General features: G+C 72.4%; 313 protein-coding genes, 1 other RNA gene and 5 pseudogenes. 146 read left to right on the top strand and 173 right to left on the bottom strand.

All coding sequences use genetic code 11. From position 1 onward, the window contains the following. The first annotated feature begins 65 nt into the window (after positions 1-65). Positions 66-1,331 (top strand): DUF3500 domain-containing protein, encoded by a 1,266-nt coding sequence (locus FYW95_RS06465; RefSeq protein WP_160050156.1) that lies wholly within the window; start codon positions 66-68, stop codon positions 1,329-1,331. Between the two features lie 365 nt (positions 1,332-1,696). Here FYW95_RS06465 and FYW95_RS06470 read toward each other — a convergent pair whose 3' ends face one another. The 5 genes from FYW95_RS06470 to FYW95_RS06490 all read right to left on the bottom strand — a co-directional run bounded on the left by FYW95_RS06470 (position 1,697) and on the right by FYW95_RS06490 (position 9,686). After that, positions 1,697-3,835: a vWA domain-containing protein gene (locus tag FYW95_RS06470; protein ID WP_159942119.1), complete on the bottom strand. Its 2,139-nt coding sequence runs from the start codon at positions 3,833-3,835 to the stop codon at positions 1,697-1,699. After that, the gene (locus FYW95_RS27590; protein ID WP_201294735.1) at positions 3,832-4,443 is read right to left on the bottom strand and encodes a KH domain-containing protein; all 612 of its coding nucleotides are present in this window, start codon (positions 4,441-4,443) and stop codon (positions 3,832-3,834) included. The genes FYW95_RS06470 and FYW95_RS27590 overlap by 4 nt, the downstream gene beginning before the upstream one ends. Positions 4,444-5,156: 713 nt before the next feature. Beyond that, entirely contained in the window at positions 5,157-6,998 is a 1,842-nt protein-coding gene (locus FYW95_RS06480) for a glutamate--cysteine ligase family protein (RefSeq protein WP_160050157.1), read from the bottom strand. A gap of 361 nt (positions 6,999-7,359) precedes the next feature. Further along, complete coding sequence (locus FYW95_RS06485) at positions 7,360-8,586, bottom strand: hypothetical protein (protein ID WP_159942116.1); 1,227 nt, start codon at positions 8,584-8,586, stop codon at positions 7,360-7,362. Positions 8,587-8,828: 242 nt separating this feature from the next. Beyond that, positions 8,829-9,686, bottom strand: coding sequence for a hypothetical protein (locus tag FYW95_RS06490; protein WP_201294736.1), 858 nt, complete (start codon positions 9,684-9,686; stop codon positions 8,829-8,831). Positions 9,687-9,817: 131 nt separating this feature from the next. Here FYW95_RS06490 and FYW95_RS28840 point away from each other — a divergent pair. Together FYW95_RS28840 and FYW95_RS27600 are read left to right on the top strand one after the other, a co-directional pair. Beyond that, positions 9,818-9,964, top strand: a pseudogene (locus FYW95_RS28840) (LacI family DNA-binding transcriptional regulator); the annotation flags it as partial. Positions 9,965-10,281: 317 nt separating this feature from the next. Beyond that, on the top strand, positions 10,282-10,800 hold the full coding sequence (locus FYW95_RS27600; RefSeq protein WP_201294737.1) for a substrate-binding domain-containing protein: 519 nt from the start codon (positions 10,282-10,284) through the stop codon (positions 10,798-10,800). A gap of 268 nt (positions 10,801-11,068) precedes the next feature. Here FYW95_RS27600 and FYW95_RS06500 read toward each other — a convergent pair whose 3' ends face one another. Beyond that, positions 11,069-11,875: a hypothetical protein gene (locus FYW95_RS06500; protein WP_159942115.1), complete on the bottom strand. Its 807-nt coding sequence runs from the start codon at positions 11,873-11,875 to the stop codon at positions 11,069-11,071. A gap of 392 nt (positions 11,876-12,267) precedes the next feature. Between FYW95_RS06500 and FYW95_RS06505 the strand changes: the two genes are divergently transcribed. Next, positions 12,268-13,263, top strand: coding sequence for an L-threonylcarbamoyladenylate synthase (locus tag FYW95_RS06505; protein ID WP_159942114.1), 996 nt, complete (start codon positions 12,268-12,270; stop codon positions 13,261-13,263). Between the two features lie 98 nt (positions 13,264-13,361). Here FYW95_RS06505 and FYW95_RS06510 read toward each other — a convergent pair whose 3' ends face one another. Further along, entirely contained in the window at positions 13,362-13,937 is a 576-nt protein-coding gene (locus tag FYW95_RS06510; protein WP_159942113.1) for a snapalysin family zinc-dependent metalloprotease, read from the bottom strand. Between the two features lie 256 nt (positions 13,938-14,193). Between FYW95_RS06510 and FYW95_RS06515 the strand changes: the two genes are divergently transcribed. Beyond that, positions 14,194-14,550 (top strand): DUF4232 domain-containing protein, encoded by a 357-nt coding sequence (locus FYW95_RS06515; protein ID WP_159942132.1) that lies wholly within the window; start codon positions 14,194-14,196, stop codon positions 14,548-14,550. Positions 14,551-14,628: 78 nt separating this feature from the next. Here the strand turns inward: FYW95_RS06515 and FYW95_RS06520 are convergent, their stop codons facing one another. Then, the gene (locus tag FYW95_RS06520; protein WP_159942112.1) at positions 14,629-15,477 is read right to left on the bottom strand and encodes a poly(ethylene terephthalate) hydrolase family protein; all 849 of its coding nucleotides are present in this window, start codon (positions 15,475-15,477) and stop codon (positions 14,629-14,631) included. 486 nt (positions 15,478-15,963) lie between these two features. On the opposite strand from FYW95_RS06520, the gene FYW95_RS06525 reads away from it, so the two are divergent. Then, on the top strand, positions 15,964-16,353 hold the full coding sequence (locus FYW95_RS06525; protein ID WP_160050158.1) for a hypothetical protein: 390 nt from the start codon (positions 15,964-15,966) through the stop codon (positions 16,351-16,353). Between the two features lie 44 nt (positions 16,354-16,397). Here the strand turns inward: FYW95_RS06525 and FYW95_RS06530 are convergent, their stop codons facing one another. Further along, entirely contained in the window at positions 16,398-17,444 is a 1,047-nt protein-coding gene (locus tag FYW95_RS06530) for a glucose 1-dehydrogenase (RefSeq protein WP_159942110.1), read from the bottom strand. A 185-nt stretch (positions 17,445-17,629) separates the two neighbouring features. On the opposite strand from FYW95_RS06530, the pseudogene FYW95_RS06535 reads away from it, so the two are divergent. Further along, a pseudogene (locus FYW95_RS06535) lies at positions 17,630-19,023 on the top strand (acyl-CoA synthetase). Positions 19,024-19,030: 7 nt separating this feature from the next. On the opposite strand, the gene FYW95_RS06540 reads toward FYW95_RS06535, so the two are convergent. The 3 genes from FYW95_RS06540 to FYW95_RS06550 all read right to left on the bottom strand — a co-directional run bounded on the left by FYW95_RS06540 (position 19,031) and on the right by FYW95_RS06550 (position 21,939). Continuing rightward, positions 19,031-19,423 (bottom strand): SdpI family protein, encoded by a 393-nt coding sequence (locus tag FYW95_RS06540; protein ID WP_159942108.1) that lies wholly within the window; start codon positions 19,421-19,423, stop codon positions 19,031-19,033. A 165-nt stretch (positions 19,424-19,588) separates the two neighbouring features. Then, on the bottom strand, positions 19,589-21,562 hold the full coding sequence (locus FYW95_RS06545) for a caspase, EACC1-associated type (RefSeq protein WP_159942107.1): 1,974 nt from the start codon (positions 21,560-21,562) through the stop codon (positions 19,589-19,591). Next, positions 21,559-21,939 carry an effector-associated constant component EACC1 gene (locus FYW95_RS06550; RefSeq protein ID WP_159942106.1) on the bottom strand — a complete coding sequence of 127 codons (381 nt, stop codon included), beginning with the start codon at positions 21,937-21,939 and terminating at the stop codon, positions 21,559-21,561. The genes FYW95_RS06545 and FYW95_RS06550 overlap by 4 nt, the downstream gene beginning before the upstream one ends. Positions 21,940-22,671: 732 nt before the next feature. Here FYW95_RS06550 and FYW95_RS06555 point away from each other — a divergent pair. Then, positions 22,672-23,208, top strand: coding sequence for a DUF421 domain-containing protein (locus FYW95_RS06555; RefSeq protein ID WP_159942105.1), 537 nt, complete (start codon positions 22,672-22,674; stop codon positions 23,206-23,208). Positions 23,209-23,290: 82 nt separating this feature from the next. On the opposite strand, the gene FYW95_RS06560 is transcribed toward FYW95_RS06555, so the two are convergent. Then, positions 23,291-23,632 (bottom strand): DUF4333 domain-containing protein, encoded by a 342-nt coding sequence (locus FYW95_RS06560; protein WP_159942104.1) that lies wholly within the window; start codon positions 23,630-23,632, stop codon positions 23,291-23,293. Between the two features lie 149 nt (positions 23,633-23,781). On the opposite strand from FYW95_RS06560, the gene FYW95_RS06565 reads away from it, so the two are divergent. Beyond that, positions 23,782-24,378 (top strand): HD domain-containing protein, encoded by a 597-nt coding sequence (locus tag FYW95_RS06565; protein WP_159942103.1) that lies wholly within the window; start codon positions 23,782-23,784, stop codon positions 24,376-24,378. 33 nt (positions 24,379-24,411) lie between these two features. Here the strand turns inward: FYW95_RS06565 and FYW95_RS06570 are convergent, their stop codons facing one another. Together FYW95_RS06570 and FYW95_RS06575 are read right to left on the bottom strand one after the other, a co-directional pair. After that, positions 24,412-27,057, bottom strand: a complete 2,646-nt coding sequence (locus FYW95_RS06570) for a family 78 glycoside hydrolase catalytic domain (RefSeq protein WP_159942102.1) — start codon at positions 27,055-27,057, stop codon at positions 24,412-24,414. After that, on the bottom strand, positions 27,041-27,721 hold the full coding sequence (locus FYW95_RS06575) for a TetR/AcrR family transcriptional regulator (RefSeq protein WP_159942101.1): 681 nt from the start codon (positions 27,719-27,721) through the stop codon (positions 27,041-27,043). Before FYW95_RS06575 ends, FYW95_RS06570 begins: the two co-directional genes overlap by 17 nt. Positions 27,722-27,939: 218 nt before the next feature. Between FYW95_RS06575 and FYW95_RS06580 the strand changes: the two genes are divergently transcribed. The 5 genes from FYW95_RS06580 to FYW95_RS06600 all read left to right on the top strand — a co-directional run bounded on the left by FYW95_RS06580 (position 27,940) and on the right by FYW95_RS06600 (position 34,360). Next, positions 27,940-29,460: an ABC transporter substrate-binding protein gene (locus tag FYW95_RS06580; RefSeq protein WP_159942100.1), complete on the top strand. Its 1,521-nt coding sequence runs from the start codon at positions 27,940-27,942 to the stop codon at positions 29,458-29,460. A 28-nt stretch (positions 29,461-29,488) separates the two neighbouring features. Then, a complete protein-coding gene (locus tag FYW95_RS06585; protein WP_159942099.1) occupies positions 29,489-30,430 on the top strand; it encodes an ABC transporter permease in 942 nt (313 codons plus the stop codon). After that, the gene (locus FYW95_RS06590; RefSeq protein WP_159942098.1) at positions 30,427-32,169 is read left to right on the top strand and encodes a dipeptide/oligopeptide/nickel ABC transporter permease/ATP-binding protein; all 1,743 of its coding nucleotides are present in this window, start codon (positions 30,427-30,429) and stop codon (positions 32,167-32,169) included. The genes FYW95_RS06585 and FYW95_RS06590 overlap by 4 nt, the downstream gene beginning before the upstream one ends. Next, positions 32,166-33,008, top strand: a complete 843-nt coding sequence (locus tag FYW95_RS06595; RefSeq protein ID WP_159942097.1) for an ATP-binding cassette domain-containing protein — start codon at positions 32,166-32,168, stop codon at positions 33,006-33,008. Before FYW95_RS06590 ends, FYW95_RS06595 begins: the two co-directional genes overlap by 4 nt. A 74-nt stretch (positions 33,009-33,082) precedes the next feature. Then, positions 33,083-34,360, top strand: coding sequence for a family 1 glycosylhydrolase (locus FYW95_RS06600; protein ID WP_159942096.1), 1,278 nt, complete (start codon positions 33,083-33,085; stop codon positions 34,358-34,360). 59 nt (positions 34,361-34,419) lie between these two features. On the opposite strand, the gene FYW95_RS06605 is transcribed toward FYW95_RS06600, so the two are convergent. Next, positions 34,420-34,779: an MmcQ/YjbR family DNA-binding protein gene (locus tag FYW95_RS06605; RefSeq protein ID WP_159942095.1), complete on the bottom strand. Its 360-nt coding sequence runs from the start codon at positions 34,777-34,779 to the stop codon at positions 34,420-34,422. A gap of 140 nt (positions 34,780-34,919) precedes the next feature. On the opposite strand from FYW95_RS06605, the gene FYW95_RS06610 reads away from it, so the two are divergent. The 5 genes from FYW95_RS06610 (at position 34,920) to FYW95_RS06630 (ending at position 38,670) form a co-directional block, all read left to right on the top strand. Continuing rightward, positions 34,920-35,450 (top strand): hypothetical protein, encoded by a 531-nt coding sequence (locus FYW95_RS06610; RefSeq protein ID WP_159942094.1) that lies wholly within the window; start codon positions 34,920-34,922, stop codon positions 35,448-35,450. 65 nt (positions 35,451-35,515) lie between these two features. Continuing rightward, complete coding sequence (locus tag FYW95_RS06615) at positions 35,516-36,046, top strand: hypothetical protein (RefSeq protein ID WP_160050159.1); 531 nt, start codon at positions 35,516-35,518, stop codon at positions 36,044-36,046. Between the two features lie 83 nt (positions 36,047-36,129). Beyond that, positions 36,130-36,603 carry a hypothetical protein gene (locus tag FYW95_RS06620; RefSeq protein WP_159942092.1) on the top strand — a complete coding sequence of 158 codons (474 nt, stop codon included), beginning with the start codon at positions 36,130-36,132 and terminating at the stop codon, positions 36,601-36,603. A gap of 231 nt (positions 36,604-36,834) precedes the next feature. After that, the gene (locus FYW95_RS06625) at positions 36,835-37,509 is read left to right on the top strand and encodes a hypothetical protein (RefSeq protein WP_159942091.1); all 675 of its coding nucleotides are present in this window, start codon (positions 36,835-36,837) and stop codon (positions 37,507-37,509) included. A gap of 63 nt (positions 37,510-37,572) precedes the next feature. Continuing rightward, positions 37,573-38,670, top strand: coding sequence for a helix-turn-helix domain-containing protein (locus tag FYW95_RS06630; RefSeq protein WP_159942090.1), 1,098 nt, complete (start codon positions 37,573-37,575; stop codon positions 38,668-38,670). Positions 38,671-38,698: 28 nt separating this feature from the next. Here FYW95_RS06630 and FYW95_RS06635 read toward each other — a convergent pair whose 3' ends face one another. Then, positions 38,699-39,256 carry a CG0192-related protein gene (locus tag FYW95_RS06635; RefSeq protein ID WP_159942089.1) on the bottom strand — a complete coding sequence of 186 codons (558 nt, stop codon included), beginning with the start codon at positions 39,254-39,256 and terminating at the stop codon, positions 38,699-38,701. 236 nt (positions 39,257-39,492) lie between these two features. Here FYW95_RS06635 and FYW95_RS06640 point away from each other — a divergent pair, with 236 nt between their 5' ends. From FYW95_RS06640 to FYW95_RS06685, 11 genes and pseudogenes are all read left to right on the top strand, one after another. Further along, positions 39,493-39,924 (top strand): hypothetical protein, encoded by a 432-nt coding sequence (locus tag FYW95_RS06640; protein ID WP_159942088.1) that lies wholly within the window; start codon positions 39,493-39,495, stop codon positions 39,922-39,924. 777 nt (positions 39,925-40,701) lie between these two features. Beyond that, a complete protein-coding gene (locus tag FYW95_RS06645) occupies positions 40,702-44,094 on the top strand; it encodes a type ISP restriction/modification enzyme (RefSeq protein WP_236572116.1) in 3,393 nt (1,130 codons plus the stop codon). A gap of 312 nt (positions 44,095-44,406) precedes the next feature. Further along, positions 44,407-44,775 (top strand): hypothetical protein, encoded by a 369-nt coding sequence (locus FYW95_RS06650; protein WP_236572117.1) that lies wholly within the window; start codon positions 44,407-44,409, stop codon positions 44,773-44,775. Positions 44,776-44,786: 11 nt separating this feature from the next. Then, positions 44,787-46,361 carry an alpha/beta hydrolase gene (locus FYW95_RS06655; protein ID WP_160050161.1) on the top strand — a complete coding sequence of 525 codons (1,575 nt, stop codon included), beginning with the start codon at positions 44,787-44,789 and terminating at the stop codon, positions 46,359-46,361. Positions 46,362-46,364: 3 nt separating this feature from the next. Next, on the top strand, positions 46,365-47,081 hold the full coding sequence (locus FYW95_RS06660) for a DUF6518 family protein (RefSeq protein WP_160050162.1): 717 nt from the start codon (positions 46,365-46,367) through the stop codon (positions 47,079-47,081). Between the two features lie 72 nt (positions 47,082-47,153). After that, positions 47,154-47,582 carry a hypothetical protein gene (locus FYW95_RS06665; protein WP_160050163.1) on the top strand — a complete coding sequence of 143 codons (429 nt, stop codon included), beginning with the start codon at positions 47,154-47,156 and terminating at the stop codon, positions 47,580-47,582. 433 nt (positions 47,583-48,015) lie between these two features. Next, positions 48,016-48,268, top strand: a pseudogene (locus FYW95_RS06670) (hypothetical protein); the annotation flags it as partial. After that, positions 48,265-48,846: pseudogene (locus FYW95_RS28045) on the top strand (DUF5753 domain-containing protein); the annotation flags it as partial. The pseudogenes FYW95_RS06670 and FYW95_RS28045, both read left to right, overlap by 4 nt. Then, positions 48,783-49,214 (top strand): DUF397 domain-containing protein, encoded by a 432-nt coding sequence (locus tag FYW95_RS28845; RefSeq protein ID WP_159942082.1) that lies wholly within the window; start codon positions 48,783-48,785, stop codon positions 49,212-49,214. The pseudogene FYW95_RS28045 and the gene FYW95_RS28845, both read left to right, overlap by 64 nt. A 92-nt stretch (positions 49,215-49,306) precedes the next feature. After that, on the top strand, positions 49,307-50,554 hold the full coding sequence (gene styA / locus FYW95_RS06680; protein ID WP_160050164.1) for a styrene monooxygenase subunit StyA: 1,248 nt from the start codon (positions 49,307-49,309) through the stop codon (positions 50,552-50,554). A 294-nt stretch (positions 50,555-50,848) separates the two neighbouring features. Then, positions 50,849-52,066 (top strand): M14 family zinc carboxypeptidase, encoded by a 1,218-nt coding sequence (locus tag FYW95_RS06685; RefSeq protein ID WP_236572118.1) that lies wholly within the window; start codon positions 50,849-50,851, stop codon positions 52,064-52,066. A gap of 446 nt (positions 52,067-52,512) precedes the next feature. On the opposite strand, the gene FYW95_RS06690 is transcribed toward FYW95_RS06685, so the two are convergent. The 5 genes from FYW95_RS06690 to FYW95_RS06710 all read right to left on the bottom strand — a co-directional run bounded on the left by FYW95_RS06690 (position 52,513) and on the right by FYW95_RS06710 (position 56,242). Further along, on the bottom strand, positions 52,513-53,595 hold the full coding sequence (locus FYW95_RS06690) for a type I restriction endonuclease (RefSeq protein ID WP_159942079.1): 1,083 nt from the start codon (positions 53,593-53,595) through the stop codon (positions 52,513-52,515). A 585-nt stretch (positions 53,596-54,180) separates the two neighbouring features. Then, positions 54,181-54,648, bottom strand: coding sequence for an NUDIX hydrolase (locus tag FYW95_RS06695; RefSeq protein WP_159942078.1), 468 nt, complete (start codon positions 54,646-54,648; stop codon positions 54,181-54,183). A gap of 4 nt (positions 54,649-54,652) precedes the next feature. Continuing rightward, positions 54,653-55,516 carry a helix-turn-helix domain-containing protein gene (locus FYW95_RS06700; RefSeq protein ID WP_159942077.1) on the bottom strand — a complete coding sequence of 288 codons (864 nt, stop codon included), beginning with the start codon at positions 55,514-55,516 and terminating at the stop codon, positions 54,653-54,655. Continuing rightward, positions 55,513-56,040 carry a DUF6879 family protein gene (locus FYW95_RS06705; protein ID WP_159942076.1) on the bottom strand — a complete coding sequence of 176 codons (528 nt, stop codon included), beginning with the start codon at positions 56,038-56,040 and terminating at the stop codon, positions 55,513-55,515. The genes FYW95_RS06700 and FYW95_RS06705 overlap by 4 nt, the downstream gene beginning before the upstream one ends. A gap of 1 nt (position 56,041) precedes the next feature. Continuing rightward, complete coding sequence (locus FYW95_RS06710) at positions 56,042-56,242, bottom strand: hypothetical protein (protein ID WP_061080143.1); 201 nt, start codon at positions 56,240-56,242, stop codon at positions 56,042-56,044. A 171-nt stretch (positions 56,243-56,413) separates the two neighbouring features. Between FYW95_RS06710 and FYW95_RS06715 the strand changes: the two genes are divergently transcribed. The 3 genes from FYW95_RS06715 to FYW95_RS06725 all read left to right on the top strand — a co-directional run bounded on the left by FYW95_RS06715 (position 56,414) and on the right by FYW95_RS06725 (position 58,821). Next, positions 56,414-57,511, top strand: coding sequence for a TOMM precursor leader peptide-binding protein (locus FYW95_RS06715; protein ID WP_160050166.1), 1,098 nt, complete (start codon positions 56,414-56,416; stop codon positions 57,509-57,511). Next, positions 57,508-57,993, top strand: a complete 486-nt coding sequence (locus tag FYW95_RS06720) for an HIT family protein (protein WP_160050167.1) — start codon at positions 57,508-57,510, stop codon at positions 57,991-57,993. The genes FYW95_RS06715 and FYW95_RS06720 overlap by 4 nt, the downstream gene beginning before the upstream one ends. Positions 57,994-58,239: 246 nt before the next feature. Beyond that, positions 58,240-58,821, top strand: a complete 582-nt coding sequence (locus tag FYW95_RS06725; protein WP_159942073.1) for a GNAT family N-acetyltransferase — start codon at positions 58,240-58,242, stop codon at positions 58,819-58,821. A gap of 82 nt (positions 58,822-58,903) precedes the next feature. Here the strand turns inward: FYW95_RS06725 and FYW95_RS06730 are convergent, their stop codons facing one another. Both FYW95_RS06730 and FYW95_RS06735 read right to left on the bottom strand, forming a co-directional pair. After that, the gene (locus tag FYW95_RS06730) at positions 58,904-59,410 is read right to left on the bottom strand and encodes a hypothetical protein (RefSeq protein ID WP_159942072.1); all 507 of its coding nucleotides are present in this window, start codon (positions 59,408-59,410) and stop codon (positions 58,904-58,906) included. After that, on the bottom strand, positions 59,407-59,949 hold the full coding sequence (locus FYW95_RS06735) for an ATP-binding protein (RefSeq protein WP_159942071.1): 543 nt from the start codon (positions 59,947-59,949) through the stop codon (positions 59,407-59,409). The genes FYW95_RS06730 and FYW95_RS06735 overlap by 4 nt, the downstream gene beginning before the upstream one ends. Before the next feature lie 271 nt (positions 59,950-60,220). Here FYW95_RS06735 and FYW95_RS06740 point away from each other — a divergent pair, with 271 nt between their 5' ends. Next, positions 60,221-61,090 carry a helix-turn-helix domain-containing protein gene (locus FYW95_RS06740; protein ID WP_236567722.1) on the top strand — a complete coding sequence of 290 codons (870 nt, stop codon included), beginning with the start codon at positions 60,221-60,223 and terminating at the stop codon, positions 61,088-61,090. A 9-nt stretch (positions 61,091-61,099) separates the two neighbouring features. After that, positions 61,100-61,291: a DUF397 domain-containing protein gene (locus tag FYW95_RS06745; RefSeq protein WP_160050168.1), complete on the top strand. Its 192-nt coding sequence runs from the start codon at positions 61,100-61,102 to the stop codon at positions 61,289-61,291. Positions 61,292-61,417: 126 nt separating this feature from the next. On the opposite strand, the gene FYW95_RS06750 is transcribed toward FYW95_RS06745, so the two are convergent. After that, entirely contained in the window at positions 61,418-62,161 is a 744-nt protein-coding gene (locus FYW95_RS06750) for a hypothetical protein (RefSeq protein WP_160050169.1), read from the bottom strand. Positions 62,162-62,637: 476 nt separating this feature from the next. Between FYW95_RS06750 and drmD the strand changes: the two genes are divergently transcribed. Genes drmD through FYW95_RS06785 form a run of 7 tightly spaced genes read left to right on the top strand, consistent with a single transcriptional unit; the run spans position 62,638 to position 79,976 of the window. After that, positions 62,638-65,817 (top strand): DISARM system SNF2-like helicase DrmD, encoded by a 3,180-nt coding sequence (gene drmD / locus FYW95_RS06755; protein ID WP_160050170.1) that lies wholly within the window; start codon positions 62,638-62,640, stop codon positions 65,815-65,817. Then, positions 65,814-69,908 (top strand): Eco57I restriction-modification methylase domain-containing protein, encoded by a 4,095-nt coding sequence (locus FYW95_RS06760; RefSeq protein WP_160050171.1) that lies wholly within the window; start codon positions 65,814-65,816, stop codon positions 69,906-69,908. Before drmD ends, FYW95_RS06760 begins: the two co-directional genes overlap by 4 nt. Continuing rightward, positions 69,901-73,842, top strand: a complete 3,942-nt coding sequence (gene drmA / locus FYW95_RS06765) for a DISARM system helicase DrmA (protein WP_160050172.1) — start codon at positions 69,901-69,903, stop codon at positions 73,840-73,842. The genes FYW95_RS06760 and drmA overlap by 8 nt, the downstream gene beginning before the upstream one ends. After that, positions 73,842-75,752 carry a DUF1998 domain-containing protein gene (drmB, locus tag FYW95_RS06770; RefSeq protein ID WP_160050173.1) on the top strand — a complete coding sequence of 637 codons (1,911 nt, stop codon included), beginning with the start codon at positions 73,842-73,844 and terminating at the stop codon, positions 75,750-75,752. Before drmA ends, drmB begins: the two co-directional genes overlap by 1 nt. Continuing rightward, complete coding sequence (gene drmC / locus FYW95_RS06775; protein ID WP_160050174.1) at positions 75,749-76,525, top strand: DISARM system phospholipase D-like protein DrmC; 777 nt, start codon at positions 75,749-75,751, stop codon at positions 76,523-76,525. The genes drmB and drmC overlap by 4 nt, the downstream gene beginning before the upstream one ends. Further along, entirely contained in the window at positions 76,525-78,432 is a 1,908-nt protein-coding gene (locus tag FYW95_RS06780; protein WP_160050175.1) for an HsdM family class I SAM-dependent methyltransferase, read from the top strand. Before drmC ends, FYW95_RS06780 begins: the two co-directional genes overlap by 1 nt. Next, positions 78,429-79,976 carry a serine/threonine-protein kinase gene (locus tag FYW95_RS06785; protein WP_236572119.1) on the top strand — a complete coding sequence of 516 codons (1,548 nt, stop codon included), beginning with the start codon at positions 78,429-78,431 and terminating at the stop codon, positions 79,974-79,976. The genes FYW95_RS06780 and FYW95_RS06785 overlap by 4 nt, the downstream gene beginning before the upstream one ends. 42 nt (positions 79,977-80,018) lie before the next feature. On the opposite strand, the gene FYW95_RS06790 is transcribed toward FYW95_RS06785, so the two are convergent. The 4 genes from FYW95_RS06790 to FYW95_RS06805 all read right to left on the bottom strand — a co-directional run bounded on the left by FYW95_RS06790 (position 80,019) and on the right by FYW95_RS06805 (position 89,413). Next, positions 80,019-85,973, bottom strand: a complete 5,955-nt coding sequence (locus FYW95_RS06790) for a hypothetical protein (protein ID WP_160050176.1) — start codon at positions 85,971-85,973, stop codon at positions 80,019-80,021. Positions 85,974-86,049: 76 nt separating this feature from the next. Continuing rightward, positions 86,050-87,396, bottom strand: a complete 1,347-nt coding sequence (locus tag FYW95_RS06795) for a hypothetical protein (protein ID WP_160050177.1) — start codon at positions 87,394-87,396, stop codon at positions 86,050-86,052. Between the two features lie 256 nt (positions 87,397-87,652). Continuing rightward, on the bottom strand, positions 87,653-88,204 hold the full coding sequence (locus FYW95_RS06800) for a hypothetical protein (RefSeq protein ID WP_236572122.1): 552 nt from the start codon (positions 88,202-88,204) through the stop codon (positions 87,653-87,655). A 99-nt stretch (positions 88,205-88,303) separates the two neighbouring features. Then, complete coding sequence (locus tag FYW95_RS06805; protein WP_160050178.1) at positions 88,304-89,413, bottom strand: CBS domain-containing protein; 1,110 nt, start codon at positions 89,411-89,413, stop codon at positions 88,304-88,306. Between the two features lie 580 nt (positions 89,414-89,993). Here FYW95_RS06805 and FYW95_RS06810 point away from each other — a divergent pair. Both FYW95_RS06810 and FYW95_RS06815 read left to right on the top strand, forming a co-directional pair. After that, a complete protein-coding gene (locus FYW95_RS06810) occupies positions 89,994-92,102 on the top strand; it encodes a UvrD-helicase domain-containing protein (RefSeq protein WP_159942058.1) in 2,109 nt (702 codons plus the stop codon). A 49-nt stretch (positions 92,103-92,151) separates the two neighbouring features. Then, positions 92,152-94,419, top strand: a complete 2,268-nt coding sequence (locus FYW95_RS06815; RefSeq protein WP_159942057.1) for a GmrSD restriction endonuclease domain-containing protein — start codon at positions 92,152-92,154, stop codon at positions 94,417-94,419. Between the two features lie 16 nt (positions 94,420-94,435). Here the strand turns inward: FYW95_RS06815 and FYW95_RS28700 are convergent, their stop codons facing one another. The 10 genes from FYW95_RS28700 to FYW95_RS06865 form a co-directional block, all read right to left on the bottom strand. Next, on the bottom strand, positions 94,436-95,386 hold the full coding sequence (locus FYW95_RS28700; RefSeq protein ID WP_159942056.1) for a hypothetical protein: 951 nt from the start codon (positions 95,384-95,386) through the stop codon (positions 94,436-94,438). After that, positions 95,383-96,102, bottom strand: a complete 720-nt coding sequence (locus tag FYW95_RS06825; protein WP_159942055.1) for a hypothetical protein — start codon at positions 96,100-96,102, stop codon at positions 95,383-95,385. The genes FYW95_RS28700 and FYW95_RS06825 overlap by 4 nt, the downstream gene beginning before the upstream one ends. 7 nt (positions 96,103-96,109) lie before the next feature. Then, positions 96,110-96,811 (bottom strand): vWA domain-containing protein, encoded by a 702-nt coding sequence (locus FYW95_RS06830; protein WP_159942054.1) that lies wholly within the window; start codon positions 96,809-96,811, stop codon positions 96,110-96,112. A gap of 63 nt (positions 96,812-96,874) precedes the next feature. Further along, positions 96,875-97,930: a protein kinase domain-containing protein gene (locus FYW95_RS06835; protein ID WP_159942053.1), complete on the bottom strand. Its 1,056-nt coding sequence runs from the start codon at positions 97,928-97,930 to the stop codon at positions 96,875-96,877. Continuing rightward, entirely contained in the window at positions 97,927-98,970 is a 1,044-nt protein-coding gene (locus FYW95_RS06840; protein ID WP_160050179.1) for a protein phosphatase 2C domain-containing protein, read from the bottom strand. Before FYW95_RS06840 ends, FYW95_RS06835 begins: the two co-directional genes overlap by 4 nt. After that, positions 98,967-100,121, bottom strand: a complete 1,155-nt coding sequence (locus tag FYW95_RS06845; protein WP_159942051.1) for a hypothetical protein — start codon at positions 100,119-100,121, stop codon at positions 98,967-98,969. Before FYW95_RS06845 ends, FYW95_RS06840 begins: the two co-directional genes overlap by 4 nt. 44 nt (positions 100,122-100,165) lie before the next feature. Next, positions 100,166-102,391: a hypothetical protein gene (locus FYW95_RS06850; protein ID WP_159942050.1), complete on the bottom strand. Its 2,226-nt coding sequence runs from the start codon at positions 102,389-102,391 to the stop codon at positions 100,166-100,168. Between the two features lie 195 nt (positions 102,392-102,586). Next, positions 102,587-103,042, bottom strand: a complete 456-nt coding sequence (locus tag FYW95_RS06855; protein ID WP_160050180.1) for a hypothetical protein — start codon at positions 103,040-103,042, stop codon at positions 102,587-102,589. Between the two features lie 1,163 nt (positions 103,043-104,205). Then, positions 104,206-104,454, bottom strand: a complete 249-nt coding sequence (locus tag FYW95_RS06860) for a hypothetical protein (protein ID WP_159942048.1) — start codon at positions 104,452-104,454, stop codon at positions 104,206-104,208. Positions 104,455-104,594: 140 nt separating this feature from the next. Beyond that, the gene (locus FYW95_RS06865; RefSeq protein ID WP_159942047.1) at positions 104,595-105,563 is read right to left on the bottom strand and encodes a bile acid:sodium symporter family protein; all 969 of its coding nucleotides are present in this window, start codon (positions 105,561-105,563) and stop codon (positions 104,595-104,597) included. A gap of 422 nt (positions 105,564-105,985) precedes the next feature. Here FYW95_RS06865 and FYW95_RS06870 point away from each other — a divergent pair, with 422 nt between their 5' ends. Continuing rightward, positions 105,986-106,612, top strand: coding sequence for a restriction endonuclease (locus tag FYW95_RS06870; protein ID WP_159942046.1), 627 nt, complete (start codon positions 105,986-105,988; stop codon positions 106,610-106,612). 20 nt (positions 106,613-106,632) lie between these two features. Here FYW95_RS06870 and FYW95_RS06875 read toward each other — a convergent pair whose 3' ends face one another. From FYW95_RS06875 to FYW95_RS06920, 10 genes are all read right to left on the bottom strand, one after another. After that, a complete protein-coding gene (locus tag FYW95_RS06875; RefSeq protein ID WP_159942045.1) occupies positions 106,633-107,595 on the bottom strand; it encodes a TIGR03557 family F420-dependent LLM class oxidoreductase in 963 nt (320 codons plus the stop codon). A 514-nt stretch (positions 107,596-108,109) separates the two neighbouring features. Beyond that, positions 108,110-109,015 carry a hypothetical protein gene (locus FYW95_RS06880; protein WP_159942044.1) on the bottom strand — a complete coding sequence of 302 codons (906 nt, stop codon included), beginning with the start codon at positions 109,013-109,015 and terminating at the stop codon, positions 108,110-108,112. A gap of 57 nt (positions 109,016-109,072) precedes the next feature. Next, positions 109,073-109,762 (bottom strand): hypothetical protein, encoded by a 690-nt coding sequence (locus FYW95_RS06885; protein WP_160050181.1) that lies wholly within the window; start codon positions 109,760-109,762, stop codon positions 109,073-109,075. 146 nt (positions 109,763-109,908) lie between these two features. Then, positions 109,909-110,073, bottom strand: a complete 165-nt coding sequence (locus FYW95_RS06890; protein WP_159942041.1) for a hypothetical protein — start codon at positions 110,071-110,073, stop codon at positions 109,909-109,911. A gap of 123 nt (positions 110,074-110,196) precedes the next feature. Continuing rightward, positions 110,197-111,441, bottom strand: coding sequence for a cytochrome P450 family protein (locus FYW95_RS06895; RefSeq protein WP_160050182.1), 1,245 nt, complete (start codon positions 111,439-111,441; stop codon positions 110,197-110,199). Beyond that, positions 111,438-112,685 carry a cytochrome P450 gene (locus tag FYW95_RS06900; protein ID WP_370462369.1) on the bottom strand — a complete coding sequence of 416 codons (1,248 nt, stop codon included), beginning with the start codon at positions 112,683-112,685 and terminating at the stop codon, positions 111,438-111,440. Before FYW95_RS06900 ends, FYW95_RS06895 begins: the two co-directional genes overlap by 4 nt. Then, complete coding sequence (locus tag FYW95_RS06905) at positions 112,682-113,287, bottom strand: GTP-binding protein (protein WP_159942039.1); 606 nt, start codon at positions 113,285-113,287, stop codon at positions 112,682-112,684. Before FYW95_RS06905 ends, FYW95_RS06900 begins: the two co-directional genes overlap by 4 nt. After that, entirely contained in the window at positions 113,268-113,627 is a 360-nt protein-coding gene (locus FYW95_RS06910) for a DUF742 domain-containing protein (RefSeq protein ID WP_159942038.1), read from the bottom strand. Before FYW95_RS06910 ends, FYW95_RS06905 begins: the two co-directional genes overlap by 20 nt. Next, a complete protein-coding gene (locus tag FYW95_RS06915) occupies positions 113,624-114,028 on the bottom strand; it encodes a roadblock/LC7 domain-containing protein (RefSeq protein ID WP_159942037.1) in 405 nt (134 codons plus the stop codon). Before FYW95_RS06915 ends, FYW95_RS06910 begins: the two co-directional genes overlap by 4 nt. Positions 114,029-114,038: 10 nt before the next feature. Next, entirely contained in the window at positions 114,039-115,439 is a 1,401-nt protein-coding gene (locus tag FYW95_RS06920; protein ID WP_201294738.1) for an ATP-binding protein, read from the bottom strand. 943 nt (positions 115,440-116,382) lie between these two features. Here FYW95_RS06920 and FYW95_RS06925 point away from each other — a divergent pair. Continuing rightward, positions 116,383-116,766, top strand: coding sequence for an RNA polymerase-binding protein RbpA (locus tag FYW95_RS06925; RefSeq protein ID WP_159942036.1), 384 nt, complete (start codon positions 116,383-116,385; stop codon positions 116,764-116,766). An 88-nt stretch (positions 116,767-116,854) separates the two neighbouring features. Here the strand turns inward: FYW95_RS06925 and FYW95_RS06930 are convergent, their stop codons facing one another. The 3 genes from FYW95_RS06930 to FYW95_RS06940 form a co-directional block, all read right to left on the bottom strand. Beyond that, positions 116,855-117,655, bottom strand: a complete 801-nt coding sequence (locus FYW95_RS06930) for an HAD-IIA family hydrolase (protein ID WP_159942127.1) — start codon at positions 117,653-117,655, stop codon at positions 116,855-116,857. 70 nt (positions 117,656-117,725) lie between these two features. After that, positions 117,726-118,529: an SCO1664 family protein gene (locus FYW95_RS06935; RefSeq protein WP_159942035.1), complete on the bottom strand. Its 804-nt coding sequence runs from the start codon at positions 118,527-118,529 to the stop codon at positions 117,726-117,728. A 5-nt stretch (positions 118,530-118,534) separates the two neighbouring features. Beyond that, on the bottom strand, positions 118,535-119,116 hold the full coding sequence (locus FYW95_RS06940; protein ID WP_159942034.1) for a DUF3090 domain-containing protein: 582 nt from the start codon (positions 119,114-119,116) through the stop codon (positions 118,535-118,537). A gap of 170 nt (positions 119,117-119,286) precedes the next feature. Between FYW95_RS06940 and FYW95_RS06945 the strand changes: the two genes are divergently transcribed. Next, entirely contained in the window at positions 119,287-119,676 is a 390-nt protein-coding gene (locus FYW95_RS06945; RefSeq protein ID WP_159942033.1) for an SgcJ/EcaC family oxidoreductase, read from the top strand. A gap of 20 nt (positions 119,677-119,696) precedes the next feature. Here the strand turns inward: FYW95_RS06945 and FYW95_RS06950 are convergent, their stop codons facing one another. Continuing rightward, the gene (locus tag FYW95_RS06950) at positions 119,697-120,488 is read right to left on the bottom strand and encodes an MSMEG_4193 family putative phosphomutase (RefSeq protein ID WP_159942032.1); all 792 of its coding nucleotides are present in this window, start codon (positions 120,486-120,488) and stop codon (positions 119,697-119,699) included. A 183-nt stretch (positions 120,489-120,671) separates the two neighbouring features. Between FYW95_RS06950 and FYW95_RS06955 the strand changes: the two genes are divergently transcribed. Further along, positions 120,672-121,625 (top strand): aldo/keto reductase, encoded by a 954-nt coding sequence (locus FYW95_RS06955; RefSeq protein ID WP_201294739.1) that lies wholly within the window; start codon positions 120,672-120,674, stop codon positions 121,623-121,625. Between the two features lie 4 nt (positions 121,626-121,629). On the opposite strand, the gene FYW95_RS06960 is transcribed toward FYW95_RS06955, so the two are convergent. Then, positions 121,630-123,906 carry an LLM class flavin-dependent oxidoreductase gene (locus FYW95_RS06960; RefSeq protein WP_159942031.1) on the bottom strand — a complete coding sequence of 759 codons (2,277 nt, stop codon included), beginning with the start codon at positions 123,904-123,906 and terminating at the stop codon, positions 121,630-121,632. 94 nt (positions 123,907-124,000) lie between these two features. Between FYW95_RS06960 and FYW95_RS06965 the strand changes: the two genes are divergently transcribed. From FYW95_RS06965 to FYW95_RS06975, 3 genes are all read left to right on the top strand, one after another. Continuing rightward, on the top strand, positions 124,001-124,504 hold the full coding sequence (locus FYW95_RS06965) for a MarR family winged helix-turn-helix transcriptional regulator (protein WP_159942030.1): 504 nt from the start codon (positions 124,001-124,003) through the stop codon (positions 124,502-124,504). Positions 124,505-124,570: 66 nt separating this feature from the next. After that, positions 124,571-126,313, top strand: a complete 1,743-nt coding sequence (locus tag FYW95_RS06970; protein WP_160050183.1) for a helix-hairpin-helix domain-containing protein — start codon at positions 124,571-124,573, stop codon at positions 126,311-126,313. A gap of 402 nt (positions 126,314-126,715) precedes the next feature. Then, positions 126,716-127,357 carry a formylglycine-generating enzyme family protein gene (locus FYW95_RS06975; protein ID WP_160050184.1) on the top strand — a complete coding sequence of 214 codons (642 nt, stop codon included), beginning with the start codon at positions 126,716-126,718 and terminating at the stop codon, positions 127,355-127,357. A 51-nt stretch (positions 127,358-127,408) separates the two neighbouring features. Here FYW95_RS06975 and FYW95_RS06980 read toward each other — a convergent pair whose 3' ends face one another. From FYW95_RS06980 to FYW95_RS06990, 3 genes are all read right to left on the bottom strand, one after another. Further along, on the bottom strand, positions 127,409-128,167 hold the full coding sequence (locus FYW95_RS06980) for an SDR family NAD(P)-dependent oxidoreductase (RefSeq protein ID WP_159942027.1): 759 nt from the start codon (positions 128,165-128,167) through the stop codon (positions 127,409-127,411). A gap of 141 nt (positions 128,168-128,308) precedes the next feature. Beyond that, positions 128,309-129,073, bottom strand: coding sequence for an enoyl-ACP reductase FabI (gene fabI, locus FYW95_RS06985; RefSeq protein ID WP_160050185.1), 765 nt, complete (start codon positions 129,071-129,073; stop codon positions 128,309-128,311). Positions 129,074-129,143: 70 nt separating this feature from the next. Further along, the gene (locus FYW95_RS06990) at positions 129,144-129,848 is read right to left on the bottom strand and encodes a beta-ketoacyl-ACP reductase (RefSeq protein ID WP_159942025.1); all 705 of its coding nucleotides are present in this window, start codon (positions 129,846-129,848) and stop codon (positions 129,144-129,146) included. Positions 129,849-130,187: 339 nt separating this feature from the next. Here FYW95_RS06990 and FYW95_RS06995 point away from each other — a divergent pair, with 339 nt between their 5' ends. Both FYW95_RS06995 and FYW95_RS07000 read left to right on the top strand, forming a co-directional pair. Beyond that, positions 130,188-130,517, top strand: coding sequence for an antibiotic biosynthesis monooxygenase (locus FYW95_RS06995; RefSeq protein ID WP_159942024.1), 330 nt, complete (start codon positions 130,188-130,190; stop codon positions 130,515-130,517). Beyond that, positions 130,514-131,371 carry a helix-turn-helix transcriptional regulator gene (locus FYW95_RS07000; RefSeq protein WP_160050186.1) on the top strand — a complete coding sequence of 286 codons (858 nt, stop codon included), beginning with the start codon at positions 130,514-130,516 and terminating at the stop codon, positions 131,369-131,371. Before FYW95_RS06995 ends, FYW95_RS07000 begins: the two co-directional genes overlap by 4 nt. Before the next feature lie 27 nt (positions 131,372-131,398). On the opposite strand, the gene FYW95_RS07005 is transcribed toward FYW95_RS07000, so the two are convergent. Beyond that, a complete protein-coding gene (locus FYW95_RS07005; RefSeq protein ID WP_159942022.1) occupies positions 131,399-132,058 on the bottom strand; it encodes a response regulator in 660 nt (219 codons plus the stop codon). Further along, a complete protein-coding gene (locus FYW95_RS07010; RefSeq protein ID WP_159942021.1) occupies positions 132,033-133,319 on the bottom strand; it encodes a sensor histidine kinase in 1,287 nt (428 codons plus the stop codon). Before FYW95_RS07010 ends, FYW95_RS07005 begins: the two co-directional genes overlap by 26 nt. Before the next feature lie 338 nt (positions 133,320-133,657). On the opposite strand from FYW95_RS07010, the gene FYW95_RS07015 reads away from it, so the two are divergent. The 3 genes from FYW95_RS07015 to FYW95_RS07025 all read left to right on the top strand — a co-directional run bounded on the left by FYW95_RS07015 (position 133,658) and on the right by FYW95_RS07025 (position 138,821). After that, entirely contained in the window at positions 133,658-134,425 is a 768-nt protein-coding gene (locus FYW95_RS07015) for an ABC transporter ATP-binding protein (RefSeq protein ID WP_236567719.1), read from the top strand. 4 nt (positions 134,426-134,429) lie between these two features. After that, on the top strand, positions 134,430-137,135 hold the full coding sequence (locus tag FYW95_RS07020; protein WP_159942019.1) for an ABC transporter permease: 2,706 nt from the start codon (positions 134,430-134,432) through the stop codon (positions 137,133-137,135). A gap of 129 nt (positions 137,136-137,264) precedes the next feature. Continuing rightward, positions 137,265-138,821 (top strand): MFS transporter, encoded by a 1,557-nt coding sequence (locus FYW95_RS07025; protein ID WP_159942018.1) that lies wholly within the window; start codon positions 137,265-137,267, stop codon positions 138,819-138,821. A gap of 80 nt (positions 138,822-138,901) precedes the next feature. On the opposite strand, the gene FYW95_RS07030 is transcribed toward FYW95_RS07025, so the two are convergent. The 4 genes from FYW95_RS07030 to FYW95_RS27605 form a co-directional block, all read right to left on the bottom strand. Continuing rightward, positions 138,902-139,330, bottom strand: coding sequence for a hypothetical protein (locus tag FYW95_RS07030; RefSeq protein WP_159942017.1), 429 nt, complete (start codon positions 139,328-139,330; stop codon positions 138,902-138,904). A gap of 109 nt (positions 139,331-139,439) precedes the next feature. Continuing rightward, positions 139,440-140,261, bottom strand: coding sequence for a polyprenol monophosphomannose synthase (locus tag FYW95_RS07035; RefSeq protein WP_159942016.1), 822 nt, complete (start codon positions 140,259-140,261; stop codon positions 139,440-139,442). Positions 140,262-140,370: 109 nt separating this feature from the next. Continuing rightward, positions 140,371-141,177 carry a DeoR/GlpR family DNA-binding transcription regulator gene (locus FYW95_RS07040; RefSeq protein WP_159942015.1) on the bottom strand — a complete coding sequence of 269 codons (807 nt, stop codon included), beginning with the start codon at positions 141,175-141,177 and terminating at the stop codon, positions 140,371-140,373. Between the two features lie 56 nt (positions 141,178-141,233). Beyond that, positions 141,234-141,404 (bottom strand): hypothetical protein, encoded by a 171-nt coding sequence (locus FYW95_RS27605; RefSeq protein WP_201294740.1) that lies wholly within the window; start codon positions 141,402-141,404, stop codon positions 141,234-141,236. Between the two features lie 176 nt (positions 141,405-141,580). On the opposite strand from FYW95_RS27605, the gene FYW95_RS07045 reads away from it, so the two are divergent. Beyond that, complete coding sequence (locus FYW95_RS07045) at positions 141,581-142,399, top strand: 4'-phosphopantetheinyl transferase family protein (RefSeq protein ID WP_159942014.1); 819 nt, start codon at positions 141,581-141,583, stop codon at positions 142,397-142,399. Here FYW95_RS07045 and FYW95_RS07050 read toward each other — a convergent pair. Beyond that, positions 142,368-143,525: an acyl-CoA dehydrogenase family protein gene (locus FYW95_RS07050; RefSeq protein WP_159942125.1), complete on the bottom strand. Its 1,158-nt coding sequence runs from the start codon at positions 143,523-143,525 to the stop codon at positions 142,368-142,370. The genes FYW95_RS07045 and FYW95_RS07050 overlap by 32 nt on opposite strands. Before the next feature lie 220 nt (positions 143,526-143,745). Here FYW95_RS07050 and FYW95_RS07055 point away from each other — a divergent pair, with 220 nt between their 5' ends. Beyond that, positions 143,746-144,744 carry a LysR family transcriptional regulator gene (locus FYW95_RS07055; protein ID WP_159942013.1) on the top strand — a complete coding sequence of 333 codons (999 nt, stop codon included), beginning with the start codon at positions 143,746-143,748 and terminating at the stop codon, positions 144,742-144,744. Here FYW95_RS07055 and FYW95_RS07060 read toward each other — a convergent pair. Genes FYW95_RS07060 through FYW95_RS07075 form a run of 4 tightly spaced genes read right to left on the bottom strand, consistent with a single transcriptional unit; the run spans position 144,717 to position 148,658 of the window. Then, positions 144,717-145,187, bottom strand: coding sequence for a hypothetical protein (locus FYW95_RS07060; RefSeq protein ID WP_159942012.1), 471 nt, complete (start codon positions 145,185-145,187; stop codon positions 144,717-144,719). The two genes, FYW95_RS07055 and FYW95_RS07060, sit on opposite strands and share 28 nt — an antisense overlap. Continuing rightward, a complete protein-coding gene (locus FYW95_RS07065) occupies positions 145,184-145,747 on the bottom strand; it encodes a hypothetical protein (RefSeq protein ID WP_236567718.1) in 564 nt (187 codons plus the stop codon). Before FYW95_RS07065 ends, FYW95_RS07060 begins: the two co-directional genes overlap by 4 nt. 14 nt (positions 145,748-145,761) lie before the next feature. Continuing rightward, complete coding sequence (locus FYW95_RS07070; protein WP_159942010.1) at positions 145,762-146,757, bottom strand: RnfABCDGE type electron transport complex subunit D; 996 nt, start codon at positions 146,755-146,757, stop codon at positions 145,762-145,764. Continuing rightward, entirely contained in the window at positions 146,754-148,658 is a 1,905-nt protein-coding gene (locus tag FYW95_RS07075) for an FG-GAP repeat domain-containing protein (protein WP_159942009.1), read from the bottom strand. Before FYW95_RS07075 ends, FYW95_RS07070 begins: the two co-directional genes overlap by 4 nt. Positions 148,659-148,990: 332 nt before the next feature. On the opposite strand from FYW95_RS07075, the gene FYW95_RS07080 reads away from it, so the two are divergent. The 3 genes from FYW95_RS07080 to rfbA all read left to right on the top strand — a co-directional run bounded on the left by FYW95_RS07080 (position 148,991) and on the right by rfbA (position 152,086). After that, on the top strand, positions 148,991-150,223 hold the full coding sequence (locus FYW95_RS07080) for a cytochrome P450 (protein WP_159942008.1): 1,233 nt from the start codon (positions 148,991-148,993) through the stop codon (positions 150,221-150,223). An 85-nt stretch (positions 150,224-150,308) separates the two neighbouring features. After that, positions 150,309-151,082, top strand: a complete 774-nt coding sequence (locus tag FYW95_RS07085; protein WP_159942007.1) for a class I SAM-dependent methyltransferase — start codon at positions 150,309-150,311, stop codon at positions 151,080-151,082. Positions 151,083-151,189: 107 nt separating this feature from the next. Continuing rightward, positions 151,190-152,086: a glucose-1-phosphate thymidylyltransferase RfbA gene (gene rfbA, locus FYW95_RS07090; protein ID WP_159942006.1), complete on the top strand. Its 897-nt coding sequence runs from the start codon at positions 151,190-151,192 to the stop codon at positions 152,084-152,086. A gap of 44 nt (positions 152,087-152,130) precedes the next feature. Here rfbA and FYW95_RS07095 read toward each other — a convergent pair whose 3' ends face one another. The 5 genes from FYW95_RS07095 to FYW95_RS07115 all read right to left on the bottom strand — a co-directional run bounded on the left by FYW95_RS07095 (position 152,131) and on the right by FYW95_RS07115 (position 157,748). Beyond that, on the bottom strand, positions 152,131-153,000 hold the full coding sequence (locus tag FYW95_RS07095; RefSeq protein WP_160050187.1) for a class I SAM-dependent methyltransferase: 870 nt from the start codon (positions 152,998-153,000) through the stop codon (positions 152,131-152,133). 77 nt (positions 153,001-153,077) lie between these two features. Further along, on the bottom strand, positions 153,078-154,061 hold the full coding sequence (gene rfbB / locus FYW95_RS07100; protein WP_159942004.1) for a dTDP-glucose 4,6-dehydratase: 984 nt from the start codon (positions 154,059-154,061) through the stop codon (positions 153,078-153,080). A 145-nt stretch (positions 154,062-154,206) separates the two neighbouring features. Next, positions 154,207-155,334: a trans-sulfuration enzyme family protein gene (locus FYW95_RS07105; protein ID WP_159942003.1), complete on the bottom strand. Its 1,128-nt coding sequence runs from the start codon at positions 155,332-155,334 to the stop codon at positions 154,207-154,209. Between the two features lies 1 nt (position 155,335). Continuing rightward, positions 155,336-156,619, bottom strand: coding sequence for a cysteine desulfurase (locus tag FYW95_RS07110; RefSeq protein WP_160050188.1), 1,284 nt, complete (start codon positions 156,617-156,619; stop codon positions 155,336-155,338). A gap of 433 nt (positions 156,620-157,052) precedes the next feature. Then, positions 157,053-157,748: a winged helix-turn-helix transcriptional regulator gene (locus FYW95_RS07115; protein ID WP_159942001.1), complete on the bottom strand. Its 696-nt coding sequence runs from the start codon at positions 157,746-157,748 to the stop codon at positions 157,053-157,055. 243 nt (positions 157,749-157,991) lie between these two features. On the opposite strand from FYW95_RS07115, the gene FYW95_RS07120 reads away from it, so the two are divergent. Then, positions 157,992-159,482 carry a TldD/PmbA family protein gene (locus tag FYW95_RS07120; RefSeq protein WP_159942000.1) on the top strand — a complete coding sequence of 497 codons (1,491 nt, stop codon included), beginning with the start codon at positions 157,992-157,994 and terminating at the stop codon, positions 159,480-159,482. A 38-nt stretch (positions 159,483-159,520) separates the two neighbouring features. Beyond that, a complete protein-coding gene (locus tag FYW95_RS07125; protein WP_159941999.1) occupies positions 159,521-160,930 on the top strand; it encodes a metallopeptidase TldD-related protein in 1,410 nt (469 codons plus the stop codon). 29 nt (positions 160,931-160,959) lie between these two features. Here the strand turns inward: FYW95_RS07125 and FYW95_RS07130 are convergent, their stop codons facing one another. Further along, a complete protein-coding gene (locus tag FYW95_RS07130) occupies positions 160,960-161,769 on the bottom strand; it encodes a crotonobetainyl-CoA--carnitine CoA-transferase (RefSeq protein WP_201294741.1) in 810 nt (269 codons plus the stop codon). 98 nt (positions 161,770-161,867) lie between these two features. Here FYW95_RS07130 and add point away from each other — a divergent pair, with 98 nt between their 5' ends. After that, the gene (gene add / locus FYW95_RS07135; RefSeq protein WP_159941998.1) at positions 161,868-162,965 is read left to right on the top strand and encodes an adenosine deaminase; all 1,098 of its coding nucleotides are present in this window, start codon (positions 161,868-161,870) and stop codon (positions 162,963-162,965) included. Here add and FYW95_RS07140 read toward each other — a convergent pair. From FYW95_RS07140 to FYW95_RS07165, 6 genes are all read right to left on the bottom strand, one after another. Beyond that, entirely contained in the window at positions 162,934-163,200 is a 267-nt protein-coding gene (locus FYW95_RS07140; RefSeq protein ID WP_159941997.1) for a MoaD/ThiS family protein, read from the bottom strand. The genes add and FYW95_RS07140 overlap by 32 nt on opposite strands. A 91-nt stretch (positions 163,201-163,291) precedes the next feature. Continuing rightward, positions 163,292-164,161: a formylglycine-generating enzyme family protein gene (locus FYW95_RS07145; RefSeq protein WP_159941996.1), complete on the bottom strand. Its 870-nt coding sequence runs from the start codon at positions 164,159-164,161 to the stop codon at positions 163,292-163,294. A gap of 121 nt (positions 164,162-164,282) precedes the next feature. Next, positions 164,283-164,879: an SRPBCC family protein gene (locus FYW95_RS07150; protein ID WP_159941995.1), complete on the bottom strand. Its 597-nt coding sequence runs from the start codon at positions 164,877-164,879 to the stop codon at positions 164,283-164,285. 106 nt (positions 164,880-164,985) lie between these two features. Then, positions 164,986-165,738 (bottom strand): class I SAM-dependent methyltransferase, encoded by a 753-nt coding sequence (locus FYW95_RS07155; protein ID WP_159941994.1) that lies wholly within the window; start codon positions 165,736-165,738, stop codon positions 164,986-164,988. Positions 165,739-165,851: 113 nt separating this feature from the next. Further along, positions 165,852-166,694, bottom strand: a complete 843-nt coding sequence (locus tag FYW95_RS07160) for an ABC transporter permease (RefSeq protein ID WP_159941993.1) — start codon at positions 166,692-166,694, stop codon at positions 165,852-165,854. After that, positions 166,691-167,674 (bottom strand): ATP-binding cassette domain-containing protein, encoded by a 984-nt coding sequence (locus FYW95_RS07165; protein ID WP_159941992.1) that lies wholly within the window; start codon positions 167,672-167,674, stop codon positions 166,691-166,693. Before FYW95_RS07165 ends, FYW95_RS07160 begins: the two co-directional genes overlap by 4 nt. A 304-nt stretch (positions 167,675-167,978) precedes the next feature. Between FYW95_RS07165 and FYW95_RS07170 the strand changes: the two genes are divergently transcribed. Both FYW95_RS07170 and FYW95_RS07175 read left to right on the top strand, forming a co-directional pair. Then, positions 167,979-169,256 carry a macrolide family glycosyltransferase gene (locus tag FYW95_RS07170; RefSeq protein ID WP_159941991.1) on the top strand — a complete coding sequence of 426 codons (1,278 nt, stop codon included), beginning with the start codon at positions 167,979-167,981 and terminating at the stop codon, positions 169,254-169,256. Positions 169,257-169,286: 30 nt separating this feature from the next. Then, entirely contained in the window at positions 169,287-169,697 is a 411-nt protein-coding gene (locus FYW95_RS07175) for an ArsR/SmtB family transcription factor (RefSeq protein ID WP_159941990.1), read from the top strand. Between the two features lie 57 nt (positions 169,698-169,754). On the opposite strand, the gene FYW95_RS07180 is transcribed toward FYW95_RS07175, so the two are convergent. Further along, complete coding sequence (locus FYW95_RS07180) at positions 169,755-170,453, bottom strand: DUF899 family protein (RefSeq protein ID WP_201294742.1); 699 nt, start codon at positions 170,451-170,453, stop codon at positions 169,755-169,757. 286 nt (positions 170,454-170,739) lie between these two features. On the opposite strand from FYW95_RS07180, the gene FYW95_RS07185 reads away from it, so the two are divergent. Further along, complete coding sequence (locus tag FYW95_RS07185; protein ID WP_159941988.1) at positions 170,740-171,669, top strand: homocysteine S-methyltransferase family protein; 930 nt, start codon at positions 170,740-170,742, stop codon at positions 171,667-171,669. A gap of 36 nt (positions 171,670-171,705) precedes the next feature. Here FYW95_RS07185 and FYW95_RS07190 read toward each other — a convergent pair whose 3' ends face one another. The 6 genes from FYW95_RS07190 to FYW95_RS07215 all read right to left on the bottom strand — a co-directional run bounded on the left by FYW95_RS07190 (position 171,706) and on the right by FYW95_RS07215 (position 177,933). Beyond that, complete coding sequence (locus FYW95_RS07190) at positions 171,706-172,980, bottom strand: ABC1 kinase family protein (protein WP_201294743.1); 1,275 nt, start codon at positions 172,978-172,980, stop codon at positions 171,706-171,708. A 9-nt stretch (positions 172,981-172,989) separates the two neighbouring features. After that, entirely contained in the window at positions 172,990-173,649 is a 660-nt protein-coding gene (locus FYW95_RS07195) for an NHL repeat-containing protein (RefSeq protein WP_159941987.1), read from the bottom strand. Then, positions 173,646-174,539, bottom strand: a complete 894-nt coding sequence (locus FYW95_RS07200; RefSeq protein WP_159941986.1) for a 50S ribosomal protein L11 methyltransferase — start codon at positions 174,537-174,539, stop codon at positions 173,646-173,648. The genes FYW95_RS07195 and FYW95_RS07200 overlap by 4 nt, the downstream gene beginning before the upstream one ends. A gap of 64 nt (positions 174,540-174,603) precedes the next feature. Beyond that, positions 174,604-175,800: a DUF6004 family protein gene (locus FYW95_RS07205; RefSeq protein ID WP_159941985.1), complete on the bottom strand. Its 1,197-nt coding sequence runs from the start codon at positions 175,798-175,800 to the stop codon at positions 174,604-174,606. Between the two features lie 205 nt (positions 175,801-176,005). Then, positions 176,006-177,277, bottom strand: coding sequence for an ATP-grasp domain-containing protein (locus FYW95_RS07210; RefSeq protein ID WP_159941984.1), 1,272 nt, complete (start codon positions 177,275-177,277; stop codon positions 176,006-176,008). Next, on the bottom strand, positions 177,274-177,933 hold the full coding sequence (locus tag FYW95_RS07215; protein ID WP_159941983.1) for an NHL repeat-containing protein: 660 nt from the start codon (positions 177,931-177,933) through the stop codon (positions 177,274-177,276). Before FYW95_RS07215 ends, FYW95_RS07210 begins: the two co-directional genes overlap by 4 nt. A 202-nt stretch (positions 177,934-178,135) precedes the next feature. Here FYW95_RS07215 and FYW95_RS07220 point away from each other — a divergent pair, with 202 nt between their 5' ends. The 4 genes from FYW95_RS07220 to FYW95_RS07235 all read left to right on the top strand — a co-directional run bounded on the left by FYW95_RS07220 (position 178,136) and on the right by FYW95_RS07235 (position 183,855). Beyond that, the gene (locus FYW95_RS07220; protein ID WP_159941982.1) at positions 178,136-179,140 is read left to right on the top strand and encodes a methyltransferase; all 1,005 of its coding nucleotides are present in this window, start codon (positions 178,136-178,138) and stop codon (positions 179,138-179,140) included. A 127-nt stretch (positions 179,141-179,267) separates the two neighbouring features. Beyond that, positions 179,268-180,683: an NDP-hexose 2,3-dehydratase family protein gene (locus tag FYW95_RS07225; protein WP_159941981.1), complete on the top strand. Its 1,416-nt coding sequence runs from the start codon at positions 179,268-179,270 to the stop codon at positions 180,681-180,683. Positions 180,684-180,795: 112 nt separating this feature from the next. After that, positions 180,796-182,121, top strand: a complete 1,326-nt coding sequence (locus FYW95_RS07230; protein WP_201294744.1) for an aminotransferase class V-fold PLP-dependent enzyme — start codon at positions 180,796-180,798, stop codon at positions 182,119-182,121. An 18-nt stretch (positions 182,122-182,139) separates the two neighbouring features. Continuing rightward, a complete protein-coding gene (locus FYW95_RS07235; protein ID WP_160050189.1) occupies positions 182,140-183,855 on the top strand; it encodes an ABC transporter substrate-binding protein in 1,716 nt (571 codons plus the stop codon). Here FYW95_RS07235 and FYW95_RS28065 read toward each other — a convergent pair. The 5 genes from FYW95_RS28065 to FYW95_RS07260 all read right to left on the bottom strand — a co-directional run bounded on the left by FYW95_RS28065 (position 183,804) and on the right by FYW95_RS07260 (position 190,344). Beyond that, positions 183,804-185,570, bottom strand: a complete 1,767-nt coding sequence (locus FYW95_RS28065; RefSeq protein ID WP_159941978.1) for an ABC transporter substrate-binding protein — start codon at positions 185,568-185,570, stop codon at positions 183,804-183,806. The two genes, FYW95_RS07235 and FYW95_RS28065, sit on opposite strands and share 52 nt — an antisense overlap. Then, a complete protein-coding gene (locus tag FYW95_RS07245; RefSeq protein WP_159941977.1) occupies positions 185,560-186,609 on the bottom strand; it encodes an NAD-dependent epimerase/dehydratase family protein in 1,050 nt (349 codons plus the stop codon). The genes FYW95_RS28065 and FYW95_RS07245 overlap by 11 nt, the downstream gene beginning before the upstream one ends. Beyond that, on the bottom strand, positions 186,606-187,916 hold the full coding sequence (locus tag FYW95_RS07250) for a nucleotide sugar dehydrogenase (RefSeq protein ID WP_236567717.1): 1,311 nt from the start codon (positions 187,914-187,916) through the stop codon (positions 186,606-186,608). Before FYW95_RS07250 ends, FYW95_RS07245 begins: the two co-directional genes overlap by 4 nt. A gap of 88 nt (positions 187,917-188,004) precedes the next feature. Next, positions 188,005-189,138, bottom strand: a complete 1,134-nt coding sequence (locus tag FYW95_RS07255; protein WP_159941975.1) for a nucleotide disphospho-sugar-binding domain-containing protein — start codon at positions 189,136-189,138, stop codon at positions 188,005-188,007. A 78-nt stretch (positions 189,139-189,216) separates the two neighbouring features. Further along, the gene (locus tag FYW95_RS07260) at positions 189,217-190,344 is read right to left on the bottom strand and encodes a DegT/DnrJ/EryC1/StrS family aminotransferase (RefSeq protein ID WP_159941974.1); all 1,128 of its coding nucleotides are present in this window, start codon (positions 190,342-190,344) and stop codon (positions 189,217-189,219) included. 204 nt (positions 190,345-190,548) lie between these two features. Between FYW95_RS07260 and FYW95_RS07265 the strand changes: the two genes are divergently transcribed. Then, positions 190,549-191,550 carry an aldo/keto reductase gene (locus tag FYW95_RS07265; protein WP_159941973.1) on the top strand — a complete coding sequence of 334 codons (1,002 nt, stop codon included), beginning with the start codon at positions 190,549-190,551 and terminating at the stop codon, positions 191,548-191,550. Between the two features lie 44 nt (positions 191,551-191,594). Continuing rightward, positions 191,595-192,809 carry a macrolide family glycosyltransferase gene (locus tag FYW95_RS07270; protein ID WP_159941972.1) on the top strand — a complete coding sequence of 405 codons (1,215 nt, stop codon included), beginning with the start codon at positions 191,595-191,597 and terminating at the stop codon, positions 192,807-192,809. A 5-nt stretch (positions 192,810-192,814) separates the two neighbouring features. On the opposite strand, the gene FYW95_RS07275 is transcribed toward FYW95_RS07270, so the two are convergent. After that, complete coding sequence (locus FYW95_RS07275; protein ID WP_159941971.1) at positions 192,815-193,630, bottom strand: methyltransferase domain-containing protein; 816 nt, start codon at positions 193,628-193,630, stop codon at positions 192,815-192,817. Between the two features lie 726 nt (positions 193,631-194,356). Here FYW95_RS07275 and FYW95_RS07280 point away from each other — a divergent pair. Together FYW95_RS07280 and FYW95_RS07285 are read left to right on the top strand one after the other, a co-directional pair. After that, a complete protein-coding gene (locus FYW95_RS07280) occupies positions 194,357-195,184 on the top strand; it encodes a helix-turn-helix transcriptional regulator (RefSeq protein ID WP_236574572.1) in 828 nt (275 codons plus the stop codon). A gap of 27 nt (positions 195,185-195,211) precedes the next feature. Beyond that, complete coding sequence (locus tag FYW95_RS07285; RefSeq protein ID WP_255459335.1) at positions 195,212-196,171, top strand: DUF1702 family protein; 960 nt, start codon at positions 195,212-195,214, stop codon at positions 196,169-196,171. Positions 196,172-196,188: 17 nt separating this feature from the next. Here the strand turns inward: FYW95_RS07285 and FYW95_RS07290 are convergent, their stop codons facing one another. From FYW95_RS07290 to FYW95_RS07300, 3 genes are read right to left on the bottom strand one after another with little or no spacing between them, the layout of a single operon-like run. Then, positions 196,189-196,728 (bottom strand): flavin reductase family protein, encoded by a 540-nt coding sequence (locus tag FYW95_RS07290; protein WP_159941970.1) that lies wholly within the window; start codon positions 196,726-196,728, stop codon positions 196,189-196,191. After that, complete coding sequence (locus FYW95_RS07295; protein ID WP_236567714.1) at positions 196,728-197,186, bottom strand: acyl-CoA thioesterase; 459 nt, start codon at positions 197,184-197,186, stop codon at positions 196,728-196,730. The genes FYW95_RS07290 and FYW95_RS07295 overlap by 1 nt, the downstream gene beginning before the upstream one ends. A gap of 14 nt (positions 197,187-197,200) precedes the next feature. Beyond that, positions 197,201-203,020 (bottom strand): type I polyketide synthase, encoded by a 5,820-nt coding sequence (locus FYW95_RS07300; protein ID WP_159941968.1) that lies wholly within the window; start codon positions 203,018-203,020, stop codon positions 197,201-197,203. A gap of 390 nt (positions 203,021-203,410) precedes the next feature. Here FYW95_RS07300 and FYW95_RS07305 point away from each other — a divergent pair, with 390 nt between their 5' ends. Continuing rightward, positions 203,411-204,727, top strand: coding sequence for an ABC transporter substrate-binding protein (locus FYW95_RS07305; RefSeq protein WP_160050190.1), 1,317 nt, complete (start codon positions 203,411-203,413; stop codon positions 204,725-204,727). Positions 204,728-204,747: 20 nt separating this feature from the next. Here FYW95_RS07305 and FYW95_RS07310 read toward each other — a convergent pair whose 3' ends face one another. The 6 genes from FYW95_RS07310 to FYW95_RS07335 form a co-directional block, all read right to left on the bottom strand. After that, entirely contained in the window at positions 204,748-205,389 is a 642-nt protein-coding gene (locus FYW95_RS07310) for a TVP38/TMEM64 family protein (RefSeq protein ID WP_159941966.1), read from the bottom strand. Between the two features lie 9 nt (positions 205,390-205,398). After that, a complete protein-coding gene (locus FYW95_RS07315; protein ID WP_236572124.1) occupies positions 205,399-206,838 on the bottom strand; it encodes a sensor histidine kinase in 1,440 nt (479 codons plus the stop codon). Between the two features lie 183 nt (positions 206,839-207,021). Continuing rightward, on the bottom strand, positions 207,022-207,819 hold the full coding sequence (locus FYW95_RS07320) for a TIGR03943 family putative permease subunit (protein WP_159941964.1): 798 nt from the start codon (positions 207,817-207,819) through the stop codon (positions 207,022-207,024). Further along, positions 207,816-208,895, bottom strand: coding sequence for a permease (locus tag FYW95_RS07325; RefSeq protein WP_159941963.1), 1,080 nt, complete (start codon positions 208,893-208,895; stop codon positions 207,816-207,818). The genes FYW95_RS07320 and FYW95_RS07325 overlap by 4 nt, the downstream gene beginning before the upstream one ends. Before the next feature lie 116 nt (positions 208,896-209,011). Beyond that, positions 209,012-209,746 carry a DUF6518 family protein gene (locus FYW95_RS07330; protein ID WP_159941962.1) on the bottom strand — a complete coding sequence of 245 codons (735 nt, stop codon included), beginning with the start codon at positions 209,744-209,746 and terminating at the stop codon, positions 209,012-209,014. 87 nt (positions 209,747-209,833) lie between these two features. Beyond that, positions 209,834-211,408 carry an alanine/glycine:cation symporter family protein gene (locus FYW95_RS07335; RefSeq protein ID WP_159941961.1) on the bottom strand — a complete coding sequence of 525 codons (1,575 nt, stop codon included), beginning with the start codon at positions 211,406-211,408 and terminating at the stop codon, positions 209,834-209,836. A 211-nt stretch (positions 211,409-211,619) separates the two neighbouring features. Between FYW95_RS07335 and FYW95_RS07340 the strand changes: the two genes are divergently transcribed. After that, entirely contained in the window at positions 211,620-212,981 is a 1,362-nt protein-coding gene (locus FYW95_RS07340) for an MFS transporter (protein WP_159941960.1), read from the top strand. 119 nt (positions 212,982-213,100) lie between these two features. On the opposite strand, the gene FYW95_RS07345 is transcribed toward FYW95_RS07340, so the two are convergent. The 6 genes from FYW95_RS07345 to FYW95_RS07370 form a co-directional block, all read right to left on the bottom strand. Beyond that, positions 213,101-214,672 carry a DEAD/DEAH box helicase gene (locus FYW95_RS07345; RefSeq protein WP_201294745.1) on the bottom strand — a complete coding sequence of 524 codons (1,572 nt, stop codon included), beginning with the start codon at positions 214,670-214,672 and terminating at the stop codon, positions 213,101-213,103. Between the two features lie 453 nt (positions 214,673-215,125). Continuing rightward, the gene (locus FYW95_RS07350; protein WP_159941958.1) at positions 215,126-215,956 is read right to left on the bottom strand and encodes an enoyl-CoA hydratase/isomerase family protein; all 831 of its coding nucleotides are present in this window, start codon (positions 215,954-215,956) and stop codon (positions 215,126-215,128) included. Positions 215,957-216,056: 100 nt separating this feature from the next. Continuing rightward, positions 216,057-216,263: a helix-turn-helix domain-containing protein gene (locus FYW95_RS07355; RefSeq protein ID WP_159941957.1), complete on the bottom strand. Its 207-nt coding sequence runs from the start codon at positions 216,261-216,263 to the stop codon at positions 216,057-216,059. A 238-nt stretch (positions 216,264-216,501) separates the two neighbouring features. Beyond that, positions 216,502-218,100: an ABC-F family ATP-binding cassette domain-containing protein gene (locus tag FYW95_RS07360; protein WP_159941956.1), complete on the bottom strand. Its 1,599-nt coding sequence runs from the start codon at positions 218,098-218,100 to the stop codon at positions 216,502-216,504. Between the two features lie 258 nt (positions 218,101-218,358). After that, complete coding sequence (locus FYW95_RS07365) at positions 218,359-219,666, bottom strand: AI-2E family transporter (protein ID WP_201294758.1); 1,308 nt, start codon at positions 219,664-219,666, stop codon at positions 218,359-218,361. A gap of 98 nt (positions 219,667-219,764) precedes the next feature. Continuing rightward, entirely contained in the window at positions 219,765-220,172 is a 408-nt protein-coding gene (locus tag FYW95_RS07370) for a YccF domain-containing protein (protein WP_160050192.1), read from the bottom strand. A 754-nt stretch (positions 220,173-220,926) separates the two neighbouring features. Between FYW95_RS07370 and FYW95_RS07375 the strand changes: the two genes are divergently transcribed. Then, positions 220,927-221,226 carry a WhiB family transcriptional regulator gene (locus tag FYW95_RS07375; protein ID WP_255459334.1) on the top strand — a complete coding sequence of 100 codons (300 nt, stop codon included), beginning with the start codon at positions 220,927-220,929 and terminating at the stop codon, positions 221,224-221,226. A 147-nt stretch (positions 221,227-221,373) separates the two neighbouring features. Here FYW95_RS07375 and FYW95_RS07380 read toward each other — a convergent pair whose 3' ends face one another. After that, on the bottom strand, positions 221,374-222,681 hold the full coding sequence (locus FYW95_RS07380; RefSeq protein ID WP_159941953.1) for a phosphoribosyltransferase family protein: 1,308 nt from the start codon (positions 222,679-222,681) through the stop codon (positions 221,374-221,376). Positions 222,682-222,807: 126 nt separating this feature from the next. Beyond that, positions 222,808-223,368: a GNAT family N-acetyltransferase gene (locus FYW95_RS07385; RefSeq protein ID WP_159941952.1), complete on the bottom strand. Its 561-nt coding sequence runs from the start codon at positions 223,366-223,368 to the stop codon at positions 222,808-222,810. A gap of 340 nt (positions 223,369-223,708) precedes the next feature. On the opposite strand from FYW95_RS07385, the gene FYW95_RS07390 reads away from it, so the two are divergent. Continuing rightward, the gene (locus tag FYW95_RS07390; protein ID WP_159941951.1) at positions 223,709-224,902 is read left to right on the top strand and encodes an MFS transporter; all 1,194 of its coding nucleotides are present in this window, start codon (positions 223,709-223,711) and stop codon (positions 224,900-224,902) included. A 211-nt stretch (positions 224,903-225,113) separates the two neighbouring features. Here FYW95_RS07390 and FYW95_RS07395 read toward each other — a convergent pair whose 3' ends face one another. The 4 genes from FYW95_RS07395 to FYW95_RS07410 form a co-directional block, all read right to left on the bottom strand. Continuing rightward, positions 225,114-225,869 (bottom strand): hypothetical protein, encoded by a 756-nt coding sequence (locus tag FYW95_RS07395; RefSeq protein ID WP_160050193.1) that lies wholly within the window; start codon positions 225,867-225,869, stop codon positions 225,114-225,116. A 29-nt stretch (positions 225,870-225,898) separates the two neighbouring features. Next, a complete protein-coding gene (locus tag FYW95_RS07400) occupies positions 225,899-227,332 on the bottom strand; it encodes a hypothetical protein (RefSeq protein WP_160050194.1) in 1,434 nt (477 codons plus the stop codon). A gap of 385 nt (positions 227,333-227,717) precedes the next feature. After that, complete coding sequence (locus FYW95_RS07405) at positions 227,718-228,062, bottom strand: hypothetical protein (protein WP_159943839.1); 345 nt, start codon at positions 228,060-228,062, stop codon at positions 227,718-227,720. Positions 228,063-228,288: 226 nt separating this feature from the next. After that, entirely contained in the window at positions 228,289-229,299 is a 1,011-nt protein-coding gene (locus tag FYW95_RS07410; protein WP_159943838.1) for a YihY/virulence factor BrkB family protein, read from the bottom strand. A gap of 395 nt (positions 229,300-229,694) precedes the next feature. On the opposite strand from FYW95_RS07410, the gene FYW95_RS07415 reads away from it, so the two are divergent. From FYW95_RS07415 to FYW95_RS07455, 9 genes are all read left to right on the top strand, one after another. Continuing rightward, the gene (locus tag FYW95_RS07415; protein ID WP_159943837.1) at positions 229,695-231,392 is read left to right on the top strand and encodes a nitrite/sulfite reductase; all 1,698 of its coding nucleotides are present in this window, start codon (positions 229,695-229,697) and stop codon (positions 231,390-231,392) included. Positions 231,393-231,520: 128 nt separating this feature from the next. Next, positions 231,521-231,727: a hypothetical protein gene (locus FYW95_RS07420; RefSeq protein WP_159943836.1), complete on the top strand. Its 207-nt coding sequence runs from the start codon at positions 231,521-231,523 to the stop codon at positions 231,725-231,727. Then, entirely contained in the window at positions 231,724-232,428 is a 705-nt protein-coding gene (locus tag FYW95_RS07425; RefSeq protein ID WP_159943835.1) for a phosphoadenylyl-sulfate reductase, read from the top strand. The genes FYW95_RS07420 and FYW95_RS07425 overlap by 4 nt, the downstream gene beginning before the upstream one ends. A 109-nt stretch (positions 232,429-232,537) precedes the next feature. Further along, on the top strand, positions 232,538-233,329 hold the full coding sequence (locus FYW95_RS07430; protein ID WP_159943834.1) for a sirohydrochlorin chelatase: 792 nt from the start codon (positions 232,538-232,540) through the stop codon (positions 233,327-233,329). A gap of 140 nt (positions 233,330-233,469) precedes the next feature. Further along, positions 233,470-234,159 carry a pyridoxine/pyridoxamine 5'-phosphate oxidase gene (locus FYW95_RS07435; protein WP_159943833.1) on the top strand — a complete coding sequence of 230 codons (690 nt, stop codon included), beginning with the start codon at positions 233,470-233,472 and terminating at the stop codon, positions 234,157-234,159. 132 nt (positions 234,160-234,291) lie between these two features. Further along, a complete protein-coding gene (locus FYW95_RS07440; protein ID WP_159943832.1) occupies positions 234,292-235,923 on the top strand; it encodes an acyl-CoA dehydrogenase family protein in 1,632 nt (543 codons plus the stop codon). A gap of 344 nt (positions 235,924-236,267) precedes the next feature. After that, a complete protein-coding gene (gene glgX, locus FYW95_RS07445) occupies positions 236,268-238,427 on the top strand; it encodes a glycogen debranching protein GlgX (RefSeq protein ID WP_160050195.1) in 2,160 nt (719 codons plus the stop codon). Positions 238,428-238,506: 79 nt separating this feature from the next. After that, the gene (locus FYW95_RS07450) at positions 238,507-239,304 is read left to right on the top strand and encodes a dihydrofolate reductase family protein (protein WP_159943830.1); all 798 of its coding nucleotides are present in this window, start codon (positions 238,507-238,509) and stop codon (positions 239,302-239,304) included. Positions 239,305-239,478: 174 nt separating this feature from the next. Further along, complete coding sequence (locus tag FYW95_RS07455; RefSeq protein ID WP_159943829.1) at positions 239,479-240,267, top strand: GntR family transcriptional regulator; 789 nt, start codon at positions 239,479-239,481, stop codon at positions 240,265-240,267. 62 nt (positions 240,268-240,329) lie between these two features. On the opposite strand, the gene FYW95_RS07460 is transcribed toward FYW95_RS07455, so the two are convergent. Then, a complete protein-coding gene (locus FYW95_RS07460) occupies positions 240,330-240,710 on the bottom strand; it encodes a hypothetical protein (protein ID WP_159943828.1) in 381 nt (126 codons plus the stop codon). Between the two features lie 254 nt (positions 240,711-240,964). Here FYW95_RS07460 and msrB point away from each other — a divergent pair, with 254 nt between their 5' ends. The 3 genes from msrB to FYW95_RS07475 all read left to right on the top strand — a co-directional run bounded on the left by msrB (position 240,965) and on the right by FYW95_RS07475 (position 243,114). After that, the gene (msrB, locus tag FYW95_RS07465) at positions 240,965-241,408 is read left to right on the top strand and encodes a peptide-methionine (R)-S-oxide reductase MsrB (RefSeq protein WP_159943827.1); all 444 of its coding nucleotides are present in this window, start codon (positions 240,965-240,967) and stop codon (positions 241,406-241,408) included. 247 nt (positions 241,409-241,655) lie between these two features. Continuing rightward, positions 241,656-242,324 carry a phosphatidylserine decarboxylase gene (locus tag FYW95_RS07470; RefSeq protein WP_159943826.1) on the top strand — a complete coding sequence of 223 codons (669 nt, stop codon included), beginning with the start codon at positions 241,656-241,658 and terminating at the stop codon, positions 242,322-242,324. Continuing rightward, a complete protein-coding gene (locus FYW95_RS07475; protein ID WP_201294746.1) occupies positions 242,311-243,114 on the top strand; it encodes a CDP-alcohol phosphatidyltransferase family protein in 804 nt (267 codons plus the stop codon). Before FYW95_RS07470 ends, FYW95_RS07475 begins: the two co-directional genes overlap by 14 nt. A 135-nt stretch (positions 243,115-243,249) precedes the next feature. On the opposite strand, the gene hemQ is transcribed toward FYW95_RS07475, so the two are convergent. Together hemQ and hemG are read right to left on the bottom strand one after the other, a co-directional pair. Further along, on the bottom strand, positions 243,250-243,960 hold the full coding sequence (gene hemQ / locus FYW95_RS07480; RefSeq protein WP_159943825.1) for a hydrogen peroxide-dependent heme synthase: 711 nt from the start codon (positions 243,958-243,960) through the stop codon (positions 243,250-243,252). Then, positions 243,957-245,426, bottom strand: coding sequence for a protoporphyrinogen oxidase (gene hemG, locus FYW95_RS07485; protein WP_160050196.1), 1,470 nt, complete (start codon positions 245,424-245,426; stop codon positions 243,957-243,959). Before hemG ends, hemQ begins: the two co-directional genes overlap by 4 nt. 200 nt (positions 245,427-245,626) lie before the next feature. Between hemG and FYW95_RS07490 the strand changes: the two genes are divergently transcribed. Then, on the top strand, positions 245,627-246,784 hold the full coding sequence (locus FYW95_RS07490; protein ID WP_160050197.1) for a DUF4349 domain-containing protein: 1,158 nt from the start codon (positions 245,627-245,629) through the stop codon (positions 246,782-246,784). 68 nt (positions 246,785-246,852) lie between these two features. Here FYW95_RS07490 and hemE read toward each other — a convergent pair whose 3' ends face one another. After that, positions 246,853-247,878, bottom strand: coding sequence for a uroporphyrinogen decarboxylase (gene hemE, locus FYW95_RS07495; RefSeq protein ID WP_159943851.1), 1,026 nt, complete (start codon positions 247,876-247,878; stop codon positions 246,853-246,855). 301 nt (positions 247,879-248,179) lie between these two features. On the opposite strand from hemE, the gene FYW95_RS07500 reads away from it, so the two are divergent. The 3 genes from FYW95_RS07500 (at position 248,180) to FYW95_RS07510 (ending at position 251,326) form a co-directional block, all read left to right on the top strand. Continuing rightward, positions 248,180-248,755: a DUF3000 domain-containing protein gene (locus FYW95_RS07500; protein ID WP_159943822.1), complete on the top strand. Its 576-nt coding sequence runs from the start codon at positions 248,180-248,182 to the stop codon at positions 248,753-248,755. Positions 248,756-248,826: 71 nt separating this feature from the next. Beyond that, positions 248,827-250,089: a ribonuclease D gene (locus tag FYW95_RS07505; RefSeq protein ID WP_236567908.1), complete on the top strand. Its 1,263-nt coding sequence runs from the start codon at positions 248,827-248,829 to the stop codon at positions 250,087-250,089. A 196-nt stretch (positions 250,090-250,285) separates the two neighbouring features. After that, complete coding sequence (locus FYW95_RS07510; RefSeq protein WP_160050229.1) at positions 250,286-251,326, top strand: tetratricopeptide repeat protein; 1,041 nt, start codon at positions 250,286-250,288, stop codon at positions 251,324-251,326. A 51-nt stretch (positions 251,327-251,377) separates the two neighbouring features. Here FYW95_RS07510 and FYW95_RS07515 read toward each other — a convergent pair whose 3' ends face one another. Next, positions 251,378-253,063, bottom strand: coding sequence for an ABC transporter ATP-binding protein (locus FYW95_RS07515; RefSeq protein WP_370463241.1), 1,686 nt, complete (start codon positions 253,061-253,063; stop codon positions 251,378-251,380). 423 nt (positions 253,064-253,486) lie between these two features. Here FYW95_RS07515 and FYW95_RS07520 point away from each other — a divergent pair, with 423 nt between their 5' ends. Both FYW95_RS07520 and FYW95_RS07525 read left to right on the top strand, forming a co-directional pair. Continuing rightward, positions 253,487-254,686, top strand: coding sequence for a thiolase family protein (locus FYW95_RS07520; protein WP_159943820.1), 1,200 nt, complete (start codon positions 253,487-253,489; stop codon positions 254,684-254,686). Continuing rightward, positions 254,683-256,776, top strand: a complete 2,094-nt coding sequence (locus FYW95_RS07525; protein WP_160050199.1) for a 3-hydroxyacyl-CoA dehydrogenase NAD-binding domain-containing protein — start codon at positions 254,683-254,685, stop codon at positions 256,774-256,776. The genes FYW95_RS07520 and FYW95_RS07525 overlap by 4 nt, the downstream gene beginning before the upstream one ends. Positions 256,777-256,830: 54 nt before the next feature. Here the strand turns inward: FYW95_RS07525 and FYW95_RS07530 are convergent, their stop codons facing one another. Then, positions 256,831-257,922 carry an NAD-dependent epimerase/dehydratase family protein gene (locus FYW95_RS07530; protein WP_160050200.1) on the bottom strand — a complete coding sequence of 364 codons (1,092 nt, stop codon included), beginning with the start codon at positions 257,920-257,922 and terminating at the stop codon, positions 256,831-256,833. 70 nt (positions 257,923-257,992) lie between these two features. Here FYW95_RS07530 and FYW95_RS07535 point away from each other — a divergent pair, with 70 nt between their 5' ends. Next, positions 257,993-258,454: a MarR family winged helix-turn-helix transcriptional regulator gene (locus FYW95_RS07535; RefSeq protein ID WP_159943848.1), complete on the top strand. Its 462-nt coding sequence runs from the start codon at positions 257,993-257,995 to the stop codon at positions 258,452-258,454. Positions 258,455-258,494: 40 nt separating this feature from the next. On the opposite strand, the gene FYW95_RS07540 is transcribed toward FYW95_RS07535, so the two are convergent. The 7 genes from FYW95_RS07540 to FYW95_RS07570 form a co-directional block, all read right to left on the bottom strand. Next, positions 258,495-260,717 (bottom strand): MMPL family transporter, encoded by a 2,223-nt coding sequence (locus FYW95_RS07540; RefSeq protein WP_159943817.1) that lies wholly within the window; start codon positions 260,715-260,717, stop codon positions 258,495-258,497. Positions 260,718-260,737: 20 nt separating this feature from the next. Continuing rightward, the gene (locus FYW95_RS07545; protein ID WP_160050201.1) at positions 260,738-261,874 is read right to left on the bottom strand and encodes an alpha/beta fold hydrolase; all 1,137 of its coding nucleotides are present in this window, start codon (positions 261,872-261,874) and stop codon (positions 260,738-260,740) included. 23 nt (positions 261,875-261,897) lie between these two features. Continuing rightward, positions 261,898-263,064, bottom strand: coding sequence for an alpha/beta fold hydrolase (locus tag FYW95_RS07550; protein ID WP_160050202.1), 1,167 nt, complete (start codon positions 263,062-263,064; stop codon positions 261,898-261,900). Beyond that, a complete protein-coding gene (locus FYW95_RS07555; protein ID WP_159943814.1) occupies positions 263,051-265,366 on the bottom strand; it encodes an MMPL family transporter in 2,316 nt (771 codons plus the stop codon). Before FYW95_RS07555 ends, FYW95_RS07550 begins: the two co-directional genes overlap by 14 nt. Positions 265,367-265,510: 144 nt before the next feature. Next, on the bottom strand, positions 265,511-267,133 hold the full coding sequence (locus FYW95_RS07560; protein ID WP_159943813.1) for an FAD-dependent monooxygenase: 1,623 nt from the start codon (positions 267,131-267,133) through the stop codon (positions 265,511-265,513). Next, complete coding sequence (locus tag FYW95_RS07565; RefSeq protein WP_160050203.1) at positions 267,130-267,807, bottom strand: HAD family hydrolase; 678 nt, start codon at positions 267,805-267,807, stop codon at positions 267,130-267,132. The genes FYW95_RS07560 and FYW95_RS07565 overlap by 4 nt, the downstream gene beginning before the upstream one ends. Then, positions 267,798-268,850 carry a ScbA/BarX family gamma-butyrolactone biosynthesis protein gene (locus FYW95_RS07570; protein WP_160050204.1) on the bottom strand — a complete coding sequence of 351 codons (1,053 nt, stop codon included), beginning with the start codon at positions 268,848-268,850 and terminating at the stop codon, positions 267,798-267,800. Before FYW95_RS07570 ends, FYW95_RS07565 begins: the two co-directional genes overlap by 10 nt. A 517-nt stretch (positions 268,851-269,367) precedes the next feature. Between FYW95_RS07570 and FYW95_RS28070 the strand changes: the two are divergent. Next, positions 269,368-270,114, top strand: a pseudogene (locus FYW95_RS28070) (BTAD domain-containing putative transcriptional regulator); the annotation flags it as partial. 193 nt (positions 270,115-270,307) lie between these two features. Here FYW95_RS28070 and FYW95_RS28075 read toward each other — a convergent pair. After that, the gene (locus FYW95_RS28075; protein WP_159943809.1) at positions 270,308-272,527 is read right to left on the bottom strand and encodes an MMPL family transporter; all 2,220 of its coding nucleotides are present in this window, start codon (positions 272,525-272,527) and stop codon (positions 270,308-270,310) included. Positions 272,528-272,676: 149 nt separating this feature from the next. Between FYW95_RS28075 and FYW95_RS07585 the strand changes: the two genes are divergently transcribed. Next, positions 272,677-273,459 carry a TetR/AcrR family transcriptional regulator gene (locus FYW95_RS07585; protein ID WP_159943808.1) on the top strand — a complete coding sequence of 261 codons (783 nt, stop codon included), beginning with the start codon at positions 272,677-272,679 and terminating at the stop codon, positions 273,457-273,459. Positions 273,460-273,553: 94 nt separating this feature from the next. After that, positions 273,554-274,855 carry a neutral zinc metallopeptidase gene (locus FYW95_RS28850; protein ID WP_159943807.1) on the top strand — a complete coding sequence of 434 codons (1,302 nt, stop codon included), beginning with the start codon at positions 273,554-273,556 and terminating at the stop codon, positions 274,853-274,855. Between the two features lie 69 nt (positions 274,856-274,924). Here FYW95_RS28850 and FYW95_RS07595 read toward each other — a convergent pair whose 3' ends face one another. From FYW95_RS07595 to FYW95_RS07625, 7 genes are all read right to left on the bottom strand, one after another. Further along, positions 274,925-276,313, bottom strand: coding sequence for an FAD-dependent oxidoreductase (locus FYW95_RS07595; protein ID WP_159943806.1), 1,389 nt, complete (start codon positions 276,311-276,313; stop codon positions 274,925-274,927). Between the two features lie 71 nt (positions 276,314-276,384). Further along, complete coding sequence (dxs, locus tag FYW95_RS07600) at positions 276,385-278,307, bottom strand: 1-deoxy-D-xylulose-5-phosphate synthase (protein WP_159943805.1); 1,923 nt, start codon at positions 278,305-278,307, stop codon at positions 276,385-276,387. Between the two features lie 231 nt (positions 278,308-278,538). Beyond that, complete coding sequence (locus FYW95_RS07605; RefSeq protein ID WP_370462408.1) at positions 278,539-279,354, bottom strand: sulfite exporter TauE/SafE family protein; 816 nt, start codon at positions 279,352-279,354, stop codon at positions 278,539-278,541. A 166-nt stretch (positions 279,355-279,520) separates the two neighbouring features. Then, complete coding sequence (locus FYW95_RS07610) at positions 279,521-280,801, bottom strand: sugar ABC transporter permease (protein WP_159943804.1); 1,281 nt, start codon at positions 280,799-280,801, stop codon at positions 279,521-279,523. Then, on the bottom strand, positions 280,801-281,598 hold the full coding sequence (locus tag FYW95_RS07615; protein ID WP_159943803.1) for an ATP-binding cassette domain-containing protein: 798 nt from the start codon (positions 281,596-281,598) through the stop codon (positions 280,801-280,803). Before FYW95_RS07615 ends, FYW95_RS07610 begins: the two co-directional genes overlap by 1 nt. Positions 281,599-281,683: 85 nt before the next feature. Next, positions 281,684-282,829 (bottom strand): ABC transporter substrate-binding protein, encoded by a 1,146-nt coding sequence (locus FYW95_RS07620; RefSeq protein WP_159943802.1) that lies wholly within the window; start codon positions 282,827-282,829, stop codon positions 281,684-281,686. A gap of 412 nt (positions 282,830-283,241) precedes the next feature. After that, positions 283,242-284,417, bottom strand: coding sequence for an ROK family transcriptional regulator (locus FYW95_RS07625; protein ID WP_159943801.1), 1,176 nt, complete (start codon positions 284,415-284,417; stop codon positions 283,242-283,244). 111 nt (positions 284,418-284,528) lie between these two features. Here FYW95_RS07625 and FYW95_RS07630 point away from each other — a divergent pair, with 111 nt between their 5' ends. Continuing rightward, positions 284,529-285,125, top strand: a complete 597-nt coding sequence (locus tag FYW95_RS07630) for a uridine kinase family protein (protein WP_159943800.1) — start codon at positions 284,529-284,531, stop codon at positions 285,123-285,125. A gap of 24 nt (positions 285,126-285,149) precedes the next feature. Here the strand turns inward: FYW95_RS07630 and FYW95_RS07635 are convergent, their stop codons facing one another. Next, positions 285,150-286,019, bottom strand: coding sequence for an alpha/beta hydrolase (locus FYW95_RS07635; RefSeq protein WP_159943799.1), 870 nt, complete (start codon positions 286,017-286,019; stop codon positions 285,150-285,152). A 155-nt stretch (positions 286,020-286,174) separates the two neighbouring features. Between FYW95_RS07635 and FYW95_RS07640 the strand changes: the two genes are divergently transcribed. Beyond that, positions 286,175-286,825, top strand: a complete 651-nt coding sequence (locus FYW95_RS07640; RefSeq protein WP_159943798.1) for a TetR/AcrR family transcriptional regulator — start codon at positions 286,175-286,177, stop codon at positions 286,823-286,825. A gap of 54 nt (positions 286,826-286,879) precedes the next feature. Here the strand turns inward: FYW95_RS07640 and FYW95_RS07645 are convergent, their stop codons facing one another. Then, the gene (locus tag FYW95_RS07645) at positions 286,880-289,093 is read right to left on the bottom strand and encodes a serine/threonine protein kinase (RefSeq protein WP_159943797.1); all 2,214 of its coding nucleotides are present in this window, start codon (positions 289,091-289,093) and stop codon (positions 286,880-286,882) included. 990 nt (positions 289,094-290,083) lie between these two features. Between FYW95_RS07645 and FYW95_RS07650 the strand changes: the two genes are divergently transcribed. Beyond that, positions 290,084-290,335: a hypothetical protein gene (locus tag FYW95_RS07650; RefSeq protein WP_159943796.1), complete on the top strand. Its 252-nt coding sequence runs from the start codon at positions 290,084-290,086 to the stop codon at positions 290,333-290,335. Positions 290,336-290,435: 100 nt separating this feature from the next. On the opposite strand, the gene FYW95_RS07655 is transcribed toward FYW95_RS07650, so the two are convergent. The 3 genes from FYW95_RS07655 to FYW95_RS07665 form a co-directional block, all read right to left on the bottom strand. Further along, complete coding sequence (locus FYW95_RS07655) at positions 290,436-290,867, bottom strand: SRPBCC family protein (protein WP_159943795.1); 432 nt, start codon at positions 290,865-290,867, stop codon at positions 290,436-290,438. A gap of 200 nt (positions 290,868-291,067) precedes the next feature. Then, positions 291,068-293,791, bottom strand: coding sequence for an aconitate hydratase AcnA (acnA, locus tag FYW95_RS07660; protein ID WP_159943794.1), 2,724 nt, complete (start codon positions 293,789-293,791; stop codon positions 291,068-291,070). A gap of 401 nt (positions 293,792-294,192) precedes the next feature. Continuing rightward, on the bottom strand, positions 294,193-295,128 hold the full coding sequence (locus FYW95_RS07665) for an LLM class F420-dependent oxidoreductase (RefSeq protein ID WP_159943793.1): 936 nt from the start codon (positions 295,126-295,128) through the stop codon (positions 294,193-294,195). A 125-nt stretch (positions 295,129-295,253) separates the two neighbouring features. On the opposite strand from FYW95_RS07665, the gene FYW95_RS07670 reads away from it, so the two are divergent. The 5 genes from FYW95_RS07670 (at position 295,254) to FYW95_RS07690 (ending at position 300,193) form a co-directional block, all read left to right on the top strand. Further along, on the top strand, positions 295,254-295,838 hold the full coding sequence (locus tag FYW95_RS07670; RefSeq protein WP_159943792.1) for an RNA polymerase sigma factor: 585 nt from the start codon (positions 295,254-295,256) through the stop codon (positions 295,836-295,838). Then, positions 295,835-296,635: a zf-HC2 domain-containing protein gene (locus FYW95_RS07675; RefSeq protein ID WP_159943791.1), complete on the top strand. Its 801-nt coding sequence runs from the start codon at positions 295,835-295,837 to the stop codon at positions 296,633-296,635. Before FYW95_RS07670 ends, FYW95_RS07675 begins: the two co-directional genes overlap by 4 nt. Next, on the top strand, positions 296,632-297,495 hold the full coding sequence (locus FYW95_RS07680) for an ATP-binding cassette domain-containing protein (RefSeq protein WP_236567906.1): 864 nt from the start codon (positions 296,632-296,634) through the stop codon (positions 297,493-297,495). The genes FYW95_RS07675 and FYW95_RS07680 overlap by 4 nt, the downstream gene beginning before the upstream one ends. After that, positions 297,492-299,033 (top strand): hypothetical protein, encoded by a 1,542-nt coding sequence (locus tag FYW95_RS07685; protein WP_236567905.1) that lies wholly within the window; start codon positions 297,492-297,494, stop codon positions 299,031-299,033. Before FYW95_RS07680 ends, FYW95_RS07685 begins: the two co-directional genes overlap by 4 nt. A 239-nt stretch (positions 299,034-299,272) precedes the next feature. Continuing rightward, complete coding sequence (locus FYW95_RS07690) at positions 299,273-300,193, top strand: EamA family transporter (protein ID WP_159943790.1); 921 nt, start codon at positions 299,273-299,275, stop codon at positions 300,191-300,193. A gap of 36 nt (positions 300,194-300,229) precedes the next feature. On the opposite strand, the gene FYW95_RS07695 is transcribed toward FYW95_RS07690, so the two are convergent. Next, positions 300,230-301,513 (bottom strand): class I SAM-dependent RNA methyltransferase, encoded by a 1,284-nt coding sequence (locus FYW95_RS07695; protein WP_159943789.1) that lies wholly within the window; start codon positions 301,511-301,513, stop codon positions 300,230-300,232. A gap of 211 nt (positions 301,514-301,724) precedes the next feature. Here FYW95_RS07695 and FYW95_RS07700 point away from each other — a divergent pair, with 211 nt between their 5' ends. From FYW95_RS07700 to FYW95_RS07715, 4 genes are all read left to right on the top strand, one after another. Further along, entirely contained in the window at positions 301,725-302,396 is a 672-nt protein-coding gene (locus tag FYW95_RS07700) for a potassium channel family protein (protein WP_159943844.1), read from the top strand. Then, the gene (locus FYW95_RS07705) at positions 302,389-303,081 is read left to right on the top strand and encodes a potassium channel family protein (RefSeq protein ID WP_159943788.1); all 693 of its coding nucleotides are present in this window, start codon (positions 302,389-302,391) and stop codon (positions 303,079-303,081) included. Before FYW95_RS07700 ends, FYW95_RS07705 begins: the two co-directional genes overlap by 8 nt. 441 nt (positions 303,082-303,522) lie before the next feature. After that, the gene (locus tag FYW95_RS07710; protein WP_159943787.1) at positions 303,523-303,720 is read left to right on the top strand and encodes a hypothetical protein; all 198 of its coding nucleotides are present in this window, start codon (positions 303,523-303,525) and stop codon (positions 303,718-303,720) included. Between the two features lie 9 nt (positions 303,721-303,729). Next, positions 303,730-304,494: a hypothetical protein gene (locus FYW95_RS07715; protein WP_159943786.1), complete on the top strand. Its 765-nt coding sequence runs from the start codon at positions 303,730-303,732 to the stop codon at positions 304,492-304,494. 53 nt (positions 304,495-304,547) lie between these two features. On the opposite strand, the gene FYW95_RS07720 is transcribed toward FYW95_RS07715, so the two are convergent. Beyond that, positions 304,548-305,312 carry a DUF3159 domain-containing protein gene (locus FYW95_RS07720; protein WP_159943785.1) on the bottom strand — a complete coding sequence of 255 codons (765 nt, stop codon included), beginning with the start codon at positions 305,310-305,312 and terminating at the stop codon, positions 304,548-304,550. A gap of 239 nt (positions 305,313-305,551) precedes the next feature. Here FYW95_RS07720 and FYW95_RS07725 point away from each other — a divergent pair, with 239 nt between their 5' ends. Continuing rightward, positions 305,552-306,649 carry a serpin family protein gene (locus tag FYW95_RS07725; protein WP_160050206.1) on the top strand — a complete coding sequence of 366 codons (1,098 nt, stop codon included), beginning with the start codon at positions 305,552-305,554 and terminating at the stop codon, positions 306,647-306,649. Positions 306,650-306,656: 7 nt separating this feature from the next. On the opposite strand, the gene FYW95_RS07730 is transcribed toward FYW95_RS07725, so the two are convergent. The 4 genes from FYW95_RS07730 to valS form a co-directional block, all read right to left on the bottom strand. Further along, the gene (locus FYW95_RS07730; RefSeq protein ID WP_159943783.1) at positions 306,657-307,397 is read right to left on the bottom strand and encodes a PIG-L deacetylase family protein; all 741 of its coding nucleotides are present in this window, start codon (positions 307,395-307,397) and stop codon (positions 306,657-306,659) included. A gap of 57 nt (positions 307,398-307,454) precedes the next feature. Then, the gene (locus FYW95_RS07735; protein WP_159943782.1) at positions 307,455-308,276 is read right to left on the bottom strand and encodes a DUF3710 domain-containing protein; all 822 of its coding nucleotides are present in this window, start codon (positions 308,274-308,276) and stop codon (positions 307,455-307,457) included. A gap of 58 nt (positions 308,277-308,334) precedes the next feature. Beyond that, the gene (gene dut / locus FYW95_RS07740) at positions 308,335-308,811 is read right to left on the bottom strand and encodes a dUTP diphosphatase (RefSeq protein WP_159943781.1); all 477 of its coding nucleotides are present in this window, start codon (positions 308,809-308,811) and stop codon (positions 308,335-308,337) included. A gap of 113 nt (positions 308,812-308,924) precedes the next feature. Beyond that, the gene (gene valS / locus FYW95_RS07745) at positions 308,925-311,501 is read right to left on the bottom strand and encodes a valine--tRNA ligase (RefSeq protein WP_160050207.1); all 2,577 of its coding nucleotides are present in this window, start codon (positions 311,499-311,501) and stop codon (positions 308,925-308,927) included. A gap of 208 nt (positions 311,502-311,709) precedes the next feature. Between valS and FYW95_RS07750 the strand changes: the two genes are divergently transcribed. Further along, positions 311,710-311,988, top strand: coding sequence for a DUF4235 domain-containing protein (locus FYW95_RS07750; protein WP_159943779.1), 279 nt, complete (start codon positions 311,710-311,712; stop codon positions 311,986-311,988). Between the two features lie 209 nt (positions 311,989-312,197). On the opposite strand, the gene FYW95_RS07755 is transcribed toward FYW95_RS07750, so the two are convergent. The 3 genes from FYW95_RS07755 to FYW95_RS07765 form a co-directional block, all read right to left on the bottom strand. After that, positions 312,198-312,494 (bottom strand): DUF4193 domain-containing protein, encoded by a 297-nt coding sequence (locus FYW95_RS07755; protein WP_013153901.1) that lies wholly within the window; start codon positions 312,492-312,494, stop codon positions 312,198-312,200. A 521-nt stretch (positions 312,495-313,015) separates the two neighbouring features. Beyond that, a complete protein-coding gene (locus FYW95_RS07760) occupies positions 313,016-314,260 on the bottom strand; it encodes a sensor histidine kinase (protein WP_159943778.1) in 1,245 nt (414 codons plus the stop codon). Then, entirely contained in the window at positions 314,257-314,910 is a 654-nt protein-coding gene (locus FYW95_RS07765) for a response regulator transcription factor (RefSeq protein ID WP_159943777.1), read from the bottom strand. Before FYW95_RS07765 ends, FYW95_RS07760 begins: the two co-directional genes overlap by 4 nt. A 609-nt stretch (positions 314,911-315,519) precedes the next feature. Here FYW95_RS07765 and FYW95_RS27615 point away from each other — a divergent pair. Further along, positions 315,520-315,684, top strand: coding sequence for a hypothetical protein (locus FYW95_RS27615; protein WP_201294748.1), 165 nt, complete (start codon positions 315,520-315,522; stop codon positions 315,682-315,684). Between the two features lie 157 nt (positions 315,685-315,841). On the opposite strand, the gene FYW95_RS07770 is transcribed toward FYW95_RS27615, so the two are convergent. The 3 genes from FYW95_RS07770 to FYW95_RS07780 form a co-directional block, all read right to left on the bottom strand. Beyond that, positions 315,842-316,654 carry an inositol monophosphatase family protein gene (locus tag FYW95_RS07770; protein ID WP_159943776.1) on the bottom strand — a complete coding sequence of 271 codons (813 nt, stop codon included), beginning with the start codon at positions 316,652-316,654 and terminating at the stop codon, positions 315,842-315,844. A gap of 87 nt (positions 316,655-316,741) precedes the next feature. Continuing rightward, positions 316,742-318,778, bottom strand: a complete 2,037-nt coding sequence (locus tag FYW95_RS07775; protein WP_159943775.1) for a S9 family peptidase — start codon at positions 318,776-318,778, stop codon at positions 316,742-316,744. Between the two features lie 243 nt (positions 318,779-319,021). Further along, positions 319,022-320,041 carry a ferrochelatase gene (locus FYW95_RS07780; protein WP_201294749.1) on the bottom strand — a complete coding sequence of 340 codons (1,020 nt, stop codon included), beginning with the start codon at positions 320,039-320,041 and terminating at the stop codon, positions 319,022-319,024. 133 nt (positions 320,042-320,174) lie between these two features. Here FYW95_RS07780 and FYW95_RS07785 point away from each other — a divergent pair, with 133 nt between their 5' ends. After that, on the top strand, positions 320,175-321,473 hold the full coding sequence (locus FYW95_RS07785) for a D-arabinono-1,4-lactone oxidase (RefSeq protein WP_159943774.1): 1,299 nt from the start codon (positions 320,175-320,177) through the stop codon (positions 321,471-321,473). Between the two features lie 21 nt (positions 321,474-321,494). Here the strand turns inward: FYW95_RS07785 and FYW95_RS07790 are convergent, their stop codons facing one another. Then, the gene (locus FYW95_RS07790) at positions 321,495-322,439 is read right to left on the bottom strand and encodes a hypothetical protein (protein ID WP_159943773.1); all 945 of its coding nucleotides are present in this window, start codon (positions 322,437-322,439) and stop codon (positions 321,495-321,497) included. A gap of 571 nt (positions 322,440-323,010) precedes the next feature. Between FYW95_RS07790 and sepH the strand changes: the two genes are divergently transcribed. Continuing rightward, positions 323,011-324,267: a septation protein SepH gene (gene sepH / locus FYW95_RS07795; protein WP_159943772.1), complete on the top strand. Its 1,257-nt coding sequence runs from the start codon at positions 323,011-323,013 to the stop codon at positions 324,265-324,267. A gap of 55 nt (positions 324,268-324,322) precedes the next feature. Here sepH and FYW95_RS07800 read toward each other — a convergent pair whose 3' ends face one another. Both FYW95_RS07800 and FYW95_RS07805 read right to left on the bottom strand, forming a co-directional pair. Further along, entirely contained in the window at positions 324,323-326,191 is a 1,869-nt protein-coding gene (locus tag FYW95_RS07800; protein ID WP_201294750.1) for a PH domain-containing protein, read from the bottom strand. After that, a complete protein-coding gene (locus tag FYW95_RS07805; RefSeq protein ID WP_236572136.1) occupies positions 326,191-326,775 on the bottom strand; it encodes a PH domain-containing protein in 585 nt (194 codons plus the stop codon). Before FYW95_RS07805 ends, FYW95_RS07800 begins: the two co-directional genes overlap by 1 nt. Before the next feature lie 140 nt (positions 326,776-326,915). Between FYW95_RS07805 and FYW95_RS07810 the strand changes: the two genes are divergently transcribed. Next, positions 326,916-327,890 carry an ATP-binding cassette domain-containing protein gene (locus FYW95_RS07810; RefSeq protein WP_159943770.1) on the top strand — a complete coding sequence of 325 codons (975 nt, stop codon included), beginning with the start codon at positions 326,916-326,918 and terminating at the stop codon, positions 327,888-327,890. Further along, positions 327,887-328,720 (top strand): ABC transporter permease, encoded by an 834-nt coding sequence (locus FYW95_RS07815; RefSeq protein WP_159943769.1) that lies wholly within the window; start codon positions 327,887-327,889, stop codon positions 328,718-328,720. The genes FYW95_RS07810 and FYW95_RS07815 overlap by 4 nt, the downstream gene beginning before the upstream one ends. Before the next feature lie 94 nt (positions 328,721-328,814). On the opposite strand, the gene FYW95_RS07820 is transcribed toward FYW95_RS07815, so the two are convergent. After that, entirely contained in the window at positions 328,815-332,138 is a 3,324-nt protein-coding gene (locus FYW95_RS07820; protein WP_160050209.1) for an AfsR/SARP family transcriptional regulator, read from the bottom strand. 298 nt (positions 332,139-332,436) lie between these two features. Between FYW95_RS07820 and FYW95_RS07825 the strand changes: the two genes are divergently transcribed. The 3 genes from FYW95_RS07825 to FYW95_RS07835 all read left to right on the top strand — a co-directional run bounded on the left by FYW95_RS07825 (position 332,437) and on the right by FYW95_RS07835 (position 338,317). Then, positions 332,437-333,084: a YbhB/YbcL family Raf kinase inhibitor-like protein gene (locus FYW95_RS07825; RefSeq protein ID WP_159943767.1), complete on the top strand. Its 648-nt coding sequence runs from the start codon at positions 332,437-332,439 to the stop codon at positions 333,082-333,084. Between the two features lie 348 nt (positions 333,085-333,432). Next, on the top strand, positions 333,433-335,634 hold the full coding sequence (locus FYW95_RS07830; protein ID WP_159943766.1) for a hypothetical protein: 2,202 nt from the start codon (positions 333,433-333,435) through the stop codon (positions 335,632-335,634). 337 nt (positions 335,635-335,971) lie between these two features. Beyond that, positions 335,972-338,317, top strand: a complete 2,346-nt coding sequence (locus FYW95_RS07835; protein WP_159943765.1) for a SulP family inorganic anion transporter — start codon at positions 335,972-335,974, stop codon at positions 338,315-338,317. Here FYW95_RS07835 and FYW95_RS27620 read toward each other — a convergent pair. Further along, a complete protein-coding gene (locus FYW95_RS27620; RefSeq protein ID WP_201294751.1) occupies positions 338,266-338,415 on the bottom strand; it encodes a hypothetical protein in 150 nt (49 codons plus the stop codon). The two genes, FYW95_RS07835 and FYW95_RS27620, sit on opposite strands and share 52 nt — an antisense overlap. A 413-nt stretch (positions 338,416-338,828) precedes the next feature. Between FYW95_RS27620 and FYW95_RS27625 the strand changes: the two genes are divergently transcribed. Then, positions 338,829-340,325, top strand: coding sequence for an HNH endonuclease (locus FYW95_RS27625; RefSeq protein ID WP_201294752.1), 1,497 nt, complete (start codon positions 338,829-338,831; stop codon positions 340,323-340,325). Positions 340,326-341,458: 1,133 nt separating this feature from the next. On the opposite strand, the gene FYW95_RS07845 is transcribed toward FYW95_RS27625, so the two are convergent. Together FYW95_RS07845 and FYW95_RS07850 are read right to left on the bottom strand one after the other, a co-directional pair. Further along, on the bottom strand, positions 341,459-341,884 hold the full coding sequence (locus FYW95_RS07845) for an NUDIX hydrolase (RefSeq protein WP_160050210.1): 426 nt from the start codon (positions 341,882-341,884) through the stop codon (positions 341,459-341,461). Then, on the bottom strand, positions 341,877-342,641 hold the full coding sequence (locus tag FYW95_RS07850; protein ID WP_160050211.1) for a GntR family transcriptional regulator: 765 nt from the start codon (positions 342,639-342,641) through the stop codon (positions 341,877-341,879). The genes FYW95_RS07845 and FYW95_RS07850 overlap by 8 nt, the downstream gene beginning before the upstream one ends. Positions 342,642-342,783: 142 nt before the next feature. On the opposite strand from FYW95_RS07850, the gene FYW95_RS07855 reads away from it, so the two are divergent. From FYW95_RS07855 to FYW95_RS07905, 12 genes are all read left to right on the top strand, one after another. After that, entirely contained in the window at positions 342,784-343,116 is a 333-nt protein-coding gene (locus FYW95_RS07855) for an SCO3933 family regulatory protein (protein WP_160050212.1), read from the top strand. 117 nt (positions 343,117-343,233) lie between these two features. Beyond that, positions 343,234-344,571, top strand: coding sequence for an FtsK/SpoIIIE domain-containing protein (locus FYW95_RS07860; RefSeq protein ID WP_160050213.1), 1,338 nt, complete (start codon positions 343,234-343,236; stop codon positions 344,569-344,571). Then, positions 344,571-344,711, top strand: coding sequence for a hypothetical protein (locus tag FYW95_RS07865; protein WP_160050214.1), 141 nt, complete (start codon positions 344,571-344,573; stop codon positions 344,709-344,711). Before FYW95_RS07860 ends, FYW95_RS07865 begins: the two co-directional genes overlap by 1 nt. A 117-nt stretch (positions 344,712-344,828) precedes the next feature. Then, positions 344,829-344,951: a hypothetical protein gene (locus FYW95_RS28605; protein ID WP_255495271.1), complete on the top strand. Its 123-nt coding sequence runs from the start codon at positions 344,829-344,831 to the stop codon at positions 344,949-344,951. Next, a complete protein-coding gene (locus FYW95_RS07870) occupies positions 344,948-345,655 on the top strand; it encodes a DUF2637 domain-containing protein (protein WP_160050215.1) in 708 nt (235 codons plus the stop codon). Before FYW95_RS28605 ends, FYW95_RS07870 begins: the two co-directional genes overlap by 4 nt. 114 nt (positions 345,656-345,769) lie before the next feature. Further along, a complete protein-coding gene (locus FYW95_RS07875; protein ID WP_160050216.1) occupies positions 345,770-345,901 on the top strand; it encodes a molecular chaperone DnaJ in 132 nt (43 codons plus the stop codon). Next, a complete protein-coding gene (locus FYW95_RS07880) occupies positions 345,898-346,035 on the top strand; it encodes a hypothetical protein (RefSeq protein ID WP_160050217.1) in 138 nt (45 codons plus the stop codon). The genes FYW95_RS07875 and FYW95_RS07880 overlap by 4 nt, the downstream gene beginning before the upstream one ends. 20 nt (positions 346,036-346,055) lie before the next feature. Beyond that, positions 346,056-346,199 (top strand): molecular chaperone DnaJ, encoded by a 144-nt coding sequence (locus FYW95_RS07885; protein ID WP_160050218.1) that lies wholly within the window; start codon positions 346,056-346,058, stop codon positions 346,197-346,199. A gap of 503 nt (positions 346,200-346,702) precedes the next feature. Next, a complete protein-coding gene (locus FYW95_RS07890) occupies positions 346,703-347,110 on the top strand; it encodes a DUF3307 domain-containing protein (protein WP_160050219.1) in 408 nt (135 codons plus the stop codon). Between the two features lie 195 nt (positions 347,111-347,305). Beyond that, positions 347,306-348,712 (top strand): replication initiator, encoded by a 1,407-nt coding sequence (locus FYW95_RS07895; RefSeq protein ID WP_160050220.1) that lies wholly within the window; start codon positions 347,306-347,308, stop codon positions 348,710-348,712. After that, a complete protein-coding gene (locus FYW95_RS07900; RefSeq protein ID WP_160050221.1) occupies positions 348,709-348,885 on the top strand; it encodes a helix-turn-helix transcriptional regulator in 177 nt (58 codons plus the stop codon). The genes FYW95_RS07895 and FYW95_RS07900 overlap by 4 nt, the downstream gene beginning before the upstream one ends. A gap of 9 nt (positions 348,886-348,894) precedes the next feature. Further along, on the top strand, positions 348,895-350,001 hold the full coding sequence (locus FYW95_RS07905; RefSeq protein WP_160050222.1) for a tyrosine-type recombinase/integrase: 1,107 nt from the start codon (positions 348,895-348,897) through the stop codon (positions 349,999-350,001). Between the two features lie 71 nt (positions 350,002-350,072). Here FYW95_RS07905 and rnpB read toward each other — a convergent pair. The 5 genes from rnpB to FYW95_RS07930 all read right to left on the bottom strand — a co-directional run bounded on the left by rnpB (position 350,073) and on the right by FYW95_RS07930 (position 353,880). Then, an RNA gene (rnpB, locus tag FYW95_RS07910) (RNase P RNA component class A) lies at positions 350,073-350,458 on the bottom strand. 57 nt (positions 350,459-350,515) lie between these two features. After that, on the bottom strand, positions 350,516-351,154 hold the full coding sequence (locus FYW95_RS07915) for a histidine phosphatase family protein (RefSeq protein ID WP_159945496.1): 639 nt from the start codon (positions 351,152-351,154) through the stop codon (positions 350,516-350,518). Further along, complete coding sequence (locus tag FYW95_RS07920; protein WP_159945495.1) at positions 351,151-351,912, bottom strand: zinc ribbon domain-containing protein; 762 nt, start codon at positions 351,910-351,912, stop codon at positions 351,151-351,153. Before FYW95_RS07920 ends, FYW95_RS07915 begins: the two co-directional genes overlap by 4 nt. Before the next feature lie 99 nt (positions 351,913-352,011). After that, entirely contained in the window at positions 352,012-352,875 is an 864-nt protein-coding gene (locus FYW95_RS07925; protein WP_159945494.1) for a Nif3-like dinuclear metal center hexameric protein, read from the bottom strand. 9 nt (positions 352,876-352,884) lie between these two features. Next, positions 352,885-353,880 (bottom strand): helix-turn-helix transcriptional regulator, encoded by a 996-nt coding sequence (locus tag FYW95_RS07930; RefSeq protein WP_236568123.1) that lies wholly within the window; start codon positions 353,878-353,880, stop codon positions 352,885-352,887. A gap of 62 nt (positions 353,881-353,942) precedes the next feature. Here FYW95_RS07930 and FYW95_RS07935 point away from each other — a divergent pair, with 62 nt between their 5' ends. Both FYW95_RS07935 and FYW95_RS07940 read left to right on the top strand, forming a co-directional pair. Then, entirely contained in the window at positions 353,943-355,313 is a 1,371-nt protein-coding gene (locus FYW95_RS07935) for an FAD-binding oxidoreductase (RefSeq protein WP_159945493.1), read from the top strand. Positions 355,314-355,394: 81 nt separating this feature from the next. Beyond that, complete coding sequence (locus tag FYW95_RS07940; protein ID WP_159945492.1) at positions 355,395-356,258, top strand: deoxyribonuclease IV; 864 nt, start codon at positions 355,395-355,397, stop codon at positions 356,256-356,258. A 1-nt stretch (position 356,259) separates the two neighbouring features. On the opposite strand, the gene FYW95_RS07945 is transcribed toward FYW95_RS07940, so the two are convergent. Together FYW95_RS07945 and FYW95_RS07950 are read right to left on the bottom strand one after the other, a co-directional pair. After that, the gene (locus tag FYW95_RS07945) at positions 356,260-356,910 is read right to left on the bottom strand and encodes a winged helix-turn-helix domain-containing protein (protein ID WP_160050223.1); all 651 of its coding nucleotides are present in this window, start codon (positions 356,908-356,910) and stop codon (positions 356,260-356,262) included. Positions 356,911-356,997: 87 nt separating this feature from the next. Continuing rightward, positions 356,998-358,281, bottom strand: a complete 1,284-nt coding sequence (locus tag FYW95_RS07950) for an MFS transporter (RefSeq protein WP_159945490.1) — start codon at positions 358,279-358,281, stop codon at positions 356,998-357,000. 225 nt (positions 358,282-358,506) lie between these two features. On the opposite strand from FYW95_RS07950, the gene FYW95_RS07955 reads away from it, so the two are divergent. Continuing rightward, positions 358,507-358,857 (top strand): hypothetical protein, encoded by a 351-nt coding sequence (locus FYW95_RS07955; protein WP_160050224.1) that lies wholly within the window; start codon positions 358,507-358,509, stop codon positions 358,855-358,857. Positions 358,858-359,090: 233 nt separating this feature from the next. Further along, the gene (locus FYW95_RS07960; RefSeq protein WP_201294753.1) at positions 359,091-361,475 is read left to right on the top strand and encodes a Tex family protein; all 2,385 of its coding nucleotides are present in this window, start codon (positions 359,091-359,093) and stop codon (positions 361,473-361,475) included. Between the two features lie 200 nt (positions 361,476-361,675). On the opposite strand, the gene FYW95_RS07965 is transcribed toward FYW95_RS07960, so the two are convergent. From FYW95_RS07965 to FYW95_RS07980, 3 genes are all read right to left on the bottom strand, one after another. After that, on the bottom strand, positions 361,676-363,712 hold the full coding sequence (locus tag FYW95_RS07965) for a CocE/NonD family hydrolase (RefSeq protein WP_159945487.1): 2,037 nt from the start codon (positions 363,710-363,712) through the stop codon (positions 361,676-361,678). Between the two features lie 21 nt (positions 363,713-363,733). Further along, complete coding sequence (locus FYW95_RS07970; protein WP_159945486.1) at positions 363,734-365,017, bottom strand: ATP-grasp domain-containing protein; 1,284 nt, start codon at positions 365,015-365,017, stop codon at positions 363,734-363,736. A gap of 395 nt (positions 365,018-365,412) precedes the next feature. Beyond that, on the bottom strand, positions 365,413-366,915 hold the full coding sequence (locus FYW95_RS07980; protein ID WP_159945485.1) for a carboxylesterase/lipase family protein: 1,503 nt from the start codon (positions 366,913-366,915) through the stop codon (positions 365,413-365,415). 177 nt (positions 366,916-367,092) lie between these two features. Between FYW95_RS07980 and FYW95_RS07985 the strand changes: the two genes are divergently transcribed. Both FYW95_RS07985 and FYW95_RS07990 read left to right on the top strand, forming a co-directional pair. After that, complete coding sequence (locus FYW95_RS07985) at positions 367,093-368,049, top strand: quinone oxidoreductase family protein (protein ID WP_159945484.1); 957 nt, start codon at positions 367,093-367,095, stop codon at positions 368,047-368,049. 165 nt (positions 368,050-368,214) lie between these two features. Further along, positions 368,215-368,382, top strand: coding sequence for a hypothetical protein (locus FYW95_RS07990; protein ID WP_159945483.1), 168 nt, complete (start codon positions 368,215-368,217; stop codon positions 368,380-368,382). 70 nt (positions 368,383-368,452) lie between these two features. Here the strand turns inward: FYW95_RS07990 and FYW95_RS07995 are convergent, their stop codons facing one another. Next, the gene (locus FYW95_RS07995) at positions 368,453-368,746 is read right to left on the bottom strand and encodes a GNAT family N-acetyltransferase (protein WP_159945482.1); all 294 of its coding nucleotides are present in this window, start codon (positions 368,744-368,746) and stop codon (positions 368,453-368,455) included. A 136-nt stretch (positions 368,747-368,882) separates the two neighbouring features. Here FYW95_RS07995 and FYW95_RS08000 point away from each other — a divergent pair, with 136 nt between their 5' ends. The 4 genes from FYW95_RS08000 to FYW95_RS08015 are packed head-to-tail and all read left to right on the top strand — an operon-like array spanning position 368,883 to position 372,653. Further along, positions 368,883-369,638, top strand: coding sequence for an SDR family oxidoreductase (locus FYW95_RS08000; protein WP_159945481.1), 756 nt, complete (start codon positions 368,883-368,885; stop codon positions 369,636-369,638). A 1-nt stretch (position 369,639) separates the two neighbouring features. Further along, positions 369,640-370,416, top strand: a complete 777-nt coding sequence (locus FYW95_RS08005) for an SDR family oxidoreductase (RefSeq protein WP_159945480.1) — start codon at positions 369,640-369,642, stop codon at positions 370,414-370,416. Continuing rightward, positions 370,413-371,441 carry a phosphotransferase family protein gene (locus FYW95_RS08010; protein WP_159945479.1) on the top strand — a complete coding sequence of 343 codons (1,029 nt, stop codon included), beginning with the start codon at positions 370,413-370,415 and terminating at the stop codon, positions 371,439-371,441. Before FYW95_RS08005 ends, FYW95_RS08010 begins: the two co-directional genes overlap by 4 nt. Next, positions 371,442-372,653, top strand: coding sequence for an acyl-CoA dehydrogenase family protein (locus FYW95_RS08015; RefSeq protein ID WP_159945478.1), 1,212 nt, complete (start codon positions 371,442-371,444; stop codon positions 372,651-372,653). A 55-nt stretch (positions 372,654-372,708) separates the two neighbouring features. On the opposite strand, the gene FYW95_RS08020 is transcribed toward FYW95_RS08015, so the two are convergent. From FYW95_RS08020 to FYW95_RS08030, 3 genes are all read right to left on the bottom strand, one after another. Next, positions 372,709-373,323, bottom strand: coding sequence for a TetR/AcrR family transcriptional regulator (locus tag FYW95_RS08020; RefSeq protein ID WP_159945477.1), 615 nt, complete (start codon positions 373,321-373,323; stop codon positions 372,709-372,711). Positions 373,324-373,424: 101 nt separating this feature from the next. After that, on the bottom strand, positions 373,425-374,177 hold the full coding sequence (locus FYW95_RS28855; protein ID WP_370462447.1) for an HD domain-containing protein: 753 nt from the start codon (positions 374,175-374,177) through the stop codon (positions 373,425-373,427). A gap of 385 nt (positions 374,178-374,562) precedes the next feature. Beyond that, complete coding sequence (locus FYW95_RS08030; RefSeq protein WP_160050231.1) at positions 374,563-375,363, bottom strand: ABC transporter ATP-binding protein; 801 nt, start codon at positions 375,361-375,363, stop codon at positions 374,563-374,565. Positions 375,364-375,450: the final 87 nt, after the last annotated feature.

Below are 375,450 nucleotides of genomic sequence, written 5' to 3' on the forward strand. Positions count from 1 at the left end.
GTTCCTACCGTGCTCTAACGCGGTCCACAGGAAACGGAAAGGTCCACCTCCTACCGTCGTGACCCATGACGAACAGCACCGAAGAGAGAACCCCGGAGTCCGGGCGGCGCCCGAAACACGGGACCGCGCTGGGATTCGCGGCGGCCCTGCTCGCGGCGGGCATCGCGCTCAGCGGGTGCGCCACCGCGGGCACCACCGCGTCGGAGCCGACCTCCTCCGCCCCCTCGACGGCGGAGACGGCCACCTCCCAAAACGCGTCGTCCACCACGACCGAGGAGACCATCACGGACGCCTCCGCCGCGGCGGAGGCGTTCACGGAGACGCTGTCGGACGAACAGCGCGAACAGCTGCTGTACGCCTACGACGACGAGACCAAGACCACGTCCTGGTCGAACTTCCCGGTCACCTTCGTCGACCGCGCCGGACTGAACCTGGCCGACCTGGACGAGGAGCAGAGGACCGCGGCCATGAAGGTCCTCCAAGCGCTGCTGAGCGAGGAGGGGTACGCGACCGTCACCGGCATCATGGGCGGCGACGAGTTCCTCCTGGAGAACAGCTCCAGCACCGAGGGCTCCCTGGGCCAGTACTACATCGCCTTCTTCGGCGACCCGTCCGACTCGGGTGCCTGGCAGGTGCAGTTCGGCGGGCACCACCTCGGCCTGAACGCCACCCTGGACGGCGCCGACGGTTCGATCACGTTCGCGCCCACGCACCTGGGAGCACAACCCGCCGTCTACACCGACGAGGAGGGCGACGAGGTCCAGCCCCTCTCCGGCACGTACGAGACGGCCTTCGCCTTCTACCACAGCCTGACCGAGGAGCAGCGGGCCGACCTGTACCAGGGCGCGCAGGTCAGCAACCTCACCTGCGCACCCGGCGGCACCTGCTCCTACCCGACCGGGACCGGCATCGCCGGTGCGGACCTGACCGAGGAGCAGAGGCGGCTCCTGCTCGACGTGATCGCCAACTGGGTGGGGCTCTCCGACGAGGAGACCACGGCCGAGGCGCTGGCGGAGATCGAGGCGACCCTCGACGAGACCTACGTGAACTGGTCCGGGGCGACCGAGTACGACACGACCCGGGGCGACGGAATCCACTTCCAGGTCTCCGGCCCGGACGTCTACGTCGAGTTCTCCAACCAGCAGGGGTCGGCGGGCGCCGACGTGGACGGGTACACCACGGCGGGGTGGGGGCACGTCCACACCGTCTACCGCGACCCGGCCAACGACTACGCGGGCAGCACCACCCAGCAGGAGGCCTCCGGGACGGGCGGCCCCGGCGGCGGTGCTCCGTCCGGCGGGCCGGGAGGCACCCCTCCCGGGAACGGCTGATCCCGCGACGGGGAGCCCCGGGGCCACCGCTTGGCCTTCGTCCGTCCGCGTGGACCGCGACGGCCAGCGGTGGCCGCCGGTGTCTCCGCACCGGACCTGAACAGCGGGGCGCGGTCCACGGCCGGAGCGCCAAGCCATCGGGGTCAGGCGCGCAACCGGCGTGGTCGTCGCCCGTGGTGTGTCCGGGTAGACCCCGTCCGGGCCGGGTTCCCCGGTCGGCGTGCACGTCCCCGCCCGTCACCGCCCCTGATCCTCAGCGAGGACAGCGGGCGGGTTCCCTTCCACCGGCGGTGACGTTGCGTCCGAGGACCGCTTCGGTGCCCCTGTGCGCCAACAGCCCCCGCGAGCCCGTCCTCGACTCGGGATCAGCCGAACCCCTGCGAGACGATACGGGGCACACCGTCAGCGGGTTCTCCGTCGCTGTCGGGGAGTCGGGGCGCCGAGACGAGGATTTCGCGAACGTCCACCAGCACGCCCTGGAGCTCCCGAAGGAGTCCCGCCTGGAGCCTGGCCCAGCCGTCGGCGTCCTGCTCACCTACCAGGTACTGCCCCGTATGCCGATGGATGACCTTGCCGACTTCAGCGTTCAGCTTGACCTGTTTCTCGCTGTCCTTCCACGCCTTCTCCGTTTGATCGAAAGCGTTCTTGACACCCCGGGGCAGGTCCTGCTGTGCCCCTGCTTTCCCGCTGGGATCCTGTTGCCCGTCCGCGTGCTGTTTGTTGCGCTGCTGGACCAGCTCGCCGGCTGCGGCCTTCAGCTTGCTGTGCTCTTCGTCGTCCCGGGTGTGGTGATAGTAGTTTCGCAGGCCCCAGATATCGCCCAGGGGGCCGCGCCACAGCGGCCCGGCGAGCTCAGGAAGGTCCAGGTGGGACGTGTTCTTCCTGGGGTGGCGCAGCGGAGGATGCAGACGCTCGTGGAACACCTGGTAGGCGACAGAAAGCCAGGCGATGAATTCCTGCCGGTTCGAAGCCCGCTCGTGAAGGCGTTTCAGGTCGGCCCACGGAGCCGGCTTGTATATCTGGTAGCCGAGCCGGGTCTGGGAGGCCTCGCAGGTTTCACTGTAGGTCACCATCAGCTGCTCCACCTCCTCCTTCCACCGGCGCTGCTGTTCGGGGGCGACCAGGGGGCGGCGGGCTTCCGATTCGATGCTTTCCGGGGAGATCTGCAGTTTCGGCAACGTGCCGGGGCCCGGGCTGCCCACGGAGCGCACCACACCACTGCCCAGCTCCGCGAAGTACCTGCTCAGTTCGTCCACACCACCGATGCTCTGTCGGTCACCTCCGGCGACGTCGACCAACTGACCGAGGAGTTCGTGGTTGGGCACCATGAAATCAGGAGGCTGCTGCCTCGCCTGACGAGATTTTTTGAGGTAGTTGTTCCACCATTTCCCGAAGAGGTCCTGGTCGCTGATCCCCACCACGTGCAGACGTATGCGAAGACCATCGTGGAGGTCCTCCATGAGCGCCACCGGATCAGCGATACCAGTGACCGACTCACCGCTCTTCTCGTCGCTGATCGGTGACCAGTTGGCACCGTCGCTCACCAGGACGATCAGCCTTTCGTTCCCCGGAACACCGTGGCGGTGAAGAAGTTCACCGGCTTTGTGCAGGGCCTGTCCGATGTCGGTACTTCTCTGGTCGTACCTCAGGAGGGCGACGGCCCCACGCAACTGCTCCAGGGACGAGTTGTTCGGTTCCGCGGCGACCTCCGCCATACCTTCCCGAACGGGAAAGTACGGGTACGTGTCGTGATCGAAGCCGAGGAGGGCGAACCGGGTCCCCACTCCGGTGGCCCGCTCCCGAGCGTTGATCATGGAGTTCAGGGCGCTCTTGAGAGCGTCCATGCGTGTCATGAAGGTGGTGCGTTCACCGAGAAGACCCCATCCGACGCTCTCGCGGGTGCTGGGAATGTCGTCGATGGACATCGAGCCGCTGCAGTCCGCCAGCACCACGATGTCCACTCCGCTGCGCACCCCCGGCGCGAACAGGGTCACGTGCGTGTCAGCACTGACGCTCAGCAGCCCGTGCATGACCTGCCCGGCATGGTCGACCGCTCGCCGCACCCTGAAGAGAGGACCGTCCAGGTCGATCCACGTGTCCTGGACGCCGCCCTGCTCCATGGAGAAGACATGGCCGTTGAGCAAGGGCGAGCCCTGAACGAACGAGGCCGCCCGATCCAGTGTCAGGTCGGCGGGCAGTTCGAGTTCGAGAGAGGCCACCCGAGCGGCCGCCGCGGACCACAGGACCCAGCCGTCGTCATCAGCCAGCCGGTGCTCCTCGACGAGCGGGGACGGCGCGACCACGACCCCGGGCGGTAGACCCCTGACAGGCACGAGCCGCACGGCGATCGTCTCGTTCGCGCCCCGGCCCCCGAGGCGGAGGTGGCCGGCTGTTTCCGCGCCCAGCCGCGTGTCGGACATCGCCAACCGGTTTCCGCCCACCAGCCCGGGCCCCGTCGCGGTGACCAAGCGCGTGTCACTCGGCGTGCATGTGATGGTGCTCATTCCCGCTCCAGCCTGATATCCACGCCCACCTTCCGCTTCAGTTCCTTGACCGTCGCGCCCCCGGTTCCGATGAAGGCTCCACGCAGATGGCGCGGCAACCGGATGTAGAGGATGCCCTGGCGCGGACGGTAGTCCGAGAACCTGACGGCGGAGGCCATCTCCCGTCGTCCCTCATACTGCAGCTGGCCGACCAGCCTCTCGAAGTGCCTGCGCCCCTCGACGTGTTCGGCCTGGAATCGCTCGATGTCCTCCCGGCGTGAGGAAGCATGATCCCGTAGCAGCCGGAGGGCGGCGTTCGAGGAACTGCCCAGATCCAGCTCACCCCGGCCAATACGGCTCTCAAAACCAGCGAATAGAGCGTCGATACTCTCCATGTCGAGCACCGATTTGCGCGTATTGATCAGGATATGTCGGACGATGCTGATACGCGGCAGGAAAGCCTGGCGACGATTCCCCGTCCTTTTCCCCTTCTTGGCCTCGAATCGGGTCACCGTGCCCGCGAGGATGAGTTCGACGAGCTTTTCGTTCGGCGTCTTCTGCAGGCTCCCGTGGTGAAGGGAGCACAGGGCCAGACCGCGGCTGTGGCGACCGTAGATCTGCCAACGCATCACGTGTTCGGCGCACACCCGCCGCCCGCAGGGCTTCGGCGCGCCCAGCTGGCGGTGTTCGCATCGAATGTGCGCAGTGGTCCCACAGCCCCTGTGGTCGCAGACCGGGAAGTAGTCCGCGTAGCAGTCGTGGCAGTAGGTGATGGACGCGTCTCCGGGATGACGCCGTAGGTGTCGTTCGCACCACACCCTCGATGCCCGGCAACGCCGACCGCGGCACCATGCGCTGGCCTGGGCACCGCACTGGCACTCGGGTACGTGGCTCAGACATGAGGCGCGCAGGCTGCCCTCAAGGAAGACCACGTGTTCGTCACAGACCCGCCCGAGGGGCTTGCCCTTGGCTGCCTGGGATCCCTCTCCGGGACCGCAGCCGGGGCAGAGGAAGGGCGCGTAACTCGTCCTTCCCTCGGCGAGACAGGTATCGCAGCGATGCCTGACGCGCGGCGGTTCGAGGATGCCCCGTACCGCGAAAGGAGTGGTTCGGGTCAGGGGAACCGGTGCGGCGGCGGGGTCCAGGAACCAGACGCCGACCTGTCCCGTGGCACCGAGGTCGAGGCGCACTCGTGAGCCGACGCGGGGATCCACCGTGACCAGCGCGGGCTCCAACTGCTCCCACAGAGCCACACAGTCCTCCACACCGCTGATCCCCTTGCGGTACTCCCGAAGGTCGAGCATGACGGGTACGGGTGTCCGCGTCGGCTTCGACGGCCCCATCAGTCCACCTCCTCGGCGAGCGGCGCCACCAGGAGCACCTCCACCGTTCCCCGGTGCTCACCTGCCTTGTCCCTGTATGTGGTGTCGGTCAGCAGCACATATCCGAGACCGCGCGGAGGCACCCCGAGTGATCGCAGCCCGGCGCGCACCCGCGATCTCTCATCTGCTGGCAGGTCCCAGTGCAGGAGCGCCACCCCTTCCCGGACGGCGTCGCGCACGGCCCGACGCGCCTCGGGCCCGTCCCAGGACGGAAGCGGCTCCTTGCAGCGAACACGCTGTCTGGGGTGTGGACGCAACAGTCGACGCACGGCCTTGGCCTCTTCCCGCTGACGACCGGAAAGCGAGCGGTTCAGGTTCAGGGCGTCCCCGGTGCGACAGTACGAACGCAAGGCGTCCCTGGCCTTCTCAGCGGTGACGTCGGTTCCGGAGAGTATCGTGAGCAATTCCTGTTCGGACGGGGACGGACCGGCCTTCCCCCTCTTGCCTCCGTTCTGTCCGCGGCGGCCCTCCGGACTCCGTTCCGCCTGTCCGGTGGAGGTTCCTGAGTTCCCGTCCTGGGACGTGTGTCGCGGAGACAGTTCCCCGGCCAGCCAAACTCCGAACGCCGCAGTGCTTCCCGGGGCCTGGGCATGGTTGGCGGCGTCCAGATGGTCGGCCGTGAGCCAGCCGGGTGAGCCGACGTTTCCCGCCACCTGTTCGAGGCCCAAGGCCTTGACGTCCTGGCGGTACCACCGAGCGAAGAGGTCGTTCTCGTTGCGCACCGGAGAGAACGACGCCGCGCCGCCCGCGAGTTCGACCCCGGCGAAAACCGGGGTCAGCTCCCTGGAAGTCGCGTCGAGCTGGCGAAAGTACGGCAACAGGCGCCGGAGAAGGTCCCGGACGACGGGAACGGCCCCGATTTCCACGTCCTTCACGTCCGTGGCCCCGCCCCGAGGGTCCTTTGCCCGACCCTGCCTCACCTTGAACTCCGCGGCCATCCCATGGGCGACAGCCCTCGAACGGTTGTACTCCACGACCCGCTGCGGAATGACACGGACCCGCTGCCCCGCCCGTTCCATGTCCCGCGCCAGCATCGAAAGCGCCTGGACACACATGGCGTGCGTCATCGCCATGGAGACCGACGCCTGGGCGTCCACCAGCCGCAGGGTCACGTCATGGCCTCGACCGCCACCGGCGTCACCGAAGGGGTTGATGTCCATGGACTCCAGCCCGGCCAGTCTCTCGTCGAGGCGAAGAGTGGCCCGCACATGGTCCATGTGCTGTGGAGCGTAGGAGTCCACGTACCGTGCGGCCACCTGTTCGTTGCTTCTGGCGAGCCGGGCCGAACCGCTGGACACGACTCCCCCGGGACCGTGGAGCTGACGACCGGTCAGGGCGATGAGCCCCGGGGAGTGCTCACGCACGAGGTTGCTCAGCAGCTCTCGCTGGACGTCGCTGACGACCTCCACCGAATGCAGGTCCGCGCACAGTCCCACCGACCGTTCCCCGGCCGTTCCGTCGGCGCCCGGACTCCAACCGCTGGGAACGAGGGCCCCGCCCCGCCGCCAGACCGCCGCTCCCACAGACGCGACGGACTGGGCGAGTGTGTGACCGAGCGCGGAGCGCGCTTCGGGGCTGTGGAGGTTGACCCGGCCTGTGTCGATCCAGAGGGCGACCGGATGGTGGGGGCTCCCCCGAAGCACGAAGGAGGAACCGCCCGGGCCGTCGGCCAACCGCGGTGGATCAGCGAGAACGGCGTTCGCTATCTCGGCGGCCGGAGCGCCGTTCGTCCGCGACACCACCACGTACCCCTTCGCCAGGCGCTGCCCGAGGGGACCTGAACGATAAAGCGCCACCAGCACTGCGATTCAGTCCTCCGCATCATGCAGTTATCCCGTCCCTCGGAGATCACCGGCGGGAACCGGAAGGACGGCGAGGTGGGGTCCGACATCAAGCCACGTCGACCGGCAGGGCTTCCACGGCGAAGAACGCTGAGATCGCCCAGTCCACTTTCCTGCGCCTTTCACCCTGGGGCACTACAAGATACCCGCTTATGACCTCAGATCCCAACCGACAAAACCCCAAAAACGGCCACAACAGCACCACAACGCCAAGAGCTACATAAATCTCTAAAGCATCTTCGTTCTCATAACTGTCACGGAGCCCAATCCTTCATCCGAGCACCCTCCTCCGAAGCACCGCCCGCCCGGGCGGAACGGCCCCTCATCGCTGATGTATACGTCCGCTGAGGTTGCGAAGCGCCCGGACCGCGGTCCGGGCGGGGCGGGTGGCCAGGAGCAGCCCGGTCAGGAACACACAGCCGACCAAGACCGCCGCCAAGACCCATGCGTCCCGGGGGCCGAGCACCTGGAGGAAGGCGAGCGCGATGGCCGCGGGAACCGTCGCGAGGGTGAACAACAGAACGGAGCCGTTGACCGTGGTGGACTCCTTCGCCCGGATCACGTGGTTGTAGTCGCTCACCTCGCTGAGGATCTGCTCGAAGCGCTCCGGAAGCCGGTGCTGGAGGTGGAGCTCCTCAAGGAACTGATTGGGAACCCCGTGAGCGGACAGGTGCTGCCACCAGAGCCGGTGGCGGAACCGAGCGATGTGGTGTTCCAGCACGGACATGCCCATCGGGGATCCCGGGTCATGCACCGCGGAGAGATCATCCTCGAGCTCCCTGATGCCGTGGAGCTGCAACAACCCGATCAGGACGGCGTCGAGGTAGATCGTTCTCGCGTAGAGGGCCGCGTGATTGTAGAAGGGGTCCGAGGCACCGAGGTCGGGCCGTGTTCCGAGGAGGGCCATCCCCTCGCGGAGAATCAGGACGGACCAGTCGGCCGAGATCCAGATGCGCTTCTGTTCCGGCAGCTGAGTGGTCCTGGGGTCGGGCGGCTGATCCACATAGGCGGTACGGGAGGCCAGCGACCACTGCCACTGGTCGAAGGAGGGCCAACGCCGGTAGCGAGGATGGCGGTAGATGCGCGGCAGGCGCCGACCGCGGGAGGTGACGAACGCCAGGGTGAAGGGGGGTCCTGGAAGCAGGTCCACCTGGTCACCGGCGATGCGGGACGCGTCATAGTCCGGCAGCCCCGCGCCCCTGCGTCCAGCGAGCGCGCGGAGGACCTCCACTGGATGCGCCCCTTGGGAGGAGAGGTGGATGATGACCAGCCCGTCGGATCCTGGGCGTTCATCCGGCCGGAGTGCCTCCACCCCGGTGACGGAGACACCTCCGAACCGCTCCTCTCCGGTTCGATGCCAACGGCGTGGTCGCTCGGAAGTGCCGTACAGAAGGCGGGCGGTCCGCGACGGGTAGTAGGTGCTGCGGCCCGCCGTGTCGGCACACATGCCGTCATAGGCGAGGGGAAGCGGACCTTCGGCCCAATCGGGATTTTTAGGAAAGGTCGCGCGATACACGGCGATAATGGCCTGACGGGCCAGACGACTCAAGAGCGGTGCCTCCACATCAGGTCAAAGCAGCTGGGTGACATGAATATCAGTGCCGCACTGGCCTGAACGGCCGGGAAATGAACATGGTTCCGGTTCGGATGGGAACCCGCCCCCGGGGAAAGAGCGGCTCGTCACCGGATCGGCGGCCGTGGCTCTCCCGTGCGCCAGGGCGGGCAGCGTCTGCCCGGGCCTGTTCGGAAACCCGCACGTGGACCACACCCGGACACGGAAGCTTTCCCGGTTCATGAGCTCGCCAGCGACACCGGTACGTGGGTCGACGCCTGCGAGGCGAGTTCGAGCTGGGCGAGGAACGGATTCTGTTCGGCCTGGTACCGGTACCCGGCGCTGTCGCGCACGCATTCGGGACACCAGTGGCCGCCGGTGAGCACGAGGCGGGGCTGGCCGCGAAGACGTGGCCCAGGGCGCACCGCCAGACCAAGGGGGGTCGTGATGTCACCGCGCCGCACGTCCGACGAGAGCAGCTCGCCGCCCCGGAAGGCGGCCGCCTCGCCGTAGTCGAGCGCGTTCCACCGGGAGGAGGGCTTCGACTCGTCGTACCCGTGGTCGAGGTAGGCGGGTGACCGGCTCGGCTCCGGCGGGAAGAAGGTCGGCCAGTCCCCGCGCTCCCACTCCTCACGCGAGCCGAAGTGCGCCGCCACAACCTCCCGGTCCCCGCCGCGGATCGCGTGCATCGTGCCGCGCGGCCTGCGGGTGAGCGGCTTCATCACGAGGTGCTTGACGATCCAGGGCGGCACCCTGCCCCCGGAGCACACGGACGCCGGGGCGGCCTCGACCGCCCTGGCGAGGGTGTCCTCGAACGTGTCGGCGCGGAAGGGCACCAGTTCGTGCAGGCGGTCGCTGTCGGTGTACCACTGCCCGTGGAAGTCGCGGGTGGAGAACCAGTTCCGGTCGTACCAGCGCCTGATGTCGCGTCCGCCACCGATGTCGTAGACGCCGCCCCAGAACTCCTCGGGCACGTCGGGAGAGGCCACACCGACGAGGAGACGGGCGGAGTCCTCGGCCGAGGCCCACTCCAGGACCCCGGCGCTGGTGCCACCATCGGACAGGGGCTGGTGTACGGGTTCGTCGCGGCTCGGCACGCCGCTGGCGCACAGGACTGAGCGGGTACCGCTCCCCGCCCGCCGGGTGGGGCGAGGCCGTGCGCTGGTAACCCTCCGATGCTAGAGCGCGCAAGCAACGTTCCCGTCCACTCTGGAGGAGACCCCATACGATGGCAGGGCGTGGTGTACGACAGAGGGTCACGGCCGCGGACATCGCCAGGGAGGCGGGTGTCTCGCGCGCGACCGTCGGCTTCGTCCTGAACGACACCCCCGGTCAGAGCATCTCCGTTGGCACGCGTGACCGGGTCATGGACGCCGCGCGCCGGATGGCCACAGGCCGCGCAGGCCCTCGCCAGCGGGCACAGCAGGATCGTCCTGTTCGTCATGCCCGACTGGCCCGTGGACTACAGCATGCGCCGCTACCTGGAGGAGGCGTCCCTGCTTCTGGACGAGTCCGGGTACAGCATGGCGACCTACACGCCGCACCCCAGCGGGCGGTCGCGGCCGCTCTGGGAGACGCTGAACCCCGACGTGGTCGTCGGTTTCACCCCTCTTCTCCCCCGAGGAGCTGGACTCCCTACACGCCAGCGGCGTCACCCGGATCATCCCTTCGCCGGTGGCCCCGGAGACCGGCTTGCACGACGCCCCCGCGCTCACCGCGGGCCCGGTCCCGCAGGCCGAGCACCTGCACGAGCGGGGACGTCGCCGGGTGGTGTTCGCGGCCTCCGGCGATCTCCGGTTGGCGCCCCTGGTCCACCAGCGCGGGGCCGCCGCCCACGCGGCCGGTGCGCGGCTCGGCCTGGAGTGGCACGACCAGCACACGGTCGAAGGGGACAACGCCCGGAGCCTGGTCACGAGGTGGCGCGACGAGGGGGTCACCGGCGTGATCGCCTACGACGACGACGTCGCGGCGACGGTGGTCGGCGCGGCCGTACGCGCGGGTGCCCGCGTCCCGGGCGACCTCGCGGTCGTCGGCCACGACGACAGCCCGCTGGCGTCGGTGTTGGTCCCCTCCCTGTCCACTGTGCGGATCGACACCGGCGCGCTCGGTCGGACCCTGGCCCAGCGGGCGCTGGACGAGGTGCTCGACCGCCCGCACGAGCACGGCCACCTCCCGGTGGCGACCGACCTCGTGCGGAGGGAGTCCACCTGAGGAAGGGGGTAACGGTCCACCGCGGAGGACCCGTCCCCCGTCCCACGGCCTCAGGAGACGCGGGGCACGGCGAGGGAGCCGCCGTCGGGTACCGCGCCGATCTTGACCTCCGGCCCGTGCCGGTTCATGGTCCCGACCGGCCCTTCGCCGCCTCGTGGTTCGCTCAAGGAACCCGTCGAACGCGGCAGCGGCAAAATCCGCTACGGGCCAGCCGCCCGTGGAACGGCTCCGACCCGAGCCGAGGAGGACAAGGCCCGGGCCGGAGGGCTCAGGACCCCACGGGGGCCGTCTTGGCGGCCGGGGTGCGGAACACCTGGTGCGGCTGGAACACGCAGACGTTCGTCTCGCCCTGGACGTTGGCGTCGGTGATCTCCACGAAGTAGGCGTAGGAGGTGTCCGGCTCCAGTCCGGCGCCCACCTGCACCTCGCCCCGGTTGCGCCCGGCCTCGGGCATCCCGCGGACGCGCTGGATGAAGATGTTGTCCCACCAGGTCAGGTTCTGGGTGTCGAACTCCCGGGCCGAGGCGCCCCTGGCCAGGCGGTGGATGTAGTAGGCGTCCGGCCCGCCCATCCGGTCCAGGGTCCTCCACGAGCAGTGCAGCTCGCCCACCCCGGGGACGCCCGGCAGCTCCTCCCCGCCCGAGGGGGTGAAGGAGGCCAGCACCTCGCCCCGGTGGGCGGTGTAGCTCTCGACCAGGCGCCGCGAGACCGCGCTGTCCTGGCGGCGCGTGCGGGTCTGCACACTGCCGTCGGTACCGCGCACCTCGATGGTGTACTCGCCGTCGGCCAGGAACCCCGTGGGCAGGTTCACCATGTACCAGTAGTAGTCCAGCGTGCGGTCGTAGATGTGGCCGTCGGTGTTGGCCGCCGTGAAGCGCTGGTTGGTGAACTCCACCTCGTACCCGCCCGGGCCGCGGGCGGTGATGGACTCCACCAGCCCCGGGGTGGGCACGCCGGGCGTGGGATGGAAGGACACCAGGAACTTGTGCTGCTCCTTGGGCAGCGGCGTCCCCTCGAAGTCCCAGTAGACGTCACAGGCCATGATGTCGTAGACGCGCAGTGGGGGGTGGCTCACGGTGGTCCCTTCGCGGTGCGGTCGCTCTGTCACCGGAAGTGTGCGCCCGCCGGACGGGGCCGCGCATCGGTCGAACCTCGGATTCGGCCGGGCGCCCGGCCCGCCCGGCGGCGTCAGGGGTCGCAGCGGGGACACAGGCCGGGGTCGGCGGTGGTGCGTCCGTCGCGGCCACGCGGCGCCTGGCGGGCACTCGCCCCCTCCGACCCCGTACGGCTCCGCCAGCACGGCGGGGCCGGGCACCGGTCCCGCCGCCGTAACCTGGGGTCGGAGCGCGCGGGCCCGCCGTCCGCGCCCGCTCCGGCACGACGCCGCCCGCCCCGCGCGGCGGGCGCACACCGCGGCCGTCCGCCGGGGGACCGGGGCCGGCACAGGACGAGGGAAGGTAGCGAGAGTTGACCACGTGGAGCGCCGCCGACATCGAGAAGGCGGCTCACGTGCTGCGCACGGGCGGACTGGTGGCGCTTCCGACCGAGACCGTCTACGGCCTCGGCGCGAACGCCGAGGACCCGGACGCCGTGGCACGCATCTTCGCGGTGAAGGGCCGCCCGCCCTCCCACCCGCTCATCCTCCACATCGGTGACACCGCACGGCTGCGGGACTGGGTCGAGGACGTCCCGGACACGGCGCGCGTCCTGGCCGGGCGTTTCTGGCCGGGACCGCTCACCCTGGTCCTGCGGCGGGGACGCCGCGTACCCCTGGAGGTGACCGGCGGGCTGGAGACGGTGGCCGTGCGCGTGCCCGCCCACCCGGCCGCGCTCGCCCTCCTGGAGGCCTTCGGCGGCGGTGTCACGGCGCCGTCCGCGAACCGCTTCGGCTCGGTCAGCCCCACGACGGCCCGGCACGTCCGCGAGGAGCTGGGGGCCGACGTCGACCTCGTCCTGGACGGGGGTCCGTGCGGGGTCGGCGTCGAGTCGACCATCGTCGACGCCACGGGGGAGGAACCGAGCATCCTCCGCCCCGGCGGTGTGGCGCGGGAGGACCTCGAGGAGGCGCTGGGAGGTCCGGTGTCGACGCCCGCGACGAGCCCGGTCCGGGTGCCGGGCCAGCACCCGTCGCACTACGCGCCGCACGCGCGGGTCGTCCTCGTCCCGCCCGAGGAGTTGGCGGGTGAGGCCGAGCGCCTGCGGGCGCGGGGCCATCGGGTCGGGGTCCTCCTGCCCCCCGCGTGCGGCGACGCCCCGGCGGGAGCGCACGCCGTCGTCCCGGTCCCCGCATCCACCGCCGAGTACGCGCGCGGGCTCTACGGGTTCCTGCGCGAGTTCGACCGGCGCGGATGCGAGGTCATCGTGGCCTCCCTCCCGGCGGACGAGGGCCTCGGGTTCGCGATCGCCAACCGGCTCCGCCGCGCCGCGGGCCCCCGCCCCGCCGGGAACGGGGAACCGGCGTGAGACGCGTGCGCTGAACCGGGCGGGGCCGTCGGGGCGCCCCCGGCCCGTGTCGGCGGGCCGGGGCCGGGGGCGCCGGAGTCCGGAGCCGGTGCGCCCGGTCAGACGCGGTCGACCAGGAGCTGCCCGTCGGCGGCGCGCTGGCCGGCCAGGCCGCCGCCGTAGTTGGCCTCGACCCGCGAGCGCTCGGAGGCGTTGGGGTAGGGGTTCGTGCAGTTCACGCCGCCGGTGGAACCCGACATCAGTGACGAGCACGGGCCGGGCTTGGCGTCGGGCAGGCCCAGGCTGTGGCCGAGTTCGTGCGCGGCGATGCGCACCGCGTCGTAGCCCGCGGCGGTGCCCTGGCGGCCCATCCAGACGGTGACCTGCCCGCCCGGGCGCACCGGGCCCAGCTGGGCGCGGGGCCAGCCGTTGTCGGCGATGACGCGGATCTCGGCGCGCCGTCCGGCGGAGGCCGGTTCCAGGCGGACGTTGCTGACGCTGGAGTTCCACACGCGCACGGCGGCGGAGACGGCGGAGGTGTACTCCGCGGCCTGGCTGGCGTCGTAGTACAGCACGGTCTGGCGCAGCTGCTGGGAGTGCTCAGCGGGCGCGGCGGTGGCCGGTGCGGTTCCCACCAGCGTCAGCGCCAGCGCGCTCAGGGCGATCAGGAGGGGTGTGAGGAGGCGTCTCAGCATGGGGGTCTCCCTGGGGGTGAGGGTGCTGATGTTCTCGGTGACCCGGTGGGGTCGGGCTGATGCTATGTGTAGTGATGTAGCGCCACAAGATGTGCAGAACGCCTAATTTTCGCGATATCACCCTCGGGGAACGGGGTCCCGCGGCGGACGCCTCCGACGCGCTCCCCGCCCCCGGGCCGGGGGGACACCGCCGCCGGAGGCGGCCCCGGGCGGGCACGGCGTCGACCCCGCCTGGTGCGCTCCGGAGCGGGGGGAGATCCTCGGGGGCAGTCCCGAGGCCGCGGCCGGGCACCGCCTGCTGGCCCTGTGGTTCACGAACCACGGGGAGGGGCCCTGCGTGCTGGGCGGCTACCCCGACGTGGCCTTCGCCGACGGGGACGGCGGAGAGCTCGACGTCGCGGTCGCCCCGGGCGGTTCCCTCACGGCCGAGGACCCGGGGCCGGGCGAGGTCGCCGTGCCCGTCGGCGGCCGGGCCGTGAGCACCCTCAGCTGGGGCGCGGGGGCCCGGTCCGACCGCGGCGCGCGGGTGCTGCACGCCGCCCCTCCCCCGGGGCACCCCGGGCGGCCTCGCCGTTGGAGCTGGACGTCACCGACGGCGGGGAGGTCACCGTGACCGCGTGGAGGCTGGAGGACTGACCGCGGGCGGGGGCCCGGCCGCTGGCCGGACCCCCGCCCCGGGGTGCGCGCGGAGCTAGGTCAGGTTCTTGCTCTGGACGTCCCACTCGGTCGAGCACAGGCCGCAGTCGGGGCCCACGAACTGCTGCCGGGCCTGCTGGTCGCCCTTGAGCTGCCACTTGAGCCAGGCCACGCCCACCCGGCCGTACTCGCCGCCGTTGGGCTGGGCGAAGGTGCCGAAGTGGCCGACGTCGAGGTGGCCCATGAAGGCGGGCAGCCCCCGGGGCAGGCGGCCGTAGTCGTCGACGGCGTTGGCGTAGGCGATGTCGCCGGGGCCGCCGGTGAAGTAGGCGATGGGCGCGTGCAGGCGGGTGAGCAGGTGGTTGTCACGGTCGGTCAGCAGCCCGCTGTTCCACAGCACGGTGGTGTCGATGCGCGGGTCGTCGGCGACCTCGTAGGTCTCCAGCCCGCCGCAGGACTGGCCCATCACGGCGATGCTGCCGGTGTCGAGGCGGCCCCGGTAGGGGCTGAACAGGCGGGTGTTCTCCGCGACGGCCCAGTCGATGGCCTCGGTGAGCATCTCGGCGTCGGTGCTGCCGGTGCCGCCCGGGCGCCCGTTCGCGATGACCAGGAACCCGTGCGAGGCGAACTCGGTGAGGATGTTCTCGAACCACGTGCCGTCGGCGCGGCAGGCGCCGTTGCCCCAGGCCACGATGGGCAGCTGCTCGCCGGCGGGCAGGTTGACGGGGCGGTAGACGGTGTGGTTGCGCAGGCGCAGGGTGGTGACGTACTCGGCGTCGTAGGGGCCCGTGCCCCCCATGGTCTGGACGTCGGCGGACGCTGGCGAAGCGGGGATGACAGCGGCGGCCATGAGCAGGCCGAACAGGGCGGCCGACGCGCGGCGGAACAGGTTGGGTGATCCCATCCGGATTCTCCTCGGGGGTGGAAAAGCACAACGGGGATTTTTCTCAGCGCGCTGGACACCGAATATTCGGCACGCGGAGAGAGGTGTCAACAACCCTTCGCGCAAGACCCGTGGTTGCACCGATGGCCCCGTCCGCATTCACGCGTCCCCTGCCAAGGGCATCCGGAACAACCCCTTCCACCAGGCACGACTCCGGAAACGGCGGCAGGTGGCCGTTCCCCCGGAGCAGGAACGCCCGCACCGCAGACAGGGGAGGAAACGGCCCTCTCCCGGGGAATCCGCGTTCTCCCGCGATCCGGACACCCGGGGAAAACACGCCGCGACCATTCCGTGGATCCCCGGCAACGGACACAACGCGCCGTTTTCCCCGATCCGGGCACGGCGGCCGGAATCCGCCTGTCGCTACCGGCGCGTAGGCGGGTAGGGGTAGTACCCGTCGGGTGGTGCCGCCGCCCGGCGCACCCGTCCCCGCCCGGAGGAGAAGAGATGACGACCGCGTGGACGATCCCCGTTCCGGCCGAGGGCATGGCACTGCGGAGCCTGGTGATCACCGGCTCGGACCGGGACCTGGAGGTGCGCCTGGGCCGTGAGGAGGGGCCGCCGGTGCGGTTCCCGGTCTCCGACGCCCGGGTGACCGCGACGGACGACGTGGCGCTGGACCTGTCCCGGTCCGAGGACGCCTGCCTCTCCCTGGAGTACACGGCCGCGCCCGGCCTGAGCCTCATCGACGCGCGCGTGCTGTGGGACGAGGAGTTCCTCGACACCCCGGAGGTGGAGGAACGCCTGTCCGCCCTCTTCGGGGGCGGCGGGGAGCCCGTCCCGGTGCCGGACTGCTGCCTGCGCGTCGAACTGTCCCTGGCGGGACGGGAGGCGTAGGCGGGCGCGCTCCCGGCCCCGCCCCGGTCCCCGCCCCCGGCGGTTCAGAGGTCGATCACGGTCTTGACGTCGTCGTCACCCGGGGCGAAGGCCTCGCCCGCCCGCTCCAGCGGCAGCCGCCGGGTGATCATCCGCTCCAGCCAGGCGGTGTCGGCCTCGGCCAGGGCCCGGGCCGCCACCTCGTAGTGCCGCAGGTTGGCGTTCACCGATCCGACCAGCACGTCGTTCTCCAGGACGATCTCGCGGCCGACCGCCCCGGCGTCGACGCTGAGCTTGCGCCCGCTCGTGGACAGCCCGGTCAGGCAGACGATCCCGTAGGTGGCGTTGTGGCGCAGTGCGTCGAGGATGAGCGCGGAGGCGCCTGTGGCCTCGATGATCACGTCCGGCTCGCCGTCCTCGGCGATCTCGGCGACGCTGCCCGTGTGGTAGGTGGCGCCCAGGGCGGACACCAGTTCCGGTTTGACCCCCGTCTCCACGCGGTCCAGGACGTGCACGTCCAGTCCGCGCTGGACGCCGAGCAGGGCGGCCAGCAGGCCGATCGGACCGGCGCCGGTGACGAGCAGCCGCCGGGGCTCGAACCAGGCCCGGTTGCCGATCCGTTCGATCTGCTCCCACGCCTTGGCCACCACCGCGGTGGGTTCCAGCAGTACCCCCACGCGCTCCAGCACGGGGTCGAGCCGGACCGCGTAGTCGGCCTCCACCGTCCAGCGCTCCGAGCCGTAGCCGTGCCTGCCCTTGATGCCGCGCTCGGTGAATCCGCCGTTGCGGCACATGTCGAACTCGCCCCGCCCGCACGCCCCGCACGGCACCGGGTCGGGCCGCCGCACCACCCCGGCCACCAGGTCGCCGGGGACGAAACCGCTGTTGTCCGGGGCCTCGCGCACCCGGCCCAGCGACTCGTGGCCCAGGACGAGCCGTTCGGAACCGGGCGGCGCCTCGCCGTACTCGCCCTCGGCGATCTCGCGGTCGGTGCCGCACACCCCCAGCGCGACGCCGTCGACGAGCAGCTCGCCCGGCCCCGGCACGGGTTCGTCCACCTCGTCCACCCGTACCGAGCCGACCTTGGACGGCACCACCGTCAGAGCACGCATACTCTCCCCCTCCCCGGGCCCACGCCCTTCTTCTTCCCGACCGCTACCCGGCGGGCGGGCGCGGCAACCCGTCTGATGCCTCCCCCACCCCTCTGGCGTGCCGCGACGGCGCCGCCGGCGGACGGGCGGGGGCCCTGTGGTGTACTGGCTCGCGACCGGATCGCGCAGGGGAAGGGGCAGGCGCCATGCTGCTGGGCTCGGCCACCACGGAGGGGCCCGCGGTGCGGGTCGGGGACGACGCGCTCGACCGGGAGGGGCTGGAGTCGGCCGCGGCGGCCGTGGCCGCACGGATCCGCGGCGCCGGTGCCGTGGCCGTGCACGGCGAGGCCTCGCTGGGCACGGTCGTGGCCGTGGTCGGCGGTCTGCTGGCGGGGGTCCCGGTCGTGCCGGTCCCGGCCGACTCCGGGCCCGGCGAACGGCGCCACATCGTGCGCGACTCCGGCGCCGAACTGTGGCTGGGCCGCTTCCAGGAGGGCGCCGACCTGCCGACCGTGCCCGTGGACCCGGCCGAGCGCTCCTCCCTGACCCCCCCGAACCGCCGTCCGAGGCCGCCGCGCTGATCATGTACACCTCCGGGACCACCGGGCGCCCCAAGGGCGCGGTGCTCTCGCGCCGGGCCGTGGCCGCCGACCTCGACGCGCTCGCCGACGCCTGGGCCTGGTCCCCCGATGACGTGCTGGTGCACGGACTGCCGCTGTTCCACGTGCACGGGCTGGTCCTGGGCGTGCTGGGGGCGCTGCGCGCGGGCAGCCCTCTGGTGCACACCGTGCGGCCCACGCCCGGAGCCTACGCCGCGGCGGCCGGGGCCGGGGGCACCCTGTTCTTCGGGGTGCCGACCGTGTGGGCGCGCACCGCACGCGATCCGGCCAGCGCCCGCGCCCTGGCCGGGGCCCGGCTGCTGGTGTCGGGCAGCGCACCGCTGCCCGACACCGTGGCGCGCGGCCTGCGGGCGGCGGCCGGGCAGAGCCCGGTGGAGCGGTACGGGATGACCGAGACGCTGATCACCGTGGCCGCGCGGGCCGACGCCGGGCGCCGCACCGGCTGGGTGGGCACGGCGCTGCGGGGTGTGGAGACGCGGCTGCGCGGTGAGCACGGCGAACCCGTTCCCGACGACGGGGAGAGCGTCGGTGAGCTACAGGTGCGCGGGGACACGCTCTTCGACGGCTACCTGGGGCCGCCGGAGGCCACGGCGGCGGCGTGGACCGGGGACGGCTGGATGCGCACCGGAGACGCGGCGGTGCGTGACGCCGACGGCTGGCACCGGATCGTGGGGCGGATGTCGGTGGACCTGATCAAGACCGGCGGGTACCGGGTCGGCGCGGGCGAGGTGGAGGCGGCGCTGCTGGACCATCCGGCCGTGCGCGAGGCCGCCGTGGTGGGCGAGGCCGACGAGGACCTGGGACAGCGGATCGTGGCCTACCTGGTGGGCGAGGGCATCGACCCGGAGGCCGTGGCCGGTTTCGCGGCCGAGCGGTTGTCCCGCCACAAGCGCCCGCGCGAGGTGCGCGTGGTGGAGGCGCTGCCGCGCAACGCGATGGGCAAGGTGCGCAAGGCGCTGCTCGGCGATGGGCGGGGCTGAGGCTCCCCTACCGGGACCCCGCCCGCCGGGCGTCCCCGGCGGCCCGGTGCGCGATGACCGTTCCGGTGATCAGCAACCCCAGCAGCACCGGGTAGGCCACGGCGACGACGGCCCAGGCGAGGGAGAGGAAGAGGGCCGTGGACAGGCCCGCGAGGGCGGACACCGCCGCCGCGGCAGCGGCGAGGTAGCCCAGGCGCACGGTGGCCGTGAGCCAGGGCCCGGCGGCCCGGTGCCCCTCGCGCCAGCCCTCGTCGGAGGCCATGGTCGCGCTCGTGCGCAGGCCGACCAGCGCGTTGCGCTCCAGGGCGCCGCTCGCGGTGGCGTTCCGGAGGTAGTGGGTGCTGCCCGCGACGACGGCGAGCCCGACGACGGCGGCGAGGAGTCCGACCAGTGCGTCCATGGAAGGTGGCCTCTCTGGGGTGGTCCGGTGCGAGGCGGGGAACGCGCTCCCCTCAAGGGTTTGGACGGTGCGCCCGGCGGAGTCGTTCCCCCGGCGCCTCCGCCCGGGAGGTCCGGGGCCCGATCCGGCCACCGGTGTGCGCGGCGCGCCGCGGGCGCGACCGGGTCAGTCGAGAGCCACCGCGAGCGAGTAGAGCCGGGTGGTCTGGGTGTGGCGCCCGTTGTCGTCGGAGACCAGATAGAGGACGCGGCGGCCCTCGTTCCCCGTTCCCCGTAGCTCGGGTCCCAGGGCCATGCCCTCGACGTTGTCCAGGATCTGGTTCGGCTGGGCCTCGTCGGAGACGACGTCGCCCTCGGGGCAGTGGGCCATGTCGAAGAGGAGCTCCTTGCGGGCCAGCAGGTCACCGGCGTTCCTGGGGAGGCCCCGTCCGGTCACGTCCTGGGCGTCGGTGAGGTCCACCTCGTACAGGCGGATGGCGTTGCCGAGCCCGGTGAGGAAGCCGCGTTCGAGCGCGAGCAGCCGGTTCTCGTCGACCGCCGCCAGTTCCACCAGGTAGAGGCCCACCTCCGTCTGGTACCCGTACTGCCGGTCGAGCGCGTAGTCGCCGCCGGGCTCCCCCGTGTAGCGCTGGATGCGCACCTGGTGGCGGCCGTGCACGTCCGCGTCCCCGACAAGGGGTCCCTCCAGCCCCGCGAACAGGTGGGCGCCGTCGGGGGTGGCGGTCAGGGACTCGATGTTGCGCTCGTGCTGGGCCGCACCGCCGGGGGCCGGGAGGAAGGCGTCCGGCAGGGGGAGGGGGTCGCCGATCTGCCTGCCGTCGGAGATCCCGAAACGGCGGATGGCGGGGCCGCTCTCGGCGGCGGCGAGGATGGTCTCACCGCCCTCCTCCACGAGCATCCCCTCCCCGTCGAAGGACTCGAAGGGCTCGCCGTCCGGCCCGTACAACAGCTGGGTTCCGGTGACGGCGGGTTCCAGGGCCTCGGCGGGGCCGAGGTCGAGGGCGAAGACCTGGGCGGGCTCGTTGTCCCGCAGGACCAGGGCCTGGGAGCCGTCGCCGGTGAGCGCGAGGGCGGACAGCCCCTCGACCGGGTTTCCCAGGTACTCGTTCTGGGGCGGCTGGTCGAGCTGGTCGGACACGGAGAGCAGCCGCGCCCGGCCGGCGGCGTCGCAGGGGCCCGGGATCTGGTCGGTCCGCGTGCCCGGGCTGATCCATCCGTGTACCTGGTAGCCGACCGCCGCGCCCAGGAGCAGGCCCAGGAACAGCGCCGCGGCGACCAGGGGGGTGACCGCGCGGCGCGCGGGTGCCGGGGAGGGCTGCACGGAGGGACGCGGCCCCTGCTGGTTGCGGACGAAGAGGAGGTCGCCGACGCCGTTCTTGTCCAGGCGCTGCGGTTCGGGAAGGCCCTTCTCGGCGAGTCTGGTCTTGAGCAGGCGGTAGATCTGGTTGAGGGTGAGCAGTTCCTGCTCGGTGTTGCCGGGGTCGCCGCCGGTCAGGACGGCGATGAGCTCCCCGGTGAAGGCGGTGTGCGCCTCCTCCGGCGGGGCCATGGCCCGTGCGCTCTCCGTGGTGGAGGTCAGCACGTAGGAGCCCTCGATCTCGACCTGCCGCTTCTCCGGCACCCTGGTCGCGGTCCCCGCCATCACGGTCTCCAGGGCCCTGCCGCTGTAGCAGCAGTCCAGGATCACGATCTGCCGTTTGACGCTCCTCCTGGACTCCCTGAGGATGGTGCGCAGCACCCCGTAGGCGAGCGAGGTCTCGCTGCGGTCGCGCACCGAACTGGGGAGCGTCAGGTAGAGCTGGTCGTCGCGGACCTCCAGGAGCCCGTGGCCCGCGTAGTAGACGAGCAGGGTGTCCTCGGCGAGTTTCGCGGCGTCGTAGATGGGTCCGGTCAGCTCGCCGTGCGTGGACGGGTTGGCCACCACCCAGCGACGGCCGTCGGGGACACCCCACAGGTCCGGGTCCGCCAGGGCCTTTTCCAGGTCCCTGAGGTTGCGCGGTACGGAGCGCAGCGGGGGCAGGTGCTGGTAGTCGTCGACCCCGATCAGGACACACGCCGACCGCTCGGGGTCCAGCCGCCCCGGTGCCCCGCCCGCGGCGGGTTCCTCGGCCGACGCCGCGGGGGTGGCCCCCTCGGTCACTCCCCGTCCTCCGGCCCGTCGGCGCCGCCGAGTTCCTCCAGGGCGCGCAGCACCACGGCCACGTCCTCGATCTCGACGTTGGTGAGGGTGATCCTGAGGCCGTCGCGCTCCAGGGTGATGGAGGAACGGGCGGGGTGCGCCTGCCTCCAGGACGCGATCGCCAGGGCGAGCGCACCGTACTGGGCACCCATCTCGAAGAGGAACTGGACGACCTCGAAGGCGCCGCCCATGGTGCCCGGTTCCTCCGGCCTCCCGCCCCCGCGGACCATGGTGATCCCCCCGGAGCGCAGTTCCCTCTCCTCTCCGCGCAGCCACTGGTACAAAGACCTGAATTCGGCGTCACTGTTCGGACCGTGCACAGACAGCAGGACGTTCATCTCACACCTCGTAGCACCGCGTGCGGCGTCAATTGTCCACGCCACCGTTTCGATGTGGACCGAAAATACCAACGTGAAGTTAACGGGGAGTTCACCGGAATCGGCCTGAGGCCAGTACGCCGGATACGGGGGTATTGCGGGGCGGCCTCGGGGCACAAGGATGCCGGATCAGCGCTTCGCAGTCCAGGATTCCCCCATTTTTCGGTCCTCCTGACGCCGGGCCGGAATCGGACACCCGGGACGGAGGCGCACCGGTACCGGACTCTTTTTCCTTCCGTCGCGCGCAAGGCGGCGGATCCGCTCGGATCGTTTCCTTTCCCTCCCGGCCCGCGGTGCCTTTTCCGGGCCGTCGCCGGTGCCGGGTCCACGGACGCCGGCGGGGCCGCGTACCCGCCGCACGCGCCCGGGGAGGGGATCACCGCGCCCGGTGACCCAGGGGCGGCCTCCCGTGCCGCATGACCGTCTTCTCCGGGGGAGGGAGGCACCGGGCGGCACCGGAGGGACCGCCGAGGGGGCGTCCGCCGGTTCCCCGGGAAACCCGGTGAGAACGCCGGCGGCCGGCCCGGGGCCGACGGGCCGGTGTTCGAGCGCGGTGGAACGGTCCGCGGGACCGGCACCGCGGAGACCGTTCCGGTGCCGGGAACGGTCCACGCGGTCCCGGGGGCGCGGGCGGCGCGTGCGGCGCGGGCGGCGCGGGCGGTTTCCGCGGTGGGAAGCGGGTAGGGGCCCGGCATGCTGGAAAGTCTCTTCGGGGTCCCACTCGACAGGCTGCTGCTGGTCCTGCTCTCCACGGCCGGTGTCTTCGCCACCGTCATCACCTACACGCGTATCGCGGGGCTGCGCAGCTTCTCCAAGATGTCCAGCTTCGACTTCGCCATGACGGTCGCCGTCGGGTCGCTCGTGGCGTCTGTCGCGGTGGCGCAGACGACGCTGATCGAGGGCGTGACCGCCCTGGCGGTGCTCTACCTCCTCCAGGTCACCATCGCCCTGCTGCGCCGCTTCTCGCCGTTCAAGCAGGCGGTCGACAACACGCCCCTGCTGCTCGTGGCCGACGGCGTGATGCTCAGGGACAACATGCGGAGGTCGCGGATCACCGAGGACGACCTCCGGTCGAGGCTGCGCGGCGCCAACGTCGGGAGCCTGGACTCGGTGCGCGCGGTCGTGCTGGAGACGACCGGGGACGTCAGCGTGCTGCACGGGCAGGGCACGGTGGACCCCGCCCTGTTCCGGGACGTCCGGGGCGCGCACAGGATCACGGAGGACGGCTGAGCCTCCCGGGGCCGGGCGCAGAACCGCCCCCGCGTGAGCGGGGGCGGAGCCCGCCTCCAGGACGGGGGCCTTCCCGGGGCGGTCAGCCCATGGGCTCTTCGTCGACCTGGACGTCGAAGTTGACGTCGGCCCCGTCGACCGAGGTCGTGGTGACGGTCACGCCGTAGACCTGTCCGCCCGCGGTGAGCTCACAGCGGATGGAGGCGCCGACCTCGGCCGGGAGGCTCTCGTCGCAGGTGAGGTCGTCGAGGGCCTGGCCGACCTCCTCCTCCAGGGCCGCGGCGGCCTGGTCGGCGATCTCGTCCGCGAGGACGCTCTCCACCCCGCCGAGGCTGGCCTCGAACGAGCAGCCCGTGGCGAGGGCCGCCGTCAGCGCTCCCAGGGCCGTTCCGACGACAGCCCTGTTCAGTACCGTACCGCGCATACGCTTCTCCACTCGTTCGGTGATCGGGGGTGCTTCACGAGGTGGGACGCGAAGAACGGCCGAGCAGTTCCGGCAACGGCGGTACCGGCCTCCTCGCACGCACCGCGGACCCGTCCTCGAACCGTTTCCGGACCGGTTACGGTCGGGGGATGCGCATCCCCGGTGACGACGAGATCCGCGCCCTGCACGAGCGCCACGCGCCCACCCCCGAAGCCTTCGACCTCGTGTACACGCACTGCCGCATCGTGTGCGCGATCGCCGAACAGCTGCTCGACCGCTCGGCCCCGGAGCTGGACCGTGCCCTGGTCCGCGCCGGGTGCCTGCTGCACGACATCGGGGTGTACCGGCTCTACGACTCCTCGGGAGGGCTCGACCGCGCGCGCTACGTGAGCCACGGGGTGCTCGGCCACCGGGTGCTCGCCGAGGAGGGGCTGCCCGAGCCGCTGTGCCGGTTCTGCTCGCACCACACCGGCGTGGGCCTGACCCGCGAGGACGTCCGCGCCCAGGGCCTGCCGATCCCGGAGGCGGACTACGTGGCCGGGTCCGGGGAGGAGGAGCTGGTGATGTACGCGGACAAGTTCCACAGTAAGCGCACCCCGCCGGTGTTCGTCTCCGCCGACTCCTACGCCGCCTCCGTCGCCCGGTTCGGTGAGGACAAGGTGACCCGGTTCAAGGAGCTGCGCACGCGCTTCGGCCTCCCCGACCTGGCCGCGCTGGCGGCCGCGTACGGACACGCCCTGGTCTGAACCGGGCCCGGTCGCGCCGGGCCCGGTCCGGGGTCAGGCGAAGGCGGGGGGTCTGGCCGCGACGACCTCCTCGGGCAGGCGGGAGCGGAAGGCGTGCTCCCCCGGGCCCACGTCCAGCGGCTCCTCCCCGCCGGGCAGGTGGACCTCGGCCCGCGTGCCCGCCGGGACGGTGACGGTCACGGTGACCTCGTCCCCCTCGCGCGTCCACCCGGCCTCGGCGCGGCCGTAGGGCGTCTGGTGGGAGGCCCGCGCCCACTCCAGTTCGCGGGTGGGCAGCGGCGCCACGCGCAGCCGCCGGTACCCCGGTGCGGCGGGCGCCAGACCGGCCACGCGGCGGTGCAGGTAGTCCGCGATCGCGCCGAGGGCGTAGTGGTTGAAGGAGGTCATCTCGCCGGGGTTGACGCTGCCGTCCGGCAGCATCGAGTTCCACCGCTCCCAGACGGTGGTGGCGCCCATGGTCACGGCGTAGAGCCAGGAGGGGCACTCGCGCTGGAGGAGCAGTCTCCACGCGGTGGCGGCGTGGCCGGTGTCGGCGAGCGCGTCGCAGACCAGCGGCGTGCCGAGGAAGCCCGTGCCGATCCGGTAGTCGTCCTTGGCCACCTGCTCGGCGAGCAGGTCCCCGGCGTGCTGGCGCTGCTCCGGGAGGAGCAGGTCGAAGACCAGGGCCATCGCGTAGGCGGTCTGGGCGGGGAAGGCGGCGCGACCGGTGGCGGTCACGTACTCGTCGCGGAAGCGCGCGGCGGCCCGTTCGGCGAGGGCGCGGTAGTCCTCAGCCCGCTTGGCGAAGCGCGGGTCGCGGTCGGAGAGCACCTCCCCGGCCCGGGCCAGGATCCTCGCGGAACGGGCCAGGTAGCCGGTGGCCACCAGCTGCCAGGGCACCCGCGCGGCCCAGGGCTGGTCGTCGGGGGCGGCCGAGTCCAGCCAGTCGCCGAAGGAGAACCCGCCGGAGGCGAAGTCCAGCCTCTCGCCCGCGCGGGCGGCGAAGGCGTCCACCCAGGCGGTCATGGAGTCCCACTGGGTGTGGAGGATGCCGGCGTCGCCGCTGCGCTCGTACACGGTCCACGGCACGACCGTGGCCGCGTCCCCCCATCCGGCCTCCGCGCCGAGGGGCGGCAGCTTGTCGTCCAGCTCGGCGAAGGGGACGAAGGGCGGGACCACACCGCCGGAGTCGGACTGGTCGTGGGCCAGGTCGGCGAGCCAGCCCCGGAGCATCCCGGCGGTGTCGTACAGGAACGCCGCGGTGGGCGCGAAGACCTGGAGGTCGCCGGTCCAGCCGAGCCGCTCGTCGCGCTGCGGGCAGTCGGTGGGCAGGTCCACGAAGTTGCCGCGCATGCCCCAGACGACGTTCTCGTGCAGGCGGTCGAGGAGCGGGTCGGAGCACGCGAACTCGCCGAGGCGGCGCATGTCCGTGTGCAGGACGACGGCCTCCAGGTCCTCGGGGCCCAGCTCACCCGGCCACCCGTCCACCCGGACGTAGCGGAACCCGTGGAAGGTGAACTCGGGCTCCCAGGTGCGGGGGTCGGCGTCCGGGCCCGCCAGGACCAGCTCGTCCCACTGGGTGGCAGCGCGCAGCGGCCGGGTGCCCAGCTCGCCGTGTTCGAGCACCTCGGCGTGGCGGAAGGAGAGGCGGGTTCCGGCCGCCGCCCGGGGGACGCGCACGCGCAGGCGGCCGACCAGGTTCTGTCCGAAGTCGACCAGGGTGGCCCCGGAGGGCGAGGTGAGGATCCTCTGGGCCGCGAGGGTCCGGGTGGCGCGCACGGGCGGACCGGTGGGGGCCACGAGCGTGGCCGGGTCGAACCCCCGCTCCGTGACGGGCAGCCAGTCGATCTCGTCGGGCGAAAGGACCCGGCGCACGTCCAGGGTCTGCCCCTTCTGGATGTCGGCGCGGGTGACGGGGCTGGCCGCGCTGTGCCAGGAGCCGTCGGTTCCGGCCACGAGCCGCGAGCCGTCCTCGTAGTCCACCTCCAGCTGCACGAGCGCTGCGGTGTCGGCTCCGTAGACCTCCCGACGCCCGCCGAAGCCCACGAACCCGCGGTACCAGCCGTCGGCGAGGTGGACCAGCAGCGTGTTGGCTCCGCCGCGGACGGCGTCGGTGACGTCCCAGGTGCGGTAGCGCAGCCGGTGGCGGTAGGTGGTCCAGCCCGGGTGCAGGGCCTCGTCGCCGACGGGCTCGCCGTTGAGGCTGAGCGTCATGAGGCCGCGGGCCGTGGCGCGCAGGCGGGCCGCGCTGACGCGGCGGGCCGGGTCCAGGGTGAGGACGCCGCGCAGGTAGGCGGCGGGCGCCCCGTCGGAGGGGTCGGCCGGGTGCGTGAGCTCCGGGGCCGGGCTGATCATGCGGGCCGCCCACTCGGTGCGCGGGTCGCCGATCAGGCCGGTCTCCAGGACGGTGGGCTCGCTCCAGGCGGAGGCGCGACCGTGCTCGTCCCAGACCCGGACCCGGACGGCGCGGCGGGCACGGCTGGGCAGCTCGGGCGCGGGCCAGGGGACGAGCACGGAGTCGGCGGAGTCCACGCGGCCGGTGGTGAGGGTCGTGTCGCCGCCGCTCACGTGCAGCTCGTAGGCCGTCTGCGTGTGGGAGGGGGTCCAGGACAGGCGCGGCCCGGCTTCGCCGATGCCCAGGGGGACGCGGTGGTGTTCGACGCGGACCGGGGAGACGGCGGGGTCAGCGGTCGCTGGCATGGGCGGGGTCCTTGTCGTCGGAGGCGGCGGGGCCGGCCGGGGCGGCGGGAGCGTCCTCGGGGGCGGGGAGCGGGTCGATCCCGGTGGTGAGGAACGTGTTCAGGTGATGGCGGACGCCGTCGGCCACGTCGATGTCGAAGCCGTTGATCCACAGCAGTTCGAGGCCCTCGACCATGGCGATGCAGCTCAGCGCGGCACGCTCGGGGTCCACGCCCTCGCGCAGCTCGCCCTGGTCGCGCAGTTCGGCGAAGGTCTCGGTGAGCCTGTCGCTGATGAGGCGGAAGCGGTCCCGGAAGTAGCGGTGGGCGGGGTGCTCGGGGTCCGTGGCCTCGGCGGAGAGGATGCGGTAGAGCTGCACGATGCCGCGCTGCCCGGCCTGTTGGCGGGAGATCTCCAGCAGTCCGCGGAGGAACCGGCGCCCCTGGCGTCCGGCGAGGATCTCCTGGGCGATCTGGTCCCGGCGTTCCATGACCGCGCGCAGCAGCGCCACCTTGCCGCCGGGGAAGTGGTGGAGGATGCCCGTCTGCGTCATGCCGACGACGCGTGCGATCTCGTTGACCGAACCGGCCGTGTAGCCGGACCTGGCGAAGACCGTGACGGCGGCCTCAAGGATCTGCTCGCGCCGCGCGGCCGTCTTCTTGTAGTTGCCTCGTTGCCGTGCCATGGCGGGATCGTACCAAGAAGTTTGCGAAAACATTGAAGGCATTAAGTTTTCATGTTAGCTTCCTTGCAGCTCAACGTGCGATCCACGTCACGTCCGGCCTGAGGGGGACGGCCAGAGGACCCGTGCCGCGTCGAGCGCCCCACCGCCACACCACCAGACTGTCCGCGCGCCGACGGCGAGGTCCGCGCCGCGACAGCCGGTACGAGAAGAGGCACTCCATGAAGCCCTCACCCCTGCACGCACTGGCCGTGACACTGGCCGCCCTGCTGCCCCTGACCGCCTGCTCCAACGGATCCGGTTCCGACTCGGAGCAGCCGGAGGAACTGGTCGTCGGCATGCCCGTCGACCTGACCACCTGGGCCGCCGCCGACGCCGCCTGGGGCAACGAGGCCCTCTACCACCAGGCCGTCTACGACACGCTCCTGCGCACCGACGCCCAGGGCGGGGTGGAACCGGGCCTGGCCACGGAGTGGTCCTACGACGAGTCGATGACCCGGCTGACCCTGGAGCTGCGCGAGGGCGTCACGTTCAGCGACGGCACCGCCTTCGACGCCGAGGTCGCGGTCCAGAACCTCCTGCGCTTCCGCGACGGCGCGAGCGAGAACGCCGCCAACCTGTCCTCGGTCGTGGAGGCCGAGGCCGTCGACGCCGACACGGTCGAGCTGACCCTGGACGCCCCGGACCCGGCCCTGCTCACCTACCTGAGCCACAACGCCGGCCTCCAGGCCTCACCGGAGACCTTCGACGCCGAGGACGCGCAGGTCCGGCCGGTGGGCTCGGGCCCCTACGTGCTGGACGAGGAGGCCACCGTCGTCAGCTCCCGGTACGTCTTCACCGCCCGCGAGGACTACTGGGACCCGGAGGTGCAGCTGTACCCGAAGATCACCATGCAGTACTACCCGGACGCGACCGCGATGCTGAACGCGGTCAAGGGCGGCCAGGTGAACGTCACCAACCTGCACAGCAGCTCCCAGGCCGCGGACGCCGAGTCGGCCGGGTACGACGTCCACCTGTCCCCCGTGAACTGGAAGGGCCTGATCCTGGCGGACCGCGGGGGCGAGGTGGAGGAGGCCGTCGGCGACGTGCGCGTGCGCCAGGCCATCAACCACGCGCTGGACCGCGAGGCGCTGCTCGACGCCATGGACCACGGGTACGGGGAGCCGACCGCACAGATCTTCGGACCGGACTCGGAGGCCTACGCCGAGGCCCTGGACGACGCCTACCCCTACGACCCGGACCGGGCCCGGGAGCTGCTGGAGGAGGCCGGGTACCCGGACGGCATCACCCTCGTGCAGCCGCAGACCTCCTTCACCCCCGCCTCGGAGTTCGAACTGATCGCGGGCATGCTCGCCGAGTCCGGCATCGACGTCGAGGCCGAGCACGTGGGCTCCACCTTCATCGGCGACCTGCTCGGCGGCGCGTGGCCCACGTTCCGGTTCGCCCTGAACCAGGAGCCGCTGCCGTGGATGACCTACCGGCTGGCGATCGCCCCGGACTCGGCGTGGAACGTGTACGACGTCGAGGACCCGACCGTCGAGAAGCTCGCCGAGCGCATGCGCCTGGGCGGTGAGGACGGCGCCGCCGCCTCGCGGGAGCTGAACGAGTACCTCGTGGAGCAGGCGTGGTTCGCCCCGTTCTATCGCCTCCAGGGGATCGTGGTCACCGACGGGTCCACGGACGCCACCCACAAGGTCGGCTACGCCATGCCGAACCTGTGGGACATCGTCCCGGTCTCCTGACCGGCGCGGACGCGAAGGAAGCCCACCCATGATCACGTACTCCGTCAAACGCCTGCTGTCCGGCGCTGCGCTGCTCGCCGTGCTCAGCGTCATCACGTTCTTCGCCCTGCGGCTGGGAACACAGGGCGTGGCGCAGCAGATCGCCGGACAGTCCGCGGGCCCCGAGGCCGTCGCGCTGATCGAGGAGAGGTACGGCCTCGACCGACCGCTGGCGCAGCAGTTCCTCTCCTGGGCCGCGTCGGCCCTCACCGGGGACCTGGGCCGCTCGTGGTTCACCGGCCAGCCGGTGACCGAGGCCGTCCTCAGCCGCCTGGCGGTGACCGTGAACCTGGCCGTGGGCTCCGTGGCGCTGACCGGCGCACTGGGGGTCCTCCTCGGCGCGCTGGCCGCCACCCGGCGCGGCTGGCCGGACCGGCTGGTGCAGGTCCTGTCCGTGCTGGGCCAGGCCGTCCCGGGCTTCGTCCTGGCGGTCGGGCTGGTGCTGCTCTTCGCGGTCCAGCTCCGGTGGTTCCCGGCCACCGGCTACACCGACCCCTCCGACTCGGTCGGGGGGTGGATCCGCTCCCTCACCCTGCCGGTGCTCGCGCTGGCCGTCGGCTCCGTGGGCGGCGTGGCCCAGCAGGTGCGCGGCTCCATGCTGGACGTGCTCCGCCGCGACCACGTCCGCACCCTGCGCAGCCGCGGCCTGCCCCGCCGTCGCGTGCTGTACCGGTACGTGCTGCGCAACGCCGCCGGACCCGCGCTGAGCGTGCTCGGCCTGCAGTTCGTCATCATCCTCAGCGCCGCCGTCGTCGTGGAGCAGGTCTTCTCCATCCCCGGACTGGGGCCGGTCGCGCTGACCAGCACCGCGCGGGGGGACGCACCGCTCGTCATGGGGGTCGTCCTCGTCACGGGAGCGCTCGTGGTGCTGGTGAACCTGCTCGTCGACCTGTTGCAAGCCTTCCTCAACCCGAAAGTTCGCCTGTCATGAGCACGCCCGCCTCCTCCCCCGGCCTGGTCCCGCGGCTGCTGCGACACCCGCTGGGCTCCCCGGCCCTGGTGTTCGTGGTGCTGGCCGTGGCCGTGGCCGTCGCGGGCCGCTGGCTCGCGCCCCACGACCCCACGGCGACCTCGGTCGCCCTGGTCATGGCACCGCCCTCGGCCGAGCACTGGCTCGGCGGGGACGCGGCCGGCCGCGACGTGCTGTCCCGGCTGGTCGTGGCCACCACCTACAGCCTCGCCGGAGGCATGGTGGTGGCCGCGCTGGCCGCCCTGTCCGGCGTCACCGGCGGCCTGGCCGCCGGGTACTTCGGCGGCTGGGTCGACACCGCCGGGGCCTGGCTGACCGCGCTGGTGATGTCCGCGCCCGCCATGGTGATCCTGCTGGCCGCCCGCACCGCGTTCGGGCCCTCGCTGTGGCTGAGCATGGCGGTGTTCGGCGCCCTGATCTCACCGGTCTACTACCGGGTCGTCTACAACGCCGTGCGCGCGGTGTGCGGGGAACCGTACGTGGACGCGGCGCGCACCAGCGGCCTGTCGACGCCGCGGATCATCGCCCGCCACGTCCTGCTGGCGGTGCGCGCACCGGTCATCCTCGTCTCCTCCGGCGTCGTCGCCGCCGGTATCGGCATGATGGCGGCCCTGGACTTCCTGGGCCTGGGCTCGCCGAGCACGCCCACCTGGGGCCAGATGCTCTCCGAGGGCTTCTACGACATGGCGCGCAACCCCCTCCTGGTGCTGTGGCCGTCGCTGGCCCTGGGCCTGACCATGGTGGCGCTCGTCCTGCTGGGCAACGCGCTGCGCGACGAGCTGGAGGGCACCTCCGCCCCGGCGCCCGACGGAAGACGCGCGCCGTGGCGGCCGCGCTCCGAGGAGCCGCCCCGGGTGATCGAACACGGGGACGCCGACGAGCGCCCCGTGCTGCTCTCGGTGCGCGACCTGGCCGTGGCCTACCCCCGCGGCGGGGGCTGGACCACCGTGGTGCACCGCTCCGACCTGACGGTACGCCGGGGCCAGGTGCACGGCCTGGTCGGCGAGTCCGGCTCCGGCAAGTCGCAGACCGCCTTCGCGGTGCTCGGGCTGCTGGGCCAGGGCGGGCGCGCCGTCGCCGGGTCGATCGTGTTCGGCGGCCAGGAGCTGACCGGGCTGGACGAGGCCCGGATGAACGCGCTGCGCGGCCGGCGCATCGCCTACGTCCCGCAGGAGCCCATGTCCAACCTGGACCCGGCGTTCACGGTCGGCGCCCAGTTCACCGACCCGCTGCGGGTGGTCCTGGGCAGGTCCGCGAAGGAGGCCCGGCGGACCGCGCTGGACCTGCTGGCCCGGGTGGGCATCCCCGACCCCGAGCGCGTCTACCGCTCCTACCCGCACCAGCTCTCCGGCGGCATGGCCCAGCGCGTGCTCATCGCCGCGGCCGTCGCGGCCGGTCCGGACCTGCTCATCGCCGACGAGCCGACCACGGCGCTGGACGTCACGGTCCAGGCCGAGGTGCTGGACCTGCTGCGCGAGCTGATCGACGAACTGGACATGTCCGTCCTGCTCGTCACGCACAGCTTCGGCGTGGTCGCCGACATCTGCGACCACGTGTCCGTGATGTCGGACGGCACGGTGGTCGAGTCCGGGCCGACCCGCTCGGTCCTGGCCGGCCCCCGGCACCCCTACACCCGGGAACTCCTCGCCGCGATCCCCCGGGGGAACCCGCGGCCGCCGCTGGAAGGGGCACGCCCGTGAACGCGCACCAGCAGGACCCGCTCCTGACCGTCGACGGCCTGGTGGTCGAGTACCCGGCCCGCGGCTGGCGCGGCACGCCGTTCCGCGCCGTCAGGGGGGTCGGCTTCGACATCCGCCCCGGCGAGACGGTCGGGCTCATCGGCGAGTCGGGGTCGGGCAAGTCGACCATCGGCCGCGCCCTGCTCGGTCTGGCCCCCGTCACCGAGGGCCGGATCCTGTTCGACGGGGAGGACGTCAGTCACCCCACGCACCGGCGGCGCCGCGAGCTGACCAGCCTGATCCAGGTGGTCTACCAGGACCCCTACTCCTCGCTGAACCCGGCTATGACCATCGGGGACATCCTCACCGAACCCCTGACCGTGCGGCGCGTCCCGCGCCGCGAGGCGCTGGAGCGCGTGCGGGACCTGCTGGAGACCGTGGGCCTGCCCGCCGACGCGGTGCGGCGCCTGCCGCGCGAGTTCTCCGGCGGCCAGCGCCAGCGCGTCGCCATCGCCCGCGCCCTGGTGCTCGACCCGAGGCTCATCGTGTGCGACGAGCCGGTGTCCGCGCTGGACCTGTCCACCCAGCAGCGCGTGCTGGACCTGCTCATCGAGGTCCAGGAGCGCACCGGCGTGGCCTACCTGTTCGTCTCCCACGACCTGACCGTGGTGCGCGAGCTCTCCCACAGGGTCGCGGTCATGTACCGCGGGGAGATCGTCGAGCGGGGCGACGGCGACACCGTCACCTCCCGGCCCAGCCACCCCTACACCCGGCGGCTGCTGCTGTCGTCGCCCGTCTGCGACCCCGACGCCCAGGCGCGGCGCCGGGCGGAGCGGCGGCGGCTGTCGGTCCCCTCCTGACCCGTGCCCTTTTCGGACCTTCCGCTTCGGCCCGGGTCCGGGCACCACCCATCACCACCTTCCCGAGGAGACGTATGTCCATCCCCACCGCCGGACTGCCGGAGGGCTTTCTCTGGGGCGTCGCCACCGCCGGCCACCAGAACGAGGGCGACAACACCGCGAGCGACATCTGGTTCCTGGAGCACACCGAGCCCACCGTCTTCCGCGAGCCGTCCGGCCCGGCCTGCCGGAGCTGGCACCTCTGGGAGAGGGACCTGGACCTGGTGGCGGACATGGGGTTGAACGCGTACCGCTTCTCCGTGGAGTGGGCGCGCGTCGAACCGGCGCCGGGCGGGTTCTCCGAGGAGGCGCTCGACCACTACGCTGCCGTGGCGGAGGGGTGCCGGGAGCGCGGGCTCGCACCCGTGGTCACGTTCAACCACTTCGCGGCCCCGCACTGGTTCGCCGCGCGCGGTTCCTGGCTGGCCGGGGACGCCCCGGAGCTGTTCGCCCGCTACTGCGGGGTCGTGGCGGAGCGGATCGCGGACAGGATCGCCCTGGCCGTCACGCTGAACGAGCCGAACCTGGTCCAGATGCTGGTCTCGGCGAACGTCCTGCCCCCGGAGGCGGAGACCGCCAAGCGCGCCATGCTGGAGGCGGCCTCGCGGGCCGCGGGCACCGAGCGGTACCGCAGCGCGAACGTGTTCCCCGAGGAGGAGCTGGCCGAGTTCCAGGCCGCCTTCACCGCGGCGCACCGCGCGGCGCGCGCCGCGATCAAGGCGCACCGGCCGGACCTGCCCGTGGGGGTCTCGATCGCCGTGACGGACGAGTACGCCCTGCCCGGCGGCGAGGACGGCCGCGACCGCAGGCGCGCGCGGGTCTACGACCACTGGCTGCGCGTGGCCCGGGAGGACGACTTCGTGGGCGTGCAGAACTACGAGCGCGTCGTACACGGCCCCGACGGGCCGGTGCCGCCCGCGCCCGGGGCCGCGGTCAACGACATGGGCACGGCGGTCGAACCGGCCTCCCTGGCCGGGGCCGTGGCCTACGCCCACCGGGTGTCGGGGGTGCCGGTCCTGGTGTCCGAGCACGGGATCGCGACGGACGACGACGCGCTGCGCGCCGCCTTCATCGAGCCCTCGCTCGCGGGGCTGCTCGAGGAGGTCGACCGCGGCGTGCCGGTGCTGGGCTACTGCCACTGGACGCTGATGGACAACTACGAGTGGGTGGCCGGATACGGCACCCGGCTGGGGCTGCACGCGGTGGACCGCGTGACCTTCGAGCGCACCCCCAAACCCAGCGCCGCCGCCTACCGCGACGCCGTGCGGCGGTTCGGCGCGGTGCGCGAGCCCGGCGCCGCGGCCCGCGGGTAGCAGGTCCGCTCGTGCGGGGCGGTCCGGACCCCGTCCGGTCGGCCCCGGCGGCCTCCGGCTCAGGCTCCGGCCAGGGAATCCGGGGTCGGCGGGGCGGCCAGCAGGTCCTCGGGCGCGGTGAGGTACCAGGCCTCCAGGGTGAGCTCGCTGAGCTCGTCCAGGTCGATGCCGTCGAGGTGGACCACCACCCAGCCGAACCCGCCCGCGGTGAACTGCACCTCGAACACCTCGGGCCGCTCGGCCACGAGCGCGGTCTGCTCCAGCAGGGTCTGCTTGAGCCCCACGGTGGCGGTGCGCGGCCACAGGTACCCGAAGGGCTTACCGCGCACCCGGAACGTCGTGTACCGGTCCGAGTCCTGGTGTTCGCACTCGGGCAGCGCGCTCACCAACCGCACGAAACGCTCGATCTCCACAGCCATGGGGAGGAGCCAACCACACGGCACCGACAGGGCGGGAGGCGGGTGCCGGACCGGGAACCGCCCCGCGGCCGGACCTCGGGGCGGCACTCTCACCCTTCCGGTTCGGAGCCCTTCCGGGAACGGGGGATAAAATCGCGGTCATGGACGCCAACCCCCCGAGGCGGATTCCCCCCGGCCAGCCGCAGAAGAAACCCCTCACCTTCGGAGACGTCGTTTTCATCGGGTTGTTCATGTGCCTTCCCGTGGGAATGTTCACCGTTCCGATCGGCATAGCGGAAGAGAACTGGTGGCTGATCATCCTCACTCCCCCGGCGACGATCGCCCTGGTGGGACTGATCACGCTGATCAGCAGGATGATCGGGGGCAACCGGACCATTCTGCGTTCTCTGGGCGCCGTCGCCCTGGTACTGGGCACCGCGGCCGGGGCCTTCCTCATCTGGTTCGGGGTGTCCGCGTTCCTGAACGCGGACGTCTGCGATCCCGGAACCTCCCGCTGCGTGCTGGTCGTCAACGGCGTGGCGAGCGGGGAGAGCACCCAGTCGGTCGGCAGTCAGCTCTTCGGCGCCTTTCTGCTGTCCCTCGGGGCCATCGTTCCCGGCGTCCTCCTCATGGGGGTCTGCGTCCGGACCGCCGTGCGGGCCCGGAGGCGCAAGGATCCGACGGAGGAATGACCACGCTCCAGCCCGTCCGTCCCGCGACGGGCGAAGCCACCACGACCACCCGAGGCCGTACACACATGGACCCGATCGCGGAATACTCCTCCCTGATAACCTCCGAGTACCATCTTTTCCAGGTATACGACCCAGAGGCCGGACTGCCACACGAGGCCCGTGATGCCGACGAAAGTCCGAAGAGGTCCGAAGACGGCGTGATCTCGGTCTATGGAAGAAACATGGTCGAGATCATCCAGGCCGAGGAGACCTTTCGGGCGAAGGTCGAACTCCGCGTGTGGGAAGGCCAGCCGGCGGTTGACTCCGAGGACTCCACCCCCGACCTCCCCTTCCGGATATCTGTTCCGTCGAAGGAGCTGGTCCTGGATTCCGTGGCCGGAGGGGCTCAGGCGGCGTGGACCCTTCCCGCGGGCGGCGAGTACGACGGACGCGTCTCCCACACGGGTCGCGAATCAGCGCGTTCCCTCGCGGCTCGGATATGGGAAGAGCTCGACGACGACTACACCTTCGAGCACAAGAGGCGGCTGACGCGCCCCCTTGACGGAACGGAGAAGTACACGATCGACCTGTGGCCCGCGGTACCGACGCCCCCGTGACGGAACGGGTCCCCTTCCCGGTGGGCCCGGAACCCCGCGGGAAGCGGGCCGCTCCACCACCGCCCCCCATGAACGGACCAGCGATGACCGTCGTCGGAGCCGGAACGAGGATCGCCTCGGGCGGCGCCCTGCACGCCGCACTCATTCTCCTCATGCCCTTCAGGGTGTCCTCCGACGTCTCCCCCGTCCTCGCCTTCACCGCGCTTTCAGGGATGTACGTCGGTTTTCTGGCGGTGACCACGCTGCCCGGAATGCTTGCCTTCTTGCTGGAGAACAGGGGGGAGGCCGGTACGGAGTCCCTCTCCTCGGCGTGGGCCAAACTGACGCCGTCCGCGGTCGCCGGCCTGCTCTACTTCCTCCTCCCGGCCAGCCTCATGCTCACCGAGGAGTTCCTGTTCGCGACCTTCGCCTTCTCCGCGTTCTTCCTCTTCTTCGGTGCCCTGCTGCACAGAGTCTGCCTGGAGGTGTCCTTCTCCCCGGCGGCACGGCCGGTCCTGCGCTCCGTCGCACTCCTGGTCCCCGTCCTGTTGGTCCTGGCGCGCGCCTGGCCGCTGTGAGGCCGCCTGTTGCGCACGGACCCCGGGGCCGGGGACCTTCGGCCTCCTCCGGCCCGGGACCCCGCTTCGGGTGCGACCCGTGGGCTCCCCTCAGAGCGGGCCCCGCCGGAACTGTCACCGCCGCCGCGCACCATGGAAGCGACCCGATCGCCATCCCCGCGCGGGACTTGAAGAAATCCGACCACGATCGCGGTAGCATTTCTTCAAGCGAACGGCTTCGAGAGGTGTTCCTTGCTCATCGCCGCACACGACCCCTCCGACCGCGACCACCGCCTGTCCCGGCTGGGGACCTCCTGGCCCGTCCTGGAGACGGCCATCCGCCGGGGCGAGGCCGGGTGGCGCGGCGCCACCCCGGACCACGGCGGGGACGCCGCCGCCCAGTACGCCTACCGGGAGCGGCTCGCCGCCCTGCGCGCGGGGCAGAAGGTCCACCACGGCTGGGGCAACGCCCGCCTGTTCCAGATCGAACTGACGGTCAACCCCGGACACACCGTCGCCTTCCAGACCCTGAGCGGCGACCACCGCACCGGCAACCCGAACCTCACCCCCCGGACCAAGACGCCGCGGGGCCCCAACGGGCGCCTCCTCCTGTCCGGCGGGGAGGAGGACGACCAGCCGTCCCTGTTCCCCGACCTGCTCCCCCAGCCGGTTCCCGACACCGCGGAGCTGACCGACCCGGCGGGCCTGGCGGTGTGGATCCTCCTCGTCCATCGCGAGGCGGTCGCCCAAGACGGTAGCGTTCTCTGGCACAGTGAGCTCTCCCTCCCCCGTCCTCCCGACGAGCGGGGATACATCACCGGGTGGCTCGACCGCGTCACGCTGCCACCGGTGGTCTTCGACGCCGTGGTCTTCCCGGACGAGGAGGAGGGGCCGGACGGCATCGACATCCCGGTCGGTGCCCGCTGACAACGACCGCGCCCGGCGGTGGCCGCCCGCCGGGCCCCGAGCAACGACAGGGCAGCACACACCATGGTCACGCCGTCACGCATCCGCCTGGCACGGGAGCGCAGGGCGCTCACCCTGGCCCGGTTGGCGCGCATGGCCGGGATATCCCAGCAGAGCCTGTCGAACTACGAGAACGCGCACGCGGTCCCCACCCCGGAGACCCTGGACCGGATCGCCGCGGCCCTGGGCTTCCCGCCCGGGTTCTTCACCTCCGAGGAGCTGGAGGAGGTGCCCTCCGAGGCGGTGGCCTTCCGGGCCCGGACCAAGACCTCGATGCGCAAGCAGAAGGCCGTGCGCTCCCAGGCGGCCCTGGCCGTGGAGCTCAACGACTGGCTCAGCGAGCGCTTCGCCCTGCCCGAACCCTCCGTGCCCACCTACGGCAGGCCCTCACCGGAGGCCGCCGCGGAGATGGTGCGCTCGCTGTGGGCGCTGGGCGAGACCGCCGCCCCGAACATGGTGCACCTGCTGGAGGCCCACGGCGTGCGCGTCTTCTCCCTGGACACCGAGCACCAGGAGGTGGACGCCTTCAGCTTCTGGCGCGACGCGGTGCCCTACGTCTTCCTCAACACCGGCAAGAGCGGCGAGCGCGGGCGCTTCGACGCCGCCCACGAACTCGGCCACCTGGTGATGCACGGCCACGAACGCCCCCTGAGCGGCCCGGAGGCCGAGCGGGAGGCCAACCAGTTCGCCAGCGCCTTCCTCATGCCGCGCGCCGACGTGGTGGCCCGGATGCCCGCGGGTCCCCAGGTGGACCAGCTCCTCAAGGCCAAGGGCATCTGGCGGGTGTCGGCCATGGCCCTGGCGCACCGGCTGCACGACGTGGAGCTGCTCACCGACTGGCAGTACCGGGCCGCCTGCCGGAAGCTCGCCGAGATGGGGTACCGCTCCGCCGAACCCGACGGCATCCGGCGGGAGACCTCCCAGGTCCTGCCCAAGGTCTTCACCCTGCTGCGGCGCCAGGGCCACACCCCGGCCCGGGTGGCCGAGGAGCTGCGCCTGCCGCTCTCGGAGCTCAACACCCTGGTGTTCGGCCTGTCCCTGACCTCCCGCTCCGGCGCGGGCCGTGGTGCACCGGGAGGCCAGGAGCGGCCGGTGTTGCGCGTGGTGCCCGACCCGCGCTGACCGGCGGGCCGGGCACCGGGCCCCCGGCTCAGGCCAGCGCCGCGACCACGGCGTGCTCGTCGCCCCACCGGGCGCGGAGCAACCGCCCGCCCTCGGGCTCGCCGTCCAGGACGTGCCGGATCAGCACCCGCGCCTCCGGGCCCGACCCGCCGTCCCCGTCGCCGGGCTCGCTGGAGACGAGGACCTGCTGCGGCCTCTTCTCCACCACGCGGCCCTCCTCCACGATCTCCAGTTCCGCCTGCTCCTGCTCGCCGGTCAGGGCCCGGCGGAAGCACGCGAGCGCCACCTCGTCCCCCGCCGCGTCGTAGATCCAGCGCGTGCCCAGGACGGAGTGCTCCATGGTGGTGACGAGGTGCTCCTCGCCTCCGGGCAGGGGCGCGCCCCGGTAGGTCAGCGGCACGTGCAGCAGCCGGTCCCCGCGCCGGACCAGGAAGGCCTCGATACCGACCTCCCCCTCCGGGTCGTCGAACCGGTACGCGCCGAGGATCTCGTCACTTCCCCGACCGGCCCACGGCTGGCGGTCCAGCCAGGAGCTGATCAGCGTCGGCTTGTCCGGTTTGATGGTGGCCTTGTAGATGATCGCCATGGGCACCAGTATCCGATACGGCACGCGGGACACCGCGGCCCGGTCCGCGGAGCCGTACCCGGCCAAGGTGTGGGCCGGTCCCCGGCTGCCCGTACGGTCGCGGAACGGAGCCGACGAGGCGGGACGGGTGTCCGCCGCTCTCGTGTTTGTCCCCGCCTGCGCCTCCCCGGAGGTTCACCGGCCGGAGGCGGCCCCCCGCCCCAGAGGCGTCGGGTGAGCGGGTGACGGAGCTCTGGGTGAAGATCGCCGTTGACGCCCATGTCATCCGGGAGATGTTCGCCAGGGGCGAGGACGGGTCCGTCATGGAGAACACCGAGGACTACTACGAGGAGCGGAGGGAGGTCGAGGAGACGAGGGGCCTCGCATCGTTCGACGGCGTGGCGGTGCTTCTGGAATCCGGTGTCCTCGTGCAAGCCGGTGAGGGCTACCGCGTGGTGGCCGACCAGGACGAGTGGAGTGCCGGGGGCGGTTCCGGGCCTGGCGAGAGCGAGATCCGCCAGGCGATGCTGCACGTTCTGGAAGCGAACTCGGTGGACTGGTGCGGTGAACCCATGAAGGGGTACGAGTTCTCGGACCTCTACCTTGACTCCTGCTGGGGGGCTTTCGACACCCGGGAGGAGTACCTCGCGAGCATCGAGGGATACGTTTCCTGCGGTTCGGAGGGATGAGCCTCGTCCTATCGTCGTCCAGGGAGTCGGTGTGGGCGCCGGCACGGGCGTAGGCGGCGCCGCTCTCAGGCCAGCCGCCTTCGGCTCGGTCCACCGCCCGTCCAGGATGACCAGCCCCGCTGGGGCGAGGGCTCGATCCCGGGCCTGGGCGAGCAGACGAACGGTGGTACCGGAGAACCGCTCGACCGCCTCGCGGGAGGGAAGGCCGGGGCGGCCCGTCCACGGCTGGTGGGTGCCCAGGAGCTCGGCGAAGCGCGCGGGCCACCCGCGCCAGACCTCCGCTTCGGCCGCGCGGCGGAGGCGGTCCAGACCGAGCCGCCCCCTGGGGCCGCCGCACAGGACAAACAGCCGAAGAGTGGTGGCCCGGGCGGGAAACCGAGAGGTGTGGCCGGGTCAGAACCGTCCTATCCACGGCTGAGGGCGTGTCCTGCCCCGTACCCGCCGACAGACCGGCCGTCGCGTCGGGAGCGGTTTCCCGGTCGGCGGAAATCGTGCGGTCACGGCGCCATGATCCGATCCGACCGCTCTTCGAGCGCCTACCCCGGGTCGCGCCGCGGGACGACCACCACGGTCTGGCACACGGACTTCCTCCTCACGCCGGGCTTCTTCGGCGGAACTCAAAGCAGCGCCAGGCGACGACGCACTTCCCTCCCAATGCCACACCATTCATTCCACCCAACACACAAAGCCCATGAGAATCACAAGACATATCCACCCGAGATAGATCTTAGTGTGAGCAATTGACTTCTCGGAATAGCGCGTGTCTTCTGGTGGCGGATGGGACTGGCCCAGCCCGGAGGTTCGATGACCGCGTTGCCGCACGATTCCGAACAGAACCCCGATTCCACGAGGAGCCCCCTCCGGGGACACGGTCTCACTGACCGTCTGGTCCAGGCGTTCGTCGACGACGTCGTCCGGCTCCTGGGACGCGGTGGCGAGGACGAGGAGCAGCTCCGGGCACCCCTCAAGGTGCTCGTGGAGAGAATGGGCAAAGCACTGGGGCTGCCGAACAGCGTGTACGGCGAAGTCCCCCTTTCCGCGCTCCAGGCGAGGCCGGACTTCGGGGTCGACCTCACCGGGGCCGGCCAGGGGCCGCACGGCAGGGTCGGCTACATCGAACTCAAACGCCCGGGAAAACCCATTCCCCCCGAGAGGCTGGCCGACAGACGCGATCGCGAGCAGTGGGAGAAATTCCGGAGCCTGCCGAACGTGCTCTACACCAACGGAACCGAGTGGTCCCTCCTCCGCCACGGAACCCCGGTCCTGCGCACGGTCCGCACACCCGACCTGGTGCCCGTGCGGAAGAGGTTCCCCAAGGTCGATCCGGCGTTCACCGATCTGATCCGCGAGTTCCTCATGTGGCAGCCGGAGAGCGAACCCGGGCTGGACCGGCTGATCACCCGTGTGGCGGGCCTGTGCGCCCAACTCCGCGAGGAGATCTCCGAGATCCTCGCCGAGGAGCGGTCGCGCGGCCGGGGCGACCCCTTCACCCGGCTCGCACACGAATGGCGCGACCTCCTCTTTCCGCACCTCAAGCCCGACCGGGAGTTCGCCGACGTCTACGCGCAGACCGTCACCTTCTCCCTGATCCTGGCCCGTGAGGACGGGGTGGACTTCAGCGGCCGTGACCTGAGCGGCATCGGTGAGCTCCTGGGCAAACGGCACGCCTTCCTGGGACAGGCCCTCTCCCTGCTGACCGAGTCCCGCGAGGTCCAGACCGTCACCGTCCTGCCCACACTCATCCGGGTCCTGGAGGCGGTGGACTGGCCCCGGATGACGCGCGAGCGCCCCAGGGCGCACGCCGACCTGTACGAAACCTTCCTGACCAGGTACGACCCGGCGCTGCGGAAGAGCTCCGGCTCCTACTACACGCCCGCTCCCGTGGCGGAATTCCTCACGGGGTTCACCGACTCGGTGCTGCGGGAGCGGATGGGCCTGCCGCTCGGTTTCGCCGACCGTTCGGTGACCACGGTGGATCCGGCGATGGGCAGCGGGACCTTCCTGTCCTCGGCCATGGACCGGGCGCACCGCAACCTGGAGGAGGAGTTCGGCCCCGTACACACGCGCACGTGCCTCAAGGACCTGTACCGCGACCGCCTCATCGGTTTCGAGCGCAGCACGGCGGCCTTCGCGGTGTCCGAACTCAGGCTGCACCAGCAGCTCCGCGAACAGTACGGGGCGGAGGTCCCCGAGGAGCACCGCCGGTTCCTGTGCAACACCCTGGACGACCCGAACCACCACTACCAGTCCTTCGGGCGGCGCTACGACGACCTGGTGTACTTCCGCGAACAGGCCAACCGGGTCAAGAGCTCCACCCCGGTGATGGTGGTCATCGGCAATCCGCCCTACGTCGAGAGCGCGAAGCAGCGGGACCCCGCCTCCTGGCTGGAGCGCCGCCGCGCCCCCGCCGGGGACCCGGTCACCGCGCGCCCGTCCATGGACGAGTTCCGGGAGCCGGGTCGGGGCGGCCTCGACTACAAACTCTCCGCGGTCAGCCTCTACTTCTGGCGCTGGGCGACCTGGAAGGCCTTCGACGCCCACCCCGAACAGCCCAGCGGCGTCGTCGCCTTCGTCAGCACCTCCGCGTACCTGGCCGGGGAGGCCTTCGCCGGTATGCGCCGCTACCTGCGCTCGACCGCCGACGAGGGGTGGATCGTCGACCTCTCCCCCGAGGGGCACCGGCCCCCGGTCAGCACCCGCGTCTTCGGCGGAGTGCAGCAACCGGTCTGTATCGGGATCTTCGCCCGTTACGGACCCGCCCGGCCCGACGTCCCCGCCCGGATCTGGCACACGGACGTGGAGGGGCTGCGAGCAGAGAAGTTCGCGGCGCTCGAACACGATGAGGGGCTGCGGCTCGACGGCGGGAACTGGCGGGAGTGCCTGCGGGGGTGGACCGACCCGTTCCACCCGCAGCAGGACCGGTGGGGCCTTCTCCCCGCTGTCGGCGATCTGATGCCGTGGCACTCCTCTGGTGTGAAGACCAACCGGACGTGGGTCATCACCCCCGACCGCGCCACCTTCAACCGGCGGTGGGAACGGCTCTCCAGTGCACGACCCGAGGAGCAGGACCGGTGGTTCAAGGCCACCGCGGACCGCAGCACCACGCGCCGCCTGCGCGCGATGCCACGGATCACGGACGACCGCGAACCCCCGAGAACCACCTTGTACGCCCATCGCGCCTTCGACCTCCAGCACATCACCGAGGACGTCCGGTACGTCGATCGGCCCCGGCCAGGCCTGTGGGCCGCCAACGGCAACCGCCAGATCCACGTGGTGGAACAGCACTCCAAGACCATCGCGTCCGGTCCCGGCCTCCTGTTCAGCGCACTCATTCCGGACATGGACTACTTCAACGGGCGCGGCGGCCGGGTGCTGCCGCTCTACCGCGACCCCTCGGGCCACTCCCCCAACCTCGCGCCGGGGCTGCTGGCACACCTCACCGAGCGGCTGGGACGCGGTGTCGGTCCCGAGGACGTCGTCGCCTACCTCGCCGCCGTCGCGGCCCATCCTGGGTATACTGCGGCCTTCCGGGAGGAGCTGCGGACCCCCGGAATCCGCATCCCCCTCACCGCCGACCCGGAACTGTGGGACAGGGCCGTGAAGATCGGCCGCGAGGTCGTGTGGCTGCACACCTACGGTGTCCGCATGCGCGACCCCGCGGCCGGGCGTCCCGCGCACATGCCCAGGCTCCCCCGACCGCGTCGGCCCCAGGTGATCGAGGAGATCCCCGACCGTCCCGGCCACCTGCCCGACCGGATCTGGCATGACGGCGGCCAGGGCCCCGGGGGGCCGTGCCTGCACGTGGGCGAGGGTGTCATCGCCCCGGTGGAGACCGCCGCCTGGGAGTACGAGGTGGGCGGCATGCACGTCATCCGGAAGTGGTTCGCCGCACGGGAACGCGACCCCAGGCACGTGCGCAGGGGGTCGCCCCTGGACGACATCAGACCCAATCGCTGGACACCCGAGTTCACCGAACAGCTACTGCACCTGATCACCGTGCTCACCCGCCTGGTGGACCTGGAACCGAGCCAGCGGGACCTGCTCGAACGGATCCGCACGGGACCCCTGATCACGGTGGAGGAGCTCGGGGGGGCACGGGTCCTGCCCGTTCCTTCCGGGGTGCGTAAGGGGCCCCGCGGCGACGGGCAGGGGGAGATCCCGCTGGCCTGACGACTTCCGGGGACCGTGACGGCCGCGAAGCACGGTTGCCGAGGCATGCGGGCTTTCTCTGCCCTTGTATGGGAGATGGCCGGTTCCGGCCACGTCCGGAATAGCGTTCAAGGCCCGGCGCCAACAGGAAACCAACGGAAGCGAGTTCGAAACACCAGGGGTCGTCCGAACAAGAAGACAGCTGGCATGACCTCGCTTTCTCCCGCGCCGCGGTGAACAGGACCTGGACGCGGAGGACCCCGGAATCCGCGGCACACGTGCCGGACAACCCCGCACGACGCCTCACACACGCGGCTTCCCGCCCTCCTGGCCATGGCTAGTATCCAGCAGGAGACGGCTTCTTCCCCCCTGGAGAGACACATGGCCCACGCAGGTGCGAATCCAGACGATGCCATCAATTCAGCTGGCACCGCGGCGGACATGGCCGACACCATGGCCACACTCATCCAGGATTTCGCAAACGCCGTCTCACCCCTCTACTCCGGAGCACCCGAACTCGGAGGGTCCCTGGTGGACTACGACATCGAGGGCAACGACCGCATTCTCCAGTCCGCGAGGAGCAGCAGAAACCTCGCTGAGAAAGGCGGACACGCCGGCGGTGAGGTCTCCGAGACGGACCACCGGTCATCCTCGGACTACGGAGGCGCCATTCCTTCGATTCCACGGGAAGTCAACTTCTGAGAGGACGGCACATGTCACCCGAATACATGGTGCTCGGACTTCCCGACGACGTCGACGCCGACGAGGACGTTATCCGTGACAGCGCTGACGGCCTCCTCACCACCAGGAACACGATGCTCGGCCAGTCGATCGACCTGGAAACCAGTTTCTGGGCGACCGCCAACGAATTCAGCGACACGATCGCCTGGGACATCACCGGGGCGAGCGGACAGCAGATCCAGACCTGGGAGGACACGGCGGAGCTCCTGACCCACGGGGCGGGCACCCTCACCCTCTACGCGGACGCCGTCAAGGAGTATCGGGGGGTACGAGCCGACCTCCACCTTCGTTGGAGCGAGTGCAAGAGCGCGGCCCTGGCCCGCATCGGGGAATTCGGCGCCGACACCCTGACGTTCAGCGGCGTCTCCCAGGAACAGGCCGAGGTGGACTACCTGAACGGGGTCCGCGAAGAACTCCTGGGCGAACATGCCCAAGCCCGCTCGGACCTGGACGACGCGACCGACGACACCAAGGACGCGCTGACCAACGGACCGAGCGCCGCCTCCTGGAAACGCATCGAGGACGCCGGCCTCATGACCGGCAGGGAGATCCACATCTTCGGCGGTGTACCCGACCCCGTGATCGACTTCGGCCCCCAGGAGGACTGGACTCCCCAGGAGGTGGCGCGCTGGTGGGCCGACCTCGCCCCGAACCAGCGGGAACACGCGATGGAGGAGTACCCCGACGACCTTCGCAACCTGGACGGCGTGCCCGTCGTGGTCAGGGACGAACTGAACCGGACCGCGTTCGAGGAGCATCTGGAGCTCATGGAGGACAAGGATCCGGCGCTGGAGGGCGTCTACCTCAAGGAGATACGCGAGGCCCTCGGGGAGGAGGACACCTTCCTGATCCACTTCGATCCCCTGTCCCTCGACGGCCAGGCAGCCCTCTCCCGGGGCAACCCCGACACCGCGGACAACGTCTCCACACTTGTACCAGGTATGTTGAACCACCTGGGCAGTCTCGGAACGTCGTTCGAACGCGCCGACACGATCCTGGCCGAGATGAACGAGAACGCCCCCGGAGCCGACAACGCCTCCGTGGTCTGGTTCGGCTACGATCCGCCCTTCCCCGGGGACATGTCCGCGGACGACGCGGGACGGGACTTCGCCGAGTTCCAGGAGGGACTGCGCGCCACCCACCAGGGGGACGAACCCTCGCACAACACGGTCATAGGCCACAGCTTCGGCGCCCTCGTGGTGGGAGCGGCGGACAACCCGAACATCGGAGGCGGACTGGCCGCGGACAGCATGGTCCTCATCGGCGGCGCCGGTGCCACCGTCGACAACATCAGCGAACTGTCCATGAGCGAAGAGGACGTCCATGTCGTTCTCGGCGACGACGACTGGATCAGCACCGCCAGAGGCCTGGGAATGGACGGCTCGTACGGCGTACCTCTGCACGAGGAGGAGTTCTACCAGGACCCCGACAATCCCGGCCAGGACCTGGGCAACCGGTTGGATCCCTCGGAGGAGACCGGCCATTCGGGTTACTTCGACGACGAGCAGACCCTCGACTACCTCGGCGACGTCACGACGGGAAAGTAACCCATGCAGAGCGCGAACCCCGGACACCTGCTGTCCCTGACGGCGTGGCTGTGGCAGCCGCAGGAAGGGCCGAACACACCCGTCTCCCGTCCCAGGGCCTTCCTCAACGAACACATGGGGCTGTTCTTCCTGCTGGCGGTGGTGGTGGGAGGCGCCGCTGGCCTTCTCTCGGGAACGTTCGTCCTGAAATGGGACGAGTGGAACAGCCCTTCGTTCGGCCCCTTCATCGCTCCCGCCGTCCTGTTGGGCTGGCTGACCGCACGGCCCCGGTGGGCCGCGGTAATCGGTCTGACCACCCTCGTGGCCTCTGTGGCCGGTCACTTCCTCGGGACCCAGCTCGCAGGGCACGAACAGAACGTCCTGGAGTACCGGGCGTGGGCGGTGGTCGGCCTGTGCCTGGGTCCACTGCTGGGCTACCTCGGGCACACACTGCGGTCACGTCGGTTGCTCGCCCGGGCTGCCTGTGCCGGACTGGTCTCGGCGTGGCTCTGCGTCCCCCTCTACCTCGGTTTCGTCACGGGATCCGAGTACTACGTGGAGTACAGCGGCGTTGTGACGAGATCCTTCGACCTGTCCATGGCCGTGCTGGTGCTGGTGTTGTGCCGGGGGTTCTCCGCCAGGCTCATGGCACTGGTGTGCGCGGCGCTGTTCCTGTGGCCCCTGACCGTCGTGTCGGTGCTCAACAGCGTCTTCCTCTGGCGCGCGAGCGGCGGACTCTAAGCGCCCTTTCTGAAATTCTGCGCGCAACCCACCAGAGGGATGAACCCTCACACAACACGGTCAGGGGCCAGCGTGGACAATATCACCGAACTGTCCATGGACCCGGACGACATCCATGTCGTCGAAGGTGATGACGACGGCATCGACATCCGCGACCGCGTCGATTTGACCGACGAACACTTCGGTGAACCGCTCGACAACGACGAGTTCTTCGAGAATCCGGATGACCCGGGCGAGAGACTGGGGCCCTATCTCGACCCCGAGGAGCACACCGGGCATTCCGGTTACTTCGACGACGAACAGACCCTCGGCGACGTCGCGACAGGAAGCAGACGAACCGTGATGCCGTCCAGCGGCGAGAACACACGAGAGCACGCAAGAGGGCCGACCGTGTCCCGAGGTGACGGCACTGCGATCCGACTACTCCGGCGCGTCTGGGAGCCGGACGCACTACGCGGGCGCACGGTGGTCCGCGGCACGGGATCTCTCCAGGAGCGGTGATGGCTGTTCGTCCTCCTCGCCGCGACGGTGGGGTCGGCGATCGGGCTGGCGTCCGATTTCTTCGTCTTCATACGCGACGGGACGGGACCGGCGACCTCCGGCCTGTTCGTCGCCCCGGCGGTGCTGCTGGGGTGGGCACAGCACAGCTGTGCCTTGAAGCCCTGGACATCAAACCAAAAGGAGCACTGGGCTACCGGGATCGGTCCGGAAAGACATACCGCCAGATATTCACCGGCCTCCTGGAGGACGCGGAGAGGTCGTTGGCACGGAAAAAGCGCCTGGAAGCCCAACCACCACAGCCACACAGGGGAAAATGACCGGGCTCAGGGCTGCTTTCCGTGAGGCGCGGCAGCACCGTTCCCAGGTCGCCGACGGCTCCCCCACCAGGTGAACGGCGACGGAACCGCGTACCACTGACCGTGGCCCGCACCGGATCATGGACGAGGGCTACGGGAACGACCACGCCCACGCCAAGCTCTTCCCCATGCACGGCACCGCGGGCAACCAGGGCGAGAACTGGCGCGAGATGGCCTCACCGATCGAGGGCTGCTTCGACCGGTACCAGGGGTGACCTGTCCTCACACGACCACACCCGCGCCGAGGACGTCCGCCTCGTGACCGTGGCCCAACAGCGGCATAGGCGGATCAGAGCGCTTCGGAACCGTCACGTACGGTTCCGTGCGTGAAGGCGAGCCACTCCGCAGAGGCGAGAAGCAGCACGTCCTCTCGTGGGTTCAAGGACGCTGACAACGGGAACTTCCACGGCCTGGAACACGAGGCGGCCAAGATCCAGGAGTACACGGTCGGCCTGGTCCCCGGTCTTCTCCAGCACCGCGACTGCATCAAACCCATGATGGCCCGTCGCTACGTTCCAGATGAGGCCGAACGCGCACGCCGGGTGGAAGCACGCTTGCAACAACACGCCAATGTGCTGGAGCGCGAGAAACCGCCAAGGATCTGGGTGATCCTGGACGAGCCCTGCCTGCGGTGTGTCACCGGAGACACCGGGGTCACGAACACACGGTTGGAGCACCCGCTCCAACTCGCCGCTCGGCCGTCCATCAACCTCCAGGTGCCCCCATCCACAGCGGGCATGTCCCCGACCTACGGCTCCTCCATGCTGACCTTCGACGAGACGGACGGTGCGCTCGTCATCGACTTTCCTCCGGACGGATTGTTCTTCGCGGACCGGGAGGACCTATGGGAACACGAGATAGCGTTGAATCGGCTACAGGCGTCCGCCCTCCCCACAGTGGAGATGCGAACCCTCCTCAAGACTCTGATCACCGAGTACAAAAGGCTGTCACGGCTCCGAGCACGACCACCAACGCCTCCTTCGCTCCCGCTTGCTGGCACAAGGCGAGCTACACCAACGGCAGGGGCGCCTGTGTGGAGGTCTCCGAAGGGGCGGCCACGGGCGTGCGGGACACCGAGAACCGCGAAGCGGGAGCCCTCTTCTTCAGCGGCGAGGCGGGGGAGGCCTTCCTGGGGCACCGCCAGGGACGATCCCGCCTGGAGCACGTCCCCTGTCCGCTGCGTACCGGTGGACAGGGGAACCCCTCTCCCGGGACACCCACGAATTCCCCGCACGCCCCTGGTCGGGCCGTGACATGTTACGTACGATCACCCTGAGTGAGGGAAAGGCGCCCCCACCCACCGAAGGGCCCGGAGGCTCCGTCCACCGCCCCTCGCCTCCGCATCACCCCCCGCTCCCCAGGAGAAACGTGCGTAAGAGGATCGGTATCGTCGGCGCCGGAACCGCGGGCCTGCACCTGGGTCTGCGCCTCCTACAACACGGTGTGGAGGTCGCCCTCTTCACCGACCGCTCACCGGACGAGCAACGGCGGTCGAGGGTACTCAACACCGTCGCCCACCACGCCGTGACCGTGGAACGCGAGCGCGCCCTCGGTGTGGACCACTGGCCGGTGGAGGAGTTCGGCTACCCCGGGCACGAGTACCGGGTGGGCCCCGGACCGGAGCCCACCGCCTTCGCGGGCCGGCTCCCCTCACCCAGCCGGGCCGTGGACTACCGGATCTACCAACCGCGCCTGATGGAGGACTTCACCGAGGGCGGCGGGGAACTGGTTCTCGGCCGGCTCTCGCGCGACGACCTCCCCTCACTGGGCGCACGCTTCGACCTGGTCGTGGTGTGCACCGGGGGCGGCCCCTTCGCGAAGGTGTTCGACCGCGATCCCGCGCATTCGCCCCACACCCGGCCCCGGCGGCTGCTGAGCGCGGGCCTGTTCACCGGCATCGCCCAGCGACCCGTCCCCCAGGTGACCTTCCACGTCTCCCCGCGCGCGGGCGAGATGATCGAGATCCCCACCTGGACCGACGGCGGCCAGGTCATGGCCCTGGTCATCGAGAACCACCCCGGCTCCGACCTGGAGGCGCTGGCCGCCATCCCCTACGAGGACGACCCCGCGGGCTACCGGGACCTGGCCCTGAACCTGTTCCGCGAGCACTACCCGGCGTGCTTCGAGCGGATCGACCCGTCCGAGTTCGGGCCGCTGGACGGACCGCGCGGCATCCTCCAGGGCGCGGTCACCCCGGTGGTGCGCCGCACGCACACCGTGCTGGACGACGGCACCGTGGTGCTCGCCCTGGGCGACGCGCACGTCACCGTGGACCCCCTGCTCGGGCAGGGGGCGAACATGGCCTCCCACGCCGCGTGGGTGCTCGCCGAGGAGATCGTGCGCCAGGACGTCTTCGACCGCCGCTTCGTCGAACACGTCGACATGCGCAGGCAGGACCGGGTCCTGTCGGCGGCGCGCACCACCAACCTGCTCATGGAGAACCTGGAGACCCTGCCCGAGGACTTCCTGGGCTTCCTCGGGGAGCTGAGCCGCAACCGCTCCCTGGCCGACGAGTTCACCGCGTGGTTCAACTACCCCGAGCGCTTCTGGGACGACCTGGCCGACCCCCGGCGCACCCGGGCCTGGATCGCCCGGCACACACCCGCCCCCGGGTGAGGTCCGGTCCGGCGGCCCCGGACCGCCCGCCGACCGGACCACGAGCGCGTCCCGCCGGCCCCGCTTCCGCACGTTTCCCTTTCCTCCGAACACCGGAAGCGGACCCGGCACCATCGCGAGAACACCTCACCGAGGGCCGGGGAAGGCTCAGGTGGACGTACTGAGTACCGACTGGGCACCAAACTCGCAAGCCTCCGTGCGGACGAATAGCGCACAGATCAAATGCTTGACCGTTCACCTACACCTGCGTTAAGCCTGAGGGCACCAAGAACCACCCCACCCCCTGGAGGGCTCTTGACCCCCTACCGTCAGCAACGGACGCGTCACCGCGCACCCCTGGCCGCGCTGCTCGCCGGAGCACTGCTCACGACCCCGGTCGTCACGCTCGCCTCCCCCGCCGCGGCGCAGCCCTCGCAGGCGAACTGCTCGGCCAACACCGGGGACACCGGCGGCCCGTCCTGGACCGACCACGCCGAACTGGAGCGCGCACTGCTCACCCTCGAACGCCAGCGCGGCGACGTGCTGGAGGTCGAGGAGATCGGCCTCTCCAACCGGGGACGTGAGATCTGGTCCGCGCGCGTGGGCACCGGACCGGAGACCCTGCTGGTGACCAGCGAGATCCACGGCAACGAGAAGACCGGCACCGAGGCGCTGCTCGGCCTGCTGCGCACCATGAGCGCCAGCACACCCCGGGCGCGGGAACTGCGCGAGGAGGTCACCCTGGTCGCGGTACCGAAGATGAACCCCGACGCCAGCGAGCTGGACCGGCGCGGCAACGACCGCGGCTGGGACGAGGTCGTGGCCGACTTCCCCCAGCTGGAGGGGGCGGCGCCCGCGTGGAACTACTACGACCGGCCCCTCCAGGGCGACGACTACTCCGAGCGCCCCGGGTTCGACGTCAACCGCGACTTCAACCCGGACCTGTCCTACGTGCCCGACCCCGCCGACTTCCCGGGGCGGTCCAGCGAACCCGGCTGGTACATCCAGCCCGAGTCCCAGGCGGTCCGCGACCTGTACGCGGAACTCACCGAGGAGCGGGGCGGGGTGGACGTCTACGTCGACCTGCACCACCAGGGGCCGTGCTACGAGGAGGAGGACAGCGGGGAGTGGGTCAACCTGTCCGTCTCCGCCGACTTCGTCCCGGACCCGAACACCCCCGAGGGCGCGAAGTACGCCGAGTACGCCGACCGGTTCGACTTCGACCTGTCCCGCCAGGTCAACGTGGCGGTGTACGACGAGCTGAACTCCTACGGCAACTCGGGGTTCGGCAACATCACGCTGTACCCGCAGGACCTCGACCTGCCGGGGACGGCGCTGGGGTCCTTCGCGCTCAACGGCAGCGGCACGATGCTGTTCGAGGTGCGCGGCCAGACGCAGAGCTGGGGCGCCCGCCAGCGCGGCCAGCTCGTCACGACGGTCGAGCGCGGCCTGGAGGCGGTGGTCGAGGGCCTCGCCGACGGCTCGTTGCGCGAGCTGGACCCGGAGCGGTACCACGCCATCCCCGAGCGGTGACCGGCCCCTGAACGGCTGAACCGACGGAGGCCGGACCCGCACGGGTGCCGGCCTCCCCGCCTTCGCAACCCCGGGCTCCGTGTCCCGCACATGGCGCGCCCCCGCCTGCGCCCCGGCAGAACCAACCAGCCCGGGCGACCCCGCTGGCCGGTATCCGCGCCGATCCGCGTGGCCCCTCCGGCACCCTCTCCAGCGGGGTTGCCCGGAGAAACCCGTATGGGCGGAGGCGTCGGCGTACCCGGCGACGACCTGCACATCCGTGACCGCACCTTGGTCGCACGCACACTCCGGCGGATCACCGACGCACTCGACAGGTCCGACCCGGACGAGACCGCGGAGTGGGAGGCCCGGTTCCGGGGTCCGGAAACCACAGGGCTGCGTACCCTCCGGGTACACGGCTTCCCGGTCGTGACCGGCGGGGACTGCCGGAACGCACCGTTCCGGCCTCAGGCCAGGTAGTGGCGCACCGCCTCGCGGATCTTGTCGGCGTGCAGGTAGATCTCGTCGATCGACTCCAACGGGTGGCGGGTCTCGTTCTTGTCGGCGTCGAAGGTGCCGAGGTACTTCTTCGACCTGGCGTTGAAGTGCAGGCGCGCGATCGGCCTGCGGTTGTTGTCGTCCAGCAGGATGGCGAAGTAGCTCTTGGAGTCCCGGTGCGCGATCCGCTGCGGCTTGACCTCGCTGCACGCGATCGCCTTGACGACCTGGTACCCCTCCAGCTCCTCCAGGGTGGTCTCGATCCCCGTGCCGCGTTCCAGGTCCTCCTCGGCGGCTTCCTCGCTGGTGACCGGCTCCGCTTCGGGCTGCGGACGCGTCGACTCCAGGGCCTTCTTCAGCCGGATGTTGACCTGGTCGTCGAGGAAGGCGGCGGTGGCCTCCTCGACGAGCGGCGTGAACTGCTCGCGTGCCCGCCTGGTGAAGGCCTTGTCGTAGACGCGGCTGGCGAAGAACTTCACCCATTCGGCGCCGGGCTCCTGGAACTGCTCCGCCAGCGTGCGTTTGATCGCGCCGATGTATTTGAGCTTCTCGGCGGCGTCGACCACGGAGTTCAGGTTGAAGGAGGCCTTGGTCAGCTTGCGCAGCTCCGGCAGGAGGCTCTCGTCGACGTCGCCGAGGTCGAGCACCATGAACGGCTTGGAGTCCATGCGGTTCGGCGCGTCGAGGTCGGTGTAGAACTGGTATTCGACGCCGTTGGTGAGGACCGCGATGCGCGCGTTGGTCACCGAGAAGTACCGGTAGAGCTGCGACGCGTGCTCTACCTTCAACTCGCCGTTCGCCTTCTTGCACTCGATGAGCATCTGCACTTCGCTGTCGAGCATGATGGCGTAGTCGACCTTTTCGCCCTTCTTCACGCCGACGTCGGCGGTGAACTCGGGGACGACCTCGCGCGGATCGAAGACGTCGTATCCGAGGACCGTCGCGATAAAGGGCATGACGAAGGCGTTCTTCGCCGCCTCCTCGGTCTGGGTCATCTCGCGCTGCTTCTGCACCTTGGAGCTGAGCGCGGAAACCCTCTCTTCGAATTCCATACCGAGCCTCCACGTAAGTCTGGTCCGGAAACCATAGCAAGGCGGAAAGCCCGGCATCCACAGGTCGACCGGTTCGTTATAACGGGAATTCCGATGGAAGCATCGGCTTTATCCGCGCCCGCGGAGAACGGGAACGGGATGGACGGACACTGCTCTGTTGTCTGGTCCGCACCGAGCGGAGGAATGGTGCCAGCGGCTCTCCTGGGGGATTTTCGCGAATTTGGGCCGGGCTCCCGCGCCAGCACCGGGAAGGCTGACAGCGGTCGTCCACGCGAGGGGATTCGGCACCGGAGGCCGCGCAGCAACCGGCCAGAAACGTGACGCGTGGGGCAAAGGACCAGTTCAGGACCAAGGACACGTCTATGAGGCGGCCCGCGAACTGGGTAAACCCGCCCGCCATGGCCACCGTCCTGCTGTACAAAGGTCCTTCACGGCGCCACGGAACCACCTTACGTCTATTTCCTGTGAACCGGGTTAACAATAAGATCTCACCCGGAGGCCGCGCACCGGTCCAGGTCGAAAGCGCCGAGTCCACGAGAGCGCAGGCGGACGGCCTGCGGATGCCGGAAGCGGCAGCGCAGCCGGTCAGCCCGCGTGCGCCCCTCCCCCGCCCAGCGCGTGTTCCACGCGCAGTCGCTGGGTGTGGTGCATCTCCAGTCCCGCCGCCTCCTCGGGACCGAACCAGTCCACCTCGTGCGACTCGTCGCTGACCGCGAGCGCCCCGCCGACGACCCGTGCGCGGAAGCACACGTTGAACTGGCGGCGCACCTCCCCATCCCTATAGGCGATGACGTGGCGGGCGTCGGTGTAGGTGCCCACCAGCCCGGTCACCTCGACCTCATAGCCGGTCTCCTCCCGCACCTCCCGCACCGCCGCCTGGGGCAGGCTCTCGGTCATCTCCATCGTCCCGCCCGGCATCGCCCACAGCCCGTTGTCCACCCGCCGCTGCAACAACAAACGGCCCTGCTCATCGATGACGGCCGCGCTGGCCGCGACCACCAGGCTGTTGGGAACGGGAGCCGCAGGATCGTCGTAGTACTCGGTACGTGCCACGAACTCAGGACCTCTTCTGACGAGAAGCGGCAGCGCCGGTCAGGTCGCCGATGACGCCCTCCACCAAGCGGACGGCAACGGGACCACGCACCGCCGACCTGGACAGCTGGTCGAACACGCGCCGGTAGGGCTCCACAGCGTCGTCGTCGGTCAGACACAGTTCCGCGCCGATGGTCTCCACGATCACCCGGTCATCGTCGAAGATCCAGAAGCCGTGTGAGGGGACCACGTCCATGCTGCACCGCATCGGAATGACGCCGATCTCAGCTCTTCCCAAGGTGAGTTCGGCGATGACGTGTTCAAGCTGGTCGGCCATGACCGTGTCCGGAGCCAGGCGGAACCTCAGGGCTGGTTCCCATATGAGGAGGTGGAACGTCTTGTCCGGTGCTTCGAGTACGCGTTGACGCTCGATCCTGGCGTCCACCGCCCGCTGTCCGTCATCAGGCACACCGTGCAGACGCACACCCCGGCGGAACATGAACCGTGCGTATTCGGCGGTTTGCAGGAAACCCGGGACACAGGCCGACTCGAAGATTCGGAACCTCCGTGTCCGCTCGTCCAGGGGGAAGTAGGAGTGCTGGCGCGCCTCGTGTCCGGCCGCGAGCTGGCGCCGCCAGTTCGCGTAGTGGGTCTCCAGGGAGCGAAGCTGCGTGACCAGACCTCCAGCGGCGTCCTGGCGACCGCACAACAGCGCCCATGAGCGCAGATCGTCCGTGCTCGCGGTTTGCTTGCCGTGCTCCAGACGGGACACCTTGGAGGGGTGCCAACCGGCTCGAAAGGCCAGTTCACGGCCAGACAGCCCGGCCTCCTCGCGGAGTTCGCGTAGGCGAACACCGAGGGAGACCCGGGCTGTCTGGTAGTCGGTCATGCGGCGCGTGACGCCATGTACTCGGTGAAGGTGAGCGCATGGTGCCAGGCCGCGTCCCGTGCCTGGAGGGCGGTCAGTACCTGGTCTGGGTCATCGGTCAGGCTCGCTCCGAGGAAGCGGTCGTCATCGAACTCCAGGCGGGCCACCATGCGGCTGTCGAACACCCAGAAGTCGTGGTCGGGTAGTTCCGCCACGATCGGGTGGGTGCGCGGCAGGTAGCGGATGTCCTCGCCGACGCCGAGGTTGTAGGGAGTGCCCCACAGCTCCCAGCGCAGGTAGTCCGAGGGCGGGTCGTCGATGAGGCGGACCCTCTCCATGCGCTTGCCGGTGGCCAGCTCCTCACGCATCATGCTCAACCACGGCCTGAACCATTCCAGGCTGGGCTCCTTGCCGGAGAGCCATTCCTGGAACGGCAGATCTTCGTTCGCCTTGCCGTAGTGCGTGCGTGTCTCCAGACGCCAGGCGGTGTGTCGGTAACGGCGGAAGAGGTCGGTGAAGTCCTCTCCGCTGACGATCTCCGGCATCTCAGTCCTTGGGAGCGAAGCGGGTGAGCAGGGCACGCGGGACGACGACGAACTCCTCACCCGCGAGCACGTCACTCAACTGCCGCAGGGCTTCGGGATCGGTCAGTTTGTCGCCTTGCACCACAATGTCACCGGTGTCCGTCTCGTACAACGTGGGGCAGCCACCGTCCTGAGACGTGGTGCCGAGCTTGCGGAGTTTCATGGTCCTCCTCGGTTCGGGGGTGCGCTACGAGTATCCCGGGAGAAGAACGGCCGGGCAGGTGTTGGCGTATCTCGCGGACGCAATCTCGCGCAATCCCCGCGCCCCGCGTACCCCTACCTGCCTACGTTCGTGCCGTCCCCGTTCTCCTCGGATGCCAAGGCGGTACCGGCCATGTCTCCTGACGCTGTCCACCACGATCCTCCGCGCGTACTCGCCCCCTATGTACGGGTCGGGGTCCAGGACGAGACGCTATTCCTCGGTTTCGGTTCGATACGCCAACCCGTACACGACCGCGCGCTGTGGGAGCCGCTGCTGCTCCTGGCCGACCACTTCCGTAAACCACGCACCCGTGAGGCAGCCTCGGTCCACCTGCACTCCCGCGGTGTTGACGCCGCCTCGACCGAGGCGGCGATGCTGCTGCTCGAACACGGCAACTGCCTGATCCCCGCACACTCCTACGACCGCGCCGACCGTTACAGCAGGCACACACTGTTCTACGAGCTCTCCGGAGCCGACGCCGAGCGGGTACAGCGCCGTCTGGGTGAGGCCAGCGTCGTGCTGCTCGGATGCGGCGGGATCGGCAGTCTGGTCGCGGTCACCCTGGCCACGGCCGGGGTCGGGGAACTGGTCCTGATGGACGGTGATCACGTGGAGCTGAGCAACCTGACCCGCCAGTTCCTGTTCACCGAGACCGACATCGGCCTGCCCAAGGCGGAGGTACTCGCCCGGGAACTGAGGCGGCGCAACTCCTCGTGCCGAGTACGGCCGGTGGTTCACGGAGTGGCGGACACGACGGACCTGGAACACCTGCCCGCGTGCGACCTCCTCGTGGTCTCGGCGGACTCCCCCGGTCTGACGGGCCTCGTGAACGCCCACTGCGTCACGTCGGGAACAGCGTGGCTGAACGCCTGCTACGTCAACGACATCGCGGTGTGGGGTCCGCTGGTGGTGCCGGGGACGACCGGATGCTGGAACTGCCGACCGCTGACCGCACGCCCTCCCGAGGACGAGGCCGAACTGGCCTCGCTCATCGCACGCGTCAACGGGCGCTACCAGGCGCCTTCCAACGGACCGGTCAACATGCTGGCCTCCTCCCTGGCCGCGCTGGACGTGCTGCGCCACCTGGGCGGATTCGGCACACCGGCCTCACTGAACCGCCGCGTGGGAGTGTGGTCGCACGATCTGACCCTCGACCAGCAGGCCGCTGAGCGCGACCCTACCTGCCCCACCTGTGCCGAGGCCGTCCTGTCCCGTGAAGGAGTCCGATGAACACCGACCATGCCGCAGGCTGCGTCTTCTGCCGGATCGTGTCCGGGGACGCGCCCGCCCACCGGATCTGGGAGGACGCCGACCACCTGGCGTTCTTGTCGATCTTCCCCAACACCGAGGGGTTCTCCGTCGTCATCCCCAGGGCCCACCGCACCAGCTACGTGGTCGAGATGGAACCCTCGGAGTACACGGCCCTGCACCTAGCTGCCCGCGAGGTCGCCCGCCGCCTGGACGCGGCCTTTGACGACGTGGCCCGCACCGGGATCATGTACGAGGGCTACGGGGTCGACCACGCCCATGCCAAGCTCTTCCCCATGCACGGCACCGCGGGCAACCAGGGCGGGAACTGGCGCGAGGTGGCCTCCCCGATCGAGGGCTACTTCGACCGGTACCAGGGGTACCTGTCCTCACACGACCACACCCGCGCCGACGACGCCTGGCTCGTGACCGTGGCCGAACGCATCAGGAACAACGCGCCCTGAACCCCCAGGCAAACGGGGCGGGGCGGCCCAGAGGGAACCGCCCCGCCGTCGTCACATCCGCTGGCCTTTTAGTTGTTACCGTCGTCGTTCACCGTGGCTCCCTCCTCGCTGGGGTGTCTGATCGCGGGGCCGCCGACGTCCCGGGCCGTCGGACTCCCCGCGATGACCATGAAAGCCGGTGCCGTGACGCGGACCAATGCCCTTGCGTGAGATTGCGTCCAGATCCAACACCCTTCGAGGAGTCCGATGAGTGACACGACCGCGCCGGTCCTGTGGGCCGAGGCCGAGGGCATCGCCCTGGGAGCACTGCGCGCGGACCTGGCCCGCGAGTACTGGCGGTGGGAGAGCGACCCCGGCGCGGTGCTCGGCTACGGACGCCAGGTCCCCGAAAGCCCCGAGTCACGGGCCGAAGGCCTGGAGCACCAGTTGCGCGGAGCGCCTGACCAGGCGCGGTTCACCGTCTACGACGTGCGCGGGAGCGAGCCGACCCCGTGCGGGCTGGCGAGCCTGCTCATCGACCACCAGGTGCGCACGGCCGAGTTCATCCTGGTTGTGGCTCCCGAGGCCCGGGGGCAGGGTGTGGGCACCGTCGCGACGCGGTTGACGCTGGACTACGCCTTCCACGTCATCGGCCTGGAGATGGTCTGGCTGAAGGTGTTGGAGCCCAACACCGCCGGTCGCACCGCCTACGCCAAGGCGGGTTTCCGGGAGGCGGGCACCATGCGCAGCGCCGGGGTCTGGAAGGGACGCCGCTGCGGAGAGGTCGTCATGGACGCCGTGCCCGAGGACTTCCCGGGACCGTCGGTGGTCGTGGGTGCGGACGGCTGATGCAGGGGGAAGACGGTGACGGCCGCGCCGGGCCCGGGAGGGTCAGCGCGGCCGTCACGGTTTGTGCGGGCCGGGGTGGTTCTCAGAACAGGCCCGCGGTGAGGTGGTGGGCCAGGGCGCCGACCGTGGCGGCCAGGGTGTAGCCGGCCAGGGGCAGCGCCCAGCGCAGGCGGGGCGGTCTGCGGTGGCTTTGCGGACGCTGGGAGCGGCGGCGCGGCAGCGGCGGGCGCTTGGGCCGTGGCGGGAACGGGCCGTCGTCGGGAGCGGGCCTCGGACGCGGAAGCGCGGGTTCCGGTGGGCGCGGCGGTGCGGGCGAGGGCTTGCGCGGACGGTCCGGGCGGTCGGGCTCTCCCAGCCGCTGGGCGTCGCGTTCGGCCATCCGGGCGGCCTGGACGCGCATCCAGTGCGGCAGCTCACCGTGGGCCTGGCGGTAGGCCACCCGCGGGTTGTCCCGCATCTGGGCCAGGAGCCGCTCCTCCCAGGTGGGCCGGTGTGCGGCGCCGGGGCGGACGAAGCGCTGTCCCCGGGGCGCGTCCAGCACCCGGCGGATGCGGTCGGCGCCCGGTTCGCCGGAGGCGGGGGCGCTCACCGACCGGCCCCGGCGGTGGCTGCGGGAGCGGTGGGGGTGAGGGTGAACTCGGCCCACACCGCCGTACCCAGCCCCGCGCAGAACGGGAAGTCCACCACCGGCCGGGTCCCCCAGGAGGTGGCCAGGTGCTCGATGATCAGCAGGCCCCGGCCGCGTTCGGCCTCCTCCCACTCCTGCTCCGTGCGCTGGTGCGGGATCCGGGGGCGGGTGGGGGTGTCGGTGCGGGCGCCGTCGTCGACGATCGCCAGGTGCAGGGTGGTGGCGGTGGGCATGGACAGGGTGCGAATGACCCGGCCGCCCTCCTCGCCGGAGCGGGAGTGGTCGCACGAGTTGGCGAACATCTCGCTCGCGCACAGCACCACCGTGTCGGACAGGTCTCGGCTCAGGCCCTCCAGGCGGAACAGGTCGGCGCGCAGGTCCTCGCGGACCCAGGCGGCCTGCGCGAGGTCTCCGGGGTAGACGCGCGAGGCCCAGCGGCGCCCGGCGAAGGGCGGGGTGGGCGTGTGGAACGGCGCGCGGGGACGCGGCACAATGGTCATGCTGACAGCTCCTTCTTCTTCACGCGATGGGTGGTTGTCGGCTTGGGCTCTGGGGGCGCGGCAATCGCCCCCAGAGCCGTTTTCATGTCAGCCGCTCTCGGCGAAGCGGCAGTGCCAGGTACAGATACCTGACTCACTTACGCCATCATGACTAAGCAATCCTGAAAATGCAAGGTATGCATTCGCACAGATGCAGGAACCTGGGTAACTTGAGCCCCAAACACCATCGGACCGCAGGTCTACGGAGTTATGCCAAGGCAAGGGAGCAACCATGCCAACGAAGAAGCCCACACGCACGCTTCGGATGCGGCGACTCGCCGCTGAGCTGCGAAGGCTGCGCGAATCTGCTGACCTCAGTCGTGAGGATGTCACCGAAGCGACCAGGATCAACGCTTCGACGCTCTACCGCATCGAAGCGGCCCAGACCCGCCCCCAGGTCCGCACCCTCCACACACTGTGCGACCTCTACCGGGTTGGCAACGACAAGCGGAACGAGCTACTGGCGCTCACCAAGAACTCTGGACAGCAAGGATGGCTGGAGACTTACCCCTCAGAGCTGCCCACGGAGTACACCAACTACATCCTCTTCGAGTCGGAAGCCCGGACCGTCCGCAACTACGAGTCCCTGTTCGTACCCGGCCTTCTCCAGACCGAGGACTACGCCCGTGCCGTCATCAGAGGCACCCTTCCCCTGGCCACCCACGAACAGGTCGAGGACCGTGTCCGTGCCCGTCTCCAGCGCCAGGAGTTGCTGCACAAGCCTGAGCCCCTGCGGTTCCGCGCTGTCGTAGACGAGGCCGTGCTCCGTCGCGTGGTGGGCGGGCAGCGCGTCATGCGTGAGCAACTGCTCCATCTGGTCACCATGGCCAGGTTGCCCCATGTAGAACTCCAGGTCATCAAGTTCGAATCGGGTGCACATCCGGGCATGCCGGGATCCTTCGTCCTGATTGACTTCCCTGACCTGGCTGATCCTGCCGTGGTCTACATCGACAGCATGGCCGGAGATCTCTTCTTGGAGGGCGAGGTCGAGGTCGACCGGTACTCGCTGATCATGGAGCAACTGGTGGGTGTGGCCCTCAGCCCTGAACAGTCGCGACGACTCGTCGGAGATCTCGCGGCGGGCATGATGGAAGGGAACTAGGAGGACAAGATGGGAAAAAGCACCGCAAATCTCGGCAGATGGTTCACGAGTAGCTACAGCAGCGGGAACGGTCAGTGTGTCCAAGTCAAACACCAGCCAGAAAGCACCGGTATTCGTGACTCGGTACATCCAAACGGAGCCGTGTTGGACTTCCCCCAGGAGGAGTGGCGTACCTTCCTCGACACCGCCAAGGGCGCCTGAGCCCCTACAAACCCGCCTCCTCGCCGACGATCTTGTACTTATAGCGAGGTTCGACCGCCGAGAGTAGCTATAAGTACAAGATCACGGGGAAAGAGGCTGCCTTCGCTCTGATCCGGTGGAGGCAGATCAACCCTTGGTTCCGGGAGAGAGAGCTTCGATCTGGAGTGCGAGGTTCTGTGCCTGCACCAAGGAACTGAGTGCCTCGTTCTGCTGGGGATGTGCGGCCTGGGCCTCAGCGGTTCGGTCGGCGATCGCGTCGAACTCGGCGGCCGCACGCCGGTCCTGCTCCTCCATTTCAGCGGCCCGCACCTTGTCGGCGTAGGCCTCCAGCGTCCGGATGCGCGTCTCAATCTCCGCGACGTCCTCCGCCAAGACGGCGCGAGCGCGTTCGGCGGCCAGCCGACTCCGTTCTCCCGGAGTGGGGGTGCTGTCGATCTTGTGCCGGGTACTGGTCTGCTGAACCAGACTCTGGGCCAGGGACCATTCGACGTCGGCCAAGACCACCCGGTTGCGAACCTCGTCCAACAACAACCCCTGTCGGTGCGGCGACGAACCGAGCACGGTGTCCACCGCACCCTGCGCGCGGCCGAGCAGAGCGTTCGAGGTGTGATCCAACATGTCGGCGGCCACGTACCGCCCCTGGAACTCGGCGATGATGTGGGCCGGGTCCTGGGCACGGGCGCGTTCCGCTTCTCGACCGACACGACGTTGGTGGAGGTACCACAGCGCGATGGCGGCGACAGGTAGCACAAGACCGAGGGCGATAAACCCCTCGGGTGAGTTCCCCAGGCTGATGACCAGCGCGAAACCGGCCACAAGAAGAAGGCCTTTCACCGGAGAGCCCCCGCCAAGGAACCTCTCCAGCGTCACGGGGTTTCTCGGCTCGCCCGTCCCCTGGCGCCCTGCCTGCTCGAACGCCTGGCGCAGACGTCGGGCCTGGTCAGCGCTGACCTCGGGATGCAGGGTGACCCTTCGGGAACCGGTCGCATCGGGGGTGCCGTGTCCGCGCAAGCGCTTGCCTTTCTCGTCGCCTCTTCTTCAACGGAGAGTCCAAGCCTCGCAGGTGTGAAAACCCGCGTCTCTTTCGGGACCAAAGCCCTGCCTTGGGGGCAATACTCCCGAGTTCCGTAAAGCCGAAGGTCAACACCGCCGTCTTGGTGTACACAGATTCTGGCGGCACTGTGAGCCCAACCCTATCCCCCTTGCGTGTGAACCGGGTTAACAATAGAGTCTCATCCATCGACGCGGCACCCGGACCGGCATAGGTTGGGGTTCCGCATCCCCGCCGCCGCCCGGTCCGCCGAGGACGGCAGGGTCCCCACCCGGCGCGACGCAGGAAGACCGCCATGCCCAGCAGCACCGCAGAGGGCACGTCCTCTGCCCCCTCCTCGAAACTCTCCCCCGGCGCCCTCGTCGAGGTGCGCGGCCAGAAGTGGGTGGTGAGCGGGGTCGAACCCGGCGACGCCTTCACCCTGGTCACCCTCCAGAGCATCCAGGAGGGCCGCTACGGCGAAACCCTCGACGTGCTCTGGGAGGTCGAGCCCGGGCGCAGACTCCTGCCCAGCGGCTCCCTGCCCGACATCACGGGCATCAGCCCGGACCGCCCCGAACAGCTCGCCGCCTTCCTGGACGCCGTGCGCTGGTCGGCGGTCACCTCCGCCGACGTGCGCAACCTCCAGGCGCCCTTCCGCTCCGGCGTGGCCATCGAGGACTACCAGCTCGAACCGGTCTCGCGCGCGCTCGGCGCACCCCGCGTCAACCTCCTGCTCGCCGATGACGTCGGCCTCGGCAAGACCATCGAGGCCGGGCTGGTCGCCCAGGAACTCCTGCTGCGCAACCGCACCCAGCGCATCATGATCGTGTGCCCGGCGGGTCTGACCCTGAAGTGGAAGGAGGAGATGAAGGAGAAGTTCGGCCTGGACTTCACCATCGTCGACTCCGAGTGCGCCGCCGCCGTGCGCCGCGAGTACGGCAGCGCCGCCAACCCCTTCAACGTCCACCGGCTCACCATCGTCAGCCTGCCCTGGCTGCGCGGCGCCAAGGCCCAGCGCCTGCTGGACGAGGTCCTCCCGGCCGACGGGCCCAGCTACCCGCGCACGTTCGACCTGCTCATCCTGGACGAGGCCCACCACGTGGCCCCGGCCGCGCCCAAGCAGGTGTACGCGGTCGACTCCCAGCAAACCAAGCTCATGCGCAAGCTGGCCCCGCACTTCACCCACCGGCTGTTCCTGTCGGCCACCCCGCACAACGGCTACCAGCAGTCGTTCACCGCGCTGCTGGAGATCCTGGACGACCAGCGCTTCGCCCGGGGCGTGGAGCCGGACGTCTCGGCGGTCTCCGACACGGTGGTGCGCCGCCTCAAGCGCGAGGTGGAGAACGACGACGGCACCCCCCGCTTCCTGGAGCGCATCACCAGGGAACTCCAGGTCACCTATCCCGACAGCGAGCGCGAGATCCACGCCCTGCTGACCCGCTTCGCCGAGCTGCGCCGGACCAAGCTCACCACGAAGAAGGGCAGGCGGGCCACCGACCTGGTCACCCTGCTGCTCAAGAAGCGCCTGTTCTCCAGCCCGGCCGCCTTCGAGCACACCGTCGGCGTCTACGCCGAGACCCTGCGCTCGCGCAGCGGGGACTCCCTCCCCGCGGACGCCGACCTGGACGAGGTGCCAGAGTGGATGGACGACTGGTGGGACGAGACCGCCACCTATGACGACGAGGACCTCGCCGAGGCCGAGGACGACGCCCTGGACCGCGCCCGTCCCCTCCAGCCCGACGCCGACGAGACCGAGGAGTCGCTGCTGGAGCGGATGCACGCCTGGGCGCTGACGCACGAGGCCCAGCCCGACGCCAAGGCGCGCAAGCTCATCGACCACCTCAGGGCCATCTGCAAGCCCGACCAGCACTGGACCAACGAGCGCGTGGTGGTCTTCACCGAGTACCGCGACACCCAGTCCTGGCTGCGCTCGCTGCTGGCCCAGGCAGGACTGGGCGGCGAGCAGGTCAAGGAACTGCACGGCGGAATGGGTACCGACGAGCGCGAGGCCCTGCGGGTCGCCTTCCAGAAGCACCCGAGCGAGCACCCGCTGCGCATCCTCATCGCCACCGACGCCGCCAGCGAGGGCATCGACCTCCAGCGGCACTGCCACCGTCTGGTCAACTACGACATCCCCTTCAACCCCAACAAGCTGGAGCAGCGCATCGGCCGGATCGACCGGTACGGGCAGACCAAGAACCCCGAGGTCTACCACTTCGTCGGCACCGGCTGGGAGAAGGCGGCGGACTCCTACGAGGCCGACCTGGAGTTCCTCTCCCGCGTGGCCACCAAGGTCGCCCGCATGGAGGAGGACCTGGGCTCGGTCAACGCGGTGATCTCCGACGCCGTGCAGCGCCGGATGCTGGGCCAGAGCGCCGACTTGGACACCGAGACCGCCAGGGCCGGCGGCAGGGGCCGGGTGCCCTCGGACTCCAACATCCGCGAGCGGGTGCGCCGCCTGCGCCGCAACCTGGACGAGACCGTGGAGTCGCTGGCCCTCACCCCGCCCCGGATCAAGCGGGTGGTGGACACCGCCCTGGAGCTGGCGCGCCAGCCGCAACTGCGTCCCCACGTCGACCAGAACGAGGAGTACGCGGCCCAGGACCTGTACGAGGTCCCGGCCTTCACCGGGTCGTGGGTCAAGGCGGCCGACGGACTGACGGAGAAGGCCTCCCACGGCACCCCGCAGGGCGCCGAGCTGCGCCAACTGCCGGTGACCTTCGACGCCCAGACCGCCAAGGGCCGCGACGACGTGGTGCTCGCCCACCTCAACCACCCGCTGGTGGCGCGGTCGGTCGGACTGCTGCGCACGGCGGTCTCCAACGACCGGGTGGGCCTGAACCGGGTGACGGCCGTGGTGAGCGAGGACCCGGAGCTGGAGGACGTGCTGGTCGGCGCCTACTCGCGGTTCGTGCTGGTGGGCGCGGACGGGCTGCGCCTGCACGAGGAGGTGCTGCACTCGGGCGGGTGGCTGCCCGAGACGGGCCGGTTCCGCCGCCTGGAGAACCTCACCACCCTGGGCGGCATCCTCAACCGCGCCCTGGCCGACGGCCGACCGCTGTCGGAGGCGGTGTGGAACCGCATGCGCGACCGCTGGGAGCGGGCTGGCGGACGCGCGGGCCTGGAGCGGGCCATCGACTGGCGCGCCGACACCCGGTTGGAGTCGCTGAAGCGTGTGCTGGCCGAACGCGAGGAGAACGAGAGCGCCCGGGTGAGGAGCGTGCTGGACCAGTTCGCCACGACCCTGCGCCAGGCCCTGGCCTCTGACGAGGACGAAAACGCGCTGTTCAGCGAACGCTCCCTAACCCAGACCAAGGAAGAACGTGAGCAGTACCGGAAGGACCGGATGAAGTGGCAGGAGCGGCTCGCCGCCCTGGACGGTGAGCGCGAACGCGAACTGGCGGCCATCGCCCAGCGCTACTCGCGCCAGGACCCGCACACCTTCCCCGTCGCCGTCGTCTTCGTCGTTCCCCGCAAGGAGGCCGTCCGATGAGCAACCCCCGATCCCGTGGCAGGCGCTCCGCCACCGACGACGCCCGCCAGCAGCACCTGAACTGGCTGGGGCTGGTGGAGGTCAGCGGCCCCTTCCTGACCCTGCCGGTACTGCGCGAGACCTGGCCGGTCAGGCTCGACCCGCTGGAGCCGGGACAGATGAGGGAGCTGCGCCGGGCCTCCACGCTCTGGCGCGACCGGACCGGCAGGGGCTCCAAGGACCCCGAGGCCGGGCGGGACGCCTGGGTGCGGTACGTACTCGGCGACCTGCTGGAGTGGCGCGAGACCCTGCGCACCGACGGCTTGGAGCCGCTGGCCATGGAGGTGGCCGAACACGACACCGCCGTGGCGCCGTCGTTCGTGCTCACCGACCCCGACGCCGAGCCGGAGGGCGAGGTCAAGCCCGACACCGTCCGGCTGCTGGGGCTGACCTGCCCCATCGGCCAGTCCCCGGTGCAGCGGATCAAGGGCGAGTCGTGGTCGGCCACCCCTGCCGACCGGTTGGCGCAGCTGTGCCGCCACCACGGGGTGGAGCTGGGGCTGGCCACCGACGGGCGCTGGTGGGTGCTGGTGTGGGCGCCGCGGGGCGGGGTCACCACCACCGCGCTCTTCGACGCCTCGCTGTGGACGGACGCCGCCGAACGCGACGTGCTGCACGCCTTCTACTCGCTGCTCAACCGGCGGCGGTTCTTCTCCGTGCCCGACGAACAGCAGTTGGTCCCGCTGCTGAACAAGAGCATGGGATCGCAGGAGGACGTCACCGAGGCGCTGGGCGTGCAGGTGCGCCAGGCGGTGGAACTGCTGGTCGCCGCGATCGGCCGGGCCGACACCCGGGCACGTGAGCGCGGCGACCGGGACCTGAGCGATGTGTCCGCGCACGACGTGTACCGGGGTTCGGTGTCGGTGATGATGCGGGTGGTGTTCCTGCTCTTCGCCGAGGAACGCGGCCTGCTGCCCAGCGACAACGACCTGTACGCCACCTCCTACTCCGCGGGCGGGTTGCACGCGGAGCTGGAGGCCCTGGCCAGGGAAGGCACCGAGGACGACCTGGAGGGGACCACCACGGCCTGGCACCGGCTGCTGGCGCTGTTCCACGCGGTCTACCACGGTGTCGACCACCCCCGGTTGAAGATGCACGCGCTGGACGGGTCGCTGTTCAACCCCGAGACGTTCCCGTGGATGCCGTTGGACATCGACGACCGGACCGTGCTGCACATGCTCAAGGCGGTGCAGTACGTCAAGGTCGGCCGGGGCAAGTCAGCGGAGCTGAGGAAGTTGTCCTTCCGCGCCCTGGACGTGGAGCAGATCGGTTACGTGTACGAGGGTCTGCTGGCCTTCGACGGGTTCCGCGCCGAGGACCTCGTGGTGGGGCTGGTCGGCAAGGAGGGACTGGAGGAGGAGGTCCAGCTCCGGGACCTGGAGGCCATGGCCGCCTGGCACACGGACGTGGAGGCGCTGGCGGAGGAGCTGGCCACCACGTACAAGGACTCCGGCATCGGCACGAAGAAGAAGCTCGCCAAGGCGCTGTCACCGCTGTCCAAGGAGGAGCGGACCGAGGCCGTCAAGAAGCTGCGCGGTGTGCTGGGCAGGGACGAGGAGTTGGTGGAGCGTCTGCTGCCCTTCTTCCGGATCCTACGCAACGACCTGCGTGGCCTGCCGATGGTGGTGCGGGGCGGGGAGCTGTACGTCACCGAGTCATTGCTGCGTAAGAACACGGGGACGCACTACACGCCCAGGTTCCTGGCCGAGGAGGTCGTGGAGGGCGCGCTGGAGCCGCTGGTGTACGAGCCGGGGCCGCTCCAGACCGCCGACACGAAGGAGTGGAAGCTCAAGAGCAGCGGCGAGATCCTGGCGCTGAAGGTCGCCGACATCGCGATGGGCTCGGCGGCGTTCCTGGTGGCGGCGGCGCGTTATCTGGGTGACCGGCTCATCGAGGCGTGGGTGAAGGAAGGGGATCCGCGCGTCGAGGGCTATACGCCGCCGGAAGACGGTGTCCGAGCCGATGACGACGCGGTGGTGATCGAGGCTCGGCGGCAGGTGATCGAGCATTGCCTGTACGGGGTGGACATTAACCCAATGGCCGTGGAGATGGCGAAGCTGTCACTGTGGCTGGTGTCAATGGACCCGAAGCGGCCATTCACCTTCTTGGACGACCGGTTGGCGGTCGGAGATTCCCTGCTCGGTATTACCTCACTTGAGCAGCTTGAGTACATGCACATGGACCCGAAGCAGGGTCGCAAGCTGCACAAGGATGCGGTCATCGACTACACGGCGGGCGTGCGCGAGCTCGTCGGCCGGGTCGCTGAGTCGCGCCGGAAGCTGGCCGAGATCGACGGCACCACGCTGGAGGGGTTGAACCGCAAGCGCTCCGTGCTCGGTGAGGCCGAGTCGGAGACCGGACGGGCACGGATGCTGGCCGATCTGACCGTGGGCGCGACGCTGGCGAACGCGAGCCGCGGTGAGCGCGGGATGAACGCGGGTTCCCTGGCGGCAGCCGAACTGGCCAGCCGGTTGGACACCGCCGAGGAAGAAGCCCGTATCCAGGCGGAGGAGTGGTTGGACACTGGCCGTCCTCCCAACTCGTTTGGACGCAAGCCGCTGCACTGGCCCCTAGTCTTCCCCGAGGTCTTCGAGAAGGGGGGTTTTGATGCCGTTATCGGAAACCCCCCTTTCCTCGGTGGAACAAAAATAACCGGCAGCATGGGAACAAGTTACCGCGACTACATAACTCAGATCATCGCAAACGGAGAGCGAGCCGGAGGAAGATGCGACCTAGTGGCCTACTTTGCCCTCCAAGCCCATAATACAATAAACCAAAACGGCAAACTTGGCCTTATTGCAACAAACACACTTGCACAAACCGACACGTGCGAAGTTGGCCTTGGCCAGATCACCGACTCAAAATCAGAAATATTCAAAGCAACCAAAAGCGACCCATGGCCCTCCAAGAGCGCAGCCCTAGAGTACTGCACCGTCTGGATAAGCAGGTCAGCAGTACACAAAGAAGCAGAGAGGATTCTGGACGGGAAAAACGTATCCGGCATCTCAGCTTCATTGGACGCAAGATCTCGAGCAAGCGGCACTCCACACCGCCTGGCGAAGCAAGTAATACCAACCAGCCAAGGATCAAAGCTAGACGGGATCGGATTTACACTTCAAGAAGAAGAAGCAAAGGATCTAATCCAGAGAAACCCAAAAAACTCTAAAGTCCTATTTCCGTATCTGAACGGAAAGGACTTGAATTCGAGTCCCAAAATCCGCGCAAGCAGGTGGGTTATCAACTTTTTCGACTGGACAGAGGAGGAGGTTAAAAAATTTCCCGAATGCTACTCCTGGGTCACTCGCAATGTAAAAAGCGAGCGCGCCAATCATAGCGAAAATAATTCGCGAACATACTGGTGGCGCTACCAGCGAAGCAGAGTTGAACTATACCGATCAATCGCGAAGTTTGACAGAGTCATTGCACTCGCCCTGGTTAGCAGAACTGTGATGCCGGTAATGGTTCCAACTGGACAAGTATTTTCACATGCCTTGGGCATATTCGCGATTGATGACACGGCCATGCTGTCGTTGTTGTCAAGCGCACCCCACTACTGGTGGGCCAAGTCTCGCGGCTCCTCTATGAAGACAGATCTTCGCTACACTCCCTCGGACGTGTTCGAGACCTTCGCGATGCCCGAACTCACCCAGGAACTCCGTGACCTCGGTGACCGTCTAGACACCTACCGCCGCGACGTCATGCTCTCCCGCCAAACCGGGCTCACGAAGACCTACAACCTGGTCTTCGACCCCAACTGCAACGACTCCGACATCGTCGAACTCCGCGCCATCCACCGCGCCATCGACGAGGCCACCATCCGCGCCTACGGCTGGGAGGAGCGGATCGAGGCCGTCGGCGGACTCGACCACGGGTTCCACAAGGTCGGCCGCGAGACCCGCTACACCATCGGCCCGGCCGCGCAGCGCGAGGTTCTCGACAGCCTCTTGGAGCTGAACCACGAGCGCTACGCCGAAGAGGTCAAGCAAGGTCTGCACGACAAGAAGGGCAAGCGCAAGTCCGCCGCCCAGGAAGGGACGCTGTTCGATGTCTGAATCCGGTGACGCTCTCTTCCCCAACCCCCACGGCGAGCAGACCGAGCTCGACACCTCCACCACCACGGGCAAGGGCTCCGACTCCCCCGCCGGCAAGAAGCCCACCAAGGCCGAGATCCGCGCCGCCCAGCGCGCCGCCCATGACGCCGAGCTGATCGCCTCGCTCGACCGCCCCCAGGAGTTCGCCGAGGCCACCTCCTTCCAGGTGCGCGGCGAACTCCAGCGCCTCCTGGAGCGCGACCTCCTCGGCCCCTGGGACGGCCCCGCCGAGGAGCTCCCTCCCCGCTACACCAGCCCCCGCGAGCGCTACCTCGTCGGTATGCTCGGCCCGCGCCACCAGCCGCCCGCGTCCTCCCGGGACGCCGCCGACCAGCTCTTGGACGACGACGCCGAGGCGCAGGGCGCCGCCTCCGGCGAGGGCTCCGGCGAGCTGTCGGAGAAGACCACCCCGCAGAACCTGGGCCACATGTGGGCCTCCACCATGGGCCTGTCCTTCTCCGTGCCCGCCGACACCGACGTCGTCCACGTCCGCGCCGCCTGGGGCCAGTACGGCAAGAAGAGCGTGGAGGAGGACGAGGGCAGGAAGCGCAGCGCCTGGGTGCGCGAGCCCAAGGAGTACGAGGTGGACGTCCGCCTCGACGGCAAGCCCGACTTCAAGCTCGGGCTGACCGACCCCGATCCCGACTCCCCCTGCGTGTACCTGGCCGTGGCCGTGCGCGAGGACCGCGACGGGCTCCCCCGCCGCACGGTCGAGCTCACCCTGGTCAACAACCGCGTCCCCGTCCACCCCAACGGCGACACCATGTGGCTGTTCCAGGCCCAGCTGTCGGTCACCGCCCTGGACGGGGCCTCCCCCGTCTTCCTCCCCGTGGACGACCCGCTCGACGGCGGCACGCCCGTCTCCGACGACCCCGAGGAGCTGCACCTGCGGCTGCTCTACCGCGACCTGCTCAAGTACGCCGACGGCCGCAACACCGCCGTGGACGCCGAGGTCGCCGAGGGCGCACGCCGCGCCCACCGGCTGACCACCACCTGGCTGCCCTCCCACGACGTTCCCGCCACCACGGCGGCCGTGGGCGAGGGTTCGGCGCTGGCCTCGGCTGAGCTGTCCATGGACGCCCTGGCCTCCGAGGACACCGGAACCGAGGAGCTGCGCGCGGGTCTGCTGCCGCTGGCCGAGGGCTACTCCGCCTGGCTGGACGAGCGGGAGGCGGCCATCGCCGACCTGCCCGAGGGGCTGCGCGAGACCGCCGAGACGGCCGTGTTCAGGGCCCGCAGGGCCGCCGAGCGCATCCGCGCGGGCATCGACCTGCTCACCGACCCCGGGCGGGCGCGGCACGGTGAGGCTTTGAGGGCGTTCCGGTTCGCCAACCGGGCCATGGCCGACCAGCGCCGACACAGCGAGATCTCCCGGCTGCGCGAGGACCCCGAGGTCTCCTACGCCCAAGCCCGGGAGGCCGTGAACGCGCGCGGCGCCTCCGCCGCGTCCTGGCGCCCCTTCCAGCTGGCGTTCGTACTGCTCAACCTGCCCTCGATCACCGACCCGGACCACGAGGAGCGCTCCGCCTCCCCCGAGGCGACCGTGGACCTTTTGTTCTTCCCCACCGGCGGCGGCAAGACCGAGGCCTACCTGGGGCTGACCGCCTACACCTTCGCCGTCCGGCGCCTCCAGGGCGTGGTGGGCTCGGGCGCCGACGCCCGCGACGGCGGCGACGGGGTGGCGGTGCTGATGCGCTACACGCTGCGCCTGCTCACCGCCCAGCAGTTCCAGCGGGCCGCCGCGCTGGTGTGCGCGGCCGAGGTACAGCGCGCCGAGGACCCCGGCACGTGGGGTGAACGCCCCTTCCGGATCGGCCTGTGGGTGGGCGGCGGCGTCTCGCCCAACTGGTTCGACGAGGCGGAGAAGCAGATCGCCGAGGCCCGCGAGCGGGGCAGGGGCGAGCGCGCCAACGTGCTCCAGACCCTGTCCTGCCCCTGGTGCGGCACCAAGCTCCAGGCCCACCGGGACCTGGAGCCCCGCCACGACAGCCAGCGGGTGCTGTTGTTCTGCGCCAACGGCGAGGGGGCCCACGCCTGCCCGTTCTCCCGGCGCCTGTCCGCCGAGGGCCTGCCGATCCTCACCGTGGACGAGGAGATCTACCGGTACACGCCCAGCCTGCTCATCGCCACCGTGGACAAGCTCGCCCAGCTGCCCTGGCGGGGGTTCGCCGGGATGCTGTTCGGCCGGGTCTCGCAGTACTGCCCCCGGCACGGGTACCGCCACCCCGACCTGGACGCGAAGACGGGCTGCCGGAGCAGCCACAACACCAAGGGGCACCTGCCCAAGACGGAGAGCCTGCCGGTGCGGCGGCTGCGCCCGCCGGACCTGATCATCCAGGACGAGCTGCACCTGATCTCGGGTGCGCTGGGCACGACCGTGGGACTGTTCGAGGCGGCGGTGGACGAGCTGACCTCGTGGACCACCCCGTCCGGCAGGCGCACCGCGCCCAAGATCGTGGCCTCCACCGCCACCACCAAGCGCGCCGCCGAACAGGTGCGCGGGGTGTTCGGGCGGGGCCTGGAGGTGTTCCCGCCGCAGGTGAGCGAGGTGTCCGACACCTTCTTCTCCAACCAGGTGCCGGTGACGCCGGACAACCCCGGCCGCCGCTACATGGGCGTGTGCGCGCACGGGGTGCGGCTCAAGGCGGCCGAGATCCGCCTGGCGGAGATCCTCGCGCTGGCCGGACAGCACCTGTTCGACACCTACGGTCCGCCCGCCGACCCGTACATGACCACGGTCGGCTACTTCAACGCCACCCGTGAGCTGGCCGGGATGCGGCGGCACATGGACGACGACGTGACGGTGCGCGCCCGCAGGCACGGGCGGGACCGGGGGATGGCCAACCGGCTGACCAGGTTCGGGCGGACGTCGATGTTCAACGTCCAGGAGCTGACCTCGCGCATCTCCTCCGCCGACATCAGCGACGTGCTCAGGCGCCTGGAGACGGGGTTCGACCCCGAACTGGACACCAGCGAGCGCAAGCGCGCCGTGACGGCCGCCTTCGTCCAGGCCGCCAGGCGGGCGCGGGAGTCGCGCTCCTCGGCCGCCCGCCAGGCGGAGCCCCACCCGCTGGTGCGGCGCGAGGGCGAGCGGCACAGGGAGAGCCGGGACCCGGTGGACACGGTGCTGGCCACCTCGATGCTCCAGGTGGGCGTGGACGTGTCGCGGTTCGGGCTGATGGTGATGACCGGCCAGCCCAAGAACACCGCCGAGTACATCCAGGCGACCTCGCGCGTGGGACGTGACGCGGCCCGGCCCGGCCTGGTGGTGACCCTGTACAACTGGACGCGCCCGCGCGACCTGGGGCACTACGAGGACTTCGGGTACTACCACGCGACCTTCTACCGGCAGGTGGAGGCGCTCAGCGTCACCCCGTTCACGCGCCGGGCCCTGGACCGGGGCACGGCGGCGATGTTCGTGGCGGCGGTGCGCCACGCGCGGGAGGACTTCTCGTGCAACGGCGCCGCCCACGACGTGGACCTGGACGGGGCCGCGGTGGAGGAGGTCGCCGCGCGGATGCTGGCCCGGGCCGAGTTCGTGGCGGGCGAGCGCGGCCGCGACTACCTGGCCGAGCGGATCAACAGCCTGCGCGACCACTGGAAGCAGGCCCGCGAGGGCTCGACCCGGCTGGGGTACGAGCGCTCCACCCGGGAGCGCCAGCAGCTGCGCGGGCTGCTGACCAAGCCGGGTGAGGGCTCCTGGAGCGAGACCACCGTCGGCATGTCCATGCGCGAGACCGAGAACGAGATCAACCTGCTGGTGTCCGGCAGCGGCGACTTCTTCCGGCCGGTGCTCAACGCGCCGCCGTGGTCGTTCGCGCCGCCGGGCGGCGGCGGGGAGACCGAGGACGAGCAGACCCCGGCCCCGGCCGGTCAGGCGAAGGAGCAGGGCTGATGCACGGCGAGACGCACCGGCGCAGGGTCGGCTCGGTCCGGCCCAGCCACCTGATGTTCACCAGCGGTGTGGGTTCCCTGGTGGACCTGCCCAACTTCGCGGTGCTGGTGCGCGGGCTGGACGACTGGGACCACACCCACGCCTACGGCTGGGAGCCCATCGTCGAGCCGAGGCTGCTGGCGGAGGTGCGCAGGCAGCCGGCCCACCGCAACGTCAAGGAGCTGCGTCCGGCGCCGTGGACGGAGGGGCTGGAGCGCGACCCCGGCGGCCCCGCCTCCCGGGTGGGGGTGCCCACCACACCGTTCCCGTCGTGGTTCCGGTGCACCGCCTGCGACGAGCTGGTCAGGTTGGACTCGGACATGCTCGCGTTCGAGAACGCCAACCCGCGCAGGCCGCACGAGGCCCGGTTCACGCACAACGTCGGCAAGCACAAGAAGGCCAAGCCGCTGGCGGTACCCGCCCGGTTCGTGCTGGCGTGCACCGACGGGCACCTGGACGAGTTCCCCTACGCGCACTTCGTGCACCGGGGCGGGGAGTGCCCCAAGGCGGAGAACCCGCAACTGAAGATGGAGGACAAGGGCGGCAACGTCGGCGCGAACGTGGAGCTGACCTGTCTGGTGTGCGGTGAGAGCCGCAACATGCGCGACGCGGGCGGCGAGCGGGGCAGGGAGAACCTTCCGGTGTGCCGGGGGCGCCACCCCCACCTGGGCACGTTCGAGCCGGACGGGTGCGGCCGGTCCCCCAAGCCCCTGGTGCTGGGCGCGTCCAACCAGTGGTTCTCGGAGCTCCTGTCGACGCTGGCGGTCCCCTCCGAGCAGGGCACGGGCGAGCTGGACTCCCTGGTGGAGAAGTACTGGGAGATGCTGGAGGACACCCCCAAGGAGGGGTACAGGACGCTGCGCCAGTTCGCCCCGCCCATGCGCGACCACTTCGGCAGGTGGGACGACGACGCGGTGCATGAGGCGGTGGAGCGCCACCGAGCGGCCCTGGAGGGGGCGCAGGAGGGCGGCGGTGAGGCGGCGACGGGCCACCAGGCCCTGCGCACCGCCGAGTGGGAGGCGCTGTCCTCGCCCGAGGACCACGTGCCCACCCCCGACTTCGCGCTGCGCCGCCCGGAGGGCGGGGTGCCCGAGGAGCTGCGGGGCGTGTTCGCCGACGTGGTGCAGGCCGAACGGTTGCGGGAGGTGCGGGTGCTGACCGGGTTCACCCGCCTGGACTCCCCCGACCTGGACGACCCCCTCGCGGTGCAGACGGTGCGCCTGTCGCGCGAGGAGCCCACCTGGCTTCCGGCCAGCGAGGTGCGCGGGGAGGGCCTCTTCCTGCGGGTCCCGGAGGAGCTGCTCGCCGGCTGGGAGAAGCGGGTGGGCCACAGCCAGGCCCTGGAGCTGCACCGGGAGGCGTACGGCACCTACCGGGAGAAGCGCTACTCCGACCGGATCAAGTCGGGGTTCGAGCCGATGCGCAACTGGCCGGGGGCCCGTTACGTCGCCCTGCACACCCTGTCCCACCTGCTGGTCCGGGCCATCGCCCTGGACTGCGGGTACAACGCGGCGAGCCTGTCCGAGCGCGTCTACGCCGGGACCGAGGAGGACCCGCGCGGGGGCGTCCTCATCTACACCGCCGTGCCCGACGCCGAGGGGACGCTGGGCGGCCTGGTGTCGCAGGCCGAACCGGAGCGGCTCGTGCACCTGGTGCGCAAGGCCCTGCGCGGGGCGATGCGCTGCTCCTCCGACCCCCTGTGCGCCGAGCGCCTGCCGCGGGCGCAGGCGGACTTCCTGCACGGAGCGGCCTGCCACGTGTGCCTGTTCGTGTCCGAGACCACCTGTGAGCACGGCAACCGGTTCCTGGACCGCAGGTTCGTGGTGCCCATCGGGGACCCGGAGCTGGCCCTCTACCCTGAGGTTCCGTGACGGACTTCGCAGAACACCCCTCATTCGAGGAGGCCGCCGCGGCGGCCTCCTCCGCCCTGGGCGCCTCGGGCCTGCGCGAGGTGGCCGCCCTGCTGGCCGACGGCTGGCCCGACCAGGCGCTGCTGGGTTCGGTGCGCGACCGGGAGGCGGTGGCGCCGCTGCTGGCCTGCCGCGCCCGGGAGGAGGTGCCCGCCGCCGAGGCCGCCGCGTTCCTGCGCGGGCTGGCCGCCGGGCACGCCGCCGCCACGGGCGGGGTGTCGGTGGAGACGGTGTGGACCGGCCCCTCCAGCCACTCGGTGCCCGTGCGCTCCACCGCCCAGGCACTGCTGGAAGTGGTGGACGAGGCCCGCGGGGAACTGGTGCTGATGACCTACTCCGCCCGGCGCCGCGAGGACATCCGCCGGGCGCTGGCGCGGGCCGTGGAGCGGGGGGTGTCGGTGTCGGTGGTGGTGGAGACCCTGGCCGGGGCGGGCGGCGCGATCAGCGGCGAGGAGCCGGGGCAGGCCTTCACCGGGATCGGCGGGGTGCGGCTGTGGCACTGGCCGGCGGACCGGCGCGAGGGCAGGGGCGCCAAGGCGCACGCCAAGCTCGCGGTGGCCGACCGCCGGGTGCTGCTGGTCTCCAGCGCCAACCTCACCCAGTCCGGGGTGGCCACCAACATGGAGGCGGGACTGCTGGTGCGGGGCGGTTCGACGCCGCGCCGGGTGGCCGAGCACGTCGTCGCACTCCGGACCCGGGGCGTGCTCGCGCCGATGAGTGCGGGGAACGCCTGATGGGCGGCGCGGACGCAAGCGGGGCCGTGGCCCCGGCGGTCCTGGTGGGCCCGGCCGACATCGCCCGGCTGTCGGGGGTGCGCCGCCCCGCGGTGAGCAACTGGCGGCGGCGGTTCGACGACTTCCCCGCCCCGGTGGCGGGCACGGCGGCCAACCCGCTGTTCACGCTGGAGGCGGTGCACACGTGGTGCCGTGAACACGGCAAGCCCTTCGAGGCCGACCGGACCGAACTGCTGTGGCAGCGGGTGCGGTCGGTGGTACCGGACGTGCGGCGCCTGGAGTTCATGGCCTACGCGGGCAGGCTGCTCACCGGCCCGCCGCCCGCGGGCGACCGGCCGGAGGGGGTCCCCGGGGAGTGGACGGACCTGGCCGGGGAGATCCTGGCCGGGGACGGACCGGAGCCGGTGTTCGAGGAGCTGTGCGCGCGCCTGGTCCGAGAGCGGGGCAGGGCCGAGACCCCGCCGGAGCTGGCCGCGTGGATGGCCGAGCTGGCCGGGATCGGCGAGGGTGACAGCGTGCTCGACCCGGCGTGCGGCATGGGCGCTCTGCTGACGGCCGCTCTGCGGCGCGGAGCGTCGGCCCTGTACGGGCAGGACAGCGACCCCGACGCGCTGCACGTCGCGACCGCCCTGCTGGCCGTGTCGGCCGGGGTGAGCGCCACGGCCGTGGGCGACTCGCTGCGCTCCCCGGCCTTCGGGGGGACCCGAGTCGACGCCGTACTGTGCGACCCGCCCTTCCGCGACCGCGAGTGGGGGCTGGAGGAGCTGGCCGACGACCCGCGCTGGGTCCACGGGGTGCCGCCCCGGGGCGAGGGCGAGTTGGCGTGGGTGCAGCACGCCCTGTCCCGGGTGCGCCCCGGCGGGCGGGCCGTGGTGCTGGTGCCCGCGTCGGTCTCCTCCCGGCCGGGCGGGCGGCGGTTGCGCGCCGGCCTGGTGCGGTCCGGAGCGCTGCGCGCGGTGCTGGAGGTGCCCGAGGAGGGCGCCTCGGAGGTCCTGCGGCACGTGTGGATCCTGGTGCGGCCGGAGGGGGAGGCCGTACCGGGAGGGCGGGTGCTGCTGGTGGGCGCCGACGCGGGCCGGGAGGGCTCCGCGCGGATCTGGGCGGCCTTCGCCTCCGGTGCGGTGCCGCCGGATCCGGCCGCGGGCACCGCGCCGGTGTGGACGGCCCCCGAGGCCGCGCCGCTGCTGGACGAGGAGGTGGACCTGCGGCCCGCACGGCGCCTGGCCGCCGCCCTGGAGTGCCGGGCGGGGGTGCACTACCCGCCGCTGCTCGCCTCGCTCACCGACGCCCTGGAACAGGCCCGGTCGCTGGCCCGCGAACTGGCGCTGGAGCCCGCGGAGGACGGCACCGGGACGACGACGCTGGGCGCCCTGGCGGACTCCGGGGCCGTCGAGCTGCACCGGGCTCCGCTGGCGATGACGACCGAGGAGGGGACGATCCCGGTCCTGACCGTGCGGGACCTGCGCGGGGGCGGCGCGGCCAGCGGCCTGTGCGCGCGGGTGCCCGGCCTGGTGATGACCCGGCCGGGGGACGTGGTGGTCGCCGAGACCGTGCGCGGGGCGCCCGTCCGGGTGGTGACCGGGAAGGAGGAGGCGGCGGCGCTGGGGCCGCGCCTGCTGTTGGTACGCGCGGTGGAGGGGCGCACGGACCGCGGCTTCCTGGCGGGCCTCTTCTCGTCGCTGCCCGAGACCGCGGCGCGCACCTCCACCGGCCGTCTGGACGTGCGCGCGCTGCGCGTGCCGTCGCTGTCGCTGGAGGAGCAGCGCGCGCACGGCCGGGCCGTGGAGGCCCTGGAGCGCAACGGGGAGTTACTGGAGCGCATCGCCGAAATGGGCGGCCGTCTGGCGCGGTTGGGGCGCCGGGGGCTGGAGGAGGGGAACTTGAGGCCACGGGAGCTGGAGCGATGACCGACACCGCGCGGGGCGACGGCAGGCGGATGCTCGCCGACCGCTACGAGCTCGACCCCGCACCGCTGGCCCGCGGCGGCATGGGGCAGGTGTGGGTGGGGCACGACACCCGCCTCAAGCGCGAGGTGGCGGTCAAGTTCCTGCACTTCCCCGACGGGGTGGAGGACCAGGAGATGGTCCAGCGGTTCGTGCGCGAGTCGCGCATCACCGCCCGGCTCCAGCACCCGGGGGTTCCGGCCGTGTTCGACGCGGGGGCGGAGGACGGGCTGCCCTACCTGGTGATGCAGCGCATCCACGGCGTCGGCGTGCACGACCTCATCGCCGAGCAGGAGCGGTTGTCGGTGGGCTGGTCGGCGTGCGTGGCCGCGCAGGTGTGCTCGGTGCTCAGCGCCGCGCACCGGGCCTCGCTGGTGCACCGCGACCTCAAGCCCTCCAACCTCATCCTGGAGCCGGACGGGACCGTCAAGGTGCTGGACTTCGGCCTGGCGGTGGCGCTGGACCGGGGTGACATGACCCAGATCACCCGCACCGGCCACACCCCGGGCACCCCCGCCTACATGGCGCCCGAGCAGTTGGAGCACGGCACGAGCACCTCGCGCACCGACCTGTACGCGCTGGGGTGCACGCTGCACGAGATGCTCACCGGGCAGCGGGTGTTCACCGCCTCCACATCCTTCGCGCTGGCCTCCAAACAGGTCAACGAAACGCCGAGGGGTGTGCGGGCGCTGCGGCCGGAGGTGCCCGAGGAGCTGGCGGAGGTGGTGGGTGCGCTGTTGGAGAAGAGGCCCGGCGACCGCCCGGGGACCGCGGACGAGGTGTACGCGCGGCTGATCGGGTTCGCCGAGGGGCTGGAGGCCATCCCCGGCGTGCTGCACCCGCCGTCGCTGTCCAGCCCGCACCGGATGTACGGGGCGGCGGTGTCGCGGGGCTTCGGCCCGACCGGTACGGCCGCCCCGGAGACCGGCGGGGAGCCCGAGACCCCCAGGGCGGCGTCGGAGGTCAGGAGCGAGGTGGAGCGCACCCGCAGCCGGGCCGCGCACCTGACGGGCACCGCCCAGTACCGGCAGGCCGCCGAGACCCTGCGCGAGGCGGTCGCGTCGGCGGAGGAGGATTTCGGCGCGACCGACCCGGACACGGTCCGGCTGCGTCTGGACTGGGCCAACGCCCTGTTCGAGGGCGGCAGCTTCCGCAAGGCGGCGCCGGTGTACGCCCGGTTGGTGGAGGACCTGTCCGCCGGGGACGGCGACCAGAGCCTCGTCTTCCGGTGCCGTCTGCAGAACGCCACCTGCCGGGCGCTGACGGGGGAGGCCGGACCGGCTCTGGAGATCCTGTCCGCCCTGCTCGACGACGAGGTGGCCGCCTACGGCGCCGACGACCACCGGCCCCTGGAGCTGCGCCGCCAGATCGGGGTGCTGCAACTGACGGCGGGGCTCCGGGCCGAGGGGGCGGCCACCCTGCGCGGACTACGCGCGGACCTGGTGCGCCTGCACGGCGCCGACCACCCCACCGTCGCCCGGGTGGAGGACCTGCTCAGGGAGGCATGAGCCGGGTCGGGCGGGCCGCGCGGCCCGCCCGACCCGTGCCCCCTACAGCTCCCGGTACCGCCAGCAGAGGGCCAGGAGCGGTTCGACCCGGTAGGTGTCGTCCTCGGTCCGGTCGAACACGTCCAGGGCCTCCAGGCACGCCACCGCCGTGTCGGGGTCGGGGTGGGCCTCCCGGAGGTCGACCGCCTCGACCAGGTCACCGCGGGTGGCCGGGCCGTCGACCAGCTCGACCACGGCGTCGAAGGCGGCGGCCAGGGGGCGGTGCGCGGTCAGTCCGACCTGATCGACCAGGGCGGCCGCCCGCCCGGGCTGGGCCAGTTCCTTGGCCAACCGCTCCAGGGCCCGCTTCTCCTGGTACTGCCGGGCCAGCTCCTGGGCCCGGTCCACCAGGACCGGCCACCCACCGGTGGTCTCCAGCAGACGCTCCTGGCGCTCGGCGGTGGTGAACAGTTCGGTGTCGCGGGACCAGATCTGCAAGGACAGACGGTCGTGGCGACGCAACCGCACCAGCCCCAGCCCGTCACGTTCGGGCGCGGCCAGCAGCATCTCCCAGAAGTCCATCTGGGTCGGGTCCGACACCAGGACCACCGAGCGGGTCACCCCTCGCCTGAGCGGGGTCCGGTCCAGGGCGGCCTCCAGGCTGGCCAGGCAGGTGTCGGTACGGGAGGTGACGCGGGCCAGGTCGGACAGGACGATGCGCCGCTGCCCTCTGTGCCCCTGTCCCAGGGCCTCCTCGTACCGGCGCCGGTCCTGGGGCTCCTGGAGGTCGAAGCGGCCTCCGAAATCGTCGCGGACCGAACGGATCGTCTCGGTGACGTCGGCGATACCCGTAGCAGTCGACCCCAGTACCAGGCGGACCTGGTTGGTGTGGTCTCCGAGCAGGTCGTCGACCTGGGAGGCGGTGAGCGGTGCCCTCCGCCCGTCCTCCAGGGGACGGCGCACGGCCAACGCGATGGACTCCGCCGGTACCGCCTCGGATTCAGCGCCCAACAGTGTGATCGTCACCGAATCGTTGGTGCCCATCATCCGCAGTGCGTTGGCCGAGCGCAGTCGCCAGCCTCGCAGGTCCCGGTTGTCGGCGAGCAGACCGAGTCCCACCATCTCCTTCAGGTAGGTGCGGAAGGCCTCCGAGTCGAGCTTCTCGAAGCCCTGGGGCCAGTAGGTCAGGCACTCCTCGCGCAGGTCCATCTCCCTCAGGCGCACGTCGAGTCCTCGCTCATAGGCATGGTGGGCGAGCACACAGGCGATGATGTTGTAGCGCGCGTCCAGGTGGAGGGTGTCGCGGAAGGTCTCGATGATGTCGTCCCGCAGCTCCGGGTCGGCCTCCACCGCTTCCACATCGCCCAGGGTGACGGTGTAGGGCGGTTCGCTCCCCCCGATACCGGACCTGCGCATGTCGTGCATGTGCCGGACCAGCCGGTCGCAGAACATCTGCAACAAGAAGGGCTGGTAGGAGCAGTGGCCCAGGATGCGGTGGATGAGTTCCTCGCTCCCGAAGCGGAATCCGAGTGCTCCCATGGGCTTGGTGACCAGGTCGTAGGCGTGGCGGGGCCGCAGGTGCCCGATGAGGGTCGGTCGCTGGGACAGGTGCTTGAAGGAGTTGTTGGGGACCTTCGAGTACCGCTGTACCGAGTGCAGACCGGCGAAGACGACCTTGGCCCGCTCCTCGGCACCCGAGAGCAGTCCCAGCCCCTTGAGCCGGTTGGTCTCCGTGAAGGTGGGGGCGTCGGCCTCGAAGAACCCGTCGGACTCGTCGAGCATGACGAGGAGCCTGCGGCGGGAGTCCGCGGTGAGCCAGGAGAGCACACCCGAGCGCACCTGGTCATAGGCCTTGCCGGTGTCCCTGCGTCCTGGCTGGGGCACCACACCCTCTTTGCGGAGCTCGGGCAGCAGCCTGTCCCATACCGCATCCGCCCCCTGGGCGCCCTGGCCGATGGCGACGGTGCTCAGTTCGATGTGCACGGCCACGCGTTCGGGCTCACGTTCGAAGGCGGTCTTGGCCGAGCTCAGCAGCGCCGACTTGCCCAGGCCTCGTCCGCCGAAGACCAACTGGGTACCGCCCAGGTCGATGACGTCCCGACGTTCGCGGTCGCGCCCGTAGAACATCTCCGGCGGTACCGAAGAGCGCTTCTTGGACGCGTAGGGCTGTACCGCGGAGAAGGGCAGCAGGACCGCCAGGGCCGCGTCGACCTGGCGGTTGCCGTGGGCGGCGAGGTAGGCCAGGGCCGCGTCGTCAACGACGACCACCGGGGTGTCGATGTGGACCGCCTCCGCAGCGAACCTACGCCGGACCGCGGCGGACATCGTGCCCATGTAGGCGACCAGCAAGGGATCACCGGAGGTGTCCTTGTCCACCCAGCTGCGCAGCAGTTCGGCGCGGGGCTGGCTCCAGCACACCATCACCCGTAGCCGCCCGTGGAGCTTGCTGCCGAACTGGGGGACCGTGGGCCGCCCGTTCCAGGTCACCCTGGAGAACTCGAAGGAGCCGCGGTCGAGCCCTTTGGCCGCCCTCAGCGGAATGGGGTTGACCGCGGCCGGGATGTCGTAGCCGAGCAGGCGCAGTGCCTGTACCAGGAACGGGCGGAGGCTGCGGGGGCCGAGCTGGTTGCGCTGTCGGGTGTCCCGGGCCTCCCTCCACGCGGCCAGGGCATCGGCGACCAGGTCGCGGGCGTCGGTGGACAGCCCTCCGAAGTCCAGTCCGGAGCCGTCCCTCAGGGTGAGCACGCCCCCGAGCCGGGCCGTCTCCACCAGCTTCGCGGTGATCCCCTCGGGAAGGCCCTCGGGGACGCGGGGGAAGAAGTCGGGCAGTCCGTGTTCGCCGGAGGACTCGGGAACGGGCTCGCCGATCTCGCTGAAGTAGATGCGCTCCTCAGCGGTCAGCAGCTGGCCGTCCTCGATGAGGGAGCGGATGCTCGCCTCGTTGACGTCGGGCCGGTCCGAGCGCTCCACCAGAGCGTCGAGGCGTGCGGTGAGCCGGGACGCCGCATCGCGGCGGTACGCGGGCAGGATCCGCTCGGCCTCCTCGATCCGGGCTCGGACCGGAGCCAGGTCCGGGGACCCCAGTATGGAACCGACTTCGAGGAGCTCGGTGAGCTGGCCGTCCTGCTCCTCGCTGACCTCCTGTTGCAGACTGGCCCGGTTGAGCTCCATGAGCAGCTCGTCCCGCGCCCGGGTGAGCCCGTCGCGGCTGTGCTGTTCGGCGGTGTCGACGCGGGCGCGCGCGTTCTCGGGCAGGGGGCCGCCGCTCGGCGTCAGCCCACCGGTCTCCTCCAGGTCGACCAGGTACCGGGCGGTGGGGTAGCGCTCGGCTCGGACCTGAAGGTCGAACGCCTCGGGCCAGTCGAGGCCGGCGGCTTCGGCGATGTCCGAGGAAGTGGCCCCCTCCGGCGCGCTCACCCGGCCGGTGAACGGGTCGACGGTGGCGTGGGCGACCTTGAGGAGTTCGACGGTAAGGACGTGGTCGGGCAGGAGTTCGCCCTGGCCGGTCGGCACGCCCTCCTCGACGAGGTCGGTGATGTTCTGGAGCACCTCGGCGGCCGCGACGCGGGCGGCCCCCACCAGGGTCGTGCGGGCGGCGCGGGCGGTCAGAGCCGCGTGGGCCTGCGGCACGTGCCGGAGGACGGTCCGGCGCATCTCCACGAGGTCGTCGACGGCCCATGCACGGCTGCGGTCGTCACCGCGTTCCAGGGCGGACACCGAGTCGAGCCAGTCCGAGACCACGGCCAGGGCGGACTCGACGAGCGAGACGAGGTTGTTGCGTGCGGCACCTTGCAGGGCCCGGCTGGAGGAGCCGCGCAGGGTGGCATCGGCCCGGTCGATCTCCTTGTTGAGGTTCTCCCTGCGGGCGAGGACGACCAGGCGTTCGGCGACCTCGGCGCGGCGGGAGCGGTCGTCGTTGGCGGCGGCGCTGAGAAGGGAGCCCACCGGGCCCTGTTCGGAGAACCAGATCTGGGCCAGCTTGGTGGCCCTGCGGAACCTGAGGTTGCGCGGGGCGCGCAGCCGTTCCCCGGCCTCCTGCCGGGCGCGGTCGAGCCGCTTCTCCAACTGTGCGGTGTCGGCGAGGGTGGTGCCCAACGGGTTGTCGGCCAGCAGTCCCTGGAGGGCGCGCTGTCCCACTGCCTGTGCGACGGCGGACAGGTGCGGCTCCAGGTGGGGGGCCGCGTTGTCCAGGAGCGCTCCGGCGGTGGACTCACCGGTGACCAGGGCGGCCCTGACCAGGGCCGGGACAGTGAGGAGCAGGGTGGGGGTGTCACTGGTGAGCTTGTCCGGGTCCACGGCGGTGAGTTCGTCGCGCAGTCGCGCCGCGCAGGGTCCCGTGCCGCTGCGCAGTGCGTCGGCGAGGGCGGCGATGCGCAGGGCGGCCACCTGGTGGACGGGGTGTCCGGAGGTGTCGGCGAGGGTCGCGGCGAGCGCGAAGCGGCGCTCGGCGACGAGTCGCGCGAGGATCGGCTCCGTCTCGCCGCCTTCCGGCCCGGGAGCCTCCGGAGCGGGCGTCTCCGGGGTGGAAGGGATCGCCTCCGGTGCCGCGGGTGCCTCGGGCGTCTCGGCGGGTTCCGCCGCGGGAACCACAGCCGGAACAGCCTCCTCCTCGGCGCGGAGGCCCGGGGAGGCACCGGGACCGTTCGCCGCGGCCGGTTCCGGGGGCGCCGGTTCGACGGCCGCGGGCTTGGCCTCGGCACCGTCATCGGTGTGCTTCGAGGAGTTCTGGTCGGGCCGCCCCTGTGCTCGGTCCCGCGTGGTCGGCCTGAGGATGACCGCCATGGGCAGGCTCGCGAGCTCGGGGGGAAGCCCCGTCAGCACCGTGCTCTGGAGCGTGGACAGTCTGGCCGGGTCCCGCCCCTGCTCGGTGGTGGACAGCTCGACCAGGTCGCTGAGGGCGAGCAGGGCCTGCCGTAGCGACGCCCCCTCCTCCGCACCGGTGCCCTCCCCCACCAGACCGTGCAGAGCGCTGATCTGCTCCGCCGGGATGTTGGGGAGGTCCGTGAGGCCGAGCAGTGCTCGGATGCGGGCGTTGGCGTCCTCCCGTTCCGCCCGCCGCGCCAGAGCGCCGTCGAGGTCCCGGAGCCGGATCCCGTCCGGCTCCGCCGCTACGGCCAGGCGGTCGGCGAGGCGTTCGAAGGCCGTGTCGTAGGCGCTGAGGACGGTGAGCGCGGCTCCGGGCACCCTGCGTCCCTCGGCCAGGGCCTCGCCCAGAGCCGTCAGCGCCTCCTGTGCCTCCCTGTGGAGGCGTTCCAGGTCGGCGCGTTCACCGCGCAGGATGTCCATGGCGTGTTCCGTGTCCCCGGAGGGCTCCTCGGACGCGGGGCCCGGGGGCGCGGGCTCCTCCGTGGGGGTGCTCATGGGCGGGGAGGCCTCCGTTTCGGCGGCACGCGGGCCGGGGGGTTCCTGGGTGGTGGCGGGAGAGCGGTGCACGCGGTGGACGAAGTCGGGGGTGGCGTCGACGACCTCCTGTGCGGCACCGCACAGTTCGTCCAACGCCCCGGCTCCGATATCGGTACCGGGCCACCAGGGCTGGTCGGCGGCCCACAGGAGCACCCGGGCCCCCTCGGCGCTGGCGGCCACCGAACTCCACAGGGCTCTCGCCACCAGGTCCGGTGACCACTGCGGCCCGGGAGCGGGGATGTCCGGATACGCGAGTGCCCAGAGGATGGCGTGTCGCACCGGTGGGGCGAGAACGTCGACGAAGTGGCCCGCGTCGCCGGCCGAAGCGGTGGCGAACCGCTGCCCGACGTCGCGGCACAGCGACCGGGAGACGGCACGCGGGGCCAGTCTCAGCCCGAGGTAGTGGAGGGCGTGCTTGCGCACGTGCGTCGGGGCCGGAGCGAGCAGGTCCGCCACGTCCTGCTCGCTCAGGCTGGCGGGCGCGTCGAACCGGGAGGCGGGGAGGGCGCTGAGGGCACCCGCGAGCCGGAGCAGCGCGGGTTCGGCCTCCTCGGGAGCCGTGTACCCCTGCTCGTGGCGTATCGGGCGGTAGGCGGTGTCCGGTACACAGTGCACGCAGGGGGGATGGTGCTTCTTCGGCAAGGAGTGCTCCGCATCGTGTGAATGCCGTGGGGTTCGGGGGGCGCCACCGTCACGTGGTGCGCCGAGGTCCTCCTCTGCTTCTGGAGTGGCCGCGTACCAGGGTGAATCCGGGCGGGAGGTCTCCGGCCGCCCCGAATCTGGACAGCAGGCGGTGGTACTCGGCGCGGGCCGTGTCACTGGCCCGCTGTCCCTCGGGGAGGCGGCGGAGGAAGGCGGCGACGTCGTACTCCGCGACGTACTCCGCCAGTGGCGGGTCCGGGCGCGGCGGAGGCGTCCGTGCGGGGTCCTCGGACCGGGCGTGCGGCGGGTTCGGGACCCGGGTCGGTCCCGTGCTCCACAGGCCGCCCTCCTGGCCGGGGTCGGCCAGCCGCACGCGCACCCCGCCGGGCAGTACACCGTCGCGGCCGTGGTCACCGAGGTGGTCGTCGACCAACGTGTTGGCGTGGACCACGGCGTCGAGGTAACCGGTACCGGTGAGCGCGTGTCCGGTCCCGGACAGCGAGCGCAGGAAGGGACCGACCTCGGTGTGGCGCTCCCCCACGCGCCCGTCGCGGCCGGGGACGGGTCGGACCACTCTCCGGACCAGGCAGTCCATGTCGGACCGGCCGAGCGGCCCGTCGTCCCCGAGCCTCTCGGAGAGCGATCGCGCGGTGAACGCGTACCCGTGCCACGTCCTCAGGTCGCGGGCGACCTCCAGGGCCCGGGCCACGGTGGTGAGGGCGGCCCGCAGCGCGGCGGCGAACTGCTCCCCTCCCGCGCCGTCGGTGAGCAGCAGGGGCAGGGGGCCGGCCATCATCTGGGGGCGGCCGGGTCCGAGGAGGTACTCGACGAACCGTTCCCGGTCGTCGCCGTCCGTCGCCGCGGCCCGGGTGTACCGGGCCCGGTGGAGCAGGTGGCCGCTGGAGTCGATCCAGCGGCCGTGCGCACGCAGCCGGTTCAGTTGGGTGGCGCTGATGACGGTTCCGGGGCTGAAGGCGTCGAAGTCGCACACCAGGCGTTCGGGGCGCACGAACACGCCCCGCCCGCACGCCTTCCCCGGTCCGCCGGTGCCCTCCCTGTGCACGACCTCGGCGGGCAGCGATGACGATCCCGCCCTCAGAGTGACCATCGCGCCGACGGGAAGAGCGCCTCCCACCTCCTCGAAGGACACCTCCGGAAAGGAGTCGAAGTCGACGGGGCCTCCGACGTAGCCATTGAAGGCGAGGTCGTAACCGAAGTAGACGGCGTTGAAGGCCACTGTGGTGTGCACGGTTCCGCGCTGGGCGACCAGCGCGGACAGGTAACGCACGAGTCGATCGGCATCGGCGTCCTCCATGCTGTGAACACCCGTGAGCATCCCCGGGCCGAACAGGGGCTCGTCCTCGTAGGGGCGCCACAGTGCGTGGGGGCCTGTCACCGCACCGTCCGCCACCACGCCACCTCCACCCAACAAGCACCTTCGTGAGCATAATAGACGCTCAGTCGTGAATAGTATCAACCATGATTTGTGTAGCTATGAGGTGGTTGATCACGTATACACACTCGTGTGAGTTTTCGCCGGGGTGGGCAGGCCGGAAAACCTCCGGGGCGGCTCCTGAGCGCCCTTCGGGCCGACGCGGGTCCGGCGATGGCCCGAGGGCCCGGACGAGGCGGCCGGAGATCGTGCGAGGAGTTCACCCGACCGGCCCGGAGAAGGTCACCGGGCCGTAGGCGATCACGCCGTCCTCGTCATGGAACTCGATCGTGAACTGCAGGTGCCGGTCCTCCTCCGAAGCCCAGCAGTCCTCCTCCCAGGTACCCGTCTGACCGTCCGCGAGCTGTTCGGGAGGGTTGATGCTCTCCCCCAGGCGTGGAGCCTCCGCCTCCCTGATCGGGTCCCCCACCGCGCAGCTCCTCATCGCCCCGGCGGTGTACACGGGGGCTCCGGTGTTGTTGGCCACCTCCACGTTCCACGCCAGGTACGGCAGGGCGCCCTCCTCACCGGTGACGGAGTTGAACCCGTCCTCGGCGACGCGGCGCTCGATATCGGTCAGGCGCACGGTGAAGCCGTCTCCGGCGTCGTAGACCTCGTCGAGGCCGACGGGAGCCGGCAGGCCGGGTTCCCGGGGTTCCTCGGGGTGTTCCCCGTAGGCGGGGTACTCCGGGGCCGGTTCCTCAGGCTCGGCTCCGGTGCCCTCTGCGGCCGAGGGGCGGCAGGACCGAGATAGGCACGGTGGCCGAACCAACCGGCTCCGAATCCGATGGTCAGCGCCACAACCACGGCGACAGCGGTCGCGGCCCGCCCTGCTCTGGTCACGGCTTCCTCCCGGAGACGGGCCGGTCACTCAGATATCGCTGTAGGAGCGCAGGACCTCAACCATGCTCTTGAGCTGGGTGATGCAGTCCTGGGGCAGCGGGTCCGGGTTGAAGTGCATGACGGTGTCGCGGATCCTGATGATCGTGCCGAGCTGCTGGATGAAGAGACTGCGGTCCAGCGCCCAACCCAGGTGCTCCCAGTTCTCGGGTGACTGCAGTACGGCCTTGTAGTCGCCCATGGTGAGGTTGTTGGCGCTCTCCAACCCCTCCCGGCCCTCGTCGGCGCCGCAGAACTTGCGGATCACCTCCATCGAGAAGTTCTCGGCGACGACTCGGCGCAGCAGGGTGTCGATCACGCCGACGAGGAGGAAGGGCGTGGCGGCCTCGCTGTAGCGCTGGACCACGTCGGAGGCGGTGACGATACCGCTGAGGCGCCCGTCCTCACCGTTGACCAGGACGTACCCCTTCTCACGGATCTCGGGGAGGACATCGATGAGCTCCTTGTGGAACTCCACGGGATCGCAGGCTTCCACGGCGTCCCGCAGACCGGCGCCCGGGTTCTGGTTCAGTGCTCGGGCCAGGCTCTTGAGCGTCACCACGCCCCGCAGGACGGAATTCTTCTTGGCGCTCATGACGGGGAGCTGGGAGTAGTCCCGCAGGAGCATGGCGGTGAGCGCACCGTGGAGGGAGGAGTTCTCGCGCACCGTCACCACCTTCGTGCGGGCCGAGGGCGGGGCCCCCACGGCGGGACTCATCTGGTCGTGGCCCTCGACGGTGTGGACGAGCTTGGCGCGGTCCTCCATGCCCTGGTCGCGGATGCTGGGCTTGGCGACCAGACCGTAGTTGGCCAGATCCGAGTGGACGAGTTGGATGAGGTCGTAACTGCGCCGGTCTGTGCCCCACAGCGCGAGCAACTCGCGGACGGTCAGCTTCATGGGGGCGTGCTGGTCCGCGCGGACGCGTGCCTCGCCCAACTTTCCGTGGTGGCGCAGGTTCAGGGAGAGGTGGCCGTCGCCCTCCTCCTGGGCGGCGGACCTGTCCGCGTCCTTCTCCAGCAGGGCGCGGCGCAGGTCGTCGAGGCTCCTGCCGTCCTTGGCCCGCCTCCACAGGGACCACCCGTCCAGGGGCGAGGTCCCCACCACCTCCTGCGCGGGGCCTTGTCGGGATCGGGGAGGGGGCGGGTGTCGGGCAGGATGATCTGGTCGTCGGACGAGACGGTGGCGCGGAACCTCCGGGCGTCGGGGGCCTCCAGTACGAGTTCGTCGCCGTGTTCCAGCAGTCCCTGACAGACGAGGGCGTGCAGGGTGATGGGCCTACCGCCGTTGAGATAGGAGCGCCCGGTGCCCTCAGGGCCATGCGTGGACATTGTTCTCCTCCGCTCGCGCGGCGACGGTCCTGTCTTCAGAGTGGACCCGGCCAAACCTCCCTGTCAGCACCTTCTCCCCTGTCGTGCCCCAGATTTGGGCGGCGGGCACCCGGCCTTTGCCACTGGGCCGGGATCCAAAACGGGTCGAAAACCTTCTTCGGGGAAAAAGCAGCCCATGTGGGCACCTGTTCAGCCCATGCGGGCACCCGTTCGCGGGAGAGCGAAAGAAGCTCTCCGCCACGGACGGACCAAGCGTGCGCGACCCACCACGCACGTGCGGCAGGGACGGGTAGGTTGGCCGTGACCCCTGGTACCCCGCCCCACAGCCCCCCGACAACGGAAAAGCCGGTGCCGTGCCCCAACTCGCCATCCACAAGGACTTCCTGACCGAGTTCGCCAACCTCGACAAGCCCGTACGGGAGCGGACCACCGAGGTCTTCGCCAAGTTCGAACAGGCCACCCACACCGGTCTACACCTGGAGAAGATCACCGGGGCCCGCGACGACCGGTTCCGCACCATCCGCGTCGACCAGTTCTGGCGCGGGGTCGTGCTGGCCCCCAAGAGCGGCGACACCCACGTCCTGCTCAAGGTCCTGCCCCACGACGAGGCCTATCAGTGGGCCCGGCGCCGGAGGCTGTCGGTGAACGCGGCCACAGGCGGCATCGAGATCCGCGACGTGGCGGCGATCGACGAGAGCCTGCCGCACATGCGGCGGCTGGCCGAGAGCGCGCCCACCCGGCTCTTCGCGCACGTGGCCGACGCGGACCTGAGAAGGCTGGGCGTGGACGAGCAGACCCTGGCCTTCGCGCGCACGCTCACCGAGCCCTTCCAGCTGGACGCCGCCCAGAACCTGCTGCCCTCGGTGCAGTGGGAGGTGCTGTACGGCCTGGCCGCCGGGCTGTCCCCCGAGGAGGTCTGGGACGAGCTGGGCGCGGCCATCGTCTCCGGCCCCGTCGACCCCGACGACCTGGACACCGCCGTCGAGCGCAGCGCCGACCGGGTCCTGCTGGTCGAGGGGCCCGACGAGCTCATGGCCGCGCTGGAACACCCCTTCGACCTGTGGCGGATCTACCTGCACCCGGCCCAGCGCGCGGTTGTGGAGGCCTCCTACCGGGGGCCGGCCAGGGTCAGCGGCGGACCGGGCACCGGCAAGACGGTGGTCGCCCTGCACCGGGCGCACCGGCTGGCGGCCGGGGGCACGGGCGGAGTGCTGCTGACCACGTTCACCTCGACCCTGGCCGAGTCGCTGCGGGCCAGCCTGGAACGGCTGGCCGAGTCCCGGGGCGGGGACTCCCGGGCGGTGCTGGAGCGGGTGCGGGTCGAGCACGTGGACCGGTTGGCGCACCGGGTGTTCCGTGAGGAGCACGGCCAGCCCCGGATGCTGGACTCCGACCACGAGCGCCGGCTGTGGCAGGAGGCCGCGGCGGAACTGGGGCTGGACCTGTCCCCCGCGTTCCTGGCCGAGGAGTGGCGCCAGGTCGTGCTGGCCCGTCGGGTGGGCACGGCCGAGGAGTACCTGGCGGCCAAGCGCACCGGGCGGGGCCGAGGGCTCTCCCCCGCCCGCAAGGCCCAGGTGTGGCAGGCGGTGTGGGAGTTCCAGCGGCGGCTGTCCGAGCGCGGCCTGTGGACCCACGAGACCGTGTGCGAGGAGGCCGCACGGCTGTTGGCCGGGCGGCCGGGAGCGCCGTTCCGCCACGTGGTGGTGGACGAGGCCCAGGACCTGCACCCGGGCCAGTGGCGTCTGCTGCGCGCGGCTGCGGCCGAGGGCCCCGACGACCTGTTCGTGGCCGGGGACACCCACCAGCGCATCTACGGCCCCCGGGTGAGCCTGTCCGAGGTCGGCGTCAACGTCCGCGGCCGGTCCTCGACCCTGCGCGTCAACTACCGCACCACCGCCGAGATCCTCGCGTGGAGCCTGGGGCTGGTGCGCGGCGAGGCCGTCGACGACATGGACGGCGGCCTGGACTCGGTCGCCGGGTGCCGGTCGGAGATGCACGGGGAGCGTCCCCTCCTGCGCGGCCTGGCCACCTGGGAGGCGGAGCTCGCCCACCTGCGCGAGGTCGTGCGCTCCTGGGCCGACTCCGGTGTGCTGCCCGGCGAGATCGGGGTGGCCGCCCGCTCCAACCGGGCCGCCGAGCAGGCCGCACTCGCGCTGGAGGAGGCCGGGCTGCCCGTGCGGCCGCTGGCCCGGGGGCCGGTGGACGGGGCGGTCGCGGTCGGCACCATGCACCGGATGAAAGGCCTGGAGTTCCGCTGCCTGGCGGTGGTGGGGGCCGGCGGCGGCCAGCTGCCCGCTCCGCGCAGCATCACCCCCGAGGACGAGGACCCCGGCGCGCACGCCCGCGACCTGCTGCGCGAGCGAGGCCTGCTGTTCGTGGCGTGCACGCGCGCCCGCGAGCGGCTGAGCGTGAGCTGGCACCGCGAGCCCAGTCCGTTCATCGCGGAGGTCCTGGACACCTGAGGTTCCGCGTGCGGGCCCCTCCCCCTCCCCTACAAGAAAGGCGCCCTCCATGGCGAAACTGTCCATGATCCTCGACCAGATCGACGCCGGAACCGTGCTGCTACCGGAGTTCCAGCGCGGCTACGTGTGGAACCAGGACCAGGTGCGCGGGTTGATGCGCTCGGTCTACCTGGGACATCCGGTGGGCGGTCTGCTGCTGTGGGAGACCTCCACCGAGAACATGGCCGTGCGCGGAGGCGGCCCCACGGGCAGCGGCACCCACCTGCTGCTGCTGGACGGCCAGCAGCGGGTGACGTCGCTGTACGGCGTGATCCGCGGCAGGGCCCCGGCGTTCTTCGAGGGCAACGAACGGGCCTTCACCGGCCTGTACTTCAACGTGGACAGCCAGAGGTTCCAGTTCCACCAGCCCAACATCATGAACGGCGACCCGCACTGGGTGTCGGTCACCGAGCTGTTCGCCCAGGGCCCGGTCGCCTACCTCTCCCGGTTCGCCGAAGACCCGGCCGCGGCCAAGCTGTACCTGGAGCGGCTCAACCGGCTCAGCCAGATCACCGAGAAGGACTTCCCCCAGGAGAAGATCACCGGGGCCGACCGGACGGTGGAGGAGGTCGTGGACATCTTCAACCGGGTCAACAGCGGCGGCACCCACCTGACCAAGGGCGACCTGGCCCTGGCCAAGCTGTGCGCGCAGTGGCCCGAGGCCCGGTCGGCGATGCGGGACATCCTGGAGCGCTGGGAGGAGGCGGGCTTCTCCTTCAAACTGGACTGGCTGCTGCGCAACGCCACCGCCGTCGCCTCGGGACGCTCCTCCTTCGACTCGTTGGAGAACGTGTCCACCGACGAGTTCAAGGAGGCCCTGGAGAGCTCCGTCCACCACGTGGGCACCTTCCTGGACGCGGTGTCGGGGCGACTGGGCCTGGACCACGACCGGGTGCTGATGGGCCGGGGCGCGGTCCCGGTCGTCTCCCGGCTGCTGGCCCTGAACAACGGCCGCTTCGACGACGCGTCGCACCGGGACCGGGTGCTGTACTGGTACGTGCACACGGCCCTGTGGGGACGCTACACCGGTCCCACCGAGACCACGTGGCAGCAGGACTACGCCACCGTGGCCGCGTCGGGGGTCGACGGGCTGATCTCGGCCCTGGAACGCTGGCGCGGCGGCAGCCTGGACATCTACGAGCACGACTTCGACGTAGCCACCCGGGGCGCGCGCTTCTACCCGCTCCTGTACATGCTCTCCCGGGTGCACGGCGCCCGCGACTTCGGCAGCGGACTGGAGCTGAAGGCCGAACTGCTGGGCCGGCTCTCCTCCCTGCAGGTGCACCACGTCTTCCCCAAGCGGGTCCTGCGCGAGCAGGGGTACGAGAGCCGTCAGGTCAACGCGATCGCCAACTTCTGCTTCCTGACGCAGGACACCAACCTGGGCATCTCCTACCGCAAGCCCGAGGAGTACTTCCCGGAGGTGGAGGAGCGCCACCCCGGTGTGCTGGCCTCGCAGTGGATCCCCCTGGAGCCGGACCTGTGGAAGGTGGAGAACTACCCGGAATTCCTCGCAGCCCGGCGCGAACTGCTCGCCCGGGCCGCGCAGGACTTCCTGTCCGAACTGAGGTCGGGCGCGGGCGGGGCGGCCGAGGCGCCGCTGCGGCCGGTGACCGTGGTCGCCTCCGAGGAGGCCGACGACGCGCGCCAAGTGCAGATCCGGGAGATGGTGGAGGAGGTCGCGCGGCTGGGGTACGCCGGGCCGGAACTGGACGCCGAGATCAGCGACCCGGAGTCGGGCCGGGTCATCGCGGTGGCGGAGGCGTTCTGGCCGGAGGGCCTGCAGGCGGGTCGGGGCAAGCCGACGGTCCTGGAACTGGATCCGGAGCAAGCCGACCTGTCCCGGTTGCAGGAGTTGGGCTATGAGGTGTTCACGTCGGTGGACTCCCTCCTGGGGTTCGTCGACCGTCGTAGCCGCGAGGCGGCCGGTGAGGCTGCGGAGGAGTCGGAGGGGGCGCCCGAGAGCGGCCCCCGGACCGCGGACCTGGGCCGGGAGATGCTGCGGATCTACGAGCGCGCCAGGGACGAGGCGGACTACACCGCCGCGTCCTTCCTGGGGATGATCACCGACCTGGGCCCGCTGGGCACCGCCCGCAAACTGCTCAACGCCCCGGCGGTCTCGGACGGGTTCGCCAACCTGTGGGAGCGCGGCCGTCTGGACCTGACGGTGGAGGCGCTGGTGCTGCGCCCGGACTTCTCCCCGCTGCTCACCGACCAGGAGCTGGCCCGGGCCAGGGCCCGCCTGGAGCAGTTCGGGTACCGCTTCCCCGGCGAGTGACGCGGGCGCGGCGGGATCAGGCGGGGTCCTCCCACGGGCGGAGGGTGTACCTGGCGATCTCGCCGCCGCCGTTGGAGACGACGACGGTGTCGCCGGTGATCTCGTAGGTGTAGGCGCCGTTGCGCGCGAGGTAGCCGTCCGCCGTCCTCTCCGCGGGGATCAGGAGCGGTTCCTCCGCCGCGTCGGGGATCTCGCCGTGGTAGTAGAGCTGGCCGTCGGCGTCCGCGCACAGGATGATGCGGTGCCGCTCGGTCTCGAAGGCCTCCACCAGGGTCGCGGGCCCCGCGTCGGGGAGGCGGTCCGCCACGCGCGCCGGGCACCCCTCCTCCCGCGGCGCGGAGTCCTCGCGTGTGCCGTCGCCGTACCCGTCGAGCGACGACAGCAGGGACACACAGCCCGCGGCTATGAAGAGGAGCGCCACGAGGATCACCGCGACCGCCGCGGCCCAGCCGCAGCCCTGGGCGCCGCCTCCGCTGGTGGGGGCGGCGTAACCGGGGCTGCTCCACCCGCCGGGCGGCGCGAGGGGAGGCGGGGGCGGCGGGGCCGGGGGCATGGTGACCGTCGGTGGCGCGGAGAACTCGGGAAAGAAGATCTCCTCCGGGGGGTCCGCCGGGGGCGCGGGCTCCGGCCCCGGCCTGCGCCCCGCCGGGGCCGGGTGCGACGGTGCGCTCCCCCGTGTACTCCTCGCGGTGCGCGGAGGGCTCCTGCGCGGGGAGGACCTCGGCTCCGGTCCCTCCGGTGCGGGCCGGGGCAGGTTCACCGTAGCGTCGCGGGCGGTGTCGCACAGCTCGCAGGAGGAGGCCGCGTCCCGGTTGAAGGTGTCGCACGCGTGGCAGCGCCAGGTGGGACCCGGCGCGGAGGCGGCCGGGGCCTCCGCTCGCCGGGGCTCCTCGCACACCTGGCACCGCTTGCGGCTGTGCTCGTTGAACGTGTCGCAGGCGTGGCAGCGCCATGTCGCGGCCGTCACCGCCGCCCGGCCTCCCCCCGCCGCAGGCGCAGGTCCTCGTACAGTTCCCTGGTACGCGGGTTGGGGAGGAAGCCCACCCACTCGGGCTCCTCCGCCCGCTCGGCCGCGGCGGGGCCGAGCGGGAGCTCGGCGGCCTCCCGGGGTCGGCGTTCCGTGAGGGGCCCGGGATCGCCTCCGTACGGCTCCCGGTCCGGCGGACCGTCCGGAGCGCCGTGCCCGGTTCCGGGCACGGGCCCTCCGGACCCGGAACCGAGAGGTCCGCTCGCACGGCCGCGCGGATACCGGTCCTCCTCCTCGGGATCCGCGGGCGCGCCGGGGAACCCGCTGTGCCAAGGGGGGTGAACGGCCAGGGGGACCAGCCCTTTCAGGAGGCGGTGCAGTTCTTCGGCTGCCGCCAGGTCGTCCCCGTCGTGGAGGCCCAGCCGGAGCAGGAACATGCCTTTACCGGCCCCGCCCCCGCCGGGGCGGAAGCGCAGGGTCAGCTGTGCGGCGCGGCCGGGAGGGCGTCCCAGTGAGAGCTGGTCGCACAGGGACATGTTCAGCCTCATGGCCATACCGTCGCCGTGGTCGACGAGGAGGGTGGTGCCGATCAGGCAGACCCTGGCCTCGCGGAAGCTCTCGTCGAAGCAGGGCCGCGGGTCGGGGGCCGCGTGGGAGCGGGCGCCCCGACCGCGCTCGGCTCCCTGCCAGAAGGGCTTGGAGAACCAGTGGCTCACGCGGGCCTCACAGGCTGTTGGCGATGGTGTTGATGATCTCGTCCATCTCGAACTCCTCCAGGCCGTCGCCGGCGCGGGAGGGGAAGTGCATCGTCAGGTTCCACTCCTCGGCGATCTCCGACCAGGGCTCCTCGTCGGGGGCGAAGAGCACCAGGCGCTTGGCGGAGTTGTCCATGAGCGAGGCCTGGCCGCGCGAGTAGCCCCACTCCTCGAACAGGTCGTCCAGGGAGCGGGGGATGTCGGCGGGGTAGCCCGGCGCGGAGACGGAGCCGGGGGCGCCGAGCGGGTGGGCGGGAGCGTCGGTGAAGAGCACGATGACGTGCCGACGCCGGTCGAGCCCCGTCTCCCAGGGGGACCGGATCGCCAGGGCCAGCGCCTCCAGGCCGGACTCGGGGACGTCCCCGCCGCCGAGGGGTTCGAGGCCGCGGACGAACTTCTCGTACTCGCCCTCCTGTTCGGGCAAGGTGAGGAAGTCGGTGGCCTCGATCGCGTCGTCGGGGTCGTCGGCGAAGTCCCGGAAGGCGATCACGCGCAGGCGCAGCTGGCTGACCGCCTTGCTCTTCTGGGCCATGACGACACTGAGCCGGGAGTGGAAGCCCAACGCGCTCTTCTTCACCTGTTCCAGGACCGGGCCCATGCTGGCGGTGACGTCGACGCACAGCACGATGTCGACCGCGTAGGCGAGGTTTCCCCTGTTCTGGGCGTTCATGGATGCTCCGTGGTTCGTTGTGCGGAAGGACCGGCGCGGCGGGGGCGCCGCGGGGCGTACGGATCAGGACCAGTTGATGCGGACCCGGGAGCGGCGCTCCGCGCCGGGCTTGGCCCGCTTGTCCCCGCCGGCGCCGCCGGCGGGGGCCGCTCCCGTGAGGTTGGTGCGCAGTCGGCTGCCGGACGACGAGGCCTCGGGCGCCGGACCGGCCGGGGTTTCCGACACGGCCGTCGGCTCCAGCGCGCACGCGTCGGGGGTCAGGGCGCTGACGAAGGCCCCCGCTCCCGGCCGCTGGTCGGGCATGGCGGCGCACATCCGGGAGACGAGTGCCCGGGTGCCCGGGGCCAGGCGCGGGTCGAACTCCAGGGCGGCACCGGCGTTGACCGCCTCGGCCGGGCTGCCGTAGCCGTCGGGGTAGGCGGGCAGCGCTCCGGTGAGGTAGAGGTGGGTCAGCAGGCCGAGGGCGAAGATGTCGGACGCGGTGGTCAGGGTCTGGGGGCCGCAGCCCTCCTCCCCCCGGACGTAGCGCTGCCACTCGGGGGAGCCGTACAGGGCGTCTCCGGCGATCTCCTCGTGCCCGGGCGGGTTGCCGCTGATGTAGGCGTCGTCGAAGTCGATGAGCTTCGCCGTGTGGAACACGGTCTGGCGCTGGACCAGCACGTTGTCCGGTTTGAGGTCCCCGTGGACCACGTCGATGTCATGGAGCTGCCTCAGGCTCTGCCCGAGCGTCTTGAGCAAGACCGACTTCTCCCTGGCCCCCAGCGTGTGGGGGCTCTCCATGTTGGAGGTGTCGATGCGCTCGGTGACCTTGTAGTAGGTACTGCCCTCGCAGAAGAAGTCCTGGGCCAGTACCAGGTTGCCGCCGCCGGCCTGGTCGGGTCGCAGGGCCTCCATGATGCGCAGGTGGCGTTCTTCGAACTCCTCGCACGCCTGGAGCCGTACGCGGACGCTGCGGCTCGGCGGCTCCGGGGAGGGCCTGGGACGCTTGGGGTCCAGGAAGCGCTTGACGAAGTACTCCCGGCCGTCGCGCTCGGCGAAGGCCCACATGCACTTGCCCCCGCCGGCGTTGGTCGGCTCCGTGACGATGCGGTAGCCGTTGATCACATCACCGAGTTTCACGGCGTCTCCTCCTTCTGCGGCGGCATCAGCGTCTCGTAGGCGGTCCGGTAGCGCCGCCACGACTCCTCCTGCCATCTGCGGTGGTCCTCGGCGTCCTGGACTGGGGGCACGGGGCCGTACTCATCCACCAGCGTGTGCAGCCGCCCGAGGTAGGCGGTGCGCACGTCCTCGAAGGAGTCGAAACCGAGGGCGACCGCCGCCAGGGTGGCGTCGTCGGCGGTGTAGCCGCGTACGCGCTCCTCCAGAAGAGCGCCGAGGGACTCCGCGTCCGCCGCCGCCTCCAGGGCCCGCAGGAGGTGGAGTTCGAAGAGGTGGGGGGTGACGACGTGGCCGAAGAAGCCGTCCGTGGCGCACACCAGCACGACCGGGGCGGACAGCGCCGTCCGGGAGGTTTGCACCCGGAAGCGTCCGGAGGCGGTGAGCATGTTGGTCATGGGCGGATCCTGGCGGATCTGTTCCAGGGCGTCCTGCTCGTCGGTGTGGTCACGGGTCAGGGCCATGAGGCCGTGCCCGGGGTCGAGTGCGTAGACCCGGGAGTCCCCCGCCCACAGGGCGCGCGCCTCCACGCGGTCCCCCCGGAGGCAGTAGGTGACCGCCGCCATGGTGGTGGGCATCGGACGAACCATCCTGCCGTTGAGGCGGCTGCGCTCCCCGGGGCGCATCAGGCTCAGTGCGTCCCCGAGCTCCCGCTCCAACTGCCCGACCTCGTCCTCCTCGTCGAGCGCCGGCTGCGAGACGGTGGTGCGGAACCACTCCCCGGTGACCAGGGCGGCCACCCGGGAGGCGACCCAGGCGCTGCTGGCCCTGCGCCCGGAGCTGTCGGTGCGGGCGACGGAGCTGCCGGCACCGCCCGCACCGTCGAAGACGCCGACGACCCCGCGGCCCGAGGCGACGTGGTGCTCCAGGAGGGGTTCGGCGTCCTCCCCGTGTTCGGGGACCTTCTCCGCCCACACACCCCAGGCCAGAACACCCGGTACCTCGACGTGCCACCGCGTGTCGGTACGCGCGGGGGCGGTCTCCTGCCGCCAGGGGCCGTTCACAGGTCGCCCCCGTCCGGGTCACGGCGTACGCCCCGTACCCGGCTCACCCCGGAGGAGCGCGCACCGCCGCCGGAAGGCCGGGGGCGCCGCTCACGGCCGCGGGGCGCAGCGGGCCGTGGGTCCGTGTCCGGTTCCGCGGTGCCTCTCCCGACCGCCCCGGTCCGCGGCAGGGGTTCGTCCTCCGGAGGCCCCGGCGGAGGGGTATCGGTGAACTCGGCCCGCACGGTACGCCCGCGTGCCCCGGACCCGCGGGGCGCCTCCTCCAGCTCCCGGGGCCGGGACCGGTCCGCGTCCCCCGTGGAGACACCCCGCACGCGCCCGATACCGCCGGTGGTCCGGGAGCCGCCCTCGACCAGCCTGTCAACGATAGACCGCTCTATCTCGGCCGTGTCGAAGGGCTCGCGCTCGCCCTCGTTGCGGCTCATGACCACGTCCAGGGCGCGCATGAGCTCGGCGCGCTCGGAGGCCTCCTCCGAGCGGATCCACTCCAGGACCGCCCGGTCGCCCTCCCTCTCCAGCATGCCGGCGATCAGCGCCTCGGTGCCCTCCTCACGGAGCAGCCTGAGGTGGTACGCGCGCCCCATCGAGTCCAGTCTCTGCTCGCGCAGCCTGTCCCGGTAGGCGCGTCCGCCGGTGGTGATCTCCTCCTCGTCGACCTGCAACTCGACGGCCAGGCGGCGCAGCCGGATGGCCGAGTCACCGTGGAAGGAGGCGACGGCCTCGTTGAGGGCCTGTTCGGTCTCGTGGAACTGGGAGATGTCGTAGCGTCGGGAGACGCCGCGCAGCATCGCGCGCAGCGGTCCCCTCAGGGTGGGGGCCATGTCCCGGATACCGCGCTCGACCACGGCCACGGGGTCGGTGACGCGGCACGAGAGGGTCACCCACGCGCGGAACCCGAATCCCGGGTCGCGGCTGATGAGGGTCACGGCGAGAGCCAACCGGTGCTCGGCGGTGTCGACCAGGGACATGCGCTGGTAGGCGCCGAACCTGGCTTCCGGTACCGCCTCCCCGGGGCGGACCAGGACCGGCTCGCCGCGGTGGGGTTCCAGGACCAGCGCGGTCCCGTGCTCGGGTGGTCGCAGGGGTGTGAACAGGCGGAAGGTCGCGATCTCCTCCTGGGTGATCACCGGGTCGTAGCTGAACTGTTCCATGTCGCTCCCTAGGCACCGGGCCCGGTGACGGGCTCCGGACGTGGTCACAGGGCCCGGCGCAGGTCGGCCGCCGCGGCCGCCGTCTCCCCCCTGGCCGCGGCCCACTGGCCGAGCCAGTACACGAGCCGCTCGCGGTGCCGCCGCCCCTGGGCGGCCACGCCCTCCAGCACCCGCTGTACTGACTGGCGCCCGCGCGGGGTGGCCGCGGCGTGCCCGATCCATGTGCGCAGGACGTCGAGGGCGACCTCCTGGACGGGTTTGCGGGCCAGCGCCCGCTTCCACAGCTCGACCAGTGGCGCCAGGTGCTGGTCCGCCTGTTCCAGGAGCAGGGGCGGAGGCGCCGGACGGCTTCCGCGGCGGGCGCCGAGGGGGCGCCCGCCGGTGTCCGGCCGCGTGGCCGCGCCCGCCACGTAGCAGAAGGCCAGCAGGGACTTGAGCACCAGCGGGGACAGGTCCTCGGGCCGCGACCATTCGAGGAGGGCCTCCAGGACGTGGGGGGTGCGCCCGTGGTCCACGAGCGAGGCCAGGGCCTCGGCGACGTGGCCGAGCGCGTCCCAGGACTCCTCCTCGCCCAAGGCGGCGAGAAGCACTCCCAGTGCGGCGTCGGGGTCCCTGCGGCCCGGGGGGCCGCCCGCGACGAGGGCCGACGTGGCGGCCATGCGCCGTTCGACGGCGCTTTCCGGCCGGTCCGCCCAGGTGTGGAGCAGGTCCCACACCTGGTCGGTCAGCTCCGGGTCCTCGCTCACCACGCCCAGGACGGTGGCCGCGGCTCGCCGCGGGTGCGGTGAGGGGTCGCCCGCCCAACCGTCGAGGAAGCGGTACAGGGCGTGCTCCAGGTCGTGCGCCGCCATCACCGCGGTCGCCACACGCGCTCTGGCCTGCACCTCGACGTCGCGGTGGATGACCAGCCGCCGCAGCCAGCGCACCAGGCTGGTGCGCTGGCCGTCGAGGTGGTTCCAGGCGTAGGCGAGTACGGCCTGCTGCATACGGGGCTCGCGGAACCTGACCCGTGGCTGGCCGCGTCGGATGTCCCCGGATTCGTCCAGGACGATCCAGGGGTGCGCGGTGTGGAGGGTCTCGTGGAAGCTCAGCGGCGCGGGGGCGGTGCGTTCCTCCGCGAGCAGGCGGTGGAGATCGACCGCTGCGTCGGAGACGCAGAGGTAACGGGCGTCGTGCAGGACCGCGGCGGCGAGGGCGAAGCTCACCTCGTCCGGTGAACGGTGGTGTGCGAACCACTCGTGTACGCGCGCGGAGGGGTCGCTGAGCCGGCGCACGAGCGCCTTCAGGTCCTGACCGTCGCGTATCGCGGCGGCCACGCTGACGGCGGTGCGCGGTTGGGGCGCCAGGGCGAGCAGCTCCAGGGCTCCGCCCTCGCGGAGCCGGTCGTCCAGCTGGCGTTCCCGGTCGGGGCCGGGGGCCTCCCCCAGGACCCACCGGTGCACGATGGCGACCGGATCGACCGCGGCCTTGAGGGGCGAGACCACCTCCGAGTGGGCGGCGGTGTTCAGTAGGACCCCTTGGGGAGGGCTGGTGACCACCACCATGTAGGAGTTCGCGGACTCCAGTGCGCGGCCCACCTCCTCCACCCATGCGAGGTCGATGTATCCGGTCTGGTCGGGATCGGGCGGTGTGGGGAGCAGGAGGCCGCACCCCTTGCCCGGAGGGCTCCAGGGGGTTCCGCGGGGCCTGTCCCGCTCGCCGAGCCGGATGATCCTGCCGTCGCCTCCCCCGAGCAGGGCCACCGCCTCGGCGAGGAGGTTGACGGCCACCGCCTCCCGACCCGTGCCGTCCGGACGGGCCAGGACGACCAGACGGTGTTTGAGCAGGATCCGCAGGAGGTGGTCGAAGTCTGCGGGACGGACGAAGTTGTCGACGTGCGCGCCGACGTGTTCGGGGAGCAGGTCGGCGGAGCGGCTGTCGGCGTCGTGTCGCGGGGTCCCGTCGGAGCCCCCCGCGGCGTGGAACCCCCCTCCGAAGCGCACACTGTCGTTGAACAGCGCCAGAGTGCCGATCCTGAGCCCGCCGGACTCGCTCTGGAGGCGTTCCAGCAGGTGGTCGGTCAGAGCCGACATCCGGGCACTCTCGGCGTGGCCCCGGGAGGAGGACGCCTCGCGCCGGAGGGCGTGCAGGGCGTCCTCCTGGGACAGGGGTGCGTCCTCCTCGGCGACCGGGGAGGCGCCGGCCCCCGCCGAGGAGGGAGCGGGTTCCGCGACGGAGGTGTCTGTCTCCTCCGGATCCGTGGGGCGATGGGGGGCGTCGGTCCGCGGCATGGGGGATCTCCGGGGTCAGGGGCGCGACGGGGCAACGGAATGTTCGTACGGGGGGCCGGCTCCCTCCGCACGCGGTCTTCCGGCCGTGGGGCACCGCACGGGCGGGAGGGGGCTGGAAGCGCGTGGGAAAAGGCGGCGGAGGGCTATGCGGGAACCCGGCGCCGACGGGGTCGGAACCGTTGTTCCGGAGTCCTCTCAGCTGTTCCAGTCACCGGAGATCTCGACCTTGCCGTTGAACACGTTGGCGTTCTTGATCACCGACGCCTGAATGGCCGGACCGCGGGAGTCCGAGATGTCGGCCTGCTCGACCAGGGCCAGCACGTCGTCCCGAAAGGCCTCGTCGCGCATCATGTAGGCGGCCAGCATACGCCGCAGCGTTTCCTGGGCTTGCCCTTCCTCGGGCTGTGCCTCGATCTCCAGCAGGGCGTTCTCCGCCTCCTGGTCTCCGCGGAAGCGGGACCGTATCCGTTCGACGACGGACTGGGCGGCGTCCCACGAGGCTGTTCCCGATTTTTCACCGATGGTCTGGGCCGCGGTCTGCACCACGAGTGCGACGGCGGCGGAAGCAGCAGCGAAAACCAGTTCCATGGTGTCCTCGGAAAAGAGATGGGCCGATGATTCGCCGATAGGCGTGACGGGGAAGGCCAGCATAGGGGAACCGGCACCAGCGTGTGACGCCGTCAGGACGACGGCCATGGACGCGGAGCCCGGGCGGCGTTTGTCCGCGACGGACGGGAACAGGCGCACAACGTTCTGAACTGCGTGTTCGCCTCGTCCCTGACTCCGGAGAACCTGATGGCCGATAGTGGCCAGCCCATCACACAGCCGGACCGCGGCCGACGGCACGGTGACGCCCCGTGCCCGCCCGCGGCTGGAGGGCGCACGCCGCCGCTCCGGTTCCGGCCGCACCGATCACGCGGCGGAGCCGACGGATACGCGGTCTCCTGCCGGAGCCGCGGCACCCGCGCCGGTGCGGTCCGCCGGGCCGGGGCCACCGCCACGCGTGCGCGGAGGCCGGCGGCGCCCCCGCACGGGAGCCTTTCCTGACGCACGGGCAAAGAAACGCACGCACCCCGGAAGCGACCGAGGGGCGAACGAAGGCCCATTCAGGCCCACACGTGCACGGACACCCAAAAAAGGAGGACCCCGCCCTGGCAGGCACACCCCGGCATGTTTTTTATCAGCACCCCCTTCTCACTCCCGACTTTGCCATTGCCTACTCTCCTGGACTCCAGGCATCCTGGAAATAAATACACTGGGACCCAAAACCCCCATGCAGCACAACTGGGCACGACAGAGGAGAAAAACCTCCTCCCGAGCGTCCGTTACATCACACTCCGCACTGCATTTCCCCTCCCCTGCACAGCGGAGACAAAATCGATCCCCCTTTTTCGCAGACCCCTGACCGCTTCGCGGAAAACTCACCAGTAAGCCAATCTCCCGACAGACGAAAATCGATTTTCCCGGAGTGTCCGCCACCGGACACTCCGGGAATTTCACGGCCCGCAAAAGCTAGGCTCGCGCCGAGCGCAGAACGTGCTCACGACGAACTCCACCTGCCTGTGGAAGGACCTTCCATGTTCCGAGGAATCGGGCGCACCCTCGCCCGTGCCACCGCGGCCATGTCCCTGACAGTCGCGGCCCCGTCCGCCCTCTGCACCCGCCGTGGGCCGCATCCGCCATCGGGGAACCATCCGGGACATCAGTGGAACCGCGGCCACGAGCGGTTCGCCGGCCTGGGGCGCCTGCGGCTGGCGTGGGCCCCTCCCCGACGGGGGCGGCGGGGCAGGGACGATCGGTCCGGGCCACGTTCGTCAGTCCCAGTGGCAGCGCGGCCGCGGAACCACGCCCCACCGGCGCCTGGCCGACCGCGCGCAGCGGTCGCGGGGCGCCCTGGGCCGCGGCGCCGCCCTCTCCGCCGCCGCCGTCTCGGCGGCGGGGGCGGGGCGGACTGCGGGGGCTCGGACGGCGAGCGGGCCGTGGGGATCGCCCAGGGCCAGGACGAGGCTGAGCGTGAGGAGTACGGCGCGGGGGCGGGCGAACGGGCGGTGACGCTCTGGCATGACCCCAGCCTGGCACTCATCACCCTGTGTCCCCATCCGATCACCACAGGAAGGGTGTCCGGTGCGGGCCAGGGCGGTCAGGCATGAATCCGCTCTCGCCGGGGTAACCGTCTCGGTCCCGGGCCCGCCCGCGCCTCCGCTCAGGACCGGGGCGTGTCCTCCGCCGGTGCGGTCGGGGCGTCCTGCGGCGCGCGGCGCGCCCAGTAGGTGGCGACGAGGGCCCCGGAGAGGTTGTGCCAGACGGAGAACAGGGCACCGGGCAGGGCCGCGAGCGGGGCGAAGTGCGCGGTGGCCAGGGCCGCGGCCAGGCCGGAGTTCTGCATGCCCACCTCGACGCTGGCCGCGCGGCGCGCGCTCTCGGGCAGCCTGACGGCCGCGCCGACCAGGTAGCCCAGGCCCAGCCCCAGGCAGTTGTGCAGCACCACGGCCAGCGCCACCAGGGGGCCGGTGGAGAGCACGGTGTCGGCGTTGGCGCCCACCACGCCGGCGACCACCACGACGATACCGGTGGCGGAGACCAGCGGCAGGGCGGGCAGGGCCCGTTCCACGGCCCGGCGGGCGGCCATGCGCAGCAGCAGGCCCGCGGCCACGGGGAGCAGGACGATCTGCAGGATCGAGACGAACAGGTCGCCCGCGGGCACGGGCAGGGTCGACCCGGCCAGGCCCAGCACCAGCAGCGGGGTGAGGACGGGGGCGAGCAGGGTGGAGACCGAGGTCATCGCCACCGACAGGGCCACGTCGCCGCGGGCGAGGTAGACGATGACGTTGGAGGCGGTGCCGCCGGGCGAGGACCCGACCAGGACCATGCCCGCCACCAGCAGCGGCGGCAGGCCCAGGGCGTGCGCGATCGCCCAGCCCAGCAGGGGCATGACCGTGTACTGGGCCAGGACGCCGAGGACGACGGCCCGGGGGTGGCGGGCGACCACGGCGAAGTCCACCGGGCGCATGGTCAGGCCCATGCCGAACATGATGACCCCCAGCAGCAGGGGGATGTGCGGTGCCACGAGGGCGGTCTGCGCGGGGGCCAGGAGGCCCGCGACACCGCCGAGCAGGACCAGGGGGGCGAACCACCGGCCGACGGCGTCGGCGGTCTTCTTGATGAGGGTCATGGCTGTGACTTCCCGTGTCTGCCCCGGGGCGGAGGGACGCCGGTCCCCGGGCGGTCGCCGCCGCGTGGGGTCGGTCGCCGCGCGGCCATGGTAGTTGCGCGGGGCCGCGCGGCCTCCGCCCGGGGTGGGGCGGGGCCGCGGGCGCTCAGGGACGGGTCGCGCCCCCGGTCGCAGTACCCGTGCGCCGAAGCGGCTCTCCCGATCAGCCGCCACGGCGGTGTCGCCGTCGTGGCCGAGCGGACCCGTCCGCCCGCTCGCGGTCACGGCCTCCCCCGCCGGGGAGGCCCGCACCGCTCCTCATGGCCGCACGCCGGGGACCGTCCCCGGCCGGAGTCCCGCCGGGCGGCAAACGTCCTTCCCGTCGTGGGGATCACCACAGGAGCGGTGGTGAGGATCGGGACAGGTTGGGCAGATGACTTCCCATGACCCACACATCCTCCGACAGCCCAGCCAACACCGGTCCCCGCGAGTGGCGGTTCGTGTGGCGCCACCGCCACGCCCTGGTCCTGGCGCTCGTCGTGGCGCTGATGGTCGGCGCGTGGGTGGTCCAGAGCGCCGGCCTGCCCGTGCTGTGGGGCGCGGGCGCGCTGGCGGCCGCCGCCCTGGCCCTGTGGGCGCGCAGGCGGGTGCGCCTGGCCCGGGAGCGGCGGGCGCTGGAGCGGGTGGACCTGTCCGAGGTGGACCGGATGTCGGGCCCGGAGTTCGAGGAGCACGTCGCCGGTCTGATGCGGGTGCACGGCTACACCGCGGTGACCGTGGTGGGCGGGGCCGAGGACGGCGGGGTGGACGTGCTCGGCCGTGCCCCCGACGGTCAGGCGGTGGCGGTGCAGTGCAAGCGGTGGACCAATCCGGTGCCGCCCAACGAGGTGCGCGCGCTCATCGGCGTGCTCCACAGCGGCTACACGGGCTACCGGGGGATCTTCGTGGCCTCCAACGGCTTCACCGAGGCCGCGGCGAGCGAGGGCGAGGGGCACATGGTGCTGGTGGACCGCGAGGGGCTGGCCCGGTGGATGGCGGGCGTGGAGGTGCCGGAGCCGCCGCGGGCGTGAGCGCGGCGGCTCCCGGGCTTTCAGGCCAGGCCGCGGATCGGCCCGTCCAGCTCCCGCTGGTAGAAGTCGATGAACCCGTCCGGGTCGGGGCCGGCGTTCTGCATGACCAGGTGGTCGAAGCCCGCGTCGACGTAGCCGCGGGCGGCCTCGACGTAGCGCTCGGGGTCGGGGCCGCAGGCGAAGTGGCCCAGGATGTCCTCCTCGCGCACCGTGGTGGTAGCTGCAGCGAAGTTGACCGGGTTGGGAAGCTCGCTCATGACCTTCCAGCCGGTCAGCGCCCACCGGGAGGTCTCCAGCGCAGCTTGCGCGGCGGTGTGCTCGTCCTCGGCCCAGGCCATGGGCACCTCGGCGTAGCCGGGCCCGCGGCCCCCGGCGTCGCGGTAGTCTCCGACGGTCTCGGCCCTGGGCTCGGTGGCGAAGAGCCCGTCGCCGTACTCGGCGGCCAGCCGGCACGAGCGCGCCCCGCTCGCGGCCACCGCGATCAGCGGGGGCTCCTCGGGCAGGTCGAACACCCGGGCGTCCTCCAGGCGCAGGTACTCGCCCTCATAGGAGTGGTAGCCACCGCTCCAGAGCAGGCGGATGATCTCCAGCGCCTCGCGCAGCATGTGGTGGCGCACGTCGACCGAGTCGGGGAACTCCTGGCCGACGACGTGCTCGTTGAGCCGCTCCCCCGATCCGACGCCCAGGACGAAGCGCCCGCCCGAGACCAGGGCCAGCGTCGCGGCGGCCTGGGCGATGACGGCGGGGTGGTAGCGCACGGTCGGGCAGGTCACCCCGGTCACCAGGCCGACGCGTTCGGTCCGGGCGGCGATGGCGCCGAGCACGGTCCAGGTGAAGGGTGAGTGCCCCTGGTTGTCCAGCCAGGGGTGGAAGTGGTCGCTGATCTCGACGAAGTCGAACCCGGCGCGTTCGGCCAGCACCGCCTGCCGGATGATCTCCTCGGGCCCGAAGGCCTCGGTCGCCAGCTTGTATCCGATCCGCATCCGTCTCCCCCGGTGTCGGCTCCCGGCCGCGCGGGCCGTGGCGCCCGCTCTCCCTACAACTACCCTCCGTAACTGCTCCGGCGCCGTCGTACACGCCGGGCGGGGCCGGAGCGACCGGACCTCGTTCCGCCGCCGCAGTGCCTTTCCGGGACCCCTCAGGCGACCGCCCACGCGCCGGGGCAGGGAGATGGCCTGCACCGAATACCCGTGCGCGGGGAAGGACGGGGCACACAACGGTGCCGAACGCGGTGGAGGCCGTTGAGCCGCGGCGGAGCGGACCAGTGTGCCCCACAGGAGACCCGGCGATAGGTCGTGACGACCACCCGAGCCCTGGAAAGACCCCCGTGCGCCGTTCCTCCCCCTCAGGCGTGCCTCTTCTGGCCCTGTTCGGCCTCCTGGCGCCGTTGCTCCTCCTCGCCACGCCCGAGGCCGCGGCTGATGACTGGCGCCAGGAGGAGATCCCCGGCGCCTTGGCCCGCGCCCTGGAAGAGGACCCGCTCTATGTCGGTCCGCCTCACTCGACGGGCAGCGCGATGTCGACCAGGGCCGAGCACTCCTCCAGGCAGCCGCCCACCCGGAGCGTGCCTCCGGGGACGGCCCCGGGGAAGAAGAACACGGCGTGGGTGGCGGTGTCGGCGTCGAGTTCGTAGCGCCCCACCGCCTCCTGCACACGCTCCCCGCCGCCGTCGGCGCGCTCGTAGGAGGCGTGCGTCAGGTCGAGGCTGACGCTGTCGGCCGCGGCGAACTCGACCGTCACGACGAGGAACTTGTCGGTGACCGACTGGTAGGCGGTCAGCAGGGTGGCGCGCACTCCCGCGGACCCGGTCCGGGTCCCGTCGGCCACCAGCAGCCCCGGCCCGGGGTCGCGGTCCTCCACGAGCAGGCCGCTGAGCAGGCCGTCCTCGAAGGTGAAGCCGCCGTAGGACAGGCAGTCCGCCGCCGGGGCGTCCTCGGGACACAGCTCGTACCCGTCGGCGCCGGAGCGGACCTCGGTGTTCCACGCCGGGCTGCCCTCGTCGACCCAGGCCTGGGCGACCGCCGCCTGGTGGGTGAGGTAGGCGTGCGCGGTGGACCCCGGCGCCGCCAGCGCCAGCCCCCCTCGCATCTGTTCGGGGTCCCCGGTGGCGGACAGGGCCGCCATGTACCCCTCCACGACGTCCTCGGGGGCCTCCCCCGCTACCGACCGCGCCGGGACACCGCCGCCGGGGGACTCCGTGTCCGAGGGGCCGGAGGTCCCCGGCCCGGCGCCGGTGTCCTCGGCCGCGGGGGTGCGGGGCTCTGGTACGGGCCGGTAGCCGTGTGCGGCGAACCCGACCCCCTCCCGCCCGTCCGCGGCCGGGGCCGCCTGCCGCTCCAGCCCGCAGCCGGTGGCGACGAGGAGGGTCAGGGCCGTCGCGACGGCCCACCGGTTCGGCGTCATGCCCGTTTTCTCCCCCCGTGAGAAACCGCGACCAGGCGAGCCTACGGCCCGGACGCGTCAACACGGGGGCTGCGCAACGTAAGGACTTCTTGGCGCGGACGCGCCCGCCGGGACCGGGGTCAGTCCATCGCGACGATGACGACCACCGTGGTCACGGCCGTGAGACCCGGCGCCAGAGGGTCTGGAACGCGGTGTTGTGCGCGTGCGCGAACGGCAGGCGCAGCCCGGGTGGCTCTCCCGCAGGGCCGACAGGGGCGGCAGGTCGGAGTCCTCCCACGTGTCCCAGGGCGCGCCGATGCGCCGCCACACCTCGCGCAGGGCCTCCCGGGGCCACACCCAGGTGGCGACGCTGAGCGCGCGGCCGTCCGCTCCGAGCACGACGGTCAGCCAGGTGACCTCCCGGTTCCCGTCCTCGTCCGCGGGCCGGAAACTGACCCTGGTGACGGCGGCGATCCCGTACCGGGGCAGTCGGCGCCGACGGCCGAGCCAGTCGCGGACGACCAGCGAGTCGGGGGTGAGTTCCACGCGCGCGTTGAGGCCGTAGAGCAGGGGGTAGGCGCTCCAGGCTCCCAGTCCGACAAGGACGAGGAAGGCCAGGGCCGCGAAGTCGACGGAGTCCAGGAGCCAGAAGAGGACGAGGGAGAGGAGGAGCAGGGCCCCGCCGGACCCCATCGCCCGGGGGTACTCCCGGACGAGCCGGAAGAGGCCCGAGGCTCCGGGCCGGACCGTGATCGTCTCGGTCGTCATGGGCGGGCTCCTCCGGGGCGGCACCGCGCGGACCGCTCACGGGGCCCGGGCGCGGGAAGTGCGGTAACGCGGCAAGCCACCCTACGCGGACCCGGACCCCCGTCCGGTACCGGCCCCGTCCCGCTGCGCGTGGTCCGGCGGGTGCCTCAGGAGCGCGGCAGCGCCGGGACTCCCTGAGGCTGCTCCGAGAGCGCGGCCTGCACACGCAGCTGCTCGTCCGGCACGGCCAGCCGCAGGTCGGGGAAGCGCCCGGAGAGCATCGGCGGGATGATCCGGGCCGCCAGGCGGGGGAGCGGCGCCCCGGCGCGCATCCGCCGGTAGAGGGCGCCGGGTCGGCGGTGAGGCTGCGGTCGTGCAACCGGACGGGGTCGGCCGTCTCGGTCCTTCGGGTGGAGGGGGTGCCCGGCCGCCCGCGCGGCCGGGCCGGGACGGGGTCAGGGGCGCAGGAGCACGGGCAGCTCCTGGAGGCTGTTGACGATGATGGAGTGGTGGTTGCGCAGCGCCGCGTCGGGCACGGCCAGCTCCAGGTCCGGGTAGCGCCCGAAGAGCATCGGCAGCGCGATCTGGCCCTCCATGCGGGCCAGGGTGGCGCCGGGGCACACGTGCGGCCCGTACCCGAAGGACATGTGGCGGCCCCGCGTGCGGGTCAGGTCGAAGGAGTCGGGGTGGGGGTCCTCGCCGTGCTCGGTCCGGTCGCGGCTGATGGCCCCGTAGGAGACCATGAGCGCCTCACCCCTGCGGATGGTCTGGCCGCCGACCTCCACGTCCTCGGTGGCGAAGCGGAAGACCGTGTTGGAGGTGGGCGGGTCGTAGCGCAGGGTCTCCTCCACGACCGCGTCCCAGCCCACCTCGCCCGCCTTGACCAGGGCGAACTGGTCGGGGTGGGCGAGCAGGGCGCGCACGGCGTTGCACAGCAGGTTGACGGTGGTCTCGTGCCCGGCGGCCACGGTGACCTGGAGGGTGCCGCGCACCTCCACGTCGGTCAGGGCGTCACCGTTCTCCCCGGCGTTGAGCAGCTCGCTGGTCAGGTCCTCTCCGGGCTCGGCGCGCTTGGCGGCGATCATGCCGTTGTAGAAGGCCTCCAGCTCGCCGTAGACCCGCATGAACTCCTCCGGGCCGGTGACCGAGGAGAAGAACGCCACGTACAGCTCGCGCAGGCGGTCGAACTCGCCGCGGTCCACCCCGTACAGTTCGCCGATCACGTTCATCGGCAGCGGGAAGGCGAACTCCGACTTCAGGTCCAGGGGCTGGTCGGCCCGCGGCTCCATGGCGTCGAGCAGTTCGGCGGTCAGCTCCCGGACGCGCGGGCGCAGCCGCTCGACGCTGCGCGCGGAGAAGGCGCGGGCGGTGAGCAGGCGCAGCCGCCGGTGCTCCTCGCCGTCGGCGCCCAGCAGGGTGGTGGGCCCGGGCGGGATCGTGCTCATCAGGGGCCAGGTCTGGGGGATGCGCCCGCTCTGGTAGTCGTCCCAGTGGGCGATGTCCTTGACCAGGCGGGGGTCGGTGAGCAGGTCGCGTGCGGCGGCGTGGTGGGTGACCGCCCAGGCGGTCACGCCGTCGGGCAGGCCGACCCGGGTGAGGGGTCCGGCCGCGTGCAGCACCTCGCGCTCGGTGCGCAGGTCGGTGACGTAGGGGTCCAGGACCACGGTTCCGTCGGAGCCGTGCTGAACGGGGCAGGTCATCGTTGCTCTCCCAGGGGTGGTACGGGGGTGAAGGTGACGGGCAGGGAGGCGACCCCGCGCACCCACGGGGAGGGCCGCCAGCGCAGCTCGGCGGGGTCCACGGCCAGTTCGAGGTCGGGCAGCCGGTCCATGAGCACCTCGATCCCGGCCACCGCGATGATCTCGGCGATCTCCTGGGCGGGGTAGGGGCAGCGGTGCTCGCCGTGGGAGAAGGACAGGTGGGCGTGGTTGCCGCGGCCTCCCGGGGCGCCGGGCCCCGGGCGCACGCCGGGGTCGGTGTTGGCGCCGGACAGCCCCAGCAGCACCAGGTCGCCGCCGCGCACGAGCCTGCCGCCCAGTTCCACGTCGTGGACGGCGTAGCGCCCGGCGTGCACCTGGGTGGGCGTGTCCTCCCACAGGACCTCGTTGAGCGCTTCCTGGGCGCTGCTGCGGGCCCCCGCGAGGGAGGCGGCGAAGCGGTCGTCGGTGAGCATCAGGCGCAGCGCGTTGCCCAGCCACTCTCCGGTGGGCTGGTTGCCGCCGCCCAGCAGGATGACCAGCTCGGGGACGGCCTCCTCGTCGGTGTAGCCCGCGGGGTGGGCGAGCAGGCGCGAGACCACGTCGGAGCCGGGGGCGGCCCGGCGCCGGGCGACGAGTTCGGCCATGGCGGCCATGAGGGCGCGCTGGGCGGACACGGCCTCGGGCCCGCCGTCGATCATGGTGGTCATGAGGGCGGCGGTGCGGTCCCCGCGCTCGTCGTCCAGACCGTAGAGCCAGCTCAGGACCAGGGCGGGCAGGCGGGCGGTGTAGGCGGTGCGCAGGTCGGCGCGGCTGGCGGCGCAGAAGCCGTCGACGAGCCGGTCGGCCATGCGGACGGTGACCGCGCGCAGCTCGTGCACGTCGGTTCCGGCCAGGGCGTCGCTGACCGCCCCGGCGCGCCTGCGGTGCTCGGCGCCCTCGGAGTTCAGGACCGAGGGCCGCCGCATCACCATGGGCATGAGCGGCCAGTCCGCGGGGACCCGCTCCCAGGCGTTCCAGCGCTCGGAGGAGCGGGCGAACACGTCGGGGCTGCTCAGCACGTGGTGCAGTTCGCGGTAGCCGATGACCAGCCAGGCGGGGACGTCGCGGTCCAGCAGCACGGGCACCACCGGGCCGTACCGCGCGCGCAGGTCCCGGTGGAAGTCGGCGGCGCTCGGGCCAGGGCCGCCCAGGCGCACGGCGTCGGTGCCGTCCGGGTGGGCGGGGCGGGTGCGGGGGGCGCTCACCGCACACCCCCGGTGACGAGGGCGCTCACGTGCCGCACGAGCGCGATGAGGACCCGCTTGGCCGAGTCGCGCACGCGCGCGTCGCAGCGCACCAGGGGCACGTGGGGGTCCAGGTCCAGGGCGGCGCGGATCTGCTCCAGGGTGTGCTCGCCCTCGCCGAAGTCGTTGTGGGCCACGACGAAGGGGGTGCCCTGGGCCTCCAGCCGGTCGATGGCGTACCAGGAGTCGTCCAGGCGGCGGGTGTCGACCAGCACGACCGCGCCGAGCGCGCCGGAGAACAGGCGGTCCCACAGGAACCAGAAGCGCTCCTGTCCGGGGGCGCCGAAGACGTACAGGACCGAGGTGGCGTCCAGGGTGATGCGGCCGAAGTCGAAGGCGACCGTGGTGGAGCGCTTGGCCTCCACCCCGGCCAGGTCGTCCACCCCGGCACCGGCCCGGGTCATGGTCTCCTCGGTGTTGAGGGGGCGGATCTCGCTGACCGAGCGGACCAGGGTGGTCTTGCCCGCCCCGAAGCCGCCGACGACGGCGATCTTCAGGGCGCGTTCGGCGGTGTCGGGCAGCGGGGGCGGGGATGCGGGGGGTTCAGAGGTTGTGGAGTGCAACGAGCACCTTCTCCAACACGTCCGGGGAGGCGGGGGGCTGGGCCGGTGAGGGCGCCGGCCGGGGGTGGCGTGCGGTGACCCTCCCGGCGTCGATGAGGTCGGTGAGCAGGATGCGCGTGATCGCCACGGGCAGGCGCAGGTGGGCGGAGACCTCCACGACCGCCATCGGGGCCCGGCACAGGCGCAGGATCCGGGCGTGTTCGGACTGCATGCCGGGGACCGGCGCGCTCTCGGCCACGACGAGGGTGACCGCGTCCAGGGAGTCCTCGGCCCCGCCGCTGCGGCCGGAGGTGATGACGTAGAAGCGGTCGGGGCCCTCCTGCTGGTGGGGGCGGGTCATGCGGGACCGGTGGCGGCGCGGGGCGGGGTGGACAGGTAGGCGCCCATCTGCTCGACCAGCTCGTTCATGTTGTGCCCGACCAGGCCCGGGTCGGCCTCCTCGGAGGTGATCGCGGCCAGGTGCGCGCCGTGTCCGGCCTCCACGATGAACAGCAGGCCGCCGTAGAACTCGGCCATGGCCTGGCGGACTCCGCCCGCCCCGTCGCCGAACTCCACCGACGCGCTGTGCGCCAGGCTCTGCACCCCGGCGGCGATCGCGGCGAGGTGGTCGGCGCTGTCGGTGCGCAGGCCGGAGCTGTGGCACAGCTTGAGCCCGTCGCGGGAGAGCACGAGGGCGTGCCGGACGCCGGGGGTGCGCTCCAGCAGCCCTTCGAGCAGCCAGGTCAACTTGTCGAGGTCCATGCGTGCGTCCTTATCCGGTCGTGTCCTGGCCGCGCACCGCGGAACGGAAGGCGCCGAACCCCGCGGCCGGGGTGGCCGGGCCGCTCCGGGTGGGGGCGGGGTCGGTGCTCCGGGAGGCGGTGAGGGTCTGGCCTCGGCGGCGCTGGGGCAGTCCGTTGGTGTCCGTGGGGGCGGCGCCCCCGGCGGGGGCGGCCGGGGGCGGGGCGTTGGGAGCGGGGCGTCGGCTTCCGTCGGGGGCGGGTGCCGGGGAGGCGGGATCGGGGGAGGCGGCGGGGGCCGCGGGCTCGGCAACGGCGTCGGGGGCGCCGGGCGCGGGGAGGGGCTTGATGAGCTTCTGCGGCAGGAGGAGCACCACCGCGGTACCGCCGCGGGAGGAGGAGCGGAAGGCCACCGACAGGCCGTAGCGGCGGGCGATCTGCCCGACCACGGACAGGCCCAGGCGCGTGCCGGAGATGGCGGCCAGGTCCAGGCCGTTCTCGACGGTGCGGCGGGCCCGGCGCAGGGCCTCCTCCCCCATGACCAGGCCGCCGTCCTCGACCATGACCGCGATCCCGGCCTGGACCTCCTCCACGTGCACGTGCACCTCGGACGTGGGCGGGGAGAACTTGGCGGCGTTGTCGAGGATCTCGGCCAGGGCGTGGATGACGCCCTCGGCGGCGAATCCGGCGACCGCCTGGGTGGAGGCGTTGTGGACGCGCACGCGCTGGTAGGCGCCGATCCTGGCCATGGCGCCGCGCACGACGCTCTCCATACCGATCGCCCGGCCCCAGCGGCGTCCGGAGCGGGCTCCGGTGAGGACGGCGATGCTGTCGGCGATGCGCCCGGCCTGGGCGGTGCTGTGGTCCAGGTGCATGAGGTCGCCCAGGACGTCGGTGCCCGCCTCTCCGTCGCCGTGGCGCTCCTGCATCCGGCGCAGGTCGGCGAGCATGGTGGTGGTCAGGGCCTGGACGCGTCCGGCGGCGGTGGCGCAGGCGACCATGGCGGCCGAGCGGCGGCGTTCGGCCGCGGCGATCTCGGTGGCCGCGGCCCGCAGGAGGGCGCGGGCACCGTGGTCGGCGGGCGGGGGCAGGCGGCGCAGGGCGGTGTCGGCGGAGTCGCCCTCGCGCAGGTGCCCGGCCAGGCGGGGCAGGTGCTCCTCGGCCAGGGCGACGGTGTCGGCGCGCAGGGCGTCGAGGCGGGCGCCCAGCTCGCGGGCCCGGCCGTCGCGGCGGTTGAGCGCCAGGGCCAGGGCCGCCAGCAGCAGGAGCGGGACGGCGGAGGCGGCCAGCAGGGGCAGGGCGCGGGCACCGGGCGCGAGCCAGGGGGTCAGGGCCCACAGGGGCAGCGCCGCCAGCGGCAGGAGGAGCCAGCGCGGCGCGGCCAGCCACGACGGCAAGGCCGCGCGGAGGCGGGGGGTGTTCCAAGCAGTCATCGGGCTCCACGTCCAGCCGCGTCGTTACTCCTGGTCCTCCACGGGAGGAGCGCGCCGAAGAGGGGGTTTCCCCGCGCACCGGGGTCACCGAAAAGGAAGCGCACAATGGACGCGACTCGCACTTTTCAGCGCACAGCGAGTCAACATACACCAGATCTAACAAACGGTCATGTCCGGATAATCACCGTTTTATGGCGAGCACGAAAGAGCAACGAAACACCTTGCGCGCAAGGGCTTCCGGACACCGACACCGGAGAGTGACAATGGACTTTCGGAAACTCGCCAGAAATTCCCGGCTCCCATTGTCGCGACCACGGGGAATTCCGGCCCCGAACTGCGGGAACGGCACCCCCGTGAACCCCGGCCGCACACGCGAACGCGGAGCGTGGCGGAACGCAGTGTGACGGCGGCGCCCCAGGCGGGGCGGACCCCACGCCGCCGCCCGGAGGGAGCCCCCGGCACCCCGGTGCGCCCGCGCCGTCACGCACCGGAGTCAGCACAGTTCCCGGAGGGCGCGAAAAAGGTACCGAATCCCTCCGCCCCCACGCGCCGCAGAACCGCACACGGAGCACCAAAGGGGACGCCAGGCGCATCCATTCCGTTAGAGTGACAAAAACACGAAAGAAGATCCCACCGAACACCAGGCCCCGGAAACGCGTCCGACCCCCTTCCCCGATGTCCCGGGAGAAGCCGAACGGCGAGGAACCCGACATAGACGGATGTTTTCTTACCTCCGCGACTGGAATACGGACACACCCGAAAAGGGCGGTCGGAAGCGCCCCAGGTCAGGTGTGCCAGACTCGGCGCACCGGACGGCGGTCCGGAAGGCACGGGGGTGGCCCCGGGGCCCGGGAGGTTCGACCCCGGGCGCGCGGGGAATCTTGACGTGGACCGACGCGTTACACCCCGCGAGACCGCACGAGCGCCTGGAGGCACCCACACGATGGCCGAGCGAGCACTTCGCGGCACCCGGCTCGGGGCGACGAGCTACGAGAACGACCGCAACACCGACCTGGCCCCGCGGCAGGAGGTCACCTACGACTGCACCCGCGGCCACCGCTTCTCGGTCACCTTCGCGACCGAGGCCGAAATCCCCGTGGAGTGGGAGTGCCGCTTCTGCGGCGACCGCGCGCTGCGCCGGGACGGCAGCGGTGAGGAGCCCAAGACCGCCAAGCCGGTGCGCACCCACTGGGACATGCTGCTGGAGCGCCGGAGCATGGAGGACCTGGAAGAGGTCCTCGCCGAACGCCTGGCCCTGCTGCGGGCGCGCCGCCGCGAGGAGGCGGCCAAGGTGGAGGAGCTCGCCAAGCAGCGGCAGAGCGCCTGACCATCCCGCGGCACGGCGACGGGGGCGGTGGACCAGTGTCCACCGCCCCCGTCGCCGTGCCGGGCCGCGCCGCCCCGGACCGTTCCGGTCAGTCCTGCCCGAAGGGGTCGCGGGTGGCCCCCACCAGGTCCTTGACCGACTCGATCACCCGCGTGGGCCGGTAGGGGAACTGCTCGGCGGTGTCGCGCCCGGAGATCCCCGAGAGCACCAGGACGGTCTGCAGGCCCGCCTCCAGCCCGCTGAGCACGTCGGTGTCCATGCGGTCGCCGACCATGAGGGTGTTCTCCGAGTGCGCGCCGATCCGGCGCAGCGCCGAGCGCATCATCAGGGGGTTGGGCTTGCCCACGAAGTAGGGGCGGCGCCCGGTCGCCTTCTCGATCAGCGCGGCCACCGCGCCCGTGGCGGGCAGCGGACCCTCGGCGCTGGGCCCGGTCTCGTCGGGGTTGGTGGCGATGAAGCGGGCCCCGTCGCGCACCAGGCGGATCGCCCGGGTGATGGCCTCGAAGCTGTAGGTGCGGGTCTCCCCGAGCACGACGTAGTCCGGGTTGCGCTCGGTCATCACGTAGCCGACGTTGTGCAGGGCGGTGGTCAGCCCGGACTCGCCGACGACGTAGGCCGAGCCGCCGGGGCGCTGGGTCTGGAGGAACTGGGCGGTGGCCAGCGCGGAGGTCCAGATGGACTCCTCGGGGATGTCCAGCCCCGTGTTGAGCAAGCGCGCGCGCAGATCGCGCGGGGTGTAGATGGAGTTGTTGGTCAACACCATGAACGGGATCCCGTTCTCGCGCAGCTCCGCGACGAGCGCGTCGGCGCCGGGGATGAGGTGCTCCTCGCGTACGAGGACGCCGTCCATGTCGAAAAGGTAGTTCCACTGGTTGCTCACGTGCCCCATTGTGCCGTCAGCGGCGACGGGCACGCCATTCCTACCTTCCGGTAGTTGAGACTCCTCACACCGGGGGCGCTCAGATCGGCGGCCAGGGGACGGCGGGCCAGTCCGGCGCCGGGTAGGGGTGGATGCCGTGTTCCAGGAGCAGGTCCACCCGGTTGCGCACCGCGTAGGCCTCGGGGCCGGTCAGGTGCGCGGCCAGGGTGCGCGCGAGAGCGCTGGCCGGGTCCAGGAGCTGCTCGCGCAGGCGGACCAGCCCCTCCAGGGCCTCGGCGGGCAGCGGCTGCCCCTGCCACTGCCACAGCACGGTGCGCAGCTTGTACTCCTCGGCGAAGGAGACGCCGTGGTCGCAGCCGTAGAGGTGCCCGCCCGGCGTGGGCAGCAGGTGGCCGATCTTGCGGTCGGAGTTGTTGATCACCGCGTCGAAGACCGCCATGCGACGCAGGGCGGGGTCGTCGGTGCGCCGGGACAGCGCGACCAGGTCCACGGTGGTGTCGCCGTGCACCCACAGCTGCGCCATGCCCTCGCCGAAGGGGCCGTCGCGGTGCACGGTCGGCGGCACGACCGCCCAGCCCAGGGCCTCCGAGACCGCGTGGGCGCTCACCTCGCGCCCGGCCAGGGTCCCGTCGGGGAAGTCCCACAGCGGGCGCTCCCCCGCCACCGGCTTGTACACGCAGGCGGCCGAGCGCACCCCGTCGGAGACGGTGCAGTACAGGGTGGCGTTGGAGGCCGAGGTCAGCCGCCCCTCGACGGTCAGGTCGCCGGTGCGCAGCAGTTCCAGCCCCGCCCGCGGGTCCAGGCCGTCGAAGGCGTCGGCGGTGTCCTCCGTGCCCGGCCCCCCGGGGTGCGCGCGCGGCTCGCGGGCGGTGTCCTCGTCCACGGATCTCAGACCAGGCGGTCGGGACGGTAGCCGTTCTGGCGGGGGCACACGTGACCGGTGGGGTCCAGCGGGCGGCCGCACAGCGGGCAGTCCGGACGTCCGGCGGCCACGACCTTCAGGGCGCGCCCGGCGAAGGCGCGGGCCGCCCCGGGGGTCAGGTAGACGCGCAGCACGTCGCGGTGGGCGGGGGCCTCCTCGGCGAAGACCTCCAGCTCCTCCTCCTCGTCCTCGACCAGCTCCTCGCCCGCGGTCTCGTCGATCTCCTGCGCCTCGATGATGACGCGGGCCGCCTCGGCGTCCCAGGCCAGGGCGAGCGTGCCCACCCGGAAGTCCTGCTCGATGGGCTGTTCCAGCGGCCCCTCGTCCTCGGGCTGGTCGAGGTCGTCGGTCGGGGGTCCGAAGCGCCGGTGCACCTCTTCCAACAGTTCCTCGATGCGGGTGGCCAGCGCCTCGACCTGAGCCTTCTCCAGCACCACGCTGGTGATGCGCCCCTCGCCCACGGCTTGGAGGAAGAAGGTGCGCTCTCCCGGCTGGCCCACGGTCCCGGCGATGAACCGCTCCGGCGGATTGAACTGAAAGACGGGCATGCAAAGAACCTTACGGGATCCGGCGGGCCCGGCGCCAAACCCGCCGGGCGCGCTGGCGGGCCCCGTCCGCCCGGCCGCGGCACCGCACGCGGAGATTGACGTCAACCATGGTTGAGGTTGTTGTCTGGTACCGGCAGGACGCACTCCCCTCCACACATCCGAGGAGCACCATGGCCGAGACCGCGCACCCCGAGATCCACGCCCTCGTCCGGAGCCTCGAGGACGCCTTCAACGACCACGACCCCGTCGCCCTGGGCGGCCACTTCGCACCCGACGCGCTGTGGACCAACGCCGCCGGAAGACGGATCCGGGGCCGGGAGGCCTTCGTCGCCTTCGGCAGGGAGGTCGCGCCGCGGCTGGCCGACGCCTACGCGCGCTACGAGGTGGTCGACGCCCTGGAGGTCCGCCCGGACGTGGTCGCCGTCCACGTGGCGCAGACCCCCGTGGACGCCGGCGGCGAGGTGACGGCGGCGCCGCGCGCCAGCGCGGTCTACGTCTTCGCCCGGGGCGAGCGGGGGTGGGAGATCGTCGTGGGCCAGAACACCGTCGTGGCGGGATGACCGCGCCCCCGCCGCGCCCCTCAGCGGGGGCCGGCCGCCGGTTCGGCGCTGCCCGCGCCGCCGCCGACCGCCGCGTCCCCGCGGGCCTCGGCCGCGGTGGGCAGGCTGGCGGACAGGCTCTCCCCGGTGTCGTTGAGCTTGTTGAGGAAGGGACGGGTGCGCGTGTAGGTGATGGAGGTCGCCGAACACGGGTCCACGCGCAGCCGCTGGAAGAGGTCCAGGTGCATCCCGAGGGCGTCGGCCACGATCGCCTTGATGATGTCCCCGTGGCTGCACACCACGTACACGGGCGGGGCGGCCGGAGGCCCCTCCGGATGAGCCCCCGGCGCGGACGGCGCCAGGAGCAGACGGCGGTTCCAGTCGCGGACCGCCTCCACCGCGCGGGCGGAGGCCGCGGCCAGCGCCTCGCCCCCGGGGAAGCGGACGGCGCTGGGGTGGTCCTGCACCACCCGCCAGAGCGGGTCGTCCGAGAGCTCGGCCAGGCCGCGCCCGGTCCAGGAGCCGTAGTCGCACTCCAGGAAGCGCTCGTCGCTGGTGACGGGCACGCCGAGCCGTTCGGCGATCGCCCCGGCGGTCTCCTGGCAGCGTTCGAGCGGGCTGGAGACCAGGGCCGCCGGGCGCAGCCCGTCCAGACGGGCGGCCAGGTCGGCCGCCTGGGCGCGGCCGGTGTCGTTGAGGTGGAGCCCCTCGGCCCGCCCCGCCAGGCGGGGGCCCGTGGCGTCGGTCATCCCGTGCCGGACGAGGACGAGGGTGACGGTCGCGGGCCGGGTGTCCCGGGGTGCTGGGTCCTGGGGTGTTGAGGGTGTCGCCATGGGCACCAGGGTAGGCCCGCGCCGCACGGGGCGGGCGGGAAGGCGGGCGACCGGGTACACCCGGCCCCGGGCGACCGCCGCCCCACGCCGCCAGGACGTCGGCGCCGGTCAGAGCGCTGCCGGAGGCGCGCGCGGCGGCCGTACCCCGGGACCGCGTCGGACGGACACGGTACTCTCCGCCGCATGGAACAGCGACAGGTGGGCAGATCAGGGCTCTGGGTGTCTCGTACCGCTCTCGGCACGATGACCTGGGGCAAGGACACCTCCGAGGAGGAGGCCGGGCAGCAGCTCACCGCGTTCGTCGACGCGGGCGGCACGCTGGTGGACACCGCCGACATCTACACCGGCGGCCAGAGCGAGCGGATCCTGGGGCGGCTGCTGCGCTCCTCGGTGCGCCGCGAGGACGTGGTGGTGGCCACCAAGACCGGCCACACCCCCGAGGGCTACCGGCCGGTGGACGCCTCCCGGCGGCACCTGCTGGCCTCCCTGGACTCCTCGCTGCGGCGCCTGCAGACCGACCACGTGGACCTGTGGCAGCTGCACGTGTACGACCCCGGCACCCCGCCCGAGGAGTCGCTGGCCGCGATGGAGGCGGCCGTGGCCGCGGGCAAGGCCCGCTACGTGGGCACCGGCAACCTGGAGGCCTGGCAGTTCGCCGCCCTGGCCACCTGGCAGCGCGCCCGGCCCGGACACGTGCCCCTGATCAGCGCGGGCGCCGAGTACTCCCTGCTCAACCGCGACGCCGACCACGGGCTGCGGCCCGCCGCCGCGGCGGCCGGGGCGCACGTGATCGCGTGGGCCCCGCTCGGCCGGGGGGTGCTCACCGCCAAGTACCGGGGCGGCACACCGCCGGACTCGCGCGGCGCCTTCCCCCACATGGCCTCCTACGTGGAGCCCTACCTGGACGACCGCAGCCGCCGGGTGGTGGAGTCGGTGTGCACCGCGGCCGAGGGCCTGGGCGTGTCCCCCCTGGCCGTGGCCCTGAGCTGGGCCCGCGACCAGGAGGGCGTGGCCGCCGCGGTGGTGGGGCCGCGCACCCTGCCGCAGCTGGAGGAGATCCTGCGCGTGGAGAGCGTGGAGCTGCCGCCCAAGATCCGCGACGCCCTGGACGACGCCACCGCGCGCGGCGGGCGCTGACCCCTCACACGCGCACGGCGGGCGCGATCGGGAAGTTCTTGTCGAACACCTGGTCCGGGTCGTACTCGGCCTTGAGGGCCCGCAGCCGCTCCAGGGTGGCCCCGGGGAAGGCCCGGGCGAGCACCTCGGGACCGGTGCGGGTGTCGAAGCTCAGGTACAGGCCCTCCATGTGCTCCTCCAGGTCCGCCCAGCGCGCGTCCAGGTCGGCGGCCCGCCGCGCCGTGCCCATCGCCGCCAGCGAGAAGTTCTGCGACCGGTGCGCGTAGGCGGTGGCGCCGGCGGCCACGTCGTTGACCGCGCCGCCGACCTGGCGCAGCTGCACGAACGCCGCGTCCCCCGAGGCGAGCATGGCGGCCGTGCCCTCGGCCGCCTCGGGGGTGATGTGGCGCAGCAGACCCGAGCGCGCCTCGGGCAGGCCGTGCCCCCGGTGCGGCCCGTCCGCGCCGACCAGGATCGCCGGGTAGGGGGCGAGCTGGGCGCGCTGGTCCAGGACCGGCCCCACCGCGAGGAAGGGCTCCAGCGCGCGCACGGCCGCGTCGGTGTCGCCGTCGGAGTGGACCACCATCGCCTGCGCCACGGGGCCGCCGCCCGCCCGCCCCGGCACCAGGGTGAGGAAGGCGGTGACCCCGCGCGGCGCCGCCTCGGCGGTCTCTCCCCAGGCCCGCAGGAAGGCGGCGGTGTCGGTGGCGTCGTAGGCGAACTGGCCCAGGACCACCTCGCGCACGGGCGCGGCCGTGACCTCGACCGCGGTGAGCACGCCGAAGTTGCCGCCCGCCCCGCGCATCGCCCAGAACAGGTCCGGGTGGTGCTCGGCGTCGGCGCGCAGCAGGCGCCCGTCGGCGGTGACCACCTCGGCCGCGGTGACGTTGTCGATGGTCAGCCCGTGGGACCGGGACAGGTAGCCCAGGCCGCCGGTGGTGGCCAGACCCCCCACGCCCACTCCCCCGTGGTCACCGGAGCTGATCGCCAGGCCGTGCGGGGCCAGGGCCCGCGCCACCTCGCCCCAGCGGGCCCCGGCGCCGAGCCGGACCAGGCCGGTGCCCGCGTCCAGGACCTCGGTCGCGTTCATCGCGGACAGGTCCACCACCACGCCCCCGTCGCCGGTGGAACGGCCGCTGATCCCGTGGCCGCCGCTGCGCACGTGCAGCTCCGCGTCCTGGGCGCGGGCGTAGGCCAGGGCCTCGGCGACCCGCTCGGCGGAGTCCGGGCGCAGCACCAGCCCCGGGGAACCGTGCTGCATGTAGCCGTGGCGGACCCGGGCGTAGGCGCGGTCACCGGGCTCCACCGCGCCCGACCGCAGGGTCTCGGGAACGGCGTCGTAGTCGATCCCGGGGCGGCGCGCGGCCAGGGCCGCGGCCGGGCGGACCGGGCCGGTCCGGACGCCCGTGCGCTCCCGCTCGGCCGCGACGGCCTCGCGCAGGGCGGGGGCCACCTCGGCGCCGAAGGTCCGGATGGCGCGCGGGTCGTCGGTGCCCACGATGAACGTGGCGAAGCCGTGTTCCAGGACCAGGGGCAGCAGGTCCTCCACCCACTGCTCGGGCGGCCCCTGGAGGAAGCCCCGGCCGGTGGGCAGGAAGGCGGTCTGGGCGAGGTTGAGCGCCCGGCGGATCTCGCGGGGGTCGCGTCCGGCCGCCCGGGCCGCCTCGTCGATGACTCGGTGGGACTCCGCCATGTCCTCGGGCTTGAGGTAGCCGAGGCTGGGCAGCCACCCGTCGGCCTTGGCGCCGACCAGGCGCAGCATCCGGGGCTTGTAGGCGCCCAGGCTGATCCCGATGGGGTGTGCGGGTTCGGGACCGCGCCTCATCCCGTTCACGGTGTGGTGCTCGCCCCTGACCCGCACGCCGCCGCGCGCGCCGGTGTCCCAGACCGCGCGGATGACGTCGATGCCCTCGCTGAGGGCGTCCACGGCCTGGCGCGGGGTCAGCCGTCGGGCGCCCATGGCCTCGATGCCGTCCCAGAAGGCCCCGGCGCCCAGGGCGAGTTCGAGGCGCCCGCCGGAGAGCAGGTCCAGGCTGGCCGCCGCCCGGGCCAGCATCGCGGGCGGGCGCAGCGGCAGGTTGAGCACGTTGGCCGACACGCGCAGGCGTGTGGTGCGCGCGGCCACCCAGCTCAGCAGGGTCCAGGTGTCGAGGAAGCCGGGGTTGTAGGGGTGGTCCTGGAAGGTGGCCAGGTCCAGGTCCGCGGCCTCGGTGGCCTCGGCGAGGGCGACGGTCCGCTCGGGGTCCTCCGCGGTGGGGGTGAGGAAACTGCCGAAGCTCAGGTGGTGTCCGTAGTCGGGCATGGTGTCGTCTCCAGGGGGCCAAGGTAGTTTGTTCAGCAAACGATGTTGTTAACAACTTATCTGGGAAACCACCTATTCCTGGTAGCCTGGGACCATGGCATCGACCACTCCCGAGACAGCGCCCGCCCCGAACCTGGGCTGGTCCCTGGCCGTGCTCCTGCGCCGCTGGCACGAGCGGGTCGAGGCCGAACTGGAGGAGCTCCCGCACGGCGGCCGGGGCTACAACGTGCTCGCCGCGGTCGCGCCCGGCGAGCACCCCACCCAGGCGGCCCTGGCCCAGCGGCTCCTCATCGACCGCAGCGTGATGACCTACCTGCTCGACGACCTGGAGGCGGCCGACCTCGTCCGGCGCCGGGTCGACCCCGACGACCGGCGGGTGCGGCGGGTGTGCGCCACCGAGCACGGGCGCGCCGTCCTGGCCCGGGTGCGCGCACGGGTGGAGCACGTCGAGGAGCAGGTCCTGGCCGGTCTGGACGAGCCCGCCCGCGCGCTGCTGCGCGACCTCGCCCAGCGGGCGGCCACCGCCGTGCAGGAGAGCGCGCCGCACACCGACCCGTGCGCGGCCGTCCGCCAGGTGGTCGGCAGGGACCGGAGCTGAACGTCCCCCCGAGTCGGTAGGCTCCCAGGGTCCGCGAACCGCACACGACGAGGGGAACCGCCCGAGGTGTCCGAGGCCGTCGAACAGCTCAGTACCGTCCTTGAGGGCATGGGCGCCCCGAGCGCCCTGGCACCCCGGCTGGCGACCGCGCTGGGGCCGGGTGCCGCCGCGCGGCTGGACGCGAACCCGTGGCTGCTGCTGCGCCTGCCCCAGGTGACCGTGGAACAGGCCGACTTCTGCGCCCGCCGGCACCTGGGCGAGGGCGCCCGCCCCGACGACCCCCGGCGGCTGGCGGAGTTCACCGCGCACGTCCTGCGGATGTCCGCGGCGCGCGGGCACACCGCCGTGGAGGAGAGGCGGCTGGCCACCGTGGTCGGCAAGCTGGGTGTGGCCGATCCCGCCGCCGCGCTGGAGGCGGCCGTGGCCGACGGTGCCGCCGTGGTGCTGGAGAGCCTCGACGAGGGCGACGACGACTTCGACTTCACCGAGGGCGGGGTACCGGAACTGCCCGACCCGGAGCGCTTCTACGCCCTGCCCGACGTGGGCCGCGCCGAGCAGCGGCTCGGCGGGCAGCTGCTGCGGCTGATCGGCGGCAACGACCCGATCATGGACTCGGCCACCGCCGCCGAGACCGTGGACGCGACCGCCGAGGCGCACGGGTTCACCCTCTCCGAACAGACGCGCGAGGCCCTGGTCACCGTGGCCCTGCGGCCGGTGACGGTCCTGCGGCACGGCCCTGGCGAGGCCGACGAGGTGGCCCGGGCCCTGGTGTGCATGGAGGCGATCGCCACCGACAGCCAGGTGGGGATGGCCCTGGCCGCACCGACCGCCCAGACGGCCGCGGCCGTCAACGCCGACCTGGCCCGGGTCCGCACCCCGGACGACGACGCCTCCCCCGTGGCGGCGCTGTCCCTGGCCCGGCTGCTCGAACAGGCCCCGTTGAAGGCCGGGCTCGTGGTGCTCTGCGAGGCGATGTCGGTGGGAACGGCCCGCGCCGCCGAACTCGCGTCGGTGTGCGCGGACGGCGCCCACCTCGTGCTGCTCGCCGACCCCGACCAGGCGCCCTCGGCCGCCCCGGGCCAGGTGGTGCTCGACGTGGCCGCCTCCCGGGTGGCGCACACGGCGCGGGTGGCCGGCACCGGAAGGCCCGGCCCGATCGCGGAACTGGCCGCCGCGGTGGCCGGGGGCGGGGTCCCCGAGGTGTCGGCCCCCGAGCGCGAGGTGGTGCGGGTGCCGGCCGCCTCGGCCGAGGAGGCGGCGCACCGCGTGGTGCAGCTGGTGACCGACTCGATCCCGCGCGCCCTGGGCATCGACGCCGCGCACGTGCAGGTCGTGGCCGCGCGCGAGGACGGCCCCGCGGGCGCCCGGGCGCTCAACGCCGCCTGCAAGGAGCGGCTGAACCCGGGGCCGGGCGCCCACGGCGGGTTCGATCCGGGAGACCGGGTGGTGCTCACCGCCCAGGGACCGGGCTACGGTCCGGGCGACACCGGACACCTGCGCGAGGTGGGCGGGAAGGCCGTGGTGGAGCTGGACGACGGCAGGCGGGTGGAGGTGGCCGACCCCTCGGCGCTGCGCCCCGGCTGGGCGGTCGCGGTGGCCGCCGCGCACGGGGGCCGCTGGCCCGCCGTGGTCGCGGTCTTCCCGCCGCAGGTGCCGGTCTCGCGCCCGCAGGTGTACACGGTGCTGACCCGGGCCGTCCGCCACGTGTCGCTGGTGGACGCCACCGGCGGCGCCCTGGAGACCGGCGTGCGGGAGAACCCGGCCCGGGAGCGCACGACCCGCCTGGTGCGCATCCTCCGCGAGGGGTAGGCCGCTTCCACCGCGGGGCCGAACCCCGTTGACCGTGTACTCGTGGCGAATCCGGGCGCCGGACCTCGCTACAAGCACAAGACCGCCCACGGCTGAGCCGTCAGCGCCGGGCTCGGGCACTCCTGCGGTGCCGAGGAGGGCCCGCCGCCCGCCGGTGCCGGCGAAGAGCGCGCCCAGCCCGCGGCGCCCGGTGTCGCGGCCCCGGTGATCGGCCCTCGGAGACCTCCGCACGGGTGCCCTGCTCGGCGCCGTGGCCGACGGTGCGCCGGGGCCGGAGACGCACCGCACCCAGCGCCCGCTCGTGGAGCACGCGTTCGAACGGGAGGCGCCGTACGCGGGTTGAGCGTCTCGGCACCCCCATGGCGCATTTCCCACCGATAGGATAGGGAATAGGGCATGCACATGATCGCGATACCCGCCGGGGAGATCGTCCTGCGGGACGAGGGCACCCGGACCGAGTGGGGGGTCGAGGTCGCCGCCTTCTCCCTGGCGGCGCACCCGGTGACCTGCGGACTGTACGCCGCCCCCGGCTCCGGGACCCCGGACGGCCCCCGGGTCCCGGTGGCCGAGGTCTCCTGGCTGGACGCCGTCCGCTTCTGCGACCGGCTCTCCCGCGCGGAGGGCCTCACCCCCTGCTACTCCCCGGGCGGGGACCCCGACGCCCTGGACACGGCCTGGGACCGGGAGGCCGACGGCTACCGCCTGCCCACCGAGGCGGAGTGGGAGTACGCCTGCCGGGCGGGGTCCTCCGAGGTCCGCCACGGCGACCTGGACGCGATCGCCTGGCACCGCGCCAACTCCGGCTCCCGGGCGCACGAGGTGGCCACCCGGGAGCCCAACGCCTGGGGGCTGCACGACACGATCGGCAACGTGTGGGAGTGGTGCTGGGACCTCTACGACCCCGCCGTCTACGGCCCCTACCGCGTCTTCCGCGGCGGTGGCTGGAACGACCTCCCCCACGGCTGCCGGGCCTCGTGCCGCCGCAGGAGCCACCCGACCCTGCGGGTGGACGATCTCGGCTTCCGCCTGGCTCGTTCACGGTAAAAATGGACAATATCCACCTTTACCACGTAGATCATCCAAAATGCCCCAGGCTCAGACCCGGTCCAGGAAACCTCCGTCGACCACCAGGTTCTGCCCGGTGACGAAGGCGGCGGCCGGGCTGGCCAGGAAGGCCACGGCGCGGGCGACCTCCTCCGGGCGCCCCAGACGGCCGTAGGGGATGCGCTCGCGGATGCTCTCGTAGAACTCCGGGTCGTTCTCGCGGCGGCGCGCCCATCCCCCGCCCGGGAACTCGATCGGCCCGGGCGAGACGGTGTTGACCCGCACGCCCCGGCCCGCCCACGCGCGGGCCAGCGAGGCGGCGTGGTGGTTGAGCGCGGCCTTGACCGCGCCGTAGGAGCGGGGACCGGCGGGCGGGGTGACGTGCAGCGCCGAGGTGGTGGAGACCAGCACCACCGCCCCGCGCCCGGAGGCGGCCAGATGCGGCTCGGCCGCCTCGGTCAGGCGCACGAACGGCATCAGGTCGGCCGCGAAACCGCGCTCCCACTGGTCCGGGGTGGGCGCGCTGCCCCCGGAGACGTTGGAGACCAGCACGTCCAGGCCGCCGAGGTCGGCGGCGGCCTCCTCGACGAAGGCGGGCAGCGCCTCGTGGTCGGTCACGTCCAGGGGCCGGGCGAACACCCTCACCCCGGTCGAGCTCAGCTCCCCCGCGGCCTCGGCCAGCGGCACGGGGGTGCGCGCGCAGACCGCCAGGTCCGCGCCCTCCTCGGCGAACACCTGGGCGACGGCCCGGCCGATCCCCCTGCTGGCCCCGGTCACGAGTACCCGTGCCCCCGACAGTCCCAGATCCATACCGTCCCCTCCGACGCGCTCCACCGGTCAGCTCCGACCGCCCGCCGCGCCCGGACCGCACCGGCCGCGTGCGGCAAGCGAACGGGCGGGCCGCCCAGGGGCGGCCCGCCCGCGTCAACCTACCGCACCGGAGCGCGGGGATCAGGCACCGGTGGAGTGGAAACCGCCGTCGACGTGGACGATCTCGCCGGTGGTGGCCGGGAACCAGTCCGAGAGCAGCGCCACGACCGCCTTCGCGGCGGGCTCGGGGTCGCTGACGTCCCAGCCCAGCGGGGCGCGCTCGGGCCAGTGCTTGGCCAGCTCGGCGAAGCCGGGGATGCTGCGGGCGGCCATCGTGCTCAGCGGCCCGGCCGAGACCAGGTTGACCCGGATGCTCTGGTCGCCGACGTAGCGCGCCAGGTAGCGGGCGGTGGAGGTCAGCGCGGACTTGGCCACGCCCATCCAGTCGTAGATGGGGTAGGAGACGCTGTTGTCGAAGTCCAGGGCCACCACCGAGCCGCCGTTCTTCATGAGCGGCATGAGGGAGGTGGTCAGCGACTTCAGGGAGAAGGTGGAGGTGTGCATGGCCGTGGCCACGTCCGACCACTCGGTGTTGAGGAAGTTGCCGCCCAGGGCGTCCTGCGGGGTGAAGCCGATGGAGTGCACGACGCCGTCCAGGCCGTCGACGTGCTCGCCCACGCGCGCGGCCAGCGTGCCCAGCTGCTCGTCGTCGGTGACGTCCAGCTCCAGGACGGGCGGCGTCTCGGGCAGGCGCTTGGCGATGCGCTCCACCAGGCTCAGGCGGCCGTAGCCGGTGAGGACGACCGTGGCGCCCTGCTCCTGGGCCAGGCGGGCGACGTGGAAGGCGATGGAGGAGTCGGTGAGCACCCCGGTGACGAGGATGCGCTTACCTTCGAGGATTCCCATGGTTCGGGTGTCCGTCCTGTCTGTGGTCGTGGCCGGGGGAGAGGCGCCCCGGCAGGTGGGAGGGGCGGGGTCAGTGCCCCATGCCGAGGCCGCCGTCAACCGGGATGACGGCGCCGGTGATGTAGGAGCCGCCGGGTCCGGCGAGGAAGGACACCGTGCGGGCGATGTCCTCGGTGCCGCCGATGCGGCCCAGCGGAACGCTCTTCCTGATCTCGGCCCGGCGCTCCTCGGGCAGGGCCGCGGTCATGTCGGTCTCGATGAACCCGGGGGCGACGACGTTGACCGTGATGTTGCGTGAACCGAGCTCGCGGGCCAGGGAGCGGCCGAAGCCGACCAGCCCGGCCTTGGACGCGGCGTAGTTGGCCTGCCCGCCGGAGCCGAGGAGGCCGACCACGGAGGAGATGAGGATGACGCGGCCCGAGCGCTTGCGCATCATGCCGCGCACCGCGCGCTTGGTGACGCGGAAGGAACCGGTGAGGTTGGTGTCCAGGACGGAGGAGAAGTCCTCCTCGCTCATGAGGGCCAGGAGCTGGTCCTTGGTGATCCCGGCGTTGGCCACGAGCACCTCGACCGGCCCCTGCACCTCCTCCACCTCCTTGAAGGCGGCGTCGACCTGGGCGGAGTCGGTGATGTCGCAGCGGACGCCCAGCAGCCCCTCCGGGGGCTCGCCGGAACGGTAGGTCACCGCGACGCTGTCTCCTCCCGCGGCCAGCTCACGGGCGATGGCCAGGCCGATTCCGCGGTTGCCGCCGGTGACCAGTACCGAGCGCGACATAGGGGCTCCTCTTCTCCTGCGGCTGCTGTGAACAGCCACGACGTTTGCCAAGGGGGTGGGATCGCATTGCAGCGTACCGAGCTACCCGGCGGTAAACGCAACCGAGGTGGGGAACCGCCCCAACGCCCTGACCACGGGTGCTTTCGGACCTCCTGCGGGGTCTCGGTGAAGGGCGGGCGGAGGAGTGATGTGTGTCACCGTGCCCGGCGGGCGCCCGGGCCGCGCAGGTCGTCAGGGAGGCAGACCGCCCCGGAACGCGAGCAGGATCGTGGAAGCGCGGCGGCCCGCGGAGGGTGCAGGATCGTGCGGAGCGATCCGTGGAACGGAAGGACAGGCACGATGATCAGACGGTTGTGGCACGGATGGGCCGCCGGCGCCGACGCGGACGCCTACGAACGCCTGCTGCTCGACGAGGTCCTCCCCGGCATCGCCGCCCGGAACCTGCCGGGGCTGCGCGGCCTGGAGGCGTGGCGCCGCGCGGAGAAGGGGGGCGAGGTGGAGTTCTTGACCGTCATGTCCTTCGACGACATGCGGGCCGTGGCCGCGTTCACCGGCGGCGACCCCGAGGCCTCGGTGGTACCGGAGCGCGCCCGCGCCCTGCTGTCGCGGTTCGACGAGCGGTCCGCGCACTACGGCCTGATCGGCACGGCCCCGGCCGTCACGCCGTGAGCTCCCCGCGGCCGCCGCTGCGCTTCGCGACGCTCGCCGACACCGGAGGGGTGAGGGTCACGGAGGTGCTCTGCTCGGCCCCGCGCGCGCCTCTGGGAGGGGAGGAGTCCGCCGACCTGTCGCGCCTGGTCCTGCCGACGGGCGGGGTGTTCTCCTGCCGGGTGCGGCGGACGGCCCACGTCATGGAACCGGGGAGCGCGCTGCTGCTGCGCCCCGACGAGCCCTACCGGTTCGGCCATCCCGCCGCCGGCGGTGACACGTGCCTGGTGGTGGCCCTGGCCCCGGGCCTGTGGGAGGAGGCGGCCGGGCCCGGGGCGCTCGAGGCGGGCCGCCTGCCGCTGGGCGTCCGGGAACAGCTCGCGACGCTCTCGTTCCGCCGTGCGGTACGCGACCTCGCCCACGATCCGGACGCGGTGCGGGAGGCGGCCCTCATCCGGGTGGCGGAGGTCCTCGGGGCCTGCGCCCGCCCTGACGGGAACCCCGGCGGCCGGGTGCCCCTTCTCCACCGCCGCCTGGCCCGCACCGCCGCCGCCTTCGTCGCCGAACACCACGCCGAGCCGATCCCCCGGTTGTTGGACGCGGCCGCAGCGGCGGCGGGCTGCTCCCCCTACCACCTGGCCCGGGTCTTCCGGTCGGTGCAGGGGGTCACCCTCCACGGGTTCCGCGAGCGGTTGCGCGTGGCGTCCGCGCTGCGGGCCCTCGCGGAGGGAGCCGACGACCTCGCGTCCCTGGCCACCTCGCTGGGTTATGCCAGCCACTCCCACCTCACCGGACGGCTGCGCCGGGTGACGGGCTCCACCCCGTCCGCGGTGCGCGACCTGCTGCACGGCGGCGGAGGCGGGCGGCGCCCGTGAGGGGCGGCGCGCCCCGTCCCGCGGCGCTCAGACCCAGCCCGCGTCGTGGGCGGCGATGGCTGCCTGCACCCGGTTGGACATGCCCAGCTTGGCCAGGATCCGGCTCACGTGCGCCTTGACCGTGGCCTCGCGCATCCCCAGCGCGCGCCCGGCCTCGGCGTTGGACATGCCCCGGGCCACCGCCACCAGGACGGAGCTCTCGCGTTCGCTGAGCACCGACAGGCGGCGCTCGGCCTCGGCCCGGCCCGCGGCCGAGTCGGCGGGCGCGGGCGAGGCGAAGCGTTCGAGCATGCGCTTGGTGACGCTGGGGGCGAGCATGGCGTTGCCCTCGTGGACGGTGCGCACGGCGGCGATGAGGTCGCGCGGCGGGGTGTCCTTGAGCAGGAAGCCCACCGCCCCGGTGCGCAGCGCGGCGTGCACGTACTCGTCCAGGTCGAAGGTGGTCAGCAGGACCACGCGGGGCGGCTCGGGCAGGGCGGTGAGCCGGGCGGCGGCGGTGATGCCGTCGGTGCCGGGCATGCGGATGTCGAGCAGGACCACGTCGGGGGCCAGCTCCCGGGCCAGGCGCACGGCCTCCTCGCCGTCGCCGCCCTCCCCCACCACCTCGATGTCGGGGGCGGCGTCCAGGATCATCCGCAGGCCGGACCTGACCAGGAGTTCGTCATCGACCAGGAGCGTGCGGATCACCGTCGGGGGCCTCGTCTTCCGTGCCGGAGGGACTGTCGGTTCGCAAGATAGCGCGCATACGCCATCCGCCGTCGGGGCAGGGACCGGCGGTCAGGTCGCCGCCCGCCAGGACCACGCGCTCGTGCAGCCCGGTCAGCCCGAACCCGCTGCGGGGCATCGGCGGGACCGGCGCGGCGGCGGGGCCGTTGGCCACCTCCACCTCCAGGCGGCCCGGATTCCGGTGCAGGCGCAGGGTGACGGCGGCGCCGGGCGCGTGCTTGGCCGCGTTGGTCAGCCCCTCCTGGACGATGCGGTAGGCGGTGCGCTGCACGCCCGCGGGCAGCGGCGGGCCCTGCCCGGTGTCCTCCCGGGTGACCTCCATCCCGGCGGCGCGCCACTCCCCCACCAGCCGTTCCAGGTCGGCCAGGACGGGCTGCGGGGCGGTGGGCGCGGCGGCGGTGTCGTCGCGCAGCACGCCCAGGATGCCGCGCAGCTCCGACAGCGCCTCGCGGCCGGTGGTTCGGATGAGTCCGGCGGCCTCCACGGTGCGCGGGTCGGTGGCCGAGACCTCCAGGCCGCCCGCGTGCAGGACCATGAGGCTGACCCGGTGCGCGACCACGTCGTGCATCTCGCGGGCGATGCGGGTGCGCTCGGCGGTGATGGCCTGTTCGGCCATCATGTGCTGCTCCCGCTCCAGGCGCGCGGCCCGCTCCTGGAGCCGGTCGATGAGCTGGCGGCGGGTGCCCACCCACAGGCCGAAGGTCATCGGGATGACCAGCAGTATCCCGATGAGGAACACCTGGCCCACGAAGTTGGCCTGGTATGCGGTGACCATGGCCAGGCCGTACAGGGCGAACCAGCCCACCAGCAGGCGCCGGTTGCCGAAGTAGAGCGCGTAGGAGTAGAGGGCGATCGCCGCCGGGACGAAGTTGCCGTAGAGCAGCAGCAGCGCGAACCCGGTGACGAGCAGCCACTGGGGCCGGATCCGCCGCAGGAACACCGCCGCCGCGGCCCAGACCGCGGGGGCGACGAAGAGGAGCATCCCCATGATCAGGGTGAACGGGACGGAGAAGAGGCCCAGGGCGTCCGGGAGCGGGACCAGCAGACGCCCCAGAACACCGATGCCGCCGGTGGAGGCCACCTGCACCAGCAGGCTGAAGGGCAGCGGCAGGACGGCGTACAGGGCGTCGGCGATGACCAGGCGGCGGCTCCACCACCAGTCCCGGTTCCTGCTCCACAGGGCGCCGAAGGCTCTGCCCCGGGCGTCCACCCAGCTCCTCATGGAGCGGAGTCTACGGCCGGGGCCGCGGTGTCCCCCGTCACGGGCGCGCGGCCGCACCCTTGCCGGACGGGACGGCGATGCACGCGTCTTCGCACTCCAACGGGGGTTTCCGGCGTGTCCGTCACGCGGGGTGAGAAGACCGCCCCCGACGAAAGTCGGTGCCCGGCCCGACGAAGGAGTCGCGAACCCCGTGCCCGTCCGTCCCTTCGTCCGTCCCGGAAATCGGCCCCGGGGCGGAGGTTCCGGAGGCATGCCCGCCCCTAGCGTGGTGGGGTGCCGAGGCCCGGACCCGCCCGGCGCGTACCCACCGTCTTCCCATCCGCATGGAGCTGTCTGCCGTGACCGAGTCCCCTGTGAAGCCCAACCCCGCGGTCGCCCCGCCGCCGGTGGTGGTCGCCCGCGGCCTCACCAAGACCTACGACACCGGCGACAGCCAGGTGCACGCCCTGGCCGGAGTGGACGTGGAGTTCCACCGGGGCGCCTTCACCGCCATCATGGGTCCCTCCGGTTCGGGCAAGTCCACCCTGATGCACTGCCTGGCCGGGCTGGACGTGCCCACCTCCGGGACCGTGCACCTGGGCCGCACCCAGATCACGGGACTGCGCGACGCGGAGCTGACGCTGCTGCGCCGCGACCGGATCGGGTTCATCTTCCAGTCGTTCAACCTGCTGCCCATGCTCACCGCCGAGCAGAACATCCTGCTGCCCTCGCAGATCGCCCGGCGCGGGATCGACAAGGCTCGGTTCGACCACATCATCGACGTGGTGGGCCTGCGCGACCGGCTCCACCACCTGCCCGCCAAGCTCTCCGGCGGCCAGCAGCAGCGCGTGGCCGTGGCCCGCGCCCTGCTCAACGCCCCCGAGGTGGTCTACGCCGACGAGCCCACCGGAAACCTGGACTCGCGCTCGGGCACCGAGGTGCTGCGGTTCCTGCGCGACTCGGCGCGCGACCTCAACCAGACCGTCGTCATGGTCACCCACGACCCCGTCGCCGCCTCCTACGCCGACCGCGTGGTCTTCCTGCGCGACGGCCGCCTCGTGGACGAGGTCGCCGAGCCCACCGCCGAACTGGTCTCCGCCCGTCTGCTGAAGCTGGAAGAGGGCTAGGGGCATGCTGCGCACCACACTCGCCGGGCTGCGGCTGCACCGCTCCCGGTACGTCACCACCGTGCTGGCCATCCTGCTCGGGGTCATGTTCGTCTCGGGGACCATGGTCTTCGCCGACACCCTGGAGGCCAGCTACGAGAAGTCCGTCATGGGGTCGGCCACCAGCGTCGACGCCATCGCCGTGCCCGCCGGGAAGGAGCCCGGAAGCGCGGCCGAACCCGAGGACCCGGTCCCCTTCACCGACGAACAGCTCGACCGGGTCCGGGAGCTGCCCGAGGTGGCCGAGGCGGGCGGGACCCTGCGGGGCCAGGCCGTGCTCCTGGACTCCGAGGGCCGCGCCTCCGGTTTCGCGCCGCCCGCCGCCCTGGCCCTGGGCGAGGTCAGCCGGTTCTCCGCGGACGAGGGCGCGCTGCCCTCCGGCGGCGACGAGATCGCCCTGGCCACCTCCACCGCCGAGCAGAACGGCTTCGCCGTCGGCGACACGGTGACCGTGCTCGACCCCGAGGAGGACAAACGCGAGTTCACCGTCACGGGCCTGGTCAACTTCGGTGTGGACCCCAACTACAGCTACACGGGGGCCCTCGTCTTCGACCGCGCCACGGCACGGGAGATGACCGGTGTCAGCGACTACGCGGAGATCGACGTGCTCGCCGCCGAGGGCCGCACCGACGAGGAGGCGGCCGAGGCCGTGGCGGCGGAGCTGGGCGACGGCGCCGAGGTGCGGACCGGTGAGGCCTTCGGTCTGGAGATGGCCGAGAACTCCGGCGGCAACACCGAGATGCTGCGTATCGCGCTGCTGCTCTTCGCCTTCATCGCGATGTTCGTCGCCGGGATCGTCATCTACAACACCTTCGCCATCCTCATCGCCCAGCGCCAGCGCGAACTGGCCCTGCTGCGGTGCGTGGGCGCCCGGCGCGGCCAGGTCTTCCGGTCGGTGCTGGCCGAGTCGGCGGTCGTGGGCCTGGTCGCCTCCGCCCTGGGCGTGCTGGCCGGTGTGGGCATCGGCATGGCCGGTGCCGCCTTCGGCGGTCCCCTCCTGGGGACGGGCTCGTCGGTGGCCGTGGTGATCGCGCCCCCGGCGATCCTGGTCGGGCTGGCCGTCGGCACCGTCGTGACGGTGGCCTCGGCCCTGGTCCCGGCCACACGGGCCACCCGGGTGTCGCCGCTGGCGGCGCTGCGCACCAGCGCCACCGCGGCCGGTCTGGAGAAGGGCACCGGCTGGGTGCGGGTCGTCCTCGGCCTGTTGGCCTTCGCGGTCTCGGCCGCGCTGGTGACCCTGACCCAGGTTTCGGGGCCCACCCAGATGGGGCCGGTCGTCGTGACCGGTGCGGCACTGGTGGCGTTCGTGGGCGTGGTGGTCCTGGGCCCGCTGCTGGTGCGCGGCATCGTGCGCGTGGTCGGCGTGCCCCTGCGCAGGATGGGCGTGCCGAGCATGCTGGCGGTGGACAACTCCGTCCGCAGCCCGCGCCGCGCGGCGACCGCCATGATCGCCCTGACCGTGGGCGCCACGCTCATCACCGGGTACTCCGTGGTCAGCGCCTCCGTGGAGTCGACCATGACCCGGATGCTGGAGGAGGAGTTCCCGGTGGACTACGAGATCTCCTCGCAGCTCGCCATGGACGGGAACGGCACCGGCGGTGGGACCGGAGAGGAGGCGGACGGCGCGGAGGAGGCGCCCGCCGAGGGAGAACCGGCGCCGGAGGAGGCCGGGGACGCGCCCTCGGAAAGCTCCGACGGCTCCGCGGACGAACCCGAGGCGGAGGCCGCCGCAGCGCCGGGTCCGCCGCGGCAGCCCGCCCTTCCGGACGAGGTCCGCGCGGACCTGGAGAGCCGGTCCGTCCTGGATGCGGTGATCGGCTTCCGTAGCCGGTACGTGCAGGACGAGGACGGCGCCCTGCTCTACCCCGTCTACACCTACTCCGGGGCCGAGATCGGCGTCGACATCACCAGCGACCTCGTGGAGGGGGACCTGACCGAGGTCGGTCCGGGCCGCGCCGCGGTGGCCGAGGGGTACGCCGACGGCGCCGGGGTCGGTGACACCCTCACCATCCCGCTCGGGGACGGGCAGGAGCTGTCCCTGGAGATCGTCGCGGTCGTGGAGGACATGCAGAACCTGAGCGGGGTGACCGTCGACGAGGAGGACTTCACCGAGGCCTTCCCCGAGGCCGACGGGGACGAGGCGCTCTTCGTGCGCGCCGCCGAGGGCGCCGACGCCGCCGAGGTGCGCGAGGCCGTCTACACCGCGGTCGACGACCACCCCACCCTGCAGGTCATGTCGGTGGCCGAGATCAAGAACCAGTTCAACGAGATGATGGACATCGCCTTCTACACCATCGCCGCCATGCTGGGCCTGGCGATCATCATCGCGGTGTTCGGCATCTCCAACACCATGGCGCTGTCGGTGCTGGAGCGCACCCGTGAGTCCGCGCTGCTGCGCGCGCTGGGTCTGGCCCGGGGGCAGCTGCGGCGGATGCTCAGCATGGAGGCCGTCCTGCTGTGCCTGATCGGCGCCGGTATCGGCATCGTGCTGGGCGTGGTGTTCGGCTGGGCGGCCGGGGACGCGACCCTGCCGGACATGGTCTTCTCCGTCCCGGTCGGGCAGATCGCGCTGTTCATCGCCCTGGCCGTGGTGGCCGGACTGCTGGCGGCGGTGCTGCCCGCGCGCCGGGCCGCGGCCACCTCGATCACGGGGGCGCTGGCCAGCGAGTGACCTCCGGGACAGGGCCCGCGCGTCCGGTCCCGCCGCTCCGGCGGGGCCGGGCGCGCGGCGTTCGGCTGGTGTACTGCGAGCCTTCACCCGGACCGGGGACCGGCGGCCTACCGTGGGGTCCGGAGGCTCATGGTGAGGAAATCCGCTTCGGTCCCGGCTGGCGGCGTGGCCTGGGGTACGCCCACGGCCCGCTGGACGCTCACGGCCACGGTACTCGGTTCGGGGATGGCGTTCCTGGACTCGACCGTGGTCACGGTGGCGCTGCCCGCCATCCGGGACGACCTGGGAACGGGGCTGTCCGGACTGCAGTGGATCGTCAACGGCTACATGGTGACGCTCTCGGCGCTGATCCTGCTCAGCGGCTCGCTCTCGGACCGGTTCGGCCGGGTGCGCCTGTTCACGGCCGGGGTGGCGATGTTCGCGCTGGCCTCGGCGCTGTGCACGTTCGCGCCGACCCTGGGGTGGCTGGTGGCCGGGCGCGTGGCCCAGGGCGTGGGCGGGGCGCTGCTCACCCCGGGGAGCCTGGCGATCCTCCAGGCGGGCTTTCGCGAGGAGGACCGGGCGCGGGCGATCGGCGCCTGGTCCGGGCTGACCGGGGTGGCCTCGGCGGTGGGACCGTTCGTGGGCGGTTGGCTGGTGCAGGTCGGCGACTGGCGGCTGATCTTCCTCATCAACCTGCCCCTGGCCGCGGCTGTGCTGGCGATCGCCTGGTTCGCGGTGCCGGAGTCACGCGACACCGGGGCGGCGGCCCGGCTGGACTACCCCGGGGCCCTGCTGGGCGTGGTGGCGCTGGGCGGAACGACCTACGCGCTGATCCAGTGGGGCGCCGCGGGGGCCACCCCGGCCGTGTGGACCGGCGCGGTGCTGGGCGCGGCCTCGCTGGCCGCGTTCCTCCTGGTGGAGGCGCGCCGCCGGGAGCCGATGCTGCCGCTGGGCATCTTCTCCTCCACGGCCTTCAGCGTCACCAACGCCGCGACGGTGCTGATCTACGGTTCCCTGGGGCCGCTGCTGTTCCTCCTGGTGATCTACCTGCAGGAGGTGGGCGGGTACTCGCCCGTCGCGGCGGGCGCGGCCTCCCTGCCGATCACCCTGCTGATGCTGGCGCTGTCGGCGCGCTCGGGCAGGCTCGCGGCGCGGATCGGCCCGAGGCCGCAGCTGGTGGCGGGCCCCCTGCTGCTGGCGGCGGGTCTCGTGCTGTTGTCGCGTCTGGGACCCGAGACGCCCTACCTGACGAGCGTGCTGCCGGGGGTGCTGCTGGTGGCGCTGGGGCTGGCCGCGACGGTGGCGCCGCTGACCGCGACAGTGCTGGCCTCGGCGCCGGAGCGGCACGCGGGGCTGGCCTCGGGGGTGAACAACACCTTCGCGCGCGGCGCCCAGCTGATCGGGGTGGCCGCGGTCCCGGTGCTCGCGGGGATCGGCGGGAGCGGCGGTGAGGGCACCGGTTCCGAGGGGGATCCGGTCGCCCTCGTGCAGGGGTTCGGCCCGGCGATGCTGATGCTGGCCGGGTTGTGCGTGCTGGCCGGGTTGTGCGCCCTGCTGCTGCCGCACGGGCGGATGCCGCACGGGGACGAGGCCCCGGAGGAGCCGCCCGCCCGGTTCTGCGGGGTGTGCGAACCGCCGATGTGCCACTGCCCGGGGTCCACCGCCGGGTCGGAGCGCTCCGGAGGCGCGGACCCGCGCGCCTGAGCACGGAACGGCCCGCCGGAGCCGCCGCCACGCGCGGGCGGCCCCGGCGGGCCGGTCAACGGGCGGCGGGCGCCGGCGGATCAGGGTTCCGGGGCACCGGTGTCCCGCGGGTCCTCGGCGTCGGGAACGTAACCGGCCGTGTCGGTGGTCCGGTCGCGTTCGTCCTCGCGGCTCCCGTGGGGCGTGTCCGCCGGATGGGCGTAGGGCCGGTCGGGGTGCTCGTCCCGGACGGCGGCGCCCTCCCCGGTGTCGGGCACGGACCCGTCGTCGACCTCGTGGACGGCCGCCTGCTCCGCGCCGCGGGTCTCGCCTCCCCAGTTCTCGCGCGGGTACAGGTCGCTGCGCTCGGAGCGGACCCCCTCGTCGATCCCCCGGGGACCCGAGCTGTCGGTCCCCTGGGTCTCGGGATCCAGGAAGTCGTACTCCTGGATGTCGTAGTCGGCCTCGATCCGGCGCTCCCTGGCCTTGTCCTTGCTCAGCTCGGGGTCGTCCCCCATGTCGGTATCCACGTCATAGGGTTCCTCAGTCACTGTCTCCCCCCTTCCCTCACTAGGTCCGATGCCCCAAACCACCGCACGTATGTATGCGGGAGGACACCGAAGGCGAGGAGGGACGGGGTCAGCGACGGCGGTGGGTCCGCTCGGCGCGGCGCAGGCGCAGGGGGCGCAGGGCGGCCTCCAGGGCCACGGCCCCGTCGAGCTTGCTCTGGCCCACGACACGGTCCTCGAAGTGGATGGGCACCTCCACCAGCTTCTGGCCGCGCCGGTAGGCCCGGTAGTGCATCTCCACCTGGAAGGCGTAGCCGGTGCTCTCGATGCTGGCCAGGTCCAGGACCTCCAGGGCCGGGGCCCGCCAGACCTTGAAGCCCGCGGTGACGTCGCGCACGGGCATGGACAGCACCGTCTTGACGTAGGCGTTGGCCCAGCCGCTGAGCAGGCGGCGGCTCAGGCCCCACTGCTCGGACAGGCTGCCGCCGGGCACGTAGCGGCTGCCGATCACCACTCCCGCGTTGGTGGAGCGCAGGGTGCCGAGCAGCTGGGGGACGTAGCCCACCGGGTGGCTGAGGTCGGCGTCCATCTGCGCCACGAAGTCGGCGCCCTCGGCCAGTGCGCGGGTCATGCCCGCGACGTAGGCGCGGCCCAGGCCGTCCTTGCGGGTGCGGTGGATGACGCCCACCCGGCCGGGGAAGTCCACGGCGAGCTTGTCGGCGACCTCGCCGGTGCCGTCCGGGGAGTTGTCGTCCACGACCACGACCCGCAGCCGCGGCAGGTCCAGGGCCATGAGCTGGCCCACCAGCACGGGCAGGTTCTCCGCCTCGTCGTAGGTGGGCACGACGACCGTGATCCGGGAGTCCGCCCAGGGCTCGGGGAGCGCCACGGGTGCGGGGGTGACGCGCACGGGCTCGGAGGACGGGCTGGGGGGCGTCGGCTGGGAGGGCATGCGCGGCGGCTCCTGGGTGGGGTCGGCTCGGCGACCGTGGAAGGGACGTGAACGGTAGGGTACGCGCTCCCCGCGTCCGTTTGGGAAGGAATGTTCCCCGAAGGCCCCCTCACTGCCCCCGCTCGTCGGCGGCCACGACGACGTGGACCAGGGCGCCGGTCTCCTCCAGCGTCATGAGCACCTCGGGATCGGCGCTGCTGTCGGTGACCAGGTGGGCGATCTCCTCGGGGGCCGCGGTGGGAACCATGGTGTCGGCGCCGATCTTGGTGTGGTCGGCCAGGACGATGGTCTCCTCGGCGCAGGCTGCCAGGGCGCGGTCCACGCTGGCCACGGCCGGGTTGGGGGTGCTCAGACCGCGGTCGGCGCTGACCCCGTTGCCGGAGAGGAAGGCCCGGTTGACCCGCAGCCCGGCCAAACTCTGCTCCGCGGCGGCCCCCACCAGCGCCCGGGCGGGCCCGTGCACGGTGCCGCCGGTCATGACGACCTCGACCCCGGTGGCCGAGGCCAGGACGTCGGCCACGCGCAGGGAGTTGGTGACCACGGTCAGGTCGGTGCGGTGCAGGAGTTCGCGGGCGAAGGCCTCGGTGGTGCTGCCCGGGCCGACGGTGACCGCGTCGCCGGGGCGCACCAGGCGGGCCGCGGCCACGGCGATGGCGGCCTTCTCCGCGGCGCACTGGCCGCTCTTGCCGGAGTAGCTCTGCTCGTGCCCGATGCGTCCGGGGAGGGCGACCCCGCCGCGGCGTCGGTCGACGAGCCCCTCGGCCTCCAGGGCGCGCACGTCGCGGCGGACGGTGACCTCGGAGGCGCGGACCTTGACGGCGATGTCGCGCAGGGACATGGTGCCGTTGGCGCGCACGAGTTCGAGGATGCGCTCCCTGCGCTCGGCGGCGAAGGCCGGACGGCTCTCTTCGGTCAAGGCGACCCACTCTCCGTGCTCTACCAGCGGACACGGGCAGCGGTCCCGCGCGGGTCCTAGACTACGGACCCGTTCCGGCTCGCCCCGCGCCCGGGCTCGGAGGCGTCCGGGGCGGAGTCCTCGCCGGTCGGTTCCGGCCCCTCCACGAGGAGGGTGACGATGACCACCGCCGTGAGAGCCACCAGACCGATGATGGCTCCCACTCCGAGTAGCACGACGACGGACATCTGGGCCTCCCAGGGGACGGGCTGACCTGTCAATAACCGGATTCCCGGTTTCGGTTGACCTCACACCAGGAAACGCGGCGCAATCGCGCCGCCCGCTTGGGTCCGGGGATACTCCGGTTTGACGCGCAACGGACGGTCGGCGCCCCCGCGGGGACCGGAGCGGCCACAATGAGGGCATGACGCTCGACCCGACATCCCTGACCGTCGAGGTGTGGTGGGCACGCACCTCCGCCGCCGATCCGCGCCTGCTGAACCTGCTGGACGAGGGGGAACGCGAGCGCAACGCCCGGTTCCGCCACCAGGCCGACCGCGACCGCCACCTGCTGGGCCGGGCCGTGGCCCGGCTGCTGCTGGCCGAGCGCGCCGGCTGCCCGCCGGAGAAGGTGGCCTTCGAGCTGCGCTGCCGCTCCTGCGCGGAGAAGGAGCGCGCGGGCGCCAGCCGCGCCGACGAGCAGGGCCCGCACGGCAAACCCCACCCCACCGGGCCGGCCGAGGGGTGGGAGGTCTCCGTCAGCCACTCCGGCGAGTGGGTGGCGCTGGCCCTGGCCCGCGAGGTTCCCGTGGGCGTGGACGTGGAGCGCGTCTCGGCCGACCGCGATCTGGAGGGCCTGGCGGGCTACACCCTGGGCGAGGCCGAGCACCGGGCCTGGGAGCTCCTGCCCGCCCAGGAGCGGGCGGGCGGCTTCTTCCGTTACTGGGCCCGCAAGGAGGCCCTGCTCAAGGCGACGGGTCTGGGCCTGTCCGGCGGCCTGAGCCGCGTGGTGGTGAGCCCGGCCGACGCCGACCCCGCGCTGCTGGCCTGGACCGGTGGCGGCGGCCCGGAGGAGGCCGCCCTGTTCGACCTGGATCGGGGCGGGGAGTACCGCTCGGCGCTGGCGGTGCTGACCTCCCGCCCGGTCCGGGTCGCCGTGCGCCCCCACGAGGAGACGGTGCGGCTGCTGCGTTCGGCGGGAGAGGGGTCCCTCAGCCGGCGGAGCGGGCCAGGTGGCGGCTGATGACCAGGCGCTGGATCTGGTTGGTGCCCTCCACGATCTGCAGCACCTTGGCCTCGCGCATGTAGCGCTCGACCGGGAAGTCGCGGGTGTAGCCGTAGCCGCCGAACACCTGGACGGCGTCGGTGGTGACCCGCATGGCGGTGTCGGTGGCCATGAGCTTGGCCATGGCCGCCCGCTCGCCGAAGGAGCGCCCGGCGTCGCGCAGTCGGGCGGCGGACAGGTAGAGCTCGCGCGCGGCGGCGACCTGGGTGGCCATGTCGGCGAGCATGAAGCCCACGCCCTGGAAGTCCCCGATCGCGGTGCCGAACTGGCGGCGCTCGCGTGAGTAGGCCAGGGCGGCCTCCAGCGCCGCCTGGGCCAGGCCGACGGCGCAGGCGGCGATGCCCAGGCGTCCGGAGTCCAGGGCGGCCAGGGCCACCCCGAAGCCGCGGTCGCGCTCCCCGACCAGGGCGTCGGCCCCGAGCCGGACGTCGTCCAGGAGCACCCCGGCGGTGGGCGAGGAGTTCATGCCCATCTTGCGCTCGGGCGCGGCCGAGCCCACACCGGGGGTGTGCGCGGGCACGTGGAAGCAGCTGATGCCGCGCGGCCCGGAGTCGGGGGCGCCGGTGCGGGCGAAGAGGGTGTAGTAGTCGGCCCGCCCGCCGTGGGTGATCCAGGCCTTGGCCCCGTTGACCCGGTAGCCGTCGCCGTCGGGTTCGGCGCGGGTGGTCAGGGCGGCGGCGTCGGAGCCCGAGGCCGCCTCGGACAGGCAGTAGGCGCCCAGGAGCTCGCCGCCGAGCATGTCGGGAAGCAGGGCGGCCCTCTGCTCCGGGGAGCCGAAGGCGGCCACGGGGTAGCAGGAGAGGGTGTGGACGCTGACGCCCAGACCGACCGCCAGCCACCCGCGGGCCAGCTCCTCCACGACCTGCAGGTAGACCTCGTAGGGCTGGTCCCCGCCGCCGTACTCGCCGGGGTAGGGCAGTCCGAGCAGGCCCGCGGAGCCGAGCAGGCCGAAGACGTCACGGGGGAAGAGGCCGTTCTCCTCGTCGTGGGCCGCGCGCGGGCCCACCTCCTTGTCCACGATCTCCCGGACCAGCTCCAGGAGCTGCTCCGCCTCAGGGGTGGGAAGCGTGCGTTCGACCGTCATGAGCCTCTCCCGCGCTTGTGGACTGTCCAGCATGTGGATGTTAGTAGGACGTCCAACTATATGGTGGCGCAGAGCACCCTATCCCACAAGCCCGCGCCGACAGCAGGGGGACCTCGACAGTCGCGGCGCGGGCCGCCGCCGGGTTAGACGGCACGGCTCCGCCGGACCGGGACGGGAGCACGTCTGTACACGAGCCCCCTCCCCGTCCTAGATTCCACGCATGGACCTCGAACTCCGCCACCTGCGCACCCTCTGCCTTCTGGCCGACACCGGCAGCGTGACCAAGGCGGCCGCCGCGCTCTCCACCTCCCAGCCGGCGCTGACCACCCAGCTCCAGCGGATCGAGCGCGAGGTCGGAGGGGCGCTGTTCCACCGGGGACGCTCCGGTGTGCGCCCCACCGAACTGGGCGAGTTCGTACTGGTGCGCGCGCGCTCGGTCCTGCTGTCCATGGACGACCTGCTGCACGACATCACCGCGCGCGGCGCCTCCCCCGCGACCCTGCGCGTGGGCGGGGTGGGACCGCTGACCATAGAGCTGTCGGCCCGCTTGCCGGAGGTCTTCCCCCGCGTCCCCGTGCACGTGCGCACCGAGTACTCCCCCAAGCTGGTCACCGACCTGGTGCGCGCGGGCCGGCTGGACCTGGGGACCACGATCGACTACGTGGACCGCGACCTGTCCACGGACGGGCCGCTGTCCTGGGCGATGCTGTCGGTGGAACCGCTGCACGTGGCGCTGTGGGCCGACCACCCCCAGGCCGCCAGACCCCTGGTCCGGCTGGGCGACCTCGCGGACTGCCCCTGGGCGCTCACCCCGCCCGACGGCACCGGCTGGCCGGAGTGCTTCTACCTGGCCTGCCAGCGGGCCGGGTTCACCCCCGACGTGCCCTACCGGCTCCACGACCGCTCCGAGATCCGCGACCTGATCGCGGACCGGCGGGCGGTCGCGCCCTGCCAGCCCGACTTCGACAGCGGCCCGGACGTGGTGGTCCGCCCTCTGGAGGGCGCGCCCATACAGCTGCGCCACCTGCTGGTGTGGCGGCGCGACAGCCCGATCCACCAGGCCTCGGACAGCATCGCCCGGCTGGCCCGGGAGATCCTGCGCGACTCCTCGCGCACGCCGGAGCGTGCGTGCGGTGGAGCGCGGTCCGGGACCGCCGGAGCCGGCGGACCGCTGTCCGTCCGCGCCTCCGGTCAGATGTCAGGATCCCTCGACGCCTGACCGGCCGGCACGGGCCTCCCCCGCCGCAGGACCGGAAGCAGCGCCCACACGCCCAGGGCCGCGCCCACGAGGATGATCAGGGCCGTGGCGATCCATTCGTGCGACCCGTCGGGGTGGTAGACGCGGTTGGTGGCGCCGATGTCCACGGCCGCCGTCCGCGTCCCGGCGTCGCAGGTGTCTCCGCCGGCCAGGTAGACCCCCTCCCGCTCCACCGAGCCGTCGTCGGCGCGGTAGTCGCCGTAGCAGGTGCAGGACTCGTGTCCAAGGTGGCTGACGCACTCCTCCCTGACCGCGGTGAACCGCCCGGGGTCCCCGTCGGCGCGGGCCGCGCGGACGACCCGGTCGACGTTTCCCGCGCCCAGGTACACCAGCAGCACGGCCAGGACGAGCACAACCACCTGGAACGCGCCCATCCGGCGGTGCCCCGCTCCGGACCGGCTCAACGGTCCCCCTCTCCGGGGGCCGTGTGGTCAGCGCACCCGCAGACCATGAGCCGGCGTTCGGCCGGTCCGGGCCGGGTGTGCAGGTACATGGCGACGAGCATCGGTGCGAAGACCAGGGCGTTGTAGAGCAGGTGCAGCTCCACCCGCGGTATCAGCAGCTGGATGAGGCTGGTGGGGTCCTCGCGGCCGGCGACGCGGACGCCGCTCAGGGCCTGGAGCAGGAGCAGGAAGTGCTCCAGGTGGTGCCACACCTGGATCCAGAGCGAGATCTTCCACCAGGTGCGCGCACGCCCGGTGAAGCCCGGCAGCAGGAGCGCCAGCCCCACGAGCATCACCAGGGCGTAGCCGTAGTGCATCCACTCGGAGCTGACCAGCCACGGGAAGGGGATGCCCAGCACTCCGCGCGCTTCGGCCAGCGGCCAGTCCAGGACGTAGAGCTGGACTGCCTGGGCGAGGTGCTCGGCCCAGTGGGCGATCACCACCACCATGAACAGCTGCACCCAGGTCCTGTGGCCTCGGGTGTTCACCTGTTGGAGCCGGTCGTGGTACCGCCGACTCACGGTCTCCCTCATCGTCATCGGACGCTCCCGGGGGTGGATGCGGTGGCTTCTGGGGCGGGGGTGCGGGCGGTCAGGGGCGCGGACAGGAGGATCACGCCGCGCAGCGCGCAGACGATCACCAGGGCGAAGAAGAGGCCGAACACGACGTGCCAGGTCACCAGAAGGGCGTAGACGGCCGCCACCGAGACCCCGAAGACGACCTGGTTCCGCGGTTTGTGGGGTGTCGTCCCGGGATCGGTGATCATGTAGTTGGTGAAGAGGATGAACGCCAGCCCGGTCATGGGCAGCAGGGCCGCGACCAGCGCGTGGTCGAACAGCAGCCAGCGCACCACGGCTTGGGCGGCGAATCCGCCCACCCAGCCAAGGATGAGCGGCCACCGGCCGCTCAGACGGACGTTGAGCATGGTCCCGGCCATGAGGATCCCGAGGGGCAGCAGCCAGTCCAGCGCCCCGGACGTGTTGTTGGTGAAGTGGTAGGGCGGCGCGATTCCGACCCAGGGGAAGAGCACCAGCGTGACCGCGATGCCGAAGTTGGACGGGTTGAGGAAGTGGCGCCTGCGGCCCCGCACGGGGATGCGGATCAGGTGCTTGCCGACCACGGCGACGGTGACGGCGAAGAGGTAGGGCCAGAGCGACTCGTTGCCCCACAGCAGCATCGCGCACGCCAGCCCGGCTATGTGGGTGGGCAGCAGGTAGGTGACCAGTGCGCCGGGACCGCCGGCGTAGCCGGGCGCGCGCCCCTCGGCCCGTGCTCCCAGGGCCTCCATGGCCAGGTCGACCGCGTACCCCACCAGCACGGCCGCGATCGGGGTGATCGGGGACTGCTCGAACCCCAGGAAGAGGTGGCCGAGCACGGTGAAGACCGTGATGCTGGTCGCGAACATGCGCAGGGCCTTGACCCTGTTGTCGGGCGCGGGCCGCGCGGCGGGGGTGTCCGGTGGCGCGGCCGGAGGCCGTTCGTGCGCTGTCTCGCTGACGTCCACGGGCGCGGACGGTCGTGTCGCTGTCATCGGATCTCCGCTGTTCCGTCGTCGTGGAGGTGGATCGTGTGGGTTCCGGGGCCCACGTCCGCGTCGGCGGTGTGCACGCCGCCGTCCGTGTCCCGCCAGGAGAGGGTGAGGGGAAGGGCTCCGTCCGGCGCGGCGGCCAGGTGCAGGGTGTCGGCGGACACGCCCACGTGGCCGTTGGCGGGGAAGAGCTGGCGCTTCTGGTCGGGTGAGCCCCCCTCGCGCACGGTCACGCTCGCTCCGATGGCGGGCCTCCACCGGTCCGGGGCCGCCGACGCGGGGACCATCAGCCGGAGGCTGACGCCGGGCGGCGCCCCGGGGGCCTCGTTGATCAGCACCTGGGAGTCCTCCCACTGGTTGGCGACCACGGCGTCCAGGAGGCCGTCGCCGTTGACGTCGCCCAGGGCGAAGGCCCGGGAGACCCGGGGTTCGTCCAGGCCGAGCTGCGGAGCGGCGTCGGCGTAGCGCCCCTCGGGACCGCGCACCCAGAACGGGTTGTGCTCGTTTCCGGACAGGTCGTCGCCGGGCTGGAAGTTCGGCCACGCCCACGGGTACCGGAGCAGCTCGTCGTTGCCCATCGCCAGCTCCTGCAGTTGGGGCCAGCGGTCGGTGTCGCCCTTGAGGAAGCCCGTGGCCTGGAACAGCTCCTCGGTTCCGTCGTTGTTGAAGTCGCCGGCCTTGACGTCCCACGACCAACCGCTCCGGGACAGGCCGAGGGGCTCGCTCTCCTGGCTGTAGGGGACCTCGCCGTCCAGGAGGTCGGCGCCCTCGCCGGTGGGCACGAACGCGAAGTTGCTCTCGTGCAGGGCGTAGGGGGTGGTGATGTTGCTGACCACGATCGTCGGCAGGTCGGCCCCCTCCCCGTAGGTGAAGGCCACGCCCATGCCCTTGTAGGAGCCGTTGCCCAGGACGCTGGACTTGGGCGTGAACAGGTCCCTGTCGCCACGGAGGGCCTCCAGGGACACGTCGCCGGGCGTGGAGCGGTTGACCAGCAGGTGGTCGTTGCCGAAGTCGTTGGCCAGGTAGAGGTCGGGAAGGGAGTTGCCGGTCAGGTCCTGGAAGCCGACCGCCAGTGTCCAGCCGGTGGTCGCGGGTTCGGGCAGGGCGGTGCTGGCGTCGGTGATGACGGGCGGGGTGTCGGGCTCTCCGGTGGGTTGGGTGAGGAGGAGGCGGTTGCGGCCCGCGTTGGAGGCCAGGCCCATACCGTCCTGCATCTGCATACGGGTCTCGTCGTCGGCCCCGGTGTCCAGTACGCGGGCGCCGTCCGGGAAGTAGTTGCCGACGAGGATGTCGAGGCTGCCCGAGCCGTCCAGGTCGGCCACGTTCAGGGCCGTGGTGTTCCACACCTGCATGGGCTCGACGAGTTCGTGGGAGGAGAAGCCGTCCGCGGTGGGAGGGCCGTCCGGGCCGGAGGTGTTGAGGAACACCACCGGTGACCTGCCCCAGTAGTAGACGATCAGGTCGGTGTCGCCGTCCTCGTCGAGGTCGGCGGGGACGCACCCCATGGGGGCCATCGTGTCGTCGTAGGGCAGGTCGGGGACGAGCTCCACCACGGGGTAGGCGTCGGCTCCGCTGCCGGGGACGGAGCGCAGGGTGACGCTGTCGTCCCTGGGGTCGACCAGGCACGCGTCGGCGGGCCGCCCCAGGCCGCGCAGGTCGGTGAGGGAGACTCCCGCCCCCACGGCGGAGATCCAGCCCCGGAAGTGCTCCAGGTCCGGTGCCACGTCGCGCTCGGTCCGGGCGTCCGGCGGTGCCGAGTTGAGGTCGAGCACGGAGAACGAGAAGGGGGCGGCCAGGTCGGCGGCCTCGGCACCGCTTGGGGACGGGCGAACCGTCATGGCCGCCAGAGCGCCGACGAGTATGACGGCGACGGCGATCCTGAGCAGCTGGAAAGTCAACCGCATCAACGCTCCTCTGAGAGGTGGAAGTCGATCCCGGATGCCCTCCATCGTGAGTCGCCGCGGGGGTACCGTCCTCTTCCGGCTTGCTCTCCGCTACGCAGCGCGCGGAGTCCCGCACGGATAGAGAAGAGGGGCCGGAAACCCCGTACACCGGGGCCCGTCCCGCCCCGCGGAGCGGACTCGCCCGCCGCGGGGCCCGGGGCGCGGGACCGGACGAGGCGCGTCGGCCGGTCCCCGCGAAATCCGGTGTCGCGTTGAGACCAACCGATGTGCAACTATATGAAAAGTAAGTGATTGTCGATCTCCGGTCACCGCCCCGCGACGTGGGAGTCCTGATGCAGCCACCCTCCTCCGGAGACGCCCCGCCCGATGACGCCGACGTGTTCCCCCTGGCCAGGAACTGCCCCTTCGCCCCACCGGAGGCGTACGAGCGCAGGCGGCGCGAACGGCCCCTGGCCCCCGTCCGGATGCTGGGCGGGAACGAGGCCTGGATGGTCACCCGGTACGAGGACGTACGGGCCGTGCTCGGCCATCCGCACACGAGCGCGGACCGGCGCAGGCACGGCTTCCCGCGTTTCGCCCCGGCCACCGAGGAGCAGAGGCGCGACTCGTTCTTCCGCGCACCCCTGAACTGGCAGGACCCCCCGGAGCACACACGGACCCGGAGCCGGCTCGTCGGGGAGTTCACGGTGCGCCGCGTGGACCGGCTCCGCCCCCGCATCCAGGAGATCGTGGACGGGTGCGTGGACCGGATGCTGCGCGCCGGCGGACCGCTGGACCTCGTCCGGCACCTGGCCCTGCCGGTTCCGTCGAGGGTGGTCTGCGAGATCCTCGGCGTCCCCTACGCGGAGCACGAGCGTTTCGAGGCCGCGACCGCCCTGATGATGGACCGGAGCGTCCCCGCCCCCGAGCGCGCCCGGGCGGCGCGCTCGGTGCGCTCGTACCTGGAGGGGGTCGTGGCCGACAAGGAGCGCGCGCCCGGGGACGACCTCCTCAGCCGACTCGCCCACGGCGCCGGCGGAGAAGGGGGCCCCGACCGGGACGAGCTCGCCAGCACGGCGTTCGTCCTCCTCGTCGCGGGGCACATCACCACGTCGAGCATGATCGCCCTGGGAGTGCTGGCCCTGTCCCAGCACCCGGAGCAGCTGGCGCTGATGCTCTCCCGGCCCGAGCGCGTCCCCGGGGCCGTGGAGGAGCTCCTGCGCTACTGCAGCATCGTGGAGGCGGCCACCTCCCGGACGGCGGTGGCGGACCTGGAGATCGCGGGGGTGCGGATCCGGGACGGCGACGGACTGGTCACGGTGGTGCAGACCGCCAACCGCGACCCGGAGGTCTTCGAGCGGCCCGACGAGCTCGACATCGAACGGCGCGGGCGACCGCACCTGGCGTTCGGCTTCGGACGCCACCACTGCCTGGGCAAGAACCTGGCCCGCGCGGAGCTCCAGATCACCCTCGGCACCCTCTTCCGGCGCATCCCCTCCCTGCGGGCGGCGGTGCCGCTGGACGAGGTGGCCTTCAGGCGGACCTCGAACATCTACGGCGTCGACGAACTCCCCGTGACGTGGTGAGCCCCGCGACCAGCACCCGACGCCCCGGGGTCCCCCGACCCCGCGCCCAGCCCGGACCGAACCCCCAGGAAACAGGTGAGAACCCATGAAGGACACCGGCGGCACGGCTCCCAGCGCCTTCCCACACGACTCCGAGGCGGAACTGCTCACCCGCCGGACCCTGGCCCGGCTGCTCGCCGAGACCCCGATCCCCGAGGAGGAGCTCGTCGACGCCCTCCCCCTCTACCTCCGCAGGCAGCAGCTCGCCGACCTGCTCTCCATGGACGCCCTCTACCGGATGGTCCTCGACATCCCGGGCGTGATCATGGAGTTCGGCGTCCGCCACGGCCGCCACCTCGGTGCGTTCACCGCCCTGCGCGGGGTCCACGAACCCTATAACCCCTTCCGCCGGGTGGTCGGATTCGACACGTTCACCGGGTTTCCCGACGTCTCGCCGGTGGACGAGGTGAGCCCGAGCGCCGTAGTCGGCAGGTTCGCCCTGCCGGAGGGCTACCCCGACCACCTGCGGGCCGTGATCGCGGCGCACGAGTCGGCCGAGCACCTGCGGCACATCAGCGACCGCACCATCGTCGTCGAGGGCGACGTGCGGGAGACCCTGCCGCGCTACCTGGAGGACAACCCCCACACGGTGGTGGCCCTGGCCTACTTCGATCTGGACGTCTACGAACCGAGCCGCCGCGTCCTGGAACTCATCCGCCCCTACCTCACCAGGGGCAGCGTGCTCGCCTTCGACGAACTCGACCACCCGAAGTGGCCGGGGGAGAACGTGGCGGTGCGGGAAACGCTGGGACTCGGCGCCGGCGGGTTCCGCCTCCTCCCCGGCCGCCCCGCACCCGCATATCTCCGGTGGCCCGGCTGACGCGGCGCACGGACCGGAAACGGAGAAGCGAAACCCCGAAAGAATAAAGAAAAACGTAGCGGAGAAGACATTGCCACTTCCCGCAGAAGAATGAAACAATCAAATTCATGAAAGGAATAATCCTCGCCGGAGGAAATGGCAGCAGACTTTACCCATTGACGAATTCCACCTCGAAACACCTGCTCCCGGTGTACGACAAACCCATGGTCTACTATCCGATGGCGGTTCTCATGGAGGCGGGGATCCGGGACATCCTCCTGATCTCCACCCCGCGCGACCTACCCCAGTACCGGCTTCTCCTGGGCGACGGAAACCGGTTCGGCCTGCGAATCGAATATGCTGTCCAGGCGGAGCCCAACGGCCTGGCGGAGGCGTTCTCCATCGGCGCGGCATTCATCGGAACGGACGACGTCGCGCTGATCCTCGGCGACAACCTCTTCCACGGAGGAACGCTTCCCGGCATCCTGCGGGAGGCGGTGGCGGGGCTGGAGGGGTGCGTCCTCTTCGGCAGCGAGGTACCCGACCCCCACCGCTACGGCGTCGCGGAGGTCGACCCCTCGGGCGTTCTGCTCTCCGTCGAGGAGAAACCCGAGCACCCCCGCTCCAGGACGGCCGTGACCGGCCTGTACCTCTACGACAACCGGGTCCTGGACATCGCGGCCGGAATCAAGCCCTCCGACCGCGGGGAACTGGAGATCACCGACGTGAACCTCGCCTACCTGGAGGAGGGGAGGGCGCGACTGGTGGACCTGGGGCCCGACGTCCTGTGGCTGGACGCGGGAACCGAGGAGTCGCTCCTGGACGCCGGATCCCGTGTACGGGAGATCGCGCACCGCGACGGTGTGCGCGTCGCCTGCCTTGAGGAGGTCGCCCTGCGCAAGGGCTACATCGACGCCGACGCCTGCCTGGCGCTCGGCGCCGGGCTCAGGGGATCGCCCTACGGCGAGTACGTGGTCCGCGCCGCGCTCCGGGCGCGCATGCGCCCGGGAGCCGGGGACGGCTGAGCGGCCGGGGCGCCCGTGCCGGTGGCCCGGGCGCCCCGGCACGGTCAGCCCGCCGGCGCGACGGCCCGCAGGCACAGCGCGGTCGAGGGTAGGAGGACCCCGTCCCCGTCCGCGTAGGAGTCCTCGACGGCCTCGGCGACGGCCCGCCACACCGCGGGGGCGTCCTCGCTCCCGAACCGGTCGCGCACGCGCCGCAGGAGCGCGGGGGGAGCCACGGAGCGGGTGAACTCGGCGTACTCGGCTCCCGTCCGCAGCCGGAACGGAACGACCTCCTCCTCGACCGACACCTCACCGAGGCCGGCGGCGCGCAGTTCCTCGGCCACCCCCTCCGGCTCCGACATGGTGAACGGCCCCGGCGTCCCCGGCGGAGGCGGCTCGAGATCGATCATCTTGCCGAGCACGGCGTAGCCGAACGACATCATCGGCGCCGACCGCGGCGGCCCCCACACCGCCGCGGCCAGGACTCCGCCCGGGGCGAGCAGCCCGGCGATCGTCCGCAGCGCACGCACGCGGTCGAGGGCGAACATCAGGCCCCAGCGGCTGAGCACCACGTCGAAGGAACCCGTTTGCCGGTCGATCGCCTCCAGGTCGCCGACCTCGAACTCGATGTTCCCCAGGCCCCGTGCCCGCCGGGCGGCGACCTCCAGCATTCCCGGCGAGATGTCGACGCCGACGACCCTCCCCCGCGGGCCGACGGCCCTCGCGGCGGTCAGCGCCGGCTCGCCCAGCCCGGTGGCGACGTCGAGCACCCGCTGGCCCGGGCGGACGCCTCCCAGCTCCAGGAGGCGGTCCGTCACCCGTGCCGCGCCCCGCTCGAAGACGGCCAGCGATGCCTCCCAGCCCGGGCTGATGGCGTCCCACGTGGCGCGCTGGTCGCTCTTGACGGTGTGCGGATCGAGTCGTGTGCTCGGCATGGGGTCCTCCCGGTCGGGCTGTCTGGGGGTGTGCGCTCGGCGGACGGCGGGTCGGCGAGGGGGACGGCGGACGCCCGTCAGCAGGCGACGGTGTCCGTCAGCGGCCTCCACCAGCGGTGGTTGTCCTGGTACCAGGCGACCGTGCCGGACACTCCGTCCGCGAAGCGGACGGCCGGTACGAAGCCGAGTTCCCGGCGCGCCTTGGTCCAGTCCAGCGAGTACCGGCGGTCGTGCCCCTTGCGGTCCTCCACGTAGCGGACCCGGTCCCATCCCTCTCCGCAGGCGGCGAGGAGCATGCCGGTCACCTCCCTGTTGGTCAGCTGCGTGCCGCCGACGTTGTAGACCTCGCCGGGGCGGCCGTACAGCAGGACGCGGTGCACGGCGTCGCAGAGGTCGTCCACGTGGAGCCACTCGCGGACGTGCATGCCGTCGCCGTAGAGGGCCACCTCGCGCCCCGTGAGCAGTCGGGTGATCGAGGAGGAGACCAGCTTCTCGGGGAACTGGTAGGGACCGTACCCGTTGCAGCTGCGGATGATCCGCACGTCCATCCGGTGCGTCCTGTGGTAGGAGAGCACCAGCAGGTCCGCCGCGGCCTTGGACGCCGAATAGGGCGAGGAGGGCCGCAGCGGCGCCTGTTCCCCGCACGATCCCCGCTCCACCGACCCGTAGACCTCGTCGGTGGAGACGTGCACGAACGGGCCGACGCCGTGCAGCCGGCACGCGTCGAGGACCGTCTGGGTGCCCAGGACGTTGGACACGACGAAGTCCTGTGCCGCCAGGATGGAGCGGTCGACGTGCGACTCGGCGGCGAAGTGGACGACGACGTCGTGCGCGGCGACGAGGTCGCCGACCAGGGCGGTGTCCGTGGTCTCCCCCCGGACGAAGGTCAAATCCGGGTCGTGCTCCACGGGGGCGAGGTTCTCCCTGTTCCCCGCGTAGGTGAGCTTGTCGAGCACGGTGATCCGCCGGGGCCGTCCGCCCGGGAGGGACCGGGAGCCGAGCAGCCGCCGGACGTAGTTGGAACCGATGAATCCGGCGGCGCCGGTGACGAGCATCCTCATACGTCGGTCCGCCTCACGTCGTCTCCGCCCCTACGCCCCGCCGGCCCCCTCCCCGGGGCGCCGCCCCGGGTCCGTGGCGGCGTCCGCCCGGTCCGCGGACCGTTCATGTGTCCACCCCTCCGCGTCGTGGTGGGACGCCCACCGGTCAGCCGGTGGCGTCCAGTGCCGTCAGTAGGTCCTCGACCAGGTCGGCTCCGTCCTCGATCCCGGCTGACAGGCGGACCAGGCCGTCGGTGATGCCCAGCCGCAGCCGTAAGTCCCGGGGAAGCCCGGCGTGCGTCGACCGCGCCGGGCACTGGATGAGCGACCGGACACCGCCCAGGCTCACCGCGCACGAGTAGAGCCGGAGCCGGCGGAAGAGCTTGTCGGGGTCGCCCGTGAACTCGAAGCTGAGGACCGACCCCGGCCCCGCCATCTGCCTGCGGGCCACGCCGTACTGGCGGTGCCCGGGGAGCCCGGGGTAGTGAACGGCCCCCGTGAGCCCCGCGTCCTCCAGCGCCCCGGCGACGGCCCGGGCGTTGTCCACCTGCCTGGCCACGCGCAGGGAGAGCGTCTTCAACCCCCGGTGCACCAGGTAGCAGTCGAGGGCCCCGGGGACGCTGCCCACCGCCGTGCGGTACGCGAGCAGCCTCTGGTGCACCCCTTCGTCCCGGCAGACGAGCGCTCCGCCGAGTACGTCGGAGTGGCCCGCGATCGACTTGGTGGTGCTGTACAGGCTCACGTCCGCGCCGAGCCGCAGCGGCTGCTGCAGCGCCGGGCTGGCCAGCGTGTTGTCCACCACGACCACCGCGCCCGCCGCCCGGGCGCGCGGGCACACGTCGGCCAGGTCGGCGATCTTGAGCAGCGGATTCGTCGGCGCCTCGATCCAGACCATGTCGGCACCCGGCGCCAGGGCGGCGCCCAGTTCTCCCGGGTCGGTCAGGTCCGCGTGCTCCACCGTGATCCCGCGCCGGGACAGGAGGGCGAACAGCGCCCGCGTCCCGCCGTAGACGTCGTCGGAGGCGACCAGCCTCCCACCCGGCGGGAGGAGGGACAGGACGGCGTCCCCGGCGGCCTGTCCCGAGGAGTACGCGGTGGCGAAGGGCGCGTCCTCCAGGGAGGCCAGCGCGCGCTCCAGCCCCTCCCGTGTCGGGTTCTCACCACGGGAGTAGAAGTAGCGCGGGGGGTCCTGGAACCGCTGGTCGTAGGTCGTGGCGACGTGGACGGGCGGGACCACGGCCCCGGTACCGTCGGTTTCCTGCCCGGCGTGGACGACCCTCGTGTCGAACCGCATGTCACAGGAACCGGGTGGTGGGGTGGTCGGCCGTCCAGCTCCCCGGCCGCAGCGTGCCGAGCGCCCGGACGAGCAGGTCGATCTCCTCCACTGTGTTGTAGACGCCGAAGGAGACGCGCACCGTGCCCAGCAGACCGAGGTCGTCGAGGAACGTACTGGCGCAGTGGACCCCGCTGCGCACCGCGATGCCGTGGCGGTCCAGGTGCCCGCCCACGTCGTAGGGGTGGACACCGTCGACGACGATGGAGACGATGCCGCTGGGATCGGCCGCGGGGTCGCCCACCACGCGCACGCCCTCCACCCCTCCGAGCGCGCGGACGGCGTGGCCGACGAGTTCGGCGTCGTGGCGGCGCACTGCGTCCCACCCGAGGCCCTCCAGGAAGTCGAGGGCCGCCACGAGCCCGACCGCCCCCGCGACGTCGGGGGTCCCCGCCTCCATCCGGGCCGGAACCGGCACGTGGCGCACCGGGGCGTCGTGGGCGACGCCCTTCACGGTCCCGCCCCCGACCTGGTAGGGGGGCAGGTCGGCCAGCAGGTCCCGCTTGCCGTAGAGGACGCCCACGCCCATGGGGCCGTAGACCTTGTGGCCGGAGAAGCAGTAGAAGTCGGCGTCGAGCTCGCGGACGTCCACCGGCCGGTGCGGAACGGCCTGGGCGCCGTCCACCACCACGGGGACTCCGTGCCGGTGTGCGTCGGCGATCATCGCGCGCACGGGGTTGACGGTTCCGAGGACGTTCGAGACGTGGGCGACGGCGGCGAGCCGGACACGGGGGCCGAGTGCCGCCCGGAAGTCCGCCTCGTCCACGTGCCCCCGGCCGTTCACGGGGACGACGACGAGTTCCGCGCCCCGCTGCTCGCAGAGCCTGCGCCACGGGAGCAGGTTGGAGTTGTGCTCCATCCCGCTGACCACGACCTGGTCGCCCTCGCCCACGACCCTCCTGCCGAAGGTGTCAGCCAGGAGGTTCGTCGCGGCGGTCGTGCCCTGTGTGAACACCACCTCGTCGGGGTGCTCGGCGTTCAGGGCCCTGCGCACCCGGTCGCGCGCCCCCTCGTAGAGTTCGGTCGCCGCCAGGCTCAGGCTGTAGTACCCGCGCCCGACGTTGCTGTTGGCGCGGGAGTAGTAGTCGACGAGCGCGTCCACGACCTCGCGCGGCTTCTGGGTGGTGGCGGCGTTGTCGAGGTAGGTGAGGGGCAGGCCGCCGCGGCGGGTCTCCAGGATGGGGAAACGGTCCCTCACGGCGCGGCCGACCGCGGGCCCCGCCTCGACCGGGACGGCGCGGTTCATCCGGCCCCCTCCCCCCGGACGGGGGCGTGGGCTCCGTCGGGAACCACCGCCGACGGCTGCGCCAGCGCCTCCCGGCGGTGCGGCGCGGGTGCCGCCACGCTGCTCCTGGAAACAAAAAACTTGAAATTCCTATTGCCACCCTGACATGAGAAGACAGAGTGAGCGACACGGGGCCGGACCCCGGCGCGCGAGCCGCGGACGGCGGGTGCGCCTCCGGGCGTCGGGGTCAGCTGGCTCTCGGAGCCCCGCCGGTCGGGTAGGACCGGATGAACCGGGGCGATTCGCGCTGGGTGGGACATACCTCAGCCACCATCTTCCATGCAGATGACCACAAGGACCGTGTCACACCATGGCACATTACCACTTAATTTTAAAGCTTCAAGGATTCAGAAGCGGGCACCGAAGGCCCCTCGGCACACCCGCGCGGCCCCCTCTAGACCGCTTCCACCGCCTCCTGGGACCGCTTGCGCGGGGCCTCGGCGCCTTCGATGAGGCCGAGCAGTGCCATCGCGCGCTGGACGCACTCCTCGTCGCCGTCCAGGGAGAGCCTGCCGCTGACCACCGCCATGAACGGGTTCAGGTTGCCGGAGCCGATCTCCACGAAGGTCCTCGCGTCGGTGACCGCGAGCATGGCGGGGGCCTCGCAGCGCCCCTCGTGAGCCGTGGCCCTGCCCCCCTCGACGCGGATGTGGAAGTCCGTCCCGTCGACCCGGAACTCGTAGCACTCGTCGGCGTCCCCCGCGCGGGAGGGGTCGAGCATGGACTGCACCGCCAGGAAGCCCCAGTGCGGCCGCACCTCCTGGCCCTCGTCCGGGGCACCGAGGTGCTCCAGGCCCCAGTGGGCTATCTGGAGCACGGGTTCCCGCAGCCGCTCTCCGTGCTCGGTGAGCTCGTAGCCGCGCTCGTTCTCCCCCGCCGCCCTGCGGATCACGCCTTGCTCGGCAAGGAATTTCAAGCGCTCGGCGAGGAGGTTGGTGCCGATGCCCGGCAGGGAGTCCAGGAGGTCCCGGTAGCGGGCGGGGCCGAGGAGCAGCTCGCGCACGATCAGGAGCGTCCACCGCTCGCCGATGATGTCCAGCGCTGATGCCAGACCACAGTACTGGTTGTAGCTACGGCGTGTCCGAGCCATCGGACCTCACCTTCACAGCGTAGTAGATTCACTTCCTAATCACATACTACTTCATCCTTGCTCATCTCATCGGCCCGTGACCCCCCGCCACCTGCGCGGGCACCGCTTCCCGTTCCCCCGTGGAGCGGTCGGGGGTCTCGTCCGGGCCCCGGCGAACCGCTATGTTCTGCGCTGACGCTCAACCGGCCGGTCGGCCGGTTCCGAGCCGCCACAGCACCGACGGCCGCCGCCCGGGAGGAACCCTTGCCAGGAGACGTGGATCCCGGCCTCTTCGACCTTCGCCCGCGCGAGACCGCAGGCGCGGCCCTGGAACGGGCGGCGCGGCTGGGGAGCGGGCACGCGTCCGCGCGCGTCGGGTTCCTCCGCCGCTCCTCGGTGTTCCTCCACGACGGGGTGCCGTCGAGCGGTTCGGACACCGTCGACACCGCGGTGTCGGTGCGGGTGCTGCGGGGCGGCGGGACGGGGTTCGCCTCCCTCACCGACCCCACCCCCGGGACCGCGGTGCTCTGCGCGGAGCGCGCTGTGCGCATGGCGGACGCGACCGCGCGGGCCGGGGTCGGCGGCGCGGCCCTGGCGGAGGAGCCGGTGCACCGGGCGACCTGGTGCTCGGAGTACGAGGTGAACCCGTTCGACGTGCCGTCGGGGGACAGGGCTGCGCTCATGGCGGACTGGAGCCGGCGCCTGCTCCGCGTCCCCCCGGTGTCCCACGTCTGGGCGATGCTCGTCGTCACCGAGGAGAACACGTTCTACGCGGACTCGGCGGGGACCGAGACCGCGCAGCGGCGGATACGCATGCACCCCATGCTGGTGGCGGTGGGCACCCACCCGCGCACGGGGGCGTCCGCGAGCCTGCGGACGCTCGGGGGCCCCAGCGGACAGGGCTGGGAGTACCTGGCGGGCACCGACTGGGACTGGGACGCCGAACTCGAGGAACTGCCGGGGCACCTGGAGGCGAAGCTGCACGCGCCCCCCGTCGAACCGGGCCGGTACGACCTGCTCATCGACCCGTCGAACCTCTGGCTGACCCTGCACGAGTCGGTCGGCCACGCCACGGAGCTCGATCGGGTCCTGGGCCACGAGGCCGGGTACGCGGGCACGTCCTTCGTCTCCCCCGACCGCGTGGGGGCGCTGCGCTACGGCTCGGAGCTGATGAACGTCACCGCCGACCGCACGGAGCCGGGCGGGCTGGCGACGGTCGGCTTCGACGACGAGGGCGTGGCCGCCCAGCGCTGGCCCCTGGTGGAGAACGGGGTGCTGACCGGGCTCCAAGTCGACCGGCGCGGCGCGCACACGGTCGGGGCCGACCGGTCCAACGGGTGCGCGTACGCGGAGTCGGCGGCGCACGCGCCGCTCCAGCGCATGCCCAACGTCTCGCTCCAGCCGGTCCCGGGCGGACCGTCGACCGAGGACCTCATCAGCGGGATGGCCGACGGCATCTACGTCGTGGGCGCGGCGGGCTGGTCCATCGACATGCAGCGCCGCAACTTCCAGTTCACCGCCCAGCGGTGCTACCGCGTACGCCGGGGGGAGCTGGCGGGCCAGCTCGGCGGTGTCGCCTACCAGGGGACGACCCTCGACTTCTGGGCCTCGCTGACGGCCGTGGGGGGCACCGGTACGTACCGGCTCTTCGGAGCGGACCTGTGCGCCAAGGGCCAGCCCGTACAGGCCGCCCCGGTCGGCCACGGCTGTCCCGCGGCGCTGTTCGAGGGGGTCCGCGTCCAGCGCACCGCCTGAGCGGGCGGCGCGTCCGCGCACGCAGACGAGGAGGACGAGTGGCCGAACACACGCCCCAGGACACCGCCGAGAGGGTGCTGGCCGACTGCGGCGCCGACGGATGCGTGGTCGTCGTCGAGCGGACGAGCACCGCCTACCTGAGATGGGCGGGGAACACCGTCATCGGGAACGGACACACGGACGAGGGGCGCACGACCGTCGCGGCCCTGCGGGACACACCGGAGGGAACGGCCGCGGGTGTCGTCTCCCGGGGCGGCGTCCGAGGCCTGGACACGGCGGGCATAGCCGAGGACGCACGGCGGGCCTCCTTCCAGAGCATCCCGTCGCGGGACGCGCCCGCCCTGCCCGGCCCGCGGGAGGCGCCCGCCTCCTCCGCCGCGGACTGGGACGCCCCCGTCCCCGGCGTGCTGGAGGACGCCCTGGCGGTCGTTCCCGAGGAGCTGGGGTCCGTCTTCGCCCGGGCGCGGGCCGAGTCCCGACTGCTCTACGGATACGCCGAGCACCGTATCCGCACCACGTATCTGGCGTCCTCCTCCGGAACGCGCCTGCGGCACGTGCAGCCCTCGGCGACCCTGGACCTCACCGTGCGCGCCGCCGACAGTCCCGCCTCGTCCTGGGCGGGGGACAGCGCGTCCGGCGACCCGCTCACGCCCTTCCCCCCGGGCTGGGTCGCGTCCATGGACGACCGCCTGCGCGAACGCCCCTGGCGGAAGGAGCGCTCCGTCCTGCCCCCGGGGCGCTACGAGGTGCTGCTCTCCCCCTCCTGCGTCGCGGACCTCATGCTGCACATGTACCGGAGCATGGACGCGGAGGAGGCTCTGGCGGGGCGCACCGCCTTCGGGCGGCCCGGAGGGGGAACGCGCGTCGGGGAGCGGCTCACCCGGCAGCCGCTGACGCTGCGGAGCGACCCGGGATCGCCGGGCCTGGGATGCGTGCCCTTCGTCGTGGCCCGGGACGCCGAGGGCTCCGTCTTCGACAGCGGGCTCGCCCTGCGGCCCACGGACTGGATCGCGGACGGCACCCTCGGGGCCCTCGTGCGCGACCGCCGGTCGGCCCGGGGCGCCGGCGCCGCGGCCACCCCGAGGACCGACAGCCTGTGCTTGGCGGGCCCGGCGGACGCGCCGTCGCTCGCCGACATGGTGGCCTCCACGGACCGGGCGCTCCTTCTCACCAGCCTGTGGTACCTGCGCCAGGTCGATCCCGGATCGCTGCTTCTGACCGGACTGACACGCGACGGGGTCTACCTGGTCGAGAACGGCGAGATCACGGGCGCGGTCGGGAACTTCCGCTTCGAGGAGAGCCCCCTCGGAATGCTGGACCGCGTGGTCGAGGTGGGCCGGACCGAGCGGACCCTGCCCCGGGAGTGGGGGGACTGCTCCACCCGGACGGCCATGCCCGCCCTGCGCGTGGCCGGTTTCACGATGTCCTCGACGACCACCTCGTCCTAGGCGTGTTCCCTGCCGCCCGGGGCCGGGTGTCACCGTCCTCCGCGGTGGGTGCCTCCGGGTGTGTTCGGCCCGGCTTCCGCGAGCGGTTCGGTGAACAGGGCCCGGAATCCGCGCAGGAGTTCCGGCGACAGGGCGACGACCTTCTGTTCCGGGTAGGGCCGCTCGGGCGGGGGAACGTAGCCGGGCTCCCCCCGCCGGGGCAGGCGCCCTTCGGCGTCCGCCAGGTGGGGGCCGTAGTAGAACCAGCAGATCTGCGCCACCTGCTCCGTGAACAGTACGGGGTGCACGTCTCGCGGATACATCCGCATGTGGCAGTAGGTCGCCCGGAACTCCCCCCGGGGACCGAAGCCGTTGCCGTGCACCACGTGGCCGAAGACGTCGTGTACGGCGCGGAAGACGTCGTTGTGGGTGAACCGCACACCGCCGGACCGGAACGGGGAGGGCTCCCGCATTGGATGCGGGCCTCCGGTTCCCCGCGGGCCGTGCCCGGACCTGGTCAGGTAGACCAGGAGCACGCCCGTGGAGAGCACGCTCCGGCGCAGCTGCCCGGAGTCCGCGTACGGGCTCCCCTCCCCGTGCCAGGGCTCGATCCGCAGACCGGCGTCCAGGAGCGCCCGGAACTGCATGAGGCTCTCGCGCTGAAGGCTGCGGTAGGAGCGGAGGAGCCACGGGGGCGCGGGCGCCGCGGGAGCGCGGTGGAAGCTCTCCGCCACCGCACGGCAGTACTCCTCGTCCCAGTCCAGGCGCGTGCCCGGGAGGCCGCGCAGGCTGCGGCCGGCCCCGGGGAAGCGCCTCTCCACGTAGTCCTCGGCGACCGCCTCGAAGTCGAACCGAACCACGGGACCTCCGCACGGTAGGCGTCCTGGGCGACAGAACATCAATTCACTACATTATTGTATAGCAATTCAGCACAGGACATTGAGCCAGGAGGACTCCCGTGCACACGCTTCCCCCCGGAGCCGAAGACCCGTCCGGCGTCGACGCCCTACTGTCCGCGCTGCCCAAGGTCGAACTGCACCTGCACCTGCTGGGAGCGGCACCGCCCGCGACCGTGGCGGCTCTGGCCCGCCGCAGTCCGCCGTGCGACGTGCCCACCGACACAGCCAGCGTGCGCGACTACTTCTCATTCACCGACTTCGCGCACTTCATCGAGGTGTACACGGCCGTCAACGCCCTCGTGACGAGCGGCGACGACGTCGGGGGGCTGGTGGCCGGCCTGGGCGCGGACCTCGCCGGGCGCGCGGTGCGCTACGCGGAGGTGACCGTCACCCCGCTCTCCCACCTGCGCTCGGGGACGGGGCCGGCCGAACTGGCGCACGCCCTGGCCCGGGGCCGGGACCTGGTCGCGGAGCGACACGGCGTCACCGTCAACTGGATCTTCGACGCCTCCGGGGACGACGGGCCGCAGGGGGCGCTCGACACCGTCGACTGGGTACTCCGGTACCGGCCGGAGGGGACGGTGGGCTTCGGGCTCGGGGGGCCCGAGGCCGGGGCTCCCCGTGCGCTCTTCCGGGAGGCGTTCGACAGGGCCAGGGCCAACGGCTTGCACAGCGTTCCCCACGCCGGGGAGACGACGACCGCCGAAGAGGTCTGGGACGCCGTCCGGCTGCTGGGCGCCGAACGCGTCGGCCACGGGATCCGCGCCGCGGACGACCCGGACCTGGTGGGGTACCTGGCCGAGCACGGCATCCCCCTGGAGGTGTGCCCGACATCGAACCTGCGCACCGGCGCCGTGCCCTCGCTCGCACTGCACCCGCTGCCCGAACTCCTCGAAGCGGGCGTCCCCGTGGTGCTGGGAAGCGACGACCCGGCCATGTTCGACACCGACCTCGACCGCGAGTACCGGCTCTGCCGTGAGCTGTGGGGACTCCCCGCGCCGCGGATACTGGACCTGGCCGAGACGGGCGTGCGCGCGGCGTTCTGCGGGGAGTCCCTGCGCAAGGCGATGCTGGACGACATCGCCAGGCTGCGCGGGGAGTTCGGCGGGGCCGGGGTGAGCGACCTCAGCCCCCCGCCAGGGGCGGAACGATCGTGACCGTCGCGCCGGGTCGGACCGGGGTCGTGGCCCGCTCCCCCCGGGGCACGAACTCCTCGTCCAGGTAGACGTTGAAGTAGCCCAGGGGCTCGCCCTCACCGTCGAGGAGGCGGTGGCGGTAGGCGGGTCGGCTCGCGGCGAAGTCCCGCAGGACCTCGCGCAGGGTGCCCTCGCGGGCCTCGAACCGCGTCTGCCCTCCCTGCGTCCACGCCGACGACAGCACGATCGTGATCATTGTTCCGCTCCTCCTGGCCCGGGGCCTGTCGTGTGCTGGGGACCGGGGCGGTCGCGCGGGGTGCGCGCCCCCGGAGACGGGGCGGTGCGCCCTAGGTGTCCCTGGCGCACCGGAACCCCGTGGCGAAGTTGGACCAGCCGTCCGGGTCTCCGTACATCCGCTCGCAGCACCGCACCTGGTAGCGGAAGTTCATCCAGGAGCCGCCCCGAATCACCCTGTAGCGCCCCATCACCGCGCGCAGCGTGGCGTCGCACTCGGAGGCCTCGTCGTAGAGGTGGGCGACGGTCGAGTTCCACTCGTAGACGTTGCCGGCCATGTCGGAGCAGCCGAAGACGCTGTCCCCGGCGGGTCCGAAGGCCCCCACCGGGGTGGTCTGCGGCATCGGCCCGCTCACGGAGCAGACCGCCTCCCACCACCGCCGCCACTGCTCGGGCGTGTGGAGGGCGCCGGCATGGTACTCCGCCGTGTTGGCGTCGTCCTGTTTCCAGACGTCGCCCCAGGGCCAGATACGGAATCCGGGTCCACGCGCCGCGAACTCCCACTCCGACTCGGTCGGGAGCCGCTTCCCCGCCCACTCCGCGTAGCGGTTCGCGTCCTCGAAGGAAATGTGGACGACGGGGTGGTCCTCGTAGCCCGCGGTCCCGGGCGCATCCCCTCCGGCCGGACGGCGCCAACAGGCCCCCGCGCGCTCCTCCCAGTAGCGGGAGCCGTAGACCATGCCGCGGCCCGCCCGTTCGGCGCTGGTCCGGTAGCCGGTGTCCCGGGCGAACTCGGCGAACTCGGCGACGGTAACGGGGTACTTGTCCATCCAGTACGGCGGCACGGTCTCCGGGCGCTGGGGGACCTCGTCGCGGAACCACTCCCCCGGAAAGGGCTGGCTCTCGCGCTCCAGCCACTCAAGCACCCACGGCGGGGATCCCTTCTGGAACTCCCCGCCCGGCACGTACACCATCTCGCCCATGCAGCAGACCTCGTTCCGTCGAGCAGTACGCCCAAATACTATATTAATATATAGCGAACTTGAACGACGCCCCTCGGAGACGCATCGCGCCGGAGCCCCGGCGGCTCCGGCGCGGACCGAACTAGGCGCCCTTGAGGGAGCGCGAGTAGGCGATCTCGACCTCCCGGGCCCAGAGGGCGCCGCGCTCCGCGGCGCGCTTCTCCAGCTCGGGGGTGAACTCGAACCACTCCGACGTCGGCGCGTCCGGGGTCTCCCCCTTGAGGTAGCTCTCCAGGAAGTCCAGCGGCATCTCCCAGCCGACACCCACGCCCCAGTCCCCCGTCTCCGGGTTGTTGACCAGGAAGGAGTCGCTCACAGAGGCGTGCTCGAGTTCGAGCACGGTGCCACCGCCCCCGGCCTCGGACAGGCGCAGTTCCACGTACGCGACGGGATCGTCTCCGTACTCCCACGTGAGCGCGAGGAGGCTGGGCTCCTCGCACCGCAGGATCTTGCCGCTGGCGTTGCCCTCCAGGGCGAAGTGGCCCCCTTCCCGGAAGTCCCCCGTCGGTTCCATGAACCACCGGTTGATCCGTTTCGGATCGGTGCAGGCGTTCCAGACGTCCTGCACGGGCGCGTCATAGGTACGACGGATCAGCGCGGTGTGGGCCTCCCCCGCGTCGATGGTCCGGCGCCCCACTTCCCGGTGGGTCTCCGCAGAAGAGCTGGCGGCCTCGGTCATCTCTCTCCCCCATTCCTTTCCTGTGGACGGTCGGCGGCCGCCTCGGCGGCCGCCGCCATGTCGCTGACAATTATGCAATCCAGCCTTATATAAGGCAAGGCTAATACTAGGTGCGGACCCGACCCTGTCCCCGGACGCCCACGAACAGGCCCCGCCCGGTCAGCCACCCCTCGTGGAAGTCGACCTCGCACCCGGCGCTGGTGAACGCCTCGCGGTACTCGCCCTCCGTGAACATCATCAGGTACTCCGTCTCCGTGAACGCCCGGACCCCCGAGGCTTCGGCGACGACCCAGTGGGCCTCCAGCCGGGTCGCGCGGCCGGCCCGGGTCGAGTGCGACACACGGGCGATGGTCCGGCCGTCCCGGCGCACGAGGTCCCCCGCGACATGGCCGTCGAGGAAGCGCTCGGGAAACCACCAGGGTTCGACGATGAGCACCCCGCCGGGCACCAGGTGGGCGGCCATCCGCCGCACCGCATCCCTCAGCTCAGCGACGCTCCGTACGTAGTTCACAGAGGTGAACAGGCACGTGACGGCGTCGAAGAGGCGGCCGAGGTCGAAGTCCCGCATGTCCCCGGCGTGGACCGGTACCGACGGCAGCCGCCGGCGCGCCCTGTCCCGCATCGCCTCGGCGGGCTCCAGGCCCTCGGTGTGGTCGAACAGCCCGGAGAGGACCTCCAGGTGCGCTCCGGCCCCGCATCCCACGTCGAGCAGGGAGGAGGAGCCGGGTGCGGCCGAGCGCACGCGCCGGGCCACGTCCTCCGCCTCGGCCTCCCAGTCCTTGCCCCGTGCCCGGTACATGCACTCATAGACGTCGGCGTGCTCCGGGCCGAAGGCCTCGACGGGGCGGGACGGGGACATCGCTCCTCCTTCTTCCGCACCCGGGGAGTCCTCGCGCGGGAATCCCGGGCGGACGGCCAGGGCAGACTCGACGGCACACTACACTACGTCTTTATGTAGTTCCAGGTGCGTACTCAGCGTTGTTTGCGGTTGTAGAAGTACATCGTCGGCGGCGCGAAGAGCAGGATCAGGACCGCGCACGCCGCGAACCCGCTGACCAGCTCTCCCGGTGTGGCCGAACCGTGCATGAGACCGCGCACGACCGTGGCGGCGTGGCTCACGGGGTTGGCCGAGACCACCGGCTCCAGCCAGGACGGCATGGTGGACGGGTCGACGAGGATGTTGCTGCCGAAGACCAGGATGAACTGGAGCGGGAAGGTCGCCCCCTGCACGGCGGTCGGCGTGCGCATCATGACCCCGAACAGCGTCCACACCCACGCCAGGCTGAAGGTGAAGAGCTGGAGGAAGAGCAGGGCCAGGAGTACGCCCACCAGCCCGCCCTCGGGGCGGAAACCGAGCAGCAGGCCGAGGAGCACGGGCACGGCCGAGGCGACGGCGTACCGGACGACGTCGCCCAGCATGGAGCCCACCAGGACCGACGGCCTCCAGACGGGCAGCGACCGGAACCGGTCGAACGTCCCCTTGGCCATGTCCTGGTTGAGCGTGATACCGGTGTACATGCTCGTGAGCGCCACGGCCAGGACGACGACGCCGGGCAGGAAATACTGGAGGTAGTCCGCCGGGGAACCCGACACCGCGCCGCCGAACAGGTACGTGAACAGCAGCGTGAACATGATCGGGAAGATGATCGCGTCGCTGAGCTGGTCGGGTACGTGCTTGATCTTCAGCAGCGCCCGCCAGGCGAAGGCCAGGGACGCGGCCGTGCGCCCCGCGCGGCTCGGGCGCTCGGAACCGATCAGCACCTCGCGCAGCGAGGAGCGGTCGAGGTCGTTGACGGGTGCGGCAGGAGCGCTCATCGGAGGGCCTCCTCTTCCTCGGAACCGACGGTGGTGGTCCTGTGTCCGGTCATGGCGAGGAACGCCTCGTCCAGACTCGGCTGGTCAGCGGTGAACTCGCTCACCTCCACACCCGCGCGCGACAGTTCGGTGATGGCCAGCGCGGCCCGGTCGGGCTCGGATATCGGCACGGACAGCCTCCCCGTCCCCGGATCCCAGGTCGAGTCGACTCCGAAGTGGCGCGCCAGCAGGGCCTCGGCGTCCTCGCGCCGCAACGGGTCGCGGAGGCCGAGGCGCAGGGTGGCCTCCCCCGCGGCCTCCTTGATCTCCGCCGGAGTCCCCTTCGCGACCACCCTGCCCCCGTCGATGAGGGCGATGAAGTGCGCCAGGCGGTCGGCCTCCTCCAGGTTCTGCGTGGTGAGCAGGACCGTGGTCCCGGCCTCGACCATCGCCCGGACGATGTCCCAGACCTGGCTGCGGCTGCGCGGATCGAGGCCGGTGGTCGGCTCGTCCAGGAAGAGCAGGTCGGGGGTGGTCACGATACTGGCCGCGATGTCGATGCGCCGCTTCTCCCCGCCGGAGTAGGTGCGCAGCAGCCGGTCTGCGGCGTCGGCGAGGTCGAACGCCTCGACGAGCTGGTCCGCCCTCCGCCGCGCCGCGCCCCGCCGGAAGCCCCGGAGCAGCGCCGCCAGCACCAGGTTCTCCCTGCCGGTCAGCTCCTCGTCCACGGTGGTCGACTGGCCGGTCAGGCTCACACGGGAGCGGACGGAGTCGGCCTCGGCGACGACGTCGTGCCCCAGCACCCGGGCGGTGCCGGAGTCCGGCCGCGCGAGCGTGCTGAGGAGCCGGACCGTCGTCGTCTTGCCCGCGCCGTTGGGCCCGAGCAGGCCGTAGACGACACCGCGCGGCACGTTCATGTTCAGCCCGTCGACCGCGCGTCGGGAGCCGAAGCCCTTCACCAGGTCCACGGCCTCGATGGCCGGGCCCGAGTCCGAAGTCATGGCCTTCCTCCTCTGGGGTGGTGGGGTGGAGCGGCCCGCACCCTTCCCCGCGGCGCGGTCGCGTCGACCGCGCCGGGGTCGCGGGTCCGGCGGGATGGCGCCCTGATGGCACCCCTGTGCTCATGGACCACAATAGAAGCTTTGGCTTATATAAGTCAATGCTACATTGAACGCGAAGAGCACGTGCGGATACGCGGAGCGACGTCTCCACGACAAACAGTACACCCCTATACACTACAGATTTTTATAGTTATTTTGGGCGTGGTCCCCAACAGGACCTCGACGCCACCATGCGAGGGAAGACATGCGATCGCGCCACATCATGTGCGTCAGTGTCCAGGGACACGGCCACGTCCACCCGTCGCTCGGCCTGGTCCGGGAACTGGTCCGCCGGGGCCACGAGGTCACCTACGTGACCGGCGGGATGTTCGCCGAGGACGTGCGGTCGGCCGGGGCCGACCCGGTCCCCTACACGTCCGTCTTCGACGAGGTCCACGTCCCGGACGTCGTGGAGGAGAGCGACGCCGAGACCCGGATGCACCTGCTCCACCTCCAGGAGAACCTGGCGATCCTCCGCGCGGCGGAGGCCGCGGGCGACGGCTCGCCCCCCGACCTCCTGCTCTACGACGTCTTCCCCTTCATCGCGGGCAGGCTGCTCGCGGGGAGGTGGCGGTGTCCCGCGGTGCGGCTGTCGCCGATCTTCGCCGCCAACGAGCACTACTCCGTCTACGAGGACCTCTGGCGCGGCAACGGCTTCCGCCACCCCGCCGAGGTCGAGGCGTTCGTCCCGGTCATGCGGGAGGTCCTCGCGGAGTCCGGCCGGGGGGACGTGTCCATCAGGGAGTTCTGGGACGAGATCGAGGACCTGAACGTCGTCTTCATCCCCCGGTCGTTCCAGATAGCCGCCGAGACCTTCGATGACCGGTTCGTCTTCGTCGGCCCCTCGGAGCCGCCCGTGACCGAGCCGTCCGGCTGGCGCCCGCCGGAGAACGGAGCGCCGGTGCTCCTGGTCTCCCTGGGCAACCAGTTCAACGAGCACCCGGAGTTCTTCCGCGCGTGCGCCCACGCCCTCGCGGACACCGGGTGGCACGTGGTCCTGGTGATCGGGCAGTTCCTCGACCCGGCGCTGCTGGGCGACCTCCCGCCCGGCACGGAGGTGCACGCCTGGCTTCCGTTCGAGGAGGTCCTCCCCCACGCGTCCGCCTTCGTGACCCAGGGAACGACGGGCGCGGCCATGGACTCCCTCCGCTGGGGGTGCCCCCTCCTCGTGGTCCCGCACTTCGCCACGGAGGCCCGCCCCTCGGCTGACCGCGTCGTCGAACTGGGGCTCGGCCACCGCCTGGAGGCGGACCAGGTGAACGCCCCGGGCATCGCCCGCGCCGTCCTGCGGTTGGCCGGAGACACCGGCGTGGCGGAGCGGGTCGCCTCCATGCGCGCGGACATCGCCGCCTCGGGAGGTGCGGTACGCGCGGCCGACGCCGTGGAGCGGCACCTGGCCCGGGGCGGGGGCACCCCCCGGAACCGCCCCCTCGCCCCGGAAACCGCCGGTCGCCCCCCGACCCCCCCTCAATATCAGCGTTGACTTATATAAGCCCGTTGCTAGACTGGAGCCGTGCATGCTTTCGACGTACTCGGCGACCCGGTCCGCCGCCGCATCCTCGACCTGCTGGCCGACGGCGAACTGGCGGCGGGCAAGGTCGGCGCGGTCATCCAGGAGGAGTTCGGGATCTCGCAGCCCGCCGTGTCCCAACACCTGCGGGTCCTCAGGGAGAACGGTTTCACGACCGTTCGCGCCGCCGGGGCCCAACGACTCTACGCCGTTGACCCCTCTCCGCTTAAGGACGTCGACATGTGGCTGGAACGCTACAGGAAGTTCTGGAACCAGCGGCTCGACGCGCTCGGGACCGAACTGACCCGCGGAGCACGCGAACGCCGCCTGCGGCGTGAGTCCTCCGACCCCGACGCGGCGGTGCCCTCCTCCGAGGACGCCGCGCGGCGGGAGGACCACGGAGGGGAGGAGTAGGGCCCCGCGGGACCGCCGCGGCCGCCTGGCGGGCACCGGTCGCGCCCCGGCGGCCGCTCAGCCCTCCTCGGTGTAGGAGTTGCTCGCGTACCACTGGCCGCGCCCGCCCGGCAGGAGGTCCAGGACCTGCCAGACGGGGGAGAGCAGGTCGATACCCCGCTCCGTCAGCGTTCGCGAGAGCTCCGGACGGGCGCTGTAGAAGTGGCGCACCGCACCGTCCTCCCTCACGAAGACGGACACCCCAGGAGCCTGGGCGCCCTCCCGCGTCTCCGCTCCGAAGTCGCGGTTGAAGGTGGAGTGTCGGCTGGACAGCAGCCGCAGGCCGTCCCAGCCGCGGAGCGCGCCCCAGCGGCGCAGCTCGGCCGCTCCCGCCTTGGCCACGACCGCGAAGGCCGTGTGCTGTTCCAGGTGGGCCGCGACACCCCGGAAACCGTCGACCCACATCGAACACATGGGGCACGCCTGCCCGCTCCCCGGCTCGAACATCAGGTGGTAGACGACGAGCGTGTCGTGGCGGCCGAAGAGGTCGGCCAGAGGGGTGGTGACGATCCCGCCCTCGCGGGACAGGTCGGCCGACCCCTCCTCGAAGACGTACCCGTCCGCGCTCGCGCCCCGCGGCAGTTCCCGCCGGGCCGCGGCCACGCTCTCGGCGAGGCGGGACAGCTCCCGCTCCCGCTCCAGCAGCGCGCGGCGCGCGGCCACGTACTCGGGGCCGGCTCCGGACGGCCACAGCACGATGTCGTTGTCCTCATCCACGAACCCTCCAGAGTCCCTCTGACGCCCGGTCGGCTGGCTTGTCTTTCCGGTACCGGCAAGGCCTCGCCGCGGCAGGCTGACGACAGTCACGCCGACCCGCAGCCCGGATAGGGGAAGATACCAACTTCCCGGCGTTCCCGGGCCGCTTTCCGGTCCCGCCGGGGAGGTCCGCCGCATGTTCCCCCTGACACCCCAGGCGTCCGCATGCTACGATTTTAGTATATATTTTTAAATTTATGATTCGGTTCGGGGTGCCGTTCGCCCCCGAGGAAGCGAAGGAGGGGACATGACCCGTCCTCCACACCCGGGAGCACCGCGTCTCCTCGACGGCGGCCTGGCCACCGAGCTCGCGCGCTCCGGCGAACCGGTGGCAGAACCCTGGTGGACCAACAAGCCCCTCATGGTGGGGGCCAAGCGCGAGCGGCTCAAGCGGATCCACGGGGACTTCCTGACCGCCGGGGCGGACGTGCTCACCGCCAACACCTTCCGGTGCAACCTCCGGGCCCTGGACAGGCTGGGCTTCGATCCGAGCGCCGGGATGGCGTGGATGGTCCACGCGGCGGTGGGAGCCGCCGAGGCCGCGGCGAGGGATCGTCCGGACGCGGAGGTGGTCGGGTCCATCGGCCCCGTCGAGGACTGCTACCGCCCCGACGCGGTCCCCTCCGACGACGACCGTCTGCGCGCGGAGCACCGCTGGCTGGCCACCGAGCTCAGGCGCTGCGGGATCCGGACCTTCCTCGTGGAGACGATGAACACGGTGAGGGAGGCCCGGATCGCGGTGGAGGAGGTCGTCGCGGTGGGCGGCGTGCCGTGGGTCGGGTTCGTCTGCGGGGACGGCGCCGCGCTGCTGTCCGGCGAGCCCCTGGCCGCCGCGGCCGAGGCGGTCGGGGAGGCCGGGGCCGAACTGGTCTGCGTCAACTGCACCGATGTCGGACGCACCGAGACCGCCCTGCGTTCTCTGCGCGCGTCGTTCTCAGGCGCGATCGGCGCCTACCCGAACATCGAGGACCGCCGCCCCGGGACGCCTCCGGGCGAGGGGCCCCTGCCGACCGCGGTCACACCCGCCGCCTTCGCCGACACCCTGACGCGCTGGCACGGGGAGTTCGGACTCGCGCTCCTCGGGGGCTGCTGCGGAACGTCTCCCGCGCACACCGCGGCCCTGGGGCGCGCGCTGCGCGGGGAGCCCGCTGCCGCCGCCCGCGGCGCGGCGGGCTGAGCGGGCCCGGCCCCGGGCCCGGGACGGGCCCGGGGCTCAGGCGGAGAAGAGCCCCTTGTTCAGCATCGGCTTGGCCGTCTCCTGGAAGTCGATGCCGGGATGCAGGTCCCGGATGGTCCCCTCGATGACCAGCAGCGAGAGCAGCGGGAAGACGAGCTCCGGGGCGGCGTGCACCCCGTGTCTGCGCTGGAGGTCGAACATCTCGGTGGCGAAGGCGATCAGGCTGAACTCACGCGCCGGGAGCCCGTGGCTGCGGTGGACCAGGTCCGCCATGAGCGCCGTGAAGCCCTCCAGGTCGGCGTCCTCCCCCAGCCCGGAGGAGCTCTCCACGACGATCTCGGCGCAGCGGGTACCGCGCCCGACCGCCATGTTCATGAAGAACTCCGCGAAGAGCCGGCGCAGGCGGTCCGACAGCTGGACGCTGAACCCGGCGTCGAGCACGACCACCTCGCCCGCCTCCGTGAAGTACAGGTTGCCCCGGTGCAGGTCGCAGTGGACGAAACCGTCGACGAACAGCATCCGGTAGATGGCCTCCAGAGCGGACTCGGCGAAGCGCCTGCGCAGTACTGGCGGGCACCGCTCGGCCGTACGGATGTCGAGGTCCGGGACGAACTCCATCACGATGCAGCGCGGTCGGCACAGCTCCGCGTGCACCCTCGGGGCGCGGACGCGCCGCACGGCGGCGAGGTCGCGCCGCAGCCGCTGGAGCGCCTCCGCTTCCCGGGGGAAGTCCAGTTGGCCCAGGACGGCCTCGGTGACCTGGCCCACGACCTGGACGACCGGCATCCCGGAGAGGAGGGGCAGCCGGGCGGCAAGCGCCGACCCCCGGCGCATGAGCCGGAGGTCGCGCTCCATGACGGCGGCGATCCCGGGACGCTGGACCTTGAGCGCGACCGCGCCGCCGGACTCGCTGACCGCGCGGTAGACGCAGGCGATGCTGCCTCCGGCGACCGGTCGGAAGTCGACGTCGCGGAACAGGACCCGCAGGTCGTCCCCGTAGATGTCGCGCAGGACCCTCTCGCTGCGCGCCTCGTCCAGTGGGGCGACGTCGTCCTGGAGGCGGGCGAGCTCGTCGCAGAGGGAGGGCGAGAGCACGTCCCGGCGGGTTCCGAGGACCTGGCCCACCTTCACGAACGCCGGACCCAGCCTCACCAGCAGCCCGACCATCCGCCGGTTGAACCTCCGGCGGCCGCTCCCGCGGCCCGCGACCGCGGCGGCGGCCGCTCCCTCCACCAGCGCCGCCGGGACCGCGACCGCCGCGGTGGCGACCACCCGCACCGCCCGGAGCAGGTCCTCGAATCCGTGTGCCACAGGTTCCCCTCAGCGTCCGGCGCCGCGGCCCGCCGAGCGCCGGAAGCCCGGCAGTTCGACCGCACGCAGCTGCAGTGTGTCGTAATCGCAGTACCAGTGGAGCCTCCCGTCCCAGGTGAGGGCGCTCGGGCGCCCCCACACGGAGACGGTGACGCGTTCGTGGTGGCCGCCTGCGTCCAGCAGGGTCAGACGCCCGCGGCGCTGGTCGGCGTAGGTGACGTAGCCGTCGGAGACCGTCACACCGGTGGGGCGTCCGCCCACCGGCACACTCTCCACCAGCGAGAGGTCGTCGAGCGAGCGGAAGTCGAGGACGCCGAGGTCCCCGTAGCTCATCCAGAGGCCGTCGCGGCCGGCCTCGATACCGGACACGGAGTGGCCCGGGCGGGGGTTGGGCGCCTCGTCCAGGGTGGCCCCGGTTCCCGGGTCCAGCAGGCGCAGCCGGTCCTCCTCCCCCACGATCTGGAGCAGTGCTCCCCGGACCGTGGTGAGGTCGGTGCTGATGTCGTCGCAGGAGATCTGGTGGATGACCTGCCCGGTGTGCGGGTCCACCGCGCTGATGCGCCGGGTGAAGCCCTCGGAGAACCACAGGAACTGGCCGAACCAGGTCAGACCGCACGGGGTCAGCGCGTTGACCGGCAGATCCCGGACGATACCGGCCAGGATGGTCATGTCCTCTCCTTCCGGCGGACGATTCCGCAGTCCAGCCGCCACTCGGCGACGTCACGTACCGACTCCGGCCGGTGCAGCCTCACGCCGAGCACGTCCCCCGGGGCCACGGCGGTGTGGCGCAGGGGCCAAATCCACACGGCCCAGTTGCAGCCGGGGTAGGACGGGAAGTTCGACAGGCTCACACCGGGTGTGAACGCCGCGGTGAACGATCCCATGACGGCGTGCAGCGTGCCGGGGCGGGTGATCGGCAGCTCGTGCACCTCGCCGGAGGCGGACGGGGCCTTGGCCCCCAGGTCGGCCGTGACCGCGGGCACGCTGCGGCTCAGCGGCAGCGGGTCGCGCTGGAAGAAGTGCAGTTGCGGCCCCGGAGCCGCGTGCTCCTGGACCGCCCTCAGGTCGTAACCGAGGAAGTCCTCCGACCAGACGCCCCAGCCCTCCCCGTCGAACTGGATCGCCGTGAGGTCGGTGGTGAGCCTCCCCGGGACGACGCGCCCTCCCTCCGCGAGGTTGTCCGCCGCGAACTCGGCGAACGTCTCGGGCATCTCCTCCTCAGGGCCCAGGTTGCCCATCAGCTCGCCCACCACCACGTCCGCCGGGACCGGCAGCCGTACCTTGCGGGCGTCGCCCCGGACGACGGTGAGCCGGTCCGCGAGTCCGTTGCTCTCGGCGATGCGCGCGGCCATGGCCGCGGTGTCCGGGTCGCCCTCCACCGCGAACACGTGCCCCGCCCCGTGTCGCAGGGCCAGGAAGCTCAGGGCGAGCATGCCCGCGCCGAGGTCGGCGACCACGTCCCCGGGGTTGATCGACTCCCGCAGGGCCAGGTCGTAGGCGCGCAACCGCTCCCCGTCGGAGAGCATCACCTGGTGCATCAGCAGTGTCCGGCCGTCCACCGGGCCTCCTGTCGACGGGCCCCTTCCGGCCCCGTGGGGCCGGAAGGGGCGGGCTGCCACGGGATCAGATGTTGACGGCGGCGTGCTCGCCGACGACAGCCTCACGCATGACGAGCCGGAGCCCGCTCAGGCGGGCCTTGGCCTCGTCCTCCGTGGTGAGGAGCGCGGCGTCGGAGCCGACCATGGTCAGCTCCGTGCCCTCCGGGTCGAGGTCGGAGAGCTTTCCGGAGACGTGCACCGGGTTCGCGGCGTACAGGACGCCGCGAGGGGTGACGAGCTCGAACTCGGCGTCGATGTGCAGGTCGCCGGGGTAGCGGACACCGCTGAGGCTGCTCTCGGTACCGTCACCCAGGCTGCCCCCGGAGGGACGGGGCCAGCTGGCCCGCAGCATGACCCTGCCGCCGAGCTCCTCGCAGTGGCCGACCAGGGCCGTCCTGGCCAGCTGGGCGAGGACTCCGGTGCCCTCGTCGTGCTTCTCCGGGCCGAAGAGGAGGATCTCGGCTCCCGCGGCCAGCTTGTGGTCGCCGGCGAGCTCCACCCGGACCGTCCGGCCGTCGACCTCCAGCTCCAGCTGGCCCTCCATCGAGACCTGCATGATCATCGAGGGGTCGACCAGCATGGACATGCAGGCGGCGGGGCTGTCGGCGAAGAAGACCGTCGGAGTCGTGCCGATCGGCTGGTTGTCGTCGGTCGAGGGGTACCAGGCCTCGGGCAGCGTGGTGCCCCGCACCACGCCCGGGGACTGGACGAGCTCCATCTGCTGGTCGCCGCGCGGGTAGCCCAGGTAGGGCCGGCCCAGCGGCTTCTGGAAGGGCGGCACCGAGTCGACGACACCGTAGATGTCGATGACGTTGCGGTGCACCAGCCGCATGGTGCTGGTCTCCAGGATGCCGAAGCGGCGGATGTGGAACTCGGCGGGGAAGTTGGTGCCCGGTGCGATCTGCCGCACGTGCCCGGTGTTCGGCAGCATCGGGTTCGAGAGGATCTGGATCCTGTCGTTCAGCTCGTAGCTGAATCCCTTGATGCCCACCTCGGGCGCGCTGATCAGCTCGGTGTCGAACTCCGCGTGCCCCTTGGCGTCCACGCGGTGCTCGAAGCCCGGCATGGGCCACTTGTTCATCTGGACGAAGCCGGAGAGGTTGATGGTCTCCCGCTTGCCGCCGTAGTAGTCATCGCCGTAGACGATGGTCGCGGCGGCCAGGATGTGCGGTCGGATCGGCTTCGGGGCCAGATCCAGGGATTCGTAGTTTTCCATGGCCATTGAGGACCTCCTACTCGATGCGCCGCCGATCGGCAGCGGAGTGCATCGGCTTCAGAAACTATATTTTTTTCAAGTAATGGTCAACACTCACCCCCGTACCGGAAGACTGTTCTCACCCGGCGGTAAGAGGGGTCCGTGCCGTTCCGGGCAGCACGAAGCGGGCGGCCACGGCGGTGGCCGCCCGCGGGGCGCTGTGAGGGGGAGTTCAGCCCGCCCGGACCCGTTCCTCCCTCACGGCGCGGAGCTCGAACGCCTCGGCCGCGGTGCTGAGCGCCTCCCGGCAGCCGCGCACGGTCGGCTCCACCGCGACCACCAGGGCGTAGCGCCCCCAGACGTGGCCCTCCGGAGGGGGCGCCACCCGCGCGCCGGGAGGGACGGTCGGGGTCGCGAGCACGACGGAGGAGGGCAGGGACGAGCGCCTGACCACGACGCGCTCCACGGTCAGTGCCCGGTCCGGGTAGAGGAAGCGCACCCCGGCGGCCCTTCGGCGGAGGGGTGCCGGCTCCGGCTCTCTTCCGAGCGCGATCTCGGCCGCGATCCTGGCGGCGTCGATACCGGTGGCGGCCTCACCGAGGAAGGGGATGAGGTCGCCCCCCAGCCGGCAGTTGACCTCGATGACCCGCCATTCCCCGTTCGGGCCGCGGCGCAGCTCCGTGTGTGTCATGCCGGTGGTGAAGCCCAGGGCCCGGTGCGCGCGCCCGAGCACGTCGCGCAGGCCCGGGTCCGAGAGCAGGGGGTCGGCCCCGTCCACCGTGTGGCCGGTCTCCTCGAAGTAGGGCGGGAAACCGCTCTGCTTGCGCGCGACGAACAGGGGGAGCACCCGCCCGTTCACACAGGCGGAGTCGACGCTGATCTCGGGTCCCTCGACGCACTGCTCGACGAGCACGCCCGCCTCGTAGTGCCGCGCTATCGGGACGTGCGCGGCACGGGCGTGCGCGTAGGCGCCCTCCACCTCCTCGGCGGAGTCGGCCCGCACCACCCCCATACTCGCGCCCAGCGCCCGGGGCTTGAAGACGACCGGGAAGCCGATGCGCGGGGCGGCGCGGGCCGCGTGCTGGGGGGAGAGGAGGAGGGCCGACCTCGGCTGGGGGACGCCCGCGGCCCCGAGCAGCACACGGGTCCTGTACTTGTCACGGCACCGGTCGACCACGTCCGCGGACACGCCCGGAAGCCCCAGGTCCGCGGCGATCCGGGCGCTGTTCTCCATCTTCAGCTCGTCCCAGCACAGCACTCCGCCGACCGGGCGCCTCCGGGCGACCCGGCGCGCCGCCGCGATCAGGGCCGGCGCGTCGGAGGTGTCGACCACGGTGCTGCCGACGAGGTACTCGTCCTCCCAGGTGGTCTCGCGCTCGGCGAGCAGCCACACATCCGCCACCCGGGCGACGCTGCGCAGCAGGTACCCCCGGTAGTGCTCGAAGACGACGCCCACCAGCAGGATCGTCGGCCGGCCACCCGTCCCCGCCGCGGCGCCGCTCATCCCCGGTCCCCGTTCCGCGCCGTTCCGGGCAGGATCGCGCGCAGCGCCCTCCCCGGGAAGTCGCAGTACCACAGCAGCCGCCCGTCCCACGCCATCCCGGTGGGATTGCCCACAGCCGGGGCGCTGAAGACCTTCCGCTCCGTCAGGACGTCGTACCCGCGGATGACCTTCTCCTCGTAGTCGCTGTAGAAGACGGTCCCGTCCGCGTAGGTGAGCCCCGACGGATTCCCCTCGACGGGGAACTCCCGTAGGACCGTCATGGTGGCGAAGTCCCGCAACTGGACCACGGGAGGCCTGCGGAGACACATCCACACACCCTCGGGTCCGGCCTCGGTGCCGCACAGGCGACCGTTGGAGGGGCGGACGGCCTTGCGTCCCGTCACCTCGCCGGTGCCCGGGTCGATCAGCAGCAGCCTCTTGGGCCGCTCCCCGACCTGGCAGACCAGGCCGTCGACGAAGGCCAGGTCCGCACGGGCCCCGGGACAGCTGTGACGCGCGAGGACCCGGCCGTCGGCCGGGTCGAGGGCGTAGAGCTCCCCCGCCCGCTGGTCGGAGTGCCAGAACCGCCCGCCGTCCCAGGTCAGTCCGCACAGGTAGGTCCCCGGCACGGGCAGGGAGGCGACCACCGGCCCGCCGTCGGTGTGCTGTGTCGTCATGGCGTCCGCTCCGTTCGGTGCCGGCCCCCCCGGACGCGGTGCCCGGGGAGGGGTACGCCCCGCCCGCTCCCCGCCGGTGAAGAGACCAGAAAAAGAGAACTTCATATAAGTATAGTTGTAAAGCCGGTTACCGAAGTCAACCCGCAGAACGCGGGTGCGCCGACGCGGCCCGCCCGGGCCGACCCACGATGGGAGAAGGTCCATGGACGACTGCGACTCCGCGCTCTTCCTCTACGAGGAGGCGATGGCCTACACGTACTCCGCGGCCCTGCGGACGGCGGCAGCGGTCCGGGTCGCCGACCACATCCACGCGGAGCCCAGGCCCGTCGGGGAGCTGGCCGAGGCGACGGGGACGCGCCCCGACGCCCTGCGGCGCGTACTGCGGCTGCTCGCCTCCCGGGACGTGTTCCGGGAGCACCCGGGGGACCGCTTCTCCCTGACGGACCGGGGGCGCTCGCTGCGCGGCGACGCCGCCGTCTGCGCGGTCCCCGGCATCCTGATGTTCACCGACACCATGTTCTGGACGATGACGCACGAACTCCCGGCGAGCACGCGTGACCCCCACCCGCGGTTCGCGCGCTTCTTCGGACGCTCCCTGCCCGAGTACCTCGACGCCGACCCGGCCGTCGACGGCCTGTACCGCGAGGGCATGGCGACCGTCTCCGACGCCGAGAACGACCTCGTGGCACGGGCCTGTGAGCTTCCCGAGAACGGCACCGTCGTCGACGTCGGCGGACGCAACGGCAGCCTGCTCGTCCCGGTCCTGCGCGGGCGCCCGGGACTGCGCGGCGTGCTCTTCGACCGCCCGGAGGCCGTGGACACCGGCCGCCTGGAGGCGGCCCCGGACCTGGAGGGGCGCTGGCGCGCCCTCGGCGGCGACTTCTTCGAGGAGGTGCCCCCTGCGGACGTCTACCTGCTCAAGCGCATCCTGCACAACTGGGACGACGAACGGAGCGTGCGCATCCTGGAGAACTGCCGCAGGGCCATGGCACCCGGCGGGCGCGTCCTGGTCGTGGACGCCGTCATCCCGCCGGGCGGCGGCATGCACCAGAGCAAGGCCATGGACCTCATGATGCTGGCCGCCCTCACCGGTCAGGAGCGCAGCGAGGCCGAACTGGAACCGCTGTTCACCGCGGCGGGCCTGCGCCTGTCCAGGGTGATCGGCACCCCCTCGGTCATGTCCGTGGCCGAGGGGGTGCCCGCGTGACGCCCGCCGGCTCGCCCTTGTATGAGCCCCCCAAAAAAGATATATCTATTTAAAGTAAATGTACGGCGACACAATCGCTGCCGGCGCCTTCGCCCGGGCCGGGGCAGCCGACCCGACGGGAGGGTGCATGCGGACGGACACCGAGACCGGGAGAACACCGCTGTCCGAGCGGCTGGCGGTATCGGCCGGGTCGCGGCCCTCCGCCCGCGGGGGGATCGCGGCCTGGCTGGCCGCACGGCGCCGCAGCGGCTCCTTCCGCGTCGAGCGGGCACCGCTGGAGGGCCTGCGCGGGTGGGGCTTCGCGCCCGGATCGGGCAACCTCGTGCACGACAGCGGCAGGTTCTTCACCGTGGAGGGCCTGGACGTGGAGACGGACTACGGCCCCCTGCCGCGCTGGCAGCAGCCGATCATCCGCCAGTCCGACGTCGCGATCCTCGGCCTGTTGGCCAAGGAGATCGACGGGGTCCTGCACTTCCTCATGCAGGCCAAGATGGAACCCGGCAACATCAACACGGTCCAGCTGTCCCCCACCGTGCAGGCCACGTCCAGCAACTACCTGCGCACCCACCGGGGGGCGCGGCCCCGCCACCTGGAGTACTTCACCGAACCGGGGAAGGCCCGCGTCCTCGTGGACCTCCTGCAGTCCGAGCAGGGGTCCTGGTTCCACGGCAAGCGCAACCGCAACATCGTGGTGGAGACGACCGCCGACGTGGACGGGCACGAGGACTTCGCCTGGCTGACCCTCGGCGACATCCTCGACGCGCTGCACCAGCCCCACCTGGTGAACATGGACACCCGGACGGTGCTGTCCTGTCTGCCCGACCTGCCTCCCCGCCGCGCCGGGGAGGGCTTCCCCGGGGAGGTGGAGCGCTCCTTCGCCGCTTCGGACCAGCAGTCGCTCCACACCCACGGCGAGGTCGAGGAGTGGGTGGCCGAACGCAAGTCCGCCTACTACCTGCGCGCGGAGCCGATCCCCCTGGACGACGTCGGGGGGTGGAGGCGCGCCGACGGCGAGATCCGCCACGAGTCCGGCAGGTTCTTCAGCATTCTCGGCGTGGACGTGGCGGCCACGAGCAGGGAGGTCACGAGCTGGAGCCAGCCCCTGCTGGCCCCCCGCGGCACCGGGCTGACCGCGTTCGTCGTCCAACGGGTGGCGGGGACGGCCCACGTACTGGTCCACGCCGACCTCAGGCCCGGTTACCGGGACACGGTCGAGATCGGCCCGACGGTGCAGTGCACACCCGACAACTTCGCCGGCCTGCCCGCTGAGCGGCGCCCCGCCTTCCTCGACCACGTGCTGCACTCCCCGCACACCCGTGTCCACTACGACGTCGAGCAGTCCGAGGAGGGCGGGCGCTTCCACCACGCGGTCACGCGTCACCTCATCGTGGAGAACACCGCTCCGCTGCCGTACGTCCTTCCGCCGGACTACGCCTGGTTGACCGCTCGGCAGCTCTCCCGGCTGATCCGGCGCAGCCACCACGTCAACATCGAGGCCCGGAGCCTGCTCCTCGTCCTCAACGCGCTGCGCGCGCACGCCTGAGGGGGACGAGCGCCGGGCGGGGCCCGGCCGGCCCGGTGGACGAGACCGCACCATCACGACAGACACCGGCGCGGTACCGCCGCGCCCGTTGCGACCACGGAGGAGAGAGAGCGTGGTTTCCACAGCAGGACCGGACCGGCCGGATCCGTCGCCCGGCACACGCCGTCCCGAGGGAGGGCTCCGGAACGCCTCCTGGGACCAGATACGAGACCTGTTCGCGCTGGACCGCGACTGCACCCACCTCAACACCGGAACCGTCGGCGCCATGCCGCACGAGGTGCTGGAGGTCAACGACCGGGTGACCCGCGAGTGGACCGGGGGACTCATGAACGTCTACCCGCCCGCCATGTACACCGAGCACCGTGCCAACATCGGGCGCGCCTTCGGCGTCGACCAGGACGAGATGGTCATCTGCCACAACGCCACGGAGGGCGTGGCCAGGGTCATCCACGGACTGGACCTGGGGGACGGCGACGAGGTCGTCACCACCAGCCACGAGTGCTACTCGGTGCTGTCGAACTTCAACCTGGTCCGGAACCGGCACGGGCTGACGATCAGGACGGTCACACCCCCGTCGGGCCCCGACGTGCGCGCCGAGGAGATCGTCGAGCTCTTCGAGAGGCAGATCACCCCGCGGACGAAAGTCCTCGCCTTCGCTGCGATCACCCTGTTCACCGGCACCATGATGCCCGTCCGGGAACTGTGCGAGCTGGCCCACCGGCACGGTCTCATCACCGTCATCGACGGAGCCCTGCTCCCGGGCATGCTCGACTGCGACCTGCGGGCGTACGGCGCCGACTTCATCTCCTGCTCGGGGTCGAAGTTCCAGTGCGGTCCGCTCGGGACCGGACTGCTCTACGTGCGCAACAAGGTGCACCCCGAGTACAACCCGCTTCCCCTGCCGACCTTCTGGCCCGTCATCTCCACCTGGTACCCGATGATCGGCAGTCCCCCTCCGAGGACGACGACGTCGGTGGAGAGCTACAACATGGGCGACTACCTCCAGAGCGCGGGGAGCGCCAACATCGCCAAGGGCGCGGCCCTGGCCAGGGCGTGCGAGCTGTGGGACGAGATCGGCCGCGACCGCATCGAACTCCGGGTGCGTGAGCTGGCCGAGTACGCGCGGAGCAGACTGGTGGAGCACTTCGGCTGGGAGTCCCTCTACTCACCCTCCTCCGACCCCCGCCTGCGCTCCCCGCTGATCGCCTTCAACCCCTTCCGCGCACGCGAGGACGCGTGGAACATCAAGAAGTTCATCACCTTCGTGGACCGCCTGGAGTCCGAGCACCGGATCTGGATTCGGTGGACGGAGTTCGACGTACCGGGTTCCCCCCACCAGCACTACGCCGCGCGCCTGTGCACCCACCTGTTCAACGGACACGACGAGATCGACAGGGCGGTCGGCACCATGGCCGCGCTGGCGCGCGAGATCTCCTGAACGATGAGGACGAAGGACATGAGCGACGACGCACTCCCCGGCCCCACTCTGCGGCTGCGCGGCCCCGCCGGGATCCCCCCGCTGGACCCGGTCTGCGCGCACCAGTCCCCGGCGGACCAGATCCGGCGGCTGTTCTCCCGGCAGCTGTTCACCTACGCGCCGGTCGGGGATCCGGACGACTGGCGGGCCCTCGAACCGGTCCCCGACCTCGCCGCCGCGGTCCCCTCCACCTACAACGCGGGGCTGGGGGCGAGCCACACCTGCTACGTGGTCCACCTGCGCCCCGGGGTCATGTGGGACACCGCCCCGCCGCGCGCGGTGACCGCGCACGACGTAGTGCGCGGCCTGAAGCGGATGTGCAACCCCGTGGCCAGGCCCGCGGCGATCAGCTACTTCACCAGCACCATCAGGGGCATGGCGGACTTCTGCGCGGAGTACGCCGCCAGCGTGGGCCGCGAAACCTCCGACCCCCGCGCCTTCAGCGACTTCCAGAACACCCACGGCATCCCCGGTGTGTTCGCGCTCGACGACGAGACCCTCGTGATCGAACTCGTGCGCCCCGCGCTCGACGCGATCGATATCCTCGCCCTGCCGTGCGCGGCCGCCGCGCCGGAGGAGTACGACGCCTTCGTGCCCGGAGGCGGGGACACGCTTCTCGACACGCGCTCCAACGGCCCGTACCGGGTCGCCGCCCACGAACCGGGCGCCTTCCTGCGCCTGGAGCGCAACCCGGTCTGGAACGGGGACTCCGACCCCGTACGCGAACAGAACGTGGACGCCGTAGAGGTCACGGTGGAGCGCAGCGGGAACGCGCGCGTCACCGAACTCGTCCGGTCCGGCGCCGCGGACCTGCCCTGGGGGGTGTCCCTGGCCGAACCCCGGACGGAGCCGCCCAGCTCACCCGGACACCGGCTCGGCTACTCGCTCGACCCGTACCTGGTCTTCAACCTGGACTCGCCGGGGGGCGGGCCCTTGGACGACGTCAGGGTCAGGCGGGCCGTCGCGCGCGCCATCGACAAGGGCGCACTCGCCAGGATCGCGGCCGGGTCGGGCGCGGGGACCGCGGTCCGGGTGGCGGACTCGATCGTGCCCCCGGGCAACGACGCGGCGAGGGACCCCGGTCGGCCTCCGGCTGCGGACGCCGGCGGCGACACCGACGGCGCCAGGGCCCTGCTCGCCGAGGCGGGGGTGGACGGCAGCCTGCGCCTGACAGTGGTCCATCCGGACGGCGAGACCGACACCGCCATGGCGCGGTCCTACGCCGCCGACCTGGAGAAGGCGGGTGTCTCGGTACGGCTCCGCGCCCTGGACCCCGACTCCCTGCGGCGCGCGCTCCGCGGGACGGGGGACGGGCGGGACCGCGGCTGGGACATCGCCGCCTCGTCGTGGTCGCCCGGCTGGTTCCACCACAACGCCAGGGCCTTCCTCCAACCGCTGTGCGACGGCCCGCCGGGGGGATGGAACCTGGGCGGGTACGCGAACCCGGAGGTCGACGCGCTCATCGAGCGGGCGCTGGAGGCGGTGGCGGACCCGAAGCGGCGCGAGACCGCGTGGTCGGACGTCGAGGACCGCGTACTGGAGGACCTCCCGGTCGTCCCGCTGCTGTTCCAGACGCCCGCGGCGCCCCGTCTACGCGGGGCGCGCGTACGGGAGGCCGTCGGGATGCCCAGCCTCGGCTTCTCCTACGACCTGGCCACCCTGCGGCTCTCCTCCGAGGCCCCGGACGAGGGCTGACCGGTGCGCGGCGCGGGCCCGTCCGGCGGGTCCAGCCAGATGTGGCTCGCGTCGTACCAGCGGTCCACGTGCGGAAGGGGTATGGCGTTGCGCACGCGGTCGCTCATGATGTGGGGGATGGTCGGCTCGCACACGAGGATCGGGACGATGGCGGCGTCCTCCATGACCCGGCGGTCCACCCGGTGCCAGAGTTCGTCCGCCCGCTCCGGGCTGCGGGCCGCGAGGGCCTCCTCGATCAGGCGGTCCACCTCGGCGCTCCTGTACCCGCCGTAGTTGGCCGTGCCGACGGCGAAGTGCGACTGGAAGAGCGGCTGGACGCACGTCCGCCCGTTGTTGCCGAACCAGTCCGGGGTCCAGGCGGCGGCGGTCAGGTCCCACTCCCCGGCCTCCGCCCTGGAGGGGTCCTGGAGGATGCGGTAGTACTCGTCAGCGTGGCGGACCATCCGCAGGTCCGTGTCGATGCCCACCGCCGCCAGATCGGCGGCGAGGCGTTCCCCGACGTCCCGGTGGGGGGTCTCCTCCCGGTACAGGACCCGCAGGGTGAGGCCGCCGCGGCCCGCCTCACGGAGCAGTCGGCGGCTGCGCTCGGGCGAGCCGCGGTGCCCGGGCGTGGGATAGCGGTCGTAGGGGCGGTACCCGATGTTCCCGGGCGGTATGGCGGTGCTCGCGGTCTCCGTGACGGTGCCCAGGTCCATGTCGTCGAGGAGCCGCACCATCGCGGCCTTGTCGATCGCGTAGGCGATCGCGCGGCGGACCCGCAGGTCCCGGACCGCTCCCCGCTCGTTGGGGCTGCGCATGTTGAAGACCAGGTAGGGGTTCATGGCGTATCCGACGCGCCGGTCGGCGTCGGGCACGACGCGGTCGGGGTTGATCACGGGCGCCCCCCAGGACAGGTCGGCCCGCCCCTCCTGGACCGCGCGCCGCACCTCGTCGTCGGTGACCCGGCTCATCCGCACGTCGATCCCGTCGACGTACTGGTGGCGCAGGGGGTCGGTGTCCCGGCTCCAGACCGGGTTGCGTTCCATCGTGAGCCGGGAGCCCCGTTCGTAGCTCGTCAGCCGGTAGGGGCCGTTCGAGCGGACCCCGGCGACGAACTCCGGGCTGTCGGGCAGGAAGGCGTCGTACTCGGCGGGAGCGGCGGAGGCGAACAGGGTGGCGAGGATGTTGACCAGGTCGTTCGCGGGGCGCAGGAGCTCGATGACGAGCGTCCTGTCGTCGACCGCGCGCAGACCGCGGACCTCGTTCGTGTTCTGGTAGCGGGCGAGGTCGCCCGCGGTGGCGGGTCCGGTGCCGACCGCGCGGCGGTAGCCCTCGGCGAACTCCGCCATTCCGTCGACCGTACTGGTGAAGTAGGCCAGGGCCCCCGAGCCGGCGACCGGGTTGCAGAGCCGTTTGAGCCCGCGGACGAAGTCGGCGGCCGTGACCTCCCTGACCGGGTCCGTGTCCCAGAGCACCCCCCGGCGCAGGCGGATGGTGTAGGTGCGCCCGTCCCGGCTGAGCCCGCCGTTGCCCACCGTGGGCATCTCCCGCGCGACGTCGGGTACCGGTGTGAGCGCGGACCGGTCCAGGGCGGTCGGATAGCTGAACAGCTGCCGGGCGAACAGCCGGATGATCTGGTGGGAGAAGGCGTAGTAGGCGCAGGAGGGGTCGACGTGGTCCATGCCCCCCGGACCGAAGTAGCGCAGCGTTCCACCGCTGCGGGGTTCAGCGGACATGTCCGTCCGTCCTTCCAGTCGCCCGGTTCGTCTCCGCGTTCCCGCCCGGGCAGCCGCCCGGCGGTTCCGCCGCGGCCCACCAGGGGCTGCGGTGCGCCCATGCGACGGTCCTGGCGACGCCCGCGCCGAGCGGGACGCCCCACCGCCAGCCCAGGATCCTTCGCGCCTTGGAGACGTCCGGCACACGGCGCGGGATGTCCTCGTAGGCCTCCCCGAAGGCGCTGCGGGTGCGGAGGACGACCGGCTCCGCGTCGGACCCGACCGCGGAGCGGACGAGGTCGACCGCCTCGGCCATCGTCCACTCCTGGTCGCTGCCGATGTTGAGGACCTCCCCGTCCGCCGCCCCGCTCCCGCCCGTCAGGAGGGTGGCCTCCACCGCGTCGTCCACGTAGGTGAAGCACCTCGTCTGCTCTCCCCCGTCGTAGAGGAGCGGCCGCTCCCCGCGCAGCAGGCGGTGCAGCGTTCTGCTGATCACGTAGGCGGGGCGCTGGCGGGGGCCGTAGACGTTGAAGTAGCGGACGATCGAGAGGCGGAGCCCGAACCGGTGCGCGTAGGCGAGGGCGAGGTGCTCGGCCACGGCCTTGCTCGAGGAGTAGGACCACCGGTCGGCGGCCGTGCTGCCCAGCACCCGGTCGGCGTCCTCGGCCCAGGGTGCGACCGGGTTCTTGCCGTAGACCTCGCTGGTGCTGGCGAGCACGAGCTTGGCCCGCGCCCGGCGGGCCAGGTCCAGGACGTTGCGTGTGCCCAGTACGGAGGTGTCGACCACGTCGAGCGGATCGCTGAGGTACCGGTCGACCCCGACCAGGGAGGAGAGGTGGTAGACCTCGTCGACCCCGGTGACGTCCACGAGGCGGAGGGCCTCCGCGTCCCGTACGTCGCACGGGACGTGGCGCACCGCGGCCCGGTCGTCGCGGAGGTCCGGGGGCGCGGGGGCCGGGTCGACCACGACGACGTCGTCACCGCGCCGGAGCAGCCGCTCCACCAGGTGTCCGCCGATGAAGCCGAACCCTCCGGTGACCAGGGACCTGCGCGGGGTCATCGGCCCACCCCCCGGTAGTGGAGCCCCAGCCCGCGGAGCCGGTCGACGGCGTCGGCCGTGAAGTGGGCGCGCCCGTCGAAGACCAGACAAGGATCCGAGGCCAGGCTCCGCAGTCCCTCCGGAGTGATCTCCCCCCACTGCGGGTGCCCGGCGAGGAAGGCCACGGCGTCGGCGCCGCGCACCGCCTCCTCCAGGGTGTCCGCCACCGTGTCGCCGAGCTGGGCGCGCACCAGTCCCGGATCGGCCAGCGGATCGAACATCCGCGTCTTCGCCCCGGCCGAGCGCAGGCGCTCCACCACGCCCCGGACCGGGGTGTTGCGCAGGTCCCCGGTACCGCCCTTGAACGCCACCCCCAGTACGGCGACCGTCGCCGCCGCCGGGTCCCTGCCGATCTTGACGAGTTCGTCGAGGATCGTCTGGGCGGTGTAGCCGGGCATCGCGTCGTTGACCTCGCGGGCCGTGCTGACCGTCCGCAGCCGCACCCCGCGGTCCAGCGCGACCTTCCAGGCCATCCACGGGTCCTTCGTCAGGCACGCCCCGCCCACGCCGATGCCGGGCCGCAGGATGTTGACGCTGCCGTCCCCCTTGGGCAGGGAGTTCGCGGCGCCGATGACGTCCATGACGTCGACGTCGAACACGGCGCAAAAACGTGCCAGTTCGTTGGCCACCGCGATGTTGGCGTCGATCCACCAGTTGGTGGCGAGCTTGACGGTCTCGGCGGCGTCGCTGCTGCCCAGCCTGCGAGTGGGGACGGAGAGCGTCCGCTCCCAGAAGCGGACCGCGGCGGCGGTGCCCTCCGGTCCGTCGCCCCCGACGAGGACCGTCAGTTCGCCCAGCTGCGTGAGGGCCTCCCCCTCCGCGAGCCGCTCCGGGCAGCAGACGAGGCCGAAGTCCGCCTCCTGCGCAAGGCCGCTCTGCTCCAGCAGCGGGGCCACGAGCGTCCTGGTCGTCCCCGGGACCACCGTGCTCTTGACGATGACCAGCTGCCCCGGGCGAAGCCTCTGCGCGATCTGCCAGCAGACCCCCTCCAGCTGGTCGGTCACCAAGGTGCCGTGCTCGTCGACGGGGGTGCCCACGGCGATCACCACGACATCGGCGTCCAGGAGGACGTCGTAGTCGGTGGTGAAGGACAGGAGCTCCGAGCCGGCGAGCCGGCTGAGCGCCTCCGCGACGCCGGGCTCGGGCACGTGGCACCTCCCCGCCCGCAGCTCCTCGACGAGGCCGGGGTCGCTCTCCACACCGACCACGGCGGTCCCGCGCTCGGCCAGGGCCACGCCGAGGCAGCAGCCGACGTAGCCGAACCCCACGATCGCCACTCTCGGACTTCGGTCATCGGGCAAGAACCGCATGGCCGCCTTCCACCTCGCTCCTACGTCCGGTTCTCCGTCCGGCGCCCTAGAACAGGGACTCCACGATCCTCTTCTCGGTCTCCACGGGGGTCGGCAGGGAGAGGATCTCGTCCCGTACCTCGGCAGTCGCCGAGCGCAGCGACCGGTCGTCGAGGAGTCGGCGCAGGAGGGCGGGGTCGACCTCCTCCGGTGTGCTGACCAGGCCGATCCCGCGGTCCCGTACCGCGTTGCACGCGGTGTACTGCAGCCGGTCCCGGGGGTCGGGGGTCAGCAGCTGCGGGAGCCCCGCCCCGACCGCGGTCAGTGTGGTGCCCCCTCCTCCGTGGTGGACGACGGCCGAGCAGTCGCGCAGCAGGGCGTGCAGGGGGGTCCACCCCACGGAGGTGACGTTGGACGGCAGCGGACCGAGCTCCGCGACGTCGATGTCACCGAGGGCGAGCACGAAGTCCGCGGGCACGTCGGCCGCCGCGCGGAGGATCGGTTCGAGCATGCCGAGACCGAAGGTCTGGAGTTCGATGGTGCCCATCGTGACCGCCACCCGCGGCCGTTCGGGGGGCGGGGGGAGGCGGTCGCCGAGCACGCCGCCCCCGCCGTAGGGCACCCAGCGCATGAACCAGCCCTCCTCGGCCACCCCCGTGAGCATGCTCGGCGGGAAGGACTCCACCGTGACGTCCGGCTTGGGGACGGAGAGGGCGTACCGTTCGCACAGGTCGCCCAGTTCAGCGGCGACCTCCTCGTGCATGCGCCCGGTCCGCCACGCGCTCTGGTTGCGCTGTACCGCGGGCACACCGCAGCGGGCGGCGGCGAGCAGGCCCACCGTCGCGCCCTGGTCGTAGACCACGAGGTCGGGGCGCCAGCGGTCGACGAGGTCCATGGTGCGCTCGACCATCGGCCGGTTGACCGCCGCGATCTGGACCGCCCACTCCTCGATGTCGGCTTCCGGGCGCGCGGCCATCCTCGCGGCGAAGTCCGGGTGGTCCCTGGCCACCTGCTCGAACACGGCGACGGCGCTGTAGTCGGGTGCGACGTCGACGACCTCCAGTCCGGCGGCCGCCGCCCTCTCGGCGTGCTCGGCGATGGTGACGAGTACCTCGTGGCCGTCGGCCCGGAAGGCCCACGCCAGTTGAACGAGGGGGAAGAAGTGTCCGAGGCCTGGTGAGGACGAGAAGAGCACGCGCATGCTTCGGTTCCTTTGCTCATGTGCAGGGGTGTGCGGCCGGGGCGTCCCGGCCCGCCGGACGGGGTTCGCGGAGGCGCGTCACCAGCCCGACCTGATCGCGTCGACGACGCGGCCGCGGTCCTCGTCCGACAGCCACCAGCCGACCGGGACGTAGACGATCCGGTCGTGGACGCTGTCCAGGCCGGGGAGCTCGCTCCGGAACGGGGCCGCGCAGGTGTGCTCGTCATTGCGCCGGGAGATGAGGCTGGTCATGATCCCCGCGTCCGCCATCATGCGCATGAAGGACGCGCGGTCGTCGACCTTGAGGGGGTAGGCCCAGAACGAGGGTTCGCGGTCCTGCGCCCGCTCGGTGTGCTCCACTCCGGGGACGGAGGCGAGCTCCTTGTCGTAGTAGGCGGCGTTCTCCCTGTGCCGCGCCAGAAGCGGGTCGACGATCCGCAGGTTGGACATGCCGATCGCCGCCGCGGTGTCGTTCATCGGGAAGCGGAAGCCCCACTCGGGGACGTCGTAGTCGCCCCGGGCGCGGTCCGCCGCGCGGTCGATGCCGAACCACCTCCGGAGCACGGCGCGGCGGTGCAGCTCCTCCTCCGGGAGGACCACCAGGCCTCCCCCGCCGCAGGTGAGGAGTTTGATGGCCTGGAAGCTGTAGACGCAGGTGTTGCCGTGGTTGCCCAACGGCAGACCGCGGTAGGTCGCGCCCCACGCCTGGGCGCAGTCCTCGACCACCGGGGGGCGGAACCCGAGGCGGCTCTCGGCCCGGTCCACGATCCCGCGCAGCCGGTCGAGGTCCACGGGGTACCCGAGCCAGTGCACGACCATGATCGCCCTGGTACTGGGGGAGATCTTGCGTTCCAGGTCGTCGAGGTCGACGTTCAGCGTGTCCGGGTCGACGTCGACCCAGCGGATGCGCATGCCGTTGGCGAGGATGGGCCAGTTCGTGCCCTCGAAGGTGAGCGGTGACGCCAGGACCTCCCCCGGTTCGGAATCGGGGGGGCCGCCGCCGTGTCCGGTGACCAGGCTCAGTGCGAGGTGGAGGCCCGAGGTGCCGCAGTTGACCGCGGTGACCCTGGTGTTGCCCAGGCGCTGTCCGAGCTCGGCCTCGAACTCCTCCACGCGCGGGCCGTGTTCCAGCTGGCCGCTGCGCAGGACCTCGGCGACGCGGTCGGGGGCTTCCTCCGACATCGCGACCTTGAACAGCGGAATCATCCCGGCTCCCCTCATCAGTCGCTCGCACGTCGACCTCGACCACCGCACACCACATCGTCATTCGAAATATGATTTTAAAGCTAAGGCGAGGAGATAGGCAAGCATGTCGGAAAAACGAAGCTACACACTTGAATATTAGACAGCTGCATGGGATTTTGTCCTTGGGTCGCCGAGTACACCCGCAGGACCAGAGGGAGCACAGGGATGCCGCACCAGGGCCAGCTGCACACCCGCCTGGGCAGGACAGGACTGCACGTCAGCCGACTCTGCCTCGGTACGGTCAACTTCGGAGGCAGGGTCGAGGAACCCGAGGCCGGGGCGCTGCTGGACCACGCGCTCGCCCGGGGCATCGACTTCATCGACACTGCGGACATGTACGGCTGGCGGGTCCACCGGGGCTTCACAGAGGAGATGATCGGCCGGTGGCTGGCCAGGAGCCCCTCCCGGCGGGACGCGGTCGTCCTGGCCACCAAGGTCGGCAACCCCGTCGGAGAGGGGCCGAACGACGGGGGCCTGTCCGCCCGTCACATCATCTCCGCCTGTGAGGCGTCGTTGCGGCGGCTCGGCACCGAGTGGATAGACCTGTACCAGATGCACCGGATGGACCCGGGCGTCGTCTGGGACGAGGTGTGGCAGGCGATGGAGACCCTGACCGCCCAGGGGAAGATCCGCTACGTCGGATCGTCCAACTTCAGCGGCTGGGGCCTGGCCTCGTGCCAGGAGTCCGCGCTGCGGAGGGGGTTCCTCGGGCTTGCCTCGGAGCAGTGCCTGTACAACCTCGTCACCCGCCAGCCGGAGCTGGAGACCGTCCCGGCGGCCTCCGCCTACGGGATCGGGGTCCTCGTCTGGTCGCCCCTCCACGGCGGACTGCTCAGCGGTGCGCTGCACAAGCGCTCGCGGGGGACTGCGGTCAAATCGGCCCAGGGGCGGGCCGAGTCAGCCCTCCCCAGGCACCGCCGTGCCCTTGAGGCCTTCGAGGACCTCTGCAAGGACCTGGAGCGCGATCCCGCCGAGGTGGGGCTGTCCTGGGTCCTCACCCGTCCGGGAGTCACCTCGGCGGTCATCGGCCCGCGTACGCCCGAGCACGTCGACGGGGCTCTGCGGGCCTTGGCGGAGCCGCTTGACGCATCGGCCCTCGCCAGGCTCGACGCGCTGTTCCCACCGATCGGGCGGGGCGGTCCGGCGCCCGACGCCTGGCTGGAGTGAGGCGCCGGGCACCGTCCACCACAGCCCACGAGGAAAGGGCCACCATGAGCCACATCCTGTTCGTCAACGTGGCCCAGCGCGGCCACGTCTACCCGACCCTGACGACGGTCACCGAGCTGGTGCGGCGCGGACACAGCGTCAGCTACACGAGCACCTCCGAACTCGCCGGGCAGATCGAGGCCGCGGGCGCCGAGGTCGTCCCCTACACCTCGGCGATCACCCCGGAGAACACCGCCGAGGCCTTCGCCCGCGACGACGGGTCGGCGGCGCACATGCTCTACCTCGCCGAGAACGCGGCGATCCTGCGCGCCGCACGAGCCGGCACCGCACCGCAGCCACCCGACCTGGTGGTCTACGGCGACTTCCCCATCATCGCCGGGCAGGTGCTCGCGCACCGGTGGCGGCGGCCGGCGGTCAGGACGAGCGCGGCGTTCGCCTCCGACGAGAGGTACTCGTTCTCGCGGGACCTCGTCGAGTCAGCCGGGTTCGAGGACCCCCTGACGGTGCCCCGGTTCCGCGAGCGCCTGGCGGCGCTGTTGGCCGAGGAGGGACTCGGCGTCTCGGCGGAGGAGTGCTGGAACCGGGTGGAGGACTCCAACCTCGTGTTCCTCCCGCGCTCCTTCCAGATCGCCGGCGAGGGGTTCGACGAGCGCTTCGCCTTCGTCGGCCCCTGTCTGGGCGACCGCGGCTTCCTCGGTTCGTGGAAACCTCCCCAGGGCGACCCGCCGGTCGTGCTCGTCTCGCTGGGGACGACCTTCGGCAGCCGTCCCGAGTTCTTCCGGGAGTGCGCGCGGGCGTTCGGCGGCACGCCCTGGCACGTGGTGGTCACGCTCGGGGGGCACCTGTCCCCGGAGGACCTGGGGCCCCTGCCCCCGAACGTCGAGGCCCATGACTGGGTGTCGCACCAGGCCGTGCTCGAACACGCCCGCGTGTGTGTGACGCACGGCGGAATGGGGACGCTCATGGAGGCCTTCTCCCGGGGGCGCCCGGCCGTGTGCGTTCCGCACTCCCCGGACGTGGCGCCCATGGTGCGCCAGGTCGGCGCGCTGTCGTTGGGTGCGGTGCTGCCTCCGGGGGAAGCGGACGCCACGAAGATCCGGGAACAGGTGGAGCGAGTGTCGCAGGACGAGCGGATCTTGGAGCGCGTGGGGCGGCTGCGCCGCGAGATACGTTCGGGCGGCCCCTCACGCGCCGCCGACGCGCTGGAGGACTGTCTCGCCCGTTCACAGCGCGGGCCCGGTGCCCCCCGCCGCACATGAGCGGATCAACCGCGGACCGCGAGGACCTGCCAGAACCGCGCGGTGTTCCGGAACTCCTCCCGGTCGCACAGCGCCACCTCCAGGCGGTACAGCTCCTCGAAGAAGTCCGCGTCGTGCTTGCGCTCGTCGTCGGCGACCAGGTCGGTGACACAGCGCAGGCCGAAGCGGTGCGTCAGCGAGCAGCCGCTGCGCAGCAGAGCGTCTTCGACGGTGCCCCGCTCGACTCTGCGCATGTCGTGGCCGAAGGTCTCGGAACGCACGGTGGCGGTGCCGAGCACTGCGAGCGCGGCGGAGGGGTCGGACCGGCGCACCGCCGCGGCCAGCACGTCCATCGCCGGGTTGGGCGCCAGCACGGAGACGACCCCTCCGACCCGGGCGCTGCGGGCAACCAGGTCCACGGTCGCGCCGACGTCGGCCGTGTACTGCACGACGTTGTGGCACAGGACGAGGTCGTAGCCGCTTCCGGCAGCGCCGTCCGGACCCGCCGGGGCCGCTTCCTCCAGGTCGGCGCAGACGACGCGGACGCTCCCCGCCAGCCCCTCGGCGGCGGCCCTCTCCCGGGCCCGCCGCAAGAGCGTCGGAGCACCGTCGAGGATCGTGACCTGGTGCCCGAGCGCGGCCAGGGGCAGGCTGTCGGCTCCGTCCCCGCCGCCGATGTCGAGCACCCGGCACCCGGGCCCCAGGGACTCCAGCGCGGTGGCGAGTGTGTGCGCCACGAGCAGGTAGCGCATCCTGCCCCACGGCGTCTCCCGCCATCGCGCCCAGGAGTCGGCCCCCCGGTCGAACGTGCCGGGGCCGGTTCCCTCGGGTACGACAGACATGCCCCTGATACTACTGCGGCGGCGACCCCGGAAGAAGGGGGAATGGCCTTTCAGTCCGGACACCGCCGGAGACGGTCTCTCGCAAGACGGTTGAACCGGCATGTCGATCGGGAGAATCTTCCATTAAAAAGGATTAACTTTTTCACCAATAAAACCCTTGACATATAGGGGAAGAAACCAGGGGTCCATCACGGAAGGCTGGCCGCGAAAGCCTCGGACGTCCCGTGGGCGCGAACTGCGCCCACCAGCGGCGACACGTGCCCGGGAGCCCTCCGCCTCAGGTCGAACAGGCCGACCGCCGCTCGCCCGGCCGACGCGAACAGTCGGATCGGTGCCGACCCGAATGGGCCGGGGCCCGTCCGCACCTCCCGGAACCGTCCACCCCAGAGCGCGGAACCCTGTCCACAGACCGCGAACCGAGCCCGAAGGCCTCTTGCCCAGTGACGGGACACCACTGGGCACCCGCTCCCCTCGGATGGACGGCCCGGGCCTGAACCCACGGACACCGAGGCGCAGAACCCCGGCTCCGCGACCGCGTCCCGTACGCGGCGCCCCGTCGGCAAACCGGCGATTTCCAGAAGGAGGACTAACGAGACAATGAGCAATGTGGAAGAGGTCATGCGATTAGACCCTGATCAAGATGGAGCGATGGAGCACCGGCTCTCCTCAACGACCACCTCCCGTACTCATGGTCACTGTGCAGGCTCGATATCTACAGGAGTGGAAGTGCGCGAAGCAGTTCGTCAGGCCGTCGCGACCATACACAGACGATTCTCCGAACCGATTACTTTGACGGACATCGCCGCCGAGGTCTTCGTCAGCCCCTTCCACCTCTCCCGCGTCTTCTCCCAGGAAACCGGCGTCCCCCCGGGCCGGTACCTCACCGCCGTTCGCATGTTCGAAGCCAAGAAACGCCTCCTGACCTCATCCATGACCGTCTGCGACATCGTCTACAGCGTCGGCTACAACAGCGTCGGCACCTTCACCAGCCGGTTCACCAGGGCCGTGGGCATGTCACCCCGGCAGTACCGCCAGCCCGAGGTGGAGCGCCTGCTCGTGGCCGCCTCCGGCGAGCTCAACCGGATGCCCGCCCTGGGGGAGCTGATGGCGCCGACGCGGCGGCCGCCGAGCGCCCACCGGCCCACCGGCACGCTCAACGGCGTGGTCGAACTGCCCCGCCACGCACCCGGAACGACCCTTTTGATCGGTGTCTACCACGAGCACGTCCCCCAGCAGGCCCCCGTCGTCCACATGGCCCTGCCGGCCGACACGCGCACTCACTTCTCCCTCACCGGGGTCCCCTACGGGTCCTGGACGGTCATGGCGATCGCCATGCGGGCGGGCATCGCCGAGAACCGGGAGAACGTCTTCCTCTGCTCCTCGCCCAACCGGATCTCCGTCTCCCCCGGATCCACCTCCTGGACCAGGCTTCCGATGCGGCGGCTCTCCCCCACAGACGCCCCCATCGCGGTCACCCTGGCGGACACCTCCCTCCGCTCCCTTCCCGCGCACACGTACGAGGCGGACCGCTTCCCCGCCCTGGTCGGCAGCTGACCCCGCGTCCCCGTCCCACCCGGAGGTATGGTGCACACCGCTGTGCGGTCGCTGAGGCGCCGCGTCCTGACCCCGAGCATGTCCGAGACCCTTGTCAGCACACGCGGTTTCCACGAGGGGAAGCCGGACGAACGCCGCATGATCGAGGCCGTCGGCAGGTACTTCCTGACCGGTTACGGGCATGCGGTGGAGACCGCCTCCCCCGCCCGTACCGACGGGCTCCTGCGCGATCTCCCGGAGCGCTTCCGGGGCTTCGCCTACGAGGGCGCCGCGATGGGTTTCACCGTGTTGGACGCACTGCTGCCCCGGGGCCGCCGCACGACGGCCTTCCTGGCCGGGGTCGGCCGCCCCCACCTGTACATGGCCTACGTCGGTGTCGGCTGGGCCATGGCCAGACTGCCCCGGCCCCTGTGGCCGTCCCCGTCGGGGTTCGATCCCGTGCTGAGGTGGCTGGTCCTCGACGGCTACGGGTTCCACCAGACGTACTTCCGTACCCGGCGGTTCGTGCGCGGGCAGGCGCTCGACCACCGGCCCGCCCGGTGGTCGGGCGCTCCGGGCTACGCGGCCCGGGCCTTCGACCAGGGCGTGGGCCGAGCGCTGTGGTTCGTGGCCTGTGCCGACCCGGACCGTGCCGCCGACCTGGTCGAGTCCTTCCCCCCCGGGCGCAGGGCCGACCTCTACGGCGGGGTCGGCCTGGCGGCGACCTACGCGGGCGGAGGCGCGTCCGGGCTGTCGGCCCTGCGGGAACGCGCCGGCGAGCACCGGCGCTGGCTGGCGCAGGGCAGCGCGTTCGCCGCCGAGGCCAGGGCGCGCGCCGGCCTGGTGGTGCCGCACGTCGCCGCCGCCACCGGGGCCCTGTGCGGCCTGTCACCGGAGGCGGCGGCCGACTTGGCCCGGAGCACCCGCCCCGAGTCGGACGGAGACGGGGAGGAGGGCGTCGGCTACGAGGTGTGGCGCGCGCGGCTGGCCGACCGGCTCGCCTGCTGAGTCCCGGGGAGTGCTGTTCACCGGGGGCGTCCTCCGAGGGCGCCCCCGGCCCGCTCCCGCACGCCTGGCGGGGGCGGCGGCGGAGGAGGGGCCGCGCGCAGCGCGCCGTCGGCGAACAGCAGCGCCTCGGTCCGCGACCCGCGAAGGGCGGTGAGCACCCGGCCCAGGAGGATGGCGTGATCGCCCCCCGGATAGCGGTGCTCCACCTCGCACTCCAACCAGCCAAGCGCACCGGACAGCAGCGGCGCTCCGGTACGGGGACCGGGCCGCCAGTCGTACCCGTCGAACTGGGCGCGGCCCTCCGGGCGGGAACCGTCGGCGAAGTGCCGGGCCGCGTCCTCCTGGTCGGCGGCCAGCAGCGACACACCGAAGGAGCCGGTGCCGACGACCGCCGCGTGCAGGCGCGCGGTGAGGGACACGCAGCACAGCACCAGCGGCGGGTCCAGGGACACCGACGTGAAGGCGTTGGCCGTCATACCGTGGGGCGTGCTTCCCCCCGTGGTCACCACGGTCACCCCGGTGGCGAAACGGGACATGACCCGGCGGAGACCGTCCATCAGCCGCGCACCGTCTGCCGTTGGAGGGGGGCGAAGGGCGCGAGCGCCGTGCGCAGGGAGTCGGGGACCCGCACCGGCACGGCGGAGCCGTTGGCCCCGCGCAGACACGCCACACGCTGTCTTCCGCGCGCGACCAGGGTCGCGCCCTCCCCGTCCAGACGCACGTAGTCGAAGGCGAAGCCGATCTGCGTCTGGGTCAGCTCCTCCAGCCGCATGCGTACCGACAGTTCGTCGAACGCGGTCGTCTCGGCGAGGAAGTCGCAGTCCACGTGGAGGGTGAACAGTTTGAGGTCCCCGCGCAGGTCGTCGAGGACCGCCGGGGCCCGCTCCCTGAGGAACATCTCCCGGCAGCGCCCCTGCCAGCGCAGGTAGTGGGCGTAGTAGACGTTGCCGACCAGGTTGGTCTCCTCGAGGCTGACGATGTGGCGCATCTCGTAGTAGCCGGGGTGCTCGTTCACGGACGCGGTTCCTCTCATGGGCGTCGCGGAGGGGTGGGGGACGGGTCAGCGACCGCGACGACGGTCGGGCCGCCGTCCCCGGCCAGGGTCGTCACCCAGGTGGCGGCGCGGACGGCCCCGGCCGAGAGGAGCACCCAGCCGTCGGGGCGGACGCGTTCGAGGGTGAGTGCCCGGGCGGCGGTGCCCGTCTTGCGCAGGCACTCCAGGGCCGCCCACACACGTGTCCCGGCCACCGACGCCGGCTCTCCGGTCTCCTCGGAGACGAGGTCGGCGACGGACAGCGCCGCGGGCCCGAGCAGGTCCGCCCAGACACGTCTGGGGCGCTCGGCGCAGGACTCGATGTCACAGCCGAGGGGCGCTTCCCCCGCCACGGCCAGGGTCACCCCGGCCGTGTGTGAGACCGACACGTGGGCGCCGTCGACCTCGGGACGGCCGTCCGGCCGGTGGCGCACCCTCGCCGGCCGGTCCAGCAGGCGGCCCACCGCGCGTTCGGTCCGGGACCGCCTCCCCTCGGCTCCCTCCCCCGGGACCAGGTGCCCCGGTTCGAGGGCGACCGCGATCCGAAGGTCCAGCACGCTTTCCAGGGAGCGCTCCAGGTGCGGTCCCAGCAGCGGCGGGGCCCAGGGCCCGGCGCCTCCCCGTGAGCGCACCGCCCGCAGGCGCAGGCCCTCCCAGCGTTCGACCACCCGTCCTGACGGGCCCCGCACCTCCACGTCGTAGACGTGGGAGTCGCCCTCCCTGGCGCGCTCGCACGCGTACAGGACGAGGTGTCCCGTCTCCTGGTCGGCGGGATCGGCGGGACGGAGGCGGTCCACGCGTTCGGGGAGCAGGACCGCGTCGGGCACACCGGCCTGGAGAGCGTGCATGACGGTGTCGCGCGCGCCCGGGTCTGCGAGGACGAGCTCCTGGGGGAGGTAGGGGGCGAACCACCCGGCGGCGTTGCGCACGGCGACCTCGGCCACTGTGCGCCGGGCGCTCACCTTCCTGTAGGCCAGGAGACGCTGGAACAGCTTGCCCTGGAAGAGCAGGCTCCCGTAGAGGTCCGTGACCGGGTCGAGCGGGACGGGCGGGACCGTCGGCACGGAGGCGGGGCCGGTAACCGGTTCCCCGCCGTCCGGGGTCTCGGCCGCCCATCTCAGGACCGCTCGGAAGTGGTCGGTGGCGTAGCCGGTCTCCTCGCTCCGTACGGCCGCCTCCACCGTCCGGGAGTCGCGGACCAGCGCGGCGACCCTCACCGTGGTCGCGCCGGAGCCGGGAACGGTGATCGGGCGCAGGAACTCCATGTCCTCCAGGACCGGGACACCGGGGTGCCCGCTCAGGGCCGCGGCCACCTGCGCCATCGCCTCCATGCCCAGGACGGCGGGCAGGAGGGTGTCGCCGTCGAGCCTGTGGTCGTCCAGGTAGGGGTCGGTGTGCGCGGCCAGCTCGGTCTCGGTGACCAGTTCGACGCCGGGATAGTGGACCAGGACCCGGTCCAGGAACCTCCCCAGGGGCAGGTCGGGGTACCGGGGGAGGGTGGGGAGCGGACCGGTGCGCCCGCTGACCACGACCACGGGACCGGTGCGCGGGTCGGCCAGCAGCGCGCGCAGCGCCGCGATACCCTCCTCGACGGAGATGGGGGTGATGCCCTCGCGGGTCAGCGCCTCGACCACGCCCATCCGCTCGCCCATCCCCGCCCCGGACCAGACCGACCACTCCACGGCCAGGACGCGCGTGTGCGGGTGGAGGTGCCCGTACTCGGCGGTGAGCGCGCTCATACGGTCGTTGGCGGTGGCGTAGTGGGCCTCACCGCGCAGACCGGAGCGTCCGATGATACTGCCGAAGGAGACCAGGAGCCGGAGTCCGGCGGGGTCCACCGCCGCCAGGACCGAGCGCAGCCCGTCGACCTTGGGGGCGATCGTGGCGCGCATCTCCTCGGCGGTGAGCGCGCTGAGCGGAGCGGGCTCGTTGCGGCCCGAGCCGTGCAGGACGGCGGTGACCGCCCCCAGGTCGGCCTCGGCCCGGGAGACGGCCGCCGCCACCTGCTCGGGGCTGGTGACGTCGGCGCGCTCGTAGCGGTACCGCACGCCCGCAGCCGCGACGCGCTCCAGGTTGGCCGCGAGCTCCGGGTCGGCGGCCGGGTCGGAGCGGCCGATCAACAGCAGCCGTGTGCCGTGGTCGGCGGCGAGCGCCAGCGCGCACTCCGCGGTGATGCCCTTACCGCCCCCGGTGACGAGCAGGACGTCGTCGGAGCCCAGTGCGGGCTCCTGCGAGGGAGGGGGGTCGGCGGGGGGGACGAGAGGGGTGAGGACGGGAACGGAACGGCGGCCGTCGGGGCCGTGGCGGGACTCGGCGTAGGAGGTCGTGGACGCCGCCTCCGCGACGACCGTCTCCACCAGCCGTTCGGCGGCACCGCTGTCGGCGGGCGCGGCGTCGGGCACCTCCACCACGGTCACGGGGACCTCCGGTGCCTCCAGGTGCAGGGTCCGGGCCAGGCCGGAGGCGAGCGGTCGGTCCTGGACGAGGACCAGGCGGACCCCGCGCCGGATCGCCTCCTGGGCCGCGGCGAGGGGAAGTCCGACGTCCTCGCCGTCGGGGACCAGGAGGACACCGTCCCCGATCCCGGCACCGGCCAGCGCGTCTTCGAGGGACTTGGCCAGGGAGTGGTCGCAGGGGGCGTAGACGGACCAGTCCGCACCGCCGGCTCCGGACGCGGGGGGCGGCGCGACCGGTGCGGGGAGGGGTCGGTGCTCGGCCCGGAAGGACCGGACCCAGGGCCCGATTCCGGCGACCTCCCCGGCTCCGTCGTCACCGGTGCCGGCCGTGCGGGCCAGACCGTCGATGGTCGCGGCTAGGTCGGCCAGGCTGGACGTGGCGTAACCGCTGGTGGCTTCCAGCGGCGGCAATCCCCTGGCGCGTGTCGCCTCGTTGACGATCTGGCCGACCGTGATTGAGCTCAGGTGCAGTTCGTCCAGGGGTTTGGTGCTCCCCGTGATGGTGTCCACCGGCAGCTCCACCCGGCCGGCGACGAGTTCGCGCAGGATCTGGAGGGTGTCGGCGCCGTCCACGGCCGCAGGGGCGGGGTCCGGCGCCGCGGCGGTCGCGGTGCCGCGGCCCTGGGGAAGGTCGGGGGCCGCCTCGCAGGGGCTGGCCAGGAAGGCGAGGTCCTCGGGGAGGGGACGGACGAGACGGCCGTGGAAGAGGCGGTCGGTGCGTACCGGGGCTCCCAGGGCGAAAGCCGCTCCCACGGCACGCAGCAGGGGCGACAGGGACGGGGAGTCGGTGTCGGTCGGCAGCACCGGTGTGTCGGTGGCGATCCGTCCCGCGAGCCCGGAGAGCACCCTGCCGGGTCCGGCCTCGATGAACAGGTCGGTGTCGGGAGCCACCCGGGTGACCGCCTCGTGGAACAGGACGGGGCGCACCACCTGGTCGCGCAGCAGGTCCCGTAGGCGTGCCCCCGGCTCCAGATCGGTACCCGTGACGGTGGAGACGACCCGCCCGGACAGCGGTGCGAGGTCGAGACCGGCCAGGACGCGCTCCAGGGCGTCGGCGGACGGTGCGACGAGCGGTGAGTGGAAGGCGTGGGACACGTTCACGCCCACCGAGGTGACGCCCTCGGCCTCGGCCCTGGCCCGCAGCTTCTCCACCGCGCCGGACCGGCCCGAGACGACCGTCTGCTCCGGACCGTTGTGCCCGGCCACCACCACCTCCTCGCCGGGACCGCCGCCCTGCTCCTCCAGCAGGCGCAGAACCCGTGGGAGGGGGGCGGACAACCCGGCCATCGCGCCGTCCCCGGACCCGGTGTCGGCCATGGCGCGACCGCGGTGGGCGGCCAGGCTCAGGAGCTGGTCGGCGTCCATCGCCCCGGCCCAGTGCAGGGCCGTGATCTCGCCGAGGCTGTGGCCGACCGCAGCGCCGGCGGACACGCCGAGGCCGTCCAGGACCGCCAGGGCCGCGAGGGAGCCCGCGACGATCCTGGGCTGCGCGACCTCGGTGGCGGTCTGGTCCGCGCCCGCCGGAACGTCCGCTGAGGAGAGGACCGCGTCCGCGGCCGCGAAGCGTCGGCGCACCGCACCGGAGGCCCCGCTGCCCGAGCCCTGTCCGGGGAAGAGGAAGGTGATCCTCGGCGGTGCCTGCCGCTCGGAGAGGAAGATCCCGTGCTCGAAGGAGAGGACCTCGGTCTCCCCGGCGTCCGCGCGCTCCGCCAGGAGTGCGACGGAGCGCGCGGCGGAGAGTGGGGCGTCGGCGACGATCGCGCAGCGCACCGGGCGCCCCGCGAGGCGGAGGGCGAGGTCGGCGGCGAGGTCGGTGAGTTCGGCGAAGGAGAGCCGGGGCAGCAGGTCGGCCAAGCGGTCCAGCTCTCGGCGCAGCCCGGCGGGGGTGTCGGCGTCCAGGAGCAGTAGTTCGGCGTCCTGGCGTCCGGCCACCAGCCCGAGGGCCCGTGCGTCGGGGCCGCTGGCGTGCCCCTCCGCGGCCTCCAGGGCGACGTGGGTGTTGACGCCGCCGAATCCCATGGCCGAGACCCCCGCGCGCACCGGGTGTTCCCGCGGCCAGGGTTCGGCGCGGTCGGGAACGCGTAGGGCGGGCGCCTCGCCCAGGAGGAGCGGATGGGGGTCGCGGTGGGAGGTGCCGGGAGGGATGGTGCCGTGGTGGACGGCCAACGCCGCCTTGATGAGCCCGGCGACACCCGCGGCGGCCTTGGTGTGGCCGATGTTGCCCTTGATGCTGCCGAGTGCCGCAGGGGCGGCTGGGGACGGGCCCCGGGCATGGGACAGGGCCGCGATCTCGGTAGCGTCGCCCAGCGCGGTCCCGGTTCCGTGCCCCTCGAAGTAGCCGACCGTGTCGGCGCCGTAGCCCGCCCGCGAGTAGGCGCGTTCGAGGGCGAGGACGTGCCCCTTCTCCTCGGGCCGGGTGATGCCGCCGCGCCCGTCCGAGGAGACCGCCCAGCCGGTGATCAGCGCGTAGACGCGCGCACCGCGCGCGATGGCGTCCTCCTCGCGCATGAGCAGGACCGCTCCCGCGCCCTCTCCCGGCCAGAAGCCGTTGGAGCCGCGGTCGTAGACCCGCATCTCGCCGGTGGCCAGGGCACCTGTACGGGCGAAGCCGACCAGTTCGAAGGGGTCGATGGAGAGGTCCACTCCCCCGGCCAGGGCGGCGTCCAGGTCCCCGTCCGCGAGGGCGCGGGCCGCGGTGGTCACGGAGAGCAGGGAGGATGAGCAGGCGCCGTCAACGGTGTAGCCGCCCCCGTTGAGGTCGAAGTGGTTGCACAGGCGTCCGGCGATGGTGTTGGACAGGCCCCCGGCGAGGGTGTCCTCGTCCACCTCCGGAAAGGGCGCCTTGTACGCGGTCTCCAACCCGGCGAGGAAGTCAGCGGTCTCCTCCTCGGCCCAGCCCCGTTCCCCGAGTGCGGCGGCCAGGGTACGGCGGACGTAGGGCCAGCGCAGCCGCAACGTATTGGCACGGGCGAATTCTCCCGTGAGGCTGTTGCCCAGGACCACTCCGGTGGTGCGCCGCGGCAGTCCGTCGCCGCCGGGGAATCCAGCGTCCTCGAAGGCGCGCGCAGCCGTTTCCAGGGCGAGCCAGTGCGTCATATCGGTGGATCTGAAAGTACTTCCCGCGATCCGGTATTTCTCACGGTCGAACTCGAACCCGCGGAGCAGCGCCGCTTTGTTGGAATAGAAGCGGTCCGGCGCGTCGGTGTCCGGAGACCAGTAGTCATCGAGGTTGAGGCGCTCCCGCGGAATCGTACGGAAGGCACGTCGGCCCGCGAGAACGTTTTCCCACAGCTGACCAGGAGTATCAGCGTCCGGATAGCAGAGGCCGATGCCTACGATCGCAATCCGCCCGCCGCCCATAGGGCACCTCCGGTCCGTGGTTACAACAGAAATCCATACGACTCTGGAAACCAAGCATGGATCGGACACCGGTGAAACGTCTTCTCCATTTTTGCGCGGAGGGTCCGGGAATTCACGGGGGCCGCCACGGGCACGCGGCGCCGCCCGGGGCGGCGGCCCCGCCGACGGGGCCGCGGAAGGGGTCCGAGGAGCCGCGGGGAGGGCGCGCGGCCCCGACGCGCGAACCTACTGGTCGGTTTGCACTGAGACCGAGCGCGCGTACAGTATTTACTCGCAAGTAACGTACCGGCGAGTAAGTAGGCCCCCACTGCGTGCTCGCGCCGCGCACCTCCCTACGGGCGCCCTCGCGCCTGTCCTCCCGCAGGGCACGACAGAGTCCAGGACACCAACATGCGACCACTGAGCATCCTCGCCTCGGCACTGGCCGTCACGGTTGCGCTGACCTCCTGCTCGCAGGACCAGGGCACCGACGGGGCAGCGGAGGCCGACACACAGGGGGTCTCCGACGACGCCGTCGTCATCGGCACGCACCAGCCGCTCACCGGAGCGGCCTCCCCGGGTTTCCGCCACGTCTCCTCCGGCGCCCGGGCCGTGTTCGACTACATCAACGACAACGGCGGCATCCACGGGCGCCGGATCGAGTACCAGGTCCAGGACGACGCCTTCGACCCCGCCCAGACGGTGGAGGCCACCCGCAGCCTGATCGAGGACCACGAGATCTTCGCCATGCTCGGCGGGCTGGGCACCCCCACCCACGAGGCCGTGATCGACGAACTCAACGAGGAGGGCGTGCCCGACCTCTTCGTCTCCTCGGGCGCCCTGTCCTGGGACCAGCCCGAGGTCTACCCCTACAGCTACGGCTTCCAGGTGGACTACACCAGGGAGGCCAAGATCCAGGGCGAGTTCCTCGCCGAGCACTTCGCCGGCGACAAGGTCGGGCTGCTGTACCAGAACGACGACGTCGGCCCCTCCTCCCACGCGGGCATCGAGCAGTACCTCACGGACGAGATCGTGGCCTGGGAGTCCTACGACCCGGGCGTGCCCGAGCTGTCCGGGCAGATCGAGGAGCTCAAGGCCTCCGGCGCCGAGGTCGCGGTCTGCTACTGCATCCCCGCCTTCCTGGGCATGGCCGTCCTGGAGGCCGCCGCCATCGGCTACACGCCGCAGTGGGTGGCGCCCAGCTTCGGCGGCGACGTGGAGATCGTCACCGCGCTCATCGAGGAGTACGCGCAGGGAACCCCGGCCGAGGACATGCCCTCCGAGGCCTTCCTGGACGGGCTCATCATCACCGCGTTCCTGCCGATGGCCGCCCAGCGCGACGACCCCTGGACCAGGTTCTTCCTGGAGATCCACGAGGAGTACAACTCCGGGACGCCCTTCACCGACACCACCGTCTACGGCATGGCGCAGGCGACCCTGCTGGCCCAGGTGCTCATGGAGGTCGGTCCCGACCTGACCCGGCAGAACCTGCTGGAGACCCTGAACTCGCACGAGTGGACGGGTCCGGGGCTGGTGCCGTTCGCGGCCACCGAGGACGACCACAGCGGCTACTCCGGGGTCATGGTGGTACGGCACCGCGCGGGCGAGGAGCCCGAGGTGCTGCAGGAGCCCATGGTCACCGACAGCGACGGCGGGGAGATCCTGCCCTTCGACCTGGAACGCCCCTCACCGGAGGAGACGGAGCTCTTCGGCGCCACCGGGGGGTGACCGGCCGGGCACGGGCCGTCTCAGGCCCGGGCCCGCCGCGCGTGCCACCACCAGGCCAGACCGAGGACGGCGGCGAGCACGCACGCGCCCACGGCCGCCGGAACGCCCAGGTCCGCGCCGCCGGACCCCACCAGCACCAGCGCGGCCGTCGCCGGCACCCCGCCCGCCAGTGTGCCCGCGGCGAAGGGCCACGCCCCCATCCGGGTCAGCCCGAAACCGTAGTTGACGGCCTGGTAGGGCACCACCGGCAGCAGACGCAGTTGGAGCACCGCCAGCAGGGCGCGCCCGCCCTCCAGGGCGTCCACACGGGTGCGGACCCCCTCCGGCAGCAGCCGGGCCACAGTCTCCCCCGCCACGTAGCGGGCGACCCAGAACTGGGCCAGGGCGGCGCACACCCCGCCGACCAGGGCCAGCGGCAGCCCCCATGGCCATCCGAAGAGCAGGCCCGCGGCGGCGTTCAACACGGGCCGGGGCAGCAGGGCGAACACCGCCGCCGCGTACACGCACAGGTAGGCCAGCGGAGCCGCCGCCCCGGCCTCCTCCACCCACTCCCGGAGCGTCTCCGGATCCGGTCCGCGCACCAGGGCCAGCACGAGCACGGCGGCCCACAGCGCCAGCAGCGCCAACCGGGGCGCGGCGGCGCGCGCGTGTCCCGTTCCCATGCGCGCAGCCTACGCGGCCCCGGGCTCTCCGGCCTCCTCGGAGGGAACCGGGCGCTCGGGAACGCGCAGGGTGAAGGCAGCCCCGCCGAGCAGGTCGCTGTGTCCGGCCACGAGGCTGCCTCCGTGGGCGCGCACGATCTCCCGCGAGATCGGCAGGCCCAGACCGCTGCCGCCGGGGTCGCGCTCCCGTGACTCCCGCAGCCGCGCGAAGCGCTCGAAGATCCGCTCCCGCTCACCCGGGGGGATCCCGGCCCCGTCGTCGTGCACCTCCACCACGGCGTACCCCTCCTCCCTGCGGACGATGACGTCGATGCGGGAGTCGGCGTGCCGCCGCGCGTTGGCCACGAGGTTGGTGAGCACCCGGACCATGCGCAGCCGGTTGACCTCGGCGTGCACCGGGCCCGAGGAGTGCACCGTCAGGACGGGGGCGCGGTGCCGGTCGACGAACTCCTCCTCGACCAGCGCGGCCAGGTCCACCTTCTGCAGTTCCATCGCGGTGCCGGTGTCCAGGCGGGCCAGTTCGAGCAGGTCGTTGACGATGTTCTCCAGCCGCTCGACGTCCGAGAGCAGGCTGGTGAGCAGCAGTTCGCGCGTGCGGGGGTCGGGGTCGGGGTCGGAGACCTCCACCTCCAGTTTGGTCCGCAGCGCGGCGATGGGGTTGCGCAGCTCGTGGGAGGCGTCGGAGACGAACCGGCGCTGCCGGGTGGCCGCCTCCTCCAGCCGCTCCAGGGTGGCGTTGGCGGTCCGGGCCAGATGGGAGATCTCGTCCTGGCTGCGGGGCACCGGGAGCCTGCGGTGCAGGTCCTGGGCGGAGATGGTGTCCAGTTCGGCACTGATCTCCTCCACCGGGCGCAGCGCCCGGCCCACCCCGTACCACAGGACGAGTCCGGTGGCGGTGAGCAGGTTGAGGGACATCACTACCAGGAGGGCCTCCGGTGTGCGGATGCCCGTGACCGCGGGCAGCCTCGACGCGGCCAGGACCATGACGTCCCCGTAGGCGGTGTCGTCCAGGGAGTAGCCCACCACCAGCAGGCAGGCGTCGTCGACCACGGCGTCGTCGGTCCCGCAGACGATGGTGTCCAGTCGGTGGTCACCCTCGGCGGGACGCTCGGCGGTCAGCTGCGGCCGGCCCTCCAGCAGGTCGCTGGCGGCGAGCACCTCCCCGCTGTCGCGGTCCACGACCTGGGTCCGCACGATGTAGTCGCCCTCGGGGACGGGACCGGGGTAGCGCTCGAGGGAAACGTGCTCGGAGACCACGCGGGCCTCCTCCGCCACGCGCTCGCGGGCCTGGGTCAGGATGGCCTCGCGGATGAGCGCGTTGGTGGCGAACATGCCCATGGCGGTGATCAGGAACAGGACCAGGAGGGCCCCGACGGTGACCCGGGCACGGATCGAGCGGGGGCGTATCCGGTTCCACGCCCTTCTGGCTCCATCCCTCCAACCTGGCACCCGCTCATTGTCACCCGCGGGGCCGGTCATCCGGTGAAAGTTCGGCGGTGTGGCGGACACTCGGCCCCGAACGGGGCCAGGAACCCCCTACGGGACATCTCGGGCGCCGGGAGCGGACCGGGGCGCTCCCGGCGCCCGGGCGCGGACCGTCTCCCCGGCCCGCGTCCGGCGGGGGCCGTGCGCCTACTCGTAGGGGTCCGGCGGGTTGGTGACCGACTCCATCTCCGTGACCGCGAACTCGTGCTCGCTGACGTCGGAGATCTCCCCCGCCGGCTCGACCCAGGTGCCGCGCACCGTCCACCAGGTGTCCGCCTCGGGGGCGGGCTCGTTGGTGATGAGCACCTTGTTGACGACGGCGTCGGCGGCACAGCAGGCCATCTGCAGGCGGGCCAGGTACCAGCCCTCGCCGTCGGAGGCGGGCACCGCGAACCCGGTCAGCTCGACCTCGCGCCCGGCGAGCAGGCGCTCCTCGTCGATCCACGCGCGCATCACGAACTGGCGGATGTCCATCGCCACCACCTCGTTCGGGCCCGCCTCGGCCAGGCCGTCGTCGAACCGGCCCGAGCGGGGCTGGTCGGGCGGCGGGGCGGAGGACCCGGCGGTGCTCTCCACGGTGTAGGCGCCCAGCGCGGGCGGGGCGACGACGAAGACCGCGATCACCGGGAGCAGGAGCAGCCAGGCCACGGCGGGCGCGCGGGAGTGGTCGTGCCCGTGTCCGGAGGGGTCCGCTCCGTGGTCGGAGGCTCCGCCGTGCGCCTCGGCGGCCGGGTCCCGCTCGTCCGCGAACGCCTCCCGGCGCTCCCCGCGCAGCTCGGCCACGATGACGAGCAGGCCGAGCAGCACCATGACGACACCGGCGGCGATGAGGAAGGGCCCGAAACCCTGCTTGACCCAGTTCAGGTAGAGCTTGGTGGCCACGGTGCTGGTCAGCGCGGCGGCGCCGAGCAGCACCAGGGTCAGTCCCTGGGCGATGCGGTTCACAGGAGAAGGCCTCCGATCAGGAACGTGCTGAGCAGGCCGACCGCCAGGCACAGCGGGGCGAAGCGGGCCACGAAGCGCCAGCCGAACACCCCCGCCTGCATCGCGATGAGCTTGAGGTCGACGATCGGACCGATCACCATGAACGCGAGCTTGGCGGTGGGCGAGAAATCGGTGAGGCTGACCGCGACGAAGGCGTCGGCCTCGGAGCAGATGGACAGCAGGATGGCCAGGGCGGCCAGCACGAGCACCGAGACCACCGGGATCCCGGCCACGGTCAGCAGCCACTCGCGCGGCACCATGACGTTGATGGTGGCGGCGGCCAGCCCGCCGACCACGAGGTAGCCGCCCGCGTGCATCATGTCGTGCAGCATCGACTCGCGGAAGACCCGCCACCGGGACTCGCCCGGGGAGTGGGGGCGCGCGGGCAGGCGCAGCCAGTCGGCACGGCCGAAGCGCACCCAGATCCAGCCGATGACCACGGCGGCCAGCAGCGAGGCCGCGAAGCGGGCCAGCACCATCTCGGGCTGCCCGGCGAAGGCCACCGCGGTGGCGATCATGACGATCGGGTTGATGGCGGGAGCGGCCAGCAGGAAGGTGAGCGCGGCGGCGGGCGCCACCCCGCCCTTGATCAGGCTTCCGGCGATGGGCACCGAGGCGCACTCGCATCCGGGCAGCAGCGCGCCGGAGACCCCGGCCACCGGGACGGCGCGGACCGGTTTGGCGGGGATGAAGCGCTGGTAGGCCGAGGGCGGCACGAAGGCGGTGAGCGCGGCCGACAGCGCCACCCCGAAGACCAGGAAGGGCAGCGCCTGGAAGCTGATCGCGGTGAAGATGGTGGCCCAGGCCAGGAAGGCCTGGCTGGTCAGGTCATCGGACAGCCAGGCGTGCGCCAGCGCCATGGCGGTGATGAACAGGGCGAACAGCCAGACCGTGCCGGTCCTGCGCTGTCCCCCGCGCTTTCCCCAGTCCTCGGGGGGCAGGTCGTCGCCGTGCCCGTCCCATCCCCCGGCGAGCGTGTCGCCCAGGGAGCTGGCGGCCGGGTCGGGTGCGGCGGCGGGCGTGGTCCGGTCGGACACGGTGGTACTCCGCGGTGGTCGGGTGGGATCTCCACGCATCGTACCGAAAACCGTGTACCGAAAACCGTTTTCGCCCGTGTGTTCCCACCCGCACCTGGGGAAAGCGGTGCCGCGGGTCAGCCGAAGTAGCCCGTCCCGGTCATGAGCATCACCCGGTCCGCCCCCCACACTCCCACGCACCACACCAGCCCGGCGGGCGGCATCGCGGCGAGCGCGCGCGGCCGGTCCCCCGGTCTGCGGGCCACCAGCAGGACGAGCGCGGCGCCCAGGAGCGCGAGCAGGGCGGCCTCGGTGAACATGGGGGCCGGGGAGGGGGGCGGAGGGACCTCCGGGTCCCGGAGCCGGGAACCGGTCCAGGCCAGCACCGGGAGCAGCCCCTCGGCGAGGAACACCCCGCCCAGCAGGCCGAGCCCGGCCAGGCGGCGGGTCCGCTCCCCGTGGCGGGTCCACGCCCCGGCCACGGTCAGCACCGGTCCGGCCACGCACGCGGCCAGCAGCCACAGCCAGGCGGGGAACAGCCACGCCGCGGGGCGCGGCAGTGCGGCCGCCCCGCCGCTGACGAGGACCGTCACGGCGTAGTAGCCCACGACGGCGCACAGCAGGACCACGGCCCCGGCGGCTGGCAGCCGCCAGGAGGGCGGGCGCGTGGCCGCCAGGGCGCCCAGCGCGATCACGGCGGCGCACCAGACGGCGGACGTGTCGGTGACCAGGAACCAGATCCACCACGGGAACAGCGCGGCCAGGAGGACGGACAGCCCGCCGAGCGCGAGGCCGGCCGCGGTGATCCCCAGGAACCGGAGGGAGGTGGACGCGCCCGGGCCGGAGCGGGAGGAGGGGGAGGCGTTCCGCATACCCGGGTTATCGCTCCGCGCCGGAAACCCGGTTCCCCCGGGGGCTCCCGCCCCCGGGTCCTCCCCGCGGCGCCTCCGCCGCCCGGCTCAGCCCCGCGCGGGGCCCTCGCGCCCCTCGTCCTCCTCGGGCGGCTCCTCCCCGCCCTCCGCTCCGGACCGCTCGGCGTCGGCCGCGGCCAGGCCCGGGTCCGGCGGCGCCTCGCCCTCGGCGCGCGCCACGTCGCGGGGCAGGGCGCCCGAGGCGGGCCCCCAGCACTCCACGTTGCTGAGGTGGGGCATCTTGGCGAGCGTGAACTGCGGGTCCAGCCCGTTGCGCAGCTGGCGGCTGTAGTCGGCCAGCAGCCGGAAGGCGACCGGGGACAGCGGGGCCAGGGCCAGCAGGTTGACGGTGGCCATGATCCCCATGGAGACGTCGGCGAGGTTCCACACCAGGGTCAGCGGGGCCACCGCGCCGACGAGGACCGCCGCCAGGACCGCGAAGCGGAAGTAGGTCATGTGCCGGGGGGAGCTGTCCAGGAACAGCAGGTTGGTCTCGCCGTAGTAGTAGTTGCCCAGCACGGAGGTGAAGGCCAGCAGGAACAGGATGACCGTGAGCGCGTGCACCGACCACGCCCCCAGGTTGGCCTCCAGCGCGCCCTGGGTGACCTGGATGCCCGTCTCCCCGCCGTACTCGGGGTCACCGAGCAGGACGATGAAGGCGGTCACCGAGCACACCAGCCAGGTGTCGAAGTACACGCCCAGGGTCTGCACCAGCCCCTGTTTGGCCGGGTGGGAGACCGAGGCGGTGGCCCCGGCGTTGGGGGCCGAGCCCAGGCCCGCCTCGTTGGAGAACATGCCGCGCCGCATCCCCTGGACCAGCGCCGCGCCCACGCCCCCGGCGAGGAACTCGCGCGTCCCGAAGGCGGAGCCGAGGATGTCGCCGATGACCCGGGGTACCTCGCCGATGTTGAGGAGCACCACGTACAGGCCGATGAGGATGTAGAGGACGGCCATCAGCGGCACCAGGCTCTGCGCCACGTGGGCGATGCGGCGGATGCCGCCGAAGATCACCAGCGCGGTCAGCGCGGCCAGGCCCAGGCCGACCACGGCGGCCAGCCCCGCCCCGGGCGCTGCCCCCAGGGCGCCCGCCGAGGCGGAGACCGCCCCGGCGATGCTGTTGGCCTGCACCGTGTTGAACACCAGGCTGAAGGTCACGGTGATGATGACGGCGAAGAGCACGCCCATCCACCGCTGCTCCAGCCCGTACTGCATGTAGTAGGCGGGCCCGCCCCGGAAGCCGGTGCTGGTGCGCACCTTGTACAGCTGGGCCAGGGTGGACTCCACGAAGGCCGCCGCGCCCAGCAGGGCCGCCATCGCCCACATCCAGAACACCGCGCCGGGCCCGCCCAGGACGATCGCGGTGGCCACGCCGACGATGTTGCCGGTCCCCACCCGCGAGGCCGCCGACACCGCGAAGGCCTGGAAGGAGGAGATCTCCCGGCGCCCGTCGGGCGCGATCCCCGGGGCGCTGCGGATGACGCGGAACATCTCCGGCAGCAGCCGCAGCTGCACGATCCCCGACCGCACCGTGAAGTAGAGGGCCAGCATGATCAGGAGCGGGATGAGGAAGTAGCTCCAGAAGACGTCGTTGACGGCGACGATGGCGTCGTTGAGCGCGTTCACGCGTTCCCCTTCGGACGGCCCGGACGCCCCGCGCGGATCGGGGCCATCCCGCAACCTTCCACGTCACCGGCGGCGCGACCCGGACGAACACGCGAAGGGAAGGTAAAGGACCGTCATGGGTCAACAACCCGCCGCGCGCACATGATCGCGCCGCCGCCTGTGGTGGGGGCACCCATGGTCAGCCCCGTCGCCGCTGCCTACGGTTCCGGGCATGGAACACAACACCTCCCCGTCACCGGCGCCGGACCGGCGCGGGACGCCCTTCCACCGGGTGGTCGTGGCCAGCCTCATCGGCACGACGATCGAGTGGTACGACTTCTTCCTGTACGGGTCCGCGGCCGCCCTGGTCTTCAACCGCGTCTTCTTCCCCGAGTCCGACCCGCTGGTCGGCACCATGCTGGCCTTCACCACCTACGCCGTGGGGTTCGTCGCACGCCCCCTGGGCGGCCTGGTCTTCGGCCACTTCGGCGACCGGATCGGCCGCAAGCGGCTGCTGGTGCTCAGCCTGCTGCTGATGGGCGGCGCCACGTTCGCGATCGGCCTGCTGCCCACCTACGCGGCCGTCGGCGTGGCCGCTCCGCTGCTGCTGACCCTGCTGCGGGTGGTCCAGGGCTTCGCCCTGGGCGGGGAGTGGGGCGGCGCCGTGCTGCTCGTGGCCGAGCACGGATCCCCCCGCCACCGGGGTTTCTGGGCCTCCTGGCCGCAGGCGGGCGCTCCGGGCGGCAACCTGCTGGCCACCGCCGTGCTGGCCGTCCTGGCCGTGGCGATGACCGACGCGGCCTTCCTGTCCTGGGGCTGGCGGATCCCGTTCCTGCTCTCGGGCGTACTGGTGCTCATCGGACTGTGGATCCGGCTGGCGGTGAGCGAGTCCCCGGTCTTCCGGGAGGCCAGCGAGCGGGCGGCGGGCGCGGCGGCGCCCGAGCGCGCCCCCATCCTGGGCGTACTGCGCGACCACTGGCGCGAGGCCCTGGTGGCCATGGGCGTGCGCATGGCCGAGAACGTCTCCTACTACGTCGTGACGGCCTTCATCCTGGTCTACGCCACCCAGCAGGCGCAGATGCCCAACGGCCAAGTCCTGAACGCGGTGCTCGCGGCCTCGGCCGTGCACCTGGTGACCATTCCGGCCTGGGGGGCGCTCTCGGACCGGATCGGACGCCGTCCGGTGACGGCCCTGGGCGCGGCGGGCATGGCGCTGTGGGCCTTCGCCTTCTTCCCGCTGGTCGATGCGGGCACCTTCGGGTCGGTGACGCTGGCAGCGACGGTGGGCCTGGTGCTGCACGGGGCGATGTACGGCCCGCAGGCCGCGTTCTTCTCCGAGCTGTTCAGCACGCGGGTGCGCTACTCGGGCGCCTCTGTGGGCTACCAGCTGGCGTCGATCGTGGCGGGCGGCCTGGCGCCGCTGATCGCCACGGCGCTGCTGGCCTCCTTCGGCACCAGCACGCCGATCTCGCTGTACGTGGCCGCGATGGGGGCGGTCACCCTGGTCGCGGTCGCGGCCTCCCGGGAGACCCGGGGCCGCGATCTGCGCCGGGTGGCGGCGCCGGAGGGGTCAGTGTCCGAGAGGAGTTCGTGACCCCGGTGAAAAGGCCCGGGTCCGGCAGGTGCCACCTGCCGGACCCGGGCCCGTCGCTGTGTCAACCGCCCCCGCGAGGACGGCCCGTCAACGCGCTCCCAGCGGAGTGACCGCGCTCGCTAGTGCTGCGGAGCGGCGTCGTAGCGCTCGCCCCGGCGCGGGCCGCCGCGCGGGCGGTCGCCCCGGTAGCCGCCGCCGGCGCCGCCGCGGTAACCGCCACCGCCGCCACGGCGCTCGCCGCCGCGGTAGCCGCCCTCACCGCGCGGGGTGAACTCGCGGCGCTCACCGCCGGGGCGGTCGCCCCGGTAGCCGCCGCCCTCACCGCGCGGACGGTCGCCGTCGCGGTAGCCGCCCTCGGAGCGCTCGCCGCGCGGGCGGTCGCCCCGGTAGCCGCCGCCGCTGCCGCCGCGGTAACCGCCACCGCCGCCGCTGCGGTCGCCGCGGTAACCACCGCGGTAGCCGCCGCTACGGCGGGGGCCGCCGCGGCCGCGGCGCTCGCGCACCGGCTCCGGCGGCTCGATCCACGGCTCCCAGGAGGGCTCCTTGGCCCCGGTCACCTCGGTGAGCAGCTCGTCACCGGGGTTGACCAGGTGCTGCTTGGCCTCGACGCCGGCGTCGCTGAGCAGACGGCGGGCCATGCGGCGCTGGTTGGGCGCCACGAGGGAGACCACGGCGCCCGAGGAGCCCGCGCGGGCGGTGCGGCCGCCTCGGTGCAGGTAGTCCTTGTGGCCGGTGGGCAGGTCGACGTTGACGACCAGGTCGATGCCGTCGACGTGGATGCCGCGCGCGGCGACGTCGGTGGCGACCAGGGCCTGGATGCGGCCCTCGCGGAACTTGGCCAGGGTGCGGGTGCGCACGCTCTGGGTCTTGCCGCCGTGCAGGGAGGCGCAGGGCACCCCGGCCTGGATCAGCTGCTCGCTGATGGTGTCGGCGCGGTACTTGCTGCGCACGAACAGGATGGTGCGCCCGTCGCGCGCGGCGATCTGGGTGACGATCTTGTTCTTGTCGCGGGGCAGCACCTTGAGCAGGTGGTGCTCCATCGTGGTGACCTGCGAGACCGGCGGGTCCACCGAGTGGGTCTGCGGGTCGTTCATGTACTTGCGGACCAGCTTGTCGACGTCGCCGTCGAGCGTGGCCGAGAACAGCAGGGTCTGGCCGTCGGGGTGCACCTGGTCCAGGAGCTCGCTGACCTGCGGCATGAAGCCCATGTCGCACATCTGGTCGGCCTCGTCCAGCACCGAGACCTCCACGTCGCCCAGGTCGCAGGCGCCCTGGTCGATGAGGTCGGTGAGGCGGCCCGGAGTGGCGACCAGGACCTCGACGCCGCGGCGCAGCTCGTTGATCTGGCGGGTGTAGGAGCTGCCGCCGACGACGTCGCCCACGCGGGCGCCCACGATGCGGGCGTAGGTGCGCAGGGCGTCGCGGACCTGGTGGGCCAGCTCGCGGGTCGGGACCAGGATCAGGGCCCGGGGGCGGTTGGCGGCGGCGCGGCGCTCGGCGGCGCGCACGAGGACCGGCAGGCCGAAGGCCAGGGTCTTACCCGATCCGGTGCGGCCGCAGCCGAGGACGTCGCGGCCCTCGAGAGCGTCGGGAATGGTGGCGGCCTGGATCGGGAACGGGGTGGTCACACCGTTCTTGGCCAGCTCAGCGACGATGTCCTGGGGAAGTCCCAGGGTGTCGAAAGCGGGCATTACGGCAGTGTCCGTCGTCAAGTGACGTGTACCTTCCTCATCGTTTGGCAGCGTTTCGAGGAAGGCTCCACACGGCCGGGCCAGCGAAGAAATCACACAAACGCGCCTGATCACACGCGGAAGCGGGCCCCTTGCGAAATACGGGGCTCCTGAGCTCGCGAGTTCCTCACTGCTGTGGGGGAGACGAGCGACTCTTCGGGTCAGAGCGGCGCCGACCGGGTCGGCACGCTGTCCGCGTCTTGCGCGGCCTCGGCGCGCTCGGATGCGCGCGGCATGTCACGACCGCTTGCAGCAGCCTACTAGAGAACGCCTGGCCGCGTGGACCCGGACGCGGTTTTTCCCCGGTGATACGGGTCTCCCCCGGTACGGGTTTGACGCCCCGCCCGCCCCGGGGGGAGCGCGCCCGCGCGCCGGCCGGCCCGGTGCGCGGGCCCCGCGCGGGCGCGGTCGGCCTCAGTCGGCGTTCGCGGCCCGGGCCAGCGCGGTGAGCCGGGCCACCTGGGCCCGGCGCTCGGCCTCGGCCTGTTCGGCCAGCGTGTTGCCCGGGGCCTGCTGGAGCAGGGCCTTGGTGGCGGTGGCGGCCTCGCGGTCGGTGGCCAGCAGGGCGGCGACGACGTCGTCCACGGCGCCGGAGAGCTCGTCGGCGCCCACCACCAGCTCGGCCAGGCCCAGGTCTCGGGCCTCGTGCGCGCCGACCCGGCGCGCGGTCAGGCAGATCTCGACGGCGCGGTTGACCCCGACGATGTCGACCAGGGGCTTGGTGCCGGTGAGGTCGGGGACCAGGCCCAGGGCGGGCTCCTTCATGCACAGCTGCGCGTCGTCGGCCAGGATGCGGATGTCACAGGACAGGGCCAGCTGGAAACCCGCGCCGATGGCATGGCCGCGCACGGCGGCGACGCTGACCAGGTCGGGGCGGCGCAGCCACAGGAACCCCTCCTGCAGACCGGCGACGTAGTCCCGGACCTCGGCCTCGGTGGCGGTGCCGTCGGCGAGCCCGCCGACCAGGGAGCGCTCACCGTCGACCCCCTCGGGGCTGAACATCCCGAGGTCGATTCCGGCGGAGAAGATGTCGCCCTCCCCCTCCAGGACCACGATTCGGACATCCTCGGGAAGGGCGTGGCCGATGTGGGCCAGAGTGGTCCAAGTGCGTCCGGTCATCGCGTTGCGGCGCTCGGGGTGGCTGATGGTGATCCGGGCGACCGGCCCCTCCACCCGCAGCCTGAGCCGGGCCCGGGAGAGCTCCTCCTCGGTGGGCAGCGCGCGGCCGCTCGACGCCTGTGCCATGGGTTCCTCCGTCGTGTTCGGTGTCACCCAGATATTACTCATCAGTAACCGAAGGCGGGCGGCGAGGTCGCGCGCACGGGCGGAACCCGTGCGCGCGCCCTCAGGCTCTGCGGGTGGCCCCGCCGCGGCCCCGGAGGTCCACTCCCGCCTCGCTCAGCAGCCGGTGGACGAAACCGTAGGAGCGGCCCGTGGCCGCCGCCAGCATCCGGATGCTCTCACCCGCGTCGTAGCGGCGCTTGAGCTGGGCCGCGAGTTCGGAGCGGTCGGGCCCCACCAGGCGCCTGCCCTTGCCCGGCACATCGTTCACTGGTCACTCCTCCGAGTCGTTCGGTCACCCTGACCAACATCCCCTCATGATCACGGATGCCGCGCGCGCCACGCCACACGGCGGGGCCGCGACGGGCGGGACCGCGTTCCGAGAACCCGTTTCGGAACGCGGCAATCCATGACCGAAAAGGAACGGGGTGAACCTCACGGCCCCTGGTGCGTCCGGCACCCGCGGGGCGTGCCCGCCGCCGCGGGGAGACGGCCGGGGCGGAGCGCGGTCAGGCCAGCGCCACGAGGTCCTCGAACTCGGCGTTCCACACGTCCTCCACCCCGTCGGGCAGCAGGATGACGCGCTCGGGCTGCAACGCCTCGACCGCGCCCTCGTCGTGGGTGACCAGGACGATCGCGCCCTTGTAGCCCCGCAGCGCCGCCAGGATCTCCTCTCGGCTGGCCGGGTCGAGGTTGTTGGTGGGCTCGTCCAGCAGCAGGACGTTGGCGCTGGAGACCACCAGCGTGGCCAGGGCCAACCGGGTCTTCTCACCGCCGGAGAGCACGCCCGCGGGCTTGTCGACGTCGTCGCCGGTGAACAGGAACGAGCCGAGCGTGCGCCGCGCCTCCACCTCCGGCAGGTCCGGGGCCGCGCTCATCATGTTCTCCAGCACGGTCCGGTCCACGTCCAGGGTTTCGTGCTCCTGGGCGTAGTAGCCGAGTTTGAGCCCATGGCCGTGGACCACCCGGCCGGTGTCGGGCTCCTCCACACCCCCGAGCAGGCGCAGCAGGGTGGTCTTGCCCGCGCCGTTGAGGCCGAGGATGACCACGCGGCTGCCCCGGTCGATGGCCAGGTCCACGCCGGTGAAGATCTCCAGGGAGCCGTAGGACTTGGACAGCCCCTCGGCCATGAGCGGCGTGCGGCCGCTGGGCGCGGGGTCGGGGAAGCGCAGCTTGGCCACCTTGTCCGCCTGGCGCACGCCCGACACCCCGTCCAGGAGGCGGTCGGCGCGGTTGAGCATCTGCTGGGCGGCACGCGCCTTGGTGGCCTTGGAGCGGAACTTGTCCGCCTGCTTGCGCAGCGCGTCGGCCTGCTTCTCGGCGTTGGCCAGCTCCCGCCTGCGGCGGCGCTCGTCGGCCTCGCGCTGGGCCAGGTACTGCTTCCAGCCCATGTTGTAGATGTCGATGGCGCTGCGGTTGGCGTCCAGGTAGAACACCTTGTTCACCACGTGCTCGACCAGCTCGACGTCGTGGCTGATCACGATGAGCCCGCCCTGGTGGGACTTGAGGAAGTCGCGCAGCCAGGAGATGGAGTCGGCGTCCAGGTGGTTGGTCGGCTCGTCCAGCAGCAGGGTGTCCGCGCCGCTGAAGAGGATCCGGGCCAGTTCGATGCGGCGGCGCTGGCCGCCCGAGAGGGTGTGCAGGGGCTGGTCGAGCACCTTGTCGGGCAGGCCCAGGCTGGAGGCGATGGCGGCGGCCTCGGACTCGGCGGAGTAGCCGCCCAGCACGTGCAGGCGCTCCTCCCAGCGGGCGTAGGCGCGCACACCCTTGTTGCGGGTCTTGGTGTCGGTGCTGGCCATCTTCTTCTCGGCCTCGCGCAGCCCCTTGAGGGCCTCGTCGATGCCGCGCGCGGACAGAACCCGGTCCCGGGCGATCACGTCCAGGTCGCCGGTGCGCGGGTCCTGGGGGAGGTAGCCGATGGTGCCGGAGGAGGTGACGGTCCCCCCGGTGGGCAGGCCCTCGCCCGCCAGGACCTTGGTCATGGTGGTCTTGCCCGCGCCGTTGCGGCCGACCAGTCCGATCCGGTCCCCGGCGGCGACGCGGAAGGTGGTCGGCTCCAACAGGAGGCGAGGACCGACACGCAGTTCGAGGTCGGTGGCGATCAGCATGGTGCGGCTTCCTACACAGGTCGTGGGACGGTCGTGTCCGGTCGGGCGCGCTGGGCGCGGGCGTCGTGGCCCGCGTGGGGGTTGGGGGGCGGCCTCGGCCGACCGACCCAGACTAACGGCACCGGTGGAGGGCGGCACGGGAGTTTCGGCCCCCGGGCACGGACGCGCCCCCGTCCGGCCAACGGATCGGGGGCGCGGCGCATTCCCGGCGTGTTCGCGGCGTCTGCGGCGCGGCGGACGGCCGCCGCGCCGCAGACGTCACCTCTGTTCGGAGGTGTCCGCGGAGGTGGCGCCGCCCTCCTCCGCGGGCCCCTCCCCCTCGTTCCTGACCACGACCGTGTCCGTGTGCACCCTGGTGACCTCCGCCCTCTCGCCGGGTTCGTCGTCCCGGCCCGAGGCGGGCGGCCGGTTGCGCAGCAGCGCGGCCAGCACGGCGACCACCGGAGTGGCCAGGAACATGCCCGGGACCCCGCCGACGACGGCGCCGACGGAGATCGAGATGAGCACGATCGGCGAGGGCAGGTCCAGGGAGGCGCCGTAGATGCGCGGCGCGAAGACGTTGCTCTCCAGTTGCTGCACCAGGATCACGGCGCCGACGATGATCAGCGCCACGATCCAGCCCTCGGTCACGAAGGCGACCAGGGCGGCGAGCAGGCCGGTGAGGAAGGCCCCGATGATCGGCAGGAAGGCGCCGATGAAGGTGAGCACGATCAGCGGGATGGCGAGGTTGATGTCGAGGAAGACGACCAGGGCGATGCCGATGCCGACGGCGTCGAAGAAGCCGACCGCGGCCACCCCGCGCACGTAGCGCCCCATCACCCCGTAGGCGACCTCCCCCGCGTGGCTCAGGCCCGGCCGGGACCGGGGCGGCAGCAGGCTCAGCAGCCACTCCGTGAGCTGGTCGCCCGAGTGCACGAAGTACACGGTCAGGGCGATGATGAGGACGAGGCCGACCAGGACCGAGATGACCGCCGAAGTGGCGGTCCACGCGCCGCTGAGCAGCTGGTCCTGGTTCTGGGTGATCATGTTCTCGATCTGGAGCCAGGCGTCGTCGAGCATGTCGGTGAACAGCGCCGGGTCGAGCCCGAAGGGCACCCGGATGTTCTGCAGCTCCCGGACCGCGCTGGTGACGCTGTCGACCAGGGGGCCGAAACCCTGGATGGCCGGGGTGACGATCAGCGAGATCACACCGCCGAACACGATGAGGCCGACCAGGAGCGCGAGCGCGGTGGAGCTGCCCCGGCCCAGCCCTCTGGAACGCAGCGCGCTGGCGATCGGCATGAGCAGCGCGGTGAGGAACACCGCCAGGATCACCGGCAGGGTGACGACCGACAGGTAGATGAGCGCGTAGACGAGCAGCGCCGCCACCACGCCGATCAGCAGGACCCGCCAGGCCACGTCGCTGATGGTGCGCAGCAGGTCGTCGGAGCCGGAGCTCTGTTCGGCCACGCTCTCCTTCGCGGCCTGGGCCTCGGCCTGGGCGCACTGGCTCTGCTCCTCCAGTCGGGCGAGGCGCTCGGCGCGGGCCCTGCGGGCCTCGAGCCACTTGTTCAGGAGCGCCCACACTCCCGGCCGCTGGGCTTGCACATGGACTCCATTCTCCGGATGTTGCGGGACGGGCGCCCGGGGGGATCCGGGGGCTCTCCGGCCCCCGGTTAACGCTGTCAGAACTGCCAGGGTTCCCGGGTGTGGCCGCTGGCGACGATCTCGTTGCCGAAGGGCGCCAGGGCCAGGGGGATCATCTTCAGCGAGGCCCAGGCCATGGGGATTCCGATGATAGTGACCGCCAGGCCGAGCGCCGTGGCGATGTGGCCGAGGGCCAGCCACCATCCGGCGACGATCACCCAGATGACGTTGAGGGCGGTGCTGCCGCCGCCCGCCCCGTTCCTGCGGACCACGTCCCGGCCGAAGGGCCAGAACGCGTAGTTGGCCATGCGGAAGGAGGCGATGCCGAAGGGGATGGTGACGATCAGGACGCAGCAGATGAGACCGGCGAGGATGTAGCCGATCGCCAACCAGAATCCGGCGACGAAGATCCAGATGATGTTCAGGATGAGCCGCACGAGGGCCACGGTGTGCCTTCCTCCTTGTTTCGGTCCCGCTGTCGGGAGCGCGCGGCCGGGGCCGCGTCCGTTGTGTTCTACCGCCTGGGACGCACGCGCACCACGACCCGTTCTGGCGCTCCTCCCTGACACTTCCCCTAGGGGAAGGTTCCGACGCACGTGGGAGGGGGTGCGGGCCCCTCACGCGAGGCGGGACCGGCGTGTCGCGACGTGTTCGGGGGGTAGGCGGGGGGCCAAGGGCGCCCCGGGGGCGGCGACGGAGGGTGAGGACATCCGGCCAGGCCCGAACTCGGAACAAGGCGCGGACCGGAATGTGATCGGTGTATCAGGAGGACCCCCTAGGCAGGAGGGACATCGCACCATACGATGTGCTGTGTCCTTCGCAAGACACCAGATCTTGTGCTAAGCGGCAAACTCGGACAAACAACCGTAGACCGGTCAGTTCACGACTGATTTCGGTAACGGTTGGGCGAGGAATTTCCCCACCCCCCGTGCATGAGCGGGAGTGGGGATGGCATGATTACGTACCGGCTCGGACGGAGGCCGTCACCGCCTCCGCAGCCGTTCGCGTGAGAGCACTCCGCCGTCGGCGGGTTCAGTGCCGCAAGGCTGTGCTTCTCGTGGTCTCAGCCACACCGGGGAACATCGCTCGCACCCCATGGCGTTTGCGTCGTGCGGGGTGGCTCACGCCGCATGACCAACTTTTGGTGACTGAAGCTTTTTCCGACAGCTTACTAGTGATTTCAGTAGAGGTGGTTCAAGCATGTCTCAGGTACGCCGGCAGGCCGCGCTGCGCCCCCGCCCGAGCTGGGGGTGGCAGGATGCCGCCGCGTGCCGGGGCGAGGACCTTGTGCTCTTCTTCGGCCCGGACGGCGAACGCCAGCCCGAGCGGGAGATCCGTGAGCGCAAGGCCAAGGAGATCTGTGCGGCCTGCCCTGTCCGTAACGAGTGCCTGGACTATGCGATCTCGCGTCCGGAGAAGTACGGCACCTGGGGCGGCCTGAACGAGGACGAGCGCGCTTCCGAGCGCCGTCGCCGTATGCGCCGCGCCAACGCTGCCTAGTCAGGTTCTCACCTGCGGATCTCCCCCGGTGGCCCCGGCCCCCGAACAACCCGCGGCGCCCCGACGAACACCGTCGAGGGCGCCGCGGGTTTTCTCGTGCCTGCGGCCCGCCGCTCCGGCGGCGGGCCGGGAACGGCGGGGACGGGCTCAGCCCGGGTTCCGGGGCATGTGCTCGTCGAACCAGTCCAGGGCCTCGGAGACCACCCGGTCCCAGACGTGCGCGTCACCGAGCAGCCGTTCGGCGCCCTCCATGACCCGCAGGTCGGTGGGTCCGCCCATCCGGCCGCGCGCCCACTCCCCGAGTTCGCGCACGAAGGAGTCCCCGCCCTCCACCAGGACCAGGACCGGTGCCCGCACACCGGGCAGGCTCTCCTCGGCCAGGTCGATCCGGCCGCCGTGCACCACCACCGCGGCCACGTCCTCAGGGCGTTCGGCCGCGGTGGCCAGGGCCGCCGCGGCGGCCTCGCCCGAGGCCAGCACGCCCAGGGGGCCGTCGGCGGCATCCGTGGCCCGGCGCAGCCAGGTGACCGCTGCGTTCAACCGCTCGCCGAACGGGGCGGGCCCGGGTCCCCCGGCGCCCGCACCTCCCTCCGCTCTCTCCTGGTCGGTCAGCAGGTCCAGGACCAGGGTGGCGTACCCCGCCCGTCGCAGGGCCGAGGCCGCCGGGCGCCAGGACTCGTCCGCCCGGCCCGCGGCCACCACCACCGCCCCGCGCGGCGCCGGGGGCACGGTGAGGTCGCCGTCGAGGTAGACCCCTCCGGCGCGCACGCGCACGCCCCGGGTCACGTCGGGGTCCTCGGAGCGGCCGCGCTCGGCCAGGATCGCGGTGACGTGGTGGTCGGAGAGCTGGCCGAAGTCGCGGTACCACTCCCCCACCGCGCGGAAGTTGTCCGGCGCGCTGAGCACCACCAGCGCGTCGGCCTCCTCCCGCAGCAGTTCGACCGCCTCCGGCGAGGCCACGGGAACGGCCAGGGCCAGCCGCGCGGGTCCGGCCTGGCGGACCATCCGCAGGGCGGCCCGGGCGGTGCCGCCGGTGGCGACGCCGTCGTCCACGACCACGCAGTCGCGCCCGGCGATCCTGGGCGCCGGGCGCTCGCCGCGGTAGACCCGGCGCCTGCGGTCGAGTTCGTCGCGCTCTGCGGCGACGGTGGCGGACAGGGCCTGGCGGGGCACGTGCATCCGGGCCAGGGCGAGGTCGTCGTAGTGCACGCGCCCGTCCTCGGCGATCGCCCCGACCCCCAGCTCCGGGTGGCCGGGCAGGCCGATCTTGCGGACCATGAGCACGTCGAAGTCGGCGTCGAGCCGCCGGGCGAGCTCCGCGCCGACCGGTACCCCGCCTCGGGGCAGGGCCAGCACGAGCGGATCGTTGACCGCGAAGGGGCGCACCCGCTCCGCGAGGCGGCGTCCCGCCTCCGACCGGTCGGCGAAGGGCAGTGAAACGGGTACTGGGTTCATGTCCTCACCGGTCCGGGACCCGGGCCCCGGTACCGCTCCTCTCGGCTGTGTGGATGAGCCGCTGGAAGGTGGTACCGAGATACCCCCCGACACGGCGGTCGCAACCCCGCATCCGAGCAAAAGACCTCAGGTGGGGCGGAAGTCGTTCCTGAGCACCGCCATGAGCAGGGCGTCGTGGCGCCGCCCCTCCCACAGCAGGGAGTCGCGCAGCCGCCCCTCGACGGTGAAGCCGCAGGAGCGGTAGACGGCGATGGCCCGCATGTTGAAGGCGTAGACGTAGAGCCAGACCCGGTGCAGGCCGATGTGCTCGAAGGCGTACTCCAGCACGAGTTGGGTGGCCTCGCGTCCGAGTCCCCGGCCGGCGAACTCGATCGCCGACAGGGCGATGCGGTATCCGGCGCTCTCGTTCTCGGGGGCCACCGAGTAGATGGACAGCTCTCCCAGGTAGCGGCCGTCCCGGGGCGCGGTGATGGCCAGGTCCAGGCGGTCGGTGCGGCTCGCGCGGGTCTGGCACCACTCCTTGGCCTCCGCGTAGGTGAGTTGTCGGTGGGTGCCGGTGAGTCTGCGGACCTCCTCGTCGAGGCTGGCGGCGAAATAGGCGTCGGTGTGCTCCGAACAGAGAGGCACCAGGCGTACGCTTTTCCCGGTGAGAGTGGGTTTGTCTCGCAGCGCGCTCGTGTTGATCATGTGATCTTCCGGTTCCGTCCGGGCCGTGCGGACACGGTTCCCGGCGTGAGGGAGTCGGCGGACAGCAGGCTGGGTGCCCGTGCGCGGGAGCGGGCCGCTGGGCGGGGGCCGGGGTCCGGGCCGCGGTGGCGGGTCGGCGGCGCCGGAGGTACCGGTGGCGGAGAGCGGGTGATCAGGGGTCGGGGACGGGCGGGGGGCCGCCCGGTTACGGAGCGGAACCTCTATGTAAATCCGGTCCGGGTGCGATGGCAAGCCCGTCAGGGCGGGTCGCGCAAACGCCTGTTCACCTTCGGTCGGGATGGATAGCATCTGCGCGCACCGACATCACCGGGGGAGCTTTTTGAACACCCAGACCAGGACCGCGCCACCGCCGGAGGCCCGCCGGGCCAGGGCCGCGGTCTCCACCCTCTTCTTCGTCAACGGCTTCACCTACACCAACGCCGTGCCCTGGCTTCCGGTGATCAAGTCCGAACTGGGGCTGAGCAACACGGAACTGGGCCTGGCGATCGCGGCGATGCCCACGGGGGCGATCCTGACCGGGATGCTCGCGGGTCCGCTGATCCACTGGTTCGGCAGCGGCCGGACGGCGGTGGGAACCAGCCTGCTGTCTTTGGGAGCGCTTCCATTCATCGCCCTGGCGCAGAACTGGTGGATGCTCGCGGCGGCGCTCTTCGTCCTGGGCAGCGCGGACGCCTGGACCGACTCCGCGCAGAACTCACACGGGCTGCGCGTGCAACGGCGTTACCGGCGCTCCATCATCAACACCTTCCACGCGCTGTGGAGCCTGGCCGCGGTCTCCGGCGGCCTGCTGGGCGCGGCCATGGCCGGTTCCGGGGTGCCGATCCTGTGGCACCTGGGCGGCGTGACCGCACTGCTGGTGTGCGTGAACCTGATGGTGAGCCGGATGCTGCTGCCGGGGCCGGACAGCACCGAGCGCGAGGACGGGACCGACTCCGGGACCGGGAGGCGCACGCGCGTGCCCGGACGCGCCGTCGCGCTGCTGCTGGCGCTGGGCGTGCTGCTGATGTTCGCCGGGGGCATCGAGGACTCGGCCGCCTCCTGGGGAGCGGTGTACATGACCTCGGAACTGGGGGCGCCGCTGTTCCTGGCCGCGATGCCGTTCGTGGCCTGCCAGGCGATGATGACGGTGGGACGCCTGCTCGGCGACCGGATGACCGACCGCTTCGGCGCCGTCACCGTGGGCCGGGCCTGCGGTCTGCTGGCCGCCGGCGGGATCGCGTTCGCCCTGCTGCTGCCGCACCCGGTGACCACGGTGATCGGCTTCGGTGTGATGGGGCTGGGCGTGTCCACGCTGTTCCCGCTGACCCTGGCCGCGGCCGGGAGCGTGCCGGGTGTGCGCACCGGGGACGGGATCACGGTCGTCGGGTGGTTGGGGCGCGCGGGGTTCCTGGCCTTCCCCCCGCTGGTGGGCCTCCTGGCCGACTCCTCCAGCCTCGGCTCGGCGCTGTGGGTGATCGCCGGGGCCGGGGTGGGCGCCCTGCTGCTGGCCTTCGCGCTGCGCCCGCGCGGCTGAGGGACGCCTGACGCGCGAAGGGCCCCGGCCGTCCGGAGACGGTCGGGGCCCTCGTGCACCCGCGGTCGGGCCGCGGGTGCGGGGTGTGTCGCCAGGTGGTGCTTCCCTCGGTTCCCGGCTCCGCCGGGATCCGGGTCCGGGCGCCCCGCAGGCCGAAGCCGTCGGCCCTCACCCTGGCCCCGGGGGCCGGGAACCGCGGGGAGGGCGGCCCCTAGGCGATCGGAGCCGGGCGGCGGGCGCTGGCCCACAGGGCCAGGGCACCGATACCCGTCACCACGGCGCCGCCGAGCACGAAGCCCTGCATGTCGACGCCGGTGGTGGCGAGGGTCTCGTCACCACCGCGGGAGCCGGAACCGCCGGCGTCGCCGCCGGTGGCCGTCAGGCCGGAGCCCAGGCTCTCGTCGGCGTCGTCACCGTCGGAACCGCCGGTACCGGGGGCGGAGCCGTTGTCGCCACCGCCGCCGGAACCGTTGTCACCGCCGCCGTTGTCGCCACCGCCGCCGGAACCGTCGTCACCGCCGCCGTTGTCGCCACCGCCGCCGGAACCGTCGTCACCGCCGCCGTTGTCGCCACCGCCGCCGGAACCGTCGTCACCGCCGCCGTTGTCGCCACCGCCGTCACCGCCACCAGGGGGGTTGCCGTCGTCGCCGCCGTCACCGCCGCCGGGGTTACCGCCGTCACCGGGGTCACCGCCGCCGCCGTTGTCGCCGCCGCCGTCACCGGGGTCCGGAGGAGTCACACCGTCACCGGGGTCACCCCCGCCGTCGCCGGGGTCCGGGGGCGTCACACCGTCATCGGGGTTGGTGACGTCCAGAGCCGCGATGAGCTCCTCGACGAGCGGGGCGTCGACGGCCGAAGCCTCGACGGTCTCCTCGGGGAGGGTGTCAGCGAACGCCGGTCCAGCGGAGAAACCGGCCATGAACAGGCCGGCCGCCGTCACGGTGAAAACCCGCTTGTTGGGGGACATCCCACTCCTTTCTTTTCTTGGGGATGGATCTACTGAGAGGGGATGGCATAGAGGTGGTCGTCATGGACCACGACGGCCCGCTCGCCGAGCAGGCCGCTGGGTTGCACGGAGCCGTCCTCGGCCCGCTCGACCGCGCCCTCGGCGTCGACGGCCACCAGGGCGCCGTCGAGCTGGCCGAAGACGAGGGAGCCGACCGCGATCTCGGGCTCGAAGCCGGGAACCACCGCGGTCCCGCCGCCGGCGGGATCGATCACCACGGGGCCGTAGGCGACCAGCTCGGTTCCGACGGGGGCGGAGCGGTGGCGCACGTCCTCCAGGTCGGCGGGGTCGATCTCGGCGCTGCCGACCACGCTGCCGTCCCGGCTGTCGTGGAAGGCCAGGACCGTGCCGTCACCGTCCCGGGGCTTCCAGCGGACGAGGACGTACTCGTGCAGGGCGGTGACCACCGACTCCATCTCGCCCGTTCCCTCGGGCCGCTGGGGGCTGACCTCCTCGTGGCCGCCGTCGACGCCGACCCAGGCCCAGGGACCGTTGAGAACGGCGGTCAGGACCTCTTCGCCGTCGGCCAGCATGGCCGCGGAGCCCGGGGGGACCTCGACCGGCTGGAGCCCCCCGTCGACCGGGACGAAGGCCTCCTCGTCGTTGCGCACGAGCACGGAGCTGCCCGCGTACCGGGCGGCGGTGTCCTCTGGCAGCTCCACGCTGACGGGGGAGCCGCCCTCGGTGGGCCACAGCCACAGCGTTCCGGCGGTCTCCATGACGATGGCGGTCCCACCGCCGTACTCCGCGAAGCGCGGGGGGCCGAGGAACTCACCCGAGGCCGCGGGCAGGTCGACCGACCACTGGCGCTCTCCCTCGGCGTCGAGCAGGTTGAGGCGCTCCCGGGGGTCCACGTAGGCGAGCAGGTCGCCCTCGCGGCTGACGCCCGGCTCGGTGCCGGGGGCGAGCTCCTGGCTGAAGTCGACGGTCGCGGCGAAGTGCGGAGGCGCCGGGTGGTTGAGGGTGGTCACGTCCGCGGTGGCCTGCGGGCCGGGCTCGACCGCGGTCGCGGGCAGGAAGCGCCAGACCACCGCGCCCGCACCCGCGAGGAGCACGAGGGCGAGCACGGCGGCTCCCACGATGACCAGGCCCCGCCCGCCGTTGGAACCGCCGTTCGGAGGCACGGCCGCCGGTGTCGGAGCGGGCTCGGGCGCGGCCTGGTCGGCGGCCTGCACCACACCGTCGGGCGTGGCGACCAGGCGCCAGTAGCCGTTCGCGTCGCGGGCGTCGACGAGGACCGGCTGCCCGATCCTGGCGGCGTAGCCGGTGGCGACGTCCAGCGCGGCGCGTCGCGTCTCCCGGGGGACCTGGCCGGTGACGACCTGGCGGTGCCCCTCGATGACGATCTCGGCGGTGCGTTCGTCGGGCGCGATGACGATGACGGCGGTGGGCCGTGACTGCCCCGGTCGGGACGCCCGGCTCATGGTGCCTCCGAAGGCATGGGAAAACGTGGACCTGTTCGTGTACGGGGTACGGGACCTCGGTCAGCGATGACGGCGGATCGCGGCCTGGGGGTTACCAAGCGGTGGTGTCGGCACACGCGTAGTCAATGCTGCACGCGATGATACTGATCGTCGCCCCCGGCGCCTATTTGGACCAGGAGTCGGCGCCAGGGGCCCCGATCGCCACACCTGCGGCTGTCGCACCGGTTTTTCTCCGTTGACCTGCGGAATCGTCCGGACCCGGGTGACGGGCGACACCGTGGTCACCCGTCCGCCCGAAGAATGGACACATGGGAAAGCTATTAGGTTCACACCGAAACTGGCCGGATCCGGCCACCGAATTCCCCCGTTCGGGGAGGCGGGAGGCTCAGTTGCGTGTCCACTCGGGCACCCGGACGACCTGGAAGTACGTCCGCGGACGGGAGCGGCGGTCGGCGTTGGCCGCCTGGTGCGGCGTGCGCGGCGCGACCGTGGAGTACACCGCCTCCCCCGGCCGCGCGGTGAAGGCCACCGGGGCGTTGGTGAGCCCGCCGGGCCTGCCCTGGAGCTCGTGCGGCCCCGGCGGCACCTGCTCGGGGCCTCGGACACCGGTGGCCTTGGGCCCGGTCAGCCCGGACCGGGCCAGCGACTCGCGTCCCTCCCGCTCCTCCCGCCTCCGCGCGGCGAGGACCGGGCTGGGCCCTCCACGCGCGCCGACCTGGTCTGAGAGCACCGACGGCCGGTGCTCCACCGCGGGAAGCGCAGGCCGAGCACGGGCAGCGGGGCCAGGGCCGCCGGGAAGAGGACGGGGAGCCCCGCTTGGCCCTCCCCATCGGAAAGCGCGTACGGGCCCGGGGCGGCGGGGCGCGGCCCGCCCGCCGGACGGCGTCGGCGCCACCGACAGGACCGGGCCCCGTCCGGTTCCCCGGTTCACCGAAGCCGCGACCGTCCGGAACCGGTCAGCGGCGGTCGCCTCCGACGCGGGTGTCGAGCACCGCCCGCTCCCGGCGCTGGACGAGGCGGTTGGCCCGCTCGAAGTGCCGGTTGGCGATCTCGGCTCGGGCGGCGGCGGTGCGCGGGGTCGGCCACATCGCGTCGATCTCGGCGTTGAAGGAGGATCCCACCAGCACGGCGATCGCCATCACGAACAGCCAGGCCAGGATGGCGATCGGCGCGGCCAGCGAACCGTAGATGCTCACCTGCCCGAAGGAGGCGTCCAGGTAGACGCGCAGCGCCACGGACCCGGCGACCAGCACCAGGGTGGCCAGCAGAGCCCCGGGCAGGTGACGCCACAGCGGGGTGCGCACCGGCACGCTCAGCGCGTAGAGCAGGGTGACCGCGGCGGTGGCCATCAGCGCGACGGTCGGCCAGTAGAACAGGCTGAGCCGCCCCACCGTCACGGGCAGCAGGGTGTGGATCAGGTTCGGCCCGGCCACCAGGACCGGCAGGACCACGAGGGCGAACAGCAGGCCGCCCAGGTAGGCGACGAAGGCCAGGACGCGCTGGCGGATCCAGCCGCGCAGTTCGTCCAGGCCGTAGGAGATGGTGATGGAGCGGATGAAGACGTTCATCGCCCGCGACCCCGACCACAGCGACACCAGGAAGGTCACCGACAGCAGGCCGCCCGGGACGCCGCCGAGGAAGTCGTCGACGAGCGGCTCCATCACGGTCTCCACGGTGTCGGGGGTCAGTACCCGCGCGGTCAGGTCCAGCATCCACAGCCGGATCTCCTCGACCAGTTCCTCCCCCAGCACGGCGGCCAACGGCCCCAGGGCCCCGAGCAGCCCCAGCATGAGCGCGGGCAGGGAGATCAGGGTGAAGAAGGCCGACTCCGCGGCCAGACCCACGACCCGGTCCCTGGCGAAGGCGCGAACGGTGCGCACGACGAGGAGCATCCCGCTGTGCACACGGGGGTGCCGCTCCAACCATCCGTGGACCGTGAACCACAGTCCCTCCCAGAAACCCACCACGGGGAAACGTTAGCGCTCCGCGGAGGCGGGGCCGCCTCCGACACCGTCCGGCGGGTGACGTGACTCACTCCGCGACGGCACGGGGCCGCCTGGACAAAGTCCGGGCCCGCGTGACATTCTCGTTGACATGATCGCTGCTCTGGACCCCATGCTCTGCGTGCGCCGCCACGTGGACTACCTTCGGGTCCGCAGCGCCATCTGTTGCAGCGTCGGTTAATCTCGCCGCCTTTTGACGCACCCCAGGGGTGCGCGCGGCACCGGCGCCCTCCCCTCTTCTTCGTTCCCACACGCGGATTCCGACCCGTTCGCCAGCACGACGATGTGCGCGCGACGGGCGATGCGGTGCGGGCGCCGGGGCCGTGAGCACTCCGCGACACCCATCGGAGACACCCGCGATGCCTCCCTCTTCCGCGCAGCCCGGCACGACAGCGTCCGCGGCCAAGCCGCGCCGCCGCCGCGGCGAGGGCCAGTGGGCCCTCGGCTACCGCGAGCCGCTGAACAAGAACGAGGAGAACAAGAAGAACGACGACGGGCTCAACGTCCGCGACCGGATCATCAACATCTACTCCAAGCGCGGTTTCGACTCGATCGATCCGGCCGATCTTCGCGGGCGTTTCCGCTGGTTCGGGCTCTACACCCAGCGGGCCCCGGGCATCGACGGCGGCAAGACGGCCGTCCTGGAGCCCGAGGAGCTCGACGACCGCTACTTCATGCTGCGCGTGCGCATCGACGGCGGTCAGCTCTCCGCGGCACAGCTGCGCGCAATCGGGGAGATCTCCCGCGACCACGGGCGCGACACCGCCGACATCACCGACCGCCAGAACGTCCAGTTCCACTGGATCCAGGTCGAGGACGTCCCGGCGATCTGGGAGAAGCTGGAGTCGGTGGGCCTGTCCACCACCGAGGCCTGCGGCGACACCCCTCGCGTCATCCTGGGCTGTCCCCTGGCCGGAGTGGCCGAGGACGAGGTCATCGACGCCAGCCCCCAGATCCGCCAGGTCTACGACGACCACATCGGCAGCCCGCTGTACTCCAACCTGCCGCGCAAGTTCAAGACCTCGATCTCGGGGTGCACCTCGCACTGCGTCAACCACGAGATCAACGACGTCGCCTTCGTGGGCGTGCGCAACGAGGCGGGCGAGGCGGGCTACGACCTCTTCGTCGGCGGCGGCCTGTCCACCAACCCGATGTTCGCCCAGCGCCTGGGCGCGTTCGTGCGCCCGGACCAGGTGAGCGAGGTGTGGGCGGGGGTCTGCTCGGTCTTCCGCGACTACGGCTACCGGCGCCTGCGCACCCGCGCCCGGATCAAGTTCCTCATCAAGGACTGGGGCGCTCAGAAGTTCCGCGAGGTGCTGGAGAACGAGTACCTGGGGTACGCGCTGGCCGACGGCCCCGGCCCGGAGCTGGACCCGGGCGTGGAGCGCGACCACGTGGGAGTGCACCGCCAGCGGGACGGCCGGTTCTACGTGGGCTTCGCGCCCAAGGTCGGCCGGGTCTCGGGCACCGCGCTGCTGCGTATCGCCGACATCGCCGAGGAGCACGGTTCGGACCGCATCCGCACCACCGCCGACCAGAAGCTGGTCGTCCTCGACGTGGCGGAGGACCGGGTCGCCTCGATCACCTCCGCCCTGGAGGACGAGGGCCTGCAGGTCAACCCGAGTGTGTTCCGCCGCCAGACGATGGCGTGCACCGGCATCGAGTTCTGCAAGCTGGCGATCGTGGAGACCAAGGGCCGGGCCTCCTCCCTGATCGACGAGCTGGAGAAGCGGCTGCCGGACTTCGAGGACCCCCTGACCATCAACGTCAACGGCTGCCCGAACTCCTGCGCGCGCATCCAGGTGGCCGACATCGGCCTCAAGGGCCAGCTGGTCATGAACGCGGCGGGCGAGCAGGTGGAGGGCTACCAGATCCACCTGGGCGGCGGCATGGGCCTGACCCAGTCCTTCGGCAAGAAGGTCCGCGGGCTGAAGACCACCGCGGAGGAGCTGCCCGACTACGTCGAGCGGGTGCTGCGCCGGTTCCAGAAGCAGAAGGAGGGCGGCGAGACCTTCGCGTCCTGGGTGGCCAGGGCCGAGGAAGCCGACCTGAAGTAGTCCGCGCCGCGGCGGTGCCGACCGCGGCGCCCCGCAGCAGCACGGCCGGACCGGGCCGGCCCCGCGCGGGGCCGGCCCCCGGCCGGGAACAGACCCCGAGGAACCCGAGCGAGAGGAAGGGGTGTGCCATGTCCGAGAGGGCCGCGCCCTACTACTGCCCCTACTGCGGCGACGAGGACCTGGTACCGGAGGAGGGCGCCCCGGTCAGGGGCGAGGGCTACCCCTGGGCCTGCCTGTCCTGCGCCCGGGTGTTCCGGGTCAAGTACGTCGGGTTGCGCTCCGCGTCGTTCTCCGCGGAAGGCGCCCCCTCCAGACCGACGGAAGGGAACCAATGAACTCCACCACCATCACCCCCCTGGGCGGTCCCGAGCTCGCCGAGCGGGCCGCACGCGAACTGGAGGAGGCCTCGGCCCGGGAGATCATCTCCTGGGCGGCGGAGACCTTCGGCGACCGGTTGTGCATGACCTCCTCCATGGCCGACGCGCTCATGGTCGACCTGGTCTCCAAGCAGGTGCCGGGCATCGACGTCATCTTCCTGGACACCGGCTACCACTTCCCCGAGACCATCGGCACCCGTGACGCGGTGGCCTCGGTGTACGACATCAACCTGATCAACGTCGAGCCCACCCGCACGGTGGCCGAGCAGGACCTGGCCCTGGGTCCGCGCCTGCACGGACGCGACCCGGGCATCTGCTGCCACCTGCGCAAGGTGGAGCCGCTCAAGCGGGCCCTGGAGCCCTACTCCGCGTGGCTGACCGGTCTGCGCCGGGACGACTCCGCGACCCGGCGCGACACCCCGGTGGTGCAGTGGGACAAGCGTCGGCGGATGACCAAGGTGAACCCGATCGCCCGGTGGACGCAGGAGGAGGTGGACGCCTACATGGCCGAGAACGGGGTGCTCGTGAACCCGCTCCAGTACGACGGCTACCCCTCGATCGGCTGCGAGCCCTGCACGCGCCGGGTGGCGCCGGGCGAGGACCCGCGCAGCGGCCGGTGGGCCGGAACGGGCAAGACCGAGTGCGGAATCCACGTGTGAGCGCGGGCCGCGTGCGGGGACGGGTGCGCCCGTCCCCGCACCGCGGCCCCCAGGGCCGCGCGACGGAAGGAGCGGTCGCGGTGCCGACGACCACGAGGCGAGGTTGACCATGACGGCGGACGGAACCGGGGCCCCGAGCGGCGGGTGCCGGGAGGAGCGGGTACCCCTGCTGGCGGTGGCGCACGGCAGCGCCGACCCCCGGTCGGCGGCGTCCGTGTCGGCGGTGTTCGCGCGGGTGCGCTCGCTGCGGCCGGGACTGGACGTGCGCGTGTCCTACCTGGACCACGCGGCGCCCGGCGCGGAGGAGGCCCTGGAGGAGCTGGCCGCCCGCGGGGCGGGTGAGACGGTGGTACTGCCGGCCCTGCTGACGGCGGCCTACCACAGCAAGGTGGACCTGCCCGCGGTGCTGGCCCGGGCGCGCGAGCGCGGCCCCTGGCTGCGCGTGCACTACGCCGACACCCTGGGCCCCCACCCGCTGCTGGTGCGCGCGGTGGAGCGGCGCCTGGCCGAGGCCGGTGCCGCCCCCGACCCGGACACGGCGCTGGTGCTGGCCTCGGCCGGCTCCAGCGACCCGGAGGCGAACGCGACCGTGGCCGCGACGGCGGCGGAACTGGCCGGGCGCGGTCCCTGGCGGGAGGTGGTGTCGGCGTACGCGTCCGCGTCGGGCCCGCGGCCGGGCGAGGCCGTGGCCGCCCTGCGCGCGCGGGGCGCCTCGCGGGTGGCCGTGGCGACCTACCTGCTGGCACCGGGGTTCTTCGCCGAACGGGTGCGCGCCCAGTCGCTGGAGGCGGGCGCCTGGACGGTGTCGGAGGCCCTGGGGGACGCGCCCGAGCTGGCCCGGGTGGTGCTGGACCGCTACGACGCGGCCCTGGCCGCCCGGCGCGCCGACCGCGCCGCCTGAGAGCGCCCGGGGGGCGCGGGGCACGCGCTCCGGGGGTGTCGTCCGCGGCCCCGCGCACGCGGTTGCCCGGAAGGGCCGCGCCCAGAAGAATCAGGGTGGGCGGACGGGGACTCCGCCCACTGTGCAACGCGTATCCGGGGGTGGCCGTGTCGGAGCAGCGAGGACCAGCGCGGGGCGGTATCCGCGACCTGTTGCGGGGGCTGCCGGTGTTCGCCGGTGAGCTGCCGGACTTCGACCCGGCCTCGGCGCCCGAGGACCCGTTGGAGCTGTTCCCGGAGTGGCTCGCGCAGGCGGTGCGCGCCGGTGTGGCCGAGCCGCACGCGATGACGGTCACCACGGTGGACGGGGCCGGCGCGCCCTCGGCCCGGGTGGTGATCATGAAGGACCTCACCCCCGAGGGCTGGTGGTTCGCCACCACGACCACCTCGGCCAAGGGGCGGGACCTGGCCGCGAACCCCAGCGTGGCGCTGCTGTTCTACTGGAGTGCGCAGGGACGCCAGGTGCGGGTGCGCGGCCGGGCCGAGCTGGCCGATCCGCGGCGGTGCGCCGAGGACTACCTGGCCCGGCCGCTGGAGTCGCGGGTGGCGGGGCTGCACGGAAGGCAGAGCGAGCCCCTGGACGACCCGGCCGAGGTCGACCGGGTGGCCGAGCGGAGCCGCGCGAGACTGGAGGGCGACCCCGCGCTGGTCCCCGGGGACTGGGGCCTGTACGTGGTCCGGCCGACCGAGGTGGAGTTCTGGCAGGCCGACCCCGACCGGCGGCACACCCGCCTGCGCTACACCCGCCCGGGCACCGGGGCGCCCTGGGAGCGGGGGTTGCTCTGGCCGTAGGAGTCCCCTCCCCCGCTGGGGCCCGTTCCCCGCGGGGGTTCGGGAAACCGAGCCTGGTTCGGTGGGGCGGCCAGGGGTAGGATGCCCGCACTCCGGCCACCCGCCCGGACCCCGTCCAGAAAGGCAGCCGCCATGCCCCCGACCCACGAGGTGTTCAACCAGGCCCCGCCGCTCGGCGACCACGCCGCCGGGGACGATCCCGCGCTCCTGGAGGGGTTGCGGCGCGAGGGGGCGGGGTGGGCCGAGGCCGAGGTGCGCGCGGTCGGCGACGCCGCGGGGTCGGAGCGGGTCCGGGCCTGGGGCGAGTCGGCCAACACCTATCCCCCGGTGCTGCGCACGCACGACCGCTACGGGCACCGGGTGGACGAGGTCGACTACCAGCCCGCCTACCACGTGCTCATGGACCAGGCGGTGGAGCAGGGCCTGCACGCCGCCCCCTGGGCGGACGGGCGCGCGGGCGCGCACGTGGCGCGCGCGGCCAAGTTCTTCCTGTGGTCCCAGCCCGAGGCGGGCCACGGGTGCCCGATCTCGATGACCTACGCGGCCGTTCCCGCGCTGCGCCACGCACCGGAGCTGGCCCGGCGCTACGAACCCCTGCTGACCGCGCGCACGTACGACTTCGGGCTGCGCGCCCCGCACACCAAGAGCGGGCTGCTCGCGGGCATGTCGATGACCGAGAAGCAGGGCGGCTCGGACGTGCGCGCCAACACCACGCGCGCGGTGCCCGCCGCCGAGGGGCACTACCTGCTGACCGGGCACAAGTGGTTCACCTCCGCGCCGATGAGCGACCTGTTCCTCACCCTGGCCCAGGCTCCCGAGGGGCTGACCTGCTTCCTGGTGCCCCGGGTGCTGGAGGACGGCGGCCGCAACGCCCTGCACATCCAGCGGCTCAAGGACAAGCTGGGCAACCGGTCCAACGCCTCGGCGGAGCTGGAGTACGACGGCGCCGTGGCCCACCTGGTCGGCGAGCCGGGCCGGGGGGTGCCCACCATCATCGAGATGGTCAACTGCACCCGGCTGGACTGTGTGATCGGGTCGGCCTCGGGCATGCGCGCCGCGGTGGTGCAGGCGCTGCACCACGCCGAGCACCGCCGGGCCTTCGGCTCGGCCCTGGTCGACCAGCCGCTGATGCGCAACGTGCTCGCCGACCTGGCCCTGGAGTCGGAGGCGGCCACCGCCCTGATGATGCGCCTGGCCGGTGCCGCGGACCGCGCGGTCTCCGGCGACGCGGGCGAGGCGGCCTTCCGCCGCCTGGGAGTGGCGGTGGGCAAGTTCTGGGTGACCAAGCGCCAGCCCGCGCACGCCGCCGAGGCGCTGGAGTGCCTGGGCGGGAACGGTTACGTGGAGGAGTCGGGGATGCCGCGGCTGTTCCGGGACTCCCCGCTCAACTCCATCTGGGAGGGCTCGGGCAACGTGGCTGCGCTGGACGTGCTGCGGGCGATGGGCCGCGACCCGGAGCCGTTGGAGGCCTTCCGGGCCGAGCTCGGCGCGGCCGGAGGCGTGGACAGGCACTACGACGCGGCGGTCAAGCGCCTGGAGCAGGTCCTGGCCGACCCGGACGGGGCCCAGTACCGGGCGCGGTCGGTGGTGGAGCTGATGGCGCTCACCCTGCAGGCGTCGGTGCTGCTGCGGCACGCGCCCCACCCCGTGGCCGAGGCCTTCACCGCCTCCCGGCTGGGCGGGGAGTGGGGGCACGTGTTCGGCACCCTGCCGCGGGGCGCGGACACCGGGTTGATCCTGGACCGGGCGCGGCCGCGCCGCTGACCGGCGGCGGCTCCCGGCGCGGGGAGGGCCGGTCCGGGGCGCGGGCCCGCCGGTCCCGGTGCGTTCCACCCGTACCCGTGCTGCCGCGACCTCCACTTTCACCACACACGTCATCCTCTTAACCATAATAATTCCAACAAAACCCCCACATTGGGACAGCGGGCGAATGATCATCGGCCAGTTCGGCATACTTCGGCGATCGGAGCGGAAGAAAGAAGGCGTCACAAAACACGACCGCACGCTTTCGGACGGGAAGCGGGCCGGGTGCCCCGCTCCGACCGGGGAGAGCACCCGGTCCCGCACCCGCTCCCGAGGGCCCCGACCACAAGAGACTGACGACGCCTATGGTGGAAGTCTGGCCCGGTAGTTCCTATCCGCTCGGTGCGACCTATGACGGATCCGGCACCAATTTCTCCCTGTTCTCCGAGGTCGCGGAACGGGTGGAGCTGTGCCTGTTCGACGACGACGGCGAGGAGACCCGGATACCGCTGACCGAATACGACGGATTCGTCTGGCACGGCTACCTCCCCGGTATCGGACCGGGGCAGCAGTACGGGTACCGGGTCCATGGTCCCTACGCTCCCGAGCACGGCCTGCGGTGCAATCCGAACAAACTACTCACCGATCCCTACGCCAAGGCACTGAACGGCAACCTCACCTGGCACGAATCCCTGTTCAGCTACCATTTCGCCGCGCCGGAGCGCAAGAACACCAAGGACAGCGCCCCCTACGTGCCCAAGTGCGTGGTGGTCAGCCCGTTCTTCGACTGGGGCAACGAGTCCAGACCCCGCACCCCCTACCACCGGACGGTGATCTACGAGGCGCACGTACGCGGCCTGACCATGCGCCATCCGGGCATCCCCGAGCACCAGCGGGGCACCTACTCGGGGCTGGCCCACCCGGTGATGATCGACTACCTCACCTCCCTGGGGGTCACGGCGGTCGAACTCATGCCCGTGCACCACTTCGTGCCCGAGCACGCCATGGTGGCCCGCGGCCTGACCAACTACTGGGGGTACAACACCCTGGCCTTCCTGGCGCCGCACAGCGGGTACGCGGCGCGCGGCTCGCGCGGCCAGCAGGTCCAGGAGTTCAAGGCGATGGTGAAGTCGCTGCACGAGGCGGGCATCGAGGTGCTGCTCGACGTGGTGTACAACCACACCGCCGAGGGCGACCACATGGGCCCCACGCTGTCGCTGCGCGGCATCGACAACCTCAGCTACTACCGGGTCAGCGACGAGGACCAGCGCTACTACCTGGACTACACCGGGTGCGGCAACAGCCTCAACGTGCGCCACCCGCACTCGTTGCAGCTGATCATGGACTCACTGCGCTACTGGGTCCTGGAGATGCACGTGGACGGGTTCCGCTTCGACCTGGCCTCGGCGCTGGCCCGGGAGTTCCACGACGTGGACCGGCTGAGCACCTTCTTCGACATCGTCCAGCAGGACCCGGTGATCTCCCAGGTCAAGCTGATCGCCGAACCCTGGGACGTGGGGCCGGGAGGCTACCAGGTGGGCAACTTCCCGCCCCTGTGGACCGAGTGGAACGGCAAGTACCGCGACACCGTGCGCGACTACTGGCGGGGCCAGCCGGTCGTGGGCGAACTGGCCTCGCGCCTGGCCGGGTCCAGCGACCTGTACCAGGACGACGGCCGCCGCCCGGTGGCCTCCATCAACTTCATCACCTGCCACGACGGCTTCACCATGGCCGACCTGGTCTCCTACGACCACAAGCACAACGAGGCCAACGGCGAGGACAACCGGGACGGCACCGACGACAACCGCTCCTGGAACCACGGCGTGGAGGGGCCGACCGAGGACCCGGAGATCATCACGCTGCGCCGCCGCCAGGTGCGCAACTTCCTCACCACCCTGTACCTGTCCCAGGGGGTGGTGATGCTCTCCCACGGCGACGAGGTGGGGCGTACCCAGGGCGGCAACAACAACGCCTACTGCCAGGACAACGAGATCGCCTGGATCGACTGGAAGGGCGCCGGGCTCGGGGAGGACGGGGAGCCCGACAACGACCTGCTGGACTACGTGCGCACACTGGGGCGGCTGCGCCGCGACCACCCGGTCTTCCGGCGCCGCAGGTTCTTCCGGGGCAGCCCGGTGGGGGCCGCGGCCTCCGGCAAGAAGGGGCTGCCCGACATCGTGTGGCTGCGGCCGGACGGCAAGGCGATGTCGGGGGACGACTGGAACTCCACCGGACAGGCCCTGGGCGTGTTCCTCAACGGGGACGCCATCACCGAGCCCGACCCGCGCGGCCGGCGCATCCGGGACAGCTCGTTCCTGCTGCTGCTCAACAGCAGCGCGAACGCGGTGGTCTTCACCGTGCCGGGCACCGAGTACGGGATGGCGTGGGAGACCGTTCTGGACACGGCCGACCCGGACGTGCGGGACCGTCCGTTCGTGGCCGCGTCCGGGCCGGTGCGGGTGATCGACCGTGCGCTGCTGCTCCTGCGGCGGGTCTCGCACCAGCACGCCTCCGCACGCCCCTGAGGGCGTGCCGCGTCCCGGTCGTCCCCGCCGCGGGGCGCCCGGGACGCACCGGCCCGCGCCGCGGATACCCTGTGTGACCATGTCGAGCACCCAGCCCGGCGGCGCGGCCGCCGCCCCCCTCCCCTTCCGCGCACTGCTGCCCCCGCCGGGCGGCGCGGACGCGGACCTGCCCGCCGCCTACGCCTACCCCGCGCCCCTGGACCGGCCCTGGGTGCGCGCCAACATGGTGGCCAGCGCCGACGGCGGTGCCATCGGCCCCTCGGGGCGCAGCCGGGACCTGTCCTCGGCCTCCGACCGCAGGGTGATGGGGGTGCTGCGCGGCCTGTGCGACGTGGTGCTGGTGGGTGCGGCCACCGCGCGCCTGGAGGGGTACGGCCCGGTCCGCGCACGCCCGAGCTGGGAACGGCTGCGCGCGGGACGGCCGGCCACCCCCGCCGTCGCGGTGGTCTCCCGTTCGCTCGACCTGCCCCCGGCTCTGCTGGCCGAGGCGCCCGAACACGCGCGCACCCTGGTCTTCACCACGGACCGCTCCCCCGCCGGGCGCCGCCGCGAGGTAGCCCGGCACGCCGACCTCGTCGTGGTCCGGGGGGCCTCGGTGACCCCCGCGCACGTGGTGGAGGGTCTGGCCGAACGCGGCTTGTACCGGGTCCTGACCGAGGGCGGCCCGGTCCTGCTGGCGGAGTTCGTGGCGGCGGGACTGCTGGACGAGCTGTGCCTGACGGTGAGCCCGTGGCTGCTGGGCGCGGGGGCACCGCGCATCGTCACGGGCGGCCCCGGCGCGCCGGAGGGCCCGGCCGGCGCCCAGAGCACACCCGTGCGGATGGCACACCTGCTGGAGGCCGAGGGCAACCTGTTCGCGCGTTACGTCAGGGGATAGCGCGCCTGCGGAGGTCGCGCTGGTAACCGGTCGGTTTCGGCCACCCCGCAACAAGGCATGAACCGTCCCGCAACCGGACATACCCGAAGTGTGCCATCCACTGGAAACACCCCCACTGGACCCAGGACACACCGCATTGACGGGGCTTACCGGCTTGGCCCCCCGGCCGAGAGGATGAAAGTGGTGCCGACGTCCGAAAACGGATCCCCTCCGGTCTATCGCGAGATAGCCGAGGAACTACGCGGACAGATCCGCTCCGGACGGTACGCCGACGGCGACCGCCTGCCCGGGGAGAACGCCCTCATGCAACGCCACGGCGTCGCGCGGGCGACGGCGAGGCAGGCACTCTCCGTACTGATCAACGAGGGCCTGGCCGTGGCCGTGCGCGGCTCGGGCGTCTACGTGCGCCTGTTCCGCCCCGTGCGAAGGCACGGGGCCCGCCGCCTGTCCAAGGAGCTGTGGGGCGACGGGCGCGCGATCTGGGAGACCGACGCCGAGGACCGGGAGTACGAGGTGGACCGCCTGCGCGTGGACGAGGCGGTTCCCGACGAGCACGTCGCGCGCGCGCTGGAACTGGCCGAGGGGGCGGGCGTGGTCCGGCGCTCGCGCCGCTACCTGGTGGACGGCAGGCCGGTGCAGAGCGCGGTCTCGCACGTGCCCCTGGGCGTCCTGGAGGGAGCCGGGGACGCCGCGGCCGCCCTGAGCATCCGGGCGCACGACAGCGGCCCCGGCGGCATCTACGCGCGCCTGGCCGAACTGGGGCAGGCACCGGCCCACTTCACGGAGGAGGTCCGGGTGCGCATGCCCACCCCGGAGGAGAACGAGGAGCTGGAGCTGTCGGCCGGGACCCCGGTGCTGGAGGTGGCGCGCACCGCGCTGACCGCCGAGCACCGGCCGGTGGAGTTCAACGAGATCACCATGGACGGCTCGGCGTACGTGCTGCGCTACGACTTCGAGGCCTGAACGCAGGGGACCCCGCACACGGAGAGGGGCGCCGCACGCGGCGCCCCTCCCCCTCGCAATCCTCAGCTACGGCCTCGTCTGGAGGCGAACACCAGGTACGCCAACGGTAGGAGCACGAGTCCCACCGCGAGCGCTCCCGCGGCGACGAAGGGCAGGGAACCCGACGCGGTCATCGCCCACCGCGCCATACCGAACCCAAGGACGACGGACACCGCCAGCGCGCACACGGCCACGGCCGCGGCGAGGAGGAGCAGTGTCTGGTCGTTCAGGGGAGCGGGTCTGGCACGGTCGATCCGGACGACCGTGGCGCGGACGCTGAGCTCGGCGGCCCAGCGCAGCTCACGGCCGACCGTGGCCGCGGCGGCCGCCGCGGCCAGCGCCCGCGACCGCGTCCCCGCGGTGGCCTGGTCCAGCCACCACAGTCCGTATCGGATCCTGCCCACGCGCAGCGGTCGTCTGCCTACTCCGAGTGCCTGTTGCGCTGTAACAGCCATGTCACCCGCCTCACATGCACCGTTCGACCACTGGCCCTGGTTACAGCCGTACCCGCCACTTTCCTTACCGAACGTCGTCAAAGGCGAAGTTAGTGGTATGTGACCGCGAAGCAGGGCGTACCTGTCGCACACGTCATAGCGGATGTTCCGCCACGACGGGGAACGAGGCGGCGTCCGACGCCGATTCGGGGTAGCGTCGTCCCATGGCGAACTCAGCGGACAGGGGCCCGAGCGCCGGCGCCGGGCCCGAGGGCATTCCCCAGACCGACCAGGAGTGGCGCGCCAAGCTCAACTCCCAGGAGTACGCGGTGCTGCGCGAGGCGGCCACCGAACGCCCCTGGACCGGCGCCTACGTGGACACCAAGACCACCGGGGTCTACCGCTGCCGCGGCTGCGGGACCGAGCTGTTCCGCTCCGACGAGAAGTTCGACTCCCACTGCGGGTGGCCCAGCTTCTACGACCCGGCCGGGTCCGACGCCGTCACCCTGCACGAGGACCGCTCCCTGGGGATGGTGCGCACCGAGGTGCGGTGCGCCACCTGCGACTCCCACCTGGGCCACGTCTTCTACGGCGAGGGGTACGCCACCCCCACCGACGCGCGGTACTGCATCAACTCCGTGGCCCTGACCCTGGAGCCCACGGAGTAGGTGTCATACGATCCTGGTTCCGGGCGCGCGGCCGAACCCGCCGTCGGGGCCGTGGCCCGCCCGTGGCGGGATCAGGGATAATCGCATCCAGCGCGCCAACGGCCGGCTTCCTCGTCGGCCCGCGGAGCGCGGCGCGCAGGCGCCGACCCGCCCGTTCCGCCAGCCGACCCGGCAGCGGCCCGGGCCGCCCCCTCACAGCGGCCACCGATGTGCGGGCGAACCGACAAACCCGCGACGAAAGCGCCCGATGACCGACGACTCACCTTTCTCATCCGCCTCCCATCGCCCCGCGGCACGGCCCCGCTGGGGCATGGCGCAGGGCTCGGCCCCCTGGCTGCTGCCCGTGCTGGGGGCCGCCGGAGCCGCCGTCCTGGCCGCCCGCGGCTCCCGGACCCGCACGGCGCTCGCTGTTCCGGCGATCGCCCTGGCGGCGGGGATGACCTGGTTCTTCCGCGACCCCGAGCGGGGTCCGGCGACCGGGCGGGTGCTGTCCGCGGCCGACGGCGTCGTGCAGAGCCTCGACCCCCAGCCCGACGGGCGTACCCGGGTCGCGGTGTTCATGAACCCCCTCAACGTGCACGTCAACCGTGCCCCCCTCGCCGGCGTGGTGACAGGCGTCGAGCACCGTCCGGGCGGTTTCCGCCCCGCATTCGACAAGGACAGCGAGCGTAATGAACGCGTCATCTGGACCCTTGAAACCGAGATCGGTGCGATCACGGTCGTTCAAATCGCCGGCGCGATGGTCAGGCGTATCGTCCCGTATCTCGCTGCGGGGCAGAAGGTCGAGCAAGGCGAGAGGATCGGGCTCATCCGGTTCGGCTCACGGGTCGACGTCTACCTTCCGCCCGGTATCACCCCGGCGGTGGAGGTCGGCCAGAAGGTCCGGGCCGGAGAAACCCGCCTTGACGCCGACTGAGGCGGCCGTGGCGGCCGAGGGGCTCCCCGCGGCCGCCACGGCCCAGCCCCGGCCGCGCCTGGGTCTGGCCGACTACCTGACGCTCGGCAACGCCCTGTGCGGCTTCCTCGCAGTGTGGGCGCTGGTGGTGGCCCAGTCCGCGCACACGGCGGCCGGCGCCGCCGGCCCGCTGCCGCGCAGCGCCATGGCCACGGTCGTGGGCCTGATGCTGGTCGCCGCCGCGCTGGACGTGCTCGACGGCCGGGTGGCCCGCAGGCTGGGCGGCAGCGGCATGGGCGCGGAGCTGGACAACCTGGCCGACGTGATCAGCTTCGGGTTCGCCCCGGCGTTCTTCTTCGTCGTGTGGAGCACCCAGTCCTCCGGCGCCGGGGTCCTCCAGGTGGCGGCGGGCGGCGCGGTGCTGCTGGCGGTCATCGTGCGCCTGGCCCGGTTCTCGTGCCAGGCGGCGGACGCGACCCACTTCAGCGGCCTGCCCTGCCCCTTCGGCGCCATGGCCGTGGTGACGGTGGTCCTGCTGGATCCGCCGCCGATGGCGGGGGTGGCCGCGGTGCTGCTCATCGCCTGGCTGATGGTGAGCCGGATGGAGTACCCCAAACCGCGCGGCGGCAAGGCCTACGCGGTGCTGGGCCTGCTGGCGGTCGGAGTCGCCCTGATGGCGGCCTGGGGCATGGGACTGCCCGCGGGCCAGACGCTCATCTACCTGATGAGCTCGGTGATGCTGCTGTTCATCGTCCTGGTCCCGCTCCGCCGGATGTCGCGGGCCGCCGACCGCGGCGCCCGCGTCCCCTAGGACGGGCACCGGCCACGCACGAGCCGCGGGCCCCCTCCTCCGCGGAGGAGGGGGCCCGCGGCCGTTTCCGGCCCGTGGGCCCGCCGCCGGGGCGCCGGACCGGCGCGCCCTCCCGGCTGACGGGTTGCTGAGGGGTTAGGGCAGGGAGTCGACCAGCTCGGCGACGCTCTTGCGGCGGCCGGTGTAGAAGGGGACCTCCTCGCGGGTGTGCAGCCGGGCCCTGGCGCCGCGCAGGTGGCGCATCAGGTCCACGATGCGGTGCAGCTCGTCGGCCTCGAAGGCGAGCAGCCACTCGTAGTCGTTGAGTCCGAAGGAGGACACCGTGTTGGCGCGCACGTCCGGGTAGGGGGCGGCCATGCGGCCGTGCTCGGCGAGCATGGCGCGGCGCTCCTCGTCGGGCAGCAGGTACCACTCGTAGGAGCGCACGAACGGGTACACGCACAGGTGCCCGCGGGGCTCCTCCCCGGCCAGGAAGGCGGGCACGTGGCCGCGGTTGAACTCGGCGGGGCGGTGCAGGCCCACGACCGACCACACCGGGGTGCTGGCCCGGCCGACCTGGGTGCGGCGGAAGGCCGTGTAGAGGTCCTGGACCTGCTCGGGGGTCTGTCCCACCCACCAGAACATGATGTCGGCGTCGGCGCGGAAGCCCTGGACGTCGTAGCCGCCCCGGGTGACCACGCCCTGTTCGGCGGCCTTGTCGAAGAGGGTGGCCAGCTCGTCGGCCGCGGCGGCACGGTCGATCCCGTCGAGGCGCTCGACCTTGAAGACCGCCCACATGGTGTAGCGGATGAGGGAGTTGAGGTCGGTGCCGTCCTGGTCGACGGCTTCGTTGTACTGGCCCGTCACGGGTTGACTCCTTGCTGGTTCGTTCCGGCGCTCTCGTCCGCGCCGGTGGTGGAACTGTTGGTGCCGAGGGTGCCGAGGAGGCGCTCGGCCTCCTGGGCCGCGTCGGCGATGCAGGCGGGGATGCCCACACCGCCGTAGACGGCGCCGCACACCCCCAGGCCCGGATGGCGCGCCACGTCGGCGCGCACGCGGCCCACGAGGTCGGCGTGGCCCACGGCGTACTGGGGCAGGCCGTCGGTCCACCGGGTGACCCGGGTCTCCAGCGGGGTGCCGGACATACCGGTGACCATGCCGAGGTCGCGCACGGCGGTGGCGACGAGCTCCTCGTCGGAGCGCTCCAGGACCTTCTCCTCGCCGACCCGGCCGATGGAGCAGCGCAGCACCACCAGGTCGTCGCCGGGGTGGGCCCGGGCCAGCTCCTCGGCCAGCCAGGGCCACTTGTTGCTGGAGAAGGTGGCGGCCTTGACGGTGAGCCCCTCCCCCGCCGGAACCAGGAAGCCGGTGCCGGTGAGCGGCGCGGGGAAGGCGGAGGCGGGCAGGGCCAGGGTCACCAGGGCCATGCTGGCGTACTCGACGCCGCGCAGGTCGCGGGCGGCTCCGGGGGCGTGGTCGGCGAGCAGGCGGGCGGCCTCGGGGGCGGGGCAGGCCAGCAGGACGGCGTCGCAGGAGAGGCGCTCGTCGCTGTCCAGCTGCACCCGCCAGCCCTCGGGCAGGCGTCGCAGGGCGCGCACGCGGCTGCCCACGCGCAGGCTGTCGGCGTGGCGCGCGGCCAGCGCGTCGACGAGCCCGGCCACGCCGCCGCGCAGGGAGGCGAAGACCGGTCCGGCGGCGGTGGGAGCGGCCCCCCCGCCCCGGAGGCTGGCGCGCACGGCGAGCGTCAGCGAGCGGTCGCGGCGGGCCAGGGGCGCGATCTGCGGCAGTGCGGAGTCCAGGGAGAGCCGGTCGGCCCGGCCCGCGTAGACGCCGCCGAGGAGCGGTTCGACGAGGCGGTCCACGACCTCGGCCCCCATCCGGGCGCCCACGTAGTCGGCCACGGACACGTCACCGCGCACGGGGGTGCGCGGGAGCACCAGGTCCAGTCCGGCGCGCAGGGCCCCCGCCGGGGAGAGCACCCCGCTGCGGGCGAGCGCGCGCAGGTCGCCGGGGATCCCCATGAGCTGGCCCGTGGGCAGGGGGCGCACCCGTCCGCGGCTGTAGACGGCGGCGGCGCCGGGACCGGGGTGCACCACCCGGTCGGCCAGGCCGAGCTCCCGGAACAGGTCGACCGCCTCGGGGCGGCGGGCGAGCACCGCCTCGGCGCCCGCGTCGACGGGCACTCCGGCCACCCGGGAGGCGCTCAGTTTGCCGCCCGGGGAGTCGGCGGCCTCCACCACGGTGACGGTGGCGCCCCGACCGGCGAGACGGTGCGCGGCGGTGAGTCCGGAGACCCCTCCCCCGACCACGACGACGTGCGGTGCTTCAGCCATGTCCTTAGCTTCCCAGATGACCTGGGTCACCGTGATCCGCCGTCCCGTTCGGCGCCGGGTGATGCGGGTCGCGTCGGCGTGCCGCGGCCCGGGACCGCGGCCTGCGGCGCGGACCGGCGGGGGCCGGGGCGGATCGACGCCGTTGCCCGGTCGTTACGCCGGACCCGAAACGGCCCCGGCCGGGAGTGCGTCCAAGGAACATGGTTACTCCAGCGTTTCCCCCGGCGCGCCGTGCCGCCGGGGTGGTGTTCTCCGTGGTCCTGGCGGCCCTGGCGGCCACGGCCTGTGGCTCCTCCCCCCAGTCCGGCGGTGCGGCGGACTCCTCCGCCGAGGTCACCGCACCCGCCCCCGACGGGAGAGAGCGGTTCGGTGCCGCCGAGGACGGCGCGGCCGACGAGGAGGCCGCGACCGAGGAGGTCCCGGGCTCCTCCGTCGGCTCCTCCCTCAGCCCGGAGGCGGCGGCGGACGACCGGCAGCTGATCCACACCGCCGACATGACGGTGCGGGTCGCGGACGTCCCCGAGGCGGTCGAGCGCGCCAAGGACCTGGCCTTCGACGCCGGCGGCTACGTCGCCCACGAGACGGTCTCGACCCCCAGGGGCGGGACGCCGGAGGGGTCGCTGACCCTGCGCATCCCCAGCGACGGCTACGAGGAGGCGTTGGACGGCCTCACGGAGCTGGGCGACCGGTCGGACCTGCGGCGCTCGGTCGAGGACGTCACCGAGGAGGTGGCCGACGTCGAGAGCCGCATCACCTCGTCCGAGGCCGCCCTGGAGACCCTGCGGGGATACCTGGAGGAGGCCGAGGACGTCGACGACCTGCTGCGGGTGGAGAGCGAGATCCAGACCCGGCAGTCGGAGCTGGAGGCCTACCAGGCGCGCCTGGAGGCGCTGCGCGACCAGACCTCCTACTCCACGGTGCACCTGACCCTGATGCCTCCGCAGACGTACGTGGAGGAGCCCGCGGAGGACTCCATCGGGTTCCTCGGCGGCCTGGAGCGGGGCTGGCGGGCCCTGGTCTCGCTGGGCGAGGGCATCGCCGTGGTCGTGGGCTGGCTGCTGCCCTTCCTGGCGGTCGCCGCGGTCCTGGCCGCGGGGCCGCTGTGGTGGTACCTCCGCCGCCGGCGTGCGGCCGGGACGGGCGGGGACCGGCCGGGCGGCTCCGCGGCGGCGGACGACGGCGGCTCCGCGGACGGGCCCGGTCCCGGTGGGGGCTCCGAGCCCGGCGGTGGTTCCGGCCCGGGTGAGGGCTCCGGCGGATCCGGTGACGGCGCGGCCGTGGCCGGGGGCACGCCCGGGGAGGAGGCCCGCGGCGGGGAGGTCGCGCCCGGCGGGGAGTCCCCCCGGGGCGGGGGCTGAGCGCGCGTCGGCGTCCGGCTCAGCGGAGCCGGACGCCGACGGGGGCCGCTGGGCCGTGGACGACCGCCTCAGCTGGCGGTCTCCTCGTGCACGAACTCGGTGAGCCGCTGGAGCACGTCCGGGTCGGTGGACGGCAGCACGCCGTGCCCCAGGTTGAAGACGTGCCCGTCGGCGGCCCGGCCGCGGGAGAGGATGTCGCGGGTGCGCTCGGCGACGACCTCCCACGGCGCGAAGAGGGTCGCCGGGTCCAGGTTGCCCTGGAGCGCGGTGTTCGGCTGGACGCGCTGGGCCGCCTTGTCCAGCGGCACGCGCCAGTCCACGCCCACGACGTCGGCCCCGGCCTCGCTGAGCAGGCCGAGCAGCTCACCGGTGCCCACGCCGAAGTGGATGCGCGGCACCTCGTAGCCGCTGAGCTGGCCGAAGATCCACGAGGTGTAGGGCAGCACCGAGGCGCGGTAGTCCTCGGCGCTCAGGGCGCCCACCCAGGAGTCGAAGAGCTGGACGGCGCTGGCGCCCGCCTCGATCTGGGTGCGCAGAAAGCCCAGCGTGATGGTGGCCAGGCGGCGCATCAGCTCGTCCCACAGCTCGGGCTCGCCGTACATGAGCGCCTTGGTGTGCTCGTGGTTCTTGGACGGGCCGCCCTCGATGAGGTAGGAGGCCAGGGTGAAGGGCGCGCCCGCGAAGCCGATGAGGGGCCTGTCGCCGAGCTCGCCCACCAGCTGGCCCACGGCCTCGGTCACGTAGGGCAGGTCGTCGGGCTCGATCTCGCGCAGGCGCTTGACACCGGTCGCGTCGCGCACGGGGTCGGCGACCACGGGGCCGACCCCGGGTTTGATGTCCAGGTCGATGCCGATCGCCTTGAGCGGGACCACGATGTCGCTGAAGAAGATCGCGGCGTCGACACCGTAGCGGCGCACCGGCTGCATCGTGATCTCGGTGATCATGTCGGGGCGCGCGCACGCCTCAAGCATGGGCACGTCGGCGCGGACCCGTCGGTACTCGGGCAGGGAGCGCCCGGCCTGGCGCATGAACCACACCGGCGTGTGGGACACGGGAAGGCGCCGGCAGGCGCGGAGGAAGGGAGAATCTTGCAGCGTCACTCCTCGATCGTGCCATGCCCGGGCCCGTGCTCTCACGCGGATCGCCGGATCCGGGAGCCCTCCCCGGGGCCCGGCGGCGGGCGGCGCGGAGCCCGGAGCGCCCCGCCCGGCGGCGGACCGGTCCCAAGATCATCACAAAACACCGACACGCCGGGCGAACTCCGACCAGCGGCCCGTGACTCGTGCCACGGTCGTTGCCGTGCCCACCATCGTGCCTGAGGCGGGGAGGCCCGGCGTGCCCAGGCACCCCCCGCCCAGACGTGATCACCACAGAACGAAGGCTGACGTTTCCACCATGCCCGATGTCGGTAGCGCCGAGGACGCACACGAAACGTTCCGGCGAGCGATCGAGGCCCTGCGCTCACCCCTCCTGCGCCCCGAGATCACCGTCCGGGAGATCCCCGCGCCCCAGCGGCTGGCCCCCCACTCCGCCGCCGTCTCCGCCGAGGTCACCGTGCACGGTGACGAGGTCGCCTGGGGGCGGCTCATCGTCCTGTACGACCCCGAGGGCACCCGCGACTGGCCGGGACCCTTCCGGGTGGTCTGCCAGGTCAACTCCGAACTGGAGTCGGAGATCGCCAGCGACCCGCTGCTCGGACCGGTCGCCTGGAGCTGGCTGACCGACGCCCTGGAGGCCGCGGGCGCCGCGCACCACACCCTCAGCGGCACGGTCACCCGGGCCACCACCGAGGGCTTCGGGACCAAGGCGGACCAGGGCGCCACGACGGAGGTGGAGATACGCGCCTCCTGGACCCCGGAGTCCGAGGACCTGTCCGGGCACGTCAACGCCTGGTCGGCCCTGCTGGCCTCCGCCGCGGGGCTGCCCCCGCTGGACGTCACCGACATCGCCAGACAGCGCTCCCGGCCCTGAGGGGCGGGTCGGGACCGGGCCCGCGACAGTCCGAATCCGCGTTCGGTGGCGACAGCGCATACCGTAGTGGTGTGGCGAACGCGTTGAACTCCAAGACAGAACCCCGCGACACAGGCAACGACGGCGCTGAGAGGGCGCCCCTGCTGCGGGAACCGCGCGAGGGCCTGCCCGAGGTCACCTCCGACGCCGACGCGCTGGCCGGTGTGGTCGCCGCGTTCTCCGCCGGAACCGGCCCCGTGGCCGTGGACGCCGAACGGGCCTCCGGTTACCGCTACGGGCAGCGGGCCTACCTGGTGCAGCTGCGCCGCGAGGGGGCGGGTTCGGCGCTGATCGACCCGATCGCCTGCCCCGACCTGGGCAAGCTGAACGACGCCGTGGACGGGGCCGAGGTGGTGCTGCACGCCGCGCACCAGGACCTGCCCTGCCTGAGCGAGGTCAACCTGCGCCCCCAGCGCCTGTTCGACACCGAGCTGGCCGGACGGCTGCTGGGCTACCAGAGGGTCGGCCTGGGTTTCATGGTGGAGCGGATGCTCGGCATCCGGCTGGCCAAGGAGCACTCGGCCGTGGACTGGTCCCAGCGCCCCCTGCCCGAGGACTGGCTGCGCTACGCCGCGCTGGACGTGGAGATCCTCATCGAGCTGCGCGACGCGCTGGAGGCCGAGCTGGAGGAGGCGGGCAAGCTGGAGTGGGCGCGGGAGGAGTTCGCCTCGGTGCTGGCCGCCCCGCCCAAGGAGCCCCGGCCCGACCCCTGGCGGCGCACCTCGGGCATCCACCGCGTGCGCAACCAGCGCGCCCTGGCCGCCGTGCGCGAGCTGTGGTACGAGCGCGACCGCATCGCCCAGGAACGGGACATCTCACCCGGCCGGGTGCTGCCGGACGCGGCGATCGTGGAGGCGGCGGCGGCCATGCCCCGCACCACGGCGGAGCTGGCCGAGATCCGCCAGTTCGGCATCAAGCTGGCCCGGCGCTACCTGACCACGTGGATCAGGGCCGTCAACCGGGCGCGCGACATGCCCCAGGACGAGCTTCCCCGCCCCAACGCCCCGGGGGACGGCCCCCCGCCGGTGAACCGCTGGGCGGACCGGGCCCCGGAGGCGGCCCGCCGTCTGGAGGCGGCCCGGGCCACGGTGACGGGGATCGCCGAGGACGTCGTGATGCCGACCGAGAACCTGCTGCTGCCGGACACCGTGCGCCGCCTGGCCTGGGCCCCGCCCGCCGACGTGGACGCCGACTCCGTGGGGGCGTTCCTGCGCGAGCGCGGCGCCCGCGAGTGGCAGGTGGCGCTGACCGCGCAGCCCCTGGCTACCGCGCTGCGCGACGCCGATGAATCGTGACTTTTACCCCCATGCGTCACAATCAACCCGGACGTGATTGAACTCACCACCCCACCGGGGCGGTAGACGCCTGTTCCATGGCCCCGTGTCCGATTAAGTTATAGAAACGTGCCCTGATGTTGCAGGGTGCGTGATGGTCCGACGGGTGTGTCACCGCATTTGATTTGCGGTGGGCGATGAGGGAAAAGTGGTGAGTGTGCTGTCGTTCTGGCGTGCGTTGCTGCGCGAGACCGGGCTGGCGGGTGCGACCAGGACCCGCTCGGCCGATACCGACGCGCCCTCGCGCGAGGAGCGTCCCGTACCGCCGGCCCCCGTGGCCGTACCGGAGCCGACACCGGCGTTGTCCACCGAGCCGCTGTCGCTGCCGGAGGAGCGCGAGGAGGCCCGGGTCGCACAGGCCTCCGTCGCACGGGGGTCCCAGCCCCCCGGCCCGGCGGGCGGCGCGCCCGCCCCGGCGCCGACCGCGGGGATGCGGGCCGCCTCGCTGGAGCGGACGCTGCGCTCCCTGGTGGAGCGGCTGGGCACCGAGCACCCGGACACGATCACCGCGCGCAACAACCTGGCCACCAAGTACGCGCAGATGGGCCGCCGCCAGGCCGCCGTGCAGCAGTTCGAGCTGGCCCTGGCCGAGGCGGTGGAGGTCTTCGGCGAGGAGCACCCCCGCACCGAGATCATCCGCGAGAACCTGGCCTGGGCCTACGAGGACGCCGGGCGCCCGGCGGACGCCGCCGGGCAGTGGGAGCTGCTGCTGCGCGAACGCGAGCGCCAGTTCGGCCCGGCCGACGAGGACACGGTGGAGGCGCGGATGCGTCTGGCGGTCTGCTACCGGCGCAGCGGGCGCCTGGACGCGGCCGTGGCGCACTACGAGCGGGCCATCGAGGACGTGTCCTCCACCGAGCGCCGTGAGGAGCTGCGGCTGGGCCTGAGCGCGGCGCAGAGCATGTCGGGGCGCTACGACGACGCGATCGGACAGCTGCGGATGGTGCTGGCCGGGCGGCGCCGCCGGCTGGGCAAGGGCCACCTGGACACGCTGACCGTGCACCACCGGCTGGGCCGCGCCTACACCCAGGCGGGCCGTGGCGAGGAGGCCGTGGAGGTGCTGCGCGAGGCCTACCGGGTGGCGCTGGGCTCCTCCGGAGACCCGGAGGTGCGGCGGCTGACCCTGCGGCTGCGCCGCGACCTGGCCGGGGCCTACAACGCCACTGGCCGCCACCGCGAGGCGAACGCGCTGCTCTGAGCACGCCGACCGCGCGCGGGGCCGGGGATCGCTCCCCGGCCCCGCGGCGTGTCAGGGGGTGTCCGCGGACGCGAGCAGCTGCCCGGCGGCCAGGTCGCGGTAGAGGCCGTCGACCGCCACCAGCTCCGCGTGCGTACCCACGGCGCGCACCCGCCCGGCGTCCATGACCACGATCCGGTCGGCGCTGGTGACCGTGGACAGCCGGTGTGCCACCACCAGGACGTTGGTGTGGCGGGCGGCCTCCAGCATGGCCTCCTTGAGGGCGCCCTCGTTGGCGGCGTCCAGCTGGGAGGTGGCCTCGTCCATGAGCAGCAGCCGGGGCCGGCGCAACAGGGCGCGGGCGATCGCCACGCGCTGGCGCTCTCCCCCCGAGATCGTCACGCCCCGGTGGCCGAGGGTGCTGTCCAGGCCGTGCGGAAGACGGGCGAGCAGGTCCGTCAGGCGGGCGCGGCGCACCACGTCGCGCACCTCCTCCTCACCGGCCCGCGGCGCGGCCATGAGCAGGTTCTCTCGCAGGGTGCCCTCCAGCACCGGCGCGTCCTGCTCCACGTAGCCGATCTGGGCTCGCAGCTCCCCCAGGGGCCAGTCCCGCACGTCGACGCCGTCCACGCGCACGCTTCCCGAGGTGGCGTCGTAGAAGCGCTCAACGAGGGAGAAGACGGTGGTCTTTCCCGCGCCGGAGGGTCCGACCAGCGCGGTGAGCCCGGCCCCTGCGGCCTCGAAGCTGACCCCGTGGTGGACCAGCGGCAGGTCGGACCGGTAGCGGAAGGCGACGTCGTCGAAGACCACCGAGGCGGGGCCGTCGCGGTCCACGTCCGGCGCGGTGCCGCCGCGGGGGTCCTCCTGGTCCAGCTCGGAGACCTCGTCCACGCGCCGCACGGCGGCCAGTCCGGTCTGGAGCTCGGTGGCGGACCTGACCAGGGTGCTGATGGGCTCCATCAGGTAGAAGAGCAGCAACAGGAAGGCGATGAGGGAGGAGACGGCCAACTCCCCGGCGGCCACGCGGCCGCCGCCGACGGCGAGGATGGTCAGGAAGGCGATGTTGACCGCCAGCCAGGTGGCGGTGCCCGACACGGCCGTCCACCCCGCCACCGCCACCCCCCTGCGCCAGGACTCCTCGGCCGCGGCGTCCAGGCGCGCGGTCTCGGCCTCCTCGGCGGAGGAGGCCTTGACGGTACGGAAGGCTCCGAAGACGCGCTCCAGGTGCGAGCCCATCTCCCCGAGCGCCGCCTGGGCGGCCTGGGTGGCGGCGCCGATCCGGGGCAGGACCACGCCCATGAGCAGGCCGACCGCGACGATCATCCCGGCTGCGACCAGGAACAGGAACACGTCGAGCACGACCATGACCGCGATGCCGCCGAGCAGGAGCACGGTGCTCGTGAAGACGTTGGTGACCCCGCTGGTGGCCACGGTGCGCAGCAGAGTGGTGTCGGCGGTCAGCCGGGCGACCAGGTCGCCCGGCTTGAGGCGGTCCACCTCGGCCACCCGCAGCCGGACCAGGGCGCCCACGAGGTTGCGGCGCACCCCGAGCACGACGCTCTGGCCGGTGCGCTCCAGCAGGAAGGCGCCCAGGGCGCCGATGACCGCGCCGCACAGGATGACGCCGGTCAGGGCCAGGACGGGACCGAGAACGGACTCGCCCGCGCCCAGCGCGTCGATGACGTACTTGGCCAGCAGCGGTTGGGCCAGGCTGGTGAGGCCGCCCAGGAAGCTCAGGCCTCCGCCCAGGGCGAGCACGCGCCAGTGGGGTCGGGCGTAGTCCCACAGCCGCCTCAGGGGCGCCCTGGGCGCCGCGCGCAGCACCGCCGTGTGGTCCGCGCCGTCGGGTCCTGCCACCGGGTACCTCCGGTCGTCGTCTTCGCTCGTGGTCCGAGCTCTGAGCCAACCGGGTCCGGAGATGCGGCGGCAAGCGACCAAAGTCGGGCGCGACCCTGATTTCCCGCCCCCGAGGAGGATCATGGCCGGGGTCGCTCACGCCCCGGCCAGAACCAGTGCCCCCGCGGAACCGGCCCTCGCCGCAACCCGCCCCCCGCCACAACCCAGCCCTTGGCTAGAACCAAGCCCTTCGCTAGAACCAGCCCTTTGCTAGAACTACTTGTTACTGACCAGTAGCATGGACGTATCGAGTCCACTCAATCCCTTGGAGAAGGAGGGGCCATCGTGCCGCGAACTGCCCGCGATGTCGTGTTTGTCGACGGGGTCCGCACCCCGTTCGGCAAGTCTGGCAAGGGCCTCTACGCCGAGACGCGCGCCGACGACCTGGTCGTCCGCGTGATCCGCGAACTGATGCGCCGCAACCCCGGTCTGCCGGCCGAGCGCATCGACGAGGTCGCCATCGCCGCCACCACCCAGATCGGCGACCAGGGCCTGACGATCGGGCGTAGCGCCGCGATCCTCGCCGGGCTGCCGCGCAGCGTCCCCGGCTACGCCATCGACCGCATGTGCGCCGGCGCGCTCACGGCCGTCACCACCTCCGGCGCGGGCATCGCCTTCGGCGCCTACGACGTGGTCATCGCGGGCGGCGTCGAGCACATGGGACGCCACCCCATGGGCGAGGGCGTCGACCCCAACCCGCGCTTCCTGTCAGAGAAGCTCGTGGACCCCTCCGCGCTGGTCATGGGCAACACCGCCGAGAACCTGCACGACAGGTACCCGAGCATCACCAAGGAGCGCGCCGACGCCTACGCGGTGCGCAGCCAGGAGAAGGTCGCCAAGGCCTACGCCGACGGCAAGATCCAGCCCGACCTGGTCGAGGTCCTGGTGCGCTCCCTGGAGAAGGGCTACGGCCTGGCCACCCAGGACGAGCCGCCGCGGCCCGGCACCACCATGGAATCGCTGGCGGGCCTGAAGACCCCGTTCCGCGCGCACGGCAACGTGACGCCCGGCAACGCGGCGGGCCTCAACGACGGCGCCACCGGCGCCATCCTGGCCGCCGAGGACGTGGCCGAGGAGCTGGGCCTGGGCGCGCGGATGCGCCTGGTGGACTTCTCCTTCGCCGGTGTGGAGCCCGAGGTCATGGGCGTGGGCCCGGTCCCGGCCACCGAGAAGCTGTTCGCCCGCCAGGGCATCTCGATGGACGACATCGGCCTCATCGAGATCAACGAGGCCTTCGCCGTGCAGGTGCTGGCCTTCCTGGAGCACTTCGGGCTGGCCGACGACGACGCCCGCGTCAACCCGTGGGGCGGCGCCATCGCCCTCGGCCACCCGCTGGCCTCCTCCGGCGTGCGCCTGATGATGCAGCTCGCGCGCCAGTTCGCCGAGCGCCCCGACGTGCGCTACGGCCTGACCACCATGTGCGTCGGCATGGGCATGGGCGGAACCGTCCTGTGGGAGAACACCAACTACGAGGGGGGCAAGTGAGCACCGCCATCGAGCAGGCACAGGAGCTGTTCAGCGACGAGGTCGTCACCAAGGCGATCTCCCGTGACGTCGAGCTCCCCTACGGAGCGGGCACCGCGGTCCTCATCACGCTGGACAACGGGCACGACCACACCCGGCCCAACACCTTCGGACCCGGCGGTCTGCTGAGCCTGGACGCGGCGATCGAGGCCGCCAGGGAGCGCACCGACATCGTGGCCGTGGCCGTCACCGGCAAGCCCTTCATCTTCGCCGTGGGCGCGGACCTGAGCGGCGTACCGGCGATCCAGACCCGCGAGCAGGCGCACGCCATCGGCAAGCTGGGCCACGACGTGTTCCGCAAGCTCGGCGAGCTGGACGTGCCGACCTTCGCACTGGTCAACGGCGCGGCCATGGGCGGTGGCCTGGAGCTGGCGCTGCACTGCACCTACCGGACCATCTCCTCGGGCGTGCCCGCGGTCGCCCTGCCCGAGACCTTCCTGGGCCTGGTGCCCGGCTGGGGCGGGACCTACCTGCTGCCGAACCTCATCGGCGCGGAGAAGGCCCTCAAGCTCATCATCGACAACCCGCTCGCCCAGAACAAGATGACCAAGGGCGCGAAGGCCTTCGAGCTGGGCATCGCCGACGCGATGTTCGAGCCCGCCGACTTCGTGGAGGAGTCGCTGCGCTGGGCCGCCAGGGTCGTCAAGGGCGAGGTCACCGTCGAGCGCCCCGAGGTCGACAGGGGCGAGGCCTGGGACCAGGCGGTCAACATGGCCCGCTTCACCGTCGAGGGCAAGCTGCACGGCGCCGCCCCGGCGCCCGTGCGCGCGGTCGAGCTGGTCGCCGAGGCCGGGAACCGGACCCGTGACGAGGGCTTCGCCGCCGAGGACGAGGCGCTGGCCGACCTCATCATGAGCGAGGAGCTCAAGGCCGGGCTGTACGCCTTCGACCTGGTGCAGAAGCGCGCCAAGCGGCCCGCCGGCGCCCCGGACACGTCGCTGGCCCGCAAGGTCACCAAGGTCGGCGTGGTCGGCGCCGGTCTGATGGCCGGGCAGCTGGCGCTGCTGTTCGCCCGCCGCCTGGACGTGCCCGTGGTCCTGACCGACCTGGACCAGGAGCGCCTGGACAGGGGTGTGGACTACGTCCACGGCGAGGTCGACAAGCTCCTGGGCAAGGGCCGGATCGACAACGACAAGGCCAACCGCCTCAAGGCCCTCGTGACCGGCTCCCTGACCAAGGACGCCTTCTCCGACGCCGACTTCGTCATCGAGGCCGTGTTCGAGAAGATGGAGGTCAAGAAGCAGGTCTTCGCCGAGGTGGAGGCCGTGGTCTCCCCCGAGGCGATCCTGGCCACCAACACCTCCTCGCTGTCGGTCACCGAGATGGCCTCCGAGCTCAGGCACCCCGAGCGGGTCGTGGGCTTCCACTTCTTCAACCCGGTCGCGGTCCTGCCGCTGCTGGAGATCGTGCGCGGCGAGAAGACCGACGAGGCCGCGCTGGCCACGGCCTTCGCCACCGCCAAGAAGCTGAAGAAGACCGCGGTGCTGTGCAAGGACGCCCCGGCGTTCGTGGTCAACCGCCTGCTCACCCTGTTCATGGGCGAGGTGCTGGGCGCCGTCGGCGAGGGCACCGAGCCCGAGGTGGCCGACCGCGCGGTGGCGCCCCTGGGCCTGCCGATGTCGCCGCTGATGCTGCTGCAGCTGGTGGGTCCGGCGGTCGCGCTGCACGTGTCCGAGACCCTGCACGAGGCCTTCCCGGACCGCTTCGCGGTCTCCGAGCAGCTGGCCGAGATCGTCAGGGCGGGCAAGACGGCCATCTTCGCCCCCGACTTCACGATCGACCCGGAGGTGCGCGAGCTCTTCGTCGGCGGCGACAACCCGTCCGAGGAGAGCCAGATCCTGGACCGGGCGCTGCGCGCGCTGGCCCGGGAGATCCGCATCATGCTGGACGAGGGCGTGGTGGCCGAGGCCGCCGACATCGACCTGTGCCTGATCGCCGGCGCGGGCTGGCCCTTCCACACGGGCGGCATCACCCCGTACCTGGACCGGTCCGGCGTGTCCGAGGCCGTGAACGGCAAGCGGTTCCACGAAGGAGCCCCGAAGGCGCTGTAGCCCTTCCCCCGGCGGGCCCGGCATCCACCCGGATGCCGGGCCCGCCGCGTGCGTTCAGCGGGCGGCGGAGGCCGCGACGGCACCGGCGGGCAGCATCCCGTGCTGGCGGTACCAGGCGCCCATGGCGGCCACGGTCTCGGCCACGGGGCGGAACCGCACCCCCAGGTCGCTCCGGGCCAGTTCCGAGGAGATGTTGCGGGCGTCGCCCTCGCGCAGCACGCGCACACCGGCGCGGGTGGCGGTCGGCTCGCCGCCGCGCACGCGGGCCTGGAACTCCATGAGCGAGGCGGCGGCCATCGCCAGGCCCGCCGGGACGGCGCGGGGGGCGCGGGCGCCCGTCTCGGCGGCGGCCGCGCCCACCAGGGCGGGCAGCGACCGCTTCTCCCCGGCCACCACGTAGCGGTCGTGGCCGCCCGTGCGCGCGGCGGCCACGCACGCGAGGGCCACGTCACGGGCGTCGACGACGTAGTTGGACAGGCGGGGCACCGCCTTCACCCGTCCCCTGGCCACGTCGAGGAAGAGTCGCCCGGCGGAGGTGGGACCGGCGTCGCCCGGGCCCCACATCCACCCGGGCAGGACCGTGGCGACCGGGGTGGAGCCGGTGCGGCCGGAGCGGACCATCTCCGCCACCGCCCCCTCGGCGCGGATTTTGCTGGAGGGGTAGCACTGTGAGGTCGGCAGGTCGGCGAACCGGTCCGGGGGCGGGGTGGACTCGTCTGCGGGCCGCTCGGGGCCGCGCAGGGCCAGCGTGTTGACGGAGCTGGTGTGGACGAACACCGGCACCCCGGCCTCGGCGGCCCCGGCCAGGACCAGCTCGGTGCCGCGCACGTTCACCCGCTCCAGGGGTTCGGTCAGGCTGGGGTCCTGGAAGTACTCCCGGAAGTAGGCCGCGGTGTGGAAGACCTCGTCCACCCCCGCGAACAGCGGCCGGTAGGAGTCGGGCTCGGTCACGTCCCCGGCGGCCACCCGCAGGCGGGGGTCCTCGGGCAGGAGCCGGCGGGCGCGGTCGGTGTCGCGGACGAGGGCGACGACCTCCTGGTCCAGGCTGAGCAGCAGGCGCACGAGGTTGCCGCCGAGCAGGCCGGTCGCGCCGGTGACCAGGGCCCGTCCGCGCGCGGGGAGCTCCGGGGCGTGGGCGTCCGTCATCGTTTCACTCCCAAACTATATAATTCTAGGATTGTCTGCAGTTCTGTACTACTGAGTGAGGGTGACCGAGATGGAGAACGCGGCCGGGTGGGACACCCCCATGTGGCACACGACCGGTTTCCGACTGATCAAGCTGGGCGAACTGGCCCAGGCGGCCACCGCGGCGGTCTTCGCGCCCCAGCAGATCACCTCCCGGCAGTTCCACGTGCTCTCGGCCGCCGCGTCGATGCCCACCCCCTCCCAGAAGGAGCTGAGCCGGGTGCTGGGGGTGGACCCCAACGTGATGGTCGGCCTGATCGACGACCTGGAGGAGCAGGGCCTGGCCAGGCGGGAGCGCAACCCCCGGGACCGCAGGCGGTACATCGTGACGCCGACGGAGAAGGCCGAGCGCATCCTGGAGGAGGCGCGCCGGAGCGTGGCCCGGGCCGAGGAGGAGTTCTTCGCCGCCCTGTCGGAGCAGGAGGTGGCCGTGCTGCACGAGCTGTCGGGCCGCCTGCTCACCTCCCACCCCCGGGTGACCAAGTACGAGTAGCGGGGCGCGTCGGGGGCCGCGCGCGGCCCCCGACGCGCCCTCACTCGGAGAGGCCGAAGCGGGCGTGCAGGCGCCGCAGCGGTCCGGGCGCCCACCAGTTGGCCCGTCCGGCCAGCCGCATGAAGACCGGCACCAGGACCGCGCGGATGAGGGTGGCGTCGACCAGGATCACCACGGCCATGCCGACCGCCAGCATCATCAGGTACAGCACGTCCGAGACGGCGTAGGTGGCGAAGGACGCGGCGAGGATGACCGCCGCCGCCGTGACGAGCGGGCCGCTGCGCTGGAGACCGGCCGCCACGGCCCCGGTGTTGTCCCCGGTCAGGTCGTACTCCTCCTTGATCCGGGACATCATGAACACCTCGTAGTCCATGGACAGGCCGAAGGCGATGCAGAACATCAGGATGGGGAAGGTGGTCTCCAGGGTGCCGTTGGCGGTGAAGCCCAGCAGGCCCGACAGGTTGCCCTCCTGGAAGATCCACACCATCACGCCGAACATCACCGCCAGGCTCAGCACGTTGAGCACGATGGCCTTGGCGGGCAGCAGCAGGCTCCCGGTCATGAGGAACAGGATCACGAAGGTGACCGCCAGGATGAGCCCGAACACCAGCGGCACCTGGCCGAGCAGGGCCTCGCGGAAGTCGGTCAGGTCGGCCGGGTAGCCGCCGATCTCGGTGTCGGCCGGCGCGGGCACCTCGCGGATCCGCTCGATGAGGTCCTCCGCGTCGTCGAGGGCCCCGGCGGTGGGCACCGCGGACAGCCAGGTGGCCTCGGCCGAACCGAAGCGCTCCTCGGCCCCGGGTTCGGGGCCGTCCACCCGCTGGCCGTCCACGAACCGCCCGGTCAGGGCGTCAACCTGGAAGACGCCCTCCACCGAGGACAGGTCGGCGGCGTAGGCGTCGATGGCCCCGGCGCCGGCCTCCCCGCCGGGCAGGTCCACCAGCACCTGGACGGCGTCCATCTCCTCCTGGGCGAAGCCCGTCTCGATCTGGTCCTGCACGTCGCGGCTGGAGTTGCCGGGGGGCAGCACCCGCGCGTCGGGCAGCCCGAAGTTGAGGCCCACCGCCGGCGCGGCCAGCACCAGCACCACGGCCAGCGCGGGCAGGCCCCACAGCAGGGGTCGGCGCATCATCCGCAGTGCCGTGGAGTGCCACCAGCCGCTGTCGGGGGCGGGCTCGCGCCGGGGGCGCACCCGGTGGCCGACCAGGGCCAGGGCCGCGGGCAGGATGACCAGGGCGGCGAAGACCGAGGTCAGCACGGTGCCCACACCCGCGTAGGCGAAGGACTGCAGGAAGGGGAAGGGGAAGAGCAGCAGGCACGACAGGGCGACCGCGACGGTCAGGCCGCTGAACAGGACGGTGCGCCCGGCGCGGGAGACGGCCGCGGTGACCGCCTCGGGCACCGCGGCGCCCCGCGCGAGCTCCTCGCGGAAGCGGTTGATGACGAACAGGCTGTAGTCCACGCCCAGGCCCACGCCCATCACCAGGGTGAGGTTGGCGGCGAAGGTGGACACGTCGGTCAGGTAGGTGAACCCGCGCAGCAGGGCGAGCGTGGCCACCACCGAGAAGAGGCCCATGCCCAGGGTCAGCGCGGCCACGGAGATCCTGCGGTAGATGAGGACCAGGAGCACGAACACCAGGGGGAAGATGATCGCCTCGGCGAGCAGGAAGTCGGCCTGCGCCTGCCGGGCGGCCTGCCGGAAGACCTCGTCGCCGCCGCCGACCTCCACCCGCATGACCTCGTCCTCGCGGGTGAAGTCCGGGGAGATGTCGCCGAGCGCGGTGCGCGCCTCGGTGACGGTGCCCGACATCCGCACGGTGATGATCGCCTGGGTGCCGTCCTCGGAGCGCATCGCCGGCGAACCGCCGCGCCCCCAGTAGGAGGCGGTCTCGGCCACGCCCTCCCGGGAGGCCAGTTCCCGCTCCAGCGCGGTGGCCGCCGCCTCCACCTCGGGGTCGTCCACCGTGCCCTGCTGGGCGGTGACCAGGAGGAGGAAGTGGTGCTTGCCGGTGCCGAACCCCTCCTCCAGGCGCTGCTCGACCCGAAGCGACTCCGAGCCGGGGCTCTCGAAGCGGCTGAGCAGCAGCCGGTCCATGGTGCCCGCCGCCAGGACCAGGGAGACCAGGAGGAGGACGACACTGGCCAGGATCACCCGGCCCGGGCGTCGGGCCAGCACCGCGCCGAGCCGGGTGAGCAGCGGCGGTCTGCCCGGCGGCGCCCCCCGCGGGTCGGGGGGTGAGGTGGTCGTCGGTGTCGTGGCCATGGTGCTCTCGCCTTTCGGGGTCAACGGGTGGGGGCGTGCCGGTCCATCCACGCGGCAGCCGTGTCGTACAGGAGCTCGGAGCCGGCGTCGACGGTGACGAAGTGTCCGGCGTCGGCCAGTGTGGTCTCGGTGACCTCGGGGCTGGAGGTGAACAGCCCCGGGTAGCCCTCGACCCCCTGGCGCAGCACGTCGTGGGCGCCGAAGACGAGGTGGACCGGGACGTCGATCTCACCGACCAGGCCGAGGTCGTAGAGGATGGCCATGGGCTCGGAGACCATGACCCCGCAGGGGTTGCGGCCCCAGTGCGCCTCGACCGCGGAGACCACGGCGGGGTCGGCGCGGGCGCCCAGGCCGCCGTCCAGGAAGTCCTCCAGGGTGGGGTCGAAGTGGACGTAGCCGCGGGGGTCGCCGGGCCGGCCGTGCTCCTCGCCCCCCTCCAGGCAGGTCTGGTAGGCGGTGAGGAAGCGCCGGTTGGTGTCGTCGGTGATGCCGACGGCCGCCCAGCCGGTGAGCAGCAGGCCGTCCACCCCGCCGAAGGAGACCGCGGCGGTCTCGGCGACCAGGGCGCCGCTGGAGTGGCCGCCCATGACCACGGTGTCGAAGGGGACGGGGTCGCCCTCCTCCACCGTGTACCCGCCCGCGCGCAGCTGCTCGACCACCTGGTGGGCGATGTCGGCGTGGGCACCGCTGCAGCTGGCGAAGCCGTCGGGGATGTCGCTGGACCCGTAACCGAGCCGGTCGATGGTGACCGAGGCGTGTCCGCGCGCGGCCAGCTCGTGGACGTAGTTGCGGCCCGGCACGTCCAGGCGCCAGATCCACTCGCCGGTGTTGGTGCCGTGGACCAGCAGGGCCACGGCTGGCGCGTCGGCCTCCAGCACCTCCTCGGGCGCGGTCAGGTGGCCGCGGACGGTGTACTCGCGCCCGTCGGCGGAACACTGGCCGCGGGTGCGGTTGACGTTGTCGATGGTGAACTCCACGGGGACGTCCACGACCCCCTCGGGCGGGGCGGCGGGCGCTCCGACCGGGGCGGGTGCCGCCGCGGGTTCCGCCTCGGGCGCCCGTGCCCCGGGGGAGGCGGCGGCGGTCCCCGTCAGGGGGCCCGAAGCGGCGAGGGAGGCGGCCAGGACGGCCGCGGCCAGCCGGAGTCGGCGGTGCATCGGGGCTCCTTGGCGTGCGCGGGTCACCGTTCCCCCAACCAGTCGGCGAGGGCCTCGCGCAGCGCGGGCGCCCCCGGTTCCAGGACGAGGTAGTGGCCCGCGTCGTCGACGGTGACGACCTCGGTGTCGGCGGCCGAGGTCAGGAGCGCGGCGTGCTCCTCTCCCCCGGCCACCCGGGTGTCGCGCCCGCCGAAGGCGAGCAGGACGGGGACGTCGATCCGGTCCAGGGACCGCATGTCGGTGGCCAGGGCCTCCACCTGGGTGCCCAGGTCCCCGCAGGGGGTGCGGTCCTGCAGCGGCGCGGCGAGCGCGGCCGTCTCCCCGGAGGGGTCGTGGAAGTTGGCCCGGGTGTAGGAGGTGGCGCCGACGTCGACGTAGGCGTATCCGGCCGGATCGGCGGTGTCGGGGTCGGGCGGTCCCGCTCCGGCGCCGGCGGGCACCCCGCCCTGCATGCAGGCGGCCAGGCCGCCGAAGAAGCGGGCGTTGGCCCGGTCGGTGAGGCCGGTGCCGCTCCAGGCCATGAGGACCAGGGCGTCGGGGGCCCGGTCGCCCTCGAAGGAGTAGGCGGTGATCTGGGCGATCTGGGCGCCGCTGTGGTGTCCGGCCAGGGTGACGTGGTCGAAGGCGGGCGCCGGCGCGCCGGAGGGGTCGGCGGCGGTGTAGTCGCCCGCGCGCAGACGGGCGATGATCTGGGCGGTCATGTCGGCCTGGCTGCCCAGGCACATGGCCATGCCGTCGGGGCGGTCGCTGGCGCCGTAGCCCAGGCGGTCCAGGGTGAGTGAGGCCTGGCCCAGCAGGGCCATCTCCTCGGCGTGGTGCAGCCCGGGCGCGTCCAGGCGCCAGAACCACTCCCCCGCCGCCTGGCCGTGCTGGTAGAGCGTGACGCGGGGGTCCTCCGCGTCGAGGGCCCCGCGCGGCGCGGTCAGGTGGCCGCGCACGGTGTACTCGCCCCCGTCGCTGTTGCACGGCAGGTCGGAGCGGTTGGTGTTGGTGACGGTGAAGGAGACCGGGAGGTCGACGATGCCGGCCTCGGCCATGCGCCGGGCGGTGGCCTCGGCTCGCTCCTCGGGGGTGGGCGCGGGCCCGGCGGCGGGTCCGGTGCCGCCGTCCGGTGCCAGTACGAGCACGGCGGTGAGGCAGGCGGCCGCCGCGACCGCCGCGGCGCCCAGGACGCTCCTAGTCGTGGGCATGGGCCACCTCCGTGTTCGTCCCGGCGCGGTCGGTGGAGGGCTCCCCGTCCGGCCGCGCGGGCGGCGGGGCGGCGGGAGCGGGGGCGCGGGCGGGTTCGGCGGCCCCCTCGCCCAGGGCGGAGTCGAAGGCCCGGTGGAACCGGCGCAGGGGCGCGGGGGCCCACCAGGTGGCGCGCCCGGTCATGCGCAGGACCGAGGGAACCAGGAGGCAGCGAACGACGGTGGCGTCGGCCACGACGGCCAGGGCCACCCCCCAGCCGAGCATCATCGTGTTGGTGACGCGGGAGGCGCCGATGGCGAACAGGACGACCGCGAGGGTGACGGCGGCGGCGGTGACGACGCCGCCGGTGCGCCGCAGTCCGAGTTCGACGGCGGTGCGGTGGTCGCCCGTGCGGTCGTACTCCTCGCGCATCCGGGCCAGGAGGAAGACCCCGTAGTCCATGGACAGGCCGAAGGCGATGCAGAACATGAGCACCGGCAGGGCCGTGTCGATGAACCCGGTGGGGGTGAACCCGAGCGGACCGCTGAGGTTGCCGTCCTGGAAGACCCAGACCACGGCGCCGAACATGGCGGTCAGGCTCAGGGCGTTGAAGAGCACCGACAGCACCGGCAGGAGGACGCTGCCGGTGAGCAGGTAGACCAGGACCAGCATTCCGGCCACCACGGCGGTCAGCGCGAGGGGCAGCTGCTCGGCGATGGCGCTCTGGGCGTCCACGACGGCGGCGGCCTGGCCGGAGACCGAGGTCTCCAGGGGGGTGTCCACCGCGCGGACGGCGCGGACCAGGTCTTGGCTCTGGGGGGAGACGTCCTCCACCGCGGCGTCGGGGACGACCTGGAGGTAGGACAGCTCCTCGGACTCGCGCAGGGCGTCCACGGGGGTCCGGTCCCGGACCGGGTCGCCGTCGGCGTACACGCCGAGCGGGGAGCGGACCTCGTCGACGTTCTCCAGCAGGGACAGCGCGGCGGCGTAGGACGCCAGCCGTCCGGTGTCGGTCTCCTCGGGCGGACTGTGCACGAGGACGTCGACCACGCCGGTGGCGGCGGGGTCGAAGTCCTGCCGGATGGCGTCCATGACCTGCCGTGACTCCGTCCCGGCGGGCAGCTGGCGGTCGTCGGCCATACCGAACTCCACCCGCAGGAAGGGCAGCCCGGCCACGACCAGGACGACGAGGGCGAGGAGGGCGAAGACGGGGGCGCGCCCCATGACCAGGCGGGTGAGGCGGCGCCAGCGCAGGTCGGCCGCCTCCTCCGGGGAGGGGCCCCGGCGGCGCAGCGGGCGGCGCGGGTCCAGGGCGTTGACGCGGTGGCCGAGCAGGGTGAGCACGGCCGGGAGCACCAGCAGGGAGGTCAGGGCGGCCAGGACCACGACGGTCACGCCCGCGTAGGCGAAGGAGCGCAGGAAGTAGAGGGGGAAGAGGAGCATCGCGGCCAGCGCGGCGCAGATGGCCAGGGCGGAGAAGACGACGGTGCGCCCGGCGGTGCGGACGGTGACGGCGGTGGCGGCGGGCGGGTCGGCTCCGGCGGCCAGCTCCGCCCGGAACCGGCGCACCATGAGCAGGGCGTAGTCGATGGCCAGGCCCAGGCCCAGGGCGATGGTCAGGCTCTGCGCGAAGACGGACACGTCGGTGAGCCCCGCCACCACCCACAGCACGGCGTTGGTGCCGATGATGGCGACCACGCCGACCACGAGCGGCAGGACGGCCGAGACGACGCTGCCGTAGACCCACACCAGGATGAGCAGGGTCAGGGGCAGGGCGATCACCTCCGCACGCACCAGGTCCTCGGCGATGGTGGTCTCGATGTCGTTGAGGACGGCGGTCTGGCCGCCGACTCTGACGGTGAGGGGGCCGTGGTCGCCGCCGTAGCGCTCGGCCAGCTCGGCCGCGGCGATCCCGGCCTCGGCCTCGGTGCCGCCCAGGTGGGCGGCGATCAGGGCGCGGGTGCCGTCGTGGGACTTGAGGGCGTCGGCGCCGGTCTGCCAGTAGGAGGTGACGCCGGTGACGCCCTCCTCGTAGGCCAGGCCCTCGGCCAGCCCGAGTCCCTGGCGGGCGGCCTCGCGGTCGTCCACCCCGGCCTCGGACTCCACCAGCAGGATCAGGTTGGGGCGGCTGTCGGGGAAGTGCTCCTCCAGGAGGCGGCCCGCGAGGGCCGACTCCGAGCCCGGGTCCTCGGTGCCCTGGCCCGCGCGGAGCCGGTCGGCCACGCCGGAGCCGAGCACCGCGGCGGCGACCACCGCGAGCAGTGCGACGGCCAGGACCCACCGGGGCCGGCGCGTGGTCAGCGCGGTCAGCGCGTCGAGCATCGTGTCACCCCCCTCCTCGGTGCGCGCGCGGGACCGCGGGCGGCGGCCGCGGTCAGGCTGCCGCCGCCCGTCGTGTCCTCGTCGCCACGGTACAGTAGAAGCATGTGACGATCATTCTCTCAGATAGTATTGTTCACATATCATTTACGTGGTGGTCCGCTCGGCCACGGGAAGCGGGGCCGCGGCCGCGAAGTCGCGCGCGCTCCAGGCGGGGTCGGACAGGTCGGCGACCGCGGAGACCACGCCGTCGGGGCGCACGTGGACCACCCACTCCCCCCGCACGGCGGACTCGGGGCGGGCCGCGGCCGGGCCGTCGGCGTTCTCGGGCGCCCGCGAGCACAGCCGCAGGACGTCCACGTCACCGGCCACGCCGTCGCGCAGCCGCGCCGCGGCCTCGGCCGCCGCGGGCGAGTCGCCTCCGACCAGCAGCACGTGCCGCCCGGAGGCCAGGTAGTCGTGCAGGCTCCCGGCCCCGGTCCCGGCCAGGGGGACCAGAGCGGCGTCGCCGATCCGCCTGCCGGGCAGCGCCGCGCCCACCGCGTCTCGGGCCCGCCAGCCGGAGGGGGGCGGGGTGACGGCGGGACTGTCGCGCAGGTCCGGGGAGATCTGCGCCAGCTGCGGGACCAGCCGCCGCTCCAGTAGCCCCGACGCCGAGAGCAGCCGCATGAGGGTGTCGCGCACCCGCCGGGCCAGCGGTGCCCGCACCATCCACATGCGGGTCTGCTGGTCGGCGCTGCGCACCACAGCACGCGCGGTGGGGCGGCGTTCGAGCGGGTAGCTCTCCAGCAGCCCCTCCGGGGCCCCGCGCAGCACCGCGGCCAGTTTCCACCCCAGGTCGAAGCCGTCCTGGATGCCGGTGTTGAGCCCCTGGCCGCCCGCCGGACTGTGCAGGTGGGCGGCGTCCCCGGCGAGAAGCACGCGCCCGCGCCGGAACTCGCGCGCCACCCGGGCGTGCACCCGGAAGCGGCTGCGCCACCACACCTCCTCGATGCGCAGGCCCGCCGGTCCGCGCTCGGCCAGCAGGCGGGCGAGCAACGCGTCGTCGGGCGGCTCGGCGCTCCCGTCCGGCTCGGTGTCGAAGAAGACGCGGTGGCCGCCGCCGGGCAGGGGCACGATCACCAGCACCCCGTCGGGCGTCAGGTGGTACTGCGCCTCCCGGCGCGGGACGGGTCCGCTGACCACGCCGTCGCTGAGCAGGAACGTGCGGTCGTAGGTGTCGCCCTCGAAGGCCACGCCCAGGGACTCGCGGACCGCGCTGCGGCTGCCGTCGGCGGCCACCACCCAGGGGACGGCGACCTCCTCGCGCGTGTCGGGGGCGCCGGCCGGGCCCAGGACCACCCGGACCCCCGCCCCGGCGGGGGCCGCCGAGTGGACGCGGGTGGACCACTCGACGGATCCGCCGAGGGCGAGGAGGCGGTCGTACAGCGCCTGTTCCGTACCGGGCTGGGGCAGGCAGACCGGGCCGGGGAAGGCCGTGTCCGGCAGGCCTCCGAAGCGCACCCCGCCGATCTTGCGCCCCTGGGAGAAGTAGGAGGCCGACTCCAGGGGCAGGGACTGGCGCACCACCGCCTCGTGGACGCCGAGCCTGCGCAGGACCTCCAGCGCGCCGCTCCAGAGGATGAGCGCCTTGGGCTCCTCGGCCACCCCCGCGCGGCGTTCGACCACGCGGCAGGAGACCCCGTTCTGGAGCAGGGTGCAGGCGGCGGTGAGCCCGGTGGGCCCGGCGCCGACCACGAGCACCGGGGGGTGCGGACCGGGCGCGCTCACCGCGGGCCCCCGGCCACTCGTCCGGGTTTGGCCGCCCCGGCGAGTACCTCGGTGAGCTCGGCCATCGCCTGGGCGGTGTCCCGGAAGCGGACCGTGGCCATGCCCAGCCGGGCGGCGGGCTCCAGGTTGGCCTCCAGGTCGTCCACGAACAGGCAGCGCTCGGCGGGCAGGCCGAGCCGGTCCAGGAGGCGCCGGTAGATCTCGGGGTCGGGCTTGCGCACGCCCTCGTGCGCGGAGTTGACCACCACCTCGAACAGGTCGTCGGCGGGGATCGTGGCCCGCCACAGCGGCTCCCACTCCAGCACGTTGTTGGTGAGCAGGGCCAGGCGGTAGCCGTCCGCGCCCAGTCCGCGCAGGAACTCGGCGAACTCGGCGTTGCCGGTACGCCCGGCGAACCAGAGCTCGCCGAAGGTCCGCCCCTCGGGCAGCGCCCGGGCGCCCTCGGGGAGCTCCGCGCTGATCTGCGCGACGAGGTCGGCCTCGGGAATCGCCCCGATCTCCAGCAGCGCCATGGGGTCGGCGCCGTGGCGGGCGGCCGCGGCGCCCATCGCGGTGAGGATGTCGGCGGCGGTCAGACCCGCGGAGGCGGCGAAGTGCTCCAGGGTCTCGATGAGCGGGTTGGTGAGCACGCCGCCGTAGTCGCACACGACGGCCTCGATCCGGTTCAGGTCCACTGGGCCACCTCGATCCGGAAGGTGCTGCCGGTGCTGCCCTGCTGCACGACGCGCACGTCCGCGGCGGCGACCGGGCCGAAGCGCTCGTCGGCGCGGAAGGGGGCCAGGTCGGCCTCGACCACGGAGACGAGGTCGTTCTCGGAGAAGGAGGAGAAGTGGGCCTCCACCGAGACCGGGACGAGCGTGGCCGGGTCCAGGCCGCTGGAGCGCGCCACGGAGGCCACGACCAGCTGGCGGGCCGCCTCGATGAGGAGGTTGCCGGGCAGGTGGTCCAGCGGGTGGTCGAACAGGTGCGGGTGGTTGTGGTCGGGGACCACGGTGGCACGCCACCCGTCCTCGCCGCGCTGGACGGGTTCGGTGATGACGACGTTGCGCGCGTCGCGCCTGCCCACGACGGCCGGCGGGGCGGGGACCGCGCGGGGCGCCGCGGCGGCGCTCCAGTCCAGGGACCTGCGGCCCTTGGCGCGCAGGGCCTGGTAGGTGGGTTTGGCGAGGAAGACGAGCGCGCCCGTCGCCCGGGCCACCTGGCCGCCGTTGAGGAACACGTCACCGCGGAAGTCGTAGCCGCGCAGCCGCCCGGCCTGGTTGCGGTACAGGTCGGCGTCGGTGCGCACGAGCACGCGTGCGGGCTCGGGGCCCTGGCGCAGGCCCTCCAGGTCGGTGATGTGCAGCGATATCCGCTGCATGATGAAGGCCCGGTCCATGGGCACGTCCAGGTGCCGGTGAGAGATGAGCACACCGGTCTGGCGGCAGTCCTCCAGCAGCAGGGGCAGGTCGTAGGCGGGCGCCTCCAGCATGACGTGGCCGCGGGGCAGCTGGGCCGCGACCTCGAAGACGCTTTCACCGGTCTGCCGGGAGTCGGTGACGAAGACCTCCGAGACGGCGCTGCGGTGCACCAGGCCCCGGGGGACGGTCGCGTCGTAGTCGAGCTCGCGGGTGCCCGCGTCCTCCGGGTCCAGCCCCGCGAGGGAATCCGCGCCGGGCCGGGTCGCGGTGTCCACCGCGGCCGGGGCCTCCTGCGCGCTGACGGTCGTACGGTTCATCGTTTCCCTTTCGTTCACGCCCCCGCGATTCAGGGATCGGGTTCCATAAGGGATCGGACCCCTCCGAGGGAGGGAAATCCGCGTCGGGCGTACGGTCACCGAGTATCAATACCGCCCCGGAAGCGGACCTGAAGCGAACCTGAAGACCAATCGCGAAAATAGTTCACATATTTCCTCGCGAGCCTGGATCAACTGCGCAAACGCACGTGCAATTCATCTCCGGCCTTGATCATCGGCGAACTGTGACTATCGCCACAAGCGACGGCTTCGACCCTGTCGGCGGCACCGCAGGCTGGGCAACCGCATCTTCCGACGTCGGAGCGAAACCCGCTCACTACGGACCGCCATAACCTGCGTGTTTATGATCGACTCACCGAGCAGGGCGCGCTCGCGCACCACATCGACCCCGCACGTCACCCCGGGAAGGGCCTGCCGGCACCCGAGTCACAAAAACACCAGGTCTTAAGAAATCAGACAAAGCCGACGCCAGGGGAAAACCAGCCGGAAAGGCTCCGGAATGCACAGAGCACACCACCGAGTGACCAGCACCGTGGCGGTCCTGGGAGAATTGACGGTCACCGACGGCAGCCGTGTCCTTCCGTTGGGGGCTCCCCGGCAGCAAGCCGTACTCGCCGCGCTGGCCCTCAACGCCAACCAGACCCTGACCACACAGCGCATCATCGGCATGGTCTGGGGGCCCCGTCCCCCCGCCTACGCCGTCAACCTCGTCCACAAGTACGTGTCCGGCCTGCGCCGCTCCCTGGCCGCCCTGCCCGCGCACCAGCGGGTCAGCATCGACAACGGGGGCGGCGGCTACCGACTGGCGGCCGGCCCCGACCAGGTGGACCTGTCCCTGTTCCACACCCACGTCAACGCCGCGCGCGACCTGCGCGAGAGCGGTGACAAGGAGGGTGCGGCGCACGCGTTCGCCCGAGCCCTGGAGCTGTGGCGGGGCCCCCTCCTCGGCGAGCTGCCCGGCCCGGCCTTCGACGACGAACGCGAGTTCATGGAGACCGTCCGTCTGGTGGTGCTGGAGGAGTACGCCGCCCTGAGCATCGCGGTCGGGCGCCACCAGGAGGTCACCGACCAGTTGCGCGACGCCCTGCGCAGCCACCCCCTGGAGGAGAACCTGGCCAGGATGCTGATCCTGGCCCTGTACCGGTCGGGCCGCACCGCCGAGGCGGTGCGCGTCTACCAGCGCCTGTCCACGCGCATGCTGGGCGAGCTCAACATGCCGCCCCGCCCGGAGCTCAACGACCTGTACCAGGCGATCCGGCGCCACGCCCCCCCTGCCCACGACGCACGCCTGAGCCCCGCGCGCCGGAGCACCGGGGCTCACGCGGGTGCCCGGCCCGCCCTCGGACAGGGCGGGCCGGGCACCCCTCACCGGGTCCCGCGCGGGGCCGCGGACGGGCCCGGGGCGGGGGCCGTGCGCGGCCTCCCCCGCCCGGAGGAGGTCAGACCCCAGCCGGAACGCGCCGCCGCTCCCCCTCGGCGACGGTGCCGGGCACCTCGTCCTCCCCGCCGCCCTCGGAGATCCCGATCCGGTCGTGCAACCAGCGCAGCGGGCGGGGCAGCCACCAGTTGGCGCCGCCGAGCAGGCGCATCGTGGCGGGCACCATCACCGCGCGGACCAGGGTGGCGTCCACCAGCACCGCGATGGCCAGGCCGATCCCGATGATCTTCAGGAAGAGCAGGCCCGAGGTACCCATGGCCAGCAGCACCACCATGAGCAGGATCGCCGCGCTGGTGATGATCTGGCCCGTGTGCTGCAGCCCGGCCGCCACCGACCGGGTGTTGTCGCCGGTGCGCAGGTACTCCTCCCGCACGCGGCTGAGCAGGAACAGCTCGTAGTCCATCGCCAGGCCGAAGGCGACGATGGTGATCAGCACCAGGTAGGTGGGGTCGATCGTGCCCACGGCGTCGAAGCCCAGCAGCCCGGAGAGGGCGCCCTCCTGGAAGCCCCAGACGACCACGCCCAGGGAGGCGCCCAGGGACAGCGCGCCCATGAGCACCGCCTTGAGCGGCAGCACCACCGAGCCGAAGGCCAGGAAGAGCAGGAGCAGCGTGGCCCCGGCGATGAAGCCGACCGTCACGGGGGTCGCGTCCACGATCGCCGCCACGTTGTCCTGCTGCATGGCGGCCACCCCGCCGACCAGGGCCTCCTCGGCGCCCTCGGGCAGCGGCGCGTCGCGCACGTCGCGGACCAGTCCGGCGACCTCCGGGGAGTCGGAGGCGCCTCCGTAGGCGACCATGACGTGGGCGACCCCGTCCCCGGTGCGCTCGACCCGGGCCAGGGAGGCCTCGGGGAGGTCCCCCAGGCGTTCGGCGTACTCCTCCAGGTCGGCCTCCCCCACCTGACCGAGCACGGCGACGTGGATCCGGCCCAGGCCGCCGCCGGGGAAGTCCTCCGTGACCGCCTCGGTGGCGATCCGGCTCTCGGCGTCGGCGGGCAGGTAGCGCTGGTCGGTGGAGCCGAGCGCGGTCGCGGACAGCCCTGAGCTGAAGACGAGCAGGACGGCGCCGACCGCGACCAGGGACACGGCCGGGCCGCGCATGACGGTGCGCGCCAGCCGGAACCAGGTCCCGGCGCCGTCGTGCACGGCGCCGGTGACCGTGCGGTGCGGCAGGGGAAGCCGCAGGCGGTTGATCCGGTGGCCGACCACGGACATGAGCGCGGGCAGGAACAGCAGCGCGGCGAGCAGGTCGAACAGCACGACCGCGATACCGCCCCAGCCGATGGACTTGAGGATGGGCTGGGGGAAGAAGAGCAGTCCGGCGAAGGCGATGCCGACGGTGATCCCGGAGAAGGCGACGGTGCGCCCGGCGGTGTCGACGGTGCGCGCGACGGCCGCCCCCACCCCCCGGCCGCGACCCAGCTCCTCGCGGAAGCGGCTGACCATGAACAGGCCGTAGTCGATGGCCAGCCCCAGGCCCAGGATGGTGGCGACGTTGACCGCGAACACCGACACCTCGGTGACGTGGGTCAGGGCGCGCAGCATCGTCAGCGAGCCGAGGATGGCCAGGCCCCCGACGGCGAGCGGGACCAGGCCCGCGACGAGTCCGCCGAAGATCACCACGAGCAGGAGCAGCAGGACCGGCAGGGTCACGAGTTCGGCGCGGACGATGTCGCCCTCGGCAGTCTCCGTCAGCTCGTGCTCGATGGCCAGCGTGCCGCCCAGGTGCACCTCCAGATTGCTGGAGGACAGGTGCTCGGCGACCTCCCCGTACTGCTGGAGGCGTTCGGCGTGGGTCCGTCCGCTCAGGGTGACGGGGACGTAGACCGCGTGCATGTCCTCGGACACGAGCATGCCGCGCTCGGTCTCGCTGAGCTCCTCGTCCAGGTAGAGGTCGAAGTCGGCGACGGTGTCGGGCATCCCGTCCGCGACGCGCTGGACGGCCGCGGCGAAGGTCGGGTTGTCCACCCGCAGCTCCTCGCTGCGATACACGGCGACGACGTCGACGTCGTCGTGGCCGAGCTCCTCCTCCAGGACGCGGGTGGCCCGCGCGGACTCGGAGCCGGGATCCTCGAACCCGCTGTCGCTGACGTCGGAGAAGACCCCCGAGCCCCAGACCGCGGCGAAGACGGCGAAGAGGGCGGTGGCGGTCAGCACCGCCCAGCGGAAGCGGTGCATCCCCCGACCGATCCGCCCGAAAAGCCCCGTATGCGTCGGCATAAGCCGCTCCTCCAGGAAACAGGCTTCATGTCTGTTAACGGCGTTTGCTAACGGCGTTCACTAAAGCGTGCAGGCGTTACGATGTCAACATCGCCGACGAGGACCGCGGCGCCCGGACCGGGCGCCTGAGACGGGGTGTGCCGCAGCAGATGACGAAACCGCAGCTGGACCTGGGTGCCGCGCAGCCGACCCGCCGCGAGCGTGTGCGCGAGGCCACACTCGCGGAGATCAAGCAGATCGCCCGCAACCACCTGGTCGAGCACGGGACGGGCGGGGTGTCCCTGCGCGCCGTCGCCCGGGAGATGGGCATGACCGCCCCGGGGCTGTACCGCTACGTCTCGGGCATCGACGCGCTGCTGGTGCTGATCACCGCGGACATGTTCCAGGAGCTGGCCGACGCGGTGGCCGCCGCCGACGCCAGCGTGCCCGCGGACGACACCGACCTGCGCATCCTCACCTCGCTGCGCGCCTTCCGCTCCTGGGCGGTCACGCACCGGGCCGAGTTCGCCACGATGTTCGGACCACACGTGCGCCTGGCCCCGGAGACCGACATCACGCCGGCGGTGGAGGCCGGGCGGCGCTTCGGCGCGACCTTCTACACGCTCTTCGACCGGCTGCTGTCGGAGGAGCGCTTCCCGCTGCCCGACGGGGACCGCGTCTCCCCCCAGCTCGCCCGTGAGCTGCGGGCCTTCGCCGACACCTGCGGCTTCTCGGCGCCGCACATCCCGGTGGAGGCGGTGATGGTGCTCAGCTCGTGCTGGGTGCGCCTGTACGGGGTGGTGTCCATGGAGGTGTTCGAGCACCTGAACTTCGTGATGCGCGACATGGAACCACTCTTCGAGTCCGAGCTTCGAAGCATACTGACAGGCCTGGGCGTGCGTTACCTGCCACCGGAAAGTAGCGCTTCGGTTACCACAGGTACACCCGATTAAGCCCCATACTGGTGGTCTGTGACTCTTGCCGGATTCTTCGCAGGGACATCCGGCACAGCCCAGCGTGCGGCAGCACGATAGCGAGGACGGACCCGTGGAGAACCGACCCGACGGTGAGCGGGAGGAGGGCCAGACCCCCCGCCCCGAACAACCCGGCCCCGCGCACGCCCACCCCGACGGTGCCCCCGCCCGTCCCCCGGGCGCCACCGGCCCCGAGTACGGCCGGTCCGGCCCCGCCACCGGGCAGTGGCCCCCGGTCTACCCACCGCCTCCGGCCTACCCGCCGCCCCCGGGCCCGCACGCCGGTCCCCCCGCGTCCCGCCCCCAGCCCCCGGGCCACCCCGGTCAGGCCGCCAACCGCCCCCACGCCCCGGGCGGCGCACCCCCGCCCCCTCGCGCCACCGGCGCGTGGGCCGCCGCGGCGCCCGTGTACACCCCCCACCCCGGCGCCCATCCGCCGCCCGGCCCCTGGGGCCACCCCTTTCCCCGGCAGCTCCACCCCGGGCCCTGGGGGCCGCCGCCCCAGCCGCCGCGCCGCCGCGGCCTCGGCGTGCTGGTGGGGTCCTCCCTGGCCGCCGTGGTCGCCCTGGTGGCCCTGGCCGCGAGCATCCTCATGGTCGCCACCACCCCCCGCGAGGAGCCCCGCACCACCGGCACCGACCTGTCCGCCCTCTACGACCAGCGGCTGACGGCCCGGCCCAACGAGGTGGAGGTCGACCTGGTCGGCCACCCCCTCTACGGCGCGGCCGTACCCGAGCGGATCGACTGTCCGATCCCCGAGCTCGACATGGGCTCGGACGCGTCCTGGGAGGAGTTCGCCTCCGCCGCCGGGGGCTGCCTGGACGAGCTGTGGAGCCCGGTGATGGCGGAACTGGGCCTGCTCGGCGAGACCCCCGAGTGGACCGTCACCGACGTCTCCCCCGACGACGACAACGAGGACGGCTACACGCTCGCCTACTACGAGAGCGACTACACCCGCATCACCGTCGTGCTGCCCAACGTGCGCCAGCTGGGCGCCCAGATCCCCGCGGGCGAACGCGAGGACGTCTGGCTCGCCCTCATGGGCCACGAGTACGGCCACCACGTCCAGCACGTCACCGGCATCCTCGACATCTCCCACGACCTGCGCTGGAACGCCGGGAGCCTGGACGAGGAGCTGGACACGGTCCGCCGCACCGAACTGCAGGCCGAGTGCATGGCGGGGGTGGGCCTGCGCGGGATCACCGGCGCCGACCCGGACGCGCTGGAGGCGGTCAACGCCAACTTCAACACCGGCGGCGACCTGGACACGCACGGCAGCGCCGGAAACCGGGCGTACTGGCTGGAGCAGGGCTGGACGGAGCCGACCGTCGGCGCCTGCAACACCTACGGAGCCGACCCCGACCGGGTGAGCTAGCGGCGGGCGCGTGCCGGCCGGTCACCGCGCGGGGGTTCGGCCGCGGGCACCGCGCCGGCCGGGCCCCGCTCAGCCTTCCAGGAGCCGCCGGTAGGCCGCCCAGCCGTGGAGCTTGACCCGCTCGCCGCGGTCCAGCTGCACCGCCTGTTCGGCCTCGGCGGTGTCGATGCGCAGCCAGTCGCGGTAGTCGCTGTGCGCGACGCCCCGCTCGTCCAGCAGCTCCTCCAGCGGAACCAGGTCCGGAGCCGCCGCGCGCAGCGCCCCGGCGTCCTCCAGCAGGGAGCGCACGGTCGCCGCGGCGTCGGACTTGTTGGTGCCGATCACCCCGGTGGCGCCCCGCTTGATCCACCCGGCCACGTAGTCCCCCCCGACCACGCGGCCCTCGGCGTCCAGGACCCGGCCCCGCTCCTGGGGCACGGTGCGCCGCTCGGGGTCGAAGGGCACCCCCGGCAGCGGGACGCCCGCGTACCCGACCGAGCGCAGCACCATTCCGGCGGGCAGGTCGGTGGTGTGCCCGGTGCCCGCCAGACGGCCCTCGGCGTCCAGGCGGGTGGACTCCACCCGCACCCCGCTCACCCGGTCCGTGCCCAGGACCCGCTGGGGCCGCGCCCAGAAGTGCAGCCGGACGGCGCGGGGCCGCCCCCGGGGTTCGCGGGCGGCGTGCTCGCGCAGCAGTCTGAGGTTGGTCCGCGCGGCGCGGGCGACCTCCCTCAGCTCGGGACCGCCGGCTCCCACGGCCGTGGGGTCGATGTCGACCTGCTCGGGGCGCACGACCACGTCGGCGCCGGGCAGGGCGAGCAGGTCGCGCAGCTCGGGCGCGGTGAACCTGGCCTGGAGCGGTCCGCGGCGGGAGAGCAGGTGCACGGTCCGCACCCGGCTGGCGGCGAGCGCGTCCAGGACCGGCTGCGGAATGTCGGTGTGGCGCAGTTCGTCGGCGGTCTTGGCCAGGATCCGGGCCACGTCCAGGGCGACGTTGCCCGCCCCGACCACCACGACCTCCTCCGCGTCCAGGACGAAGCGCTCCAGCTCGGTGTCGGGGTGGCCGCAGTACCAGTTGACGAAGTCGGTGGCGGCGACGCTGCCGGGCAGGTCCTCCCCCGGCACGCCCATGCGCCGGTCCACACTGGCCCCGGTGGCGTAGACGACGGCGTGGTGGGTACGGGCCAGGTCGGCGCGGGTGAGGTCGGCGCCGAACTCGACCCCGCCCACGAAGCGCACGTCCGGATGCTCCAGGATCCTGCGCAGGGACCGGGCCACGCCCTTGATCTTGACGTGGTCGGGGGCGACGCCGTAGCGCACCAGTCCGTACGGGGTGGGCAGGCGGTCCATGACGTCGACCCGGACGGGGACGCGCCGCTGCCGGGTGAGGGCGTCCGCGGCGTAGACGCCCGCCGGCCCGGAGCCGATCACGGCCACCCGGAGCGGTCCGGACTGCTGCTCAGGTTCGGGAGAGGTCATGGGGCCATTCTGGCAGCCCGGAGCGGTGCGCCGGGCTGCCGTCGTCCCCCGCCGTCCCCGGGGGGACGGGCTCAGGCGGTCTCGTCGGCGAGTTCGGTCGCGGCGGCGTCGGTGTGCCGCGAGACCGTCTCGGTGAGACTGCGGGACAGCTCCTGGGGCGTGAGGCCCTGCTCGCGCAGGATGCTGTCGCGCTTGGCGTGGTCCAGGAACTCCTGGGCGATGCCGAAGGTGCGCACCGGGACGTCGACGTCGTGGTCGCGCAGCAGGCGGGCCACGGCGTCGCCGACCCCGCCGGTGCGGCCGTTGTCCTCGATGACCGCCACGACGCTGTGCGCTGCGGCCTCGGCCACCAGGGCGGGGTCCAGCGGTTTGACCCACAGCGGGTCGACGACGGTGACGCCCAGCCCCTGGGCGGCCATGCGGTCGGCGACCTCGCAGGCGGTCTGGGCCATGGTGCCCACGCCCACGATGAGCAGGTCCCGGGAGTGCCCCTGGTCGGCGGCGCGGCGCAGCAGGTCCATGGAGCCGAGCCTGCCCACGGCGTCCACCTGCTCGGCCACCGCGCCCTTGGGGTAGCGCACGACGGTGGGGGCGTCCTCCACGGCCACGGCCTCGCGAACCAGGGAGCGCAGGCGCTCGGCGTCGCGCGGCGCGGCCAGGCGCAGGCCGGGGACCACCTGCAGGATGGACATGTCCCACATGCCGTTGTGGCTGGCGCCGTCGTTGCCGGTGATCCCGGCGCGGTCCAGGCAGAAGGTCACGCCCTGGCGGTGCAGGGCGGCGTCCATGAGCACCTGGTCGAAACAGCGGTTGAGGAAGGTGGCGTAGACGGCCACGACCGGGTGCAGGCCGTTCATGGCCATGCCGGTGGCCGAGGTCGCGGCGTGCTGCTCGGCGATGCCCACGTCGAAGACGCGGTCGGGGTAGGCCTCGGCGAACTTGTTGAGCCCGGTGGGGTGGAGCATGGCGGCGGTGATGGCCACCACGTCCGGGCGCTCGGCGCCGATCTCCACCATGGTGTCGGCGAAGACGGAGGTCCACTTGACGGCCTTGGAGCCGGGCTTGGCCTGGCCGGTGGCCACGTCGAAGGGGCCGGGGGCGTGGAACTGGTCCTCGTCGTGGTTCTCGGCCGGGGCGTAGCCCTTGCCCTTCTGGGTGATGCAGTGCACGATGACCGGGCCGCCGAAGTCGCGGGCGCGCCGCAGGGCCTTCTCCAGGGCCTGCTCGTCGTGTCCGTCGATGGGGCCGAGGTACTTCAGCCCCAGGTCCTCGAACATCATCTGCGGCTGGATGGCGTCCTTGAGGCCCTTCTTGATGCCGTGCAGGGCCTCGTAGAGGGGCTGGCCGACCACGGGGGTGCGGTTGAGGGTGGTCTTGGCCAGGTCCAGGGCCTGCTCGTAGCCGGGGGCCATGCGCAGGGAGGCCAGGTGGTCGGCGAGCCCGCCCATGGTGGGCGAGTAGGAGCGGCCGTTGTCGTTGACCACGACGACCAGGCGGCGGTCCCTGCGCTCGGCGATGTTGTTGAGCGCCTCCCAGGCCATGCCGCCGGTGAGGGCTCCGTCGCCGATGACCGCGACCACGGTGCGGTCCGTGCGGCCCTGGACCTCGTTGGCCTTGGCCATGCCGTCGGCGTAGGACAGGGCGGTGGAGGCGTGGGAGTTCTCGATGAAGTCGTGCTCGGACTCGGCGCGCGAGGGGTAGCCGGAGAGTCCGCCCTCGGACTTGAGGTTGGTGAAGTCGTGCCTGCCGGTGAGGATCTTGTGCGCGTAGGCCTGGTGGCCCGTGTCGAAGAGGATGGGGTCCTTGGGGGAGTCGAAGACCCGGTGCAGCGCGATGGTCAGCTCGACGACGCCGAGGCTGGGGCCCAGGTGCCCGCCGGTCTGGGAGCAGGAATCGATCAGGAACTCCCGGATCTCCTGTGCCAGCGCAGGGAGCCGGTCGGCCGGGAGCCTCTTGAGCGCCTCCGGATTGTGCATCGACTCGAACAGTGCCACTGTCTCGTCAGTCCCCTCGTCCAGCGTGTCCGTTGCGTTCGCCCTACCCGGCCCCTGACGTGGGACGGACTTGGCTACCGGCAGGTATACATACCCGAGTTTATGGGCCTACGTCCACGGGTCCCGCCCGGCCCCGTCCGGGGCCGCGGGCAGGAGCCTTCCCGGGGCGGGACCGCCACCACACCGGGCACACCCCGGTTTCCGCGTACATTACTCGCTTCCCGGAGCACTTCATCCGAGGACGGCCTGCGTGAGCAGGCCCAGCGCGGAGGCGGAGACGACGCAGAGCATGGCCGCCCGCAGCCAGGCGGCGTTGACCCGGCGGCGCAGCGCGGTTCCCAGCAGGAAGCCCGCGCCCACGAAGGGCGCGGCCGAGGCCCCGACCACCGCGGTCCGCGCGTCCATCTGCCCGCCCAGGGCCAGCGCGGCCAGGGAGACCGCCCCTCCGAGGAGGAAGAACGCGGCCAGCGTGGCCCGGACCCTGGCGGGCTCCTCGTACTGGTACAGCAGGGCCATGGGAGGGCCCCCGACGGAGGTCGCGGTGCCCGCGAACCCGGACAGGGCCCCGGCCGCCACCAGTGAGACCGGTGTGAGGCGCACCCGCAGCGACCAGACCGACAGGGCCACGGCCACGAGCACCATGGCCCCGACCGCTCCGGCCAGGGCCCGGGGCTCCAGCACCGCGACCACCCACACGCCCAGGACGGTCCCGGGCAGGCGCGCGGGCAGTCCCCAGGCGATGCCGCGCCAGTCCACGTGGCGCCACTCCTGGAGCAGGGTGAGCACCGGCAGGACGATCACGGTCACGAGCAGCGCCCCGGGCATGAGCGTGGGGTCGAGCAGGGAGACGACGGGGGCGGCGACCAGTCCGAGGCCGAGCCCGACGGTGCTCTGCACGACGGCCCCGCAGACCAGCGCGAGCGCGCCGACCAGGACGAACGGCCACAGGTCCGCTCCGGTGAGCACTCCGTGGCCGGAGGGCGCGAAGTACTCCCCCAGGCGGAGGGCCGTGGAGGGGAGCGCGGGGGCGGCGAGTTCGACGGGCACGGTCCGCGACGCTATATCCCCACTCTTCCGGTCGGTTTCGGGAGATAGGAGGACGGGACGAACACCGACGAACGTGGGAACCGCCCGGCCCGGCGCACGGGGCGCCGGGCCGGGCGGAACGGGCGGGGACGGCGGGGAGAGGGCGCCGTCGGACCGCCGGCCTTGGTCAGGCCCCGCCCCGGGCGTGGGTCTTGCGACCGCGGCGGGAGGCGGCGTCCAGGATCACCGCGATCAGCAAAACCGCGGCGGTGATCATGAAGCGGACGGACGTGGACATCTGGAGCAGCAGCAGGCCGGAGGCGATCGCGCCCAGAACCAGGCCGCCCAGGAGGGCGGAGTAGGCGTTGCCACGGCCGCCGAAGAGGCTGGTGCCGCCGATGACCGCCGCGGCGATGGCCATCATGAGTTCCTCACCGCCACCGGTGGACACACTCGCGGCGAAGTTGCGCGAGGTGAGGATGATGCCGCCCAGCGCGGCGAGGGTGGAGGCGATGCCGAACACCGAGATGCGGATCCAGTCCACGTTGATCCCAGCGCGGCGGGCGGCCTCGGCGTTGCCGCCGACGGCGTAGACCATGCGCCCGTAACGGGTCTTGCGCAGGACCAGGTCGAGCACGACGACGAAGCCCACGAAGATCAGGAAGGCCAGCGGCACGCCCTTGTACTGGTTGAGCACCCACACCCCGCCCAGGATCGGCAGGGCGAGCAGGACCGCGCGGAACAGGATCTCCACCGGAGGCTTGTAGGGCAGGCCCGCCTGGCGGCGGCGGCGCTCCACCACGGCCACCGACACCACGTACAGCGCCAGTGCCAGACCCGCGATCGCCCAGCCCATGAACGGCACGAAGAAGGTCTGGGTCAGTAGCGCGATCGCCCCGTTGGGGCTGGTGTTGATGGTTCCGTCGGCACCCATCAGGTACAGGTGCAGGCCCTGCCAGCCCAGGAGGCCCGCGAGGGTGACCACGAAGGCCGGGACTCCCAGTTTGGCGAAGACGAAGCCGTGCAGCAGGCCGACCAGCAGGCCCATACCCAGTGCGGCCGCGATCGCCGCCGGCTCAGGAAGGCCCTGCTTGACGGCCAGGACCGCCAGGACCGCGGCGGACAGTCCGGCGACCGAGCCGATGGACAGGTCGATCTCGCCCAGCAGCAGGACCATGATCACGCCGGTGGTCATCAGGCCGATGGCGGCGATCTGCACGGACAGGTTGGACAGGTTCTGCGGCGACAGGAACCGGTCGTTGGCCGACTGGAAGACGACGGCGATCAGGATCAGGCCGAGGATCACCGGCATCGCGCCCAGCTCACCGCCGCGGACGTTGCGCTTGAACGCCTCCAGCCAGCCCTTGGGCGAGGCCACCGTCGCCAGCAGCCGCGGATCGCGCCTGGGTCCGGCGGGCTCGGCCCCGCCCGGGGCGGGCGCCTTGGAAACGGGGGTCTGCTGGGTCATCACTTGTCCTCCGTGGCCAGGGCCGAGGTACCGGTGCGCTCGGAGCGACGGCTGACCGGGTTGTCGGCGGCACCGGTGATGGCGGCCACGATCTCCTCGTAGCTGGTCTCCGCGATGGGGAAGTTACCGGCGTTGCGGCCCAGCCGCAGCACCACGGCACGGTCGGCGACGGCGCGTACGTCGGCCATGTTGTGGCTGATCAGCAGCACGCCCAGGCCCTGGTCGCGCAGGCGCTCGATGAGGTCGAGGACCTGGGCGGTCTGGGCGACGCCCAGGGCGGCCGTGGGCTCGTCGAGCATCACCACGCGCGGCTGCCCCAGGAGCGAGCGGGCGATGGCGATGATCTGGCGCTGGCCGCCGGAGAGCGAGGCGACCGGGACGCGCAGGCTGGGGATGCGCACGGACAGCGAGTCCAGCAGGTCCATGGCCCGGCTCTCCATCTCGACCTCGTCGAGGGTGCCGGGGAAGTGCAGTTTCTCGTTGCCCAGGAAGAGGTTGCCGACGATGTCCAGGTTGTCGCACAGGGCGAGATCCTGGTAGATCGTGGCGATCCCGAGCCGCTGGGCGTCGGCGGGGCTGGAGATGCTGACTGGCTTGCCGTCCCACGTGATGACTCCGCCGCTGTCGGCGGGGTGGGCTCCGGAGATGACCTTGACCAGCGTGGACTTGCCGGCGCCGTTGTCACCCAGCAGGGCGACGACCTCGCCCTCGCCGACGTGGAAGTCGACGTCGCTGAGGGCGCGCACCGCGCCGAAGGTCTTGGAGATCCCGGACAGTTCCAGGACTGGTGTGCTCATGCGTTCGATTCTCTTCTCTCCTCCCGTTCCGGGGCGGGCGGCCAGCGGATGGCCTCCCGCCCCGGAACGGGCCGTCACACCGGCTCTAGAGGGCTTCCTGGCAGAACTCGGTGTCGGCGTAGTCGTCGGTGCAGATCTCCTCGATGCTGTAGATCCCGTCCGAGACGACCGTGTCGCCGACGTTGTCCTTGGTGACCGCGATCGGCTCCAGCAGGACCGCCTGGACGGTCTCGCCCGCGGCGTCCTCCACCTCGGTGAGGGAGTACTCGCCCAGCTGGGGGTCCTCACCGGTGGCCAGGGAGACCGCCATGGCGGCGGCGACCTGGGCCTCGGGCTGGATGGCCTTGTAGACGGTCATGTACTGCTCACCCGCGATGATGCGCTGGATGCCCGCGAGCTCGGCGTCCTGACCGGTCACCGGAGGCAGATCCTTCACGGACACACCCGCGCTGCGCAGCGCGGAGATGACGCCGGAGGCGATGCCGTCGTTGGCCGCGTAGACACCGATGATCTCGTCCAGGCCCAGGGAGGTGATAGCGCCCTCCATCTGGGAGTTGGCCTCGTCGGGCGACCAGTTCGGGGTGTCGAACTCCTGGCCGATCTCCACCTGACCGTCGAAGATCTCGTGGGCGCCCGCCTTGAAGCTGCCGGCGTTGGGATCGGTGGGAGAGCCGTTCATCATGACGATCTGGCCCTCGCCCGCGGTGCCCTCCTTCTCCATGGCCGCGATCAGGGCCTCGGCCTGGACCTGGCCGACGCGGTGGTTGTCGAAGGAGACGTACATGTCCACGCCGCCCTCGGCGAGGCGGTCGTAGGCGATCACCGGAACGCCCTGGGACCGGGCCTCGTTGACGGTTCCGGCCGAGGCGGCGGCGTCGACGGCGTCCAGGACGAGCACGTCCACCCCGTCGGTCAGCATGGCCTGGGCCTGGGTCTGCTGCTCGTCCACGTCGCCGTCGGCGTTGGCGTAGGACAGCTCGCAGTTCGGGCAGAGCTCGTTGAGCTCCTCCTCGAAGAAGGGCCGGTCGAAGGCCTCGTAGCGGGCCGTGTGCAGGTCGGGCAGGAGGAGGCCGACGTGGAAGCCCTCCTCGACGGTGTGGGTCTCGCGCTCGGCGTCCTCACCGGTGTTGGTGAGCGACCCGCACCCGGAGACGAGCAGGGCAAGGGCGGCTCCGACCGCGGCGAAGCCGCCGACAGCCGTGCGGCGTGCTGTGAAGCGTCGTGTGTTCAACGCGAGGTGCCTCTCATGACGGGGGATGTGATCTGTGGAACTCGCGAGTGGTGGAGTGAAGTCAAACCCCGACGCCACCTTGTCGTCAACTCCTGAACACATAACCGAAACATCACGGAGCTTGGATTCAGGACTTAAAATCACTGAAAACACTGGCCAGAGCGGGATCCCGAGGTGTGACCTCGTGTGAAGACACTGCGATTTTTACCGAACCGTGCCGTCGCTCCAGCGCTGACCTCGGTGTTCGTCCTCGTTCCAGCCTACGCGCGAAGCCGACCCCCGGGTGGGACACCCGCCGCCCCGCCTGCTTCGCGGGCACGGAACCGGAACGGGACACCCCGGACCCGGTACGGACGGTCATCACCACGGGTGCCCGGGTGAAGGTCGGCGCCGGAGCCGGGTTCCGGGCGGCTCAGTTCGCGTACCGGGCCGCCAGTCGCAGCGCGCCGTACAGGCTCGCGTCCCGGCCCAGCGCGCTCCGCACCAGTTCGAGCCGCTCCAGCGCACTGCCCAGCGAGCCCAGCTCCATCGCCCGGCGCATCGGGTCCAGCAGCAGTTCGCCCGCCTCGGCCAGGTCCCCGCCCACGATCACCCGCTCGGGGTTGAACAGGTTGGCCACGATCGCGGTGCCCTGCCCCAGGGCGGTACCCGCCTCGGCGATGATGCGCCGGCTGCCCGGGTCGCCCTCCAGCGCCGCGGCCACCATGTCGGGGATCCGCACGGGCCCGGACGCGCGGGCCGCACCGGGGTTGGACGGCAGCATGTCCAGCAGGTAGTTGGCGCCCACGAAGGTCTCCAGGCACCCCCGGTTACCGCACCGGCACACCTGTCCGCGCGGGTCCAGCGCGATGTGCCCGATCTCTCCGGCGGTGCCGCCCGCGCCGCGGAAGAGCTGGCCCGACATCATGATGCCCGCGCCCACGCCCTCGCTGATGACCACGTACACGACGTGCTCGGCGCCCATCCCGGCGCCCTGGTGCTGCTCGGCCAGCACGGCGAGGTTGGCGTCGTTCTCGGCGTGGACCTCCAGGCCCAGCCGTTCGGTGAGCGCCTTGGCGGGGCGGAAGCCCGCCCAGCGCGGCACGCAGGAGATGTGGCCGACCTCGCCGGTGCCGGGGTCGACCGGCCCGGGCACGGAGGCCACGACCGAGGAGACCGTGCCCATGTCGATCCGCGCCCGCACCATCGTGGTCTCGACCAGCCAGGCGGCGCGGCGCACGCCGCGCTCGGCGTCGGCGGCCACGTCGTAGGCGATCCGCTCGCTGGCCAGCATGTTGCCGTCGCTGTCCCCGATCGCGACGCCGACGCGGTCGGCGGTGAAGTCGACGGCCACGACGGCGCCCGGCGGGCGCAGCAGGGTGACCGCCCGGGCCCGGCGGCCGTTGGAGGAGGTGTCGCGCACCGAGACGGTCCCGGCGGCGCGCAGGCCGCGCACGATGTTGGAGACGCTGGCCGCGGACAGGCCGGTGGCCCGGGCCAGTTCTGCCTGGGTGCAGGTTCCGTCCCGGCGCAGCACGTCCACGACCCGCCGTTCGTTCGCCTGGCGCAGGGCGGACTGGGATCCCGGCGTCGTGGTGGCCTCGGTCACCGGCTGCCCCTTTGTCTCGATGGCCTCTCGGCGCGTCGGCACTGTCCCGAAAAATGCTACAAGGATTGAACACAAGCCGGAACGCCGTGTCGGTCGCGTTAGGGTCCGAACGTGGCCAGAGCACGTATCAGCACCGTCGGCCCCGGGTGGCCGGAACGCCTGGCGCGCGAGGTTCCCGCGCGCCCGGACACGCGCGTCGTGGCCGTCGAGGGGCGTTCTGGCGCGGGCAAGAGCACGGTGGCCGCACGGCTGCGCGCGGCGCTGGCCGCGCGGGGCGAGGCGGTCCGCGTGCTGACCATGGAAGACCTCTACCCCGGGTGGGAGGGCTTGGCCGAGGCCCCGGAGCTGCTGCGCGCGTGGGTGCTGGACCCCCTGCGCCGGGGGGAACGCGCGGCCTGGCGGCGCTACGACTGGGAGCGCGGCGCCTTCGCGCGGGAGTGGACCCGCCTACCCGGGGACGTGGCGGCGGGCGGGGTGCTCGTGGTGGAGGGGACGGGCTCGGGGGCGGCCGCCGTGCGCGGCCTCCTCGATCTCCTGGTGTGGGTGGCCGCGGACGACGGCGAGCGCCTCCGGCGTCTGGACCGCCGGTGGGACGCGGGGCTCTACGCGCCCCACCGCGACCTGTGGGCGCGCCAGGAGGAGTTCCTCCACCGCGGGGACCGCGTCCGCGAGCACGCCGACGTGGTGGTGGACAACCCGGCCCCCTGACCGGCCGCCCCGCCGGCGGGGCGGTCAGTCGCCGCTCCGCGCCGGGGCGGGCACGCCTCGGACGAACCCCGCGATCCGGTCGATGACCGCGCCGTCCGTGAGGATCCGGTTGTGGCCCAGGCCCGAGGTGGTGACCAGCCGCGCCGGCCCGCCGAGGGCGGCCAGGGTCAGCCTGGCCTGCTCCACCGGGACGCGCGCGTCGTCGACGTCGTGCACGAGCAGGGCGGGCCGGGTCACCGTGCCGGGCGCGTGGGTGGTCGAGAAGCGCTCCCACACGGACGGGTCCCCGCCGAAGTGGTGCCGCTCGACCGATCGGCGCAGGGCCCGGACGGCGCGCGGACCGAGACCGAGGGCCGCGGTGAACTCCTCGGTGGTGGTGCCCAGTTCGGCTACCCCCGCCACCAGGACCAGGCGGTCCGCGCGCACGCCCTCGCGCAGGGCGTGCACGGCGCCGGCCGCGCCCAGGGAGTGGGCGATGACGGCGTGGAAGCGTCCGTGGCGCTCCTGGAGGCGGCGGATGATCTCCACCGCGTCGGGCACCATGCCGACGGGTCCGGGTGTCGCGCCGTGTCCGGGGGCGTCCCAGGACACGGCGCTGTAGCCCAGGTCGAGCAGGCGCCGGACCAGGGGGGCGAAGCGGGAGGCGCGTGAGGCCCAGCCGTGGACGAGCAGCACGGGACGCACCCCGTCGCCCCAGGCGTAGGTCGCCACGTCCCAGCGCCCCGCCCGCAGGGTCTCCGTCCGGGCCCGCTCGTGCATGTCGCGGTCGGCCTCGGCCACGGGCCGGGGCGCACCCGGCCGGGACCACATACGGCGCAGCAGGGCTCCGACCGGTCGCGGGGCCACCGGGGCCAGGGTGTTCAGGGCCGCGCCGACGAGGGGGAGGGTGTGCATGGCTGTCTCTCTTCCGCGTGGTGACCACGCCAGAAAACTAAACGAACGATCGTATTATTTGTTGGTCCCGGAGCCCCGGTCAAGTGCGTCTAGTCTGTTGCCACGGGCGACCGACCGTTCGGATACCACGACCAGGGAACCCCGGGAGCACGACCATGACGACCCAGACCGACGGCAGGCTGCAACGGGGCGACCAGACCCGCCGCGCCGTGCTGGACCGCGCCGCAAACATCGCCTCGGCGGAGGGCCTGGAGGGTCTGTCCCTCGGTCGGCTGGCCAAGGAGCTGGGCATCAGCAAGAGCGGCGTGTTCGCCCACTTCGGGTCCAAGGAGGAGCTGCAGTTGGCCACCATCGAGGCCGGACGGCGCGTCTTCGTCCGCCACGTGGTGCGCGGAGCGCTGGGAGTTCGCCCCGGTGTGGGGCGGCTGTGGCGGCTGTGCCAGGACTGGATCGACTACTCCCGGGAACGGGTGTTCACGGGCGGGTGCCTCTTCTACACCGTCACCGCGGAGTACGAGTCCCGGCCCGGACGGATCCGCGACACACTGGTGGACGCCAACCGGCGGTGGCGGGAGCTGGTCGCGCACACCGTCGAGGACGCCCGGCAGCTGGGCGAACTCTCCCCCGACGCCGACCCCGCGCTGCTCTCCTTCGAGCTGCGCTCGTTCCTGGAGAGCGCCAACTCGCTCTCCCTGCTGGAGGAGGACCTGGAGACCCCCTACGCCGCGGCGCGCGCCGCCATCGTCGCGCGGCTGGACGCCCTGGTCACACCGGGAACCCCGCGGCCCTGGGCCGACCATGGCTGAGGGGCCGCCCGGACACCGCGGAGACCGGGCGGTCCGGCACCGCGCGGCGGAGGGTCAGGGCCCGCAGATCTCGCGGGCGCGGCGCAGGTCGCGGTGGATGCGCTCGACCCCGGCGGTCAGCTGCGGCAGCTGGGCGGCCGAGGAGTTGAGCTCCTGGTAGCGCAGGTTGCGCCGGACCTGGTTGCCGGAGGTGATGCGCACGGTGGCCTCCAGGAGCACCGTTCCGAGGAGGCCGAGCACGCCCACGGCGACGAACAGGGCCGCCAGCGTCCCGTCAACGCCCTGCATGGCCAGCTCGACCACGAACGCGGCGGGCAGGCCCAGGATCGCGAGGCGGGAGATCCGCAGGGCCAGCAGCAGGCGGTCCTGGAGCAGGACCCGCCGCCGCAGCGCCTCGTACTCGGTGCTGGCCTTGGTGTGCCGCCCCTCCCAGTGCCGACGCTGCTCGGCCAGGGTCCGCAGTGCGGGCAGCGCGCCGTAGACCACGGCGGCGTACCCGGCGTTGACGGGAGCCGGGGCGTCCAGCACGCGCCTCCAGAGAATGGCCACCCACTCCCCCACCCCCGGGTCGCCGCCGTCACCGGGGGCGACGAGCCGTTCGGGGTGCAGCAGGAAGGCCAGGATGAGGGCGGTGCTGACGCTGACGTTCGTGCCGCGCCAGCCCTCCAGCTCGGTGCTCAGCTGCTCCCGCAGGGCGTTGGCGGAGCGCTCGGCCTCCTCCAGGCTGTCGGCCAGGCGCATCAGCTCGGCCGCGTCCGCACCGTGGTGGGCGCCCATGATCCGCAGCACGCTCGGCCGCGCCATGAGAACCATCTCGTTGGACAGGGGCGCGCCGGTGAGCAGGGGGCGCGGGTCGGTGAACATCTCACCGAGTTCGGCCACGGTGGCGCCCCGGCCGCGGAAGATCGGCGGCAGGTCGGGGCGCAGCTGGGAGATGAAGGAGGCCAGCGCCAGGTTGGCGTCGTTGTTGACGTGGCCCCGGAACAGGGAGCGGTCCACGGTGGTGTCGCCGAGGTCGTTGACCAGCCAGGCGCCCAGGGCGGCCCGCTGATCCGTGCTGTTGAAGACCTGGACGGCGGCCGTCCAGTTCTGCTGCATGGACTCGGCGAGGTCCCGCGGGTCGGTGAAGCGCACGCCGAGGAAGTGGTAGGGCGGAACTCCGGAGCGGTGCGTCGGCGCCGGGAGCCCACCACCGGTCGGCCCCGCGACGGGGGCCGGGAAGGAGGGCGTCGGGGCGGGCGGCCCTCCGGTGACGGGGACGCCGCCCGGCGGTGCCATGCGCGTGTAGGAGCGGGTCGGATCCACGCCGGGGACCGCGTTCGCGCCCGCCTGCGGGGACGCCACGCGGGTGGGGGCCAGGCCCGCCGCCGGGGCGACCGCGATCGGGTCCGCACCGGCCGGGGCGGGTGCCCAGGCGGCGCCTTGGGCCGCGGTGCCCTCGGCTGGGGCGCTGATCAGCAGGTTGAGCAGGGTGGAGGCGTCGGGGCGCAGCCCGGGGTCCTTGGACAGGCAGGAGCGGACGATCCCGGCCAGCGGCTCGGACAGGTCCCCCAAATCGGGCTCCCCGCTGAGGATCCGGGCGATGCGGGAGGCCTGGGTGGGGCCGGAGAAGGCCTCGCGCCCGGTCGCGGCGTAGACCATCACCGAGCCCCAGGAGAAGATGTCCACCGCCGAGGTGAGCCGCATGCCCTCCAACTGCTCGGGGGCCATGTAGCCGATGGTGCCCACCACTCCGCTGGCGGTGACCGAGGTGGCCTCCACCGCCCGGGCGATACCGAAGTCGATCACCCTCGGCCCGTCCGGGGCCAGCATGATGTTGTCGGGCTTGAGGTCGCGGTGCACGACCCCGGCGGCGTGGATCGCGGCCAGGGCGGTGGCGGTGGAGACGGCCAGCCGGTGCAGTTCGACCCCGCGGCGCGGCCCCTCCTTGGCCACCGCCGCCTGAAGGGTGGGGCCGTCGATGAACTCCGTGGCGATCCACGGTTCGTCGGCCAGGGGGTCGGCGTCCAGGATGGCCGCGATGCAGAAGCCGCTCACCCGCTGGGCCTGCTCCACCTCGGTGGTGAAGCGGCGGCGCATCTCCGGGTCCCCCGCCCAGCTCGCGTGCAGGATCTTGACCGCCGCGCGGCTGCCGTCGGGCGCCTCGCCGAGGAACACCTCGCCGAAGCCGCCGCGGCCCAGCGTCTTCACCAGGCGGTAGTTCCCCGCCGTGCGGACCGCGGACCGGCCCGTCGCGCCGCCGTCCCTCCGGCCGTCCACGTCCTCCACCGGTTCACCCCGTATCCGTCGTCGTCCGCTTCCCCCCGCGGCCCATGACGGGCCCGGAGGAACTATAGCCACGTTTCGGCCGCTACGGATCCGGGGGTGTGGGCATGCCCCGAAGCCGCCGCCCTCCCGCCCGGATCCGAGCGGAGGGAAGGTCAGCGGCCGGACGGACCCACCCGGTGGTCCCCTCGCTGGATCCGCTCGACGAGGTCGTCGGTGAGCGTGCCGTAACCGGTCGCGGCCCACACGCTGTGCTCGACGGGCAGGGCCACGGGCCGCGTGCGGTCGCGGGCGGTCCGGGCGCACGCGGCGCCCGGATCGAGCGCGTGCCGCCGGCTCCCCTCCGGCCTGTCAGGGGCGGCCGCGCACCGCGACGCGCAGGTGCGCCACGCCCCGAGGAGCCTGTCGCGTTGGGCCACCGGGCGTGGGGCGGCCGCGATCGCGGTGGGGGACCCGGACTTCCAGCAGGAGAAGTCCCGGGAGAAGCACGGGCGCCGCAGGCGGTTCCGCACGCTCGTCAGCGGTATGCACCCACCGCCCGGGGCACGGCGTCGGGCTGGAGGAGCACGCCGAGGCCGTCCCGGCCGTCCGGTCGGCGGGGGCGGGCAGGAGGGGCGCGGAACCGGGGGCGGGTAAGGCCGGGCATGCGCTGAGGATATCCAGCATTTACCCACAAAACGGAAATTATCGCCTTTTAGGACATCGTCGGGAAGCGGGAGCGTTCACCTCCCGCGCGACACGCCGTCTCCCCTGGCGGGATCCGGGGATAGCGCTCCGGGGGCCGCCCACGGAAAACGCCGTTCGGTTCCCCTCCCCCCGATTTTGTCGTTCGCTCATCGGCGTGGTGTTCCTTCTTTCCCTGGCTCCGGCGCAGGCTGGACACCGGGGACGAGGTCGGGCGGTCCAGCGCCTTCGCATCTCGCGGACGGATCCCACACGGGACCGACCGGTACAGCCACTCCCCGGGAACAGCTTTGAAGGGAACCCACCGTCATGCAGAAGAAGACTCTTCGCCGCTTCGCGTTCACGGCCATCGCGGCGCCCGCGCTCGCACTCGGGGCCCCGGCCCTGGCCTCGGCGGACGCCTTCTACTACACGGAAGCCAACGGAGCCGGGCCCAAGGGCGCGTTCAGCTACGAGCTGGGAGCCTTCGCCGGTGACGGCGGCGCCTGGTTCTACGAGTCCTGGAGCCACGCCGGCCACGGCGGCGCCCACTCCTCGACCACGGTGAGCGGCGCCAGCTAGCGCCCCGGGCACACGGGAGCCCGCGTGTGGCTCCGCTCCCCGCAATGCCGGGTGATACGGGGACCGGAGTCCTCCCCCCGGCCCGGGGCCGGGGAGGTCCTCAGGCGGAGGGGGTGCCGTTCGAGGGCTCCGCGAAGGCCTTGAAGCGCTTCAGGTCGCCCTTGACGCGGGCCTTGACCAGGCCGAGCTTGTCACCGAGCTGCTCCACCAGGCCCTCCGGCACGGTCTGGACCTGCAGGGTGATCCTGCTGCGCGTGTCCGACAGGTGGTGGAAGGTCACCACGCCCGCGTGGGTCGTGCCGTCCGTGGTCTTCCAGGCGATCCGCTCACCGGGGACCTGCTCGGTGACCACGGCCTCGAACTCCCGCTCCTGGCCACCGATCTCGATGGTCCAGACCATGCGGCCCTCACCGGTGCGGACGACCTTCTCGACCCCCTCCATGAAGGCCGGGAACTCCTCGAACCTGGTCCACTGCGCGTAGGCGGCGGTGACCGGGACGTCGACCTCGATCGTCTCGATGATGTCCGACATCGGTACGGCTCCTTCCCTCGTCTGACGCTGGTGTCCCGCGTCCTCATGAGGGCGGCTACCCGCATGGCCTCCGCGCAATCACCATTTCGAGACCTTTCCGTGACCTTTTCCGGGTTGCGGAGCGGAGGCGCACACGCAACGGGGCCGCCACCGGTCGGTGGCGGCCCCGTGCGGGGTCGCGCGGCGCGCGCGGAACCGGCCTACCTGGCGATCAGCTGGCGCAGCACGTACTGCAGGATGCCGCCGTTGCGGTAGTAGTCCGCCTCACCCGGGGTGTCGATGCGCACCACGGCGTCGAACTCCACGCCGGTGTCGGTGCTGACCTTCACCGTGGCGGGGGTGCGGCCCTCGTTCAGCTCCGTCACACCGGTGATGGAGAAGGTCTCCTCGCCGGTCAGGCCGAGGGAGTCCGCGGACTGGCCCTCGGGGAACTGCAGGGGCAGCACGCCCATGCCGATGAGGTTGGAGCGGTGGATGCGCTCGTAGGACTCGGTGATGACCGCGCGCACGCCCAGCAGGCGGGTGCCCTTGGCGGCCCAGTCGCGCGAGGAGCCCGAACCGTACTCCTTGCCGCCCAGGACGACCAGCGGGATGTCCTGCTCGGCGTAGTTCTGCGCGGCGTCGTAGATGAACGACACCGGGGCGTCGGGCTGGGTGAAGTCGCGGGTGTAGCCGCCCTCGGTGCCCGGCGCGATCTGGTTGCGCAGGCGGATGTTGGCGAACGTGCCGCGGATCATCACCTCGTGGTTGCCGCGACGGGAACCGTAGGAGTTGAAGTCGCGGCGCTCCACACCGTGGGCCTTGAGGTACTCGGCCGCCGGGGTGCCCGGCTTGATGGCGCCGGCCGGGGAGATGTGGTCGGTGGTGACCGAGTCGCCCAGCTTGGCCAGGACCCGGGCACCGGTGATGTCGGTGACCGGCGCCGGGGTGGTGTCCATGCCCTCGAAGTAGGGGGGCTTGCGGACGTAGGTGGACTCGTCCTCCCACTCGAAGGTGTTGCCGGTGGGCGTGGGCAGCGAGCGCCAGCGCTCGTCGCCCGCGAAGACGTCCGAGTAGGCGGACTCGTACATGTCCGAGGCGATCGCGGAGTCCATGACCTCCTGGATCTCCTCGGCGCTCGGCCAGATGTCGGCCAGGAAGACGGGCTCGCCGTCCTTGTCCACGCCCAGGGGCTCGGTGGTGATGTCCACGTCGAGCGACCCGGCCAGCGCGTAGGCGACCACCAGCGGCGGCGAGGCCAGGTAGTTCATCTTCACGTCCGGGTTGATCCGGCCCTCGAAGTTGCGGTTGCCGGACAGGACCGAGGTGACGGCCAGGTCGTGGTCCTGGACGGCCTTGGAGATCTCCTCCGGCAGCGGGCCGGAGTTGCCGATGCAGGTGGTGCAGCCGTAGCCGACCAGGTTGAAGCCCAGCTTGTCCAGGTAGGGGGTCAGGCCGGAGCGCTCGTAGTAGTCGGTGACCACCTTGGAGCCCGGGGCCAGGGAGGTCTTGACCCACGGCTTGCGGGACAGGCCCCTCTCCACCGCCTTCTTGGCCAGCAGGGCGGCGCCGAGCATGACCGAGGGGTTGGAGGTGTTGGTGCAGGAGGTGATCGCGGCGATCACCACGGCGCCGTGGTCGATCTCGGTCTCGGTGCCGTCGGCCATGGTGACCTTGACCGGCTTGTGCGGGCGGCCGCCGTTGGCGGCGTGGGAGGGGGCGTCGGAGGCCGGGAAGGACTCCTCCACCGACTCGTCGACGCCGTCCTCGACGTAGTTGCGCACGTCGTGGCGCCAGGTGCTCTTGGCCTGCGCCAGCGCGATGCGGTCCTGCGGGCGCTTGGGGCCGGCGATCGAGGGGACCACCTCGGCCAGGTCCAGCTCCAGGTACTCCGAGAACGCGGGCTCGTTGGCCGGGTCGTGCCAGAAGCCGTTGGCCTTGGCGTAGGCCTCGGTCAGGGCGACCTGCTGCTCGGAGCGGCCGGTCAGCCTCATGTACCGGATGGTCTCGTCGTCGATCGGGAAGATCGCGGCGGTGGAGCCGAACTCCGGGCTCATGTTGCCGATGGTGGCGCGGTTGGCCAGCGGCACCGAGGCCACGCCCTCGCCGTAGAACTCGACGAACTTGCCGACCACGCCGTGCTGGCGCAGCATCTCGGTGATGGTGAGCACCAGGTCGGTGGCGGTGGTGCCGGGCCTGAGCTCGCCGGTCAGCTTGAAGCCGACCACGCGCGGGATGAGCATGGAGATGGGCTGGCCGAGCATCGCGGCCTCGGCCTCGATGCCGCCCACGCCCCAGCCCAGGATGCCCAGGCCGTTCTGCATGGTGGTGTGGGAGTCGGTGCCCACACAGGTGTCGGGGTAGGCCTGGCCGTTCCGGCTCATGGTGACGCGGGCCAGGTGCTCGATGTTGGCCTGGTGCACGATGCCGGTGCCGGGCGGGACGACCTTGAACTCGTCGAAGGCGGTCTGGCCCCAGCGCAGGAACTTGTAGCGCTCGTAGTTGCGCTCGTACTCGATCTCGACGTTGCGTTCGAAGGCGTCGGGGCGGCCGAAGAGGTCGACGACGACGGAGTGGTCGATCACCAGCTCGGCGGGGGCGAGCGGGTTGATCTTGTCCGGGTCGCCGCCCAGGTCGCGCACGGCCTCGCGCATGGTGGCGAGGTCGACGACGCAGGGGACGCCGGTGAAGTCCTGCATGATCACCCGCGCGGGGGTGAACTGGATCTCCTGGTTGGGCTGCGCGTTGGGGTCCCAGTTGCCCAGGGCCCGGATGTGGTCGGCGGTGACGTTCGCACCGTCCTCGGTGCGCAGGAGGTTCTCCAGCAGCACCTTCAGGCTGTAGGGAAGCCGCTTGGAGCCCTCAACGGACTCCAAGCGGAAGATCTCGTACGACTCGTCGCCAACGCGCAACGTGTCACGGGCGCCGAAGCTGTTCGCGGACACGGTGTCTGCCTCCTGATCTCGCCACTGTGTTCCCAGCATCCTGCCCCATGGGGCAGGTGCGGGACCTACTGAGTCCGCCCTGACCGGACGCCGGGGGCGTCAGGGCCGCGGGGGTGGCCTCCCCCGCCTTCCGGCCGCCACCGGAACCGCTGTGACCTGCGGTGACGCACCTGGTCACCAACCGGGTGCCCACGGAACGCGAGCGCCCGCCACTCGCGGGTCCGGACGCCGCCGAGCGGTCAACCTCACACGGCCGCACCGGTGCGGGCCGGGGGGAGGACCCCGCAGTTATCTTGATGTCAAGGTATCTGACTTGTATCTCGATATCAAGTTATCGGGCGGGCTCTCCCCCCGCGCGGCCGCCCCCGGCGAAAGGCCGGGGGGCGGCACCGCTCCCCGCCTCAGTCCAGCTGCGGCGCGACCTTCGACGCCACCAGCTCCAGGTGGTCCAGGTCGGACATGTCCAACACCTGCAGGTACATGCGCTCGGCCCCAGCCTCGGCGAACCGGCCGATCTTGTCCACCAGCTCGTCCGGGCTGCCGGCCAGGCCGTTCCGCCGCAGCTCCGGCACCTGGCGGCCGATCCGGTCGGCCCGCCGGGACAGCTCCGCCTCGTCCCTGCCCGCGCACAGCACCTGCGCGGCCGAGTAGACCATCGGCGCGGTGCGCCCCGAGGCCCGCACGGCGGCGCGAGTGCGCTCGAAGGCGGCCGCGGTGTCCTCCAGCGAGGCGAAGGGCACGTTGTACTCGTCGGCGTACTTGGCGGCCAGGCGCGGCGTGCGCTTGGGGCCGGTGCCGCCGATCAGCACCGGCGGGCGGGGACCCTGCTGGGGCTTGGGCAGCGCGGGGCCCTCCGCCAGCCGGTAGTGCTTGCCCTCGTAGCGGAAGGTCTCGCCCACGGGGGTGGCCCACAGGCCCGTGATGATGTCGAGCTGCTCCTCGTAGCGGTCGAAGCGCTCGCGTGCGGTGGCCGGGAAGGGGATCCCGTAGACCGCGTGCTCCTGCTCGAACCAGCCCGCGCCGAAGCCGAACTCGACCCGACCGCCGCTCATGCGGTCGACCTGGGCGACGGAGATGGCGAGGGGGCCGGGGTAGCGGAAGGTGGCCGCGGTCATCAGCGTGCCCAGGCGGATACGGGAGGTGTCGCGGGCCAGGCCCGCCAGGGTGATCCAGGCGTCGGTGGGCCCGGGGAGGCCGCTGACGTGATCCCCCATGTGCAAAAGATGGTCAGACCGGAACAGGGCGTCGAAGCCAAGGTCCTCCGCGGCCCTGGCGACGGCGAGCTGGTCATCGTAGGTGGCCCCCTGTTGGGGCTCAAGGAAGATCCTCAGGCGCATACGCCCCATTTTCTCCCACAGCGGGGGGCAGACCGAATCCGCCGCGCGGTTAGCGTGGAATCAGGCGCACCGCGCCCCGCCTCCCCGCGGAACCGATCCCCGTCCCCCGAGCGATAGCCACCCACGTGAAGCTGCTCCGCCGCGCGCGCCGCCGCGCCCCCGACTACGGCCCGGACAGCACCGACGCGGTGCTGCTGGCCGCCGTCGCCGCAGGCCAGACCCACGCCCTGGAGATCCTGCACCGCAGGCACGCCACCTGGCTGCGCGCACGGCTGCGCTACCGCTGTTCCGACCCCGACCAGCTCGACGCCGCCCTGCAGGAGACCTTCCTGGCGGTGTGGCGCAACGCGGGCTCCTTCACCCCGCGCCCGGGCGACACCGACGCCGGGGCGTGGCTGTGGACCATCGCGATACGCCAGCTCATCTCGCAGCTGCGCAAGCGCGCCAACCACTGGATCTCCGACAGCGACGCCGACTACGAGACCATCGGCGACGCCTCCGCCGAGGACACCGTGCTGCTCAACATCGAGCACGGCCCCCTCGGCGCGGCCCTGCACTCCCTCTCCCCCGAGCTGCGCTCGGCCATCCAGGCCACCGTGCTCGACGGCCTCACCGTCCGCGAGGCCGCACAGATACTCCAGATCCCCGAGGGAACCGTCAAGACACGGGTGATGCGCGCCAAGGCGCGCCTACGGGAGGCACTGACTTGAGCTGGCACCTGACCCCTGCCCAGGCACACGAGTACGCCCACCACCGATCCGACGACGTCACCGCCATGTCCGTGGAGGCCCACATCACCCGCTGCGCGCCCTGCCGCGACCTGCTGCCCGACGACGAGGCCTGGCTGGCCCGCAGCTGGGCCGACCTGCGCGACGTCGTGGACCGCCCCCGGCGCGGCCCGGTCGAGTTCCTGCTGTCCCGGCTGGGGGTGGGCGAGGGCACCGCCAAGCTGCTGGCCGCCACCCCGGGGCTGTACCGGGCCTGGCTGCTGGCCACGGTCGTGGTGCTGGCCGCCGCCCTGCTGGCCGCCCACCACCTGCCGCGGGGCTCGCTGATGTTCGCCTTCACCGCCCCGGTCGTGCCCCTGGTGGGCGTGGCCCTGGCCTACGGGCGCGGTGTGGACCCCGCGCACGCCCTGACCTCGGTCACCCCGCTGTCCGGCCAGCGGCTGCTGTTCCTGCGCACCAGCGCGGTTCTGGTGCCCGCGCTGACCCTGTGCACGGCGGCGGCCCTGCTGCTGCCCTCGGCGCGCACGCCCTGGTCCGCGGTGTTCTGGCTGCTGCCGGCGCTCACGCTCGTCGCGGGTTCGCTCGTGCTCAGCCGCTGGCTCCCCCTGGGCGCGGCCAGCACCGTGGTGGGGACCCTGTGGCTGACCGCCCTGGGCGCCCTGACCGCCTCCGGTGGCACCGAGCCGCTGCAGCTGCTCGCCCCCCAGGCGCAGGCCTGGTGGGCTGGGGCGCTGATCGCCCTGGTCTGCGCGATCGCCTGGCGGGTGAGAACGGCGTGAGCACGTTGAGCGCACCGGTCCACGTGCGCGGGCTCACCCGCCGCTACGGCACCCGCACCGCCCTGGAGGGCCTGGACCTGGACCTGTGGCCCGGGGTGACCGGGCTGCTGGGCCGCAACGGCGCGGGCAAGACCACCCTGCTGCGCTGCCTGGCCACCGACCTGGAACCCAGCGCGGGTCGGATACGCCTCCTGGGCCGCGACCCCGAGCGCGCGGCCGAGCGGGCCCGGATCCGCGCCCGCCTGGGCTATCTGCCGCAGAACCCCGAGTTCTACCCCTACTTCACCGCGTTCGGGCTGCTGGACTACATGGCGGTGCTCAAGGAGCTCGGCGGGCGCCGGGCCCGCCACGACGAGGTGCGGCGCGGCCTGGAGCGGGTCGGGCTCACGGACCGGCGGCACAGCCGGATCCGCCGCCTGTCCGGCGGTATGCGCCAGCGCCTGGGGCTGGCCGCGGCCCTGCTCGGCGACCCCGAGGTGCTGCTGCTGGACGAGCCGACCATCGGCCTGGACCCCGAGCAGCGCATCCGGTTCCGCGGCCTGGTCTCGGAACTGGGCGTGCGCAGCACCGTGGTGCTCTCCACCCACCAGATCGAGGACGTGGCCGCGCTGTGCCAGCGGGTGGTCTGCCTGGACGAGGGCCGGGTGGTCTTCGACGGCACCCCGGGTGAGCTGGTGGACCGGGCGCGTGGACACGTGTGGGACCACGACGGCCACCCGGGCCGGGGCCACACGGCCTGGCGGCTGGCCGACGGGCGCTACCGGGTGCTCACCCCCACCTCCGCCCCCGCCGGGCCCGGCCTGGAACCGGTCGAGCCCACCCTGGAGGAGGCCTACCTGCTGCTCACGGGTGCGCGATGAGCCCCGCCCTCCCCCGGAGTGCGGGCACGTTCGCCCGGCTGACGTGGTTCAACACGGTGCGCCTGTGCCGCAACCCGCTGCTGCTGCCCGGTACGGCGGTGGGCTCCTACCTGGTCCTGCGGCCGGACCTGTACTATCCCGCGGGGCTGCCCATGTGGGAGGGCTGGTACGACGACACCACCACCACCGCCACGCTCGTGGGCGTCCTGATGTTCGTCGCGACCGCCTTCCCCGCCATGCGCGAGGCCCGTTACTCCGCGGCGGTGGTGGCCCCCCTTGGCCGGAGCGGTCGGGTGCTCTCGCTGATGGCGGCCTCCGTCGCGGTGAGCACGGCCCTGACGGCGCTGGCGGCCGGGTGGGAGCTGTGGCTCCTCTCCTCGCCCCCGGCGGGCACGCTGAGCCCGATGGCCCTGCCCACCCCGTTCCTGATGGCGGCGGCGGGCCCCCTGGCCTCGATCGCCCTGGTGCTGTGGACGCGCTCGTACCTGCCGCTGGTCCTGGCGGTGCTGGCCGTACCCGCCTACTGGCTGTACGGCCTCGCCCTGGCGGAGTCCCGGTTGCAGAGCGCGGTCTCCCGGGTGGAGTGGGCCGCGCGCGTGGCCCTGCACCCGTTCACCATGCGCGCCCCCGCCGTCACCGACGTGGCCGCCCACTTCCTCGCCTACACGGCCCTGGTGGTGGCCGCCCTGGTGTTCCTGGGCCTGGCCGCGCGCGGACACCGCGCCCGGCGCACCGTCTGCCTGGCCGCGGTCGCCGCGCTGCTGGCGGGCGCGGGGGGCACCGTGCTGCACGGGCGCTGGGCGCAGCCGCGGGACGCGCCCATCGCCGACAGCCGGATCCACGGAGCCCCGGAGGAGCCGTGCGAGGACAGGGAGGGCATCACCTACTGCCCGCTGCCGGGCTTCGAACCGTGGGTGGACCACTGGCAGGCGGCGCTGGTCCCGGTCCTGGATCCGCTGCCCGAGCGGGCGCTGGAGCCCGGGCTCGTCGTGTGGCAGGAGAGTTCCTCCTACACGCGGGGCCTGGAGGTGCCCGAGGAGCGCTCCGTCGTCGTCTACTCCTATCTGGATCCGGACGATGCGTACTGGCGCGCGGACCTGGCCGTGAACACCGGACAGGCCGTGGTGGGCCTGCCCTCCCCCTACGGAATCGACGCGTGCCGGGCCGACGGCCAGGCGCGCATGGTCCTGGCGGCCTGGTTGGGCGCCGCCGCGGTCGGGGAGGACCGTTCACAGCAGGTGGAGGCCCTGGCCATGGGCATGTTTCCCCGCCTGCCCTCACCGGTCGACCTGGAGACGGGACTGGCACTGACGGAGATGCCCCCGGAACGGGTGGGCCGGGTGCTGGAGGAGCACTGGGAGGAGCTGTCCGCGCCGGAGACGGACACCGCTGACCTGGCCGACCTGTTGGGGGTCGAGCTCCGGGAGACCTCCACCGCGCCCGCCGACGGCGCGGACTGGGACCGGGTCTACCCCGAACTGGGCTACGGGGACCTGTCCCCCGACCCGTGGTCGCTGACCTGGCCGGTGTGCTCCTGACCGGCGGCGGACGGGGCCTCCGACCGGGAGGGGCGGCGGCACCCCCGATGACATCCGGTCGTAGGATGGGTCGTGTGAAGAACCCGTACTGGCACGTCGTGCTCCCCCCGCTGGGCGCCTGACCGGGCGCACCCCCTCCTCTTCCCTCCCGTGGCAAGAGCGGCGGCCCCTCGCCGGGGCCGTGTTCGTCGTGCGCCCGTCTCCCCTGCCGGAACACACGACGACGAAGGACCACGACCGTGTCAGAACGCTCCCTCTCCCCCTCCCGCCCCTCCGGCACCGCCGCCCTGGCCCGGGGCCCGCTCCCGATCCTGGCCGCGGCCGTGCTGTGGGGCACCACCGGAACCGCCAGCTCCCTGGCGCCCGCCAGCGCCCCGGCCGCCGCCATCGGCTCCGCGGGCCTGGTCCTGGGCGGCCTGCTGCTGTTCCTCACCGGCCGGGGCTCGCTGGCCCTGCTCCGGCACGGGGACCGGCCCACCCGCGGGGCCCTGGCCCTGGGCGCCGTGGCGGTCGCCGGATACCCGCTGTCCTTCTACCCCGCCGTGGCGCTGGCGGGCGTGGCGGTGGCCACGGTCATCACCCTGGGCAGCGCCCCGGTCTTCGCCGGGCTGCTCGCCTGGCTGACCGGGCGGGGCCGCCCCACGGCGCGCTGGACCGCGGCCACCCTGGCCGCGGTGCTGGGCTGCGCGGTGCTCGTCCTGGGCTCCGAGCTCACCGGAGCCGAGGCGGTGCGCCCGGCGGGCGTGCTGCTGGCCCTGGTGGCCGGGCTGTCCTACTCCGCCTACACGCTCGTCGCCGAGCGGCTGATCCAGCGCGGGCACCCCTCGCAGGCCGTGATGGGCACGATGTTCGCGGGCGGCGGGCTGGCCGTGCTCCCGGTGGTCCTGGCCGCCGGAACGGCCTGGCTGGCCACGGTCAGCGGCGCCCTGGTGGCCCTGCACCTGGCGGTGTTCACCGTGTTCGCGGCCTACTGGCTGTTCGGGCTGGGGCTGCGGCACACCTCGGCGTCGGTGGCCACCACCCTGACCCTGGCCGAACCGGCGGTGGCCGCGCTGCTGGGCGTGCTCGTGGTCGGTGAGCGCCTGCCCGCCGTGTCGTGGGCGGGCCTGGCCGTGCTCGCGCTGGGCCTGGCGATCCTGCGCGCCCCGGCCCGCCGGTAGGAGGGGTGCGGGGCCGCGGGACGGCCCCGCACCGGCTCAGTCGCGGTGGCGGCGGGCCGGGTGGACCGGCTCCAGCACCGCCAGGCACTCCACATGATGGGTCATCGGGAAGGCGTCGAAGGCGCGAAGACCCACCAGGCGGTAGTCCAGGCGGGCGAACTGGTCCAGGTCGCGGGCGAGGGTGGCGGGGTCGCAGGAGACGTAGGCCACCCGGCGCGGACGCGTTCCGGCCACGGACCGCACCACCTCGGCGCCCGCGCCCGAGCGGGGTGGGTCCAGGACCACCACGTCGGAACGCACGTCGGCCCACTCGCGCAGCTGGGCGGCCACGTCGCCGCGCTCCACGCGCACCTGCGCCAGGTCCCTGAGGTTGTACCGTGCGTCGCGGACGGCCTCGGCCCCGCTCTCCACGCCCATGGCGCGCCCCTCCGGGCCCACCGCCTCGGCCAGCGCGCCGGTGAACAGGCCCGCGCCGCAGTACAGGTCCAGGGCGGTCTCGCCGGGCTTGGGCTCCAGGGCCCGCATGACGGCGTCGGTGAGGACGTCGGCGGCGGCCGGGTGCACCTGCCAGAAGCCGCCCGCGCTGACCCGGTACTCGCGGCCCGCGGCGCGCTCGCGCACGCCCCGGCGTCCGCGCACCTGCTGGAGGCGTCCGCCCTTGAAGCGGCGCAGCACCGCGCTGGAGGTGCCCAGCTCGGGCAGGGCGCCCAGTTTGGCCCCCAGGGCGGTGACCACGACGGCGCGGTCGGCGCAGCTGGCGGAGGCCACCGCCTCGACGTCGCGCACACCCTCCCAGTGCGCGTCGGTGACCGCGAGTTCGCCCACCCCCGGGTGGGCGATCAGGCAGCGGTCGACGGGCTCGATGTCGTGGGAGCGGTGGCGGCGCAGTCCGGCGCGTCCCTCGGTGTCCACGGCGAAGCGCACGCGGGTGCGCCAGCCCAGGCCGTCGGGGGTGCCGGGAAGCTCCTCCACCACGACCTCGCGGTCGATGCCGGCGATGCGGCGCAGCTGGTCGGAGACGACCTTGGCCTTGAGGGCGCGCTGGGCCTCCAGGGAGGCGTGCTGCCAGTCGCAGCCGCCGCACCGGCCGGGACCGGCGAACGGGCAGGGGGCCCGCACCCGGTCGGGCGAGGCGTCGAGCACCTCGACGGCGTCGCCGCGCAGGAAGCGGGAGGTCTCCTCGGTGACGCGGACGCGGACGCGCTCGCCGGGCAGGGCGTGGCGCACGAAGACCACCTGGTCGTCGCGGCGCCCCACGCACCAGCCTCCGTGCGCGACGTCGTCGACGGTCAGTTCGAAGTCGGTACCCACACGGGTCATGGCGGTGTCCTCACAAGGGTGGTCGGGTCACGTGACGGGTGACCCTGCGCGCACAGCCACCAACCGTTCCCAATCTACCGGCCGGCGGGCACCGTCCGTGCTGGCCTCGGACGGCCCGGGGGCCGACGCGCGCGTCGGACGCATCTGTGCCAAGGTGGACGCAGGCGCGCGCGGCGCGGTGGTCGGCTGTCTCGACGGGAGTGCGGACGAGGTGCACATCGTGATCATGGGGTGCGGTCGCGTGGGTTCCACGCTGGCGCACACCCTGGTGGACCTGGGACACACGGTGGCGGTGATCGACCAGGACCCCGAGGCGTTCCGGCGGCTGCGCGGTTCGGTGGCCAAGCACGGCGTGCGGGGCTCCGGGCACGACCGGCAGGTGCTGCTCTCGGCGGGGATCGACCGCGCGGGGGCCTTCGCCGCGGTCAGCAACGGCGACAACTCCAACATCATCTCGGCCCGGGTGGCCCGGGAGGCCTTCGGGGTCGAGCACGTGGTGGCGCGGATCTACGACCCCCGCCGCGCCGAGGTCTACCAGCGCCTGGGCATCCCCACCGTGGCGACGGTGCGCTGGACCGCCGACGCGATCCTGCGCCGGATGGTGCCGGGGGACGGGCGGCTCACCGCGGGCCCGGAGTGGCAGGACGCCTCCGGGACCCTGGCGATGACCGAGCTGACCCTGCCGCCGGGGTGGGCCGGGCGGCGCGTGGGCGAGCTGGAGGACCGGGCGCCGTTGCGGGTGGCCTACCTGACCCGCCGTGGGCGGATCGTGCTGGTCCGCTCCGACGACCCCCTGGAGGAGGGCGACGTGCTGCACGTCATCGCCCACGGGCGCGACCTGGACGGGTTGCGGCCGCACGAGGACGAGACGGGGCGTGGGTGAGATGCGGATCGCGATCGCCGGAGCCGGGAGCGTGGGCCGCTCCATCGCCACGGAGCTGGCGGGCAACGGCCACGACGTGCTGCTGATCGACCGGGACACCCGGGCCATCGGGGTGGACGACCTGCCGCAGGTGGAGTGGCTCCTGGCCGACGCCTGCGAGCTGGCCACCCTGGAGGACGCCCGCCTGGGCGACTTCGACGTGGTGGTCGCGGCCAGCAGCGACGACAAGGTCAACCTGGTGGTGTCGCTGCTGGCCAAGACCGAGTTCGCGGTGGAGCGGGTGATCGCCCGCATCAACGACCCCGACAACGAGTGGCTGTTCAACGAGTCGTGGGGGGTGGACCTGGCGGTCTCCCCGCCCCGGCTGATCGCCGACCTGGTCGAGGGGGTCCCCGAGGAGGAGGCGGACCCGGAGGGGTCGCTGCCGCCGCTGCCCGGCGCGGAGATCGCCGAGTCGGTGCTGCACGCCGAGAGCCGCTTCGCCGGGGGTCCGGAGGGCGCGCTGACGGAGGCGCTGCCCGAGGGGGTGGCGCTGGTGGCGGTGGTCGGCCCCGGCGGCGTGCGCCCGCCCGACCCCGCACGGACCCTGTCGGTGGGCAACACGGTGGTGTTCCTCGCCGAACCGGAGTCCCTGGACGCCCTGGAGTCCCTGCTGGCTCCCCCGGAGGGCTCCGAGACCCTCTAGACGCACCGGCCGGGCGGGACGCCCGGCGGTTCCTCCACGACCGCGAGGGCACGGCAACGCACGTCAGGAACCCATCACACCCTCAGGGACATTGTTCCCCAAAGGGATGGAACGGAATTCTGACCCCATATACGGATATCCCGAAAACAGGGCATGACATGAATCCGATTCCGCGCCGTTCCAAGGTGTTCCAGCACGGAGCAGCGAGTTCCACGAAACTCCACCGCGCGACCCGAATGAGGGCATAGGCGCAGCTAGAGCGCTTGTTACAGAAAATGACACCTACACACCCTCTGTCCCGCTTCCAAACTTCCCCCTGCCTGCCATAGTGGGATGCGGCGAGGGACAGTGGTTACCCCCTGAACGCACACATATGCGTCGGATGCGGGTTCCCTCCCTGTTCGCCGGATACCACCCTCACATCAAAGGAGATGTTCCGTTATGGCTGGCACCTGGTACGAGATTTACATGCCCGCGGGGTCCCGAGCCGTCCCCTGGTCCAAGGTGGTCGTCACCGTCGTGGTGATCTTGCTGGTCATGTACGCCATGGTGATCGGTTACGAGGCCCCGGCCGCCGTCGCCCTGGCCTCGGCCGCCGGCTACGCCGCGGTGTCCGTGGCGCGCCGCCTGTTCCGTTAGTCGAGCGGTATGAACAACGTTTCCCAGCGACCGAGAACGATCCATGCGCTCCTGGACCAGCACTTCCCGCCGGACCGGTACTCCCAGGAGGACCGCATCGGTGTGCTGCTGTTCTTCATGCGCACCCAGGGGCTGGTAGAGCTCACCTGGTCGTCGGTCCTCCGGAAGAAGGAGGCACCCGCGGGTCTCCTCCACGACCTGCTCAACGGCCGCACGGACGCTCTGCGCTCGGCCGCCGGCCGTCAACACGGCCACGCCTTTCCGCAGGTACTGCTCAACACCAAGGAGGGCGAGAGGCTGGCCTTCTCGGCCGCCGAGCTGCGCTCCGCGTTCCGGAAGGAGTACGAGAGACTGCGCAGGAACATCGACCAGCGGACCCCCATGGGGGCCGCCGACCTGCGCGAGCGCGGGTACCAGCTGACGGGACAGCGGTCCCAGGAGCCGGTGGACGAGCTCTGCGACCCCCGGCGCGTACATTCCTTTCCGGACCTGGTGCGCGCCCTGGACGCGCTGCGCGTCGCCCACGGCACGCCCCCGTGGAGAACGATGGCCAAGCTGTCCGAGAAGAAGACCGGGGGACTGGGCGACCACCTGCACCAGACGCGCTCGCACAGCGCGTTGCGCAGACTGGTCGAGCCGCGGGCCAGGCCGACGCTGGTGTCGGTGCTGGCGTTCGTGCGCGGGTGCGGTGTGCTCAGTCCCGCGGACGCGCAGGAGTGGATCCGGGCACACGCCCGGGCGGTGATGTCGGCGAAGCCGCGAAGACCGGGGTGAGCGCGCCCGGGGTCCTGCCTCGGGGCGGGCGGGGCCCGCCTCCCCGGCGGCCCCTACTCCCGGCCGTCCTCCGCCCGGACGGCGGCCCCGTCCTCCAGCGGGGTGCGGCCCCGGGCCAGCACCCAGACCATGGCGGCGAAGGCGGCGACCTGGAGCGGCCAGCCCATGGCGATCTTGGACAGGCCCAGCAGGCCGAAGGTGTCGGCCCAGCCGTAGGTGTCGGCCATCCACAGCGGGTACTGCACGAGCACGCGGATCACGCAGGGCAGCACCAGCAGCCAGGTCAGGCGCGAGGCCAGGGCGACCACGGCCGGGTTGGCCCGCCAGGAGGTGAAGTCCTCCTTGCTCCCGATGAACGGGCCGATCATCAGGCCGATGGCGGGCCAGCGCACCAGCACCGACAGGCTCAGCACCACGGCGTAGACGGCGTTGTAGATGATCCCCGGCAGGAAGGCGTCGGCGGCGTTGCCGCTGCGCATCGCGAACACGGCGGCGATGCCGATGCCGAACAGGCTGGTGACCACGTACTGCACCGAGGAGCGCTGCAGGAGCCGGACCCCGCCCAGGAACAGGGCGGCGGCGACGCCGAGGCCGATGGACAGCCGCAGGTCCGATCCGATGATGTAGGAGACGGTGAAGGCCAGGGTGGGCATGGCCGCCTCGACCATCCCGCGTTTGCCGCCCAGGGCCTTGGCCAGCTGGGAGCGCACGAGAGCCTCGACCGTGTCCTCTGTGACCGCTGGGGCGGATGCCCGGTCCGTCTCCTCCGCCCCGGTCCGCGGGGCGGCCTCCTCGGCGCCGTGCTGCTGCTCAGTCATCCTGCTCCCGGTCCGGTCGTGGGTCGTCGCTGCCCGGCGCGGGCCGCGCCCGCACCGCGGTGCCCAGCCTACGCGACCCGGTGCGCACGGAGTGTATCGAGTCGCGTGCGCTGTGTCCGGTGGCACCGTGTCGGTCCGGTGTCACCCCGGCCGTCCAGATCCGCCGGGGCGGCCACCCTGGCGCGCGCGGCCCGTGGTCCGTACGCTGGCCGCCAGAGCCGACCGCGAGCGAGGATGCCATGCAGCCGAACACGTCCCCGGAGCACCTGGAGTTCGCCGCCGCTCTGGACCGGGTCCTGGCCCGGCCCGGCGGGTCGCACGTGTGGTCGCCGTACTCGGTGGGCACGGTGCTGGCCCTGCTGGCCACCGGTGCGGCCGGGGAGACGTTGGACGAGCTGCGCGCCCTGCTGGGCGCGGAGCCCGCGGACGTGCTGGAGTCCCTGGACGCGGCCGTGGCCGCCGACCCCGGACTGGAACTGGCCGCCCTCAACGGCCTGTACGTGCCCGCCGACCTGAAGGTGGTGCCGGATTTCGAGGCGCGCGTGCGCGGGCGGGCGGGAGCCGAGGTGGAGCACGCCGACTTCACCCACGACGCCGACGGAGTGCGCTCCCGGATCAACCGCCGGGTGGCGGAGGTGACACGCGGCCTGATCCCCGAACTGCTCCCCCCGAACAGCGTCCACCGCGACCTGCGGATGCTGCTGGTCAACGCGCTGTGGGTGAAGGTGACCTGGCCCGAGCCCTTCGATCCCGGCCTGACCCGGGACCGGCCCTTCCACGCCCCGGGCGGCAGGCGGCGGATCCCCACCATGCACCGTTCGGCGCGCCTGCGCCACGCACGGGCGCGGGGATGGAGCATGGTGAGCCTGCCGGGCGACCACGAACTGACCCTGGACGTGCTGCTGCCCGACGAGCGCACGGCCTCCCCCGGACCGGTTCCCGCCGGGGTGCTCGCGGAGCTCTACCGTCGCGGCGCGTCCCAGCAGGTGGAACTGGCCCTGCCGCGCTTTCGGGTGGAGACCGAGACCTCCCTGCTGGAACCGCTGGCGGCCCTGGGCGTACGCCGGATCGCCACCGGGGACGCCCGATTCGACGGAATCAGCGCGGAGTCGCTGCGGGCCGACGAGATCCTGCACCAGGCGGTGCTGCGTGTGGACGAGAGGGGCGCCGAGGGGGCCGCCGCCACGGCGGTGATGATGCTTCGAGCCTCGGTCACGCCCTCCCGGCCGGTCCGGTTCACGGTGGACCGCCCCTTCGCCTTCGTGCTGCGCCGCCGCGGGGCGGTCCTGTTCCTGGGCCGGGTCAGCGATCCGGTGGACCCCGGCCCGGCCTCCTGAGCTCCGGTCAGGTCTCGAACACCTCGAAGGTGGTGGCGAGCGGAACACCGGACCACTCCCCCGACTGGGCGGCCATCCGGGGCAGGAAGCCCTTCTGGTCGAAGTCGCCGAGGTTGGCCAGGTAGACCTCGTGGGCGGCGAGGGAGGCCACGCCCGCGGCCAGGTCGTCCTCGCTGAGCTCCACGTAGTGGGTGGCTCGGGGAGAGGCGCCGAAGGCCACGAAGCGCACCCCCGACCAGGGGGTGAGCCCCTCCTCCGTCTGCTCGCGGAACACCCACCGGTTGGCGGCGTCGCGGACGGCGTCCAGCAGGGCCGGGCCGAGCACCCGGTGGTCGGCGTGGTTGAAGCCGCCGCCCCCGCCGAAGTGCTCGCGGAAGTTGATGGAGACGACCACGTCGGGCTGGTGGCGGCGGATCGCGGCGGCGAGCGCGGCGCGCAGTTCCAGTCCGTACTCCAGGGTTCCGTCGGGGAAGTCGAGGAACTCGACGGTGGCCGCGCCCACGGCCGCCGCCGACGCGCGCTGCTCGGCCATGCGCAGCGGCGCGCACTCCTCGGGTGCGATGCTGTCGATGCCCGCCTCGCCCTTGGTGACCAGCAGTTCCACCACGTCCTTGCCCTGGCCGGTCCAGCGGGCGATGGCGGAGGAGCAGCCGAACTCCAGGTCGTCGGGGTGGGCCACCACGGCCAGGGCGCGCTGCCAGTCCTCGGGCAGCGGCCGGGGCACGCTGTTCTCCATCGTCTCTGTCATGGAGCACAGACTACGGAAGGAGCGGCGTGCCCCCGGCACGGTTTCGTCCGCAGGGGGTCAGACGGACTGTCCGGAACCACCCGCGGCACCGTTGGGTGAGTGGCCCGCGTTGCCGCGCTGGGCCGCCTGCTGGGCGGCGCGCGCCTTGGCGGCCTGAGCCATCTGCTCCTGGACCTCCTTGGGCACGGTGATCGACAGCAGTTCGCTGGGCGGCACGGGCTGGTCGCCGCGCACCACCACGATGTTGGCGAAGAGCTGCTCGATCTCGGCCATCAGCTCGGGCTTGACCGCGCCCTCGCCGCGGATCACGCCGCGCAGCACCCAGCGCGGGCCGTCCACGCCGATGAAGCGCACGCGCTGGCCCAGCTGCTTGCCGTCCTCGGTGGTGCGGCCCTTGACCGGTATCACGGCCCTGAGCTCGGGACCGAAGGTGCCGTCGTGGTCCTCGGCCTTGCCGCCCTGTTTGAGGACCTGCTCGCGCAGTTCCTCGCGCATCTCGTCCCACAGCCCGGAGGACTTGGGCGCGGCGAAGGGCTGCACCTGCAGGGCGCTCTTGCCGCGCACCAGGGTCACCCCGATGATCTTCTGCTTGCCCTGCCGGTCCTGGGCCACGTTGACCTGGATCTCGGTGCCCTGCTCCATGGGCAGGCGCATGCTCCCCAGGTCCATCCGCCTGGCCTCGGGGAACTCCTCGGCCTCGTCCCAGGGCCCGGTGGCGCGGTGGCGGTCGGCCTCCTTGGCCGGCTGCTCCCGAGCCCTCTCGGGCTCGATCTCGTTTCCGAAGGAGACGGCTCCGGCGGCGCCCTCGCTTCCGGGCGCGGCCTCCGTCCCCGTTCTGTCGGTCTTGTCGTCCCGCTTCTTGCGGCGGCGTCCGAACACGCCTTCACCTCTTCGCTCTACGTTGGACCCGGGTGGGTACCGGGGTTGCGTGGCGCCGTCACCGTTGTGCGGCGTGTCCCCCGGTCGAACCGAAACCGCCCGTCCCCCGGGGCGACTCCGGCAGGGAGTCGGCCTCGGTGAACACCGCCCGTTCCACGCGCTGGACGACCAGCTGCGCGATCCGGTCGCCCCGGGCGAGCTTGACCGGGGTGTCCCTGTCGGTGTTGAGCAGGGTCACCCTGATCTCGCCCCGGTACCCGGCGTCGACCGTGCCCGGCGCGTTGACGATGGTGAGTCCGCAGCGCGCGGCCAGACCCGAGCGCGGGTGCACGAAGGCCGCGTATCCGTCGGGCAGGGCGATGGCCAGGCCGGTGGGAACCGTGGCCCGCTCCCCCGGGTCCAGGACGACGTCGACGGCGGTGCACAGGTCCGCACCCGCGTCGCCGGGATGGGCGTAGGCGGGCAGGGGGAGTTCGGGGTCCAGGCGGTGGACCGTGACGGAGACTCCTCCGCCTTGCTGGGATGTGGTACTCACATTCGCCGAGCCTATCGTTCCCCGGGGGCTGGACCGGTGCCGCGCACCACCGCGCGGGGGCGGCGCCGGAGGACTCCGGCGCCGCCCCCGGGTTCGGGATCGCTGGTATCCGGCTACTCCGCGGCGGCCTCGGGCAGGGTCACCTCGACGGTGAGCTCGGCGTCGTCGGTGGCGTGGAAGTCGATTCCGGCGGCGCGGCCCGCGGCGGCGATGTCACCGCCGGCGGCGCGGGCGGCCTCGACCCGCTTGCCCTCGACCCGCACGTGCTCGACCTCGGCGCGCATGGACAGCTTGGCCTCGGACTTGGCCTTGCGGACCGCGCGCAGCACCTCGGCGGTCGCGGCGAGCACGGCCGGGTCGCCGTCGGCCGCGGCGGCGCGGTACTCGGCCGCGTCGGGCCAGCGCTGGGCGTGCACCGAGCCCTCCTGCCACCAGCTCCAGACCTCCTCGGCCACGAAGGGCAGGAAGGGGGCGAAGAGGCGGTGCAGGGCGCTCAGGGCGATGAGCAGCGCGGCGCGGGCCGAGGCCCCCTCGGCGGACCCGGTGTCGTAGGCGCGGGTCTTGACCAGCTCCAGGTAGTCGTCGCACAGGTCCCAGAAGAAGCGCTCGGTGCGCTCCAGGGCCCGGGTGTGGTCGTAGCCGCGGAAGGCGGCGGTGGCCTCCTCCACGACCTCGGCCAGTGCGGCCAGCATCGCCCGGTCCAGCGGCTGGGTGACCTGCGCGGGGTCGGCCGTGGCGTCCTCTCCGGCGACCGACATGACGAACTTGCTGGCGTTGAGGATCTTGATGGACAGCCTGCGGCCGACCTTCATCTGGCCCTCGTCCATGGCGGTGTCGGTGCCCAGGCGACCGCTGGCCGCCCAGTAGCGGACCGCGTCGGAGCTGTACTTCTCCAGCAGCGCCAGCGGGGTGACGACGTTGCCCTTGGACTTGGACATCTTCTTGCGGTCCGGGTCCAGGATCCAGCCGGAGATGCCGGTGGTCCGCCAGGGCAGGGTGCCGTTCTCGAAGTGGGCCCGCACCACGGTGGAGAACAGCCAGGTGCGGATGATGTCCTGCCCCTGCGGACGCAGGTCCATGGGGAAGACGCGCTCGAACAGGTCGGGGTCGCGCTCCCAGCCGGAGGCGATCTGCGGGGTCAGCGAGGAGGTGGCCCAGGTGTCCATGACGTCGGGGTCGCCCATGAACCCGCCCGCCTGCCCGCGCTGGTCCTCGGTGTATCCCTCGGGCGCCTGCGAGCTGGGGTCGACGGGCAGCTGCTCCTCGGCCGGCAGGATCGGCTCGTCGTAGCGCGGGTTGCCGTCGGCGTCCAGCGGATACCAGACGGGGAAGGGGACGCCGAAGAAGCGCTGGCGGCTGATCAGCCAGTCGCCGTTGAGGCCCTCGACCCAGTTCTCGTAACGGGCGCGCATGTGCTCCGGGTGCCAGGCGAGCTCGCGTCCACGCTGGACCAGCCGCTGGCGCAGGCCCTCGTCCCGCCCGCCGTTGCGGATGTACCACTGGCGGGTGGTGACGATCTCCAGGGGCTTGTCGCCCTTCTCGTAGAACTTCACCGGGTGGGTGATCGGCGTGGGCTCGCCGACCAGGTCGCCGCTGCGGCGCAGCAGTTCGACGGTGCGTTCCCGGGCGGTGTGCACGGTGGCGCCGACGAGCGTGTCGTAGGCCTCGCGGGCCGCGCCGCTCTCCAGGCCGCGGGGCGGGTCGGCGACGATGCGGCCGTCCCAGCCGATGATGGGACGCGTCTCCAGCTGCAGCTCACGCCACCAGGTGACGTCGGTGGTGTCGCCGAAGGTGCAGATCATGGCGATGCCCGACCCCTTCTCGGGGTCGGCCAGGCGGTGCGCCCGCACCGGGACCTCGACCCCGAATACCGGGGTGCGCACGGTGGTGCCGAACAGGTCCTGGTAGCGCTCGTCGTCGGGGTGGGCGACCAGGGCGACGCAGGCGGCCAGCAGTTCGGGGCGGGTGGTCTCGATGTGGACCGGGGCGCCGTCGGGCTTGTGGAAGGCGACCTTGTGGTAGGCGCTGGGGCGCTCGCGGTCCTCCAGTTCGGCCTGGGCGACGGCGGTGCGGAAGGTGACGTCCCACAGGGTGGGCGCCTCGGCCATGTAGGCCTCGCCGCGGGCCAGGTTGCGCAGGAAGGCGCGCTGGGCGGCGGCGCGGGAGTTGTCGTCGATGGTGGCGTAGGTGTGCCGCCAGTCCACGCTCAGGCCCAGACGGCGCCAGATGGACTCGAAGACCTTCTCGTCCTCGGCGGTGAGGGTGTCGCACAGCTCGATGAAGTTGCGCCGCGAGACGGGGACCTGCCGCTTGGGGTCCGGCTTGGCCGGCGGCTGGAAGTCCGGGTCGTAGGGGACCGAGGGGTCGCAGCGCACGCCGTAGTAGTTCTGGACGCGGCGCTCGGTGGGCAGGCCGTTGTCGTCCCAGCCCATGGGGTAGAAGACGGCCTTGCCGTTCATGCGCTGGAACCGCGCGACGGTGTCGGTGTGCGTGTAGGAGAACACGTGGCCGATGTGCAGCGAACCCGAGACCGTGGGCGGCGGGGTGTCGATGGAGTAGACGTCCTCGCGGCTGCGGGTGCGGTCGAAGTGGTAGACGCCGGACTCATCCCATACGTCGACCCACTTCGCCTCGATACCGTCCAGCGAAGGCTTGTCGGGCATGCGGAAGGAATGAGAGCGGTTGGTCATGGGGCAATGGTAGTGCGCTCCGGAGCGTGATCGCTCCGGGAAACCGGGGCTACCGCCGCCCCTCCGCGGGTAGGCGTCGGGGCACGCTGGCGGCGGGGGTTGCGTCCGGTGTCCGGCACGCGGACGTGAAAGGATCTCCCCGTACGCACGCGGGGGTGCGCCCTCCGCGCGCCCCCGGTACACCCAACGGAAACGGTGGACGAATTCGATGGCTAAGAAGGACGGCGGCGACATCGGCCCGGCGATCGCTGGTCTCGTGGCCGGGCTCGCGGCACAGTACGTCATGCGCAAGGCCCTGAACTTCGCCTGGACGCGGGCGGTGGGCGAGGAGCCCCCCACGGACGTGGATTCCCCCGACGTCACCCTCGGGCGCGCGCTGGGCTGGGCCGTGATGGCCGGTGTGGGCACCGAGGTGGCCCGGGTGCTGGCCGTGCGGGCCGCCCGCGCCAAGCTGCTCGGCGCCGGCCCCAAGGAGCTGGACGTGTGAGGACCGGAGCGCCGCTCCCATGACGACGGCGGGCGGCCGACCGCACCGGGGTGCGGTCGGCCGTCCGCCGTCGTCTCCGGGACCGCCCGCGGCCGGACGGACCGCGACCGGGGAACGCGGCGCGTCCGGGGGACGCGCCGGGCCGCGGTGGGGCTCCGCGCGTACGGGGGTTCGCCTGGACGGGACGGTTCAGGGTCCGTCCCGTCCGCTCAGGCGCACTCCTTGCAGACCAGCTGGCCGGCGCGCTGCTCGGCGAGCTGGCTGCGGTGGTGCACCAGGAAGCAGCGCGAGCAGGTGAACTCGTCGGCCTGACGCGGGAGGACGCGCACCGCGAGCTCCTCACCCGAAAGGTCGGCCCCCGGCAGCTCCATGCCCTCGGCGACCTCGTCGGGGTCGACGTCGATCGTGCCGGTGCCCTTGTCCACGCGCCGCGCCTGCAGTTCCTGGAGGCTGTCCTCGTTGATGTCCTCGTCAGTCTTGCGCGGGCTGTCGTAGTCGGTGGCCATCTCTGCTAACTCCATCCCCCTCGTTCAGTGCCTCGTCGCGCGGGTGTAACGCTTGAGAGACCTCGGTTGTGCCCGGTTCGGCCGATGAGTTTTCCCTTTGTCGGCGGACCGTGTCCCCTCCCGGGCCACTGTCCACAGGTCAGCAGTACTTTCACGGTTCGTGACCGAAGGCGGCCACGTACGGCCACCGCCCCCAGGGTCGGTTTCCCTGTGTACTACCCAACGCCGGGTGACTCGTAGACCTGGAAAAACCGTTCCCGCCCATCCCGGACAAAGCGCCGAACACTTCCCCAGGGGTAGGCGAAAACCAAGACATGCCCACGTCAGGAGGCATTCCCTCCGTGTCCACGCCCGGGGAAGCATACCCACCCGAGCTCGGCACCCGTGACACGGGTGGGCGTGTCTTCGGACACGTATAGATATCACGAAGAGTGGGTGAACGCAGCTTCGCCCCGTGGCCGCGGGAGGCCGTCCGGCACGGGCGCCGCGCCGGGCGGCGGCCCCGCCGGGCCGGGGACGGCTCAGCGGCGCTCGGGGGCCTCCGGGCGCGGCACGGGCAGGCAGACGGTGACCACGAGTCCGCCTCCCGAGCGGGGCCAGGCCGTCACCATGCCCTCGTGGGCGCGCACCACCGAGCGGACGATGGACAGTCCGAGTCCGGCGCTGCGGCCCGAGCCGACGCGGTCGCTGGTGCCGCGGCGGAAGGGTTCGAAGAGGCCCTCGATCTCGTAGGCCGGGATGACCTTGCCGGAGTTCTCCACCTGCACCGCGGGCATCCCCTCGTACATGCCGCTGCGGACGGTGATCTCACCCTCGGGGACGTTGTACTTGAGGGCGTTCTCCACCAGGTTGCCCACCAGGCGCTCCAGCAGCACCGGGTCGCCGACCACCACCGCCGGGCGCAGGTCCCGGCGCAGCTCCAGGCCGGACTCGGAGATCGGCCCGTCCAGCTGGCTGAGCACCGTGCCCGCGACCTCGCCCAGGTCGACCCGGGCGCGGACCTCCAGTTCGCGGTCGCTCCTGGCCAGGAAGAGCAGGCCGTCGATGAGGCGTTCGTGGCGGGCGTTGGTCTCCAGCAGGGTCTGCCCGACGGTCTTGAGATCGGAGGAGACGTCGGGGGCGCTGAGCGCCACCTCCAGCAGGGTGCGGTTGATCGCCAGCGGGGTGCGCAGCTCGTGGGAGGCGTTGGCCACGAAGCGGCGCTGGCCGTCGAAGGCGCGGTCCAGGCGCTCCAGCATGCCGTCGAAGGTGTCGGCGAGCTCGCGGATCTCGTCGTCGGGGCCCGACAGCGCGATGCGCTCGTGCAGGGAGCGCTCCGACAGGCGGCGGGCGATGCGGGTGATCTTCTGCAGCGGGGAGAGCGCCCGACCGGCCACGGCGTAGCCCAGGGCGACCGCCAGCAGCCCCACGAGGAACAGCGCGAGCAGCGAGAACCTGGTGACGTGGGTCAGGACCTCCTCGATGAGGTAGCGGTGCGTGATCAGCTCCGAGGCGGTCTCCTCGTCCAGGAGCGCGTTGAGCAGGACCGCGACGATCAGGTAGTTGACCAGGACCAGCACCGACCCGGCCGCGAAGAACAGCATCCCGTAGATGAGCGTGAGCCGGGCCCGCAGGCTGAGGTTGTCGGTGAAGCGGCGCACCCGGGCCGCGGCGGCGGAGCGCTCGCCGCCCTCGGGCGCGGCGGCGCCCAGGCTCCGCCACGTGCCGGTGTCGCCGGGCCGGGTGGGTTCCACCTGGCCCGGTTCGGCGCGCTCGGCCGGACTCACAACCGGTACCCCGCGCCCGGGACGGTCTGGATCACGGGCGGGTCGCCGAGCTTCTTGCGCAGGGTCATGACGGTGACGCGGACCACGTTGGTGAAGGGGTCGGCGTTCTCGTCCCAGGCCTTCTCCAGCAGGCCCTCGGCGCTGACCACGGTCCCCTGGGCGCGCATGAGCACGTGCAGCACCGCGAACTCCTTGGGGGTGAGGGTGACCTCGCGCCCGTCGCGGTGCACGCGGTGGTTGGCCGGGTCCAGGGTGATGCCGTGGCGCTCCAGCACGGGCGGCAGCGGGGGCACCGAGCGGCGCCCCAGGGCGCGCACCCGCGCGATGAGCTCGGCGAAGGCGAAGGGCTTGGCCAGGTAGTCGTCGGCGCCGATGGTCAGGCCCTCGACCTTGTCCTGGACCCCGTCGGAGGCGGTGAGCATGAGGATGCGCCCGTTGTAGCTCTCCCGGGCCAGGGAGCGGGCGACGTCGTCGCCGTGGGTGCCGGGCAGGTCGCGGTCCAGGACGACCACGTCGTAGTCGTTGACCGCGGTGTACTCCAGGGCCGCGTCGCCGTCGTAGACCACGTCCACGGCCATCGCCTCGCGCCGCAGGCCGAGCGCCACGGCGTCGGCCAGAACACGTTCGTCTTCGACCACGAGTACGCGCACGTTGTCCTTCTACAGCCTCGGTCCGGGAGGAGAAAAGGGGGGCCGCTGCCGGCGCATCCCCCAACACACCGGCAGCGGCGTTCGTGGTCCCGGCCGCGTCATCCGTTCTCCCACGACCGGGGTAAGGAGACGGTAAACCCCTCGCGTCGGTTGCGCGAACCGGGCCGTCCTCCTCGCCCCCGCCTGGCACACGGGCGCTGGACCGGGAGCTGTGACTCCCCTGGCGCACGGGGAGTCGCCGCCGGCGAATCCCCCAACCGCCGGCAGCGACTTAACCCCGCACATCTCAAATCTGACACATCAAGAATAAGAAACAAGTAAGCACAAGCCCTCCCCACGGAATGTGTCGTGGGACACTCCGCGCGGCGGCGCGGGCGGGGACCCGTCCGGTCACGGAAGGATCACGCCGGGGGGCCGGGGTTTGAGCGCGGTCACGGCGCGGTAAGGGTAGGGGACGCGCGCGTGGACACCGGCTCCCTCGCCGGACCGCGACGAACGCGCACTCACCGGAAAGTGGCTCTCTTCGATCGTGCGCACGTCGCGGCGTGCGCCAACCGACTCGCGCCGGGGCACACCCGTGCCCCGGTGCCTACCCCTGGAAGAGGTGTGATGGGCGAGTTCCGCACGGAGATCAAGGTCCGTATCAACGAGACCTATCGGTCGTTCCAGGCCGCTCAGGCCGCCGGAGACGACTTCCTCGCCGACACGCACGCGGCGGAGCTGGAGGACCTCTACCGCATCGCGGCCCGCAACGGCGTCGACACCTGCGCCTAGGCCGCGTCGGCCTCGGGCACGCCGGGTCCGGCCCGCGCGGCGGGGCCCGGTCGGGCGCACGGGCCGTGGGAACACCGGCCCCGGGGGCGCGGCGGGAGAGTACTCTCCCGCCGCGCCCCCGCCGTGTGCGGGGACGCGGCGCGCGGGCGGCGCTTCGTCAGCCGTCGGTGTCGGCTCCCAGGGGCGCCAGGAGCGCGCACAGGGCCTCGTGGAGCCCCGGGGGCGCCGCGACGATCAGCTCGCCGCTGGGCGGACCGCCGTCCGGTCCCGTCACGCGCAGGCCGGCCTCGCTGGCGACCAGGCCGGGGGCGGACCAGTCCCACGGGTTGAGCCCGCGTTCGTAGTAGGCGTTGACGCGTCCCGCGGCCAGGTTGGTCAGGTCCACCGAGGCGGCCCCGCCGCGCCGGATGTCGCGTACGCGCGGGATCACCTCCAGCAGGACCCTGGCCTGCTGGCGCCGCCGCTCGGGGAGGTACCCGAACCCGGTGGCGACCAGGGCCTGTTCCAGAGCGACGGCGGGCGGCGCCTGCAGGGGGTCGCCGTTCAGGCGCGCGCCCCCGCCGAGCACGGCCTCGAACATCTCCCCCCGCCGGGGCACGCTGACCGCTCCGGCCACGACCTCGCCCGCCACCTCGGCGGCGACGCACACGCCCCAGTCGGCCTGGCCGTACAGGTAGTTGACGGTGCCGTCGATGGGGTCGACGATCCAGCGCACCCCGCTGGTGCCCGCCTCGTCGCCGCCCTCCTCGCCCAGGACGGCGTCGTGGGGGCGCGCGGCGAGCAGGCGGGAGCGGATGAGCTCCTCGGTGGCCTGGTCCATCTTGGTGACGACGTCGGTGGGGCTGGACTTGGTGTCGAGCACGGTGATGCCCGCCTGCCCCTCCATGGCGAGCGCGCCCGCCTCCGCCGCCACGGTGACGGCGAGGTCGCGCAGGCTCTCCCGGTCGGGTACGGCGCCGGTGGTACTCACAAGGTGTCCTTAGGGTCGTGGATGAGGGCCGGGGCCCGCGGTGCCCCGGGACGGGGTTCGGGGCGCCGCGGGGCGCCCGGCCGGGGTTCAGAGCAGCTCGGGCCGGGTCCACTCCTTGCCGTGCACGTGGTGGTCGAGGAAGGCGAAGACCGTCTCGTACCAGATCCGCGCGTTGCCTGGGGTGAGGATCCAGTGGTTCTCGTCCGGGAAGTACAGGAACTTGGCGTCCACCCCGTGCAGCATGAGGTCGCGCCACAGGCGCAGTCCCTCGGAGATGGGCACCCGGTAGTCCTTGTCGCCGTGGATGACGAGCATCGGGGTGCGGATGTCGGCCGCGTGCAGGTGGGGCGAGTTGAGGGCGTAGCGCTCGGGGCGCTCCAGCGGGGTGCCGAACTCGTGCTCCCACACCGGCGGGTAGTCGGTGGTGCCGCTGAAGGCCTCCAGGCCCCACAGGGAGGCGTGGGACACGATGGCCCGGAACCGGTCGGTGTGCCCGGCGATCCAGTTGGCCATGTAGCCGCCGAAGGAACCGCCCATCATGGCGGTGCGCTCGGCGTCGATGTCCTCGCGCGCCTCGGCGGCGTCGGTGACGGCCATGACGTCGGCGAAGGTGCGCGGTCCCCACTGCCCCCAGCCCCGGCGCAGCATGTCCTGTCCGTAGCCGGTGGACAGGGCGGGGTCGGGCAGCAGGACGGCGTAGCCGCGCGCGGCGAGCAGCCAGGGGTTCCAGCGCCATGACCAGCCGTTGAAGCTCATGTAGGGGCCGCCGTGGACCCAGAGCATGAGCGGGGCGGGCGAGTCCGCGGAGGCCTCCTCGGGCAGCACCAGCCAGGAGCGGATGCGGGTGCCGTCGTCGGCGGTGGTCTCGATCTCGGTGAGGGTGCCGGGCATGGTGAGCTCCGACCCGGGGGTGCGCAGGTACTCCGGTCGGCCGTCCGGGGTCCGGGCGTCCAGGCGCACGGGGGCGGGCGGGGCGTCCCAGGCGTCGCGCAGGGCGTAGACGTGGCGGCCGTCGGGTGCGGGGTTGAGGCTGCTGTAGGCACCGTGGTCGCCGGTCAGGCGGGTGAGCTCACCGCTGGCCAGGTCGAGCCGGAAGAGGGGGCGGCGGCCGTTCTGGTCGGCCACGAAGAACACGGAGCCGGAGTCGGCGGCCCAGGCCAGCTCGCGCGGCCACAGCTCGTGGTCGGGCAGCAGGTCGCGGCCGTGTCCGGTCTCCAGGTCCACCAGCCACGCGGTCTCGTCGCGGGGCTCGCCGTCGTAGTCGCCCTCGAAGCCGCGCAGGAGCAGGACGTGGCGGCCGTCGGGGGAGACGAGCGGACCGGAGAAGTCGTGGTCGGGGTCGGAGGCCAGGGTGCGGCGCTCGCCGGTGGCGGTGTCGATGGCCACGACCTCGGAGCGTCGGGCGCCCCGGCCGGTGGGCACCTGCCACTCGGTGACCAGGACGGAGCCGTCGGGGCTGAGCGCGGCGCCGGCCCCGAGGAGGGCGGTCCCGGCGTCGGGGGTCAGGTCCCGGAGTTCGCCCAGGCGGGAGTCGGCGTCGGCGGGCGGCTCGGCGACCAGGTGCCGGGGGTGGTCGGGGCCGACGTCGCTGTCCCAGGAGCGCACCGGCAGCGCCTCGTGGAGGATGGCGGTGACCCCGGCCTCCTCGCGGGCCTTGCGGGCCTCGCGGTCGGCCTCCTCGTCCTCGCTGCCGGGGAGGGTGTTGCTGGTCAGGGCGACCAGGCCGGAGTCGCGGGCCACGGCGAAGCCGGAGACGCCGCCGGGCCGGGAGGCGACCTGGCGGGCCTCGCCGCCGTCGGCCGGCAACAGCCACAGGGCGGTACCGGCCTTGTCGTCGGCCTTGGTCTCGGGGTCGGGGCGGCCGCTGGTGAACAGGACCGACCCGTCCGGCAGGAAGCCGACGCCGCTCTCGCCCTTGGCCGAGCGGGTGAGGCGCCTGGGGGCGCGTCCGCCCTCGGACCCGGGGGTGACGTCGATCTCCCACAGGGCGCCGCGGAAGGACGTGGAGTCGGGGGCGATGTCGCTGACCGGTGCCACCAGACGGGTTCCGTCGGGGGACAGGCGCAGTCCGTTGACGCGGCGGAGGCGGACGTACTCCGGCAGTTCGTACCAGGAACGGACCAAGACACACTCCTATGTCGACTTGTGGTCGGGGCCGACCCTATCGGGGCGGGCCGCGGCTGGTCCGCGCGCACGCCCCGGGACGGTGTCAGCAGCGTTTACCCCACCCTGTCACACGCGCCGGGGGCGGGGTAGGCCGTACCGGGGCCAGTCGCCGGCCGCGGACCGGTTCCGGGGCGGGTCCCCGCCGACCGCGGGGGAAGTCCCCGGCTCCCCCTGTGGACGGCCGCGACCGGAGCCCCCGGCTCAGGCCGGGCAGGAGCAGTCGGTGCAGCGGGCGAGGGCGCTCAGCCGCCGGGGCGGGCGGCGCTCGTCGTACTCGCGGACCAGGTCGCTCACCATGGACACGAAGTCGGGGTGCGTGCCGGGGCTGAGCGCGCGCTCGTAGCCGATGCCCAGCTTCTGGGCGGTCTCGCGGGCCTCCACGTCCAGGTCGAACTTGACCTCCATGTGGTCGGAGACGAAGCCGTGCGGGACGACGACCACGGCGGGCACGCCCTCGTCGGCGAGCTCCTCCATGCGGTCGTTGACGTCCGGCTCCAGCCAGGGCTGGCTGGGCGGGCCGCTGCGGCTCTGGTAGACGACCTCGAAGGGGTAGTCGCGGTCGAGCCGGTCGACCACCAGGCGCGCCACCTCGGCCAGCTGCGCGCCGTAGGCGCCCTCGGGTCCGAACTCCTGCCCGGGGCCGCCGCTGGCCTCGGCCATGGAGGTGGGGATGGAGTGCGCGGAGAAGAGCAGCCGCACGCCCGCGCGCTGCTCCTCGGGCAGGGCGTCCAGGGCGGCGCGGGTGTGGTCGGCCAGCGGACCGACGAACCCGGGGTGGTCGTAGAAGGGGCGGACGAGGTCCACCTCGGGGGCGTCCTCGCCCAGCGCGGCGCGGGCGCGGGCGATGTCCTCCTCGTAGGCGGTGCGGCTGGACCAGTTGCAGTAGGCGGAGGTGGGCAGGGCCAGCACGCGGCGCGCCCCGTCCTCCTTCATCCGCGCGAGGGTGTCGGTGAGCATCGGCGCCCAGAACCGGTTGCCCCAGTAGACCGGCAGGTCGATCCCCTGGGACGCGAAGTCGGCGGTGATCGCGGCGACCAGGTCGCGGCACTGCTGGTTGATGGGGCTCACGCCGCCGAAGAGGAAGTAGTGCTCGCCGACCTCGGCCAGGCGCTCGCGCGGGATGTTGCGTCCGCGGGTGACGTTCTCCAGGAACGGGATGACCTCGTCCTCGCCCTCCGGTCCACCGAAGGAGATCAGCAAAAACGCGTCGTAGTAGCTCATGCGCCCTATGAAACCAGCTCCCCCGCGCCTGCCCGCGCGGCCTCCCGGTAAGGCGGCCTGTGGTCTTGGACTCTCCCCCGCACGGGCCGTCCGACATCTGGCCGGAAAGGTGACTCGTCGGTAATGTCGCCGCATGACAGATGTGATGTGGCACACCTGGGCGGGCACCCACCAGGCCCGCCCCAGGCGCACGGCGGCGCCCGGCAGCACGGCGCAGGTCGCCGCCGCGGTCTCCGCGGCCGCCGCCGAGGACCTGCGGGTCCGCATGGTCGGCACCGGGCACTCCTTCACCGACGTGGCCGTCACCGACGGCCTGCTGCTCTCCCCCGCCTCCCTGACCCGGGTCCGCTCGGTGGACCCCGCGGCGGGCACCGCCACGGTCGAGGCGGGGCTTCCCCTGTGCGACTTCAACGAGGCCCTGGCCGAGCACGGCCTGGCCCTGGCCAACATGGGCGACATCGCCGTGCAGACCATGGCGGGCGCGGTGCAGACGGGCACGCACGGCACGGGGCGGGACGCGGGCGGCCTGGCCGCCCAGGTGGTCGGCATGGAGATGGTGCTCGCCGACGGCTCGGTGGTCGAGTGCTCGGCCGAGCGCGACCCGGACCTGTTCCACGCGGCCCGGGTGGGCCTGGGCGCCTTCGGCGTGGTCACCGCGCTGACCATGGCGGTGCGCCCGGCGTTCCTGCTGCACGCGCGCGAGGAGCCGATGCGGTTGGAGGAGGTGCTGGAGCGCCTGCCCGAGCTGCGGGCGGACAACGACCACTTCGAGTTCTTCTGGTTCCCCCACACCAACAACACCAACACCAAGCGCAACAACATCAGCGAGGGACCGGCCCGGCCGCTGTCTCCCCTGCGGGCCTGGCTGGACGACGACTTCCTGTCCAACACGCTCTTCGAGCGGGTCAACCGGGTGTGCCGCCGCTTCCCCCGCGTGGTGCCCGCGGTGAACCGGATCAGCTCGCGGGCGCTGTCGGCGCGCGGCTACACCGACGCCTCCCACCGGGTCTTCGCCTCGGTGCGCAACGTGCGCTTCGTGGAGATGGAGTACGCGGTCCCCGCCGAGGTCCTGCCGGAGGTCCTGCGCGAGGCGCGCGCCATCGTGGACCGGGGCGGGCACCGGGTGAGCTTCCCCGTGGAGGTGCGCTTCGCCCCGGCCGACGACGTGTGGCTGTCCACCGCCTACGGGCGCGAGAGCGCCTACGTGGCGGTGCACATGTACCAGGGGACGCCCTACGAGTCCTACTTCGCCGACCTGGAGGCGCTGTTCACCTCCGTGGGCGGGCGTCCGCACTGGGGCAAGATGCACACCCGCGACCGCTCCTACCTGGAGGGGGTCTACCCGATGCTGGACCGGGCGCTGGCGGTGCGCGACCGGGTCGACCCCGACCGCCGCTTCGGCAACGCCTACCTGGAGCGGGTCCTGGACTGACCGAGCGGGTGCGCGGCGGCCTCAGCCCTGGTCGGGGACCACGGGCTCGGGAGCGGGTTCCTGGCCGTCCTGGCCGTCCTGGCCGCCGGTCCCGGTGCCGGGGTCCTGGCCGCCGGAGTCCTGGGAGTCCCCGCCGGGCTCCTCGGCGGGATCGGGGGAGGCGGCGCCACCGTCCTCCGGGGCGCCGTCGTCCCCGGGTTCCCCGGTGGCGGGGGCGGTCGGCTGGGCGGTGCCGGGCGCGTCCTGCCGCCCGGGGACGGCGGCGCCGGGTTCCTCCTGGACGGTGTCGGCGTCCCCGGTCCCCTCCCGGTCCTCCTCGGCAGGGGGCGCGGAGGCGGTGCCGCCGAACAGGGTGGGGGCGCTGGCCCCGTCGTCGCCCCGGGTCCAGGTGGTCAGCGAGCGCCCCGTGAACAGCTCGAAGACCAGGATCAGGAGCATGACCAGGACGAACACCACGACCGCCGAAACGGCCGGGGAGCGCCGGCCGCGCCGCCGTACGGGAACGGCGCCGTCCCGGGGCGCCTCCGCGCCGGGCGCGGGGTCGGCCGGGTCCCCGCCCTCCGGGCGGAGGGCCGCCGTACGGGTGGCGTCGGCCTCCGGTACGGCGGCGGTTCCGCGCAGGAGCGCGGTCTCGGAGATCCCCTCGGGGGCGGGGGCGACCGGAGCCCCCGGAGCGTGCGGGACGGGCTCGCCGGTCTGGCCGACCGCCCTTCCGGCCAGCTGGCGGGCCTGTTCTCCTCCGCGCGTGAACCAGTGCTGCAGCAGCGGGCTGACCAGGGTGCTGAGCGCGGCCATGACGGCGGCGCCGATGACCGTGCCGTACACGTTGAGGTAGGAGGCCGCTGTGGCCGCCGCCAGTGTCGCGGCACCGGCGCCGGCGACCTGGGAGGCGCTCAGGTCGATCCGTCGGCGTACGCCTCCCTCCCCCTCTTCACCGCGGTCGTCCCGACCTCCACTCCGAGCCATCCGGTCATCCTTCCTTTATGGGGCGCACAGGGGCGCACCGGTACCGCCGAGTACGGGATGGGCGTGTGGTGGGGCAGACGTCCCCACAGACCTCAAGCTTCACATTCCGCCCATACGTGGATAACTACGCCTAGGGGCGACAGGTTTCCGATAACGACATCAAATAAGAAGCATCACTCTCTGGCTGACACCGGCGTGTCGAGTTGCGCCCAGGTGGATCCCTGTCCTCCGCGAACGGCCCGAGATCTGAGTTTTTCCCAGACCTGGGGTGATTCGAGGGGCGCGGGATACCATCACGGCGGAGCCTTCGCTCGGGATCGGCGACATTCCCCCGCGATCGCTCCCGGTCGCGGAAGGGTCAGCGTGCCAAGATTGGCGGGAAGCGACCGTGAGGGCTCCGGGGCACCCGGAGCATCTCCCACCGCGGCACACGCCGCGGATTGGGAGGCGGGCACACAGTTCGGACATGCCGGGCGCGGTACTGGCCGAACAGTTGTCGGCCGACCAGACTTGGAGAACGCGGGGGTCGGTCGCGCGACCTGACCCTCGACGGGACGCGAAAGGGAGGGCGATGCACGAGCTTCGCCTCGTGGCCGTGAGCGAGGACGGCACCTACCTGGTGCTCGCCAGCGCCGGCCGTGGAACCCGTTTCATGCTGCCCGTCGACGACCGGCTCCGTGCCGCAGTACGCGGCCAGTTCTCCCGGCTCGGCCAGTACGAGATCGAAGTGGAGAATCCGTTGCGCCCCAAGGAAATCCAGGCCCGCATCCGGTCCGGCGAGACCGCGGAGGCCATCTCCGAGATCTCCGGCATACCGATCGAACGGGTCCGCTGGTTCGAGGGCCCCGTGCTCCAGGAGCGCGAGTACATCGCCCAGCAGGCCCAGCGCGCCAGCGTGCGCGCGCACGGCGACGCCGCTCCAGGGCCCTCCCTGGAGGAGCTGGTGGCCAAGCGGATCGGCGCGCACCAGCTGGAGACCGGGGACGCGGTGTGGGACTCGTGGAAGCGCGAGGACCGCTCGTGGCAGATCAAGCTCGTCTTCCTGCACGGCGGCGAGGAGCGCGTCGCCCACTGGCTGTACGAGCCCAGACACAACAGCGTGGCCCCCGCCGACGAGGAGGCCGCGTGGTTCTCCTCGGCCGAAACCGAGCCCGCCCCCTCCCCCGGCGCGAACGTGACGCCCTTCGCGCCGCGCCGGGCCGAGGCCCCCGCCGAGCCCCTCCGCCCCGACCCGCGGCCCGTCCCGACCCCCGAGCCCCGCGCGGACCACGCCTCCTCCGGGCGCCCGTCCTCCGACACGCCCCAGGACGAGCCGCTGCGTCCCGCGCCGGCGGTCCGCCCCGACCCGTGGGGCGGGCCGGCCGCCCCTCCCGCGGAGCGCCGGCCGGCCGTATCCGAGCGGACGCGCCCCGCCGAGCCGCCCGCCGAACACCGGCGCCCCGAGACGGCCCAGCGTCGGCCGCGTCCGGAGCCCGAGCGCCGTCCCGGTCCCGCGGCGGGCGGTGAGGCCGCCGAACGCGTCCGCCGCCCCGAGCGGCGCCAGGTCGACTGGCCGGTGGAGGCACGCCCCGCGCGCCCCGCCGAGCCCGAGCCCGCCCCTCCGGCCGCGGAGGTGCCGCCGCGGCCGGCCCCGCGCCGCCGCAGGGCCACCATCGACCTCAACGAGAGCGGCACCCCGCGCCGCGCCGTCGACCAGACGCCCGCGGTCCCGACCGCCGCCAACGCGGGACCCGACCGCCCCGCGGCGCCCAAGCGCAAGGGGCGCGGCCGCCGCGCCTCGGTTCCCTCGTGGGACGAGATCATGTTCGGTTCCAAGAAGGAGGAGTAGGGCGGGCGCGCCCCGGAGGGTCCCGCGCGGCCCGACCCCGCCGCGGGGCCGCCGGTCACCCCCCGCCGGTCACCCGCCCGCCCGCTTCCGCGGAGTCGACCAGGAACGGGCGCACCATCCCGGGCGTGACCCGGGCCGCGAAGTCCACCGACCCGGGCAGCGACGCGTCCTGGACGGTGTAGCCGCCAGCCCCCGCGCCCACCGTGACCTGGAGGTCGGCCAGCCCGGAGCGGCGCTGGAACAGGGTCTGCGTCCACGTCCAGCCGATCACCGCCGAGCGCTCCACCGTCGCCTGCTCCCTGCGCAGCGAACCCGAGCGCACGCTGACCCGTTCGCCGTCGTAGCCGTGGCCCAGGGAGCGGTAGCGGTCCACCCCGAGCGGAACGCCCAGCACGGCCAGGGCCCCCGCCGCCCAGGCCAGCCACGCCACGTCCAGGGCCAGGGCGACGGCCAGGACCGCGGCGAAGGGTGCCACCGCGCGGGTCAGGCGCCGGTACAGCGCGGCGCGCGGGTGGCGCCGCAGGCGCCCCCCGAACAGCGCCAGGGCCCGGTCCACGACCTCCTCCACCCTGGCCCGGTCACCGGTCGGCAGCAGCACCGCGCGGTTGGCGGTGTCGCCGAGCCCGGTGACGATGGCGCGCAGCCGTACCGCGCCGCGCGTGCGCTCCAACGGGGTGTCCAGGATCTCGTAGCCGCGGATGCGGCGCCGCTCCAGCGTCACGCTGCGCCGGGTGAACAGGCCCCGTTCGGCCACGAGGGAGCCGTCGCGCCCGCGCAGGGTGAAGCCCCAGTGGGTGAACGCGTAGGAGGTCACGGCGAACACCGGCATCAGCAGTACCAGCGCGACGGCGGAGGCCGTCGCGAGGACCACGAGGAACCCGGGGTCGGCGTCGGCCACCCAGTCCACGAGGTAGTCGGCGGCCCGCTCCCCCGCCGTCTGCTGGACCATGCCGGACAGGGTGGCCAGGACCGCGAAGGGGGTGAGCAGGTAGCCCAGGCTCAACGCCCCGTACAGGTACCAGGAGGGCGGCATGGTGAAGTAGGTGACGGTCCCGTCCCCGTTCCCGTCTTCGGCCGCGCCCTCCTCCGGCTCCCGCGCGCCGTCCCGGCCGGGGACCGTTCCGGCGTGCTGGCCGGTGAGCACGGCCCGGCGGTGCAGCAGCACCCGCCGCAGGCGGTCGGCCTCGGCCGTCTCCACGGCGTCGAGCTTGCCGTCCTCGGTGGCCCCCGCCGATCCCGCGGCGGCTTCGACGCGGACCACGGCCACGCCCAGCAGCCGGTGCAGCAGGGTGCTGGTGACGTCCACGCCGCGCACCCGCTCCAGCGGGATCGTGCGCTGCGAGCGGTGCAGGAGCCCGCGGCGGATCTCCAGGCGGTCCCCGGCGACCTGGTAGCGGGTCGTCCGCCAGGTGACGAACCCTCCCACGAGCAGGGCCACCACCGTCGCCCCCGTGGCGGCCAGCACCCAGGCGTTGAAGCCCCCGAGCACCAGGCCCGCGGCGATCGGCAGCAGCAGTCCCCGGAGCTGGTTGATGGGTCCCACGACCATGCTGCGCGGGCTGAGGCGGCGGACGCTCTCGGCCGCGGGCGGGGCCGTGCCGCCGCCCTCCGCGCCGCCCCACCAGTCACGGGGCTCCCGCGGCTCCGCGACCGCGGGTGCGTCCGGCGGCTCCGCGCCCGCCGGGGGCGCGTCCCCGTGCCCGTGCGGTGGCGGGGCGCCCGCACCGGTGGTGTCCCGCGGCGGCGCATGTCGGCCGGGGTCCGGGGCCCGGGGAACCCCCCGGCCGTCGGGCGCGGCGCCTCCGGCGGCCCGGTCGCCCGGGGCGCCGCCCCCGGAAGCGCCACCCGGAGCGATCCAGCCGCCGGGGGCCGCCCAGCCGTCGTCGCGGTCCTGGTACGGGTGGTTCTCCTCGCGTCCGTCCATCAGGTGGCGTCGTCCCGCAGTGTCCCGGCGTGCACGGCCAACTCCTCGCTCAGGCGCGCGGCCTCCCGCGCGTCCAGGCCCTCGATCGTGGACGAACCCGCGTAGGAGGCGGTCTGTACCTCCAGCGTCGCGACGCCGAACACGCGCTCCAGCCACCCCTGCGTGTGGTCGACCGTCTGCAGCCGGCTGACCGGGACCAGCTGCCAGGAGCGGCTGATCCAGCCCTTGCGGGTGTAGACGACGTCGTCGGCCACCTCCCACCGGTGCACCCGGTAGCGCCAGGAGGGCGCGATCGCCACCTTGAGCAGGGCGTAGACCGTGTAGGCGGACGGCAGCAGCCAGGCGTTCTCCCGCGCCCACCCGGGGATCCACGCCCAGGGCAGGGTCGAGGCCCCCCAGGCCAGGGCGGACAGGAACAGCAGGGTGAACACGCTGGAGAACAGCAGGCGTACGGTCCACACCCCGATCGCGCGTGCGCTCACGCGGCGCAGCGGCGGGCGCAGCCGGGCGGTCTCCCCCGGCTCGGGATCGGGGGACCGCGGCGCGCCCGCGGGGGCGGTGTCGTGCGGCGGGGTGTTCGTCACGTGCCCGAGTCTAGGCGGTGCGACCCCGCGGACCCGTTGCCACGCGGGCGAAGGGCCCATATCCGGATGTGGGCCGCTTGTCAGCGTTCTGTCAGACCCCTCCCCCAGACTGGGTGACAGACGTTGACAATGGAGGACCGATGACTGACGCCATTCGCGCGGAGGGTCTGGTCAAGCAGTTCAAGGGCAACCGGGCCCTGGACGGTGTGGACCTGACGGCCAGGACGGGGGCCGTGCTGGGCGTCCTGGGACCCAACGGGTCCGGGAAGACCACGACGGTGCGCATCCTGGCGACCCTGCTGCGCCCGGACGGGGGCCGCGCCGAGGTCGGCGGGTTCGACGTGGTGCGCCAGCCCCACCAGGTGCGCCGCCTGATCGGGCTGACCGGCCAGTACGCGGCCGTGGACGCCGACCTGACCGGCACCCAGAACCTGACGCTGATCGCCCGGCTGCTGGGCTTCGACCGGGCCGGGGCCCGGGCGCGCGCGGCCGAGCTGCTGGAGCGCTTCGAGCTCACCGACGCGGCGGGCCGCCCGGCCAAGACCTACTCGGGCGGTATGCGCCGACGGCTGGACCTGGCCGCGAGCCTGGTCGGCCGCCCGTCGCTGCTGTACCTGGACGAGCCGACCACCGGCCTGGACCCGCACAGCCGCAACGGCCTGTGGGACGTGGTGCGCGGGCTGGTCGAGGACGGCGTGACCGTCCTGCTCACCACGCAGTACCTGGAGGAGGCCGACCAGCTGGCCGACGACCTGATGGTCCTCGACCACGGCCGGGTGATCAGCACGGGCACGCCCGAGGAGCTCAAGAGCCGGGCGGGCAAGCAGGTACTGGAGGTGCGCACCCTGCACACCGGGCAGCTGCCGCTGGCCACCAAGGTCATCGAGGCGGTCACCAGCACACCGGCGGCCTCCGACGGGCTGCTCGCCAGCGTCCCGGTCACCGACTCGGGCGTGCTGCCCGAGGTGGTGCGCCGCCTGGACGAGCAGGGCGTGGCGGTCGCCGAGCTGTCGCTGCGCAAGCCCAGCCTGGACGAGGTCTTCCTCGCCCTGACCGGGCACACCGCCGAGGAGCAGGGCGCGGACGAGAACGCCCGGGAAGGGGCAGGGACATGAGCACCACGACGACGCGGACACCGTCCGCGGGCCCCGGGGAGGCGCCCGCCGCCCCGGAGCGCGTCAGCGTGCCGGCCACCGTGCGGCACGGCCTGCACCTGGCCACGCGCAGCGTCCTGAAGATCCGGGCCAACCCGGAGGAGGTCTTCGGGCTCATGCTGCAGCCGGTCATGTTCGTGACCCTCTTCGTCTTCGTCTTCGGACAGGCGATGATGGGTGACTGGCAGACCTACCGGGACTTCCTCATGCCCGGCATCATCGCGCAGTCGGTCATCTTCGCCACGCTCGGCACGGGCTTCTCGCTGAGCCAGGACGTGGAGAAGGGGATCTTCGACCGGTTCCGGTCGCTGCCCATCGCCCGTTCGGCGCCTCTGACCGGGGCCATCCTCGGCGACCTGGTCCGGTACACGATCACCGTGGTGATGGTGCTGCTGGTGGGGATGGTCATCGGCTTCCGCCCCGAGGGCGGGGTGACCGGCGTGGTGGTCGCGGCCGCCCTGGTGCTGCTGTTCGCCTTCGCGCTGTGCTGGATGTCGGCCTTCGTCGGCATGGTCGTGCGCACGCCGATGGCGGTGCAGGCCTTCGGGATGATCCTCATGTTCCCGCTGACCTTCAGCAGCTCGGCCTTCGTCAACCCCGACGACATGCCCAGCTGGCTGCGGGCGGTGGCCGCCAACAACCCGGTCACCCACGTCGTGGACGCGATGCGCGCCCTGATGCTGGGCACGGGCGAGGCCACCGGTCCGGTGCTGTGGACCCTGGTGTGGGCCGCGGTCTTCACCGCGGTCTTCGCCCCGTTGGCCGTGTGGGCCTACCGGCGCCGCACCTGAGCGCCGAGGTCCGCGTCGGGCGCCCGGGGAACCGCGCGGGCGCCCGGGCGGTCCGGGCCCCGGGCCGCTCCCCCGGGGGCGGGCCGCCCCGGCCTCAGAGGTGCCAGTTACGGCGGTCCCCACCGGGGTCGGGCACGATCGGCGCGAGCCACGCGTCCACGTACCGGCGCGCCCCGCCGGCGCCGAGGTCGCGGGAGAGGCCGAGCAGCCGGGCGTACTCCTCCTCGCCCAGTCCGCGGCGCACCCGCTCCCGGGCCCGCACCACGTAGGGGGTGGCCTCGTCGGGCACCCCGCGCAGCGCCTCGGAGCAGCCCAGCAGCCGGGCCGCCCGGGCCGGGTCCTTCTCGGCCAGCATCAGGGCGAACACGTCCACGACCTCCGCGCACATCGGCGCCAGCCCGTGGGCGGCCAGCCACCACCCGCGCCCGGCCTCGCGCCAGGCCTCCTCCGCCTCGCCGGACAACCACAGGACCACGGCGCGCTGGGTGCGCCAGGCCGCGTCGAGGGAGGCCGGGGAGATCCAGTCCAGCTCGGCCACGTCGGCCCCGAGCCCGTCCAGGACCTCACGGGCCCCTGACAGGTCCCCGGCCTCGCGCAGCCAGTGGGCCTGGCTCAACCGCAGCAGCAGCCGGTGCTCCCGCTCGAACGGCTCCTCCGACTCCAGCAGCAGGCACAGGTCCCGTCGGGCCGTCTCCAGGTCTCCGAGGTCGGTGAGGACCTGGACCCGACGGCTCCGGAACACCGCGGCCATACCGCGCAGGTCCGTGTCCTCGGCCAGGCGCATCCCCTCGGTGAGCAGCTCCCGGGAGCGTTCGAGGTCGCCGTACCGGTGCACGTCGGACATCTGGGCGAGCGCCTGGCACATACCCCAGGCGTCCCCGCAGGCCCGGAACTCCGCCAGGCCGCCGGCGGCGCGCTCCAGGGCAGGGCCGACGCGGCCGGAGACGATGTCCAGCAGGGACAGCAGCAGCCGCACCATGGCGCGCATCCACGGGTCGGGCTGGTCCGAGGCCGCGACGAGGCGGTCGTACGTGTCGGCGACCGGGCCGTGGACCAGCGCCCTGTATACGAGGCCGTACACCAGCATGGGGTGCTCCTCGGGCCGCTCCCCGGCCTCCTCCAGCACGGCCTCGACCCGGTCCAGGCGGGCGAGCATGGCGGCACCGTCCGTGAGGGGGTCGACGGTGCGGTGGAACAGGCAACTGGCGTAGGCGACCGCGCGGCCCGGCGGCACCTGGTCGCCGACCATGTCGAGGACCTCCTCGGAGTACCGGCCGAGCTGGCGCCAGGACCCGGTCAGGGTCCAGTACCACTGGATGTACTCGACCAGGTCCAGGGCCAGGTCGGCGTCGCGGCGCCGGAGCGCCCAGCGCACGGCCGGATTGCAGTTGTCGGCCTCGGCGTCCAGCCGGACGATCAGCTCCCGCTGGGCGGGACCGCGCAGCAGCGGGTCGCAGCGGCGCCACAGGTCGCGGACGTAGCGGGCGTGCCGGTCGCGGAGGTCGTCCTCCTCCCCGCTGCCGCGCAGGCGCTCGGCACCGTAGGCGCGTACCGTCTCCAGCTGGCGGTAGCGGGGCGGCGCGTCGTCGCGGACCGGGTTCTCGGCGACCACCAGGGACTTGTCGACCAGGGCGAACAGCACGGTCCACACGTCGTGGCCGCCGATCTCGCCCTCGGTTCCGGGGTCGGCGCAGACGTGTTCGACGGCCTCCAGGGTGGCTCCCCCGGCGAAGAGGGACAGCCTGCGCAGCAGGCGGCGCTCGGGTTCGTCGAGCAGCTCCCAGCTCCAGTCGACGACGGCGCGCAGGGTGCGGTGGCGCGGCAGCGCCGAGCGGGCCCCGCCGGTGAGCAGCCGGAAGCGGTCGCACAGGCGCTCGGCGAGCTGGGCGGTGGTCATGGAGCTCAGCCGGGCGGCGGCCAGCTCCAGGGCCAGCGGCATACCGTCCAGCTCCCGGGTGACGCGCACGACGTGGGCGACGTTGCCCGGGCCCAGCCGGAAGCCGGGGCTCACGGCGGCGGCGCGTTCGGTGAACAGGGCGACGGAGGGGTAGCCGACGGCCTCCTCCGCGGTGGCGCCCTCCGGCGGCAGCGCCAGGGAGGGGACCGCCAGCAGCTGCTCGCCGGGCACACCCAGGGGCTCGCGCGAGGTGGCCAGGATCCGCAGCCGCGGGCACCGGGCGAGCAGCGGTTCCACGGTGCGGGCCACCTCCCCCACCAGGTGCTCGCAGTTGTCCAGGACCAGCAGTGCGGGTTCCTCACCGAAGAAGGCGGCCACCCGCTCCATGGGCGGGGCCGGGGCGCTGCCGGCGGAGCGCGTCTGGATCATGGCGTGGTCGCGCAGGTCCAGGGCGCTGGCCAGGGCCTGGGGGATCTCCTCGGCCGCGCGGGAGGCCAGTTCCACGAACCAGCCGCCGCGGGCGAGCAGGTGCGGCGCGCGGGCGGCCAGGGCCGAGGCGGTCTCGATCGCCAGGCGGGTCTTGCCCGCGCCGCCGGGGCCGGTCAGCGTGGCCAGGCGTCCCCGGGAGAGCCGGCCGAGGGCCGCCTCCACCTCGGCCTCGCGCGGCACGAAGCTGGTCAGCGTGACGGGCAGGTGCAGCGGCGGGGCCGGGTCGGCCCGGTCAGGACGGGGAGCCGCGGGCCCGCCGGCCGGTCCGCCGGCCCCCTCCGGGGGAGGGGGCGCGTCGAGTTCCCCGCGCAGCAGTCGCAGGTGGAGGTCGCGCAGCCGGGCCGAGGGGTCCAGGCCCAGCTCCCCGGCGAGCCGGTCGCGGAAGCGGTCGTAGGCGGCCAGGGCGTCGGCGGTGCGGCCGGTGGCGGCCAGGGACCGCACGAGCAGTTCCAGGGGTCGTTCGCGGTGCGGTTCCCGGCTGACCAGGGCCTCGGCCTCCGGCAGCACCTCGGCGTGGCGGCCCAGGCCGGTCAGGGCCGCCAGGTGGTCCTCCAGCGCGGCGCGGTGGGTCTCGGACAGGCGCAGCGCGGTGTCCTCGGCCAGGCCGTGCGCGGTGAGGTCGGCCAGGGCCGGTCCGCGCCACAGGGCCAGGGCGGCTTCCAGGTCGCGTGCGGCACCGGCGTGGTCGGCGGCGGCCAGGCGGGAGCGCCCCCGTCTGGCGAGGGACTCGAAGCGGACCAGGTCCACCTGTTCGGGGTCGGCCTCCAGCCGGTACCCGGAGGCGTCGCCGTCGATCACGGCGCCCTCGCCCAGGGCGCGGCGCAGGCGCGAGACGAGGGCCTGCAGCGCGTTGTCGGCCGCGGAGGGAGGGCTGCCCGCCCAGATCGCCTCGGTCAGTTCCTCCGTGGTGACCCTCTGTCCCGGCCGGAGCAGGAGCAGGGTGAGCAGCGTGCGCAGTCGCGCGCCGCCGACGGTGACGGGCCGGCCGGCCGCGTCGTGGACCAGGAGGGGACCCAGGATGGAGAACCGCACTGACCCATGATGACCGATCGGACGCGCCGCCGCCCGTGGCCGGACCCCGCCCCGGATCCTGTTCACCCCCGGCTGAAACCGCCGGAACCGCACCGCGGCCGGACCGGGGGACGCACCGGCTGACGGGAGACCGAACGCCCGCCCGGCCGCAGTAAGGTTCGCTGAGGAACGTTTGACCGGCGCCCCCGTGTCGGGGACCGCGCGTTCCCCCGCCGAGCCCGGCGCCGGTTTCCGTCCCGAGCGCCGCGCCGGAGTCACAGCGAGTCTCGCCTCCACGGCCCGAAAAGCAGGAGTCCCATTGTTCCCGGCCCTCCCCTTCCCCCGGATCACCGGTGCGCCCCGCAGCACGTTCCCCGGCTCGCGCGCGGGCGCGTGCGCGGTGGCGGCGGGGACGGCCCTGGCCCTGACCACGGGCTGCGGCATCCTCACCCCCGGACAGAACGGTGACATGCCCGACGACATCACCGTCACCAGCCCGCTCATGCAGGAGGGCCAGCCGCTTCCGGCCGCCTACGCCTGCGACGGCTCGGGGGCCGAGGAGGAGGCGGAGGCGACCGGGGAGGAGGACGACGAGCGGATCCAGCAGGCCTACTCGCCGCCGCTGAGCTGGTCCGGCCTGCCCGACGAGGCGGGGTCGATCGCCCTGGTGGTGGACGACCCGCAGGAGGCCCAGGTGTTCTGGGTGGTCTACGACCTGGATCCGCAGCTGGTCGAGCTGCGCCAGAACACCGTGCCCGCCGACGCCAAGCAGGGGCAGAACAGCGCCGGCGAGTCCGCCTACAACGCGCCCTGCCCCGAGGAGGGGCAGGCCTACGAGTACCGGTTCACCGTGTACGCGCTGCGCAACCCGCTCGGCCTGCCGGAGGGCGCCTCGCTGAGCGCGTCGCTGGAGGCGATCGCCGACCAGGCCGTCGCTCGCGGCACCCTGACCACGAGCAACGCGTGACGTAGGTCATAATGGACGTTTCGCTCCCGCGAGAACCCGGATGATCCGACGACTCCAGGGGCACGGGGATCACCTGAGGAAGCTGCGATCGCCCTCTGCACACAGCGCGCGACAAGGCATACAGTGGGCCTGTGCCCCTCCCCCCATTTCAGATGACCGATACCCGTCCACTCGCCGCGCAGCGCCCTGACCCTCAACCGCACCGGAACGCCTGCCCTCCCCCCTACGCGCAGACGGCCCGGCCACAGCGGAACCGGGCGGTCACCGCCTGCCCACGGCCGGTCCCCGCCCGGCCGGTCCCCGGTGCGATCCGGGCGCGGCCGACCTCCCCAAGGTAGTGCGTACACCATGACCGTCACCGTCATCATCATCATCGCCATCATCGTCGTGCTCGCCGTGCTGGTCCTGCTGTTGCTGGGTATGCGCGCGATGAGCGTCGGCTCCCGCGAGGACGACCACGACGACGACTACGAGTACGAGGACGCCGAGGACACCGACGACCGGCCGCGGGGCCGCGGTCGGCGCCGTGGTCGGGACGGCGGGGAACCGGAACCGGCACCCCGGAGCCGGGGGCGCCGGTCGCGCCAGGACGGGGGCGGCGGGGATGAACGGCGGCCCAGGGCCAAGCGCAGGCGGGACGAGGACTGGGACGACGACTCCCTGGCCGACAGCGACTTCTGGTCCAGTCTGAGCGAGGACGAACCGGCGGAGCGGACCCGGGAGGCGGAGGACGGGGACAGGGCCCCCAACGTCACGGCGTACGAGTACGAGGACGACTACGACGACGGGTACGACGACGTCGACGAGGACGCGGAGACGGGGCCGCCCGGAGCCACGACGGTCCTGCCCGCGGCCCGGGGCGGGGACGCCGGCCCCTCGGCGGACCTGGCGGTGCTGGCCAGCCTGGGGCAGAGCAGCGGCCCCCGTGGGCCGGAGGAGGAACCCCCGGCCCACGGGTCGGGCCGGAGGCACCGCGGTCAGGCGGACCCTGCGGAACACGCGCTGCCCTCCGGGCCCGCGGGGGCCGAGCGCTCCGCACCGTCCTCGCCCGCCGCGCTCCCGGAGCCGCCCGCGGCCTCCCCCGACCCGCTCGGCACCGGCGGCTGGACCCCCGGTTCCTCCCCCGGTGACCCCCTGGGCGGCTCCCGGAGCGCGGGGTACGGCGGTTCGTCCCCCGACAGCGGGTCGACGAGCCGTGCGGACCACCCGGGACTCTCCGGCGCCGCGGGCACGCCCTCCGCCGCGGACCCGCTGGACCCCTCCTTCCGGCCCTCGGCCTCGGACACGGGGTCACCGATCTGGTCCAGCATGGACACCGGCGCCCACCAGCGATCCGGCCTGGGCTTCGGCAGCGGTCCGGGGAGCTCTCCGGCCCCGGGGCCGGATTCCGCCGACCCGCTGGGCGGCGGCTACCGCCCGCTCTCGGAACCGGCGCACGACACGGGGACGCACCGCAGGTCCTCCTTCGACAGCGGCGCCTCCGGTCGCGGCGACCTGGGTGCGCCGGGCCAGCCGGGCTACGACACCGGCCAGCACACCCGCGCCGACTTCGGCACCGGTCAGGGGTTCGACACCGGCGGCTCCCACCGCGGCGACCTCGGCGTACCGGGCTACGACACCGGCCAGCACACCCGCGCCGACTACGGCCCACCCGCCTACCGCGGCTTCGACTCCGGAGCCCAGACCAGACCCGCCTACGACACCGACTCCTTCACCCGCGGCGACTACCCCACCGGCGGCCACACCCACCCCAGCTACGACACCGGCCAGCACACCCGCGCCGACTACGGCCCACCCGCCTACCGCGGCTTCGACTCCGGAGCCCAGACCAGACCCGCCTACGACACCGACTCCTTCACCCGCGGCGACTACCCCACCGGCGGCCACACCCACCCCAGCTACGACACCGGCGGCTCCCACCGCGGCGACCTCGGCGTACCGGGCTACGACACCGGCCAGCACACCCGCGCCGACTACGGCAGCGGTCAGGGGATGCCCTACCAGGACCCCAACCCTCCGCTGTGGGGCGGCCAGGAGACCAGCGCCCCGTTCGGCCCCTCCGGTACGCCGGGCGGTCACGGCGCCGGGACCGACCCGGGCCGTCCGGCGCCCGGCGTGCCCTCACCGTTCAACCAGGGGCCGACCGGCCAGCCCGCGCCCCCGCCGCACCCCTCGGGGAGCGCCGGGCTGCCGGGCGACCCGGCGGGGCACCCCTACGGCTCCCCCCCAGCGGGCGGCTACCCCGCCGACCAGCTGCGCGGGGACGCGCCCGCGGGCTACGGCGGCCACACCGATCCCGGGAACCGCTTCGGCCACCCGGCGCCCGGGACCGGCGGCGGCTACTCCGACGTCCTGGGCGGCGGCTACCCGGCGGGGGCGGGGCAGCCGGGATACGGCTCCCACCCGCCGCCTGCGGAGGACTGGGCGGGCGGCGAGGAGGGGCGCCACGGCACCCCGGCGCCGCCGCGGTACCCGGACGAGGACCGCGACCGGCACGGGTACGGCGAGGAGCGGTACGAGGGGGGCTACGAGAACGGCCGCTTTCTGTGATCTTCCCGGACAACCGTAACTCAAAGTAACGGATCGCCGAAGCGCGAGCCCGGCGTCGCTCCTGTCTTCACAGACCCCCGGGACAGCGGAAAAACCCGCTGTCCCGGGGTTTTCTTCTGTCCGCTTTTGTCCCGGAGGCGTGTGAAGACAGGAAAATGGTTACCAAGACCACAACAGTCCGTAACATTGCGCGTCAGCAATTGACTACAGTTGGTGATTGCAGAAGCACCCTTCGGGGTTCCTGTCCTCTCGTGTCCCCCGCACCTCCCCCTGGTCAGGACGCCCGTCCCCGAGCGCCCACGCACCACCTGCCTGGTCCAACCCGAACGGAGCAACCATGCGCAACGACGCCCAGGGAAGTCCGCCCCAGAGGCCGCCCGTCGAGAGCGTCCCACCCGGCTCCCCCGCCGACCGCAAGGGGGTCCTCTCCGACGTCGGCGCCTCCCTCGTGGTCTTCCTGGTCGCCGTCCCCCTGTCCCTGGGCATCGCCGTCGCCTCCGGCGCCCCGCTCATCGCGGGCATCATCGCCGCCGTCGTCGGCGGAATCGTCGCCGGTCTGGCCGGGGGCTCGGTGGTCCAGGTCAGCGGCCCGACCGCCAGCCTGACCATCATCGTGGCCGACCTGATCATGACCTACGGCTGGCGGGTCACCTGCCTGGTCACCGTCCTGGCCGGGCTGCTCCAGCTCACCCTGGGCGCCTTCCGCATCGCCCGGGCGGCCCTGGCGGTCTCCCCCGCGGTCATGCACGGCATGCTCGCCGGGGTGGGGGTCACCATCGTCCTGGCCCAGCTGCACGTGGTACTGGGCGGGGCACCGCAGAGCTCCGCGCTGGCCAACATCGCCGACCTGCCCCAGCAGATCGCGCACAACCACACCCCGGCGGTGGCGGTCGGCGTCATCACCATCGCGATCATGTTCACCTGGAACAGGCTGCCCTCGCTCGGGCGACTGCGGCCCGCCGTGGTCCCCGCCGCGCTGGTGGCGGTGGGCACCACCACCGCCGTCGCCACCCTGAGCCGGTGGCAGGTGGAGACCGTCTCCCTGCCCGGCTCCCTGGCCGAGGCCTGGAACGGACCGGCCCTGCCCGAGTCCGACCAGTGGCACGGCATCGCCCTGGCCGTGGCCGCCGTGGCCATGGTCGCCAGCGTGGAGTCGCTGCTCGGCGCGATCGCCGTGGACCGCCTGCACAGCGGGCGCCGGGTCAACCTCAACCGGGAACTGTGCGGCCAGGGCGCGGCCAACGTCGTCAGCGGCGCGCTGGGCGGCCTGCCGGTGGCCGGGGTGATCGTGCGCAGCACCACCAACGTGCGCGCCGGGGGGCACACCCGGCGCTCGGCCGTACTCCACGGCGTGTGGATCCTGCTGTTCGTGGCGCTGTTCGCGCACGTGGTCGAGCTGATCCCGATGGCCGCGATGGCCGCGCTGCTGGTGTTCATCGGCGTGCAGATGGTCTCGGTCGCCCGGCTGCGCGACCTGCGCCGCCACCACGAGGCCAGCGTCTACCTGGTGACCCTGCTCGGCGTGGTCTTCCTCGGTCTGCTGGAGGGCGTGTTCACGGGCTTCGCGCTGGCCATGGTCGTGTCACTGCGCAGGCTCACCAAGCTGACCGTGACCACCGAGGAGCGGGCGGACCGCGTGCACATCACCGTGCACGGCTCCCTCACCTTCCTGGGGGTCCCGAGGCTCGCGCACGTGCTGCGCACCGTCCCCGAGGGCGCCCGGGTCGACCTGGACCTGCACGTGGACTTCATGGATCACGCCGCCTTCGAGGCCATCCACGCCTGGAGGGTGGACCACGAGCGGAACGGCGGCAGCGTCGACATCGACGAGGTGCACGAGAAGTGGTACACCCGCAGCTCCACGCGTTCGGCCCCCGCGGCCAAGACCGCGCCCGGCGGCCTGGCGCGCTGGTGGGCGCCCTGGGACATGCGCGGCGACGCCGACGCCCAGGTCAACGCCCTGGGACTGCTGACCGCCGGGACCCGGGAGTACCACGCCAGCACGGCCGACCGGATGCGGTCGCTGATGAGCCGCCTCTCGCACGGCCAGCACCCGACAGCGCTGTTCGTCACCTGCGCCGACTCACGGGTGGTGCCGAACCTGATCACCGCGAGCGGACCCGGGGACCTGTTCACCGTGCGCAACCTGGGCAACCTCGTCCCTCCGCGGGGCACCCCCGGCGACGGTTCGGTGGGGGCCGCCGTGGAGTACGCGGTGACGGTCCTGCGTGTGCCCTCGATCGTGGTGTGCGGCCACTCGCACTGCGGCGCGATGAAGGCCCTGCTGGAGAAGGCCTACCTGGACCAGGACGAGGAGGAGACCTCGCACATGTGCCGCTGGCTCGCCAACGGCGCGGCGAGCCTGGCCCGCGCGGGCGGGGAGTCCGGGGCCCTGGCAGGGCTGCCGGCCGCCGAGGCGCTGCGCCGCCTGGCCCAGGCCAACGTCCAGGAGCAGATCGGCAACCTGCTGGGCTACCCCGTGGTGCGCGAGAGGGTGGAGTCGGGCGAGCTGTCGCTGTCGGGGATGTACTACGACCTGGAGACGGCGAGGGTGCACCTGCTGGACCCCGAGACGGGGGAGTTCACCCCCGTGCGGGACATGGGCGGGCCGGTGCCCCGGCCCAGGGAGGCTCAACTGCTGGACGGGTCGTCCTCGGGCGCGTCGTCACGACCGTCCTGCTGAACCCCCGAGGCCTGGTAGGAGGCGAGCAGGATGATCACCACGATGGCCAGGACCGGCAGACCGAAGAGAGCCACCCAGAAGGCGGTGGAGTCGAACAAGAGTCATCCATTCCCGTGAACGCCGCTGCCCGCCGGGCCGTCGACCCCGGACGTCGGCCCACGGGTGTACGCGCTCCCGGACTCGTCCGGGATGGGGAGCGCAAGGGCCAATCTATCGGGGCCCGAGGTGAGGTGACCATCACCGGCGGGCTGTAGGAATGTGGCCGTGTGCGCCGGGCGCACACGGCCCGCGGCCCGGGACGAGGAGGCCGCCGAGCCCACCCGGGATTCCCGCTCGCCCGCGTCGACCAGGAGTGCGCGGAGCACACGCCCGCGAGGACGGTGATCCCGGACGGGCAGCACGGCGCCGTCTTCGGTACCGGTCCCCACCGGCGCGGGCCCGAGGGGCGCTCCCGCCACACCGGCCAGAGCGCCGACCGGGGAGCGAACACGGCCGGCTCTCCCGCACTGCGGTGCAGGTCGAAGAGGTGGAAGAGGGGGAGTCGGCCGATAAGCCGGATTCCACCACGCCCGTTCCGCTGACCTCGGACGACACCCACAGAAGCCGCGTCACCTGCGACGACAGGTCTCGCGGCTTCTCGCTGTTCCTCGGTGCTCCCCAGCCTCTGAGCAAGCACAGAGCAAACACGGGCAACACCGCTGGCGTAGGTCGTCGTGCAACCCATCGCGGCACCTGGCCTACCTGCACCTGGACACCGAAAACCCGTCTGAGCTGTGGTTTCACAGCTCACGGACTCTCGGTGTTTCTCAGCTCTGCCCATACCCATGTGCACCCGATGTGCGCCGCCACAAGCTGCTGGCCGGAGCGTTTCGATCGAAAGTTAGCTTCCACCATGCCCAGCCCGTTGACCTCAACTGACGTTCCTCGCAAGTATGCCGCCTGCGATGACAGGTCTCGCGGCTTCTTGGTGTCCCCGGCCTCCGAGCAAGCGCATGTGTCACTGGCCAGCGATACGATCCAAAACCATCACCACAAGCAAGGAAAAGTAATGCCCAAGAAGACAAAAAAGAACCAAAGCAAGAAGCAAAAGATAAACAACAGCGGAAAAAAGGCAATAATTTGGCATGAAATGACAATCGAGGAAGACTTCACCAAGGCCGCGAGTCGCATCTTTCGAATGCTCAAAAATTGCCAAGATAGATTTCCCAACAAAAAGCGAGCGCTATATATCGACGTCCAGGGCCACAGGAACAGCGAAGGGGGGTTCGATCATGACGCCTTCGAGTTGATCCACTATTTTGCCCTTGAGAAAATGGCACAGTATCTGACAGAAGTAAGGACTCCTCTGATTCACATCATCACCAATAAACCACAACTACCCCTACCCGAAGAGCTCATCATAACCGATGAGAAAAATGAGTACTCATTTGACTTCCAAGAGCTTAAAAATCGACCACGGGAAGACTCACCAGATAAAAGGAAGACCTATCCAACCACGCAAGCAATCATGGCTTACCTTGGAATGAAGGAGTTTCGCTGCCTGATCTGCTGGACCAGCGAATCAGTTGAACGAGCACACGCGGTACCGCGATCCCTAGGCGGATCAAACGATGTGCGAAATTTCGCACCACTGTGCACTGACCACCACAAAGCTTCGCCCGATGTTGCCGACTCCGAGGCGTTCTGGTCCTGGATAGACCACGAACGAAATAAATACTCAGATAATCGCCAAAAAGCAATCATGGAAATTTTCAACCCAAAAGAAGCGAGTCCAGGGAGTCAGAAAATTGACGATGGTTCAGACAACTTCTTTCGATTGGTCAAGGCAGAGCTCATAAGTCTCTACAACTGGAAAGAGGAGGACTTCTCCGCCGCACCTTGGGAGCTAATGGAACAATACCAAACGGTACTAAAGGAAGCAACTGGGAAACACTTTGCGATCGACAAAAAGGTTTCAACTCATGCGTGGGCTTTCAATGTTGCAAAACAAAGGATAGAAAAAGAGTGAGATGGCTCGAAAAATTCAAGCCAGCGCTCCAACCAAAGGAAAAACTTCTCTTTTTTATAAATTAACCATTCTTTCTCTATCTTATCTGCTTTCTGCTCTCTTCTGAGGCCCTGCTTCCTGGTGTCCTGCGCCCGTCACCCGCTGCCCTGGTCTGGTTCTCTGGAGCATGCTCGCCCCGGCCTTCCCGCTTGTCGGTCCAGTCCACCCCTTGGTCTCTGGACTTTTGCCGCCCTTGGTTCGCCCTCCTGAGACGAACGCTGTGCCCGATCTCCTTGGGCACGGCGGGGCGCGCGAGGACGCGCCGCGCGGGACGCAGGCGAGCGCGGACGCGGCGCGCCTACCGCCGGACACCCGTCAGGGTGTCCAGCAACCGCGCTTGCGCACTCTTGGTTGCTCGGTACATCAAAACACTCGCATTGATCCGCCGGAGAGAATCCCCGGTGGCTCATGCTCCGCGACACCCGCGTCCCCAACGCCCCGGTCCTGCGTCCGTTCCCTGAAACACCCCCGCCGGCCCGCGTGTTCGCCCCGCGTCCGCTCCATCACCCTCGGCCCGGCCTGCCTCATTCGCTTTGCGCTTCGACCCGCCCAGGTCGAATCAGCAAAAGAACCAGGCCCCTACTACTTCATACCCCTCCCCTTCCGTTACCCTCCCGGGGAGGCGTGTAGCGCCGCAGGCGCTACGCGCCTCCCCGGTCCCTCTTCCCGTCACCCTTCATCCACGCCCCGCGCGACCGCGCCGCCCAGGGGCCACAAGGTGGAGCGCCCCACTGTCCGAACGACCTTGTGGCCCCTGGGTGGTGTGGTAGGTCTCTGACTGGATGAAGGGTGACGGGAAGAGGGACCTATCACCACAGACCACCGCAGCGGTTCAGGCTGTCCCCCGCTTCCTGGATCCCTGATTCCCCGCCGGAGGCATGTCTTCACGGAAGCAACCGCGGAGTGGTGACCGCCAGCAACGCGCTCAGCCGTTCGCCCTCCTGACTGCGTCCCGCACCTGGCCCGCTCAGCTCAGCCGCAGGCTGCCCCGCACCGCAGGTGCGGGCTTGAAGACGTAAGGAAACTTCTCATCACCCGGCTCCGGGCATGAAGAAACCCGGAAGACTCTAAGATCTTCCGGGCTACTCCCTGACTCACACCAGGTTCGTGCCATCGTGGCACCGGATGAATGGGCCGTCATCCCGCAAAGCGTCCAAGACACGGATCAGCCTCGCTTCCGGCATCCGTTCACGCGCCTCCTCGACGCTGACCCACCGGACTGCTTTCGCCTCATCCGACGGTCGCGGTTCTCCGGATTCGACCGTGCACGCGATGGCCATACTCACCACGCCGAGTGGCATGTTCTTGTAGACCCCGACCAGGCGTCCCGGCTTGACCTTCACACCGGTCTCTTCGAAGACTTCGCGGACAACTCCATCCCTGGGGTCTTCGTGTAGCTCCAGAACTCCGCCGGGTGGAACCCATCGGCCATCGTCGTCGCGCTCGATCGCTAGGACCTGGCCGTCATCGTTGAACACCACACCCGTGACACTGACGGAGTGCTTTGGGATCTCAGCCATCCTGACCCTCTTCCCACTCGTACACGAGGGACCAGGCGTAGGCGTCCAGGACGTTCACTGTCACATCGACGTTCGTGCCCTTCGCATCGATGCCTGTTCGGGTCACCACGATGACCGGAAGCCCTCCGTCGATTCCGAGGAAGTCCACCTCTTCTTGAAGGGGTCGGCGGATGGTGATCTCCTCAGTGAATCTGACCGGCCTGTGTCCTCGCTCTCCGAGACGCCGGTACATCTCCGTGGGGCCCGCATCGGGGAAAGCGATGTCGATGCTTCCCGCGACGGCCATCGGGATGTGAGAGGTCGCCAGTTGGACCGGACGGCCGGAAGCGCTCATGTGACGCTGACGAACCAAAACCTCCGCATCGGCGGGCAACCCAAGATGGTCTGCGATCTCGGGGGAAGCTTTCTCCACCTCGCACTTCACCAGGCGTGCGCTCGACTCAAGTCCGAGCCTCTCCATCTCCTGGGCGAAGGTGCTGCCGGTGCTCTTGCCCCGGTCGAACGGGATGCGCCTGACACGCTGTGCCCTCTGCCGGGAGCTGACGAACGTGCCCTTCCCCTGGCGGCCGTAGATGTCGCCTGAAGTCTTGAGTGCCTGGATCGCGTTCTTGATGACGGTTGACGAGACCCCGTACTCCTCAGCGATCTCCGCGAAGGAGGGCAGCTTGTCTCCGGGCTTCAGGTCTCCACGCTGGATCTTCGCGCGGATGTCATCCACGATCCGCCGGTAGAAGACCTCGTCCTCTGCGAACTTCATCTATCCCTCCTTGACCTGCGAGCTTAGTGCACTTAGATCTCCAAGCGATGTGCGGCCTGCCTCGATCTTCTTGCCTTCCACTCCAACTTGGTGTACAAAGTACTCACAACTTAGAACACCAAGTGCACCAAGGAGATTCCTGATGCGAAGCATCCCCGTTGACACGTCCCGGATGGTCTTCATCGCGGCTGGTTCCCCGCGCCCCAAGGTCAAGGACCGCCAGACCGGCGAGATCAAGTACAACGCCGACGGCTCCCCGATGTGGCAGCTCCAGGTCTTGGCGCAGGTGGAGGACAACGACGCCGAGACCCTGCTGATCAGCTTCCCGGCCGCGCACGCGATCACCGCTCGCCTGGGCACCCCGCTGAACGTGCAGGACCTGACGGCGATCCCGTGGGAGACCAACGGCCGTCACGGCGTGGCTTTCGCCGCCGCCTCGATCGCGCCCATGGACCCGCGCAAGAGCGTTGAGTGATGCCTGCCTGCTCGGTGTGTGCGGGCACCGGGGAGGTCCGGCACATGCCCGGCTTCCGCCTCACCCTGTGCCCCACCTGCCATGGCAAAGGCGAAACCTCCTGAGAGGAGAAGGTTGATGTTCCCCGAGATTCTGTGGGCGGTCCCTCCGGCCGCCGCTGCGGTGCCGCTCTCGGCCGCCGCCTGGCACCACTGGTCGCCTACCACCTGGTCCTACGGTCCCGGCCTGGTCGGTTCCGCTCTGCGCGTGCACCTGACGTGGGAGGACGTAGCCCAGGGCTGCGGGCTCTCCTACACCCGCCGTAAGACCCAGGTCAAGGGCGGGGTGCGCCGGGTGAGCGTGCAGAAGAAGCCCAGGCTGCGCCGGTTCCGCCCGACCCCCTACGGGTTCCGGGTCCGTGCCCGCCTGCACGACGGCCAGACCCCGGAGGACTACCAGGAAGCGCTGACCCGGCTGGCGCACGCCTGGCGGGTGGACGCGGTCCGCATCCGCACTTCCGGGCCCGGGTGGGTGGAACTGGTGGCCTCGCGCCGCGACCCGCTGAGCACCGTCACCAACGCCGCGCCGCTGGCCCCGGACTGGGAGCTGCTCAAGGTCCGCATGGGCACCCTGGAAACCGGCGACCCGTGGATCATCGACTTCCGGGCGGTGCCGCACTGGCTGATCATGGGCGCCACCCAGTCGGGCAAGTCCACCGACATCAACGCCCTGGTCTACCAACTGGCGCCCCAACCCGTGGCGCTGGCCGGGCTGGATCTCAAGGGCGGTGTGGAACTGACCCCCTACGCCCGGCGGATGTCGAAGCTGGCCACGACCCGCACGGAGTGCGTGGTGCTGCTCGATGACCTGATGGCCATGCTCAACGACCGGATGACCCTGTGCCGTGAGGCGGGGGTGCGCAACATCTGGCAGTTGCCCGAAACCGACCGGCCCATGCCGGTGGTCACCGTGGTCGATGAGGTCGCGGAACTGTACCTGATGACGGACAAGTCCGAGAAGGACGAGATCGCGCGCACGTCCACGCTGCTGTTGCGCAACGCCCAACTGGGCCGCGCCTTCGGGCTGCACCTGGTGATCGCAGGACAGCGGGTCGGCTCCGACCTGGGTCCGGGTGTGACCGCGCTGCGCTCGCAGATCACCGGGCGGATCTGCCACCGGGTCAACGACGGCGAGACGGCCAAGATGGCGCTCGGTGACCTGGCCCCGGACTCACTGTCGGCCGCGATGAGGATCCCCGCCGAGATGCCCGGGGTGGCCGTGACCGTGGGAGCGGACGGGCGCTGGTACCGGGGCCGCTCTGACCTGACCACGGAGGAGATGGCCGAACAGGCCTCGGCCGAATACGCGCACATGGCCCCGGACTGGGACCTGTTGGTCTCGGGCCGGACCAAGGAGAAGGAAACCGTTCCGGCCGACGCCGTCGACTGGGACCGACTGGAAGAGGAGATGTCCTGATGACCTGCGAGTTCTGTTCCAACACCGCGACCACGCGCGCTATCTCGGGCGGGCAGTCGTCCTGGGTGTGCAACACCCACTACGCGGACATGGAAGCCAACTTCGACGGGGACCTGCGCGGGTTCCGCAACTGGGTGTGATCGGCCATGGCGCTCTCCTACTGGTGCACGCGGTGCTGCAAGAACGCCTACACCAAGACCACGACCACCGACGAGTGGGTGTGTGAAGCCCACTATCGCGAGATCGACGGATAGCCCATGACCTGCCAGATGTGCGGCACGGGCGGCGCCTACCGGGTCAAGAACGCGGTCGGTGTGACCTACACGGTCTGCAAGCGGTGTGACTGGCTGTACTTCGACTACGACTGGGGTGAGACATGAAGCGCGCACTGTCCGTGTCGGCGGACTGGGGTCCGATCCTGGTACTGGCCGGGATCGCCGCTGCGGGCTCCTTCACCCACATCCGCGACCTGGCCGAGAAGTCGGGACAGCACGGGTGGATGGCCTGGGCTATCGCGGTCTCCATCGACCTGACCTGCGTGATGGCGGCCCGGGAGCGTCAGCGTGATGCCGACCGTGGTACCTCGGCAGGCTTGACGTGGCCGACCGTGGTCCTGGTCGGGGCGGTGGTGCTGACCCTGGCGGCGAATCTGGCCACGGCTCAGCCCACGGTGTGGGGCTGGATCATGGCCGCGACTCCGGCCGCCGCGTTCCTGGTGGCGGTGTCCATGTTGGAACGCCGCGCCGCTCACCGCGCTCCCACCGAGGAACCGGCCCCGGCCACTGAGGCTGAGGCTGGGGAAGGGCGTGAGGAGTACAGGGTCACCGAGGTGCGCTGGCAACACACCGAAACCGCCCCGCCCTCCGCCCCGACGCCTGAGCCTGCGCCTGCTCCGGTGGCCGCGCCTGCACCACCGGCCCCGGTCGCCGTGGAACAGGGTCACCCGTTGGCCTCCTACGCCGCTCAGCTCGCCCAGGACTACCGGGTCACCCATGGCCGTGAGATCACCGTGACCGCGTTGCGCTCCCGGCTGGGGGTCTCCGAAACGGTGGCCGCGACCCTGCGTGACCAGATCACCAGCTGACAGAGAGGAGGTGATCGCTCGATGCAGTGCCCCACCTGCGCGGGAACCAAGGTAAGCCGCACCGGCACATGCAGGTCCTGTAAGGGAACCGGATCCCTCTGAGAGGAGAACGACGTGAACACCAAGACCGTGAAGTGCCTGGACTGCTCCGGCACCGGCCGCGTGCTCGCTCAAAAGTTCGGGCTGTTGGTGCGCAAGTACCACGCCTGCCCCACCTGCAAGGGCACCGGGACGGTGAAGCTGTGAAGGACTGCTCGCACTGCCAGGGGACTGGACAGGTCGTCGAAGACGTGCCCATGCGACGCAAGGACCTGCCCGGACAGCAAGCCTGGTGCCTGTCCTGCCTGGGCACCGGCAAGACCACTGCACACGAGAACTGACCTGAGAAAGGACGAACATCATGGCAACCAAGTACGAGACCTGCAACATCTGCAACGGCACGGGCCGGGTCGTGGTCGAGAAGCTGGGGATCCTGGGAGGGCGCCGGTACGGGACCTGCGGCAAGTGCGACGGCTCCGGCAAGACCGTCCGGTACACCCGCTGAACCCGCGATGACTGTGCCTGACAGCTGTCTGTGTTCGACCTGCTACGGCCACGGCGTCACCAGCGAGGGTGACACCTGCTCCGACTGCTCGGGCTACGGCCACACCTCGACCTGACCGGACGGAACGGCACTGCTTCCACACACCCGCCGAACCGTCACCTGCTTCGCCTGACCAACCAACCCAACACGCGACACGAGAACGAAGGAGACACGCCGTGAACTGCTGGGAGAAGCCCACGAAGGGCGATGACGAGACCACCAAGCTGACCGTGGGGAAGCCGACCCGATGAGGCGCACCGAGACCTGCCGCCACTGCGGCTCGCCGGTCAGCTACAGCGGCCCGATCGACACCGCCCCGCAGCGGTGCTTCCACTGCCCCAAGTCGGCCTAGACAGCAAAGCGCCGGGGTGCGGCGCTGCTTCCACACACCCGCCGCACCCCGGTTCACCTACCCAACGAACCCAACACGCGAATGCAAGGAACGAAAGGGGCCCGACCAGCCTATGACATCCAACGCCTTCCCCACGGTGTTCGCCGCGATGACGGCCGCGCACCACGCGGGTGACTACCTCCTCCAGAACGACCACCAGGCCCAGCACAAGACTGAGTCCTGGACAGCGAACCAGGCGCACGTGGCCAGCTACCACCTGGCCCAGCTCGCCGCTGTCGGCCTGGCCTCCCGCGTCCTGGGGCTGCGGCTCTCCCCCGTCCGGCTGGCCGCCGGGGTGGCCGTGTCCTGGGTGACGCACTCGGTGATCGACCGCCGTTGGCCGGTGCGCTGGTGGATGACCCACACCGGCTCCAAGGGCTTCTACGCCAACGGCGGTGCCCCGCACGCAGACCAGGCCATGCACCACGCCGCCCTGTTCGTGGCCGCACTCGTGGCCACCTCCGGGGGCGAACCGTCGTGAACCGCCCGCTCTGTCAGAGCAGCAACGTCAGGGATCACAGCCGCAACGGCGAACACCTGGGCTCCTCGTGTGGGGACTGCTCGAACACCTGGTAACCCCCGACCTCTGACCGCTTCTCGGCCCTGGTGACGGTGCTGCTTCCACAACACCCGCCGCACCAGGGCCTCACCTATCCACGAAAGGCCCTGCTTCGTCATGTCCGAACCCGAACACATCGGCGGACTCCTCGGCCCCGCCCTGGCCCGGATCACCGCCATGGACGAGAACCACCTGGACCGGTGGATCACCCGTGCCCGCGCTCTGCGCGGTTGCTCCTGCCCGGTCCGCCTGACCGGCGAGACCACCCGACTGGACCCTGAGACGGGCGAGGTGTTCTCGCACTACTCCACTGCCACGGAACCGGCCAACGAACTGCTGATGCGGTGCAAGAACCGTCGCGCCTCCCGGTGTCCCTCCTGCTCGGAGGAATACCGCGCTGACACCTACCACCTGGTCAAGGCTGGGATCGTCGGCGGGGACAAGGGCGTGCCTTCCTCGGTGAGGGTGCATCCGCGGGCGTTCATCACCTTGACCGCTCCCTCCTTCGGTCCGGTCCACCGTGGCCCGGGGAAGGACGGCCGTACTCGGGTCTGCCACCCGCGCCGGAGCGGTGCGGCTTGCTTCAAGCACCACCGCGCGGAAGACCCCCTCATCGGCCAACCCCTGGACCCGGCCGCCTACGACTACGTGGGACACGTGCTCTGGCACGCTCACACCGGGGAGTTGTGGCGGCGCTTCACCCTGTACCTGCGCAACCACCTGGCCTCGGCCGCCGGCCTCTCGCGCACGGAGTTCTCCAAGCGAGTGCGCGTCTCCTACGCCAAGGTCGCTGAGTTCCAATCCCGGGGCGCGGTGCACTTCCACGCGGTGATCCGCCTGGACGGCTACACCAAGGACCCCGGCGCGTGGCCGCCGCCCCCGGTGTGGGCCAGCATGGACATGCTCACCGCCGCCGTGGATTCGGCCGCTCGGGCGGTCTCGCTCACCTCTCCGGAGGTCAACGGCCGCACCTGGGAACTGGCCTGGGGCGAGCAGGTGGACGTGCGCCCCATCGAGAGCTTCGGTCCCGATCGGGCGCTCACCGACACGGCCGTGGCCGGGTACATCGCCAAGTACGCCACCAAGGCTGCTGAGGACACCGGCACCCTGGACCGGCGTATTCACGACATCGACCACGTGGACATGACCCAGGTCCGGCCCCACGCGGGCAGGCTCATCTACACCTGCTGGCGGCTGGGGAACGCCCGCCTGTACCCCCAACTTGAAGGGCTCAAGCTGCGTCAGTGGGCGCACATGCTCGGGTTCCGGGGCCACTTCTCGACCAAGTCGCGTCGCTACTCCACGACCCTGGGCAAGCTGCGTCAGGTGCGTGCCGACTACGCGGCCGGACGCCCCTGGGACACCGAGACCTTCACCCCGCTCGTGGTCCAGGACGAAGAGACCACGCTGACCCTGACCAACTGGCACTACCTCGGACAGGGGCTCTCCCCCGGCGAGTGGGCGTTGGCGTCCATGGTGGCCGGGATAGGCCGTACCACCGAGGATGCGGAGGTGTCCCGGTGAAGACCCTGGAACGCCTGTGGACCCTGGAAGAGACGGCCGCCTACCTCGGTGTCCCGGTCAAGACCCTGTACCAGTGGCGCTACCTGCGCACCGGCCCGCCCTCGCACCGGGTCGGCCGTCACGTCCGCTACGAACCGACCGAGGTCCGCGCCTGGGTCCTGGAACAGGACTGAGGGCCGCTCATGGGACACGTACAAGACCTGTGGAAGACCCGGGCAGGCGGTAAGACCGCCCGTTACGGCAAGGGCAAGCGGTATCTCGCCGTGTGGCGGGATCCCGGCGGCGAACGGGCTACCCAGCTCTTCCGGCGCAAGGTGGATGCCGAGAAGCACGTCTCCGTCATGGAGACTGACCGGCTCCGGGGCGTCTACGTCGATCCCCGCGCGGGTCGGGTGACGGTTCGCGAGTACGCGGAGACCCGTTGGCTCCCTCAGCTCGTCCACGTGGCGGACGGGACCAAGGAGACCTATGAGCGCCATCTCCGGCACCGGGTCTATCCGGCGTTCGGTGGACGTGAGATCGGTAGTGTGACGCGCGCTGACACCAAGTCCTTCGTGGCCCGGTTGGCGGGTGATCCGGGGCTGTCGGCGAGTACGGTGCACACGGCGTTCGCGACGCTGCGGATCCTCATGCAGGCCGCCGTGGATGACGAGATCATCACCGCCAACCCGTGCTCGCGCGTCAAGCTGCCCAGGCTCGGTGACCGGGTGGTCGACCCGCTTCCTGCGGATGCGGTCCTCGCCCTGGCGGACGAGATCAGCCCGCGCTACCGGGTGGCGGTCTTCCTCGGTGCCGGTGCTGGCCTGCGACGCGGTGAGGCTCTCGGGCTCGCCGTTCCCCGGATCGACTTCACCAGGCGCCATGTGGACGTGCGGGTCCAGGCGCAGAAGGGCAAGCTCGTGGAGCTCAAGACCAAGTACTCCCGGCGGATCGTGCCCGTTGACGACCTGGTGTTGGAAGAGGTCCGGCGGCACATGGAGCTCTACGAACCGGCTCCGGGACAGGTGCTGATCAGCAACACGTGGAAGGCCGTGGCCAAGCCTTCGGCGTTCAACTCGGCCTGGTCCAACGCGGTGGCCAAGACGGGATTGCCCAAGGGCACCCGCTTCCACGACCTGAGGCACTTCTACGCCTCGGCGCTCATCGCGGCCGGGGTGAACCCGAAGGCCATTCAGCACCGAATGGGGCACGCCTCGATCACCGAGACCTTCGACACCTACGGGCACCTGTTCCCCGACCATGAGGAGCTGGGACGCGGGGCGATAGACCTGCTCCTGCGCTCCGGCTGATCCGCCGGAGCAAACAAGGAGCAAACGCGGCCGACTCTCGCTCGCCGCGCACCTGGTCAGAGAGGTGGAAGAGGGGGAGTCGGCCGATAAGCCGGATTCTGTCGGTCCGTACGGACCGGGCGGTCATCCATCTGGGACCGTCGTTGCCGACGGCCTCGGTGCGGTCTACCCGCGGACTCGGGCGGGCCGCCCTCGAACATCCGCGCGGGAACCCCGGGGTTCCCTTTTTGACCTTGCTCCGGGTGGGGTTTACCGAGCCGACCGGATCACTCCGGCCGCTGGTGGTCTCTTACACCACCGTTTCACCCTTACCACCGCGAGCGGTGGCGGTCTGTTTTCTGTGGCACTGTCCCGCGGGTCACCCCGGGTCGGTGTTACCGACCACCCTGCCCTGTGGAGTCCGGACTTTCCTCGGAACCGCGCACCCGGCGCGGTCCGCGACCGCCTGGCCGACTCCCCTCCCCCGCGATTCTACGCCCTCGCGGGCCCCTTTCCTCCCCGCGTCACCGCCGTCTCAGGCCAGGTGGGCGGTGTCGTTGAGGGAGCGCACCACCATGGGGCCGTCGGCGAACACGTCCACCTCCGTCAGGCAGGCGGTGTCCAGGTGCATCCGGTACAGCGCCTCCAACGGGGCGAGCACGGCCTGCTGCACCATCACCTTGATGGGGGTCACGTGGGTGACCACCAGGACGGTGCGGCTCCGGTGGCGCTCGACCAGGGCGTCCCGGGCGGCACCGACCCGTGCGGCCGCCGCGGCGAAGCTCTCCCCGCCGGGCGGCCCCGTGTGGGGGTCGGCCAGCCAGCGGTCCACCTCGGCCGGGGCCGCGGCCCGGGCCTCGGCGAAGGTCATCCCCTCCCAGTCGCCGAAGTCGGTCTCGACGAACCCCTCGTCGATCTCGACCGGCAGCCCGAGCGCCTGGGCGGCGTGTGCGGCGGTGTCCCTGGTCCGCCGCAGCGGCGAGGACACCACCGCGTCGATCGGCCGCCCGGCCAGGCGGCGGGCCGCAGCCCGGGCCTGGGCGTGGCCCTCCTCGGTCAGCGGGATATCGCCCCGGCCCGCGAAGCGGCGCTCCACCGACAGGGGTGTCTGCCCGTGCCTGAGCAGGAGGAGCCGGGTGGGTTCGGTGTCGGCGGAGGCCCAGCCCGTGCTCACCGCGCGGCCGGGGCGTTCAGGCCCGACTCCTCGGTGCGCACCAGGATGCGGCGGCAGTCCTCGCAGCGCACGATCTCGTCCGCGGGGGTGGCCTTGATCTCGTTGAGCTCGACCGTGCTCAGGGCGAGCTTGCAGCCCCCGCAGCGGCCGTAGCGCAGCGGTGCCGCGGCCACGCCGTCGTACTGGGAGCGCAGCTTGTCGTAGAGGGCCAGCAGGTCGGCGGGAACGTCCTCCGCCACCCGCGCGCGGTCCTCGGTGACCCGGGCGCGGTCCCACTGGATCCCGGCGGCGGCCGTGTCCCGGCGGGCGACCACCTCGGTGTGCTCGGCCACGAGGCGCTCGCGCTCGGCGGCCAGCCGGGCGGCCTCGGCGCTGAGCTCCTCGGAGCGCTCCATCACCTCCAGGACGATCTCCTCCAGCTCGGCCTGGCGGCGGCCCAGCGAGGCGACCTCCGACTGCAGGTTCTGCAGCTCCTTGGCGTTGGTGATCTGTCCCGACTCCAGGCGTTTGGTGTCGCGCTCGGCCCGGGCGCGCACCTGGTCGACGTCGCTCTCGGCCTTGCGCTGCTGGCGCTCGACGTCGGAGACCCTGGTCTGGGCGGCGATCAGTTCGCCGTCGAGCTGGTCCACCCGCTCCTTGAGCCGGGCCGCCTCGGCGACCTCGGGCAGGTTCCGCGCGCGGTGGTCCAGGCGCTGGAGCTCGGTGTCCAGTGCCTGGAGGTCGAGCAGTCTGGCCTGTGCGGCGGGTTCGGCTTTCACGTGTGACGTCTCCTGGGGTGGCTGGGGAAGGCGAGTATGCCGTCCGCGCCCTACTCTGTGCAGTTGGTCGGTCCGCCCCGGACGGGGCGGCGCGGGCTCTCAGAGGTTCGGGACGGCCTGTGACCAGGCGTCCGTCACCGTCGTCGAAACGCGGATCTCCACGTTAGCCCCATCGGGGCCGGACGTGCTCCCGAGTTCCTCGGTCAGGTGGCGGGCTCCGTCGGCCAGCCAGGGCCACTCGCTGGCGAAGTGGGCGGTGTCGACGAGGGCGGGACCGCCCGGGTTCCCCATGAACTCCGAGGCCGGGTGGTGGCGCAGGTCGGAGGTGACGAAGACGTCCACGCCAGCGGCCCGGGCCGCACCGAGCAGGGAGTCGCCCGCGCCGCCGGACACCGCGACGGAGGTCACGAGGCGGTCGGGGTCCCCCGCCACGCGGATCCCGGCGGCGGTGGCGGGCAGCGCCGAGGCCACCTGCTGAGCGAACTCGCGCAGCAGGGTGGGCCGCTCCAGGGCGCCGATCCGGCCGATGCCGCGGCGGCCCTCGGGGTCGGTGGTGTCGGGGTCCAGGGGGCGCAGCGGCCCGGTCAGGCCCACCGCGCGGGCCAGGGCGTCGGAGACCCCCGGCGCGGCGGTGTCGGCGTTGGTGTGCGCGGTGTACAGGGCGGTCCCGGACCGGATGAGGCGGTGCACGATCCGCCCCTTGGGGGTGTTGGCGGCCACGCTGGTGACCCCGCGCAGCATGAGCGGGTGGTGGGTGATGATCAGGTCGGCGCCCCAGGTCAGGGCTTCGTCGACGACGGCGTCCACCGGGTCGACGGCGAACAGGATCCGCGCCACCGGTTGGACGGGGTCGCCCGCCACGAGGCCGACCGCGTCCCAGGAGGCGGCCCAGGCGGGCGGGTAGACCCGCTCGAAGGCGGCGGTGACGTCGGACAGTGCGGGGTGCGCGGTCTGGGTGTTCACGCCCCGACACTAGCGTTCCTCCGGTCCGTCGGCGAAGCGTTGCCCCGCCCGGCCCAGGAGGGCGCCCGCCTCCCGCAGGCGCACGGCGACCTCGGGCGGGGCCTCCAGGTCACCGGACACGCCCAGGGACAGAACCGCGGCCGTGTACTGGCAGACCAGGTCCAGGGAGTCGGCGCTGATCCGCACCCGGCAGCCGTGGGCGCCCCGCGGCTCGATCCGGCCCGGCAGGGGGCCGTAAAAACGGGCCCGCAGCTCCTCGGCGCCCGTCTCCAGGGTGGCGAGCACCGTGTACCGGTAGGTCCCCCCGGCGAAGAGGCGGGTGAGGAAGGCCGCCGGGTCGGGTTCGGGCAGCCTCCTCGGGGGGAACCGGCGGTGGGTGGCCCGGGGGTCGCGGACGCGGTCCACTCGGAGGGACCGCCAGTCGTCGCGGCCCTGGTCGTGCGCGATCAGGTACCAGTGCCCGCCGTGGAATACCAGGTGGTGCGGCTCCACCCGGCGTTCGCTGGCGTTGCCCGCCCGGTCTCGGTAGGCGAGGTCGGTGACCACGCGGCCCCGGCAGTGGGAGGCCAGCAGGCCAAGGACGGCGGGGTCCACACCGGAGGCCCGGTGGTGGGGCACCGCGGTGGCGCTGTCGGCGACGGCGGCCAGGCGCGGGCGCAGGCGCGCGGGCAGGAGGCGTTCGAGTTTGGCCAGGGCCCGCAGCGCGCTGTCCCCCAGCCCGGGGACCGTCACCAGGCCCAGGGCGATCGCGACGGCCTCATCGTCGTCCAACAGCAGCGGGGGCAGGCCGTGCCCAAAGCCGAGCCGGTAGCCGCCCGCCGTTCCCGGAGTTCCCTCCACCCGGTAGTCGAGTTCGCGGAGCCGCTCGACGTCGCGGCGCAGGGTGCGGGCGCTGACCCCGAGCCGCTCGGTGAGCTCGGCCCCGCTCCACTCGCGCCGGGAGTGCAGCAGCGACAGCAGGCGCAGCAGCCGTTGGGGCATACCCGCGCGGACGGAATCGCTCATGGGCGCAGACTGCCAGGGATCGCGGCCGTGGTGTGGCCGCATCGCCCCCTACGGTGGCGCCCATGAGCGAGAAGAACCACACGGCGCGTTCCCTGGCCCGCCACGTGAGCGGCCCGGTGTACGGGCCCGCGACCCCCGGCTACGACGAGGCGCGCACGGGGATGCAGCAGTTGGACCGGCACCGGCCCGACGCGGTGGTGGAGGCCGCCGACACCGGGGACGTGCGCGCCGCCGTGGCCTGGGCGGCCCGGCGGGGGGCGCGGGTGTCGGTCCAGCTCACCGGGCACGGGCTGGGCGCGGGCATGGAGGGCGGTGTCCTCGTCCTCACCCACCGCCTGGACGGGGTGCGGGTGGACCCCGCCCGGGGCACGGCGCGGGTGGAGGCCGGGGCCACCTGGCGGGCGGTGGTCGACGCGGCCGCCGAACACGGGCTGGCGCCCCTGTCGGGCAGCTCACCGGAGGTGGGTGCGGTGTCCTACACGCTCGGCGGCGGCGTGGGGCTGCTGGCCCGCCGGTACGGGTTCGCCGCCGACCACGTGCGGCGCGTCGACCTGGTCACGGCCGACGGCCGCCAGCGCGAGGTGACCGAGTCCGGCGACCCGGACCTGTTCTGGGCCCTGCGCGGCGGCGGGGCGGGGACGTTCGGGGTGGTCACCGCCATGGAGATCGACCTGTTCCCGGTCCCCCGGATCTACGGCGGAAGCCTCTACCTGGACCTGACCGCCGGACCCGGCGCCCTGGGGAAGTGGCTTCGGTGGACCGGGACGGTGCCCGAGGAGCTGACCTCGGGGGTGTCGGTGGTGGCCTACCCGGACGCGGACGGCCTGCCCGAGACGCTGCGCGGCCGACGGGTGGCCCAGGTGTCGGTGGCCTGGTCGGGGCCGCCCGAGGAGGGCCCGGCGGTCGTGGAACCGCTGCGTTCGGCGGCCCCGGTACTGTTCGACACCCTGCGCGAGATGCCCTACACCGACTCGGGCGAGGTCTTCGACGAGCACCACGACCGGGCGGGCTTCCGGGGCCGCGGCGTACTGGTCGACCGCCTGGACGGGGACTCCCTGGCCGCGCTGACCGCTCTGACGGACGCGGCGCCGTTCATGTGCGCGGTCTGGCTGCGCCACCTGGGCGGCGCCCTGGCCCGGGCGCCGCGGAGCGCCAACGCGGTCGGCCACCGGGACGCCGCCTACGCGCTGACGGTGCTCACCTTCGCCGGGTCCGAGGACACCGACGCGATGCGCGGCCTGCGCGAGGAGGCGGCGGCGCTGTTCGGAGCGCACACGGTCGGACGCCCGTTCAACCTGGGCTTCGGGCCGATGACGGAGGCCGAGGTGCGCGAGGCGTTCGACCCGGGTGCCCACGAACGGCTGGTCCGGCTCAGGGCGGAGTACGACCCGCACGGCGTGTTCCACTCCCACCGTCCGATCGGGCCGTGCTGAACGGGTCGGCGGGTTTTGGCCCGGTGGTGTGAGCACCGGCACGGACGGCCCGCTCCGGGGCGGGCCTAGGCTGGTCGGGCGATGAGGAACAACGAGCAGCAGCGCCCCGTGTCCCCGGTCGGCGCCCACGTCCCGGTCGCGGGCGGCATGGCCGCCAAGGGCCTGGCCTACGCCGAGGAGATCGGCGCCGAGACCGTCCAGGTGTTCGTGTCCAACCCGCGCGGGTGGGCGACCAACGGGGGAGACCCCGAACAGGACGCCCGGATGCGCGAGCGCACGGACCTGCCCGTGTTCGTCCACGCCCCCTACCTGATCAACCTGGGCACCCCCAGCGAGGAGACCGCGGACAAGTCGGTGCGCTCGCTGGAGCACGCGCTGCGCCGCGCGGCCCAGATCGGCGCGCGGGGCGTGGTGGTGCACACCGGTTCGGCCGTCTCGGGCGGGCGCGACCTCGGGCTCTCGCGTGTCCGGGAGCGGTTGATGCCTCTGTTGGAGGGGCTCGGCGAGGACGTGCCCCCGGTGCTGCTGGAGCCCATGGCCGGGCAGGGCCAGGTGCTGTGCGCGACCATCGACGACCTGGCCGCCTACCTGGAGGTGCTGGAGTGGCACCCCCGGGTGGGCGTGTGCCTGGACACCGCGCACATGTTCGCCGCCGGGCACGACATCTCCACCGTCGGGGGGATGCGCGCGGCCCTGGACCGCTTCGGCGAGGTGGTCGGCGCCGACCGGCTGCGGATCGTGCACTGCAACGACTCCAAGGCGCCGTGCGGCAGCTGCAGGGACCGGCACGAGAACATCGGCGCCGGGCACATCGGCGCCGAGCCGTTCGGGGAGCTGTTCCGGCACCCGGTGAGCGCCGGGGTGCCGCTCGTTTTGGAGACCCCGGGCCCGGCGGGGCCGCACGCCGCCGACGTGGCCGCGCTGAAGAGGCTGCGCGAGGGCTAGCTCACCGCTCCCCGTCCCGGGGGTCCTCCCGGTCGGCCTCGGCGAGTACGGGGAAGACGTCGGTGTGCACCTCGACGCTCTCGGTGCCCGGGTGGCTCTCGGCGGTCCGGTCCCGGAAGCGCTCGCTCCAGGAGCGCAGGAAGTCGTGGAGCGCTCCGGTGAACTCCGCCGTCTCCTCGGGGGTCATCCGCACATGGCCGGTGGAGTCGGCCGCGGCGTTCTCCCACCGCCGTACGGCGGGGTCGTCGGGACGCTCCCGGACCAGCGCGGTCCAGCGCTCCAGGCGCTCCCGCCTCTGCTGGAAGTGGCGGTCCAGGACGGCCCGGACGACCTGCCGGGTGGCGGGGTCGCGGAGGAACACCTGCCCTCGCATGTTCCAGCCCCCGGGGCGTACCCGCCACCAGCGCTCGCGCCCGCCCTCGCGCCCCGGCTCGTCGTCGATGAACCCGTACCGGGACAGCTGGCGCAGATGGTAGCTGGTGGCCCCGCTGCTCTCCCCGAGGCGCTGGCCCAGGAGGGTGGCGGTGGCCGGCCCGTGCAGCGTGAGCTCGTCCAGCAGCCGGGCCCGCAGGGGGTGGGCCAGCCCGCGCAGGGCCCGGGCGTCGACCAGCAGCTGTTGGGAGGCCTCGGGGACGGCGTGGTCGTCGGTCATGGCCCCACCGTACTGGGGCCTCCCCTCCGCCGACAGAGCACTGCAAAGATTCCTTGGCGCAGCGGGTCTCCCGGTCGCGGGGAGGGGTCAGCGCGGGGAGGCCGGGACGCGGTCGCACAGCCGGGCGCCCTCCGCGACGGCCCGGCGCAGGAGCAGGGCCGTGCACGTGACCAGCAGTCCGCCCGCGACGAAGGGCAGGGCCAGGTCGATCCGGCCCAGCAGGCCGCCCAGCAGGGCGCCCAGGGGGGCGGCTCCCCAGCCGACCGTGCGGAAGGCGGCCGAGGCACGGCCGCGCAGGCGGTCCGGGACCACCGTCTGCAGGAGCGGCGCGGCGGCGATGTTGGAGGCGGCCACGCACAGGCCCAGGACCGCCCAGAGCAGGGCGCCGAGGTAGGCGTTGGGCAGCACGCCGACCAGGACCAGGCACAGGCCCAGACCGGTGTAACCGCCCGTCGTCATCGCCGCGCGACCGGTCCGGGCCATGAGCCGTGACGCGCACACCGCGCCCAGCAGGCCGCCGACGGCGGAGGAGGCCAGGAAGAGCCCGAAGAGGGCGGGCGGCACGCCGAGGACGTGCTGGACGTGCAGGACCAGCACCGCGGTGCCCGTCTGGACGCCGGCCATGGTCGCGGCGTTGACGAGGGCGAGCCGACCCAGCAGGGGGTCGCCGAAGACGTAGCCGAAGCCCTCGCGCAGGGAGCGCAGCACCCCGGCCCGCGGCTCGGCGCCCGGATCGGGCTCCGGTACCGCCGCGCCCGGAGGGCGGCGGCGCAGGAGCGCCACGACGACGGCCACCAGCACGGCGCACAGGGCGTAGGACAGCGCCGCCCCGGCCACCGGAAGCACCGCCGCCACGGCGAAGAGCACCCCGGCCACGGGTCGGGCCGCGAAGTCCTGCGCGACCAGGCGCCCCGCCTCCGCCCTTCCGTTGGCGCGGTCCAGCAGCCGGGCCGGGACCAGGCGGACCACGCCGATCCGGCTGGCCGGATCGCTCACCGTCTCACAGCACACAACGGCGAACAGGGTCGCGTACAGGGACCACAGGGACGCGTGTCCGGTCAGGATCACCACCGTGAGCACTCCCACGGCGGTCGCGGCCACCGCGTTGGCGACGGCCATGGCGCGGAGGCGGTCCACCCGGTCGAGCAGCACGCCCGCGAGGGGGGCGACGAGCAGCCAGGGCAGGAAGCGAGCCGCCGCCAGCCCGGAGACGGCGAGGGGGTCGGAGGTCAGGGTGGCGGCGATCAGCGGCAGGGCGGTGGCGAGGGTGCCGTCGCCGAGGTTGGTGAGGGTCCCGGCCGCCCAGAAACGGGCGAAGGCCGAGCCGAGGCGTTCCCGGCTCGGTGGGACGGCGGGGGGTGCGGTGTCCATGGGGCCTCTCGGTGGGGGTCGGGGGCGGGAACGCCACCACACTAAGACAAAGTTTTCTTTGCAAAGCTTTCTCCGCAAAGATTTCTTTGAACACTCGGGACGAGGCGCTCCCCCGGCGCGTGCGCCCGCGCGACCGCCCCTGGCGACAGAACCGGAATCGGCGACAATGGGGACAGCCCCGAGAGCCCGGGGCGTGCCCCGGAGCGAGGAAGAAGGTGTCCACGGATGGATCCGGTCTCCATGGTCTTCGGAGCGGTGATCGCACTCGGCGGTTTCGTGTTCGGCCGCGTGCTCACCAAACGCCAGGCACGGGAGGCCCTCGAACGGCGGAGCAGACAGGAACAGGCCCGGGCCCTGGGCGCGCAGCAGAACCCGCAACCCCTCTGCGGCTGCGGCCACCACCTGGTCTTCCACGACCAGAAGACCAAGAAGTGCCAGACCCAGGTGGTCATCCCCGGCCGCTGGACCGGGCAGTCCGGCTCCACCTACCGCCAGTGCATGTGCCAGGGCTACCGGGGCCCGCTCCCCCTGGACGAGTACTACGCGCCCGACTACCTCAACGAGACCGACGGCTGACCCGGCACCGGGCGGGTCGTCCACAGGGGCTACCGCGGCACGCGCCCGTCCGCTTTCCTGGAGGAGGTGGCCGTCGCGCGCCCCGGCCCCGCCCCGGCGGGCCGGTGCGCGACCGGCCCCGCGGTGCGGCAAGCTGGGAGACGCGGTCCTCCCCGGAGGGCCCCGTCTCCCCGGCACCCGAACGTGCCCGCAACGAACAGCCAGAGAGTGGACGCCAACCAGTGACGACCCCCGTGACACCCACGATCGACCAGCGCATCGCCGAGGAACTCGGTGTGGGCGCGCACCAGGTCGCCTCCGCCGTCGACCTCCTCGACAGCGGATCGACCGTGCCCTTCATCGCCCGCTACCGCAAGGAGGCCACCGGCGGGCTGGACGACGCGCAGCTGCGCGCCCTGGAGGAGCGCCTGCGCTACCTGCGCGAGCTGGACGAACGCCGGGCCGCGATCCTGGAGTCGATCCGTTCCCAGGGCAAGCTAGACGAGGAGCTGGCGGCGCGTATCCGGGCCGCCGACTCCAAGGCCCGCCTGGAGGACATCTACCTCCCCTACAAGCCCAAGCGGCGCACCAAGGCCCAGATCGCCCGCGAGGCCGGGCTGGAACCGCTGGCCGAGGGGCTGCTGGCCGACCCCGGCCAGGACCCCGAGCGGACGGCGGCGGCCTACGTCGACCCCGACCGCGGGGTGGCCGACACCAAGGCCGCCCTGGACGGGGCCCGCGCCATCCTGGTGGAGCGCTTCGCCGAGGACGCCGACCTCACCGGCCTGCTGCGCGAGCGCCTGTGGGAGCGGGGCCGCCTGGTCTCGGCCGTGCGCGAGGGCAAGGAGGAGGCGGGTGCCAAGTTCGCCGACTACTTCGACTTCTCCGAACCCCTCACCCAGCTGCCCTCGCACCGCGTCCTGGCCCTGTACCGGGGTGAGAAGGAGGAGGTCCTCACCCTGAGCATGGAGCCGGGGGAGGCCCCCGCCGAGGACGCCGACGGCACCACCCCCCGCAGCACCTACGAGAACGCCATCGCCCACCACTTCGGTATCGTGGACCGCGGCCGCCCCGCCGACCGCTGGCTCCAGGACACCGTGCGCTGGGCCTGGCGCACCCGCATCCTGGTCCGGCTGGACATCGACGTGCGCATGCGGCTGTGGCAGCGGGCCGAGGACGACGGCGTCGCCGTGTTCGCGGCCAACCTGCGCGACCTGCTGCTGGCCGCCCCCGCCGGAAGCCGCGCCACACTCGGCCTGGACCCGGGGCTGCGCACCGGGGTCAAGGTCGCGGTCACCGACGCCACCGGCAAGGTCGTGGCCACCGACACGATCTACCCGCACGCTCCCCGCCGGGACTGGGACGGCTCCATCGACCGCCTGGCCCGGCTGTGCGCCGCCCACTCCGTGGAGCTGGTCGCCATCGGCAACGGCACCGCCTCCCGCGAGACCGACCGGCTCGCCGCCGACCTCATCAAACGCCACCCCGAGCTCGGCCTCACCAAGGTGATGGTCTCGGAGGCGGGCGCCTCGGTGTACTCCGCCTCGGCCTACGCCTCCGAGGAGCTGCCGGACCTGGACGTGTCGCTGCGCGGCGCCGTCTCCATCGCCCGCCGCCTGCAGGACCCGCTGGCCGAGCTGGTCAAGATCGACCCCAAGTCGATCGGCGTGGGCCAGTACCAACACGACCTGGCCGAGGCCAAGCTCTCGCGCTCGCTGGACGCCGTGGTCGAGGACTGCGTCAACGGCGTCGGCGTGGACGTCAACACCGCCTCGGTGCCGCTGCTGACCCGGGTGTCCGGCGTGACCTCCACCCTGGCCCGCAACATCGTGACGCACCGCGACGCCAACGGCCCCTTCCGCAGCCGCGAGGAGCTGCGATCGGTGCCGCGGCTGGGCCCCAAGGCCTTCGAGCAGTGCGCGGGCTTCCTGCGCGTGCCGGGCGGGGACGACCCGCTGGACGCCTCGGCCGTGCACCCCGAGGCCTACCCCGTGGTGCGCCGCATCCTGGAGCGGGTGGGCACCGACCTGCCCTCGCTCATCGGCAACAGGGACCTGCTCTCCCGGGTGCGCCCCCAGGAGTTCGTGGACGAGACCTTCGGCCTGCCCACGGTCACCGACATCCTCGCCGAGCTGGACAAGCCCGGCCGCGACCCGCGACCCGCCTTCACCACCGCCGCCTTCAAGGAGGGCGTGGAGAAGCTGCAGGACCTGGAGGCGGGCATGGTCCTGGAGGGCGTGGTCACCAACGTGGCGGCCTTCGGCGCGTTCGTGGACGTGGGCGTGCACCAGGACGGCCTGGTGCACGTCTCGGCGCTCTCGCACAAGTTCGTGGAGGACCCCCGCGACGTCGTCAAGCCGGGTGACATCGTCAAGGTCAAGGTCCAGGACGTCGATATCCAGCGCAAGCGCATCTCCCTGACCATGCGCCTGGACGACGAGACCCCGCGGGGCACCGACCGCGGCGGCCGGGGCGGCGAGCGCCGCGGCGGAAGCAGCGGTGGGAACGGACGCGGCGGCGGCAACGGGAACGGCAACGGACGCCGCGGCGGCGGTGGCCGGGGCCGGGACAACCGTGAGAACGCCGCCCCCTCGGGCGCCATGGCCGAGGCGCTGCGCCGCGCGGGCCTGGGCCGCTAGGCCGTACCCTTCGCGGGCCTCGCCCCGGTCCGTGTTCGGACGTCTCACGAAGCGCAAACCCCGGACGCCCGAACACCTCCCGACGGTTGGGGGCTCGGGCCCCGGACGCCCCCGGGGGCGGTGAACGGCCGCGGGGCCTCCCGTGCCGGTGCGGACCCAGGTGCCCGCACCGGGCCCCGCGCCGCCACGGCCGCCGGACTTCAGACGTGGCGGCGCGGGATCACCGAGGTGTAGATCTTCGTGGCCACACGCGTGTCCCCCTCGTAGGCGTCGAGCGTCGCGTGCAGGTGGAAGTCGGTCGCCGAGGACGTGAGCACCGTACGGGTCCGGGTCCGCACCGACCAGTCGCCCCGGGCGAAGCCCATCGTCCACTCCGTCTGGCCGCACACCGAGTCGTAGTCGTCGCCGACCTGGCTGTAGCACTCGTCCGCGCGCCGGGTCACCTCCAGTCCGATGTCCTCGAAGCGCACCGTCCCCAGGTCCTTGACCACCGTCAGCGCGGAGCGGTAGCGCACCAGGTCCTGGGCCAGGTCCCACCGCTCCTCCCCCGGTTCCACCCGGCTCGTCACGATCGGGGCGGTGCCCTCGGGCGGCCCGAAGGGCGCCACCGTCCTCCCCCCGTCCCCTTCCTCCCCGACCGGGCGCACCGGAAGCAGCACCCGGGTGTGCTCCCCCTGGAACACCGAGAGGACCACCGGCTCGGGCGAGGGCCACACCAGCGGCCAGTAGGAGGTGGAGACCGAGACCCGCATCCGGTGCCCGGGGGGGAACGCCTGCGCCACCCCGTTCAGGGGGACCGCCACCCGGTACCGGCGCCCGGGCACCAGCCTCTCCGGCCGCTCGTGGCTCCGGGCGTGGGTGAGGTTCAACAGCCCGTAGGTCACCCGGGTGGCCTGCCCCTCGGGGGTGACGTCGCACAGCCGCACCGCGACCATCGCGTCGGGCCGGTCCACGGCCAGTTCCAGCTCGACCACCACCGAGCCGAGGATCTCCACCCGCTCGGGCAGCGGAACACTGTCGAAGACGATCGATCCGCCGTCGTCCTCGCGCTGGTCGTAGGGCAGGTCCGGCGGGGCGTTGTAGGAGCACCACTTGCCCGCGTGCTGCCCGGTGGACAGCGGGGAGGACAGGGTCAGCACGTCCTCCCTGCCCGCGGGCTCGCCCTCCCCGAGCACCCGGCCGGCCGCCAGGTCCCGCGCGACGGTCACCACGTGGGGCGAGGGCCACTCCGGCTCGCCGACCCAGCGCCCCGGCCGGGCCTCGTAGGAGGTGGAGGGCCGCACGCTCTCCTGCATCCAGGCACGCAGGGCGGGGGCCGCCATCACGTCGTTGTCCACCCCCTTGAGCCAGCGGTCCCACCAGCGCACCACCTCCTGGAGGAAACCGATCGCGGGACCCGGCTGGCCCAGGTGCGGGTACTTGTGCGACCAGGGGCCCAGGAGCCCGAGACAGGGCACCCGGAGGCCCTCCAACAGGCGGAAGACCGAGTTGGAGTACCCGTCGGCCCACCCGCTCACCGCCATGACGGGCACCCGGACGGCGTCCAGGTCCCCGGCCACCGACCCGTGCCTCCAGTAGTCGTCCCGGTGCTGGTGCCGCAGCCAGGTGTCGAGCCACAGGCCGCTGTGCTCCAACCGTTCGTGCCACATCTGCCGCCACCGCTCACCGACCAGGTCCGGATCGGGCGGGCAGGAGTTGTAGGCGAACATCGTGGACGCCCAGGACAGGTTGTCCCCCAGCAGGCACCCGCCCATGTAGTGCACGTCGTCGGAGTAGCGGTCGTCGGTGGAACAGGCCGTCACGATCGCGCGCAGGCTCTCCGGCCTCCGCGCGGCCACCTGCAGCGCGTTGAACCCGCCCCAGGAGATGCCCATCATGCCGGTGCGGCCGTCGCACCAGGGCCGGTCGGCGAGCCAGGCGAGCACCTCCTCGGCGTCCAGGAGCTCGCGTTCCAGGTACTCGTCGGTGAGCACCCCCTCCGAGTCCCCGCTGCCGCGCAGATCCACCCGGGCGCACGCGTACCCGTGCCCGGCCATGTAGGGGTGGTGCACCGAGTCGCGCTGCGCCGTCAGGTCGCGCCTGCGGTACGGGATGAACTCCAGGACCGCCGGGACCGGCTCCTCCACGCTGCCCACCGGACGCCAGATCCGCGCGGCGAGGCGGACGCCGTCGCTGAGGGGGATCTGGGCGTACTCGTCCTCCCGGACCTCGTGCGGCAGCTCGCTGACCACCCTCATCCTCACCGGCCCCTCCCGTGCTCAGTCCTCCGTGTCGGTGTCCCGGATCGTGAAGGGCAGCTCCGCCGCGCAGGCCCGGTACCCGCGCTCGCACCCGGCGCGGTCCCGGGCGCCCACGAACACGTGGGCCAGCTCGAAGCTGTAGCTGTCCTGGATCGGCAGCTCGGAGAGCCTCCGCCCCGGGCGCGCGACGATCTCCACCCTCGTGTCCGGCACCCTGCCCTGCGCGCGGGCGACGTCCTCAGCGGTGGGCACCGACGAGACGAACCCGTCGCGGAAGCGGCGCAGGAACCACTTGGCGGCCACCGCGTACCGTCCGCCGCGGTCCAGCTCGGGCTCCTCCCCCAGCGCGACCCGCAGGCAGATCTCGTGGTTGGACACCCCCCGCACGAGCTCGAACAGCCGGGCGTGCGACTGGGAGTGCCGCGGATTGATCTCCAACAGCGCGATGGCGCCGCTGCGCGGGTCGTGGAAGTACTCGATGTTGAAGGTCACGTTGTCCAGGCCCACCCGGGAGACCACGCGTTCGCTGAGCGCGCCCAGACGCTCCCCGGCCTCCTCCGGCACCGTGGACGGGAACTCGTAGCGCAGGAAGCTCGACGTGCCCGGGTAGCGGTGGGAGTCCACGATCCCGTACACGTGCGGAACGCCGTCGCGGACGTAGCCCTCCACGGTCAGCTGGTCACCCGTGGCCTCCTCCTCCACCAGGGCCGCCACACCCCCGACCTCGGCGATCTCGGCGGGCAGCCGCACCCGGTCCATCACCCACTGGAAGGACGCGCCGATCCGCCCCGCCCCCGCCCTGATCCGGTCCATCGCCGTGCGGAACTCGGCGTCGTCGGCGGCCCGGTAGGCCAGTTCGGAGGAGAACGACTTCACCGGTTTGACCCACAGGGGATAGGACAGCCCCTCCGGTTTGTCCGTGGTGTCCAGACCGACCTCGGTGAACCTGGGGACGGCCTCGGGAGCGGCCGCCCGCTGCTCCAGGCGGCTCCAGTACTTGTGCTCGCACCGCACCACGGCCTCCAGCGGAGCGCAGGGCAGCCCCCGGTCCCGGCACAGCAGCGGCACCAGCGAGCTGACCGGGAAGTCCCAGAACCCGAGGATCGCGTCGACCGTGCCGGGGAAGGAGTCCAGCCTGTCGGTCGCCAGGGAGAGCAGGCCGGGCATGTCCACCTCCCGGTCCTGGCCGAGCTCGTCGAGGCCGAGCAGGGGGAGGAAGCGGTAGTCCCGGTCGTGGGGGAGGGAGAGCAGCACCTCGTGGTTCTGCTCGTCGAGCCCCAGCACGAAGACGTTCGTGGCCATCGCCCACCTCCGGGGGAGCGCCGGTGCCCGCCCCTACCTGTGAGGGTGCCCGCCGTCCGGGCCCGGGCCGACCGCTCCGGAGGGATTTCCCGAACCTTTGCCTCCGGGTCCGGGGTCCCTCCTCACCAGACCGGGCGCAGCGGGGCAGCTCCGCCCCCGCGCAGCGCCTGGAAGGCGAAGCCGTCGGGCCGCAGCTCCGCCTAGCCCTCGGCGCCGACTCCGCGGGTGAACTCGCCCAGCACGAGCTGGAAGGCCATGCCCAGGAGGAAGGTGAGTTCGGCGCGCTCCAGCGGCTCGTCCATGCCACCCATCCCGACACGCTCGAGTCAAGCGGCTTTACTCCACACGGGGCGCGGCCTCCCGGGGCCGCACCCCGCCCCGGGCCCGGGAACGCGCTACCGGGGGGCGATGGCCACCCCGGACCACAGGGCGCGCACGGGCGAGTCGTCCTCGGGGCGCAGCAGGTCCTCGGTGTTCCACACCCGGACCGGGGTGGCCTCGGCCGTCACCGCGGGCCAGCCGGGGTCCCCGGTGGCGGCGAAGTCGCGCCAGGCGGCGACCATGCGCTGGGACAGGGCGCGGTGCGCCTCGGTGGGCTCGCCGTCCAGGAGGAAGCGGCCGAAGTCGGTGTCCAGGTTGCCGAAGGCGAAGGGCAGGTCGAAGGCGTGGCAGGCGCCCAGCCGCCCGCCCAGCGCGGAGCTCTCCGCGGCCAGGCGGAAGAAGTGGGCGCGGCCCCCGGCGGCGGCGTGCGCCTCGGCGAAGCGCACGGTGTACTCGCAGAAGAGGGCGTCGCCCTGGATCGCGGCGTACAGTTCGCGCAGGGTGGCCCCGGGGTGCACCTCCCGGTAGGCGGTCACCGCCCCCTCGCCGAGCCCCAGCCGGGACGCGGTGACCTCCAGCGCGGCCTCGTCGTCGATCTCCACGCTCTGCCCCAGCTCGGTGAACAGCCGGTACTCGTGGGCGTTGTGGCCGGTGAGCAGGTCGACCGCGGAGGCCGCCCCTCCGGCGACGGCCTCCAGCGGGGCCTCGGGCAGCTCGGGACCGCCGACCACGGGGGCGAAGCAGGTCAGGGCCTTGGTGCGCACGCCCCCGGAGCCCGCGGCCGGCGCGGACAGCACGGCCTCGGTGGCCTCCAGGATCCGTTCGGGGGGCAGTTCGGCCAGGGCGCCCGCCTCCAGGGGGACCCCTGCGGCCTTGGCGATCCGCTCCGAGACCCGCAGCGCGGTGTCCGCGGTGAGCACGTCCCCGGGAACGCTGTGCGCGATCGCCCGCCGGAACAGCCCGTGGGCGTGCGGGGAGGCCATCAGGGCCACCACCGATCCGGCGCCGGCCGACTCGCCCGCGACGGTCACGTTGTCGGGGTCGCCGCCGAAGGCGGAGATGTTCTCGCGCACCCAGCGCAGGGCCGCGGCCTGGTCGAGCAGGCCGCGGTTGTCGGGGCGGCCGGGCACGTGGCCGAAGCCCTCGAAGCCCAGCCGGTAGTTGATCCCGACCACGACCAGGCCGCTCTCCGCCAGCCGGGTGCCCTCGTAGAGGCTCTCGGAGGCGGCGCCGACGAGGTAGGCGCCGCCGTGGATCCACACGAGGACGGGGGCCCGGTCGCCCTCGTGCGCGGCGGTCCACACGTTCAGGGACAGGCAGTCCAGGGGGGTCTGCGGGGTCCAGGGCGCGGCGCCGAGCATCAGGTTGCCCTGGGGGGCGGGCGGTCCGAAGGAGGTGCACTCGCGCACGCCGTCCCAGGCGGGGGCGGGCGCGGGGGCGGCGAAGCGGTGTTCCCCGAAGGGCGCGGCGGCGTAGGGGACGCCCCTGTAGACGGTGACCCCGCCGCTCTCGGAGCGCGGAGAGGCGGTGCCCCGCACCCGTCCGGACGTTGTCGTCACTGTGCGTTCGGCGTCCACGTGCGTCCTCCCCATCGGTTGGCGACACCCCCACCTAACAACGTTAGGTAATCGGGCGCAAGACCCCGATTTCCGCAGGACCCCCTTCGACGGGCGGGCGGGCCCCGCCGCGAACCGCAGGTTTCTGGCGAGTAACATACCATCCGGTCGGTAGGAATCCACGAAGAAAGGGTCGCCATGCGTGCCATCCAGATCACCGAGTTCGGCGGACCCGAGGTCCTCACCCCCACCGAACTGCCCGACCCCGAACCGGGCCCCGGCGAGGTCCTCGTCGACGTCACCCGCGCCGGGATCAACTTCGCCGACACCCACCAGGCGGAGAACAGCTACCTGGCCCCCGCCTCCCTGCCCCTGGTCCCCGGCATGGAGATCGCCGGGCGCACGCCGGACGGGCGCCGCGTCGTCGCCCTGACCACCAGCGGAGGCTACGCCGAGAAGGCCACCGCCGCCCCGGCCATGTCCTTCGACGTCCCCGACGGGGTCTCCGACGAGGACGCCCTGGCCATGATCGTGCAGGGGGCCACCGCCTGGGTGCTGCTGCGCAAGTCCGTGCGGATGGAGCCCGGCGAGTCGGTCGCGGTGCACGCCGCGGGCGGCGGCGTGGGCACGCTCGCCGTGCAGCTGGCCAAGCACTTCGGCGCCGGACGGGTGATCGCGGTGGCCAGCAGCGAGGACAAGCGCGCGCTGGCCCTGGAACTGGGCGCGGACGCCGTCGTGGACTCCGCCGCCCCCGACATGACCAAGGCCCTGGTGGAGGCCAACGGCGGCCAGCGGGTGGACGCCGTCCTGGACATGGTCGGCGGACGGGTGACCGACGAGAGCGTGCGCGCCCTGGCCCCGTTCGGCCGCCTGGCCTTCTACGGCATGGCCTCGCGCGAACGGCCCTCCGCGGTGCAGCCCGCCAACCTCATGCGCTTCTCCACCACCGTGGGCGGCATGTGGCTGCCGCACGTGTGGAGCCTGCCGGGGAACGTGATGGGCCAGGCGATGGACGAGCTGTTCGCCCTGGTGGCCGAGGGGCGCCTGCGGACGGTCCTGGGCGGGACCTACCCCCTGTTCGAGGCCGCCCGGGCGCACGAGGCGCTGCGCTCGCGCGGCACCGTCGGCAAGCTCACCCTGGACACCACTGTCTGACAAGTCGAAAGCGTCACCTTAACAACGTAGATCACATAAGTCCGATATACCGTCGGACACCAGTCGCCTCCCCCGCCGCCCGACGGACGGCTTGTCGCTCCCCGGGCGGGCCGGATGTTCGGCCTACTGTTACGGAGAGTGATGACGCGTTCGGGAAGGGGGGCCATGCGCGTTCCGGTCCTGCTGACCACCTCCGCGGTCCTGGCCTGGACCGCCCCGGCCGAGGCCCACGACGGCCCGGTCTGGGGGGACGAGGTGGTCGACCTCAACGTCGTCTCCGTGGACATCCACGTTCCCGGCGGCGTGGTCGTCGCGAACCGGGTGGACCGCTAGACGGCCGGGCCGGCGCCGGCCGGTGGTCGCGGGCGGCCGACGACCACCGACCGGTACGGCCGTCCGCGGCCTAGTCGCCGGAGGCCCGGTGGACCAGGTCGGCGTAGTCGGGGTGGCGCTCGATCCAGTTCCTGACGAAGGGGCACAGCGGCAGCACCGACCGCCCCCGCGAGCGGACGTCGTCCAGGGCGCCGCGCACCAGCGCACCGCCCAGCCCCCGCCCCTCGTGGGCGGGGTCGATCTCGGTGTGGGTGAAGGTGACCAGGTCGTCCGTACGCACGTAGGCGGCGAACCCGGCCGGTTCCTCCCCGATCCTGATCTCGTAGCGTCTGCGGTCGGGCACGTCGACCACCTCTGCGGTCATGGCATCCCCCGTTCCTGGTCGCGGCGGGCTCGCACCGCCGTTGTTCTGCTTCCCCTTCCCCCCTCCCCTTGCGGCACGCGCCCCGGGGACGTAGAGTCTCGAAAGCATACCGACCAGTCGGTTTAAGGAGAACGGAATGACATCCCGGTTCGGCGGCCGGACCGCCATCGTCACCGGTGCGAGCCGGGGCATCGGCCTGGCCATCGCCCAGCGGCTCGTGGACGAGGGCGCGCGCGTGTGCGTCACCGCGCGCAAGCCCGAGCCCCTGCAGGAGGCCGTCGAGGCCCTGGGCGGGCCCGAGCACGCCATCGGCGTACCCGGCCGGGCCGACGACCCCGAGCACCAGGACGCGGCGATCGCCGCGACGCTGGAGGCCTTCGGCAGCGTCGACATGTTCGTCAACAACACCGGGATCAACCCGGTCTACGGGCGCATGATCGACCTGGACCTGGACGCGGCGCGCAAGATCTTCGAGGTCAACGCGCTGTCCGCGATCTCGTGGACGCAGAGGGCCTACCGGGCCTGGATGGCCGAGCACGGCGGCGCCGTCGTCAACGTCTCCTCCGTGGCCGGGACCAAGCCCTCACCCGGCATCGGCTTCTACGGCGCCACCAAGGCCATGCTCATCCACGTCACCGAGGAACTGGCCGTGGAGCTGGGCCCGGGCATCCGCGTGAACGGCGTGGCCCCGGCCGTGGTCAAGACCCGGTTCGCCTCGGCGCTGTACGAGGGCCGCGAGGAGAAGGTCGCCGCGGCCTATCCCCTGGGCCGCCTGGGCGAGCCCGAGGACGTGGCGGGCGCGGTGGCCTTCCTGCTCTCGGACGACGCCTCGTGGATCACCGGCCGCACGCTGGTGCTGGACGGCGGCGTGACCCTGACCGGAGGTGTGTGACATGGACATGACCGACACCGGAGCGGTGGTGACCGGAGGCGGCAACGGCATCGGCGCCGCGATCGCGCGCAGACTCGCCGGAGCCGGGGCGCGCGTGGTGGTCAACGACCTCGACGCGGGCGCCGCGGAGGCCGTGGCCGCCGAGATCGGCGGGGTGGCCGTACCCGGCGACGCCGCCAGCGAGGCGGGCGTCACCGCGCTCGTGGCCGAGGCCGGGGCCCACCTGGGCGGCATCGACCTGTACGTGGCCAACGCGGGTGTGGGCGTGGGCGGCGGCCCCGAGGCCCCCGAGCCCGACTGGGACCTGGCCTGGCAGGTCAACGTGATGGCGCACGTGCGCGCCGCCCGCGAACTGGTCCCGGGCTGGCTGGAGCGCGGCCGGGGCCGCTTCCTGACCACCGTCTCGGCCGCGGGCCTGCTCACGATGCTGGGCAGCGCGCCGTACTCGGTGACCAAGCACGCCGCGCTCGCCTTCGGCGAGTGGATGGCGGCCACCTACGGCGACCGCGGGATCACCGTGCAGTGCGTGTGCCCGCTGGGCGTGCGCACGAACCTGCTGGAGAGCAGCGGCGAGACCGGGCAGGCCATCCTGGCCCCGGACGCGATCACCCCCGAGGAGGTCGCCGACGCGGTGATGGTCGGCCTGGCCGACGAGCGCTTCCTGATCCTGCCCCACCCCCAGGTCGCCGACTACTACGCGGCCCGGGCCACCGACACCGACCGCTGGCTGGCGGGCATGCGCCGCCTGCGGGCCAAGGTCTTCGAGGGGGAGGCGTGAGCGGACCGCGTTCCGAGGCCGAACTTCCGGGCCTGGACCTGGAGCGCCTGCGCGCCCACCTGGAGAAGGCCGCGCCCGGCCTGGCCTCCGGTCCGCTGAGCGGTCGGGTGGTGGCGGGCGGCAAGTCCAACCTGACGTACGTGGTCACCGACGGCACAGGCAGCTGGGTGGTGCGCCGGCCGCCGCTGGGCCACGTCCTGGCGACCGCGCACGACATGCCGCGCGAGTACCGGGTCATGACCGCGCTGTACGGGACGGACGTGCCCGTGCCCCGCACCCACCTGCTGTGCGAGGACCCCGAGGTGCTGGGCGCGCCGTTCTACGTCATGGAGTACGTGGAGGGCACCCCCTTCCGCACCCGCGACGAGATCGCCCCGCTGGGCGCCGAGGGCGTGCGCCGGGTGGCCGAGCAGCTGGTCACCACGCTGGGAGGGCTGCACGCGGTGGTGCCCGAGGAGGTCGGGCTGGGCGACTTCGGCCGCCCGGACGGGTTCCTGGAACGCCAGGTGCGCCGCTGGCGCAAGCAGCTGGACGCCTCCCGCAGCCGGGACATCCCCGGTATCGACGCCCTGCACGAACGGCTCGCCGCCACGCTGCCCGAGCAGTCCGCCCCCGGGATCGTGCACGGCGACTACCGCCTGGACAACGTGCTCGTCACCTCCGGGGGGCGCATCAGCGCGGTCCTGGACTGGGAGATGGCCACGCTCGGCGACCCCCTCGTCGACCTGGGCCTGATGCTGGTCTACCAGGGCCAGCCAGTGGGCCCGGGCGGGCCGCCCGCCACCTCCGCCGAGGGCTACCCCGCCCCGGAGGAGCTGGTGGGGATGTACGCCGCCGGGACCGGGCGCGACGTGTCCCGGCTGGGCTGGTACGTGGCCCTGGGCTGCTTCAAGCTCGCGGTGATCGCCGAGGGCATCTACTTCCGGCACAGCCGGGGACTGACAGTCGGCGCGGGTTTCGAGCGGGTCGGCGACATGGTCGCCCCGCTGGTGGAGCGCGCGCACACCATGCTCAAGGAGGACTGAGTGGACTTCTCCCACGACAAGGAGACCGAGGAGCTGCGCGAGCGGCTGCTGGCCTTCATGGACGAACACGTCTACCCCGCTGAGCCGGTGCTCCAGGAGCAGCTGGCCGCGCGCACCGAGCCCTGGACCACCGCCCCGGTCGTGCGCGAGCTCCAGGCCGAGGCGCGCAAGCGCGGCCTGTGGAACCTGTTCCTGGCGGGCCACCCCGAACACGGAGGCCTGCCCAACCTGCGCTACGCGCCGCTGGCCGAGATCACCGGGCGCAGCCCGCGGCTGGCTCCGATGGCGCTCAACTGCGCCGCGCCCGACACCGGGAACATGGAGGTGCTGACGATGTTCGGCACCCCCGAGCAGCGCGAGCGCTGGCTCAAGCCGCTGCTGAACGCCGAGATCCGCTCGGCCTTCGCGATGACCGAGCCCGCGGTGGCCTCCTCCGACGCCACCAACATCACCACCAGCATCGTCCGTGACGGCGACGAGTACGTGGTCAACGGGCGCAAGTGGTTCATCACCGGCGCGCTCAACCCCGAGTGCGCGGTCTTCATCGTGATGGGCAAGACCGACCCCGACGCCGAGCGGCACCGGCAGCAGAGCATGGTGCTGGTGCCGCGGGACACCCCCGGCGTGACGGTGTCCCGCGGCATGAAGGTGTACGGCTACGACGACAGCGACCACGGCGGCCACGCCGAGGTGGTGTTCGAGGACGTACGGGTGCCCGCGGACCACCTCGTCGGCGGCGAGGGCGAGGGGTTCGCCATAGCCCAGGCGCGGCTGGGTCCGGGCCGCATCCACCACTGCATGCGCGGCATCGGTATGGCCGAGCGGGCCCTGGAGATGACCTGCCGCCGGGTGCTGGACCGGGTGGCCTTCGGCCGCCCCCTGGCCGAGCAGGGCGTGGTGCGCGAGTGGATCGCCGAGGCGCGCGTGGCCATCGAGCAGCTGCGGCTGCTGGTGCTCAAGACCGCGTACCTGATGGACACGGTCGGCAACAAGGGCGCGCACACCGAGATCCAGGCGATCAAGATCGCCGCCCCCCGCACGGTGGAGTGGATCCTGGACAAGGCCATCCAGGCGCACGGCGCGGCCGGGGTGAGCCAGGACCTGCCGCTGGCCGGGTGGCTGGCGGGCGCGCGGTCGCTGCGCCTGGCCGACGGTCCCGACGAGGTGCACCTGCGCTCGCTGGGCCGGGCGGAGCTGCGCAAGTACCGGTAGGGCGGGCGCCGCCGCGCGGGTCGCGCTCCGGACGGAGCGCGACCCGCGCGGTGTCTCAGGAGGTGGGGCGCAGACCCGCCACGAGCAGGTCGGCGAAGTAGCGGCCCACGTCCTCGCCGCTGAGCGGGCCGCCGGGGCGGTACCAGGTGCTCAGGTGGTGCACCGAGCCGAAGAAGTAGTTGACCACCAGGTCGGCCGGGACGTCGTCGCGGAAGACCCCCTCGCGCTGGCCCTGGAGCACCATGTCGCGGAAGATCTCGTGGTAGCGGCGCCGCTCGGCGCGCACGGCGCGCTGCTTGTCCTCGCTGAGCTGGTGGATGGAGCGGAAGAAGATGACGCTGTCGTCCAGGTTGGCGATGCTGGTGACGATGACGTCGGCCGCGGCGGCGTGCACCCGCTCGGCCACCGGCGCGTCCCGGGAGGCGATGCGCACGAGGTGCTCGGTCTGCATACGCAGCACGCGCGCGTAGATCTCGTAGAGCAGGTCGTCCTTGGAGCCGAAGTAGTGGTACATCGCGCCCTTGGTGACGCCCGCGGCGGCCACGACCTCCTGCACGGAGGTGCCCTCGTAACCGCGTTCGGCGAACAGGCGGGTGGCCGCCCCCAGGAGGCGCTCGGGCACGGACCTGTTCTCGGTGTCTCCCTCGACCGTCTGCTGTGCTCGCGCCATGTCCTGTCCCACCTCGTGCCCCGTCGTCCCGGAAATACCGGCCGAGACAGCATACCGACCGGCCAGTACCCGCCGCGCACACAGGACACGCGCCCCGCACGTCACACCGCGTTCACCTCGACCGTGCGCCCGTCGGGATCGGTGAGCAGGTGGCGCCCGGGCTCCAGGGGAGGTGCGGCCCGGCGGCCCTCGACCGCCAACCCCAGGCGTACCCGCCCCGTGGCCCTGTCGGCGGCGGACGGGTAGATCTCGAACACCACTCCGCCGGGCAGCTCCGCCGCGTGGTGCTCGGGACCGCGTCCGTGCCGCTCCGGGACGAACTCCAGTCCCAGGGCGGCGTAGAAGTCCCGGCACTCCCGGAGCCGGGCCGTGTACAGGACCAGGAGCGCGGCCCGGGGAAGCGGCGGTTCCCCGGGCTCGGCGGCCAGGAGGACCCCGCGGGCGCGGGCGTACTTGGCGCGCAGCCGTTCGGCCTGTTCGGCGGGCAGCGCGGCCAGACGGGCCGGATCCGCGTTGTGCGCGGTGTCGGCGAGCTTGACCAGCCTGCCCAGGGGGTCGGCGGCGGCGCGGCGGACGAGGGCCTCGTAGGGCTCCCCCTCACGCCGGGTCACCGACTCCACGGCGCGCACGACGCGGGACGGGCATCCCCGGGCCCGCAGGTCCCCGGCGGTGAGCGGGGTGTCCTCCAGCGCGTCGTGCAGCACCCCGGCCAACTGCGCGTGCTCCCCGTGCGGGGCCAGCAGGTCGCGCACCGCGAACACGTGCTCGGTGTAGGGCCGGCCGGCCCGGTCCACCTGCCCGGCGTGGGCCTCCTCGGCCAACCGCGAGGCCTGTTCCAGCGTCATCTCCGCCATCGGACCACCTCTCGTCCCGACGACCGTACCGGGGCCGGTACCGGCGGCCCGCGCGGTGGGGCCCGCCGCCACCATGCCCCTGGAGGAGGACGGCGAGCCAGGCCGTACGACGGCATGTCCGGCAGCACACGGAGTTGTCCCACGACACCAGCGCGGACCTCGGATCTCCTCAACCAGCGGGTTCAAGGGCTGGAGGGGTGAGTACGGTGGCCGGCCAGAACCGCGTCGAGACGGGGCCCTGATGGCGGTCGCTCCGCCGCCGGGTCCCCCAGGCACCCGCCTGCCCCAACGCCGGACTCACCCGGGGTCACGCCTCCCCCGGCCTCCGGGCCGACCGGGAACGCGGCCGGTCCGCCCTGAGGCGGACCACCGGACCGAGGGACCGCTAGCGCGGCGCGCGCTCGTGCGGGATGACCAGGGGCGTGCGGGTGCGGGGATCGGGGACCACGTCGCAGGCCAGGCCGAAGACCTCCTCCACCAGGGGCGCGGTCACCACCTCCTCGGGAGGGCCGTCGCCGACCACCCTGCCGCCCTCCATGAGGACCAGGCGGGTGGCGAACCGGGCCGCCTGGGCGAGGTCGTGCAGGACCGCGACCACCGTGCGCCCCTGGCGGTGCAGCTCGGCGAACAGCTCCAGCAGGTCGTACTGGTGGGCGATGTCCAGGTAGGTGGTGGGCTCGTCCAGCAGCAGGATCCCGGTGTCCTGGGCCAGGACCATCGCCACCCAGGCCCGCTGGCGCTGCCCACCCGAGAGCGATCCCACCTGGGTGTCGGCCAGCTCGGTGAGGCCGGTGAGCTCCAGGGCCCGGCGGATGGCCGTCTCGTCCCGCGGGCTCCACTGGCGCAGCAGCGTGTGGTGCGGGAACCGGCCGCGTCCGGCCAGCGCCCGCACGGTGATGCCCTCGGGGGCGGCCGGGCTCTGCGGGAGCAGGGCCATCTGGCGGGCGACCGCCTTGCCGCCCTGCCTGCGCAGGTCCCGGCCGTGCAGCAGGACCTGGCCGGACAGCGGCCGGTTCACCCTCCCCAGCGCCTTGAGCAGGGTGGACTTGCCGCACCCGTTGGGGCCGACGATGACGGTGAACTCCCCGCCCCCGATCTCCAGGTCCAGGTCGCTCACGACCGGTTGGGCCCCGTACCCCAGGGTTACGACGTGGTGCGCGATTGAGGTTGGGGCGTGCTGGCCCAGCGAGTCGGCTGGTGGGTGATTACCGCATAGCTGTGCGGTCGGAGACCAGGCCGGCGATGGCCAGGTGGGTTTCGTCGTAGTACTCGC

It is taken from the genome of Nocardiopsis sp. FR4 (assembly GCF_009830945.1).
Taxonomy (GTDB): Bacteria; Actinomycetota; Actinomycetes; order Streptosporangiales; family Streptosporangiaceae; genus Nocardiopsis.

Bases quoted from the DNA above. Each gene is read 5' to 3' on its own strand.
- FYW95_RS06465 (WP_160050156.1), top strand. From the start codon at position 66: ATGACGAACAGCACCGAAGAGAGAACCCCGGAGTCCGGGCGGCGCCCG.
- FYW95_RS06470 (WP_159942119.1), bottom strand. From the start codon at position 3,835: ATGAGCACCATCACATGCACGCCGAGTGACACGCGCTTGGTCACCGCG.
- FYW95_RS27590 (WP_201294735.1), bottom strand. From the start codon at position 4,443: ATGCGTTGGCAGATCTACGGTCGCCACAGCCGCGGTCTGGCCCTGTGC.
- FYW95_RS06510 (WP_159942113.1), bottom strand. From the start codon at position 13,937: ATGCTGAGACGCCTCCTCACACCCCTCCTGATCGCCCTGAGCGCGCTG.
- FYW95_RS06520 (WP_159942112.1), bottom strand. From the start codon at position 15,477: ATGGGATCACCCAACCTGTTCCGCCGCGCGTCGGCCGCCCTGTTCGGC.
- FYW95_RS06525 (WP_160050158.1), top strand. From the start codon at position 15,964: ATGACGACCGCGTGGACGATCCCCGTTCCGGCCGAGGGCATGGCACTG.
- FYW95_RS06530 (WP_159942110.1), bottom strand. From the start codon at position 17,444: ATGCGTGCTCTGACGGTGGTGCCGTCCAAGGTCGGCTCGGTACGGGTG.
- FYW95_RS06540 (WP_159942108.1), bottom strand. From the start codon at position 19,423: ATGGACGCACTGGTCGGACTCCTCGCCGCCGTCGTCGGGCTCGCCGTC.
- FYW95_RS06550 (WP_159942106.1), bottom strand. From the start codon at position 21,939: ATGAACGTCCTGCTGTCTGTGCACGGTCCGAACAGTGACGCCGAATTC.
- FYW95_RS06555 (WP_159942105.1), top strand. From the start codon at position 22,672: ATGCTGGAAAGTCTCTTCGGGGTCCCACTCGACAGGCTGCTGCTGGTC.
- FYW95_RS06560 (WP_159942104.1), bottom strand. From the start codon at position 23,632: ATGCGCGGTACGGTACTGAACAGGGCTGTCGTCGGAACGGCCCTGGGA.
- FYW95_RS06565 (WP_159942103.1), top strand. From the start codon at position 23,782: ATGCGCATCCCCGGTGACGACGAGATCCGCGCCCTGCACGAGCGCCAC.
- FYW95_RS06570 (WP_159942102.1), bottom strand. From the start codon at position 27,057: ATGCCAGCGACCGCTGACCCCGCCGTCTCCCCGGTCCGCGTCGAACAC.
- FYW95_RS06575 (WP_159942101.1), bottom strand. From the start codon at position 27,721: ATGGCACGGCAACGAGGCAACTACAAGAAGACGGCCGCGCGGCGCGAG.
- FYW95_RS06580 (WP_159942100.1), top strand. From the start codon at position 27,940: ATGAAGCCCTCACCCCTGCACGCACTGGCCGTGACACTGGCCGCCCTG.
- FYW95_RS06585 (WP_159942099.1), top strand. From the start codon at position 29,489: ATGATCACGTACTCCGTCAAACGCCTGCTGTCCGGCGCTGCGCTGCTC.
- FYW95_RS06590 (WP_159942098.1), top strand. From the start codon at position 30,427: ATGAGCACGCCCGCCTCCTCCCCCGGCCTGGTCCCGCGGCTGCTGCGA.
- FYW95_RS06600 (WP_159942096.1), top strand. From the start codon at position 33,083: ATGTCCATCCCCACCGCCGGACTGCCGGAGGGCTTTCTCTGGGGCGTC.
- FYW95_RS06605 (WP_159942095.1), bottom strand. From the start codon at position 34,779: ATGGCTGTGGAGATCGAGCGTTTCGTGCGGTTGGTGAGCGCGCTGCCC.
- FYW95_RS06610 (WP_159942094.1), top strand. From the start codon at position 34,920: ATGGACGCCAACCCCCCGAGGCGGATTCCCCCCGGCCAGCCGCAGAAG.
- FYW95_RS06615 (WP_160050159.1), top strand. From the start codon at position 35,516: ATGGACCCGATCGCGGAATACTCCTCCCTGATAACCTCCGAGTACCAT.
- FYW95_RS06620 (WP_159942092.1), top strand. From the start codon at position 36,130: ATGACCGTCGTCGGAGCCGGAACGAGGATCGCCTCGGGCGGCGCCCTG.
- FYW95_RS06630 (WP_159942090.1), top strand. From the start codon at position 37,573: ATGGTCACGCCGTCACGCATCCGCCTGGCACGGGAGCGCAGGGCGCTC.
- FYW95_RS06635 (WP_159942089.1), bottom strand. From the start codon at position 39,256: ATGGCGATCATCTACAAGGCCACCATCAAACCGGACAAGCCGACGCTG.
- FYW95_RS06645 (WP_236572116.1), top strand. From the start codon at position 40,702: ATGGGACTGGCCCAGCCCGGAGGTTCGATGACCGCGTTGCCGCACGAT.
- FYW95_RS06650 (WP_236572117.1), top strand. From the start codon at position 44,407: ATGGCTAGTATCCAGCAGGAGACGGCTTCTTCCCCCCTGGAGAGACAC.
- FYW95_RS06655 (WP_160050161.1), top strand. From the start codon at position 44,787: ATGTCACCCGAATACATGGTGCTCGGACTTCCCGACGACGTCGACGCC.
- FYW95_RS06660 (WP_160050162.1), top strand. From the start codon at position 46,365: ATGCAGAGCGCGAACCCCGGACACCTGCTGTCCCTGACGGCGTGGCTG.
- FYW95_RS28845 (WP_159942082.1), top strand. From the start codon at position 48,783: ATGGGAACACGAGATAGCGTTGAATCGGCTACAGGCGTCCGCCCTCCC.
- FYW95_RS06690 (WP_159942079.1), bottom strand. From the start codon at position 53,595: ATGGAATTCGAAGAGAGGGTTTCCGCGCTCAGCTCCAAGGTGCAGAAG.
- FYW95_RS06700 (WP_159942077.1), bottom strand. From the start codon at position 55,516: ATGACCGACTACCAGACAGCCCGGGTCTCCCTCGGTGTTCGCCTACGC.
- FYW95_RS06705 (WP_159942076.1), bottom strand. From the start codon at position 56,040: ATGCCGGAGATCGTCAGCGGAGAGGACTTCACCGACCTCTTCCGCCGT.
- FYW95_RS06710 (WP_061080143.1), bottom strand. From the start codon at position 56,242: ATGAAACTCCGCAAGCTCGGCACCACGTCTCAGGACGGTGGCTGCCCC.
- FYW95_RS06715 (WP_160050166.1), top strand. From the start codon at position 56,414: ATGTCTCCTGACGCTGTCCACCACGATCCTCCGCGCGTACTCGCCCCC.
- FYW95_RS06720 (WP_160050167.1), top strand. From the start codon at position 57,508: ATGAACACCGACCATGCCGCAGGCTGCGTCTTCTGCCGGATCGTGTCC.
- FYW95_RS06725 (WP_159942073.1), top strand. From the start codon at position 58,240: ATGAGTGACACGACCGCGCCGGTCCTGTGGGCCGAGGCCGAGGGCATC.
- FYW95_RS06735 (WP_159942071.1), bottom strand. From the start codon at position 59,949: ATGACCATTGTGCCGCGTCCCCGCGCGCCGTTCCACACGCCCACCCCG.
- FYW95_RS06740 (WP_236567722.1), top strand. From the start codon at position 60,221: ATGCCAACGAAGAAGCCCACACGCACGCTTCGGATGCGGCGACTCGCC.
- FYW95_RS06745 (WP_160050168.1), top strand. From the start codon at position 61,100: ATGGGAAAAAGCACCGCAAATCTCGGCAGATGGTTCACGAGTAGCTAC.
- drmD (WP_160050170.1), top strand. From the start codon at position 62,638: ATGCCCAGCAGCACCGCAGAGGGCACGTCCTCTGCCCCCTCCTCGAAA.
- FYW95_RS06760 (WP_160050171.1), top strand. From the start codon at position 65,814: ATGAGCAACCCCCGATCCCGTGGCAGGCGCTCCGCCACCGACGACGCC.
- drmA (WP_160050172.1), top strand. From the start codon at position 69,901: ATGTCTGAATCCGGTGACGCTCTCTTCCCCAACCCCCACGGCGAGCAG.
- drmB (WP_160050173.1), top strand. From the start codon at position 73,842: ATGCACGGCGAGACGCACCGGCGCAGGGTCGGCTCGGTCCGGCCCAGC.
- FYW95_RS06780 (WP_160050175.1), top strand. From the start codon at position 76,525: ATGGGCGGCGCGGACGCAAGCGGGGCCGTGGCCCCGGCGGTCCTGGTG.
- FYW95_RS06785 (WP_236572119.1), top strand. From the start codon at position 78,429: ATGACCGACACCGCGCGGGGCGACGGCAGGCGGATGCTCGCCGACCGC.
- FYW95_RS06815 (WP_159942057.1), top strand. From the start codon at position 92,152: ATGGCGAAACTGTCCATGATCCTCGACCAGATCGACGCCGGAACCGTG.
- FYW95_RS06830 (WP_159942054.1), bottom strand. From the start codon at position 96,811: ATGAACGCCCAGAACAGGGGAAACCTCGCCTACGCGGTCGACATCGTG.
- FYW95_RS06845 (WP_159942051.1), bottom strand. From the start codon at position 100,121: ATGGAACAGTTCAGCTACGACCCGGTGATCACCCAGGAGGAGATCGCG.
- FYW95_RS06850 (WP_159942050.1), bottom strand. From the start codon at position 102,391: ATGCCGCGGACCGACGCCCCCCATCGCCCCACGGATCCGGAGGAGACA.
- FYW95_RS06855 (WP_160050180.1), bottom strand. From the start codon at position 103,042: ATGCTGGCCTTCCCCGTCACGCCTATCGGCGAATCATCGGCCCATCTC.
- FYW95_RS06860 (WP_159942048.1), bottom strand. From the start codon at position 104,454: ATGCCAGAGCGTCACCGCCCGTTCGCCCGCCCCCGCGCCGTACTCCTC.
- FYW95_RS06865 (WP_159942047.1), bottom strand. From the start codon at position 105,563: ATGACCCTCATCAAGAAGACCGCCGACGCCGTCGGCCGGTGGTTCGCC.
- FYW95_RS06870 (WP_159942046.1), top strand. From the start codon at position 105,986: ATGACCCACACATCCTCCGACAGCCCAGCCAACACCGGTCCCCGCGAG.
- FYW95_RS06875 (WP_159942045.1), bottom strand. From the start codon at position 107,595: ATGCGGATCGGATACAAGCTGGCGACCGAGGCCTTCGGGCCCGAGGAG.
- FYW95_RS06880 (WP_159942044.1), bottom strand. From the start codon at position 109,015: ATGACGCCGAACCGGTGGGCCGTCGCGACGGCCCTGACCCTCCTCGTC.
- FYW95_RS06885 (WP_160050181.1), bottom strand. From the start codon at position 109,762: ATGACGACCGAGACGATCACGGTCCGGCCCGGAGCCTCGGGCCTCTTC.
- FYW95_RS06890 (WP_159942041.1), bottom strand. From the start codon at position 110,073: ATGCGCGCCGGGGCGCCGCTCCCCCGCCTGGCGGCCCGGATCATCCCG.
- FYW95_RS06895 (WP_160050182.1), bottom strand. From the start codon at position 111,441: ATGACCTGCCCCGTTCAGCACGGCTCCGACGGAACCGTGGTCCTGGAC.
- FYW95_RS06910 (WP_159942038.1), bottom strand. From the start codon at position 113,627: ATGACCCGCCCCCACCAGCAGGAGGGCCCCGACCGCTTCTACGTCATC.
- FYW95_RS06915 (WP_159942037.1), bottom strand. From the start codon at position 114,028: ATGGACCTCGACAAGTTGACCTGGCTGCTCGAAGGGCTGCTGGAGCGC.
- FYW95_RS06920 (WP_201294738.1), bottom strand. From the start codon at position 115,439: ATGACTGCTTGGAACACCCCCCGCCTCCGCGCGGCCTTGCCGTCGTGG.
- FYW95_RS06925 (WP_159942036.1), top strand. From the start codon at position 116,383: ATGGCCGAGCGAGCACTTCGCGGCACCCGGCTCGGGGCGACGAGCTAC.
- FYW95_RS06930 (WP_159942127.1), bottom strand. From the start codon at position 117,655: ATGGGGCACGTGAGCAACCAGTGGAACTACCTTTTCGACATGGACGGC.
- FYW95_RS06940 (WP_159942034.1), bottom strand. From the start codon at position 119,116: ATGCCCGTCTTTCAGTTCAATCCGCCGGAGCGGTTCATCGCCGGGACC.
- FYW95_RS06945 (WP_159942033.1), top strand. From the start codon at position 119,287: ATGGCCGAGACCGCGCACCCCGAGATCCACGCCCTCGTCCGGAGCCTC.
- FYW95_RS06950 (WP_159942032.1), bottom strand. From the start codon at position 120,488: ATGGCGACACCCTCAACACCCCAGGACCCAGCACCCCGGGACACCCGG.
- FYW95_RS06955 (WP_201294739.1), top strand. From the start codon at position 120,672: ATGGAACAGCGACAGGTGGGCAGATCAGGGCTCTGGGTGTCTCGTACC.
- FYW95_RS06960 (WP_159942031.1), bottom strand. From the start codon at position 123,906: ATGCCCGACTACGGACACCACCTGAGCTTCGGCAGTTTCCTCACCCCC.
- FYW95_RS06965 (WP_159942030.1), top strand. From the start codon at position 124,001: ATGGCATCGACCACTCCCGAGACAGCGCCCGCCCCGAACCTGGGCTGG.
- FYW95_RS06975 (WP_160050184.1), top strand. From the start codon at position 126,716: ATGATCGCGATACCCGCCGGGGAGATCGTCCTGCGGGACGAGGGCACC.
- FYW95_RS06980 (WP_159942027.1), bottom strand. From the start codon at position 128,167: ATGGATCTGGGACTGTCGGGGGCACGGGTACTCGTGACCGGGGCCAGC.
- fabI (WP_160050185.1), bottom strand. From the start codon at position 129,073: ATGGGAATCCTCGAAGGTAAGCGCATCCTCGTCACCGGGGTGCTCACC.
- FYW95_RS06990 (WP_159942025.1), bottom strand. From the start codon at position 129,848: ATGTCGCGCTCGGTACTGGTCACCGGCGGCAACCGCGGAATCGGCCTG.
- FYW95_RS06995 (WP_159942024.1), top strand. From the start codon at position 130,188: ATGATCAGACGGTTGTGGCACGGATGGGCCGCCGGCGCCGACGCGGAC.
- FYW95_RS07010 (WP_159942021.1), bottom strand. From the start codon at position 133,319: ATGAGGAGCTGGGTGGACGCCCGGGGCAGAGCCTTCGGCGCCCTGTGG.
- FYW95_RS07020 (WP_159942019.1), top strand. From the start codon at position 134,430: ATGCTGCGCACCACACTCGCCGGGCTGCGGCTGCACCGCTCCCGGTAC.
- FYW95_RS07025 (WP_159942018.1), top strand. From the start codon at position 137,265: ATGGTGAGGAAATCCGCTTCGGTCCCGGCTGGCGGCGTGGCCTGGGGT.
- FYW95_RS07035 (WP_159942016.1), bottom strand. From the start codon at position 140,261: ATGCCCTCCCAGCCGACGCCCCCCAGCCCGTCCTCCGAGCCCGTGCGC.
- FYW95_RS27605 (WP_201294740.1), bottom strand. From the start codon at position 141,404: ATGTCCGTCGTCGTGCTACTCGGAGTGGGAGCCATCATCGGTCTGGTG.
- FYW95_RS07045 (WP_159942014.1), top strand. From the start codon at position 141,581: ATGACGCTCGACCCGACATCCCTGACCGTCGAGGTGTGGTGGGCACGC.
- FYW95_RS07050 (WP_159942125.1), bottom strand. From the start codon at position 143,525: ATGACGGTCGAACGCACGCTTCCCACCCCTGAGGCGGAGCAGCTCCTG.
- FYW95_RS07055 (WP_159942013.1), top strand. From the start codon at position 143,746: ATGGACCTCGAACTCCGCCACCTGCGCACCCTCTGCCTTCTGGCCGAC.
- FYW95_RS07070 (WP_159942010.1), bottom strand. From the start codon at position 146,757: ATGACAGCGACACGACCGTCCGCGCCCGTGGACGTCAGCGAGACAGCG.
- FYW95_RS07075 (WP_159942009.1), bottom strand. From the start codon at position 148,658: ATGCGGTTGACTTTCCAGCTGCTCAGGATCGCCGTCGCCGTCATACTC.
- FYW95_RS07080 (WP_159942008.1), top strand. From the start codon at position 148,991: ATGCAGCCACCCTCCTCCGGAGACGCCCCGCCCGATGACGCCGACGTG.
- FYW95_RS07085 (WP_159942007.1), top strand. From the start codon at position 150,309: ATGAAGGACACCGGCGGCACGGCTCCCAGCGCCTTCCCACACGACTCC.
- rfbA (WP_159942006.1), top strand. From the start codon at position 151,190: ATGAAAGGAATAATCCTCGCCGGAGGAAATGGCAGCAGACTTTACCCA.
- FYW95_RS07095 (WP_160050187.1), bottom strand. From the start codon at position 153,000: ATGCCGAGCACACGACTCGATCCGCACACCGTCAAGAGCGACCAGCGC.
- rfbB (WP_159942004.1), bottom strand. From the start codon at position 154,061: ATGAGGATGCTCGTCACCGGCGCCGCCGGATTCATCGGTTCCAACTAC.
- FYW95_RS07105 (WP_159942003.1), bottom strand. From the start codon at position 155,334: ATGCGGTTCGACACGAGGGTCGTCCACGCCGGGCAGGAAACCGACGGT.
- FYW95_RS07110 (WP_160050188.1), bottom strand. From the start codon at position 156,619: ATGAACCGCGCCGTCCCGGTCGAGGCGGGGCCCGCGGTCGGCCGCGCC.
- FYW95_RS07115 (WP_159942001.1), bottom strand. From the start codon at position 157,748: ATGGCTCGGACACGCCGTAGCTACAACCAGTACTGTGGTCTGGCATCA.
- FYW95_RS07140 (WP_159941997.1), bottom strand. From the start codon at position 163,200: ATGATCACGATCGTGCTGTCGTCGGCGTGGACGCAGGGAGGGCAGACG.
- FYW95_RS07145 (WP_159941996.1), bottom strand. From the start codon at position 164,161: ATGGGCGAGATGGTGTACGTGCCGGGCGGGGAGTTCCAGAAGGGATCC.
- FYW95_RS07150 (WP_159941995.1), bottom strand. From the start codon at position 164,879: ATGACCGAGGCCGCCAGCTCTTCTGCGGAGACCCACCGGGAAGTGGGG.
- FYW95_RS07155 (WP_159941994.1), bottom strand. From the start codon at position 165,738: ATGTCCCCGTCCCGCCCCGTCGAGGCCTTCGGCCCGGAGCACGCCGAC.
- FYW95_RS07160 (WP_159941993.1), bottom strand. From the start codon at position 166,694: ATGAGCGCTCCTGCCGCACCCGTCAACGACCTCGACCGCTCCTCGCTG.
- FYW95_RS07165 (WP_159941992.1), bottom strand. From the start codon at position 167,674: ATGACTTCGGACTCGGGCCCGGCCATCGAGGCCGTGGACCTGGTGAAG.
- FYW95_RS07170 (WP_159941991.1), top strand. From the start codon at position 167,979: ATGCGATCGCGCCACATCATGTGCGTCAGTGTCCAGGGACACGGCCAC.
- FYW95_RS07185 (WP_159941988.1), top strand. From the start codon at position 170,740: ATGACCCGTCCTCCACACCCGGGAGCACCGCGTCTCCTCGACGGCGGC.
- FYW95_RS07195 (WP_159941987.1), bottom strand. From the start codon at position 173,649: ATGACCATCCTGGCCGGTATCGTCCGGGATCTGCCGGTCAACGCGCTG.
- FYW95_RS07205 (WP_159941985.1), bottom strand. From the start codon at position 175,800: ATGGCCATGGAAAACTACGAATCCCTGGATCTGGCCCCGAAGCCGATC.
- FYW95_RS07210 (WP_159941984.1), bottom strand. From the start codon at position 177,277: ATGAGCGGCGCCGCGGCGGGGACGGGTGGCCGGCCGACGATCCTGCTG.
- FYW95_RS07215 (WP_159941983.1), bottom strand. From the start codon at position 177,933: ATGACGACACAGCACACCGACGGCGGGCCGGTGGTCGCCTCCCTGCCC.
- FYW95_RS07220 (WP_159941982.1), top strand. From the start codon at position 178,136: ATGGACGACTGCGACTCCGCGCTCTTCCTCTACGAGGAGGCGATGGCC.
- FYW95_RS07225 (WP_159941981.1), top strand. From the start codon at position 179,268: ATGCGGACGGACACCGAGACCGGGAGAACACCGCTGTCCGAGCGGCTG.
- FYW95_RS07235 (WP_160050189.1), top strand. From the start codon at position 182,140: ATGAGCGACGACGCACTCCCCGGCCCCACTCTGCGGCTGCGCGGCCCC.
- FYW95_RS28065 (WP_159941978.1), bottom strand. From the start codon at position 185,570: ATGTCCGCTGAACCCCGCAGCGGTGGAACGCTGCGCTACTTCGGTCCG.
- FYW95_RS07245 (WP_159941977.1), bottom strand. From the start codon at position 186,609: ATGACCCCGCGCAGGTCCCTGGTCACCGGAGGGTTCGGCTTCATCGGC.
- FYW95_RS07255 (WP_159941975.1), bottom strand. From the start codon at position 189,138: ATGCGCGTGCTCTTCTCGTCCTCACCAGGCCTCGGACACTTCTTCCCC.
- FYW95_RS07260 (WP_159941974.1), bottom strand. From the start codon at position 190,344: ATGATTCCGCTGTTCAAGGTCGCGATGTCGGAGGAAGCCCCCGACCGC.
- FYW95_RS07265 (WP_159941973.1), top strand. From the start codon at position 190,549: ATGCCGCACCAGGGCCAGCTGCACACCCGCCTGGGCAGGACAGGACTG.
- FYW95_RS07270 (WP_159941972.1), top strand. From the start codon at position 191,595: ATGAGCCACATCCTGTTCGTCAACGTGGCCCAGCGCGGCCACGTCTAC.
- FYW95_RS07275 (WP_159941971.1), bottom strand. From the start codon at position 193,630: ATGTCTGTCGTACCCGAGGGAACCGGCCCCGGCACGTTCGACCGGGGG.
- FYW95_RS07285 (WP_255459335.1), top strand. From the start codon at position 195,212: ATGGTGCACACCGCTGTGCGGTCGCTGAGGCGCCGCGTCCTGACCCCG.
- FYW95_RS07290 (WP_159941970.1), bottom strand. From the start codon at position 196,728: ATGGACGGTCTCCGCCGGGTCATGTCCCGTTTCGCCACCGGGGTGACC.
- FYW95_RS07300 (WP_159941968.1), bottom strand. From the start codon at position 203,020: ATGGGCGGCGGGCGGATTGCGATCGTAGGCATCGGCCTCTGCTATCCG.
- FYW95_RS07305 (WP_160050190.1), top strand. From the start codon at position 203,411: ATGCGACCACTGAGCATCCTCGCCTCGGCACTGGCCGTCACGGTTGCG.
- FYW95_RS07310 (WP_159941966.1), bottom strand. From the start codon at position 205,389: ATGGGAACGGGACACGCGCGCGCCGCCGCGCCCCGGTTGGCGCTGCTG.
- FYW95_RS07330 (WP_159941962.1), bottom strand. From the start codon at position 209,746: ATGCGGAACGCCTCCCCCTCCTCCCGCTCCGGCCCGGGCGCGTCCACC.
- FYW95_RS07340 (WP_159941960.1), top strand. From the start codon at position 211,620: ATGGAACACAACACCTCCCCGTCACCGGCGCCGGACCGGCGCGGGACG.
- FYW95_RS07345 (WP_201294745.1), bottom strand. From the start codon at position 214,672: ATGCCCGCTTTCGACACCCTGGGACTTCCCCAGGACATCGTCGCTGAG.
- FYW95_RS07350 (WP_159941958.1), bottom strand. From the start codon at position 215,956: ATGGCACAGGCGTCGAGCGGCCGCGCGCTGCCCACCGAGGAGGAGCTC.
- FYW95_RS07360 (WP_159941956.1), bottom strand. From the start codon at position 218,100: ATGCTGATCGCCACCGACCTCGAACTGCGTGTCGGTCCTCGCCTCCTG.
- FYW95_RS07375 (WP_255459334.1), top strand. From the start codon at position 220,927: ATGTCTCAGGTACGCCGGCAGGCCGCGCTGCGCCCCCGCCCGAGCTGG.
- FYW95_RS07380 (WP_159941953.1), bottom strand. From the start codon at position 222,681: ATGAACCCAGTACCCGTTTCACTGCCCTTCGCCGACCGGTCGGAGGCG.
- FYW95_RS07385 (WP_159941952.1), bottom strand. From the start codon at position 223,368: ATGATCAACACGAGCGCGCTGCGAGACAAACCCACTCTCACCGGGAAA.
- FYW95_RS07395 (WP_160050193.1), bottom strand. From the start codon at position 225,869: ATGTCCCCCAACAAGCGGGTTTTCACCGTGACGGCGGCCGGCCTGTTC.
- FYW95_RS07400 (WP_160050194.1), bottom strand. From the start codon at position 227,332: ATGAGCCGGGCGTCCCGACCGGGGCAGTCACGGCCCACCGCCGTCATC.
- FYW95_RS07415 (WP_159943837.1), top strand. From the start codon at position 229,695: ATGCCTCCCTCTTCCGCGCAGCCCGGCACGACAGCGTCCGCGGCCAAG.
- FYW95_RS07420 (WP_159943836.1), top strand. From the start codon at position 231,521: ATGTCCGAGAGGGCCGCGCCCTACTACTGCCCCTACTGCGGCGACGAG.
- FYW95_RS07425 (WP_159943835.1), top strand. From the start codon at position 231,724: ATGAACTCCACCACCATCACCCCCCTGGGCGGTCCCGAGCTCGCCGAG.
- FYW95_RS07430 (WP_159943834.1), top strand. From the start codon at position 232,538: ATGACGGCGGACGGAACCGGGGCCCCGAGCGGCGGGTGCCGGGAGGAG.
- FYW95_RS07440 (WP_159943832.1), top strand. From the start codon at position 234,292: ATGCCCCCGACCCACGAGGTGTTCAACCAGGCCCCGCCGCTCGGCGAC.
- glgX (WP_160050195.1), top strand. From the start codon at position 236,268: ATGGTGGAAGTCTGGCCCGGTAGTTCCTATCCGCTCGGTGCGACCTAT.
- FYW95_RS07450 (WP_159943830.1), top strand. From the start codon at position 238,507: ATGTCGAGCACCCAGCCCGGCGGCGCGGCCGCCGCCCCCCTCCCCTTC.
- FYW95_RS07455 (WP_159943829.1), top strand. From the start codon at position 239,479: ATGAAAGTGGTGCCGACGTCCGAAAACGGATCCCCTCCGGTCTATCGC.
- msrB (WP_159943827.1), top strand. From the start codon at position 240,965: ATGGCGAACTCAGCGGACAGGGGCCCGAGCGCCGGCGCCGGGCCCGAG.
- FYW95_RS07470 (WP_159943826.1), top strand. From the start codon at position 241,656: ATGACCGACGACTCACCTTTCTCATCCGCCTCCCATCGCCCCGCGGCA.
- hemG (WP_160050196.1), bottom strand. From the start codon at position 245,426: ATGGCTGAAGCACCGCACGTCGTCGTGGTCGGGGGAGGGGTCTCCGGA.
- FYW95_RS07490 (WP_160050197.1), top strand. From the start codon at position 245,627: ATGGTTACTCCAGCGTTTCCCCCGGCGCGCCGTGCCGCCGGGGTGGTG.
- FYW95_RS07500 (WP_159943822.1), top strand. From the start codon at position 248,180: ATGCCCGATGTCGGTAGCGCCGAGGACGCACACGAAACGTTCCGGCGA.
- FYW95_RS07530 (WP_160050200.1), bottom strand. From the start codon at position 257,922: ATGACGGACGCCCACGCCCCGGAGCTCCCCGCGCGCGGACGGGCCCTG.
- FYW95_RS07535 (WP_159943848.1), top strand. From the start codon at position 257,993: ATGGAGAACGCGGCCGGGTGGGACACCCCCATGTGGCACACGACCGGT.
- FYW95_RS07540 (WP_159943817.1), bottom strand. From the start codon at position 260,717: ATGGCCACGACACCGACGACCACCTCACCCCCCGACCCGCGGGGGGCG.
- FYW95_RS07545 (WP_160050201.1), bottom strand. From the start codon at position 261,874: ATGCACCGCCGACTCCGGCTGGCCGCGGCCGTCCTGGCCGCCTCCCTC.
- FYW95_RS07550 (WP_160050202.1), bottom strand. From the start codon at position 263,064: ATGCCCACGACTAGGAGCGTCCTGGGCGCCGCGGCGGTCGCGGCGGCC.
- FYW95_RS07555 (WP_159943814.1), bottom strand. From the start codon at position 265,366: ATGCTCGACGCGCTGACCGCGCTGACCACGCGCCGGCCCCGGTGGGTC.
- FYW95_RS07570 (WP_160050204.1), bottom strand. From the start codon at position 268,850: ATGAACCGTACGACCGTCAGCGCGCAGGAGGCCCCGGCCGCGGTGGAC.
- FYW95_RS28075 (WP_159943809.1), bottom strand. From the start codon at position 272,527: ATGCCGACGCATACGGGGCTTTTCGGGCGGATCGGTCGGGGGATGCAC.
- FYW95_RS07585 (WP_159943808.1), top strand. From the start codon at position 272,677: ATGACGAAACCGCAGCTGGACCTGGGTGCCGCGCAGCCGACCCGCCGC.
- FYW95_RS07595 (WP_159943806.1), bottom strand. From the start codon at position 276,313: ATGACCTCTCCCGAACCTGAGCAGCAGTCCGGACCGCTCCGGGTGGCC.
- FYW95_RS07610 (WP_159943804.1), bottom strand. From the start codon at position 280,801: ATGACCCAGCAGACCCCCGTTTCCAAGGCGCCCGCCCCGGGCGGGGCC.
- FYW95_RS07615 (WP_159943803.1), bottom strand. From the start codon at position 281,598: ATGAGCACACCAGTCCTGGAACTGTCCGGGATCTCCAAGACCTTCGGC.
- FYW95_RS07635 (WP_159943799.1), bottom strand. From the start codon at position 286,019: ATGCACACCCTCCCCCTCGTCGGCGCGGCCCTGAACACCCTGGCCCCG.
- FYW95_RS07640 (WP_159943798.1), top strand. From the start codon at position 286,175: ATGACGACCCAGACCGACGGCAGGCTGCAACGGGGCGACCAGACCCGC.
- FYW95_RS07650 (WP_159943796.1), top strand. From the start codon at position 290,084: ATGCAGAAGAAGACTCTTCGCCGCTTCGCGTTCACGGCCATCGCGGCG.
- FYW95_RS07655 (WP_159943795.1), bottom strand. From the start codon at position 290,867: ATGTCGGACATCATCGAGACGATCGAGGTCGACGTCCCGGTCACCGCC.
- FYW95_RS07665 (WP_159943793.1), bottom strand. From the start codon at position 295,128: ATGCGCCTGAGGATCTTCCTTGAGCCCCAACAGGGGGCCACCTACGAT.
- FYW95_RS07685 (WP_236567905.1), top strand. From the start codon at position 297,492: ATGAGCCCCGCCCTCCCCCGGAGTGCGGGCACGTTCGCCCGGCTGACG.
- FYW95_RS07695 (WP_159943789.1), bottom strand. From the start codon at position 301,513: ATGACCCGTGTGGGTACCGACTTCGAACTGACCGTCGACGACGTCGCG.
- FYW95_RS07710 (WP_159943787.1), top strand. From the start codon at position 303,523: ATGGCTGGCACCTGGTACGAGATTTACATGCCCGCGGGGTCCCGAGCC.
- FYW95_RS07715 (WP_159943786.1), top strand. From the start codon at position 303,730: ATGAACAACGTTTCCCAGCGACCGAGAACGATCCATGCGCTCCTGGAC.
- FYW95_RS07720 (WP_159943785.1), bottom strand. From the start codon at position 305,312: ATGACTGAGCAGCAGCACGGCGCCGAGGAGGCCGCCCCGCGGACCGGG.
- FYW95_RS07725 (WP_160050206.1), top strand. From the start codon at position 305,552: ATGCAGCCGAACACGTCCCCGGAGCACCTGGAGTTCGCCGCCGCTCTG.
- FYW95_RS07730 (WP_159943783.1), bottom strand. From the start codon at position 307,397: ATGACAGAGACGATGGAGAACAGCGTGCCCCGGCCGCTGCCCGAGGAC.
- valS (WP_160050207.1), bottom strand. From the start codon at position 311,501: ATGACCAACCGCTCTCATTCCTTCCGCATGCCCGACAAGCCTTCGCTG.
- FYW95_RS07750 (WP_159943779.1), top strand. From the start codon at position 311,710: ATGGCTAAGAAGGACGGCGGCGACATCGGCCCGGCGATCGCTGGTCTC.
- FYW95_RS07755 (WP_013153901.1), bottom strand. From the start codon at position 312,494: ATGGCCACCGACTACGACAGCCCGCGCAAGACTGACGAGGACATCAAC.
- FYW95_RS27615 (WP_201294748.1), top strand. From the start codon at position 315,520: ATGGGCGAGTTCCGCACGGAGATCAAGGTCCGTATCAACGAGACCTAT.
- FYW95_RS07780 (WP_201294749.1), bottom strand. From the start codon at position 320,041: ATGAGCTACTACGACGCGTTTTTGCTGATCTCCTTCGGTGGACCGGAG.
- FYW95_RS07785 (WP_159943774.1), top strand. From the start codon at position 320,175: ATGACAGATGTGATGTGGCACACCTGGGCGGGCACCCACCAGGCCCGC.
- FYW95_RS07790 (WP_159943773.1), bottom strand. From the start codon at position 322,439: ATGGCTCGGAGTGGAGGTCGGGACGACCGCGGTGAAGAGGGGGAGGGA.
- sepH (WP_159943772.1), top strand. From the start codon at position 323,011: ATGCACGAGCTTCGCCTCGTGGCCGTGAGCGAGGACGGCACCTACCTG.
- FYW95_RS07800 (WP_201294750.1), bottom strand. From the start codon at position 326,191: ATGGACGGACGCGAGGAGAACCACCCGTACCAGGACCGCGACGACGGC.
- FYW95_RS07810 (WP_159943770.1), top strand. From the start codon at position 326,916: ATGACTGACGCCATTCGCGCGGAGGGTCTGGTCAAGCAGTTCAAGGGC.
- FYW95_RS07815 (WP_159943769.1), top strand. From the start codon at position 327,887: ATGAGCACCACGACGACGCGGACACCGTCCGCGGGCCCCGGGGAGGCG.
- FYW95_RS07830 (WP_159943766.1), top strand. From the start codon at position 333,433: ATGACCGTCACCGTCATCATCATCATCGCCATCATCGTCGTGCTCGCC.
- FYW95_RS07835 (WP_159943765.1), top strand. From the start codon at position 335,972: ATGCGCAACGACGCCCAGGGAAGTCCGCCCCAGAGGCCGCCCGTCGAG.
- FYW95_RS07845 (WP_160050210.1), bottom strand. From the start codon at position 341,884: ATGGCTGAGATCCCAAAGCACTCCGTCAGTGTCACGGGTGTGGTGTTC.
- FYW95_RS07850 (WP_160050211.1), bottom strand. From the start codon at position 342,641: ATGAAGTTCGCAGAGGACGAGGTCTTCTACCGGCGGATCGTGGATGAC.
- FYW95_RS07855 (WP_160050212.1), top strand. From the start codon at position 342,784: ATGCGAAGCATCCCCGTTGACACGTCCCGGATGGTCTTCATCGCGGCT.
- FYW95_RS07860 (WP_160050213.1), top strand. From the start codon at position 343,234: ATGTTCCCCGAGATTCTGTGGGCGGTCCCTCCGGCCGCCGCTGCGGTG.
- FYW95_RS07865 (WP_160050214.1), top strand. From the start codon at position 344,571: ATGACCTGCGAGTTCTGTTCCAACACCGCGACCACGCGCGCTATCTCG.
- FYW95_RS28605 (WP_255495271.1), top strand. From the start codon at position 344,829: ATGACCTGCCAGATGTGCGGCACGGGCGGCGCCTACCGGGTCAAGAAC.
- FYW95_RS07870 (WP_160050215.1), top strand. From the start codon at position 344,948: ATGAAGCGCGCACTGTCCGTGTCGGCGGACTGGGGTCCGATCCTGGTA.
- FYW95_RS07885 (WP_160050218.1), top strand. From the start codon at position 346,056: ATGGCAACCAAGTACGAGACCTGCAACATCTGCAACGGCACGGGCCGG.
- FYW95_RS07890 (WP_160050219.1), top strand. From the start codon at position 346,703: ATGACATCCAACGCCTTCCCCACGGTGTTCGCCGCGATGACGGCCGCG.
- FYW95_RS07895 (WP_160050220.1), top strand. From the start codon at position 347,306: ATGTCCGAACCCGAACACATCGGCGGACTCCTCGGCCCCGCCCTGGCC.
- FYW95_RS07905 (WP_160050222.1), top strand. From the start codon at position 348,895: ATGGGACACGTACAAGACCTGTGGAAGACCCGGGCAGGCGGTAAGACC.
- FYW95_RS07930 (WP_236568123.1), bottom strand. From the start codon at position 353,880: ATGAGCGATTCCGTCCGCGCGGGTATGCCCCAACGGCTGCTGCGCCTG.
- FYW95_RS07935 (WP_159945493.1), top strand. From the start codon at position 353,943: ATGAGCGAGAAGAACCACACGGCGCGTTCCCTGGCCCGCCACGTGAGC.
- FYW95_RS07940 (WP_159945492.1), top strand. From the start codon at position 355,395: ATGAGGAACAACGAGCAGCAGCGCCCCGTGTCCCCGGTCGGCGCCCAC.
- FYW95_RS07945 (WP_160050223.1), bottom strand. From the start codon at position 356,910: ATGACCGACGACCACGCCGTCCCCGAGGCCTCCCAACAGCTGCTGGTC.
- FYW95_RS07950 (WP_159945490.1), bottom strand. From the start codon at position 358,281: ATGGACACCGCACCCCCCGCCGTCCCACCGAGCCGGGAACGCCTCGGC.
- FYW95_RS07955 (WP_160050224.1), top strand. From the start codon at position 358,507: ATGGATCCGGTCTCCATGGTCTTCGGAGCGGTGATCGCACTCGGCGGT.
- FYW95_RS07965 (WP_159945487.1), bottom strand. From the start codon at position 363,712: ATGAGGGTGGTCAGCGAGCTGCCGCACGAGGTCCGGGAGGACGAGTAC.
- FYW95_RS07970 (WP_159945486.1), bottom strand. From the start codon at position 365,017: ATGGCCACGAACGTCTTCGTGCTGGGGCTCGACGAGCAGAACCACGAG.
- FYW95_RS07985 (WP_159945484.1), top strand. From the start codon at position 367,093: ATGCGTGCCATCCAGATCACCGAGTTCGGCGGACCCGAGGTCCTCACC.
- FYW95_RS07990 (WP_159945483.1), top strand. From the start codon at position 368,215: ATGCGCGTTCCGGTCCTGCTGACCACCTCCGCGGTCCTGGCCTGGACC.
- FYW95_RS07995 (WP_159945482.1), bottom strand. From the start codon at position 368,746: ATGACCGCAGAGGTGGTCGACGTGCCCGACCGCAGACGCTACGAGATC.
- FYW95_RS08000 (WP_159945481.1), top strand. From the start codon at position 368,883: ATGACATCCCGGTTCGGCGGCCGGACCGCCATCGTCACCGGTGCGAGC.
- FYW95_RS08005 (WP_159945480.1), top strand. From the start codon at position 369,640: ATGGACATGACCGACACCGGAGCGGTGGTGACCGGAGGCGGCAACGGC.
- FYW95_RS08020 (WP_159945477.1), bottom strand. From the start codon at position 373,323: ATGGCGCGAGCACAGCAGACGGTCGAGGGAGACACCGAGAACAGGTCC.
- FYW95_RS28855 (WP_370462447.1), bottom strand. From the start codon at position 374,177: ATGGCGGAGATGACGCTGGAACAGGCCTCGCGGTTGGCCGAGGAGGCC.